Below are 457635 nucleotides of genomic sequence, written 5' to 3' on the forward strand. Positions count from 1 at the left end.
TTCCGTGAACGTGGAAGCACTATGCGTGATACTCAGGTACTCCGCAGCCGACCATGAGGAGGCCGCTTGGCGGCACATGGCGCGAGGTGGCGCAGGGGTGGCGAATTACGGCGCCCGGTACGGGTGTTGCCCTCGCGGATCGGGCCTCGGGCGGGAGATGGGGGCTCCCGAGCGGACCGTTGTGCCATCCATTGCTGCGGTTTGCGCTGCGGTTGGGTCTGTTGGTCTCTGCCTGGCCCGGCACCGCGTCCGATGCGACGCCGCGCCTATTCCAGCACTCCTCACCGAGGACGACGAACGGCCGGCCCTCGGAGGTTCCGCAGATGTCACGAGACCGCGATCACAGGGTCCTGAAGCATACCCGCGATGTGGCTCTCTTCCGTTGTACCCCCATCACCCGTGACCTTCACGCCGCCGCGCCGCGGCGTTGGGCAGGACGGGTGGAACCGGCCGGCATTCGGGTCGGCTCGTAGGATCACGCCATGGCGGAGCACACGACCGGCACACCGACCGGCGACACGGCCGTGGTGATCCCGGCATACGACGAGGCACAGCGAATCTCGGCCACGGTCGAGGCAGCACGATCGATCGGCGGCGTGGACCTCGTGGTGGTGGTGGACGACGGTTCCACCGACGACACCGGTACGGCCGCACGCGCCGCGGGCGCCGTGCTCGCCCGGCACGGGCGCAATCGCGGCAAGGCCGCGGCGATGGAGACCGGGGCGGCCGTGGTCGCCGCGATCGACGTGCGCGAGGGCCGGGAGCAGCCGCGTCACCTGCTGTTTCTGGACGCCGACCTGGAGCGGACGGCCGCCGCCGCGGCACCGCTGATCGACCCGGTCCGGGCCGGTACGGCGGCGATGACCATCGCGGTGTTGCCGCCGCAACTGCGGGCCGGCGGCGGGCGCGGGTTCGTCGTCCGGGCCGCCCGGGACGGGATCGCCCGGGCCTGCGGGTTCACCGCGACCCAGCCGCTTTCCGGCCAGCGCTGCCTGACTCGCGAGGCGTTCGAGGCGGCGCTGCCGCTCGCGGCCGGCTTCGGCGTCGAGACCGGACTGACCATCGACCTGGTCCGCGAGGGGTTCGCGGTCGAGGAGGTCGAGGTCGAACTGCACCACCGGGTGACCGGAACCGACTTCGCCGCGCAGCGCCATCGGGCCCGGCAGTACGCGCACGTGGCCCGGGCCTTGGCCGAGCGCGGCGCGGCCGGGGCGTTGCCTGGGGCGATCCGCGGTCGTGGCTGAATCGGTGACGGCACGGCCCGGCGCGGAGCGTCGCTCGTCGATGTTTCACGTGGAACACCCGTTTGGGTGTGTCGCGCTCGGCCTGACGGCACTGGCGATCGCGTTGCTCCTGCTGACCGGGCTGCTGGGGCCCTCGGCCGCGCAGCCGCCGGTGCCGGGTGGGCCGTCCTGGCTGCCGCCCTACCATCTCGACGTGCGGCCCGGCGCCGGTGTGGTGACCGCCCTGCTGCTCGCGGCGGCGCTGTCGGGCGCGCTCGGACTGGGTGTGGCGATGCGCGAACTGCGCCGGGGCTGGGCGCCGGATCCGGGCCGGCTCACCCTCGCCGGGGCGCTCGCCGCGCTCGCGGTGGTGTGCGTGCCGCCGATGGGCTCGGCCGACCACCTCGTGTACGCGGCGTACGGCCGGCTGGCGGCCACCGGCGGCGACCCCTACCGGGACACCGCCGCGACGCTGGCGCGGGACGGGGATCCGGTCGGCGTCGCGGTCGAGGCGCCGTGGACGGACGTGCCGTCCGTGTACGGGCCGGTGGCGACCGCCCAGCAGTGGCTCGCGGCCCGGATCGGCGGGACCTCGGTGCACACGACCGTGCTGGTGCTGACCCTGTTCGGGGCGGCCGCGTTCGTGCTGACCGGACTGCTGCTCCAGCGCGCGGCCGGCCCGGACCGGGGCGCCCGGGCCCGGGTGGCGATCCTGTGGTCGCTCAATCCGCTGCTGCTGTTCGTGGCGGTCAACGCGGGCCACCTGGACGCGTTCGCGCTGGTGTTCGCGGTCGGCGCGCTGCTCGCGGTACGCCGCTCCCCCGCGCTCGCGGGCGTCCTGGTCGGTCTGGCCTGCGCGGCGAAGATCTCGCTGGGCCTGTACGTGTTGGCGCTGGCCTGGGGCCTGCGCGGTCGCCCGCGCGCGCCGGCCGCGCTGATCGGGTCGGCGCTCGTGGTCGGGATCGCCACCTATCTGCCGGTCGGCCTCGGCGCGTTCGATCAGGTGCGCGAGAACAGCAGGCTGGTTTCCCTCGCGGTGCCGCTGCGGCTGGTGCTGGGGCCGCTGGAGTCGGCCCTGGGGCACGACAGCGCCCGCACCGTGATCGGCCTGCTCGGCTGGCTGCTGGCCGCGCTGGTGGTGTGGCTGCTGGCGCGCACCGCCGCCCGGGCCCGGCCCGCGGCGATGGCCCACGTGACGCGCGAGAGCGCCGCCGCGGCCGCGCTGTTGTCCCTGGCCTGGCTGCTGACCACGCCGTACAGCCTGCCCTGGTACGACGTCGCGGCCTGGGCGCCGCTCGTGCTGCTCGCGCCGTCCGCGCTCGACGGGCTGCTGCTGGCCCGCAGCACGCTCCTGGTGTGCGCGTACATTCCCGGCCGGGTGGTTCCGCTGCCGGACGCGGTGGACACCCTCCAGCGCACCCTGCGCGGCACCGTCGGCCCGTGGGCGGGTGCGGCGATCCTGGTCGCGGTGGTGCTGGTCAGTCGGCGTGCGGGCGGGCCTCCGCGGCTGCGATCACCGCGATCGCCAGCGGCGCGGCGATGGTGAGCGCGACCGCCGGGATCTGGATGCCGGAGTCGTTCACCGCGTAGCCGACCACCGCGGTCAGCCAGCACGCGAGCAGCGTCGAACGCAGCCACGGCACGGCCGCGAAGGATCGCTGCAGGGCGGGCGCCCGCCACTTCGCGGGATCGCGCAGGGCGAGCACGAGCAGCACGAACACGACCGGGATGATCAGCGTGAACGGCGTGGTGAACGAGTGCAGGTTGCCCATGATCTTGCGGTGCAGGGTGTCGCCGGCGTCGCCGTCGACGAGTTCCTGGACGAACCGACCCAGGTGCGAGCGGCTCGCCGCCGGGCGCCGCCAGTCCAGCACGGCGATGGTGCCGATCACCACGACCGCGCCCAGGCCGACCAAGCCGACCTTGGCCCACGAGATCCGGGTGCCGGTGAGCAGCAGGCCGAGCACCGCCAGGCCCGGGATCAGCGCGAGTACGCCACCGAAGTCGCTGCCGAACGCGGGCCAGCCGTCGGCCACCACCGCGACCGCGCCCACCGCCGCGAGCACCGCGACCGCCGCCCGCCGCCGGTCGGCCGCGAGCAGCCGGCCGGTCGGCCACGCGACGGCGAGCAGGACGGCCATCGCGAAGATCGTCCAGGCGACGTTGCCGAAGCCGTAGAACCGGCCCGCGACCAGCGGGGACAGCCCGAACAGGGTGTTCAGTTGCAGCGGTGAGCCGGCCATGACGTCGCCGGCCAGGATCACGGCGGTGGCCGCGGCGACCACGCCGGCCGGGCCGTAGGGGTGCCGTCGCCAAGGACCGAGCAGGGCCACGGCCGCGAGCACCGCGGCGAACACCACGGTGAGCCCGAGCAGCGCCCAGGCCGGGTCGCCGGCCTGCTCCCACGGAACCAGGCCGACCAGGAACGATCCGCCGGGAACGGCCCCGAAGAACACCCCGATCCCGGCCGCGGCGCGTATCACCGCGCGCCGGGCCCGGGTCCGGCCACCGCGGCCGAGCCGCACGGCGAGCCACAGCGCGAGCGCCGCGAGCACGATCGGCAGCAGGGTGAGCCAGGTGAAGAAGTACCAGACCTCGCGCACCGTGCGCGATGCCTGCGCGCCCACGTCGAACAGGCGCAACTCGTCGATCGCGGTGCTCCCGGAGGGGCCGGGCGCCCGGGTGTACACCGCGCCGACCAGTTCGCTCGGCGCGTCGACGCCCAGCGGCGCGAGCAGGCTGGGGGCCAGGTCGGTGAGCTGGACCAGACCGTCGTCGCGGGTCGAGGTCGCGGTCAGGTAACCGGAGGAGAAGGTCGTGTCCGACGCGGTGCCCGGCCCGCTCGCCATCAGCGCGCGCAGGTGCGGGGTGCCGGTGTCGTCGGCGAGGCCGGCCACCACGAGTTGCGTGCGCGGCGGCAGCGCGGCGCCGATCCGGGCCACCTGCGCGTCCACCGCCCGCAGCCGCTCCGCGCGGTCGACACCGGGTCCGGTCAGGCCGCCGAGGTCGACCAGGGTCAGCGCGGAGCGTTCGATCAGCGCGGTGTCCACGGCGTTCGGGTCCGGCAGGTAGGCGCCGCGCACCCGGCCGGTCGGGTCGGCGCTCGCGTAGGCCGCGCCGGGGCCGACCGAGGTGACCACCCCACCGTGCTCGGCGACCGAGGCGGCGAGTTGCCCGTACCTCGGGTTGTAGCCGAACGAGTCGTTGCGCTTGACGATCGCGCGCATGTTCGGCACCGTCGCCGAGCCGTCCGGGGCCAGGGTCGGCGGCAGCGGCTCGGCACACGGCTCGGCGCTCTTGGCACTGGTCCGGGCATCCGTCGAGCGGGCACCCGAGCCGGTGGTGAGCCACCCGTCGACCGGGCACGCGCGCGGGTGCACGGTGCGCACCGACATCGCCGCCGAGGTCGCGTGCCCGGCGAGCGCGGCCAGCCCCGGGGTGCGGGCGGCGTCGATGTCGGCCCAGGTCAGGCCGGGTATCCCGAGCAGGACGACATGGTCGGCGGCGGCCGGACGAGCGGGCGCGGCGCCGGCCGACCCGGGCAGCGCCGAGAGCGCGAGCACCGCCGTGAGCACGGCGAGCAGCAACCGGAGGGGACGTGCGATCACGGGTGCCTGCTCCTCGACGTACGCGGCCTACACGGGGACGGATGGTCGCCCAAGGCTATGCGCCCGCGCCCGCCCGCACGTTCAGGGCAGCAGGCCCGCCGCGTACGCCGCCGCGGTCGCGGCGCCCATCACCACCTTCACCGGTCGGCCCAGCGACGCGGCCGCGGCGGCCACGTCCTCGTACTCCGGCTGGGCGTTGACCACCCTGCCCTCGAACATCGCGGTCTTGACCCGCACCGGCAGGCCCTCCACCCGTACCGTGCCGAACTCGCGGGCCAGCGCCCGCTTGGCCACCGGAACGATCCGCGCCCCTATCGTCGAGGTCTCCAGGAACACCGTGTGCAGCGCCGCGTCCACCCGGTCCGCCGGGACCAGGACGCACAGCGTGTGGGCGGGACGCCCCTTCTTCATCAGGATCGGCACCAGCCACGCGTCGCCCGCGCCGATCGCGAGGAGCTTGCCGAGCACCGCCGGCCACAGCCGCGGGTCGAGATCGTCCACGTTGGTCTCGATCAGCACGTCCTCGCCGGTCGGGTGCACGCGCTCCGCCTCGTGCCGCTCGCCGAGCACGACCCGCAGGATGTTGGGCACCTCCTCGACCCGCCGGCTGCCCGCGCCGGTCCCGGCCGCGGTGATCCGCAGGGCCGGCATCGGCCCCCAACTCCGGCACACCGCCGTGAGCAGGGCCGCGCCGGTGGGGGTGCACATCTCGTACGGGGCCGGGCCCGCGTAGACCGGCGCGGCGGCCACCCGCATCAGTTCGAGCACGGCCGGGACCGGTACCGGCAGCACGCCGTGCGCGGCCCGCACACTGCCGTTGCCGAGCGCGACCGGCGAGCCGACCGCCTCCTCGACGCCCAGCGCGTGCAGCGCGGTACACGTGCCGACCACGTCGGCGATCGCGTCCAGCGCGCCGACCTCGTGGAAGTGCACCTCCTCGGGCAGACATCGGTGCGCGCGGGCCTCGGCGTGCGCGAGCCGACCGAACACGTCGTGCGCGCGGGCGTGCACGGGTTCCGCCAGGTCGGCGCGATCGAGCAGGTCACGGACGTCGTTCCAGGTGCGGTGCACGTGGCTGTGCACGGTCTTGACCCGGGCGTGGGTCGCGGCGATCCCGTGTCGGTCGGTGCGTTCGGCGGTGATCAGGATCGGTTCGACGCCCACCGCGTCGACGGCTTGCTGGACGGCCTCCAGCGGGGCGCCGGCGTCGATCAGGGCCCCGAGCAGCATGTCGCCGCTCGCACCGGCCTGGCACTGGAACCATGCGATTGCCAAGCGGATACCTCCCGTCGCGGCCACTGTCGCAGCCGATCGCGGGTCCCGCCGGGAAACCGACGAAGCGACCGAAAGCGACCGCTTTCTTGCACTTGGCTTCCCGTGTGCTTCGGCGTTCGTGGCTACCGGGTCTCGGCGCTCCGCGCCGCCCCGACCGACCGCGCCACCCGGGCCGCGAACACGCCCGCCCCGAAGCCGTTGTCGATGTTGACCACCGCGACCCCGGGCGCGCACGAGTTGAGCATCGCCAGCAGCGCCGCGAGCCCGCCGAAGGACGCCCCGTAGCCCACGCTGGTGGGCACCGCGAGCACCGGCACCGACACCAGGCCCGCCACCACGCTGGGCAACGCGCCCTCCATGCCCGCGACCACGATCAGACAGTCCGCCGCGTCGAGTTCGGCGTGCACCGCGAGCAGCCGATGGATGCCGGCCACGCCCACGTCCTCGATCCGCTCCACGTCGGCGCCGAACAGGCGCGCGGTGAACGCCGCCTCGCCCGCCACCGCCGCGTCCGAGGTGCCCGCCGAGACCACCCGGACCAGGCCGCGTGGGGTGGGCGGCGTGCCCACCGCGACACACGTGCCGCTGTCGTCGGTGTACGCCTCGCCGGGGAACGCCGTGCGCACCGCGTCCACCACGGCGGCCGAGGCGCGGGTGGCGAACGCGGGCCGTCCGCCCGCCTCGCGCAACCGGCGGAAGAGCGCGACGGTCTGTTCGGGGGTCTTCCCGGCCGCGAAAACCACCTCGGGATCACCGGTGCGCAGTGCCCGGTGGGTGTCCACCCGGGCGAAGCCCAGGTCCGCGAAGCCCGCCGTCGGCCCGCGCACGAGGTCGTCGAGCGCCTCGTCCACGCCCGCCTCCCCGGCGGCGACGCGGTCGAGCAATTCCCTTACCTCGGCCCGGTCCACTGCCCCGATCGTAACCTCCACCGGAACGACCGCGTCCGGCACGGCAGTTGGCGGCGGACGCCGGGCCGCCCGCGAACCGGCTAGGAGACCGGGACCAACGCGTCCTTGCGCCAACGCAGCGTCTTCTCGAAACGCAGCACCGCACCGCGCCTGGGGTGGTTGCTCAGTTGCACGTGGTCGGTCATCGCCCGGATCAGCATCAACCCGCGACCGTTCTCCGCGCCCGGGCCGACGTTCACCGCCGAGCCGCGCAGCCGGTCCATCGGAAAGCCCGGGCCGCCGTCGATGATCTCGACCCGACAACAGTCACCGGTGATGCCCGCGCGAATCTGATATTCCGAATACGGCCCGCCCCGGGCGTGCTCGACCACATTCGCGCACGCCTCGGACAATGCGAGGCCGATCTCCATCGCGACCTCGCGGTCCACCCCCGCCGTCTCCATCGCACCGACCAATAGCCGGCGCGCCATCGGCACGCTCGCCGTATCCCGTGGCAGGTGGACAGTCCACCTCATGTCCATGAGCGGCCTTTCGACATCTCTGGGAGTCCGGCTGTATCCGGCGGATCACACACCTGGTTTTATTGCCGCCGCTTGGTCCCTGTATGCGCACATCACTTGATCGGTCGTCAATACCCCGTAAAGACGATTCGTTCGGCCGCATCGTGGGGACATCATGTGCTCGCCCCGCCGGTGCCGGGTCGCCGGCCGTGATCATCGGCCATTCCCGGCCCCGGACACGACGGGCCCGCGCGCGATGAGACGATGGGGCGTCATGCAGGCCGTGTCCGTACCTTTCCGCGCCGTGCGCGCCGCCGTCTTCGCGGCGGTCTGCGCCGCGCTCGCGGCATGCGGTCACGCGTGGATGTCGACCGAGCCGCTGCCGCTGTGGGCGCCCGTCGCCGGCTTCGCCGCGGTGTTCGTCTCGGCCTTCGCCGGAGCCGGTCGACAGCGCTCCTTCGCCGCGATCACCACGCTGCTCGCGGCGGCCCAACTCGCGCTGCACACTCTGTTCGCCGCCGCCGCGGCGGGCGCCGCGACGCCCGACCGTTCGGCCGCGGCCGGCGGCTCGGGATCGAGCACCCTGCTGGATCGACTGCTGTGCGGCCCGCGCGACTCCAGCGGGCACATCCTGCTGCCCAACGGCTGGACCCCCGAGCAGATCATCCGCAACGCCCGGGTGGACCCGACACTGTTCCCGCAGGACCCGCCGGCCGGGCACCACCACATGGGCGGCTCGGGCCCGCTGCTGTTCGACGGCGGCGCCGGCATGGTGTGCGCGCACCTCGCGGCGGCCCTGCTCACCGGCTGGTGGCTGCGGCGCGGCGAGGCCGCGCTGTTCGCCCTGCTCGGCCTGGCCGCGGCGCCGCTGCGGTTGGTGCTGGCGGTGCTCCGCGCCCTGGTCGTCCCGGTCGTCGAGACCCCGGGCGGCATCCGGCGGACCGGCTCGGCGCCGGACCTGACGACACCCCGGACGCTGCTTCGGCACGCGGTGACCCGGCGCGGCCCGCCGGCGGAGTACGCGCTCGCCTGCTGATCCGCTCTCGACCGGGTGTCGGATCGGCGGTGGCGCGCGTCCGCCCTCCTGCCGTCCCCTCCCGGACCGAGGCCGCCCCCGTGTGCCCTCGGCCGGATCACCCATGGAGCAGACACCCCATGACCATGACCACCACGCGCCGCCGGCTGTCCGTGATAGCCGCCTCGGCCGGCGCCGGCATCCTCGTCTTCGCCGGCTCGGCCTCCGCGCACGTGAGCGTGCAGCCGGGCACCGCCGAGCAGGGCTCGTACGCCAAGGTCGCCTTCCGGGTCCCCAACGAGCGCGACGACGCGGGGACCACCAAGCTCGAGATCACCCTGCCCGCCGACAAGCCGCTCACGTCGGTACAGACCCGGGCGATGACGGGCTGGAAGGCCGAGGTCGAGAAGACCAAGCTGACCACGCCGATCGACAACCACGGCAAGCCGCTGACCGAGGTGGTCTCCAAGATCACCTGGACCGCGGACGCCGGCACCCGGGTGAACCCGGGCACGTTCGAGGACTTCGAGGTGTCCATGGGCAAGCTGCCCACCGACACCGACAAGCTCGTCTTCAAGGCCGTGCAGACCTACGACAGCGGCGAGGTCGTGCGCTGGATCGACCTGGCCGGCGCGGACGGCAAGGAGCCGCAGTACCCCGCGCCGACGCTCAAGCTCATCGCCAAGGCGGGTGCCGGCACCACGCCGGCCGCCGCCTCGGCCACGCCCTCGACCGACGCCAAGGCGTCCGTCGCCGCGGTCGCCGAGGACAAGAGCGACGACTCGACGGCTCGCACGCTCGGCGTGGTCGGCATCGTGGTCGGCGTGCTGGGCCTGGGCGCCGGCGTGTTCGCCGTGCTGCGCGCGTCGCGTCGGGGCACTTCCGCCTGATCCTCGGTCCGCCCGGACCGAGGTCTCGCACCACGGTCTCGGGGTGAACTTCCCGGCCCGGGCGCCGGCACCGCATCGATCGGTGCCGGCCGCCCGGGCCACCGGGCCCGCGCCGACGCCGAACACGTCGGCCACGAGCCCTCGGCAGCAACGACCTGGAGAACGATGAGCAACGCAACGCAGTCCCCGGTCCGGGGCCGCCGTACCGGCCTCCGCCTCGCCGCGCTGGTCGCGGCCGGGCTGCTCCTGGCCACGGGGTGCGGTGACTCCGACAAGTCCGACAACGGTTCGCCGGTGAAGGTGCGCGAGGCGAACTCGAAGTACAAGGGCATCGCCGTCGACCCGCCGTGGAGCAAGCCGGAACTCACCCTGACCGACACTTCCGGGCAGCCGTACGACTTCCGGGCCAAGACCGCCGGGCGCACCACGCTGCTGTACTTCGGCTACACGCACTGCCCGGACGCGTGCCCCACGGTCATGGGCGACATCGTGCGCGCGCTGGGCAAGCTGCCCGCGCCGGACCGGGCCACCGTGGACGTGGTGTTCGTGACCACCGACCCGGAACGCGACACCCAGGCGGCGCTGCGCGAGTGGCTCGACTCGCTGGACAAGTCCTTCGTCGGCCTGACCGGCCCGTTCGACAAGATCCAGGCCGCCGCGCGCCAGGTCGGGGTCTCCATCGAGCCGCCGACCACCGGTCCGGACGGCAAGGTGGTGAGCACCCACGGCACCCAGGTGATCGCCTTCGCCCCCGACAACGAGGGGCCGGTCATGTACAGCGCGAGCAGCGGACTGCTGCCGGACGGCACCCCGAACGGGAACTCCTCCGACGACTTCGCCCACGACCTGCCGCTGCTGATCCACCCCGAGGACGCCAAGAAGTGAAGCTCTTCCCCCTCCCCCGCAAGGCCGTACCACTCGCCGTCGGCGGCGTGCTCGCGCTCGGGATCGGCGGTGTGCTGGTGGCCTGCGCCGACTCCGGGTCCTCCGACTCGGCCGACCGCGAGGCCGCCGCGCCGGCGAACGCGGGCGCCGCCAAGGGCACGCCGAAGTTGCGCATCGTCGACCCGTACATCCCGCAGCCCTCGTCGACGGACGTCGCGGCGGGCTATCTGGTCGTGCAGAACGACGGCGACACCGCCGACCGGCTGCTCTCGGTGGCCAGCCCGCTGTCCGGCGAGGTGATGCTGCACCAGACCAGCGGCAACTCGATGCGGCACATCCCGGGTCTGGACGTGCCCGCGCACGGCAAGGGCGTGCTGGCGCGCGGCGGCGCCCACATCATGTTCATGAATCCGAACAAGGCCGTGAAGAAGGGCGACACCGTGCCGCTCACGCTGACCTTCCAGCAGACCGGGCCGGTCACCGTACAGGTGCCCGTGCTCGGGGTGACCGAACGTCCCGGAGACGCCCCGGCCGCGGGGTCGCCCGGGTCGACCGCACCCGGCTCGACCACGCCGGCACCGGCCGCCTCGTCGGCCGCGCCCGCGGCGGTCGCGCCCTCGGCCGAACAACCGGGCCATGCGGGTCACTGACCCGGCCGGCCGCCCGGCCGCCGTCCCGGCACCGCCCCCGTCCCCGGCCCGAGCCGCCGGCGGGGTGGGCCGCCGCGCGCTCACCTGGCTGCTCGCGCTGCCCCTGCTGCTCGCCGCGCTCGTGCTCGGCGGAGCCGGGGCCGCGTCCGCGCACGCCGTCCTCCAGTCGTCCAACCCGGCGTCCGGCTCGACGCTGACCAGCGCGCCCGCGACGGTCACGCTCCGGTTCAGCGAGGGCGTGGAGATCGGGCTCGGCGGGGTCAAGGTGTTCGACCCGAGCGGCACCCGGGTGGACAACAACCAGACCAAGCACGGTCCGGACGGCGACACCAGCGTGGTCACCCCGCTGCGGGGCGGCCTGCCGACCGGTACCTACACGGTCGCCTGGCGTGCGGTCTCGGCCGACTCGCACCCAATCTCCGGCGCGTTCACCTTCAACATCGGCCAGGCCTCCGGCGGTGTCCGGGTCTCCGACCTGACCGACCAGGGCTCCACCGCGACCGACGTGCTGGAGCGGGCCTCGACCGGGGTCGCCTACCTGTCCTTCGCGGTGCTCGGCGGCGCGGTGCTGTTCCTGCTGATCGCCCGACCCGCCGCGGTCGGCCGGTTCCGGGTCTGGCTCCTGCTGTCCGGCGCGTGGGGCGGGCTGCTGCTGTCCTCGCTCGCGGTGCTGATGTTGCACGGTCCGAACGCGTCCGGTCTGGGCCTGTCCTCGGCGTTCGACGCGGATGTGCTGCGCGCGACGCTGGACACCAAGCTGGGCAAGGCGATCGCGGCCCGGGTGCTGCTGCTGGGCGCGGCCGGCGCACTGCTCGGCTGGCTGATCGCCTCGCTCGCGCACGCGGCCGATCGCACCCGGCGCGTACTGGCCGGCGTCTGGGCGGTGTTGTGCACCGCGATCGCGATCACCTGGCCGATCGCGGACCACGCGTCGGTGGGCCGCCAGGTGGAAGTGGCGATGGCCGCGGACACGCTGCACCTGCTCGCGATGTCCACCTGGCTGGGCGGGCTCGCGATCGTGGTCACGCTGATCGTGCGGCCGGGCGAGCCGGCGCCGGAGGCGGGTCTGGACGTGCCGACGGTGCGGATCTTCTCCCGGACCGCGTTCGTCTCGGTCTGCGTCCTGGTGGCGACGGGGCTGTACGCGAGCTGGCGTCAGGTGGGTTCCTTCGCCGCGCTGTTCGACACCACGTTCGGCCTGCTGCTGGTCTTCAAGGTCGACCTGGTGCTACTGATGCTGGCCGGTGCCTGGGTCTCCCGGCGCTGGCTGATGCGACAGTTGGCGGCGACCGGGAAGTCGCCCATCGGCAAGAGCGCCGCCGGGAAGCCGAAGTGGGCCGTGCTGCGCAAGGCGGTCGCGATCGAGGCGGCACTGGCGATCGCGGTGCTCGGCGTCACCACGGTGCTCACCGACACCGAACCGGGCCGCACCGCGCACGAGCGCAAACAATCCGAGGCGGCGGGCCCGGTCAGCCGCAGCGTCCCGTTCGACGCCGGGGGCGCCGCGGGCAAGGGCAAGCTCGACGTCACGGTCGATCCGGCCCGGGTCGGCCCCAACGAGCTGCACATCTACTTCTCCGATCCGATCGGGCAGATCCGGGACGTCGCCGAGTTGACGGTGTCGATGGCGCTGCCGGGCAAGGGCATCGACGGCGCGGACGTCCAGGTGCGTCGGGGTGGTCCCGGGCACTGGCTCGGCGATCTGTCGCTGCCGATGGCGGGCCGCTGGGAGTTGTCCTTCTCGATCCGTACCTCCGATGTCGACCGGATCACCGTGACGGTGCCCGTGGAGGTCAAGTGAGGCACGTACGCCGCCTCGTGCTGCTGTTCGTCGGGGTGCTGGCCTGCCTGGCCCCGGCGGGCAGCGCGTTCGCGCAGGAGTTGTCCGGTCAGGGGCCGAGCAACTTCCACACCGTGATGACCTCGCCGCGCGAGCTCGACCCGGGCCTGACGGTCGAGGTGATCGAGAACGGTGCGCGGATGCAGGTGCGCAACACCGGTCCGCAGGACGTGGTCGTGCTCGGATACATGAGCGAGCCGTTCCTGCGGATCGGCCGGGGCGGGGTGTTCGAGAACCGCCAGTCCCCCGCCGTGCAGTTGAGCAGCGAGCGGTGGGGCTCGGTCGACGAGAAGTCGAACCTGCAACCGACCGGCGCGCCGCAGTGGCACCGAATCTCCGCCGAGCCGGTGGCCCGCTGGTACGACCAGCGTGTGCACTGGATCGTGCAACAGCGGCTGCCACCGCGGGTGATGGCCGATCCGGACCGCGCGCAGCGGATCTCCACCTGGACCGTGCCGATGCGGATCGGCGAGCGCGAGCTGGCCGCGACCGGCGAACTGCGCTGGTTGCCCGGGCCCAGTCCGTGGCCGGGCATCCTGGGCTCGATCGGGCTCGCGGTGCTGGTGTTCGCCGTGGTGTGGCTGCCGCCGGTCCGCCGCCGGGCACTGATCGGGTACGGCGTGCTCGCGGGCGTGGTCGCGGCGGCGAGCGTGTTGCACCTGGCCCTGGTCGCCGCGGCCCGGGCCGGCGGATTCGGTGCCTGGGCGGGTGCGTTCTTCGCCGGCAATCTGCTCCAACTGCTTTCCGGGGCGGTGGCGTTCGCGGGCGCGGCGCTGCTGGTCCGACGCCGGGTGGGCGGCGCGTGGTTGGCCGCGCCGGCGCTCGGCGTGCTGGCGCTGCGGGTGGCCGGGTACGACCTGCCGGTGTTGTGGCGCTCGTCGTCGCCATTCGTGGGCGGGCTGGCGCTGGACCGGGCGCTGACCGTGCTGGTGCTCGGCGCCGGCCTCGGCGCGGCGCTCGCGCTGGTCGTGGTGGTGCGACGGGGACCGTACCCGGCGGCGGCGACCGCCGAGGCCGCGGAAGTGGTGTGTGTGACAAACGGCGAGCGCGGCGCGAACGGCGCGCACGAGCCGGTGGAACCTGCGAGGGACGACGTGATGAGCAGCCCTGAATCCTCCGATCGAGCGAGCGCCGATTCGGCCGTCTCGCGCCGCCGGTTCGTCGGTGTCGCGGGAGCCGCCGGCGCGGGCGGCCTGGTGGTCGGCGCGACCGGCGGCGCGGTCGCGTTCGCGGACGACTCGACCGCCTCCGGCCCGACGCTGGCCCACGTCGGCTCGACCAGCGTGCCCTTCCACGGGAAGACCCAGGCCGGCATCACCACCCCGGCCCAGGCCAAGGCCGTCTTCCTGGGCTGGGACCTGGAACCGGGCGCGGACCGGGCCGCGGTCGCCGCGCTGATGCGGCGCTGGTCGGACGCGGCCGCACGGCTGACCTCGGGCCGGCCGGTGGCGGACGACGACCGGGTCGCGGCGGACGCCGGGGCCTGTTCGTTGACGGTCACCTTCGGCTTCGGCGCCGGCCTGTTCGACAAGGTGGGCCTGGCCGCACGGCGGCCCGCCGCGCTCAAGCCGCTGCCGCCGTTCCCGGACGACGCGCTGGATCCGGCCCGCGGCGACGGCGACCTGTTCGTCCAGGTGTGCGCGGACGACGGGCTGGTCACCTTCGGCGCGGTCCGCACGCTCCAGCGGCTGGCCAAGGGCGTGGCCCGGATCCGCTGGCAGATGAACGGCTTCGCCCGGTCGCCGGGTGCCACCGCCAAGCCGATGACGCACCGGAACCTGATGGGCCAGATCGACGGCACCAACAATCCGAAGCCGGCCGACCCGAAGTTCGACGAGAAGATCTTCGTCACCGCCGCGGCCGGCCCCGACCAGGGCTGGCTGACCGGTGGTACCTACGTGGTCTTCCGCCGGATCCGGATGTTGCTGGACGCGTGGGACGGCCTGGACAAGGCGCATCAGGAGCGGGTGATCGGCCGGACCAAGGACACCGGCGCGCCGCTGTCCGGCGGCGGCGAGCACAGCGCCGCGGACTTCGGCAAGCGGGGTCCCGACGGCGAGTTGGTGATCACCGCGAACGCCCACATGCGCGTCGCGGCACCGGAGTTCAATCGCGGCTCGACGATGTTGCGGCGCGGCTACTCCTACCACGACGGGTTCGGTACGGACGGCGCGCCGGACGCCGGGCTGCTGTTCGTGGCGTGGCAGCACGACCCGGACGACGGCTTCGTGCCGATCCAGCGCAAGCTGGCCCGCGGCGACGCGTTGTCCCCGTTTTTGCGGCACGAGGCGAGCGGGCTGTTCGTGATCCCGCCGGGGTGCGCCCCGGGCGGGTATGTCGGTCAATCCCTGTTGGAGGGCTGAGTCCGATGCGCCGTCGATGGTTGGTCGGGGCCGCGGCCCTGCCGTTGCTGCTCACCGGCTGCGGGAGTTGGGGCGCGGAGGGCGGCCCGGGTTCGTACATGAGCGAGGCCGAGGCGACCGCGGCGGCGTCCGAGGGCGTCGCGGCCCTGGGCAGTGACGGGGTGCAGCGGATCGAGCTGCGGGTGGACGACAAGCTGCGCTTCTCGCCGTCGGTGATCCGCGCCCGGACCGGCCCGCTGGTGATCACCCTCGCGGACACCGGGATCACCCCGCACCAGATGATCCTGCCCGGCGGTGCTCCGGTCGCGCCGTCCGAGGGCGGCAAGTCCCAGGACATCAAGCTGAGCTTCGGCCGGCCCGGCTCGTACACCTTCAACTGCATGTATCACGTGGGCACCGGCATGGCGGGCACGATCGAGATCACCGAGTAGGACACGCACCGGTCGAAGCCGGGTATCCCGGCCGTTCGGCACGGGTACCCGGCTTCGCCGCCGTGGGGCGGGGGTTCCGGTCTCGGAGTGTCGAGGATCCGCCCGGCCGGGCGCCCGGTCTTCCGGGTCGGGCCGGGGTTTTCCGGGACGCGCGGGGCTCTCCGGGCGGCGCGGGGTTCCGGGCCGGCTCAGGGGATCAGCACGATCTTGCCGGCGATGCGGTTCGTCTCGGCCACCTCGTGTGCCTTGACCACCTCGACGAGCGGGAAGGTCTCGGCGACGACCGGGCGCAGCAGGCCCGCGTCCACCGCCTCGGCCAGCAGGGCCAGCCGTTCCGGGTTCGGCGCCAGGTCGACGGTGATGCCGCGCACGCCGGCCGCCTCGGCCTTGGCCGCAGTGGCCTCGGCCGCGGGCGGGTTGGTGATGTTGATCAGGATGCCGCCGGGGCGGAGGGTACGCAGCGAGCGGTCCTCGTACTCGCCGCCGATCAGGTCGAACACGACATCGACGTCGCGTACCGTCTCCGCGAAGTCGGTCGTGGTGTAGTCCACGACCTCGTCCGCGCCCAACTCGCGCAGCAGGTCGTGCTTGGCCGCGCTCGCCGTGCCGATCACGTACGCGCCCCGGGACTTGGCGATCTGTACCGCCAGGTGCCCGACGCCGCCCGCCGCCGCGTGGATCAGCACACGCTGCCCCGGTCGCACCTGCGCCGCCTCGACCAGGGCCTGCCACGCGATCGAGGCGGACACCGGCAGGGCGGCGGCCCGCACGTGGTCGAGTGTGCTCGGCTTGAGCGCGAAGGAGGACTCCGCGGCCACTACGAACTCCGCGTATCCACCGGCGAGTTGCGGGAAGCCGGGAATCCCGTGGACCTCGTCGCCGACGGTGAGCCGGGAGACGCCCGCGCCGACGCCCGCGACCACGCCGGAGACGTCCCACCCGAGCGTGAACGGCGGCGTCAGCCACATCCCGCCGGCGCGGATCTTGGTGTCGATGGGGTTGACCCCCGCGGCGCGCACTTCGACCAGTACCTCACCCGGTCCGGGTGTGGGTATCGCGGTCTCGATCACCCGGAGAACCTCCGGGCCGCCGAGCGTGTCCTGATGCACAGTGATCATGTTCTTCGTCATGCGGAAAGCATCGTGGCCCCGGTAACCATTGTGAAGAAGGCACCTTCCTGGTACCTGGGTACCTTATGCATACCCCTCCCGACCTGCGCCCTTACGGTGGCGCCGACGTCTATCTCGCCGACTGCGCCTCCCGGGCGGTCCTCGACCTGATCGCGAACAAGTGGGTGGCCCTCGTCGTCGGCGCCCTCCACCCGCAGACCCTGCGCTACGCGGAACTGCGCCGCCGGCTCGGCGGGATCACCAAGAAGATGCTCACCCAGACCCTGCGCGACCTCGAACGCAACGGCCTGGTCCGCCGCAAGGTCTACGCCACGGTCCCGCCCCAGGTGGAGTACTCGCTGACCGAACTCGGGACCAGCGTGAGCGGCTTGATGAGCGAGATCCGGACCTGGTCCGAGAGCCACATCGACGAGATCGAGGCCGCGCAACTGGCCTACGCCGAGGCGACGGCGAACCGACCGGAGGCGGTCTGACGGGCGCCGCGCGCGGGTGCGACAGGCTGCGGTCGTGCCGAGGGCCCCGGTCGCGGTGGCGACGCGGGGCCCTCGCGTGTTCGGGGTGGGGTTTTGTACCGGCTCCGTTCAGCGTGCGGATACCGTCGGCTCGGCCGGAGCCGTTTCCACGCTTCCCGTGCCGCCCGGTCCTTCGGTGCCTTCGGTGACCACGATCGACTCCCGCCTCGGCGAGCGCAGCACCAGCAGGGTGAGCACGATCGCGGCGGCGATCAGACCGGCGCCGATGCCGAAGGCGAGGGTGTACCCGCCGGTCAGCGCCTCGGGCGTGGAGGTGCCCTCGGCCACCAGCCGTTCCGCCTTGGCGCTGGAGAGCGTGTTCAGTACGGCCAGCCCGAGCGCGCCGCCGACCTGCTGGGTGGTGTTGAACAGACCGCCGACCACCCCGGCGTCCTCGGCGGTGGCCCCGGACATGCCCAGCGTGGTGAGCGCCGGGATGGCCAGACCGAAGCCGGTCAGCAGCAACATCGCGGGCAACACGTCGGTGAGGTACGTGCCGTCCGCCGGCACCCGGGCCAGGAACAGCAGCCCGACCAGCAGCAGGGCCAGGCCCGCGACCACGACGTTGCGCTCGCCGAACCGGGCGTTGATCCGCGCCGAGTAGCCGAGTGTGACGATCCCGATCACCACCGCCGACGGCAACATCGCGACGCCGGTCCGGGCCGCGCCGTAGCCGAGCACGTGCTGGAGGTAGAGCGCGATCATCAACTGGAAGGCGAACAGCGCGCCGACCATCAACATCTGGATCGCGTTGGCCCCGGACACCCGCGCCGACCGGAACACCCGCAGCGGCAGCAGCGGCGTCCGGGCCTTCGCCTGGCGGACCACGAAACCGGCGATCAGCAGGAGTGACACCGCGCCCATGCCGAGTGTGCGCGCCGAGGCCCAGCCGTGTGCGTCGGCCTCGACGATCGTGTAGACGAGCAGCATCAGGCCGGACGTGATCAGCAGCGCGCCCCACAGGTCCGCGCCCGCCGACCGGCCCAGACCCCGGTCGGCGACCAGCAGGCGGAACGCGAGCGCGGTGGCCGCGACGCCGATCGGCACGTTGACGAAGAAGATCCAGTGCCACGTGAACGTCTGGGTGAGCAACCCGCCGAGCACGAGCCCGATCGACGCTCCGGCCGCGCCGACGAAGCTGAACGCACCGATCGCCTTGGCCCGTTCCCGAGGGTCCGGGAAGAGCGTGACGATCATGCCGATCGCCACGGCCGAGGACATCGCGCCGCCGATGCCCTGCAGGAAGCGGGCGGCGATCAGCAGTTCCGGCCCGGTCGCCACGCCGCACAGCACCGACGCGGCGGTGAAGACGACCATGCCCGCGATGAACATCCGGCGCCGCCCGATCAGGTCGCCGAGCCGGCCGGCCAGGAGCAGCAGGCCACCGAAGGCGATCCCGTACGCGTTGACCACCCAGGCCAGGCCCGACTGGGAGAAGCCCAGGTCGCTCTGGATGGCGGGCAGCGCCACCGTGACGATCGTGCCGTCGAGGACGACCATCAGCACCCCGGCGCACAGCACCGCGAGCGCCGACCAGCGTGACCTGTCCGTCGATTCCGGTGTGGCGAACGTGCGCGACATGCTGCTCATCTCCCTGGACGACCGGTCGGCGGACGGCCGACTCACAGGAGAGACGTTAGCAGATAGTTTTGTTGTAGACGATCTCTTTCGGACTCTTCTTTTTGAAACCCATCTGCCACGGACTCATCTCGATCGATCGTATCCGCGGCCCGCCGCCCGCTGCTCGCTCCCCGCCGCCTGCCGCCGGCCGTCCGAGAGGCGACCCGCAACTACCGCTTCGACGTCCGGGCCCGCCGTACCGTCGCCTCGGACTCGACCGGCTTGGCGAGCACACCGCCGACCAGACGCGCCAGCGCGGAGACGAACACCGCGCGCTCGTCCTCGGGCAGCGTCTCCAGCACCTCGCGATGCACGCCGTCGACGATCCCGCGCCCGGCCCGGACCAGGTCGCGCCCGGCCTCGGTGACCACGATGATCCGCGCCCGCCGGTCGGTCGGCGCGGGCCGCCGCTCGGCCAGCCCGGCCCGCTCCAGCTCGTCCATGGTCACGACCATCGTGGTCTTGTCCAGGTCGGAGAGCTCGGCCACCTGGGCCTGGGTCAGATCCCGGTCGATCGCGTGCGAGAGGACGCAGAAGCTGCGCGGCGTGACGTCGATCGCCGCGAGGGCGGCGGCCATTCGGGTGTTCATCACGTGGCCGGCGTGCACGAACATGCCGGTCATGTCCAGGACGGTCGGGGCCAGGCTCTCGGTAGTCATGCGGTCAGCGTAACAAGATAGGTAAGCCAATAGATTGTTCCGTAGTAGACCTATGGCCGGGATCGGATGGGCGCGCGCCCGACCGATCGGACCGACCCCGCCGACGGATCCGACCCCGCCGACCGAACCGGCCGCGAGGAGATCGCGGCCGGTCTTCGTCGATCAGCGGCCGAGGGCCTGGAACTTGCGCACCGCGAGCGGCAGGAAGATCGCGGTGATCACCAGCGGCCAGACCACCGCCATCGGCAACGCGTGTTCCTCGATCCAGTTCCCCCCGTGCGGAGCCGGACTGCCGAACAGGTCGCGGATCGTGTTCGCGGTGGAGGAGACCGGGTTCCACATCGCCACCGTGCCCAGCCACTGCGGCATCATCGACGGCGGCGTGAAGACGCTGGAGATCATCCCGAAGGGCAGGGCCACCGCGAACAGGCTGCCCGCCGCCTCCGCGTTGGGCACCAGCAGCCCCAGGTAGACACCGACCCAGGTCAGCGCGAACCGCAGCAGCAACAGCAGCCCGAATGCGGCCAGGATCTCCAACAGGGTGCCGTCCGGTCGCCATCCGACGACGAGCGCGATCGACGCGAGCACCGCGAGGTCGAGACTCGCGCCGAGCACGTCGGCCACCCCGCGCCCGCTGACCACCGCCGAAGGCGCCATCGGCATCGAGCGATACCGGTCCATCACGCCGAGTTGCCGGGTGACCGCGACGACCGTCGCGGTGTTCATGAACCCCTGGGCCATGGTCATCGCGAACATGCCGGGCAGCGCGTAGTCCTTGTAATCGATCGATCCGCCCACGTCCATGGCACTGCCGAAGACGTACACGAACAGCAGCACGGACACGATCGGGAAGCCCAACTGCCAGGCCAGCATGCTCGGTTGCCGAGCGATGTGCACCATCTCGTTGCGCACGACGGTCAGACAGTCCGCGATCGCCCAGTACAGCCGGCGTTCGGGAGCCTCCACCGTTCCCGCGATGGTCGCGCTCATCGGCGCACCGCCTCCTTCGCGGATTCGTTCCCGGCCTGCTCCGGCTCGTGCGCGCGGTGGCCGGTCAGCCCGAGGAAGACCTCGTCAAGGGTCGGCCGGCGTACGCCGATGTCCTCGATCGTGATCCCCTCGTCCTGGCAGGCCCGGGCGGCGTGGGTGAGCGCCGCGACCCGATCGCCGACCGGGGCGGTCACCCGCCGATCCTCGGGATCGAGCACCGGTTCGGTGCCCGACTCGGCCACGCGGGCCACCACCGCGGCCACGCGTGCCAGGTCGACCGCGTCCCGCGCGACGATCTCGATCCGGTCGCCGCCCAGTTCGCGCTTGAGCCGATCCGGGGTGTCGTCGGCGATCTTGCGCCCGCGATCGAGCACCGCGATGCGATCCGCCAATTTGTCCGCCTCGTCCAGGTATTGCGTGGTCAGCAGCACCGCCGTACCGCCCGCGAGCAACGAGCGCACCGCCTCCCAGACCTCGTTGCGCCCGCGCGGGTCGAGTCCGGTGGTCGGCTCGTCCAGGAAGAGCACGTCGGGCGCCAGGATCATGCTCGCGGCCAGGTCGAGCCGCCGGCGCATGCCGCCGCTGTACTGCTTGACGCTCCGGTCGGCCGCCTCGACCAGGCCGAACCGCTCCAGCAGCTCGTCGGCGCGACGGGCCGCACCGCGCTTGTCCAGGTGGAACAGGCGCCCGAACAGGATCAGGTTGTGCCGCCCGGTCACCTTCTCGTCGACCGCCGCGTACTGACCGACCAGTCCGATGTGCCGGCGCACCCGACGGGGATCTCCGGTCACGTCGTGGCCCGCGACCAGGGCCCGACCGCCGTCCGGTCGCAGCAGCGTGGACAGGATCCGAACCGCCGTGGTCTTGCCCGCGCCGTTGGGCCCGAGCAGCCCCTGGACGGTGCCTCGGGGCACGGTCAGGTCGAAGTCGTCGAGCGCGTGGGTGGTGCCGTAGCGCTTGGTCAGGCCCTCGGCGAGGACCGCGTGGCTCGTGGTTTCCATCCGCGTTTCCGTCGGCGTTCTCATCGACGTTCTCATCGGCCTCCTTCAAACCGAGTACACCGTACCCGATTGCGCGTACGGCGTACCCAGTTGTCCTGGATCGGTTGTGCGCGGGCGCCGGGCGACCGGCATACCGGTGGGGGCGCCGAGGCGGGCTCCTACGATGGGGGCACCATGACGAGCACCGACCACACCGGCGGCGGCGATCTCGCGCGCAGCCTCGAACTGTTGTGGGGCATGGACCGGAAACCGGCCCGAGGCCCCAAACCGGCGCTGACCCTGGACCGGATCGTCACCGCCGCGATCGCCGTCGCGGACGCCGAGGGGCTGGACGCGGTGTCGATGCGACGCGTGGCCACCGAGATCGGGTCCGGCACGATGTCGCTCTACCGCTACGTCCCGGGCAAGGCCGAACTGCTCGACCTGATGGTCGACAAGGTCAACGCGCCGGGCGACGCCGAGTTTCCCCCCGAACTCGGCTGGCGCGGCGCCCTGGAGCAGGTCGCGCGCGGCATCTGGCAGATGTACAACCGCCACCCGTGGCTGCTCGGCGTCGATCAGGCGAGGCCGGTACTGGGGCCCAACTCGCTCGAGGCCCTGGAGCTGACGCTGGCCGCGATCGGCGACGCGGCGCTGTCCGACCGGGAGAAGATGACCGTCCTGTCGATCATCGACGGCGGTTATGTGAGCGGCATGGCGCGCACCCACTTCAACACCGTGCACGCGGCGCAGCGCACCGGGGTCAGCGACGAACAGTTCTGGGCCGCGCAGGCTCCCCTGTTGAACGCGGCGATGACGAGCGGGCGCTACCCGAGGTTGGCCGCGCTCACCGAGGACAGCTTCACCCAGGACGGCGAGGCGGTGTTCGAGTTCGGCCTGCGCCTGTTGCTCGACGGCCTGGAGACGTTCGTCGACCGCCGCTCCTGAACCCGATCCGCACCCGTACCGCACCTGCCCCAGGAATTGTGGACCTGGCGGACAAGGGGTCACGAAAGCGGAATCGCCGGCATCATCATCGGTGCTCGGCTACGGGGAACGGGGACCATGAACAGGACACTGCTGCGGATGCGGGCCGCGCTCGGCATGGGAATCGGGGCGGTGGCCCTGACCCTGGCGCCCCTCGCGTTCGGGACTTCGGCCGCCGGCGCCACGGGCGCCACGGTGAGCGTGACACCCGGCCCGGTGCGGCCGGGGGATTCCGTGGCGATCCGAGGATCCGGGCTGACCGGCTGCCCGACGAACAAGGTGGACGTCTACCTCCTGTCGGCCAACGGCGGCAGCTCCGGGGAGTACCTCGACCTGCTCGCGGCCGACCTGCCGGTGGACACCGCGCACGGGGACTCGATCGCGTTCCGGCACACGATGCTCGCCCCGACCTACAGCTCGAACGGGGCAGCGAGCACGGACCGGCCGGTGAACCGGATCGCGGTGCGCTGTCCGGGGCAGGAGAAGGCCCTCGCGGAGACGGCGATCGAGATCAACGCGTTCCGACCCGAGGAGACCCGCACCCCACCGGCCGACCTGCGCGCCAGGCACCTCGTGCTGGAGCCGGCCACCGGCGTGCCCGGCACCGAGGTCACCCTGTGGACCGACCTGCGCTGCGGGGACGCGAACGCGAGCGACGACGCACGCGTGACGTGGGGTGGACGCGACCTCGCCAAGCTCAGCATCTCGGGCGCCGGTGCCGAGGCCCAGCGCTTCATCGTGCCGGACGGACCCGATCGCGGCCCACGCCCGATCACCGTGACCTGCTTCGCGCAGGGCGCGGGCATGCCGGACAACGGGGTCGTCCAGCGCGCCGACTTCCAGGTCGCCCGGCCGGAATTGACGCTGACGCCCAAGCAGCCGACGGCCGGTCGGCCGTTGCGCGTCGAGGGCAGCGGGTTCGTCACGTGCGGTCGGCCGGTCGACGGCGGGGCCGGGACGCTGACGGTGCGTCATGGCGGCACCGTGCTGGGGACGGTGCCGGTGGCCGCCGACGGGCGATTCGCGAGCGAGATTCGGGTACCGCGCGAACTGCCGGGCGGGGAAGGGATGTTGACCGTCGCGTGCACGACTGGCGTGGGCTACGACGGTGACTTCTCGGTACGGGTCGCGGTGCTGGGCGCGGCCGGGACGAGCGCGGTCTCGGAGCGGTCCGAGGCGGCGGTGAACCTGCCGAGCCCGAGCGCGCTGTTCGACGAGCCCCGGCCGGTGGTGCTGGCCGGCGCGACGGCGGTGGTGGCGCTTCCGGTGCTGGGCTTCTCGGCCGAGCTGTTCAACAAGACGTGGGAGCAGAACCGGCTTCGGATCCGACGCCGACTGCGCCCGGGGGCCGCGCGCCCGCGATCGCAGCCGCGCATGCCCGAGTTGCAGGTGCTCGTCTTCGTGCTGCTCTCGGCCGCGTTCTGCGTCGCGGTCGAACCCGGCACGGGCTGGAACGCGGGCACCGCCGCGCTCGCGCTGGCATTAATGGCGGCGGTTCCGCTCGGCGTGCTGGTGTACGAGGGTTCGGCGGAGGCCTACCGAAGGCGTGTCTCCCGCATCCGGGCCCTGCCTCGGCTGGTTCCGGGAGCGCTGGGCGTCGCCCTGGTGCTGGCCGTGGCGTCGCGGCTGCTGCATCTGACGCCGGGCTATGTGTACGGCCTGTTCCTCGCCTTCACCTCGGCCGGCCTGCGCCGACTGGCTCCCTCGGACGAGGGCCGCGCGATAGCCCTCGGCTCCTGGTCCCTGGCGGGCCTCGCGGTGGTCGCGTGGGTGTGGCGCATCCCGGTGACCCACGTCCTGAACGAGTCGGACGGCGCGCCCTTCGGCTGGGTCTTCGCCGAGGACGTGCTCACCCAGTGCTTCGTGGCGGCGGTGGTCGGCCTGGTCTTCGGCCTGCTGCCGATGCGCTTCATGGACGGCCATGCCCTGTGGCAATGGAACCGCTGGGCCTGGGCGGCGATCTACGCCTTGGCCCTGTTCCTGTTCGTCCTGGCCCTCCTCGACCCCGCGGGCGCCGCCGACGGCCTCACCCGAGACATGTGGCTCCGCTCCACGATCCTCTTCGCCACCGCCGCACTCGCATCAATCACTTTCTGGGCCATCTTCCGCCTGCGGCCTCCTACGAACCACCCTCCGCAACCTTGACGCAAGGAGAAGACACCTGCACCGCAACGCGGTTCTGGTCTTGGATGCCTTTTGCCCAGACCACGTACCCGTCCTTCGGGTTTCTTGCGCTGACTACTGAGCTCGGAACTGCTGGCGGCGTTTCGTATCGATCAATATGCCAACCTTCCAGTTTGAGATAATCGTGCAGACGTGCAACGGCGAGCCCGATCTCGGCCGACCCAAGGTAATCAACCTGCCAAAAGTGATCCAGTCCATAAACACCGGCACCACCAGCCGGACATTCACGAGGGATTCGACCTTCATTCAAGCCGGGCGCAATCTTGACTTGCAGAGCATCAAAGACGCGGCTTGAGTACTGGTCGATTCGATTATTCACATCCGCACGGCCAGCCGCGCGATATTCACTCTCCACGCCTTGACCACATCCCGACAGGACGACCAAAACGGTCAGAACCCCGCTCGCCACAAGCCTCAAGGACGACTTCCCCACAGCAGATTAACCTCCTCATATCGCCCAGCAATCACAGCTGCCTGATTATCAAGGCTGTCGGGGTGCTCACCGTCCCAATATTCGCTATGCCCGTGAGCACCCTCGGCGCTCATACGATTGGCACCGAATGACCGATCGTCCGGTGTTACGCGATTCCAAATACCCTTTTCCTTGACGGCCGGAGCATGTGCTCCGGATCCGAGAGTCGACACGGGATCACCTTCAGCCAAGGTCACCCAAACATGATTGCCAGGCAAATTTAGATCCCCAGCCTTTGAAACATGCGTTCCCGGACTGCCTGCCACAATAATGTCTCGCGCATAAATGCCTCCGTTGGATTTCGCGGCTTCTCCAATCACAACTGAACCGTAGCTGTGGCCGATCACCGTGATATGGCGCTGAGAGGAAACTCCCTGCGCGACCCCGACGCCTCGCAGAAAATACTTGAGCTTCGAGGCACCAGCCTCGGCATCGGACGACGACAGGGCATGGACAAGGGTGTCGGGCGCGTCATATGAAAGCCAGGCAATTGCACTCACCTCTCCTGGCTTCGTATAGCGTTCCGTCGCAATCAACAAACGTCGTACCCTCTGGACGTCCTTGCCAACTTTCGCGAGACTCGCTCCCGTCCCCGGGACGTAGACCGCTGTGTGGGCGGCTGTGTCGGGGTTGCCGATGGCGACGATTGCGCGGCCGTCGCCCTTGGCGCTGAAGCCCATCAGGTAGAGGTCGTCGCCCGAGCGCAACGTCGCCTCCAAACCCTCGATCGCCGCCAGGCGTTCCTTGAGCGCCGTGACCCGAAGGCGCCACTTCGCGTCGTCGGTGCGGCCCGCCGCGTCCCGCTTGGCACGCGCGGCGGCAAGTTCGGCGATGAGCGCGGCCTTCGCCTCGGCCAGCGCGACCCGATTGGCGCGGTCCCGGATCTCCGTCGGCAACCCGTCCATCGCCCCCAGCACCGCCGGATAGCCGGCCAGATACATCGCCCGCTCCGAAGGATTCAGCCCCGCCCACCACTTGGCCGCCGCGACCGGATCGCCCCTCGGGATCGTGGCGAGGTCCAAGCCCGCCAACGCCATCACGCACGTGCCGTCGGCGGCCGTGTCCGCCCAGTCGGCCGTCCCCGTCGGATACAGCCGGGCCAGCGTCTCCGCGCAGTGCGTGTCGACCTCGGTCGCCTTCCGGACCGGCGCGGCCAGGAGCTGCTCCAACTCGTGCCGCCGCGAGATCATCGCCACGTCGGCACGGTGCGTCGGATCGGCCGGCTCCATCCGCCCGTCCTCGAACACGGTGAATCCCGCAGCCGCCGCCTCCGCCAATCCCGCCCACAAATCGCGCTGCGCGTTCCGGAGTTGGTCGGCCGCCGTGTCCAGGACGGTGAGCACGCACCGGGCCTCCTGCGCCGCCACCATCACCTGCTCACCACGCGCGGCCAACCCCCGTGCCGCGGCATCCGCGTCCGCACCCTCCCAACGCGAAGCTCGCAGCGGCCCGCCCACCCCTGTAGTCGCCCGCCCGACCAACCCGTCCAACGCGGCCGCCAGGTCGGTCCACTCGACCACCGCACGGTCCAGCCCGCCCAACGCGGCGTCGCGCAGTTGAGCCAGCGTCACCATCAGCGCCGCGCCTCGGCGAACGCACCCGCGACCGCCTGATCGGTGCGATCGTGCGCGTCGGCGTTCGTCCACAACACGTCGCCGGCCCCGCCGTACCCGTCGCCGAGCGCCCGCAGATGATCCGCCCACGCCACCGTCAGCGCCCCGGCCGCCCCCGCGACCGCGAACCCCGGACACCCCGAGACCCCCGCACTCGGCCCCCCGGCCGCCCGCCGCAGTGCTCCCGCCACCTCCCGAGCCACCGTGGCTCCTTGCCGCAACGCCCCCGTCTCGACCCGAATCCGCGCCGAGCCGCCCCCACCCTCACCGCCGCCACCAGCCAAAACCCCTCCCAGTGGTTGCCTGATCACTCAATGCAATCAAACGATACCTACCGAAAGCCGTCACTCCGTCGCCGAGCCCTGCGAATCCCCCGAGGGCGAACAGACTCACCAACCGGCGCGTAACCCGACCGCCTACCGCTCGTTCATACGTATGGGCGAACGCAATGAGCCGTTCGGGGGACGCGGGCGGCTCGAAGCAGTGGGTGACACCGGCCGGCATGTGCGCATCGCGGGGACCACAAAATCGCCCGTGAATCCGCAGGTCAGGCGAATACCGTGTCAAATCCGTACGGAATTAATCGGGACAAACGGCACTGCCGTTTCCGAGCAGGGGGCTGGGATGAGCCAAGAGAACACGGTCGAGGTTTTCACGTTCGCCGGCAGCAGCCAGGTGCGCGTTGTGATGATCGCCGGCGATCCATGGTTCTGTGCGTCCGACGTCTGCGAGGTCTTGGAGCACAGCAACTCACGGGTTGCGGTCAGTGTGCTCGACCCGGACGAGAAGGTTACGGTTCCCGTCAGCAAAAGCGCAGGTCAGGCGAATAGCGTAAGAAATCCTTACGGAATTAATCGGGGCAATCCGAACATGACCTTCGTCAGCGAGTCGGGTCTCTACACACTGATCCTGCGCAGCAACAAGCCCGAGGCCAAACCCTTCCGCCGCTGGGTCACCCACGACGTCCTCCCCACCATCCGCCGCACCGGCCGCTACACCCCCGCCACCAGCGAAAACATGGATGCGCTGCTCTCCCGCGCGATCGGTTCGATCACCGATCTCGCCGCCCGTACCGGCGATCTGACCAAGGCCGTCGAGATCAACACCATGGCCGTCGCCCGCCTCACCGCCGGGTTCGAGTCGGCGGCTCCGTTGTCCACAGTTACCTCTAACGCGACCCCTCCCACCTCGGAAACCCACAGCCCCACCCAAGTTCTCCACAGCGATTTCCACAGGGTTATCCACAGGCCTGCGCATCTACCCACACCCGGTGATCGGCGTCGTCTCACCCCCGAGGTCGTCGCCGAGTGCCGGCGTCGAGCCCGGGACGGCGTGTCGGTCTATCGCCTCGCCCGCGAGCACGGCGTGAGCGACTCGACCATGCGCTCGGCGGTGCGCGGCCAGACCTACCGCTACGTGCCCGAGCCGCCCTTGCGCCCTTGACCCGACCGCGTCCGCGCCAGCCGCCCCCGCGCCGCCAACTCGATGGTCAGGGCCACCGCGACCGCCTGGACCTGAAGCAGCGCGACCAACACGAACAACTGCACCGCCCCCGCCTGCAGCGGTGTCGCCCCGCCGAGCAACATGCCCACGAAGGCCCCGGGCAGGGTCACCAACCCCACCGTCCTGGTCTGGTCCAGAGCCGGGATCATCGCCCCCGCCGCGGCCGGCCGACAGATCTCCATCGCCGCGTCGCGATCGGTGAAACCCAAGGTCAGAGCGGCTTCGACCTCGCCGTGGCGCTGTGCCAACTCCTCCAGCGCCCGCCGCCCCGCCAGCACCGTCGCGGTCATCGCACCGCCGATCAGGATGCCCGCGATCGGGATCAGCACGATGCCCTCGGCGGGCAGCAGACCGGTCGCCCACAGCAGGACCAGGGTCGGTGCCGTCGCCGTCACGATCGGTACCGCGGGCCAGAACAACCGTCTGTTCGCCGTCACCCGCCCGGCCGCCGTCAGGGCCGCGACGGTGTACATCATCACCACGAACAGACCCGCGAGGCCGAGTCGGTCCACCACGTGTGTGATGACGAAGGACACCGCGAGCAACTGCGCCGTCGCCCGGAGCCCGGCCACCACCACCGCCCGGCCGTGGCCCAGTCGCGCCACCCCCGCGACCGCCATGGCGACGACCAGGAGCAGCACGGTGACGATCCCCAGGACGGGGGTCACCGGGAGCAGTGTCGCGGCGTTTTCCACAGGCCCAGCCTCACCCTCTCGGCGGTACCGCGCAGCGTGGGCGTCCACACTCCACAACACGTGCGCACACTGCGGGTACCCGCCTCCCGCAACCGTCGCAGCCCACCCGTCCACACCCCGGAACACGGCCGATGCACGCCGGCCGGCTAAGTACAGTGACGACATGTCCGATGCCCGTACGCCCGCCGCCGCGCCCCGCTGGACCTATCTCGGCCCCGCGGGCACCTTTACCGAGGCCGCCCTGCGTACGCTGCCCGGCGCGGAGCACGCCGAGGTCACCCCGATGGAGTCGGTGCCCGCCGCCCTGGACGCGGTCCGGCGCGGCGACGCCGACGGCGCGGTGGTCGCGCTGGAGAACTCGGTCGAGGGCGCGGTGTCCATCACGCTGGACGAGTTGGCGACCGGCGCCCCGCTGGTGATCACCGCCGAGGTGCTGCTGCCGATCGCGTTCGCGCTGTTGGTGCGTCCGGGCGTGGGCCTGGACGACATCAAGACCATCTCCAGCCACTCGCACGCGCAACCGCAGGTGCGCAACTGGCTCACGACGAACCTGCCCGACGCGCACTGGTACTCGTCCGCGTCCAACGCCGACGCCGCCCGTCTGGTCCAGGAGGGGCGCTACGACGCGGCCCTGGCGGGCGAGTTCGCGGCCGCGCCGTACGGCCTGGTGCCGCTGATCACCGACATCCACGACGTCGAGGGCGCGGTCACCCGCTTCGTGCTGGTCGAGCGCCCGGACCGGCCCACCCGGCCCACCGGCGCGGACCGCACCACGGTGGTCGCGTACATCGTGGACGACCACCCGGGCGCGCTGCTGGAGATCCTCCAGGAGTTCGCGGTCCGCGGGGTCAACCTGACCAGGATCGAGTCGCGGCCGACCGGGGACGGGCTGGGGCACTACTTCTTCTCGATGGACGCCGAGGGCCATGTCGCGGACGCGCGGGTCGGCGAGGCGCTGATGGGGCTGCGGCGGGTGTGCGCGGCGGTGCGCTTCCTCGGGTCCTATCCGCGCGCCGACCAGGTCCGTCCGACGCTGCGTCGCGGTACCTCGGACGCCGAGTTCGCGAACGCGAGCGAGTGGCTGGCGCGCGCTCGCGGCGGCGGGATCTGAGTCGACGCTCCGCGGCGGGCGGGGCCTCAGGGAACGCGCACCGTGAGCGAGCCGGGCCGGATCCGGACCGCGAGCCGGGTGCCGGGCCCGATCGGGTCGCCGTCCAACTCGCGCGGCTCCGGGCGATCGGTCTCGATCAGCACCCGATGACCGGTGAAGTGCTCGATCGGGCGCAGCCGTTGCTGCTTGACCGGCACCACGGCCGGCTCCTGATCACGACGCCGGCCTATCACTCGCACCGTGGCGTGCGCCCAGCCGGTCATCCCGTACGGCGCGAACACCACGACGTCCAGGAGCCCGTCGTCCGGCGTGGCCCCGGGCAGCAGTTGCATGCCGGCCTGGAGCGCGCCGACGTTGCCGACCAGCACCATCCGGGCCCGCCGCCGGATCGGCTCGCCGTCGTCGACGGTCAGCGTCACCCGCATCCGCCGATCGCGCAGATGCCGGGCCCCGGAGACCACGTACGCGGGCCAGCCGACCTTCTTCTTGAGCGCGTCCGGCGCGTCCGCGACCATCGCCGCGTCCAGGCCGATGCCGGCCATCGCGGTGAAGCAGCGCGGTTCCACGCCCGCGGTGCCGACGAGTTCGTCGTCCGGGTCCACCGTGCCCAGGTCGATCCGCCGGTCGCGCCCGTGCATCGCGACGTGCAGCGCGTCGGCCACGTCGATCGGCAGGCCGAGGTTGCGCGCGAGCAGGTTGCCGGTGCCCGCCGGGATCACCGCGAGCGGGGTGTCCGTACCGGCCAGCGCGCCGGCGCACTCGCGGATCGTGCCGTCGCCGCCCGCCGCGATGACCAGGTCGACCCCCTCGGCCAGCGCCTTGGCGGTCACCCCGGCACCGGGGTCGAGCACGGTCGTCTCCAGCCACAGCGGCTCGGCCCACCCGGCGTCCTGCATGATCCGGTCGATCCGGGTGCGCGACTCGGCGACGTCGAGCTTGATCGGGTTGACCACCAGCGCCGCGCGCGGTCGTCCGCCGTCCGCCCCCTGCGGCGCCTCGCGCCGGCGGGACCGAAATCCCCAGATCGACTTCGGGGACAACAGCGCGCGGTTCATCACCGCCAGTACGACGCTCGCGTACAGCAGCGACATCAGCACGTCGCTGGGGTGGTGCATGCCCCGGTACATCCGGCTCCCGGCCACCGCCAGCGGCACCGCGCCGAGCAGCACCCATATCAGGGCGACCACCGAGCGCCCGCGCAGCCGGCTCGCCAGCAGCACCGCCAGCCCGCCGTACAGCGCGAACGCGGCGCCGGTGTGCCCGGAGGGGAAGCTCGACGTCGCGGCGGCCTCGTCCAGGCGCGGCACGTCCGGCCGGTCCCGCGAGACGAAGAGCTGCACGAGGAAGAACACCAGCGCCTGACCGGCCACCGAACAGGCCAGGAACAGCGGGCCGCGCCAGGAGTGGCCGACGATCCGGGCCACCACCGCCGCGAGCAGCGTGGTGGCGATGATCACACGGGTGTCGGCCAGGGTGGAGAACAGGTCGGTGACGTCGTTCCAGCCCCCCGAGCGATGCTCGGCGAAGGTGCGGTCGAGGTCGTCCTCGATCGTGAACGGCCACACACCATCCAGGCTCTTGGTGATCAGCAGACCGAGGCCGACCATGACGAAGGTCAATATGGCAAGGGGCAGGACGATACGGCGCAGGAACCGTCCTGCTTCGGTCAGCATGACCGACATTCTTACCCGGCCATGGATCCTTCAGTTCCGCCGATCCGAGGAGTGCCCCTCCGTTCCGGGCCTAATGTGCCGAATCTCCGGATCCGGATCGTGCCCGTCGATCTCCGGTTCCAGCCCCTCGTCGGTCGCGTCCACATCCCGCAGTCCGGCGTCGCGACGCCACCATTCGAAGACCGCGGACGTCGCGGCGAGCACTATCAGACCGAGCACCCAGCCGCCCAGCACGTCCGTGACGTAGTGCACACCGAGTGCGACCCGGGTGAACCCGACACCCACCGCCGATGCGATCGCGACCACCCACGCGATCGGCCGGCACACCCGCGGGATCAGCGGCAGCAGCGCCAACAGCAGCACTCCCGGGCCGACCACGCCCATCAACGCGTGCCCCGACGGGAAGGACCAACCGCCCGCGTGATCGACCGGGTTGGGCAGATTCGGCCGGGCCCGGGTGAAGACGAGCTTGAACATCGCGCCCAGCAGCCCGCCGACCGCCATCGTGACCACCGCCCACAGCACCAGCCGACGGGCGCCGCGCCACCACAACCACACGCACATGATCGCGACCAGGAGGCGGTACATGTTCGGATCCCAGACCCAGTCGCTGAGGATCCGCAGCGCGTGCTGCCATCCGGGATGCTCGCGGACCCAGTCGTTCAGCCCGGTCGCGACGTCCTTGTCCAGGTCGAGCAGCGGCGACCACTTGGTCTCCACCAGGAGGGCGAGCAGCCCGAACGGCAGGGCGCCCACGAGCAGGGCGAGCGCGACCAGGGTCATCCTGAGGCCGAACCGCCGGTCGGGGTCGAGGCGCCTTCTGGTCCAGGTCGGGGTGGAGGTCATCTCTCATTCTTAGCCCGAATCCCGCCCGTCACTTCCATTCGCCCGTCATCGGCTTCGACGCACTCGCGAAATCCGTTGGCGGTCCCCCGGTAGGCTTCGGGTGTGATCGACCTGCGACTGCTCCGTGAGGATCCCGACCGTGTCCGCGCTTCGCAGCGCGCCCGCGGCGAGGACGAGACCATCGTCGACGCGCTGCTCGCGGCGGATGAGCTCCGCCGCTCGTCGGGCTCCCGGTTCGACGCGCTGCGCAACGAGCAGAAGTCGATGGGCAAGCAGGTCTCCAAGGCCAAGGGCGACGAGCGCCAGGAACTGCTGACCCGGGCCCAGACGCTGGCCGCCGAGGTCAAGAGCGCCGACGCGGAGCAGGCCGAGGCCAAGGCCGAGACCGATCGGCTGCTCAAGGCGCTGGCCAACCTGATCGACCCGGACGCACCGGTCGGCGGCGAGGAGGACTTCGTCACGATCGAGGAGATCGGCACCCCGCGCGACTTCGCGGCCGAGGGCTTCGAGCCGCGCGACCACGTCGAGTTGGGCCGCGTGCTCAAGGCGATCGACGTCGAGCGGGCCGCGAAGGTCTCCGGCTCGCGCTTCTACTACCTGACCGGCATCGGCGCGCTGCTCGAACTCGCGCTGGTCAACATGGCGATCGCGCAGGCGACCGAGGCCGGCTTCACGCCGATGCTGACGCCCGCGCTGGTGCGCCCGCCCGCGATGGAGGGCACCGGCTTCCTCGGCCAGGCCGCGGAGAACGTGTTCCACCTCGAGGCCGACGACTACTACCTCGTGGGCACCGCCGAGGTACCGCTCGCGGCGTACCACATGGACGAGATCATCCCGGCCGCCGAACTGCCGCTGCGCTACGCCGGCTTCTCGCCGTGCTTCCGCCGCGAGGCCGGTACGTACGGCAAGGACACCCGCGGCATCATCCGGGTGCACCAGTTCGACAAGGTGGAGATGTTCTGCTTCGTCGCGCCCGAGGAGGCCGAGGCGGAGCACCGGCGCCTGCTGGCGTGGGAGAAGGAGTTCCTGAACCGGCTCGAACTGCCCTACCGGGTGATCGACGTCGCGTCCGGCGACCTCGGCGCCTCCGCCGCGCGCAAGTTCGACATCGAGGCGTGGATCCCGACCCAGGGCAAGTATCGCGAGGTCACGTCCACCTCGAACTGCACCGAGTTCCAGGCCCGCCGGCTCCAGGTGCGGATGCGCGACGAGCAGGGCACCCGCCCGCTGGCCACGCTCAACGGCACGCTGTGCGCGGTGCCGCGCACGATCGTGGCGATCCTGGAGAACCACCAGCGGGCGGACGGCTCGGTCGTGGTACCCGAAGCGCTGCGTCCCTTCCTCGGCGGCCGTGAGGTGCTGGAACCGGTGCAGGCGTGACCTTCTCCCTGGTCGCCACCGACCTGGACGGCACGCTCCTGCGCGAGGACCACACCGTCTCGGCGCGCAATCGTGCGGCGCTGGCCCGGGTCACCGCGGCCGGCGCCAAGCACGTGATAGTGACCGGCCGGGCGGTGACCTGGACCCGCCCGGTGTTCCAGGCGCTGGGCTACCGGGGCCTCGCGGTGTGCGGGCAGGGCGCGCAGGTCTACCACGCGGGCGAGGACCGACTGCTCACGTCGGTCACGCTGGACCGGCAATTGGCCAGGCTGGCCACCGAGCGGTTGACCGAGGAACTGGGCGCGGTGCGGTTCGCGGTCAGCCGGGACGGGCTGGGCGGCGAAGTCGTGGTGGAGCACGGCTACCCGTACAACCCGGTGTTGCCGGTGCATGTGGTCCGAGACCGCGACGAGTTGTGGTCGGAGCCGATCCTCAAGCTCTACCTGCACCACGAGGACTACGACGACGACCGGTTGACCGCGTGCGCGCGCAAGATCTGCGCCGGTCTGGTGGACGTCACGCACGCCGGGACGGGCATCGTCGAGCTGTTGCCCCTGGGCCTGAGCAAGGCGGTCGGCCTGTCCCTGGCCGCGCGCAAGCTGGGGGCCAGGGCCGCGGACACCATCGCCTTCGGCGACATGCCCAACGACGTCGCGATGTTCAAGTGGGTGGCACACGGCGTCGCGATGGCCAACGCCCACGCCGAACTGCTCGCCGTGGCGGACGAGGTGACCCTGTCCAACATGGACGACGGCGTCGCGGTGGTCCTGGAACGGCTGTTCCCCGACCACTGAGCGCCTCCCGGCGAGCCGAGCCCGTCCCACCTCACCCGACGGGTGCACGATCGCCCGGCACGACCTCGCGCGCCACACGCACGTGCATCGGGCGCGAGGCGCCCACCCCGCAGGCGAGGGCGCACACGCACAACACCAGCATCAGCACGATCGGCACGGTCCACCCGTCGGTCGCCTGGCGCAGCGCCCCGGCTGCCAACGGCCCGAACGCGGCGAGCACGTACCCGACCGCCTGGGCCATACCGGACAGTTGCGCGGCCGTGTTCGGATCCGGCGAGCGCAGCACGATCAGGGTCAGCGCGAGCGAGACCGCGCCGCCCTGCCCCAGCCCCAGGAGCACCGCCCACAACCACGCACCGCCCGTCGGCGCGACCATCAGCCCCACGTAGCCGGCCGCGACCAGCCCGATCGACGCGATCACCAACGGACTCTGGTTGCGCATCCGACCGGCGATGATCGACCCCGCGAGCGAGGCCGGGATCTGGACGAACGTGTTGAACGCGAAGATCGTCGCCGCGGTGCCCTTGCCCATCCCGTTGTCGGTGAGGATGGTCGGCATCCACGCCAGCAGTACGTAGAACAACAGCGATTGCAGGCCCATGAAGCCGGTCACCAGCCAGGCCGGCGGCGACCTCCACAGACCCGGCACGTGCGGCATCGCCGCCGCGACGCTCCCGCGCCGACGGCGCACGTGCGGCAGCCAGACCGCCACCGCCGCGAAGGCGAGCAGCGCCCAGACGCCGAGCGCCGGCTGCCAGCCGTGCCCGATCGCCTTCTCCAGCGGCACCGTCGCGCCCGCCGAGACCGCCGCGCCGAACACCATGGCCGCGCTGTACACGCCGATCATCGCCGCCGCCCGATGCGGGAACTCGCGCTTGACCACACCCGGCATCAGCACGTTCAGCACCGCGATCCCGGCGCCCACGAGCGCGCCGCCCGCGAACAGCGCGGTCAGATCGGGGATCACCCGCAGCAGGATCCCGACGCCCACCACGACCAGCGCGCCGAGCAGCACCGTCTCGGTGCCGTACCGGCGGGCCGCGATCGGCGCGAGCGGCGAGATCAGGCCCAGGAACAGCACGGGTATCGCGGTGATCAGACTGCCCGTGGTCGCGGACAGGTGGAACACCTCGCGCAGTTCGCCCACCAGCGGGGACACGCTGGAGAGCCCGGCCCGCATGTTGAGCGCGATCAGCACGATGCCGGCGAGCAGCAGCGCGCCGCCGGTCGCCCGCGCGGTGCTCGTGCCGGTGCGGCCGGGCTTGCCGGTCGGGGGTATGCGCAGTTCGGTCGTGCTCATGCGTCGTGCTCCATGGGGTGGCGCCCTGTCGGATGGTGCTCTGTCCGGTCGGGCCTTGTCGGGTCGGGCCTTGTCGGGTCGTGCAGCAGTGCGTCCAGGGCGATCACGGCGGGTTCGAGGATGCGCCGCACGGCGCGTTCGGCCGCGTCCGGATCGCCCGCCTCGATCGCGTCGGCCAGCGCCACGTGCAGGGCGTGCGACGCGTCCGGCAGGGTGCCGTCGCCGACCACCGTGCGGATGCTGCGCCACAACGAGTCGCTGAACCAGCGGTAGGTGGAGACCATCGCCGAGTTGTGCGACGCGATGGCGATCGCGGTGTGGAAGGCCACGTCCTGCTCGACCAGGTCGTCCAACTCGCCCTCGGCCACGTCGCCCCGGTCGAAGTCGTGCGGCTCCGGGGTGTCCGCGCTGCCGTCGGCCGCGCCGCGCCGGCTCAGTGCGGCCCGGATCCGGTCCAGGTCCGCGGCGTCCCGGCGCTGCGCGGCGAGCCGGGCGGCCTCCACGTCCAGCGCGCGGCGCATCTCGAAGATGTCCCGCAGGTCGGCGTGTTCGATCCGGCGGACCAGGTCGCCGGGGTCGGTGGTCGAGCGTACGTAGGTCCCGTCGCCCTGGCGCGACTCCAGCATCCCGGCGTGCACGAGCACCCGGATCGCCTCGCGCACGGTGTTCCGGCCGACCCGGAGCCGCTCGGCGATCACGCTCTCGCTCGGGATGCGCGCGCCGATCGGCCAGGTACCGGCCGTCAGTTGGGCGCGGAGCTGGTCGATCGCGTCGTCGACGAGGGATCGCCGACCGGCTGCCTGAAGCGACATGGACTCTCCCGAATTCGTGGGGTTGCCCAGTCATCCTACAAGTAGCTGCATGATGCATGCGATAGGGCGGCAAAAAGCCGGCGCCCGCGGCCCGTGGTCCGCGCACGCCGGCTTTTCCCCTTCGCCCGGTGCGCCCGGTCCGCCCGGTCCGGCTGGTCCGGCTGGTCCGGCTGGTCCGGCTGGTCCGGCTGGTCCGGCTGGTCCGGCTGGTCCGGCTGGTCCGAGCCGTGCGACCGGTGCGACCGGTGCGATCCGCGATCGTCGCGTCACGCGGCTCCCCGCAGCGGCGTGCCGGCGGCCTCGACCGTGCCGTAGACCTCGGCCAGCAGTCGGTACGAGCGCTCCCGGTCGGCCGGGTCGTGGGTGAATGTGTTGACCACCAGCTCGTCCACCCCGTGCCGGTCGGCCAACTCGTCCAGCCCGGCCCGGACCCGCTCGGGCGTCCCGGTCAACAACGCACGCGCGTTGTGCCCGGCCCGCTCGCGCTCGGCGCCGGTCCAGCGGTGCGTGCGGGTACGCGCCCGGTCCGGGAAGGGCTCGTCGAAGCCGAGGTCCTTGCGGCTGCGCCAGAGCAGGTACGCCGAGCCCAGTTCGCTCGCGTCGGCCTCGGTGTCCGCGACGATCGTGCGGACCGCGAGCGCGGCGCGAGTACGGTCCGCGCCCGCCGGCCCCACGCGGAACGTGTCCAGCGCGCCGACACCGAGCCCGGGGTTGAAGAAGTGCGCGAACGCGAAGTGGGTGCCCAGTTCGGCGGCCAGAGCGGCGGATCGGGTACCCGCGCCGAGCAACCACACCGGCGGCGGGACGTACCCGGGGTAGTCCTGCGCCGGGTCGCCCAGGTGCCCGAGCAGTTCGGCCACCTGCTGTGGGAAACGGTCGGCCGGGCCGCCCGCGCGGCCGATCCCCAGGTCCACCCGGTCCGGATGCAGCGCGGCCAGCACCCGGAAGACCTCGGCCGGCTTGGCCGGCTCGTAGCGCGGCAGCAACACCCCACCGCTGCCCACCCGCAGCCGTTGGGTGTGCGCAAGCAACGTCGCGACCAGAACCTCGGGCGCGGTACCGGCGAAGCTCGGCGAGCCGTGGTGCTCGGCCACCCAGTAGCGGTGGTAGCCCAGCCGGTCGACGGTGCGGGCCAGGTCGAGGGTCGCGGTGAGCGCGTCGGCCGGCGTGCCGCCCGCGGGGATCGGCGACTGGTCCAGGACAGAGAGGCGGATGGACATGATCAGGCTCCGTTCTCGATACGTACGGCGTGCGCGGCGTGGGTGGTGCTCTCTCCGCGAGCGGTGCTCTCGATGTGAGCGGTGCTCTCAACGTGAGCGGTGCTCTCCTCGCGAGCAGCGCTCTCAACGTGAGCACTGCTCTCAACGTGAGCGGTGTTCTCCTCGCGAGCACTGCTCTCGACGCGACCAGCGCCCCCTACGTGAGCAGTGCTCTCGACGCGAGCAGTGCTCTCGACGCGGGCGCTGTTCTCCTCGCGAGCAGTGCTCTCGACGCGAGCGGCGCTCCCTACGTGAGCAGCGCTCTCGCCGTGGGCAGTGCTCTCCACGTGAGCAACGCTCTCCATGTGAGCACTGCTCTCATCGTGAGCAGCGCTCTCAACGCGACCAGTGCTCCCCTCGCGGGCACCGCTCTCCCCGTGAGCACTGCTCTCAGCCCTCCCCGCGCTCCCAAGCACCCGCTCGGCACTCATCGGTCGCGTCGTCGCCGGGACGATCCGGAAGTCCCGCAGGAAGACCAGGTTGTGCAAATCGGCGGCGGCGATCGCGCGCAGCGTGGGCAGTTCCTCGGCGGCCTGCTCGGGGGTGAACACGTTCAGCGGCCATTCCCCGACCGTGCCGCCGCGCAGGTGCGGGTGGTGGAAGCCGGCGCCGTAGACCGCCCGCAGCGTGATCGGCGGGACGCCGGCCGCGCGCTGCTCGGGCCAGGACAGCGCCCAGATCGCCTCCAGGCCGCCGTCCGGCGCGCGTCGGACGCCGGTCGCGGCGTATTCGCCGGCGCCCAGCAGCAGGTCGGCGTCCAGTTCGGCGAGCGCCCGGCGGGCCTGCGGGTCGAGCAACGCGACGGCCGCGCCGAACAGCCTTTCCTTGTCCCGGCGCGAGACCACGTCGCCGTGGGTGCCGTCGCGCAGGTCCGCGAAGTGCCGCAGCAGGGCGGTGGTGTTCATCGGGTCCTCCTCGTGGACGCGGTGCGGTGGGCCGCGGCGTACGCGGTGCCCAGGCGGTGTCGGAAGGCCGGGTCGGTCAGGAAGGCGCCGTGCCCGGTGCCGGCGAGTTCGTGCAGGTCGATCGGGACGCCGGCGGCGCGCAGTCGGCGGGCGTAGTCGCGGACGTCGTCCACGACCGGGTCGAGCGAGCCGACCGTGAGGATCGCGGGGGCGACCCCGGCGAGGTCCTCGGCCTCGTCCGGCGTGCTGTACAGCGGTCGCGCGCCGGCGGCGGCCGGGTGGGTCGGCGCCTCGCCCCGGTACGCCCGCCAGGCCGAGCCCAGCGCCGCCCGGGACGGGAAGGCTCCCGGCCGGCCGCGGTAGGACCCGGCTCGGCACCCGGGGTCGATCGGCGGATAGGCGAGCACCTGCGCGGCGAGCGGCCGGCCGAGGTCGCGCCGGGCCAGCGCGGCGGACGCGGCGATCGTGGCGCCGGCGCTGTCCCCACCGACCGAGACATGCTCGGCGTCGGCCCAGTCCAGCACGGTGAGGACGTCGATCAGGGCGGCGGGGTGCGGGTGTTCGGGGGCCAGCCGGTAGTCGACGCCGACCACGGTGGTGGCCGCGGTCCGGGCCAGGTGGGCCAGGGCCGGCGCCCAGTCGGCGGTGGCTCCCGAGCGCCAGCTCCCGCCGTGCGCCCAGACCAGCAGGCCGGCCGAGCCGGTTCCGCCGGGAAAGATCCGGACCGGGACGTGGTGATCGGCGCCGGGAACGATGATCGTCGGCGGCAGCGTGTCGGGAGTGGTGCGGGTCGCGGCCATGACAAACCTCCTCGATCTTGTCGTGAAGCCTCGGGCGTACGAAGCGGGACGGCGCGACGCGGGACAGGGCAACGCGGGACAGGGCGATGCGGCCCGGCACCGCCGCGGCCAGGTGCCCGCCGAGCCCCCGGTCGGCACTCAGGCCGTCGTCCGCCGAGCCCGACGCGGCGCCAGGAACAGCCCCGCGAGCAGCGCCCCGAGCAGGACCAGGGCCGAGTCGATCAGGATCGCGACGGTGACCCCGGACAGGACCGCGTCGGGTCCGGTGCTGCCGAGCGAGCTCATCCGCGCGGTGGCGATCGCGCTCATGATCGGGATGCCCATCGTGATGCCGACCTGCTGGGTCATCGTGGCCAGACCGGTGGCCAGGCCCTGCTCGGCGTCCGGCAGGCCCGAGGTCGCGGTGACCATGAAGCCCACGATCATCAGCATGTTGCCGATGCCGCCGACGAAGGTCGCCGCGAGCAGCAGCCAGATCCACCCGCCGGAACTGCCGAGGGCGACCAGCGACAGCGTGGCCAGTGCCTGGACGACGCCGCCGCCGACGATCGTGGCGCGGGTGCCGAACCGGCCCACCGCCCGGCCGCCGAGCGTGCCGCCGATGACCGTGCCGATGCCCAGCACACCGAACGCGAGCCCGGTGGCCAGCGGCGAGTAGTCCAGGACCTCCTGGAGGTAGAGCGTGAGCAGGAAGACCAGCGAGGTCTCGGTGACGAACGCGATCAGGCCGGTGATGTTCCCCCACAGCACGGTGCGGCGCTTCATGATGCCGACCGGGACCAGCGGTGAGGCGGAGCCTCGCTCGATGAACCAGAAGGCGACCAGGAGTCCGGCACCGGCGATCAGCGCCCCGAGGGTGGTGGGCTCGCCCCAGCCCTCGGCGCCGGCCTGGGTGAGCCCGAAGACGAGTGCCAGCAGACCGCCGGTGACCGCGATCGCGCCGGGGACGTCCAGCTTGGGTCGGTGGGTCGGCCGCGAGTCGGTGATCACGGACGGCGCGAGGATCAGCACCAGCGCGGCGACGGGGACGTTGACGAAGAAGGCCCAGCGCCAGGACAGCATGTCGGTGAGCAGGCCGCCCAGGACCGCTCCCGCGGTGAAGCCGGCCGACATCAGCGCGCCGTTCAGGCCCAGCGCCCGGTCCCGCAGCGGTCCCTCCTTGAACGCGGTGGTCAAAAGCGACAGGCCGGCCGGCGTCACCGCCGCGGTGGCCAGGCCCTGGAGCACCCGCGCGGTGAGCAACATCTCGGGCGAGCCGGCGAAGCCGCCGAGCGCCGAGGATGCGCCGAGGAGGGCCATGCCGCCCAGGAACAGTCGCTTGCGGCCGAACAGGTCCGCGACGCGGCCGAAGAGCAGGGTGAATCCGGCGGCGGTCAGCGCGAACGCGGTGGCCACCCACTGGAGGTTGTTCAGCGAGAAGCCGAGGCCCTCGCCGACCACGGGCAGCGCGACGTTCAGAATCGAGAAGTCCACCGCGATCATGAACTGGGCGCCGAGGAGAAGAGTGAGGATCAGCTTCTGTTGTCCGGTCATCCGGTCGCCGCGCGATTCGGGCGGGGCGTCGGGCAAGGCGTCGGCCGATGTGGCGGGCGGTGCGGCGGGCGCGGCCTCGACGGGCCTCGCGCGGTGGTCGAGCGTGGACATGTGCGTCTCCCGAGATGCTCTAACGGGTCTGCTTTCCCGTTAAGATGTCTCGAAGGTAGCACGCTGGATCGACTTAATGGAACAGGAGTCCCGTTATGACTTCGGATGGTCTCGCCGGCGATCCCCCTCCCGGCTCCGCCGACCGCTCTGCGGAATCGATTGGCGCACCGGCCGATCCGGGCACGGTCCGACCCGGCGGACGCACCGCCCGGGTCCGCGAGGCGGTGCTGCGCGCGGCCGGCGACCTGCTCGCCGAGCGCGGCTTCGCCGGTCTCGACCTGGCCGATGTCGCGCAGCGCGCCGAGGTCGGCAAGACCACCGTGTACCGGCGCTGGGGCAACACCACGGGGCTGGTCGCGGACCTGCTGGTGGACATGGCCGAGAGCTCGGTGTCACGCGCCGACACCGGGTCGCTGCTCGGCGACCTGCGGGCCAACGCGCACCTGGTGCGCCGCACGCTCACCGACGAGCGGCAGGGGGCGCTGTTCAAGGCGGTGATCGCCGCGGCCACCTGCGACGCGCGGACCTCGGAGGCGCTGCACGCGTTCTACGCGACCCGGATCAAGGAGTGGGCGCCCTGCGTCGAGGCCGCGATCGAGCGCGGCGAGGCGCCGCCGGGCACCGACCCGCACGAGGTGATCCGGGCGGTATCGGGACCGCTGTACTACCGGCTGCTGGCCAGTGGCGACCCGCTGGACGAGGCGAGCGCGGAGCGTGCCGCGACGGCCGCCGCGGCCGCGGCCCGGGCGGGGGCGTACGTCCCGTAGCCGACGGGCCGGCCGGCCCGTCCGCCGGTCCCGCTCGGTCGGGCACGTATGGTCGACGGATGCGTTTGAGCACTGTGATCCTCCCGATCCACCGCTGGACCGAGGGCCGGAAGGTCTGGCGTCGCGCCGAAGACCTCGGCTTTCACGCCGCGTACACCTACGACCACCTGTCCTGGCGCAGCTTCCGCGAGCAGCCCTGGTTCGGCGCGGTGCCCACACTCACCGCCGCCGCGACGGCCACCGAGCGGCTGCGTCTGGGCACGATGGTCACGTCGCCCAACTTCCGGCACCCGGTCACGCTCGCGAAGGACCTCGCGGCGATCGACGACATCTCCGACGGTCGGCTGATCGCGGGCATCGGCGCGGGCGGCTCCGGATTCGACGCGACCGCCCTGGGACAACAGGAGTGGACCGCGCGCGAGCGCGCCGACCGCTTCGCCGAGTTCGTCCCGCTGCTGGACCGGTTGCTCACCGAGCAGGCGGTGACCGAGCGGGGCGCGTACTACACCGCCCACGACGTCCGGATGATCCCGACCGGCCGGCAGAGCCCGCGCCTGCCGATGTACATCGCGGCGACCGGGCCCCGGGGCATGCGGCTGACCGCGCGACACGGCGAGGGCTGGATCAGCTACGGCGACCCCCGCGACCCCAAGGCCGTCCTGGCGCAGGACTGCCCCGCCGTGATCGCCGGACAGTTGGCGCGGCTGTCCGACATCTGCGCGGAGGAGGGCCGCAAGCCCGACGAGTTGGAGAAGGTCCTGCTCCAGGGCTCGACGCTGGAGCGACCGCTGGACTCGGTGGACGCGTTCGTCGACTACGCGGGCCGCTACCGGGAGGTGGGCGTCACCGAACTGGTGCTGCACTGGCCGGTGCCGGACTCCGTCTTCGAGGCGGACCCGAAGGTCTTCGAGCGCATCGCGACCGAGGGCCTGGCCCAACTCGACTGAGCCGATCCGTCCCGACGGTCGGTCGACCCGGCCCCCCGGACCGGGTGAATCGTTTCTGAGCGAGGATGTACCCGTGACGATCACGAATCGCCCACGCCTAGTGGCCACCGACCTCGACGGCACCATCGTGCGCGACGACGGATCCATCTCCGAACGCACCCTCGCCGCGCTCGAACTCGTCGAGTCCGCCGGCGCCGAGGTGGTCTTCGTGACCGGCCGGCCGCCGCGCTGGATGAGCCGCGTCGCCGAGGTCACCGGCCATCGCGGCCTGGCCATCTGCGGCAACGGCGCGGTGGTCTACGACCTGCGCGCCGAACGTGTGGTGGGTACCCACACGATGGACGTGACCGCCGCGCGCAAGGTGACCCGGCTACTCCGCGAGGCGGTGCCGGACGTGTCCTTCGCGGTCGAGACCGAGACCGGCTTCATGCACGAGCCCGACTACCCCGCGCTCGAGCGCGACGTGTCGATCGTGCACGCGGTCGGTCCGGTCGAGGAGTTGCTCACCGGGCCGGTGCTCAAGCTGCTCGCCCGGCACCACAGCCTGGATCCCGACGTGTTCCTCGCGCTCGCCCGCGACCGGGCCGGCGCGTACGCGGAGTTCACCCACTCCTCCTCGATCGCTCTGGTCGAGATCAGCGCGCTGGGGATCAGCAAGGCCAGCACACTGGCCTGGTTCTGCGCGCAGCGCGGGATCCGCACCGAGGACGTGGTGGCGTTCGGCGACATGCCCAACGATCTGCCGCTGCTGGCCTGGGCCGGACAGGCGTACGCGGTGGCCAACGCGCACCCCGACGTGCTCGCGGCGGTGGTCCGGCATACCGGGAGCAATCAGGACGACGGCGTCGCCCAGGTGCTGGAGAAGTTGTTCGGCTGAGCCGATCGCGCGCCGCCAGGTATCGGTGTACGCACCAGCCGCCTCCTCGAACGCGTGACAGCAAAGACACGCTTACGCGTGAAGGTTGCACAGAGTAGTTACCTGATTGCTTTCAGTGACATAGATTGACGCCCGTGTACATCCCCTCCCGGCCAGGGTCCCCACTGGCTGTGACGATCGATCGCTACCGGGTCGGCAAGGCACTCTCGTTCCGACCCATCGCCGAGGGCCTGCTCAACCGAGGCTACGAGGTCGTCACCACCAGGGGACGCTGGTTTCTCAAGCATTATCTGAACCAACGACCCGACACCATCCGCTTTCAGCACCACACCACCCAACGGCTCGCCGCGTGCGGGATACCCGCGATCCCGCCGGTGGCCGACCGGCACGGGCGCACCGTACTCACCTCGCGCGGACGCTGGTTCGCCCTGTACCCCTGGGTGGACGGCGAGCACCGACGCGGCACCGAACTCGACGCCCGGGGCTGCGCACGGGTGGGCGCGCTGCTCGGTGGCGTGCACGTGACGCTGCCGAAGTTGTTGCCGCCGATCCAGCAGCCGCTGCTGGTGCCCACGGCCGACCCGCACGAATCACTGGCCACCGTCGAGCGGCTGCTCACCCGAATCCGCGCCCGGCCCGGCCCGAGCGCCTTCGACCGGCTCGCCGAGCTGCGCCTGATCGAGCGCCGCGCGATGCTCCTGCGCTACGCGCACCGCCGACCACGCGACCACGAGGCGCCGGGAACCGGCTACGTGCACGGCGACTTCCATCCGCTGAACCTGCTGTACCGCGCCGGCGAACCGGTCGCGATCATCGACTGGGACCGGCTCGCGGCGCTGCCCGACACCGAGGAACTGGTCCGGGCCGCGCTGATCTTCTTCACCGACCCGATCTCCGGCACGCTCGACCTCGATCGGGTACGCGGTTTCGTGGACGGCTATCGCGCGGTGGTCGATCCGGGGCCCACCCAACTCGCCGCCGCCGTGCACCGGCTGTGGTGGGAGCGACTGAACGACTTCTGGATGCTCACCCGGCACTACCTCGAGCACGACCCGCGCTGTGCCCCGCTCTTCCCCGCGTCCGCCGCGCTGATCGTGTGGTGGACGATGGCCTACGACGAGGTCCTCAAGGCGTTCCTGGGCTGACGAACCGGCCCCGCACGCGAAACCCGCACGCGCCACCGATCGTGGCTCGCGCGGGTTTCGCGTCTTCGACCCGCAGGTCGTGCGACTCGGGGGCCGTACGACTCCGGGGCCGTACGACTCAGGGAGTCGTACCGCTGCCGCCCGCCGGATTGCCGCCCGCGGCGCCGCCCGAGTCCGGCGGCTTCGTCTCGCCACCGCCCTTGGTCGAACCCGGCGGCGCGGTGGCCGACGTGCTCGGCCGGCTCGTCTCGGACGGCTTGTTCGACGCGGTCGAGGACGGCGTGTGCGACTGACCCGAGGTCGTCCCGCCCGGATCGCGCGTGTTCGACGGCGGCGTCGTCTGCCGCCACGTCTGCGTCGGGTTGGACGGGGTCGCGCCCGACGTGCCCTTGGTGTTCGCGTCGGGGCTGGGCTGGTTGTTGTTGTTCCCCGGTTGCGGGTCACTGTCGTTGGTCACCGACACGGCGGGTCCGGCCGGATCGCCATCCGAGGGGCTGTCCCCGTCCCCGGGCAGACCCTTGACCAGGAGCACCGCACCGACCAGCACCAGGATCACCGCGAGCGCGGCCACCAGGTAGAGCGGCAGCCTGCGCTTGTGCGTCGGCTCCTGCGGCAGGATCGGCAGCGGCCCGGTGCCGCCGTCGTTGGCCGGCTGACGCTGCTGCGATCCGGTGCCGGACTGCCCCGACAGCGGTGGCATCGCCGCCGTCGCGTCGGTGGAGCCGGTGTGCGCCGGGGCCGCGGAACCCGCGGCGACCTGGCTCCACGAACCGAACTCGGGCCGGCTCTGCTGAGTGGGCACCCGCGGCGGAACGGCGACCGAGACCTGCTGACCGGCGAGCGCGCGACGGATGTCCATCCGCATCTCGTCGGCCGTCTGATACCGGTCGTCGGGGTTCTTCGCCAGCGCCTTCAACGCGATCGCGTCCAGGTGCGGAGGCACCCGGGGGTCCATCATCGACGGCGGACGCGGCTCGTCCTGGACGTGCTGGTACACCACCGACAGCGGCGTGTCACCGTTGAACGGCGGACGCAGCGCGAGCAGTTCGTAGAGCAGGCAGCCACTGGAGTACAGGTCGCTGCGCGCGTCGACGGTGCGGCCCAGGGCCTGCTCCGGCGACAGGTACTGCGGCGTGCCCATGACCATGCCGGTCTGGGTCATCGTGGTCGCCGCGCTGTGCATCGCGCGGGCGATCCCGAAGTCCATCACCTTGACCGCGCCCGAGTTGGTGATGATCACGTTCGCGGGCTTGATGTCGCGGTGGATGATGCCGTGCCGGTGGCTGTACTCGAGGGCCTCCAGGATCCCCTCCGTGACCCGGAGCGCCTGCTCCAGCGGTATGGGGTTGCCCTCGCCGAGCAGTTCCCGGACCGTACGGCCCTCGACGCACTCCATCACGATGAACGGCACCAGTTCGTCGCCGACCTGGTCCTCGCCCGTGTCGTAGACCGACACGATCGCGGGGTGGTTGAGCGACGCCGCGTTCTGCGCCTCGCGGCCGAACCGCGAGCGCGCGACCGGATCCTGCGCGAGGTCCGGGCGCAGCGTCTTGACCGCGACGGTGCGACCGAGCCGCACGTCGTGGGCCATCAACACCTCGGCCATGCCGCCTCGGCCGAGTTGGCGGCCGAGTTCGTAGCGGCCGGACCCGACCGTCTTCACCTGTGTGCCGGACGTCTCACGCTCGTCCGGTCCCGTCGGCGCGGTCATCGCTCCTCGCCCTGCGCGTCGGGGCGGCCCGTCCGGGGCCGCCGAACTGTGGCGATGGCGTCCGCCGCGAGCAGGGGAGAGCGGAGAGCACCACGGGAGCGGGGGAGCACGACGGTTCCAACGATCGGCCGGCCACAAAGGCACGCCGATTCGGGCGTCAGGGTTGCGGCCGGGGACTCGGAGCTCATCCTCGACAGTCCCCTCACGTGGCGCCGGGGCGTTGGCCCGCGCCGGTGTGCAGATGAAATGTGGCGCATCCTCGCGTCAAGTCCCGAAACGATACCGGGATCAGCGGTACTCCGTGTGAATTGCCCATGGTAACGGGATTCCGGATCCCCGGCCGGTGCCTTGTGCGCTCCGCGCATCGCCCGCCCGCGAGATCCGGCCGACCCGATCAGCGCAACATCAGGATCGAGGCGAGCACCGCCAGCACGCCCAGCACCGTCGCCGCGAACGCGGCGCCCGCACCGGTCTTGCGGCCGTACGCCCCCGGCGCGCTGTGCGCGCCCGCCGAACGGGCCCGGGGCCCGAACCCGGACAACACCCGCGCCCACGGCGGACCGCCGGCGGCAGGGCGGGCGGGCCGCTGCGATATCGGCGGCCCCGGCGGGCGGGCGGACTGCGCCGGGACGCCGGCGCCGTACAGGACCGAGTCCCAGACGTCCGCGGGCAGGATCCGGCGCACCGACTCGCGCATCCGCCCGGCGGTGTCGAAGCGCAGGTGCGGGTCCTTGCGCAGCGCGTGCAGGACCAGGTCGTCGACCGCGCCGGGCACGTCGGGCCGGTACACGGACGGCGGGGTCGGCTCCTCGCGCATGTGCCGATAGGCGATGTGCACCGCCGTACCGCCGTCGAACGGCGGCACCCCGACCAGCAGCTCGTGCAGCAGACATCCCACCGAGTACAGGTCGCTGCGGGTGGACGCGGGATGCCCGAACGCCTGTTCGGGGGAGAAGTACTGCGGGGTGCCCATGATCCGACCGGGGTCGGTGAGCGCGCCGTCGGTGACGAACAGCGCACGGGCGATGCCGAAGTCCATCACCTTGACCGCGCCGCCCGGGGTGATCATCACGTTGACCGGCTTGATGTCGCGGTGCACCAGACCGCGGTCGTGGCTGTACTCCAACGCGTCCAGCACCTTCGCGGTGATCGCGAGGGCACGCGGCCACGGCACCGGACCGTGTGCCTCCAGCAGATCGCGCAGGGTCAGCCCCTCGATCAGCTCCATCACGATCCACGGCACCAGCACGCCGTCCTCGCCCGGATCCGCACCGGTGTCGAACACCGAGACGATCGTGGGGTGGTTCAGCGCCGCCGCGTGCTCGGCCTCGCGGGCGAACCGCGAGCGCGCGACGGTGTCCTCGGCCAGGTCGCTGCGCAGGCGTTTGACCGCGACGAGCCGATCGAGCACCAGGTCGTGGGCCTCGTACACCACGGCCATGCCGCCGCCGCCGATCCGGCGCCCGGTGCGATACCGCCCGCCGCCGAAGACACGCCCGTTCGCCCGAGCCGGGTCTCCCGAAACGGTCACCGTCAGGCCGCCCTCCACGCCGCACGACTCGCGCACGACCCCGGCACGAATCGACCTACCGAAAAGCGCTCCCGTCGCACCGCCGACAGCCTGTCAGAGACGCGACGGGAGCGCACCGGGTCGGCGCCATCGAGCACCGCTCCGGGGTACGCCCCTCCCAAACGCTAGAGGTACGGACCCGACTGGGTATGCGGCGGCTCACCCTGGCCACCGGGGACCACGCCGGGCGGGAGCGCCCGACGCATCGTCTCCAGTTGCGCGCGCGCCGCCATCTGCTGCGCGAACAGCGCGGTCTGGATGCCGTGGAACAGGCCCTCCAGCCAGCCCACCAGCTGTGCCTGCGCGATCCGCAGCTCGGACTCGCTGGGTACCGAGTCGTGCGTGAACGGGAGCGAGAGCCGCTCCAGCTCCTCGACCAGTTCCGGGGCGAGCCCCTTCTCCAGCTCCTTGATCGAGCTGGCGTGGATCTCCTTGAGTCGCACCCGGCTCGCCTCGTCGAGAGGAGCCGCGCGCACCTCCTCCAGAAGCTGCTTGATCATGCTGCCGATGCGCATGACCTTCGCGGGTTGTTCGACCATGTCGGTCACCGCGAGTTCACCGCCCTCTTCACCGAGGCCGCCGCCGAGCGCCATGCCATCCGGCCCGACGATCACCACCTGCGGGTTCTCACCATTCGCTTCGCTGTTCGGCGTGTCCATACATCTCATCCTAGGAGCGCCGAGGGCTTAAGCCGTCCTGCCGCGCACCACCGCACGCGATCGTGTCAAAAGCGCCGCGAGCAGGGCCGCGAGGATCGGCAGCACGATCAGCGCGAGGCCCAGTTGAGACCACGGAATCACCAGTTCGGGAGCGTGCAGCCGACTCTTGGCCTCGGCCGGCATCACGTCCCACACGGCCGACTTCTGTCCTCGGCGCACGACCACCCCCGCGAGTACGCCCGCCGCGAGTCCCAGCGCGGTGCCCAGGAACGCGATCACCCCGCTCTGGAACGCGGACAACCGGCGCCGCACACTCGGCGGCGCGCCCACCGCACCGAGCGTGGCCAGGTCCTTCTGCGCGTCGGCCAGTGCCAACCCGGTGGCCACCCCGGACGCGCCGACCGTGATCACCAGCGCGAACACCGCGAGCAACAACATCCGCGCGTCGCTCATCGGCTGGAATCCGCGCTCGACGAAGACGAAGCCCTGCTCGGAGACCTTCGCCACCTGCTCCTCCAACCGCTGCTTCTGCGCGTCCGAGGGCGAGCGCCCGGCGTCGTAGACCAACCCGGCCGGTTCGACCACGGCTCCGAGTGCGCGCGCCGCCTCCGGCGAGGCGAACATGCCGGACAGACCGAAGGGGGCTTGCACCGACACCGCGGGCAGCCACACACCCGGCGGTTCCGACTCGGCCGCTTCCGGGGAGGGCATGCGGACCATTCCGGGTCCGGAGAACGTCTCCTGTGCCTTGACCTCCACCTTGCCGTCCGGCCCGACGTACCCGTTCTCGAACAGGACGACCCCGCCGCGGGACAACACCTCGATCGCGCGTGGGTCGTCCGCGCCGGTCAGCTTGCGCAGCAGATCCGCGTCCCCGACCACCGACCGGAAGAAGCCGTTCTGGGCCCGTGTCTCGTACCGGCATCTGGGATCGTCACGCCACCGGTCGTCGCCGGAGCGCGCCGGGCAGCGGGCCTCGGGCAACTTCTCCGGCCGGAAGGTGACGCACTTGGCTTCCTGCACACAGGTTCCGCCCAGCGTGCCCAGTGGTCCGCCCTTCGCGTCGGGCAGGATCCGCTCGACTGCCCGCCGGATCTCCTCGGCTCCACGCGCGCTCACCGCCGTCTCGCCCGGCAGCCCGGTCCCCGGCACCCGCCCGGGGAAACCGATCAGGACGTGGTTCTCCTGGGCGTTGGGGCGGTATCTGTTCCGTTCGTCCGCGTTCTGACTCGACCAGACCACCGCGATCACCACCGAACCCGCCACCGCGGCCATCACCGCGGCCACCGCCGGCGCGCTGCGCGGGCGGCTGCGGGCCGCGTCGCGCAGCGCCAATCGGGGGCTCAGCGGCAGGAAGCGACCGAGTTTCGCGGTCGCTCCGATCAGGGCGGGGCAACACGCGACCAGGCCCAGTTCGGCCACCACCACACCCGCGACGATGACCTTGTCGTTCGCGCCGTCCGCGCCGTACAGCGCGATGGCGACGCCGAGCGCGGCACCGAAGACCCCGGCGATCGGCAACACGCGCGAACCTCGGCGCACCCCTCGGCGGCCGGACAACGACGCGGCGATGTCCTCACGGGCCGCGAGCCAGGCCGGGATCAGCGCGGCGGCTACGCCGACCGCCACCCCGACCGCGCCGATGCCGAGCAGTTCGAGCGCGCGCGCGTCGTAGCGGCCCAGCAGCCGGCCGGACTTCTCGGCGAACCACGGCCGCAGCAGGGCCGCGACCGCCATGCCCAGGGCCGTGCCGAGCAGTGCGCCGACCGCACCGAGCACGACACCACCGCCGAGCACCACCCCGCCGATGTGCCGACGGCTGCCACCCGCGACGCCGATCAGCCCGAGTTCGCGCCGCTTGCGGCGGGCACCCACCGCGAAGGCCGGGCCGGCGAGCAGGATCATCTCCAACAGGCCCAGGCCCACGCCGATGCCGCCGAGCCTGAGCGCGCGCGAGTCGACCCACTGGCGCGGGGACTCGTACTGCGACTCGTCGCTCGCGGGCGGATCCTCGAGCACCACGGCGGACTTGACCAAAAAGCCCTGCCGGTTGGCCTCCTTGACCTTCGCCCACGACACCCCGCCCGGCACCCGGATCAGCTCGTCGACCTGCTCGGCGAACGAACCACTCGCCCCCGGCAGGGCACGCATCGCGTCGAGCACCGCGCCCGGCCGGCCGATCACCATGAACTTGCGCAGATGGTTCGGCAGATCGACGGTGCCGACGATGCGAAACGTGCGACCGGTGGACTTCTCGGTGAGTCGGCCGCCGACCCGGTATCCGCCCGAACGACGCAACTCCTCGGTGACGACCACCTCGTCGAGGGCCTGCGGGGCCCGCCCCCCACGCTGGAACACCATGCCTTCGGCGAGCGGCTCGGTGTAGTCGAACTCGCGGATCTGTACCTCGGTCCGACCGTGCTCCGTGGACACCGTCCCGTAGCCGAAGCGGTCGACCAGCCGCTCGGTCACCCCGGGAATCGCCGCGCTCGCCGCCCGGGAAGCCGGCCGGTCGGGCGATCCGCCGGTCGGCAGCAGTGTTACGGACTGCCCGGGCGGCGGCCGATCCAGGTCGGCCGGACGCCACTCGTCGCCTTCGACATCCTGTCGAATCGCGACCGTGGGCAACGGACTCCCGTCGCCGGGCCGCTCCGAGGCGGTGTCCCGCACCAGGGCGTCCGCCTGCCCCATCGAGCGCGAGATCACCTCGTCGGTGTCCAACTGCACGCTGCGCCAGGACACGTCGGCCGCGCTCATCCCCAGTACCGGAAGCGCGATCATCGCGACGATCAGCGCGCTGCGTCCCTTGGCCCGCAGCGCGTCCCGACGGGCGATCCGCAAGGTCGCCCGCCACGAGCCCACGCTCATCGCGAACCACCCCGGGACAGCAGCGACTCGGCGTCGGCCGTGGGACCGGTGTCGTCCACGAGCCGACCGTCGCGCAGAAACACGATCCGGTCCGCCCACGCGGCGTGCCGGGCCTCGTGGGTCACCAGGACCACCGCCGCACCGGCCTCGCACCGCGCCCGCAGCACCCGCAACACCGCCTCGCCCGTGGTCGAGTCGAGCGCGCCCGTCGGCTCGTCGGCCAGCACCAGTCGGCGCTCGCCCACCAACGCGCGGGCGATCGCGACGCGTTGTTGCTGGCCGCCGGACATGTCGTCGGGAAAGCGGTCGCCGAAGTGTTCGAGGCCGACCTCGGTCAGCGCCACCTGCGCGGCCTGCCGGGCCCGGCGGATCGACACGCCGTCGAGTTCGAGCGGCAGCGCGACGTTCTCCGCGGCGGTCAGCGCCGGGACCAGGTTGAGGTCCTGGAAGACGTAGCCGACGCTGCGCCTGCGCAGCGCGGCCATCCGGCGCCGGTTGAGCCCGCCTAGTTCCCGCCCCTCGACCAGGACCTCGCCGTGCGTGGGTCGGTCCAGCCCGCCCGCGAGCATCAACAGGGTCGACTTGCCCGACCCGCTCGGTCCCATCACGGCGAGCATCTCGCCCGGCACGACGGCCAGATCCACCTCGGCCAGGGCCTCGACGCGCACGTCGCCCCGACCGTGGATGCGGCCCACCGACCTGAGTTCCAATACCGGTTCCACCGTGCCCCCTGTGGCCGTGGTCATCGACGCGTCCCGCGCCTGCGGGCGGGTGCGGGTCGCTCGTCCACCGGAGTCGGCGCCGGCTCCCGCTCGGCCGCCCGGCGGGCCAGCCGCGCCTCGCAGTGGTCGAGCCAGCGAACCTCGGCCTCCGCGTGGAAGATCAGTGATTCCAGGACGAGTTGCCACGCGAGGTCGTCCTCGGCGGCGCGGGTCTTGAGTCGGGTGTAGTCCTGCAACGCCCGCAACGTGTGCGCGCGCTGTCCCTGGACGACCGACCGGACGTCGATCCCGGGCACCGTGACCGCCATCGCGAGCTTGATCGCGAGTTCGTCCCGGGGCGGGCTGGTGCGCGACACCGGCGCCTGGAACCACTCGCGCAGTTCGGCCCGACCCTTGTCGGTGATCCGGTAGAAGACGTGCCCCTCGTCGTCCTCGCCGTCGGGCGCGACGAGTTCGTCGCGGTCCAGGCGGCCGAGCGTGGTGTAGACCTGACCGACGTTGAGCGGCCAGGTGGAACCGGTCCGGGCCTCGAATTCGGTCCGGAGCTGATAGCCGTATCGAGGGCCCTGATCGAGCAATGCGAGCAGGCCGTGCTTGATGGACATACCGAGTATGTATACCCGGTATGCTCAAGTACGCAAGACCGGCACGCGGTGGGAGCGTCCCGGGAAAGCGCCCGCGGAAGGAGGCGAACGACCGGCCGGCGAGGGTCAGCGGTCGTTGGAGGGGGAGCCGCCCCGGCAGTTGAAGTTGAACGTGTACCGCTCGGTCTGCGCGTTCGCGACCGGCTGGAGGATCAGCAGTTGCAGGACACCGCTCGCCTCACCGAACAGTTGCGGCGGGATCGCCCAAGTGATCGGGATACTCGCCTGGCGCGGGCCGGAGCCGGTGAAGTGCAGGATGTCCTGCGGGAGCAGCAGCCCCCTCTCGTACACCCACTGGAAGACGATGTCGCCGGGCCCCGCCCCGTCCACGAGCACCGTCCCGACGAACGTCACCTGGTCGAGTCCGTTGCAGCGCACGTAGGAACCGTTGGCGCGGTCCGCGCTGAGCCGTACGTCGCTCACCCGGAACCGCTGACCCAACGGCGGCGGTTCCGACGTCTGGCCGCCGGAGCCGGTCGTCGCGGCGGTGCCGCCGGATCCACCGGACTGTCCGCCGGGAGCGGGGGTGCTCGTCGTGTTCCCGGTCCGACCACCGGAACCGGGCGCGTTCCCGGGCGGTGCCGTCACCGTCTCGGTCACGGTCACCGTGGGCACCGGAACGGGCTGCCCGCTCGTGGGCGCCGAGCCGTCGGGCGCGGGCGTGGCACCGCCGGTCGGCATCGGGCCGGCCTCGATGCTCTGGTCCTGGGCGGGCAGTTGCGGCGGGATGTCGGCGGGCGAGGGCCCGCTGCGGTCGTGTCGGGCCTGCACGCCGGGGCCGGAGCCGCAGATGTTCGTGAGTACGAGCAGCGTGATCAGGGCCAGCGCGATGATCGTCGGGCCCAGCGGTATCCGCCGGTGAAACCCGCCGATCGACCACATCACGCCTCCTTCCCCCACCACCGGTCGGACTTTGCCGGAAGGTACCGCTGTATCACGATTCGCATCCTCGACGAGCCTGCACCCTTCATCCGCGATGCGCCAGACACACAGTCTGCCCGGCGGGACCGACGCCCATCCCGCCGGTCAGCGTCGTCGCGGCGCCGGGAAACACCGGACGAGCAGTCCACCGGCGCAGACGATACCGGCTCCCCCGAGGCCCATCAGAGTCAAATTCACAACGGATGGACCGGTTCTGGGCAGCGTGGGCGGCGCATCGAAGGCCGAAGCGGTGACCGGAGCCGAGGGGTCGGTCGGGGCGTTCGGGTCGGACTCCATCAGGTAGCGCGCGACGATTCGGCCGCCGGAGCGCACGGCGTACACCCCGGGTCGATCGTCCTCGGCGACCTCCGCCCCCCAGGACCGCAGCGCGTCCAGGCCGGCGGTGCCGCCGGTGAGCACGAGTTCGTGTTCGACGTCGAGCACCGCGCGGCCCGACTCGTCGGTCACCGGGCGGGCGCCGTGTCGGGCCAGCCGGTCGAGCAGTCGTTCCCACTCCTGCTGCGTCGGCGCGTCCGTTGCCGGAGCGGGTCGGGGCGGCCCGCTCGGCTCGGCCGGCGCGTCCACGTGCACCGGCGGATCCGGGCGCAACTCGGGCCCGGCCGGCGCCCGTCCCCGCGGGGACGCCCCCGGATCCGGCTCGTCGGCCGGCGGCCGTGACCCGTCGACCGCGCCGGCCGAGGGCCCGGGTGACGGGCCCGCGAGCGCCGGGGCATCGGGCAGCGCCGACGCACCGGGGAGCGCCGAGGCACCGGATAGGAGGAGGGCCGCCGTGAGCACACACCCGGCAGCCAGTCGACGCGCGAAGCCGCCGGGGGTAGGCATGCGGTCAGACTAAGGAAAATCGACAAAAGACCCGTTCAGCGACATTCGGCGCAGTGGAATGGTCATCCGATTTTCATTCGTCCGGACCACACCACCCGGACCACACCGCCCGGAGTGCCCGGACCACACCGGCGCGTCGTCGGCCGCGCCGGCGGGCCCGGACCGCGTCAGCGCACCTTCAGCAGGACCTTGCCGATGTGTCCGCTCTCCTCGAGCACCCGGTGCGCGTCGGCCGCCTCGGCCACCGGCAGCACCCGATCGACGATCGGCTCGACCCGGCCCGCGTCCAGGAGCGGCCACACGTGTTCGCGTACCGCCGCGACGATCGCGGACTTCTCCGACATCGGGCGGGCCCGCAGCGAGGTCGCCGCGATCGCGGCCCGCTTGGTCAGCAGCTTGTTGAGGTCCAACTCGCCCCGGGCACCGCCCTGGAGGCCGATCACCACGAGCCGGCCGTTGACCGCGAGCGCGTCCACGTTGCGATCGAGGTACTTCGCGCCCATGTTGTCCAGGATCACGTCCACGCCGGCCCCGTCGGTGACCTCGCGGACCCGGGCCACGAAGTCCTCGTCCCGGTAGTTGATCGCGACCTCGGCACCGAGTTCGCGGCAGCGCTCCAGCTTGACCGCCGAGCCCGCCGTGGTGAACACCCGCGCGCCCGCGGCCGAGGCGAGCTGGATCGCCATCGTGCCGATCCCGCTCGACCCGCCGTGCACCAGGAAGGTCTCACCCTTGCGCAGGTGGGCGACCATGAACACGTTCGACCAGACGGTACAGACCACCTCGGGCAGCGCGGCGGCCGTGATCAGGTCCATGCCCGCGGGCACGGGCAGCAGTTGGCCGGTGGGCACCCGGACCCGCTCGGCATAGCCGCCGCCCGCCAACAGCGCGCACACCCGGTCGCCGACCGCCCAGCCGGACACGCCCGCGCCCACCTCGACGATCCGACCCGACGCCTCCAGGCCGGGGTAGGCCGAGGCGCCGGCCGGCGGCTGGTAGAACCCCTGTCGCTGCAACAGATCGGCCCGGTTGACCGCCGACGCGGCCACCTCCACCAACACCTCGCCGGGTTCGGGTTTCTCGTCCGGGACCTCGGTCCAGTTCAGTACCTCGGGTCCGCCCGGTCCGGCAATCGTGATTGCAAACATGGCCACCAGCCTATGAGTCGCCCGTCTTCGGCTGCGGCTTATGCGTCTTGATCACCACGAGTCGGTCACCCGCGCCGAGCACCGCCGCCTCCGGGTCGTCGTGCCGCAGCGTGCGGTGTCCGCGCACCACGGCCACCACCAGATCGCCGCACTCGCCGGGCGACTTGCCCGCCTCGCGCTTGTCGATCGGCCGCTCGATCAGGTCCATGCCCTCGCCGTAGTGCATCAGGTCCTCCATCACCTCGCCCACGTTGGGGCTGAGCATGGAGAGCCCGAGCAGTCGGCCGGCGGCGCTCGCGGTGGTGACCACCGAGTCGGCCCCGCTCTGCCGGATCAGCGGAGCGTTCTCGTCCTCGCGGACCGCGACCACGATCCAGGCCCGCCGATTCAACTGCCGCGCGGTCAGCGTGACCAGGGCGGCGGTGTCGTCCCGGTTGACCGAGACGATGATGTTCCGGGCCCGCTCCACCTCGGCCCGGCGCAACACCTCGGCCCGGGTGGCATCGCCGGAGACCACCACGAGCTTGTCGTCGTCGCTCGCCTCGGTGGCCGCCTCGGGGTCGGAGTCGACGACGACGATGTTCTCGCGCGAGATCCCCTGCGCCATCAGCGTGTGCACCGCGCTGTACCCGGTCGTGCCGTAGCCGACCAGAATCGTGTGGTCGCGCAACGTGGACCTCCAACGGTTGAGCCGCAACTGCTCCCGCGTGCGCTCGGTGAGCACCTCGAGGGTCGTGCCGACCAGGATGATCAGGAAGACCACCCGCAGCGGGGTGATCACGACGACGTTCACCAGGCGGGCGCCGTCGCTCGCGGGGGTGATGTCGCCGTAGCCGGTCGTGGACAGGGTGACCGTCGCGTAGTAGACCGCGTCGAGCAGCGAGACGTGCTCGTCCACGGTGTCGCGGTAGCCGTCCCGGTCGAGGTAGACCACCAGGATGGTGACCGCCAGAACCAGCAGCGCCATCCCGAACCGGCGCAACACCTGCACGAGCGGACCGGGACGGTCCTTGGGGATGTGCACGGTCGCGCCCGCCTGACCGGCCAGGCCCGCCGGCCCGTCGGCCTGTTTCTTCAGCGCCGGCAGCGGCCGGGCCAGCGCACCGCGCGGCCCGCGCCGATCGGCCGGTCGGTCGTCGGGAAAGCGCACGGTCTTCATCGCGGCGCCCCGAGCACCTCTACCCGATCACCCGCACGCACGCCGCCCGGCGGCACCACCGCGATGCCGTCGGCGACCGCGAGCCCGCGCAGCATCGCCGGCCCGGAGAACGCCAGCGGCCGATCCGCGCGCATCGGCACCAGTCGGGTGTCCCTCGGGTGGCCGGCGATGTCGGCGCCGACCCGGATCCGGCGCGGGCGCGGCTCCGGGCGGCCGGAGAGCCGGCGCAGCAGCGGTACCGCGAGGGTGAGCATGCCGGCCACCGCGGCCAGCGGGTTGCCGGGCAGGCCGACCAGGTAGCGGCCGGCGCCGGGACGCTCGCCGGGCAGGTGCGCGAGCAACATCGGATGACCCGGGCGGACCGCGACGCCGTCCACGAGCACGTCCGCCTCCAGGTCGGCGAGCAGCGGGTGCACATGATCACGCGGGCCGTCGGCGGTGCCGCCCGTGGTGATCACCACGTCGGCGCGGGACGCGCTCACGTGCCCGCGCAGCGTGTCCAGGCTGTCCCCCACCCGGCGCACCCGCAGCAGGTCGGCGCCGAGGGTGCGCAGCCACGGCGTGATCAACGGGCCGAGCGCGTCCCGGATCCGGCCTTCCCTGGGCAGCCCGGAGTCGAGCAACTCGTCGCCCAGCACCAGGAGTTCCACCCGAGGCCGGTCGACCACCACCAGTTCGTCGTAGCCGGAGGCGGCGGCCAGCCCGGTGACCCCCGGCGTGACCGTGGTGCCGGCCGGCAACAACTCGTCGCCGCGGCGGCACTCCTGGCCGCACGCGCGGATGTCGGTGCCCTGCTGGATGTGCACGTCGCCGAACAGCGTGCGGCCCTCGACCCGGCTCTGTTCGCTGCGCAGCACGGCGGTGGCCCCGCGCGGCACCCGCGCTCCGGTGGCGATCTCCACCGCGTCGCCGTCGCGCATCACGCCGATGCCCTCGCCGGCCTCTCCCGCGAGCAATCGGCCGCGCACCCGCCACGGCCCGGGTCCGGCGACCGCCCATCCGTCCATCGCCGAGGTGTCGAAGGAGGGCAGGTCGGTGAGCGCGACGATGGGCCGGGCCAGCACGTGGTCGCGCGCGTGGTGCAGGGTGCGCGAGACCACGGGCAGCGGTCGGCCGGCCGCGCGGGCCGTGGCCCGGGCCTCGGGCCAGCCCAGTGCCTGCGGCTGGTGCGACTCGGAGCGCGGCATGGTGGCCCGGTCCTCCCGAAGGGTCATCGGGCGCCCGGCTCCGCGCCGGCGCGTTCGGCGAGCTCTCGGGCCTGCCGCAGCGCCTCGGCCACGGCGGCCGCGCCGCCGCCGCGACTGGCCGCCGCGTAGCCGACCAGGAAGGAGGTGAGCGGCGCGGCCGGTCGCTGTACGTTGTGCGCCGCCACCCGGGTCATGTCCAGCAGCGCCGCGATGTCCACGTCCAGCTCGATGCCCAGCTCCTGTTTGACCGCTTCCGTCCACTCTTCCAAGCCAGTCATGTCTCTCCTCGTCGGGGCTGTGTCCATCCTCCCCGACCGGGCTCGCGCGCCGCGCACATCCGCCCAGGTGTCGCAGTCGAAGACGGCGTCGGAATCGGCCCGGATCCGGCGCAGCGCGAGCGGCTCGACCACCCGGCGCAGCGGCGCCCCGGCCGGTTCCGGCAGGGCCGCGACGCCCGCCCGCAGGGCCGCGGTGCGGTAGGCGGCGAGCAGGATCTGATCGCGCCCGTCGGCGTCCACCGCCACCGCGCCGGCGCACTCGCCGCCTCGATCGGCCGCCGGCTCCAGGGCGGCGACCAGGCGGTCGATCAACGCGGCGGGTACGAACGGCAGATCGGCCGCGAGCAGCACGACCGTCTCGGCGCGAACCAGCGGCAGCGCGGCGGCCAGCGCGGCCACCGGTCCGCCGCCGGGCGGGTCCTCGCGCACCCACACCACCTCGCGCCGGGTGTTCCGGCGCGGCCCGGCGACGACGATCCGCTCGGCTCCGGCCGCGGCGGCCAGCACCCGGTCGAGCAGCGAGACGCCGGCCACGAGCAGGCCCGGCTTGTCGACGCCGGCCAGCCGGCGGGCCGCGCCGCCGGCCAGGACCACCGCGTCGTAGCCGCTCACGTGGGCGCGTTCGCGGAGGTCTCGGACCAGCGGAAGAGGGTCATCCCGACGCTGGTGGCGAGGTTGTAGCTGGAGACCCTCGGGCGCATCGGGATGGCCACGCGCCGGTCGGCGCGCCCGCGCAGCGCCGCCGAGACGCCGTGCCGCTCGGTGCCGAAGGCCAGGATCGCGTCGTCCGGGATCTCGGTCGCGCGCAGGTCCACGCCCTCGGGGTCGAGTACGAACAGCGGTCCGGTGGGCAACGCGTCCGGGTCCACTCGGGCGACGCCGGTCGCGAAGTGCAGTCCGGCACTGCCGCGGACCACGTTCGGGTGCCACGGGTCCAGGTCGCCGGTGGTCAGCACGGCGGCGACGCCGAATCCGGCGGCGAGCCGGACGACGGCGCCGACGTTGCCGAGGTTGCGCGGGTTCTCCAGGAGCACGATCGGCGCGGTGCGCGCGGGCTCGCAGGAGGGGCCGGCCTCGGGGCGGCGGGCGAGCGCGACCACCCCGGTGGGGCCGCCGCGCGGGATCAACTCGCGCAGGAACGGCACGGACACCTCACGCGCCGTCTCCTCTATATAGCCGCCCACGTCGGCCGCGAGTTCGTCGGCGAGGGCGCGCACCGCCGCCCGGTCGGTGGTCAGCACGACGCGGATCTCGGCGCCGAATCGCAGCGCGTGCTTGACGGCGTGGAACCCGTCCAGCAGCACCGCGCCGGGCGACGCGGCCCGCCACAGCGCGAGGGTCTCCATCTCGTGCGCGTTCATGACAGCAGCGTAGGACCTGCCGCGCACGGCTCCCGGCCGGCCGGCGGGCGGTGCGCGCCGGCCGGCGGCCGGGGCCGCGACGTGCGGGATCGCACGCCGACGGCCGAGACCGATCAGGCCCGACCCGAGGTCGAGGCCACCCCTTCGAGTCCGCCGGGCACCGGCGACGCGGGTGCCGCCTCGCGGCCCGCGGGCGTCGGGGCCGGCCCCTTGGGTCCGCGGCGCAGCCGGTCCGTCAGTCGGCCGACCACCCGCGAGCGGGTCCAGATCAGGAACGCGGTGGGCAGGAACAGCGCGTCGCCCACCGACATCGACGCGGAGAAGGCGGGCAGGCCCAGCAGGACCGCGATGCCGAAGTGCATGCCGAGCAGGATCACGATCGCGACGTACTTGACCCGCTTGGCGAACAGCATGAACACGAAGCCGACCTGGATGAAGACCGTGAGGTAGCCCATCAGGACGCCCATCTGGGCGTTCTCCCCGAGCGTGTGGCTGAGCCCGGGCCACGGGGCGAAGTACTCCAGGTTCAGCACGTAGTGCATCGCCGTGCCGTCCTGCCAGTACGAGCCCTGCACCTTGTACAGCCCGGCCGCGCCGTAGATGAAGCACACCTCGGCGGCGATCACGAACAGCGCGCAGTTGTGCACGACGGTGACCAGGCCGGCCCGTACCTGTTCGGCCGCGCGCGGCAGCCGCCACAGCGCGCCGAAGACGATCGCGATGCCGGGGATCCAGATCCGCTGGCAGACGAACGCGAAGGAGAACTCGGGCTCCGGGGTCCACGAGTCGGCTCGGCAGGTGGTGCCGAGCGCGACCATCGCGAGCAGCCCGACCAGCACGCCGACCTCGTGCCCGGGACCGGTCCCGGGGCGGATCCCGGTGCGCCTGGCCCGGCGCGCGTCCAGCGACCACACCCGTCCACAGGCGGTGAACGCGAGGTAGATCGACATCAGCAGCAGGACGGTGTCGCCGCCGTCGGTCATCAGGATGGACCGGCTGTTGAACGAGACGACCATGACGGCGAACAGCACGCTCATCGCCCGGGTGTGCCACCCGAGTACGAACAGCGCGCTCACCGCGATCGCCGCGAGGTAGACGCCTTCGAACCACCAGCGCGTGTCGCTCTCCAGGAGCAGGCTCACCCCGTCGATGCCGCTGAGCAGTTCCCGGGCCATCTCCGGCGACCACGCGGACCGGTCGCCCCAGATCTCCCGGCGGTTGAGGTATTCGCGGATCAGGCCGACCAGGAAGACCAGGCCGTAGCCGATCCGCAGCAGCGCCGCCTGGTGCACGGCGAAGGTACGGGTGCTCACCGTGTCCAGGGCGGACACCAGTCGACGGGCGACGGCGTCCTCCACCCGGCGGTACGGGCTCGCCGCGACGCGCGGCGTCGGGTCAGCGGAAGTCATCGGGCTTCGTCTCCCACCAGCCGAGCATGCGGTACGAGGTCTCCGGCTTGGTCTTGGCGTCCGGCCTGCCGATCGGCGTGGTGGCGACCCGGACCCGGACGGATTCGACCGAGCGGTTCGCTCCCGCGTCCTGGAACCGGTGCACCACGATGCGCCGCAGGTAGTTCTGGGTCAGCGGGCCGCGCGCGCCGATCGCCGATTCGTCCTTGGCGTCGTGCGCGTCGGCGTAGCTCGACCACGCGCGTCGGATCATGTTCTGGTCGGCCTTGCTCGGATACGGGTTGCCCCGGATGTGCTTCAGGTCGTCCCCGGTCAGGTCGGACCAGTCGGACTCGACGATGGTGCCGTCCGCGTTGCGCACCCGCGACTGGGCCTGCACGCGGAAGTTCTCCGACATCGGGTTGGGCGCGAACAACGCCCAGTTCTGCTCGAAGTAGGGGTAGATCCAGGTGCCGGTCGGCTTGCGGTAGTCCTGGGTCAGCGTGTTGTTGGGCGCGACGTGCAGGAACACGAAGAACACGTGGACCAGGGTGACCAGGATCGCGAGTACGGCGAACAGCGCGGAGATCGAACGCACCGCGGTCGATCTCCGCTCGTCCGCGGGCACGGCCGTGTCGATCGGGACGTCCACGGGGGAGCGCTCCCCCGACTGTTCCGGGATCCGGGCGATCACCGGGTCCGGGTCGGACTCCGTGCCCCGACCCGTCGCCGGGTCGGCGGCCGAGACGCCCACCGTTGCACCGGTCTCGGATCCGGGCCTCGACCGGTCCGCCGGTTGTCCGGGCACCGCGTCGTCAGGCGACTGCATGCCTCTCCCGTGGTCGATGGGTCCACCGGTCCGGACCCGTGCTGCCGGCACGCTACCGGGTCCGGTCCGTCGCACGTACCGAAACCGTCGCCAACCAAGCCGTCGAGACGATTTCGGTGACCCGCGACCACGTTCCGCCCGGAGCGCCGGCCCCGGCCCCGGGCGCGGGCACAAACCCGCCGGGGTCGAGGCGGCGCGGCCGCTCGGCTCACAGGTCCAGGACGCCCTCCCGGCCGTGCGCGCGGTAGCGGTCGAGCAGTTCCGCCCGCCCCGCGTCGTCGAGCAGGCCGTACCCGGCGCCGCGCGCGGGCCGCCACCACACCGGCCCCGCCGCCCGAAAGCCCGCCCGCCGCAGGCCGACCTTATGCACCTTGTTGGTCGCCGTGGTCGGCACCTCGTCCACCACCCGCACGAACGTCGGCGCCATCTTGGCGCCCAGGTCCGACTGCCCCGCCAGGAACGCGGCGAACTCCTCCGGGTCGAACACCGCGCCCTCGCGCACCTGTACGGCCGCCATCACCTGATCCCCGGTCACCGGATCCGGCACCCCGTACACGACCACGACCTCGAACGGCGCGAAGCGCGCCAGGATGCCCTCGATGCCGGCGACCGCCAGGTTCTCGCCGTCCACCCGCAGCTTGTCGTCCGAGCGGGCGGCGAAGTACAGGTATCCGGCGCCGTCCCGGTAGAAGTGGTCGCCCGTCCAGTACTGCCCGTCCCGGGCCCGGGCCGCCGACGCCTCCTCGTTGCGCCAGTACCCCTCGAAGCCGTTGCGCCCGGTGTTGACCAGCTCGCCGATCGCGGCGTCCCCGTTGACCAGCCGGCCCGCCGCGTCGAACTCGGCCCGGGCGCACTCCTTTCCGGTCGCCGGATCCAGCACCGAGGCGTTCTCGGGACACGGCCCGACCGCACCGGCGGGGGTGCCCGGCCGCCAGTTGACGCTCATCCCGCCCTCCGACGAGCCGTACCCCTCGGTCAACGCGCACCCGAAGCGCGCCTCGAAGCGCGCCATGTCCACCGCGCCCGCCTCGGTGCCGAATCCGGCGCGCAGCGGGTTGTCCCGGTCGTCGGGCCGCTCCGGGGTGGCCAGCAGGTAGGAGATCGCACGACCCACATAGGTGAAGTACGACGCGCCGTAGCGCCGGATGTCGGGCAGGAACGCGGACGCCGAGAACCGCCTGCGCAGCGCGACCGCGCCGCCCGCGCGCAGCGCCGGCGACCAGTTCGCCATCAGCGCGTTGCCGTGGAACATCGGCATGCAGATGTAGTTGACGTCGTCCGGCCCGAAGCCGAACTGCTCGGACAACACGGTCCCGGCGCCGGCCAGCCGGCCCTGCGAGCAGATCACGCCCTTGGGCGCCCCGGTGGAGCCGGAGGTGAACACGATCAGCAGCCGGTCCGAGGGGTCCGCGACCAGCGCGGGCAGCGCCGCGTCCGCGTACGGCCGCAGCCGCTCGTCGTACTCGGGATCGTCGACCACCAGGACGCGCTCGGCGGGGATGCCCAGGTCGAGTCCGTCCAGCAGCGGCAGGTGCGCGCGCTCGGTAACGATCACCGCGCACTCGGCGTGCGTGATGTCGCGCGCCAGTTCGGCGCCGCGTCGGGTGGAGTTGACCCCCACCAGGGTGGCGCCCGCCACCGCCGCGCCGGAGAGCCAGATCGGGAACTCGGGCACGTTGTCGAGCAGGACTCCCACGTGCGGCTCGGCCCCGCTCGGCAGCAGGTCGGCCAGCAGCGCGGCCCGCGCGGCGGCGCCGCGGGCGAGTTCGTGGTGCGTCCAGGTTCGATCCTCGAAGTAGAGCCCGGTCCGTTGGTCGCCCCACTGGTGATGGACGAGTTCCGCGATCGTCACCATGCCGCACTCCCTCACCGAGATCCGGTCGCGCCGGATCTGATAGACCGTTAGATCTGATGCACCGTCATATTCTTTGCCCGCATTCTTGGCAAGATCAAGAAAAGTGTCACGGAGGTACGGGTATGAACTCGAACACCAGGCCGCTGCCGCCGGCCTCGGCCACCGCCCTCGCCGAACTGATGGCCGGCACGCTGCCCGGACCCGAGAGCGTGACCCCCCAGGCGCTGGAGCTCGCGGATCGGGTGCGGGACCTGGTCGAGGCGGTGGTGTGGACGGACGTGGATCCGGCGACGCGCGCGGACGCGGCGCGGCGGGTCGCCGAACTGACCGCACTGCTGGGCGCCGCCCGACGCCCGCAGGCGGTGTCGCTGATCCGGTATCCGAACGGCAGGCTGGAGCACCTGACCCAGATGGGCTCGGGCCGGCTCAATCCACAGGCGCCCAGGCTGGTGTTCGAGGAGGTCGCGCCGAGGCCGGACCCCTCGGCCGAGCCGGAGTCGATCGAGATCCACGCCCGCTGCACGCTGACCGCGGCACACGGCGGTCCGCCCGCCCGCGCGCACGGCGGGATCGTGGCGGTCGTCCTGGACCAGTTGCTCGGCGTCGCCGCGTCCGCGGCCGGGGCGCCCGGGCTGACCGCCGGGCTGGACATCCGCTACCGCCGGGCGACGCCCTACGACGTACCGCTGGAGCTGACCGGACGCTGGACCGGTCGCGAAGGACGCAAGAGCTTCGCGACCGGCGAGATCCGCGCCGACGGCGAGGTGACCGCCGAGGCGACCGCGGTGTTCATCGCGGAACGCCGGTCCTGATCGGGGCGGAGGCCGCGATCACACCACCACCGGGGCGAGGGCCGTCTCACTCACCATGGGTCGCCCGGCGGCCTCCCACGCGAGCATCCCCCCGTCGACGTTGATCGCTTCCCAACCCTGCTGCCCCAGATAGTGCGCGACCTGGGCGGAACGCCCGCCGACCCGGCACATCACGTACACACGCGTGTCGTGCGGAACCTCTTCGATCCGCTCCAGGAGCGTGCTCATCGGGATGTGCCGGGCACCGGCCACATGACCGGCGTCCCATTCGTGCACCTCCCGTACGTCCAGGACGAAGGCGTCGTCAGGGACCGCGGCGGCGGGGACGGCCGGCGGGGGCGACAGGTGCATCGGATCTCCGGTGGGTCGGGCGTCCGGAACCCGTCCGGCCGCGCTCATCGCACATTGTCGGTCATCGGCGCCGGGCACAGGTGCCTCGAAAGAGCGAACCGTCCGGCCGTCACCCGCGACACGCGGCCGAAATGACGGCTATGTGCCGCCGCGGCGAGCAGGGTGGGCGACAACCTCCCCGGGCCGACCGACGCCCATCCGGCCGGCCCGGGAGGGGTCGCCCGCTCGCCGGGCCGCCGGCCCGGGCGATGCGGCGAGCCGACCCCGATCAGGACTCGACGAGCGTGCCGAGCACCTTCTCCTTCTCCGCGATGTCGTGCAGGAGCTGATCGGCCAGGTGCTCGAGCAGCCCGTCCGGGTCGTGCGGGGCGAGCTGGAGCAATTGCCCCATCGCGCCCTCCATCAGTTGATCGCGCAGGCCGGCCAGTTCGGACCGCCGGTGGGTGAGCCAGGCCAGCCGGCTGCGCAGCCACTGCCCCCGACTCTCCGCGTCCGGACCGATCGCACCCTCCGGGGAGGTGGCCCATTCCGTACCGAGGGCCAGCAGCTCGGTCACGTCGCCGCGCGCGTAGGCGGCGTTCACCCGGGCGATGAAGGTGCCTCGGCGCTGCTTCTCCTCGGGATCCTGGACCAGGTCCGGGTGCGCCCGGCGGGCCAGCTCGCGAAAGAGCTTGCGGGCCTCGGCGCCGGGGCTGACCCGGTGCACCTCCGGCACCGGCAGCGGCTCGTCGGCCGCCTCGCCCGACTCGCCGCCGCCGCCCGCACCGTCCAGGGCGCCCAAAAGCGAGTCCAGGTCCGGCATGTCCGTCACCACGCCACGCAATTCGACCGCACGCCGGATGTCCGCCGGATCGCCGGTGTGCGCCGCGATCGCCTCCGCGATCAACGCGTCCAACTCGTCGAGCCGCTCGTACAGCGGCCCGAGCCGGCGATGGTGCACGATCGCCAGGTTGTCCAGCTCGACCTGAAGGGTCGTCACATCGACCTCGTCGTCGAGCAGCGCGGTCTCCGCCGCGACGACCTGTCGTTCCAACTCGGCGATTTCGGGGTCCGACCAGGGGGTCGGCGCGCTGACCTCGTCCATCACGTCCCTTGTGTGCTGTTCTGTTCCCGCGCGACACCGGTCGGCGGGCGCGTCTGCCGGACTTTGAAGATCAAATCACTCGCAACACCCCCCAGCAGCCTATGTGGTAGGGCAGCATGGTCAGGCCGTCCCTGGCCAGTCGATCCAACAAAGCAGTTGGCTAGAGGGGATAAGATCCAGCCATGCCGCCCGACACCGCACGCACCCGAGCCAAACTTCTCGACGCCGCCCGCGCGGAGTTCGCCGAGCACGGCATCGCCGGCGCCCGCGTCGACCGCATCGCCCTGCGCGCCGGGGTGAACAAGGAGCGCATCTACGCGTACTTCGGGAACAAGGAGCAGCTCTTCCAGCACGTGCTGACGGAGTCGCTCCAGGAGCTCAACACGGTCGTCACGATGCCCAACGACGACCCGGCCGAGTACATCGCCCAGGTCTACGACTTCTACTGCGCCCGCCCGGAGCTGCTCCGGCTGCTGGTGTGGGAGGCGTTGTACTACGGCCACGACCCGGTTCCGGACGAGGAGCGGCGAGTCACGAGCTACGCCGCCAAACTTCAGGAGTTCGCCGACCATCTCGGCGTGAAGTCCTCGCCCGACGTCGCCCAGCTGCTCTTCTCGCTCATCGGCGTCGCCGCCTGGCAACAGACGATGCCGCAGATGTCGCGGGTACTGCTCGGGGCCGACTCGGAGTCCGAGGAGGCCCGGGCGAACCGGCGCAAGCACCTCATCGAGTTCACGCGAGCGTCCATCGCGTCGATGAAGCAGTCATAGGGCGCACGGCCGGATGAAGGGTCCACCCTTCATCCGGCATGCCCACGCAATACCGTCCTCCCCATGACACCACCCCCGGGGGAGGGCACACCCGAGGTCCTGCTCGTCCCCACGGACCCCCTGAACCCCCGCCGCACCGACCCCCACTTCGCCCCCGAGGCCGAGGCAGCGCTCGCGCTGGGGATCCCGGTGGCGCGCGTGGACCACGAGGCCCTCGTGCGCGGCGACGCGCACGAGGCGGTGCGACGCGTCCCCCACGACCGGGGGCCGCTGCGTTATCGGGGTTGGATGATCCCCGGGCCGCACTACGCCGCGCTGGACGCGGCGCTGCGCTCGCGTGGGGCGAGCCTGGCCACCTCGCCCGAGCACTATCGGGCGGCCCACGAACTCCCGGGTTGGTATCCCCGCTTCCGCGACCTGACGCCGCGCACGGTGGAGGACCCCGCGCTGCTCGGCGCGGGACCCGCGATCGTCAAGGACTGGGTGAAGTCGCGCAAGCACGAATGGCACGAGGCGTGCTTCGTGCCCGATGTCGCCGACGTCGCGCACACCCGCTCGGTGGTGCGCACCTTCCTCGAACGGCAGGGCGCCGAATTGCAGGGTGGCGTGCTCTACCGCGCGTTCGAGGAGTTCACCGGCCCCGAGACCCGGGTGTGGTGGGTCGACGGTGTCCCCGTGCTGAGCACGGCACACCCCGACACACCCGCCGGGCATACCGAGCCGCCGGACCTGGCGGTGGTCCGCACGGCCGTGGAAGAGCTGGGCTCGCCGTTTTGCACCACGGACCTGGCCCGACGCCGGGACGGCGCGTGGCGGGTGATCGAGGTCGGCGACGGGCAGGTCTCGGACCTGCCCGCCGGCGTCCCGCCCCGGGCGCTGCTGGAGCCCTTGTTCGCCGCCCGCCGCTGACCTTGGGTCAGACCCCGGTCTCGGCCGGCAGCCGGCCCGAGCGCACGGCCGCGAGCAGTTGCTCGTAGTCGGCCTCGGTGCGATCCGCGTAACGCACCGCGAACCCGGCGAACGCCTCCTCCAGCCGGTCGCTCTTGCCGCAGTATCCGGCCAGCACCTTGGGGTCCACGGAGTGGCTGTGCGCGCGGGCCAGCAGCGCGCCGGTCATCCGCCCGTAGTCGTCTATCTCGTGCGCGGCCAGCGCACTCGGGTCGATGCTCCCCTTCATGTTGCGGAACCGCCGCACCATGTACGCGCGCCCGTCGATCGAGGTCCACCCCAACAGCGCGTCGGTACCGGCCTGCATCCACTTCTGGCCGACCACGACCCGGCGCCCCTCGTGCTCGACGTGGGCGGGCGGCAGATACGGCGCGAGCGCGGAGGGCCGCGCCTCCTTCACCTGGAGCACCAGCGGCTCGTCGCCGTTGCCCAGCAACAGCACCACGTACGCCCGGGTACCCACGCTGCCGGTGCCCACCACCCGAAACGCCACGTCCTCGATCGCGAACCGGGCCAGCAGCGGCCGCCGTTCGGTGGAGAGGGTGTCCACGTAGCTCTCCAGGCCGGCGGCCACCGCGCGGGCGAGGTCGTCGTCCACCGCGGTCAGCACCGGCGGCTCCGGGACGAAGTGCCACGTGCCGTCCGAGCGTCGCCGGGTCGACTTGGCCGCGAACCGGGCGCTGGTGTTGCGCCGGGCCTTCGCGGTCACCTGGGCCAGCAGCCCGGACAACTCGCCCGCGTCCGCGTGCGCCACCAGCGACTCGTCGGCGATCGCGTGCCACGCCTGCAACACCGGCATCCGGGCCAGCACCGCCATCGTCCGGCGATACGAGGCGGCCGCGTCGTAGGCGGCCGCACGGCACGCGTCCGCGTCCAGGCCGCCCACCCGACCGGCCACCACCAGCGACGCGGTCAGCCGCTTGAGGTCCCACTCCCACGGGCCCTGCACGGTCTCGTCGAAGTCGTTGAGGTCCATCACCAGGCGTCCCTCGGCGGTGCCGAACACCCCGAAGTTCCCGGCGTGCGCGTCACCGCAGATCTGCCCGGTCAACCCGGTGACCGGCTGCGCCGCCAGGTCGGCCGCCATCAACCCGGCCGACCCGCGCAGGAACGCGAACGGCGAGGCCGCCATCCGTCCGATCCGCAACGGCACCAGGTGGTCGAGCCGCCCGGCGCTTGCCCGCTCGACGCTCTCCACCACACCGGGCCGATCCACCGCGGGCTCGAAGTCGGCGTGCGCACCGCGCGACACCCGCTCGCGCAGCCCCTTGCCCAGCGCCTTCGACGCCACATCCGACCTGTCCCGAAAACCCGGGACGACGAATTCCCGCCCCACCGCAGTACCCGACATCTACCGATCCTCCCCGGAGCCGGCGCACGGCCCACCGCCAAGTCCCGCCACGACACCACCAGACCTACCCGGCAGGGCATACAGAAAGGCCCCAGGTCGATGACCTGGGGCCTTTGCTCGGTGCGCGAGGGGGGAGTTGAACCCCCACGCCCTTTCGGGCACTGGAACCTGAATCCAGCGCGTCTGCCTATTCCGCCACCCGCGCGAGCAATCAAAGATTAGCACGGGCGCGAGGTCCGGTACGAATCCATACCCGCAGGCCGCACCGCTCACACCATGAGCATCCGTATGGACACCCAGAGCAACCAACGGTTCATCTTTGTGGACCGGGATCCCCACGACCCCCGCCTCTCCGGCATGCTTGCCCTGCACCGTACGGTGAACGGGCTTCGACCCCGGCCACGCACACGGTCGCGGCACAACTACTGCAAGCGAGCCACGGAGGGGGCAACAGGGTGTAGGAATCCCTGTGAAAGCCAACACTCCTTACAGTGGCCACGGTAGGGAACCGCGCCCGTTTCCCACGCGTGGATACGATCAGTGAGCAGACTGTAGGACCGGACCGGCCGATCGCGTACGGAAGGAGGTGCCCGTGGGTCCCCTGAAGAAGTTCGAGCAACGGCTTGAGGGCCTGGTCAACGGCGCCTTCGCCAAGGCGTTCAAGTCGGATGTCCAGCCCGTCGAGATCGCCAGCGCGCTCAAGCGCGAGTGCGACAACAACGCGACGATCTGGAACCGCGACCGAACCATGGTCCCGAACGACTTCGTCGTCGAGCTCGGCCAACACGACTATGAGCGCCTGAGCCCGTACGTGCAGCAACTCGGCGGCGAGCTGGCGACCGTGGTGCGGGATTACGCGCAACAACAGCGCTACTCCTTCATCGGTCCGGTCGAGGTCCACTTCGAGCATGCCGACGACCTGGACACGGGTCTGTACCGTGTGCGCAGTCAGGCACTCGCGGGCAGTCAGTCGCACCATGAACAACAGCAGCCCCCACACCAACCGCCCTTCCCGGGCGGGGGGCCGCAACCGGAGCAGCCACCACAGGGTTATGGATACGGTCGACCCGGCGGGCCACCCCCGCCCGGGGTGCCCGCACCACCGCCCTTCGGCCCGCCCGGGACCCCGGGAACGCCGACGCCTCCCCGGCCGCAGCCGGGGGAGCAGGCCGCCTACGGTCAGAGTCCGCCGCCGGCACCACGGCTGCGTACCTGGCTGGAGGTCAACGGGGTGCGTCACGAGCTCACTGCCCCGGTCGTGAAGTTGGGCCGCAGCACCGATGTGGAAGTTCGCGTGGACGATCCGAGCGTCTCGCGGCACCACGCCGAGATCCGCATCGGCGCTCCCGCGTCGATCACGGACCTCGGTTCGACCAACGGGATCGTCGTCGACGGTCAGCACTGTCAGCGTGCCGGTCTGCGCGACGGATCCCGCATCGTGCTCGGCAGCACCACTGTCGTGTTCCGCCAAGCCGAGGGGTGACAACGGGCGCATGTCTGAGCTGACCCTCACCGTTATGCGGTTGGGTTTCCTCGCTGTGCTGTGGTTGTTCGTGATCGTCGCCGTACAGGTGATCCGTAGCGACCTCTTCGGCACTCGCGTGACCCAACGACCCGCGCGGCGCAGAACCGCCGCGCCCGCCGCCGGTGGAGGAGGTGCCGCTCCGCCCTCGCAGGCGCAGCCGGCCCCGCCTCCGCAGCGGCAGCAGGCCCGGCCCCGCCGCGGCCAGCGCAACAACCCCAGCAAGCTGGTGATCACCGAGGGCTCGCTGACCGGCACGACGATAAATCTGACGGATCAGCAGATCACCATCGGCCGGGCGCACGACTCGACCATCGTGCTCGACGACGACTACGCGTCGAGTCGGCACGCCCGCATCTACCCTGCGCCCGACGGCAGCTGGGTGGTCGAAGACCTCGGGTCGACGAACGGTACCTACTTGGACCGTACGCGCCTGACCGGTCCGACCCCCGTGCCGCTCGGTGCGCCGATCCGCATCGGCAAGACCGTTATCGAGCTGCGCAGGTAGCCTGAATGAGCCTCTCTCTCCGCTTCGCCGCCGGATCCCACAAGGGCATGATCCGCGAAGGCAACGAGGACTCCGGCTATGCCGGCCCTCGGCTGCTCGCGGTCGCCGACGGCATGGGCGGGCAGGCAGCGGGCGAAGTCGCCAGCTCCGAAGTCCTGTCCACCATCGTCGAACTCGACGAGGACGTGCCCGGAGCCGACCTGCTGGACGCGCTGCGTTCGGCGGTCGATCGCGCCAACGACCGACTGCGTGTGATGGTCGACGACGATCCCCAGCTCGAGGGCATGGGGACCACGCTGACCGCGCTGTTGTGGACGGGGAGCCGACTCGGCCTCGCCCACATCGGCGACTCCCGTGCCTACCTCCTGCGTGACGGCGCCCTGGAACAGATCACCCAGGACCACACCTGGGTGCAACGCCTGGTCGACGAGGGCCGGATCACCGAGGAGGAAGCCGACCACCATCCGCAGCGCTCGCTGCTGATGCGGGCCCTGGACGGGCGCGGCCACGTCGAGCCGGACCTGTCGGTGCGCGAGGCCCGCCCCGGCGACCGTTACCTCATCTGTAGCGACGGCCTGTCGGGGGTGGTCAGCCGGGAGACGATGGAGGGCACCCTCCTCACCTACGCCAACCCCAACGACGCGGTGCAGGAGCTGATCCAGCTCGCGCTGCGCGGCGGTGGCCCCGACAACATCACGTGCATCGTCGCGGACGTCGTGGATCCGTCCGACCAGCCCTCGGACAGCCCGATCGTGGTCGGCGCGGTGGCCAGCATCGTGGACGACACCACGACCCTGCCGACCACACCCGCCTCCCGGGCCCGCGAGCTGACCGCCGGCGAGTACGAGACCGAGGCGCTGGTCTCCGAACCGGGCAGCCGGCGCAAGCCCAAGCCGAAGTCCACGCTGCGCAGGACCCTGCCGATCTGGGGCGGTATCGCGGTGCTCGTGGCCGCGCTCGGCGGCGCGTACTACTGGACCCAGACGCAATACTTCGTGGCCGACAAAGGGGACCACGTCGCGATCTACCGGGGGATCGACTCGAAGATCCTGGGCCTCAACCTCGCGAGCACGTACCAGAGCTACGACGACGTGAAGCTCACGATGATCGGTCAGACCAACCGGGACGCGGTCAACAGCACGCTCGACGCGGCCAGCCTGACCGAGGCCCGGCACACCATCGATCGGCTCAAGCGGCAGGCCGACGTGTGTCGCAGGGCCTACGCGGCGGACGACGCGAAGAAGGTCGAGGGCGTCCCCGGCGCCCAGCCCGCCGGCAGCGTGGACCTGTTCCCGCAGCAGAACCTGGGCACGCCGGCCGCGCTCCAGACCAACGCACCGGTGGGCAAGCACACCCCGACCACCGCGTCGCGCAGCGGCCGCTCGTCGGCGCCACCGACCGAACCGGGCAGCAAGGGCAGGGGCCTGTCGACGACGAGCCCGAGCGCGCCGACCGGATCGGCGCCACCGAGTTCCGCACCGCCGGCCACGGTGCCGGAGGCACCGGGATCGGGCCTCACCGCCGAAGAGGCCGACCTGGCCAAGCAGTGCTATCCGCGACCGCCCGGAACCACCGGAACGAACTGAGGGGAGCGCCGTGAGCAACACGACGATCACCCCCCAAGCCGCACCGAATCGCCGCAACACCGAGTTGATGATGCTCGGCTTCGCGGTTCTGGTGCCGATGCTGGCTTATGCCAACGTGGGACTGGCGGGGGACGGGTCACTGCCGGTGGGGAGCCTGGTCAAGTACGGGCTCGGCCTCGGCGTCTTCGCGGGCCTCGCCCACCTGCTGGTGCGCAAGTTCGCGCCGTACGCCGACCCGCTGCTGCTGCCGTTGGCCACGTTCCTCAACGGCATGGGCCTGATGTTCATCAGTCGGCTCGACCTGGACATCGTCAAGGGGATCGGCCTCCCCAACAACGTCAAGGGCACCGCGGCGGCCTCGTCCCAGTTGATGTACTCGGCGATCGGCATCGCGCTGTTCGCGGGCGTCGTGGTGATCATGAAGGACCACCGGCTGCTCCAGCGCTACACCTACTCGTTCATGGCGCTCTCGCTGGTCCTGCTGGTGTCGCCGATCCCGTTCCCCGGCGACATGTACGGCGCCAAGATCTGGATCCGGCTCGGCCCGTTCAACTTCCAGCCCGGCGAGTTCACCAAGATCGTGCTGACGATCTTCTTCGCGGGCTACCTGATGGCCAAGCGGGACGCGCTCGCGCTGGCCAGTCGCAAGGTGATGGGGCTGTACTTCCCGCGTGGTCGGGACATGGGCCCGATCGTGGTGGTCTGGCTGCTGAGCATCCTGATCCTGGTGTTCGAACGCGACCTGGGCACCTCGCTGCTGTTCTTCGGCCTGTTCGTGGTGATGCTCTACGTGGCCACCGAGCGCACGAGTTGGCTGCTGTTCGGCGTGATCATGGCGGTCGGCGGCGCGACCATCGTCGGCACCTTCGAACCGCACGTGCACGACCGCGTGGCGGCCTGGCTGAACCCGTTGGCGGTCTACAAGGGCGACGGCTCGGTGCAGTCCGAGCAGCTCGCCCAGGCGCTGTTCGGCTACGGCACCGGCGGTCTGCTCGGTACCGGCCTCAACCAGGGCCACCCGACCGAGATCGGCTTCGCGGCGCGCAGCGACTTCATCCTCACCACGGTCGGCGAAGAGCTGGGCCTGGCCGGGATGATGGCCATCTTCATGGTGTACGCGCTGCTGATCGAGCGCGGCCTGCGCACGTCGCTGGCCGCCCGCGACCCGTTCGGCAAGCTGCTCGCGGCCGGTCTGTCGGTCTCGGTCGCGCTCCAGGTCTTCGTGGTCGCGGGCGGCGTGACCGGCCTGATCCCGCTGACCGGTATGACGATGCCGTTCCTGGCCCAGGGCGGCTCGTCCGTGATCACCAACTGGGCCCTGATCGCGATCCTGATCCGGATCAGCGACACGGCCCGCCGACCCGCCCCACCGGCCGGGGCGTTCGACCCGAGCGAGGGCGTCGCGCCCCGGCGCGGCTCGCACGCCTCCAACCGCGGTGGCACCCCCGCGGCCGGCACACCCACCCCGCCGACGCCGAGTTCGACGCCGGCCGGCGGTTCCGCCTCGCCCGAGGCGCTGACCGTGGCGGGCGGGGTGCCCAGTGCCGCCGGCGGCCCCGGCGCGACACCGCCCGCGGGCGGATCCGGAACGCCACCCAGACCATTCGTTCCCCCGCCGAACCCCGGCGGCGGAACTCCGTACGGCCCACCGGGCCAGAGCGGCACCGGCGGGCAGAACCCGTGACGGCCGCAACGCACGTCCAGGGGAGGGACATACCGTGAACAAGCCTTTGAGGCGGGTCTCCGTCTTCTGCCTGATCCTGGTCGCGGCGCTGATGCTTCGGGCCAACTGGGTCCAGGTCGTCAAGGCCGACGACTACGCGACCAACAGCCACAACAAACGGGCCATCTACGAGAAGTACTCGCACCCGCGCGGGGACTTCCTGGTCGAGGGCAAGCCGATCACCAGCTCGGTCAAGACCGACGACAAGCAGTACGAGTTCCTGCGCAAGTACGAGTTCGGCCCGATGTACGCGCCGGTCACCGGCTACATCTCGCCGTTCGTCGGCAAGAACCTGCTGGAGAGCATCGACGACGACATCCTCAGCGGCAAGGACAGCAGGCTGTTCGTCCGCAAGGTGCTGGACACGGTGACGAACAAGGGCACCCGGGGCGGCAACGTCGCGCTGACGATCAACGCCAAGGCGCAGGAGGCCGCGTACAACGGCCTCAAGGACAAGACCGGCGCCGCGGTCGCGATCGACCCGGAGACCGGCAAGGTGCTCGCGATGGTCAGCACCCCGTCCTACGACCCGAACGTCCTGGCCCAGAACAACCGCAACGAGGTGGCCGAGGCGTACGACCAGCTCACCTTGGACACGGACAAGAACCGCAAGAAGCCGGACACCAAGTTCGACCCGAAGATGCCGATGGACAACCGGGCGATCCGGTACACCTATCCGCCCGGTTCGACCTTCAAGCTCATCACCGCGGCGGCGGCGCTGTCCGAGGGCAAGGCCAAGCCGAACGAGGCACCGACGGTCCCACTCAGGGGCGACACGCTGTTCTACCCGTCGTCGACGCAGGGGCTGAGTGAGAAGAACCACCCGGGATGCGTCGGCGCGACCGTGCAACGAGCACTCGAGCTGTCCTGCAACACGGTCTTCGCCCAACTGGGCACCGACGTGGGCGAGGCCAAGCTGAAGGAGCAGGCCGAGAAGTTCGGCTTCAACAACTTCGGCAAGGGTGCCAACGACAACCCGCTCGACATTCCCAGCCGGGTCAAGCCCAGCCTGTTCCCGGGCGGCAACGACGGCGGACAGCTCATGCGGTCCTCGATCGGCCAGGAGAGCGTGGCGTCCACGCCCATGCAGATGGCCATGGTCGTCGCCGCGATCGCCAACAACGGCAAGGTGATGAAGCCGTACGTGGTGGACGAGTTGCGTGCGCAGAACCTCTCGGTGCTGGAGAAGACCCAGCCGCAGATGCTCAGCCAGGCCGTCTCGACCGAGGTCTCGGCGCAGTTGCGGGACATGATGCAGGGCGTCGTCAAGGACGGCACCGGCAAGCCCGCCGCGATCCAGGGCGTCGAGGTCGGCGGCAAGACCGGTACCGCGCAGCAGGGGTTCAACAACGGCAAGAAGCCGTACGCGTGGTTCGTCTCGTACGCCAAGGGCGCCGACGGCAAGAACATCGCCGTCGCGGTCGTGGTCGAGCCCGACGACAACGTCGAGCGGGACGACATCGCCGGTGGCCAGCTCGCCGGCCCAATCGCCAAGTCCATCATGGAAGCCGTGGTCAAGAAGTGAGCCATGGCCGGCGATCGCACACCTGATCACTCCGACCACTACTGCAATCAGATACCGACGTGCCCTCGTGACTCGGGTGTGACGGCCCCGCGGGGCGTCGCACCGGTACCGTGTCGGAGAACGCGCCGGACCGGTCGGGCAACCGACCCGGTCTCGGCCGGCCGAAGACCGAAGGCCGTGGACCGGTAAGGGAAGGGCTGGAAGTTATGGAAGAGCCGCGTCGCCTCGGCGACCGGTACGAGATCGGCGCGGTCCTCGGCCGTGGTGGCATGGCCGAGGTGTACATGGGCCGTGACATTCGTCTGGGACGCAGTGTGGCCGTCAAGACACTGCGCGCCGATCTCGCCCGTGACCCTACGTTCCAGGCCCGGTTCCGACGCGAGGCGCAGTCCGCCGCCTCGCTGAACCACCCGGCGATCGTCGCGGTCTACGACACCGGTGAGGACTACATCGACGGGATCTCGATCCCGTACATCGTGATGGAGTACGTGGACGGCTCGACGTTGCGCGAGTTGTTGCACTCCGGCCGCCGGTTGTTGCCGGAGCGTGCGCTGGAGATGACGGCGGGGGTGCTCCAGGCGTTGGAGTACAGCCATCGCAACGGGATCATCCACCGCGACATCAAGCCCGCGAACGTGATGCTGACGCGGCAGGGCACGGTCAAGGTGATGGACTTCGGCATCGCGCGGTCGATGGCCGACAACGGCATGACGATGACGCAGACCGCGGCGGTGATCGGCACCGCGCAGTACCTCTCCCCGGAGCAGGCGCGCGGCGAGACGGTGGACGCGCGCACGGACCTGTACTCCACCGGTTGTCTGCTCTACGAGTTGCTCACCGAGCGTCCGCCGTTCATCGGCGATTCGCCGGTGGCGGTGGCCTATCAGCACGTGCGCGAGGATCCGCTGCCGCCGAGCACGTTCGATCCGGAGGTGTCGCCGACGATCGACTCGATCGTGCTCAAGTCGTTGGCGAAGAACCCGGACAACCGGTATCAGAGTGCCGACGAGATGCGCGCGGACATCGAGCGGGCCCTGCACGGGCTGCCGGTGGGTGCGCCGAGTGTGATGGCCGCGCCGATGGGGGCCGACCCGGCGACGCAGTACCTGCCGCCGACCGCGGGCGGGGCGACCCAGGTCATCCCGGCGCACGGTCAGGGGCCGAACACCGGACGGTACGAGCTCGACGACGACGATCGGCGCCGGGACGAGCCCGGGAAGTCCCGGGGCGGCGCGTGGATCCTGCTCGCGCTGGCCTGCATCGCGGTCCTGGTCGCCGCGTTCTTCGTCGGCAAGACCCTGATGGGCGGCGACGAGGACAAGTCGGCGAGCGCGCCGATCCTGGTCGGCAAGAGCCTGGACGAGGCCAGGACGGCGGTGGAGAACGCCGGCTTCAAGATCAACATGAACGACGATCCCTCCAAGTGCCCGCAGGTCGCCGGCTCCGTGAAGGGGAACATCTGCAAGCAGACCCCCGAGGCCGGGGCGAGTGCCAAGAAGGGCGACACGATCCAGGTCTGGGCCTTCGGCGGTCCGAAGAAGACCACCGTCCCCACCGGCCTCAAGGGGCTGTCCGAGGAAGAGGCCACGGCCAAGCTCAAGGCCGCCGGCCTGGTGGCCAAGGTGCAGCGCAGTCAGACGCTGACCAACTGCACCCGCGACACCGTGTGTTCGGCCAGCCCCGACTCCGGCACCGAGGCGAACGAGGGCGACGAGGTCACCCTCAACATCTTCAGCGGCAAGCCGCAGCACGACATGCCGAACGTGGTCGGCTCGTCCTATGACGACGCCAAGGCACAGTTGGAGAACCTGCAGCTCAAGGTGACCAAGTCCGAGCAGTTCAGCGCGGACAAGCCGGTGGGCACGGTGCTCAAGCAGAGCCAGAACCCGGGTGGCAAGGTCACCGAGGGCAACACGATCAACCTGACCGTCTCCAAGGGCCCGCAGCCGGCCACCTCGTCGCCGCCGCCCTCCTCGGGCAGCCCCGGCGGCAACACCGGCGGTGCCACCACTCCGCCACCGTCCACGGGCGATTCCCGTGGTGGCGGCGGCAACACGATCATGGGTGGCGACCTCCGCGGCGGCCACGGCAACTGGCCCAACTGACCGAGGACATCCACACAGGGCAGGGCCGAGGGCCGCGGAGGCAACCGCCTCCGCGGCCCTCGGCCTCTCCCGCCCCGCCGGCCCGGCGGGTCACCCGACCGGCGCCTGACCGGGGCTTTCGGTATTGGTCGGTGCCTCCGTGCACCTGTTATTGTCGAGCCCAACCCGGCCGCGGCGCTCCGGCGTACGGACAGGTGCACGAACGTCACTCGCAGGACGGAGAGGCCACGCTGATGAAGAAGCTGATCCTGGTGGCTTTGGCTGCTGTAGGTGGCCTGTTGGTCTACCGCCAGATCCAGGCGGATCGGGCCGAGCAGGATCTGTGGACCGAGGCGACGGACGCGGTTCCGGCGGGCACTGCCACCCGCTGAACAGATCTTGCGGGAGACCCCGCAAAGGCTTGAACCCATCCGGGGGAAGGACACGTTTCACGTGAAACGTCCCTTTCCCCGGGTGAGGTGATGTCCACCCCGACCCCGATTACCGGTAATCTGGTTCGGCACCGAGGGGCCTTAGCTCAGCTGGTAGAGCGCTGCCTTTGCAAGGCAGATGTCAGGGGTTCGACTCCCCTAGGCTCCACAGATCGCGCACCCGAGGTGCGTACGACGAAGGGCCCGCCGCACCATCCGGTGCGGCGGGCCCTTCGTGGTCTGCCGTGAGTCGACCGTCGCGAGTCGACGCGGGTCGCGGTCAGTCGGTCTTCGGCGTGGTCGAGCGGAACTCGTCCTCGGCGGGCTTGATCTCGTTGTCGAGCGTCTCGACGGTCGTCGGCGTGGTCGCCGAGCCCTGCGGCGCCACGTCCGGTTCGTCGGTCAGCCACTCGGGCTGCGCGTTGCGCCGCCGCCACCACGTGAAGGCCACGTAGCCGCCGCCCGCGACCGCGGTGATCAGCAGGAGCCGACGGCCTCGGCCGCGGCGCCGCTTCTTTCGGGCGACCTTCTCGATCTCCGCCGCGGTCACCTCGCCCTTGATCACGGACAGCGCCGCGCCGGCCCGCGAGAGGGCCTCGTCACGGACCGGCTCGGCCGCCTCCCGGGCCTGGTCGACCACCAGGTGCACACGCGGCACCACGTCGTGGCGGACCCGGTGGCGGGCCATCTCCACCGCGTGCTCCACCCGCGGGGCGGCGTTCTCCCTGGCCTGCACCAGGGCGGGGACCACTCGTTCGCGGGTGGTCTCCACCGCTCGATCACGAGCCGCGCCCGCGTAGTGGGCCGCCGCGTCCTTCGCGTTGGCGGCGTGTGGGGCGAGCCGCTCCCTGGTCCTGCCGGTCGCCTCACGTACCGGATCCATGCGGGTCACGACATCCTCCTACTCGCCGGGTTCATCCGCTATCTGTTCCCGACGATCCCTGGATCATGCGCCACGTATCCGCCCGGGATCCGTACGGTGGAACCGTGCCGGGGGCGGCCTCGTGGCAGGAGCCGCCCGCAGCATGCGAGGATTTCGAGGATTCAGGAAGACCGTCCGTGCAACCGTAGGGAAGGCGCATCAGTGGCCGAGGATCTTTTCGCCACCATCAAGACCAACCACGGGGACATCCGCATCCGGTTGTACCCGAACCACGCACCGAAGACGGTCGCGAACTTCGTCGAGCTGTCGCAGGGGCAGCGCGAGTGGGTCCACCCGGGCAAGGGGCAGAAGACCACCGAGCGCCTGTACGACGGCACCGTGTTCCACCGGGTCATCTCCGGCTTCATGATCCAGGGCGGTGACCCGCTGGGCACCGGTACCGGCGGCCCGGGCTACCGCTTCGCCGACGAGTTCCACCCGGATCTGCAGTTCTCCAAGCCGTACCTGCTGGCGATGGCCAACGCGGGACCGGGCACCAACGGCTCCCAGTTCTTCATCACCGTGGGTGCCACGCCGCACCTGAACCGCAAGCACACCATCTTCGGCGAGGTCGCCGACCCGGAGAGCCGCAAGGTCGTCGACGCGATCGCCGGCACCGAGACCGACATGCGCGACCGTCCGGCCTCCGACGTCGTGATCAACACCGTCGAGGTCGAGACCGTCAAGTCCTGAACCCCGAGCACGCGGGCCGGGGCCTTCGGGTCCCGGCCCGCGTCGCGTGCCTGAAGGTGAGCATGAGCCCCGACCAGCAACAACCGGGCGCGGCGGGTCCGGCCGGACCGCCCGTGTGCTACCGGCATCCCGACCGCGAGTCGAACATCCGCTGCACGCGCTGCGAGCGCCCCGTCTGCGGCGATTGCATGGTGAGCGCGTCGGTCGGTTTCCAGTGCCCGGACTGCGTACGGCAGGGCACCCGGCAGGTACGCGAGGCACGCACCGTGGCCGGCGGCCGAGTCGCGCCCGCGAACGCGAACGCGATCGTGACCAAGACCCTGATCGGGCTCAACCTCGCGGTCTTCCTGCTGGTCCTGGTGATCGGCGACAAGTTCGTCGACCGGATGATCCTCTTCGGCCGGTACTTCATGGGCGGCGAGTGGCAGGGCGTCGCCGAGGGTCAGTGGTACCGACTGCTCACCGCCGCGTTCCTGCACCAGCAGATCTGGCACATCGCGCTGAACATGGTCGGCCTGTGGATGCTGGGACCGCCGCTGGAGGCCGCGCTGGGCCGGATCCGGTTCATCGCCCTGTACCTGGTCTCCGCGTTCGGTGGCACCGCGCTGTCGTACCTGATCGCGGACCCCCATCAGGCCTCGCTGGGCGCTTCCGGGGCACTGTTCGGGCTGTTCGGCGCGATGATCGTGCTCGGTCGCCGGCTCCGGTACGACCTGCGCCCGCTGCTCATCCTGCTGGCGCTCAACCTGATGATCACGTTTCTCAACATGAGCACGATCGACTGGCGCGCGCACATGGGCGGGCTGGTCGCGGGCACTCTCACCGCGATCGGCATGGTCTACGCACCGCAGCGCAATCGCACGCTGATCCAGGTGGGGACCGTGCTCGCGGTGACCGCGATCATCGTGGCGATCGTGCTGATCAGGACCGCACAGATCACCTGATCGAGGTCACACGATGAATCTGCTTAATGACCCACAGTGATGAATCCGGGATGCAAGCCGTTACCCGCATCCCGGTCACTCGTTGGACCGTAAGGGGTTATCCACAGGATCTGCTCGGTTATCCCCACTGTGGATAACTCTGTGGAGTCTTCCCGGGAAAACCCGCTGAGCTGCGCCGACGCGCTACTTCCACTGCGTGGAGACGCCGAAGCCGGCGGCGATGAAGCCGAAGCCGACGACGATGTTCCAGTTCTTCAGGGACTCGACCGGGAAGCGCATGTCGGTCACGTAGAAGACCACGATCCACAGCAGGCCGATCGCGAAGAGAGCCAGCATGAACGGCGCCACCCAGCGGCGCGAGTCCAGCTTTATGGTCGTCTTCTTGGGCGGCGGCGGGGTGAAGTCGTCCTTCTTACGGATCCGGGACTTCGGCACGAGAGTCTCTCCTGTCGATGTAGCCGGACGAGTGGGTGCGCAGCACACGCGACACGATCCGGTGATGTGTCGGTTAGCGTAGTCGCTGTCAGGTCCGGAAGGAGGGTACGGCGACGTGCGTATGTCCGCCATGCGGCCGTCCGGGATGTCTTGGCGTGCGATCGTACCCCGGTTGTCCGCTCTTGTGGTGTTCGCCCTGGCCGGTCTGCTGTTCTGGATCAGCGCCGACACCTCGCACGGCACCAATCTGCGCAGCGACGCGCAGATGCTTCGGCTGTCCGACGTGATCCGGGACCAGGGCCGGCGCAACGAGAGTGCCCAGCACGACCTGTCCAAGCTGCAGCGGGACGTCGACTCGCTGGTCCAGGAGCAGGCCAACGACCCCCAGGCACGCGGCCGGATCGACGCGGTCGCGGACCCGGCCGGAGTCACCCCGGTGTCCGGCGAGGGTCTGACCGTGACCCTGACCGACGCGCCGCCGGACGCGAAGTCGCGGGTGCCCGGGGTGCGCGAGCCCACCGCGGACGACCTGGTGGTGCACCAGCAGGACATCCAGGGCGTGGTGAACGCGCTGTGGAGCGGCGGCGCGCGGGCGATCCAGATCATGGACCAGCGCATCGTGGCCACGTCCGCCGTGCGGTGTGTCGGCAACACGCTGATCCTGCACGGTCGGGTGTACTCGCCGCCGTACGTGATCTCGGCGGTGGGCGACACCGGTGCCCTGCGGCGCGCCCTGGACGAGAGCAAGAGCGTGTCCAACTACACCGACTACGTCGAGGCGTTCGGACTCGGTTGGAAGGTCGAGGACAAGAAGCGCCTGGACGCGCCGGGGTACACGGGCCCGCTGGGCCTGGAGTATGCGAAAGTCTCCGGGACGTGATCGGCAGCGGTGAACCGAGGGGAGTCTGACGACAGTGTTGCGGACCACGATGCGGGGCCTCGGGGAGGTCTTCATCACACTGGGCGTCGTCATCCTGCTGTTCGTCGTCTATCAGCTCTACTGGACCGGAGTACTGGCCGATCGGGCGCGCGCCGACGAGATGCACAAGCTCGACGAGGCGCGCAAGCGGACCGTGGCGGCGGCGCCCGAGAACGTGCCGGTCGCGCAGACGCCCCGGCAGGCCCCGTACGAGGACGGCGAGCCGTTCGGCACCATGTACGTGCCGCGGTTCGGGAGCGACTGGTACAAGACGATCCGGCCCGGGGTCACGCCGAAGGAACTGCAGAAGGGCCTGGGTTGGTACAAGGGCAGCGCGCAGGCGGGCGAGGACGGCAACTTCGCGATCGCCGGGCACCGCAAGACCTACGGCGACCCGTTCCTGAACGTGCCCAAGTTGCAGGTGGGCGACAAGATCGTGATCGAGGGCATCACCGAGTGGTTCGTCTACTCGATCGACAAGCCGGTCAGCCTCTCCGGTGACAAGGCGGTCCTGAAGACCATCCCCGAGGACGTGCACGTGCTCGACCCGGTGCCGGAGAAGGCCTATACGACGGCCGGGAAGTACATCACCCTGACCACCTGCGAACCTGAGTTCGGCAGCACGCACCGGTTGATCGTCTGGGGCCACCTGGAGTCGCGCACTCCGTTGGCGGCCGGCAAGCCGGCGGCGTTGCGGGGATGAGCGAGTCGAGCCGCGCGGGCGGCGAGCGAGAGAGGGCCTGGGCCTGATGTACGGCTGGATCTGGCGCACTCTGCCGGGGAACGCGTGGGTGAAGCTGTTGATCTCCCTGCTCCTGGTGTTGGCGATCGTGTACGCGCTGTTCACGTGGGTCTTCCCGTGGGCGGAACCCCTGTTGCCGTTCAGCGATGTGACGGTGGATCAGGACAGCGTCACGAACACCACCGGTCCCGGCGCGCCGCGCCCGGCCGGTGCGACCGGTGCGACCTCACCCACGACCCTGCCGGGAGGGCTGCCCGGATGAGCGCGCGCATTCTCGTCGTGGACAACTACGACAGCTTCGTCTTCAACCTCGTGCAGTACCTCTACCAACTCGGCGCGACCTGCGAGGTCCGCCGCAACGACGCGGTGACCGTGGAAGAGGCCGAGGAGTTCGACGGCGTCCTGCTCTCGCCCGGTCCCGGGACGCCCGAGGGCGCCGGGATCTGCATGGAGATGGTCCGTCGCGAGGGCGGCCGGGTGCCGGTCTTCGGGGTGTGCCTGGGGATGCAGTCCATCGCGGCGGCGCACGGCGCTACCGTTGGCCGGGCACCCGAGCTGCTGCACGGCAAGACCAGTCCCGTGCTGCATGAGGGGTCGGGCGTTTTCGCCGGCCTGCCGTCGCCGTTCACCGCGACGCGCTATCACTCGCTCGCGGTGGACCCGGACACGATTCCGGCCGAACTGGAGGTGACCGCATGGACCGAGACCGGCGTGATCATGGGCCTGCGGCACCGCGACCGACCGGTCGAAGGCGTGCAGTTCCACCCGGAGTCGGTGCTGACGGAGTACGGCCACCGGATGCTGGCGAACTGGCTGGTGACATGCGGGGACCCGACGGCGCCGACCCGCTCGGCGGGACTGGCTCCCGTCGTCGGGCGCACGCCGCTCCCGGCCTGAGCGAGGCCCCGATACCCGACGGTGGGTACGGATCGGCCGAGATCGCCCCGTACGCGCCCGGAACGTATGCGGGCGACCTGGTGGAGCCCGGCTTCGCCGCACCGCCCACAGCGGCCCTTCCCGCCGTTTCCGAGCCGATTCCGGGTGGCCGCGCGGCCCGGCGGCGGGCCGCGCAGGCCCGACAGGCCGAGGCGGCGGCGGGAAACCCGCTTCCGCCGCCGACGGGTAGCCCGCTTCGGCCGCCCACCGGGAACCCGCTTCGGCCGCCGACGGGTAGCCCGGTCCGGCCGCCGACGGGGGCGCCCGCGGACGCGTTCCACGGAGCTCCGGGACCCGGGGTTCCGGGGCCCGGGGTATCGGGACCCGGCACGCCGAGGCACAGGGCGTTGGGGCCCGGGACGCCGGGGCCGGGAGCGTTGGGGCCCGCGGCGCCGGGGCCACGGGCCCTCGGGCCGGCGGGTGTCGAGCCTTCGTCGGCCGCCGCCGCGGCCGACCCCGGTGTGTGGTTTCGGGAGGACGCGGGAACGGCGATCGCGGGCCCGACGCCGGCTCCGGCACTCGACTCCGCGCACGACCCGTCCTCGGGTGCCACGTCCGTCCTGCCCCGCGTACCGAGCGCCGCGGCCGTGCAGAGCACCTCGGCCGGCGGCGCGACCGTCTCCGGTGGCCGGGCGGCCCGGCGCAAGGCGCAGCGGAAGAAGGGCGGCCGAGGAGCCGCCGACCGCCCGGCGGTCGCCGAGGGTGCCGGTCGGGCCGCGCGGCGCCGGGCGGCCAAGCCGTCGGTGGGCTCGCAGGTGCTGACCGCCGGTGCCCGACTCGTCGGCGAACTCGCCATGACAGTGGGCGTGCTGCTGGTGCTGTACGTGGTCTACCTGACCTGGTGGACGAACATCGTGGCGGCGGAGAAGGCCCGGGACGAGGCGCACGACATACAGCAGAACTGGAACAACACGCCCGGTCAGGTGGTCGACCCGCGCAACCCCGGCCAATACGTCGCGCCGAACAAGGGGTTCGCGCTGTTGTACATCCCGCGGATCGGGATGGAGAAGCAGGCGGTGGCCGAGGGCACCGATCGGGCCAAGGTGCTCAACAACGGCCTGGTGGGCCACTACACGGACCCGCAGACCGCGATGCCGTGGGACGCCCAGGGCAACTTCGCGGTGGCCGCGCACCGCAACGGGCACGGCGAGCCGTTCCGCTACATCAACAAGCTCAAGCCCGGCGACAAGATCGTCGTGGAGACCGCGACGACGTACTTCACGTACACCGTCGACGCCGACCTGCCGGAAACCTCGCCGCAGCACATCGAGGTGATCGACCCGATCCCGGACAAGGGCCCGTACAAGAAGGCCGGCCGCTACATCACGCTGACCACGTGCACTCCCGACGGAGCGTCCACATACCGCCTGATCGTCTGGGGACACCTGGAGGAGGAGCGGCCCCGATCGCAGGGCAAGCCGGACGCACTGCTCGCGGCCAAGTGAGAACACGTCACATTCCGACCTCCGGGTCCTGACCTAACTGCTTGTCTATGCCAAGCTGTCGACCCATGGGCGTTGTACGCAAAACGATTCGCGTCGGGGCGGAACTGCTCCTGACACTCGGCCTGGTCGGGCTGCTGCTGTGTGTACACCAGCTCTACTGGACCAACTTCGAGGCCCGCGCCGAGGCCCGCAGCGAAGTGGACCAGCTCCGCAAGGACTGGGCCCGGGCGGGCACCTCCGGCGCGCCGGAGGCACAACCGGAGGCGCCCTTGGCGCAGTCGCCGACCGACATCCTCACCGGCCCCACCGACGTGAGCACGGACGGCGGCAAGGACGGTCAGCAGGTGCCCGGTTCGCGCGGCAGCATCCGCGGCGACACGATGGCCGTCCTGTGGATCCCCCGGCTCGGCTCGGACTGGTTCAAGCCGATCATCGAGGGCTCCAGCCTGGCGTCGCTCTCGAAGGGCGTCGGCCACTACACCTACCCGCCCTACGTCGGCCCGGGCGGCGCGGGCAACTTCGGCCTCGCCGGGCACCGCAACGGCCACGGCGAGCCGTTCCGCCACCTGAACAAGCTCAAGGCGGGCGACAAGGTGGTCGTGGAGACCAAGACCCAGTGGTTCACGTACACGATCGTCAAGGGCCCGTTCATCACCAAGCCCTCCAACGGCTCGGTGCTCACCGCACGCCCCCCGGACCTGGGCGGCCCGGCCGGCCGCCGGCTGATCACCCTGACCACGTGCGATCCGGAGTTCACCTCGCGAAACCGAATGATCTACTGGGGCGAACTCACCGTCACCGAAGCCAAGGTCGGCAACACCAAGCCGGCCGCCCTGCGCAACTGACCCACCAAGGGACGGCCCGACCCACGCCACCCCGCCCGACCGAGAACGACGGCTTGATCCCAACAGACGCCACGGGCCATCGGCTGTAACATCCTCGCTCATGCTCTGGAGACGATGGCCGTGGCGCGGCGGCAGGCGGAGCGAAGCCGATTCGCCTTTGCCGGGAGACCGCCCCTTGGTCGCGCTGGTCTCCCTCGGCACACGGCCGTCCTTCCCGAGTGACCGGATACGGATGTGGCTCGTGGAGAATGTCCGCCGCCTCGGGTTGCGGTGCGACGACGTCACCATCGACGCCGGAGCCATGCCGCGGACCGGCGAATCCGCAGCATGGGCCGAGCAACTCGCGCCCCGACTCGACGGCGCCGATGTCGTACTGCTCCTGCGCCCGCAGGGCCCGCCCGAGGCGTGGAAGGTCACCATCGAAATGGTGGAGCTTGCCTGCGACGCGGTCCGAACACGCTGGTCCGCGAAACCCTTCGGCGAAGTCGTCTACACCCACAGCCGACTCAAGGTTCTGGACGTACCCGGCCCACACGACGACTGGTTCCATTTCCGCGACAGAGGCAGCCCCTGGTATCCCCAGGACGTCGTCGACGCAGTAGGACTACGACTCCGCACCCTCCTCGAACGCACCTAGCGCGTCTCCTCGATCCCCGCGGAACTCCACGCCGCGGGGGGCGGCGCCCCGCCCCTATTCGACCCCGGAAACGCTCAAAGGACCCTTCCCCGAATCAGGGGAAGGGCCCTTGAGCTGCTTACGCCGAAGTGGGCCTAACAGGACTTGAACCTGTGGCCTCTTCCTTATCAGGGATGCTCGCGCACCCCTCTGAGCTGCGCAGACGCACGGGCCCCTTTGGTCACACGGCAGATGGCTTGCGTTGCGACGCGTTCCGGCTCGTTCCGCTTGGTTGCTCGCCCCTAAATCTCCCCTACATATATGGGAGAGGATCGACTCGCACAGGACCGCGGTGGGCACGTACACCACCCCGGCAAAGTAACGCCGAACGCTACAGGCAAGCCTGACGCGCTCATGAACACACCGGACCGTCGTCCCGGCATCACAGACCACGAACAGGCTCAGTTCGTCGGATCGTCCCTGTCTGAAAATGTCATCGCCATCCTGCTCACGCGCGAACGTGATCGACAAGGGCTTGATCCAACTCGGACTGACGAGCCCTTCATGTGGAGCCCCCAGCAACGGTTGCGTCAATCACCTGCGGCAGCCTCTCCCGGAGGTCCATGATGAGCTGCTTACGGCGATGTGAGGGGGGTCACATGCCAAGGCCGGCGCAAGGTAATTTCACGCCTCAACCGCCTGACGGCAAAGGCAGCATTTGGGACCAGGCAACGAGCATCGTGGGTTTGGCAACAGCCCTGATCGCGCTTGGCACAGGATTTTTCGGCGGCTGCCAAGTACAAGATAAAGTCGGTGCCTGTCAATTCCGGTGAGACACGTCAGGCTGCGGGTTCTTCCTGATGCTCCTCCTTGGCGGGTTGGTTGATCCAGGCCGCCTTCGGGAGGCGGGGTGGCGTCGGTCTTCGGCGGAACCGGTGCGGGTTGGTGGCGTAGGCGTCGGCCAGGACGTCGGCCCGCCGTGCTCGGATCGTCACCGCGGTGCCGTCGTGGACGGATGCGGGGGTGTGCAGTCCGATGCCGGAGTGCCGGTGGACGTTGTTGTAGTAGGTGAAGAACCGCTGGCAGAAGGCGCGGGCGTCGGCCGGTGAGCCGAACCGGTCGGGGAAGACCGGGCAGTACTTCAAGGTCTTGAAGTTTGCTTCCGAGTACGGATTGTCGTTGGACACGCGTGGCCGCGAGTGCGAGCGGACGATGTTCAGGTCGGCGAGCAGCTGGGCGACCGGTTTGGAGGTCATCGAGGTGCCCCGGTCGGCGTGGATTACGTCCGGGACGACGCCGCCGTTGGCGCGGAAGGCGTCTTCGATGAACTCCTTCGCCAGTGCGGCCGATTCGCGCGGCACGACGAGCCAGTGGACCGCCTTGCGGGAGTAGATGTCGAGCATCACGAACAGGTCGTAGTACATCCCGCGGTCCGGGCCCTTGAGCTTGGTGGCGTCCCAGGTCCACACCTGGCTGGGGCCGTTGGCCACCAGCTCGGGCCTGGCCCGGGGCGGGTGGGTGGCCTGCGCGCGGCGCTCGCGGACTTCCCCGTGCTCGCGCAGCAGCCGGTACATCGTGGAGATCGAGCACAGGTAGGTGCCCTCGTCCAGCAAGGTGGCCCAGATCTGCGCCGGCGACTTGTCCACGAACCGCTGCGAGCGCAGCACGCCGAGGACCCGTGCCTGTTCCAGCTCGGACAGGGCCGCGGGGTGAGCTGCCGGCGCCCGGCGCGGCCCGGCCACGCGGGGCTTGGGATGGCGCTGCCGGTAGACGGTGGCCCGCGAGCGGCCGGTCAGCTCGCAGGCCGGCTTGATCCCGACGACCGGCTCCAGGGCGGCGAACGCCTCAGTGATCACTTCGTCCGCTTGGGCTCGGAGTCCTCGCTCCCGGAGAGCAGTTCCAAGAGCTCGTGTGCTTTTCCCAGGATGGCCAGCGCCCTCTGGGACTTGGCCAGCTCGGCGGCCAGCTTCTCGTTCTCCGCCCGCAGCCGCTCGGCCTCCTTCTCGGCTGCGCTCTTGCCCGTCGGTCCGGACGGCTTCGCGGCCAGCGCATCCAGCGCGCCGGCGTCCCGGGCGGTCCGCCAGTCGATGATGTGCGAGTGATACAGCCCCTCCCGGCGCAGCAGCGCGCCCTTCGCGCCGGGCTCGGTCAGCCGCTCGTACTCCTCCACGATCCGAAGCTTGTACTCCGGGGTGAAGGACCGCCGCTTCGGCCCGCCCGCGCGGGGACCGCGCTTCTTCTTGCCCACGGCCTCATCATCGGCCACACCGGCCTCAAGGTCGACACTACTCAGCGTCACGCTCGAAAGATCCTGTTCTCGCCCTACTAACAACAGAAGAGTCGATTGTCCTCATGTCTCACGAGAGTCTGACAGGGAGGGAGTCGCCGAAAATCCACAAGTCACCATAACGGCAACTATTACTCAAACAGTGCGTCTCTCTGAGCCCACTGCCAAGGGCCAGATTCCATCCACCCAGACCTCTGAAATCACCCAGCCCGGTACAACACCCAGTACGCCATCGGCCGCCAAACTGCCAGGCACGGTCTTCTGGCAGGGTGACGTCCGTCTGGGCAATGCAGATCTCGACACAGTAGGTGGCCGAGTACAGCAGTGGCTGGACAACGATACGGATATCAGGCGAACCGTCTCCAAACCCACTGCTCCGGTCGTGTACGGGAGCGGGAACGGCGTGGCGAACCTGCCGAGGGGGCAGACAGCCACGTCTGATAGTTGCGCAAGGGCGGTGGCAGCTCTCGGAGCAAGCCACCTGACGCTCGAAGCAGGAACTCCTGCTTGTATCAAGACAAGCAAAGGGCGCTACGGGGTCATATCGTCCTTCACGCCATCCTCCAACGACAGCACAGTCGTGAGTCTCATAATTTGGGACTCGCCGACCTCTTGAGGGAGAAGGTCGACTCCGATGGTGCTCCCCGATCGAGCTGACACACCCGAGCCCTGTAATCGAATTAGGGGAAGCCCCGTCCAATCACGCAGCCGGACGGGGCAACCGGACAGCTAGAACGAGAGCGTGAGGAGCGGCATCGAGTCAGCCTCGTGTCACGCGATCGGCACGGGCAGGGGCGGAAAGTCCGGGGCGTGCTGTGAACACGCGTACAGGGTCCAGCCGGACCCACCTCGGCCGGACTCGATCACCTGCACCGGGACAAGCCCGGTTCTTCCTCGGACATCGGCAGCAGTGGCGGTACGACGGTGCGTGAATCACGCGTAGGCCACCTCCGACATGGTGATGGTGTACGGCAAGCCGGCGCCCTCACCAGCGGTTGCGGCTGCGTCCCGTCGCGATCCCTGTACGGCTGCCGCGCGTCGTTGCGCCGCGCCCAGCGCGCATCCTCCTCGCGCTGTTTCCGGGCTCGCTCCTCCCAAAGCCGGGTCACATACGGACGGATGAACAGATGGCCGGGCTCTTCCAACTCGGGCAGAGTGACCGCGGCTTCAGCCGGTTCGACGACTTCGGCAGCTTGGGGCGCCGGTGGGGGAAAGCTGCCCCAAGTGCCGGTGGTCACCTCCCGCGCGTGCTTGGGCCTGCCCGGTCCGGCAGGGCGCAGGCGGTTCAGTCGGCCGCTGCGGTGTGCACCGGTCGCGCGCATCGGGGTGGGACGTCCGAGCACCCATGCGAGTAAGCGGGCAATAGGCTCTGTCACGGCTTGTCAGCTCCTCTTCAGGGAAACGCTGATCGGCTCAGCCCGGGGGCCGTTAGGCGACGGCCCCCGGGCGCTTCGTTCGTGGGTCGTGGTGTCAGTCGAGCCGGTATCGGGCCCATTCCCGGGCGGTGTCGGCGAGTGCCCGGGAGTGCGGCCGTGCCCGGGAGGATCGGGTAATGAACTCCCACATCCCGGACAGCTTCACGGCGAACGCGTCGATCACCCGGTCGGGCGCCTTCGCGAAAGCCGGCACGTGCATCGCCCACGCTTCGGCCGCTTCGGGCGTGTGGCCTTCGTGCATGAGGCGGACAACCACGTAAGCGGCATCGATCCACGCGGCACCTCGCGCCGACCATGCCCAATCGATCACGCGCACCCGGTCGTCCTTGGCAAGCATGTTCGCCGGGTGCAGATCGGAATGAACGAGGGTGTCCCCGTCCAACGATGCGCCCCGCTCAAGCGTCGCGAGCACCCCTATGTTCACGCGCGCCCAGGGATCAAGGTCGTCGGGTGACTTCGTGTAGACCGCAGCCCAACCGGGGGCGGCGCCCCATCGGTCGGCGATCGAGTGGAGCGCGGCGGAGGGACACGGCGTCAACGTCTCGGCCATCGTGACGACCAGGTCGCCGATCACATCCAAGTCGCCGGACGTCGGCGACAGCGACGGGTACCGTCCGGGCACGTACTCGAACCCGAGCATGTGCCATCCGTCCTGCACCACACTCCACAGCAGCGCAGGGGCGAGCGACACGGGCAGGAACGGCGCGACGGCGGCTTCGTTGCGGTGCGTCCACGCGTACGGCCGGTCCGCACGAACCCCCTTGCAGAACACCCGGCCATCCCGCGTTTCGAGCGTCGCCGAGAACTCCGACGACTTGCCGAACTCGGGGGCGTGCATCGAAAGCACGGGGCCGGTGTACTGCCGGATCTTCTCCCAGACCGACTCGGGCAGCTCGGTCCAGGCATGGCGACGGGGCATGGTCAATGCTCTCTCGCTTCAGGGTGGGCGGGATGAACGAATGGGCGCCCCCGCCCGCCACAATCCCGGTGCGGGGGCGCTTCTCACCTACGTGTGGTCACGGGCTGTCGTGGCATCCCGCGTGGCACTGGGAGCAGTCGGCCGCGGCAACCGCCCACAGTTCGGCATCGACCTCGAAGCCGGCCGCCTTGATCACCGCGGCCGTGCGAACGACTTCGGCCCGACCCTGCGCCATGGTGCGCGGTGCGTTGTCCGGCACGTGCTGAACGAACCGGCCGATCCAGTCGCAGTACTCGGCGTAGTCGACCGTGTGGAGCACCCACGCGTGCCAACCGACGTCAACCAGAGCCGAGGGCGTCATGCGCACCGCGGGGTGTGTCGCGCTGGCCGCGAGGAACACGCCGGTTCCGGTCACGATCCGGTCGGCGAGTTCGGCGCCGATCTCGGGACGGTCCGCGCGGATTCGAGCAACCAACCTCGCGCGTACCGCTTCGGGAACATGAGCCCCCGCAACGGCGTTCGGTGTGACGGTGCTTGTCATGCTCGTTCCACCTTTCGCTAGGTGTGCTTCGGGATGCCTTGCAAACCCCGCCCGGAAGCTCTCCCGAACATCCGGGCGGGGGCCTGTGGGGGGTCAGCTCGGCGGCTTGGCCCGGTACAACTCGGAACCCTTGAGCATGTACGGCATGCCGCTCGGCGGAAGCACCATGACGACCTGGTCGTGGTCGAGCCCGTGGCAGTCCTCGGCCCGCTCGACCCATCCGGCGGGGTAGGCGTCGTGGCCCATGCCGGGTCGCGGTGCGACCCAATCGCCGACCTTGATCCGCTCGGGCACCTGGCGAAGTTGCTCGCGGGGCGGCAGGGTGCGTGCCTCGATCACCGGTACGACGTCGCCGGTCGCGTTCACGACGAATCCGGCGCGGGTCACGACGTGGTTCCTCGGCGGGAAGCCGGGAACCACGCCCCCGCGCGAGCGAGATACCAGCGATGCGCCCGCCGCACGATGGCGGCCCGGTGGGCGACTTCTCGCGGCGTCAGCGGTCCGTCACGGCTCATGAGCCCGTTTCTCCCTTGGCTGGTGCCCGGTGTGCCGTGTCGCAAGGGTGGATCGACACGGCACACCGGGATCGAACGCCCTGGTGCCGGGACTCGATGAAAGGAGGCGACATCAGGGCGGGTCACTATTCGGTGTGCAGGTAGCGGCAGTTCGCCGAGCACGCGCACGGGGGCTCGGCGGTGGGCGCGCCATCTCCCCAGGGCCATGGCATCGAAGTGGTCCCGGCGAACAGAGTCGGACTCACCACTTCGCGAGTTCCCGCGCGGTCGGTGCGTCGGATTCCGATCGTGATCCCCTGCCCCGGCGATGCCGGGGGTTCGTCGGCGTGGTCTTCGGATTGCATTCGCTCTGCCGCATCCATGAGTTCGCCGCTCAAGCAGGCCGTTGCGGCAGCACGGCCAGGAAGGCGCCGGCACGGCGCAACGTCTCTTCCACGGACGTCACATCGGTGTCGACGGGCGAGATCATCGATCGGTGCGCCGTGACGATGCCGACGATGGTTCGGTCGGCCACCATGGACAACGCGCGAGTCAACTCGGGACGTTGCGGTGGCGGCTCGTTCGTGGCTTCGGTCAAGACTTCCTCGACGTGCCAGTCGTGCAGCTCGGCATAGTCACGGCAGGCACGGGCCGCAGTGGACCGGTCCGGCGTGAGTGTGGACACGTAGACCACGACTTTCACACGCTCGATACGTCCACGACTCGCGGCGGCCAAGGCCGAGCGTCGAAGCTGATCGTGTGGGCTCCGGGTGATCTTGCCTTGAATGGCCGTAAAGCGAGCGTGGCAGAGTGATCACAGTCGGTGAACATTCGAAGTGTGGGACTACCAAGAGTCGTATCACCGCTACTCGCACGGAGCGTAGGAGTTCGCCCCGGGATCGGCCAAACGATCTCTTGTCCGGCATGCCTCCCTGCCTACAGTGGCTGTAGGCGTCCGATCGCTACTCAGGGGCAGACATGGTGGCTTGGTCCGAATACACGTCCGGCGAGCGCGTCAAGATCCTTCGCGGCGCCGAACTCACCCAACTGGCATTGGCCGAAGCCGCCGGGGTTTCGCTCTCCTTGATCCAAAAAGTCGAGCAAGGGGGCACAGTAACGGTCGGCTCCCTGGTCAAGATCGCGAACGCGCTCGGCACGGACACATCCGTGCTCCTCGGTGAGCAGGCCCCGCGTCGCGCCATGCGCCACGCCGAGCGCTACGTCGTCCGAGCCCTGTCGCGCGCCGTGCACAACAGCGCTCTCGGCCTGACCGACGTCGACGTCGACCCCGGGAGCGTTGCCGAACTCGAAGGGGTGCGGGCGACGATGTGGGCGGCCTACTGGGAGGGTGACTACGTCGAGTTCGGCTCACTGACCCGTCAACTCCTGCCCGAAGCAAAGAGCCGCTTCGATGCGTCCACCGGTCCCGAGCGCGAACGAGCCGCAGTGATCCTCGCGGACGCCTACCAGGCCGCCGCTTGCGTGGCCAATGTTCTCGGAGCACGCGACCTCGCGTTTGCCTCCCTGGTGTACGCGGGCAACGCAGCAAACGAGTCCGGCGACGAACTCATGACCGCCGTGCTCTCCGCGACCTTGGCGTGGGTGTACATGCGCGACAGTCGACCCGGCGACGCGGTGCGAGTCTGCGAGGAGGCTGCCCTTCGCATTCAACCCACGTTCTCGGAGCCCGCTCCGGAACGACTGGCCGTCTATGGCCGGCTCATGATCCGCGGCGCCGTGGCTGCGTCACGCTGCGAAGATCCCGACAGGGCGCACGACTACCTGTCTCAGGGGCACGCGGCGGCAGCCCGCTTGGGGCAGGACGTCAACCACTACCAGACCGGGTTCGGCCCGACGGACGCGCGCATCCAAGCCGTCACGGTGGCTCTGGCATTGAAGGAGAACGGCAAGGCTCTGGAACTGATCAAGCACACTCGCATTCCGCGCCACATTCCCATCGTGGCCCGGTCGCGATATGCCCTGGACGTCGCGCTTGCCCAGTGCGAGGCCAAGCAGTGGGACTCGGCAACCCGCACCCTGCTGGACATCGCACAGGAAGCACCCGACTGGATTCGTCACCAGGCTCTCTCAGGCGCCATCGTTCAGCGTCTCGGTGAAGTATCGACCTCGAAGGTCGCAAAGCTGACTCGCGCAATCGGCGTTCCGCTCGTTCTGCGATAGGCCGGACATCAACCGACGCCCCGTCACCCACCTCACGCGTGGGATGGCGGGGCTTCCTGTCGTACACCTATGCGAGGACAACTCGCCAAGCCGACTTGGCAGTTGATCGATCGACGCTGTTCAACAACCTAACCAGGCGGTAGCTTCACCCTCATCATGATCCTAAGTAGCGGAGGGTGACGATGACCCTTGCTGTACGGGGCCATCTCTTGTTGATCGAGAGTGCCCGGCACCGTGCGTCACGTCGGCAGCTGCGCGGCAACGGGGCCAACCTGGGCGCGATGACCGAGATACCGTCCACGTACTTCGCGCCTCGGGCCTCGGGTGTCGACGTGGTTCAGATAGACGATGCGGTCAATCCCCACGCGGTCCTGAGCCGCATCACGACGGCGGGGCGAACTCCCGGGCCCCTGGTCGTGTATGTCTCGGGTCTGCTGATGCTCGACCGTACCGGCGCCTTACATCTCGGCCTGCGGGACTCGACTCCGCGTAGCGTTCGGTATGACGGCTTGCCGTGGGAATGGTTGGTGAACGCGCTTCGCTCTCGGCCCCGCGGCGAGACCCTGGTCATCGCGGACTTCGCGACAGACATGGACAGCTGGGCGCGACTGCGCGATGACACTTCAGCGCTGACGCAGGGGCTTCCGGTGTGGGGCGTGTTCAACCCTCCAAGCAAGTCGGCGGACGGCACCAGTCCCTTCACGCGCGCTTTGTCCGCCGTGCTGTCACGGGGCGTTCCTGGGGTACCAGTGGAGGCTCATGCTCCGACATCCACCATGCAGTGATCGAGCGAGCCGGCTTGGTCGTCGACACCATCGAACTCGTGCCTGACCTACCTGGGCTGCGACTGGCGAACGTCCACCCGGGGGCCCGGTCACCTGCGATCGGTCCTACCAAACTCACGGTTGCCAAGCCGCCGGTTGAAATGCGACTGCAAGCGTCCGACCCGACGGCGTACCGGGAGGACCTCACGCGCATCCGGGCAGCCAGTGATCAAGGGGATCACACACTCGCTGTCGTCCTGGCGCGCGACCTGGACGGCCGTCTCGCGGCGTCGTTGGGTGTCGACCATCCCGACGTATGGGCCGCCCGCGAAGTTCACGCCTGGGAGTCGGTGATGGCCGGCCGCTACCTGCAAGGGTGTGAGCTGTATCGGGACGTCGCGCGGCGACGCATCCGGGCCCTGCCCAACGATCCCACGACCGTCGTCGGCCCCACCAACTGCGCTCATGCCGCTTGGCTTCGGATCGCGTCCGGGGATGACGCACGCCGAGTAGGTCCTTCGATCGTCGCTCTTCGAGAACTCGTACCCGGCCGCTCCGGCCGCGCACTATCGGCGGCCCGTCACCACCTCGTCCAACTCCAAGAGGATGACCCCGAAGTGCAGATACGCCGGAGCCCGGAAGCATGGTCCGCCTACCTCGGTCGCCAGACTCGACAGTCCGCCACTTATGCCGGCACCTCAAGGTCAGGCCCCTCGAACTCCGCGGCCTGGCCGACGTCCCGCCCGACTTGGGCCCCCTACGGAAGACGACCCACGGCCCCGGGCCCCGGTGTGCCGGGGCCCGGGGTGGCATACCGGGGTTTCGGCGCGCGGGTCACGCAACCCGAGCATCAAATGGGGTCCTACGAAGCCGCGGTGCCAAAGCCCAGCCGAGGACAACTCGAGTCCTACGCAACGAGCGCGCCCCCGGCGTGGCCGAAGGCCACGGGTCGCCCCCCAGGCGACTCGCAGCGCAGCTGCGAACCTGTCCTGCGGAAGTCTGCTTCACCACCAGGCCGTGCTCCTGGTCCTCATCGTGGTTTCGCGGTTCTTGGCCGCCGGCGCGGCTCCCGCTGGGCCGAAGGCGGAGGCGGGGGCCACGCCGGCGGCTTAGTACCGCGCGGCCCCGCGTGCGGGGCCGCCTGGAACACGTAGAGAAAGTTTGAACACATCGCGCCGGCGGCCGCGGCTGTCGCACGGGTCTACGAACACGTGACGCCGGAAATGGAGCAGCGGGTATCCGACGTCCTTGAGGCCCGCTGGGACGGCTCGCTCTTGGCGCTCGACGCGAACGAACGGGAAACGCTCGTCGGTCTGCTTCCGCACCTGGGGCCGGTGATTGCCGACCTGGAGGAGAACCAAGCGGCCTGATCCGGGTTTCCCCTAAATCTCCCCTAAGACGATCAAGGGCCCTTCCCCAAGACACGGGGAAGGGCCCTTGATCTGCACTTTCGAGAGTGGGCCTAACAGGACTTGAACCTGTGGCCTCTTCCTTATCAGGGAAGCGCTCTAACCGTCTGAGCTATAGGCCCGCGTGCGTGCTCGAAGAGAGTACCGCACCGCTTGCCCGCCACCAAAATCCTTAGTCCTCCTCGGCCAGCGTGACCTCGATGCCTCCGGTGAAGGACGCGGTGAGGTTGTAGAGGAAGGCTCCGAGAGTGGCCAGCGCGGTCACCAGGATGACGTCGACGATGGCCACGATGCCGCTGAAGAAGAGCGTGTTCTTCAGGGACAGGAAGTGCTGGAGGTCGAAGCCGGCGTTGTTCTCCGACTGGGTCGCCTCCTTGACCGTGTCGCCCACCGAGGTGAACACGCCGAGGCCGTCCAGGACCAGCCACAGCACGCTCACCGCGACCATCAGCACCACGCCCAGTGCCAGGGACAGCAGGAAGCCGACCTTCATCACCGACCACGGGTCCACCCGCGCCGCCCGCAGCCGGGCCCGCCGGGAGCGCGCGTTCGGTCGAGGCTGCGCCTCCGGCCCGACCCGCCCTTGCTGCGCCATGGGCCGCCCCGCTTGGTGACCGGCCGACGGGGTCCCGCCGGCCGGGGTGCCCCGGGCCGGGCGCGGCGTGGTGATCGTGCCGCCGGCCGTCGGGCGGGCGGCGGCAGGTGTGCCGTTGACCGCGGCCGGCGGCCGCTCCGTACCCTCGCTCGCCGCAGCCGCGGGAGGGAAGGGGGACGTGAACGGGGTGGGCGCCGCGGGACGCGGCGGACGTGCCGCCGCGTCCTTGGCGGACCCGGTCCCCTTCACGGGAGGTGGTGCGACCGGCTTCGGCGGCACCGGCCCCGTGGGGGGCGGTGCCGCCTCGCTACGGCTCGTGCTGTCAGCGCGCCCGCCGGCCCGACCCCGGTCGGCGCGCTCGCCTCTCCCGCCGGCCGACTTCCGGTCTGTGCTCACGCGTCACCCTTCCTGCCCGCCGGGCGCGACCTCCCCTTCGACGGTGGAGGTCGGCTCGTGCGTGCCATCGGCCGCACCGGCTTCGGCCCCATCGACCTCAGGGTCGATCTCGGCCTCGGGCTCAGGTTCGGCGTTACGTGCGATGCCGACAACGGCGTCGCCCTTACCCAGGTTGATCAGCTGCACACCCATCGTGTCACGTCCGGTGTGCCGGACACCCGCGGCGCGGGTACGGATCACTCCGCCGCCGAGGGTGATGGCGAGGATTTCATCCGTGTCGTCCACGACGAGAGCCCCGACGAGTGAACCTCGGTCCTCGACGATCTTGGCGGCCTTGATGCCCAGGCCCCCACGTCCCTGGACGCGATACTCGTCCACACTGGTTCGCTTCGCGAAGCCCCCATCGGTGGCCGTGAACACGAAAGTACCCTCACGCACCACGTTCATCGACAGCAGTTCGTCACCTTCGCGGAAGCTCATCCCCTTCACCCCGGATGTCGCCCGACCCATCGGCCGCAGCGTCTCGTCCGTGGCGGTGAAGCGGATCGACTGCGCCTTCTTGCTCACCAGCAGCAGATCGTCGTCCGCGGAGACCAGTTCGGCGCCGATCACCTCGTCGTCGTCACCGGCCTCGTCCGAGCGCAGGTTGATCGCGATCACGCCGGCCGCGCGGTTGGTGTCGTACTCCTTGAGCGCGGTCTTCTTCACCAGACCGGCCTTGGTGGCGAGCACCAGGTACGGCGCGACCTCGTAGTCGCGCAGGTCGAGCACCTGGGCGATCTTCTCGTCCGGCTGGAACGCCAGCAGGTTGGCCACGTGCTGACCACGCGCGTCCCGACCGGTGTCCGGCAGCTCGTACGCCTTGGCCCGGTAGACCCGGCCCTTGTTGGTGAAGAACAGGATCCAGTGGTGCGTGGTGGTCACGAAGAAGTGGTCGACGATGTCGTCCTGCTTCAGCTGCGCGCCGCGCACCCCCTTGCCGCCGCGCTTCTGCGAGCGGTACAGGTCGGTCCGGGTGCGCTTGACGTAGCCGCCGCGCGTGATGGTGATGACGATGTCCTCTTCGGCGATCAGGTCCTCGATGGACATGTCACCGTCGAAGGGCACCAGCGCGCTGCGCCGGTCGTCGCCGAACTTGTCGACGATCGCGGCGAGTTCCTCGCTGATGATCTGCCGCTGCCGGTCCGGCGAGGCCAGGATCGCCTGGTAGTCGGTGATCTTCGCCATCAGCTCGTCGTGCTCGGCGGTGATCTTCTGGTGCTCCAGGGCGGCCAGCCGGCGAAGCTGCATCTCCAGGATCGCGTTGGCCTGGATCTCGTCGATCTCCAGGAGCCCGATCAGGCCCGTGCGCGCCTCGTCGACCGTGTTCGAGGCCCGGATCAGCGCGATGACCTCCTCGATCGCGTCCAGGGCCTTGAGCAGACCACGCAGGATGTGCGCGCGCTCCTCGGCCTTGCGCAGCCGGAAGCGGGTCCGCCGGACGATCACCTCGATCTGGTGCTCCACCCAGTTGCGGATGAAGAGGTCGATGGAGAGCGTGCGCGGGACGCCGTCCACCAGCGCGAGCATGTTCGCGCCGAACGTGTCCTGCAACTGGGTGTGCTTGTAGAGGTTGTTCAGCACGACCTTGGCCACCGCGTCGCGCTTGAGCACGATCACCAGGCGCTGGCCGGTACGCGAGGAGGTCTCGTCGCGGACGTCGGCGATGCCGCCGATCTTGCCGTCCTTGACCAGGTCGGCGATCTTCTGCGCGAGGTTGTCCGGGTTGACCTGGTACGGCAGTTCGGTGACCACCAGGCACTGCCGGTTCTGGATCTCCTCGACCTCGACCACCGCGCGCATCGTGATCGAGCCGCGGCCGGTGCGGTAGGCGTCCTCGATCCCGCGTCGGCCGACCACCAGCGCGCCGCTGGGGAAGTCCGGGCCCTTGATCCGCTCGATCAGCGCGTCCTGGAGTTCCTCCGCCGACACGTCCGGGTTCTGCAGGAACCACTGCGCGCCCGACGCGACCTCGCGCAGGTTGTGCGGCGGGATGTTGGTCGCCATGCCGACCGCGATGCCCGCGGAGCCGTTGACGAGCAGGTTCGGGAAGCGCGCCGGCAGGACCGTCGGCTCCTGGTTGCGGCCGTCGTAGTTGTCCTGGAGATCGACGGTGTCCTCGTCGATGTCCCGGAGCATCTCCATGGACAGCCACTTGAGCTTGCACTCGGTGTACCGCATGGCCGCGGCCGGGTCGTTGCCCGGCGAGCCGAAGTTGCCGTTGCTGTCCACCAGCGGCATCCGCATCGACCACGGCTGGGCCAACCGGACCAGCGCGTCGTAGATGGAGGTGTCGCCGTGCGGGTGGTACGTACCCATCACGTCGCCGACGACGCGGGCGCACTTGTAGAAGCCCTTCTCGGGCCGGTAGCCGCCGTCGTACATCGCGTAGAGCACGCGGCGGTGCACCGGCTTGAGGCCGTCGCGCACGTCGGGCAGGGCGCGCGAGACGATCACGCTCATCGCGTAGTCGAGATAGCTGCGCTGCATCTCGGTCTCGAGCCCGACGGGCTCGATCCGCAGACCGCCGGTACTGTTCACCGCGTCCGCCGGGTCGCCTTCGGGCGCCGGGGTGTTCTCTTCGGCCATTGCTGGTCAAAGTCCTTTCGAGGTGTGGCGTGGGGCCGACTCGGGTGTGGACATCCGCGCCGCGGCGGATCCCCCCGGCTGGTCAGATGTCCAGGAACCTGACGTCCTTGGCGTTGCGCTGGATGAACGACCGGCGGGCCTCGACGTCCTCGCCCATGAGCACCGAGAACAGCTCGTCGGCCTGGGCCGCGTCGTCGAGCGTGACCTGGCCCAGGACCCGGTGGTCGATGTCCATCGTGGTCACCCGCAGCTCCTCGGCGTTCATCTCGCCGAGACCCTTGAAGCGCTGGATCGAGTCGTCCTTGGCGCGCTTGCCGGCCTGTCGGCCCAGTTCGAGCAGCGCGTCGCGCTCGCGGTCCGAGTAGGCGTACTCGAAGTCGTCCCGGCTCCACTTGATCTTGTAGAGCGGCGGGCGCGACAGGTACACGTGTCCGGCCTCGACCAGCGGGCGCATGAAGCGGAACAGGAAGGTCAGCAGCAGGGTGTTGATGTGCTGACCGTCGACGTCGGCGTCCGCCATCAGGATGATCTTGTGATAGCGCAGCTTCTCGATGTCGAAGTCCTCGTGCACACCGGTGCCGAAGGCCGAGATGAGCGCCTGGACCTCGGTGTTCTGCAGGATCTTGTCGATCCTGGCCTTCTCGACGTTCAGGATCTTGCCGCGGATCGGCAGGATCGCCTGGTACATCGGGTCGCGGCCGGACTTGGCCGAACCACCGGCCGAGTCGCCCTCGACGATGAAGATCTCGCACTTGGACGGGTCGTTGCTCTGGCAGTCGCTGAGCTTGCCCGGCAGCGACGCGGTCTCCAGCAGGCCCTTGCGCCGGGTCAGGTCGCGCGCCTTGCGGGCCGCCATGCGCGCGGTCGCGGCCTGGATCGACTTGCGGATGATGTCCGCGGCCTCGCTGGGATTGCGGTCGAGCCAGTCGGTGAGGTGCTCGTGCACGACCCGCTGCACGAAGGTCTTGGCCTCGGTGTTGCCCAGCTTGTCCTTGGTCTGGCCCTCGAACTGCGGGTCGCCGAGCTTGATCGAGATGATCGCGGTCAGACCCTCGCGGATGTCCTCGCCGGCGAGGTTCTCGTCCTTCTCCTTGAGCAGCTTCTTCTCCCGCGCGTAGCGGTTGATCAACGCGGTCAGCGCGGACCGGAAGCCCTCTTCGTGGGTGCCGCCGCCGTGCGTGTGGATCGTGTTGGCGAAGCTGTGCACACCCTCGGTGTACTGCGAGTTCCACTGCATCGCGACTTCCACCGAGATGGTCCGGCCCTTGTCCTCGGCCTCGATGTCGATCACCGACGGGTGGACCAGCTCGCCCTTGCGCGAGTTGAGGTAGCGCACGAAGTCGGCGATGCCGCCCTCGTAGTGGTACGTGACCGTGAGCTGCTCGCCCTTGTCGTCCACGTGGTCCGGGCGCTCGTCGGTGAGCGAGATGGTCAGGCCCTTGTTGAGGAAGGCCATCTCCTGGAAGCGCCGGGACAACGTCTCGAACGAGTAGACGGTCGTCTCGAAGATGTCCCCGTCGGCCCAGAAGGTGACCTGGGTGCCCGTCTCGTCGGTCGCCTCGTGCCGCTCCAGCGGCGCGGTGGGCGTGCCCAGCTTGTAGTCCTGCGTCCAGCGGTAGCCGTCGCGGCGGATGTCCACCGCCAGGCGCGAGGACAGCGCGTTGACCACGGAGACACCGACGCCGTGCAGACCGCCGGAGACCGAGTAGCCGCCGCCGCCGAACTTGCCGCCCGCGTGCAGGATGGTCAGCACGACCTCGACCGCGGGCTTCTTCTCGACCGGGTGCATGTCGACGGGGATGCCACGCCCGTTGTCGACCACCCGCACGCCGCCGTCGGCGAGGATGGTCGCCTCGATGTGCGTCGCGTGCCCCGCGAGGGCCTCGTCGACCGAGTTGTCCACCACCTCGTAGACCAGGTGGTGCAGGCCGCGCTCACCGGTGGAACCGATGTACATGCCCGGGCGCTTCCGGACCGCGTCCAAGCCCTCCAGGACCTGGATGTCACTCGCGCCGTACGACGCCGAGTTGCTCGCGGCAGAGGTTTCCGGCGAGCCGGCCACGTCATTCTCCTTGGGGTTGCCGGAATCGGCCACGAAGCGCCCTTTCTGGCACAGCACGGCTCCCTGCCCGGGAGCAGGATCAGCAGGGAGCGTCGGACGACCGGCCGGCCGGCCCGACACGCCCCCGGGCACGGAGCCGCGGAAGTCGAAACAGGATCCGCATGAGCGGTATTGCTGGTTCAGTCTACCGGTCGGGGCGACACAAAGATGGGTTCCCAAGGGGCCTGTGTCCGCGTGTGGCGCCCTGATGTGCCCTGTCGCATGTCCCCCTACTTGCCCCGGGGTCCCGAATCGCTCTCATGCCTGTCCACGCGGCGCGACCGACTCGGACGGTAACAGCGTGTCAGACCGGTATGACACCGGACACATCGCCCCGGCCGGCGGCGGTCGTTCGCACCGCGGCCCGCCCAAGGGCGGGCGCGAGCCCGATCACCCATGGCCGAAAACCGCCTACGGCTGCGCGCGCCACTGTCCCCGGCGGCGTTCCTGCGCCGGTCCCAGGACCCGAATGAACGTGACGGTGCCGTCGCCGAGCTCCTGGTTGAGCCGGGCCAGCAGTTTCGGCGCGAGCCACCGCACGTGGGTCGCGTAGTTGTCGGATTCGGCGCGAACCACCAGTTCGCCGTCCTCGAAGCGCTCCGGGCGGCAGTTGGCCGCCAGCGCCGGTCCGACGATTTCCGGCCAGCGCTGCAGCACCCCGTGCACCGCCGCCGGGGTCTGCCAGCCGCGCTCGGTGACCAGGCGTCCCATGATCTGCCGCAGCGGCTGGGGGTCGCGATCGTCGGGACCGGAACCACTGCGTTTCAAGCCACGTCGGGCCTGTGCCTGGTCCTGCCGAACATCGTGGCGGGTCCGCGCCTGGGCCCGGGCCTGGGTCAGCGCCGCGCGGGCCAGGTCGATCCCGCGGGTCGGCTCGGCGGGCGGCTGCTCGGCCCGCCCGGGGCCGCCGGCGGGCGGGATGTGGGCCTCGTCACTCATCCCCGACCCTCCGGACCTCGCCCGCGGCGACGTCGTAGCGCGCGCCCGAGAGCGCGGCCGGCACGTCCTCGGCCACCGCGGCCGTGACCAACACCTGCTCGCCGTGCGCGACCATCTCCGCGAGCCGCGCCCGCCGCGTGACGTCGAGCTCGGCGAACACGTCGTCGAGCACCAGGACCGGCTCGCCGCCGTCCGCGCGCAGCAGTTCGTAGGAGCCCAGCCGCAGCGCCAGCGCGTACGACCAGGACTCGCCGTGGCTGGCGTAGCCCTTGGCGGGCAACGGGCCCAGGCGCAGGACGAGATCGTCGCGGTGCGGGCCGATCAGCGTCTGGCCGCGCTCCACCTCGGCCGCCCGGCCCGCCGCGATCGCCGCGGTGAGCACCGCGTGCACGCCGGCCCGGTCGGTGGGCAGCGGATCCTCCGACATCGAGCTGCGGTAGTCCAGGACGATCGGTCCACCGCCTGTGGACAACGCGTCGTAGGCCGTGTCCACCAGCGGTTGCAGCGCGGCGACCAGATCGAGCCGGGCACAGGTGAGTTCGGCGCCGGTCGCGGCCAGGTGCTCGTCCCACACGTCCAGCGTGCTCAACGCGCCGCTGCGGCCGCCGCCCGCCCGCCGGGCCAGGGCCGCGGTGCGCAGCAGCGTGTTGCGCTGCTTGAGCACCCGGTCGTAGTCCTGGCGCACGCCGAGCAGGCGCGGGGTGCGCGCGGTCAGCAACTCGTCCAGGAACCTGCGGCGTTCGCCCGGGTCGCCCTTGACCAGCGCCAGGTCCTCCGGCGCGAACAGCACGGTGCGCAGCAGGCCGAGCAGGTCGCGCGGCCGGGTCGCGGCCGAGCGGTTGATCCGGGCGCGGTTGGCCTTGCCGGGATTGATCTCCAACTCGGCCAGCGCGCTGCGGCCGTCCTCGCGGACGATGCTGGCCCGTACGTACGCCCGCTCGGCGCCGAGCCGGACCAGGGGCGCGTCGGAGGCGACCCGGTGGCTGCCGAGGGTGGCCAGGTATCCGATCGCCTCGACGAGGTTCGTCTTGCCCTGGCCGTTGGGCCCCACGAACGCGGTCACGCCCGGTTCGAGGGGAACCTCGACCCGGGCGTACGACCGGTAGTCGACGAGTGAAAGGTGCGCTACATGCATGGGCGGGCGGGCCGGCGATCAGCCCGCGTCGGCCTCCTTCGGCGGCGTGGTGTCGGCACCCGGGGCGTCGGCTCCCTTGTGCGTCGACGCGGCGGTGACCGCGTGGCCACCGAACTGGTTGCGCAGCGCCGCGACCATCTTCATCTGTGGCGAGTCGTCCTGACGGGAGGCGAACCGGGCGAACAGCGACGCGGTGATCGCGGGCAGCGGGACGGCGTGGTCGATCGCCGCCTCCACGGTCCAGCGCCCCTCGCCGGAGTCCTCCGCGTAGCCGCGCAGACCCTCCAGGTGCTCGTCGTCGTCCATCGCGCGCACGGCCAGGTCGAGCAGCCACGAGCGGATGACCGTGCCCTCCTGCCAACTGCGGAACACCTCGCGCACGTCGGTGACCACGTCGGCGGCCTCGAGCAGTTCCCAGCCCTCGGCATAGGCCTGCATGAGCGCGTACTCGATGCCGTTGTGCACCATCTTCGCGAAGTGCCCGGCCCCGACCTTGCCCGCGTGCACGAAGCCCGCCGGGCCCTCGGGCTTGAGCGCGTCGAAGATCGGCTGGACCTTCGCGATGTTCGCGGCGTCGCCGCCGCACATCAGCGCATAGCCGTTGTCGCGACCCCAGACGCCGCCGGAGACACCGCAGTCGACGAAGCCGATGTTCTTCGCGGCCAGCGCCTCGGCGTGCTTGATGTCGTCTGTCCAGCGGGAGTTGCCGCCGTCGACGACCACGTCACCGGGGGACAGCAGTTCGCCGAGCTCGTCGACCGTGGCCTGGGTGGGCGCGCCCGCCGGCACCATCACCCACACCACGCGCGGCTCGGGGAGCGCGTCCACAAGTTCCTTGAGGCTGTGCACATCCGCGACGTCCGGGTTGCGGTCGTAGCCCACGACCGTGTGACCCGCGCGCCGCAGACGCTCGCGCATGTTGCCACCCATCTTGCCGAGGCCGACGAGTCCGAGCTGCATCCTGAAATCCTTCGTTCGCTGCTGCGATGCCGGGTGGGGCACCACCGAGGCCGCTTCCACACCCCTTGTGGGGGCTTTTCACCGCGTCGACGGTACGCGGGTAGCGGTTGCCCGTGCTGCTGCGGGGTCATGCACGGTGGACGCGGCCGAACCCGGGTGTGGATCGTCCCGGTTCGGCCGCGGCCCGGCGTCAGCCGGACAGGCGCACCGGCATGATCAGGTAGCGGTACTCGTCGGTGGCCTCGGCCTCGACGTCCGGCTTGCCGGTCATCACGGCCGGCTTGGTGGACGTGGTGAAGGAGATCTGGGCGACCGGGGAGCCGATCGCGCTGAGTCCTTCGAGCAGGAACGTCGGGTTGAAGGCGATCGAGATCTCCTCGCCCTCCAGCGTCGCGTCGATCGCCTCGGAGGCCTGCGCCTCGTCGCCGGAACCGGCTTCGAGCACCAGTCGACCGTCGGAAAACGACAACCGCACGGGGGTGTTGCGCTCGGCGACCAGGGACACGCGCTTGACGGCGTCCACGAACGGGGCGGTCTCCACCGTCGCGACGGTCTCCGACTGCTCCGGGAACAGCGCCCGGTACTTGGGGAATTCGCCCTCGAGCAGCCGGGTGGTGGTGCGTCGACCGGCTCCCTCGAAGCCGATCATGCCCTCGCCGATCTTGTCCCCGGAGAGCGCGATCTGCACGCTGTCGCCCTGGGTCAGCGACTTGGCGGTGTCGTTGAGGGTCTTGGCGGGCACCAGGGCGACCGCCGAGGAGAGGCCGTCGGCCTCGGGCTTCCAGTGGAACTGGCGGACCGCGAGCCGGTATCGGTCGGTGGCGGCGAGGGTGACCAGGTCGCCCTCGATCTCGACCCGGACGCCGGTCAGCATCGGCAGCGTGTCGTCGCGGCCGGCCGCGATGGCCACCTGGGCCACGGCGGCGGCGAACACGTCGCCCTCGACCGTCCCGGCGGCGGTGGGCATCTCCGGCAGCGCCGGGTAGTCCTCCACAGGCAGGGTGGGCAGGGTGAATCGGGCGCTGCCGCAGACCACGGTCACCTTGGAGCCGTCGGTGGACACCTCGACGGGGCGATTCGGCAGGCTCTTGGAGATGTCGGCGAGCAGTCGCCCGGACACCAGCACCCGGCCCGGCTCGTCGATCTCGGCCTCGACGCCGCCTCGGGCGGAGACCTCGTAGTCGAAGCTGGACAGCGTCAGTCGCTGGTCCGCCGCTTCCAGGAGCAATCCGGCGAGGACGGGAACCGCCGGCCGCGCCGGGAGACTCCGCGCGGTCCACGCCACCGCATCAGCGAGAACGTCACGCTCGACCCGGAACTTCACCGGTTCACCGCCTCCTGCCGTTACCGGCCGTCTGTCTGTCGTCTGTCTGCCGTTCGTTGGTTCGGCATCGGTGCCGGGCCGTCGGGGCCTACCACCGGGACACAGTCTGACGCACCGCGCCGACAGCCCGCGCAGCCCCCGGCAAACCCGCAGTCCACAGATTCGGGCCGACCCGACCGTTTTCCGTGGATCTCTCTTGAACTCCGTGTGGTCGTAGTAGTAGGGGGTGTGGATACCGTGGATAACCGGTATATGCGCAGGTCAGAGGCTGTTTTTTGTCCACTTCGAGGTGTGGGTGGACCAGTGGATAAACCCCCTGTGTCTGTGGATGCCCGAATTGGCTCCACAGGCCGTCCCCAGCCGTACCCGTACTTGTCCCCAGTCAATCCCCAGGTTGAGGGCCACTTGTCCCCACCCTCTGCGGACGCCGCTCGGCTCGGGATTCACCGTAAGGGGTGAAACCGGCCCGACTGTGGACAGATCCGTGGACAACCTGGGGACAAGCTCGGAATTTCGGTGGACGGGACGTGGACAACCGGACAACACGGCGGTGGACGACGCGCGAAGGAAAAGTTATCCACAGTCTGTGGAGGAATCCACTCCACATCACCACAGGAACCTGACCTGCCGGCTCGCCGGCGTTTTCCCCAGGATCCCGGAGTCATTGTGGGGAACTCGACGGCAAACGCGTCATCCCCATGGTGTGGACGCCCAAGTCGGCGCCGATCGGTGGATAACTCGGCCTCCGTGGAGGCGATGAGACGAAGGTCACACCGGACATGCGAAGGCCGGCGGCCCCGAAGGGGAACGCCGGCCGGTCCGAAGCGGTCTCGAGACGCCGAATCAGCTCTTGATGCGGTTCGTCAACTCGGTCACCTGGTTGTAGATCGAGCGCCGCTCGGCCATCAACGAGCGGATCTTGCGGTCCGCGTGCATCACGGTCGTGTGGTCGCGCCCACCGAACTGGGCCCCGATCTTGGGCAGCGACAGGTCGGTCAGCTCACGGCACAGATACATCGCGATCTGGCGCGCGGTGACCAGTACCCGGCTGCGCGAGGTACCGCACAGGTCCTCGACGGACAGGCCGAAGTAGGCGGCGGTGTGCGCCATGATCGTGGTCGCCGTGATCTCCGGCCCCGCGCTGTCCGGGATCAGGTCCTTGAGCACGATCTCGGTGAGCTGCAGGTCCACCGGCTGGCGGTTCAGGCTGGCGAACGCGGTCACCCGGATCAGCGCGCCCTCCAGCTCGCGGATGTTCCGGGAGATCTTGCTGGCGATGTACTCCAGTACGTCCGGCGGCGCGTTGAGCCCCTCCTGGATGGCCTTCTTGCGCAGGATCGCGATCCGGGTCTCCAACTCGGGCGGCTGCACGTCGGTCAACAACCCCCACTCGAACCGGTTGCGCAGTCGGTCCTCCAGCGTGACGAGCTGCTTGGGCGGCCGGTCCGAGGAGATGACGATCTGCTTGTTCGCGTTGTGCAGCGTGTTGAAGGTGTGGAAGAACTCCTCCTGCGTCTGTTCCTTGGTCTCCAGGAACTGGATGTCGTCCACAAGCAGGACATCGACATCGCGGTAACGCCGGCGGAAGCCGTCGGCCTTGCCGTCGCGGATCGAGTTGATGAATTCGTTGGTGAACTCCTCGGAGCTCACGTACCGCACCCGGGTGCCCGGATACAGACTCTTCGCGTAGTGCCCGATCGCGTGCAGCAGGTGGGTCTTGCCCAGGCCCGACTCGCCGTAGATGAACAGCGGGTTGTACGCCTTCGCGGGCGCCTCGGCCACCGCCACCGCCGCCGCGTGTGCGAACCGGTTGCTGGACCCGATGACGAACGTCTCGAACAGGTACTTGGGGTTCAGCCGCGCGGCCGGCTCGTGTTCGACCACTCCGTGCTCGCGCCCGGTGCCGGGCCGAGCCAGCCGCAGCGGTCGCCCGCCGGGCACGTCGGCCGGTGGTACGGGCGGCGCCTGGTGGGACGGCTGGGACTGCTGGGGCGGCTGCGAGGCCCCCGGCGGCTGCTCTCTGTCGCCGGATTGATGTGTCGAATTATCCACAAAGCTGTGGACGGACGATGTGGAAAAGCCGGGCGGTCCGAACAGGTCCTCGCGATCCGCGAAGAGCGTTCCGTCGGACGGTGGAATTCCCGGATGATCCGAGGAAGCGCTCGGGCCGCCCCCGTAGCCGTATTGATCACGAGAATCCCGCGGGTCGCGCGGGTCGCGCGCGTCGCGCGCGTCGCGCGGATCGCGGGTGTCCCGGGGCTCACGCGGCTCGCGGGGATCACGAAGATCACGCTGCTCGCGGCCGTCCCGACCGTCCCGGGGATCGCGCTGCTCGCGCGGGTCGCGCTGATCCCGGTACGGTCCCGGCGCGTAGCGATCGTGCGGGTAGTCCTGCTGGTACTGCGGCTCGGCGTACGGATCGCGGTCCTGGCGATACGCCTGCTGGCCGTACGGCTCCTGGGGGTAGCCGTCGCGGCCGTAGCGGTCGCCGCCATAGGAGGGGCGTCCGTACGGGCCGGGGTTGTAGTCGTCGTGCCGGGGCGAGCGGTCGTGCCGCTCGGGCACCGGCTCGGGTTCGCCGGCTCCCGGCTCGACGCTGACCGCGAACCGGATCGGCCGGCCGAAACCGTGGCTCAACGCGTCCGTGACCACCTGGCGGAGCCGGGTCTCCAATACTTCCTTGGCGAACTCGTTCGGCACCGCCAGCAGCGCGGTGTCGGAGAAGAGGGTCAGCGGCTGCGTCCGCTGGAGCCATCCTTTGTCCTTGGCCGTGACCGAGTCGTCGGTGGCCAGTCGTTCCAGGAACCGTGCCCAGACTGCGGCGAGGTCGCTGGTGATGTCAGCCACAGTGCACGCTCTTTCATTGCGTCGACGCAGGTCTCGGGAGGGCTCCCAGTGTCCCGGACCCCGGGAGCGAGCGCTCCGGTCCGACCCACCTGTTCACGGTAGTGGCGCCCGGTAACCTGCTCAACCCGTTGTCCACAGCCTGTGTACAGCCTGCTCGATACTGTGTTTTCGCAGGTGGGCGACGTGCCCCGGATCCCCCATTTGACCCCGTCGCCTGTTGGTACGTACCGTGGGCCGGTCTAGTTGTCTGACGACCGCTGCCGCATGTCCGAGATCATGTCGATGCGGACGTACGGTGGTGGCCGGCGGTCTTTTCTGCCGGCCCACGATTCAAATCCTGGAGCCCCCGAGTGAGCAAGCGCACCTTCCAGCCGAACAACCGTCGCCGGGCGAAGACCCACGGGTTCCGGCTGCGCATGCGCACCCGTGCCGGTCGCGCCATCCTTGCTGCCCGTCGCCGCAAGGGCCGCGCGGAGCTTTCCGCCTGAGTTCGCGGATCTCTCCGTGCTGCCTGCCGATAACCGGCTGAGGCGGCGCGAGGACTTCGCGATCGCGGTTCGCCGCGGGCGTCGAGCCGGCCGTCCGAACCTGGTCGTCCACCTGCACCGCCAGGAGACGAGTGGGCTCGTGACGTCCGAACGCACCCCGGTGACCGCACGGCCGTCCGAGCCGGACACCCTGCGCCAATCTGTGGCAGAGGACCCGCACGCGGATGTGGAGCACGCTCCACCACCGCGTGCGGGTTTCGTCGTGAGCAAGGCTGTCGGCCCCGCGGTTGTCCGTAACGTCGTCAAGCGTCGGCTACGCCACCTCATACGCGATCGGATGGCCCTGCTCCCGGCAGGTAGCCTGGTCGTGGTACGGGCATTGCCACCTGCTGCCCAGGCGGAGCACTCCGCCCTGGCACGGGATCTGGACGCAGCGTTCGACCGGCTTCTGGGCCGGGCCGGGCGCCCTGTCGCGGTTCGCACGGACGGACCCGCGGCCAAGCCGGGAGCGACGGCGTGAAGTACCTGTTCATGGGGTTCATTCGGGTCTATCAGTGGACGATCAGCCCGATGTTGGGGCCGGTGTGTCGCTTCTACCCGTCGTGCTCGCATTATGGGTATGAGGCGATGTCCGTCCATGGCGCGTTCAAGGGCACCTACCTCACCGTGTGGCGCATCCTGCGCTGCAACCCCTGGAACTCTGGCGGTGTCGATCCTGTGCCGCCGCGCACACGCCGACCGTGGCGACTCCCCGAACGGAAGTCGCGCTCGGAGTCGGAGCCGCACGAGCGGCAGCAGACGTCCAGCACCGGCCGTACCGAGCCCGCGCCCGGTGCGAACACCACCGCCCGAGGAGCTTGACCGTGGGGATCCTTAACCCCCTATATACCGCCGTATCCTGGATCATCGTCCAATTCCACTCGTTGTTCAGCCCGATCTTCGGCAAGGACAGCGGTTGGTCCTGGGGCTTGTCCATCGTCTGCCTCGTGGTCGTCATCCGGATCTGCCTGATCCCGCTCTTCGTGAAGCAGATCAAGGCAACCCGCGGACTCCAGGCGCTGCAGCCGCGGATCAAAGAGGTCCAGAAGCGGTACAAGGACGACCGTGAGCGTCAGTCCCAGGAAATGATGAAGCTCTACAAGGAGACGGGTACCAACCCGCTCTCGAGCTGCCTTCCGATCCTGGTCCAGTCGCCGTTCTTCTTCGCCCTGTTCCACGTACTGCAGCGCATCTCGCAGAACCGCACGGTCGGTGTGATCGACCGCGACCTGGTGAACAGCGCGCAGCAGGCGCACATCTTCGGTGCGCCGATCGCCGCCAAGTTCACCGACTCGGCGGCCAAGATCGCCAGCCTCGGGGCCGACCTGACCACCGTGCGCATCGTCACCATCGTGATGATCGTGATGATGTCCGGGTCGCAGTTCTTCACCCAGCGCCAGCTGATGACGAAGAACACCGACCCCGCTTCGCTCGTGGGCAACCCGTTCGCGAAGCAGCAGAAGCTGATGATGTACGCGTTCCCGATCATGTTCGCGGTCTTCGGCATCAACTTCCCGGTCGGCGTGCTCGTCTACTGGCTGACCACCAACGTGTGGACGATGGGCCAGCAGCTCTTCGTGATCAACCGCAACCCCACCCCGGGCAGCCCGGCGTTCAAGGTGCGGCAGGAGAAGCTCGCGGAGAAGGCGCGCAAGCAGGGCAAGGTGCTGCTTCCCGACGGCAAGGTGATGGACGCCGCCGAGTACGAGGCCCAGCAGGCCGAGCTCAAGGCCCAGGCCGCCCGGCGCCAGCAGCCCACCAGGCTCACCAAGTCGCAGCGCAAGGCCCGGGCTCGGGAGGACGCGGACGCGGCGGGCACGGACGCCGAGGAGACCTCGGAGGCCGGTACCGCGGCGAGCAACGGCACCGCCCGGTCGAACGGCTCGGTCAAGGGCTCGACCGCGCGGACCCCGCACTCCGGTGCGCGTAACGCCGGCCCGCGCAAGCAGACCCAGAGCCGGAAGCATCCGAGGAAGAAGTGACCACCCTCGAAGGGCCGGCCGCCGCCCACCCCAACGACTCGCTCACTCGTCCACAAAGGAGTTCCCCTGTGACGGAAGGCACGACCCCCGCCGTCGACTCACCCGCCGCCTCGCGTCGGATCACGCTCACCGCGGAGGAGATCAGCCGTCTGGAGCAGGAGGGCGAGATCGCCGCGGACTACCTGGAGGCCCTGCTCGACATCGCCGACCTCGACGGCGACATCGACATGGACGTCGAGGGCGGGCGCGCGTCGGTCTCGGTGATCGCCGGGGACGAGAGCGAATCCTCCGGCGCCGACCTCAAGCGTCTGGTCGGCCGCGACGGTGAGGTCCTGGAGGCCCTCCAGGAACTGACCCGGCTGGCGGTGCACCGGGAGACCGGCGAGCGCAGCCGGTTGATGCTCGACGTGGACGGGTTCCGTGCCGCCAAGCGGGCGAACCTGGCGGAGATCGCCACCGAGGCGGTGGTAGAGGTCAAGGCCGCGGGTACCTCTCTCAAGCTCAAGCCGATGACCCCGTTCGAGCGCAAGGTCGTGCACGACACCGTCGCGGAGGCCGGACTGCGCAGCGAGTCGGAGGGCGAGGAGCCCAATCGCTGCGTCGTCGTCCTGCCTGCCTGATCGGGTCCACGGATCCGTTTCCGCAAACCGTCGCGCCGGCCCCACCTGCATCACAGGTGGGGCCGGCGCCGTTCCTGGGATGATGTTCCACGTGAAACGTCAGGACGACACGACCCCCGACCCGCCGGTGGACGAGCGCGCGCCCGAGGCGCCGGAGGCGGCAGGCCGCCTCTTCGGTGCCAACCTGGACCGCGCGATTCGCTATGCCGATCTGCTGGCCGGGCCCGGTGTACGCCGGGGCATGGTCGGCCCACGCGAAGTTGGCCGGCTTTGGGAGCGGCACCTGCTCAACTGCGGGGTAGTCGCCGAATTGATCGCGGAGAACGCGATCGTGCACGACGTCGGTTCGGGCGGTGGCCTGCCGGGCATCCCGCTCGCGCTGGTTCGGCCGGACCTGCGCATCACCCTCGTCGAGCCGTTGTTGCGGCGCACCACGTTCCTCGACGAGGTGGTCGAGGAACTCGGTCTGGACAACGTCGAGGTGTTGCGTGGCCGCGCCGAGGAGCTGCGCGGCCGTACCTCCGCCGACGTGGTCACCGCGCGCGCGGTCGCGCCGTTGGCCAAGCTGGCCGGGTGGGGGTTGCCGCTGCTCGGTTCGGGCGGCGAGATGCTCGCGCTCAAGGGCGATTCGGCCGCCGAGGAACTGCTGGAGTCCGAGGCGGACCTGCGCAAGCTCGGCGCGGTCTCGTGGCGGGTCGCGCACGCCGGGGCCGGGATCGTCGATCCGTTGACCACCGTCGTGCGGGTGCGGATCGGCACCGTGTCGGCCAAGGAGTCCAAGACGACGAAGGCGCGACGCGCCGCGAAGACGACCAAGCGGCGTCCCGGGAAGTAGTTCGTCCCCGGGTTGGGCCGGACGGCTGAAACGCCGTTCCTGCCCGCTCGGGGTGTGTCGTGAACGTGCTCCCACCGCGATACCCGAGATCGTGTTTCACGTGAAACGCCTTCCGTGGAAACGCTTCTACTCACCTGAGGCGCGCCGGAACGTGACACCCTCTGAGGGTGCCGCCGCAGTGCGTGGTCATTCCGTCGGCCCGAGTTCCCATGTCGCCGCGGCAGGAGAGGAGAGTGGACCGTTGCCGTCCGAGTACCCGACAGCCTCGATGCCGGCGCCCCGAGTGGGCGCCCCCATCGACGTTTCACGTGAAACAGAGGCGCCCGGTATCGAAGACACGCCCATCGCCCGAGCAGCCAGACAGGCCGTCGAGACGATGGGCCGTGCTTCGGAGGGGCTGCCTCGCCCGGAGCGCACCCGGGTCATGGTGGTCGCGAACCAGAAGGGTGGCGTCGGCAAGACCACGTCGACCGTGAACCTCGCGGCGGCGCTGGCCATGCACGGTGCCCGTGTCCTGGTGATAGACCTCGATCCGCAGGGCAACGCCTCCACCGCGCTCGGGGTGGATCATCACGCCGGCACGCCGTCGATCTACGAGGTGCTGGTCGAGGGACGCGACCTGGCCGAGGTCGTCCAGCCCGTGCGCGATGTCGAGGGCCTGTTCTGCGCGCCTGCCACGATCGACCTCGCCGGCGCCGAGATCGAACTCGTCTCACTGGTCGCCCGGGAGAGCCGGCTGCAACGCGCGATCGCGGCGTACGAGCAGCCGTTGGACTACATCCTGATCGACTGCCCGCCGTCGCTCGGCCTGTTGACCGTGAACGCGCTCGTGGCCGGTGCCGAGGTGGTCATCCCGATCCAGTGCGAGTACTACGCGCTGGAGGGCCTCGGGCAGCTGTTGCGGAACGTGGAACTGGTCCGGGCGCACCTGAACCCGAACCTGGCCGTGTCGACGATCCTGCTCACCATGTACGACGCCCGGACGCGGCTGGCCTCCCAGGTGGCCCAGGAGGTGCGCGACCACTTCCCGGACGAGGTGTTGCCCACCGCGATTCCGCGTTCGGTGCGCATCTCCGAGGCACCCAGCTACGGGCAGACCGTGATGACCTACGACCCGGGCTCCACCGGGGCGTTGTCGTATCTTGAAGCGGCTCGGGAGATGGCGCTGCGCGGCGTGGCGAAGGCGAAGGAGGAAGTATGAGCGGACAACGCAGGGGATTGGGCAAGGGGCTCGGATCGCTCATCCCCCCTCGGCCGTTGCAGCCCTCGTCCTCCGCTGCGGCGACCCTGCGCAAGATGGCGGAGATAGCGACGGACGAGTCGGCGCTGTCGCCGACGTCGGTCCCGGTGCAGGATTCACCGAAGACCGAACCCGCTCCCGCCGCCGCGCTGTACGCCGAGTTGTTGCTCGATCTGATCGTGCCGAACTCCCGCCAGCCGCGTGAGGTGTTCCACGAGGACGCGATGGCCGAGCTGGTCCAGTCGATCCGGGAAGTGGGCGTCCTCCAGCCGGTCGTGGTTCGGGCGACCGCCGAGGGCACCTACGAGCTGGTGATGGGCGAGCGGCGGTGGCGGGCCTGCCGCAAGGCCGGGCTGACCCACATCCCGGCGATCGTCCGGGTGACCGACGACGACAAGCTGCTGCTCGACGCGCTGCTGGAGAACCTGCACCGCTCCGAGCTCAACCCGCTGGAAGAGGCGCTGGCCTACCAGCAGTTGTTGGAGGAGTTCGACTGCAAGCAGGAGGAGCTGGCCGACCGGATCGGTCGCTCGCGTCCGCATCTGACCAACACGATGCGGCTGTTGAAGTTGCCGATGGAGGTCCGCTCCAAGGTCGCGGCGGGCACGTTGCTCGCCGGACACGCGCGGGCGTTGTTGGCGCTGGAGGATCGGCCCGACGAGCTGACCAAGCTCGCCAAGCGGATCATCGCCGAGGGCATGACCGTGCGGACGGTCGAGGAGATCGCCCGCTCGATCAACAACGAGGGTCCGGCCAAGTCCAAGGCGCACAAGCCGCGTGCCGGTCGGATCGTCGCGCCCGCGTTGAACCATCTCGCGGACCGGCTCAAGAACCGCTTCGAGACCGAGGTGAAGGTCGTCCTCGGGCAGAAGAAGGGGAAGATCGTCGTCGAGTTCGCCTCGATCGAGGACCTGGAGCGCATCCTCGCCTCGATGGCACCCGGCGAGGGCGACCACTTCGCCAAGCGGTTGTCCGAGCCGGAACTGCCCGGTCAGGCCGGACCCGTTCGGGCCGGCGCGGCTTCGACGGGCGCGGCGGACGTGGACGCGGTGGATGCGGCGCCGGGTGACGTGGACCCGGAGGATGTGGACCGGGAGGCGGATTCGGCGTCCGCGGCCGGCACGGAAACCTCGTTGCTCGTCCCGTAGTCGGCAAAGGAACGCGGGAAGGGGCCCTCGGTCGTTGACCGAGGGCCCCTTCCTTGCTTGTGTTTCACGTGAAACGTGTCGCCCGGTCCGCCGTGCGCGGTGTCACTGTTCGCGCCGCGTTTCACGTGAAACGCGGCACCACCCCTGGAGGGGCGATGAGATCGATGCGCTGGGTCGTCGCAGGTCTCGGAGTGGGTGCCGTCGGCGGATTCGTCGGCGGGCTGCTCGCCGGGTCGCCGCGTCCGCGGGGGCCGGTCCCGATGCCGTGGACGCCGGACGGGCCCGCGATCCCGGTCCACGCGCTGCCGCGGGGCTCACGCCGGCCGGTGGATCCGGTGGTACCCGAGGACCCGACGTGCGATCGGGCGAAGGCCGATCGGCTCAGGTGAAGACGGGCAGCCGCAACATCCCCGTGGGGACGTCCTCCTCCGGCGGCAGGTAGAGCCGCTGGAGTGCCACCACCACCGACTCGGCGGCGTGGTCGCGGAATTCAGACGAGGCCAGTCGGGCCGCGTCCTCCGCGTTGGTGAGGTAACCCACCTCGATTCGTACGGCGGGCATCCGGGTGCGCCGCAGCAGCGTCCACGCCTTCCCGTGCGTGCGGCCGTCCACCATGCCGGTGCGCGCCACGAGTTCGCGCTGGACCAGGCTCGCGAAGTGCTCCCCGGTCGGCGAGCGCCGCCCGTACCGGTCGCTGCCGCTGCCGTAGTAGTAGGAGGAGACGCCCGCGGCGCGCGGGCTCTCGTTGCGGTCCGCGTGCAGGGATATCACCAGGTCCGCGTCCGTCGCGTTGGCGAAGACCGCGCGCTCCTCCTCGCCGATGCCGTCGGAGTCCAGGCCTCGGGTGAGGTATGCCTGCACGCCCAGGGCGGACAGTCGGCCCTCCAGCCGCCGGGCGAGGTCCCAGACGACCTCGGCCTCGGTCAGCCCGTGCGCCGTCACGCCCTGATCCGTGCCGCCGTGGCCCGGGTCGATGACCACGGTCTTGCCGGCCAGCGAGGGGCCGGAGCGGTGCAGCAGTTCGGACTCGCGCATCGCGTGCGGTTGGCCGCCGACGACCGTGCGCGCGAGCCGGTCGAGGGCTCGGAACGTGGCCGGTCCGCACGTACCGTCCGCGCCGAGTCCGTAGTTGCGCTGGAATTCGCGCAGGGCGCGCTCGGTGGCCGGGCCCAGGATGCCGTCCACCCGGCCGCAGTCGAAGCCCATGTCGAGCAGTCGCTGTTGCAGGGTGGCCACGTCGTCCCCGACCGTCGGGTGACCGATCGAGTAGGACAGCATGCGGTCGCCCAGGCGCCACCGTGCCTCGTCGAGGTGACGGTAGGTCTCCGGGCCGACGACGCCGTCCACGGTCATCGCGCGCTGCTGCTGGAAATGCCGGACGGCCAGGTCCACGGAATCGTCGAACACCGCGTCCGCGTAGCCGCCGTGGCCGTCCGTGTCGCCGGTGCCGTGGACGGCGTGGGCACCGGCGGGCAGGAGGCCGAGCAGCACCAGTTTGGACCTGATCTCGGCCACTGCGGGGCCGGTGTCACCGCGTCGGTACCGCCGCTGCATGGTCATGGAAAGAAGTCCTCCCGAGTTTTGACGCAACACTCGATCGTACGCGCGCATTCGGCCGTTCCCGTACCGGAGCGGGGCTCTCGGGGCCCGGATTCCGGCTCGAGCGGGCAGGGTGTGCGGCTCGCGGCCGTTCGCCGCTCGCCCGCCGGTCGACGGTACGCCCTGACACGCGCGAGGGGCGCTCCCCGGTTCCGGGAAGCGCCCCTCGTGTGCCGTGCGGCCGGTGCGTCGAACGCGTCGGCTCAGACGTACTCGGCGAGCTCCTTGAGCAACATCGACTTCGGCTTGGCGCCGACGATCGTCTTGACGATCTCGCCGCCCTTGAACACGTGCAGGGTCGGGATCGACATCACGCCGTAGCGGGTGGTGATCTCCGGGTTCTGGTCGATGTTCAGCTTCGCGACGGTGAGCTTGTCGGCGTTCTCCTCCGCGATCTGCTCCAGGGCCGGGGCGATCTGGCGGCACGGGCCGCACCACTCGGCCCAGAAGTCGACGAGCACTGCCTTGTCGCTCATCAGGACGTCGGTGTCGAAGGTCTTGTCGGTGACGGTGGTGGTGGCCCCGGCCATGGTTGCTCCTCGGTGTGCTCGGATGGCGGTCTGCTCGGGTGGCTTGCTCGACTGTGGGAAGGCGGAACGAAGAACCGCCGGACGGGTGTGCGTCAGGCGCCGTCGGCGAGCGAGGCGAGGTAGCGCTCGGCGTCGAGGGCGGCGGCACACCCGGTGCCGGCCGCGGTGATCGCCTGTCGGTAGGTGTGGTCCACGACATCGCCCGCCGCGAAGACACCGGTGAGGTTGGTGTGCGTGGTCGGCGCGTCGACCTTGATGTAGCCCTCGGCGTCCAACTCGATCTGGTCCTTCAGCAATTCGGTGCGCGGGTCGTGGCCGACCGCGATGAACAGACCGGTCACCGCCAGGTCGCGCAGTTCACCGGTGACCGTGTCGCGCAGCTTGACGCCGGTGAGCTTGCCGTCGCCCACGATCTCGGCGACCTCGCTGTTCCACGCGAAGGAGATCTTCTCGTCGGCGAACGCGCGGTGCTGCATCGCCTTGCTCGCCCGCAGCTCGTCCCGGCGGTGGATCACCGTCACCGAGCGGGCGAAGCGGGAGAGGAACGTGGCCTCCTCGATCGCCGAGTCGCCACCGCCGACCACGGCGATGTCCTGGTCCCGGAAGAAGAAGCCGTCGCAGGTGGCACACCAGGAGACGCCCCGACCGGACAGCGCGTCCTCGTTGGGCAGGTTGAGCTTGCGGTACGCGGACCCCGTCGCCAGGATCACCGCGTGCGCCTCGTGCACGGTGCCCGCGCCGTCCGTGACGGTCTTGACGTCGCCGGTCAGGTCGACGGCCACGACATCGTCGGGGATCAGCTCGGCGCCGAAGCGCTCGGCCTGCTTGCGCATGTTGTCCATCAGGTCCGGACCCATGATGCCGTCCGGCCAGCCGGGGAAGTTCTCGACCTCGGTGGTGTTCATCAGCGCGCCGCCCGCAGTGACGGCGCCTTCGAAGACCAGCGGCTTCAGGTCCGCGCGTGCTGCGTAGACGGCGGCCGTGTACCCGGTCGGACCCGATCCGATGATGATCACGTTGCGGACGTCGCTCACGCTGAGCCTTTCCTGGTTCCTTGTCCAGCCTCGTGCCGGTGACCGGCGTCGGCTGTGCGGGTCTGCGAGCCCCGCGCCCCGATGAGATGCGGTGTCTCGTTCGACAACGGATCCTAGGTGCGCACCATTCCCGGGTCCCAACGCCGCGGGCACGGCGTGCCGGGGATCACCCTCGGGCGACCTCGGTGCTCAGCAGTACCGAGCCCGCGAACGTGCTCGAAGGCGCCGCCGAGAGCGCCTGGGTGCAGGACGAGTCCACGATGACCACCTTGACCCGGCCGGCGTTCGAGCCGTCCAGGACCACCACCCAGGCCGGGACGCCGGCGTAGGTGCCGGTGTCGACGGCCAGCGCTCGCGCCGCGTTCGGGCCGACCGCGGTCGCGACGCATCCGGGCAGTTCCCGGGTCGGCGCGACGGTGCCGCGGCGGAGCAGTTGCGAGATCTGTTGCGGCAGTCCGGCGGCGGTGTACTCGCGGGGCGCGGCGATGGACGGCTTCTCCAGGCTCGGCGCCTGCTCCTCGGACTTCGCGCCCGGTTGGTCGCCCGCCTTGGCGCTCGCTCCGGCCGCGCCCTGGGGCGCGGACACGGCGGAGTTGTCCCTGGCGGCGGCGGGGCGGCCGGACGAGTCGCGGTCCTCACCACCGGTGCCGACCACGACCGTGACGCCGAGGGCCACTGCGGCGACGGCGGCCGCCGCGAGCAGCAGCGGACCGCGCCGGCGCCGGCGGCGGGCGGAGTCGAGCCGGACGACGGTGTCGTCGCCGGCCCCGGTCCGGGCGTCGGCCGGGGCGGACGGCGGGACCGGAGCGACCGGGGTCGGCAGGGCGAAGAGCTCCGCGGTGGGGATCCCCACCGAGGGTGCCTCGGCGGGTCGCGGTGGCGGGAGCGCGGCCAGTGCGAGCGCCTGGTCGATCCGCGCGATCACGTCGGCCGGCATCGGTTCGGGGGGTTGACCGCCGAGCAACTCGCGGACCTCCGCGAGCGCGTCCCGGGTGTCGCGGCACTCGGCACACTCGGCGAGGTGCGCGTCCAGGGCGGCCGCGCGCTCCGGGGTGAGCAGTCCTTCGACGAGGTCGGACAGCACCTCGACGTCGATGTGCTCGCTCATCGTGCGCCACCTCCCTCCATGCTCGTGCCACCCGCGTCGGGGGTCGGACCGCCGGCTCTCGGTCGGTCGTCCGTCGATGGGACGGATTGTCCGGCTCCGGGGTTCCCGTGTGCCCGATCCGCCCCGGGTGGTCCGGCCTCGCGCAGGTGGCGCACCAGCGGCAGCAGCTTGGCCCGACCCCGGGCGCAGCGGCTCTTGATGGTGCCCGAGGCGACCTGGAGGATCCGGGCCGCCTCCTCGACGGGATAGCCCTCCATGTCCACCAGCACCAGCGCGGCGCGCTGTTCGGCCGGCAGCGTGGCCAACGCGGCGAGCACCGCCGCGCGGGTCTCGCCGCGAATCGCCGGGTCCTCGTGCACGGGCGCGGGCAGTCGCTGGTCGAGATCCTCGGGCAGCGGTACGGCCGGCCGGGCGGCCTTGCGCCGGGCCCGGTCCAGGCAGGCGTTCACCACGATCCGGTGCAGCCACGTCGTGACGGCCGAACGGCCCTCGAACCGACCCGCGGCACGGTACGCGGAAACCAGGGCGTCCTGGAGGGCGTCAGCGGCTTCCTCGCGGTCCCCCAGGGTGCGCAGGGCCACCGCCCACAGCCGGTCGCGGTGTCGGCGGACGAGTTCGCCGAACGCGTCCGGGTCGCCGCCGCCGTGCCGGGAGAGCAGATCGGCGTCGGTGACGTCCGCGTATGCCGATCCGGTCTGCTCGGTGCCCACCGCCTACCTCCCCCTGTGCCGGGATCATCCTGGCACGGGCCGGCCACCGGTTGGCGAGGGGTTCGCCTCGATCGTCGCGACGGGTCAGCCGAGCGTGGTGAAGGTGACCTCGCGCCAGGCGTTCTGGTAGCCGGGGTTGTAGATCTGGTAGTCGCCGACACTCGACTCGACCTTGGGCATCGCGGTCATCACCAGCAGGACGTATTGCGCCTTCACGGGCTTGGCGGCGGTGATCCTCAGGTTGTTCTCGGAGGTCGACGCCTGGCCGACCTCGACCCGGAACGCGCCTTCGGAGGTGGGCATCGACTTCGCGTCGGGTGCCGCCATCAGCTTCATGTCGGTGCGCGGTCCACCCGCGCCGAGTTGGATCTCCACGCTCTGGATCTCGTGCACCGCGCCCAGGTCGTAGACGATGCCGTAACCCTTGCGGTTGAAGGTGATCGCCGGGCCGTCGACCATGTAGTTCGTGCGCCAGTAGGTCGAGGCGTTCCCGTCGATGGTCAGCTTCGCGGCGTCCGCCTGGGTCGGCGAACCGCCGCCGATGGAGATCTCCCGGGCGCTCTTGGGCGTCGTCGTGACCGGGGTCGGGGCCGCGGTGCTCGGCGGCGGGATCGACGACGAGGTGCCCCCCTGCGGCTTCAACGGGTCCTCCTTCTTCTCCCCGTCGCCCAGATGGCTGGCCACCTGCCAGGTCACCAACACGATCGCGAGCACCACCAGTACCGCGACCGCGCCCTTGACCGTCGCGCCGAACCGGCCGCCCAGCGGCGGCGGAGGCGCGATCGGAGGTCGGACCGAGCCGTTCGAGCCGCCGTAGCCGGCCGAGGTGTAGACGGTCCGGGTCGGTTTCGGCGTGTAGACGGGGTACTCGTCCTGCTCCGGGCCGCCGACGATCTCGCCCTGCTCGGGCGGATGGATCTCCGGGATCGCGGCGATCGCCGCGGAGAGTTCGCCCGGAGTCTCGAACGCCGGGTCGTGCTTGACCTCGTGGCCGAGCGCGCGCATCGCCAACGCGGCCAGCGTGTTGTCCACACCGGCCCGGATCTGGCCGGGCGCGCACAGCTTGCCGCCGGTGAACGGCGCGGCCTGGAGCCCGTATTCGGTGCCGTCGACCCAACGCCGGGTCAGCGCCGCGTACATCAGCATGCCGACCGCGTGGGTGTCGTCGCGGGCCGCGTCGGTGGTGTCGTGGCCGTACAGGGCGGCCTCGACGGCCAGACCGACGATCTTGTACTGGCCGGTGTGCATGCGCAGCACGTTCTCCGGCGTCAGGCGCAGGTGGGAGAGGCCGGCCCGGTGGGCGACGGACATCGCCTGGGCGACCGCGCGGGAGAGTTCGTAGACCTCGTGCGGCGGCAGCGGCGCGCTCTCGAAGACCTTGGTGAGGTTGTCCGCGTCGGGCAGCCACTCCTTCACCACGTAGATCAGGCCGTCCTGTTGGGCGCAGTCGAGCACCTGGACGAAGCGCGGGTCGCCCATCAGCGCGGCGGCGCGGGCGGCGGCGATCACGGCGCGGCCGTGCTCTCCGCCGGCGGGCACGATGTGCACGCCCACCGCGCGCCGCAACTTCTCGTCGACGGCGCGCCAGGTCTCGCTGCGGCCGTTCTGCGAGAGGCGGTGTTCGAGCCGGTAGCGATCGGCCAGTCGGGTGCCCCGGCTGACGCCGACCCGGGGCGGCGCGGGTTCCGGGGCGGGATCCGGCGCGGCCGCCGCGGAGTCCGCGCCGGTGCGCGGTGCGGCGGGCTCGGTGTCGCTCGGCTTCGCGGTCGCGGTGTCGCCCGGCGTGGGGTCCGCGTCCGTGGTCTCGGCCCTGGCGGGTTTGCGCTTCGCCCGTTTGTGGGTGACCGGTTCGTCCTCGACGGGCGCGTCCGGTGCGGGTGCGGCGGAGCCGGGCGTGGCCTCGGCGGCGGGGACCTCGGCGGCCGGTGCGTCCACGGTTTCGGTCGAATCGCCCTCCCCGGCACCGCCGTTCGCGGATTCGGTGGCCGCGCCGGCCTCGGCGGCGACTTCCTCGACCGGATCGGATTCGGGCTCGGTACCGACGGGCAGAACCGTGGTGGTGTTTCCGGAGACCTTGCCGTCCGAACCGACCGGATTGTCCGACGATGTATCAGAAGCCTTTGTCGGTACGGGGTTTGCCTCGTCCGTCGCTAGGTCGACGGATCCTGCGGTTCGGTCCGTCACCTCGGCCTCATCCTCCTCGTCGGCGTACTCATCGTAGAGGTGAGCCATCTCCGGCCGTTGGCCAGGGACGACCTCCACACAACATGAGACTCCCGGACCGTGCCTCGGGTTGCCTCGTCACAAGATCCGAAAGGAAACCGAGACCGGCGTATCGGGAGCTTTACCCCGGTTCAGGCGCACGGCACACCCTCACTCGCCCATGGTGGTACATCCCACACGGATCCGCCCGCCGAATTCCCGGTGGGGATTCGGCGGGCGGATGCGGAGGCTCCGGACGGGCTCGCGGTCAGCGGCCGAGGCGGCCCTTGATCATCCCGGTCATCGCGCTCATCTCCTCGACCCGCATCCGGTTCGCCGCGATGAAGAAGACCACGAACATGGTCACGATGCCCGCGCCCACGGCGATCGCCGAGCCGCCCATCGCCGAGCCGAAGTGGCCGGTGCACATCCGGGCCACGAAGAACGCCGCGGCGCCGCCGATCCCGGCGGCGATCAGCAGCCGGGTGTACGTCCGGGTCACCCGTCGGCCGTCCAGGTCGCCGAGTCGTTTCTTGAGCCGCTGCGCGGCCAGCACCACGCCCACGAGGTAGGCGAGGCTGTAGCCGCCCGCGATGCCGACACCGGCCCACTTGGTGGGCAGCGCGATGAACGCCAGGCCCGCGAACGCCGCCTGGGCGCCCGCGATCCAGACCGTGTTCAGGAACGGCGTGCGGGTGTCCTCGTACACGTAGAACCCGCGCAGCAACACGTACTGCGCCGAGTACGGGATCAGGCCCAGGCCCAGCGCCATCAGCATGTAGCCGATCCAGTGCGCGCTCTGTTCGCCGGTCGGGGCGAAGATGAAGCCGCCGATGTCCCGGCCCAGCGCCACGAAGATCGCCGCGCACGGGATCATCGCCACCGCCGACAGGCGCAATCCGGAGGAGATGTCGCCGCGCACGCTGGCCAGGTCGCCGTCGGCGGCGGCCCGGCTCATCCGCGGCAACATCGCGGTCATCACCGACACGGTGATCACCGCCTGCGGCAACTGCCAGATCAGCAGTGCGCTGCTGTACGCGGTGAAGCCGACGCCGTACTGGATGTTCTCGTCCCGGGCGTTGACGTCGATCGCGGTCGCGAGCTGGGTCACCACCAGGTAGCCGGCCTGGTTCGCGAGCACGAACAGGAACGTCCACTTGGCCAGTCCGAGCGCCTTGCCCATCCCCGAGCCGCGCCAGTCGAACCGGGGCCGGAAGCGGAACCGGGCCGCCTTCAGGTACGGGACCATCGCCATCGACTGCACGATCATCCCGAGCAGCGTGCCCAGGCCGAGCAGCCGGATCTCGTCCGGGGTGATGGTGTCCGAGTTCTGCCCGGTGTTCTTCGCGGTGCCGGCGACCCAGATGTAGAGGCCGAACGTGGCGATGATGACGATGTTGTTCAGGACCGGGGTCCACATCATCGGGCCGTAGCGCTCGCGCGCGTTGAGGATCTGCCCGAACAGCACGTGCAGACCCATGAAGAAGATGATCGGCAGGCAGTAGCGGGCGAAGGTGATCGCCAGCTCGTAGTCCTGATGGTGTTTCGCGAGCGAGTTCGCGAAGCCCCGGATCAGCAGCGGCGCGCCCAGCCAGGCGATCACCACCAGCCCCGCCAGCACCGTCATGACCAGGGTGAGCAGGCGGTTCGCGTACGCCTCGCCGCCGTCGTCGTCCTGGCGCATCGCGCGCACCAGCTGCGGGACGAAGACCGCGTTCAGCGCGCCGCCGCCGACCAGGATGTACAACAGCGTCGGCATCGTGTTGGCGACGTTGTAGGTGTTCGCCAGGATCGCCGTGCCCAGGGCCGCCGCGGCGACCAGGTTGCGCACGAAGCCGGTCATCCGGGACACGATCGTGCCCGCCGCCATCACGGCGGAGGATCGCATTATCCCGCCGAGCTTGCTGCCCTTCTTGCCCTCGCCGCCGACCGGGATGCCGGCCATCCGCTCCTCGGCGCCCGAGCCGGGCATCCGGTAGACGGGCGACGTGGACGGGTTCAGCGGGACCGGCGGGGCATCCAGGACCGCGCTCGCGGACATCGACGCGGCGGCCGCCTCGGCCCGGTGCTGGGTCTCGTAGCGCTGGTAGGCCTCGGTGTACGAGGGCATGCCCGCGATGTCGCCGGCGAGGCCGAGGTTGATGCCGGTCAGCGTCTGGTCCATCAGCCAGCCGCCCGGCCGGTCGTAGTCGCCCCAGCCGCCCTGCCCCTGCTGCGGGCTCGGCTGCTGCGGGACGTACGCCTGCTGGTGCACCGGCTGCTGGTGCGCCTGCTGTTGATGGGGCTGCTGCTGGTGCGGCTGCTGTTGGGGGTAGTTCTGGTCCGGTGGGGCCTGGTGCTGCTGCTGGTACGGGTCGCCCGAGCCGTAACCGCCGCCGCCGTACTGCTGGGCCTGGTGGGGCTGCCCGCCCTGCCCGGACGGGTCGTACGGCGGGGACGGGTCGTAGTACTGCGGGGCCTCCGGGGTGAAGAGCTCGTCGACGCCCACGTACGGGTCGTTCGCCGGCGGATCGCTCAACTCGTCCCGGAACCACGCGCCGCCGCCGTCCTGGGCGGGCTGCTGCGGGGGCTGCTGCTGCGCGTACGGGTCGTAGCCGCCCTGACCCGATCCGGAGCCGTACGGATCCCCGTAGACCGGTTCGGGCCCGCCGCCGTAGCCGCCCTGGCCCGGATAGCCGCCCTGCTGTGGGTAGGGCTGCTCGCCGTACCCCGGCTGTGGCGCGTTGGGGTCGTGGTAGCCGGGGTCGCCCGGCTGCGCGTACGGATCGTGCGGCTGCGCGGCGTAGGGATCGGCCGGCTGTCCGTACGGGTCGACGTACTGCTGCAGGTACGGGTCGGCGGGCGGCCGACCCCGGTAGGGATCGTCGTGCGCGCCGTCGTCCGGCTCGGCGGAGCCGCCGGTGTACGGCTGACGTTCGTCGCTCCGGTCGCTCATGCGGGCGGGCCCTCGTCTTCTCGGTCAGGTTGAGTGTCCGGTGCCCACTTTCTCATTCGGGGCGGTCGGTCGTGGATCTCGACGGCGTGTGTCCGCGCGGGTCGGCCGGATCGGGCGGTCCGTTTCCGCCGGCGTGGGGTGCCACGGGATGGGGTGGCGGCCACCCGGAGGTCGGTTCGGTCCGGTCGTTTTCGGTGTCGTCGAAGGAGTCGGGATCCGACGGCGTGTCGTCGCGGTCCTCACCATCCTCGCCGTTCGGGTCCTGGGCAAGGGCCGCTTCCCGACGTTTGCGCAGGAACGCGCGGAGCGAGAAGACCGCGAGCAGGAAGGCGAGGCCGCCGATGATCCAGCGGGTCAGCGCGTCGATCGTGGTCGTGTTGACGAAGAACGACTCGGGCGTCTTGACCGCTCGCCCGTCCGGGGTGAGCAACTGGACGTCGACCATGACCTTGCCGTTCGCGGCCGACTTCGCCGAGATCGGCACCTCCCGACGGCGCCCGTCGGGCACCGTCACGGTGGTCGCATCGCCGAGCTTGAGCCGGTTGGGCTGATGCGAGACGGCCGCGATCCGTACGGTGACCGGCTGCTGGAGGTTGTTCACCACGGTGACCGGGATGTTGCCCTCCTCGCCGGAGAGCGTCACGCCGGTTCTTCGGATGATGTAGACGAGTGATTCGAGTTCGCGCAGGCCGCGGGTGACGCCGAGCCGATAGCGGTCCGCCCCCCGGGGGTCGCCGCGCCACTGGGTCGACAGCAGGCGCAGCAGCGCGGGGTTGAACGGGCCGGTGACCCGCTCGGGCCGGGTCAGGATCGAGGCGAAGGTTTGCATCGACCGGACCAGGTTGTCCGTCTCGGCGATGTACTGCTCGGACGGCTCGCCGGCGCGGACGTCCTTGGGGTAACCGGCGAGCTTGCGCGCGGGCAGCGGGGCGGGCTCCGCGGCGAGCTCGGCCAGGGTGGTGCCGTGGGTCCAGTCGGTCGAGGCGTTCATGACGTCCTTGAGCACGCCGGCCAGCGAGGCGTCCATGGTGCGCGGCGGGGCGATCAGCAGGCTGCGGGCGGGCTTGAGGGTGGGCTCCTGGAGCGCGATGGTCAGCAGCTCGGCCAGCAACTGCTGGGTGGTCAGCACGCTCTGTCCCGGCGCCCTGGTGTCCGCGGTCAGGGTCTTGTCGATGTCCGGGTCGGTGACCAGCGCGGTGCCCTTGTCGGCCCCGGGCAGGGCCGCGGTCGCCAGGGGGGTGACGTTGAGTTCCTTGGTCGGCGGCAGGCTCGCCCCGGAGGTGAGCACGGTGCTCGCGCCGTTCCCGATCGCGAGGTCGACGATCGAGGGGTCCAGCGCGCCGCCGGCGGGCCATGCCACGTCGGTGCGCACCGGGCGGGCGAACGTGCGCTGCATGACGGTGGCGGCTTCGGACTGGGCCTCGCTCAGTTGCGGGCGCAGGTCCGCCTTGCCCGCGTCCAGCGCGTGCGCGACGGCGGCCAGGTCGGGGTCGGCGTAGGGCAGGGCGATCACCGGCTGGGCGCCGGTGCCGGTCTTGAGTCGATCCAGCCATCCGGCGGCGATCTGGCCGCCGGCGCCCGCGAGTGTGTTCTCGATCTGGTTCGGCGTCGCCTTGGCGGTGTCCTCGTCGCTCGGGGTCTTGCCGTCCCGGGACTTCTTCGGCTTGTCCGGATCCAGGCTGCCGGGCGGCGCGACCCGATAGCCGCCGGCCATCCGGGTGGCGGAGTCCAGCAGCTCGGGGTCGACGACCCAGTCGACCTTCATCCCGGTACCGATGTTCACCAGGTCGTACAGCCGCCCGCCCGGCGCGAACAGCGCGGCCAGGTCGTCGTCGCGAAAGACCGGCGTCTGGGCCTCGTCGCCGAGCGTGGTGCCGTCCCGGTGCGGCCGATCGGCCAGCGGCCAGACCATGCCGATCCGCATGTTCTTGACGTCCTTGAGGCCGTTCTTGGGGATCCACGGCAGGAAGGTGCGGGCCGCGCCGATCGGCTTGCCGCCGGCCCTGGCCTCGATCGCGAGCGGATACGCGCCGGCCTCGCCCAGGCCGAGTGGGTCGGCGCGGAAGGTGAACGTCCACGGCTGGGCCGTACCCGGTGCCAGGTTGCGCAGCGTCACCGGCTTGGGGTCGCGCAGCAGGGTGCCGCTCGACTGGGCGTCCTCGGCCGAGCTGATGCCGCTGCGGAAGAGCGGTTCGGAGGTGCGGAGCCGGACCGCGACCTCGGCCGAGTCGATCGCCTTGGTGCCGGAGTTCAGCACCTGGCCCTCGATGGTGATGGTGCCGCCGGCCTTGGCCACCGGCGTCATTTTGGTGATCAGGACCTGGATCCCGTCGCCGTCGGCGGCGCGCGCGATGTTCGGCGGCATCATCGACAACAGCCCGGCGGCGAGCGCCAGGATCAGTATCAGGATGGCGGCCGGCCGGCCGCGGGGCACGCTCGTCGGGGTCCCGGATCGGAACCGTCCATCGCTCACGCGCTGTCCGCCAGCAGTTCCGGGGCGAGCGTGACCAATCGCCGCTCGTCGGGGTAGGCGAGACGCGCGGAGAGCGCGCCGAGCGGAACCCAAGCCACCGCTTCGACCTCGATGTCGTCGTCCGACAGATCCCCGCCCGCCGCCTCCATGAGGTAGTGGTGGACGGTCTTGTGCACCCGCCGGTCCGGCGCGGTGAACCAATAGTCGATCACCCCGAGCGGGGCCAGCACCCGACCCACGATGCCGGTCTCCTCCTCGACCTCGCGCAACGCGGCGTCGACCACACTCTCGCCGTTCTCGATGTGCCCCTTGGGCAACGACCACAACAGCCGGCCGCGTCGGTCCCGGCGCGCGATCAACGCCGCGCGCAACGTGAGTCGATCGACCACCAGACCACCCGCCGAGGTCTCCTCGACCACCTGCAGCCGACGGCGCGGCGGCGTGGTCTCGGAAGGCATCCGCCAAGCTTAGTGCGACATGCGCCACGCCATAACGCCATGATCACTCCATCGCGCGGCCCGCTCGCGACCTCGGCCGCGGCGTAATGCGCGCGAGACCCGCGGCCTCGACCCGTAACCTTGTCTCCCGTGCCGAACGCCAAGAACACAACCCACCCGGACGACCCGCCGGCCACCGGCGAACTGAGCGCCGTACAGCGCCGCGCCGTCACCGAACTGTTGCGCGTCGCCCCCGTCGCCGACGACCTCGCCCGTCGCTTCGAGGCGGCCGGGCACACGCTCGCGCTGGTCGGCGGCTCGGTGCGGGACGCCCTGCTCGGTCGGCTCGGCAACGACCTCGACTTCACCACCGACGCCCGCCCCGAACAGGTGCTGGCGATCGTGCGCCCGTGGGCGGACGCGGTGTGGGACGTGGGGATCGCGTTCGGCACGGTCGGTTGCCGCAAGAAGGTCGCGGACTCGCCGGACTACCAGATCGAGATCACCACCTACCGCTCCGAGGCCTACGACCGCGCCTCGCGCAAGCCCGAGGTCTCCTACGGCGACTCGATCGACGACGACCTGGTCCGCCGGGACTTCACGGTCAACGCGATGGCGGTCGCGCTGCCCGGGATCACCTTCGTCGACCCGCACGGGGGGCTGGAGGACCTGGCCGCGCGGGTGCTGCGCACGCCGGGCACGCCCGAGGCGTCCTTCGGCGACGATCCGCTGCGGATGATGCGGGCCGCGCGCTTCGCCGCGCAGCTCGACTTCGAGGTCGCGCCCGAGGTGGTCGCGGCGATGACGGACATGGCCGAGCGGATCGACATCGTCTCCGCCGAGCGGGTGCGGGACGAGCTCAACAAGCTGATCTGCTCCGACCACCCGCGCAAGGGTCTGGAACTGCTGGTCTCCACGGGGCTGGCCGCGCGGGTGTTGCCCGAGCTGCCGACGCTGCGCCTGGAGGTGGACGAACACCACCGGCACAAGGACGTGTACGAGCACACGCTCACCGTGCTCGAACAGGCGATGGCGCTGGAGGCGCCGGGCGAGCCGGACCTGATCCTGCGGCTGGCCGCGCTGCTGCACGACATCGGCAAGCCGCGCACGCGGCGCTTCGAGCCGGACGGTCGGGTCTCGTTCCACCATCACGAGATGGTCGGCGCGCACATGACGCGCAAGCGGCTCAAGGCGCTGAAGTACCCGAAGGACGTCACGGACGACATCACGCGCCTGGTCGAACTGCACCTGCGCTTCCACGGCTACGGCACGGGCGAGTGGACCGACTCGGCGGTGCGCCGCTACGTGCGGGACGCGGGGCCGCTGCTGGAGCGGCTGCACAAGCTGACCCGCTCGGACTGCACGACCCGCAACAAGCGCAAGGCGGCCACGCTCGCGCGCGCCTACGACTCGCTGGAGGAGCGGATCGCGCAGCTCGCCGAGCAGGAGGAGCTGGATTCGATCCGGCCGGACCTGGACGGCAACGAGATCATGCGACTGCTGGACGTGCCGCCGGGCCCGTTGGTGGGCAAGGCCTACCGGCACATGCTGGAGATGCGGCTCGAACACGGCCCGATGGACCACGACACGGCGGTCGCGGCGCTTCGGGAGTGGTGGGCCGCCCACGGGAGCGCGTGAGCGGGCCACCACCGGATTCGGGTGGGGGCTGCCTCAGCTCCCGCCCAGCTCCTGGAGCTCCGCGTCGTCGACCTTGCCGTCGGCCATGATCTTCTGGATCTGCGCGATGACGGAGGGGGTGAACGTCGTGCTGGCACCGGGCACGCCAGAGAACGACTCCGGGGTGGTGTGGTCGGTGACCGTCACGCACAACAGGCCCTTGTCGGAGCCCTTGCGGTAGAGGCCGAGCACCGAGCCCTTGCGGGCGATCTCCTCGGCGTTGCACTTCTCGGTGTCCGAGGTGTCGGTGAACTTGGCGACGACCTTGAACGCGGCGTCCGACTTGGAGCAGGAGACCACCTTCGGGTTCTTGTTCTTGGTGCCGGTGATGCAGTCGCCGACCTTCGCCTTGTCGACGGCGTTCTTGTTGAGCACGCCCGTACCGATTACCCCGGCGATGACCAGCGCCACCACGACCACGGCGCCGATGACGATCCACTTGACCTTGCTCTTGCGCGGCGGGGGCGGCGGCGGGCCGCCGTAGAAGCCCGGCTGACCGCCCTGGGGGTAGCCGCCCGGCGGGAAGCCACCCTGCTGCGGCTGGCCCGGCTGCTGCCCCCAACCCTGCTGGGGCTGCTGCGGCTGACCCGGCTGCTGGTTCCAGCCCTGGTTCGGCTGCTGGGGACCGTTGGGGTCGGGCGGGAAGGGATTGGACATGGGGACGATCTCCGTTGCAGGGGACTGGTGAGACAGTCCGGAACACTAGGGCTCCGGCCGGACACCCGCAGCGGGGATTCCCCTTGTCCCGGTCGAATGTGAGCGGAATAACGGGCATAAAGAGCTAATCGCAGGAGCGATGCGTCATTTCCGCTCGGCGAGACACAACACGAAGCTCTCCACGGTGGGATCCGAGGTCAACGCGATGGGGTCCCCCGGCACCGAATCGCAGACGCCCGCGAACGTGGTGCCCTGCACCCGCTCGACCACGATGAACCGGGCCGCGGAGTCCTCGCAGCGCACCGGGTCCTGGTCGATCCCGGTCTTGTCCCGCAGACAGTCGCCCTCGTGGATGCGCGGCCCGTCGTCCTCCTTGTGCACGTACCACCAGCCCCCTGCGGCGGTACCGCCCACCAGCAGCACGGCCAGCACCGCGATCAGCACCCCGCGCCCACGCCGGGCCGGCCGAGCGGCCTCCCGACGGGCCGCGCGCCCGTCGACCGGTACCCGACGTACGACGGGCGCATGCGGCATCGACGCTTCCGGCGGCGGAAGCGGGAGCCCGTGCGGCGGGGTGTTCTCGGTCCACGCCGGTATGTACGGCAAAGGATCGTTTTCACCCGAACCGGCGTTATTGGACACGGAGTATCTCCAGAGGTGCCGAAAGTCGCTGGATGTGCAGGTTAGAACCTCGGCCTCGGTAATGCACTACCCGCAGGTAATTTCCTGGAGATATCGCCGGGTGAAATAAGCCGTGATCGGTATCGAAAGGGATATTACGGCCGGCGGTCGTCCGCCGGGACGGTCTCCACGATCACCGGAGGGTGGCGACGTGCTGCCAGCGTGTACAGGGCGCCGGTCAGCGCGTACACCCCGGCCACCCCGAGCAGCACCGCCGGGGACCGGCCGTCGTCCGGCAGCCCCAGCGCCGCGACGGCGGCGGCGCCCACGAACGCGACGTTGAACAGCACGTCGTACACCGAGAACACCCGACCCCGATACGCGTCGTCGACGGTGGTCTGCACGATCGTGTCGACGCCGATCTTGGCGCCCTGCGAGGTCACCCCGAGCAGGAAGGCGCCCACCACCATCGGCGCGAACACGAAGGGCAGGCCGAGCGCGGTCTGGCAGACCGCCCCCGCGAGCGCGCAGGTGCCGATCCAGGCCGCGACGCCGATCCGGGTGGTGATCGCGGGCGTGGCCACGGCCGCGACGAAGAAGCCGAGCGCGGACACGCTCACCGTGATCCCGAAGGTGGCCAGCCCTCCGTCGGTGTCCGCCGGATCGTTGAACGTATTGCGGCAGAGCAACACGGTCATCACGGTCAGCACGCCGTAGCAGAACCGCATCGCGGTGATCGCGGCCAACGCGTGCGCCGGCGCCCGACGCCGCCACACGTGCACCGCCCCCTCGCGCAGCCCGCGGGCCACCGAGCGCAGCGCCTCCGCCGCGCCGGGCAGCACCCGATCGGGATCGGGCCCGAGCAGATCGGCCGGCATCGTCGCGGCGACCGCCGCCGAACCCAGGTACAACGCCCCGGACACCACGATCACCAGCGCGGTCGCCCCGGAGCCCTCGGCCAGGAACGCGTGAACCAGCAGCGCCGACCCGCCGCCGACCGCCGCCGCGACCGTGCCGGCCGTGGGCGACACCGAGTTCGCGGTCACCAGCCGCTCGGCCGGCACCACGCGCGGCAGCGACGCGGACAGTCCGGCGAGCACGAACCGGTTCACCGAGAGCACCACGAGCGCGGCGGCGTAGAAGATCGGGTCGGGCACCCCGAGCAGCACCAGGCCCGCGGTCACCGTCACCAGCACCGCCCGCAACAGGTTGCACAGCACCAGCACCTGGCGCCGCCGCCACCGGTCGAGCAGCACCCCGGTGAAGGGCCCGACCAGCGAATAGGGCAGCAGCAGGACCGCGAACGCGGTCGCGATGTCGGCCGCCGAGGTCTGCTTCTCCGGCGAGAAGAACGCCTGGCCCGCGATGGCCACCTGGAACGCGCCGTCGGAGAGCTGCGAGGTCAGTCGGGTGGCGAAGAGCCGCCGGAAGTCGCGCAGCTTCAGCAACGAGCGCAGATCACGGATGAGGGCCACGGCGCCCACCGTAGCCGGCCCCGGCACGCGGACCGGAGACCGGCACCGATCGGCCCCGGGCACGCCGAAGGCCCGGCTCCTGGGCGGGAGCCGGGCCTTCGATCAACCCGAGGTCACCCGGCCGGATCGGCCGAGCGGGGTGGGTCAGCGCTCGATGTCGCCCTTGATGAAGGACTCGACCGCGTTGCGGGCCTCGTCGTCGAAGTACTGCACCGGCGGCGACTTCATGAAGTACGAGGACGCCGACAGGATCGGGCCACCGACGCCGCGGTCCTTGGCGATCTTCGCGGCGCGGACGGCGTCGATGATGACACCGGCCGAGTTCGGCGAGTCCCAGACCTCGAGCTTGTACTCCAGGTTCAGCGGAACGTCACCGAAGGCGCGACCCTCGAGGCGCACGTACGCCCACTTGCGGTCGTCGAGCCACGCGACGTAGTCCGACGGGCCGATGTGCACGTTGTCCGCGCCGAGGTCACGGTCGACCTGCGAGGTGACGGACTGCGTCTTGGAGATCTTCTTCGACTCCAGGCGCTCGCGCTCGAGCATGTTCTTGAAGTCCATGTTGCCGCCGACGTTGAGCTGCATGGTGCGCTCGAGCAGGACACCGCGGTCCTCGAAGAGCTTCGCCATCACGCGGTGCGTGATCGTGGCGCCCACCTGCGACTTGATGTCGTCGCCGACGATCGGCACGCCCGCCTCGGTGAACTTGTCCGCCCACTCCTTGGTCCCGGCGATGAAGACCGGGAGAGCGTTGACGAACGCGACCTTGGCGTCGATGGCGCACTGGGCGTAGAACTTCGCCGCGTCCTCGGAGCCCACCGGGAGGTAGCAGACGAGGACGTCGACGGCCTGGTCCTTGAGGACCTTGACCACGTCGACGGGGGCCTCGGTCGACTCCTCGATGGTCTCGCGGTAGTACTTGCCGAGACCGTCCAGGGTGTGCCCACGCTGCACGGTGACGCCCGACGGCGGCACGTCGCAGATCTTGATCGTGTTGTTCTCGCTGGCACCGATGGCGTCCGTGAGGTCGAAGCCGACCTTCTTGGCGTCCACATCGAAAGCGGCCACGAACTCGACGTCACGCACGTGATACTCGCCGAACTGCACGTGCATCAGGCCGGGGACGCGGCTGTTCGGGTCGGCGTCCTTGTAGTACTCGACGCCCTGCACCAGCGAAGCGGCGCAGTTGCCCACGCCGACGATGGCTACGCGAACCGAACCCATTCCGGTTGCTCCCTGTGATCTCGACGAAGCCGCCATGAACCGGCGACCTCAGTTGTTGGATGCGGACGGGTCCGAGGCCACGTCCTGGGTGGGGGTCCGAAGCCGGTCGGCGTCCTTCGACGCGTCGACCGGGGTTTCGGGACCGGCGGCGTCCGGAGTGGCTCCGGCGTGCCGCTCGGCGGTGATGAGCTCGTTCAGCCAGCGCACTTCGCGCTCGACCGACTCCAAGCCGTGTCGCTGCAACTCGAGGGTGTATCCGTCGAGCTTCTCCCGCGTCCGGGTCAGCGACCCGCGCACCCGGTCGAGGCGTTCCTCGAGCCGGCTGCGCCGACCTTCGAGAATACGCATGCGCACCTCGTGGTCGGTTCGACCGAAGAAGGCGAAGTGCACGCCGAAGTTCTCGTCCTCCCAGGCCGAGGGCCCGGACTCGGACAGCAGTTCTTGGAAGTGCTCCTTGCCCTGTGCCGTCAGCTGGTAGACGATCCGGGATCGCTTGCTGCCGGCGAGTGCCGTCACCTCCGGAACCTCTTCCGCGAGCCAGCCCCGTTCCAGCAGGGACTTCAGGCACGGGTAGAGGGTGCCGTAGGCGATGGCACGGAACGAGCCGAGCACGGTGTTGAGCCGCTTGCGCAGTTCGTAACCGTGCATGGGGGAGTCGTGCAGCAGGCCGAGGATCGCGAATTCGAGGACGCCACCGCGCCTGCTCATCGCCTTCCTCCATCCATGCTGACCGGGCCGGACGTGAGTCCCTCCGCGATCGTGGGATACGGTCGCAGCCGACCTTCGTCCGGCCGGGGCTCCTGTGCCCCCGGCTCGATGTACCGGCCCGATGTATCGAACCGATACATCGAGACGATAGGTCTCCTTGCCGTGTGGTGGCAAGGCGGCCGCCGGTGACTCGGGTCACAGGCAGGTCACAGTGAGGTCGCGAAAGCGGTTCCGCGTAGTCTGTTCCGCCGTGTGGTACCTCAAGCCCCGCTTCCTGCGGAACCGCCCCCCTGGCGCGTGCGTCCTGGGGAGCGGAGAGCCACGACCCGTGCGTCCGACCTCCGCGTCGTACGGCCGAGGAGTAGCGAACGCATGAGTGAACATCGCCGTAGATCACAACAGCCGCGTCCCGAGGGGCGCGGTGACTCGTATTCGGGGGGCGCGGCCGGCGCCGGGGGCGGGACGCCGCCCGGCGGCTCGTCGCTGCCCGCCGGGCCGGGAGGAGACGACGAGGAGCGCCCGCTCTCGCGTGTGGAGGCCCGAGCGGCCGCCCGCGGGGGCGGTCGACGCGCCGCCAACGGCACCGCGGCCGGCGGCCGATCACGGGCCAACGCGGGTCCGCCCCGGAAGAAGCGGTTCATCGACTACCCGAGGTACGGCAAGACCGGCGTGCGCCGCTGGTTGCCGTCCTTCAAGCAGATCCTGGCGATGATCCTGTTCTTCCTCGCGTCGATCATGGGCCTGGCGGCCCTGGCGTACGCGATGGTCAAGGTGCCGGACCCGAACGCGAACACGACGTATCAGTCGAACATCTACTACTACGCCGACGGGAAGACCGAGATCGGTCGGACCGGTCAGGTCAACCGGCAGAACGTGACGGTGGACCAGATCCCCAAGCACGTGCAGCGGGCCGTGATCGCGGCGGAGAACCGGTCGTTCTACAGCGACTCGGGCGTCTCGCCGAAGGGCCTGCTGCGCGCCGGGGTCACCATGGTCAAGGGTGGTGACACGCAGGGTGGTTCCACGATCACCCAGCAGTACGTCAAGAACACCTATCTGACCCAGGAACGCACCTTCAAGCGCAAGTTCAGCGAGATCTTCATCGCGCTCAAGGTCGACCGGCAGATGCGCAAGGACGACATCCTCGTCGGTTACCTCAACACCGCGTTCTACGGCCGCAACGCGTACGGCATCCAGGCCGCCGCGCAGGCCTACTACGGCAAGAACGTCGGCGAGCTGAACGTGGCCGAGGGCGCCTATCTGGCGACCCTGCTCAACGCGCCGGGCATCTACGACGTGATCGAGTTCCCCGGCCAGATCGACAAGGTCAAGGGGCGCTGGGCCTACGCGCTGGACGGCATGGTCAAGGAGGGCTGGCTGACCAAGGCGGAACGGGACACGCTCCAGTTCCCGATGCCGATCAAGCCCAAGCCGGCCACGAACAAGGCCGGTCAGGCCGGATACCTGATGAAGGTGACCGACCAGTACCTCAAGGCCAACAAGGTGATCCCCGAGGCCGAACTCGCGCGCGGCGGCTTCAAGATCGTCACCACGTTCGACAAGGCCAAGCAGGACGCGGCGGTCGCGGCGGTCAAGGACCAGTTGACCTCCGAGCTGAAACCGGACAAGAACGAGGCGGATCGCTACATCCGCACCGGCCTGGCCTCGGTGGTGCCCGGCGACGGGGCGGTGGTCGCACTGTACGGCGGCCCGGACTTCGTGCAGCAGGAGTACAACGACGCGGTCAGACAGGACATCCAGGCCGGTTCGACGTTCAAGCTGTTCGTACTCGCGGCGGCGCTGCGTGACGGCGGGGCGGACGGGAAACCGATCGGCCCGGACAGCATGTACAACGGCGACAGCAAGATTCCGATCAAGCTGCAGAACGGTCAGGTCTTCAAGGACGACAAGTCCGGCAAGGAGTACCTGGCACCGAACGAGGGTGACGTCGACTACGGCCCGGTCCCGATCACAAGAGCCATGGAGAAGTCGGTGAACACCGTCTTCCTCCAACTCGCCGCCGATGTCGGGCCGGAGAAGGTCAAGAAGGCCGCGATCGATGCCGGTCTGCCGCCGAACCTGACCTCGTTCGAGCCGACCCCGACGATGGCGCTCGGTGTCGCGCCGCCGAGCGCGCTGGACATGGCCGAGGCGTACGCCACCTTCGCGGCCCGCGGCCTGCACGCGGATCCGTACTGGATCAAGGAAGTCACCCACGGGGGCTCCAAGGTCGAGTTGCCCAAGCGCGAGGCCAAGCAGCTCTTCGACAAGAACGTCGCGGACACCGTCAACCAGGTCATGCAACGGGTGGTGGACAACCCGCCGCTCAACGACGGCACCGGCCGCGCGGCGAAGGCGCTGAACCGGCCGGTGGCCGGCAAGACCGGTACCACCGACGGCAACAACTCCGCGTGGTTCGTCGGGTACACGCCCAACCTGGCCACCTCGGTGGCGCTGTTCCGGGAGGACCCGAACACGCACGCCCGGCTGTCCCTCAAGGGTCTGGGTGGTCGTGACTCCGTGCACGGTGGTGACATCCCCACGCTGGTGTGGACCGCGTACATGAAGAGCGCGGTGCAGGGGTTGCCCTCGTCCGACTTCGCCACGCCCGGCGAGAAGTTCGAGGACAAGGACAAGGTGACGCTGCCGCCGACGACCGCGCCGCCGACCAGCCGCGCGCCCACGACGCCGCCGCCGTCGTCCACCGCGCCGCCGACCTCCGCGGCGCCGCCGTCGTCGACCTCACCCGGTGGCTCGCAGGGCAGTACGGGTGATCCCGGAGGTGGGCACTCCACCAAGCCGCCGAGCAGCAGCAAGCCGCCGAGTACCGAATCGCCCGGGGGCCCGCAGGGCAACACTCGCGGCGGTTCGAACGGCTTCATCATGGGCGGCCGGGGCGGTTGACCGGCGTTAGCCTTACGCGTGCCCCATCGCTTCGGCGGTGGGGCACGCGTTGTCGTATCCGGCCGGCGAGGGCGACCTCCTCGTGGAGCGCGAGAGGATGGGCGCCATGACGCCGACATCGACCGAACCCGTCCTGCCCACTCGGGACGATCCGGTGGTCCGCGCCGGCAGCGAACTCGTCGGCGGTCCGGCCGGGCGGCGGATTCGTTTCGTGCCGAACCGGTGGTGGACCCCCGTCCGGGTGCTCGTGCTGCTCGCGGTGGTCTGCTTCGCGCTCGGGATCATGCAGAAGAAGCCCTGTTACGACGGGGGTTGGTTCTCCGGCAGCACGCAGTACTCGCACGCGTGCTACAGCGACATGCCGCACCTGTACATCAATCGTGGTCTCGCGGACGGGAAGATCCCGTACTTCCAGGAGACCGGCGACAAGGACATGAAGTTCCTGGAGTACCCGGTGATCACCGGCGGGGTGATGGCCTTCGCCGGGACCCTGGCGCGCGCGGCCGGGGACATCACCGACGGCGATCTCCAGGACGAGCAGCTGTGGTTCGTCATGATCAACGCGTTGATCATGATGGCCTGCGCCGTGGTGACCGTGGTCGCGGTCAAGGGCACGTCCGGGCGGCGCCCCTGGGACGCGGCGATGGTGGCCTGCGCGCCCGCGTTGGCGCTCAACGGGCTGATCAACTGGGACCTGGTCGCGGTCGCGTTGACGGCGGTGGCCATGTGGACGTGGGCGCGGCGCAACGTGGTGGTCGCCGGGGTGATGATCGGCCTGGCGACCGCGGCGAAGTTGTATCCGGTGTTGTTGCTGGCACCGTTGTTCCTGCTGTGCCTGCGCTCGGGCCGGTTGGTCCCGTTCGCCAAGACCGCGGCGGCGGCGATCGTGTCCTGGCTGGTGGTGAACCTGCCGGTGATGCTGGTCTACGACGGCCATTGGTACGAGCGGCGCGACTGGTACATCCGCGAGGGCTGGAAACTCTTCTACACGTTCAGCCAGGACCGGCCCGCCGACTACGGGTCGATCTGGCTGATCATCCAGCAGCGCGACGGCAGACCGCTGGAGCACCTCAACAGCTACGTCACGGCGAGCCTGGTGCTGTGCTGCCTCGCGATCGCCGCGCTGGTGATGTTCGCGCCGCGGCGGCCGAGGTTCGCCCAGGTGGCGTTCCTGATCGTGGCCGCGTTCGTGCTGACCAACAAGGTCTACTCGCCGCAGTACGTGCTGTGGTTGATCCCGCTGGTGGTGCTGGCCCGGCCGCGCTGGCGGGACTTCCTGATCTGGCAGGCGTGCGAGGTCACGTACTTCCTCGGCGTGTGGATGTACATCGCCTCGTTCTCCGGCAAGGGCCTGTCGCAGAACGCGTACCACGTGGTGATCCTGCTGCACCTGCTCGGCACCGCGTACATCTGCCTGGTGGTGGTGCGCGACATCCTGCGCCCCGACCGGGACCCGGTGCGCGCGGACGGCAGCGACGACCCCTCGGGCGGGGTGCTCGACCGCGCGCCGGACGTCTTCGTGCCGACCTCGGTCCTGGTCCGCGCGGGTCGCTGAACACCACGAGGCGGCCTCGGTCGCGGCGGTTCGCCCGCCGCGACCGAGGCCGCCTCGTCGTTCGGACGGCTCAGCGAAGGGCGATCCGGTCGAAGTGTGTCGTGGTGTGCCGCAGCGCGGCCTCCAACTCGTCGCCGGGCTTGGGCGGCGCCACGTCGTTGGCCAGGAACAGCAGGCTGACCTGCATGTGCGGCGGCTCGGCGAACCAGCGCTGCTTGCCCGCCCAGGTGAACGGGGACAACGAGCGGTTGACGGTGGCCAGGCCGGCCCGGGCCACGCCCTTGGCCCGCGGCATCACCCCGCGCACGGTCTTGGGGGCCTCCAGGCCCACCCCCTGCGCGGTGCCGCCGCTGACCACCACCAGGTGCCCGTCACTGGGCGCCTTGCGCTGGCGATAGCCGAACCGCTCGCCGCGCGCGATGCGCACCACGTCCAGCACCGTCCCGCGACTGGCCAGCACGTCGTGGTCGCCCAGCCACAGGTCGGTGCCGATCCGCGGCCGGAACTCGGTGTCCGGGTGTCGCTCGCGCAACGCCGCGAGCTCGGCCGCCTTCAGGTGGCTGACGTACATCGTGCGCACCGGCAGCCGCGCCGCGCGCAGCCGTTCGACCCAGCCCACCACCTCGGCCACCGGGTCGTACCCGTCCGGGTGGTCCAGCGGCAGGTGCAGCGAGAAGCCCTCCAGGCGCACGTCGTCCATCCCGGTGCGGAGCTTGACCAGCTCCTCCTCGGTGACCCCGTCGCGCTTCATCGTGGTCATGCACGCGACCACCACCCGGCAGCCCACCAGGTCCCGGGCGGCCTGCACCGAGGACACCGTGCGGATGGTGCGGTCCGGCAGCGGGACCGCCTCCTCGCCGCGCAGGTACGGCGTGAGCACCAGGACCTTGCCGTCGAAGTGGTCCTTGACCACCGCGGCCTCGTACGTGGTCCCCACGGCCACGGTGTCCACGCACATCCGGGTGGCCTCCTCGGCCAGCCTGGGATTGGTGAACCCGTACCCGTTGCCCTTCATCACCGGTACGAGACCGGGGAACGTGTCGCGTACCTCGTCCTGGTGCTTGCGCCAGCGGGCGGCGTCGACGTAGAGCGTGAGCGACATGGGCGCTTCGGGGCCTTCCGTGCGGGGCTTGCCCTTGGGGAACACAGGGCGGAGGCGGGGGACACGCGACGCCGGCCGCGTCACGATGATCATCACGTAACAGCCAACGACACAGGTGCCGTCGGCGTTGCGTCAACGACGCGACATGTACATGTCGAGTGCCTTGTGCAGCATCTTGTTGAGCGGGAAGTCCCACTCGCCGAGGTATTCGACGGCCTGGCCGCCGGTGCCGAGCTTGAACTGGATGAGACCGAAGAGGTGGTCGTTCTCGTCCAGGGTGTCGCTGATGCCGCGCAGGTCGTACGCGGAGGCGCCGAGCGCGTACGCGTCGCGCAACATCCGCCACTGGATCGCGTTCGAGGGGCGCACCTCGCGCTTGTGGTTGGCCGAGGCGCCGTACGAGTACCAGACGTGGTCGCCCACCGTGACCATCGTGGTGGACGCGAGCACCTCGCCCTCGTGCTTGGCCAGGTACAACCGCATGCGCTCGGGGTCCTCGGCGTTGAGCGCCTTCCACATGCCCTGGAAGTAGGCCAGCGGGCGCGGCGTGAAGTGGTCGCGCACGGCGGTGACCTTGTAGACCTCGTGGAAGACGGGCAGGTCGTCGTAGCCGCCCTGGACCACGTCGACGCCGGCCTTCGTGGCCTTCTTGATGTTGCGTCGCCACAACTGGTTGAAGCCCGCGTGCACGTCGTCGAGGCTGCGCCGGACCAGCGGTACCTGGAACACGTAGCGCGGCTGCACGTCGCCGAAGCCGGCGCCGCCCGACGCGTCCTGCTGCCAGCCCAGGCCGCGCAGTTGCCGCTCCAGCTCCGCGCCGCGCTCGTCGGTCCAGTCCGGGGTCAGATCACGCAGCCGGTTCGCCGACTTGGCCGCGATCGCCTTCTTGATCGTGTCCGCCTCCCAGCGGGCGATCACCACCGGCGGGCCCATCTTGACCGAGAACGAACCGCGGCTCTTGAGATGCGCGAGCATCGGGTCGAGCCACTTGCGCAGATCGCCGTCGAACCAGTCGATGACCGGCCCCTCCGGCATGTACGCGAGATAGCGCTTTATCTTCGGCAATTGCCGGTAGAGCACGAGTGCCGCGCCCACCACCGCGCCCGACTCGTCGATCCAACCGATGCTCTCGGACCGCCACTCACTCTTCACCGCGCCCCAGGAAGGGCACTGAAGAAAGCTCACGGAGGGCCTGCCCTTGATGAAGGCGAGATGCTCCTCGGCGGTGAGCGTCCTCAGGCGCAAAGACATGTAAGAGCTCCTCGAAATCGGTTCGGCCGTGACAGAGGTTACTGCGCCTTTGGGCGCTATGGATCGTGCCGGGCGGCACACGCGGGACGGTACGCGGACAATTCGGCCTTTCGGCGTCGAAACGGGCGCTTGACTGTGTCAGTAATCAGCAATCGTCGCTTAACAATCGCGACTCGGCGGGGAAACCGCGTCTCGCCAGACTCCGGTACGTCATCCCCCGGAACCGAAGGAGTCCCGGCATCGTGCGGAAAATCACGGTTTACCGGCCCTGGGCACGCATCGCCGCCCTGTCGCTGGCCGCCCTGCTCGTCACCTCCTGCGCCGCCGACGAGAGCACCGCGAAGAAGAGTGCCGCCGGGCCGGACGTCGGCGGGGACTCGATCAAGGTCGGGGTGCTGCACTCGCTCAGCGGCACCATGGCCATCTCCGAGGTGACCGTGAAGAACTCGGTCCTGCTCGCGATCGACGAGATCAACGCCAAGGGCGGCGTGCTCGGCAAGAAGATCTCACCGGTCACCGAGGACGGCGCCTCCGACTGGCCGACCTTCGCCGAGAAGGCGCAGAAGCTGATCTCCCGGGACCGGGTGGCGGTGACCTTCGGCGGGTGGACCTCGGCGAGCCGCAAGGCGATGTTGCCGGTGTTCGAGAAGAACCGACAACTGCTGTTCTACCCCGTGCAGTACGAGGGCCTGGAGAGCTCGCCGTACATCTTCTACACCGGGGCGACCACCAACCAGCAGATCGTGCCGGGCCTGGACTACCTCAAGAGCCAGGGCAAGAAGAAGATCTTCCTGGTCGGCAGCGACTACGTCTTCCCGCGCACCGCCAACAAGATCATCAAGGCGTACGCGAAGGCGAACGGCATGGAGGTGGTCGGCGAGGAGTACACGCCGCTGGGCCACACCGAGTACAGCACGCTGATCAACAAGGTCGAGTCGGCCAAGCCCGACGCGGTGTTCAACACCCTCAACGGCGACAGCAACGTGGCCTTCTTCAAGCAACTGCGCGGCAACGGCGTCGGCGCGGCGAGCATGCCCGTGCTCTCGGTCAGCGTCGCCGAGGAGGAGGTCCGGGGCATCGGCCCGGACAACATCGTCGGCCAGCCGGTCGCCTGGAACTACTACCAGAGCACCGAAACCCCGCGGAACACCGAGTTCGTCGCCGCCTACAAGGCCAAGTACGGCGCGGACAAGGTCACTTCGGACCCGATGGAGGCCGGCTACAACTCGGTCTACCTGTGGAAGGCCGCGGTCGAGAAGGCGCGGAGCTTCGATCCCGAGGCGGTGAGGAAGGCCGCGGACGGCGTCTGGATCGACGCGCCCGAAGGCCGGGTCACCATCGACGGCACGACCCAACACGTGCACAAGACCGCGCGGATCGGTGTGGTCCAGCCGGACGGCCTGATCAAGGAGGTCTGGAACTCCGGGGCGCCGATCAAGCCGGATCCCTACCTCAAGGCCTATCCGTGGGCCTCGGGCCTGTCCTAGTCGGGTGACGCGGCCGGTCCGGCGACGCGACCCGGACCGGCCCGGACCCCGGCCGGGTCGGCGGCTCGACCCGGACCGGCGGCTCGACCCGGGAGACAGGCACAGGGGACCACGGAGACAGGAGGTATCACCCGGTGCACGCATTCCTGAACCAATTGCCGATCGGCCTCGCGATCGGCGCCGTCCTGCTGCTGATCGCGCTCGGCCTGACCTTCACCTTCGGTCAGATGGGTGTGATCAACATGGCCCACGGCGAATTCATCATGGCCGGCGCGTACACCGCGTACATGGTGCAGGCGCCGGTGGCGGCCCTCGGCCTGAAGGGTCAGGCCGTACCGGTCGCCCTCCCCGTGGCGTTCGTGGTCGCGGGCACCATGGGGCTGATCCTGGAGCGGGCGCTGATCCGCCGCTTCTACGGCCGACCGCTGGACACACTGCTGCTCACCTGGGGCGTGTCACTGGTGCTCCAGCAGGTCGCGCGGGATTTGTTCGGCGCCCCCAACGTCCAGGTGGTGGCGCCCGATTGGCTGGTGGGCGGGAACGAGGTGTTCGGCGTCCGGATCCAATACGCCCGGGTGTTCATCCTGGTGCTGGCGCTGGTCTGCGTGGTTGCGATCCGGGTCTACCTGGACCGCACCCGCCAGGGTCGGCGGATGCAGGCGGTGATGCAGAACCGCCGGCTCGCCGCGTGCAGCGGGATCGACACCGGGCGGGTGGACCAGCGCACCTTCTTCATCGGATCCGGCCTGGCCGGCGTGGCGGGCGTCGCGCTGACCCTGGTCGGTCCGGTCGGGCCCTCGCTCGGCACGTACTACATCGTCGACGCGTTCCTGGTGGTCGTCGCGGGCGGGCTGGGCCGGCTGGAGGGCGCGGTGATCGCGGCCTTCGCGCTGGGCCTGATGAACAGCTACCTGGAGTACTGGTCGGACGCCTCGCTGGCCAAGGTGCTGGTCTTCGCGGTCGTCATCGGCTTCCTGCAACTGCGTCCGCAGGGCCTGTTCGTGCTGCGTTCCCGGGCGCTGACGTGAGCGGCCGCGCGGGCGGCCGGTGGGCCCGATCCGAGAACTGGCGCGGGACGGTCGGCTTCATCGCCACGGCCCTGCTCGTGTTCGCCGTCGCACCCGCGACGTTGAGTCCCTTCCGCCTCGAACTCCTGGCCAAATACCTGTGCTTCGCGATCGCCGCGCTCGGCATCGGGCTGGCCTGGGGCAAGGGCGGGATGTTGACCCTGGGCCAGGGGGTGTTCTTCGGCCTCGGCGGCTACGCGATGGCGATGCACCTCAAACTCGCCGAGGCGGGTCCCGGGCGACTGCCCGACTTCATGGTCTGGAGCGGGGTGGACCGACTCCCGATGGTGTGGGAGCCGTTCCGCCAACCGTGGTTCGCCCTGGCCATGGTGGTGCTGCTGCCGGGCACCGTCGCCGCGCTGCTGGGCCTGCTGGTCTTCGGCCGTCGGGTACGCGGTGCCTACTTCGCCATCCTCACCCAGGCGCTCGCCGCCGCGTTCACCATCTGGCTGGTCGGTCAACAGGCCCTGACCGGCGGCACCAACGGACTGACCGACTTCGGCACCTTCTTCGGCCTGGACCTGGCCGCCGACGCGGACCGGCGCACGTTGTACTTCGTCGTGGCGATCGTGCTCGGCCTGCTGTATCTGGGCTTTCGGCAGGTCGTGGCGAGCCGGTTCGGCCGGCTCCTGGTGGCGGTGCGCGACGGCGAGGACCGGGTGCGCTTCCTGGGCTACGACCCGGCGCTGGTCAAGACCGTGGCCTTCACCCTGTCCGCGATCTCCGCGGGCATCGCGGGCGCGCTGTTCGTCCCGGTGGTCGGCATCATCTCGCCCGCCCTGCTCGGGGTGGTGCCCTCGCTGGAGCTGGTCTTCGCGGTCGCGGTCGGCGGTCGGTACGCGCTGGCCGGCGCGATCCTGGGCGCGGTCCTGCTCAACTACGCCAAGACCACGTTCTCGGAGAACTACGCGGACGGCTGGCTCTACCTCCAGGGCGTCCTGTTCATCGTGGTGATGGCGTTCGCGCCCAAGGGTGTGCTCGGCCTGGTCGGGCAGATCCGGGGCACGATCGCCCGCCGCCGCCCGACGCGCGCGAGTGCGCCGGCGCGCCCCCGTACCGCCGAGGAGGTGTCCGGATGAGCGAGCCACTGCTGAGCGTGCGGGGTCTGGGTGTGGTGTTCGGCGGATTCCGCGCGATCGACGGCGTCGACCTGACCGTCGAGGAGGGCGAACTGCGCTTTCTGATCGGTCCCAACGGGGCGGGCAAGACCACCCTGATCGACATCGTCACCGGTCTGACCCGGCCCACCGAGGGCAGCGTGCGCTTCGCCGGCACCGAGTTGGTCGGCCGGCGCGAGCATCAGGTGGTCCGAGCCGGCATCGGTCGCACCTTCCAGACCGCGGTGGTCTTCGAGGAGTTGACTGTCGAGGAGAACGTCGACCTGGCCGGCTCGTTCCGGCTCGGCCTGCACCGTCTGCTGCGACGACGGCGCGGACGCGGCGCCGCGGTCGAGGCCGCGCTTGCGGACACCGGCCTGATCGACCTGGCCGACCGCCCGGCCGGCGTGCTCTCGCACGGGCAGCGGCAGTGGCTGGAGATCGCCATGCTGCTCGCCCAGGAGCCGCGCCTGCTGCTGCTCGACGAGCCGGTGGCGGGCATGTCCCGGGACGAGCGCGAGCGCACCGGCGCACTGCTGACCGCGATCGCCCGGGACCGCACGGTGATCGTGGTCGAACACGACATGGAGTTCGTCCGCACCTACGCGTCCACGGTGACGGTGCTGCACGAGGGGCGGGTGCTCACCGAGGGCGACATGGCCTCGGTCCAGGCGGATCCGACCGTGCGGGAGGTCTATCTCGGCCGCTCGCGCGAGGCGCGGACCCGGCCGGCCGGCGAGGCCCACGAGCGGGAGGCGGTGTCCTGATGGACGCGATGTTGGAGGTGGCCGGCCTGGAGGCCGGCTACGGCCGGGCCCGGGTGTTGTTCGGCGTCGACCTCACCGTCGCCGCGGGCTCGCTGGTGTGCGTCATGGGCCGCAACGGCGTCGGCAAGACCACGCTGCTCGACACGATCATGGGCGTGTTGCCGGTGCGCGCCGGCCGGGTCCGGTTCCGCGGCCGCGACATCACCCGGCTGCCGACCCACGAGCGGGTCCGGCTGGGCCTGGGCTACGTGCCGCAGGGACACGAGAGCTTCGACCGGCTCAGTGTGCGGGAAAACCTGCGGGTGACCCGGGAGGCGAGCGGCGGCCGGGACGCGGGCGTGTTGGACGAGGTGCTGGACCTGTTCCCGCGTCTGCGCCCGCTGCTGAACCGGCCCGCCGGCTTCCTCTCCGGCGGCCAGCAACAACAGCTCGCCATCGCCCGCACCCTGGTCACCGAACCGGCGATGCTGATCCTGGACGAGCCCACCGAGGGCATCCAGCCCTCGATCGTGACCGAGATCGAGGACGTCATCGAGCGGCTGCACCGCGAGCGCGGCCTCGCGGTGCTGCTCGTCGAGCAGTATCTGGACTTCGCGGAGCGCCTGGCGGACCGCTTCGCGGTTCTGGACGCGGGCGTCGTGGTGCGCGAGGGCGCCGGCCGCGAACTGGCCGAACCGGAGATCCGGCGACTGCTGGCCGTGTGAGTCGCCGGATACGGGTGCGGGTGCTCAGTACAGTCCGCCGTGGAACATGTTCATGAACAGCGCGACGGCGGACACACCCAGCGCGAGCACCGTGACCACACGTTCCTCGGTGGTCGCCGAGAACATCTGACTGATCAGTCCGGTCAGCACGCCCGCGAGCGCGGTCCACGCGCCCAGGATGTGCATCCCCTCGAAGAACGCGCAGACGCCCGCCACCAGCGCGAACAGCACCACCGCGGCCACCAGCGCGTTCTCGCGCGGATGGGCACGGCCGTCGGAGTTGAGGGTCAGGCGGGGCCGGTGCGCTCCCGCGGTCGGGGCGGTTCCCGTACGGCGGATCGTATGTGCCATCACGCACCTCCGGTGAGTGACTGCGGTACGGACCTTTTGTCCGTATATCCATCCCCCAGGGTGGCGGGCGTCATGCTCGGATTTCAAGAGTGTGTGTGGGGCCGGGTACGCTGTACCGTCCGCTGCCTTCTCGGCACCCCCGTGCGTTCTCGGATCGGGGGCCGCCTTGGCGTGGCGGCATTTACGCAAGCCCTCCTGCCACGGAGATTCCGTGGCCGATCAGTCCACAGGAGGTGGGTGTTCACATGCGTAGCTACGAACTCATGGTCATCCTCGACGCGGACCTCGAAGAGCGCGCGGTCACGCCGCTGCTCGAGCAGTTCCTCAATGTCATCCGCAACGACGGTGGCAAGGTCGAGAAGATCGACACGTGGGGCCGTCGCCGGCTCTCGTACGAGATCAAGAAGAAGTCCGAGGGCATCTACGCCGTCGTGGACCTGGCCGCGGAGCCCGCGACCGTCAAGGAACTCGACCGTCAGATGAACCTCAACGAGTCGGTGCTGCGGACCAAGGTCCTGCGCCCCGACCAGCGCTAGTCCGAGCTCGCGCGCACCACCAACCGCACCGCACGTCGAAACGCAGCACTGCGCTGAAATCAGCGAAGGGGTCAGCATGGCAGGCGAGACCATCATCACTGTTGTCGGAAACCTGACTGCCGACCCGGAACTGCGCTTCACGCCCAGCGGTGCCGCTGTCGCGAACTTCACCGTGGCGTCCACGCCGCGCACGTTCGACCGTCAGACGAACGAGTGGAAGGACGGCGAAGCGCTGTTCCTCCGGTGTTCGGCCTGGAAGCAACTGGCGGAGAACGTCGCGGAATCCCTCCAGCGCGGCACGGGCGTCATCGTCCAGGGCCGGCTGAAGCAGCGGTCCTACGAGACCAAAGAGGGCGAGAAGCGCACCGTCGTGGAGCTCGAGGTCGACGAGATCGGCCCGACCCTGAAGTGGGCCACCGCCAAGATCACCAAGACCAGCCGCGGAGGCGGCGGCCAGGGTGGCTATGGCGGCGGTCAGCAGCAGGGCGGTGGCGGTTACGGCGGCCAGCAGGGCGGCGGACAGCAGGGTGGCGGTGGCTACGGCGGCCGTCCCCAGCAGGGCGGTGGCGCACCCGCCGACGACCCGTGGGCCACTCCCGCAGGGGGCGGTCAGCAGCAGGGCGGCGGCGGCGCGGGGGGCTGGGGTCCCCCGCCGGGCGGCTACTCGGACGAACCCCCCTTCTAGGCCGCAAGGCCGAGGGATCGGTTCGCACCCCGAGCTGAAGACTTCTGAAACGATCTGGAGAGCACAATGGCGAAGGCGCCTGCGCGCAAGCCTAAGAAGAAGGTCTGCGTGTTCTGCAAGGAGAAGATCTCCTATGTGGACTACAAGGACACCAACCTGCTGCGGAAGTTCATCTCCGACCGCGGGAAGATCCGCGCTCGTCGCGTGACCGGTAACTGCACGCAGCACCAGCGTGACGTCGCCGTGGCTGTCAAGAACAGCCGCGAGATGGCGCTGCTGCCGTACACCAGCACTGCTCGCTGAGAAAGGGTGATCTTGTCATGAAGCTCATCCTCACCCACGAGGTGACCGGTCTCGGTGAGCCCGGCGACATCATCGAGGTCAAGGACGGCTACGGCCGCAACTACCTCATCCCGCGCGGCTACGCGATCCGCTGGAGCCGTGGCGGCGAGAAGGACGTGGCGGCCATCCGTCGCGCCCGCAAGGTCCGCGAGATCCGCACGCTCGACCAGGCCGCCGAGGTCAAGGGTCAGCTCGCCGGTCTCAAGGTGACGCTCCAGACGCGCGCCGGCGAGACGGGCCGACTCTTCGGCTCGGTCACCGTCGCGGACGTCGTGTCGGCCATCAAGGCCGCCGGCGGTCCGGACATCGACAAGCGTCGCGTCGAGATCGGTACGCCGATCAAGACCGTCGGGTCGCACCGCATCACGGTCCGCCTCCACCAGGAGGTTTCGGCCGCGCTCGACCTCGACGTCGTGCCCGCCTGACCTGAAGCACCCGAACGGCCCGACCCCTTCCGGGGTCGGGCCGTTCGGCGTTTTCGAGTAGTCGACTGAGTAGTGGTACTCATGTCCCGAACACCCCTTCCGCCGCACGCTGGAGACACACGCCGGGCGGTCCGGCGGGGCAAAGGGGCGGACGGTCATGGCCAGGTTCATCCGACAGTGGTTGCTGCGTGTGGTCAGCTTCGCGCTGACCGGTCTGTATCAGCTCTACCGCGTCCATCCCGTCGTCTGGCGCTGGACCGCGCGCAACTATCGGCCGTGGATGCAGCGGTTCGCCCGTCGGCACGCGTGGATGACCTGCCAGTTCGCCGCGCTCGACGTGCCCGCGTACCGCGACTTCCTGCGCCGGCACCGTTGGCGTTTCCGCTGGTTCGACCTCACGTCGTACCCGGAGACGTCCAAGGAGAACTACGTCAAGGCGTACCCCGAGGACACCCGGTGCCGGCTGGGCACGCTGGAGGTGGCCGGGACGGTCGTGGACGAGTCCTCCGGCTCCTCCGGGACACCGCACAACTGGCTGCGCTCGCGGCGCGAACTCAAGTCGGTGCACCGCAACGTGGCCGGCTACACCTCGCTGGTGTTCCCCCGACGCAAGTTGTTCGTGATCAACGCCTACTCGATGGGCGCGTGGGCCACCGGGACCAACACCGGCATCGCGATGGCCCGGGTGGCGATGGTCAAGAACACCGGACCCGACATCGACAAGATCGTGGACACGCTGCGCCACTTCGGGCCGCGCTTCACCTACCTGGTCACCGCGTACCCGCCGTTCCTCAAGCATCTGCGCGACCGGCTCGACGCCGAGGGCTTCGACTGGCGCCGGCACGCGATGTACGGCTTCGTCGGCGGCGAGGGCATGACCGAGGCGTTGCGCGACTACCTGGAGGAGCGGTTCGTCAAGGTGCGCTCGGGCTACGGCGCCTCGGACCTGACCATAGGGATGGCCGGCGAGAGCGACGCGACGGTGTGGCTGCGCAAGCGGCTGCTGACCGACGAGCGGCTGCGGGCGCGCGTGCTCGGGCCGGACGAGGGCCGGGTGCCGATGGTGTTCCAGTACAACCCGCTGGAGACGTACCTGGAGACCAACGCCGACGACGAGGTGATCTGCACGATCAACTCGACCGCGGTGATGAGTCCCAAGGTGCGCTACAACATCGGCGACGAGGGCCGGCTGCTGACCTTCGCCGAGGTCGAGGAGATGATCCGGCCGGACGCGCAGGCCTGGGTCGGCTGGGAACGCGCGGCGCGGGTCGAGGGCATGAGGCTGCCGATGTTGCTGCTGTTCGGGCGCAAGGACAGCACGATCTCGTACATGGGCGCCAACATCTATCCGCAGGACGTCGAGTACGGGCTCTATCGGGACAACCCGATGGCGGCGCACCTGGAGGGTTTCTGCCTGACCGTCGACGAGTACGCCGATCTGGAGAGCCGGCCCGTGGTCAACCTCCAACTGCGCGACGGGACCTCGCTCGACGACGCGGACCGGGAGAAGCTCGCCCGGGTGTGCCGCGAGGGTGTGGTGCGCCATCTGGCCCGGGTCAGCCGGGACTTCGCCCAGTCGCTCGCGGAGGATCCGACGGCGGCCGATGTGCGGGTGCTCGTCCACGACTTCGGCACCGGACCGTTCCTGCGCGGCACCACCAAGATCAAGAACGTCTACCTCGTGGAGGGGGAGCAGCGATGAGGACCACCGACTTCTCGGCGGCACCGCCGCAGGCGCGCGGCGAGGCGTTGTTCATCGGAGCCACGCACTACAGCGGGCTGCGCTCGTTGTTGTCGTTGGCCCGGCCGTGGTTGCGGATGGTGCGCACGATGAAGCGCATGGAGGGCTACCGCTGGCACAAGGTCTACCGGCAGGGCCCGTTCACGCTCGGCACGGTCGCGGTGTTCGCGGATCGGGACGCGATGTTGCGGTTCGCCCGTTCCAAGGCGCACCGCGACCTGATGTGCTGGATGACCGATCACGACGACCGCAACGGCACGGCGGGCTTCATCCGGCTCTTCGACGCGCAGCCGGCCGGCTACAGCAACGGCGAGTGGCGGGCCGAGGGCGACGGCATGGCGCACATCGAGGAGTTCACCCCGATCGGCAACGAGGAGACCGGCGCGCCGGTGCACCGGAAGGCGAAGTCGTGATACCGACGGTGGAGCGGGTCGAGTCCCGGCGCGCGCTGCGCGACTTCTGCGAACTCCCGCTGCGGCTGCACCCGAAGGACCGCTACGTACCGGTGTTGCGCGGTCAGGTGCGGCAGTGGCAGCGGGCCGGGATCGAGTTGTACGTGGTGCGGGATCGGGCCGGGCGCGTCGTGGGGCGGACCTGCCTGCACACCGACGGGCGCTTCGACGCCAAGTTGCGCGGGCGGCATCAGCTCTTCGGGCTCACCGAGTTCGGCGACGATCCCGAGGTGTTCGCCGTCCTGGTGGACCTGATGGAGCGGCGGGCCGCGCGGGCCGGTCGCGATCGCCTGTTCGGACCGGTGGCGCTGTTGCCGAACCAGACCGGCGGGGTGATCACCTCCGGGTTCACCGAGCGCGGCTTCGTGGACTCGGCGTGGAATCCGGCGCGCTATCCCGAGACCTACGAACGGGCCGGCTTCACCAGGCGGTTCTCCGCCTCCACCTGGATCTGCCCGGATCTGCGCGAACGCACCGACGACCCCGGCGAGACGTACGTGTTCGACGACGCGCGGATCGCCGCAGAGTCGCTGGTGATCCGGCGCGGGTCGCGTCGTCGACTGGCCGAGCAACTGCCGATCCTGCACACGATGTTGAACGCCAGCTTCGGACAGCTCGGCTACTACACGCCGATCGAACTCGACGAACTGCGGGCGCAGACGGACGGCTTGGCGCATCTGTTGGACGAGTCGCTGCTGCTGTGGCTGGAGCGGGCGGGCGAGCCGATCGCGTTCACCCTCGCGGTGCCGGACATCTCGGAGTTCCTGATGCGGATCGGCGGCGATCTGCACGTGGGCAACCAGCTACGGCTGCTGGCCACGCGCGGGCGCCATCGCCGGGAGGCCGTGCTGATCATCAAGGGGACCGTGCCGGCGGCCCAGGGGCGCGGATACCTGACGCTGCTCGCGCGCGAGCAGTACCGGGCGCTGCGGGCGGGCGGCTACCACGCGTTGCGCAGCACCTGGGTCGAGGACGACAACAAGGCCTCGGCGGCGCAGTATCGCCGGATCGGCGGACGCGAGCTGCACGGACATACGTTCTACGTGCGATCGACCGGGAGCGCGTCGTGAGCGGGCAACTCGAGGAGCTGTTGCGGGCGGCCGGGCGGGCGCCGAGCGCGCACAACACCCAGCCGTGGACGGTGTCGCCGAGCGGCGCCCTGGGCTACGCGCTGTCCTGGGACGCCGCGCGCGAGTTGCCGATCGGCGACCCCACGCGGCGGGATCTGTTCCTGGCGCTCGGGGCGTTCACGGAGGCGTTCCTGATCGCGTCGGCGGACCTGGGCGTGCCGCTGCGGGTCGAGTGGACCGGCGCGTCGGAGCGGGGCCCGGTGGCTCGCTTCGTGCGGGCGTACGAGTGTCATCCGACGTCGTTCACGGCGGCGGACCTGGCGGGGCGGCGCAGCGCGCGCGGGGCGTACGAGCCGGGGGCGCTGCCGGACGCGGTGTTCGCGGAGGCGGGCGACGCGTTCGCCGGGTCGGCCGGGCTGTGGCGCGGCGGGACCCGGGCGCTGGCGCCGTTGTCGGAGGAGGCAGATCGGTGGTTGTTCGCGGATCCGGCGCTGGTCGCCGAGTTGCGGCGGTGGTTGCGGCTGCGGCCGGTGCCGGCCGGGCATCCGGACGCGCGGGACGGGCTGACCGGGCCGGCACTCGCGCTGTCCCGGGTCGAGGAGCGGGCGTTGCGCGCGGCGCTGAGTCCGGCCGCCCATCGGGTGCTGCGCCGGGTCGGGTTGGCCCGGGCGTTGGCGGTGGCGTCGCGGGGGGTGATGCGCTACGACGGAACCGTGCTGGTGGTGACCGCGCCGACGGCGTCCGCCGGGCCGAAGGACCTGCTCGAAGCGGGGCGGGGGCTGTTGCGCTGCTGGTTGACGCTGGCCCGGCACGGGTACGCGACGCATCCGCTCAGCCAGCTCATCGACTGCGGGAGCACCTGCGGGGAGTTGGCGGATCGGGTGGGGGCGGTTCCGTGGGCGGTGTTTCGGGTCGGGCGGCCGGTGCGGGAACCGGTGCGGTCCGCGCGGCGGACGGACTGAGCAGGGGCGGGTGGGTGTGCCACCCGGTGGGCGGGGTGCCACGCGTGGAAGGGCGTGATCCGGGCGGGTGGTGGAGTTCGGGCGGGTGGGGTGGTCGGAATCCCTCGGGCGGGCGGGTCCGGCGACTTGCCTGGATACCCTAGGGGGGTATAAATTCGTCGTCGTGGGGCCGATCATGGTCCTCGTGTCGACGAAAGGATCACCGTCATGAGCACCGCCACCTTCACCGTCAGCGGGATGACCTGCGGCCACTGCGTATCGTCCGTCACCGAGGAGGTCTCCGAGGTCTCGGGCGTGACCGACGTCAAGGTCGAGTTGGCCTCCGGTCTGGTGACCGTGACCTCCGAGGCGCCCGTGGACGCGGACGCGGTGCGCGCGGCCGTCGTGGAGGCGGGCTACGAGGTCGTCGGGGCGTGAGACCGAGCCGTTCCGCCGGCCCGGTCGGCGGGACGGCTCGCGGTCGCGCACACCCCCCTCGCGATCGGGCCCGGGCGGGCCCGACTCAGCGTTTGCCCGTCACCAGCCACGCGTCGCCGTGCGCGCGCCGGCCGAGCACGACCAGGCGGGTGAGCATGAACGTGCCGATCGCCCACCACCAGACCGCGATCAGGCCGCCGCCCAGGGCCAGTACGGTGCCCAGCACCGCGCAGAAGACGGCCAGCACGATCGGCATGGTGAGCGCGAGGTAGCGGCCGTCGCCCGCGCCTATCAACACCCCGTCCAGCACGAACACCGCGCCGGCGAGCGGCTGGAGCGCGGCGACCGCGAGCAGCGTGCCCGCCAGCAGGTCGCGCACCGCCGGGTCGGCGGTGAACAGCGGGATGTACAGCGGGCGGGCCAGGACCACCACGATCGCGAACAACACGCCGGTCCACACCCCCCACACCAGCATCCGGCGGGTCGCCGCGCGGGCCCCGGTCGCGTCCCCCGCGCCCAGCGCCCGGCCCACTATCGCCTGGGCCGCGATGGCCAGGGCGTCCATCGCGAAGGCGAGGAAGGTCCACACCTGCCAGGCGACCTGGTGCGTGGCGATCGAGGTGTCGCCCATGTGGGTGGCGGCCACGGTGGCCACGACGAGGATCGCGCGCAGGCTGACGGTGCGTACGAACAGTGGCGCGCCGGCGCTCGCGGACGCGCGTATGCCGGCGGGGTCCGGTCGCAGCGACGCGCCGTGTCGGCGGGCGCCGCGGACGACGCGGACCAGGTAGACCAGGGCCATCCCGGTCTGCGCGAGCACCGTGCCCCACGCGGATCCGGCGATGCCCCAGTGCAGGCCGTACACGAACACGATGTTGAGCAGCAGGTTGGCGCCGAAGCCGAGTACCGCGACCACGAGCGGGGTCCGGGTGTCCTGGAGCCCGCGCAGCACGCCGGTGGCGGCGAGCACGATCAGCATCGCCGGGATGCCCAGCGAGCCGATCCGCAGATAGGTCACCGCGTGCGGCGTCGCGCTGTCCGAGGCGCCGAACGCCGCGACCACCCACGGGGCGGCGACCAGGCCGACCACGAGCAGGGCGGTGCCCAGCAGCGCGGCCAGCCACAGCCCGTCCAGGCCCTGGCGGATCGCGGCGCGCGGGTCGCCCGCGCCGATCAGGCGGGCGACGGCGGCGGTGGTCGCGTAGGCGAGGAACACGCACAGGTTGACCAGGGTGGTCAGTACCGCGCCCGCGACGCCGAGGCCGGCCAACTGGGGTGTGCCCAGACGGCCGACGATCGCCGAGTCGACGAGCACGAACAGCGGCTCGGCGACGAGGGCGAAGAAGGCGGGTATCGCCAGGCGCAATATGTCGCGGTCGTGGGCGCGGCGCCGGGTCCGGTCGGCGGGCGCGGGCGGGCTCGCGGACTCTCGGGTGGACTGCTCGGTGCCGCGCTCCCCGGTGCCGAGCGGCTCGGGGACGGGCGGCTCGCCGGGGGGCGGCTCTGGGGGCGGGGACGGGACCGTGGACGGCACGCGTCCACCGTAGTCATCCACAGGTAAGGGTCACAATGCGCTCCTGGTCATTACCGGCGAGCGCGGGGCGTACGCGGGTGCACACGTGGGGCGATAGCCGCATGATTCGCCCAACAGTTTTTCACATACACAGCCGGTGGATAGAGAAATCGCAGGTCAGACCGGGTTTGTGTACATGATTGCGAAGCGTTGGCGGCCGACTGCGCACAGCTTGTGCACAGCTCGACCCGCCTCTCTCCACAGGTTATCCACAGTTATCCACAGGGCCTGTGTATGACCGTCTTGGCGGTCCCAGGGTCCACCCGTACGGTGAAGGGCCGCATGCCGCGTCGTGCGGCGGAACTGTCGGCCGTGTGGCGTATGAAGGACACGGTGTACTGCGGTGCGATCTCGCGCGAGCCTTTGTGAAAGGAGACCCCGGGCATGAGCGTCTCCGAGTTCGAAGAGGCCAGGCCCGAGCCGGCCCGCGAAGGATTCGAGCGGACCCCACCCCAGGACATCGCCGCCGAACAATCGGTCCTCGGCGGCATGATGTTGTCCAAGGACGCGATCGCCGACGTCGTGGAGAACCTCAAGCCGATCGACTTCTATCGGCCCGCCCACGAACTCGTCTACAACGCGATCCTGGACCTGTACGCCCGAGGCGAACCGGCCGACGCGGTCACCGTCGCCGCCGAACTGACCAAGCGCACCGAGATCGGCCGGGTGGGCGGCGCCCCGTACCTGCACACCCTGATCTCGTCGGTGCCCACGGCGGCCAACGCCGAGTACTACGCCCGCATCGTGCGCGAACAGGCGGTGCTGCGCCGCCTGGTCGAGGCGGGCACGCGCATCGTGCAGATGGGCTACGCGGCCGACGGCGAGGTCGACGACATCGTCAACAACGCCCAGGCCGAGGTCTACAAGGTCACCGAGCAGCGCACCACCGAGGACTACGCGCCGCTGGCCGACATCATGGAGGGCGCGCTCGACGAGATCGAGGCGATCAGCTCCCGCGGCGGCCAGATGTCCGGCATCCCCACCGGCTTCACCGACCTCGACTCCCTCACCAACGGCCTCCACTCCGGCCAGATGATCGTCATCGCCGCCCGTCCGGCCATGGGCAAATCAACGCTCGGATTGGACATTGCACGTGCATGTTCGATCAAAAACAATCTTGCGAGTGTGATCTTCTCGCTGGAGATGGGGCGCAACGAGATCATGATGCGTCTGCTGTCGGCGGAGGCTCGGGTCGCGTTGCACCACATGCGCTCGGGGAACATGACGGACGACGACTGGACGCGGCTCTCGCGCAAGATGGGTGAGGTCACGGCGGCGCCGATGTACATCGACGACTCGCCGAACCTGTCGATGATGGAGATTCGGGCCAAGTGTCGCCGGCTCAAGCAGAAGCACGACCTGCGGCTGGTGATCATCGACTATCTCCAGCTCATGCAGTCGGGCGGCTCGCGGCGGGCCGAGAACCGCCAGCAGGAGGTCTCCGAGATGTCGCGAAACCTCAAGCTCCTGGCCAAGGAGCTGGAGGTCCCGGTGGTCGCGATGTCCCAGCTCAACCGTGGTCCGGAACAGCGCACCGACAAGAAGCCGATGGTTTCCGACCTGCGGGAGTCCGGTTGCGTCACGGCGGCGACCCGGGTGTTGCGGGCCGACACCGGTGCCGAGATCTCCATGGGAGAACTGTTGGCGACAGGCGAGCGGGACACTCCCGTCTGGTCCCTGGATGAGCACTTGAGGCTTGTTCCGCGCACCATGACGCATGTCTTCCCCAGCGGGGTCAAGGAGGTCTTCCGGCTGCGGCTCGCATCCGGGCGGGAGATCGAGGCGACCGCGAACCACCCCTTCCAGACCTACTACGGGTGGAGGCCGCTCGGCGAGTTGACCGTGGGTGCACGCGTCGCCGTGCCTCGACGGATCGACGCTCCCATGGATCCGGCCGCCTGGCCCGAGGCCGAAGTGGTCATGTTGGCGCACCTCCTCGGCGACGGTTGTGTGGCGCCACGACAGCCCATCCACTACACGAGCAACGACGAGGCCAACCTCGGGGCCGTGGAGGAGGCGGCCGCCCACTTCGGGATCACTCCACGCCGTGAACAGCAGCAGACCTGGTGGCACGTCTACCTCCCGGCCCCTCAGCGCCTCGCCCGAGGTCGTCGGAACCCGATCGCGGCATGGCTCGATCGGTTCGGTTTGTACGGCAAGCGATCGCACGAGAAGTTCCTGCCGCCGGAGGTTTTCGGGCTGCCCGAGGACCAAGTGCGGCTGTTCCTGCGACACCTGTGGGCAACCGACGGTTCGGTGACGGTCTCGAAGGCGGGCGCGGTTCGCGTCTACTACGCGAGCACGAGTGAGCGGCTCGTTCGTGATCTCCAGCTTCTGCTCCTGCGGGTGAACATCCGCGCGAGGCTGCGCCGGGTGGGGAACACGAAGGGGCGCCCGGGCTGGACCTTGGACATCTCCGGGGTTGAGGACCAGCGTCGTTTCCTGACCGACGTGGGCGTGCACGGCGCTCGCGGTGAGAGTGTGGCGAAGGCCCTGACCAGGCTGGACGGGGTTCTGGCGAACACCAACCTGGACACCGTCCCCCGGGACGTGTGGGACGCCGTCAAGGAGGCCCTGCAGGGCCGACGCATGTCCACACGCGCCTTCCAGGCGGCTCTGGGTACCAAGTACTGCGGCACGTCCCTGTACAAGGCGGCGCCGAGCAGGACCAGGCTCGCCACCGTCGCGAGCGTCCTGGAGCACGCGGACCTGGAACTGCTCGCGACCAGCGACGTGTTCTGGGACCAGGTCACGGAGATCGAGAGCCTCGGCGAGCAGGAGGTCTACGACGCCACCGTGCTCGGTACGCACAACTTCGTCGCCAACGGGATCAACATCCACAACTCCATCGAGCAGGATGCCGACATGGTCATCCTGTTGCACCGCGAGGACGCCTACGAGAAGGAGTCGCCGCGGGCCGGGGAGGCGGACCTGATTGTGGCCAAGCACCGTAATGGGCCGACGGCGACGATCACCGTGGCGTTCCAGGGGCACTATTCGCGGTTCGTGGACATGGCGCAGAGCTGACTCGGGGGACGGGCCGACCCCACCCCGGGGTGCCCGGGGCGGGTCGGTCGGTGTGGCGGTGGTCAGATGTCGCGGCGGTGCAGGGCTGCCCAGCCCGCGAGTTGGGCGGTCAGGGCCCAGGCGGCGAGAATCGCGGCGGCGGTGGCGTCGCCGTCGAGGAGGTTCATTCCGGCGCTGCCGGGGAGGATGTCGGCGGCTTCGGTGGCGATCAGCATCGGGAGCGCGAGCATCACGGTGAGCACCACGCTCAGCGTGGCCACCGGGCTGCGCAACAGCGCGCCCAGGCCGACGGTCAGGATCGCGGTGAGCACCAGGTAGGCGGTGATCGCGGCGATGTCGCCGGCCACCGCGCCGGACGAGGTGATGGCGTACGAGCCGAGCGTGAACCGGCCGATGCCCACGCCGGCGAGCGCGAGCAGCGCGGCCAGCGGTGTGGTCACCGCGACCACCACCGCCGTCTTCGCGAAGAGCATCCTGCCCCGGCGCGGGTCGGCGGTCAGTGTGGTGCGGATGGACCCGGTCGCGAACTCGGCCGTGATCACCGCCATCGCGAGTGCGACGACGGCGAATTGGGCGAGCAGGACCGAGCCGGTCGCGGGTTCGCCCACGGCCATGGTCAGCCCGTCCTTGGTCTCCCCGCGCTCCACGTCGTTGGCGAAGTCCATGCCCATGATTCCCGCGCACACGGTCATCAGGAACATCGAGGCGGCGACCGACCACCACGTGGAGCGCACCGACCACAGCTTGATCCATTCCGAGCCCACCGCGGAGCGCAGCGCGAGCGGCCCGCCCCGACCCTGCTCCCGGACCCGGGTTCGCGCCTCAGCCTGCCGCATACTCCACCGCCTTCGCCGTCAGTTCGAGGTATGCCTGCTCCAACGAGGCCCGCCGGTGGCTCAGTTCGTACAGCGGCACGCCGAGTGCGTGTGCGGCCCGGCCGACCTCCTCGATCGAGGCGCCGGCATAGCCGCGGGTGTCCTCGTCGGTCGGCACCACCCGGGCGCCGGTTCCGAGCAGGTACTCGGTCAGCCGGTCCAGGCCCGCCCGGTCCGGGCTGCGGACCAGCACCCCGGAGGCACCGGCCGCGTCGATCACCTCGGCGATCGGCGCGTCGGCGATCAGCCGTCCCCGGCCCACCACGACGAGCCGATCCGCGGTCTGCTCCATCTCGCTCATCAGGTGGCTGGAGACGAACACCGCCCGCCCCTCCGCCGCGAGGGAGCGGATCAGCTCGCGGATCCAGCGCACGCCGTCCGGGTCGAGGCCGTTGATCGGTTCGTCCAGGATCAGCGTCCGGGGGTCGCCGAGCAGTGCGCCGGCCACGCCGAGCCGTTGGCTCATGCCGAGCGAGAACAGGCCCGTGCGGCGGTTCGCGACCTCGGTCAGGCCGACCTGGTCCAGGACCTCGTCCACCCGTCGGAGCGGGATCTCGTGGGTTCGCGCCAACGTGCGCAGGTGTGCTCGGGCGGTCCGCCCGGGGTGCACCGCCTTGGCGTCGAGCAGCGCGCCGACCTCGTGCAGCGGGCGGTGCAGGCGGGCGTACGGGCGGCCGTCGATCCAGGCGTGTCCCGAGGTCGGCCGGTCCAGGCCCAGGATCATCCGCATCGTGGTCGACTTGCCCGCGCCGTTGGGGCCGAGGAAGCCGGTCACCAGTCCGCCCTCGACGGTGAGCGTGAGTGCGTCGACGGCGGTGTGCGCGCCGTAGCGTTTGGTCAGTTGTTCCAGTCTGATCATCGTGCTCCTTCGTCGTTCGACGACGCTAGGAGCCGGCCTCGGGTCGCGGCATCGCTCGTTCGACAGGGCTGCTCCACGACTTTCGACAGAGGCGCGGACCGGCCGAGCGTCCGGATCTGCGCCATGGGGCCAAGCCATGGACCGGGCCCGGGACCCGATCGTGGACGCGGGCGGGACCTACTGGTACGCGATGATCCCGGTGGACGACGCGGCGACCGCGCTGCTGTGCGTGCCGCTCGGCGCGGTTTTCCTGGTGGCCGGCTTCTACACCGGTCCGGCCCTGTTGCGGGCCCACGCGCGGTGCACCCGCTCCCTGCCCGGCCCGGTCGCGCCCGCGCGCGAGAGCGTCGTGCCGGTCGTGTACGCCGCCGCCTGATCCCCGGTCGAAGCGCCGGTACTCCCACCGCCGCCACCACCACCACCACTGCAACCGCCGCCCGCCGGACGCCCCGTCCCGGTGGGCGGTGGCGTGCGTGGCCGGGTCTCGGCGGGCGGCGGGTGCGGGGAGTCCGGTCCGGAGCCCCTCCCCCCTCGGAAGGCTCCGAACCGCTCCCGGTGCGGCGGACCCGCCGCATGCCTTCGATCATGGTCGGCGCCGCTTGGGATCGGATGGGCGCCGGCTTGGCGCGCACTGTCGCGGTCGATCCCGACCCCGCGCCCCTCTACCTCGAGAGCGGGAACGGCCAGGCGATCGACCAGGGCGCGGCCGAGCAGTTCGCGCTCTCGCTCAAGAGCGTCGCGGGCGGCGCCACCGTCCTGGTCTTCCGGACGCTGATGGGCAACTCCGGCGTGATGTTCATGCTGCCGGTGATGATCTACATGTTCGTGCCGGCGATCGGCACCGACTACAACATCCTCATGGTCGCCCGATCGCGCGAGGAGGCGAAGGAGGGCAACGCGCCGAGGAGGGTCGCCGCCCCCGCCGTCGAGCACGCGGGTCCCTCGATCGCCGCCGCAGGTGTCATCCTGGCGGGGACGTTCGCGTCGCTCATGATGGCGGGCATCGACATGATGACCCGGATGGGCTTCGCGGTCTCGGTCGGGATCTGCATCTCGGCGTTCGTGATGTCGATGTTCCTGGTTCCCTCCGTGACCGCGTTGATCGGGCACGCGGCATGGTGGCCCGGACACGCCGATCGTGCGCCGAAGCCGGTGGGCCGAGGCGACGAGGACAGGGACCCGGTATTCGCCGGGGCCCGCCGACCCGGTGGACCGAGGAGAACGCATGCCCAAGGAAGGCCCCGCGCGAGCCGCCGTGCGGGGCCTTCCCGCGTCCGCGGCGGGCCCCCGTACGAGCGAGTCGGTCGAGCCCTGGCTGCTGCCGGCGCCCAAGACCTTCGCGCGCTGGTTGCCCTGTCGACCCTGGGTCGGCGAGGTGTGCCTGGTCGCGCTGGTGTTGATGTGCGTGATCGGCGGCTCGGTCGGCGGCTCCACCCGGGACCACAACGTCGGGCACCCCGACGCGTTCAACCTGAGCATCGCCGGCCTCACCTGCCTGGTGCTGTTCGGCCGGCTGCGGTGGCCGCTCACGGTGCTGGCGCTGACCGAGGCGGGCCAGGTGTTCTACCTGGCCGCCGACGGCCTGGACGGCCCGATCCTGATCCCGACCATGGTCGCGTTGTACACGGTGGCGGCCAACGGGCAACTGCGCCGCTCGGTGCTGATCGCCTCGGCGGTCGCGGTGGTGCACACCGGGATGCGGATAGGCCTGACCCCGGACGGGTTCCTGTCCCCGGAGAAGTACCTCTCCGGGATCTGGATGTACCTGCCGGTCGCCATCGGCGAGGCGGTGCGCGCCAAGCGGGCCTACTGGGCCGAGGTGCAGGCGCGACTGGCCCGCGCCGAGCACGAGCGCGAGGACGAGGCCCGTCGCCGGGTCACCGCCGAGCGCATGCGAATCGCCCGCGAGTTGCACGACGTGGTCGCGCACAGCATCGCGATGATCAACATCCAGGCGGGCGTGGCCGCGCACGTGATCGACCGGGACGTGCCGCAGGCCAAGGAGGCGCTCGTGCACATCAAGGTGGCCAGCCGGGACGCGCTGGCCGAGCTGCGCACGACGCTCGGCGTGCTGCGCCAGGACGGCGACAACGACCTGCCCACCGAACCGACCCCTGGGGTGGACGACGTGGACGCGCTGGTGGCGTCCTACCGCAACGCGGGTCTGCCGGTGCTCCTGGAGGAGTCCGGCGAGGCCCGGACCCCGTCCGCGCCGGTCGGCCTCGCGCTGTACCGGATCGTCCAGGAGTCGCTGACCAACGCGATGAAGCACGGCGGCGACGGCGCGTCCGCGATCGTGCGGGTCGTGTACGGCGAGCACGCGGTCGAGGTCGACGTGCTCGACGACGGCCGGGGCACGCCCCAGACGGATCGGGGCAAGAGCGCCGACGGCACCGGACACGGGCTGCTCGGCATGCGGGAACGGGCGGTCGCCGTCGGCGGTTCGCTCGCGGTGGGCCCCGGCCCCAATGGCGGTTTTTCGGTACACGCGGTGCTGCCGCACCACAAGGGCGCGCTCACCGCGCGTCGGGACGGAGATTCCTCATGACGGTGCGCGTGCTGATCGCGGACGACCAACTGCTGGTCCGGTCGGGCTTCAAGGTGCTGGTCGGCAGCGACCCCGAGCTGGAGGTGGTCGGCGAGGCGGCGAACGGCGCCGAGGCGCTCACCCTGGCCAAGGAGACGCGGCCGGACGTGGTGCTGATGGACATCCGGATGCCCGGTATGGACGGCCTGGAGGCCACCCGCCGGATCGTCCACGACGACGAGCTCGCGGGCGTACGGGTCTTGGTGCTGACCACGTTCGAGGTCGACGAGTACGTCTTCGAGGCGCTGCGGGCCGGGGCCAGCGGCTTCCTGGTCAAGGACACCGATCCCGAGGACCTGCTCAAGGCGATCAAGACCGTGGCGACCGGCGACGCGCTGCTCTCGCCGGGGGCCACCCGCGCGCTGGTGGCCCGCTTCCTGTCCCAGCCCGAGCCCAAGGTGGCCGCGCCGGACCGGCTGGAGGCGCTCACCGACCGCGAGCGTGAGGTGCTCTCGCTGGTGGCGGCCGGGATGAGCAACGACGAGATCGCCGAGCATCTGTTCGTCTCGCCGTTGACCGCCAAGACCCACGTCAGCCGGGCGATGGTCAAGCTCGGCGCGCGCGATCGCGCGCAGCTCGTGGTGATCGCCTACGAGTCGGGGATGGTCCGGCCGGGACGCGGCTGAGCACCGCGCCCCGCCGCGCTCCCGGGGCGGGACCCGGGCCGGTCTAGCCCAGGTCGCCCGCGAGCAGGGTGTGGATGCCCTCGATGTTGGCCCGCAGGTAGGCCGCCAGGCTCGCCGGCACCAGGCCCACCGAGGCCAGCCCGGCGGGGGTGAAGGGCACCCGCACGATGTCGTACTCGCCGTTCGGCTCGTCCACCTCGGGGCCGTGCCGCAGCGCGGGATCCATCGATTCGAGCCGGCAGGCGAAGAAGTGCTGGACCTTGACCCCGCCCGGCTCGGGCACGGTGTCCACGAACGCGGGCACCGGCCGGCCGATCTTGCCGCCGAGTTCCTCGAACACCTCGCGCCGCAACGCCTCGGACACCGTGGTGTCCTCGGGCTCGACGCCGCCGCCGGGGGTGATCCAGTACGGGGGGCTGTCCGGCTTGGTGCGTTTGATCAGCACCATGTGATCCTCGTCGTCGAGCAGGATCGCGCGTGCCGTCCGCTTCACCACTGAACGCATCGTCGGTGCCCTCTGCTTTCTTGCGGCGTTGCCCCCGTCTGAAGTCTCCCTTTCCGGCGGGACGGGGGGTTTATGCCTGCGCGGCCGCACGTTCGGGATCACGCCCAGCGCGCGGCACGCGCGATCAACTCGCCGTGCAGGTGCGCGATGTGCGGTTGGCTCAAAGTACCCTCCCGCACCGCCAGGAAGACCGTGTGCAGCGGCGGCAGTTCCGGCTCCAGGAGAGCGACCACCGCGCGCCGGTCCAGCGCCTCGGCGCACAGATAGCGCGGCAGCACCGCGATGCCGTGCCCGGCGCGTACGCACTCCAGTACGGCACGCAGGTCGGGCACCGTCACCGCGGCCGGGGCGGTGGGCTTCGCGTCGAACACGGTCGACCAGTAGCGCCGGATCAGCGGCTGCTCCTCCGCCTCGCAGACCAGCGGCACCCCCTCCAGGGCGGTCGGCCCCTGGGCCAGGATCCGGCTCTGCGGCAGCCGCGCGGCCCAGTGCGGCGCGCCGATCAGGACGTACTCCTCGTCGGTGAGCGGCGTCCCCACGATCCCGCGCGCTCGCGGCCGCACGTCGGAGATCACCAGGTCGTGCCGGGCCGCCGCCAGGCCCGCGAGCAGCACGTCGCCCGGGCCCAGGGTCACCCGTAACCGCAGACCGCGCCGGACCAGGTCGGCCAGCGACGGCAGCACACGCAGCGCGGTCAGTTCGGTCGGGCCACCCAGGTGCACGGTGCGCCGCATCGGGTCCACGCCGCGCACCTCGCGGGCCGCGATCTCCTCGATCGCGTCCAGGTGCGGCGCGAGCCGGCGGGCGAGTTCGTCGGCGGGCCCGGTGGGCGCGACGCCGCGCGGCAGCCGCTCGAACAACTGCTTGCCGACCTGCTTCTCCAGGGTGCGGATCTGCGCGGTTATCGCCGGCTGCGAGAGCCCGAGCGACGCGGAGGCCCGGGTGAACGAACCCGCGCGGTGTACGGCCAGGAAAGTGCGCAACAGCGTCAGGTCCACGGGTCCCCCGTCTCGTGTCCCCCGACCACTCCCGAGAGCCGGGGACATCACGTGATCTTGCCCGAAGTCGCAGGTCAGCCCGGGGAGGCGGCGTCCAGGGCGCGCTGGATGTCCGCGACGAGATCCGCGGTGTCCTCGCAACCGGCCGAGAACCTGACGAATCCCTCCGGCACATCGTTGCCGGCCCAGCGCGCGCGACGTTCGGCCATACTGTGCACGCCACCGAAACTGGTGGCGTCGGCGACCAGTTCGAGGGCGCCCAGGAACCGGCGAGCGGTGTCCGCGTCGGCGAGCGTGAAGCCCACGACACAGCCGAACCGCCGCATCCGACGGGTTGCCACATCGTAGGCCGGATCGCCCGCGAGCGCGGGGTGCCGAACGTCGGCGACGTCGGTGCGGCCGAGCAGCGCCTCGGCGACGGCCAGCGCGTTGGCCGCCTGGCGGTCCACCCGCAACTGGAGGGTGGACAACGAGCGATGCGCCAACCAGGCCTCCATCGGCCCGGGCACCGCGCCGGTGAGCGAGCGCCAGGACCGCACGCGGGCGGCGAGTTCGGCGTCCGCGCAGGCCACGTACCCGAGCAGTAGGTCGCTGTGCCCGGTCAGTGCCTTGGTGCCGCTGGCCGCGGAGATGTCCGCGCCGAGCGCGAGCGGGAGTTGGCCCAGGGGTGTGGCCAGCGTGTTGTCCACGGCCACCAGGGTGTCCCGCGCGTGGGCGAGCGTGGCGATCCGCTCGATGTCGCACACGTCCAGGCCCGGGTTGCTCGGTGTCTCCAGCCACACCAGGCGGGCGCCGGGCAGGGCCCGTTCGAGTTCGACGCCGGCGGTCGACACCAGGCGTACGGTGATCCCGCGTGCGGCGAGGTGCTCGCCGAGCGTGCGGGTGGCCGGGTAGCCGTCGGACGGCAGTACGACCACGTCGCCCGGCGCGGTGAGCCCGATCAGGACGGCCGAGACGGCGGCCATCCCGGACGCGAACGTGACGGTGTCGGCGGCGCCCTCCAGGTCGCCGATCGCCGCCTCCAGACCGGTCCAGGTCGGGTTCGCGTAACGCCCGTACTGGTAGGGACCGTTCACCTCGCCGGGCAGGTGGTACGTGCCGGCGAAGACCGGGCCGGGCAGGAAGGGGTCGCCCGGGGCGTGGCCCGGACTGCCGGCCCGGACCGCCCGGGTACCGTCGCTCCACTCGGTGGCCATCACGACTCCTTCGCTGCCTGTTTCACGTGAAACGTTGCGCGGCCCCTCGGCGTGCCCTCGGGGCGACGCCGTGCCGAGGCCGCGCCCGCGGACCTCAGTCGCGGTCCAGGATCATGCTCAGGAACCAGCTCACGATGCTGATCACCAGGGCGCCGAGGAGTGCGGCCCAGAAGCCGTCGATGTGGAAATCGAGGTCCAGCTTGTTCGAGATCGCCTCGGTCAGCCACAACATCAAGGCGTTGATCACGAACGTGATCAGTCCGAGCGTGAGCACGAACAGTGGTAGTGAGAACAGCTTCACCAACGGTTTGATGACGGCGTTGACGATCCCGAAGATGAGCGCGACCACGACTATCGTCTTGGCCTTGCTGCCGGCCGACGCACCGTCGGCGAGATCGATTCCGTGTACGAACCAGCTTGCGAACCAGATGGCCAGTGCGTTGACAACCAGTTTGACGACCAGGCTTTTCATATCTTGATGCTGGCATCCGGTGGATGCCTCCCGCTTGAGCATGATGAGAAAGTCTGTTCGTGTCGGTAAGGAGTTTGGTCACATGAAGGTCTTCCGCCTCGATGATCTGGACGCCGAGCGCGCGTTCGAGCAGGGCGCGTACCTGAAGTTCCTCAGCGAGCGGAACTTCTCGATGGGCCTGTACGCCCTCGAACCGGGCGAGACCGATACGCAGAAGCCGCACGGTCAGGACGAGGCGTACGTGGTGATCAGCGGTCGGGCCACGCTGACCGTCGGCGACGAGTCCACCGACGTCGCGCGCGGCAGCGTCGTGTACGTCCCGGCCGGCGTGCGGCACCACTTCCACCGGATCACCGAGCCGCTGCGCGTGTTGGTGTTCTTCTCGCCGCCGGAGGGCTGAGCGCGATGCGCGCGGCGCGCGCGAGGGGCGCACTCACGGGCGGGCCCGGACCGGTGTACGACAATCTGATCTTGGGATCCGGGATTCGGATCCCGGGATCCGACGATCGGGAGTAGACCTGATGGCGCTGCGCGACGAGCTCTGGGCCGCGATCGAGGACGTCTACGCGGCGATCCTCGAGCACCCGTTCATCCACGGACTGACCGACGGCACGCTGCCGCGCGAGGCGTTTCGGCACTACGTCGTGCAGGACTCGCACTACCTGCGCGACTACGCCAAGGCGCTCGCGGTGTGCGCGGCCAAGGCGCCGGACGAGGCGACGACCGTGCAGTTCGCCGGCGACGCGGCCGGTGCGATCGCCGCCGAGCGCTCGTTGCACGAGGGCTTCATGGTCGACTTCGGCAGCTCGGTGGCGGACGCGACCGCGACCGAGCCGGTGTTGCCCAGCACCCGGGCGTACGTCAGCTACCTGCTCGCCACGGTGCACAACGGCTCGTTCGCCGAAGGTGTGGCCGCGGTGCTGCCCTGCTACTGGATCTACGCCCGCGTGGGCGACGCGCTGCTGGCCAAGGGCTCGCCCGACGAGCTGTACGGGCGGTGGATAGCCACCTACGGCGCCGAGGAGTTCCAGCAGACGGTGCGCGCGGTGCTCGATCTGGTGGATCGGATCGGCGAGGACCTCTCGGCGACCGAGCGGGCTCGGATGATCGAACACTTCACCACCACGGCCCGCTACGAGTGGATGTTCTGGGACGCCGCGTGGCGCGGCGAGCGCTGGCCGGTCTGAGCGGATCGGGCCGGGCGACGCGACGCGCCCCGGCCGGCCGGAATCGGCCCGGTCGGAACCGGTCCGCCCGGATACGACGTGTCCTCCCGGGGAATGTGGTCCCCGGAAGCACGTCTCGCGTGGGATCGCGTGACTGGGGGTTGAACGATGCAGACATGGCCGCAGTGGGTGCGGATCGGTGTGCCGGTGCTCGCGCTGGTGCTGCTGTGCTGGTTGCTGATCTGGCTGTTCTCGGCCTTCCTGATGCTCATCGTCAAGGGTGTCGTGGGGCTGCTCGTCACGGTCGGGATGGTCGTGCTCGCGCGTACCGCGGTGGTCGGCCGCGAACCGCGGGATCCGCTCGGCTGAAACCCGACGCTGGTCGTGCGACCGGCGGTGTGCCAGGGTGGGGGCGCACCACACGGAGATACACGGGAGCTCGGGGCACCGGGCTGAGAGGGCGCTGAGGCCGCGCCGACCGCAGAACCTGACCGGGTAATGCCGGCGTAGGGAGCCTTTCCATGACCTCGCACGACACTTCGCTGCCCGCTGTCCCGGTTGCCGACCCGGCCGCCGAGAGCACGGTCACCAGCGGACCGATTTCCCCCGCCCACCACCGCGGCTACGTCCCCGGATCGCGCGAGGACCTGCGCGTTCCGGTACGCACGGTGCATCTGACCAACGGCGAGACGGTTCGCCTGTACGACACCTCTGGCCCGTACACCGACCCCGCCTTCGAGGTGGACGTGCGGCGCGGCCTGCCCGCGCTGCGGGAGGCCTGGATCGAGGAGCGCGGCGACACCGTCCGCTACGACGGGCGGATCGGCGCGCTCACCCCGGCCGGTTTCGCGGTGCCCGGCGCCGGGGCCCGACCCAGGCGCGCGTCCGGGGCCGAGGCGGTGACCCAACTCGCCTACGCGCGGCGCGGACTGGTCACCCCGGAGATGGAGTTCGTGGCGATCCGCGAGGGCCTGACGCCCGAGCTGGTCCGGGACGAGATCGCCGCCGGTCGCGCGGTGCTGCCCGCGAACGTCAACCATCCGGAGATCGAGCCGATGGTGATCGGCAAGAACTTCCTGGTCAAGGTCAACGCGAACATCGGCAACTCGGCGGTGACCTCCTCGATCGAGGAGGAGACCGACAAGCTGGTGTGGGCGATCCGGTGGGGCGCGGACACGGTGATGGACCTGTCCACCGGCAAGGACATCCACACCACCCGCGAGTGGATCGTGCGCAACTCGCCGGTCCCGATCGGCACGGTGCCGCTGTACCAGGCGCTGGAGAAGGTGAACGGCAAGCCCGAGGAACTCACCTGGGAGCTCTACCGCGACACCGTGATCGAGCAGTGCGAGCAGGGCGTGGACTACATGACGGTGCATGCCGGCGTGCTGCTGCGCTACGTGCCGCTGACGGCCCGTCGCAAGACCGGGATCGTCTCGCGCGGCGGCTCGATCATGGCCGCGTGGTGCCTGGCGCACCACCGGGAGAACTTCCTCTACACGCACTTCGCCGAGCTGACCGAGATCCTGCGCGCGTACGACGTGACCTACTCGCTCGGCGACGGTCTGCGCCCGGGCTCCATCGCGGACGCCAACGACGCGGCGCAGTTCGCCGAGTTGGAGACGCTGGGCGAGTTGGGCCGGATCTCCCGCTCGATGGACGTCCAGGTGATGATCGAGGGCCCCGGCCATGTGCCGATGCACAAGATCAAGGAGAACGTCGACCTCCAGCAACGCATCTGCGACGAGGCGCCGTTCTACACACTCGGTCCGCTGACCACGGACGTCGCCCCCGGCTACGACCACATCACGTCGGCGATCGGCGCGGCGATGATCGGCATGTGGGGCACCGCGATGCTCTGCTACGTGACGCCGAAGGAGCACCTGGGCCTGCCGGACCGGGACGACGTCAAGGCGGGCGTGATCGCGTACCGGATCGCGGCGCACGCGGCGGACCTGGCCAAGGGGCACCCGGGTGCGCAGGCCTGGGACGACGCGCTCTCCGACGCCCGTTTCGAGTTCCGTTGGCAGGACCAGTTCGACCTGGCGATGGATCCGGACACCGCGCGCGCCTACCACGACGCGACGCTCCCGGCGGAGCCGGCCAAGACGGCCCACTTCTGCTCGATGTGCGGACCGAAGTTCTGTTCGATGCGGATCTCGCACGACATCCGCGCGGAGCATGGCGACGGCGCCGTCGCGACGGAGGTGGACGCCGAGGCCGGGATGCGGGCCAAGTCGCGGGAGTTCGCCGCCTCGGGCAACCGCGTCTATCTGCCGTTGGCCGACTGACGCACGCGTCGACGACGTCCCGGGGGACGGCCTCTCGGGAGATCGACGTCCCGGGAGCGGGCCGGCTTCCGGGACGTCGTCAGGTCGGTCCGGGCCGGTCGCTCTCGCCGGCGACGATGACGCCGTGCTCGTAGGCGAAGACGACCGCCTGCGCGCGATCCCGCAGGCCCAGTTTGGCGAACATGCTGCCCACATGGCTCTTCACGGTCGCCTCGGTGACCACCAGACGGGCGGCGATCTCGCTGTTGGACAGGCCGCGGGCGACCAGGAACAGGGCTTCTCGTTCGCGCGGGGTCAGGCCCGCCAGGAGCGCGGGCGAGGAGCGGAGCGGTTCGGTGCGGGTGGCGAAGTTCTCGATCAGGCGGCGGGTGATCGAGGGCGAGAGCAACGCCTCCCCGTCGTGGACGACGTGGATGGCCTCCACGAGGCGGGCACGGGAGGCGTCCTTGAGCAGGAAGCCCGCGGCGCCGGCGCGCAACGCGCCGAAGACGTACTCGTCCAGGTCGAACGTGGTCAGGATCAGCACGCGTGGCGGCGGCGAGATGCCGGCGGCGTGCAGGCGGGCGGTGGCCTCGACGCCGTCCATCCGCGGCATCCGGATGTCCATGAGCACCACGTCCGGACGTAGGGCGCCCGCCAGTTCGATCGCCTCGTCGCCGTCCTCGGCCTCGCCGACCACGACGAGGTCGTCCTGCGTCTGCAGGAACAGGCGAAGGCCGGTCCTGATCAGCTCCTGGTCGTCGACGATGAGCAGGCGGATGCTCATGCGGGATCCCCCAGCGGCAGTCGGGCCGCGACCTCGAACCCGCCGTCCGCGCCGGGCCGGGCCTCCAGTTCGCCGCCGAGGACGCCGATGCGCTCGCGCATGCCGACGATGCCGTGGCCGCCGGTCGAGGGTTCGGACACCCGCTCGCCGTCGTTGACGACCGCGACCCGCAGATGGGTGCGGTCGAAGTCGAGGGTCACCGCGACGTGTGTGGGTCGGGCGTGCTTGAGCACGTTGGTCAGTGCCTCCTCGACGATGCGGTAGACCGACAACTCGACGCCGCCGGCCAGCGGTCGGGACGTGCCGGTGACCTCCAGGCGCGCGGGCAGCCCCGCCTCGCCGTACGAGGCGACGAGCGCGGGCAGTTGGGCCAGCGAGGGCTGCGGACGCATCCGCACACCCTGGTCCGGCTCGCGCAGCAGCAGCAACATCCGGCGCAACTCGACCAGGCTCTGCTCGGCGTTGCTCTCGACCCGCCCCAGGGTGTCGTCGGCCACGTCCGGCGCGGTGCGCAGTACGTCGCGCGCACCGCGTACGCCCACCAGGGTCACGGTGACCGAATGGGCGATGATGTCGTGCAGTTCGCGGGCGATCGCCGCGCGCTCGCGCTGCGCCGCGATCACCGAGAGCTGCTCGCGCTCGCGCTCGAGGTGGGCCGTGCGCTCCTCCAGGGCCTCGGTGTAGCGCCGTCGGGTCTGTGCGTAGGTGCCCAGTCCCCACGCGACGACGGAGACGGGGATCGAGACGATGCTCGCCGACATCAGGACCAGCGCCGTCGGCGCGAGGGCGGCCACCGCCACACGCCGATTCCGCAGTTCGGCGACGGTGTAGAGGGCCACCAACGTCGGCGCCCCGCCGGGGTAGGCGCCGGTGGCCGCGAGCAGCGCCTCGATCGAGCAGACGAGCACCAGCACGGTGAGGGTCGCGCGCCGGCGGGCGAGCAGGAGCGCACCGGTGAGGACGACGAGTGCGAGGGGCAGCGTCGGGACGGGTGTCGAGTCCTCGAAGGTCACACCGATCTCGACGCTCGTGGTCACCACCGCGACGACGGCGTCGAACACGGCCGAGCGGCGCGCTCGGACCCACCGGCGCGCCGCTCGTACGTACCGGAGAACCGGGTTCACGCCAGGTCACGCCGACGCTCGCCGGCGACGGCCGCGATCACCAGCGCGACCGCCCAGGCGCCGAGGACCACCGCGGCGGCACCGGCCGACAGCGTCGTGTGGTGCGTCGACCGCGCCAGCACACCGGCCGCCCCGAACGGCGTGTAGTTGGCGGCGGACTCGGCGACACCGGCGACCAGCGGAAGCACCGCGAAGTTCACCGGCAACACCACGACCACCCCCACGACCGGGCTGCGCACCATCGCCCCGATGGCGGCACCCATGATCGCAGACAGCACGAAGGCGGCCAGGTTGCCCGCCGCGACCGAGGCGACCTCCCCCGGGGCGAGGTCGGCTCCCGGATGGTCGGCGAGCAGCGGCAGGGCGAGCCCGACGGACACGGCGACCAGCAGTGCCCCGATCAGCAGACCGGTCACCGCGTAGGCGCCGATCCGGGCGAGCAGGACCAAGCCGCGGTCGCGCCGGGCCACCAGCGCCGCGGGTGCGGCGGTGCGGTGGCGGTACTCGCCGGCCACGCCGACGAGTCCCCACAACATCAACAGGACCGGCAGCCCGGACAGCGCCTCCTCCTTCTCGGCCACCTCGTCCAGCCGGCCCGACGCCACGGCGACGATCACGACGTTGAGCACGGTGAACGCGACGCCGCCGGCCACGAAACCGTGGATCGAGCGGGTGGTGAGGGTCTTGAGCAACTCGCCTCGCAACAGCCGGCTCATGCGCTTGGGCCCTTCATCGGAGCCTGCGTCCCGCCCTCGGTCAGATCGAGGAACACGTCCTCCAGGGAGGCGGTCCGCGAGGTGATCTCCTCCAAGGGGATGCGTTCGCGCAGGGCCAACCCGGCGACTTCCGCGGCGGTCAGTCCTTCGATCCGCAACCCGCCGGTGTCCGCGGGCCGGATGCGTCCGCCGGCGCCCTCGACGAGTGCCGACAGCCGCTCGGGCTCGGGGGTGCGTACCGAGAGGGCACCCTGTTCGAGATCGCCGATCGTGCCGGTGTGGATCAGCCGGCCCTTGTCGATGACGACGACGTCGTCGACCGTCTGCGCGGCCTCGCCGAGCATGTGGCTGGAGAGCAGGGTGGTGCGACCGCGGGCGGCCCGGTCGCGGAGCAGGGTGCGCAGTCGGCGGATCGCCTGCGGGTCCAGGCCGTTGACCGGCTCGTCCAGGACGAGCACCTCGGGATCACCGAGCAACGCGGCGGCCAGACCGAGGCGTTGGCGCATGCCCAACGAGTACTTGCCGACCCGCCGCCCGGCGGCCTGCTCCAGCCCGACGGTCTCCAGCATCTCGTCGACCCGGCCGGCCGGCAGCCTGGCCAGCAGCGCCAGGGCTCGGAGGTGGGCTCGGCCGGTCCGGCCGGGATGGGCTCCGCACGGCTCGATGTGCACACCCAGCGCGCGGGCGTCGGCGGGCACCGGGCCGCCTCGAAAGGACACGTGACCGGCGGTGGGCCGGGCCAGCCCGACGATCGTCTTCAACACGGTCGTCTTGCCCGCGCCGTTGGGGCCGAAGAACCCGGTCACCGCGCCCTCCCGCACGGTGAAGGAGAGCCGGTCGACCACTGTCGTGCGCCCGTAGCGCTTGGTCAGTTCGTGGACCGCGATCGCCGCGGTCGGTGATGGCACCGAAGTCATACCGAGAGCATCGACGCCCCCGGTCTCCCGGTCCTCAGCCAAAAGATCAAACCCGCCCTGCCACCGAAGGAGGAGCCGGCCGGCCGTTCCCCGGCTACATTCAAAGCCTTTGTTGCCTTTATATAGAGGAGACCGGTATGAGCGTCACGACGATCGACCTGGACGACGACGCCCTGGCGAAGGCGCTGCGGGTCTCCGGCGGCGCGACCAAGAAGGAGGTGGTGAACACCGCCCTCCGCGAGTACGCCGAGCGCCACGAGCGGGCCGCCCGGCGGGCGCGTCACATACAGGCCGCCCAGGAGTGGGACTACGACGGGTGGCAGCGACTCCACGACGCCGAGAAGCGAGGCGAGGAGTGATCCGGTACCTCGTGGACTCCACCGCCGTGTGGCGGCTGTTGCGCGAGCCGAGCTCGAACGACGCGTGGGGAGAGGACATCGACCTGCGGGTCATCGGGTCCTGTGCCCCGCAGCGCACCGAGTTCCGCCGCTCCGCCCGCAACCTGGCGCAGTACGAGCAGATGGGCGAGATGTTCGCCGACCTGTACCCGGACGTGCCGCTGTCGAAGAACATGTGGGGCTGGATCGAGTCCGCGCAGTTTCGGCTGGCCCAGGCCGGAGGCGCCGTTCGGGCGCTGTCCGCGGTGGATCTGATGGTCTGTGCGATCGCGGCCCAGCACGGGCTGATCGTGCTGCACGACGACAACGACCTCGTTACCGCGGCCGGCGTCCTGCCCGACGTTCTGCAACGCAACATCCGCGACATTCCGGCGTAGCCGGCCGTGGGCGCCCGGGATCATGGGTGGGGGCGGGGCCGGGGTGATGGGGTGCGGGTGGCTCGGGGTACGGGTGTGGGGCCCGGGAGGCGGGGCGGGCGGGCGGAGGTCGAGGGGCCCAGGGCGAGGGTGGTCATCAGGGTGGCGCTTGCCCAGTGGGACGGGTTGGTGAGGGAACGGTTCAGGCGCATGACGGAATCCCTTGTGGGGGCGAGGCGGGGGTGGCGGTGCGTCAGTGCGTGTCCGGGACCAGGACGACCTTGCCGGTGACCGTGCCCGATTCGGCCAGCGCGAGGGCGTCGGCGGCCCGGCCGAGCGGGATGCGGGCGGCGACCTGGGCGGTGATGGTGCCGGCCGCGAGCAGGGCGAAGACCTCGGACAGGTCGGCGCGCAGGCGGGCCCGGAAGGTCGCCGGGCGGCGCTTGCCGGCCCAGATGTTGTAGAAGTGCGTGCGCCGGCCGTTGGGCAGCAGGTTCCACCAGATGAGGCGGGCCACCAGCTTGAGCACCGGCAGCCGGGACGAGCCGGACGCGTTCTTGGTGGCCGCCGTCCCGTACGAGACGAGGGTGCCGCCCCGGGCGAGCAGCCCGAACGAGTCGACGATCCCCTCGCCGCCGACGTGGTCGAAGACGGCGTCGACTCCGTTCGGGGCGTGCGTGCGCACCTCGGCGGGCAGGTCGGCGGCGCGGTAGTCCAGCGGGATCGCGCCCAGGGCGCGCACCGCGTCGTGGTGGCGCGGCGAGGCGGTGCCGATCACCCGGACGCCCGCGTGCGTGGCCAACTGGACCAGCGTCGAACCCACGCCACCGTTGGCGCCGTGGACCAGGATGGTCTGTCCCCGGCGGATCCCGGCCGTGCGGTGCAACATCTGCCACGCGGTGATCCCGTTGACGACGACCGTCTCCGCCTCGGCCGGGTCGATGGCCTCGGGCACCTCGACCAGGTCGGCGGCCGAAACCACCGCCAGGCTCGCCCACCCGCCCACCTTGGTCAGCGCGGCGAACCGGCGGCCGACCAGCGCGGCATCGCCGCCGGGCCCGACCCGCAGGACCGTACCGACCAGGTCGTAGCCGGGGACGAACGGGAAGGCCGGCTGGTCGTAGTACTTGCCCCGCCGCATCTGCTGCTCGGCGAAGGACACCCCGGAGGCGTCGACCGCCAGCAGGACCTCCCCGGCCGCCGGCTCCGGCGCCGGGCGCACCCGGACTTCAAGACCCTCGGGCTCGACGATGCCCGGCAGCACGATCTCGGTGACCGAGTCGATGACCGAGTCGATGACCGAGTCGGCGCCGGCTTCGGTGGCGGTCTCGGTTGCGGTGGCATTCATCGGAACTCCAAGTGATCGACTTTAACGTCTGTTATAGCCTCTAACTTAAATGCATGCCACCAGCGTGTCAAGCATCGGTCGGGGACTTCCGGCTAGGACCCGCGCCGGAGCGGCACCGACCAGGTCACCGTCGTTCCGCGGCCCTCCGGCCCCGGTCCGAACGCGGCCCGACCGCCCAACTCCTCCGCGCGGGCGGCCAGGTTGGCCAGCCCGCTGCGCCGACCGCCGGGCGCGATGCCCACGCCGTCGTCGGTGACCGCCAACTCGACCCGGCCGCCGGTCACCGCGAGGCTCACCTCGACCCGGGACGCGTGCGCGTGGCGGGAGGCGTTGGACAGGACCTCGCGCAGCGCGGCGAGGAGTTGCTCGGCGACCTCGTCCGAGACGGTCGAGTCGACCGGGCCCGTGAAGGTGACCGTCGGCTCGAAGCCGAGCGTGGCGGCCGACGCGCTCGCCTCGCGCAACACCCGGCCGCGGACCCCGGTCGGCCCCTCACGCGGCGGGTTCTGCAACGCGAAGATGGTGCTGCGCACCTCGCGGATCGTCGCGTCGAGTTCGTCCACCGCCTGGTTGATCCGGGCGGTCACGGCCGGCACCCGCGCCAGCCTGGCCGCGCCCTGGAGCATCATCCCGGTCGCGAACAGCCGCTGGATGACCAGGTCGTGCAGGTCCCGGGCGATCCGGTCGCGGTCCTCGAACACCGCCAGTCGCTCCCGGTCGCGCTGCGCGCTCGCCAGCATCAGCGCGATCGCCGCCTGGCCGCCGAACGCCTGGGCCATCGAGCGCTCGGTCCGGTTGAACGGGACCGCGCCGATCCGCTTGTCCAACTCCAGCGCGCCGAGGATGCGTTCGTTGGCGATCAGCGGAACGAACAGGCCCGGCCCGAAGCAGCGGGACTGGTCCAGCATCACGTTCGGGTCGGTGCTCATGTCCGCGATGAAGATGCTGCGCCCGGTGTTGATCGCCTCCGCGACCGGGCTGTCCTGCGCGACCACCGTGCCGCCCAGGCCCGCGAGGTCCTCGCCGGAGGTGACCTCGACCAGGTACGAGCCGTCCGGCTGGGTCAGGTACATCGCGGCGAAGTCCGCCTCGGCCAGGCTGCGCGCGCGTTCGGCCACCACCGCGAGCGCCTCGTCCGGGTCCTGCGTGGTCAGCAGCGCCGTGGTGACGTCCGCCGAGCCCATGATCCACTTCTCCCGGCGGGCCGCGCTCTCGAATAGGCGCGCGTTCTCGATGGCCACCCCGGCCGCCGCCGCGAGGGCCCGGACGACCTGCTGGTCCTCGACGCTGAAGCCCGGCCGGCCGCGCTTCTCGGTGAGGTACAGATTGCCGAACACCTCGTCGCGCACCCGGATCGGCACGCCCAGGAACGAGTGCATCGCCGGGTGGTTCGGCGGAAAGCCGTAGGACGCCGCGTGCCGGGCCAGATCGTCCAGGCGCAGCGGCTCCGGGTGCTCGATCAGCAGGCCCAGGATGCCTCGCCCGTGCGGGAGTTCGCCGATCCGCTCGCGGTCCGCGTCGGCGATGCCGACGGTGATGAAGTCGGACAGGTTGTTCTCCGTGCCGATCACGCCGAGCGCGGCGTAGCGCGCGTCCACCAGATCGGCGGCGGCCTCGACGATCCGGCGCAGCGTGGTGTGCAGGTCCAGGTCGGCGCCGACCGCGATCACGGCTTCGAGCAGCCCCTGGAGCCGCTCCCCGGCCGCCGCCGCCGAGCCGAGCCGCTCGACCACCTCGGCCACCAGGTCGTCCAGACCGAGCGAGGCCGGCGCGGCCGACGCCGACGCGGCCGGTCCGGGCGCGCGATCGGAGCGACCCGCCCCGTCGGGCTCGTCGGCGCTGTCGGCACTGCCGCCGGTGGCGTTCACCATGAACGCAGCCTACGTGGGCAAATCCGGATGAAACCACCAAACCATCCCGGACACGCGTACGGATCCCCCCGCACGGTTCACGCCTACCGGTCCGCACACGCAGATGCACGCGCGAAAGCACGCCGCCCTCGCTCAGCCGAAAGCCCCCGCCACGTACACCGTGCGGGGCGGCAGGTATTCCACGATCACCACCAACGAACCCACCGGGTGCTCCTCGCCGGGCAGCGCCGGGTACGCGAGGAACGCCTCCACGCCGCCGCGCACCTCGATCATGACCTCGCCCACCAATCCGGGACCGATTCCCCCGGTGACCTTCCCGCGTTTGCCGACCATGTCGACCATTGTGTGGCCCGGCCCGCCCCGGACGGCGTGATCCGGCTCTCCCGCCCCGAGCGGGTGGGAGAGCCGGCGCCGACGGTCGGTCAGCCGAGGAGGGTGGTGCCCTCGTCGGAGGCCTCGCGCAGACGCGAGCGCATGAACGGCAGGATGCCCCGGTGCAGGATCGCCCGGCGCCATTCCTCGCGGGCCAGGTACACCTCGACCTCGCCGGTCGGCCGCGCCCGATTGCGCGCGGCCACCGCCAGCATCGCGAGTCCCCCGATCGCCGCCGCCCCGAGCGAGATGCCCACGGCCGCGATCGAGGCGAGTTGCATCGTGTGCTGCATGGACGAGTCGTCCATCGTGAGCGGCAGCAGCACGTAGCCCACGATCAGGAAGACGACCGCCGAGATGCCGGCCACGATCACCGCCATGGCGGTGGCGAGCGCGAACCAGCCGAAGCTCTCGCCGGCCTCGATCATCGAGGCGCCGAAGTCCTGTCGGATTCCGGACTCGAAACGCTGCTCTGTACGTTCGTAGCGGTCGTACTCGTCGCGTGCCGCGTCCGCGATCGACGGGGTCGCGTCCAACGTGGCCGTCCGCAACTGCTCGACGTTCAGGTTGGGTACCGCCGCAAGACCGGAGAGGGTCTCCTCCAGGTGCAGCGCGTCATCGACGAACTGCTCGTACTGACGGCGGTGCTCGTCACTTCCAAACCAGTGTTGCATCGGATCCCCCGAATGAGGCCGCGCGGGCGTGTCCCGCGTCCGCCGGGCCCGTCAGGGGACCCGTGCAAGCTGTCGGTGGATCAACGACCCGCAAAAGCACCTGACGGTGTCGAGGCGGATACTTATTGATGATAGGGTGCATCCCCCGCTTTTGGGCAGGGAGTTCCCTACGACCGCGGCTCGTCTCCGGTGTTGCCGCCGAGGGCGCCCAGGTCGTATTCGCGACCCTGCGTCTCCTCCAACGAACCGGCCGCCGCGCTCGGCGGCGTGGCGGACAGCGGCAGGCGCGCGACCAGACACGGGCCGCCCAGGTAGATCCCGCCGTCCAGGTTGACCACCTGTCCGTCCGCGTACACGCGCGGCTCGACGATCGTCGTGGGGTCCTCGCCGGTCTGGTACGGGATCGGGGTGTGGCCGTGCACGATGCGCCGGCCGCCCAGCTCGCTCAACAGGTCGGCCGCCGCGTACGGGCCGACCTCGCCCATGAAGGCGCCGCGTCGGGTCAGGTTGCGGAACAGGTCCCACCACGAGAGCGGATCCGGCTCGCGCAGTATGTCCGCGACCGCGCCGTCCACCTCCTCGATGGTGTCGCCGTATTCGAGGTAGGCGTTGCTGTCCGAGTGGATCAGCAGGTGCCCGTCGACCACCGCGGCGACCGGCTGCGCGGCCAGCCAGCCGGCCTGTTCGTCGGTGAAGCGGTCCAGGTCGGACTGCATGCCGCCGTTGCGCAGCCAGATCTCGCGGAACGTGGTCGAGCCGCCCGCCACCGGCACCGGGTGGTCGCCGAAGCGGAACACCCCCAGCAGCAGGATCTCGTGGTTGCCCAGCAACATCCGGGTGCTGCCGCCGACCTCGGCGGACTCGCGGGCCAGCGCCATCGCCAGTTCGACCACGCCGATGCCGTCCGGGCCGCGGTCGGTGAAGTCGCCGAGGAACCACAGCCGGGCCCGGCCGCCGCACCAGTGCGCGTCCGCGTCGATCAGGTCCCGCGCGCGCAGGGCGGCCTTGAGCTCCTCCAGATGACCGTGGACGTCACCGACCACGTACAGCGGGGCGTCCTGCTCCGCTGCGGCGCCCATCGGGGCCGGTGTAGCCGAGACGTTGCTCACCAGAAGGGTCCTTTCTTCAGATCCGCACCACCGTACGGCGGCGATGCCGACACCCGTCGTGAACCAAGACGCACGCCGGCCGGGTTCGGCTGCGGTTCACCCGGTCCGATTCGGATGATTCCTGGACCGTATCTCTCGTGCGGGCACGGCGGAACGGACCACGCTCAATTGTGCGCGCAGCCGTGCCCGTCCCACCGGGCGGCCCCGACCCGAGCCGACCGGGTCGCGCGGGTGCCCGGCGGTCAGCGGCGAGTGGACGAGTCGCGCACCGAAAGCCGGGTGGGCACGGTGCGCTGGGCGGGCAGCAGCGGCCCGGCCCCGGCATCGTCGATCACGCTCACCAGCAGTTCCACCGCCCACGCGCCGGCCAGCGCCGGTTGCAGGCTCAGCGAGGTCACCGACGGATCGGCCCCCTCGCCGCAGCAGGCCAGGAGCAGGTCGTCGGGCACCCGCAGTTCGCGCGCCCGGGCCGCGGTGAGCAATTCGGCCGCGCACCCCTCGTGCAGCCCGAAGACCGCGTCCGGGGTCAGGTCGAGCAGCCGGGTCGCGGCGGCCCGACCGGCGCCGGGCGTACGAGCCTCGTACTCCTCGGTGATCGGCGACACGCCCCGATCCGCGCACCACGCGCGGTAGCCCGCGACGCCCTTGGCCGCGCCCGGTCCGTCCGAGGCGGCCAGCAGCCCGATCCGGGCGGCGCCCGCGTCGGCGAGGTGGTCGAGCACCGAACGCACCGCGGCCACGTGGTCGTTGTCCACCCAGCCGTACACCGGGGTCGAGCCCGGATGACCGCCGCTGACCACGGGCACCCCCCGGCGCAGCAGCTCGTGCACGAGCGGATCGTCGTCCGCGGGATCGACCACGATCGTGCCGTCCAGCGCGACGTTGCCCCACACGTCGTGCGGCGAGGAGGCGGGCAGCACGACCAGCGCGTAGCCCAGGTCCAGGGCGGTCGCGGTGGCCGAGCGCACCAGTTCGGCGAACCACGCGAACTCGGTGAGCGCGAACGGCTCGGTGGAGCGCATGGTCGTGGTCAGCCCGAGCAGCCCCGAGCGACCGGTGCGCAGCGTGCGCGCCGCGGCCGAGGGCCGGTAGCCCAGCCGATCCGCGACCTCGCGCACGTGCAGTCGGGTCGTGTCGGGCAGTCGGCCCTTGCCGTTGAGCGCGTCGGAGACGGTCGTGATCGACACCCCGGCGGCCGCCGCGACGTCCCGGATGCCCACCCGGATCCGCCGCCCCACACGCGGTACATCTGGCGCTGTCATCGTCCCGACAGTAGGCCGAATGCGCCGCCCTGGCCGGGTTCATGTCATTGCTTTACGAAGAAACGTATCGCCCCATACCTACCGCTGAACCTTCGGCGACTGACTCGTGCGGCCCGACCATGCCCTCCCCGGCCGGCGGACCATAGAGTTGACACGACCGGGACGTGCGCCCAGGCACCCCGACCAGTATGCGAGGAGGACGGGCGTGACCCAGCACAACGCCCCAGGTACGGACGACGGCGCCACGGTGAGGTTCCGGGCGGCCCTGGCGGGGGTGCCCGTCTACAAGGCGGGCAAGGCGCCGGTGGTGGAGGAGGGCCTGCCGTCGTACAAGCTCGCCTCCAACGAGAACCCGTACCCGCCGCTGCCCAGTGTGCACAAGGTGGTGGCCGACGCCGTCGGCGAGATAAATCGCTACCCGGACCCGAGCAACGCGGAGTTGGCCGAGGCGCTGGCCGAGCGCTTCGGGGTGCCCGCGTCGCACATCGTGGCCGGCACCGGCTCGGTGACCGTGGCGCAGCAGTTGGTGAACGCGACGGCCGGCGAGGGCGACGAGGTCGTCTTCGCGTGGCGCTCCTTCGAGGCGTACCCGCTGCTGGTGCTGCTCGCGGGCGCGACGCCGGTGCCGGTGCCGCTGCTCGCCGACGAGAGCCACGACCTGGACGCGATGGCCGCCGCCGTCACCGAGCGGACCCGGCTGATCTTCGTGTGCAACCCGAACAACCCGACCGGCGTGGTGATCCACCGTGCCGAGCTCGAGCGCTTCCTGGACCGGGTGCCGCGTCACGTGCTGGTCGTGCTCGACGAGGCGTACCGCGAGTTCATCCGGGACGAGCAGGTCCCGGACGGGGTGGACGTCTACCGGGACCGGCCCAACGTGGTGGTACTGCGCACCTTCTCGAAGGCGTACGGTCTGGCCGGCCTGCGGGTGGGCTTCGCCATCGCGCACGAGCCGGTGGCGGCCGAGCTGCGCAAGACCGGGATGCCGTTCTCGGTGAACCGGCTGGCCCAGGTGGCCGCGATCGCCTCGATCGGCGCCGAGGGCGAACTCCTGGAGCGGGTCGACGCGTTGGTCGCCGAGCGGGAGCGGGTGCTGGAGGCGCTGATCGGCCAGGGCTGGACCGTGTTCGACTCGCAGGCCAACTTCGTCTGGCTGCGACTGGGCGAGCGCACCGACGAGTTCGCCGCGCTGTGCGAGGCGGCCGGGGTGACCGTGCGTCCGTTCTCGGGCGAGGGTTGCCGGATCACCATCGGCGAGACCGAGGCGAACACGATCTTCCTGGAGCAGGCCGCGCGGTTCATGTCGGCGTAGCGCTCTCCCGGCGCGGTCGGCGAACCGTCGTCGTTTGGGTCCGTTCGGACCACTTCGAGCCCTCTCGGGTACCCCCCTCAAGGGGTCCCCGAGAGGGCTCGCTAGTGTTTGTGAACGGATGCACAAGCTCGACTTTGTGAACCCATTCACAAAGTTTGCCGTGGTGGATCCGCGCTTCCCTCCCGGTTCATCCGGGTTTGTTCGACGGAGTGTCGGGCGGGATGCGCGGGGGCGCCGTGTGCATCGTGAACCAAACGTGCGCTCGCGTGCGAGACACGACCGGCGATCAGGAGGAATGAGGGGCCCATGGACCTCGCCGTCGAAACACTCGACGTAGCCCGGTGGCAGTTCGGCGTCACGACCGTCTACCACTTCCTCTTCGTCCCGCTCACGATGGGTTTGTCCATCCTCGTCGCGTGTCTGCAGACCGCGTGGGTGCGCACCGGGAAGGAGCACTACCTCCGGGCCACCAAGTTCTGGGGCAAGCTCTTCCTGATCAACTTCGCGCTCGGCCTGGTCACCGGCATCGTGCAGGAGTTCCAGTTCGGGATGAACTGGTCCGACTACTCGCGCTTCGTCGGCGACATCTTCGGCGCCCCGCTCGCGATCGAGGCGCTGGTCGCCTTCTTCCTCGAGTCGACCTTCCTGGGGTTGTGGATCTTCGGCTGGGAACGACTGCCGAGGAAGATCCACCTGGCCACCATCTGGGCCGCCGCGATCGGCACGATCCTGTCGGCCTACTTCATCCTGGCCGCGAACTCGTGGATGCAGCACCCGGTCGGCTACCGGATCAACCCGGAGACCGGCCGCGCCGAGCTGACCGACTTCGTCGCGGTGCTCACCAACAACACCGCGATCGCCGCGTTCCTGCACATCCTCCCGGCCGCGTTCCTGGTCGCCGGCGGCTTCCTGATCGGGATCAGTTGCTGGCACCTGCGCAAGCGCAACGAGGTCGCGGTGTTCCGCCCGTCGCTGCGGCTGGGCCTGTGGGTCTCGGTACTGGCGGGCATCGGCCTCGCGCTCACCGGTGACATGCAGGGCAAGCTGATGTACGAGCAGCAGCCGATGAAGATGGCCTCGGCCGAGGCGCTGTGGGAGACCTCGAAGCCGGCGCCGTTCTCGATCTTCTCCTACGGCGACGTCAACAGGGGCCACAACAAGGTCGCCATCGAGGTCCCCGGCGCGCTGTCCTTCCTGGCCAAGAACGACTTCGACGCCGAGCTGCCCGGGATCAACGACCTCCAGGAACAGTCGGTGGTCAAGTTCGGCCCCGGCGACTACCGCCCCAACATCTTCGTCACCTACTGGTCGTTCCGGCTGATGATCGGCGTCGGCATGGTCACCGCCGGCATCGGCCTGGTCGGCCTGTGGTTGACCCGGCGGCGGCGCGAGCTGCCGACCAACCCGTGGGTGTACCGGATCGGTCTGTGGACCATCGCGTTCCCGTTCGCGGCCAACTCGTTCGGCTGGATCTTCACCGAGATGGGCCGCCAGCCGTGGCTGGTGTTCGGTGTGCTCAAGACCGAGGCCGGGGTGTCGCCGAGCGTGTCCACCGGTGAGGTGCTGACCTCGCTGATCGTGTTCACGCTGCTGTACGGGGCGCTCGCGGTGGTCGAACTGGGCCTGATCCGGCGCTACGTCAAGGCCGGTCCCGAGCCGATCAAGCCGCCCGTGAGCAAGGACCCCGACGATCCGTCGGGCGACGGCGAGGGCGCCGAACGTCCGCTCGCCTTCGCGTACTAAGGGGAGAGTGTCATGGGACTCAACGAATTCTGGTTCCTGCTGATCGCCGTCCTGTGGATCGGCTACTTCTTCCTCGAGGGCTTCGACTTCGGCGTCGGCATCCTGACCAAGGTGCTGGCTCGCGACGAGACCGAGCGCCGGGTGCTGATCAACACCATCGGCCCGGTGTGGGACGGCAACGAGGTCTGGCTGATCACCGCGGGTGGGGCCACCTTCGCGGCCTTTCCCGAGTGGTACGCCACCTTGTTCAGCGGTTTCTACCTGCCGCTGCTGCTGATCCTGGTCGCGCTGATCCTGCGCGGGGTCGCGTTCGAGTACCGGGCCAAGCGCGACGAGGACCGCTGGAAGCGCGGCTGGGAACAGGCGATCTTCTGGGGCTCGCTGGTGCCCGCGTTCCTGTGGGGTGTGGCCTTCGCGAACATCACCCGCGGGGTGAAGATCGACGCGGAGAAGGAGTACGTCGGCAACCTGTTCGACCTGCTCAACCCGTACGCGCTGCTGGGCGGCGTGGTGACCACGGTGCTGTTCACCTTCCACGGCGCGGTGTTCGTCGCGCTCAAGACCGACGGCGACATCCGGGCCCGGGCCAACGCGCTGGCCGGCAGGCTCGGCCTGGCCACCGCCGTGCTCGCGGCGGCGTTCCTGATCTGGACCCAGGCGCAGCACGGCAACGGCCGCACCCTGGCCGCGCTGATCGTCGCGGTGCTCGCCCTGGTCGCCGCGCTGGCGATGAACCGGATCGGCCGCGAGGGCTGGGCGTTCGCGCTGTCGGGCGTGACAGTGATCGCCGCGGTGGCGATGCTGTTCCTGTCGCTGTTCCCGAACGTGATGCCCTCCAGCCTGGACTCGGCGTGGAACCTGACCATCCACAACGCGTCCTCGACGCCGTACACGCTCGAGATCATGACCTGGGTCGCCGCCTTCATGACCCCGATCGTGCTGTGCTACCAGGCCTGGACGTACTGGGTGTTCCGCAAGCGGATCAGCACGAAGAGCATCCCGACCAAGCCGGCCTTCGGTGCCGCCGCGGCCGACCTGGTCGGCAAGTAGCCGACCGCGGCACCGTGTAGCACCGCGCCGAAGACGCACCGACGAAAGAGCGGCTCGTGAAGCCTGTAGATCCGCGCCTGCTGACCCACGCCCGTGCCACCCGGGGCTTTCTGGCCCTGACCGTGGTGCTGGGCACGGCGGGCGCGGGTCTCGTGCTCGTCCAGGCGGGCCTGCTCGCCCGGGTGATCGTGGCGGCCTTCCAGGACGGCGCCGCGGTCGCCGACCTGTGGCCGGAGCTGGGCCTGCTGGCCGCGGTGGTCGCCGCCCGCTCGGCGATCTCCTGGCTTACCGAGGTGATCGCGCACCGCACCTCGGCGGCGGTGAAGTCGCGACTGCGTTCGCGACTGCTCGCGCACGTGGTCCGGCTCGGCCCGGCCTGGCTGGACAACGAGCGCTCCGGCGAGCTGACCACGCTGGCCACCCGGGGGGTGGACGCGCTCGACGGCTACTTCGCGCGCTACCTGCCGCAACTCGTCCTGTCCGTCACCGTGCCGGTGGCGGTGCTCGCGCGAGTGGTGTTCGGCGACTGGATCTCGGCGGTGACGATCGTGATCACCCTGCCGCTGATCCCGCTGTTCATGGCGCTGATCGGGATGGCCACCCAGAAGTACATGGACCGGCAGTGGAGCGTGCTCAACCGGCTCGCCGGACACTTCCTGGACGTGGTCGCCGGGCTGCCCACGCTCAAGGTGTTCGGCCGGGCCAAGGCCCAGGCCGCGTCGATCCGCACGATCACCGACGACTACCGTCGGGCCACCCTGAAGACGCTGCGGATCGCCTTCCTGTCCTCGTTCGCGCTCGAACTGCTGGCCACCATCTCGGTCGCGCTGGTCGCGGTCGGTGTCGGCCTGCGCCTGGTCGACGGCGATCTGAGCCTGGAGACCGCGCTCGTGGTGCTGATCCTGGCGCCCGAGGCGTACCTGCCGCTGCGTCAGGTCGGCGCCGAGTACCACGCCAGCGTCGAGGGAGTGAGCGCCGCCGAGCGGGTGTTCGCGGTCCTGGAGACCACACCGGACGCACCCGCGGGGACCGCGCCGGTGCCCGACCCGCACTCGGCCGAGCTGGTATTGACCGGCCTGACCGTGCGCCGCCCCGGCCGGACGGACGCGGCGCCGGCCGACCTGGACCTGACCGTGCGACCGGGCGAGACGATCGCGCTGACCGGGCCGAGCGGGTGCGGCAAGTCCACCGTGCTCGCGGTGCTGCTCGGCTTCGTCCGGCCGACGGCGGGCCGGATCACCGTGGGCGGCGTGGACCTGGCCGAGCTGGACCCGGACGCGTGGCGGGCCCGGATCGCGTGGGTCCCGCAGCGGCCCTACCTGTTCGCGGGCACGATCGGCGCCAACGTACGCCTGGCCCGCCCGGACGCCGGCGACGCCGAGGTGCACGACGCGCTGGTCGCGGCCGGGGCGGCCGACTTCGTGGCGGCCTCGGGCGGCCTGGACGCGCCGCTCGGCGAGGACGGCGCGGGACTGTCCGCCGGGCAGCGGCAGCGCCTCGCGCTGGCCCGGGCGTTCCTGGCCGACCGGCCGATCCTGCTCCTGGACGAGCCGACCTCGAACCTGGACGGGGCCGGCGAGGCGGACATCGTCGACGCGGTCCGGCGGCTGGCGGTCGGCCGTACGGTCGTGCTGGTCGCGCATCGGCCGGCGCTGCTGCCGTTGGCCGACCGGGTGGTGGCCGTGGGCGCGGGGGCTTGTGAGGGGGACACGGAGGGCGCGCATGCGGCGGTCGCGGCCCGGGCGCGGGTCGAGGCCGCGCGGGTGTCGGAGGCGTCGGGGGAGATGCCGGCGGCAGGGCAGCCCGTCGAGCCATCCCCGGAGGAGCCTTTCCCGACGCCCTTCGAGCAGCCTTCGGCGGACCCGTCGGTCGGCGCCGGGATCGGTCCCGGCCGCCGACTGCTCGCGCTCGCCCGGCCGTTGCGCGGACGGCTCGCGCTCGCGGTGTTGTGCGGGGCGCTCGCGCTGGGCAGTTCGGTCGGGCTGATGGCCACCTCGGCGTGGTTGATCTCGCGTGCCTCGGAGCACCCGCCGGTACTGACCCTGATGGTCGCGGTCACCGGCGTGCGCGCGTTCGGCGTCTCGCGCGCGGTGTTCCGCTATGCCGAGCGGCTGGTCGGCCACGACGCGGCGTTTCGGATCCTGGCCCGGCTGCGGGTGCGGGTCTACGAGCGGCTCGAGCGGCTGGCGCCGGCGGGGCTGCCCGCGTTCCGGCGCGGCGACCTGCTCTCGCGACTGGTCGCCGACGTGGACGCGGTACAGGACTTCTTCCTGCGCGCGCTGTTGCCCGCGTGCGTGGCGGCCGTGGTCGGCGTGGGCGCGGTGCTCGCCGTCGCGCTGGTGTTGCCCGAGGCCGGCGGCGTCCTGCTGCTCGGCCTGCTCGCCGCCGGGATCCTGGTGCCGTGGCTGGCCGGCCGGGTCGCCCGGCGGGCCGAACGCCGGGTCGCCGCGGTCCGCGGCGAACTCGCCGGCGCCGTGGTCGACCTGCTGCGCGGCACCCCCGAACTGATCGCGGCGGGCCGCGCGCCCGCCCGGCTGGCCGAGGTGGACGCGGTGGACGCGCGGCTGCGCGCGACCGAGGCGGGACAGGCCCGGGGCGCGGGCGTCGGGGCCGGGCTGGCCGCGCTGGTGTCCGGCGCGACGGTGTGGGCGTCCGCGCTGGTGGGCGTCGCGGCGGTGCACGCCGACCGGTTGAGCGGCGTGCTGCTCGCGCTGGTGGTGCTCACCCCGCTCGCCGCGTTCGAGGCCACCGTGGTGCTGCCCGCCGCCGGCCGGCACCTGCAGAGCTCGCGCCGGGCCGCGGCGCGGGTGTTCGAGGTGATCGACGCGCCGGAACCGGTGGCCGAGCCGGCCGCCCCGCTCGGGCTGCCCGCCGCGCCGCGCCCGCTGGTGGTGCGCGACCTGCACGCCCGCTGGACGCCGGACGGCCCGCCCGCACTGGCCGGCGTCGACCTCGAACTCACCCCGGGCAAGCGGCTCGCGGTGGTCGGGGCGAGCGGCTCGGGCAAGACCACGCTGGCCAACGTACTGCTGCGCTTCCTGGACCCGGCCGCGGGCTCGGTGACCCTGGCCGGCGTACCGATCACCGATCTGGCCGGGGACGACGTGCGGCGGGTGGTCGGGCTGTGCGCGCAGGACGCGCACGTCTTCGACAGTTCGCTGCGGGAGAACCTGCGACTGGCCCGTCCGGACTGCGGCGAGGACACGATCCGCGCGGCGCTGGCCCGAGCCCGGCTGCTGGATTGGGTCGACACGCTGCCCGAGGGGCTGGACACGATGGTCGGCGAGCACGGCGCGCGGCTGTCCGGCGGCCAGCGGCAACGACTCGCGCTGGCCCGCGCGCTGCTCGCCGACTTCGAGATCCTGCTGCTGGACGAGCCGGCCGAACACCTCGACCTGCCCACGGCCGACGCGCTGACCGCCGACCTGCTGGACGCGACCCGAGGCCGCACCACACTGCTGGTGACCCACCGACTCACCGGCCTGGACGCGGTGGACGAGATCCTCGTGCTGGCCGAGGGCCGAGTGCTGCAACGCGGCACGTGGGCGCACGTGAGCACCGTCCCCGGCCCGTTCCGGGAACTGCTGGAGCGCGAACACGCGGTGGGCGCGGTCACGGTGACGACCTCGGGCTGAGTGCGGCCGGCAGGGCCCGGCCCCGACCGGTCGGCGGGGTGCAACTGCCCCTGGGGAGCTCCCTCTTGGCGCGCACTCCGGGGGCGAGGACACTCCGGAACAGGCCAAAGGGGGAATGCTCCGTGCTCTACACCGTGCTCGCCGTGCTCGGTCTGCTCGTGATCCTGATCGTGGTCTTCAAACTCATGTGGCGCGTCGCCGAACCCAACGAGGCGCTCGTCATCTCCGGCTCGCGGCACCACACCGAGGGCCTGGGCGAGGGCATGGGATTTCGCATCGTCACCGGACGCGGCACGCTCGTGTTGCCGTTCGTGCAGGCCGTGCGCAAGCTCTCGCTGGATCTGAACGAGGCGGAGCTCTCGGTCGAATGCGTCACCACCCAGGGCATCCCGCTGCGCGTGCAGAGCGTGGTCATCTTCAAGATCGGCGACGACTACGTTTCGATCGCCAACGCGGCCCGTCGCTTCCTGGACCAGCAGAAGCAGATGGAGTCCCGGGTCCGCAAGGTGCTGGCCGGCCATCTGCGTTCGATCGTCGGCGGGTTGACCGTCGAGGACATGATCCGCGACCGGGAGAAGCTCACCGCGCACGTGCGCGCGGCCTCCGGATCCGACATGGAAAAGCTCGGGCTGATCGTGGACAGCCTGCAGATCCAGGAGATCGACGACCCGACCGGTTACATCAAGAACATGGCCGCGCCGCACACGGCCGCGGTGATCCGGGACGCGCGGATCGCCGAGGCGCTGGCCACCCGCAAAGCCACCGAGGCCGAGCAGGACGCCAAGGCGCGGATGGCCCAGGCCACCCGGGACAGCGAGATCCAGCAGGCCGGCTACCAGGCCGAGCGGGACGAGGCCACCGCGCGCTCGCGCCAGGCGGGCCCGCTCGCGGACGCCGCCGCCAAGCAGGAGGTGGTGGTCCAGGAGACCAGGGTCGCCGAGTTGGAGGCCATGCGGCGCGAGCAGCAACTTCAGGCGGACGTACGCAAGCCGGCCGACGCGAAGGCGTACGAGACCCGGACCAGGGCCCAGGCCGAGCGCGACGCGCGGATCTCGGCGGCCGAGGCGAGCGCCAGGGAGACCGAGTTGGCGGCGATCGCCGACGCGGAGGCGACGAAGGTGCGCGGTCTGGCCGCCGCCGAGGCCACCCTGGCGACCGGCAAGGCGCAGGCCGAGGCGGCCAAGGCCAAGGGCCTCGCCGAGGCGGCCGCGATCGCGGCCCGCGCGGCGGCGCTGGCCGAGAACCAGGAGGCCGTCGTCGCCCAACAACTCGCGGAGAACTGGCCGGAGATCGTCCGGGCCGGCGCCGAGGCCTTCGGCAACGTGGACCACATGGTCCTGCTCAACGGCGGCGACGGCATGGGCGACCTGTTCGCCAAGGCCCTGACCATGGGTGGCACCGGCCTGGGCATCGCCCGCCAACTCCTGGCCGCCACCAACCCCGCCCCCGCCAAGCCGGCCCCCACCCTCGACGTCAGGGAATCCGTCCGCATCGAGGTGGAAGCGGACCCGACCCCGGACCTCGACCCGATCCCGGACCGCCCGGACCACCCGGGCCTCGTTCTCACCGAAACCCCGGACAACTGACCCACCCGTCACCGCCGGAGCCGGACCCCTCACGGGTCCGGCTCCGGCGGTTTCCCGACCGTGTCGAACGGACTACCGTTCCTGCTCCGCCTTCTGGCGGGCCACGTAGGCCGCCGCCTGGGTGCGGCGTTCCATGCCGAGTTTGGCGAGGAGGCTGGAGACGTAGTTCTTGACCGTCTTTTCGGCCAGGTGCATCTCGGTGCCGATCTGGCGGTTGGTCATGCCCTCGCCGATCAGGTCCAGGATGCGGCGCTCCTGGTCGCTCAGGGCCGCCAGGCGCTCGTCGCCTCGGGTGCCGCCGCGCAGGCGTTCCAGGACGCGGGCGGTGGCCGCCGGATCGAGCAGCGACTTGCCGGCGGCCACGTCGCGGACCGCGCCGACCAGGTCGGAGCCGCGGATGTCCTTGAGCACGTAGCCGGAGGCGCCCGCCATGATCGCGTCGAACAGCGCCTCGTCGTCGGAGAACGAGGTGAGCATCAGACAGCGCACCTCCGGCAGTTGCGAGCGGATCTCGCGACACACCTCGACCCCGTTCCCGTCGGGAAGTCGCACGTCGAGCACCGCGACCTGCGGTCGGGTCGCCGGGATGCGCACCAGCGCCTCGGCGGCCGTGCCGGCCTCGCCGATCACGTCGATGTCGTCCTCGAGTGACAACAACTCGTGCACACCCCGACGCACCACTTCGTGATCATCGAGGAGGAATACCCGAATACTGCCTTGATCGCTCACTTGTACAGGTTCGCACGCACTTCGTCCGGGGTCTCGGTGACACCGCCGGAAGGGTTGGGAACGGGTCGCGTCCGCGGCCTTTTGTCGGGGAGCCACAAACAGTGCCGCCACGTTCGGGCCGGTCGCCACTACGTGCCGGGCGGACTGGTGGGTAACGTTGCGGTGTGCGGTTTCCGAACCGCATGCCTGTGCGCAGGTGCCTCCCGGATTCACCCGGGAATTCCTAGGAAATCCTAGGAAGTACAGCCACCAATCGCCGTGTCTGCACATCAAGGTAGCCGCGCACACCCCGCGCGGAACCGGGCCCGGCGATCCGGACCCGGTCCACGGCGACCCCGCGGACCGGACAGACGGAGGAGAGAACGTGGCAGTGGACAGTACGGACGGGACATTGTTTCCGCCCGAATCCGGAGCCGGTCCAGAACTGATCCAGTTGCTCACCCCCGAGGGTGAGCGGGTCGAGCACCCCGATTACTCGATCGACCTGTCCGATGACGAATACCTGGGTCTGTACCGTGACCTGGTTCTGGTGCGTCGCTTCGACGCCGAGGCCACCGCGCTGCAACGCCAGGGCGAACTGGGCCTGTGGGCCTCCCTGCTCGGCCAGGAAGCCGCGCAGATCGGGTCGGGCCGGGCGCTGAGTCCGGACGACTATGTGTTTCCCACCTACCGTGAGCACGGCGTCGCGTGGTGTCGCGGCGTGGATCCGTTGAATCTGCTCGGGATGTTCCGCGGCGTCAACAACGGTGGTTGGGATCCCCGCGAGAACAATTTCCATCTCTACACGATCGTCATCGGCGCGCAGACCCTGCACGGTGTCGGATACGCGATGGGCCTGCAACGCGACGGAGGCGACGGCGCGGTCGTCACCTATTTCGGTGACGGCGCCTCCAGCCAGGGCGATGTCAACGAGGCATTCACGTTCGCCGCGGTGTTCAACGCGCCCGTGGTGTTCTTCTGCCAGAACAATCAGTGGGCCATCTCCGAACCCAACGAACGGCAGATGAAGGTGCCGCTGTATCGGCGCGCCGCCGGATTCGGCTTTCCCGGAGTTCGGGTCGACGGAAACGACGTGCTCGCGTGTCTCGCGGTGACCAGGGCGGCATTGGCCCGGGCCCGGCGCGGTGAGGGCCCGATGCTGATCGAGGCGTTCACCTACCGAATGGGCGCGCACACCACTTCCGACGACCCCACCCGCTATCGGTTGAACGCGGAACTCGAGGAGTGGAAGCACAAGGACCCGATCGAACGGCTCAAGGCATACCTGCACAAGCAGGGAATCGCCGACGCCGCTTTCTTCGCGGCCCTGGAGGCCGAGAGCGAGGAACTGGGCAAGCGCGTACGCAACGGTGTGCGCACGATGCCGGATCCGGATCCGGTGTCGATGTTCGCGCACGTGTACGCCGATCCGCACACCCTCGTGGACCGGGAACGGGCCGAGTTCGAGGCTTATCACGCGTCCTTCGTCGACGCCGGGGAGGACGGGCACTGATGGCTCCCGCACAGTCGACGGGCACGACCCGTCAGATGTCGATGGTGCAGGCGCTCAACACGGGACTGCGCAAGTCCCTGGAGAGCGACCCCAAGGTTTTGATCATGGGCGAGGACATCGGCAAGCTCGGCGGTGTCTTCCGGGTCACCGACGGTTTGCAGAAGGACTTCGGCGAGGACCGGGTGGTGGACACCCCGCTCGCCGAGTCCGGCATCGTCGGCACCGCGATCGGCCTGGCCCTGGCCGGCTACCGGCCGGTCGTGGAGATCCAGTTCGACGGCTTCGTCTACCCCGCGTACGACCAGATCGTCACCCAACTGGCCAAGATGCACGCGCGTTCGCTCGGCTACGTCCGGCTGCCGATCGTGATCCGCATCCCCTTCGGCGGCGGGATCGGCGCGGTCGAGCACCACAGCGAGTCGCCCGAGGCGTACTTCGCGCACACCGCGGGCCTGCGGGTGGTGTCCTGCTCGAACCCGGTGGACGCCTACTGGATGATCCAGCAGTCGATCGCCTCCGACGACCCGGTGATCTTCCTGGAGCCCAAGCGGCGTTACTGGACCAAGGCCGAGGTGGACACCGCGGCGACGCCGGACCCGCTGTACGGCTCCCGCCTGGTCCGCCCGGGCGACGCGTGCACCGTGGTGGCCTACGGGCCGATGGTGGCGACCTGCCTGGAGGCCGCCGCGGCCGCCGCCGAGGAGGGGCGCGAGCTGGAGGTGATCGACCTGCGCTCGTTGTCCCCGCTGGACTTCGACGCGGTCGAGGAGTCGGTCAAGCGCACCGGTCGCCTCGTGGTCGTGCACGAGGCCCCGTCCTTCCTGGGCATCGGCGCAGAGGTCGCCGCGACCATCACCGAGCGCTGCTTCTACCACCTTCAGGCGCCGGTGCTCCGGGTCGGCGGCTATCACACGCCGTATCCGCCGTCCCGGGTCGAGGAGGAGTACCTCCCCGACCTGGACCGTGTGCTCGATGCCGTCGACCGCTCCCTGGCCTGGTGAGGAATTTCGTGTCCGAGGTGAAGAAGTTCCTGATGCCCGACGTCGGCGAGGGCCTCGAAGAGGCCGACATCGTCGTATGGCACGTCAAGGTCGGCGACGAGGTGAGCGATGGCCAGGTCATGGTCGAGGTGGAGACGGCGAAGGCCCTGGTCGAGCTGCCGTGTCCGTTCGACGGGGTGGTGACCGAACTCCTGGCCGCCGAGGGCGACACGGTCGCGGTCGGCGCACCGATCATCGCGGTGGCGCCGAGCGGTACGCAGGTGCCCACCGGCGCCGGCGCGGCCGCAGTGAAGGCCGACACCCGGGAGGAGGCGCTCGCGGCGGACCTCGTGCCCGAACCGGCCGAGTCCACCGAGGCCGCCGCCGGCGCCGAGCCGGAGAAGAAGGACACCCGTACGGCGGTGCTGGTCGGCTACGGCGTGCGCACCACGTCCGGCCGGCGGCGGGCCCGCCGGACCGACACCCCCGCGCCCGCGGTGCACGCGGCCAACGGTTCGGGCCACGCGGGGCCGCCGACGTCGGGCTCGCCCGGCAACGGCTCGATCGTGCTCGCCAAGCCGCCGGTCCGCAAACTGGCCCGGGACCTGGGCGTGGATCTCGCGTCGGTACGGCCCTCGGGCCCCGGCGGAACCGTCACGCGCGAGGACGTGCACGCCGCCGCGCGTCCCGCGCCCACCACCGCGGCCCCGGCCGCCTTCGCGGCGACCGGACCGGGCGAGACCGTCGCGGGCGAGCGCCGCGTCCCGGTCAAGGGCGTGCGCAAGGCGACCGCGCAGGCGATGGTGGCCAGCGCGTTCTCCGCCCCGCACGTCACCGAGTGGGTGACGGTCGATGTGACCCGCACGGTCCGGCTGGTGCGCAAGCTGCGCGAGTTGCCCGACTTCGCGGACACCAAGGTGAGTCCGCTGCTCCTGGTCGCCCGGGCCCTGCTGGTGGCGATCGCCCGTCATCCGGAGATCAACGCCTCCTGGGACGAGCCGAACCAGGAGATCGTCATCCGCGATCGCGTCAACCTGGGCATCGCCGCAGCGACGCCGCGCGGGTTGATCGTGCCGAACATCAAGGACGCGGGCGGCAAGAGCCTGGTCGCGCTGGCCGGCGCGCTCACCGAGTTGGTGGCCACCGCGCGGGACGGGCGCACCTCGCCGGCCGACATGGCCGGCGGCACGGTCACCATCACCAACGTGGGCGTGTTCGGGGTGGACGGCGGTACGCCGATCCTCAACCCGGGCGAGGCCGCGATCCTGGCGGTGGGCGCGATTCGTGAGCAGCCGTGGGTGCACAAGGGCAAGGTCAAGCCCCGGCAGGTGACCACGCTCTCGCTGTCCTTCGACCACCGGATGGTGGACGGCGAGTTGGGCTCGCGGGTGCTGGCCGACGTGGCCCAGATGCTGGAGCGGCCGAAATTGTTGTTCGTGCGCGGCTGACCGTTCGTTCCGAGCGCGTGCGGTTCGCGTACGGCCCTGCGGCCGGGTCCTTTTCGGGGCCCGGCCGTACGTATGTCCGGGGGCGTCCCCTAATGTGTATGTACTGTGAAACCATCCGCGGATCCCGCTCCCTTCCGGCCCGGTGGAGGTCTCGCCTGGATCATGTGGGCGGTCGCGGCCTCGGTATACGTCGTCGCGGTCTTCCACCGCAGCAGCCTGGGCGTGGCCGGGATCGACGCGCAGGAGCGGTTCGGGGTCTCCGCGTCGCAGTTGTCGCTGTTCCCGATGCTGCAACTGCTCGTATACGCCGGCCTCCAGATACCCGTCGGCGCGCTCACCGACCGGCTCGGGGCCAAGCGGGTGCTCACCTGCGGTCTGGTGCTGATGACGGCGGGTCAGTTCACCTTCGCGTTCGCGCACGGGTTCGCCGGCGCCGTGCTCGCCCGGGTGCTGGTCGGCATGGGCGACGCGATGACGTTCGTCAGCGTGTTGCGGGTGGTGGCGGTGTGGTTCCCGGCGAACCGCGTTGCCGTGCTGACCCAGTTGACCGCGCTGCTCGGGATGGCCGGCAACCTCGCCGGTGCCACGCCGCTGGCCGGGGCGCTGCACGCGTTCGGCTGGAGCCGGACCTTCGCGGTCTCCGCCGGGGTGGGCGTGGCGGTGCTGGTCGTGGTCCTGTTCGTGCTGCGCGACAACCCCGGCGCGGCGCGCCGGGTGCGGCCGGTCGGCGGGCCCGGCATGTGGTCCCAGGTCCGCGCGGCGTGGGCCGAACCCGGCACCCGGCTCGGCCTGTGGGCGCACTGGGCGTGCGGCTGCCTGCCGCAGGTCTTCCTGATGTTGTGGGGCTTCCCGTTCCTGGTCGAGGGCCAGGGGCTGGCCAAGGGCACCGCGAGCGCGCTGCTCACCGTCGCGATCGTGATCAACATGTTCGCGTGCCTGGTGGTCGGCCCGCTGGTGACCCGCCGGCCGGGCAGCAGGCTGGTGTTGTGCGTGGGGCAACCGGTGCTGGCCGCGGTGTTGTGGGCGGCCGTGCTGATCCCGAGCGAGCCCTCGCCGCTGTGGCTGCTGGTCGTGCTCGCGCTGGTGATCGGCCCGGGCGGGGCGCTGTCCCTGGTCGGCATGGAGTTCGCCCGGGCGGGCAACCCGCCGCAGCGGCTGGGCACGGTCTCGGGCATCGTCAACGTCGGCGGGTTCGCCGCCGCGACCCTGTGCCTGTTCGCGATCGGTCTGGTCCTGGACCTGGTCGAGCCGAGCGAGGGCGCGCACGGCCTGAACGCCTATCGTGTCGCGATGGCCGTCCAGGCCGTGCCCGTGCTGCTGGGCGTGGTCCAGGTGTTGCGCTACGCCCGCAAGGTCGCCGGTCGCGGTCGCGCGACCGAACCCGTGTGCGTGGTGGCCGGGCGGGTGCCGGAACGCGAGAGTGTCCCCGACGCCGGTTGACGCCCGCCCGATCCGCTCACGGCGTGACGGCCATGTTGTCCAGGATCCGCCGCGCGAGATCGGGGTCGCCCTCGATCTTGGCGTCGGCCCGGGCGGCCGCGACGCGACCGCACATCAGCCGTACGAACGTCTCCCAGTCGGTGGAGATCGTCACCAGCGGTCCCAGCGGGACCCGCCCGTCCAGCCGGCCCCGGCCGTTCTCGTCGACGGTGACCGTGCGCATGAACTCCACCGGCCCGGTCACGTCGAACACCACCGACGCCCCGGCGGGCGCCTTGGCGTCCTTGGCCACCACCCGGGCCAGCCCGGTCAGCAGGAAGTCGCGGGTGATCAGCGCGGCGGGCGAGTCCAGGTTGCCGGGCACCCCGATCGCGCGCCGCACGTCCTGTTCGTGCACCCACACGTCGAACACCCGCTGGGTGAGCAGGAACCGGTACGGGACGCTGCGGCCCATGATGCCGCGCACCTCGTCCTCCGGGCCGCGGTCGGACTCGTCGAGCATCCGGCGCCGACGCAGGATCACGTACTCCAACTCGCCGGTCATCTCCGGTGAGGTGTGGCAGCGCCGGACGTCCACGGGTATCTCGGTGTAGCGGCTGAACTCGTCGTGCACGTGCCGCAGATCGCGCGGCAGCGTGTGGATCGGTCGTGGATCGCCGAGCAGTTCGAGCTCGATCCCGATCACGTGCGACACGATGTCGCGGACCGACCAGCCCGGACATTCGGTCGCGCTGCTCCACCGGCCCTCGGTCAGGGTGGAGACCAGATCTTTGAGGGAGCGAACCGAGTGCTCCCAGGCGTCGGCGTGCGTTTTCAGGTCGTTGCTCACGTACTACCTCTTGTCGCTGCGTCGTCGGTCGACGGGACGGGTGCGACCGTTGCTTTGACGTGGTCCCGGATCCTGGCAGGCACGTTACGCTGCCGAAGATCCTGCGGTCAGCCCGTTCGCGGGAAGCAAGCGGTGTAGGTGAGGGGAAAGTGCGCGTTTCGCTCGTACAACTCGACGTCGACCCGACGGTGCCCGCCCAGGACCGCCTGGCCGAGGTCTCCGCCCTGGTCCGAAGCCGGCGCGGCGACCACCTGGTGGTGCTGCCCGAGTTGTGGTTGCACACCGGCTGGGTCTACGACGACTGGGAGGCGGGTGCCGAAGGGGTGCGTGGACCCGTCGCCCAGACCATGGCCCGCGCGGCCCGCGACGCCGGGGTGTGGCTGCACGCCGGCAGCATCATCGAGCGCGGCGCGGATGAGAACCTGTACAACACGTCGCTGGTCTTCGACCCGGACGGCGCGCTGCGCGGCACGTACCGCAAGATCCACCGCTTCGGCTTCACCGGCGGCGAGGCCGCGTTGATCTCGCGCGGCACCGAGACCGCGCAGGTGCGCATGCCGTGGGCCGAGGTGGGCCTGGCGACCTGCTACGACCTGCGCTTCCCGGAGCTGTTCCGGCGGATCCTGGACGCGGGCGCGGAGGTGCTGGTGCTGCCCGCCGCGTGGCCGGCGCGGCGGGTCGAGCACTGGCGGGTGTTGTCCCGCGCCCGCGCGATCGAGAACCAGATGTTCGTGCTCGCCTGCAACGCGACGGGCACCCAGGGCGGCGAGGCGATGGGCGGCCACAGCATGGTGATCGACCCGTGGGGCGAGATCGTCGCCGAGGCGGGCACCGAGGCGACCGTGCTCACCGCCGAGATCGACCCGGCGCTGGTGGCCAAGACCCGCGAGGACTTCCCGGTCCTGCGGAACCGGGTGCTGTGAGCGCGTTCGCGCCGCGGCGGTCCTACAGGTGGATGTTCTTCACCTCCTTGCCCGCCGCGTCGTACGCCTTGAGGTCGTACGCGGGGTCGGACGTGCGCGCGGTCACCACGAGTACGTACACGCGTGTGGTGGGGTCGATCTGCACGGGCCGGATCACCACCGGTTCCCGGTGACCTCGCCAGGTGACCTCCAAGTGGTCCACGTCCGGGGACACCTCGGCCTGGAACACCGCCGCGTACAGGTTCGTCTCACCCGTCACCCGTCCGAACCTGCCGCCGCCGCCGAAGCGGTTCCGGTCGGTCGCCTTGTCCTGTGCGGTGCGGCCGGGCCGGACGTCACACACCGTCCCGGTCGCGTCGAACACGCCCTGCTCGACCTGCTCGAAGCAGGTCCGTTCCGGACCCTCCGTCCAGGCCCGGTACTTCCACGGCTTGCCGGCCACCACGCCCGCGCCCACGATGTCCGGGCCCGCGCCGGCCGGGCGCGTGCCGCCGTCGACCGAGACGATGTCGGTGGACCTGCCGTCCTCGTCCAGCACACCCCCGGCGATGACCGCACCGCCGCCGCCCACCACCAGCGCGGTCGCCAGCGTCGCCCCCAGCGTGAACACGCGCCGGCCGCGGCGCCTGCCCGCCCGCTCGATCGCCGCCTCCGCCGTGGGCGGGGTCAACTCCGTCGCCCGAATCTCCGCCATGAAGGCCTCCCTCAGTGCGGTGCCGTCGTCGGCCATGGCCGCACCTCCGTGTCCGAAGTAGAGGGGGTTTCCGTCTGACATGGGATCAGATCGGCCAGTTGGGGATCCTTGCGGAGCTGGGCGAGCCCCTTGAACGTCTGACTGCGCACCGTGCCCACCGTGCACCCGAGGATCTGCGCGACCTCGGACTCCGCGCGGTCCTCCCAGTAGCGCAGCACCACCGCCGCCCGTCGACCCGCCGGCAACCGGGCCAACGCTGCCATCAGCACGCTGCGTTCGGCCACTCCGCCGGTCGAATCGGGCCCGGCGCGGTCCGGCATCCGGTCGGTGAGAAAGTGCGTCACCCGACGTCGGCGGACCCGGGACAGATTGGTGTTCACCAGAATGCGACGCACGTAGGCGTCCGGATTCTCCACCTCGGCCACCCGCGCCCAGGACGTGTACGTCTTGGTCAGCGTGGTCTGGGCCAGGTCCTCGGCCTCGTCGCGATCGCCGCACAGCAGGTACGCGGTGCGCACCAGGGCTGTTCGACGGTTCTCGACGAAGGTCCGGAACTCGTCTTCCCCGTGGGATCTCAACCGTGCCCCCTTCCACCCGAACAGACGTGTGGAAGGGGCTCGTTCTATGCCGCGTTCGGCGACCCGCCGGCGCGAACGGCCGGCCGTCCCCGGATCAGTCGTCGTCCTCGCTGCTCAACCGGTCCACGCACACCGCGATCGCGATGATCAGCGCATGGTCCCACCCGGGCGCGATGTCGACGCCGTAGGTGTCCCGCACCCGCAGCCACTTGCGGGTGATCTGCGCGACCGGCCCGTTCGGCCCGGCGATCCCGTACTCGTGGTGGAACATGTCGCCGCGCACCGACAGTTCGACCCCGACCGCGAGGTCGACCTCGAACGCCTCGTGCAGCGGGGTGAACATCTTCTTGCGCACCGTGGCGACCGTCTCGCCGGTCGCGTCCTCGACCTTCATCGCGTGATGGATGCTCATGATCTTCTTCTTCACGGTCGCCAGGACCGTGCCTGCGGTGTCCTTGAGCTCCAGCCGGTCGTGCAGGGTCAGCGCCTTGCCGTCGACCAGGTAGACCTTCTCGCCGGATTCCGTCGTGACCCAGAAGTCGTCGCCGATCGCGAACATCTTCTCGCGCACGAGATAGCGCCCGGGAGCCACTCCCGGATAGAGCTGGGCTCCGTCGTACTCGTCCCCGAACACTGTGCCTCCACGATGACTACGCGTTGTCGGGCAGACTGCCCGAAATGCCGGCGTTCAGTCGTCCCGGGAACGCCGGTGTGCGGCCGCGGATACACCCGGTTGGGTGGGGTGCGGCCCGTACACGCGCCGGCCGGCGGCCTGTGGCCGACCCGGATGGTTCACTTCGAACCATGAGCAGCACCGCGCGCCGAGCCCGGGTCCGGGCCCCCGAGTTGTCCGGTTCCGGCGGCTGGATCAACACCGACGGCCCCGGCCCGACGCTGGCCGAGCTGCGTGGGCGGATCGTGGTGCTGGACTTCTGGACCTCGGCGTGCGTGAACTGCCACCACGTGCTGGCCGAGTTGCGGCCGCTCGAGGAGCGCCACCGCGACGTGCTGACCGTGATCGGCGTGCACTCGCCCAAGTTCGAACACGAGGCCGAGCACGGCTCGGTGGTCTGCGCGGTGCAGCGACACGAACTGCGGCACCCGGTCCTGGACGACCCCGAGCTGAGCACCTGGAAGCAGTACGCGGTGCACGCGTGGCCGACCCTGGTGGTGGTCGATCCGGAGGGCTACGTGGTCGCGCAGCTGTCCGGCGAGGGCCACGCCGGCGAACTCGAGGTGATGATCGCCGACCTGGTGGTCGAACACGAGGGCAAGGGCACGCTGCGCCGGGCCGCCGAGGAGTTCGAGCGGTCCGAGAGCCCACGCACCGACCTGCGCTTCCCGGGCCACCTGCTGCGGCTGCCCTCCGGGGCACTGCTGGTCGCGGACACCGGGCACCACTCGCTGGCCGAACTGTCGGACGACGGCCGTACGGTGCTGCGCCGGATCGGCACCGGGCGCCGCGGACTGCTCGACGGCGGGCCCCGGCACGCGATGCTGGCCGAGCCGCACGGCATGGCCCTGCTGCCGCCCGAGGTGGCCGCGCACGTGCGGTACGACGTCGTGGTCGCGGACACCGCCAACCACGCGCTGCGCGGCGTCTCGCTGGCCACCGGTTCGATCCGCACCGTCGCGGGCACCGGGCGCCCGCGCCGACGCGGTACCGAGGACAACGGCGCGGCCCGCATGATCGACCTCTCCAGCCCGTGGGACGTCGCGTGGTTCGGCGGCCGGATCATCGTGGCGATGGCGGGTGTGCATCAACTCTGGGAGTTCGACCCGGTGGGCGAGGGGGTCGGGGTGCTGGCCGGCACCACCGACGAGGGCATGGAGGACGGGCCGGTCGACACCGCCAGCTTCGCCCAGCCGTGTGGCCTGGCCGTCTCGCCCGACCAGCACACGTTGTGGCTGGTGGACGCGGAGAGTTCGGCGCTGCGTCGGCTGGTGGACGGCGGGATCGAGACCGTGGTCGGCCGAGGGTTGTTCGACTTCGGCTTGCGGGACGGCCCGGCCGAGCACGCGCTGTTTCAACACCCTTTGGGCGTGGACACTTTGCCGGACGGCTCGGTGGTGGTCGCGGACACCTACAACGGCGCGCTGCGCCGCTACGACCCCGCGGACGGGTTCGTGACGACCCTGGTCGACGGCCTGGCCGAGCCGGCCGCGGTGGCGGTGGTCGCGGACCTGGACGAGGAGCTCTACCTGACCGTGGTGGAATCCTCCGCCCACCGGGTGCACAAGCTGCGCATGCCGCACACGTGACGGCGACGGCCGGGGCGACCCGCCGACCCGCGTCGCCGTGTTCCCTGCGCTCGGCCGCCCCGGGCGGTCGTTCGCGCGAACGAGGTTGCCCCGCACCATCGTTCCCGTGAACGGCGACGACCGCGGCTCCGGAGCGGGAGGGGGAGGGCTCCGGAGTCGCGGTCGTCAGGGGGGTGGTGCCGAATTGGTCCTCAGCGTCGGTAGTAGCGGCGGGTCGGCCGCTCCTCGACGATCCGCTCGACCGGCGGCTCGACGTAGCCGCCCGCGGCGGGCGGTTGCACGTAGCCGGCCGGCGGCGGGTTCAGCGGCATGTTGCGTCGCCGGGGTCCCCACACCATCAGGAACAGCGCGATGCCCACGACTCCGGTGATCATCAGCACGACACCGACCACGTCGAGGTTGACCCCGGACACGCTCCAGTCGGTGGCGAAGGTCAGGATCGCGCCCACCGCGATCAACAGGATGCCCGCTCCGATGCCCATGAGTTCGTTCACTCCGATCCGCTGACGTGCGGCGGGTATGCGCTGCGCCCGATTTGCCTGTCGGCTCGCGCCTACCCGGAGTCCTCCGACCCATGCCCACCGATTCGCGGCGACGTTCGGCCCCGGTGCGGTCCTCGCTCAGCCCTCCAGGAACGCGGCGGCGGCCGAGGCGAGCAGGAACGGGTCGTCGGCGCCGCACAGTTCGCGGGAGGAGTGCATGGACAGGCACGCGGTGCCGACGTCCACGGTCTCGATGCCCAGCCGGGTCGCGGTGATCGGGCCGATGGTCGAGCCGCAGGGGATCGAGTTGATCCCGACGAAGATCTGCGAGGGCACCCCGGCACGTTCGCAGGCCGCGGTCCACACCGCCCGGCCGCGCGCGTCGGTGGCGTAGCGCTGGTTGGTGTTCACCTTCAGGATCGGGCCGCCGCCCGGCACCGGGTGGTGGCCCGGCTCGTGCCGGGAGACGTAGTTCGGGTGCACGGCGTGGCCGACGTCGCTGGAGAGGTGGAACGAGTCGGCGAACGCGCGGGCGCGGTCGTCCAACGACCCGCCGCGGGCGCTGACGATCCGGCTCAGCACCGTCTCCAGGAGCGGCCCGGCCGCGCCCGTGGTGGACTCGCTGCCGGTCTCCTCGTGATCGAACGCGCCGAGCACCGGGATGTGCGCGACGCCGTCGTGCGCGGCCGCGAGCAGCGCGGCCAGCCCCGCGTGCACCGACAGCAGGTTGTCCAGCCGGGGCGACGCGAGCAGTTCGCGATCGCGCCCGAGGTAGCTGGGCCGTTGCACGTCGTGGACCATCAGGTCCCACCCGGTGACGTCGCCGGCGGCGACCCCTGCCTCCTCGGCCACGAACCGGATCAGCGCACCCTCGTCGACCGGGCCCAGCCCCCAGATCGGGGTCATGTGCTGCTGCTTGTCCAACTTCAGACCCGCGTCGTTGACCGAGCGGTCGAGGTGGATCGCCAACTGCGGCACCCGCAGCAGCGGTCGGTCCACGAACACCAGGTGCTCGCTGCCGTCGCGCAGCACGATCCGGCCGGACAGACCGAGGTCGCGGTCGAGCCAGGAGTTGAGCAGCGGCCCGCCGTAGATCTCGACGGCGACCTGCCGCCAGCCGACCGCCCCGGTGTCGGGCTGCGGCTTGACCCGCAGGGTCGGCGAGTCGGTGTGCGCCCCCACGATCCGGAAGCCGCGCGTGCTCTCGGTGCCCTCCGGTACGTACCAGGCCACGATCGCGCCCCCGCGCAGCACGTACCGCCCGCCGGCCCCGCCGTCCCACGCGGCCGTCTCCACCAGCCGCCGGAAGCCCGCGGCCTCCAGCCGCGCGGCCACGTTCGCCGCCGCGTGGTACGGGGACGGACTGGCCGCGACGAACTCGATCAAGTCGTCGGTGTGACTCCGGTCGAAGCGAGGCGAGGGCATACATACTCCAAGGTCCACGGCCGCCCGGCCGCGAAGATCGTCACGGTCTCTCCGCCCCGAGACTACGCCCCACCCGGAGCGTCGCCGCCGCGCGCTCCCGGTGCCGCGGCCTCACGAAACGGGCCGGCGGCGAGGTTGTCCACAGGACGCCCTCGCCGCCGGCCCGATCCGCCGAAGGACTAGAAAGCCGCTTCCGGGAGTTCCATGATCGCGTTGTCGATCTGCTCCACCATCAGGCGTTGCGGCGTCAGCAGCGGCAGGATCTCGCGGGCGAAGTGCTTCGCCGCGGCCACCTTGCCCTGGTAGAACGCCTCGTCCCGACCGGGCGTGCCGGCCAGCTTCGTCAGCGCCACCGAGGCCTGACGCAGCAGCAGCCAGGACACCACCAGGTCACCGGCGGCGATCAGGAGCCGCGTGGTGTTCTGGCCGACCTTGTAGATCGAGTCGATCTCCTGCTCGGACGCCATCAGTTGGTTGATCATCGCGGCGACCATGCCCTGGACGTCCTCGGCGGCCGTCGCGAGCAGCCCGACCTCGGCGGCCAGTTCGCCCTCGGCGTGCGCGGTGATGAACTCCTGGATCTCGCCGGCCACCACGGTCAGCGCCTTGCCCTGGTCGCGGACGATCTTCCGGAAGAAGAAGTCCTGACCCTGGATCGCGGTGGTGCCCTCGTAGAGGGTGTCGATCTTGGCGTCCCGGATGTACTGCTCGATCGGGTATTCCTGGAGGAAGCCCGAGCCGCCGAAGGTCTGCAGCGACTGCGCGAGTTGCTCGTACGACTTCTCCGAGCCGTAGCCCTTGACGATCGGCAGCAACAGGTCGTTGACCCGGTCCGCGGTCTCGTCGCTTCCGCCGGCGAGCGCGGCGCCCTCGATCCGGTCCTGCCACGAGGAGGTGTACAGCACCAGCGCGCGCATGCCCTCGACGTACGCCTTCTGGGTGAGCAGCGAGCGGCGCACGTCCGGGTGGTGGGTGATGGTCACGCGCGGCGCGGCCTTGTTCGTCATCTGCGCCAGGTCGGCGCCCTGGTAGCGCTCCTTCGCGTACTCGAGCGCGTTGAGGTAGCCGGTGGACAGCGTCGCGATGGCCTTCGTGCCGACCATCATCCGGGCGTACTCGATGATCTTGAACATCTGCGCGATGCCGCTGTGCACCTCGCCGACCAGCGTGCCCACCGCCGGGACCCCGTGCTCGCCGAAGGTGAGCTCGCAGGTCGTGGAGACCTTGAGGCCCATCTTGTGCTCGACGTTGGTGACGAAGGCGCCGTTGCGCTCGCCGAGTTCGCCGGTCTCCGGGTCGAAGTGGAACTTCGGCACCACGAACAGCGACAGGCCCTTGGTGCCGGGACCGGCACCCTCCGGGCGCGCGAGCACCAGGTGGATGATGTTCTCGGTCATGTCCTGGTCACCCGAGGTGATGAAGCGCTTGACGCCGTGGATGTGCCAGGTGCCGTCCTCCTGCCGGACCGCCTTGGTACGACCCGCGCCGACGTCCGAACCCGCGTCGGGCTCGGTCAGCACCATGGTGGAACCCCACTGGCGGTCGACCATGAAGCCGGCGACCCTGCGCTGCTCCTCGGTGCCGAGCGTGTGCAGCACCTGGGCGAAGTCGGGGCCCGCCGCGTACATCCACAGCGCCGGGTTGGCGCCGAGCACCAGCTCGGCCACCGACCAGCGCAGCGAACGCGGGCAGTTGGTGCCACCCATGCTCTCGGGGAGCGCGAGGCGCCACCACTCCGAGTCCATGTAGGCCTTGTACGACTTCTTGAACGCCTCGGGCAGCGTGGCCGAGTGCGTCGCGGGGTCGAACACGGGTGGGTTGCGGTCGCCCTCCGCGAACGAATCGGCGAGGTCGTTCACGGCGAGGCGTTCGACCTCGGCCAGGATCGACCTGGCGGTATCGACGTCCATTTCCGCGAACGGACCCGTGCCATAGACCTGCTCGCGCCCGAAGACCTCGAACAGGTTGAACTCCAGGTCGCGGAGATTCGACTTGTAGTGACCCATGACAGGCTCCGCCCGTGGTTGCGTCTCGTGGACTGCGCTGATTGAACTGAACTGAACGACCGAACTGAACTGGGACCCAGTGTACTGGTCAGTAACATAATGATCGTACCCATGGGTAACTTTTTCAATGCCCGAGAGGTTCCCATCCGGTTACCACCAGGTACATGTGACCGTCTCGACGGAGGGCTCAAACCCGGGCCGTAGACCCGCTAGCCTCGTGGTGTGTACGGCTACGCAACGGAAGAATCCCAGGCCCGGGCGGAGGCGCCGGCGCTCACCGACGCCGTGCGCGCGTTCGCCACGGGCGTCATGAACGGCGAGGACTTCCAGTCCATCTTCATAGCGTCGAAGGTCTTCTGCCCGAGAGGTGATCGCCCGGGCTTCCTGGCCCTGCACAACACCCCCGAGCCGGTGATCCCGATGTTCAGCTCTCTCGCCGAACTCAAGAAGTACGCCGGTGAGGAGTCGCGTCACTTCACGGTCACCGGCGCCGAGGTGCTCGACCTGCTTCCCAACGGCTACGGCTTCGTGCTCGACCTCGACGGCGAACACCGGGTGATGTTCGACGCGAAGGCCATAGAGCAGATGATCGCCTTCGCGATGCGCCGGATGTACGGCTGAGCCGTCCGCTCGACCGGAGCGGCGCGCACGGCCGAACGCGCCGACGGTCGTGCCGCTCGGGGCACCGACGGTGACCGGGCGGTCGCGTTTCGTCGATGTCGGGCGGTCGAGGGTCGGCGCGCTCGGGACGGTGCGTCGATCAGGCCGGACGATGGCCGTGGTTGGCTCTGTTCTTGCGACGGGACTTGCGCTTGCGGGTCTTCCTCGACATCGCGCCCCCTTGCTCGTCGTGCCGCATGCTTACCCGTGCCCGGTCCGCGTTCATGCCCGGAGTTTCACGCGACCCGCGACGTCCGATGCCGGCCCGCCACGCCCTCGGCTCAGCGGCGCAGCGCGGCGGCGGGTTCGATCCGGGCGGCGTGCCACGCGGGGGGCAGGCCGGCCAGGAGCCCGAGGGCGAGGCCGATCAGGGGTCCCGCGGTGAGCATGGCGGGGTCGACGACCGCGGGCCAGTGTTTCGCGGCGGCGGTGACGACGATGGTGATCGTGCCCAGGGCGGTGCCGACGAGGCCGCCCAGTGCCCCGAGGCCGGCGGATTCGAGGAGGAATCGGCCGGCGATGTCGCGGCTCCCGGCGCCGAGGGCGCGGCGCAGGCCGATCTCGGGGGTGCGTTCCAGGACCGCGACCAGCGTGGTCCCGGCGATGCCGATGGCGCCGATGAGCAGGCAGAGGCCCGCCAGGACGAGGAACGGCGCGGCGCGGTCGTCGGTGCCGTGGCCGCGCAGGGCGCGCGGATCGGGCGGCGGGATCGGCCGGAACGCGTCGACGGCGTCGGGGCGCAGCGCGTACGGGGCTTCGCCGGCGACCTGGCGGGCGGCGCCGTTCCTCGTGGTGACCAGCATCCTGGCCCGGTCGGCGCCGCCGGGTGGGCCGTAGACGCGTTCGGCGGTGGTGCGCGGGATGAGCACGGATCCGAGCAGGTCGGCCCGGCGGTCGGCGCCGGCGAGGATGCCGACGACGGTGAAGGAGGTGTCACCGACGAACACGGCCGGGGCGGTGTCCAGGGTGCCGACGCCGAGACGCTCGGCGACGTCCGCGCCGAGGACGGCCACCTGTTCGGCGCGCCCGTCGTGGAAGGTGTCGTAGCCGCGGCCGGTCGCCCAGTGCGGCCCGGCGGCCCGGAGGAAGCCGGGCGAGGCGGCGAGGACGGGGATCCGCGGGGCGGCGTTCGGGTCGCCGCCGACGGGAGCGGCGCGCACTTCGGTGCCCGGCGGGAGTTCGACCGTCCACTGCACACCGGCGTGTTCGACGCCGTTGAGGGCGCCGACGCGCCGGTCGGCGTCGGCGGTGAACATCAGCGGCTCGTTGGCGGGGTCGGCGCCGCCGGTGTCCTCGATGGTCACCTCGGTGGCGGCGCGGACGTCGAAGCGGTCGTCGAGCCGACGGTCGGCACCGGCGGTCAGACCCACGACGGCGACGAGTGTGCCCACGCCCAGGACGGTGCCCAGGGCGGTGAGGATCGAGCGGGCCGGTCGATGGAGCATGTCGGCGAGGGCCTGGGAGAACAACGCGCGCAGGCGTCGGCGGGACCGGGCGGTCCGCTGTACCGGCTCACCGGTCGGTGCCGGTCGGGCTCCGCCCGTCACGGGTGCGCACCGGCGCGGACGGGTGCCGGGTCCTTGCGGTTCGCGCCGACCAGCACGCGGTCGCCCGGGGCCAACGCGCCCGCCTTCGGCGCCACCTCCACGTATCCGTCGCCGGAGGTGCCCGCACGGATCTCCACCCGCCGCCGGGTGCCGCTCGATTCGAGCACCGTCACCATGGTTCGGCCGTCCGCGCCCGCGGACACCGCGGAAACCGGCACGACCAGCACGGGGCCGTCCGACGAGGTCGCCTCGATGCTCAGGCGCACCTCCCGGCCCGCCAGTTCCGGATCCAACGCCGCCGTGGGCACGACGATCACCGGATAGCCCCCGCCGCCGGTGGCCGGTGTGGCGGCGGCACCCTGCGCGGAGCCCTCGTCGTTCGCGGCGGTCGGGGTGTCCGCGATCGACCGGACCTCGCCGGTTGCCTCGATTCCGGACGACTCGGCCAGGATCCGCACCCTCAGGCCGGGTCGTACCAGGTTCTTCTCGTGCGGCGCCAACGATCCCCGCACGATCGGATCGCCGACCGAGAGCGTCAGGGCCTTGTCCTCCACCTCGTCGCCGACGACCGCCCGCATCGTGTCGACCCGGGCGGGGAAGCGGCTCAGGAACACCACCTCGGCCGCGGGCACCATCGCGCCGGACCTGGCCCTGAGCTCGGCGAGCGCGGTCCTCGCCCTGGCCAGGTCCTCGTTCGCGTAACGCACCTGCCGAGCCGTGGCCGTCGACGGGGTGGCCGTCGACTCACCCGAAGTCGACTCACCCACCGTCGACGCGGCGCCCGTCGACGTCACGTCGCCCGCCTCGACCCCGTCCCCCGCCACGTCCCCGCCCCTGACCCGAGCCAACGCGCGTTCCGCGCCGGTGACCCGGTCCTCGGCGGTCGCGATCGCGTCGTCCCCGCCCGTCACCGGCGCGTCGTACCCGGTCGCCCGGTAGAACGCCGCCACGGCCGTCCGCGTCCCGGCCCCGTAGGTTCCCGCCGGGTCCGTCCCGACCCCGTACCCGAGCCCCTTCAACGCGGTCTGCAACTGCTCGACATCGCGGCCCTCGCCGCCCGGCCGCAGATCCCGGTACACCGGCAGTTCCCCGGGCAGCACGAAGACCGGCCGCCCGGACACCTCCAGCAGCACCTGCCCGGCCTCGACCATGTCCCCGGCCCGGACCCGAACCCCGGTCACCACCGGTTTCGTCGTACCGCCGCCGTCCTTGTCCCCGCCCGTCGACACCCGGGGCGCCACCGTGACCGTGTGCTCCGCCGCGACCGTCCCGCGCAGCACCACGGTGTCCGTGAGCACCCGGCGGTCCACCGTCGCCGAGATCACCGAACGGGCCGGCGCCTTGGCCTCGGCGGCCTGCTCCTCGGGCGACCGGACGAAGCGCGCGGCCGTCCATCCGCCGACGATCGACACCAGCGTGATCACGACCAGCACGATCAGGACGCGCCGCCGGCGCGTCTCGGGCGTGCGCTCGGGGGCGGATTCCGGCTCGACCGGATCGAATCCGAGGTCACGGGATGTTCCGATGGCAATCCTCGCTTCGCGCAGAGCGACACCACCGCCCACTCGGCGGTTGCCGCCCAGACTGCCAAGCCGAAGCCGTGCCCCGCACGAGGACGCGCGGTCGGTGGTGCGGTCGTCCACCGCATGGCCGATACCCGGACCGCCACACGTGCGGGGTTCGTCGACCACCCGGCGGACCGTCGGCGCCTCGGCGGGCGGGCCGGGGGAACGCCGAAGCGCCGACGATCGGGTGCCGTGCGCCCACACGGGCGGCGCGCGGCGCGCGATCGTCGGCGCCGGTGGGTGGACGAGCAGGGGTCGGGTCAGTCGGCGCGCCGGCCGTGGCGCAGCAGTTCGCCGCTGTGCACGCCGGTGGGTTCGTCGTTCTCGATGGTCACCCGGCCGTTGACCAGGATGTAGCGGTAGCCCTTGGCGTCGATCACCGTGCGGAGTTGGCCGGCGGGCAGGTCGTGCACGAACATCGGGTCGCCGTAAGCGAGTTCGTCGTAGTCGTAGACGATGATGTCGGCTGCGGCGCCCTCGGTGAGCACGCCGCGGTCGGTGAAGCCCGCGCAGCGGGCGGGCAGGCCGGAGAGCCGCCGGTGCGCCTGTTCGAGCGAGGTCCAGGCGTGCTTGCGGACGTACTCGACCAGGTACTCCGTGCCGTACATGCCCGCGCTCAGCGTCTTCAGGTGCGCGCCGCCGTCGGACAGGCCGGGCAGCAGGTATTCGTAGTCGACGAGTTCCTTCAGGCCCTCCAGGGTCGCGTTGAACTGACCGGTGTGCACCTGCGTGGTCAGCCCGTCCGCGATGGTGACGTCGCACAGCACGTCCACCGGGTGTCGGTCCAGCTTCGCGCCGATCTCCTTGAACGACAGGCCCTCGTACCGCTTGTACTCGGCGGTGAAGGTGCGGTGCAGCTTCATGTCCGGGTACAGGTGGTAGAACAGCGGATCGAATTCGCGCAGTTCGGCTCGCACGGCCGGGTCGTTCAGCATCGCGATCTTCTCCTCGACCGTCTCGGCCGCGAAGATGTCCGCCACCGGCGGGCGGGTGGACACGCCGCCGTACAGGAAGCTGAACGGCACCGGGACGTCGGTCGTCATCGCCTGGCCGTAGATCGGGATGCCGCGTTCCTGGCAGCGTCGCAGCCATTCGATCTTGCGCTTGTACAGGCCGCCGCTGCGCGAGTTGGCGATCACCGCGTTCCAGATCAGCGGCCGGCCGCTGACCTCGACCAGGTTCTCGTACTCCTCCTCGGTGATCTGCGTTCCGGACACCTGCATGAAGCCGCGTCCCTGCCGGCCCAGCGCCTCGGCCAGCGCGAGGCGGGTCTGCGGCCACATGATGTCGGTGGGCATCGGCGTGCCGTCGAAGTCGCCCTGCATCAGTCGGCCGTTCGGGTTGCCCGGCTCGCCCAGACACTGCGCGGACCAACCGCACGCCCCGGCGTCCATCGCCTCCTCCAGCAGGCGGGCGAGTTCGGCGTGCTCGGCGTCGGTGGGTTCGGCGCCCGCCTTGGCCCGCTCCAGGCCGAGCACCCAGATCAGCAGCGGGTTCACCGGCACGTACGGCAGTACGTTGACCGCCTTGGGCGTGCGGTCGACGCTGTCCAGGTAGTCGGGGAAGGTGACCCAGTCCCAGGGCATGCCCTCGCGCAGGGTCTCGGTGGGGATGTCCTCGACGGCGGTCATCGACAACATCGCCCGCTCGCGCATCTCCTCGCGCACCGGCGCGAAGCCGAAGCCGCAGTTCCCGGTGACCACCGAGGTCACGCCGTGCGGGCCGGACGTGGTCAGGTACGGGTCCCAGAAGACCTGGCCGTCGTAGTGGGTGTGCAGGTCGATGAAGCCGGGCGCGACGATCAGTCCGGTCGCGTCGATCACCCGATCCGCGTCCTCGGCCGGGATTCGGCCGATCCGGCTGATCACGCCGTCGGTGATCGCGATGTCGCCCCGGAAACGCGGGTTTCCCGAACCGTCGACGACTATGCCGCCCTTGATGACCACGTCGTAGTTCGCCATGGCGTCCCTTCCTTCGTCCTTCGGCAGAGCCCTTGATGCAGTTAATTAAAGAGTGTGTTTAATACGAGGGGTCGAAGGAGTCAAGGGATTCCGGGGTGGGGCCGCGGCGGTCGGGCGGAGCGGGTGCGAGGGGGCGGCGGGCGGTCGGGCGGGCCGGCAGGCGGCCGGGTGGGTGGTCGGGTGGGTGGTCGGGCGGGTCGCGAGGGCCGAACCCGCTCAGCCGCCGGCGAGCGCGCCCGCGACGATCGCGGTCAGGTGGTCGTCGAAGGCTTCCGGGCCGAGCAGGCCGGTGGCGACGATCCCGTCCGGCCGGGGCGGCTGGGTGTGCCGCGCGGCGCGGGCCGCGCACAACATGCCGACCATCTGGGTGACCAGGAAGGTCCGGGTCTGCAGCGCCGTCACGGCCGATCCGGGGCGGGCCGCCGCGACCGCGTCCACCACGTCCTGGACGTCCTCGCCGCCGAGCAGCGGAGTGATCGGCGAGGTCGCGTCGCGCAGCAGCTCCACCGAGATCTGGAGGTACGCCCGGTCGGCCGGCGACCCGTTGAGCAACTCGGTGATCGGCAGCACGATCGCGCGGGCGTACCCGGACATCTGCTCCGGCCGCTCGCGGGCGGCGGCCAGCAGTGCCTGGCGCCGCGCGTACACGACCGGGACGTGTTGTTCGACGATCGCGCGCAGCAGCCCCTCGCGACCGCCGAAGTGGTAGTGGATCGCGCCGGCGTTGCGTTGCCCCGCCGCGCGGGTGATGTCCTGCAACGGCACGTCCAGACCGTGCCGCGCGAACAGGATCTCGGCGGCCTCGACGATGCGGCGCCTGGTCGGGCCGGAGTCACGGGGCATGCGCGCAGCATATGGCCTGGGTAGGGCCCGGGTTCGGCCACGAATGGCGGTGTTGTCAAGTGCCTGTTTGGCCAGATTTGGATACGTTTTAGACCTTATGGGACCTTCGCCCCTGTCCGTGTGCCTCGGCGCACGTGACGATGGATGGAGTCGGCGTCGGTCCGTCCCCCTGCGCGTCAACGAAAGGTCCCGACACATGCCTGCCATGGCCCTTCCCGCTAGCCGAGCAGTTCCGGTGGCAGTGGGCTTGTACATGGCGGTGCTGGTGAGTCGGGTGTTCGCTCCGGACTACCTGGACATACACGCGGTGCTGATCGCCGTGCTGGCCGTGGTGGCGATGGCGTATCGGCCCTGGATGACCGCGGTGGCCGGCCTGGTCGCGCTGATCACCCGTCTGCTGTTGCGGCCGGAGATGTACAGCGGCGACTACGGCGACTACAAGCACTCCACCGGCGTCTCGGCGGCGATCCTGATCGTGACCCTGTTCGGGTGCTGGGTGGGCAGGGAGCGGCGGCGGCAGGACGCCCGCCTGCATCGTGTGCAGTCGGTGGCCGAGGTGGCCCAGCGTGCCCTGCTGCGGCCGGTGCCCAGGACGATCGGCCGATTCGGCTTCGCGGTCCGCTATCGGGCGGCGGCCGAGGAGGCGTCCATCGGCGGCGACCTGTACGAGGTGTTGGAAACGCCGTACGGGGTGCGGGTGCTGCTCGGCGACGTGCGCGGCAAGGGTCTGGAGGCGGTCGACATGGCGGCCCGGACGCTGGGCGCGTTCCGGGAGGCGGCCTACGAGGCGCCGACCCTGGCCGAGGTCGGCATCCGGGTGGATCGCAGCCTCAACCGGCAGCTCGGCGGCGAGGACTTCGTCACCGCCGTGATGGTCGAGCTGTGCCCCGGCGTGGGCACCATGCAGGTCCTGGCGTGCGGCCATCCGTCGCCGTTGCTGGTCCGCGGCGGCACGGTCGGCGAGGTGATCGCCGAGGCGGGACTGCCGCTGGGCATGGGCCTGTTGCCGGCGACCACCACGCGCACGGTGGAGCATGTGCGCTTTCGGCCGGGCGACGTGTTGTTGCTGCACACGGACGGGGTGACCGAGGCGCGGGACACCTCCGGCACCTTCTACGCACTGGGCCGGCACCTGGCCACACACGCGCACAACGACGCCGCGGCGATGCTGGACGCGGTCGAACAGGGCCTGCTGGCGCACGTGGGCGGCAAGCTGGAGGACGACGCGGCGATGCTCGCGGTGACCCTGACGGGGCCGCTGATGAAGGTGGTCAAACCGGCCCGGGCGCTGGAACCGATCCGGCACCCGGCCTGACCCACGACCCGACGCCCGGAGCCGGTACGTCGGCGGCGGGCACGAAGGCCCCGGGAAGGGGAAGACCCGGGGCCTTCGTGGGTATGACGGGCGGCGGTCGGCCCGGTCAGGCGGTCGGGCGCCGGCGCCGGGTGAGCACGATCGTGGTGGTGAGGAGCAGGACGAGTCCGGCCGCGCCGACCACGAGGGCGGGGGTCTGCGCGGAGCCGTCGGTCCCGGGGAGGGCGGCCGACAGTCACGCGGCCGGCGTCGGGTCCGGTGTCGTGGAGATGCGGAGCGCCGCGACGAAATCCTTGTACAGCTCGTCCGTGGCCAGGAGTTGGTCGTGGGTGCCGGTGGCCCGGAGCCGGCCGCCGTCCATCAGCAGGATGCGGTCCGCGTCCACCACGGTGGACAGCCGGTGCGCGATGGTGACCACGGCGCCGTGCTCGGCCACCCCGCGCATGACGCCGTGGGCGGCGGCCTCGGTACGGCCGTCGAGTTTCGAGGACGGTCCGGTCGCCACGAAACACGGTCTCTCCCACACGATCACGGGCCCGGTCGCCCCACACGAGCCGCCGAAATCCCCGATTATGGCGCAACCGGCCGGTCGGCCTGCCGTCGCGGCGCACGCCGTGGCGCGCCGCTCCACGCCACATCGAGTCGCCGACTCGGCGGCCCGTGCGCGCCGGCCGCGGTCCCCGTCCGCGCGGGGTTCTACCGTGACGCCATGACAGCGTTGAGCCATGACCGCCGGTGCGCCGAGATCGTCGCCCAGATCGACCTGCTGCGCGCCACCATCGACGGCGCGGACCTGACCGTCCCGGTCCCCTCGTGTCCGGGCTGGAACGTCGGCCAGTTGCTCCGGCACCTCGGCGGCGGGCAGCGCTGGGCCGAGGAGACGGTCCGGACCCGGGCGACGGGCCCGCTCTCCGACGAACACTTCCGCGACCTGTCCGCGTACACCCACGAGGACCCCGCCGTACTGGGACCCTGGCTCGCCGAGGGCGCCGAACGCCTCGCCGCCACCCTCCGCGAGGCCGGCCCGGACGCCGAACTGTGGACCCCGATCGCCGGCGGCACCACGGCGTTCTACGCCCGCCGCTTCACCCACGAGACGGTCGTCCACCGCGCCGACGCGACGTTGGCCCTCGGCGCGAAGTTCACCCTCGACCCCGAGGTCGCCGGCGACGCCGTCGACGAGTGGATGGAACTGGGTTCGCTGCCCTTCCACTTCGAGGTCCACCCATGGATGCGCGAACTCCTCGCTCCGGGCCGCACCATCCACCTGCACGCCACGGACGTCGCGGACGCCGAATGGGTGGTCGACCTGACGGGCGACCGGATCGCTTGGCGGCGAGCGCACGAGAAGGCGGCCGTCGCCGTCCGGGGACCGTTGGTCGACCTGCTGCTGGTCACCTACAAGCGCCTTACGCCCGCCGAGGCCGAGGTCGAAATCCTCGGCGACGCCGAACTCCTCGACTTCTGGCTGGACCGGGTCGATTTCGGCTGAGCGGTAGGCCCGGTCGGCCCGGCCCGGTCAGCCCGGTCAGCTTGGTCCGAGGTGCGCGGTCGCGACGAACCGCGCTTGTCGCCGGGCACGTTCCAGACCCGTGCGGCGCCGTTCGGCGAGCTCCTCCGGCGACATCAGATACGACCCGACGACCCTCGTCGCCTCCAGTACGGGCGGGTCGTCGACGGGAGCGGGCGGCACGAAGTCCCGCCACCCGCCCGGCCGCGCGGCCGGCCCGCGAGGCCCGCTCGGGCGAGCGGTGCGCTCGACCTCGACATCGTGTGGGCCGTTCGGATCGGGACGGCTCGATCGCAGCGCCCAGGCGAGTACACGCACGACAACATTCACCAACCCCACGTGCTCATCGCGTCCCTTCGGGGCACCACCTCGGGAACCCCGGACGCGCGGACCATGTACGGCATATCGGCGCCGCCGGCCCGAACCATGAGCGGCGGACCCCCGCCGAGCCCGACGCACGTCTCGGCCGGCCCGACCGGTCACCCCCGGCGGGGGTCGGGAAAGCGCGCCGACGCCCGGGCGAAGGCGCGCATGTCACCCGCGTCCTCAGTAGGCGATGCGGTCGGACTTCGCCAGCCACGCGTCGAAGGGGGCCGTGCGGTGCGGCAGGTCCAACTGCTCGACCCGCGTCGGCCACATCGACTTGGGCTTCTTCTCGAACAGGTCGTAGAACTTGCGGTCGTCGAAGCCGGCCACCGCCGCGTCGTGCCGATCGGCGGCGTAGACGATCCGGTCCACGCGGGCCCACAGGGCGGACGAGAGGCACATCGGACACGGCTCACACGAGGTGATCAGGACGCAGCCCTCGAGCGAGAAGACGTCCAGTTGCCTGCAGGCGGCGCGCATCGCGCTCACCTCGGCGTGTGCCGTCGGGTCCAGGGTCGCGGTGACCTGGTTGTGCCCGATCGCGACGACGACGTCCTCCTTGGCGACCAGTGCGCCGAACGGACCACCACCATTGGTCACGTTGTCGGTGGCCAACCTGATCGCCTCGTCCATCCAGGCGCGCTCGAGGTCCCGGATGCTCGTTCCTTGGGTGTGCGTGGTCACGGTCACTCCTAGCGACGGTGTGGGGATCCCCCGGATGCGCTGTCGACGCGGAACACCGCACGCACCGGGGTGACAAGTGGGCCCGCGGGTGCCGCCCCGAGTTCACCTCGGCCGGCGACACCCGCGGGAGTTCGTTACGGCCGGACGCCGCAGATGTGCTCCGGCGCGACCGGAGTGTGGGTCAGGTTCAACCCCGTCGCGTTGCGGATGGCGTTCACGATCGCCGGGGTCGCGGAAATGGTGGGCGGTTCGCCGACCCCACGCACCCCGTACGGCGAGTTCGGGTCGGCCCTTTCGATCACGTCCACCGTCATCGGCGGCATGTCCACGATGGTCGGGATCAGGTAGTCGGTGAACGAAGCGTTGCGGATCTTCCCGTCCTCGACCTGGATCTCCTCCATCACGGCCAGGCCGAGCCCCTGCGCGGAACCACCGTGGATCTGCCCGACGACGGCGTCCGGGTTGATCGCCTTGCCGACGTCCTGCGCGCAGTCCAACTGCACGACCTTGACCAGACCCAATTCGGTGTCCACGTCCACCACCGCCCGGTGCGCGGAGAAGGCGTGCTGGACGTGCACCCGCGGGCTCTGCCCGCTCACCGGGTCCAACTCGTACGTCCGCAGGTGGTGGTATTCCCTGGTCTCCTCGATCACGTCGTCACCGAGCACGTCGACGAGATCGGCGAGGACACCGGTGACTGCGGAGACGACCTTGCCCCCGACCAGCGACAGGTCCCCGGGCTTCTCGCCGAAACGCCGGGCGACCCGCTCGAAGAGCACCTCGCGGACGGCCTCACACGCGTTCTTGACGGCGCCGCCGGTGATGTAGGTCTGTCGGGAAGCCGAACTCGACCCCGCGTCGCCGACGTTGGTGTCGTTCGGGTGGATGTTCACCCGCTCCACGCCGAGTTCGCTGCGGGCGATCTGCTGCTGCACGGTGATCAGACCCTGCCCGACCTCGGCCGCCGCGGTGTGCACCATCGCAACCGGGTTGCCGGCGATGGCCTGCAACCGCACCCGCGCCGTGGAGTAGTCGTCGGCGCCTTCCGCGTAGGAGATGTTCTTGATGATCACGCTGTAGCCGACGCCCCGAACGACACCCTCGCCGTGCGTGGTGTTGGCCGCGCCGCCCGGCAGTTCCCGGACGTCCACCGGTCCGCTCCGGTCGTCCGGCGGCAGCGGGATGTTTTCGACCCGTTCCAGCAACTCGGCGACCGGCGCGGGGTAGTCCAGCACCTGCCCGGTGTGCAGGGTCGAGCCCTCCTCGACGGCGTTGAGCCGGCGCAACCGCACCGGGTCCATGTCCAACGCCTTGGCGAGTTTGTCCATCTGGGACTCGTAGGCGTACGCGGGCTGCACGGCGCCGAGGCCACGCATCGCGCCGCACGGCGGGTTGTTCGTGTACAGGCCCCAACCCTCGATCCTGACGTTGGGTACCTCGTACGGCCCGATCCCCAACGACGTGGCGTTGCTGACCACGACCGGGGTCTTGGAGGCGTACGCGCCGCCGTCGAAGTACATCCGCGCCCGGACGTAGACGAGCCTGCCGTCCTTGGTCGCGCCGTGCTCGTAGTACATCTTCGCCGGGTGCCGATGGACATGCCCGTAGAAGGACTCCTCCCGGCCGTAGACCATCTTCACCGGCCTGCCGGTGCGCAGTGCCAACATGCAGCAGTGGATCTGCATGGACAGGTCCTCGCGGCCGCCGAAGGCACCGCCGACGCCGGACATGGTGAAGCGCACCTTCTCGACCGGGAGCCCGAGCGCCCGCGCCGTCTGCCTCTGGTCCACGTGCAGCCACTGGGTGGCGATGAACAGGTCGACCCCGCCGTCCTCGGCCGGGATGGCCAAGCCGGACTCCGGTCCCAGGAACGCCTGGTCCTGCATGCCCATGGTGTACACATCGGACACCACGACGTCGGCCTCGGCCTCCGGATTGCCCCGGACGATCGGCTGATAGCGCACCACGTTGCCGCCGGGGTGCAGCCTGGGCAACGTGTCGTCGTGCGCGGCCCGTTCCGGGTCGGTGATCGGCTCGAGCACCTCGTACTCGACCACGATCCTCGCCAGCGCGCGCCGGGCCGTCTCGGGGTGATCGGCGGCTACCAGGGCCACCGGTTCGCCCTGGTAGCGCACGATGCCCTCGGCCAGCACGGGCGTATCGGCGACCTTCAGGCCGTAGATGTTCTCACCGGGGACGTCCTCGTGGGTCAGCACCGCGTACACACCGGGGTGCCCGAGCGCGGGACCGATGTCGATCGACGTGATCCGCGCATGGGGATGCGGACTCCGTAGTGTCGCCCCCCAGAGCATGTCCTCCGCCCACAGATCCGACGAGTAGGCGTACTGTCCGCGCACCTTGAGCGTCCCGTCCGGCCGCAGTGGGCTGTCGCCGATGCCACCACGGATCAACTCGTCGAGGTCCTGCGGCGTACGAGCGGGAGAAGTCTGTTCGGTCATCAGGAAAGTCCCCCACGGTCTGGACACTCGGCAACCAGAGTTCGGTCGGAGTGAGTCGAATCGGCCCGCATGGCAGGCAGTTTTCCGATGCCCGCGACTCGCGCGGGAAATGCCGCGGTTTCCCGCCGATCGCGGTGCGCTGCACCTACGAGAAGTACACAGTCACCCGACCGGAGCCAACCAGGGGTGGAAGAAATGAAAGCGCCCACACCCCGCGAGGGGCTATTCGTAGACTCCTACAAGAGCCACCCGCCCACATCCCCCACCACCGACCAGGGCTTTCCCCTTCACCCCGGTGGCCCCCACCACGCGCAAGAACCCCCACCCCGCGCGAACGGCCGGATCCGCACACCCCCGACGCCGCCGAGCGCCGCCCACCCCAGCCGCCCACCCCCGGCGCGTCAGCGCCCCCGACCCGCGCCCACCCAGGTGATCGACGCGCGAAGCGCGGAGAGCGGCGGAGCCGCAGGTGTGGCCCGGAGCGAAGCGGAGGGACACGCCGTCCCGAGCGAGGGGCCGCCTTTTTTCTCGGAGGAGCTTGCGGGGGAGAGAAAAAAGGTGGTGCCTCGCGAGCCGGCGACGAAGTCGCCCGACCAGGCAGGAGCTTGCGGGGGAGAGAAAAAAGGTGGCCCCTCGCGAGCCGGCGACGAAGTCGCCCAAAAAGAAGAGACCCGCTCTCCTCGCCGGACAGAGGCGATTGCGCCGCGAAAGCCGGTCTGACCTGCGACAACGGGTGTGAAGGTGCGACGGACAGCCCAGCGGCCCGCGCATGGCCCATGATCATGGTCGTCGGGGCTGCTGGCAGGACCCAAGAGCTACGTGTTGTCGCTTCAAGCCGCTGACGTGTGCGAGGGAAGAGCTAGGGGAGCGACTTCGTCGCCCTCACCCATGGATTACCCCACCGCCGTCTTCTGTCCGATCGGGAAGGGGCTTGCGGCGCGGGGCAGGACGATTGCTGAAACATTCGGATGTTTCAGCAATCCTTTGATTCGCGGTTGCCGGACACCCCGGACACCCACAGTCCAGGGTGTCCGGAGCGTCTTCCCAGGTCAGAGCATGTGACCGGACAGTCGGACACGCGGGACAAGGACCGACCTAGTCCAGCGCTGCGGAGCGCTCGGCGAGGCCGACCAGTTCCGGCGGCGCTGTGCGCCCGGCAATCAGGGTCAGTTCGCGAATGGCGGCACGTGACGCGGTGTGGCTGCGGACGGTTTCCGGAGCAAGTTCTTCGGCGCGAAGCAGGTACTCGACAGCTTCGCCGACGTGTCGTCGCTGGGCATGGGCGCGGCCAAGGTCCATCAGGAGCCGTGACCGACGTTCGGGGGACAGCGCTTCGGCATTGATGCGAGCGCCGATGTCCAGCGCTTCGCCGGCGTCGCCGAGTTCTACGGCTGTCGACACGGCTTGGATTTCCACGTTCGTCGGGCCGAATTCAAGATTGAAGTCGTTGCGGTCCGCCCCGATGCGCCGAGCCACGGATCGCGCTTCGCTGATCTCTGCACGGGCCTGGTCACGGTTGCCGGAACGAGCATGGACCAACGCCAGGATCAAGCGGAGCGATCCCAGCACGGACAGCCCTTCCGGCACGGACAACGCGTCTTCACCGTGCGTCTCCAGTGCCCGGACAGCGGTTGTTGCGGCGTGCTCGGCTTGGTCCAACCGCTTTAGCCTCACGAACGCCTGAGCAAGACGGTAGATGCCGGCGAACACCGGCAGCACATCACCGGACTGCTCGGCAGCACGAATGGCGCGGTCGGCAGCGATCCACGCGGCATCGGCTTCGTCCTGGCGAACGAACGCCGCTGCCAGCGCCTGGTAGACACGGGCAAGCAGGGCGTGCAGCGCGGGCCGGTCGGCGGTGGCCGCGGTTCGCACCGCCGCTTCCAGGCGATCGACCAACGGCCCCACCTGAGCGCTGAGTTCTGCGAACCTCGCGGTGTGGGTGAGTTCCCACAACACGTCTACCTGGTGACTCAAATCGGCGAGCGAGGTTCGCTCAGTCGCTGCCGCCCTGCCTGCCAGCAAGGCGCCCAGTGCCGGATGACCGGAGATTGTCAGGCGCGCGGCATCGAGATCGTTCGGTCCCTCCGGCACCGTGGGTGGCGGTACCGACGCCACCGGAGCATCAGGGTTGAGCGCTTGGACCGAGACGCCAAGCGCGTCGGCCAGCAGTTGTAGGACATCGAGCCGCGAAACGGGCTGTACGCCGCGCTCGACCTGGGACACCCAACTTGGTGTACGACCGACCGCGGTCGCCAATTCCGTCTGCTTGATGCCGCGTTGCTTCCGGAGCGCTGCGACCCGCGCCCCGAAAGCCTTGCGCTCATCATCAGACGCCACCGGCCACCTCCCCTTGTACAACACCCTTGCCGTCCACGGACTCCAGGAAGTCCACTTCGACGGCGTCGATGTACTGCTCACGAGCAGCAAGGAACCGCCGGACGTGCGGCTGTTGCTCGTGCCGATCGAAGGCGGCCCGGTCCGCATACAGCTCGTAGAACATCCGCTGAAGCGGCTGCCCCTCCACGGTGTGACTCACATAGATGAGCGTCCCGGGTTCGAGTTCCCGGATGCCGACCAAGGTCTCTGCCACCAGGGCGTCAAAGGCTTCCACTGCCGCTTCGTCGCGGGCAGTGAAGCGCACGTTCAGGCCGAAGGCCACGTTTCGCTCCTCTCACAGGGCAACAGCCAGTCTCACACGCTCGTTGTTTTCCTGCGACTAGCAGTTTCTCTTGACTCGCAGTTTTTCTGTGAGTACGTTCGCAGTGTTGCTTCATCTACTGAAGCGGCGCAGAGCACTGTGCGACCTGCCAGGGAAGGCGGCTTCGGCCGTACGCCCGTAAGCGCCGGGACAGCTCGGTCCTTGAGAACTCAACAGTGTGACGAATGAGATCGAAACGAGTGCTTTTGGTCCTCGATGCGCGGTACGAACACGCGCGTCGGGGGTCACGGCCACTCGTCTCTCAAGACGGGGCACACCGATGTGTGCCGGGGCGCCCGACGACTTGCCGGAAGGCGGGCGCCCCGTGGGTCGCAACTCCGATGCAGGGAGTACGACCGTGAGAACCATTGTGAACGGCCGTTTGGCCGTGACGAGCTTCGAGTTCACCGAGTTGGCGCTTGGCGTCGACGCGGAGCTGTTCACCGGGGTCGACGGGGAGTCCGCCGAAGAGCGGGCCGCCCGGGTCGACGCCGCGCACGACATCCTGACCGCGCTGTGGCGCGAGGACCCCGAGTTGGCCGCCTACGCCGCGCAGTTGCTCGGCGAGGCGCCCCGGGTTCTGGCCATGCCGCGCCGGTTCGTTGCTCGGCGGTGGGCCGCGTGAGCGCCGATCCGGGCACGTTCGCCGCCGTCGGCTTCTCGCTCTACGCCGCGCACATGGTGGGTGACCACTGGGTGCAGACGGATCGGGAAGCACTGGGCAAAGGTGCGGCCGGTTGGTCGGGCCGCTTCTGGGCCGCGCGGCACGTCGCGTCGTTGACGGCGGTCAAGGTGCTGTTCCTCGCCGCCGTGTGGCTGGTGTTCGCGTTGCCGCTGAACCCGTTCGCGGTGGTCGTCGGCCTGGTGGTCGACGCGTTGTCGCACTGGTGGGCGGACCGCAGGCACACCCTCGCCAGGTTGGCCCGGCGGGTCGGCAAGGGCACCTGGTGGGAACGCGATCCGCAGGCGCCGTACCTGCTCGATCAGTCCTGGCACATCGGGTGGCTGTTCGTCGCCGCCCTGATCGTCACGGGGGTGACGTCATGACCGACACCGTCTACTCGATGCGCGCCGGCCGACAGCTCGACAAGGCCAAGGTCGCCGAAGCGCAGGCCGCCGCGCAGGCCAAGCAGGCCGCATCGGCGCTCGCCCAGGCCGAAGCCGCCGCAAGGATCGCCGCCGTTCAGCGCGACGCCGAGCGCACCGCACGGGAGGGCGCCGAGCAGGACAAGGCGGCTGCCCGCGCTGCCCGGAATCTTCGGTGGCGCAAGCGCCTGGACGCGGTTCTCGTTCGCCGTGACTTCGTGATGGTCACGGCGATGATGGCCGCTTCGGTGGGCACCGCGTGGCCCGCTCAGATGTCGTTCTATCTCGCGCTCGGCATGAATCCCGCGCTCGCCGTGCTGGTCACGTCGATGTCCGAGGGCGCTGCGTGGGCTGGTGCTGCGATGGCGTCCAAGGCGATCGAGTCCGGCCGCCCCGCCGGGCTGTACCGGGCGATTACGTGGGGTTCGGCGCTCGCCGCCGCGGCGTTGAACGTGGCGCACACGTACCACCGGAGCATCCCGCTGGCGATTGTGCTCGGGATCGCGTCGATGCTCGGCGTGCTGCTCTGGGAGTCCTACGCACACAGCCAGGCCGAGCACGCAGGCGGGAAGACCGGCGCGCAACTGCGCGCCGACCTGTACCGCACTGCGCGGTTCCGCCGGGTGAGTCGACGCATGCGCGACCTGCTCGCCGCGGTGCCCGGGTTGACGGAGGACGCGGCGTGGATCGTGGCGTGGCGCGGCGTTCACGGTGCCGACCCCGGTGTCACTCGCCGCACCCTCAAGCGTCACCACAAGGCCGCCCGACGGGTTCGTGAACTCCTCGCCGAAGCACCGGACCTGCTGACCGAACCGGTCGCGTTGTCGGTCATGCAGACGCCGACCGCCACGCTCGCCGACGTCGCCCCGGGCGGGTCCGTGCTCGACTCCGACGAGGCCGTCCGGGACGCGCTCATCCTCGCGTTCGACTCGGCGCGGCCGGTCGCCGAACTGCTCGGCAAGATTCGTTCGACTGCCCCGACTCACGGGGAGCAGTCGACCCCTGATCAGCACATTTCCACACAAAAGGTTTCATGCGAGTCGGGTGTGGGTCGGTCGACCGGTGCGCGTCCGCGCAGGTCGACCGGCAAGGTCCCGACGGCGGCGAAGTCGACGGGGCGAACGCGCTCGACTGATGAACTGCTGGATGAGGCGCGGAAGTTGACCGCCGGGTGGCCGGTCGACCGGCTGACCGGTGAGGCGGTCCGTAAGGCGGTGCGCACGTCGTCGGCGAACGGCCGGACGTTGCGGGACGCGTTGCTCGCCGAGCGAACCGCCGCCGGGCTGCACCTGGTGGTCGACGGCTCGCAGGCCGGTGCGTCGTGACGGCCCCCGCTCTGCGGATTCTCTCGCTCTGCGCCGGGGTGCAGTCGACCGCCGTTCTGCTGCTGGCCGCCGAGGGCCGCATCCCCACCTACGACTACGCGGTGTTCGCCGACACCGGGTGGGAGCCCCCGGAGATCGGCGCCCACCTCGACAGGCTTGAACGCGAGGTCGCCCGACCGGCGGGCATCCCGCTCCTGCGGGTTCGGGCCGAGGCAGGCAACAGCAACCGCGCGAGCGGGAACCTGCGCACCGACTCGCTCGACCCCGCCGGGTGGATGCGCATCCCGGTCTTCGTCCCCGACCGCACCGGGACCGGCGCGGCGATGGCCCGGCGCCAATGCACCGAGGAATACAAGGTCAAGCCCATCAAGACCGCGATCCGCAAGTTGCTGGGCTACCCGCACCCACGGCCCGTTCCGCGCGGGGTGTTCGCCGAGCAGGCCATCGGAATCAGCCGCGACGAGATCGGCCGCGCGAAGGACGCGCCGGTGAAGTACCTGCGCAACGTGTTCCCGTTGCTCGACCTCACCGGCGCCGCCGACGGCCGCACCGGCTGGACCCGCAACGACTGCACCCGCTACCTCACCGCCCAGGGCTGGGGTGCCACCCGCAAGAGCGCCTGCATCGGCTGCCCGTTCCACGGCAACGCCGCATGGCGCGACATGCGCGATAACCACCCCGACGAATGGGCCGACGCCATCGCGTTCGACCGCGAACTACGCACGGTGAAACTGCGCGGCATCAAGGGGACCCCCTACCTGCACCGCAGCCTGCTCCCCCTCGAACAAGCCCCCATCGACCGCGTCACCCGCGGCGAATGGCGCAACCGGCAGGTCGACATCTTCGACGCCGTCGCCGACCAGCTCGAAGACGGCGAACCCGACGGCTGCTCACCCTGGACCTGCCGATCCGGCGCTCCCGAAGCCGCCTGACACCACCACACGTACAGCGCCACCGCCTGATTCGTGCGGGCACCGGCCACGCCTGGCAGCTTTCGCCGGTGCCCGCTCTCCACCCTTAAGAGGAGAGGTTCAGCATGACGCACGACACCTTCGACGGTCCCGACTTCGAGGACCACGAACCCGACCGCGACGACGACACCCCGCCCGGCGGCGAGGTGATCCCGTTCAAGCAGCGCGAGAGCGTCGACCCGGACGCCGAAACTCGCGCCGACCCCGACCCCGACCCGATCGAGGACGACGCCGACACCGTCCCGGTACCGGTCGACCCGCCCGGTCGCGAGCGGCCGACATGGAACGAGTCGGTGCGCGGCGAGCAGCGCCGGGACGTGCTTCCCGCGTGGCTGCGTTCGCGTGAGGCGTTGCGTGAGCAGGCGCGGTGGGTCTTCGACCACTACCGGCACGTGTTCGCGTTCCACGCTGTTCGGACCCCGGTGTACGCCGGGACGCTCGCGGTGCGTTCCCCGCTCGGCGCGGCGCGCCTGGTGGGCCGTGCGTTCCGGTGGGTGGGCGACGCCGATGCTCGGCCGGTGCGGGCGGAAGCGATCCGCAAGGCCGACGCGAACGAGTATCTGAAGCTTGCCAAGCACCGCGACGGCAAGGCGCGGTTGCGCGGGACCATCCTCGCCGCGGCGTGCCTGTGCGTGAGCGTGCTGTTCACCGCGCTTGTGCTCGCCGGTCCGACCTGGGCTCTGCTCGTGACGCTCGCGGGGGTCGTGGCCGGGTTGGGGTTCGCCGGCGCCCCTGAGGATCGGCCGGTGATCGGCCCGTCGGTGGTCAAGCCGCAAGTGCAGAAGCTCACCAGCCACTTCGTGCTCCGGGCGCTGGGAGCGCTCGGCATCGCGGAGATCAACAAGGCGATGGCCAAGGGATGGGGTGGCAAGGCGTTCGTCGCCCCGATCACCCGGGACGGCCCCGGGTGGCGCGCGGATGTGGACCTTCCGTACGGGGTGACCGCGGTCGACATCATCGAGCGTCGCGACCGTCTTGCGTCCGGCCTGCGCCGGCCGCTGGGGTGTGTGTGGCCGGAACCGGCGTACGACCAGCACACGGGTCGGCTGGTGTTGTGGGTGGGCGACCAGGACATGTCGCAGGCCGCGCCCGCAGTGTGGCCTCTCGCGACGTCGGGTTCGGTGTCGCTGTTCAAGCCGATCCCATACGGCACCGATCAGCGCGGGCGCACCATCCTGCTGAACCTGATGTACGCGAACATGCTGATCGGCGCGATGCCCGGCATGGGCAAGACGTTCGCCCTGCGCATCGCGCTGCTCGCCGCCGCGTTGGACGTCACGGCCGAGTTGCACGTGTGGGAACTCAAGGGCACCGGCGACCTGTCGCCACTGGAGAAGGTGGCCCACGCCTACGGATCGGGTGCGGACGACCCGACCATCGCCGGGTCGATGGACTCGATCCGCTACGTGTACACCGAGCTTGAGCGCCGCGCCAAGGTCATCTCGGGTCTGCCGCGCGACGTGTGCCCGGAGAACAAGGTCACCCCGGAACTCGCCGCCAGGAAGCGGCTGCGCTTGCACCCGCTCGTGCTCGCGGTGGACGAGTGCCAAGAGCTGTTCACGCACGAGAAGTTCGGCAAGGAGGCCGACACCAAGCTCACCGCGATCATCAAGCGCGGCCGGGCGCTGGGCATCATCCTCCTGCTCGCCACCCAACGCCCCGACAAGGACTCGCTGCCCACTGCGATCAGCGCCAACGTGGGCATCCGGTTCTGCCTCAAGGTCATGGGCCAGACCGAGAACGACATGGTGCTCGGCACGTCGTCCTACAAGAACGGGCTGCGGGCGACGACGTTCACGCTCAAGGACCGGGGCATCGGCTACCTGGTGGGCGCCGGTCCCGAAGCACAGACCGGCCGCTCGTTCTACGTCGACAACCCCGGCGCCGACAAGGTCTGCGCCCGCGCCAAGACCGCGCGCATCGCCGCCGGAACCCTCACCGGCCAAGCCGCGGGGCAAGCCCCCGAGGTCGACCCCACACGCGGCTTCGACCTGCTCGCCGACATCCTCGCCGTCGTCCCGTCCGGCGAACCGAAGATGTGGAACGAACTGGTGGTCGACCGCCTCACCGAGCTTCGACCCGACGTCTACGGCCCGTGGGCCCTGCTCGACGGCAAGGCCAAGGCCGCACAGCTCACCACCGCGCTCAAGCCGCACGGCGTCAAGACCAAGCAGATCTGGGGGAACGCCGACGACGGCGGAAGCCCCAACCGGGTCGGCATCGTCCGCGACCACATCACCACCGCGATGACCAAGCGTGACGAGAAGCCGAGCGCGGGCTGACCGTCGAACGTCACTAGGTCTAGTGGGGCAGCCCACTAGACCTAGTGACCCCCCTAGCGATCCATATCAGCGCTGATCAGCGCACTAGTCCCTAGCACCGCCATGCCCGAAACCGCGAGAAACGCCTCTGGAGGCACTTTCATGCCCCTCGCCGCGCTCGTCTTCCTCGCCCTGACCGCCTACGCCATCGGTTACAGCGTGTTGTGTTTCTTCAGCCCGTTCGGAGCGTGCCGACGGTGCGAGGGCACCGGCAACCACATCTCGTGGTGGGACCGGCGCCGGGCCGCGAACGGCACGTCGAGCAAGCCCAAGCGCCGCAGCATCCGCAAGCCGTGCCGCCGCTGCAAGGGCACCGGCGCGCGGCTGCGGATCGGCCGCCGCATCCACAACCACGCCCGGCGCTTGCACGCGGACGGCACCCGCTGACCCACGCTCCTCCGACCACCCGTCAGGAGACCAGCCATGACCACTCTCGCCGCCGGTGGCTCCACCGTCGTCATCGGCCTGCCCGTGATTCTGCTCGCCGCCGCGTTCCTCCTGCTCGCCGGGAACAAGGCGCCCAAGCTCGCCGGGTTCTGCCTGTTCGTCGCCGGAGTCAACCTCTCCGCCACGGCGTTCGCCGCCTCGCTCAACGACTCCACCGGGGCGTTCGTCGCGGGCGCCATCGACGCCTTCACCTCCGCCATCGGCTGAACGGAGACACGCATGCGCATCGGTCGCTGGTTCATCTATCGCGTCCACCGCGAAGTCCGCGTTGAACGCGGCGCCGACCCGAACTGCCGTGAGTGTGACGGGCTCGGCGGCTGGTTCGTCGCTCACGACGTCTACCCGGAGCCCGATCTCGACGTCTGCCCGTGCAACGACGGGCCGCGTATCCGCATCCCTCTTGGCCGCCGCACCCGCACCGCGTACAGCACCGAACCGCCGTTCTAGTCCCGCCCCGGGGCGACCGTCTTCCGGCAAGTCGCCGGCCGCCCCGGGCTCCCGAACCACAACAAGGAAACAGGAGACATCCAGCATGACAGAGCCCATCCGAGAGCTGTCCGTCCCGAACGGGCCGATCAACACGGGGCCGCTCGGCATCCCCCGCCAGAGCACCGCCGAGAATCGCGCGCTCCTGTGCCGCATCCTGACCGACGCCGGCGTGGAACTCGGCACGTACGACCGGCTCATCGTGGACTGGCTCGGCGACTGGGACAGCCCCACCGTCCTGACCGTCGCCTCGCTCATCGCCCGCGCCGCGGACCCCAACGGTCAGTCCGAGACGTACCGCACGCTCGCCGACGCCATCACCTCGACCATGGCCTACCCGGACGACTGGGACGGCGATGCCCCCGAACACGTCCGCCTCGCCGAGTACGTCGCCACCCTCGCCGAGTACTTCGGGCGCACCGAGTGAACGCCGCGATCGGCCCGCGCGTCGGGTCGCTGTGCACGGAAGGCGGCCTGGACGACGCCGTGTTCCGTCTGCTCCTCGCCGACCAGGACGCGCACCACCTGGCGGCCTGACCACTTCCCAAGCATCACCGTGACCGGCCGCCCCGCCGGCGGCCGGTCACACCCCGAAGGACACCGGAGGGACACCATGACCCGACCGAACCCGACCCTGAAGGCCGCCGCGCTCACGCTCGCCGAGCGTGGGTGGCACGTCTTCCCGCTCGTCCCGAACGGCAAGAAGCCTGCCGTGGCCGGTTGGCAGGAGCGCGCCACCACCGACGCCGAGCGCATCGCGCGGTGCTGGGACCACGGCGCGTACAACATCGGCCTCGCCACCGGGCCCACGCGGCTGCTGGTGGTCGACCTGGACAAGCCCAAGACCGACACCGACGTCCCGCCCGCCGAGTGGGCCGAGCAGGGCGCCACCGACGGCGCCGACGTGTTCGCCCTGCTCGCTCTGACGGCCGAACAGCCCTACCCCGGTGACACGTTCACCGTCGGCACGCCGACCGGTGGGCAGCACCTGTACTACCTCGCGCCCGACGGGATCGACTTCCGCAACACCGCGGGCAAGCTCGGGTGGAAGGTCGACACCCGCGCGGTCGGCGGCTACGTCGTCGCCCCCGGCAGCCTCATCGACGGCGCCCCGTACGCGATCCTCAACGACACCGCGCCTGCTCCGCTCCCGGAATGGCTCGCCGAACTCCTGCGACCCGCACCGCTGCCCCCGCAGGAACCGGTGATGATCCCGGTCGCCATCGACCGGCGCACCGCCTACCTGAACGCGGCCGTGAACGGACAATTGGACAAGATCCTCAAATCGCCGGAGCACGGGCATAACATCGCGCTCTACCACTCGGCTGTCGCGCTGGGACAGCTCGTCGCCGGCGGCGAACTCTCCGAGTCGGACGTGACCAACCGGCTGATGTCCGCCGCGCTTCAAGTTGGTCAACCCGAACGCGAGGCCCGGGGCACCATCCGGTCCGGCCTCGCCAAGGGCCGCGCCCGGCCGCGCACGGTCGCCGCATGACCGCCGTCCCGCATCCGGCTCTGGCCGAGCACCTGCGCGCCGTCCCCACCTCGGACGACGGCGCGCAGGTGCCCGCGGCACCGGCCAGGATCAAGACCGCGTGGACCGCCGACGAACTCATGGGCATGGACTTCCCCGAACCGCGCTGGGCAGTTCCCGGGATCTTGTGCGAGGGCGTGAGCCTGTTGTGCGGTCCGCCGAAGGTCGGCAAGTCGTGGATGTCGCTCGGACTCGGGTTGTGCGTCGCTGCCGGCGGCCTCGCGTTCGACACCATCCCGGTCGACGGCGGACCCGTCCTCTACCTCGCCCTTGAGGACACCGCCCGACGGCTCCAATCGCGCATGGGCAAGCTCCTCGCCAGTCGCCCGGCGCCGCACGGGCTGACGCTCGCGACGTCGTGTCCGCCTCTTCCCCAGGGCGGAAGCGAGGCCATCGCGAACTGGCTGGAGCGCCACCCGGACGCGCGCATGGTCGTCATCGACGTGTTCGCCAAGATGCGCGGCAACAGCGCGCCCGGAGCGTCCGCCTACGACGCCGACTATGCCGCCGTCGGCCGCGCCAAGGCCCTCGCCGACCACTTCGGCGTAGCCGTCGTCCTGGTCCACCACGTGCGCAAGGCGGGCAGTGACGACTTCCTCGCCGAGGTGTCCGGCACCAACGGACTCGCCGGCGCCGCGGACGCCACACTCGTCCTCAAGCGCGCCCGTGGGCAGGCCGACAGCATCCTTCACGTCACCGGCCGCGACGTGGACGAAGCCGAATACGCCCTGTCCTTCAAGCCCGAAACCGGCGCATGGCAGCTCCTCGACGGACCGGCATCCGATCACACGATGGGCGACACCCGCGCGGTCATCCTGCGCCACGTCCGCGCCAACCCCGGCGCCCGGCCGAAGGACATCGCCGCCGCGCTGCCCGACGTCGACCCCGACACCGTGCGCCGCACCTGCTCGCGCATGGCCGACGCCGGACAACTTACGAAGGACCCCGGCGGCCGGTACTACCCGGACACCGCCACACGGACAGCCACCGGCCCGGAGGTGTCCGAGCTGTCCGGGTGTCCGGTCACCCCACCTGACCTGCGCACCCACCCCGGACAGCTCGGATACGACCTGTCCGGACTGTCCGGCAACGACGAAAGCGAGGGCAAGTGAAGCGACCCGCACCGCTGAAGCTGCCGGAAGTGCTTGAGGAGATCGGCATCTCCCGCGCCGCGTTCTACCGCATGCGCGCTCGCGGAGAAGCACCCGCGATCACCCCTCTGCCCAACGGTCACCTCCGAATCCACCGCGCCGACCTCGACGCCTGGTGGGCCGGCCTCAAGAAGTCCGCCTGACCTGCTACCGCCGGGGCGTGGCCACCCGCCGCGCCCCGGCGCCATTCTCGGGGAGAACACCGCATGCCCACCCCTTCGTTCGACGTCCGGATCTGGGCCGTTCGCAACCGCAACGGGCGCAAGACGGCTGAGGTCCGGTGGCGGGTCGGCGCCGAAGAGTTCGGGTCGACGCACGCCAACAAGACCATGGCCGACGGACGTCGCGCAGACCTCATCGCCGCCATCAACCGCGGTGAGCCGTTCGACGCCGAATCCGGGCTGCCCATGTCCGAGGTCCGCGCCATCGAAGCCGCGCGCACCGAAGTCACCTGGTATGCCCACGCTCGCGACTTCATCGAGATGAAGTGGCCGCGTAGCTCCGCCAAGAGACGCATGTGCCTTGTCGTCGGCCTGTCGACGGCGACGGTTGCCCTGACCGCCAAGGACGCCCGTGCGCCCGAACCTAAGCAGCTCTATCAGGTGCTCTACCTGTGGGGGTTCAACGTGCACCGATGGAAGCAGGAGCCGCCCGCAGAAGCCCGCGAAATGCTCGCGTGGATCGAGGCCAACTCACTGCCGGTCCGCAGCCTCGAAAGGGCCGAATCCGTGCGGGCGGTGCTCGGCGCCATGTCGGTGCGATTGGACGGCAAGCGCGCCGCCGCATCCACGTTCATCAACAAGCGGGCGGTCTTCCGTACCGCGGTCGGCTACGCGATCGAGAAAGAGCGCCTGGACCGCAACCCGCTCGACAAGGTCTCGTGGGAACGCGATGACGACGACAACCAGGTCGAACCTGCCTGTGTGGTCAACCCCACTCAGGCGCACGCCCTCTTGGCGCGGGTCTACGCACAGGGCAAGCGCGGAAGGCACTTGGCCGCGTTCTTCGGCTGCATCTACTTCGCGGGCATGCGATGCGCCGAGGTCGTCAAGCTCCGCACCGACCAATGCACCCTGCCCAAGCGCGGATGGGGGGAGCTGCGCCCCTGCAAGTCCGGTCCGCGCGTCGGCACCGCGTGGACCGACAGCGGTGACGCGCACGACGACCGCGGGCTCAAGTCTCGCGCCCGGTCGGCATCGCGCTCGATCCCCATCCCACCCGAGCTTGTTGCCATGCTCCGGTGGCACGTCTACCGCTACGGGACGGCTCCCGATGGCCGGCTGTTCCGCAGTGCCGTCGGTGGCCTTGTCCAGGACAAGGCGTACCGCCTGGAGTGGGCCAAGGCCCGGGAGCAGGTGTTGACGCCCGCACAGGTGGCCTCACCGCTCGCGAAACGGCCGTACGACCTGCGGCACGCGTGCGTTTCCCTGTGGCTCAACTCAGGTGTCGCACCGACCGAGGTCGCCCGCCGGGCCGGACAGAGCGTCGATGTGCTGCTGAAGGTCTACGCCAAGTGCATCGACGGCACGGTGAAGCAGGACAACGACCGGATCTCGGCGACCTTGAAGGCGTGGAAGACGCCAAAGTCCTGACGTGGCCCGCGCATGGCCCGCAAGCGCTGGTCAGCACGCGAATCAGGGTGAGACAGAGCGAGACAAGCCAGGCTTTTGCGGCATCTCGGCTTCGGGGCTGTCGACCCGAGTGAAATCGCAGGTCACGTTGGATTTCCCGAGGTCAGGAGTGCGCCTCCCGGCCTCGGGAAATCCGGACAAAAGAAGAGACCCGCTCTCCTCGCCGAAGAGCGGGTCCCTATTCGCGGTCTCCGCAGGTCGAACCCTCATACGACCTGCTCGTTCGTGGGCCGAACCCTCATACGGCCCACCATCCGCGGTCCGTGCCCCTGGCGCACCTCAGGGCAGAGCGCGCCAGGGGACGATTTATTACCCGCGCAGCCCCGAGGCTTCGCGAGCGAGCTTTTCCACCCGCGCCCAGTCGCGCGAGGCGACCGCGTCCGCGGGAAGCATCCAGGACCCGCCGACGCACGCCACGTTCGGCAGCGCCAGGTAGGTCGGGGCCGAGGCCGGGGTGATTCCGCCCGTCGGGCAGAACCGCACGTCCGGCACCGGCGAGGCCAGCGACTTCAGGTACGGCGCGCCGCCCGAGGCCTCGGCCGGGAAGAACTTCATTTCCCGGACCCCGAGTTCGCGCAGCCGCAGTACCTCGGACACCGTCGACGTCCCGGGCAGGAAGGACAGCCCGGTGTCCACCAGCGCCCCGTACAGCGTCTCGGTGCAGCCCGGCGTGACCAGGAAGCGCGCGCCGGCCTCGGCCGCCGCCTTCGCCTGATCCGGCGTCAGGACGGTACCGGCGCCCACGAACGCGCCCTCGACCTCGGCCGCGATCCGCTCGATCGCGCCGAGCGCGGCCGGCGTGCGCAGGGTGACCTCGACGGCCGGCAGTCCACCCGCCACCAGCGCGCGCGCCAGCGGGACGGCCGACTCCACGTCGTCCACGATCACCACCGGGATCACCGGGGCCAGGTCCAGAGCGGACGTGCTCACGCCGCCACCTCCACGAGTCGAGTGCTGCGCGCGTCCAGCCACGCGGACGCGCCGCGCAGTGCCGGATGCGGGGCCACCACGAGTGCGGTGGAGATGCGGTGCAGGTACGGCGCCATCGTCGGGTTGGTCTCGAAGCCCATCCGGAACTCGCTCTTGAGCAGCACGTCGATGATCCGGGGCAGGATGCCGCCGGCCAGGAAGACGCCGCCGCGAGCGCCCATGGTCAGGGCCACCCCACCGGCGAACGTGCCGAGCAGTCGGCAGAAGGTCTCCACCGTCGCGACGCACACCTCGTCGCTGCCGTCCAGCGCGCGCGAGGAGATGTCCGCCGGGCTGAGCGCCTCGGCCGGGACTCCGCGCACCGCGGCCGTGCAGCGGTGCAGGCGACACAGTCCGGGGCCGGACAACACATGCTCGGCGGTGACCGTGCCCAGGCCGCCGCGCTCGTCGCGCAGCACCTCCAGGGCCGCGGCGTCCGGGCCGTGCGCCGGACGGAGCAGGACGTGTCCGCCCTCGCCCGGCAGCGGTACCCAGCCGCCGCCCGGGATCGGTACCAGACCGGCCACGCCGAGTCCGGTGCCGGGGCCGAGCACCGCCATCGGCAGCGTCGGGTCGGGCAGTCGGTCGCCGACCACGATCAGGTCGTCGCCCGCGAGGTGCGGCAGCGACAGCGCCAGCGCCTCGAAGTCGTTGATCAGATGCAGATCCGGGACGCCCAGCTTGACCCGGGTCTCCGCGATGGACAGCACCCACGCGCCGTTGGTCAGTCGGAACCGGTCGCCGTGTACGGGGCCCGCGACCGCCGCGCAGATCGCGCTCGGCCGGGCCGCGCCGGAGCGGTCCAGGTAGTCCTCGATCGCGGCGGCCAGGTCCACGTGGTCCTCGCTGCGCAGCCCGAGCACGTGTTCGGGCTGACCGCCCGGCTCGGAGACCACGGCGAAGCGCGCGTTGGTGCCGCCGATGTCGGCGACCAGCCACGGGCTGTCGGGGGTCGGCTGTGCCACGGTGCCACTCACGCCGTTCCCCCCGCAAAAGTCACAGCGTCGAAACCCACGGCCGCGACCGCGCCGAACACACCGGCGCCCAGGTCGGCCGGACCGACCCCGGCGCGCAGCGCGGTGAACAGTTCACGTCCCGTACCGATCCACTCGGCGTCGGTCGGGGCCGCGCCGGCGACCTCGCGCACGCTCAGGTCGGCCTCCGTCGTCAGCGTCCCCGCGACCGCGTCCACCGTCACGATGTCACCGTCGCGGATCCGGCCGATCGGGCCACCGGCCGCCGCCTCGGGCGTGCAGTGGATCGCCGCCGGGATCTTGCCGGACGCGCCGGAGAGCCGGCCGTCGGTGACCAGCGCCACGTGGTGGCCCCGGTCCTGCAGGACGCCGAGCGCGGGGATCAGCTTGTGCAGCTCGGGCATGCCGTTCGCGCGCGGGCCCTGGTAGCGCAGCACCGCGATCAGGTCGTGGTCGAGCTCGTTGTTCTCGAACGCGGCGAGGAACTCGGCCTGTCCGTCGAACACCCGCGCGGGCGCGGTCACCACGTGGTGCGACGGGTCGACCGCGGACACCTTGATCACCGCGCGACCGAGGTCGCCGTGCAACATCCGCAGCCCGCCGTCGGGCGCGAACGGCTTGTCGTACGGCCGCAGCACATCCAGGTCCAGGCTCTCGGTCGGGCCGTCCACCCAGACGATCGAGCCGTCCTCGGTGAGCTGCGGCTCGCGCCGGTACCGGTTCAGCCCGTCGCCCGCGACGGTGCGCACGTCCTCGTTGAGCAGCCCGCCGTCGAGCAGCGTGCCGATCAGGAACGCGGTGCCGCCCGCGGCGTGGAAGTGGTTGATGTCCGCCGGACCGTTCGGGTACATCCGGGTCAGCAGCGGGACCACGGTGGACAGCTCGGCGAAGTCGTCCCAGGTGAGCGTGATCCCGGCGGCGGCGGCCATCGCGACCAGGTGCAGCGTGTGGTTGGTCGAGCCGCCGGTGGCCAGCAGTGCGACGACCGAGTTCACCCAGGCCTTCTCGTCGAGCACCTCGCCGATCGGCGTGTACTCGCGGACCAGCGACGTCGGGTCGCCGAGCGAGGTGGTGGCCGCGACCCGGCGGCCCGCCTCGTCGGTCAGCGCCTTGCGCAGCGGCTGGTCCGGGTGCACGAAGCTGGCGCCCGGCAGATGCAGACCGAGCACCTCCATCACGAGCTGGTTCGTGTTGGCGGTGCCGTAGAACGTGCAGGTCCCGATGCCGTGGTAGGCGCCGGCCTCGGCGTCGAGCAGTTCCTCGCGGGAGACCTTGCCCTCGGCGAAGCGCTGCCGGACCCGGGCCTTCTCCTTGTTGGGCAGGCCGGAGGACATCGGACCGGCCGGCACGAAGATGGTCGGCAGGTGCCCGAAGGACAGCGCGCCGATCACCAGGCCGGGGACGATCTTGTCGCACACGCCGAGCATCAGCGCGCCGTCGAACATGTCGTGCGCGAGCGCCACGGCCGCCGCCATCGCGACCACGTCGCGGCTGAACAGGGAGAGCTCCATGCCCGCGCGGCCCTGGGTGATCCCGTCGCACATGGCGGGTACGCCGCCCGCGAACTGGGCCACGCCGCCCGCCTCGGCCACCGCGGCCTTGAGCTGCTCGGGGTAGGTGCGCAGCGGCTGGTGCGCGGAGAGCATGTCGTTGTAGGAGGAGACGATCGCCACGTTCGGCTTGACCGGGCCCTGGGGGCCGGTGCCGCGCAGCCCGAGCTTCTCGCTGGGCGAGCAGGCGGCGAAGCCGTGGGCGAAGTTCGCGCAACCGAGCTGACCGCGTGCGGGGGCCTCGGAGGCCGCCGCCCGGATCCGCTCCAGGTAAGCCGTACGAGTGGCGGCACTGCGGCGCGCGATGCGCTCCGTCACTGCGGCCACCGTCGGGTGGATCCTCTGCTCGCTCACGATCTTCGTGCCCCTGCTGTCGGCGGCTGCTCTGCCGGTTCGGGTACCAAACTAGGGGTACTTTTGCCTCTTGGCAAGCAAAAGAGTGACGCTCGGGTGTCGAAGTAGTGAACTTAGGGCTTTGACCGAGGGAAAGCTGCCCTGGTTCACTGGATGGCATGGCCCGACGCGCGAACCCCATTCCGCACAGCAGTGCAGGCGAGGTGCTTCGCCTTGTGCGTGAAGGGGATGCCGAGACCCGGGCGGACGTCGCCCGGCTGACCGGGCTGTCCCGATCCGCGGTGGCGGCCCGGATCGACGAACTGGTCGACGCGGGCCTGCTCGCCGAGCGCGCCGACGGTGTGTCCACCGGCGGCCGACCGCCGATCCGCCTCGAACTCAACCCCGACGGCGGCCTGGTGCTCGCCGCGTCGCTCGGCAGCAGCCGAGGTCAGTTGGCGGTCTGCGACCTGACCGGCCGGGTGTTGGCCAGCCGGGAGACCCGGATGGCCGCGCAGGGCGGACCGGACGCGGTGCTCACCGGACTGCCGGACTGGATCGACACGATGCTCGCGGAGGAGGGCTTCGACCCGGCGCGTGTGCGCGGGGTCGGGGTGGCCGTTCCCGGGCCGGTCGAGCTGGACACCGGGCGCGCGGCCGGCGCGCCGACGCTGCCCGGCTGGGACGGGGTGGCGATAGCCCCCACGCTGCAACGCCGGTTGCCGGTACCGGTGTACGTGGACAACGACGTGAACGTGATGGCGCTCGGCGAGTACCGGGCCCGGGCCGACGCGGGCGATCTGGTGTTCGTCAAGGCGTCCACCGGTATCGGCGCGGGCATAGTTGCCGACGGCAAGGTGTACCGCGGCGCACTCGGCGCGGCGGGCGAGATCGGGCACATCCCGGTCGCCGGCGGCACCGGCGTGCGGTGTTGGTGCGGCAATGTGGACTGCCTCGAAGTGCTGGCCAGCGGGCGGCACTTGATCGAGACGCTGGCCGCGCACGGGGCACGCTTCCCGGACGGTCGCGAGGTCTCCAGCGTGCGGGACGTGGTGGCCTTGGCGGCGGCCGGTCAGCCCGAGGCGGTCCGGCTCGTGCGCGAGTCGGGTCGCATGCTCGGCGAGGTGCTGGCGAGCGTGGTCAACGTGCTCAACCCGGCGGTCGTGGTGCTGGGCGGCGACCTGGCCGACGCGGGCGATCCGCTGCTCGCGGGCGTGCGCGAGGTCGTCTACAAGCGGTCCACCGCCGTGGCCACGCGTGAGTTGCGGATCGTGCCGAGCGTGCTGGGTGAGGCCGCGGGTCTGACCGGCTGCGCGTTCATGGCCCTGGATCAGATCCTCTCGCCCGACTCGGTGGACGCCACGCTCGCGCGGCTCGCGGGCCAGCGGTCGTTGCCGAGCGTGAATCGGGCGCTTCCGGCCTGAAGCCGGGCTCGGAGCCGGCCCGGATCCCGGCGAGACCCCGGCCGGAAGTGCGTTCCGAAGCCGGGCCCGAAAAGCGCGCCCCCCGAAGCGCGCCCCCGAAGCCGGGTCCGCAGCCCGCCCTGGATGCCCGGCCCGAGCCCCGCCCGAATCCGGGCCCTCTTCGTGCCCTCCACCACCCGCCGGACCGGCCGCGTGACGCGCCCACCCGGCCGCTTCCGCACGCCCGAAAGAGGATCCTCCGCGCAGGGAATGTTGAGAGGGCAACTATCGTTGAGGCGAGCAAGACCCGGGAAAGCCGGGACCGCACTCGTCCTCGAGGAGCAGGCCATGCCCGCCGTCACCGTTTCCAACCCGCTGGCCCTGCCGCGTCTGCCGGAACCCGGTCTCGACGCGCGGCCGCGTCCCGTACTCGCCGTCACCACCGCGCCGAGCGGTGTCGAGGGTGAGGGTTTCCCGGTGCGCCGCGCCCTCGCGGGGGTCAACCAGACCTACCTCGACCCGTTCATCATGATGGATCAGATGGGCGAGGTGGACTACGCGCCGGGTGAGCCCAAGGGCACCCCGTGGCACCCGCACCGCGGCTTCGAGACGGTCACCTATCTGATCGACGGCGAGTTCGTGCACCAGGACTCGGCGGGCGGCGGTGGTGTGATCACCGACGGCGACACGCAGTGGATGACGGCCGGCTCCGGCCTGCTGCACATCGAGGCGCCGCCGGAGGCGTTGGTGGCCAGTGGCGGTCTGTTCCACGGCATCCAGTTGTGGGTGAACCTGCCGTCCGCGCAGAAGATGACCGATCCGCGCTACCAGGACATCCGCGCGGGCGACGTCAAGCTGCTCGCGTCGGACGACGGCGGCGCGCTGGTTCGGCTGATCGCCGGCTCCGTCGGCGGCTTCGACGGTCCCGGCATCACCCACACCCCGATCACGTTGCTGCATGCCTCGGTCAATCCGGGCGCACGACTTTCGCTGCCCTGGAACAAGGACTACAACGCGCTGGTGTACGTACTCGCGGGTTCCGGTACCGTCGGCACCGATCGGCGACCGATCGAAACCGGCCGGCTCGCGGTGTTCGGTGCCGGGGACACGATCGACCTCCAGGCCGACACCCGGCAGGATTCGAACAAGCCCAACCTTGAGGTGATCGTCCTCGGCGGGCAGCCGATCGGCGAGGAAGTCGCCTGGTATGGCCCGTTCGTGATGAACACGCACGCCGAACTGGCGCAGGCGTTCGACGACTTCAAGGCCGGTCGGATGGGACGGATTCCGGCGGAGCGGATCTGACGGCAGATCAACAGTGGCCGAAGATCATCGGCGGGGCATCTGACGGGCCGTCAGAGCCCTTAGAGTGCAAGGGAATGCCTCGAAGGGGCGAGCGCTGGGCTACGCAACGCAGCCGAGCGGTCGCCCCTTGACGCTGTCCCGCCCACTGGCCACACTGAACAAGGTCAAATGGAACGTACCGGTTTGCCGCGCTATGAGCGCGGCCTGCGGAAAGAGGAGTGGAGCCGTCACCTCACCACCGTGAGCTCCGCCGCCGGGTCGAAGTGGCCCCGGTCGACGGGCGCGATGCGACACCGGACGAGAGGAGTCCGCGTATGTCCTGGCCCTCCCGGGTGGCACACGGCATCGGCGACGGTGACCGACGGCCGCCCCACGCTTCATATTTCGCCAATTCACCGACCGGTTCTCCGACGTTCGGTGTGGTCGTGACCGGTGTACCGCCGACGGGTGCCTCGGTGATCGGCGCACGGCTCGGTACGACCGAGCCCTGGGGGCCGTGATGGCCGGCGACTGGCGCAAGAAGTTCGTGGAGAGCACGGTCAAGACCCGTACCTCGTCCTCGAATTGGATCGCGCTCAAGATCGTTCACTCGAACGTGCTGACCATGCTCATCCTGGGCACCGCCGCGGTGTTCGCGGTGGTGCTGCACCTCAAAGGGCGCGCGCGCGACGGTGAGTTCTTCGCGATCGGGATAGCCGCGCCGTGGATACTGGCGGCATACCGGCACAGCCGCGCCTGCAAGCCGTGCCCACGTCAGTCGGGAGGGGGATAACAGGCGATGAGTGCGTACGAACCGCCACCGCCCCCCGAGGCACGCGGACTTCGACTCGGTGACCTGGTCCGTCGCCGTCATCTCGCCGACCCCGACGACGAGGAACCGGCCTTCCCGGCCCCTCGTGAAGAACGCGCGAGCGAGCCCGGACGAGGCTCCTCGCGCGGCACCCGCGCGCCGCGAGAGGACGACGAGCCGTCCTGGCGGCGGGACTTGCGGGAGCGTCGGAAGCACGAGCGGGACGCGGCCGAGGCCCGGCGTACGACCGAGCGCGCGAGCGGGTCGGGCGCGCGCCCCGGGCGATCCGACGAGCGCCGCGCCGATGCCGCCCGAAGCGCCGACGCGCAACGGTCCGAGCGCGGCCCCGGGGCCGCCGACCCTCCCGCGCGTCCCACGGTGCGGCACGTGATGAAGCCTCGCGACCCGGGCCGGCACAACGCCCCCGCGACCCCCGTCGAAAGCGCGCGCAAGCTGCCGTGGCGCAAGCCCGCGAAGGCGACCGGCACGGGAGCGGGTGCGGCCGGGGCCGGCTCCGCGGCCGGCGCCGCGAGCACCTCCGCCGGCGCCTCCGGACTGGCCGGGTTCATTCGCAAGGGCCCCGCGGCCGGCGCCGGAGACGATTCCACCGGACCGGCCGATTCCGGTACGCAGGGTGGGAGTTCGGGCATACCCAAGGTGCCTGCGCCGTTCGCGGGCGGCACCGACGGGAGTACCGGGTCCAGCTTCGGTCCGTTCACCGGGACCGACCTGGCCATGCTGATTCCCGCCGGGTTCGCCGCCTATTACGGTGCGGGGCTCCTCGTGAGCTGCTCGTCCGAGGCAGGCTTCATGGCGGCCTTTTGCCTGTGGCTCATGATGGGCTTCTGGATCGTGATCGTCAGCGCGAAATGGCCGTTGATGCGGCTCATGCGCTGGGCCTGGGTGCTCGCCGGTCTGATGGCCGGCGCATCCATCCCCATCGGTGGCGGGTGACGGTGCGTGCGACGTGAGTAGCTTACGAACCGTCATATCACGGGTACGCCAAGGCAAACAGGGACCGGCGGACGACCGCAGGACCGGAGGGGAATCATGCACATGTCGCTGAGCGCCGTGGCCGCTGCCGCGCCCGACTCCATCGTCGAGCTCCAGATGGCGGTGACCACCGAGACGAGCAGCGTCGGTCGCGGGGTGACCGTCGGTGTCCCGATCCTGATCATCTTCATTCTCTTCTACCTGGTCACCCACAAGAACTACAAGATCGGTGGCCTGATACTGGCCTTCGTGGCCGGTGTGATGTTGTCCGGAACCCAGGTGGCGTCCTCGCTCTCCGAGTTGGTCGACCACTTCGTCACGGCCGGCGTCAACGCGGTCAGCGACGTGTTCAGCTGAGCCTCGGCCGTGCGGGTCGGGGGCGGGGTTCGAGTCGGGCCGGGCCGGCCCGACTCGGGTCGAGGAGGCCGGAGCCGAAGGGGGACGGGCCGAAACGGGCCCGTCCCGCGGCTCGGTCCCGAACGCGTACGGGTGGTGGGTGACCTGCGGCGTGCCACCGTCGTCCCGGTGGTAGTCCCCAGGACATGAGCGACCCTCTGCACGTGATGACCTTCAATCTGCGCGGCCCGGAGAACCCGACGCCGAACTCGTGGCGGGAACGTCGCCCGCTCGTGCTGGAGCTGATCCGCCGCGAGCGTCCGCACGTGCTCGGCACCCAGGAGGGGCGCTGGCATCAACTCCGGCCGCTGGCACGCGAACTGCGGGCTCGGTACGACTGGATCGGCCTCGGTCGCGAGGGCGGCAGCCGGTCCGAGTTCTGCGCGGTCTTCTACGACGTCGAGCGCCTGGAACCGCTGGCCTTCGACCACGTGTGGCTGTCCGCGTTCCCGCGCCTGATCGGATCGCGCACGTGGGGCAATTGGCGCCATCCCCGGATGATGACCTGGATTCGCTTCCGGGATCTGGCCACCGACACCGAGTTCGGCTTCGTGAACACGCACTGGGACCACGTCTCGGCCAACGCGCGACGCAGGAGCGCGCACGCGACGCGGGCCCTGTTGGCCCGCCGGTTCGCCGGGGAACCAGCCATCGTGGTGGGCGACTTCAACGTCGGCGCGGCGGGTGCTCCGCACGCGGTGTTGACCGCCGGTGGTCTGCTGCGCGACACCGGTGCGGCCGACGCGACCCGGACGTACAACAACTGGGAGCCGCCGGTGGACGGCGAGCGCATCGACTGGATCCTGGCCACCGCCGATTTCGACGTCGTCGACGCGCGCACGTTGACCTGGACCCGGGACGGCCGCTGCCCGTCCGACCACTGGCCGGTCCAGGCCCGGCTGAGCCTGCGGGCGCCGGCCTCGTGAGCGGGTCGCGCGTGCGGGCCCGATTTCCGCGCTACGCGGGATCGGCCAGCCAGTTGCCGTGGAACCCGAACGGCACCCGGCACGGGAGATGCACGATGGCCGGCGGGTCGGCCGTGAGATCGTCCGCGTCCAGCACGACCAGGTCGCTGGTGCCACTCACCGCGTCGTACACATAGGTGAGCAGCCACCCGGGCCCGCCCGGTCGCTCGTCGGCGGGCACGAAGGTCGCCTCTCCGGGTGTGCGACCGGCGCCGAAGTCGTGCGCGAGCGTCGTTCCGTCGGTGAGGTCGTAGCGCAGCACCGCGTGCTCGGTCACGGTGAAGCCGTATCGCGCGGACAGCCCGGCGAACCGGTCGTCCACGCGCGGGAACTCCGACGCCCGATCGTCGAGTTGTTCCTCGCGCACGGTCCCGGCGGTCAGGTCGATCGTCCACCGCCACAGCGTCGCGGCGCCGTCCGGCTCGTCCTTCCGGTACAGGTGCGACCGGCGCATGACGTACAGCACGATCCGGTCGGTGCCCTCGTCGTGCGCGTTGAGCGTGTGGAAGACGTAGCACGGGTCGATGCCGAACCAGCGCACGTCGCCGTGCGGGTCGCCGCGCCGCAATACGCCCACCCGCGCGCCGTAGCCCTCGTCCCACGCGTACGGCATGGTCCCGGACCGGGCGCGGTCCAGGTCGAACACCACCGGTAGGTCCATGAACACCACGTGCCCGGCGGTGAGGTTGAAGTCGTGCATCATCGTGTGGCCCGGGACGTCCAGGTCGCGGCTGACCACGAGTTCGCCGGCCGCGTCGGCGCGGTGATAGGTCACGTACGGCGGGACCAACGACCCGTATCCGAAGAAGTGCAGCTCGCCGGTGGTCGGGCAGGTCTTGGGGTGCGCGGTCATCGCGGTGCGCAGCCGCCCGGCGAAGTCGTGGGGGCCGATCGTGTCCAGCGACTCGGTGAGTTCGTAGGGGTACGAACTCTCGACGAGCGCGAGGGTGCGGCCGGCGTGCCGGATCACGTGGGTGTTGGCGACGCCGTTGGCCAATGCGCGTGTGCCGTCGGCGTGGCGGAGTGGGGCGTGGGTGTCGAAGTTGTTCGTGCGCACATAACGGTTGCGGTAGCACGCGGCCCGGCCGGCCGTCAGCCGCACGCCGTGCACCATGCCGTCGCCGAGGAACCAGTGCCCGCTGGGGGTCCGCGGGTTGGGGCCGTTGCGCAGGTAGGAACCGGTGAGTTCGACGGGGAGTTCGCCGCTGACCCGCAGCGCGGTCTCGGTGCGCTCCTCGGTGACCGGGGCGTGATTGCCGGTGAGGTGGAACGGCGTCATGATGCGGGCTCCTGGGTGGGTGTGCGGGTATGCCGCGGCGCTCGGTTCGGTACGCGGGTCAGGCGGCCTGCCGGGCCTGGACGATCGCCGGGTAGCGGGCGGTGAACAGCGCCGGGACCACGAATCCGGCGGCCTGCACGGCGATCGCCACGTTCGTCGCGAGGTCGTTGGCCTTGACCAGGTAGAGCGCGATCGCGGTGAGCGTGAAGCTCGCCGCCCAGACCGCGGTGATCACCACGTTGACCCGCAGGAACGCGGGCAGGCCCCAGATCTCGCGCGGGGTGGAGCGGCGGGCGATCACCAGGGTGAACGGGTTGCGCACGGCCAGCGAACCCCATGCGGTGACCGCGAGCCACCCGAACGAGGCGGCGCCGACGTAGCGGTGGAAGGCGGCGTCGGGCACGGCGAACGCGATCGGGGTCAGCACCAGGAAGAAGGCCGCGCTGCTGTAGGCGAGCAGGTCCACGCCGCGGCCGGCCCGGTGGTCCTGGGCCGCCATCGCGACGGTGACGAGCAGTGCGGCCAGGGCGCCCCACTGCCAGTTCGTCGAGGGGATGGCAGCGAAGACGATCCACGGTGCGAAGTTGCGTACGTAGTTCACGAGGTTCCCCTGACTCGACCGGGCGTTGCTGACATGTCAATCATGGACGTTCCTATTTCGACATGTCAATCCTGAGTGGTAAAGTCCGGGTCATGAGCCTCCGACACGCCCTCCTGGGACTCCTCGCCAACCGGTCGGCCAGCGGCTACGACCTGCTGAAGGCATTCGAAACGTCGCTGGCCAACGTGTGGCCCGCCACCCAGAGCCAGGTCTACGGAGATCTGGGCAAGCTCTCCACCGAGGGCCTGCTGGACGTGACCGCCGAAGGCCCGCGTGGCCGCAAGGAGTACTCGATCACCGCGAGTGGGCGCACCGAGCTGCGGCACTGGCTGGTCGAGGTCGAACCGGAGCGGGTCCGGCGCAGCGGCATGCTTCTGCGGGTCTTCTTCCTGGACACCCTGGATCCGGCCGAGGCCCGGGACTACCTCGTCGCACAGGGCGAGGCCGCGGCCGGGACGAACGCGGGGCTGCGGGCGGTGGAGGCGAACGTCGAGTGGGACGAGGGCTCGCTGTCGGTGTACGGGCGGATCGCGCTGGAGTACGGGCTGCGGTTGTCGCAGGTGCAGCGCGAGTGGGCGGAATGGGCGGCCGAGCAGGTGGCTCGGACGGAGTGACCGGCCGGGTGCGGCGGGTGCGGCGGGCGCGTGGGGTGCTGCCGCGATACGTACGTACGGCGCGGGCGGATCCGGTGTCCCGGGTCGGCCCGCGCCGAACGTGTCTCGGGTGGGCGCTCGGTCGGTCGTTCGTTTTCGCGGCCGCTCGGCCGGCTCGTGGTCGGCCGAGCGGGCGCGGGGTCAGCGGAACTCGTGCACGACTTCGATCGGTCCCACGATGTGCCGATTGAACTCGGTCAACTCCTCTGCGGGGACCCACAGTTCCAGGATGGTTCGGCCGCCCGCCTGCCGTACCGGGTAGCGGATCACGAACTCGGTCTCGATCCGAAAGCGGGTCACGTAGCCGACCCCGGAGGCCGGTACGTTCCAGTCGCGCGCGATCTTGATCGCGTAGTCCTCGTTCAGCACCGGATAGAAGATCGGCTGGTCGGGCAGCCTGGCCGGCCACGCGGTCCAGCCGGACTCGCGCACGAGCTCCAGTTCGGCCGGTCCGGTCGGCCGCCAGAGCGTCGTGGTGGGGATGGCGTTCATGGCCACATGGTGCGTCCGCGGGTGGTCCGGGTGAAAGCGGATTTCGCAGGTGGGGGCGGTCGCCGGGGCGCGTGGGCCGGGGGATGCCTCCGGGCGGCGGGCCGGGTGCGGCCGATCGCCGGTCCCGGGTGCCGCGGGGGAGTGACTTCCGCCTCGCTTCGCCCGGATCTGACGGACCGTCATAGAAGTTGGCGGCGTGCGCTGCTACTTTCCGCGGCATGGAACACCGCATCGACCCCGAATTGCTCGCGGTCCTCCCGTACCTGCCGATGGTGGACATCACCGACCCGGTCGCCTTCCGCGCGGCGCAGCGGGCCCGGACCCAGCCGGTGCAGCGCCCGGACGGCCTGCTGGTCGAGGACCGGATCGTGGCCGGGGACGTCCCGGTGCGGATCTACACGCCGAAGGAGGCGGCCGAGGCAGCCGGTCCGGACGGCTCGCTCGGCGTGCTGCTGTGGTTCCACGGCGGCGGCTTCGTGTTCGGCGACATCGACAGCTCGGACGGCGGCTGTATGGCGACCGCGCTCGAGGTCGGCTGCGTCGTGGTGAGCGTCGAGTATCGGCTCGCGCCCGAGCATCCGTTCCCGGCCGGCTTCGAGGACGCGTGGGCGGCGCTGCGGTGGGTGGCCGAGCACGCGGCCTCGTTCGGCGGCGACCCGGCGCGGATCGCGGTGGGCGGGGTCAGCGCGGGCGGCTGCCTGGCCGCGGCGCTGGCGCTGCGGGCCCGGGACGAGGGTGGGCCGGCGCTGGTTCACCAGGTGTTGGACACCGCCGTCCTGGACGACCGCCTGGACACGCCGTCGATGCTCGAGTTCGAGTCGGCGCCGCTGTGGGACCGCCGTCAGGCGGCGCTGAGCTGGCGGTACTACCTGGCCGGCGCCGAGCCCACCGCCTACGCGGCCCCGGCTCGGGCCGAGGATGTGGCGAACCTGCCGCCGGCGTACATCACCGCCAACGAACTCGACCCGCTGCGCGACGAGGCGATCGAGTACGCGGGCCGGCTGATCCGCGCGGGCGTCCGGGTCGAACTGCACCACCGGCCCGGTACCTTCCACGGCTCCAACGCGATCCCGGCCGCCGACGTCTCGCGCCGCGCGACGGCGGACATCCGCCGCGCGCTGCGGACCGCTTTCGAGGTCGCGTAGCGGCGCCGGCCTCGGCCTAGGCTGGGGGCGTCGTTGTTCGGGCTGCGGAAGGTGTTGTCGTGATCGTCGCGTTCTCGGTGTCCCCGCTCGGTGTCGGTGAAGACGTCGGGGAGGCGGTCGCGGAAGCCGTCAAGGTGGTGCGAGCCAGCGGACTGCCGAACCGGACCGACGCGATGTTCACCTCGATCGAGGGCGAGTGGGACGAGGTGATGGCCGTGGTGAAGGCGGCTGTCGAGGCGGTCAAGGCGCACTCGAATCGGGTCAGCCTGGTGCTCAAGGCGGACATCCGCGAAGGCGTCGTCGACGGGCTGACCGCGAAGGTCGAGACGATCGAGCGGTACCTGGCGTAGAGCTTGCGGCCCACCGGGCGCGGTCTCGCACCGTCGCGGCCACGGATCGGCGAGCCGACCTCGTGGCCACGATCGGGGTGTCCCGGTCGGCGGCGTCAGATGGCCAGCACGTTGGCGGCGCTCGGGCCCTTCTGGCCGTCCTGTACCTCGAACTCGACCGTCTGGCCCTCGGCGAGCGTCTTGAAGCCGTTGCCCTGGATCGCGCTGAAGTGCACGAAGACGTCCTTACTGCCGTCCTCCGGGCTGATGAAGCCGAACCCCTTGGCTTCGTTGAACCACTTCACGCTCCCCTTGATCCTGGCCATCTGGTCGCCTCTCCCCAACTCCGAAGTACCGCGTGGGTACGCGCGCCTCGAGCCTGCCCAAGCCGATGGGCACCGGAAACCAGGAACGCGGTCGGGCGGGCTGTAACGGATCGACGGGCCCATCCCATTCCCCTGGTGACGTCGACGAACGGGGGCATCGGATGGCAGGCGCGAGCGACGCGAGCTTCCAGGAGTTCGCCGCCACGCACAGCCGCAGGCTGTTCCGTACCGCGTGCCTGCTCACCTCGGGTGACTGGCACGGCGCCGAGGACCTGCTCCAGGAGACGCTGGGCAAGCTCTACCCGAGATGGCGCAAGGTCAGCCGGATGGACTGGCCGTTCGCCTACGCGCACACCACCCTGGTCCGCGGCTACATCGAACAGCAGCGCCGCAAGAGTTCCACCGAGCGCACCACCGACTCGGTGCCCGAACACGCGGTCCGCCCGACGGGGGATCCCGAGCTGCGGCTCACCCTCCTGGACGGCCTGGCCGCACTCGCGCCGAAGGATCGGGCGGTGCTGGTCCTGCGCTACTGGGAGGACCGATCCGTGGAGCAGACCGCCGACGCGCTGGACATGTCCGAGGGAGCGGTACGGGTGCGCGCGCATCGCGCCCTGGACCGGCTTCGGGCGTTGCTCGGCGATCAACTGGCGGGACTTGCCCTCGACCGGGCGTGACGGGACCGACTTCGAGCGGTCGTCCGCGCTCGTGCGGTCGTTGCGACCCTGCCGCGCTTCCGCGCTTCGGGTGTCGAGGGACACATCCCACCTTCACTCCCATGTCTTCCGCATCTTCGCTGAGCTCTCGTACTCCTACCGAAAGGACCGGTGATCGCATCGTGGCCGCTGACCACCCGGGCTGGACCTCCCGGGGTCCGGATCGGCAAGTTCCCGACCCGGACCGCGACTTCGAGCGGGATCTACCCGGCGCGTTGAGCACGCTGGCCGACACGTTCCCGGAGCACGACCCCGAGGTGATCTCCCGGGGCCTGGCCCGCGGCAGGCGACTGCGTCGGGTCCGGCGCCTGCGGATCGGTGCCGCCGCGTGCGCGATGGCGGTTGCCGTGGTCGGCGGCGGGGTGGCGCTCGATCGGAGCCTGGCGGCCGACGGGTCGCCGGCCTCCCGCCGTACCCTCCCGGACGCGGACCTGCCCACGGGTTGGCCGGTGACCGGGAATCAGATGATCTCCGTGCTCACGAGCCTGTTGCCGGCCAAGGGGGAGGTGAGCGACGCCCTCGGTACGGGGTCGCAGCTCATGCCCAAGGACCCGCCGATGATCGCCAAGAACCCGACCGCGCAGCTCGTGTACCGCGACGGGACCGGTGCGACCGGCGTACGGGTCAAGCTGTCGCGCCCGGCACCGAACACCCCCGACGCCAGGCTCACCGACTGTGGCGCCGTCGACGGGCGCAAGCCCTACGACGAGTGCAAGGCCACCAAGCGGCCGGACGGCTCGAAACTGACGGTCGCCAAGACGCACCTCGACGCGTGGGGGGAGGAGCGGCAAAAGCATTGGCGGGTCATCCTGGATCGACCCGACGGCGGCCGGATCGCGGCGGATGTCTACAGCGGAGGGGCCCGCGACCAGCACATCGGTTCGGACAAGGGCACCATCGGGATCAAGGAGGATCCGCGACTGTCGATCGCGGACCTCACCCGGATCGTGACGGACTCACATTGGGAGAAGGCCGTCACCGCGCTTCCCACACCGGACAAGCGCATGCTGGCGATCCTGGAGAGCGTGCTTCCCCCGGGGCTGAACATCACGGCCAAGGGTGAGCCGGACTACGGCGCGTCGATGATCATCACGGACGCGCGAGGGGTGTCGGGCGTCAGCGCGATCGTGCGGATCACGGATGAGCCGCTGCAGTCCTGCGACGGGATCCCGGCGCAGGACTGCAGAACCCGGACCCTGCCCGACGGCACCACGACCTTCGCCGCACGGCAGCCGGTGGGCAACGCGCCGCCCGGGTTCGTCCAGTGGCGCGCGGCAGTGCGCTACCCGGACGGGCGCACGGTGTGGGTCGACGCGGGGAACAGCTCCAGCGGCCGAACGGTCATGACCTCCGCGGACGAGGACATCGAGGGGGCCCTGTTCGAACCCGAACTCGGCCCACACAGGCCGTCCCGCGACGAACCGGTACTGACCCTCGAGCAACTCGAAGCGATGGCCGGCGACCCGCGCTGGACCCGGTAGGCCTCGGAAGTCGCCGCCGCCCCGAGCCCTCGGTGGTCCCCACGGGCCGGCGAGGGCCGCGGCGTGTTCGCGGGGGAGGCACCGCGGGGCGCGTTGTTGTCGATGGCCGGCCGGGATACCGATCGGCGATCGCGCCTTGAACGTGTCGCGCCGCCTCCGATTTCCCGTCGGGTGGATTTGCCGACGCGCATGAAATCCGTTGTACGGAGGGGTGGTCCGGGGATCGGCCCGGGTGCCGAGGTCAGCCCGTAAGTGCGGTCTTCCGTTGTGCGGACGCGGTGTTCTCTAGGACCCACTAGGCCGGCCGCCCCTTCGGGCGGCGGCCGGCTCTGGGTGGGGGAAGATCACTCGGGAGGGTGATTGACGGTAACCGCGTTGGCACTGTCTGCTGTTCCCCGTATCCAAAACGTAAGTCGGCCCCCGCTGGTGCAACGAACACCGATGCGAGGGCCTGACCACCGAACGAGGAAGTACCCTCGCCATGGCTGTATCCCAGCGTATCGATGCCCCCACCCCTGTCCAGGACCCCGTCGTCACCGTGTTGGCCCAATATGGTGGCCTTTCGGGGCGCGCGTTGGAAGCGGCCCTCCGCTACCACGTCATGCCCGCGGACACGCCCCTCACCGTCGACACCATCCGCGAACTCCTCGGCGTGGGCGCCCACATCGCCCGCCGCGTGCTTCGTGAACTCACCGAGGCCGGCATCGCGGTGGCCAAGCGGTTACGGGACTCGGCGACCGGGCGGATGCTAGGCCGTCTCACCGAGTGGTCCGGGCCGCGCACGGCCGGAGACGCTCCCGAGTCCGCCGCCGCACCTGCCGCACCCGATGCCACCACCACCGTCGCTGCCGTCGACGATCCCGCCGTGCGCGCGCTCGCGCTGCTCCGTTCCCTCGCCGATGTGGACGAGCGATTGGCCTTCAAAGAGCGGGAGTTGCGCACCCTCGTCCCGTTCCTGGTGGACCGCCTGGCCGGCGGCGACACCCACGTCGAGGCCGAGGTCTTTCGCGAACTCACCGAAGACCTACCGCCACCGGGCCGAACCATCAAGACCGGTCTGCTGCACTACCGCCTCACCAAGGCCCCGAAGCACCCGGTGATCCCACCCCAGACGCGCCGCCCCCGCCTGGTGGAATGCGCCGACTGCGGCCGCCCCGGCCCCGACCTGACGCCCGGCGACCTCTGCCGGCACTGCCGTACCGGCACCGACCCGGCGCCGCTCGACGGCGCGGCCCGGGTCAGACGGCTCCTGCAACTCGTCGCCCACCCGCTCTGACCCTCGGCCGATCGGGGGAGTGGGGGTTGTTCCGGCTATTCTGGATGGGTAGCGTCCAGCATATGCAGATGAGCGAAGGCGTGGAGTGGGCGCTGCACAGTTGCCTCAACCTGGCATGGGCCGAGTCGGGTACGGCCGTCACGGCCACGAAACTGGCCGCCTTCTACGGCCTGCCCGCCGCGTACCTGAACAAGCAACTCCAGGCCCTGGCCCGCGCCGGCATCGTCACCTCGACCTCCGGCCCACGAGGCGGCTTCCGCCTCGCCCGCGCCCTCAAGGACATCACCCTGATGGACGTGGTGGTCGCGATCGAGGGCCCCGACCCCGCGTTCCGCTGCCAACAAATCCTGCACAACGGCCCCGACGCCGACCCCACCGCCGACTACCGCACCTCCTGCGCCATCGCCCAGGCCATGTCCCGAGCCGACCTCGCCTGGCGCCACGAACTGGCCACCCAAACCCTCGCCGACCTCAGAACCACCGTCGAATCCCGCTCCCCGGAAACCCCGGAACTGACCCGAGCCCGCCTCGCCAAGAAGTAACCCCGACGGCGGCGCCTCGGGCGCGGCAATCCGGGCGCGGTGCCCTGGGGGTGTGGGCCCTGGACGGGGTGCCCTGGGCGCGGTGCCCTGGGATGAGGGGGCTAGGGACGCGAGGGCTTGGGACGCGAGGACTTGGGACGCGAGGACTTGGGACGCGGCGCGGCGGCCGCATGCGGCCCCGTACGCGGCGACCCGGAGGCAGTGCCAGGACGCGGTGCCCTGCCACGTCCGAACCCCGGCCCACACGTAAACGTCACCCACCGGACCGCCGGCCTTTCACCCACCGCGTCGTGGGCTGCGTCCGGTTTTCCTCCGGGCCGCCGACCACGTCGACTCCGGGTCGGCGGCCCCTCGGTCGCGCTCCCGGCCGAGTTCGTCGCGCCGACCCGCGAGTTCCTGGACGACGGCGAGGAAGTTGTCCCGTACCCGAGTGGCCCGTGCCGGATCCCAGACCGCGCCGATCCGCCAGGAAACCGCGTCCGACCTGCCGGTCGACCCACTACCGGCCCCACCACGGGCCCTACCTCCGGTCCTACCTCCGGACCCTTCGGCGGACCTCCCGCCGGACCCGGTCCCGCGCTCACCGGCAGACCCGCCTCCCCACCCACCCTCGGACTCGATCGGCGTCACCGTGACGGTCGCCGACGCGATGTCGGCGGCGCCCGCCGGTACCAGGGCCGCACCCACCCCGGCCGCCACCAGGGCAAGCACCGTCTGCAGGTCGGAGGCCTCCTGTACCGGTTCCGGCCGGGCCCCGAACTCCTCCTCGAACAGCTCGATCTGCCGCACCAGCCCCGGCCCCTTGGCCCGTGTCAGCCGCACCACCGGCCGCCCGCGCAACCACGCGGCGACCCCCGCCGGATCCGTCGGCGGTGGATCCTGATCCCCGGGTGAGGCCACCGCCAGGGTGTCGGCCAGTACGACGAGCCGCCCCAGGTCCTCCGGCGCCGGCAGCCGTACGAACCCCACGTCGAGGTCGCCCGCCCGTACCGCCTCGACCTGCGCGTTCGACGACATGTCCTCCAGCGTGATCTCGACCCCCGGAAAGCGCCGCCGAAAGGCCGCCACGGCCTGTGGCGCCAGATCGATCCCGGACAGGCCGAATCCGACCGCCAGACTCCCGGCCTCCCCGCGCTTGAACTGCGCGGCGCGGCGGCTCAACGCGTCGACGCGCCGCACCAGTTCCCGCGCTTCCGGCAACAGCGCCTGCCCGAGCCGGGTCGCCTCGGCCCCTCGCCGCCCACGCGTGAACAGCGCGCCGCCGACCTCCGCCTCCAGCGCCTGAATCTGCTTCGACAACGCGGGCTGGGTGATCGACAACCGCCCTGCCGCAACCCCGAACCCACCACAGTCCGCCACCGCCACCAGCGCCCGCAGCAACCGCACGTCCATGCCCGAAGCCTAGATCGGCTTCCATTCCATCGGGTTATCGAAGCGCACCGAACATTCATTGGACCGCAGCCGGTGCTCCCGACTGTGATGAGAGAACACAGAACCGAATCGAACCAAGCCGAACCGGAGCGCATGTAGCCGAACCGGACCCGGTCGGATCGACTACATGACCAGAAATCGGGAGTGATCGATGGAGCAAACCCTGCGGTGCGCGTCGGTACAGTTCGAGCCGCGCCCGGACGACAAGTCGTACAACCTCGCCCGCGTCGAACACTTCGTCCGCGAGGCCGCCGCCGACGGAGTCCGCCTGGTCGTACTGCCCGAGATGTGCCTGCTCGGCTATTGGCACCTGCGCCGACACACCCCGGAACGCCTGCGCGAACTCGCCGAGCCACTCTCCGGCCCGTCCGTCACGCGGGTACGCCGGCTCGCGATGGACCTGGACACAGCCGCCGGCCTGGGCTTCCTCGAAATCGACGAGGCCGACGGCCGCCTCTACAACGCGTACGCCGTCTGCCTGCCGGACGGCCGAGTGCACTGCCACCGCAAGCTCCACGCCTTCGAACACGAGGCCATCTCCAGCGGTGACCGCTACACCGTCTTCGACACCCCGTGGGATATCCGCGTCGGCGTCCTCATCTGCTGGGACAACAACCTCGTCGAGAACGTCCGCGCCACCGCGCTCCTCGGCGCCTCGATCCTGATCGCCCCGCACCAAACCGGCGGCACCGCCTCACGCAGCCCACACGCGATGCGCCCGATCCCGATGGCCCTGTGGGAGGCCCGCCACCGCGACCCCGCCGCGCTCGAGGCGGCCTTCCGCGGCGAGAGCGGCCGCGCCTGGCTCCTGCGCTGGCTCCCGGCCCGTGCCCACGACAACGGCCTGGCCCTGATCTTCAGCAACGGCGTGGGCCGCGACGACGACGAGGTCCGCACCGGCAACGCGATGATCCTCGACCCCTACGGCCGAATCCTCACCGAGACCTGGTCGCCCGAGGACACCATGGTCACCGCCGACATCGACCTGTCCCTGATCCCGATGTCCACCGGCCGCCGCTGGCTCAAGGGCCGCCGTCCCGACCTCTACAGCATCCTCACCCACCACTTCGGTGACGAACGAGACCCCCAAACCGCCCGCTTCTCCACCACCCCACCCACCCTCAACCCCGCACCCGCACCCCCTCCCTCACCCCAGCCCGCCCCGGACTCCTCGGCCCCACCCCGCGCCCGCCACGAGCGGTAGACGCCGCTTGCCTCCACGAGTGAACCCCGTCGCACCCACGACCCGTCACACCCACTCCCGTCACGCTCGCTCACCGACCGGTCAGCACAACCAACTTGCCCACGGTGTGGCCCATTTCCATGTCGGTATGGGCCTGCCGGATGTCGTCCATCCGATAGACGTGCGTCGGCCCCAGCGAAATCCGCCCCGCAGCGATCTCGTCGAGGTAGCGCTGCAACACCTCACCCGGCAGATCACCGCTCTCGCCCCCATAGGCCGTCAACCGAACCCCCTTCGGCAGATACCCGATGGGATAGAAGTCGCGCACGAGCCACTCGTTGGACAACATCCCGGTGAAACACACCGTCCCGTGCACCCGCGTGGCGGCCAACGTGTCCGGCAACGTCGGCGTACCCACCAACTCCAGCGCCGCGTCCACTCCGGCCGGATACAAGGCCCGCACCGCGCCGGCCACATCCCCGTCATCGACCAGAACGTGGTCGACCTCCTGCGCCTTCAGCACATCCACGTTCCCGGCCTTGCGAGTGGTGGCCAAAACCGTCGCCCCGAGTCCCTTGGCCAACGCGGCGGCAGCCAACCCAACCGACGAAGTCCCCCCGCGTACCAGCAGAGTCTGCCCGGCGGCCAAATCCAGCCCGGTCGTCAGCGACCCATAAGCCGTCTGCAACGTCTCCGGTACCGCTCCGATCACATCCCACGGCAACTCCGACGAAAAAGGAATGACCTGCCCCACCGGCACCAACGTGTACTCCGCGTACCCACCGTCGTAGGTCCGCCCCATATTCCCCATCATCGTCACCACTTGCTGCCCGACCGCCGGCCCAGACCCCGCATCGGCCGGATCAAGCGCGTCCACAACCCCCACAGCCTCGATCCCCGGCACCCGCGGAAAGCTGACCCCCTCCGCCAACCCCAGCCGCGTATGCAACTCCGACCGATTGAGCCCAAACGCCCGAACCGCAACCCGAACCCACCCGGCCCGCACCTCCGGAACCGGCAGGTCCCGAACCACAAGATTCCCGACCGGCCCGGGCCCACTCAACACGACAGCCCGCATCATCCCGACCACCAACTCCTCCAACCCTCACCAAAACCGTCGCCCCAACCACCCCACCCACCCCACCCAACATCACCAACCCACCCACCACCGCCCAACGCCACACCACGCCCCACCCCAAACTCCCGCCCGCACGCTGGCACGCGCCCGAGACCTGCCAAGACCTGCGTGCAGGATGTCGAACAAATGTCCGGCTTGACGTGTGGTCAGGTGCGTCCGCAAAGTACAACGCGACCACCAACATCCGTTCCTCCAAGGCGAGAACCCACGGCCGACCCTGACGCGAGGCGCCCAGCGCGTGACCGCTCCGAACCCGAGCAGCCCGATCAGCCCGATCAGCCCGATCAGCCCGAGCAGCCCGAACCGGCTTCCGGCACTGCGGTACTCCCGACCCGGTGCATCCGGTACCGCCTCACGATCGGCACACGAAACGACCCACATGCCCTGACCACCGCACCTACACCTCCCGAGTCGCGCCGCAACCCCTACAACGGCCCCGTCGCCCCAAGACCCGATTCCCGAGTGAGTGTGACGTGAACAACGAAAGTGGCTCTCGATTTCTCGAGATCTACGCGGCCACAACCCACCGCGAGGTCGCACGTGCCCTGAAGCGCCACCTTGATGAGATTTTCCAATTCTCGATGTTGCCAGAGTTTCACGTATTCGGGCGCCAGGATGATCTGGTGGCAGCCCTGGAAGCCGCCGAGGGCCGACCGTCCGCCATTGCGTCGGATGGTCTACAAGAAAGGCCCGAGCTTCCACGGAACGGCGACATCAGGACGCTTCATGAGATGGCGGACGGGATGCTCCGAACGTCCGAATTGTTTTCGACGAGCGCTCGCGGGAACATACTGCCGTTCAATGTCTACGCATCGGAGGGTGCCGAATGGGAGCGGGACAACGGCGCTATGACCCTGACTCTTCCAGCGGATGTTCCGGTGAAAGGAAGCGAGCAATGGAACTGGGTCAACCTGGGTGTCTCGGTCGTCCTCAGCGACTATTGGACCAGCCCTGAACAACGTGAGACGTTGCAGTCGCTCTCGCAGCGAGACTTGGATCCAAAAGTCATGGGCATTCGGATCGGAGCTCACGAGATGGCGCATGTGATGGAGATGAATGCCCATCCCGAATGGAGAAATGCTGGCGTTCTCCCAGATTATCCAAATTCCATGTACGACGATCTCCGGGAAATTATCGGTGGGCAAATCGGAAAACCCGCCGGCCTGGTCACTCTCGAGGATCTGACCCAGGTGTTGTGGTACAGCCCGGGTATGACCGTGACAGCCGACGAGGTACCCGCGTACGCGGTCGACAACGTGGTCATGGAGGGCCCGGGGGCCAATTCCGCCAACGCCTACATCACCGAACGTCTCGGCAGCGCGATCGCCCCATTCAAGCCCGGAAGCGGGGCGATTTTGCAGGAATGGCGCGGGCGGGCGCACACCCTGTCGGCCGCGCAGCATCAGTTGCACTGCGAACGCGCCTTCCCGGTGATGGGGCCTATGCCGGCGAATCGCAAGGCCCTCGCCCACTCCGGCCGGCACGCGGCCCGACCGCACCAGCCCGCAGTCCGATCGCACCGGGATCCCGCACGGCGACCGACCCAAGGCCAGGCCTCGACAGCCGCTCACAGGACGAAGACGACGCCCGCGCCTGCTCGGGATCAGGCACAACCGTCGACCGCACGTGGTCCCGCCCCCACCACGCCACCCCCGGCCGGGCGCAACGTCGCGTCGACGGCCGCCATCGAAGTGGCACGACAACACCAGGCGCAATCACCCGTGCCACCCCGCCACTTGGAGCTGGCCCGACTGATCGGTGGCTCGTTCGGCCCACTGTCGTCATCGCCGCCGGCTTCCCGCGCCCCCGCACCTTCTCCCGCCGCACCCAACAACGCCCCCGGCACCTTCCGCTCCGCGTCCCGGCACCAGGACCCCACGACCCGAGACGTCGGGCGATGAAGCCCATCCCGCACCTCCGACGGCCCGACACGTGGGCCGCGTCAGGCAGGCCGAGGCGTCCGCAAGTCGTGAGCCGACCTGCGCGACCCGCCCGCATCTCGGCGCCTGAGCACATCCACCCACCGCACAGCCAACCGATCACCCCCCAACACGCCCCGCCACCCGATCCGCACCGAGCCCGAAAACGACAAAGACCCAGCCCACGGATCATGTCCGTGACCTGGGCCTCAGCCTCACGAGCGGGCGACGAGAATCGCACTCGCGTTCCAAGCGTGGGAAGCGCCGTTCCAGTGATGCCAGCAAACGCGCCCTGACCAGCCCCGCATCCTCGCCCCGTGCCATCGACTCGACAGCCCGTCAGTACCCCCTGCCGACCGCGAATCCCCACGCGTTCCGGCACGCATCCGTCACGGCAGCCCTCCAGGCTGAAGCGCGGCTCCCGTGCTCTACGACGAAGGTCGATGCGCTTCACTGTCTGTCAGCGGCCAGTTCGGAATCACCACGTACGGCCAGTTGTGAAGTCACTCTTGGTTACGGCCCGGGCTCGACGTCTGATGCGACCAGTCGTATGCGGATGGACGCGACCGGCTGTCGGGCCACATCGGTGCCAGGCACAGGCGATCAGTGGTCTGCGGAGTGGGCGTCGGCGAGGAGTTGTGCCGTGCGTTCCATACAGCGCATCCGGGCGGGGGAGAAGTCGTAGGGCATTTTGGTGATCGCTTCGAAGGCGCTCATCTGTGTGTCCTCCTCCCCTTTCAGGTCGGCGTCGTAGATCTCGAAGAGCTTCTCCTCGGCCGCATCCAGCCCGGCTGCCTCGCCGGCCTGCTCCAGGGCCATGTGTTGGGCGCATCGCTGTACGGCGAGTTCTTCGACGCGTGGGTCGTGGGGATCGACGCCGTCGTCGAGGGCGGCCTCGGCGGCGTCGAGACGGTCGTCCTCGGCCCTCAGGTCGGGGTGAGTGGCCAGCACGATGAACACGCCGGCTTGGATGGCGGCGCCCAGTGGGCCGAAGACCCGTTCCGTGACCAGCAGGGCGTCCAGGTCAGAGGGGCGCAGTGCGCCCGGGGGCAGGTGACCGAGCCGGTCCGTGACCAGTTCGGAGAGCAGCCCCAGCGGGCTGCCCACCGCATGCAGGCGCTGGACAGCCGCGCGCTGACGTTTGATTTCGGCCTCCCGCGCCGCCAAGGTTTCCTCCAGCCTGCTCAGGATCTCCTCGATGTCCCGGGCTTCGTCGAAGGCGGCCCGCATATCGTCCAGGCTGATGCCGACCGCTGCCATCTTGCGGATCCACAGCAGGCGGATCATGTCGTCGTAGCCGTAGCGGCGGCGGCCGTCTCCGCCTCGCTCCGGCTCCGGCAGCAGCCCGATCTCGTGGTAATGGCGGATGGCACGTGGGGTGGTCCCGGCGAACGCGGCCGCATCACCGATCTTGACCTGGCGGGGAGGCGTGATGGAGGGGTACATCAGACAGAGCCTTTCGTGCTGTGGTGCCTCGACCACACCACATGCCGCTACGACAGGTGCAACAACACCATCCAGGTTCCACCAGAGCCAGGCCCTGGCTTCCGCCGGGACCGATCAAGAACGACGAAACATCCGGCGACGCAGAGTGACCGCCGGCGGCCGGATACCTCCCCACCAAGTGGCCGTCACTGAGGATTTCCAACTGGCCGCCGACAACTGTCACCCAGCGTGGCAAACCGGGAAGATCGACGGCGACGGACGAGATGACTGACGGAGGCAGGACGATGAATGCGCGTGAGGCAATGCGTCGCAGGGCCGCGAAGGCCGCTGCCGAGCCCGTCCCCGAGACGTCCCACGCGGATGCGATGACCACGGGCGAGGTCGAGGAGTTCGACCAGGCGTACGCGGAGGCCGCGCTCGGTGACGCGATGGCCCAAGCCGTTTACGACCGCCGCATTGCACTCGGCTGGACGAAGGCAGAACTCGCCCGCCGCGTGGGGATGAACGAGCGGGTCATCCGCCGTCGTGAGGACGGCGGCCGACCGGCGACCACACTGGACACTGCTCCGCCTGGGACGGGCCTTGGGAGGGCACTTCACAGTCGCATTGCTCACTGACAACCCGGTGGTGACCTTCAAGCCGGTCGCCCGACGGGCAACCCGTTCGACGACTCGGTCGGCTTGTCGCGCCCCCGCGACTTCAACGACGCGTGGAGGTCAATCCCTGCTGACCGGGCTCCCCGGCAAGCCTCGCAGCGCCACCACTGCCGGAAACACGGTGCATCGGCTCAGGGTAAATGTGTAACGGGTAAGGCCGGACGTTGCGTCGAAGGCGGCAGTGGCGCTGCCAAGCCGCTTCCCGGCGTCATCGCGAAGCGGCTCAAAAAGCTTCAGGGCCGACATCGACGCGCATCCGGCACGAACCCCGCACGCGAGGCGTAGCGAGCTGGGAACGACGAAGGCCCAGGTCACGGACCATGTCCGTGACCTGGGCCTTCACTTCCGGAGCAGGCGACGAGAATCGAACTCGCGTTCCAAGCTTGGGAAGCGCCGGTCCATCGGTACGCCAGAATGCCCCGTGATCAGCCGCGCGCCTTGGCTGGCTTCCACGGCTCGATAGCCCGACAGTGCCCCTGGATTACCGCGAGCCTCTGCCCGTTCTGGCACGCATCTGGCACCCGCCCGGGCCTGCATCCGTCCCACAAGTGGGTGGTCGGTCTGGAGTTCCCTCCTCGATCGGGCATGCCTGCACGCATCCGGGTTCCCGGAGGGGCGCAACGGCTCACACCGTGACGCTCGCGCTCGGCCGTTGCGCCCCTCCGAGGTTCCGGGTACGCCTCCGGTGCCCGATCGAGGAGGGAACCCCCAGACCCCAAGACCACCCACGAACCACAGCATGAGCGGCTTGCCCACCCCTCCGAGAGAGGGCCGGGGTCCGGGGCAGCGCCCCGCGCTCTTGTTCCGTTGCGTCCGTGCACACGACGTCGGAGCGGATTGCTGGCTGGTGCCTGACAAGCGCTCTGCACGGGATTCGGATGAGTTTTGGATGCCGAATTGACGCTTGATCTTGAGGATCATCGCGGCGATCAAGCTATGGCCACGGATTGAACCCATAGATGCGTACAACCTCGCGACTTACGGCCGCATCCGTCAGTTCTGCCAGCCTAGTTACAAAGTTCGTCCAATCGCGAACTCCGCCTAGGTTTAGTGGACCCGGCGTTTGACCCTTGTGGACAATCTCACCCCGGATATCGTGGGTGAGCGAGTCGAGATGTATGCGAATCCTATCTGCGAAATGCCCTTTCCATTTCAGCTTCCCGAGCAATCCTGGGATTCCCAGGAATTGATTGGAGAATAGTTCCACGTTGGTTGCATTAGGTGTATTTAGGGCGGCTATCTGTAGGGCCACATGGTCCCGGGCGACTGTCTGCCATCCATTGCCCACAATATCCCAAGGGTTCTTTTTTTGGGCATGCTTGGCAACCACGTCGCGCAAGTGATGGGGAAGCAGTGTGTGATCATCGTCGATATGCGTAAGAATCTTGTTGAAGGTTTCTTCAATAACATTTTCGAAATAGTTCTCCCATGCTGTATAGATCAGCACGATTGCGGCCCTGAGTAAGGGGCCAGTGTCACCCGGCGGGCGCCCGGATTTCTGATCAACGATGGCGGGATGGTAGTTCAAGAGCGTGTCGACGTCGGTTCGCAGCCGGTCGTACGTCGCCATGGCCGTTGATGGCATGAATCTCCCAATAAGTGTCGCTGATTAGCGTGCGGTGTGCTCACTCATCATTCCGGAAGGAATCCATCGCCGCAGCATTTTTCGGTGGGCGCTGAGAGTGCTTCAGCCGCGTCGTCGGCCTGGAATGCTTGACGTTCCTTGATTGGCGGGGCGGGAGCCTACGCGGGGCTAGTAACCGGACAGCGTCGGTGGGGTGCACCTCCCCCCATCTGTCTCTCTCATCGCGGGCCCCGAGCTTGCTCCGGCGGCCCCGCCTACCGAGGAACGCTAAAGACTCTGAGGCTCGGGCAGGCAACCACGGATGTTGCCGCCCGGGCGGTGGGGGACCGCCGTGACCGGCGGCCACGCCGCACGCGCGGCGGGCCTTGGCCGGCTGGCCGGTGGCGCGCCCTTGATCTAGTAGAGCCAAGTTCGGCAGTGGTCGATTGGGTGGCGTTGGCTGGCCGGCTTGGGGCTTGGTGCGGGTAGCTTCGCGGTATGGCGGATGGCGGGGTGTCTGGGGCCGGTGGGGCGTTTACTGCGGAGCACGCTCGGGAGGTGTTGGGCTTGGCGTGTGCTGTGGCTGGGCTGAGCGCTCAGGGGGCGTCTCTGCTGCGGCTTGGGGAGAACGCTGTCTTTCGGTTAAGCGATCCTGTTGTGGTGCGGGTGGCTCGGTCGGCGGACCGGGTTGATGAGCATGAGCGGACTGTGGCTGCGGCTCGGTGGCTTGCCGAGGTGGGGTTCCCGGCGGTGCGGGTTACGTCGCGGATTCGGCAACCGCTCGTGATCGATGGGCGGGTGGTGACCTTCTGGGAGCTTGTGGCTGAGGATGAGCGCTTCGCTGGCGTGGTTGCGTTGGCCGAGTTGCTGCGGCGGTTGCATTGGCTGGAGGAACCGGCGTCGTTAGGGCTGCCGTATCTGGAGCCGTTGGCGGCGACCTGGGGGCGGATCGACGCCGCGGTGGCGTTGGACGATGACGACCGTGGGTTTCTTCGGCAGCGGGCCGAAGAATTGCGGAAGCGGTATGACGCTCTGGAGTTCGTGCTTCCGTTCGGGCTGGTGCACGGGGATGCGAGCGTCGGGAACGCGCTTGTTGACGATGCCGGGCGGGCGGTCCTGATCGACCTGGACGGGTTCGCGCTCGGGCCGCGCGAGTGGGACCTGGTGCTGACGGCGATGTACTACGAGCGGTACGGGTGGCACACCCGGGCCGAGTATGAGGCGTTCGTGAACGCGTACGGGTTCGATGTCATGAACTGGTACGGCTACCCGGTGCTGGCGGACATGCGTGAGCTGATGATGACCGCGTGGTTGACGCAGAATATGGCCGGTGACGCCGAGGTCTCGGCGGAGGTCGAGCGGCGGATCTCAGACCTGCGGTCCGGTGGGGACCGGCACGGCTGGAAGCCGTTCTGAGGGTGGTTCAGGCTGCGGCTTGCTGCCACAGGCGGTAGCCGGCGGCCTCTTCCAGGAATTCGGCAACTGCGGTTGAGTCGCTGCGCGTGTCCAGCTTCTTGCGGAAAGCAGCCAGGTAGGAGACGCAGCGGGCGGACTTGAGTTGGCGGCCGATGGTCAGGGCGTCCAACGCCGTTCGGCATGCGCGTTCGAGTTCACCGGCTGCCAGATGTGCTTCGGCCAGAACCATCGTCGCGAAGAAGTCGCTGCGGATGTAGCGGCCGTCGGTGCCGCCGAGACAGAGTTCCGCGTACGTGGTGGCCTGTTGGGCCTGGCGCATGTCGCGGAAGCAGTGGCCGAGTTCGGCGGATAGCTCCGCCTGGTCGAAGTAGCCGATCTACTCCGGGTCTTCGCCGGGATTGTTGCGTTCGAAGATCGTGGTGGCTCGGGTCAGGGCGGCGTTGCAGGCTGCGTGGTCGCCGAGGCGGGAGAGGGCTCGGGCCTCCATCGCGAGGAACTGGGCGGTCAGGGTCGGGGTCGCGTGCCCTGTGGTGCCGAGCTGCGCGGCGCGGGCAAGATTGGCGGCTTCGGTGAAGCGGCCGAGGTAGGTGGCCTGGTGGCTCATCGCGGAGAGGATGCTTCCGGCAAGGCGGCGGTCCGCGGCGGTCTGGGCCAGGCGTAGGGCCTGGATGAAGTAGCGCTGGGCCAAGCCGTGGTGGCCGCTGTCGTAGCTCATCCATGCCGCGAGGAGGGTGGCTTCGGCGACGGTTGGCGAACAGGGCTCGGCCAACGGGCTCCGTGCTGTGGGCGGTCAGTAATTCGGCAACGTCGCCGTCCAGGTACTGGATCAAGGCCCGGCGGCCGTGTCCGCCTCCGAAGCGGTTGTCCAGGTCGGCGTACACGTCGACGGTCGCGCGGACGGTTTCGACGTCTGATGCGCCTACTTGCGTGCGTGTTCGGGAATTCGGCAACTGCTCTTGCCCGCCGGAGACCAGCCACGCGAGTGGTGCCGCGTTCCAGGCAGCCGGGTCGGGAGACAGCGCCTGCACGTCGCTACCGGGCGCGAGATCGGCGCGCCACAATGCCGCGAGGGACTCGATTCCGCCGATGGGGGTGGTGGGGTAGGCCGTTCCGGGAGTCTCCTGCGTGGCCGGGACATCGGCCAACCCGAGACGGTGGGCCGGTTCGCCGTAGACCTTCACCAGCAACTCGACATAGTCGGTCGGGTGTGTCTGGCCGTTCTCCCACCGGGCGATGCTCCGCAATAGTGATGTGTCGGTGGGCAGCGAGCGGCCTTCCTGCGCGGCGGCCTGGCGGAGGGCGTAGACGAGACGTGGCTTCTTCCAGCCGAGGCGATCACGAGCCGCGCGCAGAAGATCGGCTCGGTACGGCGTGGTGGTTGGCACCACGAATCGCCTCCCCTGAAGCGGAGCCAGATTCAGCCATCATGCTCGCGCACACGAAGCGTCGTCAAAGAGTCGCAGTGAGTTGATCTTGCTTGGCGTGGGCTGAGGTGACAGGGCGTGTCACCCCTTGCCATCCCTTGCCGTCTGCCTCGGACCGGTGCCGCCGGCGCACCTTGGTGGTGCCCGGTCGGAGCGACCGGCGGGCTTCGGGAGATGAACATGACGCTTCGTCAGGCGAGTGAATCCGCCGGCGCTTGGCTGCTCGCAGCCATGGGCAACTCGGACGGGACCGAGCACCCTCGGGGGCCTCGTTTGTGGGCGACCGGCCACGTCTTCGACGCGGTCGTCGTGGCGGATCGGTTGGGGATCGAAGCTGTCGACTGGTACCGGCGGCTCGGCTCCCAGGCTCCGCCGTCCGCCATTGATCACCGGGCGCGAAAGGTCGCCTTCCTCGTCGCTCCGGTCGGAGAGCCCTTCTTCGCGGGCGCGTTGACGGTCCTGCGTGGGGACGTGCCGTACCGGTACCTCTCGCTCGGCGGGTACCTCCTCGTCCCCGGACCGGGTGTCGAAACCGGGGATCGCTACCAGTGGCTCAGCAAGCCCACCGAGGAATCCACTCTCGAACGGGACGCGGTCGCGCTTCTCGTCGGTCATCTCCTGATCGCCTCGCGCAACCTGTCTGCCGCAGCCGAGGGAACGGACGATGAGTGAACCGGATGCGGCCTCCTGGTCGCCCATCGACACCACGGCCTGGTACGAAGCGCGGTCCGCCGTCGTCGCCCTGCGGGACGTCCTGATCGCCGTCGGCCTCGCCGAGCACTTCCCCTACCTCCGTGCCGACGTCAACGCCTTCGGCCACGGCTTCGTCGAACTCGGCCGCACCACGCCGGAAGCCGCTACCAGGCTCGCCGAACTCCTCACCACAGCAGAGAAGAACCCCGCCTGACAGGAGGTATCGCCATGCGCCCCGCAGCCGACAACGCTCGAACCTGCGCACCACCTGCCGAGGTTCTACACGCCGGCATCCCCTACGTCCGTGGCTGGCGCACGGCGAACAACGCCACGACCGAACTCGCCAAACGCCTCACAACAGCCGGCCTGGACGACGGTTTCGGAGCGCTCAAGGCGGAAGTGAACGTCCACGGTGACGGCCTGGTCAACCTCGGCCCCGTCCCCGCCGACGCAGTCCACCGCCTGGCCGCGCTCCTCGCCAACGGCCTCTGTGCCGAGCTGGATCACCTCGCCGCACACGACGAAGCGGCCTGACCCACACACCCCGGTCGGGTGCGCAAGACGGCTCCCCCCGCACCCGACCGGACCAACGCACCACCCGACCAATATTCGGCAACGGCCGCCACAGGCCGGCTCGCACCGACCAAACGCCCAACGGTGTCGAGACAACACCGCCGAGGTCCCCTCACATACGGGCCCCAACAGGAATCGACCTGACCGTCCTGACCTGCGAGGGGACTTGATCCCGTGATCAACAAGACCGGACGGCTCCTGACCGTTCCCCAGACCGCCGACCGGCTCAACGTCGGCGAGCGCTTTGTCCGTCGCCTCATCGCAGAGCGACGCATCACCTTCGTTCGGATCGGCCGCCACGTCCGCATACCGACGGACGCGGTCGAAGCCTTCATCTCAGCCGGGCGTGTCGAGTCCGGTACGACTCACAGAAGGGCCGCCTGATGGCCAACAACAAAGGAAGGCGTCGTCGCTTCGGCGCGGTCCGGCAACTGCCTTCCAAGAAGTGGCAGGCGCGATACCCCGGCCCGGACGGGAAGTTGCTCACCGCAGACCGGACCTTCGCCACCAAGACGGCCGCCGAAGAGTGGCTGACCGACACCGAGTCGGAGATGCGCCGCGGCGACTGGATCGACCCACGCGGTGACATGGTCTTCGGCACCTACGCCACGGCCTGGATCAAGGAGCGGCCGAACCTCCGGCCGCGCACACGTGAGCTGTACAGCATCCTGCTCCGGCTTCACCTGATGCCCACCTTCGGCAAGGCGGCCATCCCAGCGATCAAGGAGGCCGACGTACGCCGCTGGCGTGCCACTCGCCTGGAAGGCGGCCTCGGTCTGTCGACCACCGCCAAGTCGTACCGACTCATGCGCGCGATCATGAACACCGCCGTGGACGACGGCCTGATCCGCCGCAACCCCTGCGGCATCAAGGGCGGCGGTGACGAGAAGGCTCCCGAACGCCCGATCCTCACCCTCGAACAGGTCTTCACCCTCGCGGACGGCGTCGGCCCTCGCTACCGGGCCCTCGTCCTCCTCGCAGCCTTCGGCTCCCTGCGCTGGGGCGAACTCGCCGCGCTCCGACGCGACCATGTAGACCTCGACGCGGGCACCATCCGCATCGAGGTCTCCGCCATCGAGGATGAGCAACGGCAAGCGCGTCACCGGTCCGCCGAAGTCGGCCGCCGGCAAGCGCACCGTTACCATCCCAGCGCCGATCCTCCTCGATCTCCGTCGGCACGTGGAGTGGTTCGCCGAGAAGGAGGATGACGGCTTGCTCTTCGTCGGCCCGAAGGGTGCAGCCCTGCGCCGCTGCAACTTCACCCGGGTGTGGCGACGCGGGACCCGTCACCTCGGCGTGACCGATCTCCACTTCCACGATCTGCGCCATACCGGGAACGTCCTCGCCGCCGAGACCGGCGCCACCCTCCGCGAGCTCATGGACCGCATGGGCCAGTCGACCTCCCGCGCGGCCCTGATCTACCAGCACGCCCGGGCCGGCCGAGACCAAGCCATCGCCGACGCCATCGCGAAGCGGATCAAGAAGTTCCAGCCTCAAGATCAACGCGCATCTGGCACGGATCTGGCACGCGAGGCGTAGCGAGCCCGGGAACGACGAAGGCCCAGGCTGCGGATCATGTCCGTGACCTGGGCCTTCGTGAACGGAGCGGGCGACGAGAATCGAACTCGCGTTCTAAGCTTGGGAAGCTCATGTTCTACCATTAAACTACGCCCGCATCAGGCGCCCCATGGGGAGCCCTGCCCCGTCACTCTACCGGATCGTCGCGCGTGGTCGCAGCACCGATTCGGGTGAGGGGGCGGAGGGGATCGGGGGCGCGAGGGCGGTCGCGCGTTTGGGTGGATCCGGGTGGCTGCGATTACCCTTTCCCCGTGCTTCTATCGGACAAGGACATTCGCGCGGAGATCGACTGCGGTCGGGTTCGGATCGATCCCTACGAGCCGGCCATGGTTCAGCCGTCGAGTGTGGACGTTCGACTTGACCGGTTTTTTCGGGTCTTCGAGAACCACAAGTATCCGCACATCGACCCCGCCGTCGAGCAGCCGGATCTCACCCGCATGATCGAGCCGCCCGAGGGCGAGCCGTTCATCCTGCATCCCGGTGAGTTCGCGCTGGGCTCGACGTACGAGGTCGTGTCGCTGCCGGATGACGTGGCGTCGCGGTTGGAGGGGAAGAGCTCGCTCGGGCGGCTCGGGCTGCTGACACACTCCACCGCCGGGTTCATCGACCCGGGGTTCTCCGGGCATGTGACGCTGGAGTTGTCGAACGTCGCGACCTTGCCGATCAAGTTGTGGCCCGGGATGAAGATCGGCCAGTTGTGCATGTTCCGGCTGTCGTCGCCGGCCGAGTTCCCGTACGGGTCCTCGGTGTACGGGTCGCGGTATCAAGGGCAGCGCGGGCCGACCCCGTCCCGCTCGTTCAAGGACTTCCACCGGACGAACGTCCGCGACTAGACCGCACGACCGGGCGGCTCGACAAGACGGTGGCCGTCGAGACGGTGGCAACCGAGTCGGTACCCGCAAGCGCAACCGCGTCACCACCCGAGACCGCAGCACCACCCGAGACCGCGTCGGCACCGCGACCGCGAACCCCCGAACAGAAGATAGGCATACCCGGACATGAGTGACGTGCGCGAAAACCTCACCTGGCCGCTCTTCGGTCAAGCTACGCGCGAGCTGGCCATGCAGGTCGCGGAGGACGGGTACGAGCCCGACATCATCCTGTCGATCGCCCGGGGCGGGGTGTTCGCGGCCGGTGCGCTCGCGTACGCGCTGGACGTGAAGAACCTGCACCTGGTCAACGTCGAGTTCTACACCGGGATCGGCACCACACTGGACATGCCGGTCATGCTCGCGCCGGTGCCGGACGTGGTCGACTTCTCCAACAAGAAGGTGCTGATCGCGGACGACGTCGCGGACACCGGCAAGACGCTGCTGCTGGTCCGGGACTTCTGCGAGGGCAATGTCGCCGAGGTGCGCTGCGCCGTGGTGTACGAGAAGCCGCAGTCGCTGGTGAAGTGCGAGTACGTGTGGAAGCACACCGACGACTGGATCAACTTCCCGTGGTCGGTACAGCCGCCGGTCGTCACCCGCCAGGGCCAGATCCTCGACGCCTGATTCTCGACGCCCAAGCCTCGACGCCCAAGCCTCCCCACCTGAAGCCTCGACGCCCAAGCCTCGACGCCCAAGCCTCCACACCTGAAGCCTCGACGCCCGGGCGTCCCCGCCCCGAGCCTCCACACGGAGAGCAACGCCCGAGCCCGCCGCGCGACCTCGAGCCCGCCGCGCGCGCCCCCGCGTCGCCGCGCCACCCCGCGCCTCAGCGCGACTGCGTGCTGAACCGCATCAACGCCCCCAGCACGTCCACCGCCCCCGGCAGCCCCCGCTCGATCGGGTCCGGTGGGACCGCCCAGCGGGTTCGCCCGCCGCACGCGGTGGAGGATGGCGGGGCCGGTACGAAATGGCCGACCGCGTGGTGGCGGACGTCGAATCGGGCCGTGTCGTTGTGGTCCACCGTGTACCAGAACAGGTTGCGCGCGCCCGGGTCGACCAGGAACAACAGCCGCTCGTCGGGCAGATGCAGGACCGGCCCGAGGGGCAGGCCGACCACCTCGAGCTGGCGGATCGCCGCGTAGCCCACCTTCGCCGGAGCGTCCAGGACGTCGAACTCCAGGCCGCTCGCGAGCAGGACCGTGTACGGCTTTCCGCTCCACCACTCCCAGACGTCGTCGGTCGATCGGGTGGCCCGGGTCAGCCCGGGTTCCGCGGCCGGATGGGCGCCCGGGTCCGGGCATTCGGTGTCGCCGCACGAACATCGGCCGTCTTCGACGTAGGCACCGGGCAGGACGGGCCAACCCCGATCCACGACGTAGAAGAGGGCGGCGGCCTGAAGCGCAGCCCGGGTGCGTTGCCGCACAAGCATGTCCGTTCCGTTCCTCGCAACCGCGATTACGACGAAATGTCGTGCGCGGATAGGTGTACTTCTACGAGTACACCGCCCGAAACGGTTGCCGAACAGATCCGCAACGCGGCCTGACCGTGCCGCTTGTGGTCCACCCGGTCCACTGCCGGCACGCTTTGGCCGCCACCTGACCCGACGTCAGGACTGCGGCCCACCCCACGTCCGGCGACACGACCCCCGCGGCTACCGGGCGACCGCCCCGAGAGTCATCCCCAACCATCGCCCACCCGCCACGCGAGCCGCCGAAGGCGCGCCGCCCACCCACCGTCACAACGCCGCGACCCCCACCGTCACAACACGCCCGACACCGCAACGCCTCGCCACCGCAACGCCCGAAGCCCCGAAGCCCCGAGGCCACAACGCTCCGAAGCCCCGAACCCCAACCCCGCAACCTCACGAAGCCAGCGGCAACTTCAACACCAGCAGCAACGCGATCAACTCCACCGCCACACACCCCAGCGCGCGCGGCCACGGCAGTTCGTGCACGCGCGTCATCAGCATGGTCAACAGCCACGCGGTCAGCGCGAACGACGCGATGCCGATGGCGGCCACGATCGCGTTGTCGTCGGGCGCGAACATCGCGACCACCAACCGAGGCGCGTCCGCGATCCAGACCAGGATCATCGACAGCGTGATGAACGGTGTCGGCGACCCGTTCCCGCCGAACTGGGTCGCGAGCGCGTGCGACACCAGCCCGAGCAGCGCGCAGAACACGGGCACGATGACGATCACCATGCCGAGCGCGGGCACGCTCGTGGCGAGTGTCGAGTCGACGATCTCCTTGCGCGACGCGTCGTTCGCGAACACCGCGAGCGCACCGCCGAGCGCGGACATGATCAGCGCCGGCCACCACACCGCCTGGTCGCGGACCGCGTCCATCGTGCGCAGCGGGCGCAGCGTGAGCCCACTCAGCACCTCTTTCCAGTGCAGGCGCCTCGGCGGCGGGCCGCTGAACTGCTGCGGCGGCGGCTGCTGGTACGGCTGCTGCTGCCGAGGTGACACCGCGGGCGTGACCGTCGTGTACTCCTCGGGCGGCGCGCCGTAGATGTACAGGCTCGTTTCGTCCGGCAACGACAGCGGACCGTAGTTCGGATCACCCGAGCCACCGGACCCGGACCCGGACCCGGACCCGGAACCACCCGATCCCGAACCGCCATACCCGCCCTGCCCACCCTGAGGCGGCGGAGGCGGCGGACCCTGTTGCCCGTACCCCGGCTGTCCATGGCCCGGTTGTCCAGACCCCGGCTGTCCATGGCCGGGCTGCCCATACCCGGGCTGTCCGTACCCCGGCTGCCCATACCCGGGCTGCCCATTGCCCGGTTGCCCATCCCCAGGCTGCCCGTACCCCGGTTGCCCGTTGTACGGGCCACCGCCGTACTGATCGCCATAAGCCCCGCCATGCTGAGGTGGGTAACCCTGGCCGGCAGGCGGGGGCTGTTGCCGGTACGGGTCGTAGGGTCCATTGCCAGTCACATCAATGACGGTACCGGCAGTTCGACCCCTGGCGTCGTCCCGGGAAGGTCGTAATTCGGGCACAAAAACCGAGGTCGGACCCGGCCCGCGAAAAGCGATCGTCGCCGACCCCTCCAGGGGCCGACGGCGACTACGGCACGCGGTGCGAAACCCGCCCTACTGCACTCCCGCGTCCGCCGGCACCTCATCCGCCACTGGCGGTTCGGGCAGCTTGACCGATTGCAGCAGCAGTTGTGCGACGTCGACGACCCGGAGGTCTTCCTTGGCGTCGCCGGCCTGCTTCTTGGCGTTGATGGAGTCGGTGAACATCACCAGGCAGAACGGGCAGGCGGTGGAGACGATGTCGGGCTTGAGGGAGAGGGCCTCGTCCATGCGCTCGTTGTTGATGCGCTTGCCGATGCGTTCCTCCATCCACATGCGCGCGCCGCCGGCGCCGCAGCAGAAGCCGCGTTCCTTGTGCCGGTGCATCTCCTCGTTGCGCAGTCCCGGCACGCGGGCGATGATCTCCCGCGGCGGCGTGTACACCTTGTTGTGCCGGCCCAGGTAGCACGGGTCGTGGTAGGTGACCAGGCCGTCCACCGGCTCCACCGGCGTCAGCCGGCCCTCGTCGAGCAGGTGTTGCAGCAACTGGGTGTGGTGGATCACCTCGAAGTGGCCCTCCAACTGCGGATACTCGTTGGCGAGGGTGTTGAAGCAGTGCGGACACGTGGTCACGATCCGCTTGCGCGGGGCGTCCTCCAACGCGGCGTTCAACGTCGCCACGTTCTGCGCCGCGAGCATCTGGAAGACCACCTCCGAGCCCAGCCGGCGCGCCGAGTCGCCGGTGCAGGACTCCTCCTTGCCCAGGATCCCGTACCGCACGCCCGCGATGTGCAACAGCTCCGCGAACGCCTTCGTGGTCTTCTTCGGCCCGTCCGCCAACGCCCCCGCGCAACCCACCCAGTACAGGTACTCCAACTCCGCGGGCTCCACGTCCCGCCCGACGATCGGGACCTCGATCCCGGTCGCCTTCTTCAGTTCCTTGACCCAGTCCAGGCGGGCCTTGGTGGCCACGCCCCACGGGTTGCCCTTGTTCTCCAGGCCCTTGAGCATCGTCGCCGCCTCGGAGGGGAACGCGCTCTCGATCAACACCTGGTACCGGCGCATGTCCACGATGTGGTCCACGTGCTCGATGTCCACCGGGCACTGCTCCACACACGCCCCGCACGTGGTGCACGACCACAACACGTCCGGGTCGATCACCCCGTTCTCCTCCGCCGTGCCCACCAGCGGCCGCCCCGCCTCGGCCAACGCGGACGCGGGCACCCTCGCCAACTGCTCGGGGGTGGCCCGCTCGTTGCCCTCCTCGTCCCGACCACCACCGGCCAGCAGATACGGGGCCTTCGCGTAGGCGTGCTCACGCAACGACATGATCAACAACTTCGGCGACAACGGCTTGCCCGTGTTCCACGCCGGACACTGCGACTGGCACCGACCACACTCGGTACACGTGGAGAAGTCCAACAGACCCTTCCACGTGAAATGCTCGATCTGCGACACCCCGAACACCGCGTCCTCGGCCGGGTCCTCGAAATCGATCACCTCGCCACCCGAACGCATCGGCGCCAACGCACCCAACGCGACACCACCATCGGCATCACGCTTGAAATAGATGTTGAAGAACGCCAGGAACCGATGCCAGGCCACACCCATACTCGGGTTCAGCCCGATCGTCACCGCCCAGGCGCCGGTCGCGGTGAGCTTGATCATCGCGGTCAGGTAGACCAGGTTCTCCAGCGTGGACTCGCCCAGGTCCTGGAAGGCCAGGCTGAGCGGGTACGACGCGAAGAAGCCCGCCTCGTAGTGGTCCACCCCGAGCAGGGCGGCCTCCAGGGCGCGCAGCGTCAGGATCGCGAGGCCGATCACCAGGATCGTCCACTCGACGTAGTACGCCTGCCACGACACCGAGCCGGCGAAGCGCGACTTGCGGCCCGGGCGCGAGGGCAGGCTCAGTTGCCGGATGACCATCAGCACCACGATGCCGACGAACGTGGCCAGCGCGATGAACTCGGTGAACAGCTCGTACGGCAGCCAGTCGCCGATGAGCGGGAACACCCAGTGCGCGTCGAAGAGCTGCACGATGGCGGTGATGATGGTCAGGCCGAGGGTCAGGAAGCCGACGGCCACGAACCAGTGGGCCACGCCGACGACGCCCCACTTGAGCATTCGGGTGTGGCCGAGGAACTCCCGGCCGAGGGTCGCGGTGCGCTGCGCGGGCTGTCCGGTTCGGCTGCCGTCCGGCTGGCCTACCTGGACGAAGCGGTAGATATGCGCGACGGCGCGCGCCGCGAGCGCGGCGCCGACCACCAAGGTGACCAGCGAGATCACGATCGCTGCGAGCTGCATGGGCGTTCGGCTCCTCCGGTGGGACGTCCCTTCCGGGGCGTGTATCGGCCGACAGCGTACGGCCGTGCGGGCATCTTACCCACTGGTAACTTAACCACTGCGTCGATGATATCTGTCACGTTGGACGCTACCGGCTTCGCGGGTTTTGTCCGCTTCATCCAGTGCTAGGCGATCTTGTCGTGCCGCGCCCGGCGCACCGCCCTCGGCGCACCGCGCGACCGGAGTCGACCCGACCGAACCCCCGGTGTGTGACGCACCGTCAGATAACTCCGCATGCATGCTGCCATGCCGAAACGCCGGGACCCGCAACAGGTCCCGGCGCCGTGGCATTCGTGGCCGGCTGGGCCCCGAACCCGCTGGTCAGAGCGTCTTCGCCGGCACCCGCTCCTGCGGCTGCACCACCAGCGTGTCGCTCGCCTCGTCCAGGTCGACCACGACCGTGTCGCCGTCGTCGATCTCGCCCGCGAGCAGCGCCCGGGCCAGCTTGTCGCCGATCGCGGTCTGGATCAGCCGGCGCAGCGGCCGCGCGCCGTACGCCGGGTCGTACCCGGTCAGCGCGAGCCACTCGCGGGCCGCGTCGGTCACCGTCAGGGTGATCCGGCGGTCCTTGAGCCGGGCGCCGAGCCGATCGACCTGGAGTCCGACGATGTGTGCGAGTTCCGCCGTGCCGAGCGCGTCGAAGAGCACGATGTCGTCGAGCCGGTTGAGGAACTCCGGCTTGAACGCGTTGCGGACCACGTCCATCACCAGGTTCTGCTGCTGCTCCCGGGACAGCGCCGGGTCGACCAGGTACTGCGACCCCAGGTTCGAGGTCAGGATCAGCACCACGTTGCGGAAGTCCACCGTGCGGCCCTGGCCGTCGGTCAGCCGCCCGTCGTCGAGCACCTGGAGCAGGACGTCGAAGACCTCGGGATGGGCCTTCTCCACCTCGTCCAGGAGCACCACCGAGTACGGCCGACGGCGGACCGCCTCGGTCAGCTGGCCGCCCTCCTCGTAGCCCACGTAGCCGGGCGGCGCGCCGACCAGGCGGGCGACCGAGTGCTTCTCCGCGTACTCCGACATGTCGATCCGCACCATCGCGCGCTCGTCGTCGAAGAGGAAGTCGGCGAGCGACTTGGCCAACTCGGTCTTGCCCACGCCGGTCGGGCCCAGGAACAGGAAGGAGCCGGTCGGGCGGTCCGGGTCGGCGATGCCGGAGCGGGCCCGGCGTACCGCGTCGGAGACCGTCGCCACGGCCGCCTTCTGGCCGATCAGCCGGCGGCCCAGCTCGTCCTCCATCCGCAGCAGCTTGCCGCGCTCGCCCTCCAGGAGGCGGCCGGAGGGGATGCCGGTCCAGGACGAGACCACGTCGGCGACGTCGTCCGGGCCGACCTCCTCCTTGACCATCGCGGTGCCGTGCGTGCCCCGGTCGCCCTCGGTCGCGGCGGCCTCGGCCAGTTCGCGCTCCAGGGTCGGGATCTGGCCGTACATCAACTTCGAGGCGGTCTCGAAGTCGCCGTCGCGCTGGGCCCGCTCGGCCTCGCCGCGGGCCGCGTCCAGGCGTTCCTTGAGCTCACCGACCCGGTTCAGGCCGGCCTTCTCCTGCTGCCAGCGCGCGGTCAGCCCGCTGAGTTGCTCCTGCTTGTCCGCGAGGTCCTTGCGCAGTCGCTCCAGCCGGTCCCGGCTGGCCGCGTCGGTCTCCTTGGCCAGCGCCATCTCCTCCATCCGCAGCCGGTCGACCGAGCGCTGCAGCTCGTCGATCTCGACGGGGGAGGAGTCGATCTCCATCCGCAGCCGCGACGCCGCCTCGTCGACCAGGTCGATCGCCTTGTCGGGGAGGAAGCGCGCGGTGATGTAGCGGTCGGAGAGGGTGGCCGCGGCGACCAGGGCCGAGTCGGCGATCTGCACCTTGTGGTGCGCCTCGTACCGGCTCTTGAGGCCGCGCAGGATCGCGATGGTGTCCTCGACGCTGGGCTCGCCGACGAACACCTGCTGGAACCGGCGCTCCAGCGCGGGGTCCTTCTCGATGTGCTTGCGGTACTCGTCCAGCGTGGTCGCGCCGACCAGGCGCAGTTCGCCGCGCGCGAGCATCGGCTTGAGCATGTTGCCCGCGTCCATCGAACTGTCGCCGGTCGCGCCCGCGCCCACCACGGTGTGCAGTTCGTCGATGAAGGTGACGACCTGGCCGTCGCTGGACTTGATCTCGTTCAGGACCGCCTTCAGCCGCTCCTCGAACTCGCCGCGATACTTCGCGCCCGCGACCATCGCGCCCAGGTCGAGCGCGATCAGCCGCTTGTCGCGCAGCGACTCGGGCACGTCGCCGGCCACGATCCGCCTGGCCAGGCCCTCGACGACGGCGGTCTTGCCGACGCCGGGCTCACCGATCAGGACCGGGTTGTTCTTGGTCCGGCGGGACAACACCTGGACCACCCGGCGGATCTCCGAGTCGCGGCCGATCACCGGGTCCAGCTTGCCGTCGCGGGCCTCCTCGGTCAGGTCGCGGCCGTACTTCTCCAGGGCCTGATAGGTGCTCTCCGGGTCCTGTGAGGTGACCCGGGCGCTGCCGCGCACCGCCTTGAAGGAGTCGAGCAGCGCCTGCGGCGTGGCGCCCGCGTCGCGCAGCGCCTCGGCGACCGGCCCGGACCGGCCGGACGCGAGACCGACCAGGACGTGCTCCGTGGACACGAACGTGTCGCCGAGCTTGTCGGCCTGCTTCTCCGCCTCGTCGAGCGCGAGCATCGTCTCGCGGGCGAGCTGCGGAGCGGCCACCGTTGAGCCGGACGCGCTCGGCAGGCGATCGGAAATCTGGACGGCCGCGACCTTCAGGAGCGGCACGTCCACACCCGCCGCGCCCAGCAGCGGGACCGCGATCCCCTCGGGCTGTTCGAGCAGGGCGAGCAGCAGATGCGCGGGCTCCACCTGGGGGTGTCCCGCCGCGGAAGCCTTGCGGATGGCGACCGAAAGGGCCTCTTGGGCCTTGGTGGTGAGCTTCTGTGCATCCATGTGAGGTGTGCGACTCCTTCGCTTCGGGCACGCGATGTCACGGCCATCATTCCGTCCGTGTCGTGTCCGTATGGCACCCGAACGGTCCTTTGACTGTGGCAACCACAACTAAGTTGAGTCTATTCCACTCAACCGTGCGTCGCTCCGGATGCCTAGACTGCGGACATGCCAGATGTGTCCGGTGCCCTCGAAACACTCGACGCGCTCGCGGATGCGGCGGTACGGCTCATTCCGGCGGCGCCCGGGGCCGATCGGGTCGTGCTCGGCCTCGCCGGTCCGCCGGGGGCCGGGAAGTCCACGCTCGCCGGCCGCCTGGTGCGCGCGATCGAACAGCGGGTCGGCGTCGGCACCGCCGCCTATGTGCCGCTCGACGGGTTCCACCTCTCGAACGCGCAGCTCAAGCGGATCGGCCGACTGCACCGCAAGGGCGCCGTGGACACGTTCGACGTATGGGGCTACGCGACCACGCTGGCTCGCGTGGTGCACGAGGTGGACCGGGACGTGTACGTGCCGGACTACGACCGCACGCTGCACGAGCCGGTCGCCGCGCGGCACGTGGTCCGCCCCGGCACCCGGATCGTGGTGACCGAGGGCAACTACCTGGCGCTGGACGCTCCCGGCTGGACCGACGCCTACTGCCTGATGACCGAGGTCTGGTACGTGCACGCCTCGGACCGGGTCCGCGACGAGCGGCTGACCAGGCGTCAGCGCCGAGGCGGTCGCAGCGTCGGCGAGGCGATGGCCTGGGTCGCCGGCAGCGACCGTCCCAACGGCGAACTGGTCAAGCGCTCCAAGTCACGCTGCGCCCGCGTGGTGACGGTGGTCTGGTAGACCGCCGGACCATGCCTACGTGAGCCACGCCGGCGTCGGCACCAGCAGTTCCACGTTGCGGTCCTCGATCCGACCGCGCCGACCGTCCACCTTCGCGTCCGGGCGATCGCGCTCGTGCCAGTCGTTGCCCGCGAGTTCGCGGGCCAGCGCGGCCAGTGCGACCGGGGTGTCCAGCTTGCCGCCGTTGGACTCCGGCCCGGCCGAGTCGACGATGGTGCCGAAGACGGACAGCGTGCCGTTGCGGTTGTCCCCGATCTCCACGATCCGCGCCTGCGAGGGCCAGTCGATGTGCGACGCGGTGTTGACCTCCCAGAAGCCGCCGGGGGCGGCGAAGCCGGCCGGGCGCGGGTGCGCCTTCACGTTGTTGTCGTGGGTGTGCCCGTTCACCCACAGCACGACGTTCGGGAAGCGCAGCAGCAGCGAGCGGACCTCGGGCCCCAGGATTCGCGCGGGCTGCCCCGGGGGCACCGTGCGGTTCACCATCGTCTCGATGGTGTGGTGGCTGAACAGCACGAACAGCTTGTCCTGGCCGGTGCCCGGGACCACCTTGCCCTGCTCGTCCAGGTAGCTGGAACTGCCCTTCATCAGGTGGTCCTGAAGCCACGCGAACTGGGTCGGGTCCAGGCAGCCGGAGTCCAGGCCGTACTGGTTCACCGTGTCCAGGACCAGGCAGCGCACCTGACCCTGGTCGAAGCTGTAGTACGCGGTCTTGGCGTCGATGTTCTGCTGGGTGAAGCCGTGGCCCTTGGGCAGGCCGGTGGTGTTGAAGTGCTCCTTGATCGTCTCCGCGCGGTCGATCAGCCGCCGGTCCGGGTCGGCGGTGACCTTGCGCTTGGGGCCCGACATCAGTGCGGCGAGCGCGTCCGGCTTGCCGCTCTGCAGTCCGACCGCGAGCGCGACGACGGTCTCCTTCGCGGATATGTCGAGCACCTTCTCGTCGCCGACCGCGACCTTGCTCAGCAATTCGTTGACCGGCAGGTTGCCCTGGACCAGCCCGTCGTGGTTGCCGTACGCGGTGTACCACGGGGTCTTCAGGCCGGTCGCCTCGAACGGACGTCGGCACGCGTCGAGCAGACCTGGCACGGTGGGGAACCCGAACTCGCGCCTGGGCAGGTCGTCCTTCTGCCCGGCCGGCGTGCCGTCCGGGTGCCAGTAGCGGTCGTTGTACGCGACCGCGTCCATCGGACCCTCGTACTTGTTCCGGTCGCCCGAGTCGGGGGTGACCTTCTTGCCGCCGTCGAGCACGTCTATGTACCAACGCAACTCGTTGAACTGGATGTTGTCGGTGTTGTCGCCCGTGCAGATGGTGAACGCCAGGGGTTGGCCCAGCGCCGGGCCCTTGCCGATCCGGTTGAGCGACTGCACCATCGCCTCGGCGATCTGCGCCGTCAGCACCTCCTGCGGGCGGTACGACGACTGGAACGGCAGCAGCTTGGCGAACGGCTGGTCCTTGTCGCTGTGCCGGTCCAGGAAGTCCACCCGCGCGGTCGACTGGGAGTCCTGGATGTGGATGTCCGTCAGTTGGGTGAAGGCCACCAGGGGCCGGCTCTTCGTCTTGTCGCCGGGACCGGCGCCGGGGGCCAACTCGGTGCGCAACAGGTGCGGTTCGCCGGGGCCGGCGACCACCTTGCGATAACCGCCCGGGCCGGGCGGGCCGAGCAGCAGGGTGCGCTCCAGGGTGCTGCCGGCCGCGCCGGCGGCGCCGCCCGAGGTCGGGGCGCCGGACTTGGGCGCGTCGCTCGACTTGTTGACCGGCGACTCCTCGGCGTCGGTGCACGCCGCCGCTCCCAGCAGTGCCGCGCCCGCGGCCGAGTACTTCAGGACGTCCCGACGATTCGGCTTCATGCGGCGACCCTACTGACGCGTATCGAGCGGCATCAAGGATGTGCCGAGCCCGCCCGAACGCCCGCCCCGCACGAAACGGGGGGCCCGACCCACACGAACGAGGCCGCGGCCCACACGGACGAAGGGGCGCGGCCGAAGCCCCGCCCCTCCCGGATCTCGTGCGGCCCGCGCGCCGGTCGTCAGTCGCTGCGCCCGCGCCTGGGCTTCCACACCACGAGCGCGGTGCCCGCCTGCGGCCGGACCGGGACCAGATCGCGTCGGTAGGACGCGTGTACGGCCGCTTCGCGCCGGGCGCTCGCGTCCGTCGCCTCGTGCAGCGCGTGCTCCAACTCGGCCACCCGCACGCTCAGCGCGAGCACCTGGTTCTCCAGCTCCAGGATCCGCTTGATCCCGGCGAGGTTGATGCCGGCCTCCTGGGAGAGCCGCTGCACCTCGCGCAGCTGGACGATGTCGCGGGCGGAGTAGCGCCGCCCGCGACCGGCCGTGCGGTCCGGCGAGACCAAGCCGAGTCGGTCGTACTGGCGCAGCGTCTGCGGATGCAGGCCGGACAGTTGTGCGGCCACCGAGATCACGTAGACCGGAGAGGTCTCGTCGATCTCGTAGCCACGCCGCCCGCCGATGCCGCCGTCGCCGCCCAAGCCGCCCGGTCGCATGTCATGCCCCCTTCGCCGCGTCCAACAGATCGGCTCGGGGATCGTGCGCGACGGTCGCCTCGCGGAACGCCTCCAGCGCCTCACGCGCCTTGTCGTTCAGCTGCTGTGGGACCGTCACCTCGACGGTGACCAGGAGATCGCCCCGAGTGCCGTCCTTGCGTGCCGCACCGCGCCCGCGGACGCGCAGCGTACGGCCGTTGCCCGTGCCCGCGGGAAGCTTGAGCGTGACCGGGATGCCGCCCAGGGTGGGCACGGTGACCTCCGCCCCCAGCACCGCCTCCGGAAAGGTGACCGGCACGGTGACGGTGAGGTTGTCGCCCTTGCGGCCGAATACGGAGTGCGTCTTGACGTGCACCACGACGTACAGGTCGCCGGAGGGGCCGCCGCGCTCGCCGGGAGCGCCCTTGCCCTTGAGCCGGATCCGCTGTCCGTCCTGGACCCCGGCCGGGATCCGGACCTGCATCGTGCGCGAACTCTTGGCCCGACCGCTGCCGTTGCACACGATGCACGGGTCGTCCACCAGCAGCCCGCGGCCCTTGCAGTCGCGGCACGGCTCGGAGAAGCCGAAGCCGCCCTGCGGACGGCTGACGTTGCCCGAACCCGCGCAGGTGGGACACATCCGCGGGGTGGTGCCCGCGGCCGCGCCCGTGCCGTTGCAGTGCCGACACGGCTCGGAGCTGGTCAGCCGGATCGGGACGGTCGCGCCGTCCACCGCGTCCGCGAAGCCGAGGGTGACCTCGGACTCCACGTCCGAGCCGCGTCGGGGCTGCTGCCGTCCGGTCTGCCGACCGCCGCCGAACAGCCCGCCGAAGATGTCGCCGAGGCCGCCGGTGTTGCCCGCGCCGCCCTGCTGACCACCGAAGATGTCGCCGAGGTCGAAGGGGAAGCCGCCGGCGCCGCCCTGCCCGCCGCCGGGGCCGCGGAAGCCGCCCCCGCTGCCGAACAGGGTCCGTGCCTCGTCGTACTCCTTGCGCCGCTTGTCGTCGGCGAGCACGTCGTAGGCTTCCGAGATCTCCTTGAACCGCTCCTCCGCCTTGGTGTCACCCTTGTTCTTGTCCGGGTGGAACTCGACGGCGAGCTTGCGGTAGGCCTTCTTGATCTCGGCGGTGCCGGCGTCCTTGGGGACGCCGAGCACCTTGTAGTAGTCCTTCTCCAGGTAGTCCTTCGTACTCATGCGCCCCTCGCCGATCGGGTCGGGGTGCCCTCGTGCTCCGAGCGCCCGTTTCCGGATCCACTCCACCCGCGCATCGGCGTCCCTCCTCTCCGCTTCTCGTTGTCTGGTTCCCGGTGACGGTTCAGCTTCCGGCCGCTTCGCCCGACTCCTCCGGACCGCCCTCGGCGTCCGCTGTGGGCTCCGCGACCGCCACCCGCGCCGGACGGATGATCCGCTCGCCGACCTGGTAGCCGGGCTGCAGGATCTCCACGCACGTGGGCTCGGTGACATCGGTCGCGTACGAATGCAGCAGCGCCTCGTGCACCGTCGGGTCGAACGGGTCGCCCTTGGAACCGAAGCTCTGCAGCCCCATCTTGGCCACGATCGACTCCAGCGACTCGGCGACCGACTTGAAGCCGCCCGCCAGTTCGCCGTGGTCCCGGGCCCGACCGATGTCGTCGAGCACCGGCAGCAGTTCGCTCAGCACCTTGATGGCGGCCAGTTCGCCCGCCACGTTGCGGTCCCGCTCGACGCGCTTGCGGTAGTTCGCGTACTCGGCCTGGAGCCGTTGCAGGTCGGCGGTGCGCTCACCGAGCTGGTTGCGCAGCTCGGCGGCCTCCGCCGCCCCGGGGGCCGGGGCCGCCGCCGAGGCGGCGGTCCCGGTTTCCGGCTTCGGCTCTGTCTCTTGGGCGTCGCCCGGGACGGCGCCGTGGTTCGAGCCGGTCCCTTCGGTCACGCAGCACCGCCCTTACGGTCCTCGTCGACGATCTCGGCGTCCACGACGTCGTCGTCGGCAGTGTTGCCCGCGCCGTCGCCGGTCGAACCGGCCGCGCCCTCGGTACCGGGCTGCGCGTTCGCGTACATCGCGGTGCCCAGCTTCTGGCTCGTGGTGCTGACCTTCTCCGCGGCGTCGCGGATGGCGGCCAGGTCCTCGCCCTTGAGGGCGTCCTTGAGCTCGGTGAGCGACGTCTCGACCTCGGTCTTGACGTCGGCGGGCACCTTGTCGCTGTTGTCCTTGATGAACTTCTCGGTGGTGTACACCAGTTGCTCGGCCTGGTTGCGGGTCTCCGCGGCCTCGCGACGCTGGTGGTCCTCCTCCGCGTGCGCCTCCGCCTCGCGCATCATCCGGTCGATGTCGTCCTTCGGCAGGCCCGAGCCGCCGGTGATGGTCATCGACTGCTCCTTGCCCGTGCCCAGGTCCTTCGCGGACACGTGCACGATGCCGTTGGCGTCGATGTCGAAGGTGACCTCGATCTGCGGCAACCCACGCGGGGCCGGCGGCAGACCGGTCAGCTCGAACATGCCGAGCTTCTTGTTGTAGGCGGCGATCTCGCGCTCGCCCTGGAACACCTGGATCTGCACCGACGGCTGGTTGTCCTCGGCCGTGGTGAAGATCTCCGAACGCTTGGTCGGGATCGTGGTGTTGCGCTCGATCAGCTTGGTCATGATGCCGCCCTTGGTCTCGATACCAAGCGACAGCGGCGTCACGTCCAGCAGCAGGACGTCCTTGACCTCACCCTTGAGCACACCGGCCTGAAGCGCGGCGCCGACGGCGACGACCTCGTCCGGGTTGACGCCCTTGTTGGGCTCCTTGCCACCGGTGAGCTCGCGCACCACGTCGGCCACGGCAGGCATCCGGGTCGAGCCGCCGACCAGGACGATGTGGTCGATCGCCGAGAGCGGGATGCCCGCGTCCTCGATGACCTTCTGGAACGGCACCTTGGTGCGGTCGAGCAGGTCCTGCGTGAGCTGCTGGAACTGGGCGCGGGTGAGCTTCTCGTCCAGGTGCAGCGGGCCCTCGGCCGAGGCCGTGATGTAGGGCAGGTTGATCGAGGTCTCCATCGAGGAGGACAGCTCGATCTTGGCCTTCTCCGCCGCCTCGCGCAGGCGCTGGAGGGCCATCTTGTCCTTGGACAGGTCCACGCCGTGCGCGTTCTGGAACTGCTTGACCAGGTGGTCCATGACCCGCTGGTCCCAGTCGTCGCCGCCGAGGTGGTTGTCACCGTTGGTGGCCTTGACCTCGACCACGCCGTCGCCGATCTCCAGGAGCGACACGTCGAACGTGCCGCCGCCGAGGTCGAAGACGAGGATGGTCTGCTCGTCGGCCTTGTCCAGGCCGTACGCCAGCGCCGCCGCGGTGGGCTCGTTGACGATGCGCAGCACGTTCAGACCGGCGATCTCGCCGGCCTCCTTCGTGGCCTGCCGCTCGGCGTCGTTGAAGTACGCCGGCACGGTGATGACCGCGTCGGTGACCTTCTCGCCCAGGTAGGCCTCGGCGTCGCGCTTGAGCTTCATCAGGATGCGGGAGCTGATCTCCTGCGCGGTGTACTTCTTGTCGTCGATCGCCACGGACCACGTGGTCCCCATGTGACGCTTGACGGACCGGATGGTCCGGTCGACGTTGGTGACGGCCTGACGCTTGGCCACCTCGCCGACCAGAACCTCACCGTTCTTCGCGAAGGCAACCACGGACGGTGTGGTCCGCGACCCCTCCGCGTTGGTGATGACGGTCGACTCGCCGCCTTCCAGAACGCTGACGACGGAGTTCGTCGTACCGAGGTCGATACCGACCGCACGTGCCATGATTCGGTTCCTCCACGGGGAGAGTTGAGTGTTTGTCGCTCAAGGATGAGCCGTCGGGTGCAACCGGTCAAATCGCTTGAGTATTCCTGACTCAACTTTAGTGCCTCGCGAGGTGTGAGGGGCGGGTTCGAAGGCGTGCTGTCGCCACCCGGACGCTCGGCGTCATCGAAACGTTGTGCGCCTCCGGAGACTTATTTAGGTGAATGTCGCCACAAACGACACCCTTGACGCCTGCGGCCTCTCCATGCGCATGGCAGCATGTCGTGGCGCCTGATGCCTGCCAAGCGAACGCCAGGCCAAACCCGAGATCCGAGGGGGACCTCCCGATGAGCGATGGTCAGGGCTATCCGCCTGTGCCGCCGATGCCGCCCGGCCCACCACCGGGACAACCGGGACAGCAGGGACAGCCGGGCCCGCCACAGGGTGGCTATCCGCAGCAGGGTGGCTATCCGCCGCCGCCTGCCGGATATCCGCAGCAGCAACAACAGCCGGGCGGGTTCCAGGAGCCCGACGGTTACCCGTACCCGCAGTACAGCCAGTACGGGCACTACCAGCAGTACGCGCAGAACCCGGTCCCACTGGGCCCGGACGGCCGGCCGCCGCGCGGCGGGCGCAGCAAGAAGGTGATCGGCACCTGGATCGCCGGTGTCACCGGTGCCGTGGTCGCGTCCATCGTGGTCGCGGTGGTCGGCTTCGACGACCCGACCGACAAGAAGGACCCGGACGCGCAGAAGCCGACGTCCGCGCCGATCGTGACCGGCAAGGTGGCCGCGCCGAGCAACACCGCGGCCGCCGGGCCCAAGAAGGCCGACATCAGCAACCAGCTCAAGATCCCGGACACGCTGCCGCCGATCACCGGCCCCAAGATCAGCGGCATCTCGGTGGACCCGAAGACCTGGCCCAAGGCCTGCGATCTGCTGACGGACGACGAGATCAAGTCGGTCATCCCCGAGGGGACCATCCGCGAGCGCAAGAGCTTCATGGGCCGGTACTCGAACCTGCTCGGCAAGAGCGTGAACGACAACGAGTGCGACATCACACTCGACCTGCCGAACCAGCAGTCCTCGGACTACCCCGCGAAGATCAACGTCACCACGTACGGCTACAAGACGCCGGCCGAGGAGAAGGCCGCCTTCGCCAAGGAGAAGACGCAGTCCGAGACGGCCACCAAGGCCTACCCGGACCAGTACGACGACATCCCGGCCGACAAGATCGGCGTGGACGGCTCGTTCCGGGACAACCGCACGGTCCAGATCTCCAAGAACGGCTTCCGGGTCTGGGTCACCCTGTCGGCCCAGCTCGAGGACTCGCAGGGCAACCCGCTCAAGAGCAACACCATGGTGCGTCAGTACGGCCCGTCGATGGCCGCGGTGGTCGGGCAGAAGCTGTGAGCGGTGGGTGGCAGCAGGGACCGGGCGGACCGCCGCACGGGCAATATCCGCAGCAGCAGCCGGGGTTCGGGCAGCAGCAGGGCTACCCGCCCCAGCAGCCCGGCTACCCGCCTCCGCAGCCGGGCTACGGGCCGCCGGGACAGTACGGGCCGCCCGGCCACCCGTACGGGCCGCCGGACCCGCCGCGTCGGGGCAACCGGCTCGCGCTGTGGGCCGCGATCGCGGTCGTGCTGGTCGGCGCCGGCGTCGGCGGCTTCGTGCTGCTGAACAAGGACGACGACTCGGACACCGCCAAGCCCGGCCCGACCTCGGTCGGACCGGCCGCGAGCGGCGGCGGCAAGAGCGGCGACCCCAAGCCCGGACAGAGTGCCGAGCCGCTCGAGCGTCCGATGGTTTTCCCCGCAGCGCCGCCCGCCGACGCCGGGGCAAAATTCAACGCGACCAACGACGGCAAGACCTGGCCGAAGGCGTGCGACATGCTGTCGGACGCTCAGATCGGCAAGGTCGTCAAGGGCGCCACGGTCAAGACCAGGAAGCCGGACACGACCGTTTCGGTCAAGTACGACTTCCCGGGCGCGGCCGATAATCAGTGCAGGTTCGAACTGGCCGTGCCGGACCCGAACAATCCGAAGTATCCGTCGTACGCCAGGATCGAGCTCACACTCCACGAGGTGAGCACCCCGGCGACCGCGAAGGGCCACTACGGCGACACCAAGAAGAACCGAGGACGCAAGCCGTTCGGAGTGTTCGAGGAGCTCGGCACCAAGCTGGGCACCGACGACGCGTTCCGCGACGACTCGTACATCTGGATCCACAAGGGTCCGTACTTCGTGGAGCTGTACGTGTCCTCCGGACTGGACGGTCCGGGCGGGGCGGAGTTGGCGGACGACGACGCCGTCAAGCAGTACGGGCCGACGCTCATCTCGTACCTCGTGGCACGGATGTAACCCGCGGTCCGCGCGGTACCGCAGCATCGGCGACAGCGCATCGGAACAGCGCATCGGAACAGGCATCGGGAGGATACGGGGATGGTACGAATCGGGAACCCAGGAGGGAACCAGTACGGCGGGCCGCAGCAGCAGCCGCAGTACGGTCATCCCGGGATGTACCAGCAGCCGTACCCGCCGCAGCCGCCGCCGCGCCGGAGCAAGCTGAAGCCCATTCTCGGCTGGATCGGCGTGGTGGTCGGCGGTGTGCTGGCCACCGTCGCCGCGTCGTACATCGTCGACGAGATCAACAAGAAGAACGACAAGGGCGACAAGCCGGTGGCCGAGAACGGGGTCGCCTTCCCCGACGGCTACACCCCGCCGCCCGGGGTGGCGTTCGTCGACGGCGCCAAGTTCCGGGCGTCGGGGGACACCGGGACGTGGCCGGACGCGTGCACGATGTTGTCCGACAAGGAGATCCAGAACGCCGTCCCCGACTCGAGCATCGTCGGGGCGCGCGAGGGTCGCAAGGCTGCCAAGACGCCCCGGAACCACGAGTGCACGGTCAAGCTCAAGCTGCCCAACCTCCAGGACCCGGCCACGCCGGCCAAGCTGACCATGACCATCAAGGCGATCGGCGACGTCGGCCCGGTCAAGGACATGTACGAGAAGGCCAAGGCGGAGGCGGCTCCCTTCACCGGCTACGAGGACCTGGCCAACAAGCTGTTCGTACAGGACGCGTTCCGCCAGAACGGCAAGCTCAACCTGTACAAGCAGGGCGCCAAGCCGGACTCGCCCGGCTACTACGTGGTCCTGGACGTCAGCGCGCAGACCAAGGAATCGACGGGCGCCAACGAAGCACCCGACACCTGGACCAAGAAGGCCGGACCGGCCCTCGTGCGCGTCCTCAACATCAAGATGACGGACGACTGATTCGCCGTCGTCCCTCGACGGTTCGTCCCCACGGGAGCTCTCGATGACCGGCCAGTACAACAGCCCGAACTCCGGCCAATACTCCGGCCAGGGGCCCGGCTACCCGCCGCCGCCGGGCGGCTACGGCCAACAGCCGCCGCCCGGCCAGTACGGCGGGCCGGGCCAGTACGGGCCGCCGCCCGGGTACGGCCCGCCCGGCTATCCGCCCGAGCCGCCGCGGCCCAACCGCCGCAAGCAGGTCTTCAGTTGGCTGGCGGTGCTCGCGGGGGGCACCGCGGCGACGGTGATCGCCGCGCTGTTGATCAACGGCACGGACGGCAAGAAGAACGAGGCGGTCAAGCTGCCGCCCACGGAGTCCGTGCACAAGCTGGAGAGCTTCGACCCCAAGGCGGTCCAGAACACTCCGAGCGCTCCTCCCGCGTCCAAGGAGGCCTCGCGTCCCTCGGCGCCGCCCGCGCCCAAGAGCGGCGGCAAGTTCGCCCCGGTGGCCACCGACATGTCCACCTGGCCGGACGTGTGCGACCTGATCACCCCCGAGGAGATCGCCAAGGTGATCCCCGAGGTGACCACCCAGCAGGAACAGGGCACCGCCAAGGCCGCCGGTTCGTATGCCTCCCGCGGCCCGGCGCTGCGCAGCACGACCTGCCTCTACACGGTGAACACCAAGCGCGGCTTCGGCTACAGCAACGTGATCAAGCTGACCATCCAGATCAACAACATCGACGCTCCCAAGGAGCTCGACTACATCTGGAATCTCAACAAGAACGGCGCGCAGCGGATCCAGTCCGACTTCAAGGCGATCACCGCACCGGGCGTCGACGACGCCTACTACGCGGTGCAGAAGGTGCGCCTGCGCAAGGGGCAGTACGACCTGCAGGTCGACGCGACGGGCAGTCTCACCATGGAGGGCACCGACCGGCCCTGGATGGGTTGGCAGAGCGAACTGCTCCCGAAGTTCGTCGCGACCATCAGCGCCAAGATCTGAGCGAACGCGCCCGGGACCCCGGCGGGTCGCGGCGACCGCCACCCGCCGGGCGCACGGCCTACTCGTCGCGGTGGACCGTTTCGGGGGCGAAGCCGGGGAGGCAGACGGCGATGTAGTCGGCGCCTTCGGAGTTCCTGGTGCTGTAGCGGACCCATTCGCCGGCGGGCGTGTGGATGCCCTGGCCGGCGGCGACCTCCTGGACGCCGCCCTCGAACTCGACGGTCAAAACGCCGCGCAGGACGACGGTGTACTCGTCGAACTCGGGGCGCTGGCCCGGTTCCTCCCAGCCGCCGGGGCTGGTCATGTGCGCGATGCTGAGCGCCCGGTCGCCGGTGTTGACCCGGCCGACGTACTCGCGAATGGTCTTGGGGATGTTGCCGGCGGCCTCGACGACCGTCGGCTTCTCGATGAAGTTCGGCATGTGTCCCATCCTGTACCGGGACGCCGGTAAATCGTTGGCGGCCCCGCCCGGGCACTTGGGACCGTGGAGTCGACGGGGAAGACACCCCTGTGCGGTTTCGGGGAAGGGGCGGCGCATGTCCACACTCAAGGTCACGGCCGAACGGTTGGTGGTGCACGAGCACCCCAACGCGGACGCGCTGGAGCTGGCCCAGGTCGGCCTGTATCGAGCCGTCGTCGCGAAGGGCGCCTACGTCACCGGTGACGTCGCGGTGTACATCCCCGAGCAGGCGGTGCTGCCGGACCCGCTGATCGACGAGCTCGGCCTCACCGGGCGGCTCGCCGGGTCGGCCAGGAACCGGGTTCGGGCGATCCGGCTGCGCGGCGAGCTCTCGCAGGGCATCGTCTGCCGGCCGAGCGCGCTCGAAGGCCGGGACCTGTCGGCCGCGCTCGCCGGCGACGAGGACTTCGCCGAGACGCTGGGCATCGTCAAGTGGGTGCCGCCCATCCCCGTGCACATGAGCGGCGAGATCGTGCCCGCCGCCGACCTGCTGCCGTGGGTCGACATCGAGAACGTGCGGCGCTACCCGGAGTTGTTCACGGCCGGCGAGCCGGTGGTGGCGACCGAGAAGATCCACGGCACCGCGTGCCTGTACACCTACGTGGCCGACACGGGCGAGAGCTTCGTGTCCTCGAAGGGCTTCGGCGCCAGGTCGCAGGCGCTGGTCCGGGACGAGCACAACCTCTACTGGCGCAGCGTGCTCGCGCACCGGCTGCCCGAGGCCGCCGCGGAGTTGGCCGCGCGGCACGGCGCGGCCCGGGTGGGCGTGTTCGGCGAGGTGTTCGGGCAGGGCGTACAGGACCTGGGGTACGGCGCGCAGGGTCGGTCGGAGCTGCCGGGCTTCGCGGTGTTCGACGTCGCGCTCGCGGACACCGACGGCGCGGTGCGCCGGGTGGACGCCGAGCGACTCGCCGAACTGCTCGGCGGCCTGGAGACGGTGCTTCCGATGGTGCCGACGCTGTACGCCGGGCCCTACGACGAGGCCCCGCTGCTGGCCCTGGCGGAGGGCCGGGAGACCGTCTCGGGCACCGCCGCGCACCTGCGCGAGGGGATCGTGATCCGCCCGGCGCGCGAGCGGTACAGCGACGTGGTCGGCGGGCGGGCGATCGGCAAGATCGTCTCCGCGGCCTACCTCACCCGCAAGGGTGGCACCGAATACGAATGAGGCCTCGCGCGCTGGGGCCTACCGCTCTGGGCCGAATGAGAGAGGATGGCGTCCATACGTCTGGAGAGGATCTTTTTTCATGAGCATCGACCCGTCCTCGCTTCCGAGGTCGACCTTCGTCCCGGCCGCACCGGTCGTCAAGCCGTCGGCGGACCTGATCAACCAGGTTCTCGACGAGCTCCAGGTGAACCACTTCACCGACGAGGAAGGCGACATCTGCGCGCCCTGGGACGGCTTCCGCGTCTACTTCATGCTGCGCGGCGACAAGCAGGAGATCTTCACGGTCCGGATGTTCCTCGACCGTGAGTTCGCCCCGGCGGAGCGCCCGCGGATGCTGGAGCAGCTCGACGAGTGGCACCGCCAGTTCTTCTGGCCCAAGGTCTACACGCACGAGCACGAGGGGAAGCTGCGCCTGATCGGCGAGGCCCAGCTCGACTGCGAGCCCGGCATCAACCGCGAGCTGTTCGTGTTCACCACGCGCGCGTGGATCAGCACGTGTATCTCGTTCGCGAACTGGATCAACGAGCAGTTCGGCCCCGAGGACAAGCCGGCCGACGGCCAGGCGTAGTCCGACGGCGCGTGTGTGGGGGCCGTCGGCCCCCACACGTACGCCGGCTGCCGTGCGGGCGGGCCCGACTCAGCCGGTCGCCGCGAGCCGCTTGGCGGCTTCCTCCAACACCTCGACGCGCTTGCAGAAGGCGAACCGCACCAGCGGTCGGCCGACCTCGACGTCGTCGAAGAAGACCACCTCCGGGATCGCGACCACACCACGCAGCTCGGGCAGCCGACGGCAGAAGTCGAGGCCGTCCGCGTAGCCCAACGGGGTGATGTCGGTGGTGGTGAAGTAGGTCCCCTGCGGTTCGTAGACGGTCAGTCCGGCCGCGCGCAGGCCGCCGCCGAGCAGGTCGCGCTTGTACCGCAGATCCTCGCGCAGCCCGTCGAAATAGGCGTCCGGCAGCCGCAGGGCGTGTGCGATGGCGGGCTGGAACGGCGCGCCCGAGGTATAGGTCAGGAACTGCTTGGTCGTGCGAACCGCCGCGATCAGCTCCCGCGGCGCGCACACCCAGCCGATCTTCCAGCCGGTGAACGAGAAGGTCTTGCCCGCCGACGAGATGGTGACGGTGCGCTCGCGCATGCCGGGCAGTCCGGCGATCGGGATGTGCTCGCCGTCGTAGACGAGGTGTTCGTAGACCTCGTCGGTGACCACGATCAGGTCGTGCTCGATCGCGATGGCGGCGATCGACTCCAGTTCGGCCCGGGTGAGCACGGTGCCGGTCGGGTTGTGCGGGCTGTTGAGCATGATCACCCGGGTGCGGTCGGTGACCGCCGCGCGCAGCTCGTCCGGGTCCGGGCGGAAGTACGGGGGACGCAGGGTGACGCCGACCCGGCGTGCGCCGGCCATCGCGATGCACGCGGCGTACGAGTCGTAGAACGGTTCGAGCGCGATCACCTCGTCGCCGGGCTCGAGCAGCGCGAGCAGGGTGGCCGCGATCGCCTCGGTCGCGCCGGTGGTGATCAACACCTCGGAGTCGGGGTCGAAGGTCTGCCCGCGAAAGCGCTGCCGGTGCTCGGCCACCGCCAGGCGCAGGTCCGGGATGCCGTCGCCCGGTGGGTACTGGTTCACGCCGTCGCGCATGGCGGCGACCGCGATCTCGATCACCTCCGCCGGGCCGTCGGTGTCCGGGAAACCCTGGCCGAGGTTGATCGCGCCGGTGCTGCGCGCGAGCGCGGACATCTCGGCGAAGATCGTGGTGCCCAGGCCGTCCAGGTGTCGGGCCAACAGCGGTCGGTTCATCCGTACGGCTCCTTCGCGGGGGTTGGTCTATCCGCCCATCCTCGCGTGCCGGATGGCCCGGCCCACAAGGTGTCCTTCACCCGTTCGTGTTAATGCCTTTCACCTCTACGGGTGACGACGCTGTGCCTTTGGGCGCCTACCGTGAGTCATGTCCCCTGGTTTGCAGCCGATTGTCGCCCCCGGGAGCCTCCCGTGGGTCTTCCCCGTTGCCCGGACAGATGAGCGCGAGAATGCACGCCACACTCACCACCACGTACACCGACACCCGCGCGGACGCCCTCGGCTGGTGCCTGGGCCTGCCGGCGCTCCCCGCGTTGGCCGAGCGCCATGTCGAACTCGGAGGGCTGAAGCTGGAGCTGCGGTTGCTGGGCGCGTCGCACCAGATGCTGCTCACTCCCGACCGGGGGGAGGGCGACGCGGTGTCGGAAACCGTCGCGTGCCTGCCGGGCGCGGCCACCCCGTTGCCCGCCCGGGCGGCCACCCGGCTCGGCCGGTGGGAATACGAATTCACCGCGTTGACCCAGCGGTTGGAGGACGCCGCGTTCGTCGCCCGGGTGCGCGAGATCGTGGCCCTGGCGACCGGGCACCAATACGGCCTGATCGGCGAGTACCCCGGGCTGCCGTACGCGGTCACCGCGATGGTGGTCGAGCGCTGTGGGGCCGGTGCGGTCTGGTCCACGTGGCACACGTACCCGCAGGAGTGTCGAATCGTGAACACTCGGAGTCGCGCGATGTGACGATCGCACGAAACGATCCGACACAATGACGCCCCATCAGGTGATCCGACGACGATGGGGGACACGGCGCCATGTTCAGGGATCTCGCGGAGGGTGTCGGTTACGCGTTCGCCTACGGGGGCGTGGGCATCGTGCTCATGGTCCTGGGGTTCGTGCTCGTGGACCTGCTGACGCCCGGCAACCTCGGTCGGCAGATCTGGATCGAACGCAATCGCAACGCGGCGCTGGTGCTCTCCTCGGCACTGCTCGGCGTCGGCATGATCGTCACCACGGCGATCGCGACCACCTACGAGGAGTTCGGCAAGGGGCTGGCCTCCACGGCGCTGTTCGGGGTCTCCGGGCTGATCCTGATGGCCATCGCGTTCCTGGTGATCGACCTGGTCACCCCGGGCCGCCTCGGTGCCACCGTGGTCGAGCGCGAACCGCACCCGTGCGTCTGGGTCACCGCGTCGTCCCAGATCGCGATCGCCGCGATCGTGTCGGCGTGTATCGCCTGAGCCGGGGGCGGGCCCGGACCGAGCCCGCGCCTCGCGCCGGCCCGGCCCGGACCGAGCCCGACCTCGGGCCCGCCCGCACATCCCGTGCGTAACCGGTTCGGGTGAACCGTCGGCGCGTCCGACGAACCCCGCGCGCTCCGCGCCTACCGTGCTCGGGGTGACCTCCCCCGCGCCGCGCGCCCCCACCATCGTGCGCGCGTCCGCGGCCCGGGCCCGCCCGGCCGCGCTCGCCGCGGGGCCCGCGCGGTTCGTGGTCCTGCTCGCCGTCCTGGTCTGCGCGGCGTGCGGGCTGGTCTACGAACTCGCGCTGGCCGCGCTCGGCGGCACGCTCGGCGGCGACCCGGTGGTGGAGACCTCGATCGTGCTCTCGGTGATGGTCTTCGCGATGGGCGTCGGCGCGTTGGCCGCCAAGCCGCTCGCGCGCCGGGCCGCGGCGGCCTTCATCGCCGCCGAGATCCTGCTCGCGGCGTGCGGCGGGATGTGCGCGACCGTGCTGTACGCGACCTTCGCCTGGTACGACGTCTACCGCTGGCCGATGATCGCCGTCGCGGCCGCGCTCGGGCTGCTGATCGGGGCGGAGATCCCGCTGCTGATGACGCTCGTGCAGCGGATCCGCCCGCAGGACGCGGGCAGCGCGGTGGCCGACCTGTTCGCGGCCGACTACGTGGGCGCGCTGATCGGCGGTCTGCTCTTCCCGTTCCTGCTGCTGCCGCACCTGGGCCAGTTGCGCACCGTCGTGCTCGCCGGCGGGGTCAACGCGATCGCGGGCGCGCTCGTGGTGTTGTGGCTGTTCCGCACCGACCTGCCGGTCCGGCTGCGGGTGGTGATGTACGCGGCCGTGGCCGCGGTGCTCGTGTTGCTGGCCGGCACCTGGGCGTACACGCCCGCCTTCGAACGGGCCGCGCGCGAGGCGCTCTACGACGGGGACGTGGTGTCCGCGCGCGAGGACGTGGTGCTCACCCACACCGGCGCGGGCCCCGAGTTGTACGTGTCCGGCGAGCGGCGGGTCGCGGCCCCGGGCGCGAGCGAGACCGCGCAGGCGCTCGTGCACCCCGCGATGGCCGGCCGGCACGAACGGGTGCTCGTGCTCGGCGGGGGCGACGGGCTGGCCCTGCGCGAGGTGCTGCGCTACGCGGCGGTGCGCGAGGTCGTGCTCGTGGTGTCGCGCGTCGCCGAGACCGCGCCCGCGCGGAGCGACCCGCGGTTGCGCGCGCTGGCCGGCGACGCGTTCGCCGACCCGCGGGTACGGGTGGTCGGGGCGGACGCGTTCGCGTGGGTGCGCGGCGCCGCGGAGCGCTTCGACGTGGTCGTGGCCGACCTGCCCGGGCCCACGGTCGGTGCCGCCGCGCGGCTGTACACGCAGGAGTTCTACGGCCTGACCCGGACCGTGCTGCGCCCGGCCGGCCGGATCGTGGTGCACGCCCCCGCGCCGGACGCGCATCCTCGCGCGTACTGGTGCGCCGAGGCCGGTCTGCGCGCCTCGGGCCTGCGCACGGTGCCGTATCGGGTCAGCGTGCCGGGCCCGGCCGACCGGGGCTTCGTGCTCGCCGCGGTCGCGCCCGGCACGGACCTGCGGGCCGCCGACGACGCCCCGGACCCGGCGGTGGTCCCGTTCCTGGCCGCCGACCGGCTGGCCCGGGCCGGTTGGTTCCCGCCGCACGAGGCACGCGTGGACGTGCCCCCGTCCACCTTGAACAACCCGCGCATCGCCGACTACGCGCGCGGCTGAGCGACAACCGCCGCCCGGTCCTCAGCGGATCGACATGTACGCCCGGAACGCCTTGTGCAGTGTGGGCAGCACCGGGTACTCCCACTCGCCCAGGTTCTCCACGACCTGTCCGTTCGTGCCGAGCTTCCAGCGCAGCACCCCGAACAGCCGGTCGTCCGGGTCGATCACCGGACTGACCCCGCGCATGTCGTAGACCGGCACGCCGCGTTCGTGCACGTCCCGGATCATCCGCCACTGCAACGCGTGGCTGGGCCGCACGCCGCGCCCGTGGTCGGTGGAGGCGCCGGTCTGGTACCAGACCCGCGAGCCCGCGCTGATCAGCGTGTGCGCCGCGAGCAGCCGATCCTCGAAGCGGGCCAGGTAGAGCTTCATCCGACCCGCCGACTCGGTGTTGAGGGCGCGGAACTGGCGTTCGTAGTAGGGGAGCTCACGGCCCAGTCGGAACCCGTTGCGGCGCTCGGTGACCCGGAGCAGCTCGAAGAAGGCGGGCAGGTCCTCGTAGCCGCCCACGGTGATGTCCACCCCGGCCTTGCCGGCCTTGCCGATCGCGCGCTTCCACTCCTGGTTGAAGCCCGCCTTGACCTGATCCAACGATCGCCCCTGGAAGGGAAGTTCGAAGGTGTATCGGGGCTGCGCGTCGGCCCCGTCGCCGGACGCGCGCCAGCCCAGGTCGCCCAACCGCAGCGCGACGGTGGCGCCCAGCGGGTCGATCTCGTCCGGGGTGACCCGGTCCAGGTGCTTGAGACCGTGCCTGACCGCGTCCTTGACGGTCTGCGCCTGCCACCTTCGGTGCGCCAGCGGCGGGCCCATCCGGACCGTGAACACATGCCGAGTGCGCATGTGCTCGATCAGCGGCGCCAGCCACCGCTGCGGGTTCGGGTCGGTCCAGTCGATCACCGGACCCTCGGGGAGATACGCGAACCAGTACGGCACCTTGGGCATCTTGCGGTACAGCACCAGCGCCGACCCGACCACGACGCCGTCCGCGTCGTACCAGCCGATGCCCTCGCTGCGCCACGCCTCCTTGACCACGGCCCAGGACGGGTATTGCAGGAAGCCCGCGTCGCCACGTCCGTCGAGATGGGCCAGATGCGCGTCGGGCGTCAGCGGGGCGACCCGCAGCCTCGGGTCGCCGGCCGCGGCGGGCACGAGGGCGGCGGGGGCGGGCGCGGTGGGAACGATCGAGCGCGCGGGCGGCGCCGGGAGCAGCGTGACCACGGGACGTCTCCTCGGGGACGGAGGGATGCGGGGTAGCCCCGCATCCCTTTAAGAGCCCGTGGCAGCGGGGTTTCGTCACCGGAGAATTCGGATGCAACACAAGTGGCCCGCCGAGGACTCAGATAGAGGGGGACCATGTCCGGAGCCCCGATCGAGCCCGAATCGGAGGCTTTTGTGAGCGATGTCGTCGCGGCGCCGCCGCGCGGTCGGCACGCTCGTGGCGAGGGCCGCGAAGACGCCTCGAACGCGCCCGCGGCGGCGTCGGCGCGGCCGGTGGAACCGGCGCCCGGCCGGGCCGCGCGAGGCGGTGCCGGGCGCGCCGGCCGGTCGGTGCTGCGCGGTGGCGCGAGCCTGGCACTGGGCTCCGCGGTGTCCCGACTGACCGGCTTCGCCCGCAGCGCGACGGTGGTCGCCGCGCTGGGCACCGGGCTGTTCGCCGACGGCTACAACGTCGCGAACACGGTGCCCAACATCTTGTACATCCTGCTCGTCGGCGGCGCGCTCAACTCGGTCCTGGTGCCGCAACTGGTGCGCGCCGCACGGCGGGACGCGGACGGCGGCGCCGGGTACACCGACCGTCTGCTCACCGCGGTCGGCTGTCTGCTGCTCGTGCTCACCGTCGCGGGCGTGCTCGCCGCGCCCGCGATCGTGTCCGCGTACGCGGACTACGACGGCGCGCAGCGCGACCTCACCATCGCGCTGGCCCGGATGTGCCTGCCGCAGATCCTCTTCTACGGTGTGTTCGCCCTGGTCGGCGAAGTGCTCAACGCGCGCGGCCGGTTCGGGCCGATGGCCTGGACGCCGATCCTGAACAACCTCGTGGTGATCGCGGTCTTCGGGTCCTTCCTGCTGGTCGCGCACGACGTCCGGGACGCGCACGGCATCACGCCCGCGCAGACCCGACTGCTCGGGCTGGGCACCACGCTGGGCATCGTGGTGCAGGCGGCCGCGCTGGTGCCGTACCTGCGCGCGGCCGGGGTGCGCTGGCGACCGCGCTTCGACTGGCGCGGCCACGGACTGGGTACGCCGCTGCGGATGGCCGGCTGGGCGGTCGGCCTGGTCGGCGTCTCGCAGGTGGGCTATTGGCTGGTCACCCGGCTCGCGGTCGAGGTCTCCGACAAGGCGGTGGACTCCGGGGTCGGCCACGGCGTCGGCTACACCGCGTACGCCAACGCCCAGTTGTTGTGGATCGTCCCGCACGGCGTGGTCACCGTGTCCATCGCGACCATGCTGATGCCCCGGATCAGCCGGGCCGCGGCGGACGGACACCCGGCGCGGGTCCGCGAGTCGATCTCCCGGGGCCTGCGGCTGAACGCGCTGGTGATCGTGCCGGTGTCGTTCCTGTTCCTCGCGCTCGGTCCGCAGGTGACCGCCGTGGTCTTCCGGCACGGCGTCACCACCGAGGCGGACACCCGTGCGATGGGGCTGATGTTGTCCGCGTTCGCGCCGGGGTTGATCGCGTACTCGGCGCAGTATCTGATCCAGCGCGGGCTGTACGCGATCCAGGACGCCCGTACGCCGTTCTGGGCCAATGTCGCGATGACCGCGGCCGGGGCGCTGTTCGCGCTCGTGGCCTACGGCACGCTGCCCGCCGAGTGGGCGGTCACCGGGATGGCGGCCGGATACAGCGCCGCGCAGGTGATCGGCCTGGTGTGGTTGGCCCGGGTGCTGCGCCGGCGGCTGGGCGGGCTGGACACGGTCCGGGTGGCGCGCACCCACGTGGGCCTGGCCCTCGTCTCCGCCGCCGCGGCCGGCGGCTCGTGGCTGCTCGCCCGTCGGTGTGCGCACACGCTGGGCTCGGGGCCGGTGGGCTCGGCGCTCGCGCTGGTCGGCGCGGCGGTGCTGTTCGCGGTGCTCGTCGTGCCGATCGCGTATCCGCGGGCGCGTCGGTTGTGGTTGCCGCGGGAGCCGCCGCGCCCGGAATCCGACCCGGGCGCCACGCCGCGCGTGATCGACCCCGACGCGCCGACCGGACGACACCGGCGGGTGTGATGGGGTGGGACCCTACCTGCCGACCGCACGGGTCGGTCCACGGGTGAGCCGGTCGAGCGTCGTCCGCCGCCATGAACGGGGAGAACGGATGCAGTACGAAGTCGTCGTGCCGATCCCGGTCCGATCTGTCTGGGACACCTTCCACGACGCCGAGCGGCTGGCCCGATGTGTTCCCGGCCTGCTGCTCGACGAGCCGGCCCGGACCGGTGCCGAGGGCATCGAACTGACCGGCCGGTGGCAACTGCGGGTCGGTGCCGACACCATCACCCATCGCGGCACGCTGCGGCTCGTGGACGCGATCGAGCCGCTCGCGCTGGTCGCGAGCGTCGAGGGCGTCGAGAGCGTGGACGGCGCCGGTGACGGCGGCGACGAAAGCGGCGACGGCGGCCGGGGCACGGCGGAGTCCGGCACGATCCGCGTCGGCGCGGAGTTCGCCGTGCGGCTGTACGACCTGGACGCGGACGACGAGGACGGCCCGAGCCGGACCCGGATCGTGTTCGCCGACGCGTCGGACGCGGCCGACGGGGGCGGCGCGGGCGATGCCGTCGGTGCCGACCCGATCCGCCCGGCACCCGCGTTCACCCGGGCCGCCGACCTGTTCGCCGCGGCGCTGACCGACGAACTGGCGCCGGCGCCGGCGGACACCCCGTTCGAGTCGGTCGTGCCGATCCCGGACCCGTTCGCCACGCCGCGAGCCCGGACCCAGGGCGCCCGGCCGTCGGCGTCCGGCCCGGCCGCGATCGGCGACGCGGAGCCGGATCTGTGGTCCCGGGCGGGCCACGGCACCGGCCGCGCCGCGCGCCGTGCGGTCGGGGTCCTGGTGCCCGTCCTCGGCGCGTTGTTCGTCTGGCGTCGGGTGCACGTGCGTCGCCGTCGCGCCGGTTAGGCTCCGGTGCCATGAGTTCCGACCGCGATGCGCTCCTCGACCAGATCAAGACCAAGGCCGTCGTGCACGGCAAGGTCGTCCTCTCCTCCGGCCGGGAGGCGGACTACTACGTCGACCTGCGCCGGATCACCCTGGACGGCGAGGCCGCGCCGCTGGTCGGCCGGGTCATGCTGGAGCTCACCGCGGACCTGGAGTTCGACGCGGTCGGCGGCCTGACGCTGGGCGCCGACCCGGTCGCCGGGGCGATGTTGCACGCCGCCGCCGCGCAGGGGCGCAGGCTGGACGCGTTCGTGGTGCGCAAGGCCGGCAAGGCGCACGGGCTTCAGCGCCGCATCGAGGGACCCGACGTCAAGGGCCGCCGGGTGCTGGCCGTCGAGGACACCTCCACCACCGGCGGTTCGGTGCTGACCGCCGTCGAGGCGCTGCGCGAGGCAGGCGCCGAGGTCGTCGCGGTCGCCGTGATCGTCGAGCGCGGAGCCGCCCCGACGGTGGAAAAGGCCGGCCTGGAGTACCGGGTCGCCTACCACCTGGAAGATCTCGAACTGAATTAAGGCCGACCCGTACATTCCGCTCCGGCCGCCCCGTGTGATGCCTTACGCATTCATGGGGCGGCCATTGCTTTTTTCGCGGTCTCGGATATTGTCGGACCAGTTCCGACGTCGGCGCGTCCGCCGACCGGACTTCCCGGGGGGGAAGTGTGAATTCTTCGTGTATGTCGTCCCGTGCGCGCCGGCCGCGATCTCGCGGCTGAGTCGATTCGCGCCGAACGGGGCGTAAACACCCCTGCTCTTTCCCCTCGGGCCGCCGGGTCGGTTCCCCGTCCGACCCGGCGGCCATCTCCGCTCCACCATTCGAAGAGGTCTTGATGCAGTTGCGCCGCAGCCTTTCCACGACCGCCGTCGCGGCCATGGTCTCCTCGGTCGCGCTTTTCGCCGCTCCCGCCGCGATGGCCGCCGGCTCGACCAACTCCACCGCCCCGTCCGGCACCGCGTCCTCGACCGCGGCGCCCAAGGGCGAGGCGGACAAGCCCGGGGCGGGCGCCAAGAGCACCGCCCCGACCACCGCGGCCCCGACCGCCGGGAAGGGCGACGCGGACGTGCCGCCCGTCCTCGTCGGGGGCGGTGCGGTCAGCGAGGGCATCTCCGCGAAGGTCAACGGTTTCCCCGGCAAGCTGGTCGGCGGGGCGAAGGCGACCCCGTTCTCGACCACGATCACCAACCAGGGCAAGAAGTCGCTCGCGCTCGCGCCGGGCTTCCAGTTCTGGAACGCCGACAAGAGCCTGAAGGCGTCGCACATCGTCCTGGAGTACCTGGACGGCAACACCTGGAAGCGTGCCCAGCTGGGCGACGAGGACGGCGCCGTGGGCGGCTTCCTGGCGATGGACGGCGAGTACGTCGAGACCCCCTACCAGGTCGCGGCGGGCAAGTCGGTCACCATCCAGCTCCGGATCGCGGTCACCAAGGACGCGCCGCTGGGCAAGAACCTGGGCTTCAACGCCACCGTCGGCTTCCTCGGCGAGGAGGAGGAGGGCTCCGCGTTCGCGCTGTCCGACACGTTCGGCTTCCTGATCGCGAAGGCCGACTCTCCCGGTGGCACCCCCGGTACCCCCGGGACCAAGCCGAAGCCGCAGCCCAAGCCGAAGCCGAAGCCCGGCACGGTCAAGCCCGGCAAGGAGCTCGCCGCCACCGGCGCCGACGACAGCAACACCCCGGTGCTGATCGGTGCCGCCGCCGGCACCGCGCTCGTCGTGGGCGCGGGCTTCGTCGTCATCGCGCGTCGCCGCCGAAACGGTGCCTCCGCCTGACGGTGGACGCCCTTCCCAAAGCCGCCCTGCCCCCGGTCCCCGTCCGGGGGCAGGGTGTTTTCGTTCTCCCGCAATAGTCGCGGTCGACACGACGCATGACGCCGGTAAAAGGTTGTACGCGGATTCATTTCGATACGACTGATTAACGCGGGTGGTCCGGCAATGAAAAAGCGGCGGCGCACATATGCGCGCCGCCGCTTCAGAGCGTATGTGTTCAGCTACCCGACGACGATGCCGCTTCGCGCTTCGCCTCACGCTTGCTGCGAATGACCTCGATGATGATCGGCAGCAACGAGATCAGCACGATGACGAACACCCCCGGCAGCAGGTATTTGTCGATGCTGCTGCCGATCGTGTCGCCCAGCTTGTAGCCGAGCAGGATGATGCCGTCGGTCCACACCAGGCCGCCGACGACGTTCCACACGAAGAACGTCCGGGCGGGCATCTCCAGGACACCCGCGACCGGGTTCAGGAACGTGCGGACGATCGGGATGAACCGGGCGAGCACCACTGCCTTGGCCGGGCCGAACTTTTCGAAGTACTGCTCGGCCTTGGTCACGTACTCGGCCTTGAACAGCTTCGAGTCCGGTTTGTTGAACATCTTGGTGCCGAACCGGGCGCCGAGGAAGTGACCGAGCTGGGCACCGGCGATCGCGCATACCGGCGCGCCGACCAGCAACCAGGGCAGCGAGATGGACGTGCCGACGATCTCCTCAGCCGACGAGGACGCGGCGACGCCGGCCAGGAACAGCATCGAGTCGCCGGGGAAGAAGAACCCGACCAGCAGACCCGTCTCCGCGAAGATGATCGCGAGAATGCCGATGAGTCCGAACGTCGAGATGAGGGACGTCGCGTCGAGGACGTTGACAGCTTGGAATTCCACCTCTGGAGGGTAGTCCGCGCGACGCGTGCCTCGTCACCCGTCCCCGTCGTGAACCGCGCATCATTACGAGGTCGGAACCTTGCCGGGTGATGGGCGCGCCGATCGCGCGCCGGTCGGGCGGGGTCCCGCACACCCGGCGACACCCGTACGCACACAGAGTCAGGGGCAGCACGTGGGCATCGAGCGGCTGGTGGTGATCGGCGGCGACGCCGCCGGAATGAGTGCGGCCTCGCAGGCCAGGCGCCGGCGCGGCGAGGACGACCTGGAGATCGTCGTGGTCGAGCGCGGCCGGTTCTCCTCGTACTCCGCGTGCGGCATCCCGTACCTGGTGTCGGGCGAGGTGGAAGGTCCGGACGCGCTGATCGCCCGTACGCCCGAGGAGCATCGCAAGCGCGGGATAGACCTGCGGTTGGGCGTCGAGGCGGAGGGTTTGGACCTGGATCGCCGCGAGATCGCGGTCCGCGACCTGGGCAGTGGCCGGGCCGAACGGATCGGCTTCGACCAGCTCGTGCTGGCCACCGGCGCGGTGCCGGTGCGGCCGCCGCTGCCGGGCATCGACGCGCCCGGCGTGTACGGCGTGCAGACCCTGGAGGACGCGCGCGAGCTGATCGACTGGCTGGCCCCCGAGCACCGTACGGCGGTGGTGATCGGCGGCGGCTACATCGGCATCGAGATGGCCGAGGCGATGGCCCACAAGGGCCTGTCGGTGACCGTCGTGGACCGGTCCGCGCAACCGATGTCCACGCTCGACCCGGACATGGGCGCGCTGGTGCACGAGGCCATGGAGGGCCTGGGCATCGACGTGGTGACCGATACCGAGGCCCGCGAGATCGAGCTGGTGGACGGTCGGGCGAGCGCCGTGCTGACCGGCGACGGGCGCTTTCCCGCGGACATCGTGGTGCTCGGCCTGGGGGTGCGCCCGGCCACCGAACTCGCCCGCGAGGCGGGCCTGCCGCTGGGCGCGAGCGGCGGTCTGCGCACCGACCTGCGGATGCGGGTCACCGCGGACGGCATCTGGGCGGGCGGCGACTGCGTCGAGGTGCTCAACCTGGTCTCCGGCCGCCGGCAGCACATCGCGCTGGGCACCCACGCGAACAAACACGGTCGGGTGATCGGCACCAACATCGGCGGCGACTACGCGACCTTCCCCGGCGTGGTCGGCACCGCCGTGAGCAAGGTCTGCGACCTGGAGATCGGCCGGACCGGGCTGCGCGAGAAGGACGCGGCGGCGGCCGGATTCGAGTTCGTGACCGCGACCATCGAGTCCACCGGCCGGGCCGGCTACTACCCGGGCGCGCGCTCGATGAAGGTCAAGATGATCGCGGAGCGGATCACCGGCCGGCTCCTGGGCGTGCAGATCGTCGGCCGGGACGGCGCCGCGAAGCGGATCGACACCGCGGCGGTCGCGCTCACCCACCGGATGACGGTGGAGGAGATGACCTCCCTGGACCTGGGCTACGCGCCACCCTTCTCGCCGGTGTGGGACCCGATCCTGGTGGCGGCGCGCAAGGCCGCCCAACGCGTCGCCGAGGACCACTGACCCGTCGCGTCGGCCCGACGCCGGCCACCCGCCGCCCGAACGGACGGCGGGTGGCCGGCCGCCGGCGCCCGCTCGGGCGGCGGCGCGCGCAGCGGTCAGCGCGCCGAATACGGGCGGGGCTTGAAGCCGGTCGCGTCGATGGACGCGATCAGGCTGTCGATCGCGCCGTCGGTCTTGACGTCCACGCCGGTGGCCATGATCTCGATGCCCTGGTCCACGATCGACCAGGTGCGCACCTTGAAGTTCTGGCCGCCCGCGCAGGTCACCGAGACCACGCGGTACTCCGCGCCGCGCCCGCCGACGGTGCGCTTCTCCTTGGTCACCACCTTGGCCGTGATCGTCTCGGTGTCGTTCAGCACGACCAGGCGCCCGTCCTTCGCGCAGACCGGCCGGGTGGCGTAGCCGTACGGGCTGCGATCGATCGTCGTCGCGTAGCTCCACCGGGCCGGGCCGTCGAGTTCGTCGACGCGGATTTCCACGGAGTTCAGATCGCAGGCGACCGCGCTCCCCGACGTCCCGGCGGCCAGGAAGCAGCGGCTGCGGCGGACCCCGCCGGAGTCGGCTTCGCCGGCCTGTTCGTGCCATCCGGCCGGCAGGTTCACCTTGATCGCCTGCGCGCCGAAGGTCTTGTCGACCGGCCGGGTGCTCGTCGAGGTGCTGGGGGTGCCGGTTCGGCTCGGCGGAGGCGACGTCCGCGTCCTCTCGCTCGTCGCCGGCGAGTCGGGATCCGGGTCCGGATCCACCGGGGGCGTGGTGGTTCGGGGGACGCTCGTCGTCGGCGCGGCCTGCGCCGGCGCCTCGGGCGCCGCGGTGCGCTCCGTGGTCGGCAGCGCGCTCACCGACATCGGCCCCTGGGCGGGCGCGCCGGCCTGGTGTCGCGGTGCCCCGATCAGGGACACCCCGCCGAAGGCCGCGGCCACGGCGGCCAGTATGCCGAGGGGGACGCCGACCCTCGTGCGCCGACTGCGGTGGGCGTCCTTCGCGGTGGGTGGGCCCGGCGGTCGCAGGGAGCCGAGCGTGACTGAGTCCGCGCGCGAGGCCAGGGCCGCGCGCAGCAGATCCTCCATCGATTCGTCGCGCGCATGGCGTTCGGTCACGACTGTTCGTCCTTCATGAGTTTTTCGAGGGCATCGATGGCACGGCTTGCCGTGGACTTCACCGCTCCACGGGAAAGCCCGAGGGTCTCGGCTATCTGAGCCTCCGTCATATCGGACCAGTAGCGCAGCACCAGCACTTCGCGCTGTCGCGGTGCCAGGCGCTGGACCGCGCCGAGCACCCGCAGGTGCTCCTCGGACAGGACCACCACGTCCTCGGGCGAGGAGGCGTCGGGTTCGTGCGGGGGCACGTAGGCACGGGCGGTACGTCGGCGCCGCAGCACCGAGCGGGAGAGGTTGACCACGGAGGTGCGCAGGTAGGCCAGCGCGTTGTCGACGTCGTCCAGTTCCTCGCCGAAGCGTCGGTACAGCGCGGTGAAGGCGTCCTGCACGACGTCCTCGGCGGTGCCGAGATCGTCGACGAGCAGGATGGACAGCCGGACCATGCCGAGTCGTTGGGCGTGATAGAGCTCGGTCAACGTCGGGCGGGCCGGCGGTTCCTCGCCGCCGCCGCGCAGGATCCGAAATCGCGTACGACGTGGTGCGTCGGGCACCGTCGGGTCCTCCGACGGGGAGCCGGACGACGCGTGGTCGCCCCCGAATGCCGGCATGCTCAGCAGCGCCACAGCCCTGCCGCCCCCTTCGCTGTCATGAGACCGCCCCCACCCTCCGTGCACAGCCCGTGTCCTGGTGACGCGCCGCACCCCGAAGGGTTGCGTGATCGACCGAAGTTCTTTTTCCCGTGCCTGAGTTCGCGCCGCGACGGCGCCCCGTCGAGCCGGAGCCCGCAAGCGTGGCCGTGGCGGAGACCGCGACCTCCTTCACCGCAAATCAGCTCATAACGGTCCCGCGCATGACAGGGGTCCCCCTTGGGGAAGGTTGTGGAAAAAGAATCGAGGACGGACGGGGTCCGCGGACGCCACGAAAGCCGGTGTCGTTCGGCCCCGCACGTTGTTCCCGCCGTGTCCCCGCGTGCCCGCTCTCACCTTCCAGGACGCACCTCCGGTGGGATGGTTGCGTCACCGGTGCAAGTTCGTGCGAAGGTCTCCCGAGAGCTCGGCGCGACCGCGCGACGTCGACCTGACGCTCCGTCAGATGCGGCATCCGCTCCTCCGAATGGGGAGGACGGGATGCGGTGTCGTTCGGAGCGGTCTGCCAGGATGGGCGGCAAGCGGGGATACGGCCATCCGTGTCCGAAAACCCTCATATCACCGCTTGGCCGAGCAACGAGGAGCAGACGCATGCCCATCGCAACTCCCGAGGTCTACGCCGAGATGCTCGACCGGGCGAAGGCCGGTCGATTCGCCTACCCGGCGATCAACGTGACCTCGTCCCAGACCCTGAACGCCGCGCTGCGCGGCTTCGCCGAGGCGGAGAGCGACGGCATCGTCCAGGTGTCCACGGGCGGCGCGGAGTTCCTGTCCGGCACCACCGTCAAGGACATGGTGGTGGGCTCGGTCGCCTTCGCCGAGTACGCGAAGGTGGTCGCGGAGAAGTACTCGGTGAACATCGCCCTGCACACCGACCACTGCCCCAAGGACAAGCTCGACGGGTTCATGCGCCCGCTGATCGACATCTCCGCCGAGCGTGTGGCCAAGGGGCAGGACCCGCTGTTCCAGTCGCACATGTGGGACGGCTCGGCCGTACCGCTCGACGAGAACCTCGAGATCGCCCGTGAGCTGATCGCCAAGTGCGCCGCCGCGCGGATCATCATGGAACTGGAGATCGGCGTCGTCGGCGGCGAGGAGGACGGCGTCGACAACGAGATCAACGACAAGCTCTACACCACCCCGGGCGACGCGCTGGAGACGGTCGAGGCGATCGGCCTGGGCGAGAAGGGCCGGTACATGCTGGCCGCGACGTTCGGCAACGTGCACGGCGTGTACAAGCCGGGCAACGTCAAGCTGCGCCCGAGCATCCTCAAGGACATCCAGGACGCGGTCGCCGCGAAGTACGGCCGGGAGAAGCCCTTCGACCTGGTCTTCCACGGCGGCTCGGGCTCGCTCCTGGAGGAGATCCGCGAGGCGCTCGACTACGGCGTGGTCAAGATGAACGTCGACACCGACACGCAGTACGCCTTCACCCGCCCGGTCGTGGACCACATGCTGCGCAACTACGACGGCGTGCTCAAGGTGGACGGCGAGGTCGGCAACAAGAAGCTGTACGACCCGCGTTCGTACGGCAAGGCGGCCGAGACCGGAATGGCCGAGCGGGTCGTCGTGGCCTGCCGGGACCTGCGTTCCGCCGGCACCCGGCTGAAGTAGCGCCCACCGGGGCCACACCCCGCCCGACCGGAGCCCGCGACCACGAGGTCGCGGGCTTCGCGTCGTGACGGGCGATCGTGATGGGCAATCATGGGCCCATGACCATCGATCAGAACCTCTTCGGCGGACCCGACCCCACCTACCTGCCCGAGGAACCCGAGCCGCTGGCGCTGCTCGTGGACGGTGTGCCGCCGGTCGAGGTGGCCGCGAAGTTCCCGACCTTCTCCCTCGCGTGGGCCGAGCTGGCCGACGCCGCGTTCGCCCAGGGCAACGTGATCGAGTCCTACGCCTACGCCCGGGTCGGCTACCACCGCGGCCTGGACGCGCTGCGCCGCTCCGGCTGGCGCGGCCACGGCCCGGTGCCGTGGGAGCACGAGCCGAACCGGGGCTTCCTGCGCTCGCTGCACGCGCTGGCGCGGGCGGCGGGGTCCATCGGCGAGGAGGAGGAGTACTCGCGCTGCACCATCTTCCTGCGGGACAGCAGCCCGGCGGGCGCGGACGCGCTCGAGGGCTGAGCGGGACCCGGCCTCGGGCCGAGGTGGCCCCGAACGCCGGCCGGGCCGCATCCTTCGGCCCGGCCGGCGTTCGGCCCGCGGTTTCGACGTGGGGTGCTACGCCGGTACGAACAGCCGCCAGCCGCTCGGCCGTACCGTCCACGTGCGCAGCCGTACCGGTCCGGTCGCCATGCCGTCCGCCGCATAGGTGAAGTCGCGACCGCACACGGTGATCTCGTGTGCGCGCAACTGCACGAGCGCGTCCCGGGCCTGGGCCGCGCCGAACCGGGTGGCGCCGGGATGACCGGTGATCATCACGCTCGCGAGCCCCGCCCCGTTCATCCCGTTCACACTCTTCATCCCGTTGCCGGCGTTGCCGGTGCCGGACCCGTTCGACGTGACTTCCGTCATCTTCGACCCGGGTGTCACCGAGCCGTCACACCCCAGGTGCACGGACAACACCGGCCGATCCATGTCGGCCACGACACACCCGTCCGCCTCGATCCGCAGCCGGTGACCCGAGGGCCCCACCGCCGCGCCGACGGTGCTCGACACGGTCCGCACGGCGTGGTCGACCAGCCCGCGCCAACCGCGTCCGGGCACCGTCCGCACCGGCGCGGGACGGGTGGAACGCACGCCGTGGCCGATCCGGATCGAACGCAGCGCGAGGCCGCCCAGGTCGTCCGACATCAGGTCGAAGGAACGTTCGTTCTCGCCCAACGCCACGCGTGCCGCCTTGGCCGGCTCGGCCGGCAGGCCGAGTGCCTCGGCCAGTCCGTGGCCGCTCCCGGTGTCCACCGGGACGATGCCCAACGGGGTGTCCCCGAGCTCTCCCTGGCGATCCAGTAAACGGGCCACGGCGTGCACACCGGCATCCCCGCCGATCACCACGACACGCCGACGGCCCCGCCGCGCGAGCGCGCGTTGCAGGTCGGCGGTGTCCGTGGGAATGACGATCTTGCTGGGGGCGCAGGCCCGCAGAACATCGAGCGCGACCCGGACGGATTCGCCGTCCGCCGAGCGAGCCGCAGGGTCCGTGATCACGAGCAGCGAGCGCTCGGCCGACACCGGTCGTCCTTCCTCAGGTAACCTCTCCCCGCAAGAGCCCCTTGCCGCGCACCGCGTCAAGGGGCTTGGACCGTCCGGGGCTCCCGTTGTCAAACATGCCCCGCCTGGAAGGGGTGTACGCCTCATGCCCGCACTCGTACTCGTCGGCGCCCAATGGGGAGACGAGGGCAAGGGGAAGGCTACCGACCTGCTCGGCGGATCCGTCGACTACGTGGTCCGGTACCAGGGCGGCAACAATGCCGGCCACACCGTTGTCATCGGCGATCAGAAGTACGCCCTCCACCTGCTGCCCTCCGGCATCCTCACGCCCGAGTGCACGCCCGTCATCGGCAACGGTGTCGTGGTCGACCCGGGGGTGCTGCTGCACGAGATCAGCACCCTGGTCGAACGCGGCATCGACACCTCCAAGTTGCTCATCTCGGGCAACGCGCACCTGATCACGCCGTACCACCGCACCCTGGACAAGGTGACGGAACGGTTCCTCGGCAAGCGCAGGATCGGCACCACCGGGCGCGGCATCGGCCCGGCCTACGCCGACAAGATCAACCGGGTCGGGATCCGCGTCCAGGACCTGTTCGACATCGGCATCCTGACCCAAAAGGTCGAGAGCGCGCTGTCGGACAAGAACCAGATGCTGGTCAAGATGTACAACCGCCGCGAGCTGCGCGTGGAGGAAGTGGTCGAGGAATACCTCGGCTACGCCGAGCAGCTCAAGCCGTACGTCGCCGACACCACGCTGGTCCTGAACCAGGCCCTGGACCAGGGCAGGGTCGTCCTGCTCGAAGGCGGCCAGGGCACGTTGCTGGACGTGGACCACGGCACGTATCCGTTCGTGACGTCCTCCAACCCGACGGCGGGCGGCGCGTGTGCCGGATCCGGCATCGGTCCGACCAAGATCACCGGTGTGATCGGCATCCTCAAGGCGTACACCACGCGTGTGGGTGCCGGACCGTTCCCGACCGAACTCTTCGACGCGGACGGCGAGGCGCTGCGCCGGATCGGCCACGAGCGCGGGGTGACCACCGGTCGCGACCGGCGCTGCGGCTGGTTCGACGCGGTCATCGCGCGCTACGCGACCCGGGTCAACGGGCTCACCGACTTCTTCCTGACCAAGCTGGACGTGCTGACCGGCTGGGAGGAGATCCCGGTCTGCGTCGCCTACGACATCGACGGCGTGCGCTACGACGAACTGCCGATGTCGCAGACCGACTTCCACCACGCGAAGCCGATCTACGAGAAGCTCCCCGGCTGGACCGAGGACATCACCGGCGCGCAGACCTTCGACGATCTGCCCAAGAACGCGCAGGCGTACGTCCGGGCCCTGGAGGACATGTCCGGCGCCCCGATCTCGGCGATCGGCGTCGGCCCCGGCCGCACGCAGACCATCGAGATCAACAGCCTGCTCCGCGGCAAGTAGCGGGCGATCCAGGCACGGCGGGGCCCGTCCGACACACTGTCGGATGGGCCCCGTGATCGTTGACAACCTGCAGGTTCGGGCGGCGTTTGTCCGCCCGTAGGGTGGCCGCATGAGCACTCTGGACCCGGCGGCCGGGAAGGCCGTCTACGACGCCGACCGCGCCCATGTCTTCCACTCCTGGTCCGCACAGGGGCTCATCAGCCCGCTGGCGGTCGCGGGTGCCGAGGGTTCCTACTTCTGGGACTACGACGGCAACCGGTACCTGGACTTCGCGTCCCAGCTGGTCAACACCAACATCGGGCACCAACACCCCAAGGTCGTCGCGGCGATCAAGGCGCAGGCCGACAAGCTGTGCATGGTCCAGCCGGCCTTCGCCAACGACGCCCGCAGCGAGGCCGCGCGCCTGATCGCCGAGCTCGCGCCCGGCGACCTGAACCGGGTCTTCTTCACCAACGGCGGCGCCGAGGCGAACGAGAACGCGATCCGGATGGCGCGCCTGCACACCGGCCGGCACAAGGTGCTCTCCACCTACCGCTCGTACCACGGCGCCACCGCCAACGCGATCGCGCTGACCGGCGACCCGCGCCGCTGGCCGAACGAGACCGGCGTGTCCGGCATCGTGCACTTCTGGGGCCCGTACGCCTACCGCTCCGCCTTCCACGCGGACGGCGAGGCGCAGGAGTGCGAGCGCGCGCTGGCGCACCTGGAGAACACCATCGTGTTCGAGGGCGCCGCCACGATCGCCGCGATCGTGCTGGAGACCGTGGTGGGCACCGCCGGCATCCTGGTGCCGCCGGCCGGCTACCTCGCCGGTGTCCGGGCGCTGTGCGACAAGTACGGGATCATCCTGATCGCCGACGAGGTGATGGCCGGATTCGGCCGTACCGGCGCGTGGTTCGCGGTGGACAACTGGGGCATCACGCCCGACCTGATCACCTTCGCCAAGGGCGTCAACTCCGGATACGTCCCGCTCGGCGGCGTGATCATCTCCGACCGGATCTTCGAGACCTTCCGCGAGCGCCCCTACCCCGGCGGCCTGACCTACTCCGGTCACCCGCTCGCGTGCGCCGCCGCCGTCGCGACGATCACCGCGATGCGCGAGGAGAAGATCGTCGAGAACGCCAAGTCGCTCGGCGAGAACGTGATCGGCCCCGAACTGCGCGCGATGGCCGAGCGGCACGCGAGCATCGGCGAGGTGCGCGGGCTCGGCGTGTTCTGGGCGATCGAACTGGTCAAGAACAAGGAGACCCGCGAGCCGCTGGTCGCCTACAACGCCGCCGGCCCGGCCGCGCAGCCGATGAACGAGTTCACCGCGGCCTGCAAGGCCCGGGGCCTGTGGCCGTTCGTGAACATGAACCGCACCCACGTGGTGCCGCCGTGCACGAGCACCGAGGCCGAGGTCAAGGAGGGCCTGGCCATCCTGGACGAGGCGCTGACCGTCGCGGACGCGTTCTGCGTCTGACCCCGTCCTGATCAATCGTCAGGTTTCGGTCGACCGCCCGGGTCGCCCGGACCGGACCGCCGAGAGAAGCCGTACCCGCACCCCGACCGGTGCGGGTACGGCTTTTTCGCGTGCCCTCGGTGCGATCCCCGGGCACCCGGCGGCCGACTCCCGACGTCGCGGGCGAAATCGGATGGGCACGTTGCTCCCCAAATCGGATATCCGTTCATATGATCGACGCGATCGACTTGATCGGACGGGTGCCCGTCGGCGCGACGGTGCCGACGGCCGGCGAGAAGAGACCGCGTGCAGTCGGCACAGGGCAGTGTTTTAGACGGCGGCCTGCTTTTCGGCGTGGCCGATCCCACCGGCGGGCAGGCCCCGTTGCGGCGGACCAGCCTGCGCCAGGAGATCGCCGAGGTGCTCAGCGACGATCTGGTGACCGGGCGACTGGCCGCCGGTACCTCGCTCACCGTCAACGAGACCGCGCAGCGTTTCGGGGTGTCGGCAACCCCCGTACGCGAGGCGCTGATCCAACTGGCCGCGCAGGGCCTGCTGCTCGGCGGCCACCACCGCGGCTTCCAGGTGTGCACCTTCACCTGGACCGACTTCGCCGAGATCGTCGAGTCGCGCCGACTTCTGGGCGTCCCGCTGATCGGCCGGGTCGCGCGCACCGCGCCGGAGGAGGCGATGCCCACACTGCGCTCGCTGGGCGACCGGCTCGACGGCGCGCGCTGGAACGGCGACGTCTCGGAGGTGGCCCTGCTCGATCGCCGCTTCTTCGGCGAACTCGGCCGCTGGAGCGGCAATCGCCGACTGGCGGACGTGCTGGCCGTGTTGCGGGTCCAGGCCTGGATGTACATCGTTCCCTACCTGCGCGAGGCGCCGCCGACCGAGTCCGGTTGGGGCCGCTACCGCGAACTCGCCGACCGGGTCGCGCGACGCGACGCGGAGGGCGCGATGGCCCTGATGCGCGACTACACCTCGGTCGGCCGCCGGCTCGCCCGCGAACTCGCGGACGCGCGCTGACGATCGCCGTGCCCCAGGGCGGTACGGTGGCGCCCTGAACGCCACCCGCACCGACAAGACCGGGAGCTGCACCGTGGATTGCGACGTCTGGCTCGTTCCGCTCGTGGACGCGCTGTGTCACAACCCGGAGAATCCGTTCCGCGACGAACTGGCCGCCTACGACGCCGCGCTCGTGGGCAACGGCCTGCCGGCCGTGCCGGTGCGCACGTGGCAGCCGGGCACCGCCGAGGTGCGTCTGGCCGGCGCGTTCGACCACGAGTCGCTGCACTACCTGCGCCGCGCCTACCTGCTCCACCGCACGGGGTTCCCGGTCACCCCGGTGGAGCAGCTGGGCGAGGACTACGACCGCCTTCTGGAGACCTTCGAGGCCGCCGCCCAGTTCTCCCACCTGGTCTGGCACTACGACCACGCCGGCGCCTACCTGCCGGTCGACTTCCCGCAGCCGCTGATGGACGACCCGCTGCCCGAGGACGGCGGGCCGCTGGGATCGAGCCTGGGCATGCTGCGCGAGCTGGAGGACCTCGCCCCGTACATCGGCGTGGACCTGCTCGACCCGCCCCGACCCACGCCCACCTACGACGGCGCGCCGTTCGCCCGCGAGCGATTCGTGTGGGCGACCCTGTACGCCGCCGCCCAGGAGAGCGTGACGCTGGGCGCGATGGTGGTCTTCGCCTGAGTTCGATGCCCGCCGCGCGCCCCACTAGGCTGCCGGTGTGAAGGTCCTCGTGATTGGCAGCGGTGCCCGTGAGCACGCGCTGTGCCGCTCGCTCTCCCTCGACTCCGCGGTCTCCGCCGTCTACTGCGCGCCCGGCAACGCCGGCATCGCCCAGGTGGCCGAGCTGCGCCAGGTCGACGCCCTCAACGCGGGGGACGTCGCCGACCTCGCCCAACGACTCGGCGTCGACCTCGTGGTCGTCGGCCCCGAGGCGCCGCTGGTCGCCGGGGTCGCGGACGCCGTGCGCGCACGGGGCATCGACTGCTTCGGCCCGTCCGGCACCGCCGCGCGCCTGGAAGGCTCCAAGGCGTTCGCCAAGGAGGTGATGGCCGCGGCCGGCGTGCCCACGGCGCGCAGCTACCTGTGCACCACGCCCGAGGAGGCCGACCGCGCGCTGGACGCGTTCGGGCCGCCGTACGTGGTCAAGGACGACGGCCTCGCCGCCGGCAAGGGCGTCGTGGTCACCGACGACCTCGAGGTCGCCCGCGAGCACGCCGCGTCCTGCGACCGCGTGGTGATCGAGGAGTTCCTGGACGGCCCCGAGGTCTCGCTTTTCGTGCTGTGCGACGGCAACGACGTGGTCGCGCTCCAGCCCGCCCAGGACTTCAAGCGGGTCGGCGACGACGACGCCGGCCCCAACACCGGCGGCATGGGCGCCTACACCCCGCTCCCGTGGGCCCCCGAGGGCCTGACCGAGGATCTGGTGCGCACCGTCGCCCAGCCCACCGTGGACGAGATGCGCCGCCGCGGCACGCCGTTCTCCGGCGTGCTGTTCATCGGCCTGGCGCTCACCTCGCGCGGCCCGCGCGTGATCGAGTACAACTGCCGGTTCGGCGACCCGGAGACCCAGGTCGTGCTGGCGAGCCTGGCCACTCCGCTGGCCGGCGTCCTGCGCGCGTCCGCGACCGGGCGCCTGGGCGAGCTGGAGCCGCTGCGCTGGCACGAGGGCGCCGCGGTGACCGTCGTGGTGGCCGCCGAGGACTACCCGGCCACGCCGCGCACCGGCGACCCGATCAAGGGCCTGGCCGAGGTCGCCAAGCTCCCGCACACCTACGTCCTGCACGGCGGCACCCGTCGCGGCGAGGGCGGCGAGGTGCTCTCCTCCGGCGGCCGGGTGCTCTCGGTGACCGGCACCGGTGCGACCCTGGAACAGGCCCGCGAACGTGCGTACGAGGGTGTCGCGCTGATCGGCCTGCCCGGCTCGCACCATCGCACCGACATCGCGGCCAAGGCGATCCGGGGCGAGATCAGCATCGCGGACGGCGTCCCGAACGGCTGAATTCGGCCGTTCGGTCCCGTCATCGGTCGGCTCAAACCCACGCAGCCGTCCGGCCCCGGATCTCACTCGCAGGGATGGTGTTCGGCCCGAAGGGGCTGAACACCCGAACTCGTCGCATTATCGTGCGAGCACCGCGGGTCGTGACCGACGACCCGGACGAGTGATCCCCGGATCCAGGATCGGATGGGGCGATGCGTGTGGGCGAGTCGGCCGAACCACTGGCGCTGGCCGAGGCGCGCGCGCGGGCGCGGGCGGTGCTGTGGGTGCGCAACGGCGCTGTCCTCGCCGCGCTCACGGCCGCCGGCCTGCTGCTCTACGGCGCCTCGCGCAACTTCGGCGAGAGCGCCCCGGGCACGCTGCTGGCCACCCTCGCGATGGCCCTGGTGGCGGTGCTCGCGTGGGTCGCGCTCGACCTCGCGCTGGTGCGCAGGACGGGTGTCCCGGCCATCACGCTGGGCCCGCGGGACGCCCCGGAGCTGCACGCGATGGTGCGCGAGCTGGCCGAGGAACTGCACGTGCCGACACCCGACGGCATCCGGTTGTGCCCCGAATGCGACAGCTGGCTGGAACCCGACGCCCGCCGGCGCCGGCGCACCGTGCTGGTGATCGGCGCGCCCTTCCTGTGGTGGCTGCGGGTGGGCGAGCTGCGCGCGCTGCTCGCCCCGGTCGTGGCGGGCACCGAGGCCTCCGCCGAACCGGCCGTCGCGGGCGCGCGGCGCTGGGTGCGCCGGCTGGACGCGGTCGCCGACGTGCGCCGCCCGCTGGGCCCGGTCCCGCTGCGCCCGGCCCGCCGGGCCTCCCGCGCGTTCGCCCGCCAACTGCTCGGCCTGTGCCAGGGGCACGCCGAACTGATGGAGCGCGAGATCGCGGTCGGCGCGGCGGCGCTGGCCATCCCGCTGGAGCCGGAGCTGCGGGCCACCGCGCACGAACAGGTCGGCCTGGCCTACGCGGGCTGGGACCGGCTGCTGACCCGGCTCGCCGCCCCCGCGTGGATGATCGGGCGGCACCCGGACGCGCTGATGGCGGGCGTGGTGTCGGCACTGACCGAGCTCTCCCGACGGGACAAGCTCGCGAACGCGTTCGGCGCGCGCCTGGCCGAGCGGCCCGCCAGCGACCTGCTCACCGACGCGGTCGCCATGGACGGCGAGATCTCCCGCCTCGCGGCGGGCATCTTCGCGGACGGGCCGACCCCGGACCCGGTCGACTGGGCGGAGTACCCGGAGGCGGTCATCGAGCCGGTCTGGCGGGCTCGGGCCGAGGCGTTCGCGGCCCCGGTCGACGACGCCCTGGCGGTCCTGCGCCGGGATCCGGACGAGGACCACCGCAAGGCCGCCGACCACCTGTTCGCGGTGGTCGCGTGCGCGGCCCTGGACACCGGCCAGATGCACCCGGCGGTGGACTGGCTGGACGGCCCGGTGCTGGTCGACGGAAGCGGCCACGCGGTCGACCTGGCGACCCTGATCACCCGCGCCGTCGACGAGGGCAACGACGCCCCGCTGCGCACCTGGTTGGCCCGGATCGGCATCGCCACCCGAGAGCCGGTGCACCCGGGCGGCTCGGCCGCCTGAGGCGTGCCCTCGTCGGCGCACGGCCGCGACCGGTCGACGCCGTCGGGGCCGTCGGGGCGTGGAAGGCGGCGTGAAAGACTCGCCTCACCCACCACGACCCAAGAAAGCGCTGGTTTCAGTGAGCGGATTCGTCACCAAGCCCGAGCCGGTCGAGGTCCCCGGTCTGACCCACATCCACACCGGCAAGGTGCGCGACCTGTACACCGACGCCGAGGGCAACCTCGTGATGGTGGCCAGCAACCGGATGTCGGCCTTCGACTGGGTCCTGGACCCGGAGATCCCGGAGAAGGGCCGGATCCTCACCAGCATGTCGCTGTGGTGGTTCGACCTGCTCGCGGACCTGTACCCGAACCACGTGATCTCCACGGAGGTGCCGGCCGGCGCCCCCGCCGACTGGGCCGGCCGCGCGCTGGTGTGCCGCCGCCTGGACATGGTGCCGGTGGAATGCGTCGCCCGCGGCTACCTGACCGGATCCGGCCTGGTGGAGTACCGCGCCTCGCGCACGGTGTGCGGCATCGCGCTGCCCGAGGGCCTGACCGACGGCTCCGAACTGCCCACGCCGATCTTCACCCCGGCGACCAAGGCCGAGGTCGGCGAGCACGACGAGAACGTCTCGTACGAGTACGTCGCCGAGCAGCACGGCGCCGAGTTGGCCGCCACGCTGCGCCGGGCCACGCTGGCCGTGTACGGCCGGGCCCGGGACATCGCCCGCGAGCGCGGGATCATCCTGGCCGACACCAAGTTCGAGTTCGGCCTCGACCCGCAGGGCGGCCTCGTCCTGGCCGACGAGGTGCTCACCCCGGACTCGTCGCGCTTTTGGCCCGCCGACGAGTGGGAGCCCGGGCACGCCCAGCCGTCCTTCGACAAACAGTACGTGCGCGACTGGCTGGCGTCGCCCGAGTCCGGCTGGGATCGCGCGGCGGACACCCCGCCGCCCGCCATGCCCGAGGCGGTCGTGCAGCGCACGCACGAGAAGTACGTCGAGGCGTACGAGCGTCTGACCGGACGGCGCTGGGCCTGACCCGGTAACCCGATCCGTCGTCGGCCCCGGTCGCCCCGGGCCCGACGACGGATCGGTCGGCCCACGGGCGGTGCGCCGCATTCCGCGGGGCCGACCGGCACGAACGACAAGCGCGGACGACAAGCCCGAACGACAAGAAGGCCGGATCACAGGAGTGATCCGGCCTTCTTATGGAGCGGACGACGAGATTCGAACTCGCGACCCTCACCTTGGCAAGGTGATGCTCTACCAACTGAGCCACGTCCGCACGACTCGGGGTTTCGGCCCCGCGTTGTGTCCCAACCCTACCCGATCCGCGGAGGTGGTTGCCACCGACCTCGGTTCGAGGGGTCGAGCAGAGCAGGCGACAGGAATCGAACACTGCGTCTCCCCCTTGGAAAGGGGGCGCTCTACCACTGAGCTACGCCTGCGTGTGTTCCCCGGTTTCCCGGGTGCAAGAGAACTCTATAGGACCCTCGGAGGTGCCAAGTACGCTCCGGAGTCGGATCGCTACAGATGTCCGTGTTTGCCGGAAAAGTTCTTCCGGGACGGCCCGGCCCCCGTCCCGCCGACAGGCGCGGAACGGGGGCCGAAAGGCCCGGTCGGGCGTCGATCGAGCCCGACGCCCGGGACGGTGGTGCCGTCAGTTGGCGGTGTTGGCGGCCTCGAATTCCGCGTACACGCGGGCCGGGATGCGCCCGCGGGCGGGCACGTCCATGCCGCGGGCCCGGGCCCAGGCCCGCACCGCCGCGGGGTCGGAGGTGACGGTCGTCTGGCGGAACGGCTTTCCCGTGCGCGCGGTGCGCCGCGCGACCGCGAGATAAGGAGCCAGGGCATCCCGCATCTGCTGAACGTGCTCTTCCGAAAGGTCGATTTCATACGACTTGCCGTCGAGGCCGAAACGGATGGTTTCCGTGGCCTCGCTTCCGTCGATGTCGTCGTGCAGGCTGACGACTACACGCTGGGCCATGGCGGTGTCCTCTCGGGTGATAGCACCGAGGCGAAAAACAAAACTACATTGCCGAGTCTAAGCGCTAAACGCGAACCGTAGCGGTGTCGTCCGCTGTTCTTCGGTTCGGTAAGCGCTAATTTACCGGTCGGTGATTCGTTTTCACGATACGCGAGATATTCCTCTCGCCGCGCGCGCACGGGCGTGTCCGTGGGCTGGGCCGATGCGTGATCCACAGCCTGTGGACAACGTAACGGCGAGTCGACCTCGTGCGAGCCCCGAGTGGGGTGCATTGCCCGTTTGGCGGCGATTTATTGACATCCCGACCGGGCCGACCCCCCTGTGGACAACTCCAAAGCTGTGGATAACTTGGCGCCGGAACGGCCTCCCGGAGCCGGCCGGTACCCTGATACCGCCGATCCATCGGGTGCCGGCGTCGACCGGCCCGATCCAGCAGCAGGGTCCGAACCCCCGTATCCCGGATACGGACCGGCCCGAACCATCACAGTGGGAGTGCCTGTGGCACGCGTCGTCGTCGACGTCATGCTCAAGCCGGAAATCCTCGATCCCCAGGGGCAGGCCGTGCAGCGCGCGCTGCCGCGTCTGGGATTCGACGGAATCACCGACGTCCGCCAAGGCAAGCGTTTCGAACTGGAGCTGGAGGGACCGGTCGACGAGGCCGCCCTCGCCCGCATCCGCGAAGCCGCCGAGTCGTTCCTCGCCAACACCGTGATCGAGGACTTCGTGGTCCGCGTCGAGGCGGAGGAGGGGAAGTGACGATCCGCGTCGGCGTCGTCACCTTCCCCGGCTCCCTCGACGACCGCGACGCCCGGCGCGCGGTGCGTATCGCCGGCGCCGAGCCGGTCGCCCTGTGGCACAAGGACAAGAACCTCCAGCAGGTCGATGCGATCGTCCTCCCCGGCGGTTTCTCGTACGGCGACTACCTGCGTTGCGGTGCCATCTCGCGCTTCTCGCCGGTCATGGAATCGGTGATCGAGCAAGCGCGGGCCGGCCTTCCGGTATTGGGCATCTGCAACGGTTTCCAAATTCTTTGCGAATCCCACCTGCTGCCGGGCGCGCTCACCCGGAACGACCACCTGCACTTCATCTGCCGCGACCAAAAGTTGCGCATCGAGAACGTCTCCACCGCGTGGACGTCGGACTTCGCGCCGGGGCAGGAGATCACCGTTCCGCTCAAGAACGGTGAAGGCGGTTTCGTCGCCGACGAGCGCACCCTGGACATGTTGGAGGCCGAGGGCCGCGTGATCGCGCGCTACCTCGACGTCAACCCGAACGGATCGCGGCGCGACATCGCCGGCATCAGCAATGCCGCCGGGAACGTGGTCGGTCTGATGCCGCACCCCGAGCACGCGGTCGAACCGCTGACCGGTCCGACGACCGAGGGCCTCCCCTTCTTCACCTCGATCCTGAAGCGCCTGGTGAACGCCTGATGAGCCTGGACACCGTCAAGAACGCGGTCGACCACCCCGAGGTCGAGCAGCCTTTCGCCGAACTCGGCCTCAAGCCCGACGAGTACGCGCGCATCCGGGAGATCCTCGGCCGTCGGCCGACCTCCTCCGAACTGGCGATGTACTCGGTGATGTGGTCCGAGCACTGCTCGTACAAGTCGAGCAAGGTGCACCTGCGCCAGTTCGGCGACAAGATGCCCGCCAACGACGCGATGCTCGTGGGCATCGGCGAGAACGCCGGCGTCGTCGACGTCGGCCAGGGCTACGCGGTGACCTTCAAGGTCGAGTCGCACAACCACCCGTCCTACGTGGAGCCGTACCAGGGCGCCGCGACCGGCATCGGTGGCATCGTGCGCGACATCCTGGCGATGGGTGCCCGCCCGGTCGCGGTGATGGACCCGCTGCGCTTCGGCGCGGCCGGGCACCCCGACACCCGGCGCGTGCTGCCCGGCGTGGTCGCGGGCATCGGCGGCTACGGCAACTGCCTGGGCCTGCCCAACATCGGCGGCGAGATCGTCTTCGACCCCTGTTACCAGGGCAACCCGCTGGTCAACGCGCTGTGCGTGGGCGTGATGAAGCACGAGGACATCCACCTCGCGCAGGCATCCGGCGCGGGCAACCTGGTGATCCTGTACGGCGCCCGCACCGGCGGCGACGGGATCGGCGGCGTCTCGGTGCTGGCCTCGGAGACCTTCGACGCCGACGGCCCGGCCAAGCGCCCGGCCGTCCAGGTCGGCGACCCGTTCCAGGAGAAGCTGCTGATCGAGTGCACCCTGGAGCTGTTCCGCGAGCACCTGGTCGCGGGCATCCAGGACCTCGGCGGCGCGGGCCTGTCCTGCGCGACCTCCGAGCTGGCCTCGGCCGGTTCCGGCGGGATGCGGGTCGAGCTGGACACCGTCCCGCTGCGCGACCACACGCTCTCGCCCGAAGAGATCCTGATGAGCGAGTCGCAGGAGCGCATGTGCGCGGTCGTGGAGCCGGCCCACGTGGCCCGCTTCATGGAGATCTGCGACAAGTGGGACGTGATCGCCACCGTCGTCGGCGAGGTCACCGAGGGCGACCGGCTGGAGATCTACTGGCACGGCGAGCAGATCGTCGACGTGCCGCCGCGCACCGTCGCGCACGAAGGCCCCGTCTACGAGCGGCCGTTCGCGCGCCCGCAGTGGCAGGACACGCTCCAGGCGGACGCCGCCGAGCGGTTGCCGCGCCCGGGGACGGCCGAAGAGCTCAAGGCCACCCTGCTCGAGGTCGTCGCGTCGCCGAACCTGGCGGACAAGTCGTGGGTCACCGACCAGTACGACCGCTACGTCCTCGGCAACACCGTGCTGGCCCAGCCGGAGGACTCCGGCATGGTCCGGATCGACGAGGAGACCGGCCTGGGGGTCGCGCTCGCCACCGACGGCAACGGTCGCTTCTGCAAGCTCGACCCGTACATCGGCGCACAACTCGCGCTGGCCGAGGCGTACCGCAACGTGGCCACCACCGGTGCCAAGCCGCTGGCCGTCACCGACTGCCTCAACTTCGGCTCGCCCGAGGACCCGGCGGTGATGTGGCAGTTCGCCGAGACCACGCGCGGTCTCGCGGACGCGTGCCAGATCCTGGGCACACCGGTCACCGGCGGCAACGTGTCGTTCTACAACCAGACCGGCGAGACGGCGATCCACCCGACGCCGGTGGTCGGCGTGCTGGGTGTGATCGACGACGTCGAGCGGCGCACGCCGATCGGCTTCGCCGAGGAGGGGCAGATCATCCTGCTCCTGGGCGACACGCACGAGGAACTGTCCGGCTCGGCGTGGGCGCAGGTGGCGCACGACCACCTGGGTGGCCTGCCGCCGAGGGTCGACCTGGAGCGCGAGCGGCTGCTCGCCGAAATCCTGATCGCGGGTTCGCGGGACGGCATGATCGACGCCGCGCACGACCTCGCCGACGGCGGTCTGGCCCAGGCGCTGGTCGAGGCGTGCCTGGCCGGTGGCCACGGCGCCCGGGTGGTGCTGGCCGAGGACCTCGACCCGACCGTCGCGCTGTTCAGCGAGTCGGCGGGCCGGGCGATCGTCGCGGTGCCGCGGAGCGAGGAACTGCGCTTCTCCGACATGTGCAAGGTGCGCGGCCTGCCGTGCGCCCGGATCGGTGTGGTCGACGGTGACACGCTCGACTTCCAGGGCCACTTCACGGTGGCGCTGAGCGAGCTGCGCACCGCTCACGAGGAGACCCTCAAGGGCCTGTTCGGCTGATCGGCGACATCCAGTGCCCGTGCGGGGTGCCTCGTGCACCCCTCACGGGCACTGCTGCCTTTCGGCCTTCAGGTTGCGATCGAAGCTCACCCGCACGGGAGTTCCCTGCGACAGCGTGTACTCCAGCGTGCGGTTGTCCAGGAATCGCACGCCCGTGATCGTCGCCCTGTCGCTCTCGCACTCGCTCAGGATGCTCGTGCTCCGATCCAGCCCCGCACTCAGCCGGATGTCCAGGTCGTAGGTCGGTTCGATCGAGTACGAGGCCGCGTCGTCCACCCGTACCGCCCGAATCCGGCCGTCCGGCGACACCGCCACGACCTTCCCGGCCGGGCGATCGTCCTGGGTGAGTGCGGTGACCACGGCGCCGAGGGCCATCACCAGCCCGGCCACGAACGCGAGTCCCAGTGCCGCCACGCGGACCACGAAGCCGCGGAACGTGGCGGCGACCTCGATCCCGATCAGGCAGAACCCGAGCGCGGCCGGAACCACCCCGCCGATCAGGATCCCCCGGTCGAACACGTCCAGGTTCCACGGATTGGCCGCCGCGACCCGCCACGTGATCAACGCCACGACGGCCGGCCCCAGCAGCAGCGTTCTGCGGACGATCACCACGATGGAGACCGCACGTCGTGTGGCGCCGGCGCCGGCGCTTGTCCTGCTGCTCGATTCCGCGCCGGACCTCGTCCCCAGGCGCATTGCCCACCCCCGTCGGCGCGGCGGGACCGCGCCGCTACGTCCCCAATCGGTACGGCCGGAAAGTACCGTGCCCGGACCAGTACGGGTAGGGAATTGTGTCATGGTGCGCGCCCTTCGAGGCGCTCTCCTCGTACGCGTGATACCTCGTGTGCGCCGCGTCCGCCCAGCCCGCGAAGATCAGCGTGTGCCCGGCCGCGCCTGGCGCGGTGTCGAGCAGGATGTCCCCGGGACGCAGGTCGTCCTTGCCGATCGGGTGCGACACCTCCGGGAGGGTCACCGTGGTCAGCCCCGGTGGCGGCAGGCCCCAGGCCATCGAGACCAGCCCCGAGCAGTCCGTGCGGTAGCCATCGTGCAGCCCGGTCATGCTGTAGCCCAGCCGCAGGTCGGCCCACCGCTTCGCGCGGGCCACGATCTCCTCCCCGTCCGGCGTGGGCGAGCCGTCCGGTGGGGCCGCCGCGCCCGCCGCGCCCGCCGCGCCCGACACGACCGACGTGATGCGGGCGATACCCGAGCCGCGGCCCATCGGCCGGATCGTGACCGGGCCGTGGAATGCCTCGGGCAGCACGAACGGCGGCTCGGCGACCCGGACCGACGCGGCGGGCGGCGGTGGGGGAGCGGGACCGGCCGGCACCAACTCCTGCAACCGGGTCGCCGCGGTCGTGTCCACCTCCGCGTACGCCCGGGCGCTCTCGGTCAGCCGGTCGGCCAGATCCACGCCGGTGCGCTCGGCCCGATCCAGCGTCTCCACCGCGTCGCGCAGCCGGGCGCGCAGCACCTCGAAGGTCGCCGGCGCCAGCGGCCGGCTCGCCGCGACATCCACCGCCGCGACCCGCTCGCGCAGCGCCCACACCTCGCCGGCGACCGCGCGCAGCCGGCCCGCGAGCGCCACCAGCGCGTCCGGCACCGCGGCGAACCCGGCGGTCACCGCGTCGCCCACCGCTCGTCCAGCCAGGCCGCGCTGCCGCCGGCCGGAAGACGCTCCTGCGCGTCCGGCCCGGCCGCCGCCCGGGCCGCCCGCTCGTTGGCCGCGATCCGGGCCAGCGCCGCCCGCATCGCCGCAGCGTGGGCCCGCAGCGCCTCGACCACCGCGAGCACGGCCGGTTCGGTCGCCGCGCACTCGCGGCGCCAGGTCTGCGCCCGGGCCGCGAAGGCGTCCGCCGCGGTGCCGTGCCACTCGATGGTCACCGGCCCGGGCCGCACCCGCTCACTCGCCGCCGCCAACTCGCTCGCGATCGCCTCGACCCGGTCGGGGTCGCCGTAATTGCTCATGTGCCCAGCGTGACGACGCGGGCGCCCGGCCGGGCGCCCGCGCGGCGAATCGGTGCAGAAACGAATCGCCTGCTCGTCCCCGATCGAGCCCTCTAATCTGCACCCATGACGAGCCGCCCCGCCGCCCCGCGCCCCCGCAAGGTCGACCCGGTCAAGGTGCGCGCCGCGCTGATCGCGCAGTGGCACGCGATGGTGGAGGTGACGTCCCGGCTGACCCCGGCCCAACTCGCCGCTCCCTCCGGGCTGACCGGCTGGTCCACCGCCAACCTGGTCGGCCACCTGGCCGCGAGCGTGCAGGCGGTGCCGCGTTGGCTCGCCGAGCCGATCCCCAGCGGGCCCCCGATCACCGTCGAGCAGTGGGCGAACGGCACCTCCGCGCACGCCGCGGTGGTCTCCGCCATCGCCGACGACATGGCCGAGGCCGGCCACACCCCCGCCGACTTCGTGGACGACGCGATCGCCGCCCTCGACGGCGCCCCGGACACCCGGATCACCATCACCCGGATCGGCCCGATGCGGGTCGCCGACATGCTGGTGACCCGCCTGGTGGAGGGCGTCGTGCACTGCGACGACCTCGAACGCGCGACCGGCGAGCCGTTCCCGCACGACCGGCACGCGCTGGGCACCGTGATCCGCGCGCTGGCCGACGCGCTGGCGACCCGGGCCCCCGGACATTCGGTCGAGGTCCGCGTCCCGCCGTTCGCCGTAGTGCAGTGCGTCACAGGCCCCCGGCACACTCGGGGCGTTCCGCCCAACGTGGTCGAGACCGACCCCAGGACCTGGCTCCGCCTCGCCACCGGCCGCCTGACCTGGGCGGACGCGGTCGAGGACGGTCGGGTTCTGGCCAGTGGAGAACGCAGCGACTTGTCCGGATACCTGCCACTGATGGGGTGAACCGCGACCGATCCGGCCCTGTCGTAGACTCGATCACGTGCCACGTGGCGATGGACGACTCAACCACGATCTCTTCCCCGGCGAGAAGGGCCCGCAGGATGCCTGCGGCGTCTTCGGCGTTTGGGCCCCCGGCGAAGAGGTCGCAAAACTCACCTACTTCGGTCTCTACGCATTGCAGCACCGCGGAACGGAATCCGCCGGCATAGCTGTGAGCAACGGATCCCAGATCCTGGTCTTCAAGGACATGGGCCTGGTTTCCCAGGTCTTCGACGAAACCACTCTGGGCTCGCTCCGCGGGCACATGGCCGTCGGCCATGCCCGCTACTCGACCACCGGTTCGTCGGTCTGGGAGAACGCCCAGCCGACCTTCCGGGCCACCGCGACCGGCAGCATCGCGCTCGGCCACAACGGAAACCTCACCAACACGGGTGAGCTGTCCCGTCTGGTCGCCGAGCAGGGCCCCGATCGCGGCGAGCTCAACTATCCCTACCAGGGCCGGATCGAGGCCAGCAGCGACACCGATCTGCTGACCTCGCTCCTGGCCGGCAGCCCGGACCTGTCCCTGGAACAGACCGCGATGCAGGTGCTGCCCAAGATCAAGGGCGCCTTCTCGCTGGTCTTCATGGACGAGACCACGCTCTACGCCGCGCGCGATCCCCAGGGCATCCGGCCCCTCGTGCTCGGTCGGTTGGAGCGCGGCTGGGTGGTCGCGAGCGAGACCGCCGCACTCGACATCGTCGGTGCCTCGTTCATTCGCGAGATCGAACCGGGCGAGCTGATCGCGGTCGACGAGCACGGCCTGCGCACCCGACGCTTCGCCGAGGCCAAGCCCAAGGGCTGCGTCTTCGAGTACGTCTACCTGGCCCGCCCCGACACCACGATCGCCGGCCGAGGCGTCTACGCGTCCCGGGTGGAGATGGGCCGACGGCTGGCCCAGGAGTTCCCGGTCGACGCCGACCTGGTCATGCCGACCCCCGAATCCGGCACCCCCGCCGCGATCGGCTACGCCGAGCAGTCGGGCATCCCCTACGGCAACGGCCTGGTCAAGAACTCCTACGTGGGTCGCACCTTCATCCAGCCCAGCCAGACCATCCGGCAACTGGGCATCCGGCTCAAGCTCAACCCGCTGCGCGAGGTCATCCAGGGCAAGCGGCTGGTCGTCGTCGACGACTCCATCGTGCGCGGCAACACGCAGCGCGCGCTGGTGCGGATGTTGCGCGAGGCCGGCGCGGCCGAGGTGCACGTGCGCATCTCCTCGCCGCCGGTGAAGTGGCCGTGCTTCTTCGGCATCGACTTCGCCACCCGGGCCGAGTTGATCGCCAACGGTCTCTCGGTGGACGAGATCGCCAAGTCCCTCGGGGCCGACTCGCTCGCCTACATCTCGATCGACGCGATGGTCGAGGCGACCACCATCCCCAAGGACCGGCTCTGCCGGGCCTGCTTCGACGGGGAGTACCCGATCGAGCTGCCCGACCCCGAGCGGCTGGGCAAGCACCTCCTCGAAGGCATCGAGCAGACCGTCCGCACCGACGTGGACGGCGTGCAGGCCCTCCTCGGCGGCGGCGGGGCCGAGGACGCGCTCCGCCGTCCCTGATCAGCCGAGTCCCGAGTTCTCTCCTTCGGATCGTCGCGTCGCGTCCCCACCGGGGCCGCGACGGGGCGCCCCGAGAAGATCCACCGACCCGACCCGAAAGGGCCGCCGCCGTGAGCGACCAGTCCACCCCCACCCCCCGCACCGCGACCTATGCCGCCGCAGGCGTCGACATCGAGGCCGGTGACCGCGCCGTCGAGCTGATGAAGCAATGGGTCGGCAAGGCCACCCGGCCCGAGGTCGTCGGCGGCCTGGGCGGCTTCGCGGGCCTGTTCGACGTGTCCGCGTTCAAGCGGTACGAGCGCCCCCTGCTGGCCACCGCGACCGATGGGGTGGGAACCAAGGTCGCCATCGCGCAGGCGATGGACAAGCACGACACGATCGGCCACGACCTGGTCGGCATGGTCGTCGACGACCTGGTCGTGTGCGGTGCCGAGCCGCTGTTCATGACCGACTACATCGCCACCGGCAAGGTCGTCCCCGAGCGCATCGCGGCGATCGTCAAGGGCATCGCCGAGGGCTGCGTGCTGGCCGGCTGCGCGCTGGTCGGCGGCGAGACGGCCGAACACCCCGGCCTGCTCGACCCGAACGAGTACGACGTCGCGGGCGCCGGCACCGGCGTCGTGGAGGCCGACGGCCTGCTCGGCGCGGAGCGGGTGCGCGAGGGCGACGTGGTGATCGCGATGGCCGCCTCCGGCCTGCACTCCAACGGCTACTCGCTGGCCCGGCACGTGTTCTTCACCATCGCCGGCTGGAAGCTCGACCGCGACGTGCCGGAACTGGGCCGCACCCTCGGTGCGGAACTCCTCGAGCCGACCCGGATCTACTCGCTGGACTGCCTCGACCTGGCCCGACGCACCGACGTGCACGCGTTCTCGCACGTCACCGGCGGCGGCCTGGAGGCCAACCTGGCGCGCGTGCTCCCGGCCCACCTGGACGCCCGCCTGGACCGTTCGACCTGGACCCCGGCGCCGATCTTCGGCCTGGTCGGCTCGCTCGGCGACGTGGCCCGCGCCGAACTGGAGAAGACGCTGAACATGGGCGTGGGCATGGTCGTGGTGGTCGCCGCGGACGCGGCCGACGCGGCCCTGGCGGTGCTCGCCGAGCGCGGCGTGCCGGCCTGGATCCTGGGCGACATCGTCACCGGCTCCGGCCGGGCCGTACTGAGCGGCGATCACCGGGCATGACGAAAGCACCCGCGGCGGTTGCCGTCGTCCCGGATCGGGACGGCGGTACCTCCGTGGGCGCGTTCGCGAACACGCCAAACGGCCCGGGGTCGAGTAGTCGTCCTACTCGGTCCCGGACCGGGCGGTGTCACAGCGCACGGGCGCCCCGGCTGAATTGGGCGTTGTCTCCCGTGCTCGAAGAAGAGGAGCGGGGCGTCAACGATGGCGCGATCGGCCGTCGTCTTCCTCGTCCTCGTCATCGTTGTAACGAGCCGAATACCCCGCGTAGGGGTCGTCGAACTCGTCTTCACTCGTGTCGTCGTCAACCTCTGGCTTGCCGATCGGCAAGTCGGTTGGCGACGACGCGCCCAGCTCTTCAGCCAGACGGCTCAGATCCGTACCGCCGCTGTTGTACTTCAGCTGGCGGGCGACCTTTGTCTGCTTGGCCTTGGCCCGGCCGCGCCCCATGGCTCGACCCCCTCAACGACGGGGCTCACGGCCCCGGGTCTTGACACGCGTTCATAGTCAGGGACGGTTCGATGACGCTTGAGAACCGGCCCGTAGGGGATTAACGGTACCTGCTTCCGCCGCCGGACGGTACGTCGCATGGGTGACAGCGGGGCTCGGACCCCGACCGGGCTCTGCCGTTCCGGCTGGTCAGGGGCCTGATCTGGGGTCCTTTGCCGGGTCTGACGATACCGTGTCGGTCAGGTTTGGAGGTAGATGTCACGCAGGCGGCCCACATCCGCCATGCGCCGCTCGGCCAATCTGTCCGCCGCGACGACCGGTGGCACGCCCTCCTCCTCGGCCGACGCGAAGATCTTCGCGGTGATCGCGCGGATGCCGCCGGCCTTGCGCTTGGCCCGCTCGAAGTCGAATCCGTGCCGCTCGTCGGCCACCTGGATCACCCCGCCGGAGTTCACCACGTAGTCCGGCGCGTACAGCACGCCGCGCTCGGCGAGCGCCTTCTCGATGCCCGGATGCGCCAGTTGGTTGTTGGCCGCGCCGCACACCACGGCCGCGGTCAGCACCGGGACGGTGACGTCGTCGAGCGCGCCGCCGAGCGCGCAGGGCGCGTACACGTCCAGGTCCGGGACGCGGATCAGGGTGTCGGTGTCGGCGACGAAGTCCACCTCGGGGTGCTCGTGCCGCACCCGCGCCACGGCGCGCTCGTCGACGTCGGTTATCACCACCGAGGCGCCGTCCGCGAGAAGGTGCCCGACCAGGTGCCGGCCGACCTTCCCGACGCCCGCCACGCCCACCCGGCGCCCGCGCAGCGTCGGACTGCCCCAGCGGTGCTCGGCGGACGCCAGCATGCCCTGGAAGACCCCGTACGCGGTCAGCACGGACGAGTCGCCCGCGCCGCCGTTCTCGGGGGAGCGGCCGGTGACGTAGGCGCACTCCTTGGCGACCACGTCCATGTCGTCGACGTAGGTGCCCACGTCGCACGCGGTGATGTAGCGACCACCCAGGGACTGGACGAAGCGGCCGTAGGCGCGCAGCAGCACCTCGGTCTTGTCCCGGGTCGGGTCGCCGATGATCACGGCCTTCCCGCCGCCGTGGTCGAGTCCGGCGAGGGCGTTCTTGTAGGCCATGCCGCGGGAGAGGTTGAGGACGTCCGCGACGGCCTCCTCCTCGCTCTCGTAGGGGTGGAACCTGGTGCCGCCGAGGGCGGGTCCCAGGGCACTGGAGTAGATCGCGATGATCGCGCGCAGTCCGCTCGCGCGGTCCTGGCAGAAGACGACCTGTTCGTGGCCGGTCGACCTGCCGAACACCAGGCCCGACGTCGTGCCGTCGGGGCCTTCCATCCTGTCGGTCACTGTGGTGACTCCATGGGATCGTGGTGACGTTGGTGCCGCGCGGATCTGCGCGGCGGTTCAAGCCTAGAACCCGTGCGGATCACCGGGTTGGACCTTCTCCACGTCGGGGCCCGCCCGACGTGCCAAGATTCCCTCGTGCGGACTTCGGTGGTTGCCCCCTACGCGGCGTACCTGCGGGTGTACGAGCCGCTTGCCGCGTTTCCCGAACCGGAACGCGAGCGGTGGGCCGCCTACGCCGCCACACAGCCCGCAGGCACCCCCGCGTCGCCCGAGGCGCCTTCGCCGGCCGGGCTGACCGCGCAGGAGCACCGGAGCGGCCTGGAGAACCTCCTGGCCACCCCTCCGGTGATCGCGCCGCCGCACGAGAGCGAGGACGCCTACGTGCACGTCCTGGACGGCGTCACGGTGATCTGCCCGCGGCAGACCCGGCTGCGCTGCTGGACGGCGCTGGCCGAGTTGCGTCGGGAGTATCCGGCGGCGGTGCTGGACGTGTTCTGGCCGCGGTTGGTGATCGACCAGGCGCACGTCGAGCACGAGCGCTGGAAGTCCGCGCATCCCGACGTGCAGCCGCACATCCACAGCAGCACGTGGCACGTCCCGGTGCGCTGGTTCGTGCTGTTCGCGCCGGACGAGCGGGTCCTGGTGCCCGCGGCCGAGGGCGCGGCGGCGGGACCGGGCGAGCTCTACTACCGGACGCCGATGGTGCAGGCCCGGCGGCGGGTGGCCCGGGCGCTGAAGGTGCTCCGCGAGACGGTCGAGGACGGCGCGCTGATCACCGGCCTGGAGAGCGTGGGCCGCTGGCTGGAGGAGTTCCATCCGCGCGCGCTGGTCGAGCTGGACTACGGCGGTCTGGTGCGACTGCTCGGGTCGGGCGATCCGGCCGCCGAGAACTCGGTCGCGGACGTCGCGGAGGGCATCGCCGCACTGGGCTCCGGTGACGGAGCGCGAGCATCGGCCGCCTACCGCAGGATTACGGAGCGTTGGCAATCGGTACGTGCCCTGGAGCACGCGAGCTGAGCAAGCGTCCGCATTTCATGAAGTTTCGGCGTGACCGTCGTCACTCTTTCGTGTTCAGTCACCCCGTGATCTGAAAGCCTCTCAACCTGCTGGTTCGAGTTGTGGGACTCCCAGCCCTCCAGGTTGACGGAGATCGACTCACAACAGGGTGCATACGCCAGCGAATGGTTCGTATATGATGAAAAGGACAAACCAGATGTAGTCGGTCTGGCCGGGTCGAGTCATCGGGGATACTTCGTTGCTGGTGGGGCGGGGTGGACACGAGGGGTCGTTCGGGCTCGAGTGACTCATCGTCACAGTCGGGTGACTGTCCGCTATGCCTGGTCCTTCGGGATCGCGTGGCTTGAACCCTGGGATGCCAATTCCGGCGGTTTGACCAACCGGGTGCGGCGGATGGTGTACTTGTACTGTGAAGGACAAGCCGTTCGTCCTATAACCGACTTGGCCCTCGTGAACTATTTAGGACATCGTGGGTCAAGGTGCAGAATTTGAAGAAAGAACCGTGTTGGTTCGGTTCTCCCGAGGAGGCCGCTCATGACCGCTCGTACGCCTGATGCCGAGCCGCTGCTGACGCCGGCCGAGGTTGCCAGCATGTTCCGCGTCGACCCCAAGACGGTGACGCGCTGGGCCAAGGCCGGCAAGCTCACGTCGATCCGCACGCTCGGCGGACACCGTCGCTACCGCGAGGTGGAGGTCCGCGCCCTGCTCGCGGGCATTCCGCAGCAGCGCAGCGAAGCCTGAGGGCTGCGTCGAAAAGCTTTTCCCCTGAGTGCTGCACCGGATCCCGCCGGGTCCGGTGCAGCACTCTTTTTGTGTGCCCGGAAGTGCCCCGCGAGTGCCTGTGAGTCCCACTCCGCGTCCGCACGGTCGCAGGAGGTGGGAGCGGGGGGAGTGGGCGGGACGCCGCTCCGGTGCCGCTCCGGTGCCGCTCCGGGACGTGTGTCGGGGTCGCGGCGCGGTCGGATCCGGGTCGACCGGGGGCTCCGGAGGGCCTCGCTCGGCCGTTTCCATCCGGGAATCCCTACGGCGGCCAGTAAAATATCACATAGAATGCGCGGTCGATTTCCGGCCGCCGACGAAAACTATTGCCGTTCAAAACAGTGACCTTGGTCACACGGCGGCTCCGTGCGTGCTTCGTCGGGCCGCTCGCGGCAGTGGTTCGAACCTCTGCGTCGAGGAGCCGGTCGAGGGGTGGTCTGCCGGGGTCCGCCGGCCGGTGCGTCCGCGACCCGGTGGCCGGGGTTCCGCGGACGTCACGGGGCCGGTGGTGAACCCGGGGGCGCCGGGCCGCGTCGGGTCGGTCGAAGGGTGGTCGCCGCGCCGGGCCCGGCGGAGGCGCGGACCGGGCCCGCAGGCGTCGCGGAGACCCGAACCGCGCGGGGTCGGGGGGATTCGACGGACCCGGCCCGAAATCGCCGATCGAACACGCTGAGTGAGGATCCGGGCCGATCCGCCGCGATCGGGATCCCGCCGAATCGCCAGCCTTCGTGACTGTGTGCGAGCAAGGTGACCGGGCTCGGGGGACGCGTGTGCGCGCTGTGCCCGGTCAGTCCTCGTCGAGCCAGGCGAGCCGGGTGTCCTCGTCCGGTGCCGGGCCGTCGATCACGTGCGGAAGGAAGCGGGCGTACCCGTCGGTGACCGGACCGCTGGACTCGCGGATGCCGACTCCGGCGGACTTCCCGTCCACCACCCACGCGCCGAGTACGGGCTTGTTGCCGTCGAAGTCGGGCAGCGGCACGTACTCCTGGAAGCACCAGCCCTCGTCGCCGTACGCCTCGGCGGGCTGCACGTGTTCGCCGTCGGGCGTGACGATCCGGATCGCGTCGCCCTCGCGGCCGTGCAGCGGCTTGGCCACGTAGGACTCCATGCCGCGCGGCGAGTCCAGGAAGGCGGGCAGCAGGTTCGGGTGGCCGGGATACAGCTCCCACATCACCGCGAGCAGCGCCTTGTTGGACAGGATCGCCTTCCACGCCGGTTCGATGAACAGGCACGACCGGGGGTGGCTGATCAGGTGCTTGCCGAACGGCTCGGCGAGCATGTCCTCCCACGGATAGAGCATGAACATCGTGTCGATGCCCCGCTCCTCCAGGTCCACGAAGCGCAGCCGCTCGCTGTCCCAGCCGATCTCGGCGACCTCCAGGCCGATCGTGGTCAGCCCGGCCTCGGTCGCGGTGTCCCGGAGGTAGGCGGTGTGCAGCCACTCCTCCTCGTCCTCGGTGCCTTCCACATGTGCGAAGTGCATCGTCTCCGAGCGCAGATAGGGCTTGATCCGGCCCCACGCGCGCACGAGTCGCTCGTGCAGGCTGTTCCACTGGTCGCGCTCGGGGAAGCAGTCGCGCAGCCAGTACCACTGGACCAGGGAGGCCTCGATCAGCGCGGTGGGGGTGTCCGCGTTGTACTCGAGCAGCTTGGCCGCGCGCCCGTCGCCGCCCCACGCGAGGTCGAACCGCCCGTAGACGCTCGGGTGTTCCTCCTCCAGGGTGATCCGCAGGTAGTCGCGGGCCTCGTCGGGCAGGCCGAACGCGGTCAGGTCACCGCGCTCGATCACGTGCCGGGCGGCGGCCACGGACATCTCGTGCAGTTCCTCGGTGACGTCCTCGAGCCGATCGACCTCGTCGAGGGTCAGCTCGTAGTACGCCTCCTCGTGCCAGTACGGCACCTCCGTGCCGTCGTCGTCCTCCCAGGCCGCGTAGAGCAGCCCCTGCGACTCGACGAGTGGCTTCCAGCCCGGTCGAGGCGTGCTGGGTATACGACGCATGGCTCAGGCCCTCCCCGGATGTGACACCGCGTCAGCTTGAACTCTTCGACGGGCACGAGCCGAAGCCGCCGCGTTCGATCTTGCCCTTGCGCGGGCGATCGAAGGATCCCTGCCCGGAGACGAGTGTCATACCCCTGGTCGGGGTGACCGTCTGTCCGCACGAATGCGGCACGTAGTACCAGGACAGACTCGGGTCGGTGCGGCCCAGGCAGCGGAAGTCGTCGACGCGTACGTTGTGCGTCCGGTCCGCGCAGACCTCGGCGTAACCGCTCTTGGCCGAGCTCTTGCCGCCGCCGCTCCCGCACGCGGTGAGTGCGCCGGCGAGGGTCAGCGTCAGGGTCGCCGCGACCGCGGTCGACTTCACACCGCCCTTGCGCTGCGGACGCGAGCCTGACGACACGAGCCTGGTGGCGCGAGATGGGGTGGCCACGGGTCCTCCGCTCGAAGGGCTGCCGGTGACGGTCCGGTGTGGACCGACTCCGAGGACGGTACCGAGACCTGCGGGCCAACGGTGGCCCCGGGAGGGGGAAACCGGGAAGTCCTCGACGTGACCGGGGTGATTTGTCGACTGGTGCCGGTGATGTCCGATCCCTGCGGTGTCCGTGCGTTCGACGCGGCGGGACACGGGTGCGGACCGCTCGTCACGGTGGGCCGGCTGCGCCGGCGCTCCACGTGCGGGCTTGTGTACGCGGTGTCACCGCTCGAGGGCGAGCGCGTGCCCACTCCCGGTGCTCCCGGCGGTGGTCCGGGTCAGATCCCGCTCGCGCCGAGCAGGCTGCCCACCGCGTAGGTGACCGCCATCGCCAGTGCCCCGCCCGCGGTGGTGCGCACGATCGCGCGGCCGGACGCCGCGCCGCCCAGCCGCGCGCCGCTCCACCCGCACAACACCAGGGCGACCAGGACGGCGGCCACCGTGATCGGCAGTCGGGCCGAGGCGGGCGGCAGCACCATCGCCAGCAGCGGCAGCAGTGCGCCGACGGTGAAGGCCAGGAAGCTGGCCCCGGCCGCATGCCACGGATTGGTCAGTTCGTCCGGATCGATCTTGAGCTCGACCTGGGCGTGCGCGGCGAGCGCGTCGTGCGCGGTGAGCTGTTCGGCCACCTCGCGCGCGAGTCGCCCGGTGAGTCCCTGCTGTTCGTACAGGCCGGTCAACTCGTCGAGTTCGGCCTCGGGTTCGTCGGTCAGCTCGCGGCGCTCCTGGACCAGCGCGGCCCGCTCCGCGTCGCGCTGGGTGCTCACCGAGACGTACTCGCCGGCGGCCATCGACATCGACCCGGCGAGCAGTCCGGCCAGCCCCGCGGTGAGCAACTGCGCGCGCTCGTCGGTGGCTCCGGCGACCCCGACCACCAGGCCCGCCGTGGACACGATCCCGTCGTTGGCGCCCAGCACCGCCGCCCGCAGCCAGTTCAGCCGCGTGCCCATCGCCTCGTCGTGTGGGGGATGGGTGGGCATCCGGTCGGGATCGTCCGCGGCGCTCATGGACGAAGTATCACGACGAAGTCCCGTGCGGGCGGCGTGGACACGAGCTCGGGGCCCGGGCGGAACCCGAGCGGGCCAGTCGTGCCGGGCCGGTCGTGCCGGGCGATCGTCGCGGCCCGGTCGTCGCGGTCGGGTCGTCGTGGCCGGGCGGGGATCCGACCGTTGAACCGCACACGCAAGAACGCCCCGGACGGGATTCCGTCTGGGGCGTCGGTGTCTCCGGCTGCGGTGGCCAGGGGCGGGGTCGAACCGCCGACCTTCCGATTTTCAGTCGGACGCTCGTACCAACTGAGCTACCTGGCCTCGATGGATCAGGGCGCCTTTCGGCGCCCCGACCTTTCCATCTTGCGGTCCTGACGGGATTTGAACCCGCGGCCTTCACCTTGACAGGGTGACGAGCACTCCAAACTGCTCCACAGGACCTCTACGATCTCCACCCGGCTTCCCGGGTTTCCCTCGCGGTGTTTCGTGTTGAACCCTACCGTACTGGCTGTCCGGCTTGTTGCGGCCCCCGAGGGGGTTTGTTGCGTGCCCCCAACGGGATTCGAACCCGTGCTACCGCCTTGAAAGGGCGACGTCCTAGGCCACTAGACGATGGGGGCTTGTTGGCCGTGTCCGGCGTCTTGTTGCCGTCGGGGACGTCCCGAACTATACGGGGTTTTCGGCGGCGCTTGCAAAACAGATAACCGGGGGCCCGCGCGGGCCCGCGTACGCACCCCCCGGAGTGGGCGCGGAGGCCGCAGAATGGGGGCGTGCTGGAGATGTCGCGCGAGGAGTTCGAGGAACTGGTGGCCGAGGCCCTGGACCGGATCCCGCCTGAGCTGACCAAGCTCATGGACAACGTGGCGATCTTCGTCGAGGACGAACCGGCCCCCGACGGCGAACACGGGACCAACCTGCTCGGCCTCTACGAGGGCATCCCGCTCACCGAGCGTGGGGATTGGTACGCGGGTGTGCTGCCCGACCGGATCACCATCTACCGCAACCCCATCCTGCGGATCTGCGAGACGTACGAACACGTCGTCGAGGAGGTGGAGGTGACCGTCGTGCACGAGGTCGCGCACCACTTCGGGATCGGCGACGAGTGGTTGCACGAGCACGGGTACGGCTGAGCGCTCGTCGGCGCGCCGGGAGAGGCCCGGATCGCGTGCGCTCCCGTCGTGCCCTCACGCGCTGCGGCCGAACGGGTGACGGGCGATGCTCCGAAATTGGAGCGGGACTTTTTCCGTGCCCATGCTGAAGCGGTGACCACGCAGGGGGACATCGGGCCGGTGCCGGACTTCGTCGACGATGAGCCGGAGTTTCCCGGGACCGGATCGTTGACCCGTGTGGGCGAGCACGACTCGGCCGTGCCGCGCGCTCGCGAGGGCGAGTGGCGGCGGTCGGCGGGCCCCGAGGCATACGAGCCGGTCGCGGGTGAGGCGTGGGGGAGCCCGGAGCCGCGGATGCGGGAGGCGGGCGGCCACGTCGAGGAGGCGGATTCGAGCGGGTCCGTCGGATCCGACCCGCGGTTCGCGCAGTCGGCCGGCCGGGTCGACCGAGTCGCGCCATCGGCGGGTGAGTTCACCCCGTTCCGGACGACCGGCGAGCTCACCGCCGAGTTGGCCCGGGTCTACTACGGCGAACCGGTCTCGATGCTCACCCGGTGGTTCGGCGAGCCGGCCGCGCCGCGGGCCGCCGCGGTGGAACACGGATCGCCGTCGCCGAACCGGCGGGCGACCGGGCGGCGCAGGTCCGCGCACCGGGCCCACCGGGCCGCCGAGACCGCGCGCACCGAGGTCGCGAAGGGCGCTTCGGACGGGCGATCGGCAAGCGTCGGCTGGGAGTTCGCCGCCGTCGTCGTGGTGCCCGCGCTCGTGCTCGCCGGGCTGCTCTACTACTTCGGCTGGGCCCGCGCCTCGGCCCGGTCCGCCTATCTCGGGTTCGACGAGAGCGTGCTGGACACGCCGGCCCGGGAGTACCTCGCGGACGGCCTGCGCGCGCTGTACCGGCCGCTGCTCGTGGCCGTCGCGGCTCTGCTCGCGGTCCGGGCGGCGCATCCTCGGCTGCTGGTGTGGCTGCGCCGACACCGGCGGATCGCCACGTGGTGCACGTGGGCGCTGCGCTGCGGGTGGTTCGCGGTGCCCGGCGCGACCTGGGCCGCGGTGTATCGATGGCCGGCCCGCGGCGCGCAGTGGTGGTCGCTGTTGTTGCCGTGCGCGCTCGCGGCGGGGCTGCTGGTCTGCGCGTACGGGGTGCTGCTGTCGCGGCGGATCGGCGCGCATCGGCGCGATCCCGGAGCCGGGGCCCGGCCGTGGTCGCCGTCGGCGCTGCTCGTCGCCGCCGCCGTGGTGTTGTGCCTGTTCTGGGCCTCGAGTGCGTACGCGAAGGTGTCCGGGCGCGACGCGGGCAAGGCCGTCGCGCAGCAACTGCCCAGGCGGACGGGCGTGGTGCTGTACTCGGTGCAGGATCTGCGGATGCGATCGGACGACGGCGTCGCGGTCGAGGAAGAAATCGGTGCTTCCTATCGTTACCGGTACACCGGACTGCGCTTGCTGCGCCGTGCCCCGGGGACCCTGTTCCTGCTCCCCGAGCACTGGTCGTGGCAGCGTCCGAGGCTGCTCGTCGTGCACGAGGACGCACGCCTGAGGGTCGAGTACGAACGCACCCGATAGGCATGAACGAGCAGTGATCGGGTACGCTGGTGAATCGCTTTGCCCATATCCAGGCGCCGCCATGAGTCGCGGCGCCTCGTAGGCTCGTTCTGGTGCTCCGCAGAAGTGTCGCTTTCTCGTGCGACCACATTTCGGCTGCGGACCTTCGAGACGGGCCGCATCCGGAAGGTTTTGCATGCCCCCCTATGCCAATGACACTGCTACGCCCATGCCCGGCACCGAAGGTGCCGAGGTGCAGGAGGGTGTGGCGGATGCGCAGGCAGCCGAGGTGACCGAGGTCGCCGCGGAGATTACCGAGATCACTCCCGAGGTCGTCGAGAACGACGACACCACCGACGGCGACACCGGGTTCGCGGCGCAGGACAAGGCCGCGACGGACGCCGATGCGAACACCGACGACGACACCGACACGGATGTCGACGCGAGCGTCGAGGACGACGCCGCCGACGAGGCCGGGCTCGACGAGGCGGACGACGCCTCGGACGAGGTCGAGGCCAAGCCCGAACCGACCGGCCCCAGCTTCGCCGAGTTCGGTCTGCACAAGGACGTCGTGGACGCGCTCGCGCGCCGCGGCGTGACCCACCCGTTCCCGATCCAGGCCGCGACGCTGCCGGACGCGATGGCCGGCAAGGACATCCTCGGCCGCGGCCGGACCGGTTCCGGCAAGACGCTGGGCTTCGGCCTGCCGATGCTGACCCGCCTGTCCGGTCGCAAGGCCCGTGCCCGTCGCCCCCTCGCGCTGATCCTCACGCCCACGCGTGAGCTCGCGATGCAGGTGCACGACGCGCTGGAGCCCTACGGTCGCATCCTCGACCTGCGGATGAAGACGGTCACCGGCGGCATGTCGATGCCGAAGCAGATCTTCGCGCTGGAGCGCGGCGTGGAGATCCTGGTCGCCACCCCCGGTCGGCTCCAGGACCTGGTCGACCGCGGTTCGGCCGTGCTGGACAACGTCGAGATCACCATCCTCGACGAGGCCGACCAGATGGCGGACATGGGCTTCCTGCCCGAGGTCACCGCGCTGCTCGACCTGATCCCGGCCGGCGGCCAGCGGATGTTGTTCTCCGCGACGCTGGACAAGGGCGTGGACGCGATCGTCCGCAAGTACCTGGACAACCCGGTCACCCACTCGGTGGACCCGCACGCGTCCTCGGTCACCACCATGTCGCACCACGTGCTGGTCGTGCAGCCGAAGGACAAGACGTACGTCACGGCGGCCATCGCGGCCCGCCGCGGGCGCACGATGATCTTCGTGCGGACCAAGTTCGGCGCCGACCGCGTCGCGCAGCAACTGCGTGAGGCCGGCGTGCGCGCCGAGGCCCTGCACGGCGGGATGACCCAGGGCGCGCGCACCCGCACCCTGGCCGAGTACAAGGAGGGCCGCACGCCGGTCCTGGTCGCCACCGACGTCGCCGCTCGCGGCATCCACGTCGACGGCATCGACCTGGTCCTGCACGTGGACCCGGCCGCCGACTCGAAGGACTACCTGCACCGCGCGGGTCGTACCGCGCGGGCCGGCGAGGCCGGTGCGGTGGTCACGCTCGCGCTGCCGCACCAGCGCCGCACGGTGGATCGTCTGATGGAGGACGCCGGCGTCGAGCCGACCCGCCTTCGGGTGCAGGGCTCCAACGACCCGGAGATGCGCAAGCTGACCGGCGCGCGCACGCTGTCCGAGGTCAAGGCACAGTCCGTGGCGGACGCCGCGGTCGAGGCCGAGGCCGAGGCCGAGCGCCTCGCGGGTCGGATCATCGAGCTCAAGGCCGAGGCCGCCGAGCTGCGCCGCAAGGCCGCCGAACTGGCCGAGGCGGCCAAGAACGGCGACGCGCCGGTGCGGACCGAGCGCTACGAGCGTTCGGACCGCGGCGACCGCGGCGGCGACCGTCGTGAGGGTGGCTACCGGGGCGACCGTGACCGCGGCAGCGACCGTCCGCCGTACGGCGGCGACCGCGGCGGCGACCGTCGTGGCGGCGCGCCGCGTGGCGACCGGCCGTCCTATGGCGACCGTGCCCCGCGTGGTGGCGACCGTCCGTCCTATGGCGGTGGCGACCGTCGTGAGGGTGGCTACCGGGGCGACCGTCCGTCGGGCGACCGCGGCCCGCGCGGCGACCGTCCCGCGTACAACGACCGTCCGGCGTACAACAGCGGCGACCGCGCTCCGCGCACGGGTGACCGGCCGTCCTACGGCGACCGTGCCCCGCGTGGTGGCGACCGTCCCTCGTACGGGGACCGTGCGCCGCGTACCGGCGAGCGTCCCGCCTACGGCGGCGGCGGCGACCGGCGCGAGGGCGGCTACCGGGGCGACCGTCCCTCCTACGGGGACCGCGCGCCGCGCAGCGGTGACCGTCCCGGCTACGGCAACGACCGCGCCCCGCGCGGCGACCGTCCGACGTACAACAACGACCGGCCGGCCTACAACGACCGCCCGTCCTACGGCGGCGAGCGTTCGCACGACCGCGCCCCGCGTCGGGACGGTCACTACGACCGTCCGGCCGGTGGCCCGGCGGGCGACCGCAAGCCGCGCTGGAAGCGCGACGCCTGAGCGTCGGGTGACCGAGCTGTAACTGACGTGTAGTCAAAAACACTGAGCGGGGCGGGATCGATCGCGTATCGATCCCGTCCCGCTCAGTAATGTGGCGACATGAAGCGGACCTCGTTCGGAAGCTGGCCGTGCTCCATCGCGCGCGTCCTCGAGTTGTTCGGCGACGGGTGGACGCCGCTCGTGTTGCGTGAGGCGTCCTACGGGGTCCGGCGGTTCGAGGATCTCCAGGAGAACCTGGGGATCGGCCGCAACGTGCTGGCGCAGCGGCTGAACAGGCTGGTCGAGGAGGGCCTGCTCGACCGGGTTCCGTACGAGGAGCGGCGGCCCCGGCACGAGTACGTGCTGACCGCCAAGGGGCGCGACTTCTTCCCGGTGCTGGTGGCGATCGGACACTGGGGCGACACCTGGCTCGCGGACGAGACCGGGCCGCCGGTGGTCTACCGGCACGGCGGCTCCGAGGGGCACGAGGCGCAGGCCGCCGTGATCTGTGCGGTGTGTGGCGACCCGCTCCATCTGGAGGACGTCGAGCCGTTGGCGGGACCGGGTATGACGGCGCGTCAGGCGCATCGGGCGGTGGCCGAGGGGCGTTGCGGCGCGCCCACGCCGGCGGTGCCGGCGCAACGGGGGACCTGGTTGCCGGGGATGTAGCGGCCGGTTGGTCGCTCGCATCGCATGGATCGCACGGGTCGTCCGGGCCGCTTGCCCGCCGGGCCCCGGCCGCGATGCGGGGGCGGGTCGGTGATCGGGTGGGTGTGCGCCGGTTACGGGCGGGCCGGTTCGCCGCGGTCCAGCTTGTCCCGCAGGCCCAGTTCGGCCCGGTCGGCGGCGGCCTGGCCGTGTCGCCATCCGTCCGCGTCGCGGCCGCGCAGGCGGTGTGTGGTCTTGGTGGGGAACATCCGCTCGGTGGTCTCCTGGACCGCGACGTCGCGCGCGGCCAGGACCGGCAGCAGGCGGTTCTCGGCGGCTTGGTCGGCGCTCGCCTCGGCCTCCTCCTTCGCGGCGGTCAGCCGCTCGCGGATCCGGTCGGCGTAGGCGATCAGGAACGACTGGCGGAAGGTCTTGGTCCGGCGCGAGCGGCCGGACTCGTGGTAGCGCGAGCCGGCCCGGTTCATCGCGGCGGTGGCCTGCACCAGGAGCGAGGTGTAGAGCAGTTCGACCGCGTCCAGGTCGGAGTCGAAGCCGACCACGGTGGAGAAGCCCAGTGAGCTCGACCAGATCGCCTGGCAGCCGTTGGCGTCGGCGACCGCGTCGAGCAGCAGTGCCTTGGCGCCCTCGTACGGGTTGTCCACGCCGATTCGGCACGCGGCGGGGGCGTGGCGCGAACCCTCCTGCGCGCCCAGCAGCGCCTCGTCGATCCGATGCCGGGTCATCAGCTCCTGCGCCTTGGCGGTGAACGCCTCGGCCTCCTCCGGGAATTCGCTCGACTCGGCCTTGGCGAGCAAAGCGCGCACCCGGCCGAGTTGGCGGGGTTCGCCGGTGGCGGGCTGCTTGCGGGCCGGCTCCTGGAAGGACGCGGCGGCGAGCGGCTCGATGGCGGGCAGCCGGGCGACGCAGCGGAGCAGTTCGAGCACGCGCGCGGCGGTGCCGAAGCGGTCCAGATTCTCCCGGGCGCCGAGTTCGGCGAGGTAGGCGTCGTCCGAGCTCCACCACGGGGTGGTCGCGTCCAGATCGCGCAGTTGCGCGGTCCACCGGCGGCCGGTGCCCGGGTGGCTGCGGGCCTGCGCGGCGACCACGTCGGCGGCGAGCGCGGCGTGCCGCTCGCCCAGCTCGCGGGTGACCGCGCGAACCACGTCGGCGGGTTGCCAGCCGCGCCGCCAGCAGCCGTCGGCGACGCGCTCGTACAGGGCGAGCACGGCGCGCGAGATATCCGGCCAGTCGCCGGCGGAGGCCGCGAGCAGGGACGCGCCGAGGTCGATCGTGTCCTCCAGGGCGTCGTCGGACGCGCTCAGGACGGCGTGGAATCGGGTTTCGACGAGCGTGGTGGGCACCCGTCAAGGATTGCATTGTCGGCGCGCGAACGATTCGGGCCCGGTCGGCCCGTCGCGGGCGGGTGCTCAGGCGCGGGCGTAGCGGCCCGGTGCGGTGCCCACGGTGGCGGTGAAATCGCGGGTCAGGTGGGCCTGGTCGGCATAGCCCAGATCGGCCGCGAGCGCGGCCCAGTCGATCCCGGCGCCGTGCTCGGCCCGCTCGGCGACCTCCTGGAGCCGGGCCCGGCGGAGCACCCACTTGGGGCCGACCCCGACGTACTCGGCGAACAGGCGTTGGAGGCGGCGGACCGGGACGCCGACCTCCTCGGCCAGGTCGTCGACCCGGAACAGGTTCGGGTTCGTGGTGATGCGCTCGACGATCGTGGCGACCTCGGCCACCGCCGGGTCGAGGTCGGGCGGGGCCTGGGTCGGCCCGGACAGCACGCCGCGCAGCCAGGCCTCGGCCAGGACGACCCGGTCGGCCTCGGCGGCGGTGCCGAGCACGCGCTCGCCGACCTCCGCGACGGTCGGGCCGAACAGGTCGACCGCGGGCAGCACCCGATCGGTCAGCGCCGCCACCGGACCGCCCAGGACGGACCGGAAGCCGCCCGCGCGGAACCGGATTCCGAACACGTGGCCGGCCCCGATCAGCTCGCGCTCGAACACGTCCCGCACCACCCCGTACACGGCCGGGTACGGCCGCTCGAAGACCAGATGCACGTTGGGGTGCGAGAGCACCTTCTGCTTGAAGGGCGCCCGACCCCGCAGGTCCCAGCGCACGATCCAGTGGTAGTCGACGAAGGGCGCCAGGTCGGGGGCCGGCTCGTGCCGGCTCACGTCCCAGTTGCCCGGTCCGACGGCCGCGCGCAGCACTCCGCGAGCGCGATCGGGAAGTGTCATGTCTCCACCGTAGCCGGCGTCGGTGACACGGCCCTGTCGTGCCCTGTCGCGTTTGTTCAAGACCGGTTCCCGGGGGCCGCATAGCGTCGGATCCATGAACATTCACCACCTCTTCGTCGAAGCCGCCGCGGAAGCCGACCGGATCGCCCACGGCGTCCCGCCCGAGCCCACCGACGGGCCCACGCCGTGCGGCGAGTACGACACCCGGGCGCTGATCAACCACTGGGTCGTGTTCACCTCGCACGGCATGGAGCACCGGGCGTTGCGTACGACGCTGCCGGAGGAGATGACCACGCGCGACTTCGTCGCCGAGCCCGACTGGGCCGACGCGTACGCCGCGCAACTGGGTCGCGCGGTCGCGGCGTGGGCCGATCCGCAGGTGTGGGAGGGCGAGATCGACTTCGGCGGCGGTGGCACGATGCCGGCGACGGAGATCGCCGAGATGCTCCTGTTGGAGTCGGTGCTGCACGGTTGGGACGTGGCGCGGGCGACCGGCCAGGACTATCGGGCGTCGGTCGAGCTGGGTGAGGCGATCGAGGGCATCGTGACCAAGTACGCGCAGATGTACCGCGAGTACGCCGGCTTCGCCGAGCCGGCGGCCGTCGCGGAGGACGCGAGCGCGTTCGAGCGTGCGCTCGGCGCGTCCGGCCGGGACCCGCGCTGGAAGGCCTGATCGCGGCGGCTCCTGGGCGGCCGGCGGGGGATCGTCGCGCGCGGGGAATCCGGGCGGGAGCGGGACGGCTGTGCCTATGGTGGCCGCCGAACCCACTCGGAGGCATGCGTGGCAGCGATGGCGACACTCGACGGTTTCGGTTGTACGGTCCGATTCAGCCCGGGCGCGCGGGAGCGGGCCGAGTTCGTCGCGGGGCGGGTGGATCGTGCCGCCGCGTGGCTGGGCGAACGGCTGGGCTTCGCGCCACGAATACGGTTGTCCGTGGCGAACGCGGCGGACTGGGACAGCGTGGCGACGGTGCCGCTGTACGGCACGCCGCAGGGCGCGCAGGACCACCTGCGGGTGGCCGCCGACGACGGCTGGTTCGGCACCGAGTTGTTCGCCGCGATCCGGCCGCACCTGGGCGCCGGGACGGCCCACGCGGTGCGCGCCGTGTACGGGGAGCCGCCCGCGCTGCGGCCGTACTTCGACCTGGTGGCGGTGCACGAGCTCACCCACCTCTTCCAGGACCAGGTCTGGCCCGGGTATCCGGGCATGTGGATCGCCGAATTGCACGCGAACCTGGCGATGGTCGGCTACGCGCACGAGGTGGAGCCGGAGCTGCTGCCGGCCCTGCGGGCCTTCACCGCGACCGTGGACGACCTGCCGGTCGAGGTCACCCCGGTACGCGAACTCGCGGACATGGAGCGCTCCTTCGAGCACGGCGCGATCAACTTCGCGTGGTTCCACTTCACCTTGACCCGGGCCGCGGAACGGTTGTGGGCGGCCGAGGGCGCGGAGGTGCTGCGTGCCGTGTACGAGCACATCCGCGCCGGGGGCGGGGCCGAGCACCCGGCGCTGCGGCAGGTCGCGGCGGGGTGGGACCGGCACGCTCGGGCCGACGCCGTCGGCTGAGCACGGCGGGCGGCCATCCGGGCGGGCGGCGACGGTCGCGGGTCGCGGTCAGCCGGGGCGGCCCGCCAGCTCGGGGATCGCGGACAGCTCGGTGCGCGAGACGATGCCGAGCTTGGGATAGGCCTTGTACAGGTGGTGGCCGACGGTGCGCGGGCTCAGGAACAACTGGGCCGCGATGTCCCGGTTGGACAACCCCTGCGCGGCGAGCCGGGTGATCTGCAGCTCCTGCGGGGTGAGCAGCGCGAGCACGCCGGCGGGGCGGGGACCCTGCGGCGTCGCGCTGCCGCCGATCGCGCCCAGTTCGGTGCGGGCGCGATCCGCCCAGGACCGGACGTCCAGGCGGTCGAACTCCTCCAAAGCGATGCGCAGCCGGTCGCGCGCGTCGGTCTTGCGGCGCATCCGGCGCAGCCATTCGCCGTACAGCAGCCCGGTCCGGGCCCGCTCCAGCGGCCGGCGCTCGCTCTCGTGCCGGGCCAGTGCGGCGAGCCAGAGCTCCTCGGCCGTGTCGTCACCCGCCAGCAGCGCGTGGCAGCGCAGCACCAGCGCGTCGGCCCAGCGTTGGTCGGCGCGGCGGGCCCACCGCTCGAAGCGGGCCAGCGGCTCGTGCGCGCGCTCGGGGGCGCCGAACCGGACGGCGGCCTCGACCAGGTCGGGGGTCGAACGGGTCGCGCAGATGTGATGGCGCATCGGCTCCCGGGTGAGCCGCTCCAGCCGGTTCAGCGCCGATTCGGGCCGACCCAGACCCAGGTCGAGCAGCCCCAGCGCCCACGCCGACCACGGCGCGCCGGCCGGCATCGCGCTGCCCACACCGCCGGCCAGCGCCGCGTCGGCGTGCCGGTGGGCGGCCTCCTCGTCGCCGGATACGCCCGCCAGGTAGGCCAGCACGCTCTCGAACTGGCTGATCCACTGCTGCTGCCCGCTGTCCTGCGCGATCCGCAGCGCCTCGGACGCGGTGGCCAGCGCGTCGGTGTGCCGGCTCTCGAAGACCTCGGCCTCGGCCACGAAGAACAGGATCGTCGGCAGCCGCCCGATCCCGCCGTGCAGCCGGCTCTCGGTGGCGAACATCGCCGCGATGTCGTGCGCGTGCACGTCCTGACCGAGGGTCAGGCCGACGCCGCAGGCGAGCAGCAGGTCGCGTAGCTCGTCGTTGCCGGTTCGGTGGGCGACTCGGACGAGGTCGCCGAGGTCGGGGCGCTCGGGATCGGGGCGCTGGGATTCCGGGTGCTCGGTGTCCTCGTTCGGCGGGAAGGCGGCGATGATGAAGTCGGCGACCGGGGTCACGGAGGCCGTCGCCGGCAGGTTGAGCGCGTCCAACACCCGTACCGTGGACCGCACTTGCTCCTCGCCCAGATACCACGCGGTGTGCATCGCCTGGAGCAGCATGCGCGCCGCGCGCTCCGGGTGGGTCACGGCGGTCAGCTCGGCGCCTCGGTGCAGCAGTTCGTGCGCACCGGCGAACGCGCCCTGCCAGAAGTCGGACAGGGCGCGTACGTGCAGCAGCCGGGCCCGGATCGCGTCGTCGGTCGCGCCGGCCTGGGCCCGCTCGGCGAACGTGCGGGCGCGGTCCAACTCGCCCGCCTCGGACGCGGCCTCGGCGGCCAGCACGAGCCGGCGGGTGCGGGCCTCGACGTCCTCGGTCAGGCGCGCGGCCTTCTCGTAGGCCAGTGCGGCGGCGAGGTGGCCGCTGCGTTCGCGGGCGCGTTCGCCGGTGCTCTCCAGGGCGGCGGCAGCCGGCTCGTCGACACCGGTCGCGGCGGCGGCCAGGTGCCAGGCACGGCGGTCCGCGTGATCGGGCGCGTCGAACGCGGCGGCCAGCGCGCGGTGGGCGGCTAGCCGGCGGTCGATCGGCGCGCGCTGCTGGACCGCCGCCCGGATCAGCGGGTGCCGAAAACGCAGCCGGTCGTCGTCGACCACGATCAGCGACGCCTCCTCCGCGGCGGCCAGATCGGTGGGGCCGGCGCCGAACTCGGCGCCGGCCCGGAGCAGGATGCCCAGTTCGCCGGAGTCGTCGCTCGCGGCCAGCAGCAACAACATCCCGGTTCGCTCGTCGAGCCGGGTGACCTGGCCGTGGAAGGCGATCTGCAGCCGACTGGTGAGCGGCAGCGCGCCCGGGCGCAGGGTGTCGCCGGGCCGTTCGCCGGCGAGGGCGACCGGCAGTTCGATGAGTGCGAGCGGGTTGCCCTGGGCCTCGGCGAGCACCCGGTAGCGGGCGGTGGCGGACAACTCCCCGGCCTGGCCGGCCAACAGCGCGCTCGCGTGCTCGGCCCGCAGCGCGCTCAGGCGCAGCTCGGGCAGGCCCGGGACGGAGAACGCGTGGCGGTCGTCGCGTGCGGCGAAGATCAGCGCGATGCCCTCCGCGTACAGCCGGCGGGCGGCGAACACGAGCGCGTCGTTGGAGGCCCGGTCCAGCCACTGCGCGTCGTCGACGACGCACAGGAGCGGGCCGTCGCCGGCGTACTCGGACAGCAGCGACAACACCGCCAGGCCGACGAACATCGGTTCCGAGCGCTCGCCCACGGCCAGCCCGAACGCGGCCTCCAAGGCCTGTCGCTGCGGGTCGGGCAGTCGGTCCAGGTGCCCCAGCGCCGGGCGGAGCAGCAGGCTGAGTCCGGCGTAGGGGAGTTCGGCCTCGTATTCGACGCCGGTGCCCCGGATGGTGCGCAGGTTCGTGCCGGCGATCACGTGATCCAGGAGGGCGGTCTTGCCGATGCCGGGCTCACCGCGCACGACGAGCACGCCACTGCGGCCCTTCTCGGCGTCCGCGAGCAGTTGTTCGATGGTCGTCAGCTCGGAGTCTCTGCCGTACAACATGTCTTGCCGTCCCCGTGTCTACCGATCTCGTGCCGGTGCCGGTGCCGGTGCCGGTGCTGTTGCCGTACCGGTCCGATACTGATCCGGTACTGATCCCACCTGCGGATCCCCCCTCGTCAAAGTACCTATGCGGGACTGATTCCCGTCGGTACGGGGCTCCGTAGGTTCATGTCCAACGGAGCTCGCCGGAACGGCCGGAAGCCCGGAGGAAGTACAAGGACGGTCACCATGACCACGAACATCGACTTCACCGCCCTGGCCGAGCGCTACATCGCCACCTGGAACGAGGCCGACCCTGCCGCCCGCCGCAAGCTGGTCGAGGCGGTCTACACCGCGGACGCGGTGTACGTCGACCCGCTGGTGGTGGCCGAGGGTCACGACGCGATCGACGCGACGCTGGGCGCGGTACAGGGGCAGTTCGCCGGCCTGGTGTTCACCCTCGGTGGTCCGGTCGACGGGCACCACGACCTGGCGCGTTTCACGTGGAACCTCGGCCCGGCGGGCGAGGAGGCCATCGTGGTCGGCTTCGACGTGATCCAGATCGCCGAGGACGGTCGGATCGCTCGGGTGAGCGGCTTCCTGGACAAGGTTCCGGCGGGGTTGTGACCGTTCGTCGAGCGCTCGGCGGGTTCCCGTCGAGCTCCCAATGAGCTCTCGGTCGATTGATTCCGACGCCTTCGCGTCGGTGCCGTAGCCGCTGGACGGACCCGGGGCCGGGTCGAGGCAGCACCCGGCCCCCCGGTGTCCCGGCGGCATCCGGATGCGCGCGGCCTTCCCGCCTTGCCGATCGTGCCGCGCGCCGGTTCATCCCTCTTCTTCGCCTCTTCGCCTCCTCGCGTCTTCGCGTCTTCGCGCCGTCGGCCCCGTCTCGCCGCTTGCGTCGCCGTATGACCTCTCCTGCGCCGGTCGGCGCGCTCGTATGGAACCGAAAGGAACACTCATGTCCGCCACCACGACGGCCATCGCTCCCGAAGCAGAGGCACCGACGCCCCGGCAGTCGTGGGGCGCACTGTTGGTCCTGCTCGCCGGGATCTTCATCACCACGCTGGACTTCTTCATCGTCAACGTCGCTATCCCGGCCACTCAGGAGGATCTGCACGCGACGCCGGCCGCGATCCAATGGGTGGTCGCGGGCTTCGGGCTCGCGGTCGCCGCCGGGCTGATCACGGCCGGTCGACTCGGGGACATCTACGGCAGACGGCGGATGTTCGCGGTCGGACTGGGGCTGTTCACCCTCGCCTCGGCGGGCTGCGGGCTGGCCGGCAACGCGGAGACGCTGATCGCCGCCCGGGTGGTCCAGGGCGCGGCGGCGGCCCTGCTGATGCCGCAGGTGCTGGGGCTCATCAACGTGCTGTACGTCGGCGGGCAGCGGGTCAAGGCGTTCACCGCGTACGGGCTCGCGATGGGCTTCGCGGGGGTCTTCGGTCAGTTGATCGGCGGCGCGCTGATCCAGGTCGATCTGTTCGGGCTCGACTGGCGCAGCATCTACTGGATCAACGTCCCGGTCGGGCTGGTCGCACTGGCCCTGACACCGAAGCTGGTGCCGGAACGCCGGGGTGAGGGCGGCGGCACTCGGCTCGACCTGGTCGGTACGGCGCTGATCACGCTCGGTCTGGTCGCGGTGGTGCTCCCGTTGGTCCAGGGACGCGAGCAGGGCTGGCCGCTGTGGACCTGGCTGTCGCTGGGCATCGCTCCGCTGCTGCTCGGCGCATTCACGCTGTACCAGCGCGGCCTGGCGTCGAAGGGTGGTGCGCCGCTGGTGGACCTGGTGCTCTTCCGTGAGCGGTCGTTCTCGGTCGGCATCACGATGGCGCTGGTGTACGGCCTGGTGAACGCGGCCTTCTTCCTGATTCTGGCGCTGTACCTGCAGATGGGTCACGGGATGTCGGCGCTCGACTCGGGGCTGCTGTTCATCGCCCTGGGCGTCGGGTACTTCCTGTCCTCGGCGGTCTCGGGGCAGATCGCGGCCAAGCTCGGTCGACAGGTGCTGGCGGCGGGTGCGTCGGTCCAAGGCGTCGGGCACGTGGTGCTCGTGGAGACGCTGTCGACCACCGACGCGACCTTGGCGCTGATTCCGGGACTGGCGCTGGCCGGATTCGGGATGGGCCTGGTGATGGGGCCGATGGCGGAGACGGTGTTGTCCGGGATCCGGGCCAGGCACGTGGGTTCGGCGGCGGGGCTGCTCTCCACGGCACAGCAGGTGGGCGGTGCGCTGGGAGTTGCCCTGGTGGGCATCGTCTTCTACGAGACGCTGGGTGACGCGCCGACGGCGGACACCTTCGGGGACGCGTTCGTGAACGGCCTGTGGCTGCTGACCGCGTTCTGCGCGGTGGTCGTGGTGCTGGTGCAACTGCTGCCGAGCCGCCGGGCGCGGGCCGGGGCGGATGAGGCCGAGTCGGTGGACGTCGACGAGGCGGCCGACGACTCGGTGAAGGTGGCGGTTCCGGTGTGAGGTGAGCGCGACGGCTTGAGGTGAGTACGACGGTGTGAAGTGAGTACGACGGTGTGAAGTGAGCACGACGGTGTGAGACGCGATGGGCCCCGGCCGGGTGGCCGGGGCCCATCGCGCTTTGTCGTTCTCGGGGTTTGTGGATGGGTCGTCTGCGGGCGGGTTGGTTCGGTTGGTCTGCGGGCGTTTGGGATCGGCTGGTTCAGTGGGTGTTTTGGCTTGGCTGGGTTTGGCCTGCGTCGGTGTCGGTGCCCGTGCTGGTGCCTGCGTCGGTGCCGGTGCGGGCGGTGTCGGTGTCGGTGTCGGTTTGGGGTTCGGGGGTCGGGGGGCGCTTGAGGGTGAAGGCCAGGAAGGCGCCGAGTACGGCCGCCGCGCCTGCGACGAGGCCGGCGGTGCGTAGGCCGTCGATGAGGTCGGCGGGGGCGGCCGGGCCGGTGCTCGGGTCGAGGTGCGCGTTGGCCACTGCGATCAGTACGGCGAGCCCGGCCGCGCCGCCGAGTTGCTGGGCGGTGGTGGCCAGGGCGGACGCGATGCCCTGTTCGCGGGCGTCCACGCCGGAGGCCGCGGTGACGAACATCGCGGTGAAGGTGACGCCGCCGCCGATGCCCCAGATCAGGATGCCCGGGAGCAGCGCCACGAACGAGCCGTCGCTCGACATGCCGAGGGCGAGGGCACCGATGCCCAGGCCGTTGCCGAGCATTCCGACGAACAGGGTGGTCCGTAGGCCCCGGCGGCCGATCAGGGCGGGGCCGAGCCGCATGCCGGCGAACACCGACAGCACGGTCACCGGGACGAAGGCGAGGCCGGTGCGCAGCGCGCTGTAGCCCAGGCCGTTCTGGAGATAGGTGGTGAACACGTAGTAGGCGCCGCCGAGGCCGCTCTGGAACACCAGGATCACGGCCATCGCGACGACCAGGCTGCGGTTGCCGAACAGGCGGAGCGGTACGAGCGGGTCGCGGGTGCGTTGCTCGACGAGCAGGAACGCGCCGAGCAGGACGGCGCCCAGGACGATCGCGCCCGCGCCGCGGAGTGAGGCCCAGCCCGCTTCCGGCCCGCTGACCAGGCCGAAGACGAGCAGGGTGGAGCCGGCGGTGGCGAGCAGTACGCCGGGGATGTCCAGGCCGGCGGGCTGATGGGTCGGTGCCTTGGGTTCCTTGGAACCCTTGGGTGCCCCGGGCGTCTTCGGTGCTTTCGGTGCTTTCGGTGCTTTCGGTCCGAGGGTGCGTGGAGCGGCGCCCAGGATGGCCGCGGCGGCCGGGACCATCACGAACATCACCCAGCGCCAGCCGCCGAGTTCGGTGAGGACGCCGCCGAGGAGGGCGCCGGCGGCGAGGCCCGCGCTGCCGGCGGCGGACCAGACGGACAGCGCCCGGGTGCGCTCGCTCCCTTCCGCGAAGCCGGTGTTGATCAGGGACAGCGTCGCGGGGGCGAGCATCGCGGCGCCGACGCCCTGGACCGCGCGGGCGGCCAGCAGGGTTCCGGGGTTGCCGGCGAGGCCGCCCGCGAGGCAGGCCAGGCCGAACAGCGCCAGGCCGAGCAGGAACATCCGGCGCGCACCCAGTCGATCGACGAGCCGACCGCCGAGCAGGAGCAAGCCGCCGAAGGTCACCGCGTAGGAGCTGACCACCCACTGCAACGACTGGGCGCCGAAGCCCAGTCCGGCACCGATGTCGGGAAGGGCGACGTACACGATGTTGTAGTCGAGGGCGACCACGAACTGCGCGGCCGCGAGTACGGCCAGGAACCACGCGGTGGGAGCGCCCCGAACCGGGGCGTCGCGGGTGGAGGTGTCGCGGGTGGGGGCGCCACCGGCGGGGGCGCTCCGTACGGAGGTGTTCCGGGCAGGGGAAACAGGCACAGCGAGAGCCGTTCTGTGTGATCCGAGCGGATCCGAGCGGATCCGAGCGATCCGAGCGATCCGGACTATGCGGCGTGCATTTACCACACGCCGTATAGTTACAGTACGTCGAGCAGTATCGCAACGCTGTAGAGTTCGGTCATGGCCATGGACGAACGCACGCCGACCCGCCGGGCCCGGCTACGGGTGGAGACCGCCCGCGAGATCAAGACGATCGCGCTCAAGCTGCTGGCCGAGGGCGGCCCGGGCGCGATCACGCTGCGCGCGATCGCCCGGGAGATGGGCATGACCGCGAACGCGATCTACGGCTACTACGCGACCCGGGACGACCTGGTGAGCGTGCTGATCAGCGAGATCTACCTGTCTCTGGTGGAGGCCGCGGAAGCCGCTCGGGACCGGGTGCCGGTCGAGGACGCGGCGGGTCGGATGCTGGCCTGGGCGCGGGCGTTCCGGGAGTGGTCGTTGGCCAACCCGGAGGGCTTCCGACTGATCTACGGCGATCCCGTACCGGGCTATCAGGCACCGGTCGGCGGGGCCGCGTCCGAGGCGGGACATCGAGCCTGCGCCGGGCTCACCGGCCTGGTCGCCGCCGCGTGGCCGTCCGCCGAGGCGTTGCAGTCCGAGGACAGGTACGACTGGCCCGACTTCGACCCGACGCTGGTCGGCCTGGTCCGCGCGGAGTTCCCCGACCTGCCGCCGACCGCGGTCGCCCTCGCCCTCCGAGTGTGGGGCCGGCTGCACGGCCTGGTGTCCCTGGAGATCTACGGCCACCTACGCGGCCAGACCACCGACCCGGGCCGCATCTACCGCACCGAAATCCACGACCTCATCCGCTCCCTGGGCCTGACCCCACCACCCAGGACCCCGCGATAGGCCGAACACCGGGTGCGCCGGTGAGTCGGACGTCGCCGAATCGGGCCTCCCCAGACCCCACCGCACCGCCGGTGGAAGCGCAACTGCCGAAGGAGTGGAACAGCGGCAGCGGCACCAGGAACGCGTCGTCGGCCGAGCGCTCGGCTCGCCGGGCTCGTAGGTGTACTCGTACCCGAGTCCCCACGGGTTGGTGTACGTCTCGCCGCCCCGGGCCCAGCCGGCGAACGGTGCCGGGCCGAGCGCCTCGAAGAGGGCGAGCCTGGAGCTGAGTCCCGACTTGTCGCAGCCTTTCGGTCGGGAGAGCAACGCCGAGTCGTAGAGCAGGTGGTAGTTCTGCGGGAGTCGCCGACCGCGTAGCAGTCGACGACAAACCCGGTGTACTCGTCGCCGTGTCTCACCGGCCTACCCTGGACGTTGCCGGGGCCGTGCAGGACGAAATGCTCCATCCACTCGACGGCCAACCAGCCCAGCGAGCGGGTCCGGTCGTGTCCCGGCGCCTAGAGCAGCGTGCGTGGCACGGCGCGATCAGCTCGTCAGGCGAGCCCGGCGCGACCGGATGTCCGTCACGTGCGTCGCGTCCGGCCTCGGCTTGCCGGTCACGGCTTCGTCGGCCGGGACCTCGATGGTCCTCCGGAGCCGCGTGCGATCCTCGATCGTCGCGCCGAACTTGGCTGCACGGAGCCGCAGTTCGCTCGCAAACTCCCATCGTCTTTTGGTCCACATCGCGTGGTGCATCAGGGCGGTATCGATTTGGAAATCCCAGTCCGTGGCCAAGAATTCTCGGGCTTGGGCAGAGCGACGCCACGTAGCCCACCACACGACGGTGCGTGGGTGCCAGGACTCGCCGTTCGTGAACGCATCACCTGGCAGGTCTGGGCCGCAAAGCTCGTCGTCGGCTGGGAGCTTGCGCGCCGGGATCAGATCGGCGTTCGCGCGGCGGCGCTTCGTCGGGTTCTTCGGGGGAGGGCCGATGCCTGGCATGCGCGAACGCTCCCTTTCGGTCAAGTACTCAACTGGAAGGGCAACTACGGGTCGCATCCTCTAGGATGCCGAGCGAGAGAGGAGGACTTGACTTTCATGGCTAGAGAGTCAGGTCCCTTGGACCATCCGGACCGGACGGCCCGATGGCTCCAAATTGCAGTACTTGAGAGAACCGTTGTGATGATGTAACGAGTCAACGAGATCCCGGCCCGTCCGGACAGGACCTCAGTTCGCCATCGAAACTTGGTGGTCGAGCTGATGGGGCCTGCCCGCAATCAACTCGACTGCCATCAAGCAGGAGTTGGAGCCCCGGTGACCAGCGCAGCGGTTCTTGCATGGATCACGACGGCCGGAGTGGTTGTCACAGCCTTCATCCTTGGCATCAAGGCACTGCTTCCCCATGTTCGCGACTTGTTGGACGAGATCGCGAAGACCCTGGACAAGTGGCGAGAACTCCGCAGCCAGTCCCGTTCGCGAAGTGTCGCACCCCGTCGCGACGTTGATCAGCACCGTCGCGAACCCGATGAGGTGGCCTAAGCCCAGGAAGCGAACGTTGCCACGCTCGTACGTCTATTCGAGGATGGGGTGGCACGTCGTCCGTGGTCCATGATCGACACCTATGCCCACAGGTAGAGCGGATTCACTTGCTCGCCAACTGTTCAGGGGTTCGGTAGCGTGGTAGTGCGCCCTCGAAGTCGGCCAACCCGCAGAGGTGTCGAGCCGCCCGGAATTATTCGCGGTCGGCAGCTTCCCTTAAGCAATCGACCCCGCATGCCCACATGTTGCGTATCCGAGACTCCACACGCCTTGTGAGCAACGCTACTGCGGAGGAAGGCCCCAGGTTGGCCACCATCGGTGCCATTGTTTCCGCCGTTATCGGCGGTTTTCTCTTACTACTGGCTGGCGTTACATCGCTGATGCCGGTCGTTCGTAACCTGCTCGTGGAGATCGCGCTGACCAAGGACCAATGGCGCGAAATCCGGCATCGGCGAGATCATGAAGGCACCTTCTCACCGAAGCAGGCGATTGATCAGCGGGTCAAGTTGAACGAGCCGCGATCGGGCATGTCTCAAGGCTCGACGAGTGACGGTGATATACCGACCAGTCGAGTACATGGCAGCGTTACCGATGCCCCCCACAGTGACGACCCGCCCTCGCTCCAGGTCGCCGCGCCCCCAGATGTGGATTCCGCGACTGGACGGTGAGAACTCGACGTACGTGGGTCCGGCAGTCTCGACCAAGCGCTGGGCCCACGGCGCGAGTTCGCGCGTAGCGTCGATGCACCGGTCGATGTCGATGCACGCGATGCCCTCGCCTGCGGGGACGAAGCCGAGCCCGCGACCGCGGGTCGATGGCTCCGCCTCGGCAAGCGTGGACCAAGTCGCCGGGTTCGTGCTGCTTGCTGGTCGCCCCTCGGCGGTGAGCGGGACCTTCGTCGACGAGTGGCGAACCCACCGACGGAGCCTCGTCATCTCGCCCGGCAGTCCAGAAGCGGCGCGTCCGCTCGGGGCCGGTGTGCAGCCACGCGGCAGGTACCACCGCAGAACCGCGCGTCGCGGCGGGCCTTGCGCCGGCGCATTGCTCGCAGCCGCCGAACGCGGTCTCCATGCCTCGATTCTACTTACATTTGCGCAGGTGGGGCCGTTACATGGGTTGATTCGCTGAGGGCTCGCAGGCCGCCCTGAGGGTGCTCGAACCCCTTGGCAAGGGTCGTTCGGCGTACCTGCGGGCGCCTGGACGGTCGGCTGGCCGCCCCCTCCAGAGCCGTAGTCACCGCGAGCCGCAGCATTCCTTCGGTCCCGCCGAAGGGCGAGAGGGGGAGTCACCCGCTGGGAGCCGGATCCCCCATCGCCTGGATCCATCCCCAATCGCACAGATCGTCGTCCGGCGGCAGCGGCGTTGCCGCAGCGGTGAGACACCCAGTGGTGTATCGGCTCAGGACTGATGGCTGGACGATGCCCGCGCGGTGAGATCCATCAGCCGCGCAGTGCTGACCGGGTGCCCGGACGGCAGTCGCTCGCGACGCGTGCTTCCCACCCACGCCTCGGCCATGCTGGGCACCCCGGCGTCTACGACTTGGAGGCCAGCCATGGGCCGGTTCACGGAGAAGCTCAACACTGCCGTGCAGCAGATAAAGCTGATGCATGCACAGGCACTCGGTGACGAGGCCCGCGCGGCGGCGGAGCAGGGGCAGTCGGTGTACATGCTCCGCATGACCGGGGAGGCGCGGAAGTTCTCCGACGGCATCGTCGCTGTCGAGGCGGAGGGGTGGAGATTGGACCAGATGTCGTTCGTGCAGGGCCAGAGCGAGGGCCAACCCGAAGGATGGTTCCTCTTCCGCCGGAACGAGAACGGTGCACCAGCCCCGAGGACGTAGTGCACCAATGTGAGTCCAGCTTCTTCGCCGCAGTCCAGGGCATCAAGGGTTGGACCCGATCGTGTCCGCCGAGCGTCTGGCGTCGTAGGACACCTGCGCGTCGGTGAGGCCGTACAGCCATCGCCCGGCGGTACCCCAGCGCGGCCACGCATTCTCGCTTGCCACCGATACATCGTGCCGACCGCGACGCCGCAGTGCCGCGCGAGCAGCGCGGCACCGAACAGGTCGTCGGGTTCCTTCACGCCGCGGCCCGCCCCTGCGGCCACGCACACTCGTGGCACTCGACGAGGAACGTCCGGCCGCGCGAGTTGAACATGGGGCCGGACATGGCCCGCGACCACGCCTCCTGTGTGTGGACAAATGATTCCCGCCTGGTTTGCAATGCAACCCTATTTGGGCAGGTAGTGGCAGGTTTCTGTGTGTACACGATCGGTGAGGGCTGGTGCGTTGGCGAGACCGGCAACAGGCGAGACGCGAGGGCACCACGTACGCGTGGCTGACGACATCTGGGACCCGGCCGTCCGGCGATCCGTGGCGGACGGAGTCACGATGACCGACGTCATCGTGGACCATCTCCGCCGATACGCGGGGGGCAAAGGCGGCGTCGGTCGCGTGGCGGCTGCCGGCGGGCCGAAGCGGCACATCCGTGTGCCCGAGGGAATCTGGCTCGCCGCAGCGGAGCGCGCTGCCGCCGAGCGCCGCTCGGTTTCTGCGGTCGTCGTTGCCCACCTGGTGCGCTACGGCCGCGCATGCAGGACGGCTTGATTGGGTAGCGATCGGCATTAAGTCCCGTGTATAATAAGGGAGTTCTTCGCTAAATACACCTTCGACAGGGCTGTCCTAAATGTCAGCCGGTCGAGGCGTCGTATAAGAGTTGCGGCCTGCGCCGACGGCAGGACGTGAAACCTTACGGCGAGCGTGGGACACCAGCGGTTCACAGATGTCGGGAAGGTGTGAGCAGCGCCTTTTCATAATCCACAACTGAGTTGTCATCAGTCGGCGGAACTCAGTCCAGACCACATCTCGTTCGTGGTCGGGCTGAGGCTGTCCGCATGCATCGGTCCGACTGCCTCCAGTAGACACGGAGCCTCGCACCGATGACCTTGATCATGCTGGTTGTCGCAACAGTTTCAGCTGCCATCTATGGCCTTCAGAGCATCCTCGATCGTCTCCCGCGCTTGATCGAGTCTTGGCACAACACACGTCGTGCCTGGGCAAAGGCAAACTCCACCGACTCGTCCGAGTAGAGCGTGCCGCGCAGGGAGGGTAGCGACCTAGCTGCCCTCCCGCAGCGTTTCCCCCAGCAGCCGCCACCGGCCGCGCCCCCACTGCGTGCCGCAGCGGCAACGCACGGCATGGGCCTAGGGATCGACCCGCAGCGCCCGCGCGCACATGATCGCGTTGCCGTCGCCGTCCTTGCCGACCTGGGCCGGGCGCGCGCCGATCGTGACGCGGCGGCGTCCTGGTCCCCAAGATCGCCGGGCCGGGCGCGCCGGTGCCCGGCTCCAGGACGTCCGCGAGCCGCGGGTACAGATCAGGCAGCTCGGCCAGGTCCTCGTCGAGGCGCCGTTCGCACCAGCGGCACGCCTGCCGAGCGTTCTCTTCCACGCGCAGCCGTCGTGTGCAGACGACGCATGCCGGCCGATCGTACGTCTCGTCGGCCGTCACGCCGCGGCGCCGAGTTGCATGCGGATGCGAGTGCGCAGACGCGCGATGTCGCAGTCGCGCTCGGGACGCATGTCGCACCGCTCGCATCGCAAGTGTCTTTCGGCTTGTTCCAGCAGTCGGTGCTCGGCCAGTGACCCCCTAGCCGCCGCCAGGGCGCCCGCGTGCGCGGCGTTGGCCGCGCCCAACTTCGCGCAGGTGTTCCACAGCCGGTTCTTCACCGCCTCCGGCGACACGTAAAGCGCGCGGGCGATCCGCCCGGCCGACCAGCCGCGGGCAACCCGGGCAAGGACGTCGGCCTCCTCGGTGGTGAGCGGCCGGCCGAGCAGGGGCCTCGCTGGTAGGCATCAGCGCCGGGGACGGCACCGCGTACGTCCCGAAGAACTAGGCCAAGGTCGAGGCGGCGAACCGCAAGATCGCCGGCGATGTGTTCAAGGCCCGATGACCCCACGCGAGTCAGGGTCATCAGACCGGCCCTGACCGGCGGTGGAGCGGTGTTGCGCGGTGGGCCGTCAGGGGATCGAACCCTGAACCCGCGGATTAAAAGTCCGCTGCTCTGCCAATTGAGCTAACGGCCCGGTTGGGCGTCGGCGGCTGAACCGCTTTTGCCCACCGGCAGAGTACCGGTATCGGATCGAACATGTTGCGAGTATCCCCGGACACGCCGTGACCTGCGCAGATGAGACTCGGGGGTCTCGGCGCAGGTGCGTCGACACGGCGGCATTGGGGGGCATGAACAAGACAATTCGACCAGGGCATGCTGTCACGCCTGGGCCTTGCGCTGCTCGGGAAATCCGCGTGAGGGGGTAAAAATCCGGCTCGGATCGGCATGCTCGTGGAGATCCGGGCTCACACCGGGCTCACAAATGGCCTTTTCGGGCCCCACAGCACGGTTACTGTGCGTTGACGGCGCAGTCTTGCGCGACCTGGCGTCTGGTGCTTGTCGGGCGCGGTTCGCCCTCGTGGGGATTGCCGAGGGCCTCCCCCCGCCGAGACGCACCGAAGGGCGCGGCCGGTCGCTGCACGGCCCCACCCCCGCGTGGGCCGCGCAGCGACGTGGAGCGGCCCGCCGTCCCGAAGGGGGGTGCCGCGTGTGGGAGGCCGACTGCAACCACCAGACACCTGTCGGGGAGGAAAGGCGTTCGGTGGCCGCGGACACTACCTGCCCGCCCCGACACGAGGTCCACGGTGGAGCACCGGCGGGAGAGGGTGAGTGCGGCACCGGTCCTCGGGTGGGGACGGCCCGATGCCGCGCTCATCGGGTCGGCGGCGCGTGCGCGTCACCGGAGGCCGCATCGCTCGTTGTGCCGACTGTGGAGGTCCGACGTCCCCCCGTCGCCGGTTCACACCACACCCGACGGCCCATCCCCCGAGGCCACCGGGAACGGGAACGGGCGGCGCCGGCCGGCGCGACGCCGGCGCCGACCGCCCAGGCCGCGCAATAGTCGACGAGGCGCCTCGGGCACTTGGCCGCTCCCGTGTTCGGCGTCACAGACGCGGTTCCCATCGCTGGCCGCTCAAGGCCTCCTCCACCAGGCGCCGGTGTCCAGGACCACCCCGACGACCGCGAACAGCCGGAGCCGGCCGGGGGTCGGCCCCGGGACGCTCGGCGTGAGCAGCGAGCCGGCTCAACAGGTGTGAGCGCTGTCGGAACCCGACCGGCGCCCTCAACTCGGGCATCGCCGGGCGATCGGAAGGTCGACGACCACCTCACCCGCACGGGCCAGGATTCCCAGACAGTCCAGACGCACCCGCGTGCTCGCCGGGGGTCGTCGTCCCGGGCGTCATGTTCCCTTTGCGCCTTCCGGGATCCCCCTTTGACCGGCCGGCGGCCTCCTCCAGGGCCGCGAGGACCTCCTCGCCCACCCGCATGCCCGCCGCATCGTGGTGCGCGCGCACGACGGTGGAGTCCACACTCACCAGGGACATGTCCACCTGCCCCCGACCGGCCGCCTCGGCGATCATCGCGTCCATCAGCGCGGCGAACACACCGGCGTCACGCCACTGACGAAACCGGTCGTACACCGTCGACCAGGCCCCGAACTCCGCCGGCACCTCCCGCCACTGACTGCCGGTGCGAAACCGCCACACCACACCCTCGAACTGCTCCCGCAACCGTTCCGGATACGGCCCAAAACCACCCATCGGCAGGAACGGTTCGATCAACTGCCACTCGTCATCGCCGAGTTCACGTCGCGCCACACCAGTGTTCCACCAGCTCGCGAACAGGATTGATCACAACTCCGTACAGGCCCTCTAAGGGGTCCAGGTGTGGTCTTCGATCGGGCCGAAGGCGGCGCGTATGTGCGTGTCCTCCCTTTGCCAGGTCAGCCAGCGGTCGTAGGCCCCTGTGCCTTCGAGCCGGATGCCCCAGTGGTACATGGGATCCAGGAAGAGCACGCCGCCGTACGGGAACCTGATCTCGGCCGCCCGGACCGTGCCGGCCTCCCGGTCCGAGTCCTTGTCGAGCGCGTACCGGACCCGGGTGATCGCGGCGAGATCGGTGTCGTCGCCGAGAAAGTGCGATCCGTAGTTGCCGACGGCGAACTCGTCCTCGATCGGCGGGGAATCCGGGCACACGCAGATCAGCGGCTGAGAGAAGCTCCACTGGCACAAACGGCGGAGGAGGAGCATCGACCACCCCTCACGGTCCCGTTCTCCGCGTTCCCGTGTGCGTCCTTCGCTCCACGAAGCGGAAGGGACTGGGTAACCATGCGATGTGAAACATTCCCGACCGAGTGCGGGAACGCGGCGAGTACACCACCTTGCACGAAGGCGCGCGAGCCGCGCGGCTTCGGTTCCGGCCCTGCAGGGTGCGCACCTGGTGCCATGATGCGGCGCGGGGCGCCGAGCGCGGCCAGCGGGCGCCGTCGTTCCCGCATCTGCTCCAGCGACGACACGAGCATGCCGGCGGCGACCAGGCCCAGCGTCAGCGTTGCCCCGGCGAGGAGCCCGCGGCGGATGTTCGCGAACATGCGATCCTCGGTGGTCGCGGTCAGGGTGAGGATCGAGGCCGACGGGTCGATCCGGGCCGCCGCGTTGCGCACCAGGTCGGCGGCGTCGTCGCGGTTCGGGTCCAGGCGCACGAATCATGTCGGCGGTACCCGTGAGTTGAGGTTGTGACCGGCCCTTCGCAGTGCATCCGCTGGCAGCGCCCGCCCAGGCTTGACGCGCATGAGGTGGCGCGGCGGGGCAGCGCGGCCACCGCCACATCGTGCAGCGGCGGTGTCGAAGCCTCGCACTCGGCACTGACCACCCGTCAGGCCGCTGCCCGGGTGTGGTCTTGCGATTTTCAGGCTACGTCGCTGTGGTGTGCGGTGAAGGTCACCTGGGTGTTGTCGTCGTCCAGGGCGATGTTGAGCGAGGCGTCCATGGCTTTGGCCAGCTTCGCGAGGAGGGGCAGTGTCGGGACGGTGTCGGAGCCTTCGATCCGTGAGATCTTCGCCTGGGTCAGCCCGGCGCGGTCGGCCAGTTCGCTCTGGGTGAGGCCGAGTGCGCTGCGCCGTTCGTAGACGGCCTGGGCGAGGGCCATGGACAGCCGGATCTCGTGGCGGGCCTCGGTCACGTCGGCGGGCTCGGTGAAGCCTTCGGCGAGCTTGCGCTCGCGCAGGGTCTTCCAGCGGCTGTGGTTCATCGCTCTGCCTCGCCTTCCTCGATGGTGCGGACGAACTCCTCGTGCGCTGGGCCGTGGTGGGCCTCGCAGGTTTGTTGCGCGACCTTGGCGCGCTTGACCTCGGCCTCCTCGCGCATCCGCGTCTTGCGGAAGACGGTGAGCAGGACGGCGGTGCGGCCGGGGGTGAGCCAGTAGGTGATGCGCATGGCGGCGCCGTCCAGGGTGGGGCGCAGTTCCCTGAGGCCGTCGCCGAGGTGTCTCGCGTACGGTTCGCCGAGGGCGGTGGCGTGTTCGGCTAGCAGTCCGACGTACTCGTCGACCTTGAGGAAGTGCTTCGTTGGAAGCGTTTCCAGCCAGTCCCGCACCTCGGGCTCCAGCTCGATCGTGAAGAGCGTGTCCACTCGACCGACGATATATGTCGTCTGCGACATATGCAAAGGCTGGGGGAACTGGGTGAGGAGGCCGCGGACGCAATTGCCGGTGCGGGTGGCCGCGGCGTCGAGGCCCCGGTCGAAGCCGGTCAGGACAGTCAGGCGCGCGACCCGGGCGACCTGCCGGTCAGGGCGGTCAGGATCGTGAGCGTGGCGGTGGTCTCGTCGGTGGCCTGGAGGGTGCGCAGGGTGTGGGGCATGGTGCGGGCGGCGTCATCGACGCTCTGGCTCGGCTCCCAAGTGCCGGCGTCATCGCCGTCGCACCCCTCATCGCACTGCCCCGCGCCTGTCGCGGCGCCAGCACGACTTGGTCGGGTTGCCGGGCGAGGGGCGCGCGGTTGCGCGGGGAAAGGTCCACGCTGGCCGCAAATTCGACGACGCGATCGCCCTCGTCGTCTCACACAACGTGACACCGGCGGGCCGCGACGGCGAGAGGCTGTGGCTTTGCCCGCGAGGGCAATGGGACCGCCGGCCTCACATCGGCCTCACATTGCCGTCCGCACCGCTACCGCCAGCGTTTCACTGTCAGGCACGTGGCGCAAAATCCCAGGTCAGACGGCTGAGATGAGGATTGGTGGCGCCACGGCGGGCTTTCCTCGAACGCCGGGCGGCGGATTAAAAGTCCGCTGCTCTGCCAATTGAGCTAACGGCCCGGTTGGGTGGTTGCGGTGTGATCCGCTTTTGCCCACCGGCAGAGTACCGGTATCGGATCGAACATGCTGCGAGTATCCCCGGACACGCCGTGACCTGCGGGGATGTAGTGCGAGGGGTCGGGATGCCCGGTCGTCGGTCGGTCGGCTCGAACGGGGCGAGGCGCCTGGCCGTCCGAACCCCTCCGGAACGGAAGGCACTGGATATGGCCGTCAAGCCCGTCGCCCGGATTCTGATCCTGGACTCGGCGCCCGATGAGTTCGTCGCAGACGAGTTGGGGCCGTTGCTGCGGGCGGGTTTCGAGGTGACGCTCAACCTGTGGCGGCTGGCCGACCGGGACGAGATTCGCAGACGGTGGGCGGGGCGGGTCGGGTTTCTTGATGTGGATGGGTTCGACGAGGCGCGGGTTGTCGATGCCGTCGTCGGGGACGGCATCGGCTTCGATGTGATCAAGACCAGGGCGAACCTGCCGCTGCGGGAGTCGCTTCTGTGTGCTGCCACCGGTCCGGAGTCGGATCGGCGGCTTCGGGTGATCGGGCAGGTGGGGGCCGGTACCGACAACATCGACAAGCGCGCCGCCGGGGAGCGGGGCGTTGTGGTGACCCATACGCCGGGATTGAATGCCGCCGCCGTCGCGGAGCACGCCCTGGCGATGATTTTCGCGCTGACCAGGAACCTCGTCGCGCTCGACCGGGAGGCCCATCGGGCCCGGTGGCGTCCCGCCCGGATGCCGTTCCCGCCGGAACTGGCCGATCTGACGCTCGGGATCGTCGGACCGGGCCGGAGTGGGGCGGAACTCGCGTGGCGTGCCCGGGCGCTCGGCATGGGCGTCATCGCGTTCGGATCGCCGCGGTTCACTCCCGCCATGGCGCGGGAGGCCGGCATGGGGTTCGCGGCCTCGCTCGACGAACTGCTCGCGGGCGCCGATGTGATCTCCCTGCACTGCCCGCTCTCCGAGGCGACGAGGGATTTGATCGGGGACCGGGAACTCGGCCTGATGCGGCCGGGAGCGATCCTGGTCAACGTCAGTCGTGGCGGCGTCGTGGACGAGGAGGCGTTGGCGCGGGCGCTCCGTGACGACGAGGCACCCCTGACGGCCGCCGCGGTCGACGTCTTCGCCCTCGAACACGGCCGGTTCGCCTCACCGCTGACGGGTCTTCCCAACGCGATTCTCACGCCCCATGTCGCGGGCATGACCGGCACCGCGATCAGACGAGCGGCGCGCACCCTCTCGGAGAACATCGTCGCGCTGATCGCGGGTCATCCGGAGGGAGTCCCGGTGGCCGCGGCCCACCCGGAGGGAGCCCCGGTGGTCGCGGCCGAAGGATGACGACGTTTGGCCGACGCTCGCTCGATCGCATGGCAAAAAGTGAAACTGCGGTTCTATTGATACTCTGGTTCTTCTCTGGCTTAATGGCGAACGTCGCCTACAGGACCGGAGATCGTCATGACCGAGCCCGCCCCCGCCCCCGCCCCCGCCCCCGCCCCCGCTCCCGCCCCGCTGTCGCCGCGTCGCTGGTGGGCCCTCGCGGCCCTGGTGTTGAGCGCGCTGATCATTGGGCTCGACGGCACGATCATCAACGTCGCGCTGCCCACGCTCTCCGACGAACTGGGCGCGGACAGCGCGCAGTTGCAGTGGATCGGAGGCGGCTACCTGCTCGCGCTGTCGGCCGCGATGTTGCCGATCGGGTTGCTGGGTGACCGGTACGGGCTCAAGCGCGTACTGCTTGCCGGGATGGCGGTCTTCGGACTCGCCTCGGCCGCCGGGGTCTGGGCCGATTCGACCGGGCAGGTGATCGCCGTACGGGCCGTGCTCGGGCTCGGGGCGGCGATGATCATGCCGCTCTCGTTGGCGATTCTGCCCCGGATCTTCGGGCCCGAGGAGGTGCCGAAGGCGGTGGCGACCTGGACCGCGGCGACCGCGCTGGGAATGCCGATCGGGCCGGTCGTCGGCGGCTGGCTGTTGAACCACTTCTGGTGGGGCTCGATCTTCCTGTTCAACATCCCCGTCGTGGCCTTGGCCCTGGTGGTGAGCGCGGTGTTCCTGCCCACCGACCCGAAGCGGGAGCGGGTGGCGGCCGAGCGCGCGCCACTGGACCTGATCGGGGTGGTGACGAGCACCCTGGGCATCACCGCGCTCGTCTACGGAACGATCCTGGTGCCGCGCGAGGGATGGGGCAGCCCGCCGGTGCTCGGCACGTTGCTCGCCGGCGCGGTGCTGCTGGTCGGTTTCGTGGTGCGGCAGCGGCGCTTCGCGCATCCCCTGGTCGACCTCGGCCTGTTCGCGAACGCCCGGTTCCGGTGGGGCACGTTGATCGCGGTGTTCGTCAACTTCGCGGTCATGGGCATCCTGTTCGTGGTGCCGCAGTACCTGGAGGGTGTGCTCGGCAACGACGCCCTCGGCACCGGATTGCGTGTGCTGCCGTTGATCGGCGGGCTGTTGGTGTCCGCCACGCTGAGCGAGACGTTGGTACCCAGGTTCGGCGCCCGCGTGGTGATCCCGGTCGGGCTGGCGCTGCTCGGCGCCGGCGCGCTGCTCGGTGCCGGCACGGACGCCGGGAACGGATATGGGTTCACCGCCGTGTGGCTCGGCCTGGCCGGGCTCGGCTTCGGGATGGCCGTGGTGCCCGCGACCAGCATGGTGATGGGGTCCCTGCCCACGGGCAACACCGGCTCGGGCGCGAGTCTGCTGGAGACCGTGCAGCAGGTCGGCGGCGTGCTCGGGGTGGCCGTACTGGGCAGCGTGCTCGGCGCGGGCTACCTGGACCGGCTCGTGGTGACCGGACTCGCGGAGCCGGCGGCCGAGGCGGCCCGGGACTCGCTCTCCGGCGCCAACGGGGTGGCCGCGCGGACACAGGACCCCGTGCTGTCGGCTTCCGCGCACGACGCGTTCATCCACGGCATGGACCTGGTGCTGGTGGTGTGCGGCGTGATCGCGCTGATCGCCGCCGCCCTCGCGGCGGCCTACCTGCCCGGGGAGAGCCGGAACACGCCCGCACCCACACTGCCGACCCCGGCGCCGCGGCACGGAGAATTGCTCGCATGAGTCCCAAGGAGACGTCGACCGCACAGCCGGCCCCGGCCCCCGGTCTGCGCGAGCGCAAGAAGCTCAAGACCCGGCAGAGCATCCGGCGCGAGGCCTACCGCCTGTTCGTCGAGCACGGCTACGACGCGACCACCGTCGACGAGATCGCCGCCGCCGCGGACGTCTCCCGCAGCACGTTCTTCCGGTACTTCCCGACCAAGGAGGACGTGGTCCTCACCGACGAGTACGACGCGGAGTTCGGCGACGCGCTGGCGGCCAGGCCCGCGGACGAGCCGATCGTGACATCCATCCGACACGCGCTGACCGATTCGCTGGCCCACGTGTTCACCAGCGATCGGGACGAACTCCTGTACCGGAACCGGATGATCTTCACGATCCCCGCGCTCCGCGCCCGAGCGATGGACGAGTTGCTGCGCACCCAGGACGGGATCACCGCGCTGCTGGCCGAGCGCACCGGCCGCGACCCCGACGACCTGGAACTCAGGTGCGCCTCGGCCGCGATCATCGGGGTCTCGACCGCGGTGATGCGGCACTGGGTGGATCACGACGGCGGCGACGACCTGGTCGAGTTGTACGACCTCCACCTGGACATCCTCACCCGCGGCCTGCGGTTCTGACCGGTCCGGCAGCGGCCGGCGTCCGGTTCACAGGCCGGCGGAGGCCAATCGGGCGTCGGCGTCGGCGTCGGCGCGTGCGTCGTACTCGGCCCGGGCCCGTGCGATCTGTTCCTGGTGCTCCTCGGTCCAGGTGATCAGGGACCGGATCGTGGTGTGCAGCGTCGTGCCCATCGGGGTGAGCGCGTAGTCCACCCGCGGCGGGACCACCGGGTACACGGTGCGCCGCACCAGGCCGTCGCGTTCGAGCTGACGCAGTGTCACGGTGAGCATGCGCTGGCTGATCCCGTCGATCGCCCGGCGCAGCTCGGTGAAGCGCAGTGTGCGGCTCTCCAGGATCGCGATCACCAGGAGCGACCACTTGTCGGCGACCCGGTCCAGGATCTGGCGTACCTCGCACCCTTCGCGGACGTCCCACTGATGCGCGTCGTAGTCGTGGTTACTCGTGCAGAGGGTCGGTTCCTTCGAAGTGCCTTCTTCCATGGGAGACGATGCTGCCCAAGGATGGGGGTGGTTACAAGAGGGAACCGGGTTCGTTCGGATAACCGACCACCCGGAGCCTCGACGCCACCTCACCCGTGTCCAGCGTCCCCAGGGGCTGCCGCATGTCCGCATCCACGTCCTCGTCCACCGCTTCCGCCTCGTCCGCCACTGGCGTCCCACCCGCCTCCCAGCCGGCACCGAGCGAGGCGGGCTCGCCGAGAGCACCGCACACGCCGCCGGAGAACGACGCCGGACGGATGGGCGCCCGCGCGTGGGGCATGTTGATCGTGCTGTGCGGCGCGATCTTCCTGGAGGGCATCGACGTCGCGATGCTCAACGTGGCGCTGCCGACCATCCGCGAGGACCTGGGCATGTCCACCGGTGCGGTGAGCTGGGTGATGAGCGCGTACGTGCTCGCCTACGCCGGTTTCATGCTCCTGGGCGGGCGTACCGCCGATCTGCTCGGCCGGCGGCGGATGTTCCTCTTCTGGTTGACCGTGTTCCTGGTCTTCTCCGGCCTGGGCGGGTTCGCCACCGAGGGTTGGATGCTGATCGTCGCGCGCTTCGTGACCGGCGCCTCGGCCGCCTTCATGACTCCGGCCGGTCTGGCCATCATCACCACGAGCTTCCCCGAGGGGCCGCAGCGCAATCGGGCGCTGCTGTTCTACGCGGGCACCGCGGCGGGCGGCTTCTCGCTGGGCCTGGTGATCGGCGGCCTGTTGACCGCGATCGACTGGCGTCTGGTGTTCTTCGTCCCGGTCGTGCTGGCCGCGGTGATCCTGGTCGTGGCGTCGGCGCTGATCCCCAAGGACGGCCGACCCGAGCGCAACGGTCAGGGCTTCGACGTCGCGGGCGCGATCAGTGTGACCGGTTCGATGTTGCTGCTGGTGTACGGCGTGGTCCGGCTGGAGCATCCGGCGCACGGCTGGGGCTGGACGATCGCGGTCTTCGCGGGTGGGATCGCCCTGCTGGTCGCGTTCGTGGCCGCCGAACGGCGGGCCGGCACGCCGCTGGTCCGGCTCGGCATCCTGCGCTCGGGCGCGCTGGTGCGAGCCAACCTGGGCGCGATGTTGTTCGCGGGCTCGTTCTTCGGCTTCCAGTTCGTCGCGGTGTTCTACCTCCAGGAGGTACGCGGCTGGTCGACCCTGGAGACCAGCTTCGCGCTGCTGGCGGTGGGCGTGGACGCGGTACTCGCGCCGACGGTGACGCCGCGGCTGGTCGACCGGTTCGGCAACCTGCGGGTGATCCTGGGCGGGATGTTGCTGGCCGCGCTCGCGTACGCGCTGTTCCTGTCGATCGACGCGGACACCTCGTACGCGGCGATGTTCCCGACGATGTTGTTGCTCGGGCTCGCCTTCTCGCTGGCGTACGGGCCGCTCACGATCACCGCGACGGACGGCATCGACGAGGACGAGCAGGGTCTGGCCGGCGGACTGCTGTACACCGCCTTCCAGTTCGGCGCGGCGCTGGGCCTGTCCACCGTGACGGCGGTGCTGGCCGGGGCGGCCGGCTCGGAACTGGACGGCTTCCGGACGGCGTTGCTCGTGCCGCTGGTGGGGGTGCTGCTCGGTGCGGTGGTCACCACGTTCGGACTGCGCGGGCGGGCACGGGTGTCGGTCGGCTGGGCCCTGTCCGGCGGATCTTGGCGGACCCACCGGGATCCGCCGGACAGGGCCTAGGCCCCGGCCGCGGGGTTTCGGGCACGGTGCCGCTCGCCGAGCGTATGGATCGGCGAGCGGCACCGCGTCACGCCGACGTGGAGGTCGAGAGCGTGGCGGTGGTGGCGGTCGCGGGTGCGGGTACGTGCCGCGCGGTCGCGCCGCCCGGGTGCTTGGGCCGGCGCACACCGATCATCAGCACGGTGACCGCGGCGGCCACGAACATCCCCACGCCCGCGATGGTCATGCACAGGTGCAGCGCGTCCGTGAAGCTCTCGCCGACGGCGGACAGTGCTTTTCCGGTGGCCTCGGGGGCCAGGCCCAGATGGCCGGCCGCCGAGACGCCGTCGGCGGAGACCGCCGCGTCGACGTGGTCGCGGTCGGCGGCGGACAGGCCCGAGCCGGCCAGATGGTCCGGCAGGACCGCGACGATCCGGCTGGTCAGCACCACGCCCAGGACGGCCGGGCCGAGCGCGCCGCCGAGTTGGCGCAGGGTGTTGTTGCCCGCACTGGCCATGCCCGCCAGGTGGTGCGGCACGCTGCTCACCGCGACCGAGGTGATCGGCGTCATCACGAACGCGAAGCCCACCCCGATCACCGCGAGCGGTCCGACCAGCGCGGCGAATCCGGTGTCCGGTTCCAGGGTGTTCAGGGTCAGCATGCCGATGCCGGTGATCACCAGGCCGGCGGTGAGCAGGGCGCCGGAGGCGATCCGGCCCATCAACCGGCCGACGATCGGGCCGATCACCACGGTGAGCCCGTTGATGAGCAGGAACCGGTAGGCGATCTCGAGCGCGCTCAGCCGCTGGACGTTGCCGAAGAACAGGCTGAGCGAGAAGACGATCCCGACCAGGCCGAACATGGTGAGCATGGTGACCACACCGGCGCCGGTGAACGCGCGCGAGGAGAACAGCCTGAGCGACAACATCGGGGTCGCCGAGCGGTGCTCGATCACGATGAACGCGGCCAGGCCCAGCACCGCGAGCGCGAACGCGGCCAGGACCGGGCCGTCGGTCCAGCCGATCGTGCCGCCCTCGATCACGCCGTAGATCAGGCCGGTGATCGCGATGATCGCGGCGATCTGGCCCGGGACGTCGATCGCCCGGCCGTGCGGCGACCGGGAGTCCTCCAGGAGGATCGCCGCGACCACGACACCGATCAGGCACACCAGCACGATCGGCGCGAAGATCCAGCGCCACGAGGCGTGTTCGAGGATGATCCCGCTCAGCAGCGGGCCCAGCGACATGCCCAGGCCCAGGGACGCGGCCCACGCGGAGATGGCCTTGGCGCGGGCCCGGAAGTCCGGATAGGCGTGGCTGATCAGGGCCAGGCTGGAGGTGAGCAGGGCCGCGCCGCCCGCGCCGGAGAGCGCCTGGCCCACCCAGACCTGGGCGACGCTGTGCGCGGTGAGGTTGGTGGCCGAGCCGATCGCGAGCAGGGCGAGGCCGGCCAGGAACGCCTTTTTGCGCCCGTACAGGTCGCCGATCAGGCCGAAGGTCAGGATCAGTGCCGCCATCGGCAGGATGAAGATGTCGCTGATCCACTGGAGGTCGCTCGTGGACGCGTGCAACCCGCGCGCGATGGTGGGCAGGGACACCGCCACCCCGCCGATCGGCACGTACGAGGCGAACACGCCCAGGCAGGCGAGCACGACGGTGAGCGCGGGGCGGGCCACGGCCGAGGTCGGCGGCGAACTCGCGGCCGACGGGGCGGCCGACGAAGCGGCGGACGGACCGGCGGGCTGGGGGGTCGTCGACATGAGGGGACAGCCTTCCAAGTTATTCGAAGACTGTTAAGTTATCAGAAGACTTAGAACATGCATGCGGACTGTCATGATGTTCGGCGACTGCGAAGATGTCACATGCCGAGCCGCCTGCCGGCGTGCCCTACGGTGACGGGATCGAGGCGCCGGCGAGGTGCGTACTCGGGCACCCGCGAGGTGCGTACCCGGGCACCCGCGAGGTGCGTACCCGGGCCATTCGGAGAAGGGAAACGCGCGATGTCCGCTCACCGCGAAGTCGCCGAAGCCGCGTGGAGCGAGCAATTGCCGCATCTGCTCTGGCGCGCTCAGCAGTCCGTGCAGCGGCTGCTCAACGAGCAACTCGAGGACATGGGCGTCTCGATCAATCAGCTCGGCCTGGCCGGTCGGCTCGACGAGAACGGCGCGATGTCCGCCGCCGACCTGGCCCGCGCGCACCACATCACCCCGCAGAGCGTGACCACCGCGATGACCGCGCTGGAACGGGTGGGCTGGATCGTGCGTCGACCGCACCCGGTGCACAAGCGGGTGGTCCTGCTCGAACTGACCGAACCGGGCAGCGCCGGCGTCGCGAAGGGACGCCGGCTGGTGAAGCAGGCCGACGACCTGATCGCCCGGACGATCGGCGCCGATCGGGTCGAGGCGTTCGCGGCGAACCTGCGGGCGATCACCGCCGTGGTGGACGGGCCCGACACGCCGACCGGCCGGATGTGGCCGGAGCCGCCGGCGCGGGGGTAGAGGAGCTCGGCCGGGACCGCCGCGCGGCGGGTGTTTCGCGGATCGGCCGGGTCCGGCCGGCTCGCGGCGTCACCCGCACCGGGCGTCACCCGCACCCGGCGTCACCCGGCGTCGGCCGAATCGGGCATGCGCAGCGCGGGAGCCAACCGCTCCTCGGTGACGGCGATCAGGAACACCGGGATCGTCGCCGCCGCGGCGAGCGCGAACACCAGAAACGCGGCGCGTACCCCGAACCACTGCGCGAGGACGCCGATCAGGCCCGCGCCGACCGGCAGCGCGCCCCAGCCGAGCAGCCGGGAGGCGCCGCTGTACCGGCCCATCATGTGCTCGGGCACCAGGTTCTGACCGATCAGCCGGTAGTTCACCGACCACAGCGTGCCGCCCATGCCGCCGACGAAGGCCGCGCCGGCCACCGCCCACAGGTCGGTGGTCACCGCCGGCACCGCCATCATCGCGACGGTGCCGATCAGGTCGGCGAGCAGCACCCGACGGTGGCCGATCAGGCGATTGAGCCGGCCGACGAGCACCGCGCCGAGCAGGCCGCCGACGCCCAGCGCGCTCAGCACGACCCCGTACTCGCGGGCGGACAGATGCATCAGGTCGTGCGCGACCAGCGGCATCAGGGCCAGCCAGGCGCCCCAGCTCGCGAACAGCACGGTGAGGATGAGCGACATCGTGCGCAGCAGGCGATCGCGCCAGAGGAAGCGCAGACCGGCGCCGATCTGCCGACCGATGGACTCGGCGGCGACACCGGCTCCGGGCGTACCGGTCCACGCCTCGCCCGCAGCGCCGTCTCCGCCCGGATCGGCCCGGCGTACGGCCCGGAAGCGGCCGGTGAGCAGGAGCAGCAGCAGGCTCGCGGCGAGGTAGGCGACCCAGGTCGCACCGAGCGCGAGGCCGGTGCCGGCGGCGAGCAACAGGCCGCCCACGAACGGTCCGGCGAACTCGTTGGCGGCCGTCTCGACACCGGTGATCAGCGCGTTGGCGCGTTCCCGGTCCGCGCGCGGCACGATCGCCGGGATCAGCGCCGAGGTCGAGGTCAGCGCGATCACCTCGGCCACGCCCAGGACCAGCCCGCCGATCGCGAGCACGGCGACGGTGACCCGGCCGGCGAGCACGATCGTGATCAGCCCGCCGATGGCGAGCAGACGCAGCCCGTCGGCCAGCCACAACAACCTGCGCCGATCGGCGCGGTCCACCAGCACGCCGACGGGCAGCGCGAACAGCAGCCACGGCAGAGTCAGGGTCAGCGAGACCAGGGAGATCAGCGCCGGGGAATCGGTACTGCGGGTGGCCAGCACCGGCAGCGCGATCTTGGTGATCCCGTCCGCCAGGTTGGTGACGAGGGTGAAGGCCAGCAGGATGGCGGTGTTCCGGGTGCCGGGCGGGTTCGGCGTCGGGTTCGGCTCCGGCTTCGGTTGCGGCTCGGGCTTCGGCTTCGCAGGAGCCGGCCGGTCGCGGTCTCGCTCGCGTTTAGGGGCGGTCGGCTCGGTTCGGACGTTCTGCGGGGCCATCGCATGTCCTAACTACCCAAAGGCGTTCACCGGTTAGTGCGCCGCGTCGATCGTGACATCGGCACGCGCGACACGTCAACCGGTGAAATCGATAGCCGGTTAGCGCGGGGTAGACTGGTGTGCGGACCGCACCGAGGTCGCGACGCGCCGCGAACGCGGCCCGACCCGACCGGACCCGACGCGCACCATGGAGGCTCCGATGCTCGAAGCGCCCGCTTCGGCAGTGCTGATCCAGGCATTCGTGAACACCGTCGACGTCGAACTCGGTACGGACGAACTGGTCACGCCGTCCCGACTCGGCGCGTGGCTGGTCGCCTGGGAACTGCTCGACCCCCGTGCCGGGCTCGGCCCGGCGGACCTCGACGCGGCGCTACGACTGCGCGCCGGCCTGCGCGAGAGGCTCGGCGTACCGGTCGGCGACGTGCCCGATCCGCAGTCGCTCCGGCAGGCCGACGAGGTGCTGCGCGCCCTGCCGGTGGTGTTCGAGTTGGGTACCGGCGAGCAACCCGGGCGCTTCGTACCGAGTCCGGAACTGCCACCGGTGGAAAGGGCGTTGGCCCGACTCGCGATCGCCTGGGGCGACCTGGTCGGCACCGGTGAGTCGACCCGGCTCAAGCGCTGCCCGGAGCACGCTTGCGCGTGGGTGTTCTGGGACGTGTCCAAGAACCGCAGCCGACGCTGGTGCTCGATGCGCGTCTGCGGAAACCGCACCAAGGCCCGCCGCTACGCGGCCAAGCACGCCCCCTCGCCTCGAAAGCAGGACGCGGTGGACGTGGAACCGGTCGGTCCTGCGGCCTCTTGATCTCAAGTTCGGTTGAAGTTGCAGGCTGGTCGCGAGATTTCGGATTTCACGCACCGGGTGCTCCCCGGAGCGATGCGGGACTCGACGGCGACGTACGAGGTGGTGGACGTGCTGTTCATCCGCCCCGACGTCGCCGCGGTCAAGGTGCACGCCCAGTACCTGACGCTCGACGGTCGGCCGATCGGGAACCCGGGCACGCCGCTCTACGTCATGGCGAAGGAGGCGGGACGCCGGCTCTTGGTCGCCTGCCAGAACACGGAGATCCTCGACGGGTGAGCCGAGACGGACCGGCGGTGCGGGTGGCGGCGCGGATGGGCGGGCGTACGGTCGGCCGGTTCGTGCGCTTCACCCGATCGAAGGGCTGAGCGCCTCCGTCGTGGGTGTCGCGTCTTCGGCTGATGCCGATGCCGATGCCGTGATCGTGGCCAGTTCGGCGAGGGCCCGGGCGTCCGGGCTGTGTTCGGGGGCGCAGAAGATGTGGATTTCGAGGCCGGTCTCGCCGGACGGGACGGGTACCCGCAACGTTTCGTAGTCCAAGTGCATCAGGCCGACCCGCGGGTGTCGCACCTGCTTGCGGCCCGCCGAGCACATCAGCACCTTGCCGGTCGCCCAGATCCGCCGGAAGTCGGCGCTGTGCGCGGACAGTTCGGTGATCAGCTCGGCCAGTTCCGGATCGCCCGGGTAGAGCCCGGCGGCGACTCGGAGCTGGCCCACCGCGTCGCCCGCCCGCTCCTCCCACTCGGGGAAGACGACTCGGGAGCCGGGGTCGAGGAAGAAATACCGGGCGTTGTTCGGATCCCGGCGCCCCGGGTCGGCCAGGCCGCCGACCAGCTCGGCGCCCAGGTCGTTCCAGGCCACCACGTCGAGGCGATGGTTCGTCACGAAGGCCGGCAGCCGGGCCATCGAGTCCAGCACCTGTTGCAGCAGCGGGCTGACCCGGGTCGCGGGCGCGGGTTCGCGCCTGGCGGCGGTCAGCGTGGTGAGGTGCCGGCGCTCGGCCGCGTCGAGTCCGAGCGCCCTGGCGAGCGCGTCCAGCACCTCGGGGGAGGGCTGGGTGGCCCGACCCTGTTCGAGCCGGACGTAGTAGTCCACGCTGATCCCGGCGAGCTGGGCCAGCTCCTCGCGGCGCAGCCCGCGTACCCGCCGCCGACCGCCGCCGACGAGTCCGACGTTCTCCGGGGAGATCCGCTCGCGGCGAGCGCGCAGGAAGCCGCCGAGCGCGCGCCGGGTTTCGCCGACGCCGTCGACGCCCCCCGAGGTGCGGTTCTCGATGTCGTCGGTGCGCTCGGTGCGGTTCACGCCGTTCATGTGGTCCAGTATGCGTGGCCCTCGCGGCGCTCGGGCGGTGCGTGTGTGGCCCGACGCACCCGCACCGCGTCTTGCCCCGTGCCGTGTCGTGCCGTGCGGTCGGCCCCGTTCCTGGTCCTCGGAATACCAGGAACGCCATTCCACCGGTTGAACCGGGTACTGGTTGCCCCGGCGCGTCCGGGAGAGCGTTGCGTCATGACCGAAACCACGTCGCAGTCGCAGCAGCGGCAGCAGCCCGGCCGGGCCGGCCGGACCGAGAAGCCGAAGAAGATCCTCGTCGTCAGCGCCCACCCGGAACCCCGGTCGCTCAACGCCGCCTTGGCCGCCTTCGCGGTCGACGAACTGCGCGCCGCGGGTCACGAGGTGCGGGTGTCGGACCTCTACGCGATGAAGTGGAAGGCGAGTGTGGACGCCGAGGACTTCCCGAGCCGGGACCCGGAACAACGGTTCGCGGTGATGGCCGACTCGGAGCAGGCCACGCTGGCCGGGCTCTTGGCGGCGGACATCGCCGCCGAGCAGGAGAAGGTGCGCTGGTCGGACGCGGTGATCCTGCAGTTCCCGATGTGGTGGTTCTCGGTGCCCGCGATCATGAAGGGCTGGATCGACCGGGTGTTCACCGCCGGATTCGGCTACGGCCCGGCGGTCCCGCCGCCGTACAGCGAAGGCGCGCTGGCCGGGCGGCGTGCGCTGGTGTCGGTGACGGCCGGTGCCCGGGAGTCGGCGTTTTCCGACCGCGGTATCCATGGGCGGTTGGCGGATCTGCTGTACCCGGTGCAGCACGGCCTGTTCTGGTTCGCCGGCATGACGCCGCTGGAACCGTTCGCGGTGTTCGGCGCGCACGACGTGTCGAAGGAGCGGTTCGAGGCGGCGAAGCTGGAGTACGGCCGACGCCTCGAAGGACTCTTCACCGACGAGCCGGTCGCGTTCCGGTCGTTGGTCGGCGGCGACTACGACCACGACATGCGGCTGCTGCCGGGTGTCGAGGTGCCGGGGACGACCGGGACGGATCTGCACGTCCGGCCCGCGTGACCCGGACGGCCGCCCACCCGGCAAAGGCCCCAGGGCTGTGCGATCCGGAAAGTCGGTTGGTCGGTGCCGAGTGCTCGGGATATCGTCGAGGGATGTACTTCCTTCAGTTCTACGGCTGACACCGGCGAGGGCCGTGCCCTCGATCGGCCCGCACCGGGTGGCGCCCGCATCGTGCGCCGACGCCCGGGTGGTCGGGCTGCCGTGTCCACCCGCCGTAGATCCGAAACGAGAACTCTCATGTCACGTCGCCGTGCGCACATCGCGATGATCGGCATCCCCGCCGTCAGCCATGTCCTGCCCAGCCTCGAAGTCATCCGCGAACTGGCCGATCGCGGCCACCGCGTCAGCTACGCCAACGACCCCGCCGTCGCCGAACTGATCGCGCCGACCGGCGCCGAGTTCGTGCCGTACCGCTCCACACTGCCGGTCGCCGACAACGACTGGCCGGCCGATGCGATCGCCGCGATGGGTGTGTTCCTGGACGACGCGATCCAGGCGCTGCCGCAACTGCGCGCGGCGTACGACCACGACCCGGCGGACCTGTACCTCTACGACATCGGCGCGTACGCCGCCCGCGCGCTGGCCGAGCGTCAGGACCGGCCGATCGTGCAACTGTCGCCGACATACGTGGCCTGGCGCGGGTACGAGGACGAAGTGCTGCCCGGAATGAAGCAGTTGCCGGGCGCGGACGCGTATTGGGCGCGCTTCGCGGCCTGGCTGGCGGACTCCGGTGCGACCACCACGGACGTGGACACGTTCGGTGGACGGCCGCGCCGGGTGGTGGCCACCGTCGCGCGCGCGATGCAGCCGAACGCGGAACTCGTGGACCCGGACGTGGTCGACTTCGTCGGCCCGTGCCCGGGTCGCCGCGAGGATCAGGGGGAGTGGACCCGCCCGGTCGGCGCGGAGCGGGTGCTGTTGATCTCGCTGGGCTCGGCCTTCACCCGACAGTCGGAGTTCTACCGGCGGTGTCTCGTCGCCTTCGGCGACCTGCCGGGGTGGCACGTGGTGCTCCAGATCGGCCGGCACACCGACCCGGCGGATCTCGGCGTACTCCCGGCCAACGTGGAACTGCACTCCTGGGTGCCGCAGTTGGCCATTCTGCGGCAGGCCGACGCGTTCGTCACGCACGCGGGGATGGGTGGCAGCGGCGAAGGGCTGATCACCGGTGTGCCGATGATCACCGTACCGCAGGGCGTCGACCAGTTCGGCAACGCGGATCGGCTGGTCGAGCTGGGCGTGGCCCGCCGCCTGGACACCGAGGACGCCACGCCGGAAGCCCTGCGCGGCGCGCTCCTCGCGCTGACCTCGGACCCGGAGGTGGCCGCGCGCTCCGCCCAACTGCGGGCCGATGCTCTCGCGGAGGGCGGTACCCGTCGCGCGGCCGACCTGATCGAGGCCGAACTGGGCTGAATCGGGGCGGGCGGCCGGGCTCAACCCGCCCGGCCGGCCGCCTTGGCCAGGTCCTCCATGGTGAGCTTGATCAGGTCCGCGCCGTACGCCATCGCCTGCCGCATCGGCTCCACGACACCGTCGGGAAGTACGTCGCGGGTCCAACTGAAGACGCAGCGACCCTCGGCCGTCGGCCGCACCCGCATGGTCGCCCGGTCGTGGGTGGGCGTGACACTGCCGCCGGTCACCGCGTAGGTGAAGCTGCGCCCCTCGGCATCGAGCTCGATCAGGCGCTCGCGGGCGGTCATGCCGTTGGCGAAGGTGACGAATCGTGTGCCCGGCTCCTCCAGCCGACTGTCCACGACGAACCCGGGAGCCATCCGCACCGGACCCGTCTCGAACTCGCCGATGATCGCCCAGACGTCATCGGCGTCGGCTTCGACGATGCGCTCTTCTCGGATGCGCGTCATGGCAATCCTCCGGTCCGAATCGAAGCATCAAAGGCGCGATACACGCCCACTACGAGCCTGCCGCCCACGTGCCCCCGGGTCTTGAACATCCTTGCGCGGACCACGCGGGGCGGGCGGGTGGCGATGTGCGGCGGGGCGAGCACGGGTGTGGGGTTCGGGTGAAGGCGGGTCGCGGGTGGAGCGGAGTGGGCGCCGGCCCGGGCGGGGCAGCTGCGGGGGCGGCGTGCGGTGCGGCCAACGTGGCGTGGGCACGGAGGCTGCGCGGGCGTGGATCAAGGTGGGGCGAGTGTGGTGGTGGGGCGGGCGCAGCGGTGGGGCAACGTGACGGCTCAGGCGGGGTGTGTGGGCCGGTCGGGGGGTGGGCGTGAGGCTGCCCGGGGCGTGGATCAAAGCGGGCCGGGGGCGTGCGGCGCAGGTCGAGGCCGCGCGGAGCGGGGTGGAGTGAAGCGCAGGCGAGGTAGTGGTGGGGGCGGCGTGAAATGCGGGCCGGGGTGGGGCCGTTGCGTGGGCGGAGGCGGGTGGATGCGGCGGCGGCTCGATGCGTGAGTCCCGGTGGGGCGAGCGTGGCAGCGGTGTGGGGTGCCGGCTGAAGGGGGCGAGAGCGGGCATGAGATGCGGTCGTCGCGAGTGAGCGCGTGGCGGCGGCGAGGGTGCCGGAAAGGCATGTGTTGTGCGTGCAGGGCAAGGCGGGCGGGCGAGGGCCGGGTGCCGGTGCGGGGGTGGTGTCGGGGGGCGGGCGTAGCGTGGAGGTGTGTTGTCCGTTGTGGATGTCGTCGATCGGCCCGCGTTCGTGGTGAGTGCGGTGCGGTGCCGGAGTGACCATCGGGATTGGACGTCGCCCGAGGAGCGTGACGACCACCGGATCGTGCTGGTGCGCAGTGGCCGATTTCGGCGTTGGGTCGACGGTGTCGACGTCGACCTGGACCCGACCGTCGGTTATTTCGGCGTCCCGAAGCAGGAGGAGCGTTTCGCACACCCCGCCGGTGGCGACGTGTGTACGTCGGTGCGGGTCGCGCCGGAACTGTGGGCGGATGCGGCCGGCGAGCCGGGTCGCCGACCCGCGTGTTCGGCGCTGTACGTCGACGCGGCACTCGACCTCGCGCACCGAAGGTGTTTGTCGGCCGCCGAGGACGGCGATGTCGACTACGCGCTGGCCGAACAGGTGCTGACCCTGATTCGGCACGCGGTCGACCGGATGCCGGCGCGATCGCGTCCGGTCGAGTCGGCGCCCGACGATCGGCGACTGGTCGCGGCGGCGCGCGAGGCGATCACGACCGGTGACGCCGCCTCCGGCGCGTTGTTCTCGCTGGCCGAGTCGATCGGGGTGTCACCGTTCCGGCTGAGTCGGGTGTTCTCCCGGGAGATGGGCGTCTCGATCACCCGATACCGGAACCGGGTTCGGCTCGGTTCGGTGCTGGATCGGCTGGAGGCCGGCGAGGTCGGCTTGGCCGTACTCGCCGTCGACCTCGGTTTCGCCGACCAGGCGCACCTTTCCCGGACCGTGCGGAAGGAACTCGGGTACACCCCCACCGCACTCCGGCGATTGCTCGCCCCGGCGGCTCCGGGGGAGTTGTTCACCCGGTGAAGCGGCGGTGTCGCGGGCAGGCACCGTTCGTATGTGCTCGGGGTGTCCTCGCAGTCGGTCGGGCGGGACCGGACGGGTGTGCCGAGGGCGGGTACCCGGCGCGGTTTCCACCCGGTCGAGCGCGTGGGGGAGGCGATCCGCGCCTCCCGACACCACGCGCCAAGAGCGTGCGAAGCGCCTGAAACGCCCGAAGCGCCCCGGCCTGCTGCCGTGCTCGGGGCGCTTGGTGTCGGGAGGCGTCGGAACGGGTGCGCGGTCAGCCCTTGAGCGCGAGCGCGACCGTGTCCGCGAGCGGCGTGGTCGGGCGACCGAGCAGGCCGGACAGGTCGCCGGTGACGCCGGCGAGCGCGCCGTCGGAGATCTGGACGTCGGCGTCCACGATCAGCTCGACGAGGAACGGCGGAAGGCCGACGCCGTTGAGTATCTCGGTGTACTGCTCGGCCGGCAGGTTCGCGTACGCGATCTCCTTGCCGCTCTGCTTCGCCGTCTCGGCGGCCAGCTCGGCCAGGCTCCAGTTGTGGTCGCCGGTGAGCTCGTACACCTTCCCGGCCTGGTCGTCGCTGCGCAGTACGACGGCCGCGGCCTCGGCGAAGTCGGCGCGCGAGGCGGACGCGATCCGGCCCTCGCCGGCGGAGCCGGCGACCGCGCCGCGCTCGACGGCGCCGGCCAGCGAGCCGGTGTAGTTCTCGGTGTACCAGCCGTTGCGCAGCAGCACGGTGGGCAGGCCGGTGGCCGCGATCCGCGCCTCGGTGTCGCGGTGCACCCGGGACAGGCCCAGCGGGCTCTCGCTCGCGGCGTAGATGGAGGTGTAGATCAACTGCCCGACCCGCGCCTCGGCGGCGGCGGCGACCACGGCGGCGTGCTGGGCGATCCGGTCCGCCTCGGGACCGCTGCTGGACACGAAGAGCAGCTTGTCCGCGCCGGTGAAGGCCGGTACGAGGGTCTCGGGCCGTTCGTAGTCCGCCTCGCGCACCTCGACCCCGCGGGCGGCGAGGTCGGCGGCCTTGGCCGGCGTACGGACCGCGGCGACGATTTCCGAGGCGGGGGTGCCGCGCTCCAGCAGGGCGTCGATGACGAGGCGGCCGAACTGCCCGGTGGCTCCGGTGACGACGATCATGGCGAGCTTCCTCTCTTCCGCGCCGAACCCGTCGTCCGGCCGCTGTCCAAACGATTGCACTAACTTTTCGAAAGCGCAAGCGTTGGGAGAGCGCAGCACTTTCGAAAGTGCTGACTCGGAGGTAGCCTCAAAGCATGCCGACGCAGCCGCAGACGCACACGACGAAGGGGGCAGCGATGGAAACCGAGACCGAGACCGGGCCGGACCCGACCCCGGAGTTCGAGTTCGACGTGTTCGCGAAGGCGTGCGTCTCGCGTGCGGCCATGGAGCACATCACCGGCCGCTGGGGCGTGCTGGTCCTGGGCGGGCTGTACGACGGCCCGATGCGCTTCAACGCGCTGCGCCGCAGGGTCGACGGGGTCAGCGAGAAGATGCTGGCGCAGACCTTGCAGGCGCTGGAGCGGGACGGCTTCGTGCTCCGCGAGGTGCACAGCGCGATCCCGCCCAGGGTGGAGTACACGCTCACCGAACTGGGCGCCGCGACGGCGGCCAAGCTGCTCGACCTGATCAAGCACCTGGAGGGCCACATGGCGCAGGTGCTGATCGCACGCGAGGAGTACGACCGCGCGCACGCCTGAGGGCCCCAGGCCGTCGGTCGCGGAGACGAGTGAGGGATCCGCGGACCGGGCCGGGCCCGCGGAGACAACCGAGGGGTCGGGAGCACGAGCGTGATCCTCGTGCTCCCGACCCCTCGGTCGGTCCGGCCCGTTCGGGACCGGCTCAGATGCTCCAGACCCCCGCGCCCAGCATCGACTTGATCTCGCCCGCGAGGCCGCCCTCGGGGTTGACCCGGAAGTCCAGGTTGTAGCGGGTGCGCATGCGCGCGCTCTCCAGGATCAGGTGCACCGGGTTGTCCCCGGGGTGTGAGGAGAGCACCCGCTTGATGTCCTTCACCAGCTTTTCGTTGACCTTGGTGGTGGGCAGCCGCAGGCACACCGGGGCCTTGCCGCCGTGTTCGGCCGAGCCGATGTCGAGCGGGACCAGTTCGGAGCCGAACACGCTCAGCGCGCCGTCGCGTTCGTTGAGCCGGCCCTTGATGCTGACCGCGACGTCCTCCTCCAGCGCGTGCGCGACCAGCGTGTACGACTGCGGGAAGAACAACACCTCGATCTCGCCGTCGTGGTCGGCGAGGTTGATCATCGCCCACGGCGAACCGCTCTTGTTGACCTTGCGTTGGATGCCGGTGATCAGGCCCGCCAACTGCACCTGACCCTCGGTCCGGCCGGAGTTCTTCAGCTCGGTGATCGAGGTGTCGCGGTGTCGGGACAGGATGTGCTCGGCGCCGTCGAGCGGATGCGCGGAGACGTACAGGCCGAGCATCTCGCGCTCGGTGGCCAGTTTGAGCTTGCGCGGCCACTCCTGGTCGGTGAGCGTGAAGTCCAGCCCGACGGCCGGTTCCGCGGCGGCCTCGTCGCCGCCGCCGAACAGGTCGTACTGACCCGCCGCCTCCTGCTTCTTCAGGCCCACCACCGCGTCCAGGGCCTGTTCGTGGACGTCCACCAGGGCCCGGCGGGTGTGCCCGAGCGCGTCGAACGACCCGGCCTTGACCAGCGATTCGACCGCGCGCTTGTTGCACGCGGGCAGGCCGATCTTGGTCAGGAAGTCGGCGAAGGAGTTGAACTTCCCCTTGCTCGTGCGCGCCTCGACGATGTCGTTGATGACGTTGTCGCCCACGTTGCGGATCGCCCGCAGGCCGAATCGCACGTCGGAGCCGACGGCGGTGAAGTCGGCCACGGACTCGTTGACGTCCGGCGAGAGCACCCGGATGCCGGCCGACCTGGCGTCGGCCAGGTACATGCCCATCTTGTCCTTTTCATCGCCCACCGAGGTGAGCAGCGCGGCCATGTACTCGGCGGGGAAGTTCGCCTTGAGATAGGCCGTTTGGTAGGAAACCAGGCCGTACGCGGCCGAGTGCGACTTGTTGAACGCGTAGCCGGCGAACGGGACCAGTACGTCCCACACCGCCTGGATCGCCTCGTCACCGTAGCCGCGTTCGCGGCAACCCTCCTGGAACGGGATGAACTCCTTCTCCAGGACTTCCTTCTTCTTTTTGCCCATCGCCCGGCGCAGCAGGTCGGCCTGGCCGAGGCTGTAGCCGGCCAACACCTGCGCGGCACGCTGTACCTGCTCCTGATACACGATCAGACCGTAGGTGGGGCCCAGGACTTCGTTGAGCGGCTTCTCCAACTCCGGGTGGATGGGCGTGATCTCCTGCTGCCCGTTCTTGCGGAGTGCGTAGTTGATGTGCGAGTTCATGCCCATCGGACCGGGCCGGTACAGCGCGGAGACGGCGGAGATGTCCTCGAACTCGGTCGGCTTCATCAGCTTGAGCAGCGCGCGCATGGGGCCGCCATCGAGCTGGAACACGCCCAACGTCTCGCCCCGGGAGAGCAGATCGAACGTGGTCGGGTCGTCGAGCGGGATCTTCTCGATGTCGACGTCGATGCCCCGGTTGGCCTTGATGATCTTGATGGCGTGATCGATGATGCCCAGGTTCCGCAGACCCAGGAAGTCCATCTTGACCAGACCCATCAACTCGCACGACGGGTAGTCGAAGCCGGTGATGATCACGCCGTCCTTGTCCCGCCGGTGCAGCGGGATCAGGTCGATCAGCGGCGTCGAGGACAGGATGACCGCGGCGGCGTGCACTCCGGTGCCGCGGGTCAGGCCCTCGATGCCGCGCGCGGTGTCGATCACCATCTTCACTTCGGGGTCGGACTCGTACAGCGCGCGGATCTCGCCGGCCTCGGTGTAGCGCGCGTGGTCCTTGTCGAACATGCCCGCCAGCGGCATCGACTTGCCCATGATGTCCGGTGGGTACGCCTTGGTGATGCGGTCGCCGGTGGCGAACGGGAAGCCCAGGATCCGGCTGGAGTCCTTGATCGCGGCCTTGGCCTTGATCGTGCCGAAGGTGTTGACCTGTGCGGTGTAGGCCGAGCCGTACTTCTCGGTGACGTAGCGCACCATCTGGTCGCGCTGGCGGTCGTCGAAGTCGATGTCGACGTCCGGCGGGTTGATGCGCTCGGGGTTGAGGAAGCGCTCGAACAGCAGGTCGTAGTCGAGCGGGTTCAGGCCGGTGATGCCGGTGAGGTAGGCGACCATCGATCCGGCCGCCGAGCCGCGACCGGGGCCGACCGGGATGCCGTTGTCCCGGGCGTACTGGCAGATGTCGGCGACCACGAGGAAGTAGGAGTCGAAGCCCATGGGCGTGATCACGCCCATCTCCAACTCGATCCGGTCCAGCACCTCCTGGCTCGGGCTGTCGCCGAACCGCCGCTGCAGGCCCGCGGCGATCTTCTTGCGCAGGTAGGTCGCCTGCGTCTCGCCCTCCGGGACGTCGAACTGCGGCATCCGGTTGACCTCGGCGAACACCTCGTCGTAGGGCAGGATGCGCTCGGCGATCGCGAGGGTGTTGTCGCAGGACTCGGGCACCTCGGCGAACAGCCGGCGCATCTCGTCGGAGGTCTTGATGTAGTAGCCGGTGCCGGCGAACTTGAACCGGTTCGGGTCGGCCTTGTTCTTGCCCACGCCCACGCACAGCAGCGAGTCGTGCGCGTCGGCCTGGTCCTCGGTGACGTAGTGCGAGTCGTTGGTGGCCAGGAGCGGGATGCTCAGCTCCTTGGCGATCCGCAGCAGGTCCTGACGCACCGTGCGCTCGATGTCGAGGCCGTGGTCCATCAGTTCCAGGAAGTAGTTCTCCTTGCCGAAGATGTCCTGGTACGCCGAGGCCGCCTTGATCGCCTCGTCGTACTGACCCAGGCGCAGCCGGGTCTGCACCTCGCCGGACGGGCAGCCGGTGGTGGCGATGATGCCCTCGTGGTGCCGCGCGATCAGTTCGCGGTCCATCCGGGGCTTCATGTAGTAGCCCTCGATGGACGCCAGGCTGGAGAGCCGGAACAGGTTGCGCAGGCCCTGGGCGTTCTCCGCCCACATCGTCATGTGGGTGTACCGGCCGCCACCGGAGACGTCCTTGCCGCCCTCGCCGTCCTCGCTCGGGGCGCGCTTGCCGCCGGGCGCCCAGAACTCGGGGCGGCGGGCGTGCCGGGTGCTGGGGGCGACGTACGCCTCGATGCCGATGATCGGCTTGACGCCGTGCTTCTTGGACGTGCCCTGGAACTCGTAGGCGCCGAACATGTTGCCGTGGTCGCTCATGGCCACCGCCGGCATGCCCTGGCGGGCCACCTCGGCGAACAGCTTGTCGTTCTTCGCCGCTCCGTCCAGCATCGAGTATTCGGTGTGGACATGCAGGTGAACGAACGAGTCAGACACGGTGTGTGAGGCTCCTCGAAGGGGGCGGCGGGGACCATCCACCATAACGCGGCGCAGGCCGGCAACCGGGTGTCCGAGGCGGGTGTCCACGCCTGTCGGCGAAGGCTTTTCCGAGTCGTTTCCGACCCGTACCCGAGTGGCCCCGGAGTGGCCCGCGAAGTGGTCTGTGCGGTGGTTCGGCGGGGTTTGGTGGGGGTTCGCGAGGGGGGTCAGCGGGCGTCGGCGGGCTCCTCGGCGTGCGGGTGGGTGTGCGGGTGGGTGTGCGCTCGGGCGGCTTCGGCGGCGGCCTGTGCGGCGGCTTCGCGGCGGCGCAGCGGGGGGAGGGTGGGGGGTGGTTGGCGACGCTCGGGGAGCTCGGCGAGCAGCACCTTCGTGGCCTCGGCGATCGCGGCGACGGCGCGCTCGACGGCTTCCTCGGTGCGGGTCGACGTGGTCTGCACGCCACCTACTTTGCGGACGTATTGACGGGCGGCGGCTTCGATCTCCACGTCGGTGGCGGCGGGGTCGAGTCCGCGGAGCGTCGTGATGTTTCGGCACATACCTTCAGGCTAGGCGGGGTGGCCGACACGCACGCGGCGCGGCCGTTGCCGGTGGGCGTGGGTCGACCCGGGCCGGCCTGCCTTGTCCTCAAACGCCGGACGGGCTGGATTGGCTGCCTGTCGTCGTGGCCTTGCCGGCCTGCGGCCTGCTTTGTCCTCAAACGCCGGACGGGCTGGGTTGGGTTGCGGCCCGCTTGTCCTCAAGCGCCGGACGGGTTGGGTTGGCTGTTCGTTGTCGTGGGCTTGCCGGCTTGCGGCCTGCTTTGTCCTCAAACGCCGGACGGGCTGAGTTGGGTTGCGGCCTGCCTGTCTTCGGGTGCCGGGCGGGCTGGGTTGGGTTGTGGCCTGTTTGTCCTCGGGTGGCGGTGGGCTGGAGTTGGTTGGGTTGTCGGGTTGGGTGCGGAGGGTGGGGTGGGGGTTCGGGTGCGTGTTCGGCGCAGTGGCCGTTGCCTTGGGGGGGTTTGGGCGTTGGGACTTGTGTCGGTCGGGTGTGAGGAGGAGGGCGCATGGGTGCGGTCGGTGCGGGGCCCGGGCGGTTGTTGGTTTCGTCGGGGACGCGCGACCACCGCTACGACCCGGCGACCGCCTGGCGGGTGTACCAGGGCGAGGACGGCAGCCTCACGGTCAGCACGGACGCGTGGCAGGAGGAGTCGCACACGCTGATGGCGATCCGCACCGACTGGTACGCCGACGCCGCGGCGGCCTCCGCGGCGGGCGGGATGCCGCCGGACGTGGCCGGCCGGGTCACTCGCGCGCTGGGCACCGAGCCGGTCCCGCCACCGCCGTACCGCGACTTCGCCGAGGCGTTTCGCGCGGGCGTGACGCCGTCCCACCCCGAGCCGGTCGCCGGCCTGGAGCTGGCCGTGCGGCACCGGCCCGCGCAGGACGAGTTCGGCGTGGGCGGCGACTGGTACGACGTGTTCACGCTGGACGACGGCCAGGTCGCGCTGGTGGTCGGCGACGTCCAGGGCCACGGTGCGGGCACGGCGCCGATCATGGCCAGGATCCGCACCCTGCTGCACGCGTACGCGGTGGTCACCCCGGACCCCGGCCGGACGCTCGCCCTGGTGAACGACTTCCTGGACCGGTTCCCCGGCCCGGCCTACGCCACCTGCACGCTGGCCTACCTGGACCCGGCCACCGGCAGCCTCCGGGTCGCGCGTGCCGCGCACCCGCCGCTGCTGCTCGCGGATCCGGCCGGCACGCCGCGGATCGAGGACGTCGAGGGCGGGCTGCCGCTGGGCATGCTGGCCGATCAGGGCTATCCGTGCACGACGCTGACCGTGGCCCCGGGGGAGACCCTGGTGCTGGTCACCGACGGGCTCGTCGAGGGTCCGCAGTTGTCCTTGGACCGGGGCATGGAACGGCTCGCGCACCGCTTCGAACGCAGCCGGGGCCTGGATCTGGAGGCGACCGCGGAGCGCCTGTTCGGGCTTGCCGACCTGACCGGTCATCGGGACGACGTGACCTTGTTGTTGGCGCGTACCAAGGCGGGTTGAACGCGCCCCATTTCGCCCGTCGAAACGATCTTGCCCTAAAAGCGCGGCGGTGATTGTCGACCGCTCTTCGATTTCGGGCCGGTCGGTGTTTTCCGATGCGTTCATCGGGGCGCTTCCGCGCGGTCGCGGCAGGGGTGTCGCGGGCCACAAAGGGCCGTTCCGCTGGATCTTCGGCCTTTGCCGCGAGAGGATCTGACTATGCGTCAGCTCGATGTCCCGGGCGGCGCCTGACATCTGACGTGACGTTAGCCACGTGTAAACAAAGTTCCGGCCGACGCTCGCATACTGTCCCGTACGCAGACCTCATACAGGCGTACGCAGCGCTGGTTGAACCAGGCGATTTTGGGAGGCTCCACGTGGAGTTCGGCATCTTCCTGAACGGGTACACCCCCGGTCCGGCCGCTCACGATCGCGCGAGCGAGCACCTCGTGCTCATGCGCGAGATGGAATTGGCCATCAAGGCCGACAAGCACAACTGGAAGTACGCCTGGTTCGGCGAGCACCACGGTCTGGTCGAGTACAGCCACATGTCGGCTCCCGAGGTCGTCATCGGCTACGTCGCGGCGAAGACCGAGCGGATCCACCTGGCGACCGGCATCAACAGCCTGTCGCCGCGCAAGGAGCACCCGGTCCGCTACGCGGAGCGCGCCGCGATGATGGACCACATCACCGAGGGCCGCTTCGAGTGGGGCACCGGTCGCGGCGCGGGCAGCCACGAGATGGCCTCGTTCAACATCATGGACAAGAACTCGACGAAGACCGAGTGGGACGAGGTCGTTCGCGAGATCCCCCGGATGTGGGCGCAGACGGACTACACGTTCGAGGGCGACCACTTCACCGTGCCGACCCCGCACGACATCCACCCGAAGCCGTACGGCGAGTCGCACCCGCCGATCTGGGTCGCCTGCGGCAACCCGGCCACCTTCGGCAAGGCCGGCTCGATGGGCATCGGCGCGATCGCGTTCAACTTCGAACCGGTCCACAACCTCAAGGGCCGCATCGAGGCCTACAAGGAAGCCGCCGAGAACCCGGTCGAGATCATCGGCGACTACCAGAACAACAACGTGATGATGACGAACGCCGTCATCTGTCTGTCCGACCGCAAGCGTGCCCGCGAGATCGCGCTCAGCAAGGGCCGCGGCTACCTGGTCACCCTGGTGAACCTGTACCACGACACCATGCCCAAGTCGGCGGACGCGATCACCTGGCCGTCGCCCACGTTCGACCTCTCGATGGGCGGCGACGAGCTGCTCGACGAGCTGATCAAGGGTGGCTACATGCTCGTCGGCACCCCCGACGAGGTGTGCGAGCAGGTCGAGGCATACCAGAACGTGGGCTGTGACCAGCTCGTCTTCGGTATCAACGACGGCATGACGCACGAGGAGAACCTCGAGATGATCGAGCTCTTCGGCGACAAGGTCATCCCCGCGTTCGACAAGGACCCGGAGCACTCGACCACCAAGTACCGCCGCACCGCGGTGCCCAAGTTCGGTCGCTTCCAGGGCGCGGGCCCGGACCCCGACCTCAAGGTCGAGGTGCTCCCGACGAGCGCGGTCCTGCCGCTCCCGTACCCCTCGGCGTAACGCGAGCAGCACGCGGGCGGAACCAGGCGACACGCACCAGGCCATCGGGGCATCCCGGTGGCCTCGTGCGTTTCGGCACCGGGTCGCCACGTGCCGCGGCGCGGGCGGGATCAACGCGCCGGTGGGTCCACCGGGCGGGTTCGCGCCGCGTGAGGTTCGAGCTCCTCGGGCGCATCGTCGTCGGGACGCCCGTCCACGTCGTCCCCGGCACGGCGTCGCCTGCGCCGGTTGCGGGCGGCGAGGACGCGGCGGGCGACCTCGACCGCCGCGGCGATCACCGCGGCGGTGGCCAGACCCGCGCCGATGCCCTTGATCGGGCTGTCCTTGAACGCGGTCCCGCCCCAGAAACCCAGCATCACGCCGTAGATCGCCCAGGTCAGGCCCGCGATCGCGGTGAACACCCGAAACCGCGCGAGCGGATACTCGACCATGCCGGCGACCAGCGAGATCGCGGTCCGACCGCCGGGGATGTACCGGCCGACCACGATCATCGCGCCGCCGCGTTCGGCCAACCAGCGTTCCGCCTGCTTCCGGGCCCGTTGGCCGCGCTCGCCGCTGAGCATGTGCCGGTTCGCGAACGGTTCGGCCCACCGACCGATCGCGTAGGTGATGTTGTCGCCGAGGAAGGCGCCGATCGCGCCGGCCAGTATGAGCAGGAAGAGGTTGGGCGACCAGCCCGTGACGGTGGCGAAGACACCGCACGCGATCAGCGCGCTCTCGCTCGGCAGGATCGGCAACATCGCGTCCAGGAGCGCGGTGAGGAAGACGATCAGGTAGGCCCACGGCGAGCCCGCGAAGGACATGATCGGGTCGAACCACGCGTCCACGCGCACTCCCTCCTCGTCGTCCGGTGGCGGTCCGCGACCGATTCGGCCGATGCCTCGCTCGATCGTTCGGTCCGGGTTTCTGTTCGGCGGCTACCCGTCGAGCCCGGAAACAAGGCACCGTGCGCCGATCGGTCGAACGTCTGTCAGGCTTGATCCCTTCGGCTCGGCCCCTCGATCGACGCGGGTCGTGCGACGCGAAGCATTCGAAGCAGACGAACAACGCGAGGGACGTGGCATGGACGCCGTTCACGAAGGCCTGGACGCCGTGCGGGCGGAGCTGGTCGGCCTCGATCGCCCCGTGGTGCGCCTGTTGGAGCCGGGTCTGCCGGCCGAGGCGGTCCGTACCCGGGTGGGTGCCGAGGTGCCCGCCGAACTGGTCTCCTGGTTCGGCTGGGCGGACGGCACCCGCGAGGAGCCGGACCAATTGGTGGACGAGGCGTCGTTCATACCGGGCTACGTGTTGGTCAGCCTGGCCGAGGCGCTGGAGTTTCGCGAGGAGGTCGAGATGGACCAGCCGGAGGGTGTGCAGTGGCTGCCGCTGCTGGTGTCCCCGGCCGCCGACTTCTACGCGGCGGTCTGGGACGGTGCGGACGTCCAGGTGGCGAGCTACGTGCAGGGCGCGGACGAGCCGATGGTGTACGCGTCGATCCCGCTGATGTTGCGCACGGTCACCGAGAGCTTCCGGACCGGGGCTTTCGAGGTGGACGAAGAGGGCTACTTCGACATGCACCCCGAGCTGTGCGACCGGGTCTATGAGGCCCTGAACGGCTGATGCGTGGCACGCGGATGAGGTAATTCTCGTCACCCCACGGCGCACGTACGGGCGCGTACGTCGCTGGGCTACCTTGTCCGCGTGTCTATACCCCGCCGCCGGACCGTCGCGCTCGGCCTCGTTCCGCTGCTGATCGCAGGTCTGGCCTCGTGCGGACTGCTCTCCGACTCCGGCGACTCGTCGGGCAAGACCAAGAACGCCTCGGACGCCGATCCCGTGGTCGGCAGGCCCTACCCCTCGGCGGCTCCGGGCACCGGCTCCGCGCCGCCGCCGGCCACGGCCGCGCCCGGGACGGAGATCACCGTCGCGCTCGCGGGCGACGTGCACTTCTTCGAGCGCACCCAGTCGCGGCTGAACGCCGGCACCGAGGGCGCGCTCGGCCCGATCGGCAAGACGCTCGCGGCCGCCGACCTGGCGATGGTCAACCTGGAGAGCGCGATCACCGAGCGGGGCACGCCGGAGAACAAGACGTACCACTTCCGGGCCCCGGCCAAGGCGCTTACCGAACTCCATTCGACCGGCATAGACGTGGTCAGCATGGCCAACAACCACGCCGTGGACTACGGCAAGGCCGGCCTGGAGGACTCGATCGCCGCGGCGCGGAACCCGCCGATCGGCGTGGTCGGCATCGGCAAGGACGCCGAGCAGGCGTACCGCCCGTTCGTCAAGAACGTGAAGGGCGTCAAGGTCGCGTTCCTGGCCGCGAGCCAGGTGCAGGACATCACCAACCAGCTCTACCAGGCGGGCAACGCCAAGCCCGGGATAGCCACCGCGTTGCAGACCGACCGGCTGGTGCGCGCGGTGCGGGAGGCGAAGGCGCAGGCGGACGTGGTGATCGTGTACATGCACTGGGGCATCGAGGGCGACAAGTGCCCGAGCGCGGACCAGAAGAGCGTGACGCGCAAGCTCGCGGACGCGGGCGCGGCGGCGGTGTTGGGCACGCACGCGCACGTGATGCAGGGCGCCGGCTGGCTGGGTGACACGTATGTGGGCTACGGCTACGGCAACTTCCTGTGGTATGGCACGTCGCCGTACCCGAACTCGGACGACACCGGCGTGGCGACCCTGACCATCAAGGACGGCAAGGTCGTCGGCGAGAAGTTCACCCCGGGCTCGATCGACAAGCGCGGCGTGCCGATGCCGGTGACCGGTGCCGAGTCCAAGCGCATCCTGGACCGTCGGGAGACGTTGCGGTCGTGCACGGGGTTGACCGCGGCGCCGAAGAAGTAGCGCGGCACTCGGGGGTCCCGCGGGCGTGCGGTGAGCGGGGCGATGTCGGCCGGCTCGGGACCGGGTCGAGATCGCGGTGGTGTTGGTAGATTGCCGGGCATGTTCCTCCTCTGTGCGTAGGACCGCTCCGGCCGAGCCCCGTCGACGGGGCCGGTCGTTCGAGCGTCCACACAGGTTTTCGGTGCGGCCGGGTCGTGCCGACTTCGCGGAGGAATCCCGACACCGTGGCTGACGAGCCCGCTTTCGTTCGTGCCGACGCGCGTCCCGCGCCGGTTCCCTCCTATGCCGCCGTGCTGCGGATCCCTGGTGCCCGACGGGCGTTCGGGGCCGCGCTGGTGGGGCGACTGTCGTACGGGACGGTCGCGCTTTCGCTTTTGTTGGCGGTCAAGGCCGGTACCGGGTCGTACGCGGTGGCGGGCACGGTGATGGCGCTGTTCGGCGCGACGAGCGTGTTCCTGTCGCCGGCGCGGGCGGCGCTGGTGGACCGGTACGGGCTGCGGCGGGCGTTGCCGCCGATGGTCGCGGTGTACGCCACCTTGCTGGTCGGGATCGCCGCGGCGACCTGGCGGCCGGGGGCCTCCGGGGTGTGGTTGGGGGCCGCGGTCGCGGCGGCCGGGGCCTGTACGCCGCCGGTCGGTCCGGTGATGCGCGCGCTGTGGAGCGAACTGGCCCCCGACCGCGAGCTGTTGCAGCGCGCGTACAGCCTGGACGGGGTGGCCGAGGAGATCGTGCTCGCCTTCGGGCCGTTGCTGGTGGGCGTTCTGGTGGGCCTGGCGCCGGCGGCGACCGGGGTGCTGGTGAGCGCGGGGCTGATCTCGGTCGGCACGCTCGCACTGGTGTCGTCGCCGGCGGTGGGACGGTCGGCGGCGCGTGCGGAGGCAGCCGTGCCGGACGGCGTGCGGCATCCGGCACCGGCCCGAACCGGCTTGTGGCGGGCGGTGGTTGCCGCCGCCGGGGTCGGGCTGTGTCTGGGCGGGATCGACCTGCTCGCGGTCGCGTTCGCCGACCGGCGCGGGCACGCGGCGGCGGTGGCCTGGATCCTGGCCGCGCTCTCGATCGGCAGCGCGGTGGGTGGCCTGACGTACGGGGCGATCCGATGGCGGGTCGCGGCCGACCGCCGGCTGCCGCTGCTCGCGCTCGGCCTGGGACTGTCCCTGGCCGCGGCCGGGCTGTCGCCGAACCTGTACGTCCTGGCCGCGGCCGCCGCGGTCACCGGCCTCTTCGTGGCGCCGACGATCACCACCGCCTACCTGTCGGCCGACGCCTGCGCGACCGCGAACACCCGGACCAGGGTGGGCGCGTGGGTCAACACCGCACTCAACGCGGGCGCCTCGACCGGCACCGCGACCACGGGCCTCCTGATCGGCCGGGTGCCACTACCGCTGATCTTCGCGGTGGCGGCCCTCCCGACGCTGTTCGCCGCCGCGACGATCACCATCCGCCCTGCCCCACCGGAGTCGTGACGCTCCGTCGGGCCACGGCGCTCATAGCGTCCAGGACAGGGCTTCGGCACCCTGCCCGGTCGGAAGCCCGCCGGAGGTGGGGGCGGGGATCCGGGCTTCCTGGGAGCCGTCGGCGGAGACGGTCCAGCCGAACGCCTCCACGCTCGGCCGGCCGGCCGCGCACCAGCGGGCCCACGCCGCTTCGATCTCGTTCCACAGGTGGCGCGGTCCGTGTCGACGCACGGTGAAGGCGTCGAGTTGCCGGCCGTCGTAGTCGACGCTCGCCCACGAGGTGCCGGCCTCGTCGCCCACCCACAGGCGGGTGTGCACACCCTCGACGTCGGGGTCGTCGTCCCAGTGCTGCCAGACGCCGGGCACCATCAGGCCGATCGCGAACTCGGCGACGGGGTCGCCGCCGGCCACGTCCCAGGGTGACAGCGCGGTGCCGCTCGACGCGGGGACCTGGTCCGGGAGGACGACCTGGCGGATGTCGGTGACGCGGGAGCGGTGTCCGCGCAGGTGCATGAACGCTCCGCCCGCGCGGAAGCGGCCGTGTGCTCGGCCCAGGTCGTCGACGGTGGCCACGAGGGTGCCGTTGGCGGTCCAGGCGGTCGCCCACGGCGTGACGATCACGGCTCCGGGCCGGCACTGCCGAATCCGGGCCGGCGGGAGGTGGGTTACCGCCGCGCCCGACAGGATTCGGTCGTAGGGGGCGCCGGTGGCCCAGCCATCGGCGCCGTCTCCCCAGACGACGGTGGGATGCCACCCGAGCGCGGCCAGGCGGGTGCGTGCGGCCCGGGCGAGCGCCGCGTCCACCTCGATGGTCACCACGTGTCCGTCGCCCAGCCGATACGCGAGCAGTCCGGCGCTCCAACCGGTCCCGGTGCCGATCTCCAGGACGCGGTGCCCTTCGGTGACTTCGAGGGCCAACAGATGCGCCGCCACGATCGAGGGTTGCGACGCCGAGGAGGAAGGCCACTCCGGCCCGCCCGGTCTCGGCGCGCCGCCGTCGCACACCTGCACGACCACCGGCTCGTTCGCGTACGCGGCCGACCACCAGCGTCGGGGGTCCTCGTCACGCTCGCAGCGCTCGTGTCGATCGCCGTCCGGCCGACGCAACCACACCACCTGGGGCAGGAACGCATGGCGCGGGATGCCCACGAAGGCGTCCCGCCACCCTTGGGGCAACTCACCGACCGACTCCTCGATCAGGCGGAGCAGACCCACCCGGACCTCCTTCGTCCCCTCGGCGCCCACGGACACCCGCCTCACCGCCCCTTCGGCGTGCCGGGACGAGCGGGCTTGTCCGGTGGAATGGGCGGCGGAACCGGCTTCTGCGGCTTGTGCCCGTCATCCGTCGCGGGGTCGCGATGCTTTCCCATGAAATCTCCTCGACAAGGTTCGAAGTTGCTTTCCATGGATACTCAGGCCTGCTGCCAAATGTCCAATTTCAGTCGCGTTCCTGCATCGACTGCGTTCGGAAGGATGCGGCCCAGGATTCGATTTCCGCCCGTGCCTCGTCGCCGGAAAGTGAGAGGCCGGTGAAGTACTCGAACAGGCTTCGGTGATATAAAACGTCCTTCGGGTCGCGGAAGACCAGTTGTCCGCTGAACAACTCGACAGTTACCAGGTGGTCGCCATAGACGACGAACGTATTGAACGGGGCATCCGTCAGTCGGCGACGGAGCGGCAATATATGCACGTGGATCTGCGGGAGTCTCGATACGGCAACAAGGTGATCCAGTTGTAGCGCCATTGCCGATGCCTGGCACAGTTGCCAGCGGATTGCGGACTCCGTCAAAAGGAAGTCGAATCGTTTCCGGCGATCATGCAGTACCGACTGTCGTTCGAGCTTTATGGCCATCATCCGTGCCGTGTCACCGGCCGCGGGGTCGACGGCCGGTGCCAGGGCCTGCCGCATGTACTCCGGCGTCTGGAGCAGGCCCGTGATCATCACCGGCAGGAAATGTCGGATGTGATCGGCGCCGGCTTCGAGCGCCGCCAACTCGCGTTGGCGGTGGTGGAGACCACGCCGGACCGACGTGCGGACGTCTTCGTACTCGGTGTTGGCCACTTCCGCCAGGCGGGTGATCTCGTCTGCGGTTGCGGTATCCACGTCGAGGGCTTCCAGTATCTGCCGCACGTCGAGGATGGACGGCAGAGTTCGTCCGGTTTCGATCCGGGAGATCTTGCTCTGCGACATGGCGCATCGAATCGCCAAGCGCTCGCCGGAGAGACCGCTTGCATTCCGCAGAGCTCGCAGGGCCGAGGCCAGGCGCAATCGGTCCCGGCCCGCCTGTCGCGGGTCGAAGGTCAATCCGAGAGATATTCCGAGAGGGGGACGGACAGGGCGATTGCCGTTTCCTTCGACCAGCGATACCAGGCGAGATCCGGAGACTCCAGCAGAATGCGAGCAATCTGAGCGCCGTGTTCGTCGTATCGCATCTCGACGACTTTCGAGTCGTCGAGCATCCAGAAATCTGAAGGCAGCGAGGGGACGTCCTGAAGGCTCGTCGTGTCGAGAATTCTGACGTCTTCACCGGCCGCGACGTTGTAGCGATATGCCGCGAACTCGTATCGAAGGTAATCGGACAGGGGCGGTGTGACGACGTGGACCCGTCCGACCCGGCGCCCGCTCCTCCGGTAGCGGGCGAGCTTCGTCAGCCACGGATCATCTTCGGGAAGGGCCAGACGGCCGGTAGCCAGGAAATCGGCGTATTCCTGCTCTTCACCGACCATGGAATACGCGGACAGCGTCTCCAGTCTGAACGCTTCGTGTGCGAACGAGTCGAAGAACGCGGTCCAGCGCTCACCAGCCAAGTGCACGCGCGGCCTCCCGGAGCACCTCTTCCGGCAGCGAGACGACTGCCTCCCCCTCAGGCGTTCGGTGATCCACGAGGAAGCCTTGAACGGCGATCGTGCCGTTCAGGTCGGTGGTGAAGACAGTCGGGCAGTCGTTCGACCGACATTCCGGATTCCCGCCCGCGACGCGCGACAGCTTCATGTTTCGCCCTCCGTGTTCGTTCGACTACCTATGGGGACGCTAGGAGATGGCGACGAGCCGGGGCAAGGGCTACTCGCGTTGCTGCATAAAACGGGCGCGGGGACGTGGCCTGGGTGCCGAGGGCGTCGGGTCAGCGTTCGGCGAGGCGGGCCAGGGGGTTGCCGGTGAGGCGGTAGCCGAGCCATTCGCGTTCAGGGAGGGCGCCCAGGGAGTCGTAGAAGCCGATACTGGGCTCGTTCCAGTCCAGGACCGCCCATTGGAGGCGCGCGTAGCCGCGGGAGATGCAGATGGCGGCGAGGCTCTCGAGGAGCGCCGTGCCGTGGCCGCCGCCGCGGGCCTGGGGGCGGACGTACAGGTCCTCGAGGTAGATGCCCGGTACGCCCTCCCAGGTCGAGAACGTCGTGAACCACAGGGCGTAGCCGACCACCTCGCCGCTTTCCTCGTCCTCGGCGACGTGTGCGAAGGCCGCCGGGTTCGGGCCGAAGAGGGCCGTGTGGAGTTGGGCCTCCGTCGACTTGACCTCGTGCAGCAGCTTCTCGTAATCGGCGAGTTCGCGGACGAGGGTGTGGATGGCGGGGACGTCTGCTGCGGTGGCTTCGCGGATCATGGTGCGAAGCTATCGCGACCCCGCCGGTCGGCTCGGGGGATTTTCCGCCCGCGCTATGCCGTGGGCGCCATGTACATGTAGGACTTCTCCTCGCTGCGCGAGGAGATCCGCCAGTCGCCGGCCACGCGCGTGAACGTGTCGATGTACCACAGGCCGCAGAACATCACCGGGCCCGGCGTCTCGTCGTCATCGCCCTTGAAGACCATCGGGTTGTGACACATCGTGCGGCCCGTGGCGGTGTCGCCGTCGACGGTGATCGACGAGTTCGATATCAGGTGCTGGTAGGCACCGAAGCCCGGCATCACCGAGGCCAGGAACTCCTTCGTCTCCTTCAGGCCGCCCTTGGAGCCGCCCATCGCCGAGTAGTCGATCAGGGCGTCGGCGGTGAAGACCGTGTCCAGGGCGTCCCAGTCGCCGGTGTCCACGGCGTGCGAGTAACGGACCATCAGGTCCTGGATCTCCATCCGGTCCGAGATCTCCTGAAGCGTCAGCATGTGCGTGCCCACCCTCTCCGGCCCTGCGGCGTCGTTCCGTGATCACGGGTCGATCCGAGGGGCCAACTTGACACGAACAAGCACATGGCGAAAGAGGCACCGCCTCGGCGGGGCGGTGAAAAGTCCGGTCCTGGGGTTAGTACGAAGAATGCTCGGGGGACTGGCCCCGCTATCGGTATCCGGGCCGTCGTTCGGCGGCAGCGGCCGAATCCGAGGGAGACATCGTGGGCAGGACGACGCGGCGGCGGGTCACGGGCGCGCTGACGGCCGTTGTGATCGCCCTGGGCGGGTTGGGCGCGTGCAGCGACGACGACGGGTCGAAGAAGGACTCGTCCAAGGACGGCGCCACCGCCGGCGCCAACGTCGCCTCGGGTTCGGCCGCGCCGAGCAACGCGCTCGCGAACGACCTCCAGGCGAAGTACCAGGAGGTCGTACGCAACGTGCTGCCCTCGGTGGTCCAGATCACCACGCAGACCGGACTCGGCTCGGGCGTCGTCTACGACGACAAGGGCAACATCGTCACGAACGCCCACGTGGTCGGCCAGGCCACGACGTTCGAGGTCACCCTCCCGAACGCGAGCAAGCCGGTCACCGCCAAGCTGGTCGCCGCGTTCGCCCCCGACGACCTCGCGGTGATCCGCCTGGACAACCCGCCCGGCGACCTCAAGCCCGCCAGGTTCGCCGACTCCGCCAAGCTCCAGGTCGGCCAGATCACCATGGCCATGGGCAACCCGCTCGGCTTGGACTCCAGCGTCACCGAGGGCATCGTCTCGGCCGTCGGCCGCACCGTCAGCGAACCGCAGAGCACCGGCTCGACCGGTGCGACCATCTCCAGCGCGATCCAGACCTCGGCGGCGATCAACCCGGGCAACAGCGGCGGTGCGCTGGTCGATCTGGACAGCCAGGTGATCGGCATCCCGACCCTGGCCGCGACCGACCCGGAGACCAACGGCGGCGCGGCGCCCGGCATCGGCTTCGCGATCCCGGCCAACACGGTCAAGTCGATCGCCGACCAGATCATCCGGAACGGCAAGGTCGACAACTCCGGCAAGGCCGCGCTGGGTGTCACCGTGCGCACCGTGGCGGGCTCCAACGGGCGGGCCTCCGGCGTCGGCGTGGTCTCCGTCCAGGAGGGCGGCGCCGCCCAGGCGGCGGGCATCCGGCAGGGCGACGTGATCACCTCGATCGACGACCAGCCGATCACCGACGTCGCGAGCCTGTCCGAGGCACTGGGCGGCAAACGACCGGGCGACAAGGCCACGGTGAGCCTGGTCCGCGCCGGCAACGGCAGTCAGGCCACCGTGGAAGCGACCCTGGGCGAGCTCGAGAGCTGAGCGAACGGCCGTCGACCCGAACACCCTCTCGACCCGGGCGCGCCCCCGACCCGACACACCCCCGACCCGGCCCGCCGCCCGATCCCGACACGCCCCCGACCCGATCCACCGTCCCTCGGCGCGAGGGACGATCTACGCGATACCGTCCCGCTCATGACGATCCCCCAGCCTCCACGCGGGCCCGGGTCGCCGTACGGGGAGCAACCATCCGTCGACGGTGACCCACACCTGTCCTGGCACCAACCGCCGGTGACCGCAGCACCCCTGATCCCGGATCAGGGGCAACCACCGCCGCCCGGCCCGCCCGCCGCGCACTTCGACCCGACCCAGCCGCCGCTACCGCCGCCGGCACCGGCCGCGAGCCCGACCGACTCCGGCGAACTCCCGCTCGCGTCGCGGACCATGCGCCTGATCGCCCGCACCACCGACTACCTGCTCACCACCGCGCTGGTGCTGCCCCTGTGGTTCCTGGCCTACCACTACCTCCAGACCAAGGCCACCGACCTGCCCACGAAGGTGGTTCGCGACGCGTTCCTGGACGTCGTGTTCGGTCGGGCCGGCGAAGCCCAACGCGCGCCGCTGGAAGCCGTGGACGGGCTGTGGGGCACCACCAAGACCCTGCTGCTCCTGTTGATCCTGGCGCACCTGCTGGTGCCCACCCTCTACGACTGGTTCATGCACGCCAGGTTCGGCCGCACGCTGGGCAAGATCATGGTGGGCGCGAAGGTGGTCCCGGTGGGCACGTCGGCGCAGGCGGTGCGCGGCCGGGTGCCGGTCGGCGGGTGGCGATCGGCCCGGCGCACCCTGGTGGCCGTGGTGGTGCCGTGGGCCGCGCTGCTGCTCACCTGGTACGAGATCGCGCTGCGCCAGTGGAGCATGGCGGGCCTGTTCGCGCTGATCACCCTGATCGGCTTCCTGGATCCGCTGGCCGTGCTCGGCCCGCGCCGGCGCACGTGGCACGACCGGACCGCGGGCACCGTGGTGGTCAACGTCAAGCTGCTCGCCCGGGGTTGGTCGGCCACCCGCAACGCTTCGGCGGCGATGGCCCAGGGCGCCCGAGAGGCGTCCGGCAGGGTGGCCCAGGGTGCTCGGGGCGCGTCCGGCGCGGTGGTCCAGGGCGCTCTGGGCGCACGTGAGCGGTGGCAGTCGACCAGGGCCCGCTCCGACGACCGGTCGTCCGGCCCCGGCGACTCGGGCCGACCCGGGGCGGGTTGAGGTCGTACCCGCCACCCCGGGACGGCCGCGGGTCAGTCCTGGATCGAGATGGCTCGGGTCGGACAGAGCCGAGCCGCCTCCTCCACCTGCGGCCGCAACCCTTCACCCGGGTTCTCGTTCAGGATGTAGAGGAAGTTGTCATCCCGGACCTCGAACACCTCGGGTGCCTCGGCCATGCAGAGTGCGTTGCTCTTGCACTTGTCGAAGTCGACGACGATCTTCACATTCGGCCCTTCGGTCGTGGAAGCGGTGCGATGCGGCGATACCTCGAAGCGGTGCCGGACGACGGCCTCCTGCGGTGGTGCGACCCGGTGGCCGCGCCCGCCGACACGCGAACCGTCGTCCCGCGCCGGGGCGTTGGCACACCCGGCGCAACCGCTGGCCTATCACGCGACCCCTCGGGTAAGGCGAGCCTTTTCGCTCGAACGGGGAACCAGCCGGTGCCCTGGGGAGGTCACAAGACCGGATGAGAGGATTCCATCCCGGTACGGCCGCAGCCGCGGGCCGGCGAACCAACACGGGAGGCACGTCCATGACGGCCGAGGGCGGCGCCGAGATACGTCCGTTGCGTCCGGGAGACCCACAACACATCGGACCGTTCCGGATCACGGGCAGACTCGGCGCGGGTGGAATGGGCGCGGTGTACGCGGGCCTGGACGGCTACGAACGCCGCGTCGCGGTCAAGGTCGTGCACGCGCAGTACGCCGACGATCCGGAGTTCCGGGCCCGGTTCACGCGCGAGGTCAACCTGCTGCGCGCGATCAAGGGCACGTGTACCACACCGGTGCTCGACGCCGATGTGGACGCCGAGACACCGTGGTTCGCGACCGAGTACGTCCCGGGCCCGACCCTGGACGTGCGGGTCAACCAGGGCGGCCCGATGCGCGGCGACGAGCTGATGGGCCTCGCGGCCGGGCTCGCCGAGGCGCTCGTCGCGCTGCACGACGCCGACGTGATCCACCGTGACCTGAAACCGCAGAACATCATCTGCTCGCCCGCCGGACCGCGCGTGCTCGACCTGGGCATCGCGCGCTCGATGGAGGACAGCGGACTCACCCGCACCGGCATGATGATCGGCTCGCCCGCGTGGATGAGCCCCGAGCGCTTCAAGGGCCACGACAGCACGCCCGCCGCCGACGTGTACGCGTGGGCGATGCTGATCACCTACGCGGCCACCGGGGTGATCCCGTTCGGTACCGGCGCGCCCGAGGTGGTCGCGCTGCGCGTGCTCCAGGAGGAGGCCGACCTGTCCGGCGTGCCGGACGCGTTGCGCCTGATCGTCAAGCGCGCGGCCGACAAGGAACCGCACTACCGGCCGCACGCCCGCGAGTTGCTGGCCTCGGTCACCCATGTGTGGCGCGGCGCGCTCGGCACCGCCGCGGCGCCCTCGCTCGACCCGGTCGCGGACGCGACGTCGCTGATCGGGCAGTTGTGGACCACGCCCGCGTCCGGCGGCCCGTGGCAGGTCCAGCAGAACCAGCAGCAGATGCCGCAGACGCCGCAGCCTCGGGTGTACGAGCCGCCGCGCGGTCCCGCGCGTTCGGGCGGCACCGCCGCCTTCGGCGCACCCAGCGTGCCGCCACCGCCCGCGCACGGCGGACCCTCGCACGACCCGTACGGCGCCTCCCCGACGCAACCGCCGCTGTATCGCGACACCCCGACCTCGGGCGCACACGGCATCCCCTCGCAGCCCTCCGGCCAGTACGGCGCGCCTTCGGGGCAGTACGGCGCCCCCTCCGGCCAGTACGGCGCGCCGTCGGGCCAGTACGGCACCGCCGGCCAGGCACACGGCACCCATCAGCACCAGGCGCCCGCCAGTGGCGCGTTCACCCCGCCCCCGGCCGGCCACGGCGCGGACACCCCGCCGCCCACCGGGCGGGCCGCGGCCCGGCAGGGCGCGGCCGGCGGCGGTGCGGGCCGCAAGCGGGTGGTCATCGTGGCCGGCGCCGCGGTGGCGGTGGTCGCGATCGCCGCCGGCGCGGTGTTCGCGTTGCGCGGCGGCGACGGGGACAAGACCAAGCCGAAGGCGAACACGAGCCCGTCCGCCGAGACGCCCAAACTCACCGGCAAACCCGGCGGCTTCACCCAGGACATCCAGGGGATGAAGTTCGCGGTGCCCGCCACCTGGGAACTCAAGCAGGTCAGCGACACCGAGGTGTGCGTACTGCCGGCCGCGACGCCGGCCGCGTTGCGCACCACGTGCGAGCGTGCCGGGCTGCGGATCTGGGTCGGCAAGAACGACCAGCGCAAGGTCGACTTCAAGAATCAGGCGAACTGGACTTTGGGGGCGAAGGCGACCTGCGTGACCCGGGCCGACGACGCGGTGGCACCGACCAGCAAGACGGACGGGAAGAAGTACGCCGAGCCGGGCAAGGGCAGCCTGAAGTACGAGTACGCGTCGTACAGCGTGACCTGCAAGAGCGGCGACTCGTTCCAGCCCCAGTTGTGGTGGTTGCCGCAGTCGATGATCTCGTTCTCCACGGCGGGCATGTCCCGCGAGTACGACGCGGACCTGAACAAGATCCTGGCGTCCGTGGACGTGACGAACTACAAGAAACCCAAGGTGTAGCCCGTCACGTCCGGCGGGACGCGGTGGGCTAGAAGTCGGCCGCCGCTGCCACCGGCAGGAACGGGTTCTCCGGTCCGGCCGGGAAGGAGCTCCAGCTCTGCTCCTCGTAGAGGTTCATCAACTCGTGCTCGGACTCCTCGGTGTCCGGCCACTCGGCGTTGACGACCACATGCACCGAGGGCTGGGGATACTGCTCCCACCACTGGACTATGTGGCCCTCGCCGTCCACCGGGACGGGGTGGTGCTCGACCCGGTGGACCATCATGTAAGGTCCGCCGGTCCACGGCCCTATGTGTGCGCCCCCCAGCGGGATCGCCGAGACCGAGTCGCCGCCGCGCGGCAGGGCGGGCCCGGCGAAGTCGCCCGAGAGCAACGAGCCCACGTACCCCGTCGGGGGACGGTCCGGTGGGACGTCCTGGTAGAAGTCCACCCGGACCCTGTACCGGATCACTCGCGTCCCCTCCGCTTCGTTTTCGTCTTGGTGGCGTGCTCGCTCGGAGCCCGGCCGGCTTGTTGCGATCGGTAATACGTATACCAGCCGGCGACGGTTCCGTTTCGTCGATCGGGCGGGGGCTGGACTTCCCGGCGGGGCGCGGGCAGGATCACGCGCACCGGAGGCGGCAGGCAGCGCCCGGATCTCTCCGTGCGCCCAGGCTCGCCGGACGAATGCGGGGAGGCACGATGGGCGGCAGCCGGGACGAGGTGGCGTCGGCACTCGCACGGGGTGGGCCGGGCGCGGGCGACGCGGGCGAGCGGGTGCGCCGATTCACCGAGTGGACGATGGTCGACGGCGACCTGGTCTGCCGCTACGTCTGGCACAACCTGCCGGATCCCACCGGCGGCGCCACCAGGTACACGGTGCCCGGGACCGAGATCGTGCGCCGGCTCGGCGACGGCGATCGCTTCGAGACGGTGGGCGAGTTCCGCAACGGCGACGACACCGACGCGATGATCGCGCGCTGGCACGCGGCGGGCGGTCCGGCCGCCGGGCACGACGGAGCCGAACTGCGCGGCATCGTCGGCTGGGCGCCGGAGCCGATGCCGGTGCCGACCCCGCGCGAGGAGATCGAGCGGGCCTTCGGCGACTTCGCGGTGCGGCTGACCTCGGCGTCGGCCGGCGGCGAGTGGGCGCCGGTGGCGGCGGTGTTCACCGACGAGGTGCGGGTGCGCGACCACGTGATCGGCTTCGTCGAGGGCCGGCACGCGTTGAGCGCGTACATCCGCGACGGTGTGCGCCGCTCGCCGTTCACGCGCTACCCGATCCGGCTGCGGATCATCGACGGAAATCGGGTCTCGACGGTGGTACGCGCCGAGGGGCCCGTCGGCGGCCTGGACGTCAACGTGGTGCTGCACTACGCGGGCGAGGGCCGCTGGTCCTACGTGGAGGTCGTGTACAACCCGCAGGAGATCGGTCGTCCCCCGGCCTGACAAGGTGTCGGGTATGGACGACGTGCAACGGCTGCTGGCCTACGAACACATCCGTCAACTCGCCGCGCGTTACGCGCTGGCCCTGGACAGCCGGGACCTGGACGCGCTGTGCGCGCTGTTCGTGCCCGATGTGCGGGTGAGTCGGCAGGAGTCCGGGCGCGCCGCGCTGCGGGCGTCGTTCGCGGCCCAACTGGCCCCGCTGGGGGTGAGCATCCTCAATGTCGGCACACACGTGATCGACCTGTCGGACGCGGATCACGCGACCGGCCACGTGTACTGCAAGGCCGAGATCCAGGAGGGTCCGCGCTGGTTGCATCAGGCGATCCTGTACCGCGACGTGTACGAACGGCGGGACGGCACCTGGTACTTCGCCCGCCGGCGACACGACCTGTGGTACGGCGCGAACGTCGGCGCCAACCCCGTGGGGCTGCCGCCGGCGAACTGGCCCGAGCGTTCCTACGGCTCGGGCACGGTGCCGGCCATCTGGGACACCTGGCGGGAGTTCCATCGATCCTCGGACGAAGGGGACCGATCGGGTTCCGTCCGGGGATGACGGGGCAGGCGAGGAGCAACCGGATACTCGGCGGCAGACTGCCTACTCGGCGGTGGGAAGGTCGGCCATGGCGCGCGACAGGCTTCCGGACGGCGCGAGAAACGCGGCGGCGCGTACCGGTGTGCTCCTGGCACTGACCATCGTCGCGGCGATGGTCGCGCTGCTCGGCGTCTGGGCGCACACGTGGTTCTGGGTGTGGGCGATGTTGTTCGTCGGCCTGGGCATGCTCGGCATGGCGTGGAGCGCGCTGGAGATCCTGATCGCGCTCCAGGTGGCCGAGGAGCAGCGGGACCGGGACCGGGGCGTCTACCAGGTACGACCGGTCGAGATGCGTCCTCGGCGGCGCACCGGGCGCTGACCCGCCGCCGGAGCGGCCCACCCGCCCGTGCGATCGGCCTCACGTCGCCCGCCCCACCCGCGGGCCCGCTTCGCCGCGCCCGGCGCGGGGCGCGGCACCCCGATCGGCGCCGCGCCGCGCGAGCCGCGAGCGGTCAGGGGACGATGCGCTCCACTGCGGCCGCACCCAGCTCGGCCAGCCGCCGCCGGGCCTCCTCGATGTTCTTCTCGGTCAGGTCCTTGCCCTCCGCGAGCACCAGGTCCTCGGGATCGACGGGCGTCTCGGCGCCGCTGCGCAGGTCCATCCGCGGTCGGTCGCCCTCGGGGATCTCGTCCACGGGAATCCGCTCGTCACTCATGTCGCCGTCCTTCGCTCGGAACTGGAGTCGGTGCCCCCGCACCGCACCCGACTACCCGTTGCGACCGGGGTGGGAACCCTGCGGCAAACTTTTTATACAAGCGTCATAGACAAGTGTCTTATACGCTCGTACAGTTCCTGCATGACCTCCACCACAGCCAAGGCCGGCCGCAAGGAATGGATCGCTCTGACGGTCCTGCTCCTCCCGCTCCTGCTCGTGTCGATGGACATGGGCGTGCTGTACTTCGCGCTTCCGTTCATCAGCGAGGACCTCGAGCCGACGGCTCCGCAGCAGTTGTGGATGATGGACGTCTACGGCTTCCTGCTGGCCGGCCTGCTGATCACGATGGGCGCGCTCGGCGACCGGATCGGCCGGCGCAGGCTGCTGCTGATCGGTGCGGCGGCCTTCGGGGCGGCCTCGGTGGCCGCCGCCTTCGCGAACAGCGCGGAGATGCTGATCGCCACCCGCGCGCTGCTCGGTGTGGCCGGTGCGACGCTGATGCCCTCGACCCTGGCGCTGGTCCGGAACATGTTCCACGACCCCGCCCAGCGCCGGACCGCGATCGGGGTGTGGACCGCCGCGCTGACCGCGGGCGCCACCCTCGGCCCGGTGGCCGGCGGCCTGCTCCTGGAACACTTCTGGTGGGGCTCCGCGTTCCTGCTCAACGTGCCCGCGATGGTGCTGCTGCTCGCGGTCGGCCCGTTCCTGCTCCCCGAGTTCAAGGACGCCGCCGCCGGTCGGCTGGACCTGGTCGGCGCCGCGCTCTCGCTGGTGGCGGTGCTCGGCGTGATCTACGGGATCAAGGAGATCGCGGCCGAGGGCGTCGAGCCGCGGTACCTGATCTGCATCGCGGTCGGTCTGGTCGTGGGCTTCCTGTTCGTCCGCCGCCAACGCACCGTCGCCGACCCGCTGATCGACCTGGGACTGTTCCGCAACCGCGCCTACAGCGCCTCGATCGCGGTCAACGTGATCGCGAGCATCGCGATGATGGGCTCCGCGCTGTTCAACACCCAGTACATGCAACTCGTGCTCGGCATGCGTCCGTTGGAGGCGGCGCTGTGGTCGCTGACGGTGATGCCGGTGATCATGGTCGCGCTGACCGTCTCCGGCATCGCGGCCAAGCGGGTGCGGCCCGGGTTCCTGATCGGCGCGGGACTGCTGCTCGCGGTGGCCGGCTTCGTGGTGATGAGCTCGGCCCGACCCGGCTCGCCGTTGGCGCTGGTGCTCGCCGGTGCCGGACTGGTGGCCGCCGGGGTGCTGATCGCCACCACGCTGACCGCCGAGATGATCCTGACCGCGGCACCGCCGGAGCGGGCCGGCGCGGCGGGGGCCACCTCGGAGACCGGCAGCGAACTGGGCGGGGCGCTGGGCATCGCGATCCTGGGCAGCGTGGCGGACGCGGTGTACGGACGGGACATGCGGGACGCGAGCCCCGAAGGGGTGCCCGCCGACGCGCTGCACGCGGCGAACGACACGCTGGCGGCGGCGAACGCGGCGGCCGGGCGGCTCTCCGGGCAGGCGGGCGACCGGCTCCTGGACACCGCGCGGGACGCCTTCACCCACGGCATGCAGTACGCCACGCTCGGCGGCGCGGTCCTGCTGGCGCTGGCCGCGATCGTGGCGGCCGGGGTGCTGCGCGACGTACCGGTCGCCGCCGCGGCCGAGGCGGACGCCGCGGAACTCGCCGCGGCGCAGACGAAGGAACCGCGCGAGGCGGACGGGTTCGGCCACGCGCCCGCCGCGGCCGACGGCTCGACCGAGCCGGTCCGTACCCATTGAGGAACGGCTCGCGCACGCCCCGCCGGGTGTGGGTGGGCGGCCGGAGGTACCCGAAGGCGACCCCGCGAGGGGTCGCTTTTGTGGTGAATGCGGGAAATGCAGAACGGATGAAGGCCGATGATGCTCGCAGGACCGGATAAACGTGCCCGATCAGGTCGAATCGGTATTGATTCTCGCCATTTCGACCAACCGGGCCGTGCCGAAAGCCTTTGCCCACAGGTTTTCCACAGGATGTGGATCTTCCTTGTGGAAGATCAGCGTGCTGCCCGGCTCCGGCTGTGGATAAACGTCTCCAGTTCGAGGTTCTCGGCGTCCGAAAAGACCCGGCGGGGAATGGTCATCGCCTGGGTGGGGCCGAACTCGAAGATCCATTGCTCGTCCACCGAGCGCACCTTGCGGAAGGTGTCCCACTCGGTGACGCTGCGGCTGCCGCCGAGCGTGGTCACGAACTCCTCGTCGGTCACGGTGACCTCGCACGGCACCCCGTGCATGTGCTTGTTCTGGCGCGCCGCCTGGATCGGTGCCCAGAACCGCAGCGCGAGCATCGCCAGGCCGAAACCCACGAACGCGAGCGGCCACAACACGGTCGTACCGGACAGCAGCGCCTTCGTCACCAGGACGACGCCCAGCACCGAGAGCACCGCCCCGGCCCCGAACAGACCCCGGAAGAGCCCGCGCCGAAAGGCGAGCACGCCCTCCGCGATATCGGCCTCGGTCGGGACGTAGGTGGTCGAGATATGCACCCGGCCATGGTCGCACGCGGTCGACCCGAGCCGGCTACGCCTCCCGGCGCTCCCCGTACGGCGGGCCGTCGGGCGGCGGGTGCGGGGCGTCACCGGGGCGGGCGTACCAGATGGGCGGGCCCGGCGGCCCGGTCCGGGCGGGCACGACATCGTCGGCAGACGCCTGTGGCGGACCCCACGGCGAGCCGGACTGCCCGGTCGGCTCGGCCCGGGCGCCGTTGGCCGCGTGCCGGGGCGGTTGCCACGGCACCGGGGCGCCGTACGGCGGCGCGGGTCCCCAGGCGGGGTGCGCGGCCGGATGCCGAGCCGGCGGCACCCACCCGGGCGGCGGCGGTCCGAACGGCGCCGTTCCCGCCGGCGGTCCCCAGCCGATCGGCGCCCCGTACGGGGCCGCTCCGGCCGGTGGCCCGTACGGTGCCACGCCCGGCGGCCCGTACGGCATCGGCCCCGGCGGGCCCCACCCGGGCGGCGGCTTGATGTAGCGCCAGCGCGGCGACGGCATGGTGTGGTCGATGACGTGTCCCAGACTCGGCTTCGCGGCCCACACCCGGTCCAGCAACTCCCGTTCCTGTTGCGGATACTCCGGCATCGGACCGCGGCGCGACCGGCCCGCGCGCCGGCGCAGCTCGGCGAGCAGCGTGGCGTCCGCCTGATACGCGCGCAGCCGCGCCACGCCGGCCGGGCCCAGTGTGGTCCGCGCGGTCCGCAGCGCACGCGAGCGGTCCGCCATCGAGGACAGCAGCAGCGGCTCGTGCGGCCGGAACCAGCCCGCCGCGACATACCCCGGCAACTCGTCCTCGACCGCGCGCAACTGATCGCGGCGCACGATCACCGCGTACCAGACGAGCGCGCCCAGGATCGGCATCATGACCAGGAAGTACACCCCGAGGAAGGCCAGGCCCTGGCTGGCCGAGCCGTTCCAGGCCGCGTGCAGGCCGACCGCGCACAGGTACCCGCCGAGCGGGAGCAGGATCCGCGCCTGGCGGGACCGGGCCAACAGCGAGAGGCCGAAGCCGAGGCCGATCATCGAGGTGAACAGGGGATGGGCGAACGGCGACATGATGCCGCGTGCGATGAAGGTGCCCCACGTGGTGCCCAGACCGTTGCCGCTGTCCTCGCTCGCCGCGAACTCGCGGCCGAAGTACAGGATGTTCTCGGTGAACGCGAAGCCCGCCGCGCTGACCGCGGCCGGGATCAGCCCGTCCAACACGCCTTTGAAGCTGCTCCGGATGGTCACGAACAGCAGCAGGACCGCGAGCCCCTTGACGCACTCCTCGACCACCGGCGCCACGATGGTCAGCCCGAGCAGCTCGGCGTCCTCTTCACCCTTGAGGTCCATCAGCTTGTCGAACGACCAACTGTTCGCGAGCAGCGCCACCAGTGCGCCCGCGCACGATCCCCACGCGAACGCGAAGAGCAGGCTCTTCCACGGCATCGGCCGGACCCGGCCCAGCCACACGATCGCGCTCACCACCAGCGGGGCGGGCACCAGCGCCAGCAGCGCGCCGACCAGCAGTCCCTGCGCGCCGATGGTGTCGCCGAGCATGACCGCGACGGTGACCGCGCAGCCGAGCAACGCGAGGACGAGCACGGATATTCGGGCGGTCTGGTTCGCGGCGAGCGCGCGCACCCCCGACTTCTCCGCGGGCCCCGGTTCGTACAGGGCGAACTCGTACGCGGCCCGGTCCGGGGGGACCGGACCGGCCGGCGCGTCGGGTCCTCGCTCAGCGTCCATATGGGGTGACGATAACGCCGCGCGGTGCCGCGGCGCCCCTCTCTCGCTTGGCTGTGACTTGGTCGGTATGGGTGCCTTGCCGAGATCGGGCCGGGCCGGCGCGCCTCGGATGTGGTCGCCTCGGGCCGAGCGCCGGATCAGCGGCGGCGGAACAGCAGATCCGCGACCTCGTGGCCCTTGTCCAGCCCCTGCTGTTCGAAGCGGGTGACCGGTCGCCAACTCGGCCGGAGTGCGTAGCCGTCGACGGTGTTGACCAGTTCGGGCTCGGCGGAGAGCACGTCGAGCATCCATTGCGCGTAGTGCGCCCAGTCCGTCGCGCAGTGCAGCGTCCCGCCCGGGACCAGCCGCGACGCGGCGAGCGCGGCGAAGCCGGGCTGGATCAGCCGGCGCTTGTGGTGGCGGGTCTTGGGCCACGGGTCGGAGAAGAAGACCCGGATGCCCGCCAGGCAGGCGGGCGGCAACATGTCCCGGAGCAGTTCGATCGCGTCGCCGTTGGCCACCCGTATGTTCGTCAGCCCCCGGCGCTCGGCGTCGTGCAGCAGGCTGCCCTGGCCCGGGGTGTGCACGTCGATGGCGAGCACGTTGGTGCCCGGATCGGCCTCGGCCATCGCCGCCGTGGTCTCGCCCATGCCGAAGCCGACCTCCAGCACCACCGGACGGTCGTCGCCGAACAACTCGCCCAGGTCCAGCCGCCGGTCCGCGACGTCGAATCCCCACCGCTCCCACAGCCGGTCCAGCGCGTCGCGCTGGGCGAGGGTGACCCGCCCCCGTCGAGGGGTGAAGCTGCGCACGGTCGCGAGGTGTCGGATCGGTCGATCGGTGATCGGGACGCCGGAGGCGGTCGAGGCGCCGGGAAGAGGGGACATAAGACAAGGATTTTACGGCCGAACCTACGATCGGCCGATCGTCGGGGGAACACCGGGCATCGGCGGCGGCGCGCCCGTGGGTCCGGGCACCGTCGACGCGATCGGCGCGGGGCGCGGTCCCGGCGGACCCGGCGGCGGTCCCGGGCGCAGCCGGAACACCGCCCAGAACGCCACGGACGCGATCAGGAAGGCGCCGAACAACCACACCGCGCGCAGCCACATCTCCCGGGTCGCGCCCGTGCTCACGCCGGTCGGGTCGAGCAGGGTGAGCAGGAACAGGAACACCGCGACGGCGTACACCGCCGCCCAGCCCCGGCGGCTCCAGCGCCACAGCAGGTGCCCGTCCAGGAAGCGGATCGGCAGCAGGCCGAAGAGCAGACCGATCACCGCGGCGACGTAGGTCTGGGTGAGCACGTTCTCGGCCAGTACCCAGCCGAAGGCCGGCGTCTCGTCGTCGGCCAGTACGTGCTCGACCGGGATCCGCCACACCCACGCGCTCACGCCGAGCCCGGCGAGCGCCCACGCGCCCAACGCGCCGGCCCGTCCGTCCTCGCGCTCGGACAACCGGCGCAGCCCGGCGTGGGTGAAGGCCAGGAACAGCCCGTAGAGGTAGCCCGGCACCAGGTGCCCGAGCCGGGACCCGATCCCCAGCAGCAGCGCGACCACCAGGGCGCCGGGGACCAGGTGCGGGAAGGCGCGGATCCGCGAGACGCGCCGGCGGTACGCCTCGGCCACGCCGGAGTAGGCGAGCACGGTGAGCGGGATCGCGATCAGCAGGGACAGCGCGAGCGCGTACGTGCCGGTGTCCAGGGCGACGTTCGGTTCGACCGCGACGGTGCCGAGCGCGGACAGCGCGACGAAGACGAGTACCTGGAGTCGGGGCGCTCGGGGCATCGAGCGCGGGCGGGCCGCGCCGGGCCGCAGCCGGCGACGGATCCGTAGCCGGTTCTCCTCCACGGTCTTGTTGAACAACTCGGCCGCGAAGCCGATCAGCGGGAGCGCGAGCGCCGTGCCGACACCGGCCGCCGCCAGGGGCGCGGGGTGGTCGAGCAGATCGTCGGGGGAGGGCAGGCGGCGCGCGGAGTCGGTGCGGTCGGTGGATCGGCCCGCCTCCGCCGAGGCCTCGGCCGGACTTCGGGTCGGCAGCACGGTGAGCGCGAGCCGGACGCTGCCGTCCAGGCGCTCGGTGGCGCACGCCGCGGTGAGCTCGGCCGGTCCCTCGGGCAGCCCGGCGGGCACGGTCAGCTCGCCCTCCACCCGGCCGTCCGGGCCGACCGGCACCCGGGCCAGCTCCCGGTCGCCCCGGCGGATCGCCACCTCGGCCGGCGCGCCGTCCAGCCGCGCGGCGCAGCCGGTGAAGCCCGTTCCGCTCGCCCGGATCCGGTCGCCGCCGCCGGCCCGGGTCGCGGAGAGGGTGAACGTGGCGGGTGCGACCGCGAGTTCGGCGCCCAGGACGGTGTCCGCGTCGACGACGCCGAAACCTTCCCGGCCGGCCAGGCAGGACACGGTGAACTTGTGCCCGCCGCGCACGGGCGTCTGCGGGATGCGTACCCGCAGTGCCCGGGGTCCCTCGTACTCGGCCGGGGCGTAGAACGTGGTGACGAAGCGACCGTCCCAGAAGAGCGCGCCGCTGTGCGTCGCGTAGGCCGGGCCGCAGCGCAGATCGGTCCACACGGTGACCGGCGCCTCGGGCGCGGCCTCGGCCGGCTCGACCACCAGCCGCCGGGTCGCCAGGGTCGCCGGCGGCGGACCCGGCGCCGGGAAGCCGTTCGGATTGCCGGGTTCGCTCTCCGGATAGGCGAACGTGGCCTGTGCCATCGGCGCGGGGTGGACCACCGAGCCCCGGTCCGTGCACACCGTGCGGAAGCCCTGATCGCCGGTGTAGATCGGCGGGTCCAGGGTGAAGCGCACGGTGAAGCCGTGATCCCGCGCCGGGTCGATCGGGACGTCCGCCGCGATCAGCCGGTCGGCGCCCATCACGTTCGAGCGCAGCCGCGCGTCGTACCCGATCACGTCGACCCGACCGCCGGCACAGCCGGTGTGCCCGGTGCCCCGAAGCGTCACCACGTCACCCGGGCGCAGCGGCCCGCCCGGGGAGATCACCAACCGGGCTCCCGGGGTGTCCGCGTGCGCCGGCGGGTGGCCGCCGAGCAGCACGCACAGCAGGCACAGCACGAACGCGGCGCCCACGGACAGGATCCGCGGAAAGGCGGATTTCACGGCCACAACAGTCCCCCGATCGCCGGCCCGCGCCCATGATCTCGTGCCGGACCGGCGGACGGCGACCGCGCCCGGACGTTCCGCGCACCCGATCCCGGTCCGGGGTCAGCGGCCGGCGAGTGCGCCCAGGCGTTCGCCGACCCTGGTGGCGATCTCGTCCCCGATCGGCAGCGACGCGGTCGCGGCGGGCGAGGGCGCGTTCAGTACGTGGATCGTGCGCGGGCCGCCGGTGATCAGGAAGTCGTCGACCAGATCGCCGTTGGGCCGGACCGCCTGGGCACGCACTCCCGCCGGGGCCCGGACCAGGTCGTTCGCGGTGACCTCGGGCAGCAGTCGCTGCACCTCGCGCACCATCGCGGGCTTGGCCACCGAGCGCAGCAACTCGCCCGCGCCGTAGCGCCAGTGTCGGCGCGCGATGTGCCACATGCCCGGGTAGGCCAGGGTCTCGGCCAGTTCGCGCGGCGCGATCCGGGCCCACGAGTAGCCTTCGCGACGCAGCGCCAGGACCGCGTTGGGCCCCACGTGCACGTCGCCGTGGATGCCCCGGGTCAGGTGCACGCCCAGGAACGGGAAGGCCGGATCGGGCACCGGGTAGACCAGCCCGCGCACCAACCCGCGTCGTGAGGGCACCAGTTCGTGGTATTCGCCGCGGAACGGGACGATCCGCACCGGCGGCGGATCGCCCGCCAGCGCCGCGATCCGGTCGCTGTACAGGCCCGCGCAGTTGACCAGGATCCGCCCGCGCAGCTCGCCGAGCCGGGTCTGGACGACCACCTCGTCCGGATGCACGGCCAGGTCGACCACGCCCGCGCCGGTGCGCAGCGCGACACCGCGTTCGTGCAGCAGCGCGACCAGGGTCCGACACACGTCGGCGTAGTCCACGATGCCGGTGGAGGCCACGTGCAGGCCGCCGACGGACAGGACGTGCGGCTCGCGTTCGCGGACCTGCTCGGTGCCCAGTTCGGTGACCGGCACGCCGTTCGCCAGGCCGCGCTCGTACAGCGCGCGCAGGCGCGGGAGTTCGTGCACGCTGGTGGCGACCACGAGCTTGCCGGTGACGTCGTGCGCGATGTCGTGCCGGGCGCAGAAGTCCGTCATCCGGCGGGCGCCCTCGACGGCGAACCGTGCCTTGAGGCTGCCCGGGCGGTAGTAGAGGCCGGAGTGGATCACCCCCGAGTTGCGGCCGGTTTGGTGGGCCGCCCACGAGGTCTCCTTCTCGACCACGGCGACGGTGCGTCCGGGGTCGCGTTCGGTGATCGCGTACGCGGTGGCCAGGCCGACGATCCCGCCGCCGACCACCACCACGTCGTAGGTCAACGTCATGTGAGAGCACACCTCCGGCCTTCGACCCTAGACGGTGCGGGCCGGGAGGGGGTGTCGGACGGCGGACGCCGGTCGCCGACCGGTCGGCTCACCGGCCGCGACGCCACCTCGCCGGGGACCACCACGCGGTGGACGCGGCCGGCGCCGGGGAGGGGACCGGGTCCTGCCGCACGGGCGGTGCGGGTGTGGGTACGGGCTCGGGCGTCGGCGGCGCGGGGGTGGGAGCCGGCTCGGGGGTCGGGTCCGGCTGGGCGGCGGGTGCCGGCCAGGGGGCGCCGCCGTGGATCGGGTGGTCGGGGGTGAAGGCGACCGGCAGCGCGGCGAGGGCGCGGATCCAGGGGGAGGATCGCCAGGTGAGCCTGTCCGGGCGGACGGCCAGGCGCAGGTCGGGCAGCCGGTCGAGCAGCGTGTCCACGGCGGTCTTGGCGATCAGCCGGGCGTGGTCTCGCGCGGGACACATGTGCGGCCCGCCGCCCCAGGCCAAGTGCGCGCGATTGCCTGTTAGTTCGGTGCCGGCCGTCCGTACGGCGGGGTCGGCGTTCGCGGCCGCGATGCCCAGCACCAGGAAATCGCCGCCGCGAATCACGGTGCCGCCGAGCACGGTGTCCTCGGTGGCCCAGCGACCGGCCGCGTTCTGCATCGGCGGGTCCTGCCACAACACCTCGTCCAGCGCTTCGTCGGTGGTGTGCCGGCCGCCGGTGAGGGACGCGTGCAGGTCGTGGTCGGTCAGCAGGATGCGCAGCGCGTTGCCGATCCAGTTGGCGGTGGGCTCGGTCGGGGTGATCACGAGCAGGTCCTCGATCACCTCGGCGTCGGTCAGCCCGGCCGGGTGCGCGATCAGCCAGGACGTGACGTCCGCGCCCGGCGTGAGGCGCTTGGCCGCGACCAGGTCGGTGATCATCTTGTGGAAGGCCCGTTGATGCGCGAGCGCGTCCGGACCGCCGTCGAACATCCCGTTGATCGCCCGGACCAGGTGCGGTCCGTCCGGGGCGGGCATGCCGACCATCCGGCCCATCGCCAACAGTGGCAGCCGTTGCGCGTACTCGGTGAGCAGGTCGGCCTCGCCCCGGGTGACGAACGTGTCGATCAGCGAGTCGGCCATGTGCTCGATCTCGCCCCGCAGGGCCCGCCGGTCGACCCGGCCCAGGCTGTGCGCGACGGCCGTGCTGCGCCTTCGGTGCTCGGCCCCGTCGGCGCACAGGACCGACGGGCGATACTCGACCATCGGCGCCGGCGGCCAGTCGTCCGGGACCAGGCCCTTGATCCGGTCGCGCCACAACCGCGAGTCGTGCGAGAACAGGACCGGATCGCGCAGCACGGCCAGCACCTCGTGATAGCCCAGGACCAGCCACGCCCGCACGTCGCCCTCGAGCACCACCGGTGCGACGGGACCGTGCCGTTCGCGCAGTTCCCGGTACAGGCCGGCCGGGTCGGTCTCGAAGCGCGGGCCGGTCAGGGCCGCGTACGGGCAGCCGGATCTCTCGGTCATCTCAGGACACATCCCGCTCCGCCGCTGCCACGGCTGTCGCCGGCGCACATCGGCCCGCCCCCGGTGGGCGACCCGCCCCCTCTACGGCCCGGAACCATATCGTGCCCGCGATCGCTTGCCACCGGTTCGAATCGGACAGGAACGGCCTTTCTCCGTACGGGAATCGATCTTCGCCCCGGGAGAGCCGGCCGGACCCGGCCCGCGGCCCGCCCGAACGGACGGGCCGGCCCTCGCGGGAATTGGTCGTGGGCACGGTCGCGATGGCGTACAGTTGGGTTTACCGACGCGGGGTGGAGCAGCTCGGTAGCTCGCTGGGCTCATAACCCAGAGGTCGCAGGTTCAAATCCTGTCCCCGCTACTTGGATCGCAGGCCCGACATGCACATGTCGGGCCTGCGGCGTTTTCCGGGACGGCGCCGCACGGTTGCCCGCGCCGGTCGCGGGGACGGTCCCGATGCGGCTCAGACGGTGATTCCGCCGACCAGCCTGGCGCGTTCGGTGAAGTCCTTGACCGCGCGCACGTCGGCGTACGGCTTGAGGCCGACCATCAGGTCGTTGAGGTAGGCCGCGTTGCGGGACGAGTGCACCCGGTCGGCGATCTCCAGGGCCTGTCGGCCGGTCGCGCACGCCGCCTCGATCTCGCCCGCGCGCAACTCGGCCTGGGCGCCCACGGCCAACCGCAATCCGTGCGAACGCTGGAACGCCTCGCCGCGCAGGCCCGCGAGCGCCTGCGCGGTGAAGTAGCGGGTGCGCTCGGGCATGCCGAGGTCGCGGTAGCACTCGGCGCCGTCCGCGCACAGTCGATCCCACGTGAAGAAGTCGATCCACTCCGGGTCGGCGTCGCCCGGGCGGGATCGCTCCAGGTGCGCCTCGGCCGCGTTCAGCGCCCGTCCGCAGCCCGCCGCGTCGCCGGCCCGGGCCTGGGCGCGGGCCTCGACCAGGTGCAGGAAGCCGGTCACCCGCGCGGTCGCGATGCCCTTGTTCCGCTCGATGGCGGCTTGCGCGAGGTCCACCGCGATGTCGGGGTTGCCGCGATAGGTGGCCTGCAGGCTCATCGACGCGAGCACGTAGCCGCCCAGCGGTACGTCCGCCGCGGCGCGGGCCAGCCGCAGGGCCTGGATGTAGTAGCGCTGCGCGACCTCGTGTTGGCCGGTGTCGAAGGCCATCCACCCGGCCAGCCGGGAGAGTTCGGCGGTGGCGCCGAACAGCCGGCGGCCCACGTCGTCGTGGTAGCTGCCGCGCAGCAGCGGCGTCGCGTCGCAGCGCAGACACTCCGGCACCATCGACGCCCGCCAGTCGCCGCCGCCGTACTTGCTGTCCCACCGGCGGGCCTCCTCGGCCGCCTCGCGCAGCTTGGTGACGTCGCTGTGGCCGACGTGCGACCCGGTGCCGCGGTGCTCGGCGCGGGCGTCCGCGGGGGTGATCAACCATCGGGCCATCGGGGTGCCGTAGGCGGTGACGGCGAACGTCCCGGCGAGCAACTCGCGTCGATTCACGTGGTCGTGCCTCCACAGGTCGGTGGCGGTGCGAACTGCCTCCCCGACGTCGCGTGGGAAGGCCAGACCGAGATCGGGATCCACCGGCCGGCTGTCGTCCAGGCCGATCTCCTCCAGCGGCACCGGGCGGCCCAGGCGCTCCGCGAGCACGGCCGCGATCAGGTGCGGCACGGGGCCCTGTGGAGTCATCCCCTTGCCGACCCAGCGGGCCACGGAGGTCTTGTCGTAGCGGAGGGACAGGCCGCGCCGCGCGCCCAGATCGTTGACCCGGCGGGCGAGCCCGGCGTTGCTGACCCCGGCGACGCCCAGCAGTTCGCCGAGTCGGCCGTTGGGTCCGCGTTCGCGCGGGGTCCGGGGGCGGGGGTCGACGGCCTCCGGGCCGGTGTGGTCGGGCGCGGGGACGAGACGGACGCGGTCGGGGGGCGCCTGCTCGGCGCCGGCCGGGGAATCGCCGAAGGAGCCGTCGGACCCGGCGCCGACGCCTCCGCTCACCACCCCCGGATCGGGGACCTCCGGGTCACCGTGGCCGGGAGCACAACGCCCCGACTGATCCTGCTTGGGACTGCCGCGCATAGTTTGCCCCCAAAGGCAACCCTCCGTCCGCCTCAGCGTAACCGGACCGGCCACCGTCGGTAAGGGAGATATTCGCCATTCCGGGGTGTCGCGCGACGGGATTTCACGTGTCGTTCGTGGTCGAGCCGCCGCCGGGACAACGCTTGGCCAAGCCGTCGCCAAGGCCCGGTCGCAATCATTGACAGAACGTACTTGACGGCGCGTCAGTACCCAGGCACGGTCAAAAGGAACCATGCGCCGGGTGTGTGTCCCCGTGCGCCGTCGGATGCGCTCTACTCAGGCTTGCCTAACCTTGGTTCCATGGAAGTGTCGGAGCACATACGGCCGGTATCCATGGTGGTTCGCGCGGAGCCGTTACCCGAAGGGGGTCGAGATGCGCTGGTTCGCAGGGACGTCCGAGAGTCGGAGCGTGACCCGGCCGACCGGGGCCAGGACGCTGTGGGATGGCTCCGATCCGCTGTGGCTGGTGGGGGATTGGCCCGCGGACGAGGTCCGGGTGGTCAGCCGGGGCGGGATGCGGATGGCGGTGCTCGGGGTGTGCGGCGCCACCGACGCCGAGCTCGAGGTCGGTCTCGCGGTCGCCCGCGGCGGCGCGCTGCGCCACCTGACCGGGTGGGCCGGCAGCTATCACGTCGTGCTGCGTACCGGCCTGCGCACCGTGGTGCTCGGTGATCTCGCGGGCGTACGCCAGGTGTTCCACGCCGAGCCGGCCGACGGCGTGGTCTACGCCTCGCACGCGCTCCCGCTCGCCGACCTGACCAGGGCGGGCCTGGACACCGAGGCGTTCGCGGCCCGACTCGCCTGCCCCGATGTGCCCGAACTGGTGGCCGGACGCTCGATGTTCGTGGGAGTCGGCCGGCTGGAACCAGGCCATGCGCTGGACGTCGCACACGGCGTCGCGCGGGTCCGGCTGTACGAACAGCACCGCTCCCCGCTCGACTTCCCCGGCGCCGCCGACGCGCTGGGTCGTGCGCTGAACGACGCGGTCGGCCGGCGGGTGGCCGGATCCAAGCGCCCCGGCGCGGATCTGTCCGGTGGACGGGACTCGGCGGTGCTCGCGCTGCTCGGCGCCCGCTCGGTGTCGATGGCCAAGTCGCGCGACCTGCTCGCGGTCACCTGGGCCGAGCCGTGCGCCCCCGGCGACCCGGAGTCCGCCGCCGACATCGTCGCCCGCTCGGCGCGGCTGCGACACCTGGTGATCCCGGGCGGCGTCGACCACCTGCCCTACACCGGCCTGGAGGACGTGCTCGGCGGCGCGGTGATGCCCGACGAACCGGGCTTCTCGCTGATCGGCATGGCCCGAACCACCCGTACCCTCAACGCCATTCGCGACGCCGGCATCGACATGCACATCACCGGCTACGGCGGGGACGCGGTGCTGGGCACCCCGCTCGCCTACCTCGCCGACCTGGCGATGGACCGCCGCCGGATGACCACCGCCCGACACGCCCGCACCTGGGCGCGCAATCTGGGCATGAGCGGCCACGAGCTCGCGAGCACCGCGAACCGGGTCGCGCGTACCACCTTCTCCCAGGCGCTCGACCAACTCGCCGAGGTCTTCGCGGGTTCCGGTCGGGTGGCCCCGGGCCCGGCCGCCGCGATCGCGTGGTGCACCGCGGCCCCCACGGCGGTCTGGACGACGCCGGACATGCGCCGCCGTCTTGCCGTGTCGCTGCGCCGCCTCGCGGGCGAGTCGGTGGTCTCCGCCGGATCCGTTGTCGCCGCGGACCCGGCGGTGCACGGCCGTCCGGGGGACCGCGCCGCATGGGTCGCGGTCCGCCGGGCGGCTGAGCGGCAACGTGCCTGCCAGCAGCTCGCCGAGCGGATCGGGGTGCGGGTCCAGGCGCCGTACCTGGACACCGCCGTGGTGCGGGCGGGGTTGTCCCTGCCGGCCTGGGCGCGCGATCGGGACGACGGGCCCAGGGCGCTGCTCACCGCGGCCGTGCAGGGGTTGTTGCCCCGACACACGCTGGGCGAGGTGCATCGGGCCGACTACACCGAGGCGGAGCGGCGCGGGTTGCGGCTGAACGCGCGCGTGCTGCGCGATCTGTTCGCCGATCCGCTGCTGGCCGAACTGGGTGTGCTCGATCCGGTCGAGGTGCGGCACACGCTCGACCGGGCGATCGGCGGCCCGAACCTCGGCAAGGGCGAACCGGCCGCGCGACCCGACCTGCCGCTGGGCGCGCTCGCCGACATCGTCTCGGCCGAACTGTGGCTGCGCGGCGTCTGGGAGGGCCGAGTCATGCGCTGGGACGCAACCCCCAGCTCCGCCCCAGGTATCCGCATGGCCGCCGTCGCCTGAACCCCGCACACGCCTTCACCCGGCCGCGCAAAGGGCGCGCACGCCTTCGCGCGGTCGGGTGGACGGCGGGCACGCCTTGCGCGGTCGCGTGCCCGCCCACGCCCGGATCGCACGCGCGCCGTCGACCACAGCCCGCCGCACCCTCGGCACGGCCACCGAGGGTCGCGGCACCCCCGACCACGCCCGGAGGCCGCCACGATGACCCGTGGCCACGGGGCCTCCGGGCCACCACCGCGCGCTTGCCCGCCGGGCCCGCCATCGATCAGGACGCGGCGCCCGCCCGCGCGGGGTGCGTGAACGGCCACCCTCCGGGCGGACCTGGCCGCAGCCGTCGCCCGACGCGACCGCTCGGGCGTGCCCGCCGGTCGCGGCGCGATGCGGTGGTTCCGGTGCCCGGGAGCCCGTCTGCCCGGCCCAGCGCGCCTGAGCGGACATGGGCGCCCCGTTCCCGGGGTCGCTCGCTCGTCCCATCCGCGCCTCCCGTCCCGTTCGCCGCGCGGTCGCCCCCGCGGGCGTCTCCGCTCGCGTCGCCCACTTCGCTCGCCGCGCGGACGGTCGCGTGCTCGGGCGGTGGGGTGGGCGTTGTTTCGGGGCTTCGGGGGTGGGGGCCTTGATCCGCTTTCGGTGCGGACCTAGCATGCGAGCACGTGGCACCTACCGACCGGTAGGAATGTCCGATTCGGCTCGATCCACCGCGACACCGCAGGGGGAGCACACACATGAGGGACCGCCACCTCGAACCCGAGCACATCGCGTTCCGCGAATCCGCGCGCGAGTTCTTCCAGCGCGAGGTCGTCCCGTTCCACGACCAGTGGGAGAAGGACGGCATCGTGGACCGCTCGGTCTGGCTCAAGGCCGGCAAGCAGGGGCTGCTGGGCATCGATGTGGACGAGCGCTACGGCGGCGGCGGAGTGTCCGACTTCCGCTACTTCGCGACGCTGTCCGAGGAGCTGATCCGGGTGGCCGCCTCGGGTGTGGGCTTCGGGCTGCACAACGAGGTGGTCGCGCCGTACCTCAACGACCTGGCCACCGACGAGCAGAAGGAGCGCTGGCTGCCCGGCTTCTGCTCCGGTGAGATCATCACCGCGATCGCGATGACCGAACCCGGCGCGGGCAGCGACCTCCAGGGTGTGCGCACCACCGCGATCCGCGACGGCGACCACTACCTGCTCAACGGCGCGAAGACCTTCATCACCAACGGCATCAACGCCGACCTGGTGATCGTGGTGGCCAAGACCGACCCCGCGGCCAAGGGCAGCAAGGGCATCAGCCTGATCGTGGTCGAGCGGGACATGCCGGGCTTCGAGCGCGGGCGCAATCTGGACAAGATCGGGATGAAGGCGCAGGACACCGCCGAACTGTTCTTCGCCGACGTCCGGGTGCCGGTGGCCAACCTGCTCGGCGAGGAGAACCGCGGCTTCTACCACCTGATGAACAACCTGCCGCAGGAGCGCCTGGGCATCGCGAGCGCGGCGGTCGCCGGCGCCGAGACGGTCTTCGCACACACCCTGGAGTACGTCAAGACCCGTACCGCGTTCGGCCGCCCGATCGGCTCGTTCCAGAACACCAGGTTCGAACTGGCGGAGATGGACACCGAGTTGGACATCGCGCGCACGTACGTCGACGACTGCGTCATGAAGCACATCGCCGGCGAGCTGGACGCGGTCGCGGCCTCGAAGGCCAAGTGGTGGACCACCGACCTGCAAAAGCGCGTGGTCGACCGCTGCCTGCAACTGCACGGCGGCTACGGCTACATGCTGGAGTACCCGGTGGCCAAGGCCTTCATCGACACGCGCGTGCAATCGATCTACGGGGGGACGAACGAGATCATGAAGGAAATCATCGGCCGTTCCCTCGGCATCTGAAGCGGAGTGCGAACATGACGCAGAGTCCCCTGGCCGAGGCGTTGCGGCCGGAAGCCATCACGGCCTGGCTGGCCGAGCGGACCGAGGTGCGCGCACCACTCGGCTTCGACCTCGTGCTCGGCGGTCGCTCCAACCTCACCTACGTGGTCTCGGACGCCGACGCGCGCCGCTGGGTGCTGCGTCGGCCCCCGTTGGGGCACGTGCTCGCGACCGCGCACGACATGGGCCGCGAGCACCGGATCCTGGCCGCGCTCGGTTCCGGGCGCACCGACGTGCCGGTGCCGCCGGTGCTCGGCCTCTGCACGGACGACACGGTCAACGGCGCGCCGTTCTTCGTGATGGACTTCGTCGACGGGCACGTGATCCGCTCCGCCGAGGACGCGACGAAGCTGCTCACGCCGCAGGCCCGGCAGCGGGCCGGAGAGCAACTCGCGGACGTGCTCGCCGCGATCCACGCGGTGGACGTGGACGCGGTGGGCCTGGGCGAACTCGGCCGTCGCGAGGACTACATCGGGCGCCAGTTGCGCCGCTGGCATCGCCAGTGGGAGGCCACCCGGGTGCCCGGGATCGAGGCGATCGACGAGGTGCACGACGCGCTCGCGGCATCCGTACCGGCGCAGCAGGGCGCCACGATCGTGCACGGCGACTTTCGGCTCGACAACGTGATCCTGGGCCCGGACGGCACGGTGCGGGCCGTGCTGGACTGGGAGCTGTGCACGCTCGGCGATCCGCTCGCGGACGTGGGCACCACGCTCATGTACTGGGTCGAGGCGGGCGAGGACGGCGCGTTGTTGCCCGCCGACGGCACCGCGAGCGAGGGCTTCGTCGACCGGGCCGCGTTCGCCGCGCGCTACGCGGCGGCCACCGGTCGGGATCTGTCGCACATCCGCTGGTACCAGGCGTTCGCGTGCTGGCGGCTCGCGTGCATCCTGGCCGGCGTGCTCGATCGCTACACCGCGGGCGCGATGGGCGACCAGGACGCGGCCGGCCGGTTCACCGCCGACGGCCTGCGCGCGCTGGCCGAGCGCGCGCGGGAGATCCTCGCGCACGCCTGACCGCCGTCCGGGTGGCGTTGCCGCGGATAGGTGAGCGCGCGACATCCGGGTGGTATGGGGCCCTCCACATCCGGATCCGGTGACGAGGAGGGCCCATGGCCGACGCTGAGCCGAAGGGCGTCGTGGTCGGCGTGGACGGGTCGGAGCCGGCCCGGCGGGCGCTGGACTGGGCGATGACCGAGGCCGAGCTGCGCGGCCTGCCGTTGTACGTGGTGACCGCGCAGCCCGCGACGCCCGGGTATGTGCTCCCGGCGCCCGACCCGAACTTCCAGGAGGACCTCGAGCGGGTGCTCGCCGAACTGCGGATCCGTACCGAGACCACGTTCGCCGAGGTGAACGGCGAACGCGAGCGGCCGTTCGACGGGCGTGCGGAGGTCCGGGTGTATTCGGGGACGGCGACCGAGGTGCTGCTCGGGATGTCCGAGCGGCACGAAATGGTCGTGGTGGGCTCGCGCGGTTCCGGCGGCTTCTCCCGCCTGTTGCTCGGCTCGGTCAGCACGGCGGTGGTGCACCACGCGGCGTGTCCGGTGCTCGTGGTGCGCGGCTGATCGGCGCGAAGCGGGTGCGTGGGTCAGGGAGAGCGAACCCGGGAGACCGGGCTCGGCTCGGTGCAGCTCAGCTCAGGAAAAGGGTGTCCAGCTCGTCCTGCGTGAACGGCTTCCCGGGCAGCGGGGACGAGTGTCCCGCGTGCAGGCCGTCGAGCAGGATCTCCAGATACCGGCCGGCGATGGTCAACCGCTGTGGATGCGGAAGCCCGGACGGGGGCAACAGGCACGACATCATCAGCGAGATGTCCGCGTCCGAGACGTCCGCCCTGAGCAACCCGCCGGCCTTGGCCCGATCGACCAACACTCCTACCGCATCGTTGAGTTCGGCGCGCGAGGAGCTCATCTCCTCGGTCACCGGCACTCGGCCGCTGAGCGCGGGGAACAGCCGCCCGGCACCCGAGCCGACCGCGCGACGTAAGTAGCGCGCGAGGGCGGACCACGCGTCCGGCTCCTCGTCCAGCGCGTTGATCGCCTCGGCGGTGAGCCGATTGGTCTCGGCGATCATGATCCGCTGGACCAGTGCCTCCTTGCCGGTGAAGCGGCGGTAGATGGTGCCCACCCCGACCCCGGCGCGGCGGGCTATCTCCTCCATCGGAGCGTCGTAGCCCAGCTCGCCGAACACCTCGCGGGCCGCGCGGAGCACCTGTTCCAGATTGCGCCGGGCGTCGGTGCGCAACTGCGGCGACGGCTCGGCCGGCCGGCTTCGTTGCGGCTTGCGAGCCGGCGGGATCGTCGTCGTGTGCCGACCCCCGATGCCGTCGCCGGTGTCCTGTGTCTTCGTGGTACGCGTACGCGAAGCGCCGCTCATAGCGTCTCCCCCGAAAGGCAAGTGTGTCGATTCCCCCACCAGACCCCGCTTTGCCCAGGGCGTCGAGACTACCCGAACCGACCCCGCCCCAGAAGCGGAATCCGACAGCACGGTTGTGAAGATATCGCTGACCGCTGACGTCTCGTCACCAACCGTGCGGGGCACGCAAACGCGATGAACATCTGTCTGTGGCCGCCGGAAAGGGGCAGAGTGGGACGCATGACGACCTCGACTCGGCCCGAGCGCATCCTGATCGTCGGCGGCGGCTACGTCGGCATGTACACGGCCCTTCGCCTGCAACGGAAACTCAAGGCGGGAGAGGCGACGGTGACCGTCGTCGAACCGCAGTCGTACATGACCTACCAGCCCTTCCTCCCGGAGGCCGCGGCCGGCGCCATCTCGCCGCGGCACGTGGTGGTCCCGCTGCGCTCGGTGCTGCCCAAGTGCCGCATCGTGACCGGGACCGTGGAGCACGTGAACCACGCGAAGCGGACCGCGACCATCGAATTGCTCGGTGGCGAGACCTACGACGCCTCCTACGACCTGCTCGTGGTCGCGCCCGGCTCGGTCGCCCGCACGCTGCCGATACCCGGCCTGGCCGAGTGGGGCATCGGCTTCAAGACCGTCGAAGAGGCCATCGCGCTGCGCAACCACGTGCTCGAACAGATGGACACCGCCTCCTCGACCCGGGACCCCTCGATCCGCGACCACGCGTTGACCTTCGTCTTCGTCGGCGGCGGCTACGCGGGCGTGGAGGCGCTCGCGGAGTTGGAGGACATGGCCCGCTACGCGTGCCGGTACTACGACAACATCACTCCGGCGGACATGCGCTGGATCCTGGTCGAGGCCTCGCCGCGGATCCTGCCCGAGGTGGGCGAGGACATGGGCCGGTACACGGTCGCCGAACTGCGCCGGCGCGGCATCGACGTACGGCTGAACACCCGACTGGAGTCGGCCCGCGACCGGCACGTGGTGCTCTCGGACGGCACCGAACTCGACGCGAGCACGCTGGTGTGGACGGCGGGCGTCAAGCCCAGCCCGATGCTGATCGCCACCGACCTGCCGCTGGACGACAAGGGCAGGCTCAAGGCGCGCGCGACGCTGGAGGTGGACGGCGTCCCCGGCGTGTGGACGGCGGGCGACTGCGCGGCGGTGCCCGATCTGACCAAGTCGGGCGAGGAGTTCACCGGCCCGAGCGCGCAACACGCGGTGCGCCAGGCGCGGGTGCTCGCCGACAACATCATCGCCACGCTGCGTGACCAACCGCAGCGGCAATACCGGCACAAGCACGCCGGTTCGGTGGCCTCGTTGGGCCTGCACAAGGGCGTCGCGCAGGTGTACGGGATCAAGACCAAGGGCCTGCCGGCGTGGTTCATGCACCGCACCTATCACCTCAGCCGGGTGCCCACGCTGAACCGCAAGATGCGCATCATGGCCGAGTGGACGCTGTCCCTGATGTTCCGGCGCGAGATCGTCTCGCTGGGTTCGATCGAACACCCGCGCGCCGAATTCGAGTACGCCACCCGAGGCGACCGCAAGCCCACCAGGTAGGCATGAACGACCGGCGGGCTCGTAGGCTGCCGTGGTGCCCGAGGGTTGAATGTCTCGCGACCGGGTCCCGTACATTGCCACAGCGCACTCCTGTGGTACCCCGAACGGAGGCCCGGTCACGGGACGTGATTCCCTCACGGCCGACTTTCGCCCACACTGGTGATGTCACCTGCGGTAAACCTCCATGCGCTTTGCGTGAACGAACTCCCTAGGAAGCGAGCGGTTGAACATCACTCGGTGGGGCGCCCGGCTGGCCGGTGACCGGCGGCGCTCGGTGCCGGCGGCACGCAGCCAGGAATCGAACGACACCTTCCCGTTGCGCGACGTGCTCGCCCACGCGCCCGCGCTGATCGCGGTCACCCGAGGGTCGAACCACGAGCTGTGTTACGTCAACGACGCCTACCGGGCGGTCTTCGGCGCGCGCAGATCGGGCGTTCCGGCCCGGGACGCGTTGCCCGAGCTGGCCGAGCACGGGCTGCTGACACTGATGGATCAGGTCTACCGGACCGGGCGCGGGCGGACGGTGCGCGCCCGCCGCGTCGACCATCGCGGCGAGACGTACCCCGGCATGCCGGAGAGCGAGCGCAGGCACGGCTACTACACGTTCGTCTGCACGCCGGTACGCCCCGAGGCGGCCGGGCGCGGCGGCGACACGCGGGGCGTGCTGGTCTTCGCGGTCGACGTCACCGACCAGGTGCAGGCCACCGACCGGCTGCGGGAGAGCGAGCGGCGGCACCGGCAGGCCGCGGTCACCCTGCAACGCAGCCTGCTGCCGCAGCGGCTGGAGAACCCCGACGACCTGATCGTGGCCGCGAAGTACCTGCCCGGCGGCACGGACGCCGCGGTGGGCGGCGACTGGTACGACGTGATCACCCTGGGCGCGGGCCGCACCGCGCTGGTGATCGGCGACGTGATGGGCCGGGGCGTGCGCGCCGCGGCGGTGATGGGTCAACTGCGCACGGCGGTCCGGGCGTACGCGCGGTTGGACCTGCCGCCGCACGAGATCCTGCAACTGCTCGACGAGACCGCGATGGAGATCGACGCCACCCAGATCGCCACCTGCGCGTACGCGGTCTACGACCCGGGAGAGGGTGTGCTGACCTATTCGACGGCGGGCCACCTGCCGCCGCTGGTCCGCGACGGCCAGGACGTGATCCACAAGCTCGACGACGCGAACGGGCCGCCGCTGGGCACGGGTGCGAGTTGGCCGCACACCTCCGGCCGGATCACCCTGGACCCGGGCTCGACGGTGGTGCTGTACACCGACGGCCTGGTCGAGCGCCGGGGCGAGGACCTGGACGAGGGCATCGACACGCTGGGCGCCGCGCTGTTGTCGTCGGTGGGCGAACCCGAGGCGGTCCGCGACCATCTGATCGCGCACATGCAGTTGCCCGAGGAACACGACGACGACATGGCCATGCTGGTGCTGCAACTGCCGCGTCGGGAAGGTGCCCAGGCCCGGTTGTTCCGGACCGCGTCGCTGGACCTGCTCGGCGGCAGCGAGGTGGCCGCGCGTGGCCGGGCGTTCACGTCGGGTGTGCTGGCGAGTTGGCAGGTCGGCGAGGAACTGCGCGAGTTGGGCGTGCTCGCGGTCAGCGAGTTCGTGGCGAACGCGCTCACCCACGGGGCCGCGCCGATGCGGTTGCGCCTTCGGCGCACCGACAGGCGGTTGATCGTCGAGGTCTCGGACGCGGACGATCACGTGCCGCGGCGGAGGCGGGCCGCGGCCGACGACGAGAGTGGGCGTGGGGTGGCGATCGTGGCGACGATCGCCAAGTCGTGGGGGAGTCGGCTCACGGACGAGGGCAAGACGGTCTGGTGCGAGTTCCCGTTGGGGTGATGGGGGTTTTGGCCTCATGCGCCGGCCGGGCTGGGTGGCCTCAAGCGCCGGCCGGGCTGGATTGGTTTTGGCTGACCTTGGGCGGTGGGTTGCTTTGGGGTGGCCTCAAGCGCCGGCCGGGCTGATTTGGCCTCAAGCGCCGGCCGGGCTGAGTTGGCCTCATGCGCCGGCCGGGGTGAGTTGGCGTCATGCGCCGGTCGGGGGGAGGTTGGTGGTCAGGCTGTGAGGGCCTGGGGGGTGGGGTGGGGGGTGGATTCGGCGATTATTGTGCCGTTTTGGGCGGGGTTGAGGGTGTGGCGCATGCGTAGGGCGAGTGCGGTGATCAGGAGTGAGCAGGCCATCAGGGCGGCCAGGTAGGGGCCGTACAGGCCGGCGCCGACCATGACGCCGGCGAAGGCCGGGCCCGCCGCCATGGCGAGTTGCTTCACCAGGGACTGGGCCGCGTTGTACTGGCCGAGCAGGTGCGCGGGTGCCAGGTCCGCGACCATCGGTCCCAGGGTCGGCGCGAGCAGCGACTCGCCCACGCCGAGCAGCGCGAACGTGATGATGATGGTGACCGCCGCCGCGACCTTGTCGCCGTGCACCAGACCGGACACCGCGGTCACGATCCAGGCGAGCAGCCAGACCAGGCCGGTGGCCGCGATCACCGTGCTGCGCCGGCGGCGCTGGGTGATCCGCAGGACGGTGAGCTGACCGAGCACGATCACCGCGGTGTTGGCCGCGAGCGCGACACCCAACATGCTCGGCGAGATCCGGCTGACCTCGGTCGCGAACGCGGCCAGGCCCGACTCGAACTGGCCGTAGCAGGTGAAGAAGATGACCGCGCTGACCACGCACAGCCGGACCATGGCGCGGTTTCGCAGCAGATGCCGGAAACCCGCGCCCGGCACCGTCCCGGCCGGCGCGGCAGGCACCGCGGGCAGCCGGACCGTGCCGCACACCGCGCCGAGCACCAGGAACATCGTGGTCTCGATGGCGAACAGCAGGGTGAAGCTGGCCGGCCGCGACGGGTCGACGATCAGGCCGCCGATCAGCCCGCCGATGCCCAGGCCCAGGTTGTTGAAGGTGAACTGGAGCGCGAACGCGCGAGCGCGGGTCGGCGCCGTCGTACACCGCACGATCATCGTCGCCAGCGCGGGCTGGATCGCGGCCACGCCGGCCCCGAGCAGCGCGGCGCCCACCATCACCGGCAGCTCGCCGCGGGCCAGACCCAGGGTCAGCGCGCCGAGCGCGGCCACCACCGAGCCGACCGCGACCACCGGGCGGGGTCCGCGCCGGTCGATCGCCGGACCGACCATCGGGAGCGCGCACAGCGCGGCGATGGCGAGCACGCTGAACATGAGGCCGGCCTGACCGGCCGACAGGTCTCGTACCCGCGTCACGTACACGAACAGGAACGGCACCGTGAAACCGCTGCCGAACGCGCTGAGCGCGTTACCGAGCTGGATCCGACGCAGAGCGCCCTGGGTCGCCATCACACACCTCCCGACTACCGGTCGCGCGGGCCGGTTGCTCCGGCCCGCGGGGATCGGTCCGCAGACCGGGCTCGGGCGTACGGAGGCGTGCGGGAGCAGCCGAGCCGACCGTCGCCGGCCCGGGGCATGCCCGAGTCCGGCGGCGAGGGACCGCCTGTATCCGCGTCGAGGCGGGTGCGCCGGGGGCGACCGGAGTCCAGGGCGCGCCTGGTCCGGGCCCACGCCGGCGTCGCCGCCGTGCCTGATCCGAAGAGTCCGAGTCCTCAAGCCTGAAGACTTCAGAGCTAAACTATACGGATCTATAGCGTCGACGTCCAACGCCTTGTGTCGCGACGGCCCGGAGACGGCGGCCGAGCGGGCCGAAGATGCGATACTTCCGGGCATGACAGAGGGGGCCGAGCAGGCAACAGCGGACGAAGGCGACATCGAGGAGTACCTCGCCGTCTTCCAGCGCGAGTTCCCCGAGGTGGACCCGCAGGTCGAGACGATCGTGGCGGCGCTGTCCAAGCTCAACCGCCGGATGAACGTCGCGTACGGCCGCCAACTCACCGCGCTGGGCATCACCAACGCCGAGTGGGAGGTGCTCAAGGCGCTGGTGCTGGTCGGCCGCCCCTACCGGCTCAGCCCCGGCGACCTGGCCCGCCGATTGGGCCTGACCCCGGCGGCGATGACCCATCGGCTGGACCGGATGGTCGCCGAGGAGTTGGTCACCAGAACCCGGGACGAGCAGAACCGGGTGCGGGTGATCGTCGAACTGACCACGACCGGTCGGGACGTGTGGCTGCGCGTGGTGCGCGAGGCCGCGGTCTTCGAGGCCGGTCTGCTCCAGGACCTGGGTCCGGCCGAGCGGCACGCGCTCGCGGCCGGCCTGCGCGGCATGCTGGCGCGGGTCGAGGAATCCCAGCCGGACGCGGGCGGGCGCCTGGACACGGAGTGATCCGGCGGGCTCCGAGCGCTGCCACGCTCGGGTGCGCCGCCCACGGCGGGACACCGGACGAGAAGGGGACCGGATACATGCGAGTGCGCATTCCGCGGCAACGCGGCGACATCGAGCGGCTGGACCGACCGCTGCCCGAGGGACTGTCCAGACCGGCGCCGCGCATCCTGCGCGCGCCGCGCCCGAGGGCCCCGCGCCCGGCCGAGGACCCACTGCTCGACTACCGCCTGGTGGTCACCCGCACGCTGATCCGGCACCGGCCCGCCGAGGCCGGCGAGTGTGGCTGCGGCGTGCCCGTACCGTGCCCGGTCCGGGCACACGCGGCCCGGCTCCTGGAATGGGTCTGATCCGATTCGGATCCGACGCGACCCGCTGAAGCCTTGTGCGCGAAGCTTCAGGGAAGCGGGTCGCCGGCCCGCCGGAAGCGGGTGATCACCGGCTGGAGCAGCCACACCCACAGGATCAGCGCCGAGAGCGGGATCGCCACGGACAACGCCCAGGAACGGCCGAACAGGTAATCCACGACCAGCAGGATCGCCGAGGTCATGGCCACCGCGAGGGCGAGGGCGCCGGCGATCCCGTAGCGGTTCGACCGCCTGAGCAGGACGTCCTTGGCGCCGCCCCGGAACAGCAGTCGATGCTGGACGGCCGGTGCGATGAAGCAGACCGAGGACAGCGCGGTCGAGATCAACGCCACCAGGAAGACGTCCTTCTGGAACTCGGTCACCCGCGCGAAACCCTGCGCGAACGGCACCGTCAGCAGGAACGCGTACATGAACTGCACACCCGGGATCGCGATGCGCAGCCCTTGGAGCAACTCGTTCAGTTCGCGGTCCAGCCGCTCCTTCGACGTTTCGTCCATGGTGGGCTGCTGCCCGAAGAAACGTTTCACATCCTCTCCCGGCGCTGTGAAATCACCGGCCCGCGACGCCGGCGCGGCGTTAGGGTGTCGTCCATGCACCGAGACTGGTCGATCTGCCCGCCGCCCCGCCACTGAGCGGGGTGTCCCCGGGTCCGATCCGACGGTTTGGGTCGCGGCCCCTGCCCGACCTGGCCCGAACCGGTGCCGCCCCGCTCCGACGTTGTCCTGTTGGCGTCGAAGCCGGAGCCTTTCCATGTCTGTTCGTACCTTCGTGCACGCTGCCCGGAACACCCGATCCGGGCTCGATCTGTTCGTCCTCGCCGGAGTCCTGTGGGGCACCGGCGGGATCGCCGGCGCGGTCCTGGCCGGCCGCGCCGGTCTGCACCCGGTGGCCATCGCGGCCCACCGGCTGCTCGCCGGCGGTCTGCTGATCACCGGCTACGCGCTCGCCACGGGGCGGCTGCGGGTACGCCGCCCGAGCCGGGCCGAACTCGCCCGGATCGCGGGCGCCGGTGCGCTGTTCACGGTGTTCCAGGCCGCCTACTTCGCGGCCGTGTTGGCCGGCTCGGTGAGTCTGGCCACGCTCACCACCATGGTCGCGGTACACCTCATGGTCACCGTCGGCACGGCCGTGCGCGAGCGGCGCCGACCCGGCCGGATCGTGCTCGCGAGCCTTGCCGCCGCCGCGCTGGGTCTGGTCCTGTTGCTCGGCACACCCGCGGGCGGTGCGGGCGGCGCGCTCGTCGGTGCGGGTTTCGCGCTGGTGGCCGCCGGTGGGTTCGCGGTGCTGACCCTGGACTCCCGACCGGCCCTGCCCACGCTCGATCGGGTCGCGGTGACCGGCCTCGGATTCCTGTTCGGGGGTTGCCTGTTGCTGCCCGCGGGGCTGGTGGTCGGGATGACCGTGCCGATGCGCGCCGACGTCCTGGGCGCGGTGGTCTTCCTGGGTGTGCTGCCCACCGGGGCGGCGTACGTGGCCTACTTCACCGCCCTCGGCCGCGCGCACCCGGCCGGCGCCATCGTGGCGGTGCTGCTCGAACCGCTGACCGCGACCGTGCTCTCCGCGTTCCTGCGCGGTGAGCGGCTCGGCCCGGTGCAACTGCTCGGCGGCCTTCTCGTGCTGACCTCGATCGCCGTACACCGACGCGCGACCGGCCTGCCGGTCCGCGACTGAACCCACGCGGCCCCGTCGGCCCTTCGGGCGGAACCATCCCGAACCACCCGCCCCACGCCCGTTTCTCGGCTAGCGTGCCGGCACACGGAGGAGGTGCCATGCACGTGTCCGAGGATGTGTCCGACGGGGCCGCGTATTCACCGTTCGACCCGACCGCGTTGCCGGCGACGGGGGGTTACTACAAGAAGCTCCCACCCACGCCGTGCACCTACGAGACGGCGCCGTTACCGGCCGAGGCGGTCGACGGCCACCCGATCGTCTGCAAGAACCGCGCGTGCAAGTACTACCGCAAATCCGACAAGGTGGAATACAAGTCCGGTCCACGCGCCTACCGCTGCGAAGAATGCATGACCTGGACGGACTGAACCGATCACCGGGGTGGCGCCATTCCGTGGCAGTGGCCGAAAACCGGCCCGGTCGGCGTCCGAGGCCACCCCACGGCACCGATCACCCGACCGCCGGAAAAAACCCATCAGGGCCATGCGCCACGATCCTGGTGGGTCGGGCCGATCGTCGGGTGACCGTACGGCCACGCGGCGACCAGGCCCGGCCACGTTCGGGGGCGTCCTCGCCGAGGACGCAAGCGCATCATTCCCCGTCGGGGAGCCGCTGATTCCGGTTCGGGGCAAGTGAATTCGGCGATTGTGCCGGTGCGTTCGGGACCGCGGCCGCCGCCGGCGCACGCGCGGCCCTCGCCGCCATCCGGCGCAACCACCACCGGAACACGCAGCCCGCCGCGATCAGGAGGAGCAGCACCACGAAGCCGAAGGACACCCAGAACGCGGTGGGGGTGGGCAACTGCCCCGGCGGGGTGTCCGGCCACGCGCGGGGCAGGTCGTCGGGCGTGCCGAACACCGAGCGCATGGCGAGTGCCGACCGGCGGTAGGTGACCCCGTCCGGCCAGTCCTTGCCGCTCGCCAGCGCGGCCAACCCGGTGGAGAGCCAGATCACCGCGGTGCCCGCGATCAGCAGCAACAGGCCCGCGATCAGCAGGCCGTCCGGGACGCCACGCGAGGGCGCCCGGCCCGGCGTGGGCAGGCGCGGTTCCGGCGGTTGTCCGGGCGAGCCCATCTACGCCGCCGGGTCGTCGGCCAACGCCGCCTCGGCGCGCACCCGTTCCTCCACCGCGTCCTCGGTCATCGCGCGGTCGGTGTAGACCATCGGCCGCTCGGTGTCGGTGATCAGGTGCTTGACCACCTGTACGTTGCCGTTGACGTCCCACACCGCGATACCCGGGGTCAGCGTCGGGATGATCTCCACCGCCCACCGGGGCAGGCCGAGCACCTTCCCGGTCGCGCGCGCCTCGTCCGACTTCTGCATGTACACGGTTCTGGTCGAGGCCATCTTCAGGATCGCCGACGCCTCCTTGGCCGCCGCGCCGTCCACCACGTCGGAGAGGTGGTGCACGACCGCGACGAAGGACAGGCCCAACCGGCGGCCGAACTTGAGCAGGCGCTGGAAGAGTTGGGCCACGAACGGGCTGTTGATGATGTGCCACGCCTCTTCGACCAGGAAGATGCGCTTGACCCGGTCCGGCCGGATCCAGGTGTGCTCCAGCCACACGCCGACGATCGCCATCAGGATCGGCATCGCGATCGAGTTCCGGTCGATGTGCGACAGGTCGAAGATGATCAGCGGCGAGTCCAGGTCGATGCCGTCCGTGGTCGGCCCCTCGAACATGCCCTTGAGGTCGCCGTCGGTGAGCCGGTCCAGGACCAGCGCGACGTCCAGACCCCAGACCCGGACGTCCTTGACGTCCAGGCTGAGCAGTTCGCACGACTCGGGGGTCGGATTGCGCAACGCCTCGACGATGTCCGGGAGGATCGGCTGCCGCCCGTGCACGGTGCGCATCACGTGCGTGTGCGCGGCCTTGAGCGCGTAGCCGGCGCGCTCCTGGAGCGAGTGGCCCATCGCCACCTCGATGATGGTGCGCAACAGCGCCAGCTGGCCGGTGACGGCGATCGCCGGGTCCAGCGGGTTGAGCCGGACCGCGTCGCCGGAGAGGTCGTTGGGGTCCAGTCGGACCGGCTTGACGCCCAGCGCCTCGGCGATCAGGTTCCACTCGCCGACGCCGTCCTCGCCCTGCGCGTCCAGGACCACCACCTGGCGGTCGCGAAAACGCAGCTGGCGCAGCACGTAGGTCTTCTCCAGCGCCGACTTGCCGTTCCCGGACTCGCCCAGGACCAGCCAGTGCGGTGCGGGCAGTTGCTGACCGTAGAGCTGGAAGGGGTCGTAGATGTAGCCCTTGCCGGAGTACACCTCGCGGCCGATGATCACGCCCGAGTCGCCCAGCCCGGGTGCGGCCGTGGGCAGGTAGACCGCCTGGGCCTGGCCGGTGGACGTACGCACCGGCAGCCGCTGGGTCTCGTTGCGGCCGAAGATGATGCCGGAGAAGCCCTGGGTCAACGTGGACATCAGACCCGACACGTGATCACCTCATCCCTCCGTCGCGGCCACTGTCGTGGCCGCCGACGCTCACTTGCGAATGCCCGTCGCGAACGGCAGCGTGTTGACGAACGCGCGGTGCTGCTCGCGGTCGCACCACTCCAGCTTGAGGAAGCACTTTCCCGCCGACGCGCGGATCGTGCGCTTGTCCCGGGAGAGTTGGTCGGGATTGCGCGAGGACACCGTGATGTAGCCGACGATGTTCACTCCCGCCGCGCCGCCCGCCAGGTCCTCGCCGCGCTGGTCGACCCGGCCGGTGTGGGCCATGTCGCGCGGGTCGACCACCCGGTTCATCTTGGCCGCGCGGGCCGCGTCCGCGTCGTCGTTGGTCTTCTCGGTGAGCATGCGCTCGATCGCCACGTCGGTGGGTTCCAGGTCCATCGTGACGGCGACGGTGCGGATCACGTCCGGGGTGTGCACCAGGAGCGGGGCCAGGAAGTTGACGCCGACCGGGGTCAGCGGCCACTCCTTGATCCACGCGGTGGCGTGGCACCACGGCTCGGCCGAGTCCGACTCGCGGGTCTTGGCCTCCAGGTAGTTCTGGTGCGTCGCGTCCAGCTCGGCCGGCCACGCGTAGCGCGCCTGCATGCCCTCGAACGCGTCGATCTGGTGCTCGGGGTCGTACATCGAGTGGATCAGCGAGGACAACCGGGCCTCGTTCAGCGGTTGCCGGACCCGGATGTCCGCCTCGGTCAACCGGGCGCAGACGTCGGTGAGTTCACGTGCCATCACCACGCCGATGCCCTTGTCGCCCTTGCCCATCACGTTCGCCTCGGCGGCCAGCTCCCGGGTGTAGTGCATGCACGCGATCAGGTAGGCCCGGTGCTGCTCGGAGGAAGTGGAGACCATCGACTGGAGCTGCTCGTAGGAGTCCTGGACCCACAGCGGCGCCTTGTGGTCGCCGCGCCGGGCCACGTCCTTGGCGTGCGCGTCCGGGTCGGCGGGCAGCGTCCGGGCCAGCACCTGCAACCGGGTGACGAAGCCGTCGCCGTTCGCCACGTGCTTGAGCAGCGTGCCGAACCGCTCGACCAGCGCCTCCTGGTCCTCCGAGTCGCGCAGCCCCACACCCGGGCCCTCGATCTCGACGGCGGCGGTGACCGTGCGCCGTTCCAGGTGCAGCAGCACGGTCAGGTCGTCCGGGCCGAACGGCACACTCGACCAGGTCACCCGGCCGACCCCGGGCGGGGCGCCGACCGCGACACCCTGACCGGTCAGCCTGGTGCCCGCCTCGGTGACCGCGGACCGGTACTTCGCGCCGCGCTTGAGCGTGCGCTTGTAGGTGCGGTTGATCTCCCACCACTTGTAGAACGTGCGCTTCTTGTACGGCATGTACACGGCGGCGAACGCGAGCAGCGGGAAGCCGACCAGACCGGCGATGCGGATCACCAGGACGGGCACCAACAGGCCCCACATCAGGGCGAGTCCGCCGGCCGCGATGATCAGGAAGATCTCACCGGGCTCGCGGTTCTTGCCGATGACGGCGGTGGGTTTGGCCTTGCCGATCAGGAAGGTCCGCCGTCGGGCGACCGGTTGCGTTGTCATTACTCTTTACCGTTCCTCGCGTGAGGCGTTGCCGCGGGGTTGGCCGGAGGCGTCGGTGCCGGAGTCGGGGCGCCGCCCGATCCGCCGCCGCCCCTGGTGCCATGGGCCGCAATGCCCGACGATACGGCGTTCGCGGTCACCGGGGCAGAGCCGGAACCGGTCGATCCCCGCGAGGCGTGCGCCTGGATGCCCTGCTTCACGTACGTGGCCGGGCCGTTGACCATGGACGCCGGACCCGCCGACTGCATCGCCTTGCGGCTGCTGTGCAGCGAGGCCATGTCGTCGCCGATGCTGGGGACGAAACGGTAGATGAGCACGCTCGCGAAGATGGACAGGAACAGGATCGCCAGGCCCGAGAGCACCGATGAGAACGCGTCGTCCTTGCCGCCGGCGGTGACCGCCGTGGCCAGTCCGAGCACGATCACGATCACCGGTTTGGCGAGCAGTACCGCGATCATGATCCCGGCCCAGCGCCGGACGTGGTGCCACATCGCCTTGTCCACCAGGCCCGAGTACACCGCCGTGCCCAGGATCGCGCCGACGTACAACATCGCGGCGCGGACCAGGAGTTCGACCCACAGCACGGCCGCGGCGGCCATCGAGAGCAAGGACACGAAGATGAGCATCACCGGCCCGCCGCCGAGGTCGCTCGCGGGATCGAGCGCCTTGGAGAAGCCGCCGAGGAACTTGTTGGTGTCCTGTTGGGTGCCGGTGGCGATGGCCGCGGTGACCGCGTCGGTCATCGAGACGGCCAGATAGAGCATCAGCGGCGTGAACGCGGACGCGATCACCGCGAGCCACAGGTAGCCGACCGCCTCGCTGATCGCGGTGCCGATCGGGACCCCGCGCACGGCGCGCTTGGCGACCGCGAGTATCCACAGGATCAGCGTGAGGAACGTGGACGCGGCGAACACCACCGCGTACTGGCGCAGGAAGCCGGGGTTGGTGAAGTCCACCTGCGTGGTGTCGTTGACCGCGCCCGCGAGCTTGTCGATGATCCAGGTGGCCGCGTCGGCGCAGCCCTTGGCGATCGAGCCGAGCGGGTCGGTGACGGTGCCCAGCGGGCCGGTGCCCGGAGCGCTGGGGCCGCCGTTGTTGCAGATGTCCTTGGCGGGGCCGGTGAGCAGGTCGCACTCCGGCTTGCTCGCGGGTGCGCTGGGGCTGGGTGTGCCGCCGGGCGGTGTGGTGGCGCCCGGTGTGGGCTCGGCCCACGCGCGGCCGGCGCCGAGCACGACGACGGTCCAGGCCGCGGTCAGTGTCCCGCCGAGGGTCAGGAATCGGTTGCGAAGGCTGCGGCGTTCCCGGTCAGCGTGCATGGCGCAATTCCCCGAACTCCCCGTCGGCCTTGGCGATGTCGTTGGCGCTGGACGGATCCTGTAGCCCGGAGACCGGAGTCGGGCCCTCCTTCTGACTGAACTCGACCAGCTTCCAGTCACCGTTCACCCACGACAACTTCATCGTGGTGGTGTTCCACGCCTCGGCCACCGGCTTGGTGGAGCCGGGTCCGGCCAGGCCCACCACGCCGACGCTCCAGACCTCGACGGTCGCCGAAGCGGCACCGAAGACAACGGACTTGGTGCCCATCGGGACGGCCCGACAAACGAAGGTCTGTCCCTTGGGCGGCGAGCCGTCCGGTTGCAGGCCGAATGTCGTGGTCTGCGTGCGGTAGGTCTGGTCGGCGCGCGCGAGCAGACCGTCCCGGACCGTCGGGTCGGTGACCGTGGTGATGATCGCGGTGCGCGGCTGGGCCCGGAACATCCGGTCCGAGCCGAACGCGACGACGAAGTTCGCCGCGGCGGACTGGGCGCCCTCCGCGGTCTGCGGGTAGCCGACCGGCACACCCGACTCGACGCGTTCGGGCAACTGCGCGGCGGACAGCGGCGGTCCGCTCGACGGCTCGGGCGCGGCGGAGGTCTTCGCGGCGTCCCCCGTGGTGGAACCGTCGTCCTCGTCCGAGCGGTTGGCGGCGAACAACAGGGAAACGATCACCACGGCGACCACCACGACCACACCGATCCCGGACAGTATGGGGTTGCGTCCGGGCTGCGGATCCTCCGGTGAGGAGGTGGGTCTGGGCAGCCGGGTACGCGTGACGGGTTCCTCGTCGCTCATGGCCTGTCCCCCTTACCGCGGCAGGCCGGAAGATACGGACGACCCGCGCGCACAACACTGTCCCCGGCGGCGGAGCGCCGCCGGGTTCGGTTGCAGCCGGAACGATCTTCCCAGATGGGAACTCATTCCGGTGGCACCGCGCTGTTGCGTGAACACAGGCTCGATTGTCCGGTAAAGGAACCGGAATTGCTGCTCTGCCTCGAATGCGGAATGGGGCATTCCGGTTTCGGGGCGCACGGCACACCGAAGTGCGCCGCGCCCGGGATGAAACACCACGGGATTCGCCACCTTGGGGACGGCAGGGTGCGAATCGGTCTAGATCGCCATTCCGTACACGATCGTGAACAGCGTCCCGAGCGATCCGATGATGAAGACACCGGTCAGGCCGGCGATGATGAGGCCCTTGCCCTGCTCCGCGCTGAACGTGTCGCGCATCGCGGTGGCACCTATGCGCTGCTTCGCCGCGCCCCAGATGGCCAGGGCCAGGCACAGCAGCAGTGCGACGGCCATGATCACCTCGACCATGATCCGGGCCTCCGCCCCCAGCTTCGCGAACGGGCCCCAGTCCGGAGCTATCCCGCCGATGATCGTATTGATGTCGCCATTGCCTTCGCCAAGAAACACGTTGTTCACCGCCCCCGAGGTCGGGCTTTTGGTTGCCTCCGGTCGCATTCGACTGGAGGAGTGGGTCGTTCGTTTATTGTGCTGTGGGGAAGCCGATCGGGCTACCACCTCGGCAAGTGTGTCTGCTCACTGTGTGTATCACGGGTGATTGCGCTGAGCAATCGTGGCGCGCACAATGTGGACGGAGAGTCCGTCGCGGCCCGTCCCGGCCGCGGAGAATCGGGGGTGCCCGCCATGCGCAAAGCCTGGGTCGCCGGTGGCATCGCGTTCGCGATTCCCTTCGGTCTGGTCGGTCTTCTCACTGTAGGCGTCGGTGCGATGCAATCCGCGTCCGGTACGCAGACCGGCGTGGGCGGCACGATGGCGCTGGCTCCCGGCACGGTGCCCGCCGCGTACGCGGCGGCGATCGACAAGTGGGGGCGGCTCTGCCCGGAGATCTCGCCGGCGCTGCTCGCCGCGCAGCTCTACCAGGAGAGCGGCTTCGACCCGAACGCGGTGAGCAACGTGGGAGCCCAGGGCATCGCCCAGTTCATGCCCACGACTTGGCCGGAGTGGGCCACCGACGGCAACGGGGACGGCAAGTCGAGCCCGTGGGATCCCGCCGACGCCATCCCGGCCGCGGCGCGCTACGACTGCTCGTTGGCCAAATATGTCGCCTCGGTGCCCGGCGACCGCACCAACAACATGCTCGCCGCGTACAACGCGGGCGCGTACCGGGTGATGCAGTACAAGGGCATCCCGCCCTACACCCAGACCCAGGACTACGTGAAGTCGATCCGCTCGCTGGAGCAGAGCTTCGGCGTGGTGCAGGCCCCGCTCCAGCCGATGGCGCAGGCGGCGGGCGCGGTCAACTGGGCGCAGACCAAGCTCGGTACCCCCTACCTGTGGGGCGGCGAGGGCACCGCGGCCGACGGCGGCCGGTTCGACTGCTCGGGGCTGACCCAGGCCGCCTACGAGACGGTGAACATCAAACTGCCCCGGGTGGCCAACGACCAGTGGAACGCCGGCCGGCACCCCTCACGCGACCAACTCCTGCCCGGCGACCTGGTGTTCTTCGCCACCGACCTGAGCGACCCGCGCAGCATCCACCACGTCGGGATCTACGTGGGCAACGGCCAGATGATCCACGCGCCGTACACCGGCACGGTGATCAAGTTCGGCCCGATCGACAAGCCGGACTACATCGGCGCGACCCGGGTCACGCCCGAGGGCGCGAAGTCGCTGCCGGACCGCAGCCCCGGCTCGGCGAACAACGATTCGGGCGCGGGCAGTCCGGCCGCCGACCCGGGCCGCTCCACCGCGTCGGGCGGCAAGGTGCCGGCCCGACTTCCGGCCGCGGCCGAGCCGCGCGGCGCGGGTGCGGGCGGCGCGCGGGCACGCTGACCGCCGGGCGCCACGCGTTTCCGGCCGGCCGATCGGGCCGTGCCGGGTGCGGGCGGGCGCCGGCGACCGGCGATGATGAGGCCGGTTCGCCCGCGACGGCAGAAAGGTACCGGCCGAGATGGCGATGATCCCCGGCACCGGCAGATTCACCGCGGTGGTCGGCGTCCTGGCGCTGGGCTTCGCGCTCGGGGTGGTGAAGCTGACCGGCCCGTACGGTTCGCCCCCGTACCACGCGCCGACCCGACCGATCGGCATCGAGACCCTGACACCGCGGCCCGGCACGACCGGTGCGGTGATGCAGGTGGTCGCGCACCAGGACGACGACCTCTACTTCATGAACCCCGACGTGGACCGCGCGGTGCGGGCGGGCACGGAGAGCGTCACGGTCTTCCTCACCGCGGGCGAGGCGGACGGGCGCAACGGCCCCGGCGGACGGCCCGATCCCCAGGCGTACGCCGCCGCGCGCAACAACGGCTCACGCGCCGCGTACGCGTTCATGGCGCTCGGGGATCGCGCGGCGCGCTGGGAGCGGCACAGCGTACGGCTGCGCGACGGCGCGCACGCCGAACTCGACCGACTCGTGGACGCCCCGAACATCAAGCTGGTGTTCCTCAACACCCGCAAGGAGGAGGGCATCGGCGCGCACGGGCGGCTGCGCACGTTGTGGAACGGCTCGGAACGCGAACTGGACACGCTGGCCCCACGGGACGAGCCGGCGGGCGGACCCTACACGTACACCAGGGACGGCCTGATCGACTCGCTCGCGGACCTGATGCGGGCCCAGACGCCGACCGTGGTGCGCACGCTCGACCCGGAGCCGGATCGGCAGCGACACGATGGCGCGCACCCCGTACACGCCGACAACGGCGGCGTCTCGGACCACCAGGACCACACCGCCGCCGCGCAGTTCACGTGGGAGGCGCTGCGCCGGTACAACGCCGATCGACCGGCCGCGAGCGCCGCCGCGATCGCCTACCGGGGCTACTACAACGAGCGTTGGCCGCACAATCTGGCGCCGGCGGCGCGCGAGCGCAAGGACGGGATCAACCGGGTGTACGGCTGGACGGACCGGGTGCGTCACTGCCCGGGTCGGGTGGACTGCGGCGACCTCAAGGTGCGGGACACCGCGCCCGGGACCAACTGGCCGCAGAGCACCACCTACCGCTACCCGAACGCGGGAGTGCGCCCGGTGCTCGGCGCGGACGGCCGGCTCACCGCGTGGGCCGTGCTCGGCGGGCGCGTCACCCGGTGGACCCAGGACGCCGTCGGCGGCCCGAACTGGTCCCCGGCGCACTCGATGCCCGGCCCCGGCGACGGCGAACTCGCCCCGGGGCTCGCCGCGGTGCGCACGGCGGACGGCCGGATCGCGGTGTTCGCGCTGCGCATCGGCGGCGCCCGACGGGCCGATCGGGACCGGTTCGAGATCCTCACGGCGACCGAGACGACGCCCGGCGGCGAATTGGGGCCGTGGCACCGCCTGGGCAACCCCGACGGCGACGGACGCGGCCCGGGCACACCGGTGGTCGCAGTGGACGGCGCGGGCGGGCTGTACCTGTTCGTGCGCGACCGGGACAAGGGGATCAGCGGCCGTCATCGGCCCGCCGGGAGCGACACGTGGTCGCCGTGGCGGGACCTGGGCGGCGGCGAGATCGTCGAGGGGCCCGGCGCGGTGACCCGCCCGGACGGCCGGGTCGTGGTCTTCGGCACTGCGCGCGAGGGCATCCGCTACTGGGAACCGGTCGGCGAGCGGTCGGGGCCGCCGCGCACGATCGCGGCCGAGCGACCGGCGGGCCCGCCCGCCGTGTCGGTGGGCGCCGACGGCAGGGTGGGCGTCGCCTACCGGCGGGCCGGCACACCGGAGATCGCGAGCGTGGTCGAGGGCGGGCCGAACGGGTGGGTGCCGGCCGGCTCGGGCGCCGCGGGCGCGGGCTACGAGGCGTTGAGCCGAGTGCCCCGAGCGGACGGCACGACGGCGACGCTGACCCGGGACGCCGACGGCCGGCCGATCGTGCTCGGCGCGTCCGGGGCGCCGGTCGTGCTCGACGAGCGCGCGGTCGCGGTCGATCCCACCGGCGCGCCGGACGGCGCCGGGCACGCGGTGGCCCTGTGGCTCGGTCCGGACGGCGCGCTGCGCACCGCGCGGCTGCCCTGACGGCACCGTCGGGACACGCGCACCGGTCCGCACACGTGAACCGTTCGGACACGCGAACCGTTCGGACACGCGCACCGGTCCGCACACGCGAACGGCGGGCGCTCCCGGGAGGGAACGCCCGCCGTTCGGTGCAGCGGTGACTCGAATGCAGCGGGTGCAGCGGGTGGAGCGGGTGACTCAGACGCTGACGCCGTGGCTGCGCAGCCACGTCATCGGGTTGACCGCGGAGCCGTAGTTCGGCGTGGTGCGGACCTCGAAGTGCAGGTGCGGGCCGGTGACGTTGCCGGTCGCGCCGGAGAGCGCGATCTTCTGGCCGGTCTGCACCTTCATCCCGGCCTTGACCGAGATCGAGGACAGGTGCGCGTACTGGGTGTACTTGCCGTCCGCGTGCCGGATGACGACCTCGTTGCCGTACGCGCCGCCCCAACCGGCCGACACGACGGTGCCCGAGGTGACCGCGCGCACCGTGGTGCCGGTCGAGACCGCGAAGTCCTGGCCGGTGTGGCTGCCGCTGGACCAGCGCGAGCCGCCGGAGCCGAAGCTCGCGGTGAGCGTGGCGCCCGAGACCGGGGCGACGTACGAGCCGGAGGCGGTCGTCGTCGAGTCGGTCTTGGCGGCCTCGGTCTTGGTGGTCACGGCCTTCGGAGCCGGCTTGCTCTCCGTCTTGGCCTTCGGGGCCTCGGCCTTGGGCGCCTCGGTCTTCGGCGTCTCGGCCTTCTGCACCTCGACCTTGGGCTCGGCGGCCTCGGTCTTGGTGGTGGTCGGCGCGGCCTTGCCGTCGACCGCGAGCTTTTGACCCGGGAAGATCAGGTCGGGGTTCTCGCCGACGACGGACTTGTTGGCCTCGTACAGCTTCGGCCAACCGCCGGGCACGTGCGCGGCGTTCGCGATCTTGGAGAGCGTGTCGCCGGTGACCACGACATAGGACGAGGTCGCGGCGGCCGGCTCGGTCTTCGGCGTCTCGGTCTTGGGTGCCTCGGTCTTCGGGGCCTCGGCCTTGGGGGCCTCGGTCTTCGGAGCCTCGGTCTTGACCTCGATCTTCGGCGCGGCTTCCGTCTTCTTCGGGGCCGGCTTGGCGGTCTCGGTCTTGGGAGCGGTCTTCGGCGCGGTCTTGCCGGCCGAGGAGCCGGTGTCGACGTCGGCGGCGGCGCCGCCTCGGGTCAGGCCCGCCTTGACCGAGCACACCGGCCACGCGCCGGGGCCCTGGCCCTTGAGGACCTTCTCGGCGATCGCGATCTGCTGACCCTTGGTCGCCAGGTCGGCCCGGGCGGCGAACTCCGTGCCGCCGAACGCCTTCCAGGTGCTCGCGGTGAACTGCAGGCCGCCGTAGAAGCCGTTTCCGGTGTTGATCTGCCAGTTGCCCGTGCTCTCGCACTGGGCGACCTTGTCCCAGGTGCTCACGGAGGCGGCCTGGGCGGTGCCCGCGCCGATGATCGGCATGGCGACGCCGACTCCGGCGACACCCGCCGCGGCGATCAGACGCGTGGTCCTACTGGTGCTGCGACGGCGATGACGCCCGGTTCCGGACAGCATGGCTGGATCCTCTCCCACGCCTACGAGGTGAGCTGTCGGATTCGGGCCGGAGATCGATAGCCCGGCCACGTCCCGAAGGACATGGCTTCACCCCAAGCCGTTCGCGGCGTCCGATCATCGAGATCGGGGCCGTTCGCGGCGGTTCACCTGTGGTTCCCCCGCTCCTGTCGTGTGGTGCTCGTCAGCCTCCCGAACGGCCGGCGACAGGATTCGGCGTACCGGCGATCGGGGTCCGTGTGGGATACGGACGGATCGAACGCTAAGCAGGCCTCGCCGAAGATCACAAGTCTGTGTCGGATAGACGTCGATTATCCGTTTTGCGGATGAGCGCAATGTAGATGATCCCTTACGGAAAGGACCGTAGTTGGCGTTCCGTGGTGGAAGGGACGGAAACGCGTGACAACGGCCCTTGGTCGCCGTGTAGGTCGATCACCCGGGAAAGATCACCTACGTCCCGTTCGTCACATCCGCATCGCGTGTGGCGTCGCGCGGACCGGGCGCCTGCCCACCGACATGGGCGTTCGCACCCGTGGTCGACGTGATTCGTCCCACAAACGAAGCGCGCCATGTCCGATTTGCCCCAGGCGACTTCACCCTGCGCCGTCGCGGGATCGCGACGCGACACCGCCCGCGACCGCTCGCGGCGCCGGCCGATGCGCGGCGCCGCGGGCGGTGTGTGCGGGACTCAGCCGCGCTGCGCGCGCCAGCCGGCCCAGGCGCTCTCCACCATGTCCGCCGTGTCGTGCCGGGCCTTCCAGCCCAGTTCGGTGGTGATGCGATCGGCGCTCGCGACCACCCGGGCCGGGTCGCCCGCGCGCCGGGGTCGCAGCTCCGGCGCGATGTCGCGCAAACCGGTGACCTCGCGGATGAGTTCCACCATCTCGCGCACCGACGTGCCCTCACCGCGACCGACGTTCAACACCAGCCGCGCGTCCGGGTCGGTGCCGAGCCGACGGGTGGCCGCCACGTGCGCCTCGGCCAGGTCCACCACATGGATGAAGTCGCGCACGCAGGTGCCGTCCGGGGTGTCGTAGTCGTCCCCGAAGATCACCGGCGGCTGATCCGCCGTCAGCTTCTCCAGCACCATCGGCACGAGGTTGAACACGCCCTCGTCCGCGAGCTCCGGCGCGCCCGCGCCCGCGACGTTGAAGTAGCGCAGCGCGGCGTACGAGATGCCGTGCGCGCGCGCTGTGGCCTTGATCATCCACTCGCCGACGAGCTTGCTCTCGCCGTACGGGTTGATCGGCAGGCACGGGGTGTCCTCGTCGACGAGGTCGACGTCGGGCATGCCGTAGACGGCGGCGCTGGAGGAGAACACGACGCGCGTGACGTCGGCCGCGACCATGGCCGCGAGCAGGACGCGCAGGCCCTCGACGTTCTCCTCGTAGTAGTAGAGGGGGCGCGCGACCGATTCGGGCACCTGCTTCTTCGCCGCGATGTGCACCACGCCGTCCACGGCGTGCGCCCGGAACGTCTCGTCCAGCAGCGCCCGGTCCAGCACCGAGCCGACCACCAGCGGCACCTTCTCGGGAACCCGTTCGCGCGCGCCCGTGGAGAAGTCGTCGAGGACGACCACATCCTCGCCGGCCGCGAGCAACGCCCGCACGACATGCGTCCCGATGTACCCGGCACCGCCGGTGACAAGCCACTTCATGAGGCGACCCTACCCGGCATCCCGGGTTCGCGGAGGGAGCGCGAACCGCGCGCGGCGACCCGTCCGACGCACCCCTTCCAGGGTGCCTGACCCGGGGTCGGGTCGACCGTTACCATGCACAGGATCTCGTGGGCAGGGCGCATATTCGCTCAGGAGGGATCCTGCGTCGCTTCTGGGGCGGCCACATCGGGAAGGGCGTAAAGCGCGTGCGACGCGACTTCGGAGTGGGTCGGCATGGAACGTTGGCCGAACGATTCTCCGGCCGGGACAACAGCATCGGATTGATCCGGCTCCTGCTGGCCACAGCGGTCGTGGTGGCGCACGCGCACATCCTGGGCGGCTTCGGCAAGCACGAGCCGGGCAACGGCTTCACCGGCATGCAGGTCGGCCTCGGCCGGATGTCCGTGTACGGCTTCTTCGTGTTGTCCGGCTTCCTGATCACCCGCAGCGGCATGCGCACCACGACCGGGCGCTACCTGTGGCACCGGATGTTGCGCATCCTGCCCGGTCTGTGGGTCTGCGTGCTGTTCACCGCGCTGGTGGCCGCGCCGATCATGTTCCGTCACCAGCAGGGTTCGCTGGACGGTTTCTGGCGCCATGGCGAAGGCCCGTTCGACTACATCCGCGCGAACTGGTGGACCGGTCTGCGGCAGTTGGACATCTCCAACATCCTGGCCACCGGGAAGAAGGAGGGGCACGCCTTCGACCCCGGCTTCGACGGCGCGCTGTGGTCGCTGAGCTACGAGATGACCTGCTACGTGGTCGTCGCGGCGATGGCCTGGTCCGGCGTGCTGCGCGGATCCCGCCGGTTCGTGCTGCTGGTGACCACCCTGCTGTACGGCTGGATCGTCATGGACCTGGTGAACGCCCCCGGCTGGCGCGGTCCGCAGAACACCAACGGCACCAACATCCACGTGCCGATCCTGAGCGAGTTCATCGGCCCGCTGCACAGCCAGTATCTGATCTACCTGAGCTTCCTCTTCTGCGTCGGCATGCTCTTCCAGCTCTACCAGGAGCGCATCCCGGTCAACGACGTGCTCGGCGTGGTCTCGATCGTCGCGTTGTTCGCGAGCATGCGCTTCGGCGGCTTCTTCGTGATCGGCTTCCCGGCCTTCGCGTACGCCCTGATGTGGCTCGCGGTGCGCCTGCCCAAGCCCTTCCGGGTGGTCGGCCGCAAGCGCGACCTGTCGTACGGCATCTATATCTACGGCTTCGTCGTCGAGCAGTTCCTGGTCGTGCTCGGGTACAACCGCCACGGCTTCATGGCCTACCTCGGCCTGTCGCTGGTCGGCACCTTCGTTCTGGCCGCCGCTTCGTGGTACCTGGTGGAGAAGCCCGCGATGCGGTTGAAGGACTGGACCCCGGGCCTGTTCCGGTCCCGGTTGCCGGAGCCCAAGCCCGCCCAAGCCGAGACGGCCACCTCGGACACGACGAAGGCGGCGCCGGGTTCCTCGCCCTCGACGCCGCCCTCTTCCGTATCGGTGAACCGCTAGGACCACCCGGCCCTTGGGTCCCGCGGTTCCCGCTCAGCCGTTGTTCGCCCCCGGCGTGTTGCGGACCGGGAGCTTCCACGGCGGGGTGCCCAGCCGCTGGCACTTGTGCTTGTTCGCGTAGCGCGGGCACTCGCCGCCGGCCTTCTGCAACTGGTGCGAGCGGTAGGTCAGCGAACCGATGCTCGAGTCGTCCACCGGCATGATGTCGTCGGCGACCGACGAGGCGGCGGTGCCGAACAGCAGGACCATCGCGGCCAGCGCGCCGATCGTGCTCGCCATCCCGGGAGTCGTGCGCCAGCGCGCGCCGACGTGCTTGGGCTCGGCTTCCGTGGCCGGGTCCGTGCGGTGCACGACGAACCGGTTCCACAGCGACTTCAGCCGTTGCGCGGACAGGTGCACCGCCACGCCGACCAGGAGCAGCATCACGTAGGCGAGCTCGATCGAGGTGCGCGGGTAGAGCTGCACCGCCTGGTCCTGGAACATGTGCGACGCGAACCAGAAGCGCATCAGCCACGAGCTGGCCAGGCAGGCCACGAGTGCCAGCACCAGCGAGCGCCGCATGCCGAGCGCGAGCGCGACCGCGAGACCCAGCAGCAGGATCAGCATGAACACGCCGACGCCGCCGAGCTCGCCGGGCGGCGGCCACATGCCCACCTCGCCGGGCGAGTCGCCGCGCCACATCAGGAAGTAGGCCGGGTCGACCTTGGTGTCGAAGTAGAAGTAGTCGTCCTTCTCGCCGCCACCCTTGAGCAGCAGGTCCTTGATGTACAGGCCGCCGATGATCAGGAACGGGATGATCGTCGCGACCACGAAGACCATCGCCGCCTTGAAGCCGCGCTTCCAGGGCAACACCAGCAGACAGGTCACCAGCACACCGGCCGCGGACCAGACGAACCAGCCCGAGTAGGCGATCACCATCACGCCCAGCATCACGCCGAAGGCCGCACCGGTGGTCACCCGATCGCGCGTCGTCATCTGCGGTGATCGGCGCAGGACCTGGATGAACTTCGCGATGATCGGCACGAACACGACCAGCACGATCGTGGTGTAGGGCTTGACCGGCTCGTACAGCGGGATCGAGCTGGTCACGCCGATGGCCAGAGCCCACAGCGGCTGGAACCACAGGCGCCAGGCGAGGTAGGCGGCCGGACCGATCAGCGCCATGATCAGGATCTGCAGGTCCTGGAGGGCGTACGAGGTGTTCCCGTGCCGGAACACCTTCGCCCACAGCGCGAGCAGTTCCGGGAACAGCGGCGGGTACACGCCCGAGGGAATCGACTCGCCCCGGTTGATCGCCCCCGCCCAGTTCGCGAGGGTGCCCACGTCACCGCCGACGCCGTTGATCGGCCACGGCGTGCCGCGCAGACCGATCGTGGTGCCGCCCGCGACGAAGCCGGTGGCGAGTCCGGCCACGACGGCGCACGAGAGGCGCACGAACAGCGCCTGCAGGTCCGGACCGAACCGCCGGTAGGCGATCACCAGCGCCGCGATGACCAGCAGCGCGATCAGCGTCATCCGCAGTTGCAGCATGGCCAGACCGCTGACCTGGCCGATCCGGTTGATCGGGTTGACCCGGATGTTGCGAGCCCACACGGCGAACACCACCGCGGTGAGTACCGCCACAGCGCCTTCCGCACAGACCAACAGCGGGCGCCGCCACCAGGGCGCCGGCGACGAGGCCGCCGTCGTCGACAGGGTCTTCGGTGGTGAGGACGTGGGAAGGTCGGGCGACGGGGCGCACTCCACCTGGTATCTCCTTCAATGGGGCCGGGCAAGGGCCTGCCGGTCGACCCGCGGGCGATCACGCGCGGATGGACCGGCAGGACAGGAATCGAGACGTTCACAGCCCCCTCGCGGGTTGCGCGTACGGGGCGTCGACCGCGCCGGATCAGGCGCCGACGGAACCGAGCGAGTCGGTGAAGTCCTTGCAGATCGAGTACTGCGGGAGCAGCCCCGAGGAGGTCGCGTCGTCGAACGAAGGGGCCTCGGCGTCCCGGGCGGAGAGCACGGGTGCGTCGGTCTGCCAGTCGATCGCCAGCCGGGGATCGAGCGGATGCACGGTGTGTTCCCGCTCGGGGGCGTAGGTGGCCGAGCACAGGTAGACCAGCGTCGCGTCCTCGGACTGCGCGCAGAATCCGTGCCCGATGCCCTCGGAGACGTAGAGCGCCTTGCGCTCGACATCGTCCAGCAGCACGCTCTCCCAACGACCGAACGTCGGGGACCCGACCCGCAGATCGACCACGACGTCGAGCAGGGCGCCGCGCACGCAGGTCAGGTATTTCGCCTGCCCGGGCGGGACGTCGGCGAAGTGCACGCCGCGGACCACACCGCGAGCCGACACCGACATGTTGGCCTGCGCGAGGTCCAGTGGGTGACCCACGACCTTCGCCAGGTGGTCGAACCGGTACCACTCCGTGAACATGCCACGCGGGTCGCCGTGCAGGCGCGGCGTGATCTCCCAGACCCCGTCGATGCTGAGCGGGCGGATATCCATGCGAGCTTCCTCGTCAACGATTGTCGGGATTGGGGGACAGGCCCTCACCGTAGTCGAGCAGATCGAGCAAGTATTTGCCGTAGCCGCTCTTGAGCAGGGGGGTCGCGATCGCCCGTACCGCGTCCTCGTCGATGAAGCCCGCCCGCCAGGCGGCCTCCTCGATACAGCCGATCTTGAGCCCCTGGCGCTGCTCGATGACCCGGACGAACTCGGACGCCTGGACCATCGAGTCGAAGGTCCCGGTGTCCAGCCACGCCGTGCCGCGATCGAGCAGCGTCACGTTCAGTTCGTCCGCGCGCAGGTAGGCGTCGATGATCTCGGTGATCTCCAACTCGCCGCGTGCGCTGGGCTTGAGGCCGCGAGCGAACTCCACGACCCGGTTGTCGAAGAAATACAGCCCCGGTACCGCGTAGCGGGACTTGGGCCGAGCGGGCTTCTCCTCGATGGACAGCGCCCGGCCCTCGGCGTCGAACTCCACCACGCCGTAGGCACTCGGGTTCGCGACCGGGCAGGCGAAGACACGAGCGCCCGTCAGACTCGTGTGGCCGCGCAACTGCCGTCCCAGACCGACACCGTGGAAGATGTTGTCGCCCAGGACGAGGGAGGCCGGTTCGTCGCCGATGAAGTCCGCGCCGAGTACGAAAGCCTGCGCGATTCCCTCGGGCCGCTCCTGCACGGCGTATTCGAGCCGCAGGCCCAGCCGCGACCCGTCCCCGAGCAGACGCCGGAACTGCGGCTGGTCGTGCGGGGTGGTGACGACCAGGATCTCGCGGATGCCGGACATGATCAAAGTGGACAGCGGATAGTAGATCATCGGCTTGTCGAAGACTGGCATGAGTTGCTTCGAGACAGCCTGGGTCAAAGGCCACAGACGGGAGCCGGTGCCACCCGCGAGAAGAATGCCGCGCATGGCGCACACCCTACGTGGTGTGGGTGAACACCAGGTTCGGTCGGATCACGAGTGGGTCCCGAACGACTCGCGGGGTCACCGGAAAGGCTTGGGGGGCTGCGTGTAGAATCCCCTCTCTATGCAGATCTTGGTTACAGGTGGGGCCGGCTTCATCGGCTCGGAGTTCGTTCGGGGTTTGTTGTCCCGTTCGAGCGTGTCCGACACGGTCACCGTTTTGGACAAGCTTTCCTACTCGGGCAACATCGCCAACCTGGCCGGCGTCGCGGGACACCCGGGGTACACCTTCGTCCAGGGCGACATTCGCGATGCCGACGTGGTCGATCAGATCGTGCCCGGTCACGACGTCGTGGTGCACTTCGCGGCCGAATCCCACGTCGACAGGTCGATCTCCGGTGCGATGGAGTTCGTGACCACCAACGTCGTGGGCACCCAGGTCCTCCTCGACGCCGCGCGCAAGCACCGGGTGAACCGCTTCGTCCACGTGTCCACCGACGAGGTGTACGGCTCGATCGCCGAGGGCTCGTGGACCGAGGGCTGGCCGCTGGCCCCCAACTCGCCGTACTCGGCGAGCAAGGCGGGCTCCGACCTGCTGGCCCTCGCGGCGTTCCGCACACACGGCATGGACGTCGTGCTCACCCGCTGCTCCAACAACTACGGGCCGTACCAGTTCCCGGAGAAGATGATCCCGCTGTTCCTGACCAACCTGTTCGACGGATACCAGGTGCCGTTGTACGGGGACGGCGCGAACGTGCGGGACTGGCTGCACGTGGCGGACCACTGCGCGGGCATCGAGAAGGTCATGCGCCTCGGGCGTGCGGGCGAGACGTACCACATCGGTGGTGGCGTCGAGTTGACCAACAAGGAACTGACCGGCCTGCTTCTGGAAGCGTGCGGGGCGGACTGGGGGATGGTTCGCCAGGTCGAGGACCGCAAGGGCCACGACCTGCGCTACTCGTTGTCGATCCAAAAGATCCAGGACGAACTCGGTTACGCTCCGGCCATACCCTTCGACCGAGGCCTCGCGGACACCGTAGCCTGGTATAGGGCCAATCGACCCTGGTGGGAACCGTTGAAGGCCCGGGCATCCGGGGCCTGATCCGGCTCGATGGTGGACGCACCACCGCTCGCTCCGTCGCCCGATCACTTAGGTGTATGAATCCCATGACCACGTTCGACATCATGTTGCCGTACTACGGCCCCGTTTCGCTGATGCAGGCCGCCGTGCGCAGCGTCATGACGCAGTCCGATCGGGACTGGCGGCTCACCGTGGTCGACGACGGCCGCGAGGAGGGCGTCGCGGAGTGGTTCGAGGCGCTGGGCGACAAGCGCGTGCGGTACCAGCGCAACGAACGCAACCTCGGCGTCTCCGGCAACTACCGCAAGTGCATCGGTCTGGTCGAGTTCGACCGGGTGGTCCTGATGGGGACCGACGACATCATGCTGCCGAACTACCTGGAGTGCATGCGCGCGTCGCTCGCGGTGGCTCCGGACGTCGCGATGATCCAGCCGGGTGTCGAGGTCATCGACGGACTCGGCCAGCCGCTGCGGACCCTGGTGGACGGGACCAAGCGGCGGATCTACGCACCCAAGGTGGACGGCCATCGGCTGATGGGCGGCCAGGAGTTGGCCACCGGGCTGGTGCGGGGCAACTGGTTGTACTTCCCGTCGATGTGCTGGCGTGCCGACGCGCTCAAGGCGGTGTCGTTCCGCGAGGATCTGCGGGTCACCCAGGACCTCGCACTGGTCATGGAACTGCTGCTGCGCGGCGAGGAGTTGCTCGTCTCGAGCACGACCTGCTTCCAGTACCGCAGGCACGCGGCCAGCATCTCCTCGACCACGGCCGGCACCGGTGCCCGGTTCGCCGAGGAGCGCCGCTACTTCCTGGAACTGGCCAAGGTCGCCCAGGAGCACGGTTGGCCCCGCACGGCCAAGGCGGCCCGCTTCCACGTCGCGTCGCGGCTGCACGCGTTGACGCTGCTGCCGGGCGCGGTGCGTACGGGGCGCAAGGAGAGCGTGTCGAACATCGTCGCGCACGCGTTCGGTTCGGTGCGCCAGGCGCGGTGACCCGCGTCTCGGCGGCCTCGACGGAAAGAGAATCGCACCATGGCTGAACCGACCGCCGCCGCCCCGCCGGCCGTGCCCGCGCGCGTCGCCGTCCTCGGCGGCAGCGGATTCATCGGTCGCCCACTGTGCGCCGCCCTGACCGAACGCGGCCACGAGGTCGTCGCGATCGGTCGGCGCGAGCCGGCGACACCGCTCGCCGCGACCTTCGTGGCGTTGGACGTCCAGGCCACCCGACCGCAGGCCGTCGCCGAGGTGTTGGGCGAGCATCGGGTCACCCACGTGATCAACGCGGCCGGCGGCATGTGGGGGCTGAACGACGAGGAACTCGTCGGCGCGAACCTGACCCTGGTGGAGAACCTGATCGAGGCGATCGCGCTACTGACGCCGGCCCCGCGGCTGGTGCAGTTCGGCACGGTGCACGAGTACGGTCTGGTCCCGGTCGGCACGGTGCTCCGCGAGGACTCCCCGGCGCGGCCCGCGATGGCCTACGGCGAGCTGAAGTTGCGCTGCACCGAGCGGATCGGCGCGGCCGTCGCATCGCACGGCCTGGACGCGATCGTGCTGCGGGTGGGCAACGTGGTGGGCGCCGGCCAACCCGGGCACAGCCTGCTCGGCGGCGTGGCCGCGAAGTTGTCGGCGGGCGCCGGGCTCGACGAGCCGGTGCGGCTGACCTTCGCGTCGCTGGGCGCACGCCGGGACTTCGTCGACCTCGACGATGTCGTGGCCGCCTCGGTCGCCGCCGCGGAGTCGAGCGCGCGCGGGGTGGTCAACGTCGGCGGTGGTGCCGGCGTGCCCGCCCGCGAGTTGGTCCGCCTGCTGATCGAGGCCAGTGGCGTGCCGGCCGCACTCGTCGAGGAATCGCCCGACCCCGGCCCCAACGAGCAGTGGCAGTGCATGTCCCTGGAGCACGCGAGCGAACTGCTGGGATGGCGGCCGCGACACTCGCTCGGCCACGCGATGGAACGCCTGTGGGCCCACCACGCCGGCGAGCGGGTGTCCTGACCCACCGCCGCGCCGCGGACCCCGCCGGCCCGCACGGACCCCACCGGCGTCGACACACCACGAGCGCCGACACCACGAGGCCCCCGACGACGCGAACGCGTCGTCGGGGGCCTCGTGCCGTCAGTGCGCGCGGGGGTTGCCGAACGCGTGCCGGGTCAGGTTGCGCACCCCGCCCTTGTCCCCGCGGCGAACCGCCTTGGGCACCAGGGTGAGCGCGTGCAGCCGCGAGCCGATGTGGTTGCGCGCGGCGGCTGCCGCGCGGTGCCAGCCCAGCGCCTCGAAGCGCTCGATCATGCCGGTGAAGTAGGTCCGCTCGGTGACGAACCGGCGACCACTGGTGGCCGCGGCGGAGGAGTGACTGACCGCGTGCCGCCGGTAGCGGAAGCACACCGTGTCGTCGACCACCATGGTCGCGTGCAGGCACAACGCGTCGATCACCATGGCGAGGTCGTGCACCTCGTCCAGGTCGTCCGGGAAGCCGACCTTCTTGGCGATGTCGCTGCGCCAGGCCAGCGAGGGGAAGTACAGCCAGTTGCCCCGGATCAGTCCGACCGCGAGGTCCTCACCGCCGTACAGCCGGCGGCCCTGCGCCTTGGGCGCGAACAGATGCCGCTTGACCTGGTCGACGAACGGCATCGCCGGGTTGCCGGCGGTGTCGATGACCTGTACGCCGGGCTGCACGATCTTCGCGTCCGGGAATTCCCGCAGGCAGTCCCGCACGGTGGCCAGGTAGTGCGGGAGCATCACGTCGTCCCCGCCCATGAAGACCAACAGCGGGTTCTCGACCAGCGAGAGGACCTTCTGGTAGTTCTTCGTCACACCCAACCGGTGGTCGTTGCGCTGATAGTCGATACGACTGTCCTCGAGGCTCGCGAACCACTCGGGTACACCGGGTTCGGAGCCGTCGTCGGTGACGATCAGGCGCCAGTTCTGGTCGGTCTGGGCGATGACGCTTCGGACGGCTTGCTGCATCATGCCCACGTCGCCGTAGTAGGGCATCGCGACGTCGATCGTTTCCAACACCATCTCCGGATCCGAGTTGAGTGAACGAGGTGCTTCTCAGGCCTGCACGACTGTGTCGGACGGCGTTCCCCGCAGCGCGTCGTCCCGTCGGGCATCGCTCACATGGTGCCCCACATCGCGCTTTCCCAGACTCCACAGCAGGAACGCCATCATCAGCGTGGTGACCAGAGAGCCGGTCAGGTAGGCCGCCTCGACCCGGAGCTGGATCGAGCCCGGCGAGGCGGTCACCGCCACGAGCGCGGCGACGCCGACCACCCAGGACCACATCTGCTGCCGGTGGGCGCCCTGGGCCATCAGGGCCTGTCCCAGCACGAGCGCGAGCATGTAGCACAGGGTGCCCATGGAGAACCACGCGAAGTCCGCGGTGCCCAGGACCCTGGGCGCGCCGAACAGCGTCGGGACCAGCCACGGGCCGGCGACGGTGGCCACGAGCCCGCCGCCGAGCCCCAGGACCGCGACGATCCCGCAACTGCGCAGCACGAGTTGGCGGAACGCGGCCCGATTCCCGGCCGCGTGCGCGCCGGCCAGCCCCGGGAGCAGGGAGGTCTGCAGCGAGCTGAAGACGAAGAGCGGCACCCGGGCCAGCACGATCGCCGACAGCAGCGCGCTGACCAGCTCGACCTCGCCGGGTTCGAGCAGCTTGACGTTGATGACCGCGATGTTCACCACGATCTGGGACAACATCATCGAGACGATCAACAGGGCCAGGCCCTGGTACATCGCCTTCCACGGCACGGTGGTCCCCGGCAGCGCGTGCCGCAGCACCGGTCGCAGGGTGACCAGGACCGACAGGAGCGGGGCGGCGGTCAGGATCAGGCTGAACATCAGCGCCGACTGGACGTCGGCGACCCCGAGGGCGACGGCGAAGGCGATCCGCAGGCCGCCGTCGATCGCGAGCTGCGCGCCGTACTCGCGGAACAGGCCGAGTCCGGCGAGGATTCCGCGGGTGACCGCGGTCGCGGCGAGCCCGAGGAACGCACCGGCCAGCGCGATGAGCATGCTGCGCTGTCCGGCGAACAGCCGATCGGAGATCGGCACGGCCCCGGCGGCGACCACCACGAGCACGGCCAGCAGGATTGCGCCGGCGAGGATCATTCCCCGCCGCAGCACGGGCGCGGCCCCTTCGCCCCCTATTTTCCGGGCGGCGACGATTCGGGTGATCTCCTGCTCGACAGGGGTATAAAATCCATATCCCACCGAGAATGCGATCGTCCACAAAACCGATACATTTGCCATGCCGTCGGACGACAGCGTGTGGCCGGCGAGTGCGAGATGCACATATGAGGCGGCGCCCAGGACGACGACGCCGATGCCGACTCGGAGCGTGCCCGGGGGCAGGGCCCGGACGGCGCGTACTACGAGATTCACGGTGACCCGGCCGATGCGAAGTTGGGATGGATGGGGCGGCATGGGGGATCGGACCCACCCGCGTCGCCGCTCGACGGACCGCTCGGGCCCTCAGGACAGGACCGTACAGGCGATCAAGGGCGACCTACCAGGCAGCCGATCGGTTAGGATCCTCTGAGGTGATGGGCCCATAGCTTCGCGAGTCTACTGGACATACGAGGCGACAGGTTCGACCGATGATCGACCGGAGGCCGCGCGGCCGGGCCGAGTGCGCGTCGGTTCGTCCCTTCGGATTGTTGCTCGGAATAATCAGACGCGGTAGCGAAAACTCATCTCTTGGAGTGTCTGGTGCGGGACTACAGCGACGTATGGTTGGTGATTCCTGTCTTCAATGAAGATCAGGTCATCGCCCAAGTCGTCACGGATGCATCTCTAGTATTCCCGAACATTGTTTGCGTGGACGACGGCAGTTCGGACAACTCCGCCCGGGAGATCTTCGGAACCGTCGCCCATCTGGTGAAGCACCCGGTCAATCTCGGCCAGGGCGCCTCTTTGCAGACCGGAATGACCTACGCGCTTGCCCAACCCGGTGCCCGGTATTTCGTCACCTTCGACGCGGACGGGCAACACCGTGTCGAGGATGCCCAGGCCATGATCGAACGCCTGCGCGTGGGTGATGTCGACGTCGTGCTCGGATCCAGATTCCTGGAATCCACCACGGAGATCCCCAAGATAAAGCGAATCGTTCTGCGCACCGTCGCGGCGTTGAGTCTCACGTCGCGCAAACTCCGCTTGACGGACGCGCACAACGGACTGCGCGTCTTCAATCGAGAGGCTGCGGCGCAGTTGCGCATCAGCATGAACGGAATGGCGCACGCGTCGGAGATCGTCGGTTTCCTGGCGCGCTCGGGTCTGCGTATCACGGAGATGCCCGTCTCCGTGATCTACACCGAGTACTCGAAAGCCAAGGGTCAATCACTCATCAATGGCGTGAACATCCTCTTTGACATGTCGGTTCGGCAGCGGGGTAAATGATCGTATGTTGATCCAGGGAATTCTCCTCCTCGGTGCCGCGGGCCTGCTGGCCCTGTTCGTCATCCAGTGGGACCAGGTGCGTACCCGGGCCTGGAAGCGCATCGCGTTCCTGTTGTTCGTCGGTGTGAACGCCTACGCGGTGATTCGTCCCTCCGACACCACGTGGCTCGCGCACAAGGTGGGCGTCGGTCGTGGAACCGACCTGATCCTCTACGGCCTCGTAGTGGGTGTCGCCTTCATGGCGATGAACACCTTCATGCGGTTCCGGTCCCTGGAGAAGAAGATCACCGACCTCGCGCGCAGCGTGGCCATCCGCGAGGCGCAGTTGCTCAACGCGAATCGGCCGCCGGCGCCGGCTCGGGTCGAGCTCACGGAGGGTGCCGAGCCGCCGGAGGTCGCGGAGGTTCCGGCCTCCGAGCACATCTCGACCAGCTGATTCGATTTCTCGGGCGGACGATCGGGCCGCGCCGCACGCACACGGAAGTGGACCCGAGTCCGAAGATGGTCGTATCGCGCAGGAATGTGTTTGTCGGTGGTTGTGCTCTCGCGCTCGGTGGCGCGGGTGCGATCGGGGCGGTCGAGTTGTTCGACCGGGGCGGGACCGCGAAGCCGCGGCCCGTCCGCCCGGCGCCCGCGGGCGCCGGCGCATCGAGGGTGCTCAACGTGGTCGCGCACCACGACGACGACCTGCTGTTCCTCAGCCCGGAGTTGCTGGACAACCTGGCGGCGGGAGCCGTGCTGCGCACGGTGTACTTCAACGCCTCGGACTACGAGGACTATCCGAAGTACATGAAGGATCGCGAGGCGGGTCTGCGCGACGCCTACGCGCAGACCGTGGGTGCCAAGCCCGGCGAGTGGAAATCGCAGCCCTACGACATGGGCGGCGTGCGCGCGACGTTGTGGACGCTGGGGGATCGGGTGTCGATACTCGAGACCCGGATTCCGGACGGCTTCATGCGCACTCCGCTCGGTGCGAAACGCATGTGGGGTCTGTACGCCGACAACACCCGGATCGCCACCCGCCCCGGGGACGCTTTCCCGGCCCAGGAGTTCGACCGCGACGGCCTGGCCGCCTTTCTGCGCGGGGTGCGCGACGAGTTCAAGCCGGATCGGGTCAACACGCTGGATCCGACCTCCGATCTCCAGGGCGACCCGGATCCGGTGGGCGGATTCCACCAGGATCACGTGGCCGTGGCCCGCATGGTGATGTACGCCCTGGAGCAGGACGTTCCGGCGTCGCCCGTCATATATCACCGCGACTACACGATCCAGCAGGAACCGCCGAATCTGAGCACCGAACAGGCGGCGAGGAAAAAGCAGGCATTCACCATCTACACCGAATACGACGCGGACGCCAAGCGCAGCAAGGTATACGGTCCGTGGCTGCACAAGTCCTATCTCGCGAACGCCGCGTGGCGCCGTGATCTCGTGCTCCCGATGCCGGTTCCCGATCGGGTCGCCCCGATCGCCGGACATCCCTATCTGGGGCCGCGATATCGCATCCGCAATCGCGGCAACGGGCTGGAGTTGACCGTACGCCCGGAAGCCGACGCGCCGTTGACCGCCGCGGCGGCCAAGGGCCACGAGGGCACCGTGTTCCGGCTGGCCGGTATCCGGTACGGCTGGGGACTGCTCCCGGTCGCGGTCGACCGGATCGTGGCGATCCCCGGCGCCGCCACGACCGCCGATTGTGTGCCCCGGTTGGCCGCACGGGCCCTGGACCCGGCGCAGGCGCTGCGCGTGCACGGCGATGTCGCCGGCGGATTCGGCCTGCTGTTCGCGCATTCCGGTATGGCGCTCACCGGAGCCCGCGCACCGGGCGGAGATGTATTTCAGGCACCGCCCGGCGGCGGGGACGCCCAAAAATGGGACTTCGTCAAGGTCTGAATTCGGCTCGTTTATGCCATGCGATATCCTTGCCCGGCCCAGGACGTGTGTTTCACCCGGACCGAACGAGGATTCGTGACCGTCTCAGACAGCGCGCGGACGACCGCTCCACCGATGGGTTCGGTCGCCTCGCCGGGCCCGCCTCGACCCCGTGGATCCGGAAGGGTGGTGCGAGCAATGCTGATCCTGCTCGCGGCCCTGGCGCTGTCCTGGCTGGTGCCGATCGCCGCCTACGCGGCCCACGTCGCGGTCGTGTTGCCGGTGCTCTTCGTCGGCCTCGTGGCGTCGTTGCTGCGCTCGGGGCGGACCGTGACGGACCGGCTGGTCATCGCGTTCGCCCTGGTCACAGGCGCGACCTGCCTGGCCGGGCTGGTGTTCTCGGTCTGGCCGTGGGGTCTGCACCCGGTGCCGGTGGCCGGTGTCGGCTTCAGTGCCGTGTCGATCGTGGCGGTGGTCGCCGGCCGTCGCCCGGCGCTGCCGCGGATCCTGGCCTCGGGCGATCTGGTGACCGCGGCGCTGACCGCGGCGGTCACCTTCGGAACCGTTTATCCCTACCTCGGTCGCGGCCTGGTCGGTCGGCTGTCCCTGGTCGCGGTGGCCGAGGACCTCGGCCGGCATTTCGCGCTCTACGACACGATCAGGACCGCCGGTGGTTACACGTTCCTGAATCGTTCGGAAACGCGAACCGGACTGACGAATGAACTTTTCGGTTATCCGCAGGGCAGCCACTTCGGGATGAGTCTGTTCGACAACTTCCTGCGTTCGAGCACCGCCGCGGGTTCCGGCACGACCGCGTTGAACCATTTCGTCTACTTCTACGCGGCCACATTCGTCTTCCTCGTCTTCGCGGTTTTGTGGTCGATGCGCTGGATCGCCGGACCCGCGTTGTCGACGTGGCGCTATGTCGTGGTCGGCGGCGCCGCCGCCGCGTACCTGTACTTCGGCGACGGCATGTCGATGTTCCTGCGCGGGTTCCCGAGCGAGTTCGTCGGGCTCGGCCTGCTCGCGCTGATGGTCGCGGTCACCACCCGACCGCTTCCCCGGCTGCGCGAGCAGATGTGCGTGCTGGCCGCGCTGACCACCGGATTGTCCTTCACCTACTACCTGTTCCTGCCGCTGGCCGGCGTGCTGCTCCTGGTCTGGGTGGTCGGCAACCGCAAGCGACTGTGGGCGCAGCCGCTGTGGACCGTCGGCGCGGTCGTGGTCACCGCGGTCGGCGCGCTGTACCTGCCGATCCTCAACAGCGAGTCGGTGAAGTCGGATTCGTTGAACGCGGGCGGCGGGATCAGCCCCACCATCCGACACCTGATCGTGATCCTGGTCTTCGTGACCGCGCTGGGTCTGGCCTCCCGGTCCGCGTGGCGCCACCCGGTCCGGCGGATGGCGATCCTGTGGCTGGGCGGCGCGACCGGGATCGTCGCGCTGATGTACCTCTACCAGAGCCGCATCCTGGGCGAGACCTCCTACTACTACGAGAAGTTGCTGCACCAGTTGATCGTGGTCGGCCTGGTCTGCCTGGGCGGTACCTGGTTCGTGGCGCCGAGATGGCGGCCCGGCCACTTCGCCGCCCGCTCGCGGGTCGCCGAGCCGTTCACCCGTCCACTGACCGCGAGCGTGCTGGCGCTGTGCGTGGTGGTCTCCATCGGCTACAACGCGAACCCCGACCGCGAGGTCTGGCGCAAGCCGCCGAAGGATCTCAGCTGGGGTGTGGGCTACTTCGAGAAGAAGATGGACCAGCCCAGGCTGGCCCAGTTGATCCTGGCCGTGACGAAGGCCCAGCCCAAGCCCCAGGGCCACGCGACGATAGTGCAGATGAAGAACGACTGGCAGGCCAACTACTACGGGACGCTGTGGGTCGACGTGCTCTCGCGCAACCTCGGCACCGCGTGGCAGACCAAGCCCACCTACGGCAACCAGGAGACGCCGGAGCAGCTCACCCAGCGCATCGCGGTCAAGTTCGCCAAGCTGCCGATGCGCGTGGTCACCGACGACCCGGTGACCCTGGCGACCCTGCAGACGTTGCGACGGGACCGCCCCGATCTGCGGCTGGAAGTACTGTTCAGCAACCCCACCCGGTGCACCTACGACTTCAAGGCCCAGCCGATGCTCAAGCCCGGCGAGCGTCTCGCGCCGGTGCCGCGGATCCCGTTCCCCGCCAACGGCTGCAAGAGCCCGCAAGACGCGCCCGACAGGAAGTGACATGAGCGAGCCCCTCGACCCCCGGGTCTGCGTCGTCGTCATCGTGTACAACGACGCGGACCGACTCGCCGAAGCGGTGCGCTCGGCCCTGGCGCAGGGCGAGGTGGTGGGCGAGTTGGTGATCGTGGACGACGCCTCGACCGACGCCACGCCCGAGGTGTGCGCGCGGCTCGCGGCCGAGGATCCGCGAGTGCGGATCGTGTGCCGGGCGGACAACAGCGGTGGGTGCGGCTCCCCGCGCAACGACGGGGTGCGCGCCGCGCGCGCCGCTCGGATCGTGTTCCTGGACAGCGACGACGTGCTGCCGCCCGGCGCGGTGGCGGTGCTCTCGGCCGCCGCGGACGCG

At 70.6% G+C, this 457635-nt stretch carries 416 protein-coding genes, 12 tRNA genes, 4 pseudogenes and 2 riboswitches (2 of these 434 running past the window's edge); of the genes and pseudogenes, 221 read left to right on the top strand and 211 right to left on the bottom strand.

The genetic code is table 11. The features are described 5' to 3' along the window. Window positions 1-78, bottom strand: the 5' portion of a protein-coding gene (locus OG948_RS18210; protein ID WP_406297563.1) for a bifunctional DNA primase/polymerase. It extends 669 nt beyond the left edge of the window; 78 of the gene's 747 nt are visible here — the first part of the coding sequence; it begins with the start codon at window positions 76-78; its stop codon lies beyond the left edge, outside the window. A 404-nt stretch (window positions 79-482) separates the two neighbouring features. Between OG948_RS18210 and OG948_RS18215 the strand changes: the two genes are divergently transcribed. Continuing rightward, complete coding sequence (locus tag OG948_RS18215) at window positions 483-1244, top strand: glycosyltransferase (protein WP_406297564.1); 762 nt, start codon at window positions 483-485, stop codon at window positions 1242-1244. A gap of 49 nt (window positions 1245-1293) precedes the next feature. Continuing rightward, window positions 1294-2769, top strand: a complete 1476-nt coding sequence (locus OG948_RS18220) for a hypothetical protein (RefSeq protein WP_406297565.1) — start codon at window positions 1294-1296, stop codon at window positions 2767-2769. Here the strand turns inward: OG948_RS18220 and OG948_RS18225 are convergent. From OG948_RS18225 to OG948_RS18240, 4 genes are all read right to left on the bottom strand, one after another. Continuing rightward, window positions 2702-4831 carry a hypothetical protein gene (locus OG948_RS18225; protein WP_406297566.1) on the bottom strand — a complete coding sequence of 710 codons (2130 nt, stop codon included), beginning with the start codon at window positions 4829-4831 and terminating at the stop codon, window positions 2702-2704. The two genes, OG948_RS18220 and OG948_RS18225, sit on opposite strands and share 68 nt — an antisense overlap. A gap of 81 nt (window positions 4832-4912) precedes the next feature. After that, entirely contained in the window at window positions 4913-6106 is a 1194-nt protein-coding gene (gene larC / locus OG948_RS18230; RefSeq protein WP_406297567.1) for a nickel pincer cofactor biosynthesis protein LarC, read from the bottom strand. A gap of 122 nt (window positions 6107-6228) precedes the next feature. Beyond that, window positions 6229-7014: a nickel pincer cofactor biosynthesis protein LarB gene (gene larB, locus OG948_RS18235; protein ID WP_395867583.1), complete on the bottom strand. Its 786-nt coding sequence runs from the start codon at window positions 7012-7014 to the stop codon at window positions 6229-6231. A gap of 80 nt (window positions 7015-7094) precedes the next feature. Further along, window positions 7095-7535, bottom strand: coding sequence for an ATP-binding protein (locus OG948_RS18240; RefSeq protein ID WP_406297568.1), 441 nt, complete (start codon window positions 7533-7535; stop codon window positions 7095-7097). A 262-nt stretch (window positions 7536-7797) separates the two neighbouring features. Here OG948_RS18240 and OG948_RS18245 point away from each other — a divergent pair, with 262 nt between their 5' ends. The 7 genes from OG948_RS18245 to OG948_RS18275 all read left to right on the top strand — a co-directional run bounded on the left by OG948_RS18245 (window position 7798) and on the right by OG948_RS18275 (window position 15588). After that, the gene (locus OG948_RS18245; protein WP_406297569.1) at window positions 7798-8550 is read left to right on the top strand and encodes a hypothetical protein; all 753 of its coding nucleotides are present in this window, start codon (window positions 7798-7800) and stop codon (window positions 8548-8550) included. A gap of 119 nt (window positions 8551-8669) precedes the next feature. Further along, complete coding sequence (locus OG948_RS18250; protein ID WP_406297570.1) at window positions 8670-9419, top strand: YcnI family protein; 750 nt, start codon at window positions 8670-8672, stop codon at window positions 9417-9419. Window positions 9420-9584: 165 nt separating this feature from the next. Further along, on the top strand, window positions 9585-10304 hold the full coding sequence (locus tag OG948_RS18255; RefSeq protein WP_406297571.1) for an SCO family protein: 720 nt from the start codon (window positions 9585-9587) through the stop codon (window positions 10302-10304). Further along, window positions 10301-10954 carry a copper chaperone PCu(A)C gene (locus OG948_RS18260; RefSeq protein ID WP_406297572.1) on the top strand — a complete coding sequence of 218 codons (654 nt, stop codon included), beginning with the start codon at window positions 10301-10303 and terminating at the stop codon, window positions 10952-10954. Before OG948_RS18255 ends, OG948_RS18260 begins: the two co-directional genes overlap by 4 nt. Further along, complete coding sequence (locus tag OG948_RS18265; RefSeq protein WP_406297573.1) at window positions 10941-12755, top strand: copper resistance protein CopC; 1815 nt, start codon at window positions 10941-10943, stop codon at window positions 12753-12755. The genes OG948_RS18260 and OG948_RS18265 overlap by 14 nt, the downstream gene beginning before the upstream one ends. Before the next feature lie 1136 nt (window positions 12756-13891). Then, window positions 13892-15157 (top strand): iron uptake transporter deferrochelatase/peroxidase subunit, encoded by a 1266-nt coding sequence (gene efeB / locus OG948_RS18270; protein WP_406300285.1) that lies wholly within the window; start codon window positions 13892-13894, stop codon window positions 15155-15157. A gap of 5 nt (window positions 15158-15162) precedes the next feature. Then, entirely contained in the window at window positions 15163-15588 is a 426-nt protein-coding gene (locus OG948_RS18275) for a hypothetical protein (RefSeq protein ID WP_395867599.1), read from the top strand. 188 nt (window positions 15589-15776) lie between these two features. On the opposite strand, the gene OG948_RS18280 is transcribed toward OG948_RS18275, so the two are convergent. Beyond that, the gene (locus tag OG948_RS18280; RefSeq protein WP_406297574.1) at window positions 15777-16718 is read right to left on the bottom strand and encodes an NADP-dependent oxidoreductase; all 942 of its coding nucleotides are present in this window, start codon (window positions 16716-16718) and stop codon (window positions 15777-15779) included. Between the two features lie 65 nt (window positions 16719-16783). Here OG948_RS18280 and OG948_RS18285 point away from each other — a divergent pair, with 65 nt between their 5' ends. Beyond that, complete coding sequence (locus tag OG948_RS18285) at window positions 16784-17191, top strand: winged helix-turn-helix transcriptional regulator (protein ID WP_406297575.1); 408 nt, start codon at window positions 16784-16786, stop codon at window positions 17189-17191. 108 nt (window positions 17192-17299) lie between these two features. On the opposite strand, the gene OG948_RS18290 is transcribed toward OG948_RS18285, so the two are convergent. The 4 genes from OG948_RS18290 to OG948_RS18305 form a co-directional block, all read right to left on the bottom strand. After that, window positions 17300-18811, bottom strand: coding sequence for a DHA2 family efflux MFS transporter permease subunit (locus tag OG948_RS18290; protein WP_406300286.1), 1512 nt, complete (start codon window positions 18809-18811; stop codon window positions 17300-17302). Window positions 18812-19020: 209 nt separating this feature from the next. Continuing rightward, window positions 19021-19509: a MarR family winged helix-turn-helix transcriptional regulator gene (locus OG948_RS18295; protein ID WP_406297576.1), complete on the bottom strand. Its 489-nt coding sequence runs from the start codon at window positions 19507-19509 to the stop codon at window positions 19021-19023. Between the two features lie 162 nt (window positions 19510-19671). Further along, entirely contained in the window at window positions 19672-20499 is an 828-nt protein-coding gene (locus OG948_RS18300; protein WP_406297577.1) for an ABC transporter permease, read from the bottom strand. After that, window positions 20496-21500: an ATP-binding cassette domain-containing protein gene (locus OG948_RS18305; RefSeq protein WP_406297578.1), complete on the bottom strand. Its 1005-nt coding sequence runs from the start codon at window positions 21498-21500 to the stop codon at window positions 20496-20498. The genes OG948_RS18300 and OG948_RS18305 overlap by 4 nt, the downstream gene beginning before the upstream one ends. A 174-nt stretch (window positions 21501-21674) precedes the next feature. Here OG948_RS18305 and OG948_RS18310 point away from each other — a divergent pair, with 174 nt between their 5' ends. After that, complete coding sequence (locus OG948_RS18310; RefSeq protein ID WP_406297579.1) at window positions 21675-22427, top strand: TetR/AcrR family transcriptional regulator; 753 nt, start codon at window positions 21675-21677, stop codon at window positions 22425-22427. Window positions 22428-22544: 117 nt separating this feature from the next. Beyond that, window positions 22545-24611, top strand: a complete 2067-nt coding sequence (locus tag OG948_RS18315; protein WP_406297580.1) for an FGLLP motif-containing membrane protein — start codon at window positions 22545-22547, stop codon at window positions 24609-24611. Here the strand turns inward: OG948_RS18315 and OG948_RS18320 are convergent. The 3 genes from OG948_RS18320 to OG948_RS18330 are packed head-to-tail and all read right to left on the bottom strand — an operon-like array spanning window position 24586 to window position 26938. Further along, window positions 24586-25068, bottom strand: a complete 483-nt coding sequence (locus OG948_RS18320) for a hypothetical protein (protein WP_406297581.1) — start codon at window positions 25066-25068, stop codon at window positions 24586-24588. The genes OG948_RS18315 and OG948_RS18320 overlap by 26 nt on opposite strands. Next, window positions 25065-26696, bottom strand: coding sequence for an alpha/beta hydrolase (locus tag OG948_RS18325; protein ID WP_406297582.1), 1632 nt, complete (start codon window positions 26694-26696; stop codon window positions 25065-25067). The genes OG948_RS18320 and OG948_RS18325 overlap by 4 nt, the downstream gene beginning before the upstream one ends. Next, entirely contained in the window at window positions 26696-26938 is a 243-nt protein-coding gene (locus tag OG948_RS18330) for a hypothetical protein (RefSeq protein ID WP_406297583.1), read from the bottom strand. Before OG948_RS18330 ends, OG948_RS18325 begins: the two co-directional genes overlap by 1 nt. 421 nt (window positions 26939-27359) lie before the next feature. On the opposite strand from OG948_RS18330, the gene OG948_RS18335 reads away from it, so the two are divergent. Continuing rightward, window positions 27360-28178 (top strand): BRO family protein, encoded by an 819-nt coding sequence (locus tag OG948_RS18335; protein ID WP_406297584.1) that lies wholly within the window; start codon window positions 27360-27362, stop codon window positions 28176-28178. On the opposite strand, the gene OG948_RS18340 is transcribed toward OG948_RS18335, so the two are convergent. Further along, window positions 28148-28915 carry an ABC transporter permease gene (locus tag OG948_RS18340; RefSeq protein ID WP_406300287.1) on the bottom strand — a complete coding sequence of 256 codons (768 nt, stop codon included), beginning with the start codon at window positions 28913-28915 and terminating at the stop codon, window positions 28148-28150. The genes OG948_RS18335 and OG948_RS18340 overlap by 31 nt on opposite strands. A 181-nt stretch (window positions 28916-29096) precedes the next feature. Here OG948_RS18340 and pheA point away from each other — a divergent pair, with 181 nt between their 5' ends. Next, complete coding sequence (gene pheA / locus OG948_RS18345; RefSeq protein WP_395867629.1) at window positions 29097-30044, top strand: prephenate dehydratase; 948 nt, start codon at window positions 29097-29099, stop codon at window positions 30042-30044. A 26-nt stretch (window positions 30045-30070) separates the two neighbouring features. Here pheA and OG948_RS18350 read toward each other — a convergent pair whose 3' ends face one another. Beyond that, entirely contained in the window at window positions 30071-31717 is a 1647-nt protein-coding gene (locus tag OG948_RS18350) for a diacylglycerol kinase family protein (protein ID WP_406297585.1), read from the bottom strand. Between the two features lie 30 nt (window positions 31718-31747). Continuing rightward, window positions 31748-32563, bottom strand: coding sequence for a phosphatase PAP2 family protein (locus OG948_RS18355; protein ID WP_406297586.1), 816 nt, complete (start codon window positions 32561-32563; stop codon window positions 31748-31750). 102 nt (window positions 32564-32665) lie between these two features. Between OG948_RS18355 and serS the strand changes: the two genes are divergently transcribed. Together serS and OG948_RS18365 are read left to right on the top strand one after the other, a co-directional pair. Next, window positions 32666-33943, top strand: a complete 1278-nt coding sequence (gene serS, locus OG948_RS18360; protein ID WP_406297587.1) for a serine--tRNA ligase — start codon at window positions 32666-32668, stop codon at window positions 33941-33943. Further along, window positions 33940-34737: an HAD family hydrolase gene (locus tag OG948_RS18365; RefSeq protein ID WP_406297588.1), complete on the top strand. Its 798-nt coding sequence runs from the start codon at window positions 33940-33942 to the stop codon at window positions 34735-34737. The genes serS and OG948_RS18365 overlap by 4 nt, the downstream gene beginning before the upstream one ends. A 31-nt stretch (window positions 34738-34768) precedes the next feature. On the opposite strand, the gene OG948_RS18370 is transcribed toward OG948_RS18365, so the two are convergent. The 6 genes from OG948_RS18370 to OG948_RS18395 all read right to left on the bottom strand — a co-directional run bounded on the left by OG948_RS18370 (window position 34769) and on the right by OG948_RS18395 (window position 41346). After that, window positions 34769-36037 (bottom strand): CynX/NimT family MFS transporter, encoded by a 1269-nt coding sequence (locus OG948_RS18370; RefSeq protein ID WP_406297589.1) that lies wholly within the window; start codon window positions 36035-36037, stop codon window positions 34769-34771. Then, entirely contained in the window at window positions 36034-36849 is an 816-nt protein-coding gene (locus tag OG948_RS18375; RefSeq protein ID WP_406297590.1) for a FadR/GntR family transcriptional regulator, read from the bottom strand. Before OG948_RS18375 ends, OG948_RS18370 begins: the two co-directional genes overlap by 4 nt. Before the next feature lie 266 nt (window positions 36850-37115). After that, window positions 37116-38069, bottom strand: a complete 954-nt coding sequence (locus tag OG948_RS18380; protein WP_406297591.1) for an LLM class flavin-dependent oxidoreductase — start codon at window positions 38067-38069, stop codon at window positions 37116-37118. A 2-nt stretch (window positions 38070-38071) separates the two neighbouring features. Continuing rightward, window positions 38072-39013 carry a hypothetical protein gene (locus tag OG948_RS18385; protein ID WP_406297592.1) on the bottom strand — a complete coding sequence of 314 codons (942 nt, stop codon included), beginning with the start codon at window positions 39011-39013 and terminating at the stop codon, window positions 38072-38074. Continuing rightward, window positions 39010-39813 carry an alpha/beta hydrolase fold domain-containing protein gene (locus tag OG948_RS18390; protein ID WP_406297593.1) on the bottom strand — a complete coding sequence of 268 codons (804 nt, stop codon included), beginning with the start codon at window positions 39811-39813 and terminating at the stop codon, window positions 39010-39012. Before OG948_RS18390 ends, OG948_RS18385 begins: the two co-directional genes overlap by 4 nt. 138 nt (window positions 39814-39951) lie before the next feature. Further along, window positions 39952-41346, bottom strand: a complete 1395-nt coding sequence (locus tag OG948_RS18395; RefSeq protein ID WP_406300288.1) for an MFS transporter — start codon at window positions 41344-41346, stop codon at window positions 39952-39954. Window positions 41347-41552: 206 nt separating this feature from the next. On the opposite strand from OG948_RS18395, the gene OG948_RS18400 reads away from it, so the two are divergent. The 4 genes from OG948_RS18400 to OG948_RS18415 all read left to right on the top strand — a co-directional run bounded on the left by OG948_RS18400 (window position 41553) and on the right by OG948_RS18415 (window position 45193). Beyond that, a complete protein-coding gene (locus OG948_RS18400; RefSeq protein ID WP_406297594.1) occupies window positions 41553-42224 on the top strand; it encodes a TetR/AcrR family transcriptional regulator in 672 nt (223 codons plus the stop codon). A 59-nt stretch (window positions 42225-42283) separates the two neighbouring features. Further along, on the top strand, window positions 42284-43171 hold the full coding sequence (locus tag OG948_RS18405; RefSeq protein WP_406297595.1) for an LLM class flavin-dependent oxidoreductase: 888 nt from the start codon (window positions 42284-42286) through the stop codon (window positions 43169-43171). A 73-nt stretch (window positions 43172-43244) separates the two neighbouring features. Then, window positions 43245-44048: an HAD family hydrolase gene (locus tag OG948_RS18410; RefSeq protein WP_406297596.1), complete on the top strand. Its 804-nt coding sequence runs from the start codon at window positions 43245-43247 to the stop codon at window positions 44046-44048. Between the two features lie 170 nt (window positions 44049-44218). Beyond that, entirely contained in the window at window positions 44219-45193 is a 975-nt protein-coding gene (locus OG948_RS18415; RefSeq protein ID WP_406297597.1) for a phosphotransferase, read from the top strand. A gap of 118 nt (window positions 45194-45311) precedes the next feature. On the opposite strand, the gene OG948_RS18420 is transcribed toward OG948_RS18415, so the two are convergent. The 16 genes from OG948_RS18420 to OG948_RS18495 all read right to left on the bottom strand — a co-directional run bounded on the left by OG948_RS18420 (window position 45312) and on the right by OG948_RS18495 (window position 64336). Then, window positions 45312-46904 carry a protein kinase domain-containing protein gene (locus OG948_RS18420; protein WP_406297598.1) on the bottom strand — a complete coding sequence of 531 codons (1593 nt, stop codon included), beginning with the start codon at window positions 46902-46904 and terminating at the stop codon, window positions 45312-45314. A gap of 394 nt (window positions 46905-47298) precedes the next feature. Then, complete coding sequence (locus tag OG948_RS18425) at window positions 47299-48435, bottom strand: protein kinase domain-containing protein (RefSeq protein ID WP_406297599.1); 1137 nt, start codon at window positions 48433-48435, stop codon at window positions 47299-47301. 164 nt (window positions 48436-48599) lie between these two features. Then, window positions 48600-49133, bottom strand: a complete 534-nt coding sequence (locus OG948_RS18430) for a bacterial proteasome activator family protein (protein WP_395867663.1) — start codon at window positions 49131-49133, stop codon at window positions 48600-48602. 27 nt (window positions 49134-49160) lie between these two features. Continuing rightward, complete coding sequence (locus OG948_RS18435; RefSeq protein ID WP_406297600.1) at window positions 49161-52001, bottom strand: FtsX-like permease family protein; 2841 nt, start codon at window positions 51999-52001, stop codon at window positions 49161-49163. Further along, on the bottom strand, window positions 51998-52747 hold the full coding sequence (locus OG948_RS18440; RefSeq protein WP_406297601.1) for an ABC transporter ATP-binding protein: 750 nt from the start codon (window positions 52745-52747) through the stop codon (window positions 51998-52000). Before OG948_RS18440 ends, OG948_RS18435 begins: the two co-directional genes overlap by 4 nt. Further along, a complete protein-coding gene (locus OG948_RS18445; protein WP_406297602.1) occupies window positions 52744-53328 on the bottom strand; it encodes a PadR family transcriptional regulator in 585 nt (194 codons plus the stop codon). The genes OG948_RS18440 and OG948_RS18445 overlap by 4 nt, the downstream gene beginning before the upstream one ends. Window positions 53329-53433: 105 nt before the next feature. Continuing rightward, window positions 53434-54249: a hypothetical protein gene (locus OG948_RS18450; protein ID WP_406297603.1), complete on the bottom strand. Its 816-nt coding sequence runs from the start codon at window positions 54247-54249 to the stop codon at window positions 53434-53436. Between the two features lie 144 nt (window positions 54250-54393). After that, complete coding sequence (locus tag OG948_RS18455; RefSeq protein ID WP_406297604.1) at window positions 54394-55131, bottom strand: hypothetical protein; 738 nt, start codon at window positions 55129-55131, stop codon at window positions 54394-54396. Between the two features lie 167 nt (window positions 55132-55298). Then, complete coding sequence (locus OG948_RS18460; RefSeq protein ID WP_406297605.1) at window positions 55299-56279, bottom strand: NAD(P)H-quinone oxidoreductase; 981 nt, start codon at window positions 56277-56279, stop codon at window positions 55299-55301. Window positions 56280-56289: 10 nt separating this feature from the next. Further along, window positions 56290-57438 carry a potassium channel family protein gene (locus OG948_RS18465; protein WP_406297606.1) on the bottom strand — a complete coding sequence of 383 codons (1149 nt, stop codon included), beginning with the start codon at window positions 57436-57438 and terminating at the stop codon, window positions 56290-56292. Continuing rightward, window positions 57435-58652 carry a molybdopterin molybdotransferase MoeA gene (locus OG948_RS18470; RefSeq protein WP_406297607.1) on the bottom strand — a complete coding sequence of 406 codons (1218 nt, stop codon included), beginning with the start codon at window positions 58650-58652 and terminating at the stop codon, window positions 57435-57437. The genes OG948_RS18465 and OG948_RS18470 overlap by 4 nt, the downstream gene beginning before the upstream one ends. Continuing rightward, the gene (locus tag OG948_RS18475; protein WP_406297608.1) at window positions 58649-59515 is read right to left on the bottom strand and encodes a DUF6457 domain-containing protein; all 867 of its coding nucleotides are present in this window, start codon (window positions 59513-59515) and stop codon (window positions 58649-58651) included. The genes OG948_RS18470 and OG948_RS18475 overlap by 4 nt, the downstream gene beginning before the upstream one ends. Continuing rightward, the gene (locus OG948_RS18480; protein ID WP_406297609.1) at window positions 59512-60264 is read right to left on the bottom strand and encodes a TrmH family RNA methyltransferase; all 753 of its coding nucleotides are present in this window, start codon (window positions 60262-60264) and stop codon (window positions 59512-59514) included. Before OG948_RS18480 ends, OG948_RS18475 begins: the two co-directional genes overlap by 4 nt. Window positions 60265-60377: 113 nt before the next feature. After that, complete coding sequence (locus tag OG948_RS18485) at window positions 60378-61673, bottom strand: HTTM domain-containing protein (RefSeq protein ID WP_406297610.1); 1296 nt, start codon at window positions 61671-61673, stop codon at window positions 60378-60380. Beyond that, window positions 61660-62481: a DUF5819 family protein gene (locus OG948_RS18490; protein WP_406297611.1), complete on the bottom strand. Its 822-nt coding sequence runs from the start codon at window positions 62479-62481 to the stop codon at window positions 61660-61662. The genes OG948_RS18485 and OG948_RS18490 overlap by 14 nt, the downstream gene beginning before the upstream one ends. A 208-nt stretch (window positions 62482-62689) precedes the next feature. Then, window positions 62690-64336 (bottom strand): AMP-binding protein, encoded by a 1647-nt coding sequence (locus OG948_RS18495; RefSeq protein WP_406297612.1) that lies wholly within the window; start codon window positions 64334-64336, stop codon window positions 62690-62692. Window positions 64337-64458: 122 nt separating this feature from the next. On the opposite strand from OG948_RS18495, the gene OG948_RS18500 reads away from it, so the two are divergent. Beyond that, window positions 64459-65148 (top strand): PaaI family thioesterase, encoded by a 690-nt coding sequence (locus OG948_RS18500; RefSeq protein WP_395867692.1) that lies wholly within the window; start codon window positions 64459-64461, stop codon window positions 65146-65148. Window positions 65149-65166: 18 nt separating this feature from the next. Here the strand turns inward: OG948_RS18500 and OG948_RS18505 are convergent, their stop codons facing one another. Both OG948_RS18505 and OG948_RS18510 read right to left on the bottom strand, forming a co-directional pair. Then, entirely contained in the window at window positions 65167-65499 is a 333-nt protein-coding gene (locus tag OG948_RS18505; protein WP_406297613.1) for a rhodanese-like domain-containing protein, read from the bottom strand. Window positions 65500-65767: 268 nt separating this feature from the next. Next, entirely contained in the window at window positions 65768-66583 is an 816-nt protein-coding gene (locus OG948_RS18510) for a hypothetical protein (RefSeq protein ID WP_406297614.1), read from the bottom strand. Between the two features lie 182 nt (window positions 66584-66765). Between OG948_RS18510 and OG948_RS18515 the strand changes: the two genes are divergently transcribed. After that, window positions 66766-67353 (top strand): TetR/AcrR family transcriptional regulator, encoded by a 588-nt coding sequence (locus OG948_RS18515; protein WP_406297615.1) that lies wholly within the window; start codon window positions 66766-66768, stop codon window positions 67351-67353. A gap of 63 nt (window positions 67354-67416) precedes the next feature. Then, window positions 67417-68262, top strand: a complete 846-nt coding sequence (locus OG948_RS18520; protein ID WP_406297616.1) for an ATP-grasp domain-containing protein — start codon at window positions 67417-67419, stop codon at window positions 68260-68262. Window positions 68263-68269: 7 nt separating this feature from the next. Here the strand turns inward: OG948_RS18520 and OG948_RS18525 are convergent, their stop codons facing one another. Together OG948_RS18525 and OG948_RS18530 are read right to left on the bottom strand one after the other, a co-directional pair. Further along, entirely contained in the window at window positions 68270-69652 is a 1383-nt protein-coding gene (locus OG948_RS18525) for a DUF2252 domain-containing protein (protein ID WP_406297617.1), read from the bottom strand. Between the two features lie 121 nt (window positions 69653-69773). Continuing rightward, window positions 69774-69857: transfer RNA gene (locus OG948_RS18530), tRNA-Leu, on the bottom strand. Window positions 69858-70244: 387 nt separating this feature from the next. On the opposite strand from OG948_RS18530, the gene OG948_RS18535 reads away from it, so the two are divergent. The 8 genes from OG948_RS18535 to OG948_RS18570 all read left to right on the top strand — a co-directional run bounded on the left by OG948_RS18535 (window position 70245) and on the right by OG948_RS18570 (window position 79200). After that, a complete protein-coding gene (locus OG948_RS18535; protein ID WP_395867702.1) occupies window positions 70245-71135 on the top strand; it encodes an FhaA domain-containing protein in 891 nt (296 codons plus the stop codon). 10 nt (window positions 71136-71145) lie between these two features. Beyond that, on the top strand, window positions 71146-71682 hold the full coding sequence (locus OG948_RS18540) for an FHA domain-containing protein (RefSeq protein ID WP_395867704.1): 537 nt from the start codon (window positions 71146-71148) through the stop codon (window positions 71680-71682). A gap of 5 nt (window positions 71683-71687) precedes the next feature. Next, a complete protein-coding gene (locus OG948_RS18545; protein ID WP_406297618.1) occupies window positions 71688-73268 on the top strand; it encodes a PP2C family protein-serine/threonine phosphatase in 1581 nt (526 codons plus the stop codon). A gap of 10 nt (window positions 73269-73278) precedes the next feature. Then, window positions 73279-74952 carry an FtsW/RodA/SpoVE family cell cycle protein gene (locus OG948_RS18550; RefSeq protein ID WP_406297619.1) on the top strand — a complete coding sequence of 558 codons (1674 nt, stop codon included), beginning with the start codon at window positions 73279-73281 and terminating at the stop codon, window positions 74950-74952. Window positions 74953-74986: 34 nt separating this feature from the next. Then, on the top strand, window positions 74987-76516 hold the full coding sequence (locus OG948_RS18555) for a peptidoglycan D,D-transpeptidase FtsI family protein (protein ID WP_406297620.1): 1530 nt from the start codon (window positions 74987-74989) through the stop codon (window positions 76514-76516). Between the two features lie 206 nt (window positions 76517-76722). Then, the gene (gene pknB / locus OG948_RS18560; RefSeq protein WP_406297621.1) at window positions 76723-78621 is read left to right on the top strand and encodes a Stk1 family PASTA domain-containing Ser/Thr kinase; all 1899 of its coding nucleotides are present in this window, start codon (window positions 76723-76725) and stop codon (window positions 78619-78621) included. Between the two features lie 233 nt (window positions 78622-78854). After that, on the top strand, window positions 78855-78992 hold the full coding sequence (locus tag OG948_RS18565; RefSeq protein WP_020557117.1) for a DLW-39 family protein: 138 nt from the start codon (window positions 78855-78857) through the stop codon (window positions 78990-78992). Window positions 78993-79127: 135 nt separating this feature from the next. After that, a tRNA-Ala gene (locus OG948_RS18570) sits at window positions 79128-79200 on the top strand. A gap of 111 nt (window positions 79201-79311) precedes the next feature. Here OG948_RS18570 and OG948_RS18575 read toward each other — a convergent pair. Further along, the gene (locus OG948_RS18575) at window positions 79312-79914 is read right to left on the bottom strand and encodes a DUF5324 family protein (RefSeq protein WP_406300289.1); all 603 of its coding nucleotides are present in this window, start codon (window positions 79912-79914) and stop codon (window positions 79312-79314) included. A 201-nt stretch (window positions 79915-80115) separates the two neighbouring features. On the opposite strand from OG948_RS18575, the gene OG948_RS18580 reads away from it, so the two are divergent. Both OG948_RS18580 and OG948_RS18585 read left to right on the top strand, forming a co-directional pair. After that, window positions 80116-80646: a peptidylprolyl isomerase gene (locus OG948_RS18580; RefSeq protein WP_406297622.1), complete on the top strand. Its 531-nt coding sequence runs from the start codon at window positions 80116-80118 to the stop codon at window positions 80644-80646. A 62-nt stretch (window positions 80647-80708) separates the two neighbouring features. Beyond that, on the top strand, window positions 80709-81590 hold the full coding sequence (locus tag OG948_RS18585; RefSeq protein ID WP_406297623.1) for a rhomboid family intramembrane serine protease: 882 nt from the start codon (window positions 80709-80711) through the stop codon (window positions 81588-81590). A 183-nt stretch (window positions 81591-81773) separates the two neighbouring features. Here the strand turns inward: OG948_RS18585 and crgA are convergent, their stop codons facing one another. Continuing rightward, window positions 81774-82025 carry a cell division protein CrgA gene (crgA, locus tag OG948_RS18590; protein WP_020557121.1) on the bottom strand — a complete coding sequence of 84 codons (252 nt, stop codon included), beginning with the start codon at window positions 82023-82025 and terminating at the stop codon, window positions 81774-81776. A 130-nt stretch (window positions 82026-82155) separates the two neighbouring features. Here crgA and OG948_RS18595 point away from each other — a divergent pair, with 130 nt between their 5' ends. The 7 genes from OG948_RS18595 (at window position 82156) to OG948_RS18625 (ending at window position 87549) form a co-directional block, all read left to right on the top strand. Continuing rightward, window positions 82156-82905 carry a DUF881 domain-containing protein gene (locus OG948_RS18595; RefSeq protein ID WP_395867962.1) on the top strand — a complete coding sequence of 250 codons (750 nt, stop codon included), beginning with the start codon at window positions 82156-82158 and terminating at the stop codon, window positions 82903-82905. Window positions 82906-82954: 49 nt separating this feature from the next. Then, window positions 82955-83647 carry a class E sortase gene (locus OG948_RS18600; RefSeq protein ID WP_406297624.1) on the top strand — a complete coding sequence of 231 codons (693 nt, stop codon included), beginning with the start codon at window positions 82955-82957 and terminating at the stop codon, window positions 83645-83647. 88 nt (window positions 83648-83735) lie between these two features. Further along, complete coding sequence (locus OG948_RS18605) at window positions 83736-83948, top strand: hypothetical protein (protein ID WP_395867985.1); 213 nt, start codon at window positions 83736-83738, stop codon at window positions 83946-83948. After that, a complete protein-coding gene (locus tag OG948_RS18610) occupies window positions 83945-84583 on the top strand; it encodes an aminodeoxychorismate/anthranilate synthase component II (RefSeq protein WP_395867720.1) in 639 nt (212 codons plus the stop codon). The genes OG948_RS18605 and OG948_RS18610 overlap by 4 nt, the downstream gene beginning before the upstream one ends. 500 nt (window positions 84584-85083) lie before the next feature. Then, window positions 85084-86067, top strand: coding sequence for a class E sortase (locus OG948_RS18615; protein ID WP_406297625.1), 984 nt, complete (start codon window positions 85084-85086; stop codon window positions 86065-86067). A gap of 65 nt (window positions 86068-86132) precedes the next feature. Further along, window positions 86133-86912, top strand: coding sequence for a class E sortase (locus OG948_RS18620; protein ID WP_406297626.1), 780 nt, complete (start codon window positions 86133-86135; stop codon window positions 86910-86912). Between the two features lie 241 nt (window positions 86913-87153). Then, a complete protein-coding gene (locus OG948_RS18625) occupies window positions 87154-87549 on the top strand; it encodes a hypothetical protein (RefSeq protein WP_406297627.1) in 396 nt (131 codons plus the stop codon). Window positions 87550-87678: 129 nt separating this feature from the next. On the opposite strand, the gene OG948_RS18630 is transcribed toward OG948_RS18625, so the two are convergent. The 7 genes from OG948_RS18630 to OG948_RS18660 all read right to left on the bottom strand — a co-directional run bounded on the left by OG948_RS18630 (window position 87679) and on the right by OG948_RS18660 (window position 93899). Next, window positions 87679-87763: transfer RNA gene (locus tag OG948_RS18630), tRNA-Ile, on the bottom strand. Window positions 87764-88367: 604 nt separating this feature from the next. After that, on the bottom strand, window positions 88368-89384 hold the full coding sequence (locus tag OG948_RS18635; RefSeq protein WP_331769179.1) for an IS3 family transposase: 1017 nt from the start codon (window positions 89382-89384) through the stop codon (window positions 88368-88370). Further along, window positions 89381-89827 carry a transposase gene (locus OG948_RS18640; protein WP_331769178.1) on the bottom strand — a complete coding sequence of 149 codons (447 nt, stop codon included), beginning with the start codon at window positions 89825-89827 and terminating at the stop codon, window positions 89381-89383. The genes OG948_RS18635 and OG948_RS18640 overlap by 4 nt, the downstream gene beginning before the upstream one ends. Before the next feature lie 1458 nt (window positions 89828-91285). Continuing rightward, complete coding sequence (locus OG948_RS18645; RefSeq protein WP_406297628.1) at window positions 91286-92170, bottom strand: phosphotransferase family protein; 885 nt, start codon at window positions 92168-92170, stop codon at window positions 91286-91288. Window positions 92171-92267: 97 nt separating this feature from the next. Next, window positions 92268-92711, bottom strand: a complete 444-nt coding sequence (locus tag OG948_RS18650) for a glycine-rich domain-containing protein (RefSeq protein WP_406297629.1) — start codon at window positions 92709-92711, stop codon at window positions 92268-92270. Between the two features lie 93 nt (window positions 92712-92804). Then, on the bottom strand, window positions 92805-93098 hold the full coding sequence (locus OG948_RS18655) for a hypothetical protein (protein ID WP_406297630.1): 294 nt from the start codon (window positions 93096-93098) through the stop codon (window positions 92805-92807). Window positions 93099-93599: 501 nt separating this feature from the next. Further along, on the bottom strand, window positions 93600-93899 hold the full coding sequence (locus tag OG948_RS18660; RefSeq protein ID WP_406297631.1) for a recombinase family protein: 300 nt from the start codon (window positions 93897-93899) through the stop codon (window positions 93600-93602). A gap of 284 nt (window positions 93900-94183) precedes the next feature. Here OG948_RS18660 and OG948_RS18665 point away from each other — a divergent pair, with 284 nt between their 5' ends. From OG948_RS18665 to OG948_RS18675, 3 genes are all read left to right on the top strand, one after another. After that, on the top strand, window positions 94184-95386 hold the full coding sequence (locus OG948_RS18665) for a helix-turn-helix domain-containing protein (RefSeq protein ID WP_406297632.1): 1203 nt from the start codon (window positions 94184-94186) through the stop codon (window positions 95384-95386). A gap of 281 nt (window positions 95387-95667) precedes the next feature. Next, window positions 95668-96171 carry a hypothetical protein gene (locus OG948_RS18670; RefSeq protein WP_406297633.1) on the top strand — a complete coding sequence of 168 codons (504 nt, stop codon included), beginning with the start codon at window positions 95668-95670 and terminating at the stop codon, window positions 96169-96171. A 1190-nt stretch (window positions 96172-97361) separates the two neighbouring features. Further along, window positions 97362-97520 (top strand): hypothetical protein, encoded by a 159-nt coding sequence (locus tag OG948_RS18675; RefSeq protein WP_406297634.1) that lies wholly within the window; start codon window positions 97362-97364, stop codon window positions 97518-97520. Between the two features lie 87 nt (window positions 97521-97607). On the opposite strand, the gene OG948_RS18680 is transcribed toward OG948_RS18675, so the two are convergent. From OG948_RS18680 to dnaA, 9 genes are all read right to left on the bottom strand, one after another. After that, window positions 97608-97681, bottom strand: a tRNA-Ile gene (locus OG948_RS18680). Window positions 97682-97731: 50 nt separating this feature from the next. Further along, window positions 97732-98154, bottom strand: a complete 423-nt coding sequence (locus OG948_RS18685; protein ID WP_406297635.1) for a DUF3566 domain-containing protein — start codon at window positions 98152-98154, stop codon at window positions 97732-97734. A 399-nt stretch (window positions 98155-98553) separates the two neighbouring features. Then, window positions 98554-101178, bottom strand: coding sequence for a DNA gyrase subunit A (gene gyrA / locus OG948_RS18690; RefSeq protein ID WP_391587269.1), 2625 nt, complete (start codon window positions 101176-101178; stop codon window positions 98554-98556). An 82-nt stretch (window positions 101179-101260) separates the two neighbouring features. After that, complete coding sequence (gyrB, locus tag OG948_RS18695; protein ID WP_406297636.1) at window positions 101261-103297, bottom strand: DNA topoisomerase (ATP-hydrolyzing) subunit B; 2037 nt, start codon at window positions 103295-103297, stop codon at window positions 101261-101263. Between the two features lie 393 nt (window positions 103298-103690). Next, window positions 103691-104218, bottom strand: a complete 528-nt coding sequence (locus tag OG948_RS18700; RefSeq protein WP_395867742.1) for a DUF721 domain-containing protein — start codon at window positions 104216-104218, stop codon at window positions 103691-103693. Continuing rightward, window positions 104211-105353, bottom strand: coding sequence for a DNA replication/repair protein RecF (gene recF / locus OG948_RS18705; RefSeq protein WP_406297637.1), 1143 nt, complete (start codon window positions 105351-105353; stop codon window positions 104211-104213). The genes OG948_RS18700 and recF overlap by 8 nt, the downstream gene beginning before the upstream one ends. 18 nt (window positions 105354-105371) lie before the next feature. After that, the gene (gene gnd, locus OG948_RS18710; RefSeq protein ID WP_406297638.1) at window positions 105372-106313 is read right to left on the bottom strand and encodes a phosphogluconate dehydrogenase (NAD(+)-dependent, decarboxylating); all 942 of its coding nucleotides are present in this window, start codon (window positions 106311-106313) and stop codon (window positions 105372-105374) included. A gap of 190 nt (window positions 106314-106503) precedes the next feature. Then, window positions 106504-107637, bottom strand: a complete 1134-nt coding sequence (gene dnaN / locus OG948_RS18715; protein ID WP_395867748.1) for a DNA polymerase III subunit beta — start codon at window positions 107635-107637, stop codon at window positions 106504-106506. A gap of 843 nt (window positions 107638-108480) precedes the next feature. Next, window positions 108481-110484: a chromosomal replication initiator protein DnaA gene (dnaA, locus tag OG948_RS18720; RefSeq protein ID WP_406297639.1), complete on the bottom strand. Its 2004-nt coding sequence runs from the start codon at window positions 110482-110484 to the stop codon at window positions 108481-108483. A 350-nt stretch (window positions 110485-110834) separates the two neighbouring features. On the opposite strand from dnaA, the gene rpmH reads away from it, so the two are divergent. From rpmH to OG948_RS18760, 8 genes are all read left to right on the top strand, one after another. Continuing rightward, complete coding sequence (gene rpmH / locus OG948_RS18725; protein WP_010849920.1) at window positions 110835-110972, top strand: 50S ribosomal protein L34; 138 nt, start codon at window positions 110835-110837, stop codon at window positions 110970-110972. A gap of 16 nt (window positions 110973-110988) precedes the next feature. Further along, entirely contained in the window at window positions 110989-111492 is a 504-nt protein-coding gene (gene rnpA, locus OG948_RS18730; RefSeq protein WP_395867752.1) for a ribonuclease P protein component, read from the top strand. After that, window positions 111489-111833: a membrane protein insertion efficiency factor YidD gene (gene yidD, locus OG948_RS18735; RefSeq protein WP_020557146.1), complete on the top strand. Its 345-nt coding sequence runs from the start codon at window positions 111489-111491 to the stop codon at window positions 111831-111833. The genes rnpA and yidD overlap by 4 nt, the downstream gene beginning before the upstream one ends. 2 nt (window positions 111834-111835) lie before the next feature. Then, window positions 111836-112993: a membrane protein insertase YidC gene (gene yidC, locus OG948_RS18740; protein WP_406297640.1), complete on the top strand. Its 1158-nt coding sequence runs from the start codon at window positions 111836-111838 to the stop codon at window positions 112991-112993. A gap of 68 nt (window positions 112994-113061) precedes the next feature. Further along, window positions 113062-113613 (top strand): protein jag, encoded by a 552-nt coding sequence (locus OG948_RS18745; RefSeq protein WP_406297641.1) that lies wholly within the window; start codon window positions 113062-113064, stop codon window positions 113611-113613. Window positions 113614-113695: 82 nt separating this feature from the next. After that, window positions 113696-114448: a 16S rRNA (guanine(527)-N(7))-methyltransferase RsmG gene (rsmG, locus tag OG948_RS18750; RefSeq protein WP_406300290.1), complete on the top strand. Its 753-nt coding sequence runs from the start codon at window positions 113696-113698 to the stop codon at window positions 114446-114448. Between the two features lie 268 nt (window positions 114449-114716). Continuing rightward, window positions 114717-115649 (top strand): ParA family protein, encoded by a 933-nt coding sequence (locus tag OG948_RS18755; protein ID WP_395867965.1) that lies wholly within the window; start codon window positions 114717-114719, stop codon window positions 115647-115649. Beyond that, the gene (locus tag OG948_RS18760) at window positions 115646-116836 is read left to right on the top strand and encodes a ParB/RepB/Spo0J family partition protein (protein ID WP_406297642.1); all 1191 of its coding nucleotides are present in this window, start codon (window positions 115646-115648) and stop codon (window positions 116834-116836) included. The genes OG948_RS18755 and OG948_RS18760 overlap by 4 nt, the downstream gene beginning before the upstream one ends. Window positions 116837-117217: 381 nt before the next feature. Here the strand turns inward: OG948_RS18760 and OG948_RS18765 are convergent, their stop codons facing one another. From OG948_RS18765 to OG948_RS18805, 9 genes are all read right to left on the bottom strand, one after another. Beyond that, window positions 117218-118396, bottom strand: a complete 1179-nt coding sequence (locus OG948_RS18765) for an N-acetylmuramoyl-L-alanine amidase (protein WP_406297643.1) — start codon at window positions 118394-118396, stop codon at window positions 117218-117220. 242 nt (window positions 118397-118638) lie between these two features. After that, window positions 118639-118965: a thioredoxin gene (gene trxA, locus OG948_RS18770; protein ID WP_395867763.1), complete on the bottom strand. Its 327-nt coding sequence runs from the start codon at window positions 118963-118965 to the stop codon at window positions 118639-118641. 92 nt (window positions 118966-119057) lie between these two features. Next, window positions 119058-119999 carry a thioredoxin-disulfide reductase gene (gene trxB, locus OG948_RS18775; protein ID WP_406297644.1) on the bottom strand — a complete coding sequence of 314 codons (942 nt, stop codon included), beginning with the start codon at window positions 119997-119999 and terminating at the stop codon, window positions 119058-119060. A gap of 166 nt (window positions 120000-120165) precedes the next feature. Next, window positions 120166-121107: an anti-sigma factor family protein gene (locus OG948_RS18780; RefSeq protein WP_406297645.1), complete on the bottom strand. Its 942-nt coding sequence runs from the start codon at window positions 121105-121107 to the stop codon at window positions 120166-120168. After that, a complete protein-coding gene (gene sigM, locus OG948_RS18785; protein WP_406297646.1) occupies window positions 121104-121817 on the bottom strand; it encodes an RNA polymerase sigma factor SigM in 714 nt (237 codons plus the stop codon). Before sigM ends, OG948_RS18780 begins: the two co-directional genes overlap by 4 nt. Window positions 121818-121901: 84 nt before the next feature. After that, window positions 121902-124049, bottom strand: coding sequence for a protein kinase family protein (locus tag OG948_RS18790; RefSeq protein ID WP_406297647.1), 2148 nt, complete (start codon window positions 124047-124049; stop codon window positions 121902-121904). A 238-nt stretch (window positions 124050-124287) separates the two neighbouring features. Continuing rightward, the gene (gene murJ, locus OG948_RS18795; protein WP_406297648.1) at window positions 124288-126954 is read right to left on the bottom strand and encodes a murein biosynthesis integral membrane protein MurJ; all 2667 of its coding nucleotides are present in this window, start codon (window positions 126952-126954) and stop codon (window positions 124288-124290) included. Window positions 126955-127006: 52 nt separating this feature from the next. Continuing rightward, window positions 127007-129388: a DUF6049 family protein gene (locus OG948_RS18800; protein ID WP_406297649.1), complete on the bottom strand. Its 2382-nt coding sequence runs from the start codon at window positions 129386-129388 to the stop codon at window positions 127007-127009. A 35-nt stretch (window positions 129389-129423) separates the two neighbouring features. Next, on the bottom strand, window positions 129424-129885 hold the full coding sequence (locus OG948_RS18805) for an NUDIX hydrolase (RefSeq protein ID WP_395867777.1): 462 nt from the start codon (window positions 129883-129885) through the stop codon (window positions 129424-129426). Between the two features lie 129 nt (window positions 129886-130014). Here OG948_RS18805 and OG948_RS18810 point away from each other — a divergent pair, with 129 nt between their 5' ends. After that, on the top strand, window positions 130015-131502 hold the full coding sequence (locus tag OG948_RS18810) for a CCA tRNA nucleotidyltransferase (RefSeq protein ID WP_406297650.1): 1488 nt from the start codon (window positions 130015-130017) through the stop codon (window positions 131500-131502). 33 nt (window positions 131503-131535) lie between these two features. On the opposite strand, the gene OG948_RS18815 is transcribed toward OG948_RS18810, so the two are convergent. The 5 genes from OG948_RS18815 to OG948_RS18835 form a co-directional block, all read right to left on the bottom strand. Beyond that, the gene (locus OG948_RS18815; protein WP_406297651.1) at window positions 131536-132198 is read right to left on the bottom strand and encodes a hypothetical protein; all 663 of its coding nucleotides are present in this window, start codon (window positions 132196-132198) and stop codon (window positions 131536-131538) included. Window positions 132199-132342: 144 nt separating this feature from the next. Further along, window positions 132343-132732 carry a hypothetical protein gene (locus tag OG948_RS18820; RefSeq protein WP_406297652.1) on the bottom strand — a complete coding sequence of 130 codons (390 nt, stop codon included), beginning with the start codon at window positions 132730-132732 and terminating at the stop codon, window positions 132343-132345. A gap of 242 nt (window positions 132733-132974) precedes the next feature. Continuing rightward, the gene (locus tag OG948_RS18825) at window positions 132975-134294 is read right to left on the bottom strand and encodes an MFS transporter (RefSeq protein WP_406297653.1); all 1320 of its coding nucleotides are present in this window, start codon (window positions 134292-134294) and stop codon (window positions 132975-132977) included. A 144-nt stretch (window positions 134295-134438) separates the two neighbouring features. Beyond that, the gene (locus OG948_RS18830) at window positions 134439-135518 is read right to left on the bottom strand and encodes an inositol-3-phosphate synthase (RefSeq protein ID WP_395867788.1); all 1080 of its coding nucleotides are present in this window, start codon (window positions 135516-135518) and stop codon (window positions 134439-134441) included. Between the two features lie 48 nt (window positions 135519-135566). Beyond that, complete coding sequence (locus tag OG948_RS18835; RefSeq protein WP_395867789.1) at window positions 135567-136226, bottom strand: PadR family transcriptional regulator; 660 nt, start codon at window positions 136224-136226, stop codon at window positions 135567-135569. Between the two features lie 372 nt (window positions 136227-136598). On the opposite strand from OG948_RS18835, the gene OG948_RS18840 reads away from it, so the two are divergent. Together OG948_RS18840 and OG948_RS18845 are read left to right on the top strand one after the other, a co-directional pair. Then, window positions 136599-139130: a transglycosylase domain-containing protein gene (locus tag OG948_RS18840; protein WP_406297654.1), complete on the top strand. Its 2532-nt coding sequence runs from the start codon at window positions 136599-136601 to the stop codon at window positions 139128-139130. A 97-nt stretch (window positions 139131-139227) separates the two neighbouring features. Then, window positions 139228-140685 carry a glycosyltransferase family 87 protein gene (locus OG948_RS18845; RefSeq protein ID WP_406300291.1) on the top strand — a complete coding sequence of 486 codons (1458 nt, stop codon included), beginning with the start codon at window positions 139228-139230 and terminating at the stop codon, window positions 140683-140685. Window positions 140686-140755: 70 nt separating this feature from the next. Here the strand turns inward: OG948_RS18845 and OG948_RS18850 are convergent, their stop codons facing one another. Both OG948_RS18850 and OG948_RS18855 read right to left on the bottom strand, forming a co-directional pair. Beyond that, the gene (locus OG948_RS18850) at window positions 140756-141787 is read right to left on the bottom strand and encodes an alanine racemase (RefSeq protein WP_395867795.1); all 1032 of its coding nucleotides are present in this window, start codon (window positions 141785-141787) and stop codon (window positions 140756-140758) included. Between the two features lie 132 nt (window positions 141788-141919). Then, entirely contained in the window at window positions 141920-143038 is a 1119-nt protein-coding gene (locus OG948_RS18855; protein ID WP_395867797.1) for a lipid II:glycine glycyltransferase FemX, read from the bottom strand. A 242-nt stretch (window positions 143039-143280) separates the two neighbouring features. Between OG948_RS18855 and urtA the strand changes: the two genes are divergently transcribed. The 5 genes from urtA (at window position 143281) to urtE (ending at window position 148160) form a co-directional block, all read left to right on the top strand. Beyond that, window positions 143281-144525 (top strand): urea ABC transporter substrate-binding protein, encoded by a 1245-nt coding sequence (gene urtA / locus OG948_RS18860; protein WP_406297655.1) that lies wholly within the window; start codon window positions 143281-143283, stop codon window positions 144523-144525. Between the two features lie 134 nt (window positions 144526-144659). Continuing rightward, the gene (gene urtB, locus OG948_RS18865) at window positions 144660-145553 is read left to right on the top strand and encodes an urea ABC transporter permease subunit UrtB (RefSeq protein ID WP_406297656.1); all 894 of its coding nucleotides are present in this window, start codon (window positions 144660-144662) and stop codon (window positions 145551-145553) included. Continuing rightward, window positions 145550-146671 (top strand): urea ABC transporter permease subunit UrtC, encoded by a 1122-nt coding sequence (urtC, locus tag OG948_RS18870; RefSeq protein ID WP_406297657.1) that lies wholly within the window; start codon window positions 145550-145552, stop codon window positions 146669-146671. The genes urtB and urtC overlap by 4 nt, the downstream gene beginning before the upstream one ends. Next, window positions 146668-147456, top strand: coding sequence for an urea ABC transporter ATP-binding protein UrtD (gene urtD, locus OG948_RS18875; RefSeq protein WP_406297658.1), 789 nt, complete (start codon window positions 146668-146670; stop codon window positions 147454-147456). Before urtC ends, urtD begins: the two co-directional genes overlap by 4 nt. 8 nt (window positions 147457-147464) lie before the next feature. After that, entirely contained in the window at window positions 147465-148160 is a 696-nt protein-coding gene (urtE, locus tag OG948_RS18880) for an urea ABC transporter ATP-binding subunit UrtE (RefSeq protein ID WP_406300292.1), read from the top strand. 24 nt (window positions 148161-148184) lie between these two features. Here urtE and OG948_RS18885 read toward each other — a convergent pair whose 3' ends face one another. Beyond that, entirely contained in the window at window positions 148185-148511 is a 327-nt protein-coding gene (locus tag OG948_RS18885; protein ID WP_406297659.1) for a hypothetical protein, read from the bottom strand. A 245-nt stretch (window positions 148512-148756) separates the two neighbouring features. Between OG948_RS18885 and rpsF the strand changes: the two genes are divergently transcribed. The 9 genes from rpsF (at window position 148757) to OG948_RS18930 (ending at window position 155141) form a co-directional block, all read left to right on the top strand. After that, window positions 148757-149047, top strand: coding sequence for a 30S ribosomal protein S6 (gene rpsF / locus OG948_RS18890; RefSeq protein WP_020557172.1), 291 nt, complete (start codon window positions 148757-148759; stop codon window positions 149045-149047). A gap of 76 nt (window positions 149048-149123) precedes the next feature. Then, entirely contained in the window at window positions 149124-149732 is a 609-nt protein-coding gene (locus OG948_RS18895; protein WP_020557173.1) for a single-stranded DNA-binding protein, read from the top strand. A 66-nt stretch (window positions 149733-149798) separates the two neighbouring features. Further along, window positions 149799-150035, top strand: coding sequence for a 30S ribosomal protein S18 (rpsR, locus tag OG948_RS18900; RefSeq protein WP_020557174.1), 237 nt, complete (start codon window positions 149799-149801; stop codon window positions 150033-150035). Window positions 150036-150052: 17 nt separating this feature from the next. Next, window positions 150053-150499, top strand: coding sequence for a 50S ribosomal protein L9 (gene rplI, locus OG948_RS18905; protein WP_020557175.1), 447 nt, complete (start codon window positions 150053-150055; stop codon window positions 150497-150499). A gap of 157 nt (window positions 150500-150656) precedes the next feature. Continuing rightward, window positions 150657-152201 carry a phenylacetate--CoA ligase family protein gene (locus OG948_RS18910; RefSeq protein WP_406297660.1) on the top strand — a complete coding sequence of 515 codons (1545 nt, stop codon included), beginning with the start codon at window positions 150657-150659 and terminating at the stop codon, window positions 152199-152201. Continuing rightward, window positions 152198-152653: a DUF4188 domain-containing protein gene (locus OG948_RS18915; RefSeq protein ID WP_406297661.1), complete on the top strand. Its 456-nt coding sequence runs from the start codon at window positions 152198-152200 to the stop codon at window positions 152651-152653. Before OG948_RS18910 ends, OG948_RS18915 begins: the two co-directional genes overlap by 4 nt. Then, complete coding sequence (locus tag OG948_RS18920) at window positions 152650-153762, top strand: hypothetical protein (RefSeq protein ID WP_406297662.1); 1113 nt, start codon at window positions 152650-152652, stop codon at window positions 153760-153762. The genes OG948_RS18915 and OG948_RS18920 overlap by 4 nt, the downstream gene beginning before the upstream one ends. After that, window positions 153759-154724: a hypothetical protein gene (locus tag OG948_RS18925; protein WP_406297663.1), complete on the top strand. Its 966-nt coding sequence runs from the start codon at window positions 153759-153761 to the stop codon at window positions 154722-154724. The genes OG948_RS18920 and OG948_RS18925 overlap by 4 nt, the downstream gene beginning before the upstream one ends. Window positions 154725-154931: 207 nt before the next feature. Continuing rightward, window positions 154932-155141 carry a heavy-metal-associated domain-containing protein gene (locus tag OG948_RS18930; protein ID WP_395867818.1) on the top strand — a complete coding sequence of 70 codons (210 nt, stop codon included), beginning with the start codon at window positions 154932-154934 and terminating at the stop codon, window positions 155139-155141. An 85-nt stretch (window positions 155142-155226) separates the two neighbouring features. On the opposite strand, the gene OG948_RS18935 is transcribed toward OG948_RS18930, so the two are convergent. Beyond that, window positions 155227-156510, bottom strand: coding sequence for an MATE family efflux transporter (locus OG948_RS18935; RefSeq protein ID WP_406300293.1), 1284 nt, complete (start codon window positions 156508-156510; stop codon window positions 155227-155229). A 588-nt stretch (window positions 156511-157098) separates the two neighbouring features. Between OG948_RS18935 and OG948_RS18940 the strand changes: the two genes are divergently transcribed. Continuing rightward, entirely contained in the window at window positions 157099-159741 is a 2643-nt protein-coding gene (locus OG948_RS18940; protein ID WP_406297664.1) for a replicative DNA helicase, read from the top strand. Window positions 159742-159803: 62 nt separating this feature from the next. Here the strand turns inward: OG948_RS18940 and OG948_RS18945 are convergent, their stop codons facing one another. Continuing rightward, entirely contained in the window at window positions 159804-160577 is a 774-nt protein-coding gene (locus OG948_RS18945) for a hypothetical protein (RefSeq protein ID WP_406297665.1), read from the bottom strand. Beyond that, entirely contained in the window at window positions 160564-161475 is a 912-nt protein-coding gene (locus tag OG948_RS18950) for an ATP-binding cassette domain-containing protein (protein WP_406297666.1), read from the bottom strand. Before OG948_RS18950 ends, OG948_RS18945 begins: the two co-directional genes overlap by 14 nt. A 136-nt stretch (window positions 161476-161611) precedes the next feature. On the opposite strand from OG948_RS18950, the gene OG948_RS18955 reads away from it, so the two are divergent. After that, a complete protein-coding gene (locus OG948_RS18955; protein ID WP_406297667.1) occupies window positions 161612-161851 on the top strand; it encodes a hypothetical protein in 240 nt (79 codons plus the stop codon). Between the two features lie 286 nt (window positions 161852-162137). Here the strand turns inward: OG948_RS18955 and OG948_RS18960 are convergent, their stop codons facing one another. After that, window positions 162138-162275 carry a hypothetical protein gene (locus tag OG948_RS18960; RefSeq protein WP_406297668.1) on the bottom strand — a complete coding sequence of 46 codons (138 nt, stop codon included), beginning with the start codon at window positions 162273-162275 and terminating at the stop codon, window positions 162138-162140. Between OG948_RS18960 and OG948_RS18965 the strand changes: the two are divergent. From OG948_RS18965 to OG948_RS18975, 3 genes and pseudogenes are all read left to right on the top strand, one after another. After that, window positions 162274-162564, top strand: a pseudogene (locus OG948_RS18965) (MMPL family transporter); the annotation flags it as partial. The gene OG948_RS18960 and the pseudogene OG948_RS18965 sit on opposite strands and share 2 nt — an antisense overlap. Window positions 162565-162700: 136 nt before the next feature. Beyond that, entirely contained in the window at window positions 162701-164023 is a 1323-nt protein-coding gene (locus OG948_RS18970; protein ID WP_406297669.1) for a sensor histidine kinase, read from the top strand. Beyond that, window positions 164020-164688: a response regulator gene (locus OG948_RS18975; protein WP_395867828.1), complete on the top strand. Its 669-nt coding sequence runs from the start codon at window positions 164020-164022 to the stop codon at window positions 164686-164688. Before OG948_RS18970 ends, OG948_RS18975 begins: the two co-directional genes overlap by 4 nt. A 43-nt stretch (window positions 164689-164731) precedes the next feature. On the opposite strand, the gene OG948_RS18980 is transcribed toward OG948_RS18975, so the two are convergent. From OG948_RS18980 to OG948_RS18995, 4 genes are all read right to left on the bottom strand, one after another. Continuing rightward, window positions 164732-165193: an NUDIX domain-containing protein gene (locus tag OG948_RS18980; RefSeq protein WP_395867830.1), complete on the bottom strand. Its 462-nt coding sequence runs from the start codon at window positions 165191-165193 to the stop codon at window positions 164732-164734. Window positions 165194-165291: 98 nt separating this feature from the next. After that, window positions 165292-166191 (bottom strand): LysR family transcriptional regulator, encoded by a 900-nt coding sequence (locus OG948_RS18985; protein ID WP_406297670.1) that lies wholly within the window; start codon window positions 166189-166191, stop codon window positions 165292-165294. A 74-nt stretch (window positions 166192-166265) separates the two neighbouring features. After that, complete coding sequence (locus OG948_RS18990; protein ID WP_406297671.1) at window positions 166266-167387, bottom strand: cystathionine gamma-lyase; 1122 nt, start codon at window positions 167385-167387, stop codon at window positions 166266-166268. A gap of 94 nt (window positions 167388-167481) precedes the next feature. After that, window positions 167482-167859, bottom strand: coding sequence for a phage holin family protein (locus OG948_RS18995; protein WP_406297672.1), 378 nt, complete (start codon window positions 167857-167859; stop codon window positions 167482-167484). Window positions 167860-167941: 82 nt separating this feature from the next. Here OG948_RS18995 and OG948_RS19000 point away from each other — a divergent pair, with 82 nt between their 5' ends. The 4 genes from OG948_RS19000 (at window position 167942) to thiC (ending at window position 171316) form a co-directional block, all read left to right on the top strand. Then, a complete protein-coding gene (locus OG948_RS19000) occupies window positions 167942-168259 on the top strand; it encodes a cupin domain-containing protein (protein WP_406297673.1) in 318 nt (105 codons plus the stop codon). A 121-nt stretch (window positions 168260-168380) separates the two neighbouring features. Next, a complete protein-coding gene (gene tenA, locus OG948_RS19005; RefSeq protein ID WP_406297674.1) occupies window positions 168381-169046 on the top strand; it encodes a thiaminase II in 666 nt (221 codons plus the stop codon). 147 nt (window positions 169047-169193) lie between these two features. Next, window positions 169194-169394 carry a hypothetical protein gene (locus OG948_RS19010; protein WP_406297675.1) on the top strand — a complete coding sequence of 67 codons (201 nt, stop codon included), beginning with the start codon at window positions 169194-169196 and terminating at the stop codon, window positions 169392-169394. A gap of 52 nt (window positions 169395-169446) precedes the next feature. Further along, a riboswitch (TPP riboswitch) is annotated at window positions 169447-169555 on the top strand. Beyond that, window positions 169547-171316, top strand: a complete 1770-nt coding sequence (gene thiC / locus OG948_RS19015) for a phosphomethylpyrimidine synthase ThiC (RefSeq protein WP_406297676.1) — start codon at window positions 169547-169549, stop codon at window positions 171314-171316. It overlaps the preceding riboswitch by 9 nt. A 79-nt stretch (window positions 171317-171395) precedes the next feature. Here the strand turns inward: thiC and OG948_RS19020 are convergent, their stop codons facing one another. From OG948_RS19020 to OG948_RS19035, 4 genes are read right to left on the bottom strand one after another with little or no spacing between them, the layout of a single operon-like run. Next, window positions 171396-172082: a response regulator gene (locus OG948_RS19020; protein ID WP_406297677.1), complete on the bottom strand. Its 687-nt coding sequence runs from the start codon at window positions 172080-172082 to the stop codon at window positions 171396-171398. Continuing rightward, a complete protein-coding gene (locus OG948_RS19025; RefSeq protein WP_406297678.1) occupies window positions 172079-173143 on the bottom strand; it encodes a sensor histidine kinase in 1065 nt (354 codons plus the stop codon). Before OG948_RS19025 ends, OG948_RS19020 begins: the two co-directional genes overlap by 4 nt. Window positions 173144-173202: 59 nt before the next feature. After that, window positions 173203-173922, bottom strand: coding sequence for an ABC transporter permease (locus OG948_RS19030; RefSeq protein ID WP_406297679.1), 720 nt, complete (start codon window positions 173920-173922; stop codon window positions 173203-173205). Continuing rightward, on the bottom strand, window positions 173919-174839 hold the full coding sequence (locus OG948_RS19035; protein ID WP_406297680.1) for an ABC transporter ATP-binding protein: 921 nt from the start codon (window positions 174837-174839) through the stop codon (window positions 173919-173921). The genes OG948_RS19030 and OG948_RS19035 overlap by 4 nt, the downstream gene beginning before the upstream one ends. A gap of 137 nt (window positions 174840-174976) precedes the next feature. Here OG948_RS19035 and OG948_RS19040 point away from each other — a divergent pair, with 137 nt between their 5' ends. Continuing rightward, window positions 174977-175198 carry a type II toxin-antitoxin system VapB family antitoxin gene (locus OG948_RS19040; protein WP_406297681.1) on the top strand — a complete coding sequence of 74 codons (222 nt, stop codon included), beginning with the start codon at window positions 174977-174979 and terminating at the stop codon, window positions 175196-175198. Next, window positions 175195-175614, top strand: a complete 420-nt coding sequence (locus OG948_RS19045; RefSeq protein WP_406297682.1) for a VapC toxin family PIN domain ribonuclease — start codon at window positions 175195-175197, stop codon at window positions 175612-175614. The genes OG948_RS19040 and OG948_RS19045 overlap by 4 nt, the downstream gene beginning before the upstream one ends. A gap of 232 nt (window positions 175615-175846) precedes the next feature. Here the strand turns inward: OG948_RS19045 and OG948_RS19050 are convergent, their stop codons facing one another. From OG948_RS19050 to OG948_RS19075, 6 genes are all read right to left on the bottom strand, one after another. After that, entirely contained in the window at window positions 175847-176941 is a 1095-nt protein-coding gene (locus tag OG948_RS19050; protein ID WP_406297683.1) for a medium chain dehydrogenase/reductase family protein, read from the bottom strand. Between the two features lie 92 nt (window positions 176942-177033). Then, complete coding sequence (locus OG948_RS19055; protein ID WP_406297684.1) at window positions 177034-178812, bottom strand: GAF domain-containing protein; 1779 nt, start codon at window positions 178810-178812, stop codon at window positions 177034-177036. A gap of 132 nt (window positions 178813-178944) precedes the next feature. Beyond that, window positions 178945-179154: a hypothetical protein gene (locus OG948_RS19060; RefSeq protein ID WP_395867858.1), complete on the bottom strand. Its 210-nt coding sequence runs from the start codon at window positions 179152-179154 to the stop codon at window positions 178945-178947. 80 nt (window positions 179155-179234) lie between these two features. Beyond that, window positions 179235-179858 carry a hypothetical protein gene (locus OG948_RS19065; protein ID WP_406297685.1) on the bottom strand — a complete coding sequence of 208 codons (624 nt, stop codon included), beginning with the start codon at window positions 179856-179858 and terminating at the stop codon, window positions 179235-179237. Window positions 179859-180025: 167 nt separating this feature from the next. Next, a complete protein-coding gene (locus OG948_RS19070) occupies window positions 180026-180967 on the bottom strand; it encodes a metallophosphoesterase family protein (RefSeq protein WP_406297686.1) in 942 nt (313 codons plus the stop codon). A 242-nt stretch (window positions 180968-181209) separates the two neighbouring features. Continuing rightward, a complete protein-coding gene (locus OG948_RS19075; RefSeq protein ID WP_406297687.1) occupies window positions 181210-182229 on the bottom strand; it encodes a LacI family DNA-binding transcriptional regulator in 1020 nt (339 codons plus the stop codon). Between the two features lie 247 nt (window positions 182230-182476). Here OG948_RS19075 and hisC point away from each other — a divergent pair, with 247 nt between their 5' ends. From hisC to OG948_RS19100, 5 genes are all read left to right on the top strand, one after another. Beyond that, window positions 182477-183541 (top strand): histidinol-phosphate transaminase, encoded by a 1065-nt coding sequence (gene hisC, locus OG948_RS19080; protein ID WP_406300294.1) that lies wholly within the window; start codon window positions 182477-182479, stop codon window positions 183539-183541. A 306-nt stretch (window positions 183542-183847) separates the two neighbouring features. Beyond that, window positions 183848-185284, top strand: a complete 1437-nt coding sequence (locus tag OG948_RS19085) for a cytochrome ubiquinol oxidase subunit I (RefSeq protein ID WP_406297688.1) — start codon at window positions 183848-183850, stop codon at window positions 185282-185284. Between the two features lie 12 nt (window positions 185285-185296). Next, window positions 185297-186334, top strand: a complete 1038-nt coding sequence (cydB, locus tag OG948_RS19090) for a cytochrome d ubiquinol oxidase subunit II (RefSeq protein ID WP_406297689.1) — start codon at window positions 185297-185299, stop codon at window positions 186332-186334. Window positions 186335-186390: 56 nt separating this feature from the next. Beyond that, a complete protein-coding gene (gene cydD / locus OG948_RS19095) occupies window positions 186391-189969 on the top strand; it encodes a thiol reductant ABC exporter subunit CydD (protein ID WP_406297690.1) in 3579 nt (1192 codons plus the stop codon). Window positions 189970-190154: 185 nt separating this feature from the next. Then, entirely contained in the window at window positions 190155-191555 is a 1401-nt protein-coding gene (locus tag OG948_RS19100) for a flotillin family protein (RefSeq protein ID WP_406300295.1), read from the top strand. Window positions 191556-191627: 72 nt separating this feature from the next. On the opposite strand, the gene OG948_RS19105 is transcribed toward OG948_RS19100, so the two are convergent. Beyond that, complete coding sequence (locus OG948_RS19105; RefSeq protein WP_406297691.1) at window positions 191628-192284, bottom strand: response regulator; 657 nt, start codon at window positions 192282-192284, stop codon at window positions 191628-191630. A 364-nt stretch (window positions 192285-192648) separates the two neighbouring features. Between OG948_RS19105 and pdhA the strand changes: the two genes are divergently transcribed. From pdhA to OG948_RS19125, 4 genes are all read left to right on the top strand, one after another. Next, complete coding sequence (pdhA, locus tag OG948_RS19110) at window positions 192649-193776, top strand: pyruvate dehydrogenase (acetyl-transferring) E1 component subunit alpha (RefSeq protein ID WP_406297692.1); 1128 nt, start codon at window positions 192649-192651, stop codon at window positions 193774-193776. Window positions 193777-193811: 35 nt separating this feature from the next. Next, the gene (locus tag OG948_RS19115) at window positions 193812-194777 is read left to right on the top strand and encodes an alpha-ketoacid dehydrogenase subunit beta (RefSeq protein WP_406300296.1); all 966 of its coding nucleotides are present in this window, start codon (window positions 193812-193814) and stop codon (window positions 194775-194777) included. Next, complete coding sequence (locus tag OG948_RS19120; protein WP_406297693.1) at window positions 194774-196204, top strand: dihydrolipoamide acetyltransferase family protein; 1431 nt, start codon at window positions 194774-194776, stop codon at window positions 196202-196204. The genes OG948_RS19115 and OG948_RS19120 overlap by 4 nt, the downstream gene beginning before the upstream one ends. A 105-nt stretch (window positions 196205-196309) precedes the next feature. Further along, the gene (locus tag OG948_RS19125; protein ID WP_406297694.1) at window positions 196310-197644 is read left to right on the top strand and encodes an MFS transporter; all 1335 of its coding nucleotides are present in this window, start codon (window positions 196310-196312) and stop codon (window positions 197642-197644) included. 16 nt (window positions 197645-197660) lie between these two features. On the opposite strand, the gene OG948_RS19130 is transcribed toward OG948_RS19125, so the two are convergent. After that, window positions 197661-198473: a maleylpyruvate isomerase family mycothiol-dependent enzyme gene (locus OG948_RS19130; RefSeq protein ID WP_406297695.1), complete on the bottom strand. Its 813-nt coding sequence runs from the start codon at window positions 198471-198473 to the stop codon at window positions 197661-197663. A gap of 149 nt (window positions 198474-198622) precedes the next feature. Here OG948_RS19130 and OG948_RS19135 point away from each other — a divergent pair, with 149 nt between their 5' ends. Beyond that, window positions 198623-199396 carry a carbon-nitrogen family hydrolase gene (locus OG948_RS19135; RefSeq protein ID WP_406297696.1) on the top strand — a complete coding sequence of 258 codons (774 nt, stop codon included), beginning with the start codon at window positions 198623-198625 and terminating at the stop codon, window positions 199394-199396. Window positions 199397-199418: 22 nt separating this feature from the next. Here the strand turns inward: OG948_RS19135 and OG948_RS19140 are convergent, their stop codons facing one another. From OG948_RS19140 to OG948_RS19150, 3 genes are all read right to left on the bottom strand, one after another. Continuing rightward, window positions 199419-200126, bottom strand: coding sequence for a hypothetical protein (locus tag OG948_RS19140; RefSeq protein WP_406297697.1), 708 nt, complete (start codon window positions 200124-200126; stop codon window positions 199419-199421). Further along, window positions 200102-200668 carry a SigE family RNA polymerase sigma factor gene (locus tag OG948_RS19145; protein WP_406297698.1) on the bottom strand — a complete coding sequence of 189 codons (567 nt, stop codon included), beginning with the start codon at window positions 200666-200668 and terminating at the stop codon, window positions 200102-200104. The genes OG948_RS19140 and OG948_RS19145 overlap by 25 nt, the downstream gene beginning before the upstream one ends. Window positions 200669-200762: 94 nt before the next feature. Further along, window positions 200763-201302, bottom strand: a complete 540-nt coding sequence (locus OG948_RS19150; protein WP_395867883.1) for an LURP-one-related/scramblase family protein — start codon at window positions 201300-201302, stop codon at window positions 200763-200765. A gap of 170 nt (window positions 201303-201472) precedes the next feature. On the opposite strand from OG948_RS19150, the pseudogene OG948_RS19155 reads away from it, so the two are divergent. Next, a pseudogene (locus tag OG948_RS19155) lies at window positions 201473-202921 on the top strand (thioredoxin-like domain-containing protein); the annotation flags it as partial. 200 nt (window positions 202922-203121) lie between these two features. Here OG948_RS19155 and OG948_RS19160 read toward each other — a convergent pair. The 3 genes from OG948_RS19160 to OG948_RS19170 form a co-directional block, all read right to left on the bottom strand. Further along, complete coding sequence (locus OG948_RS19160; protein WP_406300297.1) at window positions 203122-203412, bottom strand: DUF6458 family protein; 291 nt, start codon at window positions 203410-203412, stop codon at window positions 203122-203124. Window positions 203413-203550: 138 nt separating this feature from the next. Then, entirely contained in the window at window positions 203551-204837 is a 1287-nt protein-coding gene (locus OG948_RS19165; protein WP_406297699.1) for a M18 family aminopeptidase, read from the bottom strand. Window positions 204838-205016: 179 nt separating this feature from the next. After that, a complete protein-coding gene (locus OG948_RS19170) occupies window positions 205017-206843 on the bottom strand; it encodes an acyl-CoA dehydrogenase (protein WP_406297700.1) in 1827 nt (608 codons plus the stop codon). A 222-nt stretch (window positions 206844-207065) separates the two neighbouring features. On the opposite strand from OG948_RS19170, the gene OG948_RS19175 reads away from it, so the two are divergent. Further along, the gene (locus OG948_RS19175; RefSeq protein WP_020549161.1) at window positions 207066-207464 is read left to right on the top strand and encodes an SseB family protein; all 399 of its coding nucleotides are present in this window, start codon (window positions 207066-207068) and stop codon (window positions 207462-207464) included. Between the two features lie 320 nt (window positions 207465-207784). Here OG948_RS19175 and OG948_RS19180 read toward each other — a convergent pair whose 3' ends face one another. The 4 genes from OG948_RS19180 to OG948_RS19195 all read right to left on the bottom strand — a co-directional run bounded on the left by OG948_RS19180 (window position 207785) and on the right by OG948_RS19195 (window position 213419). Further along, window positions 207785-209050 carry an ABC transporter permease gene (locus OG948_RS19180; RefSeq protein WP_406297701.1) on the bottom strand — a complete coding sequence of 422 codons (1266 nt, stop codon included), beginning with the start codon at window positions 209048-209050 and terminating at the stop codon, window positions 207785-207787. After that, the gene (locus tag OG948_RS19185; protein WP_406297702.1) at window positions 209047-210741 is read right to left on the bottom strand and encodes a peptidoglycan-binding protein; all 1695 of its coding nucleotides are present in this window, start codon (window positions 210739-210741) and stop codon (window positions 209047-209049) included. The genes OG948_RS19180 and OG948_RS19185 overlap by 4 nt, the downstream gene beginning before the upstream one ends. A 134-nt stretch (window positions 210742-210875) precedes the next feature. Continuing rightward, a complete protein-coding gene (locus OG948_RS19190) occupies window positions 210876-212576 on the bottom strand; it encodes an amidohydrolase family protein (protein ID WP_406297703.1) in 1701 nt (566 codons plus the stop codon). 216 nt (window positions 212577-212792) lie between these two features. Further along, entirely contained in the window at window positions 212793-213419 is a 627-nt protein-coding gene (locus OG948_RS19195; RefSeq protein ID WP_406297704.1) for a TetR/AcrR family transcriptional regulator, read from the bottom strand. A 235-nt stretch (window positions 213420-213654) separates the two neighbouring features. Between OG948_RS19195 and OG948_RS19200 the strand changes: the two genes are divergently transcribed. Continuing rightward, window positions 213655-214734, top strand: a complete 1080-nt coding sequence (locus OG948_RS19200; protein WP_406297705.1) for a PP2C family protein-serine/threonine phosphatase — start codon at window positions 213655-213657, stop codon at window positions 214732-214734. A 106-nt stretch (window positions 214735-214840) separates the two neighbouring features. On the opposite strand, the gene OG948_RS19205 is transcribed toward OG948_RS19200, so the two are convergent. Beyond that, entirely contained in the window at window positions 214841-214969 is a 129-nt protein-coding gene (locus OG948_RS19205; RefSeq protein WP_406300298.1) for an LPXTG cell wall anchor domain-containing protein, read from the bottom strand. After that, window positions 214970-215239, bottom strand: coding sequence for a hypothetical protein (locus tag OG948_RS19210; protein ID WP_406297706.1), 270 nt, complete (start codon window positions 215237-215239; stop codon window positions 214970-214972). It lies immediately after the preceding gene. A 204-nt stretch (window positions 215240-215443) separates the two neighbouring features. Here OG948_RS19210 and OG948_RS19215 point away from each other — a divergent pair, with 204 nt between their 5' ends. After that, window positions 215444-216226 carry a maleylpyruvate isomerase family mycothiol-dependent enzyme gene (locus tag OG948_RS19215; protein WP_406297707.1) on the top strand — a complete coding sequence of 261 codons (783 nt, stop codon included), beginning with the start codon at window positions 215444-215446 and terminating at the stop codon, window positions 216224-216226. 564 nt (window positions 216227-216790) lie between these two features. Here OG948_RS19215 and OG948_RS19220 read toward each other — a convergent pair. The 4 genes from OG948_RS19220 to OG948_RS19235 form a co-directional block, all read right to left on the bottom strand. Further along, the gene (locus OG948_RS19220; protein ID WP_406297708.1) at window positions 216791-217294 is read right to left on the bottom strand and encodes a nucleoside deaminase; all 504 of its coding nucleotides are present in this window, start codon (window positions 217292-217294) and stop codon (window positions 216791-216793) included. Between the two features lie 134 nt (window positions 217295-217428). Continuing rightward, window positions 217429-219753, bottom strand: a complete 2325-nt coding sequence (gene pucD, locus OG948_RS19225) for a xanthine dehydrogenase subunit D (protein ID WP_406297709.1) — start codon at window positions 219751-219753, stop codon at window positions 217429-217431. 1095 nt (window positions 219754-220848) lie between these two features. After that, on the bottom strand, window positions 220849-222117 hold the full coding sequence (locus OG948_RS19230; protein ID WP_406297710.1) for a helix-turn-helix domain-containing protein: 1269 nt from the start codon (window positions 222115-222117) through the stop codon (window positions 220849-220851). Continuing rightward, window positions 222083-222415, bottom strand: a complete 333-nt coding sequence (locus OG948_RS19235) for a putative quinol monooxygenase (protein WP_395782147.1) — start codon at window positions 222413-222415, stop codon at window positions 222083-222085. Before OG948_RS19235 ends, OG948_RS19230 begins: the two co-directional genes overlap by 35 nt. Window positions 222416-222812: 397 nt before the next feature. Here OG948_RS19235 and OG948_RS19240 point away from each other — a divergent pair, with 397 nt between their 5' ends. The 13 genes from OG948_RS19240 (at window position 222813) to OG948_RS19300 (ending at window position 233367) form a co-directional block, all read left to right on the top strand. Then, window positions 222813-223079, top strand: coding sequence for a hypothetical protein (locus OG948_RS19240; protein ID WP_406297711.1), 267 nt, complete (start codon window positions 222813-222815; stop codon window positions 223077-223079). Then, window positions 223076-223501 carry a DUF3307 domain-containing protein gene (locus OG948_RS19245; protein WP_406297712.1) on the top strand — a complete coding sequence of 142 codons (426 nt, stop codon included), beginning with the start codon at window positions 223076-223078 and terminating at the stop codon, window positions 223499-223501. Before OG948_RS19240 ends, OG948_RS19245 begins: the two co-directional genes overlap by 4 nt. Further along, window positions 223498-224865 carry a hypothetical protein gene (locus OG948_RS19250; RefSeq protein WP_406297713.1) on the top strand — a complete coding sequence of 456 codons (1368 nt, stop codon included), beginning with the start codon at window positions 223498-223500 and terminating at the stop codon, window positions 224863-224865. Before OG948_RS19245 ends, OG948_RS19250 begins: the two co-directional genes overlap by 4 nt. After that, window positions 224862-225797 carry a hypothetical protein gene (locus OG948_RS19255; RefSeq protein ID WP_406297714.1) on the top strand — a complete coding sequence of 312 codons (936 nt, stop codon included), beginning with the start codon at window positions 224862-224864 and terminating at the stop codon, window positions 225795-225797. The genes OG948_RS19250 and OG948_RS19255 overlap by 4 nt, the downstream gene beginning before the upstream one ends. Before the next feature lie 104 nt (window positions 225798-225901). Further along, entirely contained in the window at window positions 225902-228118 is a 2217-nt protein-coding gene (locus tag OG948_RS19260) for a cell division protein FtsK (RefSeq protein ID WP_406297715.1), read from the top strand. 141 nt (window positions 228119-228259) lie between these two features. Beyond that, entirely contained in the window at window positions 228260-228544 is a 285-nt protein-coding gene (locus OG948_RS19265) for a hypothetical protein (RefSeq protein ID WP_406297716.1), read from the top strand. A 36-nt stretch (window positions 228545-228580) separates the two neighbouring features. Then, window positions 228581-228811 carry a hypothetical protein gene (locus OG948_RS19270; RefSeq protein WP_406297717.1) on the top strand — a complete coding sequence of 77 codons (231 nt, stop codon included), beginning with the start codon at window positions 228581-228583 and terminating at the stop codon, window positions 228809-228811. 12 nt (window positions 228812-228823) lie between these two features. After that, window positions 228824-229051, top strand: a complete 228-nt coding sequence (locus tag OG948_RS19275; protein ID WP_406297718.1) for a hypothetical protein — start codon at window positions 228824-228826, stop codon at window positions 229049-229051. An 85-nt stretch (window positions 229052-229136) separates the two neighbouring features. Continuing rightward, the gene (locus OG948_RS19280) at window positions 229137-229517 is read left to right on the top strand and encodes a hypothetical protein (protein WP_406297719.1); all 381 of its coding nucleotides are present in this window, start codon (window positions 229137-229139) and stop codon (window positions 229515-229517) included. A gap of 186 nt (window positions 229518-229703) precedes the next feature. Next, window positions 229704-230585 (top strand): bifunctional DNA primase/polymerase, encoded by an 882-nt coding sequence (locus tag OG948_RS19285; RefSeq protein ID WP_406297720.1) that lies wholly within the window; start codon window positions 229704-229706, stop codon window positions 230583-230585. Then, window positions 230582-231736, top strand: a complete 1155-nt coding sequence (locus OG948_RS19290) for an AAA family ATPase (RefSeq protein ID WP_406297721.1) — start codon at window positions 230582-230584, stop codon at window positions 231734-231736. The genes OG948_RS19285 and OG948_RS19290 overlap by 4 nt, the downstream gene beginning before the upstream one ends. Beyond that, a complete protein-coding gene (locus OG948_RS19295) occupies window positions 231733-231918 on the top strand; it encodes a helix-turn-helix transcriptional regulator (RefSeq protein WP_406297722.1) in 186 nt (61 codons plus the stop codon). Before OG948_RS19290 ends, OG948_RS19295 begins: the two co-directional genes overlap by 4 nt. Before the next feature lie 63 nt (window positions 231919-231981). Then, window positions 231982-233367 carry a site-specific integrase gene (locus OG948_RS19300; RefSeq protein WP_402242151.1) on the top strand — a complete coding sequence of 462 codons (1386 nt, stop codon included), beginning with the start codon at window positions 231982-231984 and terminating at the stop codon, window positions 233365-233367. A gap of 348 nt (window positions 233368-233715) precedes the next feature. On the opposite strand, the gene eda is transcribed toward OG948_RS19300, so the two are convergent. The 3 genes from eda to edd are packed head-to-tail and all read right to left on the bottom strand — an operon-like array spanning window position 233716 to window position 237238. Beyond that, the gene (eda, locus tag OG948_RS19305; protein ID WP_402242148.1) at window positions 233716-234336 is read right to left on the bottom strand and encodes a bifunctional 4-hydroxy-2-oxoglutarate aldolase/2-dehydro-3-deoxy-phosphogluconate aldolase; all 621 of its coding nucleotides are present in this window, start codon (window positions 234334-234336) and stop codon (window positions 233716-233718) included. Further along, window positions 234333-235352 carry a glucokinase gene (gene glk, locus OG948_RS19310; protein ID WP_406297723.1) on the bottom strand — a complete coding sequence of 340 codons (1020 nt, stop codon included), beginning with the start codon at window positions 235350-235352 and terminating at the stop codon, window positions 234333-234335. Before glk ends, eda begins: the two co-directional genes overlap by 4 nt. Beyond that, window positions 235349-237238, bottom strand: coding sequence for a phosphogluconate dehydratase (gene edd / locus OG948_RS19315; RefSeq protein WP_406300299.1), 1890 nt, complete (start codon window positions 237236-237238; stop codon window positions 235349-235351). Before edd ends, glk begins: the two co-directional genes overlap by 4 nt. A 230-nt stretch (window positions 237239-237468) precedes the next feature. Between edd and OG948_RS19320 the strand changes: the two genes are divergently transcribed. The 6 genes from OG948_RS19320 to OG948_RS19345 all read left to right on the top strand — a co-directional run bounded on the left by OG948_RS19320 (window position 237469) and on the right by OG948_RS19345 (window position 243045). Next, a complete protein-coding gene (locus OG948_RS19320; RefSeq protein WP_406297724.1) occupies window positions 237469-238656 on the top strand; it encodes an ROK family protein in 1188 nt (395 codons plus the stop codon). A gap of 327 nt (window positions 238657-238983) precedes the next feature. Then, the gene (locus tag OG948_RS19325; RefSeq protein WP_402242146.1) at window positions 238984-239940 is read left to right on the top strand and encodes a pirin family protein; all 957 of its coding nucleotides are present in this window, start codon (window positions 238984-238986) and stop codon (window positions 239938-239940) included. A 499-nt stretch (window positions 239941-240439) separates the two neighbouring features. Then, window positions 240440-240712 carry a hypothetical protein gene (locus tag OG948_RS19330; protein WP_395867919.1) on the top strand — a complete coding sequence of 91 codons (273 nt, stop codon included), beginning with the start codon at window positions 240440-240442 and terminating at the stop codon, window positions 240710-240712. Between the two features lie 6 nt (window positions 240713-240718). Continuing rightward, window positions 240719-241684: a hypothetical protein gene (locus OG948_RS19335; RefSeq protein WP_406297725.1), complete on the top strand. Its 966-nt coding sequence runs from the start codon at window positions 240719-240721 to the stop codon at window positions 241682-241684. Between the two features lie 102 nt (window positions 241685-241786). Next, on the top strand, window positions 241787-242080 hold the full coding sequence (locus OG948_RS19340) for a hypothetical protein (protein WP_395867923.1): 294 nt from the start codon (window positions 241787-241789) through the stop codon (window positions 242078-242080). 185 nt (window positions 242081-242265) lie between these two features. Continuing rightward, window positions 242266-243045 carry an endonuclease/exonuclease/phosphatase family protein gene (locus OG948_RS19345; RefSeq protein ID WP_406297726.1) on the top strand — a complete coding sequence of 260 codons (780 nt, stop codon included), beginning with the start codon at window positions 242266-242268 and terminating at the stop codon, window positions 243043-243045. Window positions 243046-243076: 31 nt separating this feature from the next. Here OG948_RS19345 and OG948_RS19350 read toward each other — a convergent pair whose 3' ends face one another. Both OG948_RS19350 and OG948_RS19355 read right to left on the bottom strand, forming a co-directional pair. After that, window positions 243077-244363 (bottom strand): carotenoid oxygenase family protein, encoded by a 1287-nt coding sequence (locus OG948_RS19350; RefSeq protein ID WP_406297727.1) that lies wholly within the window; start codon window positions 244361-244363, stop codon window positions 243077-243079. Between the two features lie 58 nt (window positions 244364-244421). Then, entirely contained in the window at window positions 244422-244964 is a 543-nt protein-coding gene (locus tag OG948_RS19355) for a hypothetical protein (protein WP_406297728.1), read from the bottom strand. 92 nt (window positions 244965-245056) lie between these two features. Here OG948_RS19355 and OG948_RS19360 point away from each other — a divergent pair, with 92 nt between their 5' ends. Further along, entirely contained in the window at window positions 245057-245578 is a 522-nt protein-coding gene (locus tag OG948_RS19360) for a PadR family transcriptional regulator (RefSeq protein ID WP_406297729.1), read from the top strand. Window positions 245579-245758: 180 nt separating this feature from the next. On the opposite strand, the gene OG948_RS19365 is transcribed toward OG948_RS19360, so the two are convergent. After that, window positions 245759-246109: a hypothetical protein gene (locus OG948_RS19365; RefSeq protein ID WP_395867927.1), complete on the bottom strand. Its 351-nt coding sequence runs from the start codon at window positions 246107-246109 to the stop codon at window positions 245759-245761. 218 nt (window positions 246110-246327) lie between these two features. On the opposite strand from OG948_RS19365, the gene OG948_RS19370 reads away from it, so the two are divergent. Then, window positions 246328-247254: an alpha/beta hydrolase gene (locus OG948_RS19370; protein ID WP_406297730.1), complete on the top strand. Its 927-nt coding sequence runs from the start codon at window positions 246328-246330 to the stop codon at window positions 247252-247254. Between the two features lie 59 nt (window positions 247255-247313). After that, window positions 247314-247604: an MTH1187 family thiamine-binding protein gene (locus OG948_RS19375; protein ID WP_395867931.1), complete on the top strand. Its 291-nt coding sequence runs from the start codon at window positions 247314-247316 to the stop codon at window positions 247602-247604. A gap of 95 nt (window positions 247605-247699) precedes the next feature. Here OG948_RS19375 and cspE read toward each other — a convergent pair whose 3' ends face one another. Continuing rightward, window positions 247700-247909 (bottom strand): transcription antiterminator/RNA stability regulator CspE, encoded by a 210-nt coding sequence (gene cspE / locus OG948_RS19380; protein ID WP_406297731.1) that lies wholly within the window; start codon window positions 247907-247909, stop codon window positions 247700-247702. A gap of 161 nt (window positions 247910-248070) precedes the next feature. Between cspE and OG948_RS19385 the strand changes: the two genes are divergently transcribed. From OG948_RS19385 to OG948_RS19400, 4 genes are all read left to right on the top strand, one after another. Next, window positions 248071-248586: a SigE family RNA polymerase sigma factor gene (locus OG948_RS19385; protein ID WP_406297732.1), complete on the top strand. Its 516-nt coding sequence runs from the start codon at window positions 248071-248073 to the stop codon at window positions 248584-248586. 161 nt (window positions 248587-248747) lie between these two features. Next, a complete protein-coding gene (locus tag OG948_RS19390) occupies window positions 248748-250106 on the top strand; it encodes a hypothetical protein (RefSeq protein WP_406297733.1) in 1359 nt (452 codons plus the stop codon). 481 nt (window positions 250107-250587) lie between these two features. Then, entirely contained in the window at window positions 250588-251382 is a 795-nt protein-coding gene (locus OG948_RS19395) for a hypothetical protein (protein ID WP_406297734.1), read from the top strand. 62 nt (window positions 251383-251444) lie between these two features. Then, window positions 251445-251924: an RrF2 family transcriptional regulator gene (locus OG948_RS19400; RefSeq protein WP_406297735.1), complete on the top strand. Its 480-nt coding sequence runs from the start codon at window positions 251445-251447 to the stop codon at window positions 251922-251924. Between the two features lie 276 nt (window positions 251925-252200). Here OG948_RS19400 and OG948_RS19405 read toward each other — a convergent pair whose 3' ends face one another. Continuing rightward, window positions 252201-253316, bottom strand: coding sequence for a LysR family transcriptional regulator (locus OG948_RS19405; protein WP_406297736.1), 1116 nt, complete (start codon window positions 253314-253316; stop codon window positions 252201-252203). Window positions 253317-253506: 190 nt separating this feature from the next. Here OG948_RS19405 and OG948_RS19410 point away from each other — a divergent pair, with 190 nt between their 5' ends. Beyond that, window positions 253507-254559 carry a nitrilase family protein gene (locus OG948_RS19410; protein WP_406297737.1) on the top strand — a complete coding sequence of 351 codons (1053 nt, stop codon included), beginning with the start codon at window positions 253507-253509 and terminating at the stop codon, window positions 254557-254559. A 70-nt stretch (window positions 254560-254629) separates the two neighbouring features. Here the strand turns inward: OG948_RS19410 and OG948_RS19415 are convergent, their stop codons facing one another. After that, window positions 254630-255619 carry a zinc-binding dehydrogenase gene (locus OG948_RS19415; RefSeq protein WP_406300300.1) on the bottom strand — a complete coding sequence of 330 codons (990 nt, stop codon included), beginning with the start codon at window positions 255617-255619 and terminating at the stop codon, window positions 254630-254632. 530 nt (window positions 255620-256149) lie between these two features. Between OG948_RS19415 and OG948_RS19420 the strand changes: the two genes are divergently transcribed. Continuing rightward, window positions 256150-257577 (top strand): hypothetical protein, encoded by a 1428-nt coding sequence (locus OG948_RS19420; protein ID WP_406297738.1) that lies wholly within the window; start codon window positions 256150-256152, stop codon window positions 257575-257577. Window positions 257578-258198: 621 nt separating this feature from the next. On the opposite strand, the gene OG948_RS19425 is transcribed toward OG948_RS19420, so the two are convergent. Then, the gene (locus tag OG948_RS19425) at window positions 258199-259041 is read right to left on the bottom strand and encodes a MerR family transcriptional regulator (protein WP_406297739.1); all 843 of its coding nucleotides are present in this window, start codon (window positions 259039-259041) and stop codon (window positions 258199-258201) included. A gap of 284 nt (window positions 259042-259325) precedes the next feature. Between OG948_RS19425 and OG948_RS19430 the strand changes: the two genes are divergently transcribed. Then, window positions 259326-259658: a helix-turn-helix domain-containing protein gene (locus tag OG948_RS19430; protein ID WP_406297740.1), complete on the top strand. Its 333-nt coding sequence runs from the start codon at window positions 259326-259328 to the stop codon at window positions 259656-259658. A gap of 973 nt (window positions 259659-260631) precedes the next feature. Here the strand turns inward: OG948_RS19430 and OG948_RS19435 are convergent. Then, window positions 260632-261267, bottom strand: a complete 636-nt coding sequence (locus OG948_RS19435; RefSeq protein ID WP_406297741.1) for a HEPN domain-containing protein — start codon at window positions 261265-261267, stop codon at window positions 260632-260634. Window positions 261268-261759: 492 nt separating this feature from the next. Between OG948_RS19435 and OG948_RS19440 the strand changes: the two genes are divergently transcribed. Further along, window positions 261760-262677: a phosphotransferase gene (locus tag OG948_RS19440; protein ID WP_406297742.1), complete on the top strand. Its 918-nt coding sequence runs from the start codon at window positions 261760-261762 to the stop codon at window positions 262675-262677. Between the two features lie 7 nt (window positions 262678-262684). Here the strand turns inward: OG948_RS19440 and OG948_RS19445 are convergent, their stop codons facing one another. Then, window positions 262685-262996 carry a hypothetical protein gene (locus OG948_RS19445; protein ID WP_406297743.1) on the bottom strand — a complete coding sequence of 104 codons (312 nt, stop codon included), beginning with the start codon at window positions 262994-262996 and terminating at the stop codon, window positions 262685-262687. 57 nt (window positions 262997-263053) lie between these two features. After that, window positions 263054-263392, bottom strand: coding sequence for a hypothetical protein (locus tag OG948_RS19450; protein ID WP_406297744.1), 339 nt, complete (start codon window positions 263390-263392; stop codon window positions 263054-263056). Window positions 263393-264281: 889 nt separating this feature from the next. Between OG948_RS19450 and OG948_RS19455 the strand changes: the two genes are divergently transcribed. From OG948_RS19455 to OG948_RS19480, 6 genes are all read left to right on the top strand, one after another. After that, window positions 264282-264773 carry a hypothetical protein gene (locus OG948_RS19455; protein ID WP_406297745.1) on the top strand — a complete coding sequence of 164 codons (492 nt, stop codon included), beginning with the start codon at window positions 264282-264284 and terminating at the stop codon, window positions 264771-264773. After that, window positions 264766-265008 (top strand): hypothetical protein, encoded by a 243-nt coding sequence (locus tag OG948_RS19460; protein WP_406297746.1) that lies wholly within the window; start codon window positions 264766-264768, stop codon window positions 265006-265008. The genes OG948_RS19455 and OG948_RS19460 overlap by 8 nt, the downstream gene beginning before the upstream one ends. A 14-nt stretch (window positions 265009-265022) precedes the next feature. Further along, window positions 265023-265328, top strand: a complete 306-nt coding sequence (locus OG948_RS19465) for a hypothetical protein (RefSeq protein WP_406297747.1) — start codon at window positions 265023-265025, stop codon at window positions 265326-265328. A 216-nt stretch (window positions 265329-265544) separates the two neighbouring features. After that, window positions 265545-265751, top strand: a complete 207-nt coding sequence (locus OG948_RS19470) for an excisionase family DNA-binding protein (protein ID WP_360323887.1) — start codon at window positions 265545-265547, stop codon at window positions 265749-265751. Then, window positions 265751-266575, top strand: coding sequence for a tyrosine recombinase XerC (gene xerC / locus OG948_RS19475; RefSeq protein ID WP_406297748.1), 825 nt, complete (start codon window positions 265751-265753; stop codon window positions 266573-266575). The genes OG948_RS19470 and xerC overlap by 1 nt, the downstream gene beginning before the upstream one ends. Then, window positions 266547-266906, top strand: a complete 360-nt coding sequence (locus OG948_RS19480; RefSeq protein ID WP_406297749.1) for a tyrosine-type recombinase/integrase — start codon at window positions 266547-266549, stop codon at window positions 266904-266906. Before xerC ends, OG948_RS19480 begins: the two co-directional genes overlap by 29 nt. A gap of 65 nt (window positions 266907-266971) precedes the next feature. Here the strand turns inward: OG948_RS19480 and OG948_RS19485 are convergent. Beyond that, window positions 266972-267042: transfer RNA gene (locus OG948_RS19485), tRNA-Gly, on the bottom strand. Window positions 267043-267196: 154 nt separating this feature from the next. On the opposite strand from OG948_RS19485, the gene dcd reads away from it, so the two are divergent. Both dcd and OG948_RS19495 read left to right on the top strand, forming a co-directional pair. After that, window positions 267197-267778: a dCTP deaminase gene (dcd, locus tag OG948_RS19490; RefSeq protein ID WP_020557430.1), complete on the top strand. Its 582-nt coding sequence runs from the start codon at window positions 267197-267199 to the stop codon at window positions 267776-267778. A 165-nt stretch (window positions 267779-267943) separates the two neighbouring features. Further along, a complete protein-coding gene (locus OG948_RS19495) occupies window positions 267944-268441 on the top strand; it encodes a phosphoribosyltransferase (protein ID WP_395867950.1) in 498 nt (165 codons plus the stop codon). Window positions 268442-268643: 202 nt separating this feature from the next. Here the strand turns inward: OG948_RS19495 and OG948_RS19500 are convergent, their stop codons facing one another. The 4 genes from OG948_RS19500 to clpB all read right to left on the bottom strand — a co-directional run bounded on the left by OG948_RS19500 (window position 268644) and on the right by clpB (window position 276125). Next, on the bottom strand, window positions 268644-269246 hold the full coding sequence (locus OG948_RS19500) for a bifunctional DNA primase/polymerase (protein ID WP_406297750.1): 603 nt from the start codon (window positions 269244-269246) through the stop codon (window positions 268644-268646). 432 nt (window positions 269247-269678) lie between these two features. Further along, a complete protein-coding gene (locus tag OG948_RS19505; protein ID WP_406297751.1) occupies window positions 269679-270356 on the bottom strand; it encodes a Yip1 family protein in 678 nt (225 codons plus the stop codon). 558 nt (window positions 270357-270914) lie between these two features. Next, window positions 270915-273143 (bottom strand): (Fe-S)-binding protein, encoded by a 2229-nt coding sequence (locus OG948_RS19510; protein ID WP_406297752.1) that lies wholly within the window; start codon window positions 273141-273143, stop codon window positions 270915-270917. Window positions 273144-273503: 360 nt separating this feature from the next. Next, window positions 273504-276125 carry an ATP-dependent chaperone ClpB gene (gene clpB / locus OG948_RS19515; RefSeq protein ID WP_395864703.1) on the bottom strand — a complete coding sequence of 874 codons (2622 nt, stop codon included), beginning with the start codon at window positions 276123-276125 and terminating at the stop codon, window positions 273504-273506. 165 nt (window positions 276126-276290) lie between these two features. On the opposite strand from clpB, the gene OG948_RS19520 reads away from it, so the two are divergent. Continuing rightward, on the top strand, window positions 276291-276956 hold the full coding sequence (locus tag OG948_RS19520; protein WP_406297753.1) for a nucleoside/nucleotide kinase family protein: 666 nt from the start codon (window positions 276291-276293) through the stop codon (window positions 276954-276956). Between the two features lie 15 nt (window positions 276957-276971). Here OG948_RS19520 and OG948_RS19525 read toward each other — a convergent pair whose 3' ends face one another. From OG948_RS19525 to dnaK, 5 genes are all read right to left on the bottom strand, one after another. Beyond that, window positions 276972-278801 carry a TIGR03767 family metallophosphoesterase gene (locus tag OG948_RS19525; protein ID WP_406297754.1) on the bottom strand — a complete coding sequence of 610 codons (1830 nt, stop codon included), beginning with the start codon at window positions 278799-278801 and terminating at the stop codon, window positions 276972-276974. 179 nt (window positions 278802-278980) lie between these two features. After that, a complete protein-coding gene (locus OG948_RS19530; RefSeq protein ID WP_406297755.1) occupies window positions 278981-279454 on the bottom strand; it encodes a heat shock protein transcriptional repressor HspR in 474 nt (157 codons plus the stop codon). 1 nt (window position 279455) lies between these two features. After that, window positions 279456-280628: a molecular chaperone DnaJ gene (gene dnaJ, locus OG948_RS19535; RefSeq protein WP_395864695.1), complete on the bottom strand. Its 1173-nt coding sequence runs from the start codon at window positions 280626-280628 to the stop codon at window positions 279456-279458. A 121-nt stretch (window positions 280629-280749) separates the two neighbouring features. Beyond that, complete coding sequence (grpE, locus tag OG948_RS19540; RefSeq protein ID WP_391589215.1) at window positions 280750-281343, bottom strand: nucleotide exchange factor GrpE; 594 nt, start codon at window positions 281341-281343, stop codon at window positions 280750-280752. After that, the gene (gene dnaK / locus OG948_RS19545; protein WP_406297756.1) at window positions 281340-283190 is read right to left on the bottom strand and encodes a molecular chaperone DnaK; all 1851 of its coding nucleotides are present in this window, start codon (window positions 283188-283190) and stop codon (window positions 281340-281342) included. The genes grpE and dnaK overlap by 4 nt, the downstream gene beginning before the upstream one ends. Before the next feature lie 326 nt (window positions 283191-283516). Here dnaK and OG948_RS19550 point away from each other — a divergent pair, with 326 nt between their 5' ends. From OG948_RS19550 to OG948_RS19565, 4 genes are all read left to right on the top strand, one after another. Further along, complete coding sequence (locus tag OG948_RS19550) at window positions 283517-284581, top strand: hypothetical protein (protein ID WP_406297757.1); 1065 nt, start codon at window positions 283517-283519, stop codon at window positions 284579-284581. Next, a complete protein-coding gene (locus OG948_RS19555) occupies window positions 284578-285528 on the top strand; it encodes a hypothetical protein (RefSeq protein ID WP_406297758.1) in 951 nt (316 codons plus the stop codon). Before OG948_RS19550 ends, OG948_RS19555 begins: the two co-directional genes overlap by 4 nt. A gap of 81 nt (window positions 285529-285609) precedes the next feature. Next, on the top strand, window positions 285610-286440 hold the full coding sequence (locus OG948_RS19560; protein ID WP_406297759.1) for a hypothetical protein: 831 nt from the start codon (window positions 285610-285612) through the stop codon (window positions 286438-286440). 43 nt (window positions 286441-286483) lie between these two features. Further along, window positions 286484-287425, top strand: a complete 942-nt coding sequence (locus OG948_RS19565; protein WP_406297760.1) for a hypothetical protein — start codon at window positions 286484-286486, stop codon at window positions 287423-287425. Between the two features lie 58 nt (window positions 287426-287483). Here OG948_RS19565 and OG948_RS19570 read toward each other — a convergent pair whose 3' ends face one another. After that, complete coding sequence (locus OG948_RS19570; protein ID WP_406297761.1) at window positions 287484-287846, bottom strand: cupin domain-containing protein; 363 nt, start codon at window positions 287844-287846, stop codon at window positions 287484-287486. 115 nt (window positions 287847-287961) lie between these two features. Here OG948_RS19570 and OG948_RS19575 point away from each other — a divergent pair, with 115 nt between their 5' ends. Together OG948_RS19575 and OG948_RS19580 are read left to right on the top strand one after the other, a co-directional pair. Further along, window positions 287962-289050, top strand: a complete 1089-nt coding sequence (locus OG948_RS19575; protein ID WP_406297762.1) for an RNA ligase (ATP) — start codon at window positions 287962-287964, stop codon at window positions 289048-289050. A 79-nt stretch (window positions 289051-289129) separates the two neighbouring features. Next, on the top strand, window positions 289130-289618 hold the full coding sequence (locus OG948_RS19580; protein WP_406297763.1) for a YbjN domain-containing protein: 489 nt from the start codon (window positions 289130-289132) through the stop codon (window positions 289616-289618). A gap of 69 nt (window positions 289619-289687) precedes the next feature. On the opposite strand, the gene OG948_RS19585 is transcribed toward OG948_RS19580, so the two are convergent. Next, on the bottom strand, window positions 289688-290845 hold the full coding sequence (locus OG948_RS19585; protein ID WP_406297764.1) for a pyridoxal phosphate-dependent aminotransferase: 1158 nt from the start codon (window positions 290843-290845) through the stop codon (window positions 289688-289690). A gap of 230 nt (window positions 290846-291075) precedes the next feature. Here OG948_RS19585 and OG948_RS19590 point away from each other — a divergent pair, with 230 nt between their 5' ends. From OG948_RS19590 to OG948_RS19600, 3 genes are all read left to right on the top strand, one after another. Continuing rightward, window positions 291076-291582 (top strand): DUF2617 family protein, encoded by a 507-nt coding sequence (locus OG948_RS19590; RefSeq protein ID WP_406297765.1) that lies wholly within the window; start codon window positions 291076-291078, stop codon window positions 291580-291582. Between the two features lie 71 nt (window positions 291583-291653). Then, on the top strand, window positions 291654-292079 hold the full coding sequence (locus tag OG948_RS19595) for a DUF350 domain-containing protein (RefSeq protein ID WP_395864672.1): 426 nt from the start codon (window positions 291654-291656) through the stop codon (window positions 292077-292079). Window positions 292080-292236: 157 nt separating this feature from the next. Continuing rightward, window positions 292237-293808 carry a polyamine aminopropyltransferase gene (locus OG948_RS19600; RefSeq protein WP_406297766.1) on the top strand — a complete coding sequence of 524 codons (1572 nt, stop codon included), beginning with the start codon at window positions 292237-292239 and terminating at the stop codon, window positions 293806-293808. A gap of 21 nt (window positions 293809-293829) precedes the next feature. Here OG948_RS19600 and OG948_RS19605 read toward each other — a convergent pair whose 3' ends face one another. After that, entirely contained in the window at window positions 293830-295026 is a 1197-nt protein-coding gene (locus OG948_RS19605) for a lipid II:glycine glycyltransferase FemX (RefSeq protein WP_406297767.1), read from the bottom strand. Between the two features lie 174 nt (window positions 295027-295200). On the opposite strand from OG948_RS19605, the gene murJ (OG948_RS19610) reads away from it, so the two are divergent. From murJ (OG948_RS19610) to OG948_RS19625, 4 genes are all read left to right on the top strand, one after another. Continuing rightward, complete coding sequence (gene murJ / locus OG948_RS19610) at window positions 295201-297018, top strand: murein biosynthesis integral membrane protein MurJ (protein WP_406297768.1); 1818 nt, start codon at window positions 295201-295203, stop codon at window positions 297016-297018. Between the two features lie 88 nt (window positions 297019-297106). Beyond that, window positions 297107-297904, top strand: coding sequence for a hypothetical protein (locus tag OG948_RS19615; protein WP_406297769.1), 798 nt, complete (start codon window positions 297107-297109; stop codon window positions 297902-297904). An 11-nt stretch (window positions 297905-297915) separates the two neighbouring features. After that, on the top strand, window positions 297916-298455 hold the full coding sequence (gene pyrE / locus OG948_RS19620; protein WP_395864662.1) for an orotate phosphoribosyltransferase: 540 nt from the start codon (window positions 297916-297918) through the stop codon (window positions 298453-298455). A gap of 314 nt (window positions 298456-298769) precedes the next feature. Continuing rightward, on the top strand, window positions 298770-299708 hold the full coding sequence (locus tag OG948_RS19625) for an LPXTG cell wall anchor domain-containing protein (protein ID WP_406297770.1): 939 nt from the start codon (window positions 298770-298772) through the stop codon (window positions 299706-299708). Window positions 299709-299922: 214 nt separating this feature from the next. On the opposite strand, the gene OG948_RS19630 is transcribed toward OG948_RS19625, so the two are convergent. Next, the gene (locus OG948_RS19630) at window positions 299923-300591 is read right to left on the bottom strand and encodes a DedA family protein (protein WP_406297771.1); all 669 of its coding nucleotides are present in this window, start codon (window positions 300589-300591) and stop codon (window positions 299923-299925) included. Window positions 300592-300763: 172 nt separating this feature from the next. Here OG948_RS19630 and OG948_RS19635 point away from each other — a divergent pair, with 172 nt between their 5' ends. Further along, window positions 300764-302131, top strand: a complete 1368-nt coding sequence (locus tag OG948_RS19635) for an FAD-dependent oxidoreductase (RefSeq protein WP_406297772.1) — start codon at window positions 300764-300766, stop codon at window positions 302129-302131. A 95-nt stretch (window positions 302132-302226) separates the two neighbouring features. Here the strand turns inward: OG948_RS19635 and OG948_RS19640 are convergent, their stop codons facing one another. Both OG948_RS19640 and OG948_RS19645 read right to left on the bottom strand, forming a co-directional pair. Then, the gene (locus OG948_RS19640) at window positions 302227-303228 is read right to left on the bottom strand and encodes a hypothetical protein (RefSeq protein ID WP_406297773.1); all 1002 of its coding nucleotides are present in this window, start codon (window positions 303226-303228) and stop codon (window positions 302227-302229) included. Continuing rightward, on the bottom strand, window positions 303225-303851 hold the full coding sequence (locus tag OG948_RS19645; protein WP_406297774.1) for a SigE family RNA polymerase sigma factor: 627 nt from the start codon (window positions 303849-303851) through the stop codon (window positions 303225-303227). Before OG948_RS19645 ends, OG948_RS19640 begins: the two co-directional genes overlap by 4 nt. Window positions 303852-304466: 615 nt before the next feature. Between OG948_RS19645 and fbaA the strand changes: the two genes are divergently transcribed. Next, entirely contained in the window at window positions 304467-305489 is a 1023-nt protein-coding gene (fbaA, locus tag OG948_RS19650) for a class II fructose-bisphosphate aldolase (protein ID WP_406297775.1), read from the top strand. A 98-nt stretch (window positions 305490-305587) separates the two neighbouring features. Further along, window positions 305588-306004, top strand: coding sequence for a DUF3151 domain-containing protein (locus tag OG948_RS19655; protein ID WP_395864648.1), 417 nt, complete (start codon window positions 305588-305590; stop codon window positions 306002-306004). 96 nt (window positions 306005-306100) lie between these two features. Here the strand turns inward: OG948_RS19655 and OG948_RS19660 are convergent, their stop codons facing one another. Next, window positions 306101-307051, bottom strand: a complete 951-nt coding sequence (locus tag OG948_RS19660) for a diacylglycerol kinase family protein (RefSeq protein WP_406297776.1) — start codon at window positions 307049-307051, stop codon at window positions 306101-306103. Window positions 307052-307175: 124 nt separating this feature from the next. On the opposite strand from OG948_RS19660, the gene OG948_RS19665 reads away from it, so the two are divergent. The 7 genes from OG948_RS19665 to OG948_RS19695 all read left to right on the top strand — a co-directional run bounded on the left by OG948_RS19665 (window position 307176) and on the right by OG948_RS19695 (window position 315521). Continuing rightward, the gene (locus tag OG948_RS19665) at window positions 307176-308468 is read left to right on the top strand and encodes an adenylosuccinate synthase (protein WP_406297777.1); all 1293 of its coding nucleotides are present in this window, start codon (window positions 307176-307178) and stop codon (window positions 308466-308468) included. Window positions 308469-308577: 109 nt separating this feature from the next. Continuing rightward, window positions 308578-309930: an aspartate aminotransferase family protein gene (locus tag OG948_RS19670; RefSeq protein WP_402235761.1), complete on the top strand. Its 1353-nt coding sequence runs from the start codon at window positions 308578-308580 to the stop codon at window positions 309928-309930. Window positions 309931-310215: 285 nt separating this feature from the next. After that, the gene (locus OG948_RS19675; protein WP_406297778.1) at window positions 310216-310938 is read left to right on the top strand and encodes a GntR family transcriptional regulator; all 723 of its coding nucleotides are present in this window, start codon (window positions 310216-310218) and stop codon (window positions 310936-310938) included. 73 nt (window positions 310939-311011) lie between these two features. Further along, window positions 311012-311614: a hypothetical protein gene (locus tag OG948_RS19680; RefSeq protein WP_355545100.1), complete on the top strand. Its 603-nt coding sequence runs from the start codon at window positions 311012-311014 to the stop codon at window positions 311612-311614. A gap of 37 nt (window positions 311615-311651) precedes the next feature. Next, on the top strand, window positions 311652-312932 hold the full coding sequence (gene purD, locus OG948_RS19685; RefSeq protein ID WP_406297779.1) for a phosphoribosylamine--glycine ligase: 1281 nt from the start codon (window positions 311652-311654) through the stop codon (window positions 312930-312932). A 191-nt stretch (window positions 312933-313123) separates the two neighbouring features. Further along, window positions 313124-314500, top strand: a complete 1377-nt coding sequence (locus tag OG948_RS19690) for a hypothetical protein (RefSeq protein WP_406297780.1) — start codon at window positions 313124-313126, stop codon at window positions 314498-314500. 118 nt (window positions 314501-314618) lie between these two features. Continuing rightward, a complete protein-coding gene (locus OG948_RS19695) occupies window positions 314619-315521 on the top strand; it encodes a phosphoribosylaminoimidazolesuccinocarboxamide synthase (protein WP_406297781.1) in 903 nt (300 codons plus the stop codon). Window positions 315522-315692: 171 nt separating this feature from the next. Here the strand turns inward: OG948_RS19695 and OG948_RS19700 are convergent. The 3 genes from OG948_RS19700 to OG948_RS19710 form a co-directional block, all read right to left on the bottom strand. Further along, a tRNA-Gly gene (locus OG948_RS19700) sits at window positions 315693-315768 on the bottom strand. Window positions 315769-315859: 91 nt separating this feature from the next. Continuing rightward, window positions 315860-315931: transfer RNA gene (locus OG948_RS19705), tRNA-Gly, on the bottom strand. A 212-nt stretch (window positions 315932-316143) separates the two neighbouring features. Then, window positions 316144-316470 carry an Lsr2 family protein gene (locus OG948_RS19710; RefSeq protein ID WP_126636576.1) on the bottom strand — a complete coding sequence of 109 codons (327 nt, stop codon included), beginning with the start codon at window positions 316468-316470 and terminating at the stop codon, window positions 316144-316146. A gap of 498 nt (window positions 316471-316968) precedes the next feature. Here OG948_RS19710 and purS point away from each other — a divergent pair, with 498 nt between their 5' ends. Genes purS through purL form a run of 3 tightly spaced genes read left to right on the top strand, consistent with a single transcriptional unit; the run spans window position 316969 to window position 320149 of the window. Next, window positions 316969-317226: a phosphoribosylformylglycinamidine synthase subunit PurS gene (gene purS, locus OG948_RS19715; protein ID WP_391589184.1), complete on the top strand. Its 258-nt coding sequence runs from the start codon at window positions 316969-316971 to the stop codon at window positions 317224-317226. Beyond that, the gene (purQ, locus tag OG948_RS19720; RefSeq protein WP_406297782.1) at window positions 317223-317900 is read left to right on the top strand and encodes a phosphoribosylformylglycinamidine synthase subunit PurQ; all 678 of its coding nucleotides are present in this window, start codon (window positions 317223-317225) and stop codon (window positions 317898-317900) included. The genes purS and purQ overlap by 4 nt, the downstream gene beginning before the upstream one ends. Continuing rightward, a complete protein-coding gene (gene purL, locus OG948_RS19725; protein ID WP_406297783.1) occupies window positions 317900-320149 on the top strand; it encodes a phosphoribosylformylglycinamidine synthase subunit PurL in 2250 nt (749 codons plus the stop codon). Before purQ ends, purL begins: the two co-directional genes overlap by 1 nt. Window positions 320150-320191: 42 nt before the next feature. Here the strand turns inward: purL and OG948_RS19730 are convergent, their stop codons facing one another. The 3 genes from OG948_RS19730 to OG948_RS19740 form a co-directional block, all read right to left on the bottom strand. Continuing rightward, a complete protein-coding gene (locus OG948_RS19730; protein ID WP_406297784.1) occupies window positions 320192-320761 on the bottom strand; it encodes a hypothetical protein in 570 nt (189 codons plus the stop codon). Window positions 320762-320879: 118 nt separating this feature from the next. After that, the gene (locus OG948_RS19735; RefSeq protein ID WP_406297785.1) at window positions 320880-321782 is read right to left on the bottom strand and encodes a hypothetical protein; all 903 of its coding nucleotides are present in this window, start codon (window positions 321780-321782) and stop codon (window positions 320880-320882) included. After that, complete coding sequence (locus OG948_RS19740) at window positions 321767-322114, bottom strand: hypothetical protein (RefSeq protein WP_406297786.1); 348 nt, start codon at window positions 322112-322114, stop codon at window positions 321767-321769. The genes OG948_RS19735 and OG948_RS19740 overlap by 16 nt, the downstream gene beginning before the upstream one ends. A gap of 105 nt (window positions 322115-322219) precedes the next feature. On the opposite strand from OG948_RS19740, the gene OG948_RS19745 reads away from it, so the two are divergent. The 3 genes from OG948_RS19745 (at window position 322220) to purM (ending at window position 325786) form a co-directional block, all read left to right on the top strand. Continuing rightward, a complete protein-coding gene (locus tag OG948_RS19745) occupies window positions 322220-323008 on the top strand; it encodes a sterol carrier family protein (protein WP_406297787.1) in 789 nt (262 codons plus the stop codon). Between the two features lie 37 nt (window positions 323009-323045). After that, complete coding sequence (gene purF, locus OG948_RS19750; RefSeq protein WP_406297788.1) at window positions 323046-324602, top strand: amidophosphoribosyltransferase; 1557 nt, start codon at window positions 323046-323048, stop codon at window positions 324600-324602. 110 nt (window positions 324603-324712) lie between these two features. Continuing rightward, window positions 324713-325786, top strand: coding sequence for a phosphoribosylformylglycinamidine cyclo-ligase (gene purM, locus OG948_RS19755; protein ID WP_406297789.1), 1074 nt, complete (start codon window positions 324713-324715; stop codon window positions 325784-325786). A 195-nt stretch (window positions 325787-325981) separates the two neighbouring features. Here purM and OG948_RS19760 read toward each other — a convergent pair whose 3' ends face one another. Then, window positions 325982-326233, bottom strand: a complete 252-nt coding sequence (locus tag OG948_RS19760; RefSeq protein WP_020555620.1) for a DUF3073 domain-containing protein — start codon at window positions 326231-326233, stop codon at window positions 325982-325984. 239 nt (window positions 326234-326472) lie between these two features. Then, window positions 326473-327573, bottom strand: coding sequence for a Leu/Phe/Val dehydrogenase (locus OG948_RS19765; protein ID WP_406300301.1), 1101 nt, complete (start codon window positions 327571-327573; stop codon window positions 326473-326475). A gap of 147 nt (window positions 327574-327720) precedes the next feature. On the opposite strand from OG948_RS19765, the gene OG948_RS19770 reads away from it, so the two are divergent. Both OG948_RS19770 and bldC read left to right on the top strand, forming a co-directional pair. Then, window positions 327721-328602, top strand: coding sequence for a hypothetical protein (locus tag OG948_RS19770; protein WP_406297790.1), 882 nt, complete (start codon window positions 327721-327723; stop codon window positions 328600-328602). A gap of 534 nt (window positions 328603-329136) precedes the next feature. Next, window positions 329137-329343 carry a developmental transcriptional regulator BldC gene (bldC, locus tag OG948_RS19775; RefSeq protein ID WP_020555617.1) on the top strand — a complete coding sequence of 69 codons (207 nt, stop codon included), beginning with the start codon at window positions 329137-329139 and terminating at the stop codon, window positions 329341-329343. A gap of 805 nt (window positions 329344-330148) precedes the next feature. Here bldC and OG948_RS19780 read toward each other — a convergent pair. The 6 genes from OG948_RS19780 to OG948_RS19805 form a co-directional block, all read right to left on the bottom strand. Beyond that, window positions 330149-331360, bottom strand: coding sequence for a glutathionylspermidine synthase family protein (locus OG948_RS19780; protein ID WP_406297791.1), 1212 nt, complete (start codon window positions 331358-331360; stop codon window positions 330149-330151). Window positions 331361-331391: 31 nt separating this feature from the next. Beyond that, on the bottom strand, window positions 331392-331790 hold the full coding sequence (locus OG948_RS19785; RefSeq protein ID WP_406297792.1) for a hypothetical protein: 399 nt from the start codon (window positions 331788-331790) through the stop codon (window positions 331392-331394). Between the two features lie 320 nt (window positions 331791-332110). Continuing rightward, window positions 332111-332839, bottom strand: a complete 729-nt coding sequence (locus OG948_RS19790; RefSeq protein ID WP_406297793.1) for a VIT family protein — start codon at window positions 332837-332839, stop codon at window positions 332111-332113. 229 nt (window positions 332840-333068) lie between these two features. Then, a tRNA-Phe gene (locus tag OG948_RS19795) sits at window positions 333069-333142 on the bottom strand. A 45-nt stretch (window positions 333143-333187) separates the two neighbouring features. Beyond that, window positions 333188-333262: transfer RNA gene (locus tag OG948_RS19800), tRNA-Asp, on the bottom strand. Between the two features lie 106 nt (window positions 333263-333368). Then, window positions 333369-333441, bottom strand: a tRNA-Glu gene (locus OG948_RS19805). Between the two features lie 150 nt (window positions 333442-333591). Between OG948_RS19805 and OG948_RS19810 the strand changes: the two genes are divergently transcribed. From OG948_RS19810 to OG948_RS19825, 4 genes are all read left to right on the top strand, one after another. Further along, window positions 333592-333951 carry a metallopeptidase family protein gene (locus OG948_RS19810; protein ID WP_395864608.1) on the top strand — a complete coding sequence of 120 codons (360 nt, stop codon included), beginning with the start codon at window positions 333592-333594 and terminating at the stop codon, window positions 333949-333951. Window positions 333952-334083: 132 nt separating this feature from the next. Further along, window positions 334084-335493, top strand: a complete 1410-nt coding sequence (locus OG948_RS19815; protein WP_406297794.1) for a hypothetical protein — start codon at window positions 334084-334086, stop codon at window positions 335491-335493. Between the two features lie 208 nt (window positions 335494-335701). Beyond that, the gene (locus OG948_RS19820) at window positions 335702-338032 is read left to right on the top strand and encodes a DEAD/DEAH box helicase (RefSeq protein ID WP_406297795.1); all 2331 of its coding nucleotides are present in this window, start codon (window positions 335702-335704) and stop codon (window positions 338030-338032) included. Window positions 338033-338131: 99 nt separating this feature from the next. Next, window positions 338132-338680: a winged helix-turn-helix transcriptional regulator gene (locus OG948_RS19825; RefSeq protein ID WP_406297796.1), complete on the top strand. Its 549-nt coding sequence runs from the start codon at window positions 338132-338134 to the stop codon at window positions 338678-338680. A 113-nt stretch (window positions 338681-338793) separates the two neighbouring features. Here OG948_RS19825 and OG948_RS19830 read toward each other — a convergent pair whose 3' ends face one another. Together OG948_RS19830 and OG948_RS19835 are read right to left on the bottom strand one after the other, a co-directional pair. Then, window positions 338794-340020, bottom strand: coding sequence for a DUF2786 domain-containing protein (locus OG948_RS19830; RefSeq protein WP_406297797.1), 1227 nt, complete (start codon window positions 340018-340020; stop codon window positions 338794-338796). Between the two features lie 66 nt (window positions 340021-340086). Further along, the gene (locus OG948_RS19835; RefSeq protein ID WP_406297798.1) at window positions 340087-340899 is read right to left on the bottom strand and encodes a DUF6597 domain-containing transcriptional factor; all 813 of its coding nucleotides are present in this window, start codon (window positions 340897-340899) and stop codon (window positions 340087-340089) included. A gap of 94 nt (window positions 340900-340993) precedes the next feature. Between OG948_RS19835 and OG948_RS19840 the strand changes: the two genes are divergently transcribed. Both OG948_RS19840 and OG948_RS19845 read left to right on the top strand, forming a co-directional pair. Continuing rightward, the gene (locus OG948_RS19840; RefSeq protein WP_406297799.1) at window positions 340994-341572 is read left to right on the top strand and encodes a TIGR03086 family metal-binding protein; all 579 of its coding nucleotides are present in this window, start codon (window positions 340994-340996) and stop codon (window positions 341570-341572) included. A gap of 108 nt (window positions 341573-341680) precedes the next feature. Then, entirely contained in the window at window positions 341681-342466 is a 786-nt protein-coding gene (locus OG948_RS19845; protein ID WP_406297800.1) for a hypothetical protein, read from the top strand. A gap of 48 nt (window positions 342467-342514) precedes the next feature. On the opposite strand, the gene OG948_RS19850 is transcribed toward OG948_RS19845, so the two are convergent. Further along, a complete protein-coding gene (locus OG948_RS19850; RefSeq protein WP_406297801.1) occupies window positions 342515-345277 on the bottom strand; it encodes an AAA family ATPase in 2763 nt (920 codons plus the stop codon). A 228-nt stretch (window positions 345278-345505) separates the two neighbouring features. Between OG948_RS19850 and OG948_RS19855 the strand changes: the two genes are divergently transcribed. Together OG948_RS19855 and OG948_RS19860 are read left to right on the top strand one after the other, a co-directional pair. Continuing rightward, window positions 345506-345883 (top strand): nuclear transport factor 2 family protein, encoded by a 378-nt coding sequence (locus tag OG948_RS19855; RefSeq protein WP_406297802.1) that lies wholly within the window; start codon window positions 345506-345508, stop codon window positions 345881-345883. Between the two features lie 334 nt (window positions 345884-346217). Further along, complete coding sequence (locus tag OG948_RS19860) at window positions 346218-347729, top strand: MFS transporter (protein ID WP_406297803.1); 1512 nt, start codon at window positions 346218-346220, stop codon at window positions 347727-347729. Window positions 347730-347928: 199 nt separating this feature from the next. Here the strand turns inward: OG948_RS19860 and OG948_RS19865 are convergent, their stop codons facing one another. Next, window positions 347929-349584 carry an MFS transporter gene (locus OG948_RS19865; RefSeq protein ID WP_406297804.1) on the bottom strand — a complete coding sequence of 552 codons (1656 nt, stop codon included), beginning with the start codon at window positions 349582-349584 and terminating at the stop codon, window positions 347929-347931. A gap of 141 nt (window positions 349585-349725) precedes the next feature. Here OG948_RS19865 and OG948_RS19870 point away from each other — a divergent pair, with 141 nt between their 5' ends. Beyond that, a complete protein-coding gene (locus tag OG948_RS19870) occupies window positions 349726-350457 on the top strand; it encodes a TetR/AcrR family transcriptional regulator (RefSeq protein WP_406297805.1) in 732 nt (243 codons plus the stop codon). Window positions 350458-350982: 525 nt separating this feature from the next. Here OG948_RS19870 and OG948_RS19875 read toward each other — a convergent pair. Continuing rightward, entirely contained in the window at window positions 350983-351438 is a 456-nt protein-coding gene (locus OG948_RS19875; protein WP_406297806.1) for a hypothetical protein, read from the bottom strand. Window positions 351439-351684: 246 nt separating this feature from the next. Between OG948_RS19875 and OG948_RS19880 the strand changes: the two genes are divergently transcribed. The 3 genes from OG948_RS19880 to OG948_RS19890 all read left to right on the top strand — a co-directional run bounded on the left by OG948_RS19880 (window position 351685) and on the right by OG948_RS19890 (window position 353815). After that, window positions 351685-351975, top strand: coding sequence for a hypothetical protein (locus OG948_RS19880; protein WP_406297807.1), 291 nt, complete (start codon window positions 351685-351687; stop codon window positions 351973-351975). Between the two features lie 305 nt (window positions 351976-352280). Continuing rightward, window positions 352281-352643, top strand: a complete 363-nt coding sequence (locus OG948_RS19885; RefSeq protein ID WP_406297808.1) for a hypothetical protein — start codon at window positions 352281-352283, stop codon at window positions 352641-352643. Window positions 352644-353527: 884 nt separating this feature from the next. Continuing rightward, window positions 353528-353815 (top strand): hypothetical protein, encoded by a 288-nt coding sequence (locus tag OG948_RS19890; RefSeq protein ID WP_406297809.1) that lies wholly within the window; start codon window positions 353528-353530, stop codon window positions 353813-353815. 42 nt (window positions 353816-353857) lie between these two features. Here OG948_RS19890 and OG948_RS19895 read toward each other — a convergent pair whose 3' ends face one another. After that, window positions 353858-353980, bottom strand: a complete 123-nt coding sequence (locus tag OG948_RS19895) for a hypothetical protein (protein WP_406297810.1) — start codon at window positions 353978-353980, stop codon at window positions 353858-353860. Window positions 353981-354364: 384 nt separating this feature from the next. Between OG948_RS19895 and OG948_RS19900 the strand changes: the two genes are divergently transcribed. Continuing rightward, window positions 354365-354580 carry a hypothetical protein gene (locus tag OG948_RS19900; protein WP_406297811.1) on the top strand — a complete coding sequence of 72 codons (216 nt, stop codon included), beginning with the start codon at window positions 354365-354367 and terminating at the stop codon, window positions 354578-354580. Between the two features lie 899 nt (window positions 354581-355479). Here the strand turns inward: OG948_RS19900 and OG948_RS19905 are convergent. The 7 genes and pseudogenes from OG948_RS19905 to OG948_RS19935 all read right to left on the bottom strand — a co-directional run. Further along, window positions 355480-355809 (bottom strand): LuxR C-terminal-related transcriptional regulator, encoded by a 330-nt coding sequence (locus OG948_RS19905; RefSeq protein ID WP_406300302.1) that lies wholly within the window; start codon window positions 355807-355809, stop codon window positions 355480-355482. A gap of 176 nt (window positions 355810-355985) precedes the next feature. Further along, a tRNA-Lys gene (locus OG948_RS19910) sits at window positions 355986-356058 on the bottom strand. A gap of 1213 nt (window positions 356059-357271) precedes the next feature. Next, window positions 357272-357682: pseudogene (locus OG948_RS19915) on the bottom strand (IS5 family transposase); the annotation flags it as partial. A 54-nt stretch (window positions 357683-357736) separates the two neighbouring features. Beyond that, a complete protein-coding gene (locus OG948_RS19920; protein ID WP_406297812.1) occupies window positions 357737-358114 on the bottom strand; it encodes a hypothetical protein in 378 nt (125 codons plus the stop codon). Between the two features lie 658 nt (window positions 358115-358772). Next, window positions 358773-359114, bottom strand: a complete 342-nt coding sequence (locus OG948_RS19925; RefSeq protein WP_406297814.1) for a helix-turn-helix domain-containing protein — start codon at window positions 359112-359114, stop codon at window positions 358773-358775. Further along, the gene (locus OG948_RS19930; RefSeq protein ID WP_406300303.1) at window positions 359111-359494 is read right to left on the bottom strand and encodes a type II toxin-antitoxin system RelE/ParE family toxin; all 384 of its coding nucleotides are present in this window, start codon (window positions 359492-359494) and stop codon (window positions 359111-359113) included. Before OG948_RS19930 ends, OG948_RS19925 begins: the two co-directional genes overlap by 4 nt. A gap of 45 nt (window positions 359495-359539) precedes the next feature. Further along, a pseudogene (locus OG948_RS19935) lies at window positions 359540-359745 on the bottom strand (hypothetical protein); the annotation flags it as partial. A 635-nt stretch (window positions 359746-360380) separates the two neighbouring features. On the opposite strand from OG948_RS19935, the gene OG948_RS19940 reads away from it, so the two are divergent. From OG948_RS19940 to OG948_RS19950, 3 genes are all read left to right on the top strand, one after another. Beyond that, complete coding sequence (locus OG948_RS19940) at window positions 360381-361505, top strand: NAD(P)-dependent oxidoreductase (protein ID WP_406297815.1); 1125 nt, start codon at window positions 360381-360383, stop codon at window positions 361503-361505. 117 nt (window positions 361506-361622) lie between these two features. After that, the gene (locus tag OG948_RS19945) at window positions 361623-363221 is read left to right on the top strand and encodes an MFS transporter (protein ID WP_406297816.1); all 1599 of its coding nucleotides are present in this window, start codon (window positions 361623-361625) and stop codon (window positions 363219-363221) included. After that, window positions 363218-363838 carry a TetR family transcriptional regulator gene (locus OG948_RS19950; protein WP_406297817.1) on the top strand — a complete coding sequence of 207 codons (621 nt, stop codon included), beginning with the start codon at window positions 363218-363220 and terminating at the stop codon, window positions 363836-363838. The genes OG948_RS19945 and OG948_RS19950 overlap by 4 nt, the downstream gene beginning before the upstream one ends. Before the next feature lie 27 nt (window positions 363839-363865). On the opposite strand, the gene OG948_RS19955 is transcribed toward OG948_RS19950, so the two are convergent. Further along, window positions 363866-364318 (bottom strand): winged helix-turn-helix transcriptional regulator, encoded by a 453-nt coding sequence (locus tag OG948_RS19955; RefSeq protein ID WP_406297818.1) that lies wholly within the window; start codon window positions 364316-364318, stop codon window positions 363866-363868. 257 nt (window positions 364319-364575) lie between these two features. Here OG948_RS19955 and OG948_RS19960 point away from each other — a divergent pair, with 257 nt between their 5' ends. Beyond that, a complete protein-coding gene (locus tag OG948_RS19960) occupies window positions 364576-365997 on the top strand; it encodes an MFS transporter (protein ID WP_406300304.1) in 1422 nt (473 codons plus the stop codon). A 67-nt stretch (window positions 365998-366064) separates the two neighbouring features. Here the strand turns inward: OG948_RS19960 and OG948_RS19965 are convergent, their stop codons facing one another. Further along, window positions 366065-367735 carry an MFS transporter gene (locus OG948_RS19965; protein ID WP_406297819.1) on the bottom strand — a complete coding sequence of 557 codons (1671 nt, stop codon included), beginning with the start codon at window positions 367733-367735 and terminating at the stop codon, window positions 366065-366067. A 240-nt stretch (window positions 367736-367975) separates the two neighbouring features. Here OG948_RS19965 and OG948_RS19970 point away from each other — a divergent pair, with 240 nt between their 5' ends. Beyond that, a complete protein-coding gene (locus OG948_RS19970) occupies window positions 367976-368473 on the top strand; it encodes a MarR family winged helix-turn-helix transcriptional regulator (RefSeq protein WP_406297820.1) in 498 nt (165 codons plus the stop codon). Window positions 368474-368574: 101 nt separating this feature from the next. Here OG948_RS19970 and OG948_RS19975 read toward each other — a convergent pair whose 3' ends face one another. After that, a complete protein-coding gene (locus OG948_RS19975) occupies window positions 368575-369987 on the bottom strand; it encodes an MFS transporter (RefSeq protein ID WP_406297821.1) in 1413 nt (470 codons plus the stop codon). Window positions 369988-370186: 199 nt separating this feature from the next. Between OG948_RS19975 and OG948_RS19980 the strand changes: the two genes are divergently transcribed. Together OG948_RS19980 and OG948_RS19985 are read left to right on the top strand one after the other, a co-directional pair. Next, on the top strand, window positions 370187-370789 hold the full coding sequence (locus tag OG948_RS19980; protein ID WP_406297822.1) for a CGNR zinc finger domain-containing protein: 603 nt from the start codon (window positions 370187-370189) through the stop codon (window positions 370787-370789). Window positions 370790-370861: 72 nt separating this feature from the next. Further along, entirely contained in the window at window positions 370862-371065 is a 204-nt protein-coding gene (locus OG948_RS19985; RefSeq protein WP_406297824.1) for a hypothetical protein, read from the top strand. A 69-nt stretch (window positions 371066-371134) separates the two neighbouring features. On the opposite strand, the gene OG948_RS19990 is transcribed toward OG948_RS19985, so the two are convergent. Beyond that, window positions 371135-372097 (bottom strand): helix-turn-helix transcriptional regulator, encoded by a 963-nt coding sequence (locus OG948_RS19990; protein WP_406297825.1) that lies wholly within the window; start codon window positions 372095-372097, stop codon window positions 371135-371137. Between the two features lie 195 nt (window positions 372098-372292). Between OG948_RS19990 and OG948_RS19995 the strand changes: the two genes are divergently transcribed. Both OG948_RS19995 and OG948_RS20000 read left to right on the top strand, forming a co-directional pair. Continuing rightward, a complete protein-coding gene (locus OG948_RS19995) occupies window positions 372293-373126 on the top strand; it encodes an NAD(P)H-dependent oxidoreductase (protein WP_406297826.1) in 834 nt (277 codons plus the stop codon). 237 nt (window positions 373127-373363) lie between these two features. After that, a complete protein-coding gene (locus OG948_RS20000; protein WP_406297827.1) occupies window positions 373364-374539 on the top strand; it encodes a macrolide family glycosyltransferase in 1176 nt (391 codons plus the stop codon). Between the two features lie 20 nt (window positions 374540-374559). Here the strand turns inward: OG948_RS20000 and OG948_RS20005 are convergent, their stop codons facing one another. Beyond that, window positions 374560-374988, bottom strand: coding sequence for an SRPBCC family protein (locus tag OG948_RS20005; protein WP_406297828.1), 429 nt, complete (start codon window positions 374986-374988; stop codon window positions 374560-374562). 751 nt (window positions 374989-375739) lie between these two features. Here OG948_RS20005 and OG948_RS20010 point away from each other — a divergent pair. Continuing rightward, the gene (locus OG948_RS20010; protein WP_406297829.1) at window positions 375740-376573 is read left to right on the top strand and encodes a helix-turn-helix transcriptional regulator; all 834 of its coding nucleotides are present in this window, start codon (window positions 375740-375742) and stop codon (window positions 376571-376573) included. Window positions 376574-376829: 256 nt separating this feature from the next. Here OG948_RS20010 and OG948_RS20015 read toward each other — a convergent pair whose 3' ends face one another. Further along, a complete protein-coding gene (locus OG948_RS20015; RefSeq protein WP_406297830.1) occupies window positions 376830-377690 on the bottom strand; it encodes an SDR family oxidoreductase in 861 nt (286 codons plus the stop codon). Between the two features lie 176 nt (window positions 377691-377866). Here OG948_RS20015 and OG948_RS20020 point away from each other — a divergent pair, with 176 nt between their 5' ends. Further along, window positions 377867-378268, top strand: coding sequence for a winged helix-turn-helix transcriptional regulator (locus OG948_RS20020; protein WP_406297831.1), 402 nt, complete (start codon window positions 377867-377869; stop codon window positions 378266-378268). Window positions 378269-378410: 142 nt separating this feature from the next. Here the strand turns inward: OG948_RS20020 and dnaE are convergent, their stop codons facing one another. Beyond that, a complete protein-coding gene (gene dnaE / locus OG948_RS20025; protein ID WP_406297832.1) occupies window positions 378411-381959 on the bottom strand; it encodes a DNA polymerase III subunit alpha in 3549 nt (1182 codons plus the stop codon). 209 nt (window positions 381960-382168) lie between these two features. After that, entirely contained in the window at window positions 382169-382498 is a 330-nt protein-coding gene (locus OG948_RS20030) for a DUF2277 domain-containing protein (RefSeq protein ID WP_406297833.1), read from the bottom strand. Window positions 382499-383004: 506 nt separating this feature from the next. Here OG948_RS20030 and OG948_RS20035 point away from each other — a divergent pair. Then, window positions 383005-383997 carry a PP2C family protein-serine/threonine phosphatase gene (locus OG948_RS20035; protein ID WP_406297834.1) on the top strand — a complete coding sequence of 331 codons (993 nt, stop codon included), beginning with the start codon at window positions 383005-383007 and terminating at the stop codon, window positions 383995-383997. Between the two features lie 356 nt (window positions 383998-384353). Beyond that, the gene (locus OG948_RS20040; RefSeq protein ID WP_395864547.1) at window positions 384354-385580 is read left to right on the top strand and encodes an LLM class flavin-dependent oxidoreductase; all 1227 of its coding nucleotides are present in this window, start codon (window positions 384354-384356) and stop codon (window positions 385578-385580) included. A 110-nt stretch (window positions 385581-385690) separates the two neighbouring features. On the opposite strand, the gene OG948_RS20045 is transcribed toward OG948_RS20040, so the two are convergent. Beyond that, window positions 385691-386407, bottom strand: coding sequence for a DedA family protein (locus OG948_RS20045; RefSeq protein ID WP_406297836.1), 717 nt, complete (start codon window positions 386405-386407; stop codon window positions 385691-385693). A gap of 235 nt (window positions 386408-386642) precedes the next feature. Here OG948_RS20045 and OG948_RS20050 point away from each other — a divergent pair, with 235 nt between their 5' ends. From OG948_RS20050 to OG948_RS20060, 3 genes are all read left to right on the top strand, one after another. Beyond that, the gene (locus OG948_RS20050) at window positions 386643-387179 is read left to right on the top strand and encodes a hypothetical protein (protein ID WP_395864543.1); all 537 of its coding nucleotides are present in this window, start codon (window positions 386643-386645) and stop codon (window positions 387177-387179) included. Between the two features lie 81 nt (window positions 387180-387260). Then, window positions 387261-388409 (top strand): CapA family protein, encoded by a 1149-nt coding sequence (locus OG948_RS20055; RefSeq protein ID WP_406297837.1) that lies wholly within the window; start codon window positions 387261-387263, stop codon window positions 388407-388409. A gap of 224 nt (window positions 388410-388633) precedes the next feature. Continuing rightward, window positions 388634-389872: an MFS transporter gene (locus OG948_RS20060; RefSeq protein WP_406297838.1), complete on the top strand. Its 1239-nt coding sequence runs from the start codon at window positions 388634-388636 to the stop codon at window positions 389870-389872. A gap of 21 nt (window positions 389873-389893) precedes the next feature. Here OG948_RS20060 and OG948_RS20065 read toward each other — a convergent pair whose 3' ends face one another. From OG948_RS20065 to OG948_RS20090, 6 genes are all read right to left on the bottom strand, one after another. Further along, the gene (locus OG948_RS20065; RefSeq protein WP_406297839.1) at window positions 389894-391078 is read right to left on the bottom strand and encodes a methyltransferase domain-containing protein; all 1185 of its coding nucleotides are present in this window, start codon (window positions 391076-391078) and stop codon (window positions 389894-389896) included. A 223-nt stretch (window positions 391079-391301) separates the two neighbouring features. After that, window positions 391302-392168 (bottom strand): helix-turn-helix domain-containing protein, encoded by an 867-nt coding sequence (locus OG948_RS20070; RefSeq protein WP_406297840.1) that lies wholly within the window; start codon window positions 392166-392168, stop codon window positions 391302-391304. Beyond that, complete coding sequence (locus OG948_RS20075) at window positions 392165-392677, bottom strand: DUF6879 family protein (RefSeq protein ID WP_406297842.1); 513 nt, start codon at window positions 392675-392677, stop codon at window positions 392165-392167. Before OG948_RS20075 ends, OG948_RS20070 begins: the two co-directional genes overlap by 4 nt. Then, a complete protein-coding gene (locus OG948_RS20080) occupies window positions 392661-392855 on the bottom strand; it encodes a hypothetical protein (protein ID WP_395864530.1) in 195 nt (64 codons plus the stop codon). The genes OG948_RS20075 and OG948_RS20080 overlap by 17 nt, the downstream gene beginning before the upstream one ends. A 130-nt stretch (window positions 392856-392985) precedes the next feature. Beyond that, window positions 392986-393462, bottom strand: coding sequence for a GNAT family N-acetyltransferase (locus OG948_RS20085; protein WP_406297843.1), 477 nt, complete (start codon window positions 393460-393462; stop codon window positions 392986-392988). 53 nt (window positions 393463-393515) lie between these two features. Then, window positions 393516-393956, bottom strand: coding sequence for a nuclear transport factor 2 family protein (locus tag OG948_RS20090; RefSeq protein ID WP_406297844.1), 441 nt, complete (start codon window positions 393954-393956; stop codon window positions 393516-393518). A 224-nt stretch (window positions 393957-394180) separates the two neighbouring features. On the opposite strand from OG948_RS20090, the gene OG948_RS20095 reads away from it, so the two are divergent. Further along, window positions 394181-395290 (top strand): S1C family serine protease, encoded by a 1110-nt coding sequence (locus OG948_RS20095; protein ID WP_406297845.1) that lies wholly within the window; start codon window positions 394181-394183, stop codon window positions 395288-395290. Between the two features lie 249 nt (window positions 395291-395539). After that, the gene (locus OG948_RS20100; RefSeq protein ID WP_406297846.1) at window positions 395540-396505 is read left to right on the top strand and encodes an RDD family protein; all 966 of its coding nucleotides are present in this window, start codon (window positions 395540-395542) and stop codon (window positions 396503-396505) included. A gap of 32 nt (window positions 396506-396537) precedes the next feature. Here the strand turns inward: OG948_RS20100 and OG948_RS20105 are convergent, their stop codons facing one another. Next, entirely contained in the window at window positions 396538-396729 is a 192-nt protein-coding gene (locus OG948_RS20105) for a ferredoxin (RefSeq protein WP_395864520.1), read from the bottom strand. Between the two features lie 308 nt (window positions 396730-397037). Here OG948_RS20105 and OG948_RS20110 point away from each other — a divergent pair, with 308 nt between their 5' ends. Then, window positions 397038-399074 carry a serine/threonine protein kinase gene (locus tag OG948_RS20110; RefSeq protein ID WP_406297847.1) on the top strand — a complete coding sequence of 679 codons (2037 nt, stop codon included), beginning with the start codon at window positions 397038-397040 and terminating at the stop codon, window positions 399072-399074. Window positions 399075-399102: 28 nt separating this feature from the next. On the opposite strand, the gene OG948_RS20115 is transcribed toward OG948_RS20110, so the two are convergent. Next, a complete protein-coding gene (locus OG948_RS20115) occupies window positions 399103-399525 on the bottom strand; it encodes a hypothetical protein (protein WP_395864516.1) in 423 nt (140 codons plus the stop codon). 230 nt (window positions 399526-399755) lie between these two features. Between OG948_RS20115 and OG948_RS20120 the strand changes: the two genes are divergently transcribed. The 3 genes from OG948_RS20120 to OG948_RS20130 all read left to right on the top strand — a co-directional run bounded on the left by OG948_RS20120 (window position 399756) and on the right by OG948_RS20130 (window position 401413). Then, window positions 399756-400502 (top strand): nuclear transport factor 2 family protein, encoded by a 747-nt coding sequence (locus tag OG948_RS20120; RefSeq protein WP_406297848.1) that lies wholly within the window; start codon window positions 399756-399758, stop codon window positions 400500-400502. A 13-nt stretch (window positions 400503-400515) separates the two neighbouring features. Next, window positions 400516-401055: a nuclear transport factor 2 family protein gene (locus OG948_RS20125; RefSeq protein WP_406297849.1), complete on the top strand. Its 540-nt coding sequence runs from the start codon at window positions 400516-400518 to the stop codon at window positions 401053-401055. A gap of 67 nt (window positions 401056-401122) precedes the next feature. Next, the gene (locus OG948_RS20130) at window positions 401123-401413 is read left to right on the top strand and encodes a hypothetical protein (RefSeq protein WP_395864511.1); all 291 of its coding nucleotides are present in this window, start codon (window positions 401123-401125) and stop codon (window positions 401411-401413) included. Between the two features lie 133 nt (window positions 401414-401546). On the opposite strand, the gene OG948_RS20135 is transcribed toward OG948_RS20130, so the two are convergent. Then, window positions 401547-401750 carry a hypothetical protein gene (locus OG948_RS20135; protein WP_395864509.1) on the bottom strand — a complete coding sequence of 68 codons (204 nt, stop codon included), beginning with the start codon at window positions 401748-401750 and terminating at the stop codon, window positions 401547-401549. Window positions 401751-401891: 141 nt separating this feature from the next. On the opposite strand from OG948_RS20135, the gene OG948_RS20140 reads away from it, so the two are divergent. Continuing rightward, window positions 401892-403529: an MFS transporter gene (locus OG948_RS20140; protein ID WP_406297850.1), complete on the top strand. Its 1638-nt coding sequence runs from the start codon at window positions 401892-401894 to the stop codon at window positions 403527-403529. 254 nt (window positions 403530-403783) lie between these two features. Here OG948_RS20140 and OG948_RS20145 read toward each other — a convergent pair whose 3' ends face one another. From OG948_RS20145 to OG948_RS20170, 6 genes are all read right to left on the bottom strand, one after another. After that, entirely contained in the window at window positions 403784-404272 is a 489-nt protein-coding gene (locus OG948_RS20145; RefSeq protein ID WP_406297851.1) for a YcxB family protein, read from the bottom strand. Window positions 404273-404306: 34 nt separating this feature from the next. Then, entirely contained in the window at window positions 404307-406007 is a 1701-nt protein-coding gene (locus OG948_RS20150; protein WP_406297852.1) for a PrsW family glutamic-type intramembrane protease, read from the bottom strand. A gap of 137 nt (window positions 406008-406144) precedes the next feature. Then, window positions 406145-406873 (bottom strand): tRNA (guanosine(46)-N7)-methyltransferase TrmB, encoded by a 729-nt coding sequence (gene trmB / locus OG948_RS20155; protein ID WP_406297853.1) that lies wholly within the window; start codon window positions 406871-406873, stop codon window positions 406145-406147. 24 nt (window positions 406874-406897) lie between these two features. Further along, window positions 406898-409093 carry an FGLLP motif-containing membrane protein gene (locus OG948_RS20160; protein ID WP_406297854.1) on the bottom strand — a complete coding sequence of 732 codons (2196 nt, stop codon included), beginning with the start codon at window positions 409091-409093 and terminating at the stop codon, window positions 406898-406900. A 105-nt stretch (window positions 409094-409198) separates the two neighbouring features. Continuing rightward, a complete protein-coding gene (gene lhgO / locus OG948_RS20165) occupies window positions 409199-410416 on the bottom strand; it encodes an L-2-hydroxyglutarate oxidase (RefSeq protein WP_406297855.1) in 1218 nt (405 codons plus the stop codon). 88 nt (window positions 410417-410504) lie between these two features. Beyond that, the gene (locus tag OG948_RS20170) at window positions 410505-411905 is read right to left on the bottom strand and encodes a cytochrome P450 (protein WP_406297856.1); all 1401 of its coding nucleotides are present in this window, start codon (window positions 411903-411905) and stop codon (window positions 410505-410507) included. Window positions 411906-412189: 284 nt separating this feature from the next. On the opposite strand from OG948_RS20170, the gene OG948_RS20175 reads away from it, so the two are divergent. Continuing rightward, a tRNA-Met gene (locus OG948_RS20175) sits at window positions 412190-412263 on the top strand. 102 nt (window positions 412264-412365) lie between these two features. On the opposite strand, the gene OG948_RS20180 is transcribed toward OG948_RS20175, so the two are convergent. Next, a complete protein-coding gene (locus OG948_RS20180; protein ID WP_406297857.1) occupies window positions 412366-413895 on the bottom strand; it encodes an MFS transporter in 1530 nt (509 codons plus the stop codon). A 451-nt stretch (window positions 413896-414346) separates the two neighbouring features. Here OG948_RS20180 and OG948_RS20185 point away from each other — a divergent pair, with 451 nt between their 5' ends. The 4 genes from OG948_RS20185 to OG948_RS20200 all read left to right on the top strand — a co-directional run bounded on the left by OG948_RS20185 (window position 414347) and on the right by OG948_RS20200 (window position 419743). Next, window positions 414347-416275, top strand: coding sequence for an albusnodin/ikarugamycin family macrolactam cyclase (locus tag OG948_RS20185; protein ID WP_406297858.1), 1929 nt, complete (start codon window positions 414347-414349; stop codon window positions 416273-416275). A 719-nt stretch (window positions 416276-416994) separates the two neighbouring features. Next, window positions 416995-418140 carry an acyl-CoA dehydrogenase family protein gene (locus OG948_RS20190; RefSeq protein WP_406297859.1) on the top strand — a complete coding sequence of 382 codons (1146 nt, stop codon included), beginning with the start codon at window positions 416995-416997 and terminating at the stop codon, window positions 418138-418140. Between the two features lie 14 nt (window positions 418141-418154). Further along, window positions 418155-419195: a phosphotransferase family protein gene (locus tag OG948_RS20195; RefSeq protein WP_406297860.1), complete on the top strand. Its 1041-nt coding sequence runs from the start codon at window positions 418155-418157 to the stop codon at window positions 419193-419195. A gap of 95 nt (window positions 419196-419290) precedes the next feature. Next, on the top strand, window positions 419291-419743 hold the full coding sequence (locus OG948_RS20200) for a universal stress protein (RefSeq protein ID WP_406297861.1): 453 nt from the start codon (window positions 419291-419293) through the stop codon (window positions 419741-419743). Between the two features lie 67 nt (window positions 419744-419810). Here OG948_RS20200 and OG948_RS20205 read toward each other — a convergent pair whose 3' ends face one another. Next, the gene (locus OG948_RS20205) at window positions 419811-420551 is read right to left on the bottom strand and encodes a TetR/AcrR family transcriptional regulator (RefSeq protein ID WP_395864490.1); all 741 of its coding nucleotides are present in this window, start codon (window positions 420549-420551) and stop codon (window positions 419811-419813) included. Window positions 420552-420770: 219 nt separating this feature from the next. Between OG948_RS20205 and OG948_RS20210 the strand changes: the two genes are divergently transcribed. Together OG948_RS20210 and OG948_RS20215 are read left to right on the top strand one after the other, a co-directional pair. Then, entirely contained in the window at window positions 420771-422102 is a 1332-nt protein-coding gene (locus OG948_RS20210) for an NAD(P)/FAD-dependent oxidoreductase (RefSeq protein WP_406297862.1), read from the top strand. Between the two features lie 223 nt (window positions 422103-422325). Next, window positions 422326-423942, top strand: a complete 1617-nt coding sequence (locus tag OG948_RS20215; protein WP_406297863.1) for a SpoIIE family protein phosphatase — start codon at window positions 422326-422328, stop codon at window positions 423940-423942. A 215-nt stretch (window positions 423943-424157) separates the two neighbouring features. Here OG948_RS20215 and OG948_RS20220 read toward each other — a convergent pair whose 3' ends face one another. Next, complete coding sequence (locus OG948_RS20220; RefSeq protein ID WP_406297864.1) at window positions 424158-425417, bottom strand: MFS transporter; 1260 nt, start codon at window positions 425415-425417, stop codon at window positions 424158-424160. A gap of 382 nt (window positions 425418-425799) precedes the next feature. Here OG948_RS20220 and OG948_RS20225 point away from each other — a divergent pair, with 382 nt between their 5' ends. Next, window positions 425800-426354, top strand: coding sequence for a MarR family winged helix-turn-helix transcriptional regulator (locus tag OG948_RS20225; protein WP_406297865.1), 555 nt, complete (start codon window positions 425800-425802; stop codon window positions 426352-426354). 77 nt (window positions 426355-426431) lie between these two features. Continuing rightward, window positions 426432-426701 (top strand): hypothetical protein, encoded by a 270-nt coding sequence (locus tag OG948_RS20230; protein ID WP_395864481.1) that lies wholly within the window; start codon window positions 426432-426434, stop codon window positions 426699-426701. Between the two features lie 47 nt (window positions 426702-426748). Here OG948_RS20230 and OG948_RS20235 read toward each other — a convergent pair whose 3' ends face one another. Beyond that, window positions 426749-427246, bottom strand: a complete 498-nt coding sequence (locus OG948_RS20235) for a DUF6328 family protein (RefSeq protein WP_406297866.1) — start codon at window positions 427244-427246, stop codon at window positions 426749-426751. 223 nt (window positions 427247-427469) lie between these two features. Between OG948_RS20235 and OG948_RS20240 the strand changes: the two genes are divergently transcribed. Then, complete coding sequence (locus tag OG948_RS20240) at window positions 427470-428390, top strand: DMT family transporter (RefSeq protein ID WP_406297867.1); 921 nt, start codon at window positions 427470-427472, stop codon at window positions 428388-428390. Window positions 428391-428488: 98 nt separating this feature from the next. Next, the gene (locus OG948_RS20245) at window positions 428489-428755 is read left to right on the top strand and encodes a hypothetical protein (RefSeq protein WP_406297868.1); all 267 of its coding nucleotides are present in this window, start codon (window positions 428489-428491) and stop codon (window positions 428753-428755) included. Between the two features lie 223 nt (window positions 428756-428978). Here OG948_RS20245 and OG948_RS20250 read toward each other — a convergent pair whose 3' ends face one another. From OG948_RS20250 to OG948_RS20275, 6 genes are all read right to left on the bottom strand, one after another. Next, window positions 428979-429461, bottom strand: a complete 483-nt coding sequence (locus OG948_RS20250) for a hypothetical protein (RefSeq protein ID WP_406297869.1) — start codon at window positions 429459-429461, stop codon at window positions 428979-428981. Next, the gene (locus OG948_RS20255; protein WP_406300305.1) at window positions 429462-430805 is read right to left on the bottom strand and encodes an ATP-binding protein; all 1344 of its coding nucleotides are present in this window, start codon (window positions 430803-430805) and stop codon (window positions 429462-429464) included. Between the two features lie 60 nt (window positions 430806-430865). Beyond that, complete coding sequence (locus tag OG948_RS20260; protein WP_402236012.1) at window positions 430866-432377, bottom strand: SCO6880 family protein; 1512 nt, start codon at window positions 432375-432377, stop codon at window positions 430866-430868. Continuing rightward, complete coding sequence (locus tag OG948_RS20265; RefSeq protein ID WP_406297870.1) at window positions 432377-433693, bottom strand: hypothetical protein; 1317 nt, start codon at window positions 433691-433693, stop codon at window positions 432377-432379. Before OG948_RS20265 ends, OG948_RS20260 begins: the two co-directional genes overlap by 1 nt. Then, window positions 433683-434489, bottom strand: coding sequence for a hypothetical protein (locus OG948_RS20270; RefSeq protein WP_406297871.1), 807 nt, complete (start codon window positions 434487-434489; stop codon window positions 433683-433685). The genes OG948_RS20265 and OG948_RS20270 overlap by 11 nt, the downstream gene beginning before the upstream one ends. Before the next feature lie 315 nt (window positions 434490-434804). Beyond that, on the bottom strand, window positions 434805-435113 hold the full coding sequence (locus OG948_RS20275; RefSeq protein WP_395864725.1) for a hypothetical protein: 309 nt from the start codon (window positions 435111-435113) through the stop codon (window positions 434805-434807). A gap of 234 nt (window positions 435114-435347) precedes the next feature. Between OG948_RS20275 and OG948_RS20280 the strand changes: the two genes are divergently transcribed. Both OG948_RS20280 and OG948_RS20285 read left to right on the top strand, forming a co-directional pair. Continuing rightward, complete coding sequence (locus OG948_RS20280; protein WP_406297872.1) at window positions 435348-436496, top strand: NlpC/P60 family protein; 1149 nt, start codon at window positions 435348-435350, stop codon at window positions 436494-436496. A 118-nt stretch (window positions 436497-436614) separates the two neighbouring features. Beyond that, window positions 436615-438648: a PIG-L family deacetylase gene (locus OG948_RS20285; protein ID WP_406297873.1), complete on the top strand. Its 2034-nt coding sequence runs from the start codon at window positions 436615-436617 to the stop codon at window positions 438646-438648. 177 nt (window positions 438649-438825) lie between these two features. Here OG948_RS20285 and OG948_RS20290 read toward each other — a convergent pair whose 3' ends face one another. Next, window positions 438826-440181 (bottom strand): transglycosylase family protein, encoded by a 1356-nt coding sequence (locus OG948_RS20290; protein WP_406297874.1) that lies wholly within the window; start codon window positions 440179-440181, stop codon window positions 438826-438828. A gap of 4 nt (window positions 440182-440185) precedes the next feature. Beyond that, a riboswitch (cyclic di-AMP (ydaO/yuaA leader) is annotated at window positions 440186-440407 on the bottom strand. Between the two features lie 459 nt (window positions 440408-440866). Next, window positions 440867-441835 carry a UDP-glucose 4-epimerase GalE gene (gene galE, locus OG948_RS20295; RefSeq protein WP_406297875.1) on the bottom strand — a complete coding sequence of 323 codons (969 nt, stop codon included), beginning with the start codon at window positions 441833-441835 and terminating at the stop codon, window positions 440867-440869. A 242-nt stretch (window positions 441836-442077) separates the two neighbouring features. Between galE and OG948_RS20300 the strand changes: the two genes are divergently transcribed. Then, complete coding sequence (locus OG948_RS20300) at window positions 442078-443328, top strand: acyltransferase family protein (RefSeq protein ID WP_406297876.1); 1251 nt, start codon at window positions 442078-442080, stop codon at window positions 443326-443328. A gap of 33 nt (window positions 443329-443361) precedes the next feature. Here OG948_RS20300 and OG948_RS20305 read toward each other — a convergent pair whose 3' ends face one another. From OG948_RS20305 to rfbA, 3 genes are all read right to left on the bottom strand, one after another. After that, window positions 443362-444951 carry a hypothetical protein gene (locus tag OG948_RS20305; RefSeq protein WP_406297878.1) on the bottom strand — a complete coding sequence of 530 codons (1590 nt, stop codon included), beginning with the start codon at window positions 444949-444951 and terminating at the stop codon, window positions 443362-443364. Between the two features lie 265 nt (window positions 444952-445216). Then, window positions 445217-445822: a dTDP-4-dehydrorhamnose 3,5-epimerase family protein gene (locus OG948_RS20310; RefSeq protein ID WP_395864455.1), complete on the bottom strand. Its 606-nt coding sequence runs from the start codon at window positions 445820-445822 to the stop codon at window positions 445217-445219. 13 nt (window positions 445823-445835) lie between these two features. Further along, window positions 445836-446732: a glucose-1-phosphate thymidylyltransferase RfbA gene (gene rfbA / locus OG948_RS20315; RefSeq protein ID WP_406297879.1), complete on the bottom strand. Its 897-nt coding sequence runs from the start codon at window positions 446730-446732 to the stop codon at window positions 445836-445838. 118 nt (window positions 446733-446850) lie between these two features. On the opposite strand from rfbA, the gene rfbB reads away from it, so the two are divergent. The 3 genes from rfbB to OG948_RS20330 all read left to right on the top strand — a co-directional run bounded on the left by rfbB (window position 446851) and on the right by OG948_RS20330 (window position 449798). Then, on the top strand, window positions 446851-447828 hold the full coding sequence (gene rfbB / locus OG948_RS20320) for a dTDP-glucose 4,6-dehydratase (RefSeq protein ID WP_406297880.1): 978 nt from the start codon (window positions 446851-446853) through the stop codon (window positions 447826-447828). Between the two features lie 65 nt (window positions 447829-447893). Next, window positions 447894-448796 (top strand): glycosyltransferase family 2 protein, encoded by a 903-nt coding sequence (locus OG948_RS20325; RefSeq protein WP_406297881.1) that lies wholly within the window; start codon window positions 447894-447896, stop codon window positions 448794-448796. Window positions 448797-448835: 39 nt separating this feature from the next. Continuing rightward, a complete protein-coding gene (locus tag OG948_RS20330) occupies window positions 448836-449798 on the top strand; it encodes an NAD-dependent epimerase/dehydratase family protein (protein ID WP_406297882.1) in 963 nt (320 codons plus the stop codon). Window positions 449799-449918: 120 nt separating this feature from the next. Here OG948_RS20330 and OG948_RS20335 read toward each other — a convergent pair whose 3' ends face one another. Together OG948_RS20335 and OG948_RS20340 are read right to left on the bottom strand one after the other, a co-directional pair. After that, on the bottom strand, window positions 449919-450824 hold the full coding sequence (locus OG948_RS20335; RefSeq protein ID WP_406297883.1) for a glycosyltransferase family 2 protein: 906 nt from the start codon (window positions 450822-450824) through the stop codon (window positions 449919-449921). A gap of 33 nt (window positions 450825-450857) precedes the next feature. Beyond that, window positions 450858-452189 carry a lipopolysaccharide biosynthesis protein gene (locus OG948_RS20340; protein ID WP_406297885.1) on the bottom strand — a complete coding sequence of 444 codons (1332 nt, stop codon included), beginning with the start codon at window positions 452187-452189 and terminating at the stop codon, window positions 450858-450860. Between the two features lie 327 nt (window positions 452190-452516). On the opposite strand from OG948_RS20340, the gene OG948_RS20345 reads away from it, so the two are divergent. The 5 genes from OG948_RS20345 to OG948_RS20365 all read left to right on the top strand — a co-directional run. Further along, window positions 452517-453203, top strand: coding sequence for a glycosyltransferase family 2 protein (locus OG948_RS20345; protein WP_406297886.1), 687 nt, complete (start codon window positions 452517-452519; stop codon window positions 453201-453203). Window positions 453204-453207: 4 nt separating this feature from the next. After that, complete coding sequence (locus OG948_RS20350; protein WP_395864440.1) at window positions 453208-453639, top strand: DUF2304 domain-containing protein; 432 nt, start codon at window positions 453208-453210, stop codon at window positions 453637-453639. 227 nt (window positions 453640-453866) lie between these two features. Further along, a complete protein-coding gene (locus OG948_RS20355; protein ID WP_406297887.1) occupies window positions 453867-455090 on the top strand; it encodes a hypothetical protein in 1224 nt (407 codons plus the stop codon). A gap of 165 nt (window positions 455091-455255) precedes the next feature. Continuing rightward, a complete protein-coding gene (locus OG948_RS20360; protein WP_406297888.1) occupies window positions 455256-457289 on the top strand; it encodes a hypothetical protein in 2034 nt (677 codons plus the stop codon). Between the two features lies 1 nt (window position 457290). After that, a protein-coding gene (locus OG948_RS20365) for a glycosyltransferase family 2 protein (protein ID WP_406297890.1) crosses the window boundary here: on the top strand, window positions 457291-457635 show its beginning. 1257 nt of this gene lie beyond the right edge of the window; 345 of the gene's 1602 nt are visible here — the first part of the coding sequence; its start codon is at window positions 457291-457293; its stop codon lies off the right edge, out of view.

The organism is Embleya sp. NBC_00888 (assembly GCF_045207655.1).
Taxonomy (GTDB): domain Bacteria; phylum Actinomycetota; class Actinomycetes; order Streptomycetales; family Streptomycetaceae; genus Embleya.

Coding starts and splice junctions, on each gene's coding strand:
- OG948_RS19035 (WP_406297680.1), bottom strand. CDS start 174,839: ATGACTTCGGTGCCATCACCGACCGCGGCGATCGCGGTCCACGAACTG.
- OG948_RS19360 (WP_406297729.1), top strand. CDS start 245,057: ATGAGCCTCCGACACGCCCTCCTGGGACTCCTCGCCAACCGGTCGGCC.
- clpB (WP_395864703.1), bottom strand. CDS start 276,125: ATGGATGCACAGAAGCTCACCACCAAGGCCCAAGAGGCCCTTTCGGTC.
- gyrA (WP_391587269.1), bottom strand. CDS start 101,178: ATGGCCGAAGAGAACACCCCGGCGCCCGAAGGCGACCCGGCGGACGCG.
- OG948_RS19570 (WP_406297761.1), bottom strand. CDS start 287,846: ATGCCGAACTTCATCGAGAAGCCGACGGTCGTCGAGGCCGCCGGCAAC.
- OG948_RS19460 (WP_406297746.1), top strand. CDS start 264,766: ATGAGTGAACCGGATGCGGCCTCCTGGTCGCCCATCGACACCACGGCC.
- OG948_RS19330 (WP_395867919.1), top strand. CDS start 240,440: ATGGCCGGCGACTGGCGCAAGAAGTTCGTGGAGAGCACGGTCAAGACC.
- OG948_RS18310 (WP_406297579.1), top strand. CDS start 21,675: ATGACGAGCACCGACCACACCGGCGGCGGCGATCTCGCGCGCAGCCTC.
- OG948_RS18940 (WP_406297664.1), top strand. CDS start 157,099: ATGAGCGTCTCCGAGTTCGAAGAGGCCAGGCCCGAGCCGGCCCGCGAA.
- OG948_RS19790 (WP_406297793.1), bottom strand. CDS start 332,839: ATGAGCGCCGCGGACGATCCCGACCGGATGCCCACCCATCCCCCACAC.
- OG948_RS19370 (WP_406297730.1), top strand. CDS start 246,328: ATGGAACACCGCATCGACCCCGAATTGCTCGCGGTCCTCCCGTACCTG.
- murJ (WP_406297648.1), bottom strand. CDS start 126,954: ATGAGCGACCGGAGCGACGAACGTCAGCCGTACACCGGCGGCTCCGCC.
- OG948_RS18575 (WP_406300289.1), bottom strand. CDS start 79,914: ATGGATCCGGTACGTGAGGCGACCGGCAGGACCAGGGAGCGGCTCGCC.
- OG948_RS18215 (WP_406297564.1), top strand. CDS start 483: ATGGCGGAGCACACGACCGGCACACCGACCGGCGACACGGCCGTGGTG.
- OG948_RS20140 (WP_406297850.1), top strand. CDS start 401,892: ATGACCTCCACCACAGCCAAGGCCGGCCGCAAGGAATGGATCGCTCTG.
- OG948_RS19965 (WP_406297819.1), bottom strand. CDS start 367,735: ATGTCGACGACCCCCCAGCCCGCCGGTCCGTCCGCCGCTTCGTCGGCC.
- OG948_RS18650 (WP_406297629.1), bottom strand. CDS start 92,711: ATGACAAGCACCGTCACACCGAACGCCGTTGCGGGGGCTCATGTTCCC.
- OG948_RS19925 (WP_406297814.1), bottom strand. CDS start 359,114: ATGAACCACAGCCGCTGGAAGACCCTGCGCGAGCGCAAGCTCGCCGAA.
- OG948_RS19760 (WP_020555620.1), bottom strand. CDS start 326,233: ATGGGGCGCGGCCGGGCCAAGGCCAAGCAGACAAAGGTCGCCCGCCAG.
- OG948_RS18325 (WP_406297582.1), bottom strand. CDS start 26,696: ATGGTGACGCTGGCTCAACTGCGCGACGCCGCGTTGGGCGGGCTGGAC.
- OG948_RS18700 (WP_395867742.1), bottom strand. CDS start 104,218: ATGAGTGACGAGGCCCACATCCCGCCCGCCGGCGGCCCCGGGCGGGCC.
- OG948_RS19250 (WP_406297713.1), top strand. CDS start 223,498: ATGACCGACACCGTCTACTCGATGCGCGCCGGCCGACAGCTCGACAAG.
- OG948_RS19280 (WP_406297719.1), top strand. CDS start 229,137: ATGACAGAGCCCATCCGAGAGCTGTCCGTCCCGAACGGGCCGATCAAC.
- OG948_RS19055 (WP_406297684.1), bottom strand. CDS start 178,812: ATGGTGAACGCCACCGGCGGCAGTGCCGACAGCGCCGACGAGCCCGAC.
- OG948_RS19160 (WP_406300297.1), bottom strand. CDS start 203,412: ATGGGCATCGGAGCGGGCATCCTGTTGATCGCGGTGGGCGCGATCCTG.
- OG948_RS19510 (WP_406297752.1), bottom strand. CDS start 273,143: ATGCAGCTCGCAGCGATCGTGATCTCGCTGGTCACCTTGGTGGTCGGC.
- OG948_RS19835 (WP_406297798.1), bottom strand. CDS start 340,899: ATGACACTTCCCGATCGCGCTCGCGGAGTGCTGCGCGCGGCCGTCGGA.
- OG948_RS19990 (WP_406297825.1), bottom strand. CDS start 372,097: ATGAACGGCGTGAACCGCACCGAGCGCACCGACGACATCGAGAACCGC.
- OG948_RS19450 (WP_406297744.1), bottom strand. CDS start 263,392: ATGAGCTACGACAGCGGCCACCACGGCTTGGCCCAGCGCTACTTCATC.
- OG948_RS19325 (WP_402242146.1), top strand. CDS start 238,984: ATGCCCGCCGTCACCGTTTCCAACCCGCTGGCCCTGCCGCGTCTGCCG.
- OG948_RS20170 (WP_406297856.1), bottom strand. CDS start 411,905: ATGACCGAGAGATCCGGCTGCCCGTACGCGGCCCTGACCGGCCCGCGC.
- OG948_RS18290 (WP_406300286.1), bottom strand. CDS start 18,811: ATGTCGCGCACGTTCGCCACACCGGAATCGACGGACAGGTCACGCTGG.
- OG948_RS20350 (WP_395864440.1), top strand. CDS start 453,208: ATGTTGATCCAGGGAATTCTCCTCCTCGGTGCCGCGGGCCTGCTGGCC.
- OG948_RS18990 (WP_406297671.1), bottom strand. CDS start 167,387: ATGGCCACCGAGTGGAGCGACGGTACCCGGGCGGTCCGGGCCGGCAGT.
- OG948_RS18885 (WP_406297659.1), bottom strand. CDS start 148,511: ATGGCACATACGATCCGCCGTACGGGAACCGCCCCGACCGCGGGAGCG.
- OG948_RS18275 (WP_395867599.1), top strand. CDS start 15,163: ATGCGCCGTCGATGGTTGGTCGGGGCCGCGGCCCTGCCGTTGCTGCTC.
- urtD (WP_406297658.1), top strand. CDS start 146,668: ATGAGCGAGCCACTGCTGAGCGTGCGGGGTCTGGGTGTGGTGTTCGGC.
- OG948_RS20280 (WP_406297872.1), top strand. CDS start 435,348: ATGCGCAAAGCCTGGGTCGCCGGTGGCATCGCGTTCGCGATTCCCTTC.
- OG948_RS19970 (WP_406297820.1), top strand. CDS start 367,976: ATGTCCGCTCACCGCGAAGTCGCCGAAGCCGCGTGGAGCGAGCAATTG.
- OG948_RS18280 (WP_406297574.1), bottom strand. CDS start 16,718: ATGACGAAGAACATGATCACTGTGCATCAGGACACGCTCGGCGGCCCG.
- OG948_RS20205 (WP_395864490.1), bottom strand. CDS start 420,551: ATGAGCGGCGCTTCGCGTACGCGTACCACGAAGACACAGGACACCGGC.
- pucD (WP_406297709.1), bottom strand. CDS start 219,753: ATGACCGAACAGACTTCTCCCGCTCGTACGCCGCAGGACCTCGACGAG.
- OG948_RS18910 (WP_406297660.1), top strand. CDS start 150,657: ATGGCCAGGTTCATCCGACAGTGGTTGCTGCGTGTGGTCAGCTTCGCG.
- OG948_RS18430 (WP_395867663.1), bottom strand. CDS start 49,133: ATGGACACGCCGAACAGCGAAGCGAATGGTGAGAACCCGCAGGTGGTG.
- OG948_RS18645 (WP_406297628.1), bottom strand. CDS start 92,170: ATGCCCCGTCGCCATGCCTGGACCGAGCTGCCCGAGTCGGTCTGGGAG.
- OG948_RS19745 (WP_406297787.1), top strand. CDS start 322,220: ATGACGAGCCGCCCCGCCGCCCCGCGCCCCCGCAAGGTCGACCCGGTC.
- OG948_RS18460 (WP_406297605.1), bottom strand. CDS start 56,279: ATGTTTGCAATCACGATTGCCGGACCGGGCGGACCCGAGGTACTGAAC.
- OG948_RS19260 (WP_406297715.1), top strand. CDS start 225,902: ATGACGCACGACACCTTCGACGGTCCCGACTTCGAGGACCACGAACCC.
- OG948_RS19425 (WP_406297739.1), bottom strand. CDS start 259,041: ATGTACCCCTCCATCACGCCTCCCCGCCAGGTCAAGATCGGTGATGCG.
- OG948_RS18930 (WP_395867818.1), top strand. CDS start 154,932: ATGAGCACCGCCACCTTCACCGTCAGCGGGATGACCTGCGGCCACTGC.
- OG948_RS20125 (WP_406297849.1), top strand. CDS start 400,516: ATGGACGACGTGCAACGGCTGCTGGCCTACGAACACATCCGTCAACTC.
- OG948_RS19900 (WP_406297811.1), top strand. CDS start 354,365: ATGACCGACGTCATCGTGGACCATCTCCGCCGATACGCGGGGGGCAAA.
- OG948_RS19710 (WP_126636576.1), bottom strand. CDS start 316,470: ATGGCCCAGCGTGTAGTCGTCAGCCTGCACGACGACATCGACGGAAGC.
- OG948_RS18250 (WP_406297570.1), top strand. CDS start 8,670: ATGACCATGACCACCACGCGCCGCCGGCTGTCCGTGATAGCCGCCTCG.
- OG948_RS18385 (WP_406297592.1), bottom strand. CDS start 39,013: ATGAACACCACCGCCCTGCTGCGGCACTTCGCGGACCTGCGCGACGGC.
- OG948_RS18305 (WP_406297578.1), bottom strand. CDS start 21,500: ATGGAAACCACGAGCCACGCGGTCCTCGCCGAGGGCCTGACCAAGCGC.
- OG948_RS19170 (WP_406297700.1), bottom strand. CDS start 206,843: ATGGGTCACTACAAGTCGAATCTCCGCGACCTGGAGTTCAACCTGTTC.
- OG948_RS19585 (WP_406297764.1), bottom strand. CDS start 290,845: ATGAACCGACCGCTGTTGGCCCGACACCTGGACGGCCTGGGCACCACG.
- OG948_RS18565 (WP_020557117.1), top strand. CDS start 78,855: ATGAAGAAGCTGATCCTGGTGGCTTTGGCTGCTGTAGGTGGCCTGTTG.
- OG948_RS19065 (WP_406297685.1), bottom strand. CDS start 179,858: ATGCAACACTGGTTTGGAAGTGACGAGCACCGCCGTCAGTACGAGCAG.
- OG948_RS20330 (WP_406297882.1), top strand. CDS start 448,836: ATGGCTGAACCGACCGCCGCCGCCCCGCCGGCCGTGCCCGCGCGCGTC.
- OG948_RS18510 (WP_406297614.1), bottom strand. CDS start 66,583: ATGGACGAGGTCAGCGCGCCGACCCCCTGGTCGGACCCCGAAATCGCC.
- OG948_RS20230 (WP_395864481.1), top strand. CDS start 426,432: ATGCGAGTGCGCATTCCGCGGCAACGCGGCGACATCGAGCGGCTGGAC.
- OG948_RS19435 (WP_406297741.1), bottom strand. CDS start 261,267: ATGGCGACGTACGACCGGCTGCGAACCGACGTCGACACGCTCTTGAAC.
- OG948_RS19560 (WP_406297759.1), top strand. CDS start 285,610: ATGGTACGAATCGGGAACCCAGGAGGGAACCAGTACGGCGGGCCGCAG.
- OG948_RS19875 (WP_406297806.1), bottom strand. CDS start 351,438: ATGCCAGGCATCGGCCCTCCCCCGAAGAACCCGACGAAGCGCCGCCGC.
- thiC (WP_406297676.1), top strand. CDS start 169,547: ATGACCTCGCACGACACTTCGCTGCCCGCTGTCCCGGTTGCCGACCCG.
- OG948_RS19870 (WP_406297805.1), top strand. CDS start 349,726: ATGGCCATGGACGAACGCACGCCGACCCGCCGGGCCCGGCTACGGGTG.
- gnd (WP_406297638.1), bottom strand. CDS start 106,313: ATGCAGCTCGGACTCGTCGGCCTCGGCAAGATGGGTGGCAACATGCGC.
- OG948_RS20190 (WP_406297859.1), top strand. CDS start 416,995: ATGAGGGACCGCCACCTCGAACCCGAGCACATCGCGTTCCGCGAATCC.
- galE (WP_406297875.1), bottom strand. CDS start 441,835: ATGAAGTGGCTTGTCACCGGCGGTGCCGGGTACATCGGGACGCATGTC.
- OG948_RS20255 (WP_406300305.1), bottom strand. CDS start 430,805: ATGTCCACGTTGACCCAGGGCTTCTCCGGCATCATCTTCGGCCGCAAC.
- OG948_RS20240 (WP_406297867.1), top strand. CDS start 427,470: ATGTCTGTTCGTACCTTCGTGCACGCTGCCCGGAACACCCGATCCGGG.
- OG948_RS18820 (WP_406297652.1), bottom strand. CDS start 132,732: ATGCCGCATGCGCCCGTCGTACGTCGGGTACCGGTCGACGGGCGCGCG.
- OG948_RS19780 (WP_406297791.1), bottom strand. CDS start 331,360: ATGCGTCGTATACCCAGCACGCCTCGACCGGGCTGGAAGCCACTCGTC.
- OG948_RS19010 (WP_406297675.1), top strand. CDS start 169,194: ATGCAGACATGGCCGCAGTGGGTGCGGATCGGTGTGCCGGTGCTCGCG.
- cspE (WP_406297731.1), bottom strand. CDS start 247,909: ATGGCCAGGATCAAGGGGAGCGTGAAGTGGTTCAACGAAGCCAAGGGG.
- OG948_RS19740 (WP_406297786.1), bottom strand. CDS start 322,114: ATGAGCAATTACGGCGACCCCGACCGGGTCGAGGCGATCGCGAGCGAG.
- OG948_RS18390 (WP_406297593.1), bottom strand. CDS start 39,813: ATGGCCGCGACCCGCACCACTCCCGACACGCTGCCGCCGACGATCATC.
- OG948_RS19300 (WP_402242151.1), top strand. CDS start 231,982: ATGCCCACCCCTTCGTTCGACGTCCGGATCTGGGCCGTTCGCAACCGC.
- OG948_RS18480 (WP_406297609.1), bottom strand. CDS start 60,264: ATGAACGCGCACGAGATGGAGACCCTCGCGCTGTGGCGGGCCGCGTCG.
- OG948_RS18755 (WP_395867965.1), top strand. CDS start 114,717: ATGCCGGCGCCCCGAGTGGGCGCCCCCATCGACGTTTCACGTGAAACA.
- OG948_RS18400 (WP_406297594.1), top strand. CDS start 41,553: ATGACTTCGGATGGTCTCGCCGGCGATCCCCCTCCCGGCTCCGCCGAC.
- pknB (WP_406297621.1), top strand. CDS start 76,723: ATGGAAGAGCCGCGTCGCCTCGGCGACCGGTACGAGATCGGCGCGGTC.
- rfbB (WP_406297880.1), top strand. CDS start 446,851: ATGCAGATCTTGGTTACAGGTGGGGCCGGCTTCATCGGCTCGGAGTTC.
- tenA (WP_406297674.1), top strand. CDS start 168,381: ATGGCGCTGCGCGACGAGCTCTGGGCCGCGATCGAGGACGTCTACGCG.
- OG948_RS18435 (WP_406297600.1), bottom strand. CDS start 52,001: ATGAGCGTGGGCTCGTGGCGGGCGACCTTGCGGATCGCCCGTCGGGAC.
- OG948_RS18500 (WP_395867692.1), top strand. CDS start 64,459: ATGAACTCGAACACCAGGCCGCTGCCGCCGGCCTCGGCCACCGCCCTC.
- OG948_RS19100 (WP_406300295.1), top strand. CDS start 190,155: ATGTGGCGCGTCGCCGAACCCAACGAGGCGCTCGTCATCTCCGGCTCG.
- OG948_RS19030 (WP_406297679.1), bottom strand. CDS start 173,922: ATGAGCCGGCTGTTGCGAGGCGAGTTGCTCAAGACCCTCACCACCCGC.
- OG948_RS18830 (WP_395867788.1), bottom strand. CDS start 135,518: ATGGGTTCGGTTCGCGTAGCCATCGTCGGCGTGGGCAACTGCGCCGCT.
- pheA (WP_395867629.1), top strand. CDS start 29,097: ATGTCCGATGCCCGTACGCCCGCCGCCGCGCCCCGCTGGACCTATCTC.
- OG948_RS18485 (WP_406297610.1), bottom strand. CDS start 61,673: ATGACTTCCGCTGACCCGACGCCGCGCGTCGCGGCGAGCCCGTACCGC.
- OG948_RS18610 (WP_395867720.1), top strand. CDS start 83,945: ATGAGCGCGCGCATTCTCGTCGTGGACAACTACGACAGCTTCGTCTTC.
- urtE (WP_406300292.1), top strand. CDS start 147,465: ATGTTGGAGGTGGCCGGCCTGGAGGCCGGCTACGGCCGGGCCCGGGTG.
- OG948_RS18845 (WP_406300291.1), top strand. CDS start 139,228: ATGGGCGCCATGACGCCGACATCGACCGAACCCGTCCTGCCCACTCGG.
- OG948_RS19575 (WP_406297762.1), top strand. CDS start 287,962: ATGTCCACACTCAAGGTCACGGCCGAACGGTTGGTGGTGCACGAGCAC.
- OG948_RS18955 (WP_406297667.1), top strand. CDS start 161,612: ATGGACCGGGCCCGGGACCCGATCGTGGACGCGGGCGGGACCTACTGG.
- OG948_RS18840 (WP_406297654.1), top strand. CDS start 136,599: ATGAGTGAACATCGCCGTAGATCACAACAGCCGCGTCCCGAGGGGCGC.
- rpsR (WP_020557174.1), top strand. CDS start 149,799: ATGGCGAAGGCGCCTGCGCGCAAGCCTAAGAAGAAGGTCTGCGTGTTC.
- OG948_RS20310 (WP_395864455.1), bottom strand. CDS start 445,822: ATGGATATCCGCCCGCTCAGCATCGACGGGGTCTGGGAGATCACGCCG.
- OG948_RS18835 (WP_395867789.1), bottom strand. CDS start 136,226: ATGAGCAGGCGCGGTGGCGTCCTCGAATTCGCGATCCTCGGCCTGCTG.
- OG948_RS19455 (WP_406297745.1), top strand. CDS start 264,282: ATGACGCTTCGTCAGGCGAGTGAATCCGCCGGCGCTTGGCTGCTCGCA.
- OG948_RS18995 (WP_406297672.1), bottom strand. CDS start 167,859: ATGAAAAGCCTGGTCGTCAAACTGGTTGTCAACGCACTGGCCATCTGG.
- OG948_RS20135 (WP_395864509.1), bottom strand. CDS start 401,750: ATGAGTGACGAGCGGATTCCCGTGGACGAGATCCCCGAGGGCGACCGA.
- OG948_RS20150 (WP_406297852.1), bottom strand. CDS start 406,007: ATGGACGCTGAGCGAGGACCCGACGCGCCGGCCGGTCCGGTCCCCCCG.
- OG948_RS18595 (WP_395867962.1), top strand. CDS start 82,156: ATGCGGCCGTCCGGGATGTCTTGGCGTGCGATCGTACCCCGGTTGTCC.
- OG948_RS20035 (WP_406297834.1), top strand. CDS start 383,005: ATGGGTGCGGTCGGTGCGGGGCCCGGGCGGTTGTTGGTTTCGTCGGGG.
- OG948_RS18285 (WP_406297575.1), top strand. CDS start 16,784: ATGCATACCCCTCCCGACCTGCGCCCTTACGGTGGCGCCGACGTCTAT.
- OG948_RS20005 (WP_406297828.1), bottom strand. CDS start 374,988: ATGACGCGCATCCGAGAAGAGCGCATCGTCGAAGCCGACGCCGATGAC.
- OG948_RS18975 (WP_395867828.1), top strand. CDS start 164,020: ATGACGGTGCGCGTGCTGATCGCGGACGACCAACTGCTGGTCCGGTCG.
- OG948_RS19985 (WP_406297824.1), top strand. CDS start 370,862: ATGCGGGACTCGACGGCGACGTACGAGGTGGTGGACGTGCTGTTCATC.
- OG948_RS19500 (WP_406297750.1), bottom strand. CDS start 269,246: ATGCTTGTGCGGCAACGCACCCGGGCTGCGCTTCAGGCCGCCGCCCTC.
- OG948_RS19670 (WP_402235761.1), top strand. CDS start 308,578: ATGAGCACTCTGGACCCGGCGGCCGGGAAGGCCGTCTACGACGCCGAC.
- OG948_RS18440 (WP_406297601.1), bottom strand. CDS start 52,747: ATGACCACGGCCACAGGGGGCACGGTGGAACCGGTATTGGAACTCAGG.
- OG948_RS18665 (WP_406297632.1), top strand. CDS start 94,184: ATGGTGGCTTGGTCCGAATACACGTCCGGCGAGCGCGTCAAGATCCTT.
- OG948_RS19980 (WP_406297822.1), top strand. CDS start 370,187: ATGCTCGAAGCGCCCGCTTCGGCAGTGCTGATCCAGGCATTCGTGAAC.
- OG948_RS18315 (WP_406297580.1), top strand. CDS start 22,545: ATGAACAGGACACTGCTGCGGATGCGGGCCGCGCTCGGCATGGGAATC.
- OG948_RS19580 (WP_406297763.1), top strand. CDS start 289,130: ATGAGCATCGACCCGTCCTCGCTTCCGAGGTCGACCTTCGTCCCGGCC.
- lhgO (WP_406297855.1), bottom strand. CDS start 410,416: ATGACGTTGACCTACGACGTGGTGGTGGTCGGCGGCGGGATCGTCGGC.
- OG948_RS19590 (WP_406297765.1), top strand. CDS start 291,076: ATGCACGCCACACTCACCACCACGTACACCGACACCCGCGCGGACGCC.
- OG948_RS18240 (WP_406297568.1), bottom strand. CDS start 7,535: ATGGACATGAGGTGGACTGTCCACCTGCCACGGGATACGGCGAGCGTG.
- OG948_RS19410 (WP_406297737.1), top strand. CDS start 253,507: ATGGAGCAAACCCTGCGGTGCGCGTCGGTACAGTTCGAGCCGCGCCCG.
- OG948_RS19345 (WP_406297726.1), top strand. CDS start 242,266: ATGAGCGACCCTCTGCACGTGATGACCTTCAATCTGCGCGGCCCGGAG.
- OG948_RS18525 (WP_406297617.1), bottom strand. CDS start 69,652: ATGTCGGGTACTGCGGTGGGGCGGGAATTCGTCGTCCCGGGTTTTCGG.
- OG948_RS20260 (WP_402236012.1), bottom strand. CDS start 432,377: ATGACAACGCAACCGGTCGCCCGACGGCGGACCTTCCTGATCGGCAAG.
- OG948_RS18760 (WP_406297642.1), top strand. CDS start 115,646: ATGAGCGGACAACGCAGGGGATTGGGCAAGGGGCTCGGATCGCTCATC.
- OG948_RS18780 (WP_406297645.1), bottom strand. CDS start 121,107: ATGAGCGAGCACATCGACGTCGAGGTGCTGTCCGACCTCGTCGAAGGA.
- trxA (WP_395867763.1), bottom strand. CDS start 118,965: ATGGCCGGGGCCACCACCACCGTCACCGACAAGACCTTCGACACCGAC.
- OG948_RS18945 (WP_406297665.1), bottom strand. CDS start 160,577: ATGCGGCAGGCTGAGGCGCGAACCCGGGTCCGGGAGCAGGGTCGGGGC.
- OG948_RS20265 (WP_406297870.1), bottom strand. CDS start 433,693: ATGCACGCTGACCGGGAACGCCGCAGCCTTCGCAACCGATTCCTGACC.
- rplI (WP_020557175.1), top strand. CDS start 150,053: ATGAAGCTCATCCTCACCCACGAGGTGACCGGTCTCGGTGAGCCCGGC.
- OG948_RS19275 (WP_406297718.1), top strand. CDS start 228,824: ATGCGCATCGGTCGCTGGTTCATCTATCGCGTCCACCGCGAAGTCCGC.
- OG948_RS19270 (WP_406297717.1), top strand. CDS start 228,581: ATGACCACTCTCGCCGCCGGTGGCTCCACCGTCGTCATCGGCCTGCCC.
- OG948_RS19890 (WP_406297809.1), top strand. CDS start 353,528: ATGGGCCGGTTCACGGAGAAGCTCAACACTGCCGTGCAGCAGATAAAG.
- OG948_RS19940 (WP_406297815.1), top strand. CDS start 360,381: ATGGCCGTCAAGCCCGTCGCCCGGATTCTGATCCTGGACTCGGCGCCC.
- OG948_RS18405 (WP_406297595.1), top strand. CDS start 42,284: ATGCGTTTGAGCACTGTGATCCTCCCGATCCACCGCTGGACCGAGGGC.
- OG948_RS19075 (WP_406297687.1), bottom strand. CDS start 182,229: ATGACAGCGCCAGATGTACCGCGTGTGGGGCGGCGGATCCGGGTGGGC.
- OG948_RS18265 (WP_406297573.1), top strand. CDS start 10,941: ATGCGGGTCACTGACCCGGCCGGCCGCCCGGCCGCCGTCCCGGCACCG.
- OG948_RS18470 (WP_406297607.1), bottom strand. CDS start 58,652: ATGACCCTTCGGGAGGACCGGGCCACCATGCCGCGCTCCGAGTCGCAC.
- OG948_RS18620 (WP_406297626.1), top strand. CDS start 86,133: ATGGGCGTTGTACGCAAAACGATTCGCGTCGGGGCGGAACTGCTCCTG.
- OG948_RS18520 (WP_406297616.1), top strand. CDS start 67,417: ATGACACCACCCCCGGGGGAGGGCACACCCGAGGTCCTGCTCGTCCCC.
- OG948_RS19690 (WP_406297780.1), top strand. CDS start 313,124: ATGCGTGTGGGCGAGTCGGCCGAACCACTGGCGCTGGCCGAGGCGCGC.
- OG948_RS18545 (WP_406297618.1), top strand. CDS start 71,688: ATGAGCCTCTCTCTCCGCTTCGCCGCCGGATCCCACAAGGGCATGATC.
- OG948_RS20120 (WP_406297848.1), top strand. CDS start 399,756: ATGGGCGGCAGCCGGGACGAGGTGGCGTCGGCACTCGCACGGGGTGGG.
- efeB (WP_406300285.1), top strand. CDS start 13,892: ATGAGCAGCCCTGAATCCTCCGATCGAGCGAGCGCCGATTCGGCCGTC.
- OG948_RS19430 (WP_406297740.1), top strand. CDS start 259,326: ATGAATGCGCGTGAGGCAATGCGTCGCAGGGCCGCGAAGGCCGCTGCC.
- OG948_RS19615 (WP_406297769.1), top strand. CDS start 297,107: ATGCAGTACGAAGTCGTCGTGCCGATCCCGGTCCGATCTGTCTGGGAC.
- OG948_RS18370 (WP_406297589.1), bottom strand. CDS start 36,037: ATGAGCACGACCGAACTGCGCATACCCCCGACCGGCAAGCCCGGCCGC.
- OG948_RS18600 (WP_406297624.1), top strand. CDS start 82,955: ATGCGGGGCCTCGGGGAGGTCTTCATCACACTGGGCGTCGTCATCCTG.
- OG948_RS19405 (WP_406297736.1), bottom strand. CDS start 253,316: ATGGACGTGCGGTTGCTGCGGGCGCTGGTGGCGGTGGCGGACTGTGGT.
- OG948_RS18950 (WP_406297666.1), bottom strand. CDS start 161,475: ATGATCAGACTGGAACAACTGACCAAACGCTACGGCGCGCACACCGCC.
- OG948_RS18295 (WP_406297576.1), bottom strand. CDS start 19,509: ATGACTACCGAGAGCCTGGCCCCGACCGTCCTGGACATGACCGGCATG.
- OG948_RS19995 (WP_406297826.1), top strand. CDS start 372,293: ATGACCGAAACCACGTCGCAGTCGCAGCAGCGGCAGCAGCCCGGCCGG.
- OG948_RS19020 (WP_406297677.1), bottom strand. CDS start 172,082: ATGAGCATCCGCCTGCTCATCGTCGACGACCAGGAGCTGATCAGGACC.
- OG948_RS18980 (WP_395867830.1), bottom strand. CDS start 165,193: ATGCGTTCAGTGGTGAAGCGGACGGCACGCGCGATCCTGCTCGACGAC.
- OG948_RS19840 (WP_406297799.1), top strand. CDS start 340,994: ATGAACATTCACCACCTCTTCGTCGAAGCCGCCGCGGAAGCCGACCGG.
- cydB (WP_406297689.1), top strand. CDS start 185,297: ATGGGACTCAACGAATTCTGGTTCCTGCTGATCGCCGTCCTGTGGATC.
- OG948_RS18895 (WP_020557173.1), top strand. CDS start 149,124: ATGGCAGGCGAGACCATCATCACTGTTGTCGGAAACCTGACTGCCGAC.
- OG948_RS18395 (WP_406300288.1), bottom strand. CDS start 41,346: ATGACCGGACAACAGAAGCTGATCCTCACTCTTCTCCTCGGCGCCCAG.
- OG948_RS19860 (WP_406297803.1), top strand. CDS start 346,218: ATGTCCGCCACCACGACGGCCATCGCTCCCGAAGCAGAGGCACCGACG.
- dnaK (WP_406297756.1), bottom strand. CDS start 283,190: ATGGCACGTGCGGTCGGTATCGACCTCGGTACGACGAACTCCGTCGTC.
- OG948_RS18355 (WP_406297586.1), bottom strand. CDS start 32,563: ATGACCTCCACCCCGACCTGGACCAGAAGGCGCCTCGACCCCGACCGG.
- OG948_RS18960 (WP_406297668.1), bottom strand. CDS start 162,275: ATGAACATCACGCCGGAGTTGCCCATCAGCGTCCGGAAGACCAGGACG.
- OG948_RS19955 (WP_406297818.1), bottom strand. CDS start 364,318: ATGGAAGAAGGCACTTCGAAGGAACCGACCCTCTGCACGAGTAACCAC.
- OG948_RS20015 (WP_406297830.1), bottom strand. CDS start 377,690: ATGATCGTCGTCACCGGAGCCACCGGGCAGTTCGGCCGCCTCGTCATC.
- OG948_RS18350 (WP_406297585.1), bottom strand. CDS start 31,717: ATGCTGACCGAAGCAGGACGGTTCCTGCGCCGTATCGTCCTGCCCCTT.
- OG948_RS19765 (WP_406300301.1), bottom strand. CDS start 327,573: ATGGAAGGCCCCGACGGCACGACGTCGGGCCTGGTGTTCGGCAGGTCG.
- xerC (WP_406297748.1), top strand. CDS start 265,751: ATGGCCAACAACAAAGGAAGGCGTCGTCGCTTCGGCGCGGTCCGGCAA.
- OG948_RS20225 (WP_406297865.1), top strand. CDS start 425,800: ATGACAGAGGGGGCCGAGCAGGCAACAGCGGACGAAGGCGACATCGAG.
- OG948_RS19820 (WP_406297795.1), top strand. CDS start 335,702: ATGCCCGGCACCGAAGGTGCCGAGGTGCAGGAGGGTGTGGCGGATGCG.
- OG948_RS18585 (WP_406297623.1), top strand. CDS start 80,709: ATGAGCCCCGACCAGCAACAACCGGGCGCGGCGGGTCCGGCCGGACCG.
- OG948_RS20335 (WP_406297883.1), bottom strand. CDS start 450,824: ATGGTGTTGGAAACGATCGACGTCGCGATGCCCTACTACGGCGACGTG.
- OG948_RS18450 (WP_406297603.1), bottom strand. CDS start 54,249: ATGTGGTCGATCGGCGGGTTTCACCGGCGGATACCGCTGGGCCCGACG.
- OG948_RS19530 (WP_406297755.1), bottom strand. CDS start 279,454: ATGCGACCGGGCGGCTTGGGCGGCGACGGCGGCATCGGCGGGCGGCGT.
- OG948_RS19595 (WP_395864672.1), top strand. CDS start 291,654: ATGTTCAGGGATCTCGCGGAGGGTGTCGGTTACGCGTTCGCCTACGGG.
- OG948_RS18455 (WP_406297604.1), bottom strand. CDS start 55,131: ATGCCTACCCCCGGCGGCTTCGCGCGTCGACTGGCTGCCGGGTGTGTG.
- OG948_RS18300 (WP_406297577.1), bottom strand. CDS start 20,499: ATGAGCGCGACCATCGCGGGAACGGTGGAGGCTCCCGAACGCCGGCTG.
- OG948_RS18380 (WP_406297591.1), bottom strand. CDS start 38,069: ATGTCCATCCGCCTCTCTGTCCTGGACCAGTCGCCGATCCCCGCGGGC.
- rfbA (WP_406297879.1), bottom strand. CDS start 446,732: ATGCGCGGCATTCTTCTCGCGGGTGGCACCGGCTCCCGTCTGTGGCCT.
- OG948_RS19850 (WP_406297801.1), bottom strand. CDS start 345,277: ATGTTGTACGGCAGAGACTCCGAGCTGACGACCATCGAACAACTGCTC.
- OG948_RS19265 (WP_406297716.1), top strand. CDS start 228,260: ATGCCCCTCGCCGCGCTCGTCTTCCTCGCCCTGACCGCCTACGCCATC.
- OG948_RS19140 (WP_406297697.1), bottom strand. CDS start 200,126: ATGGCCGACGACGGCACCGCACTGAGGGAGGCCTTCATGGCGGAGATT.
- OG948_RS20325 (WP_406297881.1), top strand. CDS start 447,894: ATGACCACGTTCGACATCATGTTGCCGTACTACGGCCCCGTTTCGCTG.
- OG948_RS18420 (WP_406297598.1), bottom strand. CDS start 46,904: ATGACCGCGCCGACGGGACCGGACGAGCGTGAGACGTCCGGCACACAG.
- bldC (WP_020555617.1), top strand. CDS start 329,137: ATGACCGCTCGTACGCCTGATGCCGAGCCGCTGCTGACGCCGGCCGAG.
- OG948_RS18505 (WP_406297613.1), bottom strand. CDS start 65,499: ATGCACCTGTCGCCCCCGCCGGCCGTCCCCGCCGCCGCGGTCCCTGAC.
- OG948_RS19440 (WP_406297742.1), top strand. CDS start 261,760: ATGGCGGATGGCGGGGTGTCTGGGGCCGGTGGGGCGTTTACTGCGGAG.
- OG948_RS19365 (WP_395867927.1), bottom strand. CDS start 246,109: ATGAACGCCATCCCCACCACGACGCTCTGGCGGCCGACCGGACCGGCC.
- OG948_RS20090 (WP_406297844.1), bottom strand. CDS start 393,956: ATGCTGACGCTTCAGGAGATCTCGGACCGGATGGAGATCCAGGACCTG.
- OG948_RS20050 (WP_395864543.1), top strand. CDS start 386,643: ATGGACGCCGTTCACGAAGGCCTGGACGCCGTGCGGGCGGAGCTGGTC.
- OG948_RS19190 (WP_406297703.1), bottom strand. CDS start 212,576: ATGGCGAACTACGACGTGGTCATCAAGGGCGGCATAGTCGTCGACGGT.
- OG948_RS20030 (WP_406297833.1), bottom strand. CDS start 382,498: ATGTGCCGAAACATCACGACGCTCCGCGGACTCGACCCCGCCGCCACC.
- OG948_RS20250 (WP_406297869.1), bottom strand. CDS start 429,461: ATGGGCTCGCCCGGACAACCGCCGGAACCGCGCCTGCCCACGCCGGGC.
- OG948_RS20130 (WP_395864511.1), top strand. CDS start 401,123: ATGGCGCGCGACAGGCTTCCGGACGGCGCGAGAAACGCGGCGGCGCGT.
- OG948_RS18670 (WP_406297633.1), top strand. CDS start 95,668: ATGACCGAGATACCGTCCACGTACTTCGCGCCTCGGGCCTCGGGTGTC.
- OG948_RS19945 (WP_406297816.1), top strand. CDS start 361,623: ATGACCGAGCCCGCCCCCGCCCCCGCCCCCGCCCCCGCCCCCGCTCCC.
- OG948_RS19825 (WP_406297796.1), top strand. CDS start 338,132: ATGAAGCGGACCTCGTTCGGAAGCTGGCCGTGCTCCATCGCGCGCGTC.
- OG948_RS19215 (WP_406297707.1), top strand. CDS start 215,444: ATGACAGCGTTGAGCCATGACCGCCGGTGCGCCGAGATCGTCGCCCAG.
- purL (WP_406297783.1), top strand. CDS start 317,900: ATGAGCCTGGACACCGTCAAGAACGCGGTCGACCACCCCGAGGTCGAG.
- OG948_RS20210 (WP_406297862.1), top strand. CDS start 420,771: ATGACGACCTCGACTCGGCCCGAGCGCATCCTGATCGTCGGCGGCGGC.
- OG948_RS19165 (WP_406297699.1), bottom strand. CDS start 204,837: ATGCCCTCGCCTCGCTTCGACCGGAGTCACACCGACGACTTGATCGAG.
- OG948_RS20285 (WP_406297873.1), top strand. CDS start 436,615: ATGGCGATGATCCCCGGCACCGGCAGATTCACCGCGGTGGTCGGCGTC.
- OG948_RS18805 (WP_395867777.1), bottom strand. CDS start 129,885: ATGCCTTCCGAGACCACGCCGCCGCGCCGTCGGCTGCAGGTGGTCGAG.
- OG948_RS20085 (WP_406297843.1), bottom strand. CDS start 393,462: ATGATCCGCGAAGCCACCGCAGCAGACGTCCCCGCCATCCACACCCTC.
- OG948_RS19085 (WP_406297688.1), top strand. CDS start 183,848: ATGGACCTCGCCGTCGAAACACTCGACGTAGCCCGGTGGCAGTTCGGC.
- OG948_RS20200 (WP_406297861.1), top strand. CDS start 419,291: ATGGCCGACGCTGAGCCGAAGGGCGTCGTGGTCGGCGTGGACGGGTCG.
- rsmG (WP_406300290.1), top strand. CDS start 113,696: ATGTTCCACGTGAAACGTCAGGACGACACGACCCCCGACCCGCCGGTG.
- OG948_RS20020 (WP_406297831.1), top strand. CDS start 377,867: ATGGAAACCGAGACCGAGACCGGGCCGGACCCGACCCCGGAGTTCGAG.
- OG948_RS18495 (WP_406297612.1), bottom strand. CDS start 64,336: ATGGTGACGATCGCGGAACTCGTCCATCACCAGTGGGGCGACCAACGG.
- OG948_RS19350 (WP_406297727.1), bottom strand. CDS start 244,363: ATGACGCCGTTCCACCTCACCGGCAATCACGCCCCGGTCACCGAGGAG.
- OG948_RS20245 (WP_406297868.1), top strand. CDS start 428,489: ATGCACGTGTCCGAGGATGTGTCCGACGGGGCCGCGTATTCACCGTTC.
- OG948_RS19665 (WP_406297777.1), top strand. CDS start 307,176: ATGCCCGCACTCGTACTCGTCGGCGCCCAATGGGGAGACGAGGGCAAG.
- OG948_RS20110 (WP_406297847.1), top strand. CDS start 397,038: ATGACGGCCGAGGGCGGCGCCGAGATACGTCCGTTGCGTCCGGGAGAC.
- OG948_RS19385 (WP_406297732.1), top strand. CDS start 248,071: ATGGCAGGCGCGAGCGACGCGAGCTTCCAGGAGTTCGCCGCCACGCAC.
- OG948_RS18765 (WP_406297643.1), bottom strand. CDS start 118,396: ATGACCATGCAGCGGCGGTACCGACGCGGTGACACCGGCCCCGCAGTG.
- OG948_RS19290 (WP_406297721.1), top strand. CDS start 230,582: ATGACCGCCGTCCCGCATCCGGCTCTGGCCGAGCACCTGCGCGCCGTC.
- OG948_RS18855 (WP_395867797.1), bottom strand. CDS start 143,038: ATGTCTTTGCGCCTGAGGACGCTCACCGCCGAGGAGCATCTCGCCTTC.
- OG948_RS19195 (WP_406297704.1), bottom strand. CDS start 213,419: ATGCCCCGTGACTCCGGCCCGACCAGGCGCCGCATCGTCGAGGCCGCC.
- OG948_RS20220 (WP_406297864.1), bottom strand. CDS start 425,417: ATGGCGACCCAGGGCGCTCTGCGTCGGATCCAGCTCGGTAACGCGCTC.
- OG948_RS19335 (WP_406297725.1), top strand. CDS start 240,719: ATGAGTGCGTACGAACCGCCACCGCCCCCCGAGGCACGCGGACTTCGA.
- OG948_RS19415 (WP_406300300.1), bottom strand. CDS start 255,619: ATGATGCGGGCTGTCGTGTTGAGTGGGCCCGGGCCGGTCGGGAATCTT.
- OG948_RS19465 (WP_406297747.1), top strand. CDS start 265,023: ATGCGCCCCGCAGCCGACAACGCTCGAACCTGCGCACCACCTGCCGAG.
- OG948_RS19960 (WP_406300304.1), top strand. CDS start 364,576: ATGGGCGCCCGCGCGTGGGGCATGTTGATCGTGCTGTGCGGCGCGATC.
- OG948_RS18515 (WP_406297615.1), top strand. CDS start 66,766: ATGCCGCCCGACACCGCACGCACCCGAGCCAAACTTCTCGACGCCGCC.
- OG948_RS18375 (WP_406297590.1), bottom strand. CDS start 36,849: ATGTCGCTTCAGGCAGCCGGTCGGCGATCCCTCGTCGACGACGCGATC.
- OG948_RS19340 (WP_395867923.1), top strand. CDS start 241,787: ATGTCGCTGAGCGCCGTGGCCGCTGCCGCGCCCGACTCCATCGTCGAG.
- OG948_RS20000 (WP_406297827.1), top strand. CDS start 373,364: ATGTCACGTCGCCGTGCGCACATCGCGATGATCGGCATCCCCGCCGTC.
- OG948_RS19950 (WP_406297817.1), top strand. CDS start 363,218: ATGAGTCCCAAGGAGACGTCGACCGCACAGCCGGCCCCGGCCCCCGGT.
- OG948_RS19050 (WP_406297683.1), bottom strand. CDS start 176,941: ATGAATGCCACCGCAACCGAGACCGCCACCGAAGCCGGCGCCGACTCG.
- OG948_RS18915 (WP_406297661.1), top strand. CDS start 152,198: ATGAGGACCACCGACTTCTCGGCGGCACCGCCGCAGGCGCGCGGCGAG.
- OG948_RS18685 (WP_406297635.1), bottom strand. CDS start 98,154: ATGGCGCAGCAAGGGCGGGTCGGGCCGGAGGCGCAGCCTCGACCGAAC.
- OG948_RS19525 (WP_406297754.1), bottom strand. CDS start 278,801: ATGAAGCCGAATCGTCGGGACGTCCTGAAGTACTCGGCCGCGGGCGCG.
- OG948_RS19495 (WP_395867950.1), top strand. CDS start 267,944: ATGAGTGACGTGCGCGAAAACCTCACCTGGCCGCTCTTCGGTCAAGCT.
- OG948_RS20195 (WP_406297860.1), top strand. CDS start 418,155: ATGACGCAGAGTCCCCTGGCCGAGGCGTTGCGGCCGGAAGCCATCACG.
- OG948_RS18970 (WP_406297669.1), top strand. CDS start 162,701: ATGCCCAAGGAAGGCCCCGCGCGAGCCGCCGTGCGGGGCCTTCCCGCG.
- OG948_RS19550 (WP_406297757.1), top strand. CDS start 283,517: ATGAGCGATGGTCAGGGCTATCCGCCTGTGCCGCCGATGCCGCCCGGC.
- OG948_RS19040 (WP_406297681.1), top strand. CDS start 174,977: ATGAGCGTCACGACGATCGACCTGGACGACGACGCCCTGGCGAAGGCG.
- OG948_RS19445 (WP_406297743.1), bottom strand. CDS start 262,996: ATGCGCCAGGCCCAACAGGCCACCACGTACGCGGAACTCTGTCTCGGC.
- OG948_RS19855 (WP_406297802.1), top strand. CDS start 345,506: ATGACCACGAACATCGACTTCACCGCCCTGGCCGAGCGCTACATCGCC.
- OG948_RS18815 (WP_406297651.1), bottom strand. CDS start 132,198: ATGTCCAATCCCTTCCCGCCCGACCCCAACGGTCCCCAGCAGCCGAAC.
- OG948_RS18445 (WP_406297602.1), bottom strand. CDS start 53,328: ATGTCCATCAAGCACGGCCTGCTCGCATTGCTCGATCAGGGCCCTCGA.
- OG948_RS19565 (WP_406297760.1), top strand. CDS start 286,484: ATGACCGGCCAGTACAACAGCCCGAACTCCGGCCAATACTCCGGCCAG.
- rpsF (WP_020557172.1), top strand. CDS start 148,757: ATGCGTAGCTACGAACTCATGGTCATCCTCGACGCGGACCTCGAAGAG.
- OG948_RS20080 (WP_395864530.1), bottom strand. CDS start 392,855: ATGAAGCTGTCGCGCGTCGCGGGCGGGAATCCGGAATGTCGGTCGAAC.
- OG948_RS18255 (WP_406297571.1), top strand. CDS start 9,585: ATGAGCAACGCAACGCAGTCCCCGGTCCGGGGCCGCCGTACCGGCCTC.
- OG948_RS20270 (WP_406297871.1), bottom strand. CDS start 434,489: ATGAGCGACGAGGAACCCGTCACGCGTACCCGGCTGCCCAGACCCACC.
- OG948_RS18790 (WP_406297647.1), bottom strand. CDS start 124,049: ATGGCTCACCTCTACGATGAGTACGCCGACGAGGAGGATGAGGCCGAG.
- OG948_RS18850 (WP_395867795.1), bottom strand. CDS start 141,787: ATGTCGCTCACGCTCTACGTCGACGCCGCCCGCTGGCGCAAGCACCAG.
- OG948_RS20290 (WP_406297874.1), bottom strand. CDS start 440,181: ATGCTGTCCGGAACCGGGCGTCATCGCCGTCGCAGCACCAGTAGGACC.
- OG948_RS19520 (WP_406297753.1), top strand. CDS start 276,291: ATGCCAGATGTGTCCGGTGCCCTCGAAACACTCGACGCGCTCGCGGAT.
- OG948_RS19625 (WP_406297770.1), top strand. CDS start 298,770: ATGCAGTTGCGCCGCAGCCTTTCCACGACCGCCGTCGCGGCCATGGTC.
- OG948_RS19285 (WP_406297720.1), top strand. CDS start 229,704: ATGACCCGACCGAACCCGACCCTGAAGGCCGCCGCGCTCACGCTCGCC.
- OG948_RS19975 (WP_406297821.1), bottom strand. CDS start 369,987: ATGGCCCCGCAGAACGTCCGAACCGAGCCGACCGCCCCTAAACGCGAG.
- fbaA (WP_406297775.1), top strand. CDS start 304,467: ATGCCCATCGCAACTCCCGAGGTCTACGCCGAGATGCTCGACCGGGCG.
- OG948_RS19395 (WP_406297734.1), top strand. CDS start 250,588: ATGGCTGTATCCCAGCGTATCGATGCCCCCACCCCTGTCCAGGACCCC.
- OG948_RS19655 (WP_395864648.1), top strand. CDS start 305,588: ATGACCATCGATCAGAACCTCTTCGGCGGACCCGACCCCACCTACCTG.
- OG948_RS18335 (WP_406297584.1), top strand. CDS start 27,360: ATGAGCCAAGAGAACACGGTCGAGGTTTTCACGTTCGCCGGCAGCAGC.
- OG948_RS20185 (WP_406297858.1), top strand. CDS start 414,347: ATGCGCTGGTTCGCAGGGACGTCCGAGAGTCGGAGCGTGACCCGGCCG.
- OG948_RS18540 (WP_395867704.1), top strand. CDS start 71,146: ATGTCTGAGCTGACCCTCACCGTTATGCGGTTGGGTTTCCTCGCTGTG.
- OG948_RS19920 (WP_406297812.1), bottom strand. CDS start 358,114: ATGCTCCTCCTCCGCCGTTTGTGCCAGTGGAGCTTCTCTCAGCCGCTG.
- OG948_RS19400 (WP_406297735.1), top strand. CDS start 251,445: ATGCAGATGAGCGAAGGCGTGGAGTGGGCGCTGCACAGTTGCCTCAAC.
- dnaJ (WP_395864695.1), bottom strand. CDS start 280,628: ATGAGTACGAAGGACTACCTGGAGAAGGACTACTACAAGGTGCTCGGC.
- OG948_RS19060 (WP_395867858.1), bottom strand. CDS start 179,154: ATGGTCGACATGGTCGGCAAACGCGGGAAGGTCACCGGGGGAATCGGT.
- recF (WP_406297637.1), bottom strand. CDS start 105,353: ATGCATGTAGCGCACCTTTCACTCGTCGACTACCGGTCGTACGCCCGG.
- OG948_RS19000 (WP_406297673.1), top strand. CDS start 167,942: ATGAAGGTCTTCCGCCTCGATGATCTGGACGCCGAGCGCGCGTTCGAG.
- trmB (WP_406297853.1), bottom strand. CDS start 406,873: ATGTCCCCTCTTCCCGGCGCCTCGACCGCCTCCGGCGTCCCGATCACC.
- OG948_RS19115 (WP_406300296.1), top strand. CDS start 193,812: ATGTCGATGGTGCAGGCGCTCAACACGGGACTGCGCAAGTCCCTGGAG.
- OG948_RS18465 (WP_406297606.1), bottom strand. CDS start 57,438: ATGAAGACCGTGCGCTTTCCCGACGACCGACCGGCCGATCGGCGCGGG.
- pyrE (WP_395864662.1), top strand. CDS start 297,916: ATGAGTTCCGACCGCGATGCGCTCCTCGACCAGATCAAGACCAAGGCC.
- OG948_RS18490 (WP_406297611.1), bottom strand. CDS start 62,481: ATGCAGTCGCCTGACGACGCGGTGCCCGGACAACCGGCGGACCGGTCG.